This is a genomic window from Ketobacter sp. GenoA1 (genome assembly GCF_003671475.1).
Taxonomy (GTDB): domain Bacteria; phylum Pseudomonadota; class Gammaproteobacteria; order Pseudomonadales; family Ketobacteraceae; genus Ketobacter.
On sequence record NZ_RCHM01000023.1, the window covers coordinates 344,880 to 689,217 of the forward strand.

A 344,338-nucleotide genomic window follows, 5' to 3' on the forward strand; every position below is an offset into this window, starting at 1 on the left:
AACGGTAGTCGTTCCGCCCCCCGAGCCGGCGCAACCGGAAGAGACCTACGTCAATGAGGCCGATCCAATGGAGTTGGAGGAGGATGAGCTGATTGAAGTGGATGATGATTTTGATGATGACCTGGGGGCAGACGAAGGGCTTGATGAACTGGATATGATGTTAAGTGAGCAGGAAGCCTCCGAGCAAACGGAAGAGCAACTGAACCAGGCGATCGATGACATGCTGGAACAGCCCACGGTATTTCCGGATGCGGAAAGCGACAGTCAGGAAAAGGAAGCAGACGAAAAACAGAAAAAGAAAGATAAAACCGAAGGGTCGGACGATGACGACGATGAGCGTAGCGTCGAAGAAAAGTATCCCGGTTTTGATAACGATGAATTCATGCTGGATAATCCCACCAAAGAATAACCGTGGTAATTGAGGCCCACATGTCCGACTGTATTTTCTGTTCCATATTGAAAGGTGATGCGCCGGCCTGCATGGTGTATGAAGATGAAGACTGTGTGGTGTTTATGGATTTTTTTCCCATGCGCCCGGGCCATGTACTGGTTATCCCACGGCAGCATGCCACCTATCTGGGAGACCTGACGCCGGCCGTTCGCGCCCATCTGATTGAGGTGGCCCATTGGGTGATCAAGGCGCAAAAGGCAAGTGGCCTGCCCTGTGACGGCAATAACGTATTTCTTAATGATGGCCCGGCCGCCAATCAACACGTGCCCCATGTTCACTTTCATGTGTTGCCGCGGCGCCAAGGTGATTTGCATAAAACGGCGTTCTCATTTGCCAGCCGCTATCTAAACTACTTTGGCCTGGCGGCGCACCGCAAACGCCTGGCAGAGATGGCCGCTGCCATCAGTGCTCATATGCCGCAAAGGGTGCGGCCCTGATGCAGGATGCAGTTCCGCAGGATCAGGTCCGTATCGGTGCCCGCCTGGTGGTGGAGCTGCTGCGCATCAATGCCGAGGAACCCGTCACCGACAAGATCCGTCTCACACCCCAGCGCACGCGCCATGCGCAGGCGGTACTGAATGATTATCTGGCAAAAATTCAATCCAGTCTGCTGCATACGGATACCCGCTCTCGTGTCAGCGATGCGCTGGTGGATCAATGTTCTGAACTTCAAATCGCCTTGCCCATCGCTGCCCCGGACTGGGGTGGGATTTTATTGTTGGATGCTCTTTTTGATCAGCTGCAAACCCAGCGCGCCATGGATGCGGAGGCCGGCGCCTGGTTTGCCTGCCTGCGTTTATTAACGGTGCGTTATGCATTGGCAGATTATTCCTTTTTCTTTGCCCCACAGAACCTGCTACGGCGCTTTCTCAACCAGGCTTACCTTACGTTACTCAGCAGCACGGCCAAAAGTCGTACCCTTTATTGGGATAAGTTGAACCAATATGCCAAACGCATGCTGGATGGTTTTCAGGGCAATGTGGCCGTGGTAAACAGCATCTGCATAGAGGCACAAGCCTGGATGGCCGGCCAGTCAGAAAAGGTGGAGCAGATAGAAGAGCGGCTGCGCCTGCTGGAGGTCACAAAGCGTAAGGAAAAAGTGGCGGAACCCCGTGTGGTGCAAGAGTTCAACCGCATTGCCGCCGGTCGGCATCTGCCACCGGAAGTCATCGACTTCCTGCTGGGTGAATGGCGTCGCTCGATGCTGATGATGTCGATGCGGGAAGGGGATGATGGACCCGGCTGGAAAAGGCAGCTGCGTACCTTCGAATCGCTGGTTGAATTGTGTGAAGGTTGTCGGGATGATGCTAAACGGGATGGTTATCGGGGATTTTATCAGGTGCTCATGAAAAACATCAGGGCATCGCTGATCAGTGTCAGCAGCGCCAGTACGGCACTGGAACAGGCAATGGAACCGCTGGAACTGGTTCTGACAGCTCTGATCAGCGGGGCGGTTCCCCCGGTGGCGGAAGTGCCTGCAATGGAGGTTCCCGTGACCCGCGTGGTGGAAGCCGAGCTCGATCGGGTGAGCCCCAAAGCACTGGAAGCCATCGAACAAATTGAGGAAGAGGATTGGCTGCGATTGAAGACCTCTGCTGGTCAATATGAGCTGTGCAAGGTTGTGTTGAAAGCCAGTGGTGATGACCCGTGGGTTTTGGTGGGTCAAACGGGTAAAACCGTTGCCAAGAAAAGCGCCCGTCAACTGGCCCTGGCGCTGGAGGGTGGCGTAGTACAACCGGTGCAGAAAAAACTCTATTGGGATTTGCAGTTGGATACAAATTTGGGCAATCTTCGAGAATCCTGGATTGAGATGCGTGAACAGCTGAACCGGGCTGCGGAACTGGAAGAACAAAAAGCCGAAGAGCGATCCTCATCCCGCATAGAGGACCTGCTGCAGAATTCGTCCCTGTCCTTGGTTGAACATGACCAAGCCGAGCTCGAAGCCCCTGCCCAAGGGCCGCAGTCAGGGGCGGATGATGTCCAGAACGAGGCGGATTCACAGGATTCCAGCAGCGGGGAAGCGTTTGTGGTGCCGCACCCCATTAGTGAAGAGGAACTGTCTGCGGCACTTGCGGCAGTGGATACCCTGCAGGTGGGGGGGTGGATAGCGCAGGAAACCAGTGAGGGTGAACAGCGCTGTAAGCTGGCCGTCAAGATTCGGGCCTCCGAAAAGATGGTTTTTGTCAACCGCTTGGGGATCAAGGTGCTGGACATCCAGCGGCAGGAACTGGCGCGATTATTGGTGCATGGTGCCGTGACCATTCTGGATACCGGGGCGGCGTTTGACAGCACCCTGGAGCGGGTTGTACGCACTATTCAGAAAGAAAAGAAATAAAGGCCATTACGAGGCAACAGAATGGAAGATCAACGCAGTCAACAACGCCACACCCGCAAGGCAGATGCTTATCTGGAACTGACCCTGGATGGCGAGCAGGGGGATTACATACAAAAAGTGATTGCCTGTGAAACGGTGGATCTCTCGGCCAAAGGCCTCAAAATCTACATGAGTGAGCCGGTCGAGCAGGGGTTGATTACCGATGTGTTGGTGGAGATCAGTGGTGAAGATGGCCGCTTTGTTCTGACCGCGGAGGTAAAGTGGATTTCTCCCTGCGGTGATGACGGCTGGTATTTTGCCGGATTCGAAATTTTTGAAGCAGAAAATACGGATTTTGAAGAGTGGGAGAAAATGATTGAGAAACGGGGGCAGTCCGGGCTGCAAATTGAAAAAGGGTGCTAACAGCACCCTTTTTCAATTTGCATTGATCACTGCACGTTTTCCGCTTCGGTGAATTTTTCCTGGAACAGTATGGAGCTTAGATACCGTTCACCGGAATCGGGCAAGATCACCACCGTGGTTTTGCCGGCGTTTTCCGGCTTGTCGGCAACGCGTAATGCCGCACATAAGGCCGCTCCACAGGATATACCCGCTAATATACCTTCTTTTTCCATTAACAGGTGGGCGTATTCAATGGCGTCTTCATTGCTCACCTGTTCTACGCTGTCCACCAGGCTGATGTCCAGGTTTTTTGGGACAAAGCCTGCACCGATGCCCTGGATTTTATGGGGGGCAGGGGCGAGTGCTTCGTTGGCCATGGTTTGTGTAATGACCGGGGAATCCACTGGTTCCACCGCAATGCTTTGTATGGCTTTGCCCTGGGTGTTTTTAATGTAACGGCTGATGCCGGTAATCGTGCCTCCGGTGCCCACTCCGGCCACTACAATATCCACGTCACCATCGGTGTCATTCCAGATTTCCGGGCCGGTGGTCTGTTCATGAATGGCCGGATTGGCTGGATTCTCAAACTGCTGCAGCATAATGGCATTACCAGCGCTCTGCTCGACGATCTCGGCGGCCTTTTCGATGGCACCCTTCATGCCTTTGGGGCCCTCGGTAAGCACCAGGTTGGCACCAAGCGCTTTCAACACCTTGCGCCGTTCCAGACTCATGGTGGCAGGCATGGTCAGGGTCAGCTTATAGCCCCGCGCGGCACAGACGAAAGCCAGGGCGATGCCGGTGTTGCCGCTGGTGGGTTCCACCAGTTCCATGCCGGCTTTCAGCAGCCCGTCTTTTTCTGCCTGCCACACCATATTGGCGCCGATGCGGCACTTTACCGAGAATGCGGGATTGCGGCTTTCGATTTTTGCCAACACAGTATGAGAGGTAAGATTCTTGAGGCGAACCAACGGCGTGTTGCCGATGGTGAGGGAGTTGTCTTCGTATATTTTGGCCATGATCAAATCCTGATGGGTACACTGGTTGGCATTTGATTCTACACCCCTTATGTGCATTTTCAATCACAGAGCAGGTGTGTGGTTGATCACACTTTATTTTTCGATTCCCGAAAATGGAATCCAGTGCCGAAGGCAGTGTGCACTTGATCAAGCTTTGTCAGCGCAGGCCCGGTAATCGCTGCTAGCCTTCTGATAGTTGTATATGGAATGGTTGGATGCGCGTAATGAAATATTGGATGTTGAGCCTTTCTTGTTTCACTTTGCTGCCCTTTACTCACCTGATGGCAAGCTCCGCAACCGGTTCGGCTGCGGCGGCGGATGCGTTGTTCCGGGAGGGGATTGCCTATTGTAATCAGGCCTCGCGCTTGAGCCGCACCGACAGCAAACAGGCCCGCCAGCAATTCGAACGCTATCAAACGCACCTGGAACGGGCGCAGGCCATTGATGCAAGCCTGTTGGAAAACAATGCCTTTATCCAGCGTGAACACAAGCGCTGTGCCCTGATTGAAGATAATATAGCCCGGGCTGAAGCGATGCCGGTGGTGGAACAGAGCCTGGCTCAATGCGCCGCTGCACAGGCTGCTTTGGACGCAGGCCAGTTGGCAAAGGCCAGCACATCGCTTAAACGATTTCAGACCTTGAGGGATGAGGCGCTGGCGGTGACCCCCACCGTGTTGCGGGTAGGGTCAGTGGCGGTGCGGATGCGGGTGTGTGATCGCCTGGTGGAGAAAATTGCCCTGGCGGAATCGGCGCGCCAGATCGCTGCGCAAACCGTTGGCCGGGCGCGGGGGCACTTCAATAAGGCCATGGCCAGCTGCGAAGTGGGTCAGGGCATGCTCAACTCGCAGGGGCCGACCACCGACACATTGCGCGCGCTGGAAAGCGTGGTAAATCAGGTGGAGACCCATACCAGGCGGGGCCAGGCATTGCTTGATGCCATGTCCGCCAGAGAGGCCGCGGCCAAGCTCGATTCGGTGAGTGGCCGCCTGCACTCCTGTCAACAGGCCCTGTCACTTGCGGCCACCGCCATCCAGCAACATCTTGAACAGCAGGAGGAGCAGGCAGCCCACACCGCAGCAGCGGCGTCGGGGGCGGCCCAGCCGACCGCCAGCCCCGCATCAGTGCTGCAAGGGCAGGAAATTTCCCAAATCGTGGAAGCTGAGCTGTAATCTGATCGAATCTGCCACTTATGTGGCGTCAATGGCCATGTTCAAGCCTGAACACGGTGTTTAAAGTAGATGTTTTAACCACATCGGCTCCCTGATTCCGGGAGCCGTCTGGTTTATAATGTCGGAAATTAAACGCAGTTCAAGGCAACCAACTATGCAATTTCAAGGCACCGATAAATACGTTACCACCGAGGAGCTCCGGCTTGCGGTCAACGCTGCCATCAGCCTGCAGCGCCCATTGCTCATCAAAGGTGAGCCCGGCACCGGCAAAACCATGCTCGCCGAAGAGGTGGCGGAAGGGCTGGGTATGCGCCTGATCCAGTGGCACATCAAGTCCACCACCAAAGCTCATCAGGGCTTGTACGAGTATGATGCTGTATCCCGGCTGCGGGATTCCCAATTGGGGGATGACCGGGTTCACGATATCAAAAATTACATCAAGAAAGGCAAATTGTGGGAAGCGTTTGAATCCGACGAACAGTTGGTGTTGCTGATCGATGAGATCGACAAGGCCGATATCGAATTCCCAAACGATTTGCTGCAAGAACTGGATAAGATGGAATTCTATGTTTATGAAACACAGGAAACCATCAAAGCCGTAAAGCGTCCCATCGTGATCATCACCAGTAATAACGAGAAAGAACTGCCGGACGCCTTTTTGCGGCGTTGCTTCTTTCACTACATTGATTTTCCGGACAAGGAAACCATGCAGCGCATTGTGGAGGTGCATTTCCCCGGCATCAAGCAATCCCTGGTAAAAGAAGCCATGGAAGTGTTTTTTGATGTGCGCAAAGTACCGGGCCTTAAGAAAAAGCCTTCCACCTCTGAATTGATCGATTGGCTCAAATTGATGTTGGCCGACGACATTCCAGAGGATGTGCTGCGTAATCGCGATAACAAGAGCGCCATTCCGCCCCTCTACGGAGCACTGGTGAAGAACGAACAGGATGTGCATCTGTTGGAGCGTTTGGCATTCATGCATCGACGTGAGAGCTGATTATGCTGATCGATTTTTTCTTCGAACTGCACAATGGCAAAGTGCCGGTGAGCATACGGGAGTTTCTCGACTTGCTGGCGGCGCTGAAAAAGCGAACGGTGTACGCTGACATGGATCAGTTCTATTACCTGTCTCGCACCGTGCTGGTAAAGGATGAAAAGCACTTTGATAAGTTCGACCGGGCCTTTAAGAAATATTTTGACGGCCTGGAAGTCATGGATGACCTGTTTGAATCCATGATCCCGGATGAGTGGCTGCGCAAGGAAATAGAGAAGACCCTGAGTAAGGAAGAGTTTGAGAAACTCAAGCAAATGGGCGATCTCGACAAACTGATGGAAGAGTTCAAGAAGCGGCTGGAGGAACAGAAAAAGCGCCATCAGGGCGGCAATAAAATGATTGGCACCGGTGGCACCTCACCTTTTGGTGCCTACGGTCAGAATCCGGCGGGTTTTCGCATGGCCGGTCAGGGTAAGAACGGTAAGGCGGTTAAGGTCTGGGAAAAACGCCAATATCGTAACCTGGATGATTCCGTTGAATTGGGCGTTCGCAACATCAAGATGGCGTTGCGCCGGTTGCGTAAGTTCACCCGTCAGGGCATGCCGGATCAGCTGGATATCGACGACACCATCACATCCACCGCCCGTAATGCGGGTTACCTGGACATCAAAATGGTACCGGAGCGGCGTAACGGTGTTAAGGTTTTGCTGTTTTTTGATGTGGGGGGCTCAATGGACCCCTATGTGCGGACCTGTGAAGAACTGTTCTCCGCCTGTCGTGCTGAATTCAAGCACATGGATTTCTATTATTTCCATAATTTCATTTATGAAGGGGTGTGGCGGGACAATAACCGGCGTTGGACAGAGCGAACGGACACCTGGGATTTACTGCACAAATACAGCAGCGACTATCGAGTGATTTTTGTGGGTGACGCCACCATGTCGCCCTATGAGATCAGTTCAGTGGGTGGCAGCGTGGAGCATTGGAATGAAGAGTCCGGAGAAGCCTGGATGCGTCGCATTACTGATCATTTTGAAAAGGTGGTCTGGTTGAATCCGGAGCCGGAGAACACCTGGGAATATACCACCTCGGTTTCCTGGACCCAGAAACTGGTAGAAAACAAAATGTTTCCTTTAACGCTGAAGGGACTGGAAGAGAGCATGCGTTACCTGGCACGTTGAGGGCCTGTGGTTCGCATCAGTGGAACTCAGTTGTAGAGTTCCACCTTGGGCAGGGTGACTGGTTTTGCGATCACTTTCTCGGAAGGCGCCACCACGGTGGATACGCCAAGAAACACCGTCTCGCCGTGCTGGTTCTTGATCACATTATCGATCAGAACGATATTGCCACGGCGCTTTTTCTCCAGTAACTCCAGATGCGCAGTGAGCGTGTCACCCGGTCGTACCGGCTTCTTGAAACGCATCTCCTGGCCAGCATAAATACTGCCCGGGCCGGGAAACTGAGTGGCTACCGCCGCACTGATGATGATGGCGCAAATGGCGCCGTGGGCTATACAACCACCGAATGGGGTCGTTTTTGCGTATTCCTCGTCCAGGTGAATTGGGTTGGTGTCCCCGGACAGGATGGCAAACAATTTGATGTCCTCTTCTGAGACGGTCTTGGAAAAAGTGGCAGTCATACCCACTTCCAATTCATCAAACGGTGTGTTTTCCAGACTGGTCATATTCAGCTCTCCTTGAATCTGCAGTGATATTATCGATCTGCACCCAAGGTGGACAGCGAATAAATGTAACGGATTCTTAGAGATTGATCAGTAGTTGATCTGCCGTCAGGCCCGGGCGGACGCGGCTAACCTGGCTTTAGCCGGTTGCGGCAGGCGGGATTCCAGCCACCCCAGTAAATCGTCAATCACTTCGTCCCGGTTCAGCTCGTTGAAGATCTCATGCCGGCCGTCTGCATAGAGTTTCACGCTGACGTCCTGCTGACCTGACGAGCGCAGGTGGCTGGCCAGCTTGTTGATGCCGTGTCGAGTGGAATGGAAGGACAGAGGATCCCGTTCACCGGAAATGAGGTAGAAGGGCAGGTTGTTGGGAATACTGTTCAGATTTCTGATTTTGCTCAGCGTTTCCAGGCCGCTCAGGAAATCCTGCCACATCTGATTGGTGCACAGGAATCCACAGAGGGGGTCAGACAGGTACTTGTCCACTTCCGCTTCGTCACGGGTCAACCAGTCCGCTTCGGTGCGGGTGTCACCAAACTTTTTGTTGAAAGAGCCGAACGTCTGATAGTCGATCAGCGGGCTGCGACCTTTCGGGCCGCCACGCAGTTTTTCCAGTTTGATCAGCATACGGGGTGCCCGCAGTGCTCCCGGTGTGGAATATCCGGAGCCGGACAACACCACTGCATCCACGGTATCACCATGCTGTATGCAGTAACACTGGACAATGAACGATCCCATGCTGTGACCGAGCAGCACATGGGGCAGGCTGGGGTGTTGGGCGTGGAGGTACTCGTTGACCTTGCGCACGTCTGACAGCACCAGTTTCCACCCGTTTCTGTCAGCGTAGTGGCCCACCAGGCCTCCTTGGGGAATCGAGTGGCCGTGACCCCGGTGATCGTGGGCGTAAACGATGTAGCCAGCGGCCACCAGGCGCTCGGCGATGGGCTCATAGCGGCGACAATGTTCCGCCATGCCGTGGTTGATGTGGATCACGGCACGGGGCTTGGCTTGCTTGGGATTGCTCCACTTTCTGACAAAGATTTTGTGTCCATCGATGCTGGTAAGAAAGTGCTTTTCAGCAAGCATGGTGGTCTCCCGGGTGTTGCGTGTGATTGGTCAGTGTTACTGTATTTGACCTGATGATACTGGGTTGCACCACATTGTATACGCTTGGGTTGCGGATGGGGAGGGTAAATGATCGCTGATCCACTTTTGCAGTTGTTCCTGGTCGTTGGGCTCCGCATACAGGCCCAACCGGGTGCGCCGCCACAAAATGTCATCAGCGCATCTAACCCATTCATGCTGCACTAAAAATTCCGCCTCGCGCTGGTACAGCCCCGGTGTCAGTTGTGGCCCCAGATCGGCCAGACGCTTGCTGCCGGCCAGCAGCAAGCGGGCGCGGGCGCCGTAGGTGCGGCAGTAGTGATTCAGTAAGTGGCTGGGCAGCCAGGGAAATTGGCTGGCAATGCCCAGAATGAACTGGTCGAATGAAGTGGCATTCACATCGCCCCCCGGCAGGGGCGTTGCCGGTGGCGCGGCTGCCTGCAGCTGCACGTACTGTCCCAGCATTTCCGCCGCCTGCTGTGCCATGGCCCGATGGGTGGCAAAACTACCCCCGAACACCGATATCAGAGGGGATTGGCCATCGGCACAGTTCAGATCCAGAGCATAGTCCTCCACACCGTCCGCCGTTGCCTGGCACGCATCACTGTACAGGGGTTGTTGAATGATATAGCTGCGTAACACTGAATCAGCGGACAAAGGAGTTATAAGATGTTCGTTCAGTCGTCGCAGTAAATCGGAGATTTCGCTTTCCGTTGCGGCAGACGGGGCGGCCACTTTTTCCACGCCGGTCACTGTGGCCACCAGACAGAAATGATCGTGATAGGGGCTGACACTGATTTGGCCGCAGTCTGATTCAAACAGATATCCCTGATCACCCTGATAGAATTTGGGGATAACCAGAAACAACTTGCGTTTCAGTTCCACCCAACAACGGCTCTCAGCTCCTTCAATTTTTTCCTGGGCTTCGGCTATCTGCGCACCGGTAGCATTAATCAGGCAACGGCTTGTGAGTGTCGTGATCTGGCCGTCAGGCCCCTGTAGCTCACTGTGCCACAGGCCATTGGTGCGCCGGGCATGAACCAAGGTTTGCTGCGTTCTGATGGATGCCTGGTGGCTGGCAGCGCTCAACAGGTTTTCAATCACCAGGCGGGCATCATCGACCATACTCTCCACCAGCACCCAGGCTGGGTGGGCGCCCGCCGCCAGTGGCGCCAGTTGGTGTGGGCTGGCGTGGCGTTTTGTCAGGGTCGGGCGCTTGCCACCCTGCAGCCAATGTTGAAATAACCACAGCCAGATTCGGCTAATGGGGGAATGGGCAACCTGTTGCGATGGCACCACGACGAAGGGGCGTTCACAATACAAATGTGGTGCCCTCTGCTGCAGCAACGCTTTCTCTTTGATGACCTTATTAAAATAGGGTAAGTTGTGTCTACGCAGAAAGTGCAGGGCTCCCGGCAAAATCTGGTCGGACTGTGAGGAACTGGCTCCCCCCACATCGCCCCGGTCACACAGCAGCACCGCCAAACCCCGCTGCGCGCACTCCGCAGCGATGGCAGCGCCGCTGATTCCACCGCCGATGATCAGAACATCACACGATTTGCCCTGCGTGTTTGCCATGAAACCACCTGATTTAGGGTTATATGTTTATAACTATGGAACACACAGATGCACTGTCAACCCAAGGCCACGTTTAACTGCCTAGCTAAATTAATCATCGTAATGCTGTTTGCCATGTTGTATTTGCAGAACAGTCATGCGGCCCCTGCTGCAGAACTGTGGCCAAAGTGGAACCGCAGCAACCAATCCAGTGTTGCGGTCATTGATCATTCCCCCTGGACAACCTTGCTCAAACGGTATCTGCAAACCTTAGGTTCCCCTGTGGTAACCCGCTTCGACTATGCCGCCGTAACCGGGCAAGACAAATCCCGCCTTGATGGCTATGTAGAGCAATTGCAACAGATCCCTGTCCTGCAGTTCAACAAGGCCGAACAATTGGCCTATTGGATTAATCTTTACAATGCAGTCACGGTGAAGCTGATATTGGATCACTATCCGGTGGAGAGTATTCGCGATATCAAGTTCGGTTTTTTCTCTTTTGGCCCCTGGAATGAAAAGCTGGTGGAGGTGGCCGGTGAACCCCTGAGTCTGAACGATATCGAACACAGGATTTTACGTCCGATCTGGCAGGATAATCGAATTCATTATGCGGTGAACTGCGCCAGTGTCGGCTGTCCGAATCTGGCAGCGGAAGCTTATAGCGCCGGCAATACGGAGGCGCTCTTGCACCAAGGGGCAAAGGATTATGTTAATCATCCACGCGGGGTCAGCTTCGACGATGGTGACCTGGTGTTGTCTTCCATCTACGATTGGTACCAAACTGATTTTGGCAATAGTGAAGCGGGTGTTGTCAGGCATCTGCTGCAGTACGCTGATCCGGAATTGGCTGCTCGACTATCCGGTCATGCTGGTGATGTCCATTACCGGTACGACTGGGCCCTGAATTCACCGTAAATTGTGGCAAAGATCGGGTGATTTTCTGGCCCATTTTCGCCAAAACTGATAATCTTTCGCGCGCTTCGCATGGACATAACTATCCCAAAGTAAGTCACTAAACCTCAGTGAGAGTCGGGGAATAACAAAATGGTAGAGAAGATCTGGTCGGACAAATATCCTGAAGGCGTCACGTCGGACATCCAGTACGGTGACTATGAATCCGTATTGGATGTGTTTGAAAATGCGTGCAAGAAGTTTGCAGACCGCCCTGCATTTCATAACATGGGTGTATCCATCACCTACGGCGAGCTGGATAAACTGAGCGCAGATTTCGCTGCGTATCTGCAGCATCACACCACGCTGGAAAAAGGCGACCGCATAGCGGTGCAGATGCCGAATCTGATCCAATACCCTATTGTAATATTCGGAGCATTGCGCGCCGGTATGGTGGTGGTGAACACCAACCCCATGTACACCACCCGGGAGATGGAGCATCAGTTCAATGATGCCGGATGCAAGGCTCTGGTGGCATTGGCAAACTTTGGTGATTCGGTGGCTGACGTGTTGCCCAAGACCGGGATCAAACATGTCATCATTACCCAGGTGGCGGACATGCAGCCCCCCCTGAAACGAGTACTGATGAATTTTGTTATTAAGCATATCAAGAAGATGGTGCCCGACTTCACCATCAAAGGCGCGGTGCCGTTTACCAAAGCCATGGCGAAGGGTGCTGCTGCCACCTTTAGCCAGACTGCACAACCTGCTGGTGAAGACATCGCAGTGTTGCAATACACCGGCGGTACCACCGGTGTTGCCAAGGGTGCCATGCTGACCCATAAAAACCTGGTATCCAACATGCTGCAGATGGACTTTATTCTGAGAACGTTGCGGCCGGGCCAGGAAGTGGCTATTACGCCACTGCCGCTTTACCATATTTTTTCGTTTACTGTAAATTGCCTGGGCATGATGTCCCATGGTGCGATGAACGTTCTGATTACCAACCCGCGTGATATTCCCGCTTTTGTTAAAGAGCTGGGCAATCATCGATTCTCCTGTTTTACCGGCCTGAACACGTTGTTTGTGGCGTTGATGAATCATCCTGAATTCAAGACGCTGGATTTCAGCTCCCTGAAAATGACCATTGCCGGTGGTATGGCGTTGCAGAAATCCGTTGCCGATCAATGGGAGTCCGTTACCGGCAACCGTATTGCGGAAGGTTTTGGTATGACAGAAACCTCGCCTGTTGTGTGTGTGAATCCCCCTCACGCCATTCAGGTGGGCACTATCGGTATCCCGGTACCTGGAACTGATGTCAAAATTGTTGATGAAGACGAGAACGAACTGGCGATTGGCGAAAGCGGTGAGCTGTGCGTTCGGGGCCCCCAGGTGATGAAAGGCTACTGGCAGCGTGAGGAAGCCACCAGAGAAACCATGACCAAAGACGGTGAATGGCTGAAAACCGGTGATGTTGCGTTGATCCAGGAAGATGGGTTCCTGCGCATAGTGGATCGTAAAAAAGATATGATTCTGGTTTCCGGATTTAATGTTTATCCCAATGAAGTGGAAGATGTGGCCTGCACGCACCCGGGTATAGTGGAGTGTGCTGCTGTCGGTGTGCCGGATGATAAAAGCGGCGAGGCAGTTAAGTTGTTCGTGGTGAAATCCGATGACAGCCTGACCGCCGAACAAGTAATAGCGCACTGTAAAGAAAACCTGACTGGCTACAAGGTTCCCCGTTTGGTGGAATTCCGTGCTGACCTGCCCAAAACCAATGTGGGTAAGATTCTGCGTCGTGAATTGCGGGGGCAGTAAGCTGCTGGTTGCGTAAAGCCGCAGGCCGACTTCTCTGGCGGCCTGCATTTTCCAGTCTATCTCCGGTACAATGCAGCGCCATAACACATGAGGTTTTGGCGTGATTTCCGACACACTTCCCGTTCTACGTAAACAGATTGCCGGTTGCCTGAGCAAGGATCGATTTCGCTTCAGCCGTTCATTGCAGAGCATCGAGCAGCGCCTGGCCCATAATAAACCGGTTGATCGGGATCTGGCACGGCTTGTGTCAGCGTTAGAGCAGTCACAGGCTATGGTTCAAGCGCGCAGGCTCAGCCTTCCGCAATGGGAATACCCGGATACATTGCCGGTGGCATCCAGGGTCAATGACATTGTCGATGCAATCCGGCACAACCAGGTGGTGATTATCGCCGGCGAAACCGGCTCCGGAAAAACCACCCAGATCCCTAAGATGTGTTTGCAGGCAGGGCTGGGATTAACCGGCTATATCGGTCACACACAGCCGCGCCGGCTGGCGGCACGCACGGTTGCTCAGCGTATTGCCGAGGAACTGAATACTCAGGTTGGTGATAAAGTGGGTTACAAAATCCGCTTTCAGGATCAGGTGTCGGAGACCAGCCACATCAAGCTCATGACCGATGGTATGTTGCTGGCGGAAGTGGCCCAGGATCGCTTCCTTAATCATTATGATGCCATCATCATCGATGAAGCCCATGAGCGCACCTTGAATATAGATTTCCTGCTGGGCTTTCTCAAGCAGCTGTTACCAAGCCGCCCTGATCTCAAAGTAATTATCACCTCCGCCACCATCGATCATTGGCGATTTTCCCGCTATTTTCAGGATGCACCGGTCATTGAAGTATCCGGCCGCACCTACCCGGTGGAAGTTCGCTATCGTCCGCTGGGTGACGATAGCGGGGGCGATGAAACCGCCGTCTCCGACGAGGAGAGTGCAATAGAAAACGGTATATTGCATGTGCTGGAAGAGATCCACTCACTGGAGAGATCGCATGCCAATCCTTCCCGGCCGCAGGATGTACTGGTGTTTCTGGCTGGTGAGCGCGATATTCGACAGGTGGCAGAGCGCCTGCGCCGACAAGGGCCTGCCCACACTGAAATATTGCCGCTGTATTCCCGTTTGAGTAATGCTGAGCAAAACCGGGTTTTTCAGCCTCACCACGGCCGGCGAGTGGTGTTGTCCACCAACGTGGCAGAGACCTCGATTACCGTACCCAACATAGGTTATGTCATTGATACCGGCGTAGCCCGCATCAGTCGGTACAGTTATCGCACCAAAGTACAGCGGTTACCCATCGAACCGGTATCCCGGGCCAGTGCCAATCAACGGGCCGGGCGTTGTGGACGGGTTGCCGAGGGAATTTGCTTTCGGTTGTATTCAGAAGATGACCTCCTGAATAGACCGGAATACACAGAGCCTGAGATACTGCGTACCAACCTGGCTTCAGTGATACTGCAGATGCAGGGATTAAAGCTGGGCGAAGTATCCCGTTTCCCCTTTGTTGATCCGCCTGATCAGCGGTTGGTGAACGATGGTTACCGGTTGTTGGAAGAACTTGGCGCGGTCGATCGAAAACGGACGATTACCGCCCTGGGTTATGACCTGCTCAAGTTTCCGGTTGATCCCCGAATTGCCCGAATGCTGGTGGCCGCCAAGGAGCACAGTTGCCTGCAGGAAATGGTGATTATTGCCAGTGGTTTAAGTGTGCAGGAACCCTGGCAACGGCCCCATGACCGTCAAGGTGCGGCAGATGAAGCCCTGAAACGCTTTCAGCATCAAGAGTCCGATTTTCTTACTTTTGTGAACCTCTGGCACCAATGCGGGCAGCAAAAATCAGACCTGACCAATAATCGCTACCGACGCTGGTTGGTGGACAACTTTTTGAGTTACCTGCGCATACGGGAATGGCAGGATGTGTACCGGCAGTTGAAACAGGTGGTGCATCAATTGGGTTGGCGGGAGAATACCGAACCTGCACGTTATGAAGAAGTTCACTGTGCGATCTTAAGTGGTTTGTTGAGTCATGTGGCTGTCAGGGATGATAAAAAAGGGTACCTGGCAGCCCGCAACCGTAGCTTGTCTGTTTTCCCGGGTTCGGCGCTGAACCCGAAGAAACCAAAGTGGATAGTGGCAGCGGAGATCGTGGAAACTCATAAGGTCTTTGGCCGTACAGTGGCACGCATTGAGCCAGAATGGGTGGAACAGGTGGGCAAAGCGCAGCTTAAAAAAACCTACTTTGAACCGCATTGGAAGAAAAAGCCGGCGTGCACCATTGCCTACGAGCAAACCAGCCTGTTTGGTCTGATCATCAATCCGCGCAAACGAGTCAATTACAGCAATATTGACCCGGGTCGTTGTCGTGAATTATTTATTCAGCATGCATTGGTAATGCATGAATATGATACCCGAGCCCCTTTCTTTCAGCACAACCAGCAGTTAATCGCAGAGCTGGAATATCTGGAACAAAAATCCCGGCGCCGGGACATTCTCATCGATGACCTGACGTTGTATAGCTTGTTTGACGCGATTATTCCCCAACAGGTAGTGAATGGTCAAAGCTTTGAGAGCTGGCGTAAAAAAGCGGAGCGTGATGATCCTGAGATTCTGTTTTTACAACGACAGCAATTGATCAGCACCGATACCGACACTATCGATATGGCGGCGTATCCCGATCAGGTGAAAGTGGATGGTGGGCGGATTAACATTGATTATCAATTCGAACCGGGCAAGCATCAGGATGGCCTGAATATTGTTGTGCCTGTTACGTTGATTAATCAGGTAGATGAAGAAAAGCTGGAATGGTTGGTGCCGGGGCTGGAACGGGAGAAGTGTATCGCATTAATCAAAAGTCTGCCTAAGGCGCTGCGCAAGAACTTTGTACCTGCCCCGGATTTCGCGGATGCATTTTTGACTACAGGCCCTAACCGGCATCGCTCTTTGAAATTACAATTGGCGCAATATCTGCGTGATAAAAAGCGGGTGGATGTAACCGAGCAAAGTTTTGATGAAGCAGCATTGCCGTTGCACTTGCTGGCCAATCTGAAAGTGTTGGACCGCAACGGCAAGGTGTTAAAGGAAGGCCGGGATATTCGGCAGGTAAAATTAGCCCTGCAAGGGGAGTTTAAGCAATCCTTGCAACAATTGACCCAGGATAGCCTGAGTGAGGAGGTATTCGATAGCTGGGCCTTCGATGCTATTCCTGAGGTATATGAAAAGAAGCAAGCTGGGGCCGTGGTAAGAGCCTATCCAGCGCTCACCGACCAGGGCAATGGTGTGGCCCTGCAATTATTCGATACGCCGTTTGCAGCGCAGCAGGCAATGGAGCAGGGATTGTTACGGTTGTGCATTTTGGCTTTGCCGCAACAGGTTCGCTATCTCAAAAAGCAGCATGGTTTAGCGGAGGCCGCAGCCATCAAGTTCGCGCCGTTTGGTGACCGTAAAGCACTCTCCGACGGTGTGGTGGACATGGCATTTTATCGTGCCTTTGTTGCCGGGCAGCCTGCGGTCAGAACTGAGCAGGCGTTCCAGGCCAGACTGCAGTCCGGTCGCTCCCGGCTGACTCAGGCAGCAGCCGACGTTGAAGACCTGATTACCCGTATTCTGGAAGGTCACCACCGTGTGAAAAACCTGGTGGCGCAAGATAAATCGCCCGCTAAAAAGGCAACACGGGCGGATATCAACAAGCAACTGGAGCGGCTCTTCCCCACGGATTGGCTGCATATCATTCCGTATACGGCATTGCTGAATTACCCCCGGTATCTGGAGGCAATCGAGCTGCGCTGGCAACGGCTGCAGGGCAAGATCGACCGTGATCAACAGCTTATTGATGAACTCGATCTGCTGTGGGAGCAGTACCAGAATCGGGCGAACAAACACCGGAAAGAAGGGGTGCTGGATGAATCCCTTGAGCAGTGGCGCTGGGCACTGGAAGAATATCGGGTTTCCCTGTTTGCCCAGGGCGTGAAGACCCCTTATCCTGTATCCTATAAGCGATTACAAAAGCTGTGGCAGAGCGTGGCAGTATGATCGTACACGACCTGCAAGGACTGCGGTTATGGCGGTGAGAAAGATCGAATCCTCATTAATGGTGCCTTTGCCCGGCGGGCAGCAATTACATTTGCGCCGCCTGTCGGATAATCCTGATGCGCCCGCCGTGTTGCTTCTGCATGGCCTGTTGGAAGATGGGACCATTTTTTATTCCCGCCAGGGGCGGGGGTTGGCACATTATCTGGCAGAGCAGGGCTTTGACACGTTCATTCCTGACTTGCGGGGCAAGGGCCGTTCCTGGCCTCCGGTGAGTGCCTGGGTCAACTACCGCGTTGGCGATGCGGTCAATCAGGATATTCCCGCGATACTCGATACCATCCAGGCCTTGAAAGGCGCAGCCCCGGCATTCTGGATAACCCATGCCTGGGGGGGCGTTTTGGCCAGTAGCGTGCTGGCGCGCTTCCCGGGCTACCAGGCGAGCCTTAATGGGCTAATCCATTTTGGCAGCCACCGGGTTACCGTTCAGCGCAGCCTGTCCCGTCTGATCTGGCTGGATGGTATGTGGGGTTGGCTGGCTTCACTGGTGGCGCGCTGCAAGGGATACATGCCGGGGCGGGGGCTTAGAATCGGTGCAGAGAATGAGTTCCTCGGTATACAGCAGGACAGCAGCAACTGGTTGCAGGGGGGCGCCTGGATCGATCCCCAGGATCAATTCGATTATGGTGAGGCCCTCAGCAAAGGTCTGAATTTCCCGCCTACGCTGTATTTTGCCCCCAGTGCGGACCTGGCGCGCTGTAATGCCGCGGATGTGAAGGGGTTCATGCGGGAGATTGGCCACCATAATGGCCGCCTGGTGGTGCTTGGCATGAATTTGGGAAACAGACACAATTACTCACAGATCAGCATGCTGACCCATCCCGATGCAGTGCATGATCACTTCCCATTCATGGTAAACTGGATGCTGGAAATGAATCGGTTGAGGGAAGAGGCGAAGGATGGGAATGGTCCCGAACCCAGAAATCAGGGACATTCTGCTGAGAACGGCAACTGATTGCACTCAATGGCCCTTTTTGTTTACCCGGCCATGAGCATCCAATTCAACATGCAAGACAACGCAATTACAGCACGGTAAAAGCGATAAAGATAACAATGCCGGAGGTAGAAGTGTCGCAAACTACGCAGCCCCCCACAGTGGTCATCAGCGGTACGGGACTTTACACACCCCAGGAATCCATCAGTAATGCAGAGCTGGTGGCAACCTTTAATCAGTACGTGGATTTATACAACGAGGACAACAAAGCGGCAATCGAAGCAGGCGAGCTGGAACCGTTATCGTACTCAAGCGAAGAGTTTATCGTGAAGGCTTCCGGTATCGAAAGCCGTTATGTGATGAACAAGTCCGGTGTGCTTGATCCAAAACGCATGCATCCCTTTATTGCAGAGCGCAGTGATGAGGAGCAGTCTGTTCAATGTGAAATTGCTGTTGCGGCGGCTCGCGACGCCATGGAGCAAGCCAATAAAACCGCCGATGACATTGATGCGGTCATTGTCGCCTGCTCCAATATGCAACGTGCCTACCCTGCCATGGCCATCGAGGTCCAGGAAGCGCTGGGCATAAAGGGCTTCGGCTTCGATATGAACGTGGCCTGTTCTTCGGCAACCTTTGGCCTGCAAGCTGCGAAGGATGCTATTCTAGCCGGCTCCGCCCGCTCGGTTCTGGTGCTGAATCCTGAAATCTGTTCCGGGCACCTGGCCTGGGAGGATCGCGATTGCCACTTTATTTTTGGCGATGTCTGTACGGCAATGATCGTTGAACGACTGGAGACCAGTACCAGTGCGGACAATTGGGAAATTCTGGGTAGCCGACTGCAGACCCAGTTTTCCAATAACATCCGTAACAATTTCGGCTTTTTAAACCGCTGCGATGAAAGTGGTGTTGGGGCCCGGGACAAGCTGTTCCGCCAAAATGGGCGTAAGGTGTTCAAGGAGGTGGTACCCATGGTGGCGGAAATGATTGTCAGCCATCTATCCGACGAGGGCATCGAAACCGATGATTTGAAGCGTATGTGGTTGCATCAGGCCAATCTCGGCATGAATTTGCTGATCTCCAAAAAGGTGCTGGGCCGCGAAGCCACCGCTGAAGAGGCACCGGTTATCCTGAACGAGTATGCCAATACCAGCTCCGCGGGGTCGGTGATTGCATTCCATAAGTACCGCCAGGATATGGCGGCGGGCGAAATCGGCGTGATTTGTTCCTTCGGTGCCGGCTATTCGGCGGGCAGCATTATCGTGAAGCGACACTAGACACAAACCAACAGCTCCGCTCGATGAGCCCCTCACGAATCAGCAAAGCCACGGTCCCGGGACTGTGGCTTTTTTTATGGCGACCACTTTTATCACGTCAAATTGTGATTTTATGGTGATAATTGACTAATATCTAAGGGAAAACAAAAAAAACCTGAAACATGGATGAAACATCTCTCGTATTACCCAGTCTTAATTTGCAGTAACTGTGTGATTGACTGTTTTGTCATCGCAGGTGAACTTTGTGGGCATACGCCCGTTTCAAACCAGAGAGTAGTATACGAACCAAGGAGAAAACCATGGCTAAGTTCAATTCACTGAACCCTCTTGCTGCCGGTGTGGGTGCCGCACTGGTAGCGTCCGCAATGACAGCAACCCCTGTTAACGCTGCAGAAAATCCCTTTGCAACCAATGCACTCACTGCCGGCTATGAGCTCGCAGCCCATCATGAGGGCAAGGCCAAAGAGGGCAATTGCGGTGAGGGCATGAAGTCCAAAGAAGGTAAGTGCGGCGAGAATATGAAGTCCAAGGAGGGCAATTGTGGTGAGAATATGAAGTCCAAAGAAGGCAATTGCGGCGAGAATATGAAAGCCAAAGAAGGCAATTGTGGCGAAGGGATGAAAGCCAAGAAGGAAGGTAAATGTGGTGAAGGCAAGTGTGGTAAATAAGCCATGAGAAACAGCAGTCCAGAAACCATTCACGGTGCCGGACTGGGTTTGCGGCGGGCCATTATTGGCCCGCTTTGCGAACAAAAGCCCGGGCAAGTGGATTTCATGGAAGTAGCGCCGGAAAACTGGATTCATTTGGGTGGGCGCTACGGTAAGCAGTTACGTGCCATGACAGAGGCCTATCCCTTTGTGACCCACGGGCTTTCACTGTCATTGGGTGGTCCGGAACCCATCGATGTGAAGCTGGTAAAATCCATAAAAGCCTTTCTGGATGAACATCGGATCGATGTTTATACCGAACACCTGAGCTACTGCAGTGATGACGGACATTTATACGATCTGATGCCCATTCCCTTTACCGCTGAGGCGGTGAAGCATGTTGTTCAGCGAATCCATTTGGTGCAGGACATTCTCGAGCGCCCAATGGGTATTGAGAATGTTTCCTACTATGCTGCGCCGGGTCAGGAGATGACCGAGATCGAATTTTTACGTGCCGTCCTGAATGAGGCTGATTGTGGTCTCTTGCTGGACGTCAATAATATCTACGTGAACAGCGTCAACCATGGCTATGATGCCGAAACCTTTCTCCAGCAAATACCCGGTGAACGCATTCAGTATATTCATGTGGCCGGTCACTACAACGAGGCCGAGGATCTGATCGTGGACACTCATGGTTCTGATGTGATTGATCCGGTGTGGACGTTGCTGGAAAAGACTTACCGCATGTTCGGTGTTAAACCGACGCTGTTGGAGCGTGATTTCAATATCCCCGAGGTCGTTGAGTTGTTGGGTGAAGTCGATAAGATTCATCAGATTCAGGCCAGGTATCGGCCGGCAAACGAGAAAACGGCTTGAGGAATAGCGTCATGAGAGATGGCCTGTCATTTAAGACGCTGCAGTACGAGTTCGCTGCCCACCTTCGCAATCCTGCCGAAGTCCCGGGCCCGCAAGGTGTTGAAGACCGACGTATGCAGATCTATCGTGACCTTTTTTACAATAACGTAGAAGGTTTTATCAGTGGTGCCTTTCCCGTATTACGCAGCCTGACCCACGACGAAAAGTGGCACCGGATGGTGCGTGATTTTTTCAGCCGCTATCGTTGCCAATCGCCTTATTTTCTTGAAATCAGTCAGGAGTTTTTAGGCTATCTTCAGACTGCACGTGTGCCGGAGGCAGATGATTTTCCATTTATGGTGGAACTGGCGCATTACGAGTGGATGGAGTTGGCGGTGGAAACCGACACCGATGAAATCCCTGCGACCGGCTTCAACCAGGGCGGTGATCTCATGCAGGGGCGCCCACTGGTATCCCCGCTGGCCCATGTGGTGAGCTATCAATACCCAGTGCATCGGATCAGTGTGGACTTTGTTCCGCAACAGCCCGCGGACATTCCCACTTTTCTGATCGTTTATCGGGATAGTGGCGATGTGGTGCGTTTTATGGAAATCAATGGTGTCACGGCACGCTTACTTTTGGTGCTGGATGAAAATCCGGGCTTGAGCGGATACGATGCCGTGAAAACCGTGGCAGCGGAATTGGCGGGCCTTGATGAGCAGGTTGTGATGCAGGGCGGTGAACAGGCACTGAAACAATTACGTGACAACGGCATCATATTAGGAACCGAGTTAACAACCATAAAAGGATAACTCAATGCTTGGTGTTCTGAATAAGCTGCATGACCTTTTGGATTGCACCCGTAAGGCTGAATTTCTTGCGCCATTGGCGTTGCGTTTGTATTTGGCCCCGGTTTTTATCGCTGTTGGCCTGCATAAAGCTCATAACTTCGATGATATTGTTGCCTGGTTCCAATATTCTCTGGAGCTGCCGGCCCCTGAACTGATGGCCTTGCTGGCGACCAGCGCGGAACTGCTGGGCGGCTTTGCCTTGTTGTTTGGAGTTGCAGTGCGCTGGTTTGCCATACCACTGATGATTACCATGCTGGTGGCAGCCGTCACTGCCCATTGGGATAAAGGCTGGTTTGCCATTGCCCCCTCTGATCCGGCCACCAGTGTGGCCAGTGTGTTGGCTCCCGTTGGTTTCCCTGGCGCCGAAGCAAGTCTGCACAATAGTGTTGAGGTTGGTAAACGCCTTGATAGGGCGCGGTCTATTCTGCGTGAAAACGGCAACTATGAGTGGTTGACCGAAAAGGGCAATTTCGTGATTCTGAATAATGGGATTGAGTTTGCGACTACCTATTTCATCATGTTGCTAACGCTCTTTTTTATGGGTGCCGGGCGTTATCTGAGTGTTGACTATTGGATTGCACGGACATATCGGCGGCGCGCTGGGGAAGCAGCAGCACAGCACTAAACAGGGATTCTTTGTCATGGTTTGCCACTCGGGTTAGAATCGGGCGCTTGTGTGTGGAAAGGACCCTCTAGATGACGACCATGTTAAATACTATCCGGTTCCAGGGTTGCCTGGCTTTGCTGATGGGTTGCCTGTTGGCCGGTACCGCTTGGGCTCAGGCAGCATCACCTGCAGAAAGAGACCCGTGGGAAGGGTTCAATCGGGCCGTGTTTACGTTCAACGACACGTTGGATTTTTACGTTCTTAAACCGGTGGCCACGGGATACGATAAAGCCATGCCGGATCCATTGCAGGATGGGGTGACCAACTTCTTTAACAATGTGGGTGAGATCAGGACCATATTTAATGATCTGCTCCAGCTCAAACTTAAGCAGGCAGGCCTGGATACCACCCGGTTTATTGTGAATACGACGGTAGGTGTGTTCGGGTTTATTGATATTGGTTCCAGAATCGGGCTGGATCGGCACGACGAGGATTTCGGGCAAACACTGGGATACTGGGGGGTTGGTTCAGGCCCCTATCTGGTGCTGCCACTGTTGGGCCCGAACACGTTGCGGGACAGCGCCGGTTTGGTCCCTGACTATTATATCTCCCCATACAACACTGTAGATCACGATTTAACCCGATACAGTATTCGCGCGGTGGATATTGTGGATTTACGGGCCGGATTGCTGGATGCGGAAAAACTCATTGCCGGCGACCGTTATACCTTCTTCCGGGATGCGTACCTGCAGCGCCGGGACTTCTTGGTAAGTGATGGCCAGATGAATCATGACTTCCTGGAGGACGATGAACTGTTTGATGACTTTGATGACGAGTATCCGGAGGATGAAGCCCTGGAGTGAGGCCAATGGTCTCCACAGGGCGGCTATCAGGCATTAATGGCCCAATTGAACAGATGCACGGGGCATCATCATCTGGACTTACGTCGTGCTCTGACACATTATGGACATAGTTCCCAAGGGACATAACAAAAACGAGTTAGGGAATTGCTATGAAAATGAACGTTATTTCGGCCCTCTTGGCGGCCGCTTCTTTGTCCGGCTCCGCGTGGGCCGTTCCGCCTGAGGTACTGGATCGAGGGTGGGCTGCATCTGTTGAACTGGCGGGAGAAGGTGACCCTGATGTTGCCATCATTCGTATGCGGGAGATGGCCGACCTGAACCGCACTGTGTTGCGCAGGATGGAATTCCATCAGCAGACACAGAACTTCGTCGATCAGATGTGGGAGAATCTGGAATCCTTCAACCTGAGCGACTTTTATGAAATGCTGCCTGAGCAACAGGGCCAATGGCGGGCGCTGAGGGTGTACGGTGCACGTCAGGGTGACCGCTATCAGGTGGGCCCGGATCCCACTGCAATCGGGGTTCGACCGGATGGTTTACCCCGCACTCTAGGTGACGTTTCTGTTCAGGTACAGGCTAAAAAAATTGATGGCAGTTTCGGCGATCACTATCTGATGCGTGGCAACATGCAAATGGGGGTAGGGGAGATGCGCTGGCCGTCGGTGCAGGATGCTGCGGTGGAAACCTTTCGGGTTGTGGTGGACGGCGCGCCCGCTTTTCAAATAGAAAAATCCGGCGTCTCCACTCAGCAGTATCGCGATAAGGTAATCAAGATGAACCCTGATCTGGGTTCGGAAGATATCGATATTATTGCCCCCCTGTGGGCATCGTTCCCTGCCATGTGGGAACTGCTTTCCCATCTTGGCTCTATTGATGACCTGGTATACCACGATCTGAATAAACCATATCGGCAACTGAAGGCCTCTTTTACCATCAACCCTGAGCGTATGAAGGCATTTTATCCCCATATTGTCGGTCATCTGCAGAATATGGATCGTCTGTTCCGTGGGTCATTGCGTTTGGAAGATGAGCGAGGGGAGTTGTTCAGTGCGGAGCTGGATAGCCGAACCCTGCGGGGAACCTTTCAGGCATTTATTGCCGATGGCCGTATTGTTCCCATAAAGGGCGGCAAAGTGATGCTGGACGCACCGCCCATTGAAGATGACAAACCCTGGAATTTTACGGCACATATGGACAGTACTATGACCATTCTTGGGGTAGTGACCCATATTAATAATGCCAAAGCCAGAGTCCAGTTCCTGTCTACCAAAGAAGGTGCAAAATTGGTGGGTCAGATGTCGGATGTGCCGGATATTCGTGTACAGGGCAATGCTCTGGGTATCATGCCTACGTCCATGATTGACGTGGTGTTACCGAAAGATATCGATGAGATTATCGAAGAGTTTATTGCAGTGGCCTGTAAGGGAAACGAAGGCAAGGGTATTCTTGTCGGCGCTCAGTTTGATGAATCCCCCAGCGGCGATACTTCAACGATTACCTTTAAAACCGCGTTTGAAGGATTGGATAATTTCTTTGTCCGCATTGGCATGGGGATTGTGAACGATCGGGTGTTGCCGGATGAGAGGGTATCCAGTGAGCTGGAGCGCCTGATATTTGAAACTCAGGAGGCGTTTGCGTCGGACCTGAAAGGTTTTGAAGCGATCGCCAGCGCCAGAAAACACAAAAATCTCGCAGCCAATGACGTTAAGCAGTGAAGTCAACAGGCAATGACTACAAAAAAAGGCCCGCTTTAGCGGGCCTTTTCTTAATTGCAGATTTTCTTAATGACCACACCAAGCCTGAAGAAATGCAGGTTGGGGAGTGGGGTTACCCTTACCACTTCCACCACGGCATCCAGCGGCGAGAAGTCGGGCCCTTCTGAAGGAATGCTGACCCGCAAGCGATCACCAATTTCCAACTTTTTTTCAGTTTCCAGCAGCATGCCGGCACCACTTAGATTGCGACAGCGACCTTCGTATCGCTCTTTTGCATCCACTTTAGTGAAGGTGACCATGGTGTCTACCTTCATTCGGATAAAACCGCGCTTTTCTTCGTAGGATCTTTCTGACAAAGCCATGTGTCCTCTCTCGCTATGTTCAGCCTTATTATTGTGATTTTTGTAGGGCAACGTACCTCATGCAAGTCCAATTGAGTATATCAGAGCGTTCAGATATCGCTATCTTTTAGATCGCTAAATTATTTAGCAGGCCTTTGGCAACACTCTGTTTAGCCTTTGGTTGCATTGTGTGATTTTTGAGAGTAATTTTTGATCTTACAAATGGGATGTCAGACACTTATACCGTGTCTTTAATGTAGAGAGTAGATTGCTGCCAGTATGAAGTCCCCCCAAGCATCGGGAACCGACATAACCATTCTGTTGATCGATCAATTGTCAGATCTTCAGGCTCACATTTCAAGTTGTCTGCGTGATGAGGGTTATCACGTGCATGTTGAATGTGAATCTGAGCCCGGTTTACGTTTCTGGTCTGAGCATCACCCCCAGGTGGTTATTTGTGATGTCGCCTCACCAGACATTGATGGTCTTTCCATCCTTAGTGAAATAACCAACAGTGATTACAGCACTCAGGTCATTATGATATCGGATGCGGGGGAAATGGACGACGTGGTGAAGGCTCTGCGCCTGGGGGCAACGGACTTTTTACTGAAACCCATTTCTGACCATGAAGTGCTGTTACATGCGGTAAAAAGGGCTTTGGATGATCATGAAATGCAGGTGCAGAATCAGCATTACCGGGCACAACTGGAACAGAAAAACCGCGAGCTGAACGACAGTCTCAGACTGTTGAAAGAAGATCAGGAAGCCGCGCGGGTAGTTCAGTTGAAGATGTTGCCTGAGACGAAGAAGCGTTATGGCCGGCTGCAGGTGGAGTACCAGATCATCCCCTCTCTCTATCTCAGCGGTGATTTTGTTGATCATTTTAGCCTTGGCCCCAATCGTATCGGTTTTTATCTGGCCGATGTCTCAGGCCATGGTGCTTCATCGGCATTTGTCACCGTGCTGCTCAAAACCATGGCCATTCGGGTTAAACAGCATTACAACACCGATCAACCGGAGCCGTTGCGGCCAGCGGAAATATTGAAACAGGCCAACGAGGAACTCCTGCCATTGGGTTTGGGCAAACATCTGGCAGTATTTTGCGGATATATAGACTATACCGCGCGCAAACTGGTGTACTGCAGTGCCGCCCACTTTCCGCCCCCCATACTGGTGACCAATAACAGTGCGTTGGCGTTGGAGGGTAAGGGCCTTCCAGTGGGTTTGTTTGATGATGTTTCTTATGAAAATCAGGAAGTTAGTTTGGGTGATGAGTTCGATTTAGTGGTTTTTTCAGATGGCGTACTGGAAGTGATGCCGCAGCAATCGGTGGCAGAAAAAGAGCAATACCTTATGGAAATCGTATCCAAGGGGATTCATAATATAGGTCAGCTCTTAGATCACCTGGACTTACGCGACAAAGATGCGATTCCCGATGATATTGCGCTTATGACGGTTTCTTGCTCACCAAGGTAGGGGGCAAGGTAGACTTTTTTATACTCGTGGAAGCGGGTGAAGCAGGGCAGTTAAGTAGATCCATGGCTGAATCCAACACCGGAAAAGCACTGTATGCAATTCATCAGGGCACCTATGTGCTCAAGTTGATTGGCGAAATCAGGGTTCCAATCTGTGCGACACTGGATAACTTCATTGAAAATATGTTTCGGGATAAGCAGTTGAATTCCGTGCTTATTGATTTGAGTAAAACCCAGATCATCGACAGCACCGCACTGGGCCTGTTAGCGAAAATTGCCATACAAACCCGAAAACGCTTCAAGCGTAAACCGCTGATCATCAGTACAGAGCCTGATGTTACCCGAATTCTCGACACCATGGGGTTCGAGAAAGTGTTTAATATTGTTCATGAAGCCCCGGTCAAAAGCCCTTCCATGACTGAGATGCCCAACATTCCCTGTGACGAGCGCAACGCCTTCGAGAAAGTACTGGAGGCTCACCGAATCCTGATGGACATGAATGAGCGTAACCACGAAACCTTCAGGGATGTAGTGGCTGCGTTGGAACAGCCGGCAGACGACGGTATGTCTCCGGACTCAAAATATTGCTGCGGTGACAGCAAATATCACCGATTCAATTAAGAGCAGATCACACTTACTCTGCAATCGCCCGCATGAGTTGTTCCAGCTTCACCTGATCCCTGGCAAAGTTCCGGATTCCCTCCGCAAGTTTTTCTGTAGCCATTGCATCTTCGTTCATATGCCAGCGGAATGCCTTTTCAGACAATGAGATTTTTTCCTGTTGCGCACAGCTCATTTGCGGGCTGAGTTTTCTTTCCAGAGTATCCTTGTCGGCTTCCAGCTCTCCCATAAGCTCTGGGCTAATGGTGAGCCGATCGCAGCCGGCTAACTGTTCAATCTCACCGGTGTTGCGAAAGCTGGCCCCCATCACAATGGTGTGATAGTCGAACTGTTTATAGTATTGATAGATAGACGTAACCGACAGCACCCCTGGATCTTCCGCCGGGAGGTATTCTTTCTGTTCTGTATTGGCTTTGTACCAATCCAGAATTCGGCCCACAAAAGGGGATATCAGCGTGGCATCCGCCTCTGCACAGGCCACGGCCTGATAAAAGCTGAACAGCAGCGTCAGATTACATTCAATGCCTTCCTGTTCCAATTGTTTTGCGGCTTGAATGCCTTCCCAGGAGGAGGCAATTTTAATCAGGATACGCTCGCGATCGATGCCGGATTGTTCGTACAGGCTGATGATGCGGCGTGCGGTATTGATGGTGGCGGATGTATCAAAGGAAAGCCGGGCATCCACTTCGGTGGATATTTTTCCGGGAATAATATTCAGTATCTCGCGGCCGATGTTCACTGCCAGATGCTCGCAGGCCAGCGTAATATGGTGCCGGGTTTGTGCTGTTTGCGCATCGCGCAGGCTTTTCGCCAGCAAGGGTTGATAGTCTTCAATGGCGGCGGCTTTCAGCAACAACGAGGGGTTGGTGGTGGCGTCAATGGGCTGATAGCGTCGAATGGCTTCAATATCCCCGGTGTCAGCCACCACAGTGGTCATGTTTTTCAGTTGCTCCAGCTTGTTTTCCATATCATGGCCTTAGGTTGGAAACAGAAGATTCAAGTATGCTGTTATCATATGACAAATCCGGGATGAAGGCTGCTGCCCTTCGAATAACCTCCACCCCGGCACCAGGCTGGTAGGCGTTTTCACTGATGAAGCGTCGCCATTGCCGAGCCCCGGGCCGGCTCTGAAACAGGCCAACAATATGCCGGCTGATGAATTTAAGCTGGGCACCTTGTTCCATACGCTGTTCTATATAGGTGTAGAGTTGATCCATCAGTTCACCATCACTGATGACCGGGCGGCCTGCACCATAAATTCGTTGGTCCACCTGCTTCAGAATGTATGGGCTTTGATAGGCGGCCCGGCCCATCATGACGCCATCCACTTTGCTCAGGTGCCCGAGGCTTTCATCCAGGCTGTTGATGCCGCCGTTAATGATGATTTCCAGGTGGGGAAATTCCTGTTTCAGCAGATAGACGCGTTCGTAGTTGAGCGGCGGAATGTCTCGGTTTTCTTTCGGGCTCAGGCCATCCAGCCAGGCTTTGCGCGCATGTACAATGAAGGTGGAAACACCGCTGTCGGCAACCGTGGTGACAAAGCGTTGCAAATCGGCGTAGTCATCCTGCTGATCGATGCCTATGCGGCATTTCACGGTTACGGGTATGGTAACCGCGCGCCTCATGGCGGCGGTGCACTCCGCCACCAAACCGGGTTCCGCCATCAGACAGGCGCCAAAGCGGCCTGATTGTACCCGGTCACTGGGGCAGCCCACGTTCAGGTTTACTTCATCGTAGCCGTAATCCTGTGCCAGCTTGCTGCAGCGGGCCAGATCAGCGGGGTCGCTGCCACCCAATTGCAATGCAACCGGGTGTTCGGTTGGGCCAAAGCGCAGGTGACGTTCCACATCCCCATAGATGAGGGCGCCGGTGGTTACCATTTCCGTATAAAGCACAGCCTGCCGGGTCAACAGACGGTGAAAGCCACGGCAGTGGGTGTCTGTCCAATCCAGCATGGGGGCAATACAAAAGCGTCTGTCGATAGTTTTTTGAGTCATTTCAGCGAGATATGAATACTGCAAGGCCAGGGGCGCATTAAACGGCCTGATAGTATAGCACTTCATGCAGCTCTTTTTACCTTCAGGGGGAGTGGCTATAATGGCGCCCCTGAAACCCGAATACAGGATTAACCCGATGTCAGTAAGAACCCGTGTCGCACCTTCTCCCACCGGCGACCCTCATGTGGGTACCGCGTATATAGCCCTGTTTAACATGGTGTTCGCCCGCAAGCTGGGTGGGAAGTTTGTCCTGCGCATTGAGGATACCGACCAGGTTCGCAGTACGGATGAATCTGAGTCTATGATTCTGGAATCGTTGCGCTGGCTGGGGTTGAACTGGGATGAAGGCCCTGATGTGGGGGGGGAATACGGCCCATACCGGCAGAGCGAGCGCTCTGCCATTTACCAGGCACATGCACAAACATTACTGGACAGCGGACATGCCTTTATCTGTTACCGCACCCCGGAAGAACTGGAAGCGTTGCGGGCAGCGCGCAAAGCCGATGGCCGGCATACCGCTCTGAAACCTTCTGACCTGATGCTTCCCGCAGCCGAGGTTGAAAAACGTAAGGCCGCAGGTGCTCCCTACGTGATCCGAATGATGGTACCGGAAGAGGGTAAATGCGAAGTCAATGACATGCTGCGCGGTACCATCGAATTGGATTGGGGGCAGGTGGATGCGCAGATTTTGATGAAGAGCGATGGTATGCCCACCTATCACCTGGCGAATGTGGTGGATGATCACCTGATGGCCATCAGCCATGTCATTCGCGGCGAGGAATGGATTAATTCTGCCCCCAAGCACAAGTTGCTCTACCAGTACTTTGGTTGGGATATGCCCGTGCTCTGCCATATGCCGTTGTTGAGGAATCCCGACAAGAGCAAGTTGAGCAAGCGTAAAAACCCCACCAGTATCAACTACTACAAGCGCATGGGTTATTTGCCGGAAGCAGTGGTGAACTATCTGGGGCGCATGGGGTGGTCCATGCCGGATGAAGCGGAGAAATTCACCCTGCAGGCGATGATAGAGCATTTTGATATACAGCGCGTATCTTTGGGGGGCCCCGTATTCGATACCACTAAATTGAGCTGGTTGAATGGGCTCTGGATTCGCGAATCCTGCACCCCCGAGCAATTGGCGCAGAAACTGCGGGATTGGGCCTTCAACGAAGATTACCTGATGCCGGTATTACCCTTGATTCAGACCCGGCTGGAAGTTTTATCCGATATAGTGAAACTGGCCGACTTTTTTGTGGCAGGGCAGCTGGATATCCAGGCTGAACAGTTCGAATTCGGTAAGCTGGAAGCGCTTCAGGTCAGAAAAATCCTACAATATAGTTTGTGGCAGTTTGAGGCTGTCCGCAGCTGGGATCGGGATACCATCAGTCAAAGCCTGAGTGGCTTGTCCCAGGCATTGGGGCTCAAGATGAAAGACTTTATGATGCCGCTGTTCGTGGCCGTATCCGGGCGCTCGGCTGCGCCGTCTATTATGGATGCCATGGTGATTCTGGGCTCCGATATGACCCGGGCCCGATTACGCCATGCTCTGGATGTGTTGGGGGCCCCCAGTAAAAAAGAAGCCAAAGCCTGGGAAAAAGAATTCCGCGCCATGGAATTATAAAATCGCCGAAAAGGTATTGACAGGTCTGCGGATCGTCCTTAGAATTCGCAGCCTCTTCAGGTGATTCTCTGTGTTGAGGCAAAATAAGCTTCAAAATCAGATGGTTAACCGGTACGGGGCTATAGCTCAGCTGGGAGAGCGCTACAATGGCATTGTAGAGGTCGGCGGTTCGATCCCGCCTAGCTCCACCAATTTTTGACGCAGTTCACCACGTTGCGTCCCCTTCGTCTAGTGGCCTAGGACACCGCCCTTTCACGGCGGTAACAGGGGTTCGAGTCCCCTAGGGGACGCCATATCTTCTTAAAATCTTTCCACTTTACTGTCTATCTACCATGGACTTGTCATGGAGAGGCAGTTATGGAAGTTATCAAAACCCTTCGCCCTGGAGACAGTGGTACTAAAAAACTCACGGCACACTATGGTGACCGCTTGGTGTGTGTGCGTTATCGAAAAGATGTACAGCGCCAACGTCGATTTACTACCATCGAGTTGATCGTTGATGAGATACCATCGGTGCGCACCAAGCCGTTTCCCCTTTCCCCCGAAGAGTTGGCGTTATCCGTTGGGCTCTATATTTCCGCTGATGAAGTCGATGTGCGCAGGCAAGTGATGGATGCCGGTGGTGTCTACGATCAACGTGCTGACCTTTGGCGTTTACCCTTGGCCAAAGTGGTGAAACTTGGGTTGCTCGGACGTTTGCGGGAAGGTTAGATGGAGGCTCGGACTTCTATGCAAATCACGCAACCGCAAGCCGTGGCGGTGCTTGGTTTTCTCAGGCCGGTATTCTGCCCTTTTGGGATTCGGCTGCTGTTGTTTCTATTGTTGTTGTCACCGCTTGTATCTGTGGAGGCAAAGCCTGGTTCGCAGGCATCCTGCAAAAAGATTGAACAACAAATCAAGCAATACACCCGCCTGAGACGGGCTGGGGGCAGCGCCAGGCAAATGGATAACTGGCACCGAAAAAGGCATCAGCTCAAGGTGCGCTACTCGAAATTATCCTGCAGGCTTTGAATTGGTCAGGCTCAGTATGCCGTATACAGAGTGCTTCAATTGGTTTATTGGTAGCAGGCATGCATCCGCTAACAAACACCGGCAAAGCGTGCCGGCGGAATTGAATATAGTCCCTTTGGTTGATGTATACAGGATACACTGTGTTAATATGCGGGTTGACCGTTTCAGATAGGGATTAATATGTATGAGTAACATTAAAAACAATAAGTTAATTGCATTTTTTATCGCTTGTTCAATATTTGCAACTGCCCCCCTACACGCAGAAACACCGGAAGAAAAAGGTTACAAAATTTACAAGGAAGCCGAGGATCGTGATGAAGGCTTCGTTGATAATCAGGCAGAAATGCTGATGATCCTGAAAAACAAACAGGAAGCCACCAGTGAGAGGGAAATGTCGGTAAAAGCGCTGGAAGGCAAAGGGGACGAAGGCGACATGTCCCTGATGGTGTTTTTGTCACCCCGTGATCAAAAAGGAACTGCGTTGTTGACCCATCAACACAAGAATCGAGACGATGACCAGTGGCTGTATCTGCCGGCTCTGAAGCGGGTTAAGAAGATTGCGTCCAGCAAAAAGTCCGGGCCCTTCATGGGCAGCGAGTTTTCTTTTGAAGATATCGGTGGTCAGTCTATCGAGGATTACACCTATAAATATTTACGGGACGAAACCTATGAAGGGCAGGACTGCTTTGTCGTCGAGAGTTATCCAGTGGATAAGAACTCGGGCTACACCCGTATTGTTTCCTGGGTTGACAAGGAGCACTATCGAACACTGAAGTCAGAATTCTATGATCGTAAAAACAGTCATCTCAAGACGCTGACAACGGATGGATTCAAGCAGTACGAAGGTAAGTTCTGGCGGCCAAGTGAATTGCTCATGGTCAATCACCAGACTGGCCGCAGTACGGTGCTCAAGCAAACCAATATTGCCTTTAAGACAGGATTATCTGAATCCGATTTTAATAAAAACAGCCTCAAACGAGCTCGTTAAGAAAAAGCCGCGCTGGAACATCATAGCGCGGCATTTTTCTATTTGACGCCTGATTACTGTTTGTTCAGGTGAGTGGTATCCTGATGAAGAATGTTTTCCTGGGGGTGTTGCTGGCATCCTTCCTGATGGCCAGCAGCCATGCCAACGCAGTGTTGGAACCTTTTTTCGAGGGCGGCGAATGGACCGCGGAGACCGGCCTTGAGTATCGTTACTTTAAGGACCCCGGAGAATTTGGCCAATCTCAGCACGCTGTCGCATTGCGGCTGAGTGCTGAGTATTACACCTCATGGAACGACGGTTTGGATCTCTTTACTTTCCGTCCCTATCTCTTGCTGGACTATCAGGATTCCGATCGTACCCACTTTGATATCAGGGAAGCGCTGTGGATTCATGTTGGGGACGATTGGGAATTGCGCTCTGGAATCAGCCGGGTTTTCTGGGGTAAAACGGAATTCATTAATCTGGTGGATGTAATCAACCAGGATGACCTGGTGGATGGCGACGATGAAAAACTCGGTCAGCCGATGGTTAATCTGTCGCTGGTACATGACTGGGGCATCTTCGATTTCTATTTATTGCTGGGATTTCGCGAACGAACTTTTCCCGGGCCGGATGGCCGATTGCGCACACCGATTCCGGTGGATACCGATAACCCGGAGTATTCCAGGGAAGCAGGCCAACGGGATATTGACTGGGCCGTCCGTTGGCAACGCCCCCTGAACGATTATGTAGAGATGGGTTTATCACTGTTCTCCGGCGTGGACCGTGAACCCTGGTATTCTTTTAATTTTGATTTGAATAACCCAATGCTCATTCCCAATTATCATCATAAAGATCAATTGGGGCTGGAGCTTGAATATTTGTATGAAGGTTGGGCTGTGAAGTTTGAGGCCATCGGTGTTCGCAGTGAAAGAGAACATTACTGGGCAGCAGTAACCGGTGTTGAATACAGTTTTTACGGAATTATGGGCACCGATCTTGATTTCACTCTGATCAACGAGTTTATGAAAGATTCGCGGGATGATCTGGCTCCCGGTTATCTTGAACACGATTTCGGAGTGGGAGGGCGCTTCTCCTTTAATGATGAATTTGACACCACCATGCAGGGCGGATTTCTGTGGGATCCGGATACAGAAGAGAAGGTGCTGTCTTTTGAATTTGAGCGGCGCTTGTACTCGGATTTAAAGATTGAAATTCAGGCAGTCACAGTGCTTGAGCGAGGTACACCTCCTGTTGATGACACCAATGTTGAGATCATTTCTGATTTACTGCAGTCCCAATTGTTTGGTGACGACTCAGTAACGTACAACCAGGTTGTGGATTTTCTGCTGGGCTTGATTGAGGAAGATGGAATCGGGATCTTGTTTGACCCTGAGTACGGCTTGAATGTTCTGCAACAGTTTCAGAAACTGTCTGATACCAGTCGTAAGATCAGTGTGATTGAAAGCGACGACTACGTTCAGGTCAAACTGACCTATTATTACTGATCAAAATAGCGTTTGGTGATAAAAAAACGTTGGAAAACGCAGGCTTATAGTGAGATCTGGCTATACTGAATAAGAACATAGCCGGCAAAGAACTGTATCACATGGATCAAGACAGAAAGCTTTTGAAGGATCGTAAAATTCTGCGCAAGATTGATTACAATCTGGCGTTGCACAGCCGCTTTTTTATGGCGGCCAACTTACTGATTTTTTTCTTTATTGCCTCCATTGGGGAATACTATGTGCGCTATCCCGAGCTGACTTTGTCGTGGGGTACTGCGTTATTGCTGTTCTCCACGCCTGCGTTCTACTTGTGTATACGTTTTGACCCCAGTTACGGCGCTGGCCCTGCCCGATGGCGAAATATGTTCATTGGCTTACAAATAGTCATTGCGCTGAGCATGGGTTTATTCTGTGCCCTGGTTATTTTGCAGGACAAGCTGTCCGTTAACGGATTCTTGTTGTCGCTGTATATGGTGGGCTCATCTGCCATCAACAATGTGGAGTGGTCTCCCTATAATCAGCGCAACGCAGTGAAACTGTTCAGTAATCTGGCGCCTGCCATCGTGGCCTATTCGGTGCTGGCTGATATCAATGGTTTGACCATTGCTGTGGGCATGTTCGTTTTGCTTGTGATGTTGCTCAGGCAATCCCGCATCCTCTTCATCCGCCATTGGGATAATGTGCGAGTTCATCATGAGCTGCACATACAGGCCAGGGACCTGGCCCATGCTGCCAGTGAAGCGAACAGCGCCAGTCAGTTTAAAACTGAATTCCTGTCGAATATAACCCATGAAATCAGAACACCCATGAACAATGTTTTGGGCATGTTGGCATTATTGGATGATACCGAACTGAGTTCTCAGCAGCGGGAATTGCAAAATTTGGCGGTGCAATCCGGCGAAGGGTTATTGAGCCTGATTGATGATATCGTTGATTTTTCCAGGATAACGTCCGGCCAGGTGCAGTTAAACGAGAATATTTTTCATGTAAAGCGTTGCGTTGATCAGACACTGGAACTATTGGGGCCGCGGGCCCATGAAAAAGGCATGGAATTGAGTTGTACCTTTGAAGAGGATATTCCTGTTCGGGTGAAAGGTGATCAGGGTCGATTGTCACAATTGATAAACAACCTGGTTTCCAATGCCATCAAATACAGTGACGGCACGGACATTGTGATTCATGTTGCCATGTCCAAAGTGGAGGAACGTCTGGCGGAACTGAGAATCTCGGTAAGAGATAATGGGCGCGGCATCGATCCGGCCATTCAGGATAATCTGTTTGATGCTTTCTCCAAGAAGTTGACCACCCGGGATCTCACCCAGGGGGGAACTGGCCTGGGGCTGGCCATCAGTAAAGGTTTGGTGGAGTGCATGCAGGGGGACATCGGGTTTACCACGGATGAAAAGCGGGGAACGGAATTCTGGTTTACCGTACGCATGCCGTTGTCCACCCAGCAAGCGCAGAAGTTGGCGCTCAACAAAGAATTGCTGAACAAGCGTGTGTTGATCATCGGTGCCGAGGGTGGCGTACTGGAAGCATTGCTATATCAGCTATCCACCTGGGACATGATCGTTGAGTCTGTTGCATCCAGTGAAGCGGTAACGGGTATTATCAGCGAAGCCGAGGCCATGCACCGACCCTATGACCTGTTGTTTTTTAATATGCCGGTACTGCAACCCATGGACCTGACGCTGGTGGATGCCATTCAGCGATCCGATCACATCAAGATGCAGCCTCAAGTCATAGTGCTTTCTTCGTTGGCGCAACGTGCCGATGTAATGCGTATGGGGCTGGATTCAACCCTCAGTGTGGAATGGTTGAGCAAGCCCATCACACGGGAAAAACTGTGTCGCGCACTGATTGCTTGCTTTGATCTGGATCAACCTGCCGATTCCACGGAGCGGCCAGACAGTGGCATGGGGGAGATAATCGGGCGCCGGGTGCTGCTGGTGGAAGATAACGCCGTCAACCAAATGGTGGCCAAAGGATTGCTGAATAAGTTGGGGTATTTGGTAACCAGTGTTGTCAATGGTAAGGAAGCCTTGGGCATGCTGGAAGAAAAAGAGTTCGACCTGATATTGATGGATTGTCAGATGCCGGTGCTGGATGGTTATGAGACCACCAGGGCCTGGCGCGAGAAAGAAGGGGCTGAGGAGGGTATGGAAGGAGGGCGCCGACTGCCCATTATTGCCATGACCGCCAGCGTCATAGAGGGTGAACAACAGAAGTGTTTGGCCTGTGGAATGGACGACTATCTATCCAAGCCTGTCAAAATAGAAGAGCTGGATGCTAAAATGCGGCAATGGCTGGGTGGTAAGGGGCCCGATGCTGCTGAGCAGGCGTCGTCTCTGAAAACGGCCTAGAGACTATTGCTCGTTTAAGGGAAAGCCATGAAAGTTCTATTGTTGGGGGCGACGGGGTTGATTGGGCATCATTGCCTTTCCTACCTGTTGAATAATAAGAAAGTGACGGAGACGATTGCCCCAACCCGGCGGTCGTTGTGTATGCGAGATCAGTCTCTGCATAATGTCCTGGTGGACTTCGATCGGCTTGACGAATACCCGGAGCTGTTTGAAGTGGATGCCATTATCTGTTGTCTCGGTACAACCATTAAGCAGGCCGGCAGCCGGGCGCGGTTCCGGCAGGTGGATTATCAATACTGCCTGGACGCTGCCGAATTGGGCAGAGCCCATTCAGCCAAAACCTTTTCATTGGTGTCGGCCATCGGCGCCTATGAGCGATCACCTGTTTTCTATTCCCGGATCAAGGGGGAGCTGGAATCCCATCTGCGTGAATTGGAATACCCGGTGTTATCCATATTTCAACCTTCCTTGCTGTTAGGCGATCGGCAGGAACAAAGGCTGGGTGAATTGGCCGCGGCAAAACTCGCCCCCTTGTTCAACCCGTTATTGATGGGTGGTTTGTCAGACTATAAGGCCATAGACGCGGAGGTGGTGGCGCGTGCCATGGTCAATGACTGTTTGGACAGTCAGCATGATGTGGGTGACAAGCCGAAAGTCAGGGTGTATCGCCATGACAAGATTGTTAAACTGGCAACCACATAAAGTCGTGAGTGTGAGGTGTCGAAGTGAACATAGTTACCCCTGATCTGTGTGACGCTTATCCCGATATAGTGCGGATAGTTGAACCTTTGTTCACCAATTATGGTGGACGGGAAGCGTTTGGTGGCCAGATTGTTACTGTGAAATGCCACGAGGATAATTCCCTGGTGAAGGAGCATGTGGCAAATCCCGGTGCAGGAAAAGTGATGGTTGTTGACGGGGGCGGCTCTCTGCGCTGCGCCTTGCTTGGGGATATGCTGGCGGAGAAGGCTGCTCAGAACAATTGGGCCGGCTTGATTATTTACGGCTGTATTCGGGATGTTGATGAAATCCGAAAAACACAGTTGGGCGTTCAGGCGCTGCGGACCATTCCCATCAAGAGCAATCGTCAGGGGCGTGGGGATTTGAACATACCCATTACCTTTGGTGGGGTGACTTTTCATCCTGGTGAATACGTTTATGCGGATAACAACGGCATCATTGTTTCTGAGCAGGCGTTGAGTATGCCGGAATAACACTGGAAGATCCGCAGGCACAAAAAAACCGGCCTGAAGCCGGTTTTTTTGTGCCTGCGCTGAAATCGTCTGCTTAAGGCAGCAGATGAGCTACGGCGTCCCGTTCTTCGCTCAGTTCCGTTTCAGTGGCCTTCATCTTTTCGGAACTGAAATCACTGATTTCCAGTCCCTGTACGATTTCCCAGTCACCGTTTTTGCAAACACAGGGGAAAGAGTAGATCAGGCCTTCGGCAATGCCGTAGCTGCCGTCACTGTAAACACCCATGCTCACCCAATCGTTTTCAGCGCTGCCCAGCGCCCAGTCCCGCATGTGGAAGATGGCAGCGTTGGCGGCCGAGGCGGCACTGGATGCACCGCGAGCCTTGATGATGGCTGCCCCCCGTTGCTGTACAACGGGAATAAACTCATTGCGGTACCAGTCCTGTTCTACCTTGGGCTCTGCCGCTTCACCGCTGATCAGGGCTTTGGAAATGTCAGGGTATTGAGTGGAAGAGTGGTTGCCCCAGATGGTCATCTTGGTGATGTCGTTGATGGAAGAACCGGTTTTCTGGGCCAGTTGCGTCAAGGCCCGGTTGTGATCCAAACGGGTCATGGCCGTGAATTGACGGGGGTTGATGTCCGGTGCGTTACGTTGGGTAATCAGCGCATTGGTATTGGCCGGGTTGCCCACAACCAGAACCTTGATGTCCCGGCTGGCATGTTCGTTAATGGCCTTGCCCTGCACCGAGAATATGGCGGCGTTGGCTTCCAGCAGGTCTTTACGCTCCATGCCGGGGCCGCGGGGGCGGGCACCAACCAGCAATGCGTAGTCAGCATCTTTATACGCTACATTGGGATCGTCAGTGATAACCATGTCGTGCAGCAAAGGGAAAGCACAATCGTCCAGTTCCATGGCAACGCCCTTCAGGGCCTCCAGGGCTGGTGTGATTTCGAGCATCTGAAGAATTACGGGTTGGTCGAGGCCCAGCATCTCACCAGCGGCGATGCGGAAAAGCAGTGAGTAGCTGATTTGACCAGCTGCACCAGTAACGACGACACGTACAGGTTGTTTCATTGGTTCGATCTCCTGTCATCCTGTTTTTTAAGACGCACAATTCTATGCATCTGGGGGCCCAAATACCAATGATTTGTTGCAATAGTTGGTCATACATCTTCGTCGATGTAGACGCCGCCACGCTGAATGGTGGCCGGATTGTGGTCGCCGGAGTTCTCCAGTAAAGAACGGATTTCAGGTCTCAGTTTGTGATGGGCATTGCGACGATCCTGGCGTCGGCGGTCGGTTTTTACCGGTATATTCTGCCGCCGGCGTTCTTTTACAGCACGGCGATCAATAAATTGAGGGCGTTGATGCTGCTCAACGGCCTTGCTGCGTTCACTGGCATACACCTTAATGGAGCGATTGGATTTCAATCTCTCTATGGTGCGGCGGTGAATTCTTGGCATCAACAGCATTTCAGAGGCCTCTGTTACAGAACAACTGCGATTATCGGGTTCTTACTATTCATTATCGGCACGTAATCGATTTACTTTAGTTTTCAATAAGTTGATAGATAATTACTGTAATCGGTCAAAAAGTGTGCAACAGTTCCTCTTTATGGACTTTAAAGGCCCAATTTAATAGACAAATCATTAACCTAAGTCTATTTTGTATTCCAGAAGACATGAGTGCACGTTCCATGCTTTATATGTGCATATTAGATGCCAAGGAATCTGGCCAGCGTCAAGACACCGGGGATCCAAACGGGTCAAGTGTCACACTAAATGGTCAAGATTCTGTATGAAGGGTTTGATTGCGCACGTCGGTGGCAGGAGCGTCTGGTTTTGTCGATTCCGTTGCTGACATTAACTGATATCCGTTTTACAGCACTGTGCCAGGCACTCTGTCTGGTAGGCCTGTTGTTGTTCCAATCGTCCACTTTTGCATCAACCAGGCTGGTTTCCACCGAATCCAAGTTATCGGTGCTGGTGAACAGTTTTGGTGCTAAACAGCTGGATGTTTCCACCTACCTGGAAATCACCTCAGACCCTACCGGTGTCGCCAAATTGGAAGAAATATTGGCGCTACCGGACCACGCTTTTGAACCCCTGCAGTCCCAGACTTTCCTGAACTCCATGACCAACCAGGTTTTCTGGTTGCGGGCGCGCATTCGTGAAAGCTCAAGAGTCATGGGTATGCATTCCCGTTGGGTGCTGGTGTTGGAGAATCCCCACCTGCAGGGCTCCGCCATGTACCTGGCAAAGGCCGGTTCCAGACATGCCGGGGCCTTTGTGGCCATTGCTCCGGAGCAGGGTCGTTATCTGGTTTACCCCTTCGAATTGGCCGCCAATGATACCCATGAGCTGTATATCAGGTTGGATGTTCGTGGTGCCATGTCGTTCACCGCCAAGATCTGGCAAGAGAAAGCCTACCAGTTGCACAAACGCAAGACCTTGCCGGGTTGGGGGCTGTTGTTTGGTGGCCTCGCGGTACTCATCGTATACAACTTGTTCGTGATGGTGTCCCTGCGGGAGTCCATGTATCTGTATCTGTCTTTTTTTCTTGTGTGTGGCTTGCTGATCACCGCTCACACGGAAGGATTTCTGGCACAGTTCGGCGGGGATAACGCCTTGTTCAAATGGGTTGGGTTTGGTGCTCTGCTGCAGTGCTTTGCCCTTGCCGGCGCGGTGCTGTTTACCCGGGCGTTCTTGCAGACAACAGTCAATCATCCCATCGTGGAGCGTTGTCTGAAAATCTCACTGGGTCTGGCCATTCTGTTGGGCTTGGCGCTGGTGACCGGGCTCGTGCCCCTGACCCTGTTTTTTGCCGGCTTCGCAGTGGCAGGGTTATTGTTTTTCATTCCATCGGTGATCGCCTCCTTGGATGTGTCGGATCGGGCTACCCGATATTTTCTCGCCGGTTGGTCGGTCTTTGTTTTGGGCTATTCGGTTTATCAGTTCGGCCAACTGGGATTGATTCCGGTTAATGACGTCACCCGGCATATGAAAGAGTTCGCGCTGGGCATACTGGGTATTACGTTGTCCCTGGGAATCGCCTCCCAGATTCAGAAGGAACGTTTCCAAAAGCGCAAGGGGTTGACTCAACAGCAGGAGACCATGCTGGAGTTGAAGTATACCGAGGAACAGATCCAGAAAAAGGTGTTGCGCGATACCTTGCGCGAATTTCCCGGCGAAGAGGTATTGGAGGCGGTGTCCCGCAAAGTGGTGGACGCGGTTGCCGAAACGGGAGAGGCAGTGACGCTGGTGTTTGTGGAATTACACCACTTGGGCTTGGTGGAAAGCAAGCTGGGTCATGCGGCGCGAAATGAACTGTTGACCCGTGCCACCAAGCGCTTGAGTATTGTTTTGCGTAGCATTCAAGGGGTTGTGCCGTTAAAAGAATTCAATGGACAGTACGTGCCAATGGCGGTGCTGGAAGCCAATCGTTTTGCGTTTTTGCTGCGTTCCATGGACGACGTGGCGGTGAATTTTGCGGTGGATGAGGTGGAATCCTCAATGCAGCGGCCTTTTTTCTATCAGGGTATGGGGTTGCAGCCCGGCGTGTCATTTGGCGTCGCCCGATTAAGCGATTTTGACGCCAGCTACGATGCGTTGTATCAACATGCAAAGCGCGCATTGGAGGTGGATACTGCAAAGAACCTTAAAAAATCCTACGAGTTGGAATCGGTGGATCAGTACAACCCGCGCAATATCAGTATGATCAATCAACTGCGGGAAGCGATTCAGGAAAACCACATTACATTGTACTTTCAGCCCATTTACGATCTCAAAAGCAAGCTTACCTGTGGTGTGGAAGTGTTGACCCGTTGGGATACGGACCCGGGCGAAAAAATCAGTCCCAACGAAATTTTTTATCTGGCGGAAGTGGGTGGTTTTGTTGCCGAGTTGACGTTGAAAGTTATGGAACAGGCCATTTGCTCTTACCTTTCGGCGGTGGATCCGGAGGAAAACCCGATCAAGCTTTCCGTTAATCTGTCTCCGAAATGTTTGCGGGAAGACCGTTTTCTGGAAGAGGTTGGTATGTTGCTGACTCGCTATCACATGCCGTCAAAGATGTTGTCATTTGAAATCAAGGAAGCCGCCATCATTGAGGACCCCAGTATTACCCGGGAATCCCTTAATCGGATTCGTGCCATGGGGATTGGTTTGACCATTGATGAGTTCGGCGCCGCCTACAGCAACCCCAGCTACATGAGCAGCCTGCCGGTGACCGAGGTAAAGCTTGATCAGCGGATTGTAGCCCGCTTGGAAAACAAATTTCATTACGACTCGGTGGTAGCGCTGATTCGGTTATGTCGGGAGCAGGACATCAAACTGGTGATTCATGGCGTAGAGGATGAGGGTACCCTGGCGCAACTTGAGAAAATGGGGTGCAGTTTCGCTCAAGGCCACTTCTTTGCTGCACCGGTCAAAGCCAGTGAATATAAGTTAGGTAAAAGCAGCATGCGTCGTTCCCGCTATCAACGCGCTTAACGGATCAGGTATAATGGCGCAGAAATGTGGAGGAGCGACGTGATGCAAGAATCCAGACCGGTTCAGAGTGCCATTGAATCCAAATTGACGACAACCTTTCAACCCGTGCTGCTGGATGTGGTAAACGAAAGCCATATGCACAGTGTACCGCCTGGTTCCGAAACCCACTTTAAAGTGGTGGTGGTGTCCGATCAGTTCTCAGGCAAGCGTTCCGTGGCCCGGCATCAGATGATCTATAAGGCCTTGGCTGAGGAAGTGGCAGGCCCCGTGCATGCACTGGCAATACACACCTACACGGCGGATGAATGGAACCGTAGCGGAGCGGTGAGCCCGGCTTCGCCCCAATGTATGGGCGGCAGCAAAGCAGGTTAGCATTGATTGTCGAGGGCGCCGGCCTTGTTCGGGAGTTCCAGGGTCGGCATGCGAATAATGTGGATGGATACAGCCGCGGCAATGCCCAGCAGCAAAAACTTCAGCGGAATGGGATTAACAAAAAAGTACGCCGACGTTGAGATGGTGCACCAGAGAATGATAAGGATATAGACCTTGGCTTTTACCGGAATGCCCTTGCCGTCCAGATACAGGTGCAGATAAGGCCCCAACTGCGGTTGATTCAACAGCCAATCGTGAAACCGCTTGGAACTCTTGGCAAAACAGCTTGCGGCCAACAGCAGGAAAGGGGTGGTGGGGAGTAAGGGCAGGAAAATACCCACCACACCCAGTACCACCGATGCCCAGCCAATGAAAATCAGGCTGTATCGTAATACGATGTTTATTGGTTTGTGTTCATCCATGGCTCTAAAAGTGTAGAATCATGCCCGTCGCGATGCCAGATTCCTTCCAGCTTACCTCATTCAATTGGGTTGTACCACGTGACCCATCGGCGAAATAGACAGTGTCTTGACCTGGGTCGGTATTCCAGCTTCTCTGCTGCCAGTTTATCCACAGGGAAAGCGTCTGGTTGAATTTGAACGCGTAATCCAGGTTCAAACCAAATCCGTTCCCGGTGGCCGACTGTTCAAAACTTTTGGGGTGCGAAAAATCACTGCGTAGGTTCCAGTCAGCTACCGCAGCGTAATTCAACCATTCATAGCGGGCGCTTAATCCCAGCTGATGGTGCCGTGTCTCCAGATTCCAACCCAGGCCCAACCAGAGGCTGTCCCATTGTGTATCATAGGTGCTTTTCAAGGTGCCCCGGAATGGGCCGATGGCCGTTGGGTTGTCGGTGTTGATGGTCTGCACGCCCTCGGTCATGAGCATGTTCTGGGTTTTGTGGGTGTAACCCAGCATCGGCCTCAATGTTTGATGTGAATCCAGGCGAATGCGTCGTGCCAGGCCCAGGTTGATATCCTGCATTTTGGAATCCACGGCAGAAGACAGACTGCGGCTGTATTCCTGGGTACGGTTGTCACCATCGTAGTCGGAATCCTGTACGGTACCTTCATTGGCGGTTCCCGTACTGAAGCTTACCATCAGGTCATGGTTTGCCAGCCAGCCCCGCTTCATTTTCAGGGTGGAGGACATGGTAAACTGGCGGAAATTGACGTCCCGGTATGTGAGTTCCGAGAGGATGTTGGGGCCGTTTTCGCCGCCGGATATGTTCCAGGACAGAGTGCCCCGGGCATTGCCGACCCCGGTATTGAATTCCAGCTCGTAGGCTGAGAGCGGTTGTACATCGTAGTAGGCTTGCGCGCCGGTAGACGCCAACAACAAGCCGGATAAAATGATGATTGCATTCAGTAATTTGGGCAGCGGTTTGAGGATGGGCATGGGCCTGCTTCCTGGTGGATATTGAACTTCCCTGATTTCAGGTTAGAACAATTTTTACCGTTGGCATCGATGTAACTAATTGAAAAACAATAAGATATTTCTTATCAACAGGTTATGTTCGAATTAATTTTTGGCCAGCAAAATGACGTTTTTTTGGCATTCATAACGAGATTAGAATGAAATTTGATCAGAAGAGTGCGCAAGGTGACACTCCATCCCAATGGACCTACCGCGTGAAGTACGCACGGCGCAAAACCATAGGGATATACGTGAGTGCGGAGCAGGGTGTGGAAGTGCGGGTACCGCACTTTGTGTCCCGTAAGGAAGCCGATGACTTCGTGGCATTAAAACGCAACTGGATTGAAAAGCAGCTGCAGAGTATTGCCCGCCGCCCACAGCGATTTGAGCCAACCTATCGCTGGGGTGAACCCGTTTATTTCCTGGGTGAGCAGCAGATCATTCATCATCTGGACGGGGATGGTGTGGATATTGTGTTGCCGGGTCAGGCCGATGATTCCGTCGAGTTGATTGAACGCCGGGTTCAGGGCTGGTTCCGCCAGCAGGCTCTGGCGCTGTTCACCGAACGCCATGACCATTGGCAGGGGCATATGAGGCAGCTGAATTTACCTGTATCGACCCTGCACATTCGAGCCATGAAACGGCGTTGGGGCACCTGCCGCAGCAACGGCAAGATCATCATCAACACCCACCTGGCGCGTTATCCCCTCAATTGTGTGGACGTGGTGATTGTCCATGAGCTTTGCCACCTGTTGGAATTCAACCACAGTCGACATTTCTACCGGCTCATGGACCAGGCCATGCCGGACTGGAAAACCCATGATGCCATGCTCAATCGCTTAAGCCTGCTGTATTGAGATGGATAGCCAGTACGCGAATTGACCTGGGTTTGTCACTTTTGATCATTGTTGGATGATTTACCTCTGCCATAGGATTAAAACAAGCGTTTAATCAAACCAATTAAAAAGCGCGGGTATTCACCTATGACTCAGAGGGAACCAACATGTCCGATCAACCTCCTGCCTGCTTCGATTTGACCTTAACCGAAGAGCAGCGCATTACTCGCGAATCCTTGCGCCGGTTCGTGGCATCCCATATCAAGCCTGTTATGCGTCAGGCCGACGAAGCGGCCCAGGCGCCGGCGGGCTTCTATAAGCAGGCCAATGAACTGGGGCTTTGCCTGATGCCGATACCGGAGGCATTGGGTGGTGCCGGTATGCAGCGCTCTCCCATTGCCAACATGCTCAACGCGGAAGATCTGGGGGAAGGGGATATGGGGCTCGCCATTGGCGCGCTTACCCCGCTGAGTTTTGTCAATGCAGTGCTGGACTTTGGCACGCAGGCGCAGCAAGAGACGTATCTCACCCCCATGGCATCCGAACAGCCTGAGACGGCTACCATAGCCCTGATGGAGCCCCGTGCCACCTTTGAGGCCAGTGAGTTGCAGACCCTGGCCCAACCCGTTGCCGATGGGTATCGCATCAACGGTGTGAAGAATCTGGTGCCGCTGGCGGACCAGGCCCGTTTTATTCTGGTGCTGGCGTCTGTTGAAGGCGAGGGCAGCCATGCCGGTTTTGTGGTGGAGCGGGATGCCGAGGGTGTCAGCATCACCCGGGAATCGTTTATGGGGCTGCGGCCATTGAGTTTGAATCGGGTTGCGTTGGAGGATGTGGTGGTACCGCCATCGGCGCGCATCAATGTGGACCTCAACCGGTTACTGGATTTGTCCAGTATCGGGCTGGCGGCAGTGACGGTGGGGTGTTGTCAGGCGGTGCTGGATTACGTGGTGCCCTATGTGAATGAGCGCACGGCATTTGGCGAGCCCATATCCCATCGGCAATCGGTGGCCTTCATGGTGGCGGACATGGCCACGGAACTGGAAGCCATGCGTTTGATGGTGTATCGGGCTGCCTCCCGTGCCGAGCAGGGCCTGGATTTTCATGAGAACGCCTATTGGTGCCGCGCTTTTTGTGCGGAAAAAGCCATGGAGATCGGTACCAATGGGGTACAGCTGTTGGGAGGCCATGGGTTTATTCGCGAACATCCCGTGGAACTCTGGTATCGCAACCTGCGCGCGGCCGCTTTGCTGCAAGGCGCAGCGTGTATTTAAGGCAGTCCGTCCGGCATCAGAATTGAGAGAATAAATATGATTAATCTAGAACTACCCCAGAAGCTGCAAATGGCACAGCAGATGAGTCATCAACTGGCCAATAGCGTGTTCCGCCCCATTGCCCGCAAGTACGACAAGATTGAACACTGTGATACACCGGAGGAATTGATACCGGTGGGCCAGATGCTGAAAAGCATGGGCATGTCGTCTGCCGACGATGGGTCTAAAGCCGGTGGCGGTGATCACATCAAAAATGGGGCCAACATGATGCAGGTGTTGGCCACGGGCGAAATGAGCTGGGGCTGTATCGGCCTGATGCTGTCCATTCCCGGCCTGGGCCTGGGTAACGCCGCAATACAGGCGGTGGGCACGTCGCAGCAGAAGGAAAAATTCGGCAAGCTGCATTGCGCCATGGCCATCACCGAACCTGGCTGCGGCTCTGATTCGGCGGCGGTGCAAACCAGTGCGGTACTGGATGGAGATCAGTGGGTGCTGAACGGCGAGAAGATTTTTGCAACCTCAGCCAGCCGTGGTGATGCGGTGGTGGTGTGGGCCACATTGGATAAAACCAAAGGTAAGGCTGCCATAAAGTCTTTTGTGGTGGAACAGGGCACACCCGGCATGCAGGTGGTGCGCTGTGAAGACAAGATGGGGTTGCGGGTATCGGATACAGCGGCCATTGTGTTTACCGACTGCCGAATTCCCAAGGAAAATATATTGGGTTCCCCTGACATTGCTGATACCGCAGAAGCCCGTAAAAAGGCCTTTGGTGGTGTTATGCAGACCTTTGACAACACCCGGCCGCCGGTGGGCGCCATGGCTTATGGTGTGGCACGGGCGGCTCTGGAAGTGACCAAAGCGTTATTGGAGAAAGAGGGGATCAGGTTTGCCTACGATCGTGGCCTCAACAACAGCAGCGCATTGCAGGCGGAAATCTATCGCATGGAAGCGGAGCTGGAGGCTACTCGTTTGTTGATTCTGAAAGCAGCCTGGATGGCAGACAACAAACAGCCCAATTCCAAGCTGGCATCTATGTGCAAGGCGAAAGCCGGCCGGGTTGGCAACCGTATTACACTCAAGTGTGTGGAGCTCTGCGGGTCACTGGGATACGGCGAGGAACAATTGCTGGAGAAATTTGCCCGGGATTCCAAGATTCTGGATATCTTTGAAGGCACACAGCAGATTCAGCAGCTGATTATTGCCCGTAATGTGCTGGGTAAATCATCCAGTGAGTTGAAGTAGCGTTATACCGCTTTGCCCCGTAGTGTTTTCGGGGCAATTCAGCGGCCCTGTGGGTTTCAGTAGATCAGTGCTGCCTGGGTAATCAGCCAGGGGAAGGTGGTGTACTTGCGGTAATGCCGAATCAGCTTCACTGATTGTTCGCCGTCGTTCACATTCTTATCCACGATATACGCTTTCCAATCGCAGTGTTTGTGTTTGAACTCAATGGTGGAGTAACCGTTTTGGGTGGTGTTGAAATAGCGGATGTGTGGATTGGTCAGGCGCACTGCCGTATTGGTTACCGCCTGCGCCAGCAATTGCTGCTCGCCCTGTGGTGTACTGGCACCCACCATATCGAACAAACCGGCAGAGGTCACCGCCGGAGTCATAAATTCCACGCCAATAAAATTATCGAAGTTAAAGATGGAGCGGCTGTCGTAATCTTTTTTGATATGGGACGCGATATAGGTGTGTAAATCACCGGTCACCACCACGAAGTTTTCCACCTGATTCAGGGCGACCTCGTTATTGATGAGGTTGCGCTCGTAGTCAAACCCATCCCAGGCATCGACATTGATCGGCATTTTTCCGTTGGACAGTTGAACGCCCAGGCACCCCATGTAGGTTTGGTTGCCCAGCAGTTTCCAACGGGCAGAGGAACCGATGATACCATTCAAGAGCCAGTCCCGCTGATCGGCGCCCAGCAGGCTTTGCTGATCGCTTTTCCAGTTGCTGCAACCGTAGGGGACATAGCGCTGGAAAAAATCGTCTTCACCGCAGGGGTGAGGGGTGCGATAGCTGCGGCCGTCCAGCATGAACAGGTCCACCAGATCACCCAGCTGTACCCGGCGGTAGTATTTCAAAAAGCGATGGGGGTCGGTGGAACTCCAGTCAACTTGCACCCGTGCCGGAATGTATTCCAACCAGGCTTGCTGTGAATCCAGCATCAGTTGATTCAGGCGAGCGGGATCATTGTTGTATTCCGGTTCCAGTGTGAACGGGTGATCCGGGGCGCCCAGTGTATCCCGTTCATAATCCCAATAAGCGTCGTTGGCGGTCTCATGATCATCCCGTGTGACGATAAAGGTGTGTTGCTCCATGGCCTGCTGCAGGAACGGGTCGGAACGATAGGTTCTGTACAGGTGGCGATAGTCATCCAGATCCAGGGCAACCAGGCCATCGCTGGGCAGCACAATCAACCGATCTTCAAACGGCAGGCTCTGAAAGCGGGGATCACCGGCAGTCTCGTAGATGAAGTCACCCAGGTGAATGACAAAGTCGATGCTGTCATCGTTGGCGATCTGGGCCAGGGCGCCATAGTAGCCATTGGTGTAATCCTGGCAGGTGAGCAGGCCCAGCTTCAGGTGATCCAGTGCCGCACCATAGGGTGGGGCGGTGCGACAGCGTCCGGTGCGGCTCAGGGTGTTGTCGTAAATAAAGCGATAGTAGTAGCGTATGTTGGGTTGCAGATAACCATCCACATCAACGGACACACAGTAATCCCGTTCCGGGCGGATATTCTGGGATTCCACGATGCTTTCAAACTCCAATTGCAGAAAGTCGGCATCACGGGCCACCTGAACAATCAGCGCCTGTCCCGCGCGCCAGGCGCTGGGGTCGATTCGGGTCCACAACACTACACCTGTGGGGGTTGGGTCTCCGGACGACACGGAGAGGCTGAAAACCCGTTGTGAATCCAGCTCAAACGGTGCATCCGGCGCGACCAGTCCGGCTTTGGCATCGCCGCTGGTAAAGGTGACAACATACGGAGTGGCAACGCCGGCCGCCAGAAAAGAAAGAAACTTGCGACGATCAATAGTGCTCATGGGCTTCCCCAATCATCCTTGTTATGACAATGACTACCCGTTGCAGGATGGAGGCTGAGTCCAACCTTGAGTAGTGCGTTTTTTATCTTTTTATTGTGTAATTATTGTTTCAGTTGCGAAAATAATGAATGTTTCCGAAACTGATTGAGTCGAATAATAGCCAAGTTGGTACAATGGTACAACTAAGTGGATTAACTTATCAGGCAGTCCACCATCCTTGGTGAATCCATTCAGTTCGGTCAGTTTACATGCTGCCCGGAATCGGGTAAAAAGCCCGTCACATTGTCATATCGGGAATTCAAATGTCCGCCAGTGAAACCGCCCTCAGTCCGGAACAGGCCAAAAAGCAGAAAACCCAGTTCAATAAACTGCAAAAGAAACTACGGCGTGAAGTGGGTAAGGCCATTGCAGACTACAACATGATCGAAGCAGGGGATCGTGTCATGGTCTGCCTGTCCGGTGGTAAGGACTCCTTTACCATGCTGGACATTCTCATGAGCCTGCAAAAGAGTGCGCCGATTGACTTTGAGCTGGTGGCGGTCAACATGGACCAGAAGCAGCCCGGGTTCCCGGAGCATGTGTTGCCGGACTACCTGGATCAACTGGGTATCGAATACTACATTATCAACCGCGATACCTACTCGGTGGTCAAACAGAAAATACCGGAAGGGGCCACCACCTGTGGTCTGTGCTCGCGCTTGCGGCGGGGCACGCTGTATTCCTTCGCCGAGGACATCAAGGCCACCAAGATTGCCCTGGGCCATCATCGTGATGACATGGTGGAGACCCTGTTCCTGAATATGTTCTACGGTTCCAGGCTGTCCGCAATGCCGCCCAAGTTATTATCCGACGACCAACGCAACATTGTGATTCGACCGCTGGCATACTGCCGTGAAAAAGACATTGTAGCCTTTGCAAACGTTAAGGCGTTTCCCATCATTCCCTGTAATCTGTGCGGTTCACAAGAGAACCTGCAGCGTCAGAACATCAAGCTCATGTTGCAGGAGTGGGATCGGCAGCAACCCGGCCGTATCGAGCATATCTTCAACTCCATGCAGAATATCAAGCTGTCGCAAATGGCAGATACCTCTCTGTTTGATTTTCAGAATCTGCAAATTGATCGCAGCGCTGAGCGCCCGGTATACGAATTTGCAGATGAGCAGACGGTGGATGGCAAACCGGCCCGCGATGCGGTAAAAATGGTGAATCTCGTTAATCTATAAGGCCTGGTACCGTTGCTGAATTATCTTTGGGGTGGCTTCTTCCTGGTGGGCTTTGCCGTTGCAATGCTGCGCTTTTTGGGTGGGGACGACGCGGTATTTCAGGCGGTTGTTCAATCCACCTTCGATATGGCCAAATTGTCGGTGGAAATCGCCATCGGGCTAATCGGCTTGCTGGCCTTGTGGTCGGGGTTGTTTCGTATTGCCGAGCAGGCCGGGCTGATCAGTGTGCTGAGCCGGTTGCTGGCGCCCTTGTTCAGTCGCATCATGCCGGAGGTGCCCCACGGCCACGTGGCACAGGGGGCTGTCACCATGAATCTGGCGGCCAATATGCTGGGCCTGGATAATGCAGCCACGCCCTTGGGTTTGAAGGCCATGCAGGCGCTGCAGTCTCTGAATCCGGTTAAACACACGGCCAGTAATGCCCAGATACTGTTTCTGGTACTGAACACTTCATCGGTTACGTTGTTGCCGGTGACCATCTTTATGTATCGCGCCCAACTGGGCGCCGCAGACCCCACCGAGGTATTCATTCCCATTTTGTTGGCCACCAGCCTGTCGACGTTGACCGGGTTGTTGGCCGTGATGCTGATTCAAAAAATCCCTTTCGATGTTGTGGTGCTGGCTTATCTGGGTGCAGGGGCGGTGCTGATGGGGGGCTTTGTTTACTGGCTGGGTTTGCTGCCTGCGGGGGAGCTGGGCACGGCCTCTCAGCTGCTGGCCAACGGGTTGTTATTGGCGGTAATCGCCTTGTTCATCGGTTATGGCCTGTGGCGCCGGGTGCCTGTGTATGAGCAGTTCGTTGAGGGCGCTAAAGAGGGCTTTGAGACGGCAGTTAAGCTGATTCCTTATCTGGTGGCCATGCTGGTGGCCATCGGGGTGTTCCGTGCCTGTGGCGCACTGGAGTATCTGGTTGCCTTGCTGGCAGAGGGATTGGAGGGGCTGGGCATGGGTAGCGGATTTGCCGAGGCCTTGCCCGTGGCCCTCATGAAACCCTTCAGTGGCAGTGGCGCCCGTGCCCTGATGCTGGATGTTATGAACGCCCATGGCGTGGATTCCCTGGCCGGGCGCATTGCGGCGGTGATGCAGGGGTCCACCGAAACCACTTTCTATGTATTGACGGTGTATTTTGGGGTGGTGGGCATCACCCGTATTCGCTATGCCCTGTGGGCGGGGTTGCTGTGCGATGTTGTGGGCATGGTGGCCGCAATCGCATTGGGTCTATGGTTCTTCACCTGAATCTGCCCTATAATTCACCGGAATTATACTCTTTTGGAAGGCATTTAATTAATGAATGTTGGGCGGGTGGATCTTAATCTTCTGGTATACCTGGATGTGCTGCTGCGGGAACTGAATGTGACTCGGGCGGCGGAGCAGTTGGGTATCACTCAGCCTGCCATGAGCAACGGTTTAAAGCGCCTCAGAGATCTGTTCAATGATCCCTTATTGATCCGTTCCAGCGAGGGCATGAAGCCCACTGAGCGGGCCCTTGAGCTGCAGCCCCGGGTGCGCCAGATCCTGGCCGATACCCAATACCTGCTGGAACCGAAGCAGGAATTCAAACCGTTAACCAGTAAACGTGTTTTTCGGATCATGGTAAGCGATTATGCCGAAGCCACCCTGATTCCCGCCTTGATCAAGCATATCCGCAGTGAGGCCCCCAATATCATTCTGGATTTTCTTACCCCCAGCGACGTCAGCTATCAGGATATGGAGCAGGGGCGGGTGGATATGGCCATCAATCGCTTCAATGAAATCCCGCAGTCGTTTCATCAGAACACAGTATGGACCGACAGTTTTTCCTGCCTGGTGAATCGCAGGAATCCGGTGGCGGAAAACTTCAACCTGAAATCCTATCTGAGTGCGCAGCACATCTGGGTCAGTAAAACCGGTATGGGGGTTGGCTTTGGTGTGAATCCGGAAAAATCCGGTGGCCTGGGGTGGATCGATCAGGCACTGCAGCGCATTGGCAGCAAACGTAAGATCACGATATTTACCCGCCATTATCAAATGCCGGGGCTGTTGGCGCAGAACAATGACCTGGTGGCAACCCTGCCCACCAAAATTGCCAGGATGCAGGCCGAGAATCCGAAACTGGTGATTCTGGACCCTCCTTTCTATATTCCAGAGTTCGAGCTGAAGATGGCCTGGAGTCCGCTGCTGCATCCCAACGCCGGGCACCAATGGTTGCGTCGTTTGGTCATGTACACAGCAGAACGCATGGCGGATGACGAGCAACGCTTGCTGGCTGAGGAAAGCCTTAGTTCCTAAGGCTGTTCACCGCCCTCGCCGAAGCCAAGTTTGATCAGGGCCGAGCGGTGTGCCTGCAATTCAATACGCTGTTCTGCCAGGGCGCGATTAATCAGTGTGTCGCAGCCGGGGATGTCATCAAACAGGCCGGATTGCAATTCATCGGGGCTGGTTTTATGCAGCAGTTCATTGAGTTTGATGTAGGCTGCGGTATGATTTCCTGCGCTGAATTCCAGCCATATACCCATGACGGATAGCGTTAAAAAATGGACGGGAAACCCGTTTTGAACGGTCAGGTATAACAACTGTTGATTGAGTTCCTGCGCGCGGTCCAGGTCGTGCTTGTTGCGATGGTAATAAATGCCGCACGTAAGCCAGCTAAAACGACTGATCCAATCATAATGGCAGTCTTCCCGCAGGCACAGGTTTACCCGTTCCAGTAGGTTGCTGTGCGTGGCGAGTTCCTCGCTCATCCGGCCATCGTTGACCATGACCGCCAGACGAAAGTGCTCCAGATGAAGCTGAGCATTGAAACGTTCGGCGCCATTGCTGCAGGCAATACCGTGCAAGAAGGCAAGCAGGCTTTTGGCAAGCGCGGTATCACCCTGGCGAATGATTTCCCTTATGATCATCTGGTACACCATAAACTGGGTATCGGCAGGCATCCAGGTCAGGTTGATGTTGCACTGTGCCAGACCCAGTTCATAACCTGCTCCCCTGGTATCAGCCCGATACAGCAGATGGGCAAGTGTCACGCGCAGAAGCGATACACCGACGGCATTCGGATACCGCCAGTGCCTGGATAGTACCTGCTGAGCTTCTGCCAGTGCGTGGGCAGGATCGTTATTGAAAAAGTGCAGGCGGATGGCAATTTGCCGAGCCATACAAAAATTATATTCGTAGCCCAGCTCATCGGAGATAGCGCAGGCTCCTGCAATATAGGCCTCCGCCTCCTGGCTATGAAGACGCTGCAGCTCAATATCCGCCAACAGGCTGTTCAGCGTTGCTCTGAGTGAGGTGTACACCGCGTTGTGTTTAGTAAGTTGTTTAAGGTTTTCCACCAAATCATCATCCAGCCGGCATTGTTGTGAACGAATGGCGCCGTAGGCCACTGCGCAGTTTGCCTCTGCACCGTTCTGTGGTTGCTGTAAAACCTGAGCAATGGGTTTGTCCTGCAGAAGCTCTTGTAAAATAGCGTCTGATTGCAACAACCGCCCTGACATATTCATTAGCCAGCACCAGGCCAGTTTTGCCTGGGGCAATGTCTTCAGGCTGGGCTTACTATGGGATGTTTGGTTTTGGTATAACGCTGCCAGACTGCCTGAACGCAGCCAGTGCACCAGGTTTTTTCGATAATACTCATCCTGGATGGCCGGATGTGGGTGATGGGCAGCAGTGATCATGCCATCGTTGTTGAAGCCGTTTTCGGTGAGCCAGGTGCAGGCGCCTGACACCAGTCTTTCGCGCTCCGTATGCGGCAGCATCTGAAAGCGATGAAGTAATCGTTGTTTAATGAGCGGATTGTATTGGTAACACAGTGGATGCTCTGGAGTAACCTGTAACAGGAACAGGCTGCTCAGTACCGTATCCAGTGAACGTGGCAGTTCCGGTGCGCGAACATAGCTTTGGCAAAGCGCGGTATTAAATCGGTGCAGAAAAGCGGTTTGTGTAAGAAAACCCGTGGTAAGCTCGTCATAATAATCGATCAGGGTGTCCACCAGGTGATCGAACAACGCCCGGGTGGGCAGGTTCAGGTCGACGCCGGATGCAGTTGCTTTGGTGAGGCATAGTTGCGCCAATTTGACACCCGCGGGCCAGCCGTGGGTGACTTGGGAAATTATCTGGTTGAACGCTTGATGGGCGGCGTTTTTACTCAGGAACACCCGTTGTTCCTTGGCGTTGAAATACAACTGATCCTGGGTGATGAGGTAGCAGTCCGCGTCAACCTGGCAATCCTTGAATAGGGCACTGTAGGTACTGGCCGCAACCATCCAGTGTACGTTGTTGGCGTTCAACATCAACTCAATGAAACGCTGGTACCATGGCAAGCCGGAGATCAGCTGCAGATCGTCAACGATGATGGTAATGGGGTGGTCCAGCCTGGTCAGAGCCTGCAAAAACAAATCCAGGAATACATGGGGTTCCTGTTCCTCATCGCCAAATTCATGACACAAAACAGGCCCGTTAAAATCCGGTATTACCCGCTGAACCGCGCTCACCAAATGATGAAAAAATCCGTTTGCACTGGTGTCTTCTTCAGCTAAAGAGAGCCAGGCGCAGTTGCTCGGGTTACGGCTATAGTACTGTTGCAGCAGTGTGGTTTTGCCACTGCCGATTGGAGCCAGCAATGCTCTTATATTGGTATGGCGATGCTGATGCAACGCATCCAGCAAGTGATGGCGTGGTACCAGATCACGGTGCTCTGCCGGTACAAAACAGCTGGTATCCAAAACGGCGGACAGAAACGTGGGCATACCCTTCTCAAACTACTTGAATTATTGTTATGTAGCAGTGTTGTGATGGAGCCAAAAGAGAATACTGGTGGGTAGTTTGATCCTGTGTTGCGTAACCCGGGTCCGTAATCAACAGTAGACAGAAGGCTGACGTTTATATAAGGCCAGAAATGGTGCAATTATTCAAGGGGTAAAAGAACTAACCACGTTAGCAAATACCTTTTAACGATGCCTGTACCTATCATGCCTGCACGAATCAGGAGCCGCCTGCTACAAAAAAGTAAAAGCCCGGACAGAGCCGGGCTTTTACTTTTCTGGGCTTGTGTAGTTCCGGATGCTCAGGCGGAGCGATTAGCAGCCGTATTTGGCTTTTGCTTCCCGGCGGCGGCGATGCAGAACCGGCTCGGTGTAGCCACTGGGCTGCTTGCAGCCTTCCAGTACCAGCTCACAGGCTGCTTCAAATGCGACACCGTTGAAGTCTGGCGCCATATTACGATAGCTGGGGTCACCGGCATTCTGGCGATCCACAACGGCCGCCATCCTGCGCAGGGTTTCCAATACCTGTTCTTCGGTGCAAATACCGTGACGCAGCCAGTTGGCAACGTGCTGACTGGAAATCCGCAGGGTGGCACGATCTTCCATCAGGCCCACGTCGTTGATGTCCGGTACCTTGGAGCAACCTACACCCTGATCAATCCAGCGCACCATGTAACCCAGTATGCCCTGGGCGTTATTATCCAGTTCTTTTTGGATTGCCTCGGTGGTCAGAGAAGACGAGTCTGTCATCACCGGCACGGTCAGAATATCGTCCAGGTTGGCCCGCGCGCGGTTCTTCAGTTCTTCCTGCATGCCTGCCACACTGACTTTGTGATAGTGCATTACGTGCAGAGTGGCGGCGGTTGGGGAGGGTACCCAGGCACAACTTGCGCCGGCTTTGGGGTGGCCAATTTTGGCGTCCATCATGGCGGCCATCTCGTCGGGCATGGCCCACATACCTTTACCTATCTGGGCACGGCCTTTCAGCCCACACTCCAGGCCGATGTCAACGTTCCAGTCTTCATAAGCATTGATCCAGGGCTGGGCTTTCATGTCGGTTTTCTTGATCATGGGGCCGGCTTCCATGGAGGTATGGATTTCATCGCCGGTGCGGTCCAGGAAGCCGGTGTTGATGAAAATAACCCGGTCTTTGGCTTCACGAATGCAGGCTTTCAGGTTGACCGTGGTGCGGCGTTCTTCATCCATAATGCCGATCTTCAGTGTGTTGGCTGCCAGGCCCAGTGCCTGTTCCACCCGACCAAACAGCTCCACCGCAAAGGCCACTTCCTCGGGGCCGTGCATTTTAGGTTTCACAATATAGACGCTGCCTTCCCGTGAATTGCGGAATGGGCCATTGCCCTTCAGGTCGTGGATGGCAATTAGGGAGGTCACCATTGCATCCAGAATGCCTTCCGGGATTTCCTCGCCGTTGTAGAGGATGGCTTCGTTGGTCATCAGGTGGCCCACGTTGCGGACCAGCAACAGCGAGCGACCGGGCAACACCAGTTTGTCACCATTGCTGGCGGTAAACTCACGGTCTGGATTCATCACCCGGGTCAGTTGCTTGCCGCCCTTGTCGAAGGATTCGGACAAGTCACCTTTCATCAGGCCCAACCAGTTGCGGTAGACCACGCACTTGTCTTCCGCATCCACTGCAGCCACGGAGTCTTCACAATCCTGGATGGTGGTGATGGCGGATTCCAGGCACAGGTCGTTGACACCGGCGGCATCGTCTTTGCCGATGGCACCGTTTTTGTCAATCTGGATTTCAATATGCAGATTGTTGTTGCACAGCAGGATCGAGGAAGGCTCGATTTCGGCGCCTTTATAGCCGACAAATTTCTCCGCCTGGGCCAGGCCGGTCTCAGAGCCGTCCTTAAGTGCTACAACCAGTTGACCGCCCTTTACAAAGTAGGCGGTGGCATCTTCGTGCTGACCGCTGGCCAGGGGGGCCGCCTCGTTGAGGAACGCACGGGCGTAAGCGATAACCTTGTTGCCGCGCACCGGGTTATAGCCTTTACCCTTTTCCGCTCCACCTTCTTCGGAGATCACATTGGTACCGTACAGCGCATCATACAGGCTGCCCCAGCGCGCATTGGCCGCGTTCAGTGCGTATCGGGCGTTCATCACAGGCACCACCAGTTGGGGGCCGGCGATGGTGGCAATTTCGGGATCGACATTGGAGGTGGCAACCTCGAAGTCATCGCCTTCGGGCAGCAGATATTCCAGTTCGGTCAGAAAGGCTTTGTATTCTGCCATGTCGATGGCCTGGCCGGCGCGCGCCTGATGCCAGGCATCAATTCTGGCCTGGATATCATCACGCTTGGCCAGCAGAGCTTTGTTCTTGGGGGCCAGTTCCGCGACAATTTTTTCCAGTTCCGCCCAAAAATGTGCCGGTTCGACACCGGTGCCCGGTGCGATTTCATTGGCTACCAGATCGTGCAATTGGGTAGCGATTTCTAGACCACCGATTTTGGTGCGTGCTGTCATCGTAGTTGCCTCCAAGTGTCCACCTCTGCCAGTAAAAACAGGGGCTTGGTTATGTAAAGCGTATTTTGCAAAGGGCTGGGATAATGCAGTTTAGACGGAAGTGTGTCAAATAGTTTCCCCGATGACCAATAAGTCATGGTGATAGTGATTATTGACCTCCTAAATGGGTCGGTTTAATCGACTATATCTGCCCGAATTTGCAGGGATTTTTCCCCTGATCCGGTGCGACGGGTGGAGTAGGAAACAGCATTGGAGGCATCTTGGGTGGAACGGGTTGTACCTGCCAACGGGGTCCAGATTCCGGGCTCAACCACCACGATGGTCTGGGCGTCCATTTTCTGGATTTGATTGTCGCTGTTGCGCTTCATGCGTTGATTGCTGGTGTAGACTTCGATGCGGACCCGGTCTTTCACCAGCTTGGGCACCACGTACAATTGGTTGCTGACAGAGCGGTATTCTTTCACGGTGCCCGTCTGCAAGGGCCCCAGAAACACAAACTGGTCAACCGGTACATCCTTGCCCACCTCCAGCACGCCCTGTTCACCTTCCAAAACCCGGATCTGATGATCGGCACTGTCCACATGGGTGCTGAAGCGGTTTTTGTTCACTACCTGCACGTCGACTCCAGACTCCCGGCTGGACCCTTTGTAGACCACAATTTGCCCTTGTGCTGACTGATTCTGTGCCTCTAACTGGCTGTTATCCGCGTAGCGCAGTGAGACCTGAATATTTTTAAGCGGGCGGTCGATCTCCTGTAACACCGCAAGCAGTTCATCCTGCACGGCGGGGCTTGCCTTCACAAACAGCTTGTTGTGATAGGCGGTGACTTTATCGTCCGGACCCAGCAGCGGCTCCAGAATGGGTACCAGTTTATTGGCAGGCAGATAGGTTTCGTAGATCTCCGTGGTTTGCTGGGCCCGGGCGTAGTTGGCAGCAACAATGGTAAACAGCATCAGCAGCAGGGTGCCGACACGGTGATTCGTGCGCGAATTCACAGAGCCAGCCTCCTAAGCTCAGTACAGGGTTGGCTGCGCTCCCAGATCTCGTTGAACTGGCGCCCGTATTTGACTGCGTCCGGTACCGAGCGAAATTCACAGTGCCCTCGCATGTTGCCCAGGGCAAAGCGTTTCACCATGCCCATATCATCAACAATCAGGTATTCGTCGGTGATCTCTTCGTATTCGCGGGGCAGGCTGCGGATTTCGCAGCGGGTGGGCAGGCGTTTTTGCAACTCCACCAGGCGATGACCCAGTTTGGCTGCTTTGTCGGGGTCTTTCAGAATAATGTTGACGGTGAAACCGCGGTGCTCCTTGAACAGTGGTGACAGCAGATCCAGAAAAGCCTCCCGGTCATAGAAACCGTGTTCCAGCTCTTGGGTGAAGATCTTAACCTGGCGTTTGGCTTGAGGCACCATGGCGTCAAGGACAGTCTGAAATTCCTCCAGCGTCTCCAGCAGGTGGGTGCCGGCGCTTTCGCCCAATTCCATTTCTTTTGCTTTGAGTTCGATGGACATAGCGGTGTATTCGTTGGTGAATGGCTTTAAGTTAACTCAATACTAACAACAATCCCCGTGATGAAAGTATGAACTCTGTCCGGTTACAGCATTTGTTTAGCTGGCTGCGCTGTTATTGGCCTGCCTGACCTGCAGTATAGCTGCTTTCGGCGCGGATGTGGGGGGCTTGACCCTGTGGTGTTGGGGGCGTTGGGGGCGGGAAGGAGCAGGAGGAACAGGGTAGATGATGTTTCCTCCTGCTTCGACAAAAACGATTTAGTAGACCAGCTGCAACTGAAAGCGATTGTTCATCTGTTCTACATTATCCTCGTCACCGTCCACCACTTCCAGGCGCCAGCGCACCGTCAATCCCGGTTGCCATTGGTCCAGCTTGTAGGTGATATCCAGGTCGGTGGCGTTACGGTCAACGGCTTGTTCGTAGTCGAACACGGCATAGCTCGCCTTGAAGGCCAGGGCATTCCACTGATGGTTAAAGGTGAGCTTGCTGGCTTCGCCGGCGTCCACGTTTTCCAGGGTGGTTAGCATGTTGTTGGTGAAGATGGGGCTGGTGGAAAAGGAGTAGGGCGTGAGAAAGGCGCCGTTGTTAAAACTGTCTTCATCTTCTGATACTGAATTGTAAGCCAGGGTCAGTTTGGAGCTGCCGAACTTGATGCCGCCCTGAATGCCGTACAGATCCGAGCTTACTGTGCCCAGTAGCTCATCCCCAGTGTCGGATTGGGTTACGTACTGGGCGGCGATAAAGGGGGTAATCGATCCTGAACTGGCAAACGTATAGTCAGCGTGGCCATACAGGGTTGTGAACAAATCGCTGTAATTGTAGTACCACAGGGCAAGATTGAGTTCATTCTGGGCAAACTTGACTCCTGCTGCCGTGGTGCCGGCGGTGGATGCCGGCTCAACCCCGTAGCGGCCGGTAGACCAACGCCCTACATCCACAAAATCGGCGCTGTTACGATTTTTGATTGTGTTGATGTGCGTCAGTTCGAAGGTGAAGTTGTCCAGAGATTGGTTGGACAGGCTGGCGGCCTCAAAGGTAAAGGGGATAATAAACGCATCACCGGCGTTGGCAAAGGGTGTGTTGATTTTCTGGCGGCCAACGGTAAAGGTTGAATCCAGTATGGTGGTGGTGATGTAAGCTTCACCCAATACCTCCAGATCGCTGCCAAGACGCTTATTGACCTTGGCCGGGTCATCGTCGTTGGTACCCAGATCCTGTGCTGTATAGTATCCCAAACCAAATTTCAGGCCGTACCATTGGGCACTTTCGGCGCGCAATGCGCCACCCAATGCAAATGCAGATTCGTCCGTGGCACCCTCAGCTTCATAGTCCCGGGTATTGTAATAAGCTCTGATGTTGCCATTTACGGTGCCGTTCTGAAGTGCGGCTTGAAAATCGTCTGCCTGTGCGGTTGGACATAAAACGTAGGCGCAAAGAAGCCCCAATGACGAAACTTTTTCAGTTCTCATTTCATAACTCCTGAATGTAAAACGTACTCAAAATGGTGTCTGTGTGTTGGTGATGCGGTCTCTAAAGTTGTATTAACCTGTGATATCAAGCACCTAATACAATGCGAAATCAGTGCCACCGCTTTGGCTGTAGTAGGGCGCAAGCCCTTAACTCTCTGAATGCTAAAGATAAAAATGCGTAACGCTGGCCGCAGGGTGGGTTGTCTGAAAAATGAAGAACAGATGACTGTTTTGTTACTGCAAGTGGTAGCGTTAAAAAAAGGCAATCTTATTTTTATCGTGCACGCTATGGGGGCCGTGTTGATGCTTCAGTTTAGAACAACTAGTACAAGTGTGTACCGGGGCCGCGCTGAAAAACTACAGCAGGTGACCCCGGGTCAAAGGGCGCGTCATATCAAGACTGAGTGATGATCAGAAAAGACAGTGCTGCGATGAACAGGGTATTCAGCAGCACCAGCGTGAGTGGTTTCTTGTCGATGGTCAGCAGATCCAGCAGGTTGGTGCGGGTACCCAGCGCCGCCATGGCCATCAGCAGGCAAAACTGCGATAGCGACCCCATGCCGGAAGTGAGCGTGGGGGGCAGGGTAAAGAGATTGTTTGCCAACAGAATGACCACAAACGCAAGTAAAAACAGCGGGCAGCGTTGCAGCAGGGAGGTACCGCTTGCGCTGTCTTTGTTGATGACGAAACTCACCAGCATCAACACTGGAACCAGTAGTGATACCCGCAGCATTTTGGTGTAGATGGCAGCCTCCGCAACCGCCGGTGAAATCATCTCGCCGGCGCCGATGGCCTGGGCGACATCGTGAATGGTGGTGCCCAGGAATAAGCCCATGGCGTCTGCTGGCATGCCCAATTTGGTGATAAGGGCGGGGTACAGAATCATGGCCAGGGTGCTGATGCAGGTGACCCCCATTAAGGTGCAGGCAACCTGAGATGTGGCCAGTCGTCTGGCGGGTAGAATCGCAAGCAGTGCCATGGCCGCTGATACCCCACAAATCGCAACGGCAATGCCTGCCAGCAATGACATGGGCGTATCCACCTTCAGCAATTTACCCACACTCAGGCTGAACAACAATGTGCCTGCCACCGCCGCCATTACCAGCAGCAAAGGCAACGTACCCAAGCTGCCGATTTGCTCAAAGGTGATGCGTATACCCAGCAGGGCCACACCCACTCTGAGGATGGTGGTGGCGGTGTAGTCCAGGCCGGGTTTGAAGTCGGGGTGTTTGATGATGTTGTTGAAGGCCATGCCCAGCAGTACAGTGGTCAGTATCAAAGGGCTGCCATAGTGCTCGCTGATATGATGAGCCGCAAAGACGACAACCAGGCAGAACAGGATGCCGGGCAGAAGGGCTAATGTCAGACTGCGGGCATCGCCAAGTTGATGTTTTATCATCGCAGCACTTGATCAGGAATCCAGGTGTTGAAGGGCTGTGCCTGCTTCGATGGCACGCAGATAAGCCCAGGGAAACACGCCGCGATCATGACCGTCACCGAAGATGATTTGCAGGCCGGCAATGCCGGCCATTTGCACATCGGCGATAGCCGTGTTGTCAGTGATCAGGCGTGTACCAATAAGGTTGCGGGCCCGGCAGCCGGAGCAGGCACAGAATTGGCGCAGCATTGCTCCGGACAACCGTGTGGCACTGCCATCGGCCCAGCTGATGTCCAGCTCGGCGCTGGCTTTATGCAATGTTATGTCAATGGGGTGAAGGCTATTATCCGTCATAGATGCTCAATCAGTTGATCACGTTTGTTGGGTAGATCCGCCCACTCTTCTGCTTCCGGCAGCGGGGGGCTTTTGCTGTCGATGACAGGCCAGTCCTGTGCCAGTTTCGCGTTCAGTTCAATGTATTCTTCCATGTCCGGAGGCAGGTCGGATTCATCAAAGATGGCTTCCACCGGACATTCAGGCACACACAGTGCACAATCGATACACTCTTCGGGATCGATCACCAGGAAATTCGGGCCCTCATGAAAACAGTCAACGGGGCAGACTTCCACGCAGTCGGTGTACTTGCAGCGGATACATTGTTCAGTTACCACAAAGGTCATGGGGTTCTCCTATGGCACGTATTACTTTCAGCTTTTATTCAGGCAGTGCTCCGGCTCAGGCCCCGGTGCGTTCCAGCGCCCAGCGTGCCAGTTTGCGCACGTCAGGATCGTTGTCGTCCAGGGCTCGGCGAATAAAGGGCAGTCCGTCTTCATGGGCCAGCTCCCCCAGCGCCGCCACGGCGGTTTTGCGCAAATTGCTGATGGGGTTGTCGATGCAGCTTCCCAGCGCCGGAATACCTTCGATGGCCCCCACCATGCCAATGGCTTCTGCGGCCTTTTCCTGTACCTGCCAACGCTTATCCTCTATGGCAGCAATCAGGGCCGTTTTGGCCTCGCATACTTTCAGCCGGCCCAGGCTGCGAATCGCTTCACACCGCACCTGCCAGTGTTCATCGGAGACTGCGCTAATCAATGTATCGGCGACCTTTTCCGGAGAGGCGTAAACTAAGGCCCCCACGGCACTGCGGCGTACTTCCGCATCAGCGTCCGATTTGGCCACTGCCTTGAGTTGCGGCAGGTTTTCTTCTTCCTGCAGATAACCCAATACACCTACCGCCTCGCGCCGTACACCGGGATCTTCGTGACCCAGCAATTCAATGGCATAGGGGCGGGCGTCTTTGATGCACAGTTGTTTCAGTGAGCGCAGGATCGAGGCCAGCACAAAGGCGTCATCGGTTTTCAACGCCGCGATCAGTGCCGGGGCGGCCTCCGGATCTTTGAGGTCGGCCAGGGCTTTGGCGGCGGCGTTGCGCACATTGCGATCCGGCGCATTGAGTGCATCAACCAATGCGTCCATCATGTCCGCCGGATCAAATTCATCAATCACTCTGGCCGCCTCCAGGCGCACCATTTCATCTTCGTCGGAAAGCGCCTGTAGCAGCAGTTCCACACCTTCTTCATCCACGCTGTCCACCAGGTCCATAACAGCGACCCGGCGAATGCCGGCATCGCTGTCCTGCAAGCGTTGGGCAATGGATTCCAAAATGGGATCAGAATAAGCAGTCATAACTCACCTCATCGCAGCAGGTAGGGGATGTTGACGGTTACTGCGTCAGTGGGGCAATCCGCCTCACAGGGCATGCAGTACCAGCATTCATCATAGCGCATGTGAGCTTTGCCGGTTTTCTCGTCGATCCACAGGACATCCAGTGGACACACATCAATGCAGGTCCGGCAGCCTTTGTCGGCAATACATTTTTCGTTATCCACCACCACGGGGACCATGGATATCTGGGTAGCTGTTGGCATTGGAAAATCTCCTGTTGGATTAACTTACTTGCTGAATACGCATCTTCTGATAGGCAGTCTTTTCTTCTTCATCCAGTTCAACCACATAAGGATCAATCGGGCGTTTCTTGCAGGCCATTTGATTGTCTTCTGATTTGTATAATTGAACGTGACAAAACCAGTCGTCGTTATTGGTTTGCGGATAATCCACGTAGTGGTGATACAGACCCCAACGACTCTCTTGCCGGTACATGGAAGCGTGGGCTGCCATTAATGCGCAGTCATACACATGTTGTGCTTCGTTGGCGCGCAGAAGTTCATGGGGATCACGGGCATACAGGAACTCAATATCCTGCTCCATGTCCTTCAATCGCTGTAGACCAATGTCCATTTTCTTGGTGATTTTGGGCGGTTGCAGATAGTCGTTTACGAAGCGCCGCAGTTTGTATTCAAACTGATTAGGGGGGATACCATCGCTACGTTTCAGCGGGGCGAGAATACGTTGCTTCTCGCGCAGGATGAACGTTTCATCCAGCGTGGGCAGATCCCGGTGCTTGGCGAACTCCACCGCATTTGCCCCACAGATATCACCATATACAAAGGCACCCAACATGTAGCTGTGTGGGATGGAAGCCATATCCCCTGCGCCATACAAACCGGGCACTGTGGTTTCACCTTTTTCGTTGATCCAGACACCGGAAGCCGAGTGTCCGGCACAGAACCCGATTTCCGATATGTGCATTTCCACCATTTTGGTACGGTAATCGTTACCCCGGCCATCATGAAAACGGCCACGACTGGGGCGTTCATTGGTGTGCAGGACGTCTTCGATTTCCTGGATGGTTTCTTCGGCCAGGTGATCCAGCTTCAGGAAGACCGGCCCATTGCCACTTTGCAGTTCGTTATAGAACTCCATCATCATTTGACCGCTCCAGTAATCACACTCTATAAAGCGGTCACCATTGGCGTTGGCGGTATAGCCACCCAGTGGACCGGTGACATAAGCGCAGGCGGGGCCGTTGTAATCTTTCAGCAACGGGTTGATCTGATAGCATTCCAGACCGGAAAGCTCGGCGCCTACATGGTACGCCATGGAGTGTCCGTCACCACAGTTGGTGGGATTTTCATAGGTGCCATAAAGATAGCCAGAGGCGGGCAGACCGATTCTGCCAGCAGCACCGGTGCACAGTACAACGGCCTTGGCCCGGATCACGATCACCTCCGCATCGCGGGTGCCCAACGCAATACAACCACTCACCGCGCCGCTTTCATCTTTCATCAGGCGAATGGCCTGATAGCGATTTTCCACTTGCACCCGATTGCGGCGCAGGCGCCGGTACAGTATCTTTTTGATATTGTGTCCTTCAGGCATGGGCAGCACATAGGTGCCCAGGTGGTGTACCTTTTTGACATCGTATTCACCGGTTTCATCCTTTTGGAAATACACGCCCCAGTTGTCGAGTTTCTGGATCATGTCAAAGGAACGTTCAGCGTATTCCATTACGCCTTTCTGCAAAACGATGCCGTCATTGGCGATGGTGATCTCCTTGGTGTACTGCTCTGGTGTGGCATGTCCGGGTATGACTGCGTTGTTCAACCCATCCATACCCATGCTGATGGCGCCGGACCGTTTTACATTGGCTTTCTCCAACAGCATAACGGATGCGGAAGGATCCTTTTCTTTTGCCGTAATGGCGGCCATGGGGCCGGCGGTACCTCCGCCAATTACCAAAACGTCTACGTCTTTTACGGTGATATCATCCAGTTGAGTCATCATTGGCCCCCTTGCTTGCCTGATGTTCGAGTGCGTTCACGTTCTACATGGAAATGGTATTTGTACGAGTCGCCGCGGAATGCCAGGTACTCATAGTCCACGGGGTTGCTGTGAATGTCGTGGGTGAGCCGTTGTACCCACATAATGGGTTCACCGGTTTCCATCTGCAGCAGCTTGGCTATATTGGCATCTGCCGGCCGTGCTTCGAGGCTGATATCCGCTCGACCCAGCGGTATATTCAATTCGTTTTCCAACAGAGGGAAAATGTCGCGGCCAAGATCCCGCGAGAAGAGATGGCGGCCTACCTGCATGGGAAAGAACGAGGTGTCCACTGAAATGGGTTCCCGGTTCAGGTAACGGACCCGGATGACTTCCACTGCGCCATCCCGGGCGTGAATATTGAGCTTGTCCTGCACATCCTTGTTGGGCATGATCTCGCGTATACTTACTAACTGAGCAGAGGTTTCATAGCCCTTCGAGTTCATGGCCTCTTCAAAGCCTTCAAGGTGCTGAACTTCCTGCATGGCCTTGGGTTTGCTGGCGAAGGTGCCTTTGCCCTGCGTGGTGAATATCAGCCCTTCCCTGTGCAGATCCCGCAGTGCCTGGCGAACCGTGATTCGGCTGACACTGAAGCTGTTCATCAGCTCGCTTTCCGATGGCATCTTCTGGTACGGAGCGTATTTGCCTTCCAGAATTTGCTTCTTCAGCGTATCTTTAATCTGAAGGTACAGCGGTTGGTGTGGCATCGCGTTATCTTTCATGTTCTCATCCCGTTGGTAATAACATGTCATAACAAGTTAGAAAAAATCATGGGCTTTAATCTCCCTCTTCGTCAGTCCTGAAGGTTTTCCTGTGCTCTCAAGGCAGAGCGGGAAAGATAGTGGGTCACGGCTTTCTGCTCTTGCCTGGTAAGTGAATCGGCAATGTCCTGCATTACGTTTTGGGAACCGCTGTGGCGACTGCCTTCACGAAAATCATCAAGTTGCTTGTTCAAATAGTCTTCATGTTGCGCATCGAGCCATGGTGTATCCGGGCGTTCTGCATTGTGGCAAGTGGTGCAGGCCGGCAAACCCGCTCTGCCAGAGGTGTAGAGTGATTTGCCCAGTTGCAGCAGATCCGCGTCCTGTTGGTTTTCATGCATTAGCCTATCTACTGGTTCTGGCGCAGCCTGTTGGGCAAAATGCTGGGCTATGGCGGCAATGTCCTCAGGCTTAACCTCTTCGGTGATGGCCTGCATTTGTCCACCGTCGTTGGTCCTTGCTCCCTGCCGGAAGGCATTGAACTGGGCCTCTATATAGGTCGCTTTCTGTGCCGCCAGTTTCGGAAACCGGGGCATGTGACTGTTACCATCCAAACCGTGGCACAAACCACAGATTTCCCATGGCGCCATGCCTTCCTTATCAATCATGCCTGCTTCTGCTGTCTGCATGCTGACACCGATCACCAGCAGCAGTGCCGGGCTTGTCCTATTCATTGCGAGCATGCTGGCTGGCGTTGTCATGTCGGATCACCTGTACGAGAAATTCACTGGTGCGATGAGAATGAAAAGGCGGGTTCAGGGTTGCTATCCATTCACCTTCAGGGTTGATTAGCGCAACACCGGCGCTGTGCTTGACCGTATAATTGACTTCACCGGGATAACGTTTTTCGATGCGATACATACCATCGATGCTTTCCACCAGTTTCTTTAGCTCGCTGTGGTCACCGGTTAGGCCAATGTACTCCGGATGGAAGTGCGCCAGGTAATCTTTCAGTATGGTTTGATCGCGATCCGGATCGACGGCAACAAATACGATCTCAGGAATGCTGTCTGGCATCATCTTCAATCCCAACTGTGCCCGGATGGCTTCCAGCCGCATTAATGTCATGGGGCAGACATCGGGGCAGCTGGTAAAGCCCAATACCAGCATGGTCCATTGGCCTTTCAACTGTTCCAGACCAAAGGCCGCGCCTGACTGATCCGAGAGTTCAAAGTCTGCAATTGCTGTGGGTTCCCGCTGCGTGAATTCTTCGTTGGCGGCCCGTGTATGGGTTGCCGTCAGCAGCAAAGCCATTAACAGCAGCGGAACGGTTGGCAACTTCATCCAGGGCGATGCCATTATTCACACTCCCGCTGCTCAAAGGCCTTCATGCTCTCCGAGCGGATGTAGCGCAGGCATTCCCGTTTCAATGACACAAACGGTTCTGATGTCGCCATCTCCTGTGTCCGGGGCCGCTCCAGATTCACTTTTAGATCCGCTATGACTGTACCTGGACTGGCGCTCATGATCAGAATTCTGTCGGCCAGAAAGATGGCTTCATCCACATCATGGGTCACAAACAAAACGGTAGTGCCGAACTCCGACCATATGTCGAGCAGGCTTTCCTGCATCATTAACCGGGTTTGCGCATCCAGCGCACCAAACGGCTCGTCCATCAACAGAACACTGGGATAGTTGGCCAACGCTCGGGCAATGCCTACCCTTTGTTGCATACCCCCGGACAGTTCACCGGGAAATCGCCTTTCCATTTTACTGAGGCCGATCATGGCCAGAAATGTGCGGGCAATGGAATTGCATTCGGCCGCGCTGTGGCCGGCCAAACGGGGCCCGAAGGCGATGTTGTCGAGCACTGTTTTCCAGGGCAACAGTGAGTATTGCTGGAATACCATGCCGCGATCAGGACCAGGGTTCAGGATTTCCACATCGTCCACCAGAACCCGACCGGTGGAGGGGTTGATGTAGCCGGCAACGGCATTCAGCAGGGTGGATTTTCCACACCCCGATGGGCCCAGAATGCACACGAACTCACCGGGTTTTATATTGAGACTGGTTTCGCGTACGGCGATGTTTTTGCTCTCACCTTCACCAAAACTGATGCCCACTGAATCAATGACGACATGGCCGCGTTCTTTCGAACTCTGTTTGTGCATGAGGGTTTGCTGAATTGATACCACGCTGGTATTCACGAGAGTTCCTCCAGGCGCTGATGATCATAAGTCAGTGGTTTGGCAGAAACGTAGCAGACCACCAGTAAAATGATAAAACCGATCCCATTGAGCCAGCTGCCCAGTGGTTCCAGCCACAAGGCTGTGCTGGCGCCCAACCCCAGCATTGCCAGCCCCACAACCCAGGTTGGCGTTGAGCAGCACACCACCCAGGACAGTGTTACCGAAGCAATGGCCACCAGACCGGCACCGAGTCCGGTGGCGGTGTCGGAGGATCGGCTCGACAGTGATGAACGGGCGCAGGCAGGTGTCCTGTGAATCAAAAGATAGTTGGTGGCGATCAGTGCACCCAACAGCGTGACACCCAGTACCTTGACGGGAACAATGAACAGGCTCCATTCGGAAATACCCAATCCAAATTCATAGTTCATGTATCCAATCTCCAATAACCATTCGTCCTGAATAATCTTGATGCTGTCTTTGATTGAGGGTGTGGATTCAATAATTCGCAACACGTTCTGCCACCACTCATACAGGTTTATATAGTTGGGTAGATTGCCAAATCGAAGCACCAGGCTTGCCATCAGGATGGCGTAGTAGATCACAACCGTGCCCAAGGTAATGGCCAGCCATCGCCATTGGTTGTTGCGAATGGTGCGGGCGATATAGGTGATTCGATTCAACATGGCGCCAGCTCATCGTTGCATTTGCTTCCAGCGCAGGGCTGGACGGGTAGCGATTCGGATCAGATAGGTGGAAAGGGTACCGAGCCCACCAATGACCAGCATGCCAACCACAATATCGGGATAGTTAATCAGTGAGTAAGCATCCCAGGTGAAATAGCCGATGCCATATTGTCCGGAGATGATTTCACCTGCCAGTAACGAGAACCAGCTGACCCCCATACCGATCGCCAGTCCGGTGGCGATGCTGGGCATGGCCGCCGGCAACACTACATGCCAGAACACCTGTAATTTGTTGGCGCCCAATGACAGGGCAGCTCTGATCATGACTTCTGGTGTTTGCTCGACACCATGGATGGTGTTCAGAATGATGGGAAACAGAGCGCCCAGGAACGTGATGTAGATGATGGACGATTCTTCGGTGGGCCACATGAGGATGGCCAATGGAATCCAGGCAACCGCCGGAATAGGGCGGATGACTTCTATGTAGGGTAACACAGCGGCGCGGGCCAGGCGGGAACGTCCCACCAACAGACCGGTGACGACTCCCAGCAATACAGCCAGGCCATAGGCAATTAGTATGCGGCGGATGCTGACCAGTATATGGGTATAGAATACCGGCTCCGTTAAGTGCACGAAAAAGGCATTGGCCACTTTTACCGGAGACGGGATGTTTTCGAAATTAATAAAGAAATTGAAATTGTATAAGGTCGCCAAATGCCACAACAAAATACCAACACACAGGGATAGTACACCGACTGCGATACTCTGCGCCTGTCCGCTGTTAACAGCCCGGGACACCCGGGCTGCCAGCAGTTCGTTGTTGCTTACCGAAACCGGTTCTGCGGCGGATGGAGAGGTTGCTGGTACCGGGGTGTTTTCCGGTACCTTGCTGTCTGCTTTGCTTTTGGCCAGTGCGTAACTCATGTTAAGTTCACTCTCCCCGGTTTATTGCGCTGCAACCAGATTGCTGTCAGAGGTGCCCAGGCCAGCGACGGCATCGTCCAACCCCATTACGGAGCCCTTCATTTTACTGGCATAGGCGTCCGCATCGGGCTTACGCAGGAAGGTGGCATAACCGTCGGCGGTTTTTACAAAAAAGGCCGTTTTACCAAACAGTTTCAGACCGGTGGTTTTGTCGTAGACGTAGGTTGCATTCAGCTTGGCACCGGTCTGTTGCAGCTCACTGAGGGCACTGAGAAATTCCGGCAGTGTTTGGTAGGTGGATATGCCATCCCGGGCATGCCAGATCTCCATGGGCAGGTTAGCATTCGCCACTGCGGGATCGACGATGTCATTCTTTTCTTTGTCATAGTCCTTACCCAAATCCCGGTAGGCTGCCTTGATGTAGCTTTCAGTGATCCATTCGTCGAAATCCAATGGTGGAATGGCTTTTTCTTTTACCAGGACACCGTGGTCTGTTTTCAGGGCTTCGATCCACTTGGGTTTGATCGTCGGATCCAGAGTCAGGTGTCCGCCTTTCGAGAAGTAGATATACAGCACCTCCTTCTCCACGCCGGTCCACTTCTCCATCAGGTCCACGGCGGCAACGGGATCTTTGCGAATCCATTCTCCAGCCTCATAGACTGCTTTCAGAAAGGCGGTGACCACCTCAGGGTATTGCTCGGCAAAATCTTCACGTACCACCACACCATGCAGATAAGGCACGCCGGTTTCGCTGCCATCGTAGATTTTGCGCCCGGTGCCTCTGAATTCCATTAATTCGGACCAGGGGCAGAAATCGGAGTGGGCGTCAATTTTACCGGCGGCAATATTGGCGGCACCCACGGCAGGGCTCTGATTTTTCAAACCATACTCGGCGCTGGGTATGCCGTTATCCTGCATGGCTTTCAACAGCATTCCCCAGGCCGCACTGCCCACCGGGACGGAAACGTCCTTTCCTTTCAATTGTTCAATGCTGTATACGTCGGAATCAACCGGAACCACGATGGCGTTGCCGCTGCCTTTTAGATTGTAGCCGGTGCCGGCAATGTACTTTGTGCGCAGTGAATCAGTCTGTTGGAATTTGGCGCCGTTGACGATAAGGGGATAGTCACCCATTACCCCGATGTTCAGTTTGTTGGCCATCATCTGGTTGGTGATGGGGCCTCCTGAAGAATAATCACTCCAACTGATGTCGTATTCGGCATCTTTGTATTTGCCGTCTTTGGGTAAATACTTTTCCAACAGTTTGAGTTCCTTGACGACGATGCCAGCCGTATAGGTATCGGTACACATACTCTGATGACCAATGGCTATACGGATGTCTTCTGCGTGAACGGATGCGGTTGCAAGCATGGCGCAGGTTAATGTGGAGAAGAACTTGGTTTTCAGTTTCATGATGGCCCCCCGGCGATGGTGTAATCTGATTATTGAAACTTGTATTAACTAGTTATAACCACATGCCATAACTAACGCAGTTTCCGTGCCATAGACTGGTTTTTTCTGTTCTTGTGCTTGTTAAAGTGTTGAAATATAAAAGTAAAAACGCTGAGGTGCGGGGAGGTTCTAAGCCTGGTCAGGGTGCCGCGGAGTTTTGAATTGCGCACTGCTCACGTGCAGTGCAATGCCTTTCTTGGGTCGTGATGGATCAGGCACGGCGGCGACTTTAATACAAGATGAAGCCTTGTGTCAGGCTTCCTGGTAGGTTTCTTCTTCGAAATACAGTACACCCATATTTAATAATTGGGTGAGAAAACGCAGGTTGACCGGTGCTTCGCAGAACATCACCAGCTTAGCTGGATTGTAGTGACGGCTCTTGCACAGAAAAAGAATCATCTGTTGGGTGAAGGGGTGAAATTCCAGTTTCGATCCGTTAATAAACAGACCCTTGGGGTGATTCTGGTCTCCGGTATACACAAAGCGGCTGGATTCTTCCCGCCGCACAGACAGATTTTGGTGCAGCAGATCCAGCACTTCGGTGGTGTCGTAATCTTCTTCCGGGGGTTCAGGGTTTTGATCGTACTTGGTTTGTGAGAGGTACTCACCCATCCACAGGCCGATTTTCTCACGGTCAGAAACCAGCCTGTGTAATGTCTCGGCAACTTTTTCGATGGCGGCAGGCGCAAGCCATCCGGGATTTCCCTGCACAGTAAGGTCAGGGTCTGAATAACGCTGACCTTCATTAGGTGTTGCCAGTAAATAGTGCACGAATTCATTGATGATCTCATGCTCACTGGGGGCACGAAAACCCACCGAAAGAGTGATGCACTCATTTTCGGCTACACCATAGTGGGCAATGCCCGGCGGCAAGTACAGCATATCGCCGGGATTCAGCACCCATTCCTGTTCAGGTTGAAATTCCTGCAGTATGCGTACCGGCAGGTTGGGCACAATGGCGGTTTCCTCGGTGCAGGTTTGGCCCACCTGCCAACGTCTTTGGCCATGGGCCTGAATCAGAAACACGTCATAAAAATCATAGTGCGGGCCAACACTGCCACCTTTGGGAGCAAAGCTTGCCATCACGTCGTCGATGCGCCAGTTGGGTATGAAATTAAAGGCTTCCAGCAAATCGGAAATGGCGGGTACCTGGTGGTCCAATGCCTGTACTAATAAAGTCCAGTGTGTCTTGGGTAAGTTCTTAAACGTTTTTTGGTTGAATGGGCCGTGCCGTAGTTCCCAGTCAACGGGGCTGCGCTCCAGGATAATACGGGATTCCACCGTGTCATCCAGTGAAAACCCCGCCAGTTCCTCCGGCTCGATGATGTTCTCTATATCCACAAACGCGCCCCGTACCAGCATGGGCTGCCGTTGCCAGTACTCTGACAAAAACAACTCCGCTGATCGACCGCCCAGAATGGGCAGGGGTTTGGATGCCATAAACTACCTTAAATGCGCTTGGCTTGTTGGGCGGCATTACCGATATAGGAAGCCGGCGACAATGCTTTCAAGCGCACCTTTTCCTGTTCGGGAATGGCCAGCGTATCAATAAAATCGCTCATGGCTTGCCGGGTTATGGCTTTACCACGCGTCAGCTCTTTGAGTTTTTCGTAGGGTTTCTCGATGGCATAGCGACGCATCACTGTCTGGATGGGCTCCGCCAATACTTCCCAGGCGTTATCCAGATCTTCCGCCAGCCGTTGTTCATTGATCTCCAGTTTGCCGATGCCCTTCAGGCTGGCTTCGTAGGCAATCAGACCATGGGCAAGGCCCACACCCAGATTACGCAGCACGGTGGAGTCTGTCAGATCCCTCTGCCAACGGGAAAGGGGCAGCTTCTGCGCCAGATGCGCCATGATGGCGTTGGCGATCCCCAGATTGCCTTCGGAGTTTTCAAAGTCAATGGGGTTCACTTTATGGGGCATGGTGGAAGATCCGATCTCACCCGCAATGGTTTTCTGTTTAAAGTATCCCAACGAGATATAACCCCACACATCACGATCGAAATCGATCAGGATGGTATTGAAGCGGGCGATGGCGTCGTAGAGGTCGGCAATGTAGTCGTGGGGTTCGATCTGAGTGGTGTAGGGGTTCCATTCCAGCCCCAGGCCACTGACAAATTCCTGTGCGTTCTGTTCCCAATCCAGCTCAGGATAGGCGCTGAGGTGCGCGTTGTAGTTGCCCACTGCGCCATTGATCTTGCCCAGTATGGGTACGGTCTTTATCTGTTCCAGCTGACGTCGTAAGCGTGCCACCACGTTGGCCATTTCCTTGCCCATGGTGGAAGGGGAAGCGGTCTGACCGTGGGTGCGGGAAAGCATGGGCATGTCTGCATATTGATGAGCAAGGGCGGCAATGGAAGCAACCAGTTTTTCCAATATGGGCAGTAAAACCTCGTTACGTCCGGCTTGCAGCATCAAACCGTGGGACAGGTTGTTGATATCTTCCGAGGTGCAGGCGAAGTGGATGAATTCGCTGACGGCTTCCAGTTCGCTATTGCCGGCAATTTTTTCCTTGAGGAAATATTCCACGGCCTTTACATCGTGATTGGTCGTGCGCTCGATGTCTTTGATACGCTGGGCATCGGCCACAGAGAATTCATCAACGATGGAATTCAGTAAAGCCTCGCTGCCAGCGGAAAAGGCGGGAACCTCTGCAATGCCTTCATGGGCAGCCAGCTTCTGCAGCCATCGGACTTCCACCAGTACGCGGTAGCGGATCAGTCCGAACTCACTGAAGATGGCGCGCAGCGCCTGGGTTTTGCTGCCGTAGCGGCCGTCCACCGGTGAGATGGCGGTCAGGGCGTTCAGTTCCATGGTGTGTTCCTCAATCGATTTCGTTTTTGCTCAGGATATGGTGATTTCGTGCTGCAGGATTTGCAGGGCTTTAACCAGTCGGCCTTTACCAAATGCAAACTGGAGCCGAGTTCCACCCAGCTGGCGCCACAGCATGGCCGAGCGGATGCCGGCCAACAGGATGGCGCGGATTCTGGCGGCGTTTTCCGGACGCTGCAGGTGGCTGGGATCGCCATTGACCTGGATGCGGAATTTAAACTTGGCCAGAGTATCCAGGTAGATGTCGTTCATTTTGGTGACGATGCCCTGGCTGGTGACACCGTCAAAATGCTGCAGCTGATGGGTTACCTGCTCCAATCTGGAGCGCAGCACGCTGTTGATGTCTGATTCACGCCGCAGTAACTTTTCCACGTGCAGCATACCGATGGCGTAGCGTATGGCATCCGCGTAGCGGGCACTTTCTTTTTCCTTCAGTACCAACAGCAGTGTATCCACACCCAACTTAACGCCTTTCACACCACCATAAACATCCTCTGTGGTTTTCGGGTCCAGGACAAATATGCTTTCCATCAAAGGTGTGTAGGCATCCATATTGACTTCCCCGGTACGGGCAACCTGTTGTACCAGTGCGGCGGCCTGAAATAACCCTGCCAGGGCCAGCGCCTTTTCCTCTTCTTTATGCCTCACAAGAATCACTCCCCATTTTGATTCCAGGTGCGTTCGATGACCCCGCCTCCCAGGCAGATCTCGCCATCGTAAAATACCACTGACTGACCAGGTGTAACCGCCCGTTGTGGTTGATCAAATGTCACACTAATCTGACCTTGGGCGGTTTCGCTCACCAGACAATGTTGATCCGGTTGACGGTAACGGGTCTTGGCCTTGCATCGTAGTGGCAATGCGGGCTTGTCCAGCACCCAGAATACTTCCTCTGCACACAGTGTATCAGTGAACAGGGCAGGATGGTTGGTGCCCTGGCCAACCAATAACCGATTACTCTCCAGATCCTTGCTCAACACAAACCAGGGGGCTTCTGATTTATGGGCGAGGCCCCCGATGCCCAGCCCCTGCCTCTGGCCAATGGTATAGAACATCAGCCCACTGTGTTCACCGATGATCTCGCCGGCTTCTGTGACGATCTGGCCGGGTTTGGCCGGTATATACTGCTCCAGAAAATCCTTGAAACGGCGTTCACCGATAAAGCAAATGCCGGTGGAATCTTTCTTGTCGTGGTTTTCGAACCCCTGTTCGTGGGCAATTTCACGTACGGCCGGTTTTTCCAACTCACCCAATGGAAACAGTGTGCGGGCAATCTGGCGGCCGTTGACCGCATGCAGAAAGTAGCTTTGATCCTTGTTTTTATCCAACCCTTTCAGTAACGGGGCTGCGTCTGCGTCATCCTGGCGCCGGGTCGCTCCCCGTCGGGCATAGTGGCCGGTGGCGATGTAATCGGCGCCCAAGGTCAGGGCGTAGTCCAAAAAAGCGCGGAATTTCACTTCCTTGTTGCACAGGATGTCCGGGTTTGGGGTGCGCCCGGCGCTGTATTCTGAAATAAAGTGTTCGAATACCCGATCCCAGTACTCGGCGGCGAAATTGGCCGTGTACAGTTTGATGCCCAGGGTATCCGCCACCTGTTGGGCATCCGCCAGATCGGCCAGGGCGGTGCAGTATTCGGTGCCGTCATCTTCTTCCCAGTTCTTCATAAACAGGCCTTCCACATGGTACCCCTGCTGCATCAGGAGGTAGGCCGACACAGAGGAATCGACGCCGCCGGACATGCCAACGATGACTTTTTTGCCTGCATTATTCATAGTACGGAGAACTCATTCGGATGTGCGTAGATCAGCTCCAGTGGGTAGCGCTTGCCAGCGGCAAAATCTTCGATACAGCGCAGCACCAGGGGGCTGCGCCATTGTGACTGACGGGCTTTCAGTTCTTCCAGGGTTAGCCAGACCGGACCTATGATGCCCTCATCCAGCTGCGCGTTGGGCGCCTGTTGCTGTGCGGTAGCAGCGAAGCAGAAGCGGAAATAGGTGATCCCATTGAGCGCTGTATACTGATAGACACCCACTAAGGCTTCCAGGTTCACCTGCCAGCCGGTTTCTTCCCATGTTTCCCGTATGGCAGCGGCCAGCAGCGTTTCACCTGCCTCCACGTGCCCCGCCGGCTGATTGAGGACGGTGACGCCGTCCACCACTTCTTCCACCAACAGGTAGCGGCCGTTGTTCGCCACAATGGTGGCCACGGTGGTATGGGGAGTCCAGGTCATAGGCTATATTCGGGATCTGTGCTGCAAAGAACGCGCAATTCTACCCAAATTCGGCCCAATTCCCAACCCGGACAGCAGGATTTAGTCCGCGGGGCGGGCGCTAATGGGCGGCACGCAGGAAGTGCTTGTAGGTTTGAACTTCGGAGTGCAGCAGCGTTTCAAAGTACTCAGCCATGGGTAACAGAGTGGCGTAGTCCATGTCCTTGAATAACCGGTGTACCACCGCGTTCGACCCTTTTTGTACGGTGTGGATCCCAAGATCCGCGGCTTTACGGGTGATCCGCCCGATATCCGCCTGATCGACCGGTTTGGTATAGAACATGTCAATGCCGGCACTGATCAGATCCTCAACGGAATCAATTACATCGCGGCGATAGCTTTCAATATTTGGGTCTTCGTGCACCCGACGCATATTGGCCACCACCTTTTGGTATAAGTCCTCTTCCAGACGAAAACAGGCGTAGGCTTTGTCAGGGTTCTGGTTATCCACGCAGATCAGGTCGGAAAAATTGTTCGCCAGTCGCTCCAGATCTTTGATTTTTCTGTTTTTCAGCAGCTTGCGGATCACAAGGTGAATGCCTTTCTGGACAGCGTGAATGCCGGTATCGGTGGCTTTTTTCAGGCGTGGTGATATGCCCGCCAGTTTTGCCGGCTGCTCGTAATAGGCATCAAATCCGGCATCGGTGATGGCGATCAGAGTGTCCGCGGATTGCCGGCATAAGTGCTCGGTGTCACCGCCTTTCTGGATCTGCTCTATAGTGGCGATTACCTGCTGGTAGAGCGCTGCACTGATGGGGTAACCAAAATAACGAATTGCCCGCTGGTTTGCGTCCGTTGTTTTCATTTAATTTCCCGTTCGTTATATTGCATGGATAGGCCACGTCGTGGTGCCATAATACAGTGTGTATCCTGGCTTGTAATTAGCCGGATGTAATTCGCCGTAGGAACCGTATGGCTGGGTCGGCAGGTCAGCACAAATGCTGCCCATATCCTTAACCCTTACCGAAATAAAACTCTGAAAAAGACTCCCCAATGACTGATTTAACGCATCTTGACGGCCAGGGCAGGGCTAATATGGTGGATGTGACCGAAAAGCCGGTAACTTCACGCCAGGCCACGGCCGAAACCTGGGTTCGCATGCAGCCTGCAACATTAACACTGATCACGGAAGGCAAGCACAAAAAAGGTGACGTCTTTGCGGTAGCCCGCATTGCCGGCATACAGGCGGCAAAAAAGACCAGTGAACTGATCCCGTTATGCCATCCGTTGCTGCTCTCCAGTGTTAAAGTCGTTCTGGAGCCGGTTCCGGATCAGAATTCGGTGCGTATCCGTGCGGTGTGCAAGCTGTCAGGGCAGACCGGTGTCGAAATGGAAGCGTTGACCGCGGCCACGGTTGCGGCCTTGACGTTATACGATATGTGCAAGGCGGTTGACAAAGGCATGGTGATTGAGCATACGCGCTTGCTGGATAAGCAAGGTGGCAAGAGTGGCCACTGGATGGCACCCTAGAAAAGGTTTCTACATGATCAAAGTATTGTTTTTTGCCCGCATCAGAGATCAGGTTGGCTGTGCCGAGTTGACAGTTGAGCTGCCTGATAACGTGGCAAACATTGGCGATTTTACAGACCTGATCAAGGCCCGGGGGGCAGGGTTTGACGAGGCGCTCAGTGATCCCAATATACTGGTGGCGGTGAATCAGGAGATGGCCGGTGAACAAACTACGGTGGAAGATGGCGACGAAATTGCTTACTTCCCGCCCGTGACGGGAGGCTGACGTGCCAACCGAGCCTGAAGAAAGGTTGCCTGCAGCGGTTCAGATTCGCGTTGAGCCCCGTGATTTCGAGCTTGGCGCGGAATATGAGGCGCTGCGGAAGCGATCCGCCAGCAGTGGAGCCATTGTGACCTTCACCGGTTTAGTGCGCGATTTTAATGCGCAGGGCGCTCTGAATGGCATCATTTTAGAGCATTACCCCGCGATGACGGTCAAGAGCCTTCACGCTATTGCTGAAAAGGCCAGGGTGAAATGGGATCTGGAAGCGGTGACCATCGTTCATCGGGTGGGGGCACTGGAAAATCACGATCAGATTGTTCTGGTGGGGGCCAGTGCCCGGCATCGGGATGCCGCCTTTGATGGCGCTCGCTTCATTATGGACTATCTCAAAACCGAGGCCCCGTTCTGGAAGAAAGAGGTGACTTCCACGGGGGACACGGAATGGGTGGACGCCAAGGCGTCTGATCAGCGGGCCCGGGAGCGCTGGTAGTAACGGCCACGCCGGGGGGATGTGCGGGCAGTTTTGGAGCCGCTGCTCTGAAGCAGATCGTGGGGAACAGTGTCCTCTCTGTGTTCTCCGGGCTGCAGATTGCCGATAGACCAAGGTCCAATTGCACATCGAATCAGCCGCAGAGTAGGGTAGCCAACGGCAGCGGTCATGCGGCGGACTTGTCGATTGCGCCCCTCCGTGATGGTCAACTCAATCCAGGTGGTGGGTATGTTGGCCCGATAGCGGATTGGCGGATTGCGCTGCCAAAGCCGATGTGGCTCTGGTATGGCAACCGCCCTGGCTGGTTTGGTTTTCCCGTCCTTGAGCACGACTCCGGTTTGGAGTCGCTGCAGCGCCTGTTGTGAAACTTCACCTTCCACTTGCGCCCAATAGGTTTTGGGTAGTTTGTGTCTGGGGTCGGTGAGCCGATGTTGCAATTGGCCATCACCGGTCAGCAAAAGCAGGCCCTCTGAATCGAAATCCAGCCGTCCAGCCGGGTAGATACCCGGCTGTTCGATGAATTCTGCCAGAGTCGTTTTACCCTCATGTGGAGAGAATTGACTGAGTACCTGGAACGGCTTGTTGAGCAGGATAACCCGCTTTGAAGGCAGTGGTGATTTAGACATTATGTGATTGATTAACAGTCGGTTACCACGAAATTCATGAGGCGAAGGGGTACAAAATTCTGTATACTTCGCGTACCTAAACCGTAATTGTATGTAAATAGGGAGTAAAAAACGACATGGGGTACCAAAAGATTAAGGTCCCAGTAGATGGTGACAAAATCACCGTCAATGCTGACCTGTCCCTGAATGTCCCGAACCATCCCATCATTCCTTACATCGAAGGAGACGGGATCGGTGTGGATATCACGCCGGTGATGCTGAAGGTGACTGATGCCGCGGTAGAAAAAGCCTACGGCGAGAAGCGCTCCATCCACTGGATGGAAGTGTATTGTGGAGAGAAGTCCACCAAGATCTACGGCCCGGATGACTGGATGCCGGAAGAAACCTTTGAAGCATTGCGCGAATACATAGTGGGCATTAAAGGCCCCCTGACCACTCCGGTGGGCGGTGGTATTCGTTCTTTGAACGTCGCGTTGCGTCAAGAGCTGGATTTGTACGTTTGTCAGCGTCCTGTGCGTTGGTTCCGTGGTGTGCCCAGCCCGGTGCACTGCCCGGAGAAGACCAATATGGTTATTTTCCGTGAGAACTCCGAGGACATCTACGCCGGTATTGAATGGCAGGCTGACAGTGAAGATGCCAAGAAAGTCATCCGCTTCCTACAGGAAGAAATGGGTGTCACCAAAATCCGCTTCCCAGAAGGTTGTGGTATTGGTATCAAGCCGGTTTCCAAAGAAGGAACCCAGCGTCTGGTGCGCAAGGCTATTCAGTATGCGATCGATAACGACCAGCCTTCGGTTACCCTGGTGCACAAGGGTAATATCATGAAATTTACCGAAGGTGCATTCAAGGACTGGGGATACGAACTGGCGGTGGAGCGCTTTGGCGCGGAGCCTCTTGACGGTGGCCCCTGGCACGTCTTCAAGAATCCAAAAACCGGTAAGGATATCGTGGTTAAGGATGTGATCGCGGATGCGTTCCTCCAGCAAATTCTGATGCGCCCGGATGAGTACTCTGTTATTGCCACGTTGAACCTCAATGGTGATTACATTTCCGATGCCCTGGCGGCAGAAGTGGGGGGTATCGGTATTGCCCCTGGTGCCAATATCGGTGGCAGTGTGGCGGTATTTGAGGCAACTCATGGTACTGCGCCCAAATACGCCGGTCAGGACAAGGTAAACCCGGGCTCCCTGATTCTGTCTGCGGAAATGATGCTGCGGCATCTGGGATGGACTGAGGCGGCGGATTTGGTAATCAACGGGATGCAGGGCGCCATTGAGGCAAAAACCGTAACCTACGATTTTGAACGCCTGATGCCCGACGCGACCCTGTTGCGTTGTTCCGAGTTTGGGGATGCCATCATCTCCCATATGGAAGAATAAGGCGCCAAACGTTGTATCGAATTGAAAAAAGGCTGTTTTTTAACAGCCTTTTTTCTTATGGTATGGGGTAGATCGCAGTCGTTACTGCGCAGAAGGGCGCACAGGTTCCCATTGCCTTGCTTAATCGATGGTACGTTAAACCAGACAATCAAAATCCTTGCCCTGTGCCTTAGGCCCAGGGGCTAACCAAGAGGAACCCTGTCCCTTGAAAGCGGTCTACAAATAACAAGACACCCTCCGAAGAGGGTGTCTGTCATCTGGATTCTTTAAACGGCTTCCGCGTGGATTGTGTGATGCAACTCAGTTGCACCCACAGAATCGTCGGCGTGAGTTTCCTGTTCGGAGGTGCTCGTTTGATCTATACCGATAACATTGATGTTAACGGCGTGAAGACCTTTTGGCGCTTCCCTTTCGTCATAGGTAACTTGCTGTCCCGCTTTCAGGCTTCGGTATCCGTCCATGCAGATGTAGGAGTAGTGGACAAACAAGTCCTCTCCGCCAGTGTCTGGACGAATGAAGCCATAACCCTTGGCGTTATTGAACCATTTCACTTTCCCGGTTGCCATAACTCAAGTCCTTCTGTTGGGACTACCTCTGTCTTGGTAGCCTTAAGTCAATTGTTATTATTTTTTACTGCTGAGGCACAAAAAATAAGAAATGTACTTCGCAGTGGTGATTTGTGTTAACTTTTGTTAAACACAGATCCCAATCATCATGATTGTGAAGTATTAGTCAAGTGTTTTTGCTGTTGAACTGACCAACGTTGCCCCAATAATGGTTAGTTATGAGGACAAAATATGTTAACCCATGATTTTATGATTTCTGGTTATGAGTAAAGCCGAAGATTCTCTACTAACATTGAATAATATAAGAGGGATGGGAGGAGATTCATCCGGCCCGGATACGGACTTTGATGATGGTGTTGCGGTTGAGGAAGCCAAGCCGGATTTAGCGCCTCCGCCGATGTACCAGATACTGATGCTGGATGATGACTTTACGCCCATGGAGTTTGTGGTAGACGTGTTACAGATGTTCTTTGGCATGAATCGTGAAAAGGCCACTCAGATTATGTTAACGGTTCATACCCAGGGCAAAGCCAGTTGTGGCACGTTTACCAAGGATGTAGCTGAGACGAAAGTGGCACAGGTGATTCAATTCGCAAGGGAAAATCAACACCCCTTGATGTGTGAAGTGGAAAGATTTCAATAGAACGGATCGTCCACGGTGCGTTGTCTATATTCTGAGGATGAAGGTGTAAAGAGATGTTAAGCAAAGATCTGGAAGTCACTTTAAATTTGGCATTCAGAGACGCTCGTACCAAGCGTCATGAGTATATGACTGTGGAGCACCTCCTGCTGGCGTTGCTCGATAATGAGGCAGCCTCAACAGTACTGAAAGCCTGCGGGACCAACCTGGACGAACTGCGTTCAGACCTGGCCAACTTTGTGGATGAGACGACCCCGTTGATTCCCTCCAGCGATAACGATCGCGAAACCCAGCCCACACTTGGATTTCAGCGCGTGTTGCAGCGTGCGGTGTTCCACGTGCAGTCTTCCGGCAAGAAAGAAGTCACTGGAGCCAATGTTCTGGTGGCAATCTTCAGCGAGCAGGAAAGTCAGGCGGTTTACTTCCTGAAGAAGCAGAGCGTGGCGCGCATCGATGTGGTGAACTACATCGCCCATGGTATCTCCAAGGTGTCGGATGAATCCCACAACCTGGAAGACCACAGCCATGAAGTTCACGAAGAGGATCAGGTTTCAGAGGGGACGGGTAAATCCCCGCTTGAGTCGTACGCAACCAACCTGAATGATCAGGCGTTGGCTGGCCGTATCGATCCGCTGGTGGGGCGCGACGAGGAAGTAGAGCGCACCGTGCAGATTCTGTGTCGCCGACGCAAGAATAATCCCTTGTTAGTGGGTGAGCCCGGCGTGGGCAAGACCGCCATTGCGGAGGGTCTGGCCAAGCGCATTGTGGACAAAGAAGTGCCCGATGCCATCGATGACAGTGTGGTTTACTCGCTGGATCTGGGTGCCCTGTTGGCGGGTACCAAATACCGCGGCGATTTCGAAAAACGCTTTAAAGCATTGTTGGGCGAATTGCAGAAGAAAACCCACGCGATTCTCTTTATTGATGAGATTCATACCATCATTGGCGCCGGTGCAGCATCCGGTGGTGTTATGGATGCTTCCAATCTGTTAAAGCCAATGCTGGCGTCCGGTGAAATCAAGTGCATCGGTTCCACCACCTTCCAGGAGTACCGCGGGATTTTTGAAAAGGACCGGGCTCTGGCCCGCCGTTTCCAGAAGATCGATGTGGTTGAGCCCAGTGTGGAGGATACCTATGAGATCCTCAAAGGCCTGAAATCGCGCTTTGAGGAGCACCACGACATCAAGTACTCCAACAAGGCCTTGAAAGCCGCCTGTGAGCTGTCAGCCCGTTATATCAATGATCGTCATCTTCCCGATAAAGCAATCGATGTGATTGATGAGGTGGGTGCGTTCCAGCGGCTGCAACCGCCCAGCAAACGCAAGAAAGTGATCTCGGTGGGTGATGTGGAGGCCATTGTCTCCAAAATCGCCCGTATTCCACCGAAGACGGTTTCAGCGAATGACAAGGAACTGCTGGCCAACCTGGAGCGCGATCTCAAGATGGTAGTGTTTGGCCAGGATAAAGCGATCGATGCGCTGTCCAGCTCTATCAAGTTGGCGCGGGCGGGTCTCAGTCACCCGGATCGCCCCATTGGCTCATTCCTCTTTGCCGGGCCCACCGGTGTCGGCAAGACCGAAGTAACCAAGCAGCTGGCGAAAGTCATGGGCATGGAGTTGATCCGCTTTGATATGTCCGAATACATGGAGCGCCACACTGTGTCGCGCTTGATTGGTGCGCCTCCGGGTTACGTGGGCTTTGATCAGGGCGGGTTACTGACCGAAGCGGTGACCAAATCCCCCCATGCGGTATTATTGCTGGATGAAATTGAGAAAGCGCACCCGGAAGTGTTCAATCTGCTGTTGCAGGTGATGGATCATGGCACCCTGACCGACAACAATGGGCGGAAAGCGGATTTCCGCAATGTCATACTGGTAATGACCACCAATGCCGGTGCAGAAGCGGTTAGCCGTTCTTCCATTGGTTTCACGCAGCAGGATCACAGTACCGACGGGATGGAAGCCATCAAGCGTATGTTTACGCCGGAGTTCCGCAATCGTCTGGATGCGGTTATTCAGTTTGAAAATCTGGATATGAGCATTATCAAAGGCGTTGTTGACAAGTTCCTTACCGAGTTGCAGGCACAGCTGGATGACAAGCGCGTGATGCTGGATGTGGATGACAGCGCCCGGACCTGGCTGGCTGAGAAAGGCTATGACAAGGATATGGGGGCACGCCCAATGAACCGCCTCATTCAGGAAAAACTGAAGCGTCCGCTGGCGGAGAAGATTCTCTTTGGCGAGTTGTCTGAAAGCGGCGGTACCGTTCACATCTCGGAGGAAGACGGTGATCTGATTTTCGACACCGAGCCCGCCTGATTATCAACGTATACAGAGCAACAATAAAAACGAGCCCAATGGGCTCGTTTTTATATTGAATTCGGTATGGCGATTAACGCACGCGGTAGGTGATACGGCCTTTGGACAGATCGTAAGGTGTCATCTCTACTTTAACGCGGTCACCGGTCAGAATGCGGATATAGTTTTTGCGCATTTTGCCGGAGATGTGGGCGGTTACAACGTGGCCGTTGTCCAGCTCCACTCGAAACATGGTATTGGGAAGGGTTTCGGTTATGGTACCTTCCATTTCAATGGAATCTTCTTTCGACATCCAGTGATTTCCTCTCTGTGCATGGATAATGCAGATACTTTGGGCAGTGTCTCTGCCAACGAGGCGGGAATTTTGCCGTAAAAGCAGGGATTTATCAAAGCTAAAGTGGCTTTAATGTGGGGAAATTGTTCGGCGGCCAAATCAGAAGAGCATGAATTGCTTCAAGTTTGCTCTGTAAGATATTGATAAGTGGTACTTTTTTGTTTTCCCAATCAAAGGGAAACCGAGACCCAATGATTGTTCACATACATTTCCAGTGGGCGGTATTCGGTTTTATATTTCATTTTCTGGCAGTCTTTGATCCAATAACCCAGATACAACGCAGGTAACTCCAGCCGTTTGCATTCTTCGATTTGCCACAGCACCGCCATCACACCCAGGCTGCGTTTTGCGCTCTCCGTACAATAAAAGGTATAGACCGCGGATAGGCCGTTTTCCATGACATCGCTCACCGCCACTGCCAGCAGCCGGTTCTCTGGGTCGCGGAACTCATAAAAACAGGTTTTGCCCCAGTCGCTGAGTAGAAAGGATTCATATTGCTCCGGCGTGGGAGGGTACATATCGCCATCCCTGTGCTTGGCCTCGATGTATTTGGCATACAGTTCATAATGCTCATCGTTGAATTCCGCAGGTACCCGATTGATGGCGAGGTCACTGTTCTTATTCCAAATACGGCGGTGTTTACGGGACATTCGGTAACGGTCTACCGGAATGCGTACCGGGATGCAGGCGGAGCACTGCCGACAGTGGGGACGGTATAAATAATTTCCACTGCGTCGAAAGCCCACTTCAGAGAGTTCGCTGTAAAGATTGTGGTCGAGGTTGGCTTTCGGGTCGGCAAACAGGGTGATGGCATCGTTGCGCGGCAGGTAGCTGCACTGGTGCAGTGGTGTAACAAAGAATTTTACTGCAGCAAGATCTGTCATAACCTAATCGTAAAAGCCTTATTTATCTTATGGTTAAGGGAGGATGCCCGCCACCAGCGATGACTACAGTATTAAACGATTTTAGCGATGTTTCCAGTGTCACCTGCCACAATATTTCCATTGTAATGCCCATTTAGGGGAACGCAGCTGGAGCAGTGCTGGTAGGGGCGGAATCTGGGCCTGAAGAATGGTTTTGAATTCTGCGCGATCGATGGTGGTGGAGCCCAGGCTCACGAGATGTGGGTTCTCCACCTGGCAATCCAGCAGTTGATAGCCCCAGGCCTGCAACTGTTTCACCAGGTGTACGAACGCGACCTTGGAGGCATTGGTTCGCCGGCTGAACATGGATTCACCAAAGAACACCTTTCCCAATGCAACACCATAGACACCGCCCACCAGTTGCCCGTTCTGCCATGTTTCCACTGAGTGGGCGTATCCCAGCTCATGCAATAGCGTGTAGGCCCCCATCATGTCCTCGGTGATCCAGGTGCCGTCACTGTAGGTGCGGGGTTCGGAGCAGGACTTGATTACCTCGGCGAAGCATTGGTCCATGGTGACCTGGAAGCAGTTTTTGCGCAGGGTCTTGTGCAGGCTGCGGGATATGTGGAGCTGATGTGGAAACAGCACTGCCCTTGGGCTGGGTGACCACCATAGAATGGGCTGGTCTTGATCAAACCAGGGGAAAATGCCCCTGCTGTAGGCGTCCACCAAGCGCTCTGGTGAGAGATCGCCACCAGCGGCGAGTAGGCCGTTGGGGTCGTCGAGAGCGTGCTCAATGGGTGGGAAGTCCTGGGTGTGAAAACCCAGGATGGGGATTTTGATCATGCGGTGAGGTTACTGGTTTTCATCCAGGAATTTCTCGGCGTCGAGGGCGGCCATGCAACCGAAGCCGGCTGATGTAATGGCCTGACGGTAGACGTGGTCGGTGACATCCCCGGCGGCGAAAACCCCTTCCACATTGGTGGCGGTGGCATTGCCATTGATGCCGCTGTTAATCTTGAGATAGCCGTTTTCCATGTCCAGCTGACCTTCGAATATGCCGGTGTTGGGCGTGTGGCCGATGGCGATAAACACGCCCTGCAGATCAATTTCCTTGGTTTCACCGGTTGCGACCTGTTTGATGCGCATGCCGGTGACGCCCATATCGTCACCCAGCACTTCGTCCAGTATGTAGTTCAACTCCAGGGTGACGTTGCCGTTTGCAGCCCGATCCAGCAGCCGGTCGCGGAGAATTTTTTCAGAGCGGAAGGTTTCCCGGCGGTGAACCACCACCACTTCCTTGGCAATATTGGCCAGGTAGAGCGCTTCTTCCACTGCTGTATTGCCGCCACCGATCACAGCCACTTTTTGATTGCGATAGAAGAACCCGTCGCAGGTGGCGCAGGCGCTGACCCCTTTACCCTTGAACGCCTCTTCGGATTCCAGCCCCAGGTAACGGGCGCTGGCCCCGGTGGCAATGATCAGGGCGTCGCAAGTATAGGTGGCGCTGTCACCATAAAGGGTGAAAGGACGTTTGCTGAGGTCGGTTTTATTGATGTGGTCAAACAATATTTCGGTCTCGAAGCGCTCGGCATGCTGCTTCATGCGCTCCATCAGCTCGGGGCCCTGAACACCTTCATTATCACCCGGCCAGTTGTCCACGTCGGTGGTGGTGGTGAGCTGTCCACCGGGCTGGATGCCGGTCACCATAACCGGGTTCAGGTTTGCACGGGCGGCGTAGACGGCAGCGGTATAGCCAGCGGGGCCAGAGCCCAGAATCAAAAGACGGCAGTGTTTGGTTTCACTCATTAATTCAATGTCCTGGTTGGTGGCACGGGAGTTGCCAGTTGCTGTGGGTTGCACTTTTATACTTAATTTACCATGTGGCAGGCAAATTGTTCCTGTGTATCAGCGGAATAGGTCCAAACTATACAGGAACGCATGCGTATCCAGAACTCCGACAAGGCAGGTATTGCAGATGAGCACATTGTTGACTGTAGGTGTCCCCAAAGAGATCAAACCGATGGAAGCCCGCATAGCGCTGGTGCCCCATGCGGTGGCGGATCTGGTGGGGCAGGGTTGTGAGGTGTGGGTGCAGCAATCGGCGGGGGAGCTGAGTGGTTTCAGTGATGATGAGTACCGTAACGCCGGTGCACAACTGGCTGAGGATGCAGCGGAACTGTTTGCCAAAGCGGATTTGGTGGTGAAGGTGAAAGAGCCCATTCAGGGGGATCTGGATCTGTTGCAAGCCCGTCATCTGTTGTTTTGTTATTTACATTTGGCGCCAAATCCGACACTGACCCAGGCACTGTGTGATATTGGTTTGACTGCCGTTGCGTTCGAAACCGTGCAGGAAGGCGGCAAACTACCTCTGCTGGCCCCCATGAGTGAAATAGCGGGCCGGGTCTCGGTGCAGGCGGGGATTCATTATCTGCACCGACCCATGGGCGGTAAAGGCATCCTCCTGGGTGGGGTGCCGGGGGCCGAGCCCGGCAAAGTCGTGATCATCGGTGCCGGTGTGGCAGGTCAGCATGCAGCGATGTCCGCCGCGGCGACGGGGGCCCAGGTGGTGGCGTTTGATCGCTCGGCCGCGGCCTTGCGGGTCATTGAAAGCCTGGCGCCCAACATCACCGGGGTGTACTCCTACCAGGGCGCCATTGCCAAAGCCTTGCGGGATGCAGACCTGGTGGTGGGTTCGGTGCTCATCCCCGGCGCAAAAGCCCCGAAAGTGGTGACTCGGGATATGATTCAGGATATGCCGGATGGCGGAGTGGTGGTGGACATCTCCATTGATCAGGGCGGCTGTATCGAAACCATGCGCGCCACGGATTACCGGGATCCGGTGTTTTTGGAGGAGGGCGTGCTGCATATGGGTGTCACCAACATGCCCGGGGCGGTACCCAGAACCGCGTCAGAGGCCCTGTCAGGTGCCATACTGCCCTATGTTCAGAAACTCCTCAGGGGGCAACTGGCGGATTATGCTCCGTTAAGTGATGGAATCAACGTTTCCAACGGTAAGATTGTGTTGCCGGCTCTGATAGAATAGTGGCGCCGAAGGCGGATTTGCGGGTTTGCACTAATCTCTTAAGGTAAATTATGAGAAGTTTGTGCAACTGGCTGATTTACCGCTAAAATAAAGTCAATTCCACTACCTATACAGGGTTGCCCTTTGAAGAAAGAACAAGCCCAGAGACAGGTGCAGCCTGCACCCTGGATTGTATTGCTGGTGCGTGGTGTCCGTGAGGGTGCCATGATCGTGCTGTTTTTCCTGTCACTCTATCTGATTATTGCCCTGGCTTCTTTTGATGTTCATGACCCGGGCTGGAGCAGTCTTGGCAGTGGTCGCAGTATTCACAATCTGGGTGGCCGTGCCGGAGCCTGGAGCGCGGATGTGCTCATGTCGTTGTTCGGCTATCTGTCCTATTTGTTCCCCCTTCTGATTGCCTACCGGGCCTGGCTGGTGTTTCGCGATGTCGATAAACAGTGGAGCTGGCTGATGGCCGGTCTGCGCTTTTTGGGCTTTGCCATGACCATGGTCGCTGCCACCGGTCTGGCGTACATCCATTTTGATGTGGCGCCTGGTTCCTTACCCAATATCGATTCCGCCGGGCGCAATGGGGCTGGTGGTATCCTGGGAATAGAAGTGGGCAGTGCTGCTTTGCATGCCCTCAACACACTGGGTTCAACCCTGGTATTGCTGGCGCTGTTTTTGATTGGCCTCACCATGTTCGCCGATGTGTCCTGGATCAGGGTAATTGACGGCACCGGTAAACTCAGCATCGCGTTCTATGAATGGATTTGCTCATTGAAAGAACGCTGGCAGGAACGGCGGGCCGCCAGAGTGGAAGTCAATGTGAAAAAGGCGGAGGAGAAGGCCGCCAAGCAAGCCATCAAGCTGCGCCAGGAGGCCCTGAAAAAAGACAAGGCCAAGCAGGAAGCACGTAAACCACCGGTAATTGAACTGCCCAAACCGAAAAAAGAGCCCAGTGTGCGGCTGGAGAAGGAGCGCCAGAAAAGCCTGTTCAATAATCCTGTGACCGGTGAACTGCCGGCCTTCGCGCTGCTGGACGCCGCGGATAAGCACGGTAAAAAAGGCTTTTCCGCGGAAACGCTGGAGAGCATGTCCCGTTTGCTGGAAATAAAATTGCGTGATTTCAACGTGGAGGCCGAGGTAGAGAATGTAATGCCGGGCCCGGTGGTGACCCGTTTTGAAATCCAGCCTGCTCCCGGGGTAAAAGTAAGCCGCATCACCAATCTGGCGAAAGACCTGGCACGCTCACTGGCAGTGATCAGTGTTCGGGTTGTGGAAGTGATACCGGGTAAAACAGTGGTGGGTATTGAAATTCCCAATGAGGACCGCGAAATGATCCGCTTGAGCGAAGTGGTTTCTTCGCAGGAATACGAAAGGGTCAACTCGCCTTTGGCGCTGGCGTTGGGTAAGGATATCTCGGGGGAATCGGTGGTGGCGGATTTGCAAAAAATGCCTCACCTGCTGGTGGCGGGTACCACCGGGTCCGGTAAGTCAGTTGGACTGAATGCCATGTTGTTGAGCATGCTGTTCAAGGCAACGCCGGAAGAACTGCGTTTGATCATGATTGACCCCAAAATGCTTGAACTCTCGGTGTACGACAATATTCCCCATTTGTTGACCCCGGTGGTTACCGACATGAAAGAAGCCTCTAACGCGCTGCGCTGGTGTGTGGCAGAGATGGAGCGCCGTTATCGGCTGATGGCGGCAATGGGCGTGCGCAACCTGGCGGGATTCAATAAAAAAGTAAAAGACGCCATCAAGGCCGGTGAGCCGATCAAGGATCCATTGTTCAAACCGGAGCTGGACAGCCAGGAACCGGAAGACCTGGAAGCCTTGCCATTCATTGTTGTGGTGGTGGATGAATTTGCCGATATGATGATGATCGTGGGTAAAAAAGTGGAAGAACAGATTGCCCGTATCGCACAGAAAGCGAGGGCGGCGGGGATTCACCTGATTCTGGCCACCCAGCGTCCATCGGTGGATGTAATTACCGGTCTGATCAAGGCCAACGTACCTACACGCATGGCCTTTCAGGTATCGTCCAAAGTGGATTCCCGAACCATTCTGGATCAGGGTGGGGCCGAGCAGCTGTTAGGTCATGGCGACATGCTGTATTTGCCGCCGGGCACCGGCTTACCGGTGCGGGTACATGGCGCATTTGTGGCAGATGATGAGGTGCATCGGGTGTGTGACGATTGGCGTCGCCGTGGTGAACCGGATTATCTGGAAGAGATTCTGGAAGGCACCCATGAAGCCGGGCCTGCCCCCGGGGACGAGGGTAGCGGGGGCGATGGTGACTCCGAGTCCGATCCGCTTTATGATCAGGCGGTGGCTTTTGTAACGGAATCACGGCGGGCATCGATCTCCTCGGTGCAGCGTAAGCTGAAAATCGGTTACAACCGGGCTGCCCGTATGATCGAGGCCATGGAGGAAGCGGGGGTGGTCACCGAAATGGGCAGTAACGGACAGCGCGAAGTCATTGCACCACCACCACGCTAACTCCACCGTTAATGGTCTGTTCAGCTGCGGGTGTTACACTGGCGGCTGATCCACAAACTATGGGAATTTCTATGTTGAAATATACAATGGCATTGTGCATGGCCTGTTTCAGTGCGTTTGTCTCCGCCGCTGAAATTGAGGCGGCGGTGGCCCCTAAAAAACTCACGGAGTTTTTGAATGGCATTCAATCCATGGAAGCCACCTTTGAGCAGTGGGTGATGGATGCCAAACAGAACACCCTGCAGAACGTTACCGGTACCATGTGGATTCAGCGCCCGGGGCAGTTTCGCTGGAATACCGCGGACCCCTATCCTCAGCAGATTGTCTCCGATGGCAAAGAACTGTGGATCTATGATGAAGATCTGGAGCAGGCCACCCGGAAAACACTGGACAAGCAGGTAGGCAATACACCTGCGCTGTTGTTGAGCGGGGATCCCAGCCGGATTGCGGATGGCTTTCAGGTGTCGGCCTATCGGTTTGACGAAACCGGTGAGTGGCGTTTTGACCTCAGGCCCAAAGATAAAGACGCCCTGTTTGCCCTGTTGCGGGTACATTTTTATCGTGACCAGTTGCGGGATATGTATCTTGAAGACAGCCTGGGGCAGACCACACGTATTGAATTCAAGCCGGTGCAACTGAACCAGCCCATTCCGGAATCGCGCTTTAAGTTGGATCTGGATGACAGTGTTGATGTGATTGAGGAAAGCTGATTCCGTGGTTGGATTGTTTGATGAAGAGCGCGCCTGGCAGCCCCTGGCGGCCCGTATGCGGCCAACCACACTGGATGAGTACGTGGGGCAGCAACATCTGTTTGGGACGGATCAGCCGCTGCGTCGCTCCATTGAGGCGGGCCATGTCCATTCCATGATCCTGTGGGGGCCGCCCGGAGTGGGTAAAACCACCCTGGCGATGATACTGGCCAGTTATGTGGATGCTCAATTTCTTTCTGTTTCCGCGGTGTTGAGCGGAGTGAAAGAGATTCGCGCCGCCATCGATCAAGCCAAAGAACAATTGCGCTTTGGCCGTAAGACCATCTTATTTGTGGACGAGGTGCATCGTTTCAACAAATCCCAACAGGATGCGTTTCTCCCCTATATCGAGGATGGCACGGTCATTTTTATTGGTGCCACCACCGAAAACCCTTCTTTTGAATTGAACAATGCGTTGTTGTCCCGAGCCCGGGTGTACGTTCTGAAACCCATCGCCGAGAGCGATATTCAGTCCCTGTTGAGCTCTGCCCTGAAGGACGCAGACAGGGGGCTTGGAGAAGACGGAATCGCGGTGCCTGAACACATTCTTGGCCAAATGTCTGCGGTGGCCGATGGCGATGCCCGGCGCGCATTGAACCTGCTGGAAATCTGTGTGGAACTGGCCAAAGCAGAGGGGCTGGACGAAGTAGGTGATGGGGTCATCGGGCAGGCGCTGGGGGCTGAACTGCGCCGTTTCGACAAAGGCGGTGAATCCTTTTACGATCAGATTTCGGCGCTGCACAAAGCCGTGCGGGGATCATCCCCCGATGGTGCACTGTACTGGTTTGCCCGTATGTTGGATGGTGGTTGTGATCCGCTCTACATTGCGCGGCGGGTGGTGCGCATGGCCAGCGAGGACATCGGCAACGCCGATCCACGGGCGTTGCAGATTGCGCTGAATGCCTGGGACGTTCAGACACGATTGGGTAGCCCGGAGGGAGAGCTTGCTATTGCACAGGCCGTTGCCTATATGGCCGCTGCACCAAAAAGCAATGCGGTCTACAAAGCCTTTAATGCCATCCGCCGCCAGATTGCGGAGCAGCCCAGCCATGAAGTACCCCTGCATTTGCGCAATGCACCAACCAAATTGATGAAACAGCAGGGTTATGGCGAAGAATATCGATACGCCCACGATTATCCGGACGCCTATGCGGCGGGCGAGAATTATCTGCCTGAAGCCCTGCAGGACGCACATTGGTATGAACCGGTACCGAGGGGGCTTGAAATCAAGATCGCAGACAAGCTGAAGTACCTGAAGGGGCTGGATCAGGCCAGCCAGTGGCGTCGTTACCGGAGGAAGCCCTGATATGCACTGGAGTCAGTTTGCCTGGGTGGCGGTAGGTGGGGCCATGGGCGCCAGCGCCCGGTTTGGTCTGTCCGCCTGGTTGAACGGTATCAATCGCAGTGCATTTCCCCTGGGCACCTTTGCGGTGAATGCCCTTGGCTCCTTTCTGTTTGGCTTGCTTTTCGTCGTTATACTGTCCGGCACCAGTTTCAGGGAGCCCATGCGCTTGATGATTCTGGTGGGGTTTATGGGCGCCTTCACCACGTTCTCCACCTTTTCTTTCGAAACAGTCAGGCTCGTTGAAGAACAGCAGTTGCTGATGGCTTTTGGCAATGTGGTCGCCAACTGCCTGGTCTGTTTTGCCGGCGTCTGGATTGGTTCGTTGCTGGCCAGAGCCTGGTTTTAAAAAACCGGTAAAATCCGTTACGGGGGCGGCTTCCTGGATTCGATTCGGGTACAATGCCGCCTAATAATGAATTCGTCTGATCAAGAGTAAGAAACACGTCATGTTAGACCCCAAACTGTTGCGAAACGAGCTGGAATCCATTGCGGAAGCCCTGAAAACCCGTGGATTTGAACTGGATATTGCGGCGTTTCAGGCGCTTGAGGATCGGCGCAAGGCCCTGCAGGTGGAAACGGAGAACCTGCAGGCAGAGCGCAAACGCAAATCCAAGGAAATCGGCATTGCCAAGGGTAAAGGCGAGGATGCAACGGCGCTGCTGGCTGAGGTGGACAGCTTTGGCACCAGGCTGACCGAATGTGAACAGCAGCTCACGGCGCTGCAGGCGGAGCTACGTGAATTGCAGATGGGTATTCCCAATATTCCTCACCCATCGGTGCCTGCCGGTGACAGCGAAGATGATAACGTGGAGGTTCGCAAATGGGGCGCCCCCACGACGTTCGACTTTGAACCTCTGGATCATGTTGATCTGGGCGGCAAAGTGGCGGGGATGGATTTTGAAACCGCAGCCAAAATCTCCGGTTCACGGTTTTCAGTGATGGTGGGGCCGCTGGCGCGTATGCATCGGGCGTTGATTCAACTGATGCTGGATACCCATACCCGGGAGCACGGTTATGAGGAAGTATATGTGCCCTATCTGGTGAACCCTGAATCTCTCCAGGGCACCGGGCAATTACCGAAATTTGAGGAAGATCTTTACAAGCTCCGTGGTGACCGCGAACTGTATCTGATACCCACCGCCGAAGTACCGGTTACCAATATGGTTCGGGATGAGATTCTCAGTGAAGCGGATTTGCCCGTTCGCTATACCGCCCATACACCCTGTTTCCGCAGTGAGGCGGGTTCCGGGGGCCGTGATGTGCGAGGCATGATCCGCCAGCATCAGTTTGAAAAGGTGGAAATGGTGCAAATGGTCAAACCTGAGGCCTCCTACGAGGCTTTGGAGGCACTCACCGGACATGCCGAGGCAATCTTGCAAAAGCTGGGTCTGCCTTACCGGGTGGTGGTGCTGTGTTCCGGCGATATTGGCTTTTCCGCCGCCAAGACCTACGATATTGAGGTGTGGTTGCCGGGGCAGGGCAAGTACCGGGAAATTTCCTCCTGCAGTAATTTTGAGGATTTTCAGGCGCGCCGCATGCAAGCGCGATATCGTCCCGAAGGCAGCAAAAAAACGGAGCTTCTGCATACCTTGAATGGTTCAGGACTGGCTGTGGGTCGTTGTTTGGTAGCGGTTATGGAAAATTACCAACAGGCGGACGGCAGCATCGTGGTACCGGAAGCATTAAGACCTTATATGGGTGGTATCGACGTAATACCAGCAGCCTGAGTGAATCCCAATGGACTATTTACCTCTTTTCTATCAACTTACGGGTAAGCGTTGTCTGGTTGTTGGTGGTGGTGAGATTGCCACCCGCAAAGCGGCCATGCTGCAACGGGCCGGCGCCAATGTGCGGGTGGTGGCGCCGGTAATTTCCAGCGCCATGGATGAGCTGCTGGCCGCCAATCCAGCGTCGCAACGCGAGCAGCGGGCATACCAGGTGCAGGATATGGACAGTGTCCTGCTGGTGATTGCCGCAACAGACGATGATCAGTTGAATGCCCGGGTATCGGCGGACGCCAGCGCGCGTAATATTCCAGTGAACGTGGTCGATAACCCTCCGTTGTGCACCTTTATTCTGCCTTCCATTGTCGATCGTTCTCCTATCGTCATGGCGGTGTCCAGTGGTGGTCAGTCACCGGTATTGGCGCGCATGATACGGGCCAAACTTGAATCCACCATTCCCGCCAGTTATGGGCGTCTGGCCCATCTTGTGGGTGGCTTCAGAGACAAGGCAAAGGCCAAATTCAGCGACGTGAATCAACGTCGGGGATTCTGGGAGCAGGTGCTGAACGGCCCCATTGCCGAATTTGTATTTGCCGGCAAAGAGCGGGAAGCGGAAGCCATGTTGGAGCAACAACTGTCGACAGATGCTCCCATTGATTTGCCCAAGGGGGAAGTGTATCTGGTGGGGGCGGGGCCCGGTGACCCGGATTTGTTGACCTTCCGGGCATTGCGCTTGATGCAGCAGGCGGATGTGGTGTTGTATGACCGTCTGGTGAGCCCCGGAATTCTGGATCTGGTGCGCCGTGATGCCGAGCGCATTTACGTGGGTAAGGCGCGCAGTGATCACGCCGTTCCGCAAGACCAGATTAATGAATATCTGGTGAAACTGGCCAAACAGGGGCGTCGTGTCTGCCGCCTCAAAGGCGGAGATCCCTTTATATTCGGCCGTGGGGGGGAAGAGATTGATCGACTGGCCCAGGAAGGCATCCAGTTCCAAGTGGTACCGGGCATTACCGCCGCTTCCGGTTGTGCCAGCTATGCCGGTATCCCCCTTACCCATCGCGATCATGCGCAGTCAGTGCGCTTTGTGACGGGGCATCTTAAGGATGGTTCGCTGGATCTGGACTGGTCCACCCTTGCCAAAGAGCGCCAGACATTGGTGTTTTACATGGGATTGGTGGGGTTACCGACGATTTGCCAACAGCTGATTCAGCATGGTCTTGGCGGTGATACTCCGATAGCTTTGGTCCAGCAGGGTACTACCCGGCACCAGAAAGTGTGGACGTCAACCTTGGCGGATATGCCGAAAATCGTTAAAAATCAAGAGGTTAGGCCGCCTACGCTGATTATCGTGGGGTCGGTTGTTTCGCTGCACAAACGGTTGTCTTGGTTTGATCCGGCAACCAGCCGGTCGGGATAAGCCAGAAACTGCTGTAAAGTTAGTCGCGCCACTTTCCAAATAACACCCATCGTCTAATCTTAAATTAACGAGAAGAGTGCAAGCGCTGGGAGTTTTGAGGATGAATTGGCTTAACCGGATCTCCATCAAGTACAAATTGTTATTGATTCCGCTGGTGGGAGTATTGGGGTTCGGCGCCAATCTGGTGTTCAATGTCTCAGTGAACACTGAAACCAGCGAAAGCCTGGAATCGGTTCGTGACCGTTATTATCCCATCCTGGAAAAGGCCAATGGCATGATTGTGTTGTTGGACCGAACCAATGAAACATTGAATTCAGCGGTGAGCGCCGGTGAAATAGAAATGGTGGCCTCAGCCGATGAAAATGCAGAGCAAATGCGTTCGTTTTTGACTGAGATTTATGATCTTGAGCCTAATCGCAAGGGGGAAGTGGAAGATCTGAAAGTTAAATTCAATCGTTATTACTCCTCAGCCCGATCATTATCTGAAGGTATGATTTCCGGCAACATCGATTTCTCCCAGCTCAATGACAAAGTGGCGGAAATGGGGGAATTGCAGAAACAGCTCAAGAACGACCTGCAAAATTTCCGCGACCAAAGTCATGCACTGTTTGCCTCAAATATTTCTGATTCCATTGCAAAGGCGAAAGATGCGCTTACCGTAGGAGCCGTTATTGCGGCCGTCATCACCATTGTGCTGGTTGCTGTGGCGATGTACATTACGGCGTCGGTCACGGCAAACATTTCCCGCATCGTCAGCTCGCTGAAGGAAATTGCCAGTGGTGAGGGCGATCTTACCAAACGTATCCGCCAGACCTCGGAGGACGAGTTCGGTGAATTGGTCTTTTGGTTTAATTCATTCATCGAGAAACTGCAGAGCATTATCAAGGACGTAGTGGAAAGTATTGAGCCACTGACATCCACCAGCCGTGAGCTGGGTACATTGGCCCATGAGAGTGAAAACGTATCCAGTGAGCAGCTGGAATCCACGGTCAGTGTCAATCGCTCCATGAATGAAATGTTTCAGAGTCTGAATGAAAATGCGTCCAACACGTCCAACGCGGCCGAGGCAGCTTCCTATGCCAACGAACAGGCCAAGACCGGCCACGGCATTGTAAAAGACACCATTCAAACCATCAATGAACTGGCACAGGAAGTGGCGAAAGCCGGTGAAACCATCCATCAGTTGGAGTCGGATACGGCGAATGTGGGCGCAATATTGGACGTCATACAGGGCATAGCATCCCAGACCAACTTATTGGCCTTGAACGCTGCGATCGAAGCTGCCAGGGCGGGTGAACATGGGCGCGGCTTTGCTGTGGTGGCCGATGAGGTGCGAACACTGGCGTCCCGTACTCAGGAGTCAACCGAAGAAATCCATTCCGTCATCGATCAACTGCAGAAAACCGCACGGGTGATTTCTGAGGTGATGGCTGCAGGCCAGAGCAAGGCGGAGCAGAGCGTTTCACAAGCCGGTGATGCCGGTAACTCACTTGAGGCGATTACCACCCGTGTTGAGCAAATCAACGTGATGAACACCCAGATTGCCTCGGCGACGGAAGAGCAACAGCAGACTTCACACTTTATTCAGCAGGCAATCGACGAAATCAGTCAATCGGCCCAGCTGGCTGCGGAGGGGTCTGCGAAAGTGGCGTCATCCACGGAGCAGTTGCAAAGCGTAACCCAGCGACTGGAAACCGTAGCGCGTCAATTCAAGGTTTGATCACAGCAGGCTTTTGTTGCGTCCGGACCAAAGGTCCTGCGCCAGTTCTGTAGCGGAAACCTGGTTATTGGCTTCACCCAACAATTTAAGGGCAATGGCGGTGGTGCCCACCACCGCGGCCTCACCGTATTCATGCCGTTTGGCTCCCTGCCAGACTGCAACAAACTGCCCGAGATCCAGCTCGGTTTCTTTCACGTGCCGCTTGCTGAACATTGGTTGCCAGATTTCTTCTGACAGCTCTCCGTCGCGTACCGATTGCACCAGACATTCACTATCAGGATTGCGTTCGATCTCACCGGCTTCACCCTTGATCACATCCACTTTTTCGTAACCCAAAGCCTGGGCTGCCAGCTGGTGTACCGGGCGGTAGCCGGGGTGAAATATGCCCTGAATGACGGCAGGGGCGTTGCAGGGATTTAGTAGTCGTGACAGTGTGTGGACCGGTGAACGTAAGCCCATGATGTTGCGCAGTTCGATAATTCGATGCAGGGTCGGGCAGAGAGAAGCCAGGGGAAAATAGGTGAAATGGTGCTGCTCCAGCTGTGAGGCACAATCTGACCAGGAGTGAGCGACACCCATGCCCAATTCCCGCAGCACATCTTCTGTATAGACGCGATCAATGGTGTGCCCGCTGGCGCCGTGGATGAACACCCGGTGGCCCCGCTCGGCCAATAACAAGATGCTGAACAAATACCAGGGAAGGTGGCGGCGCTTACCCGCATAGGACGACCAATCCAGATCCACAGCCATGTTCTGTTGCGGTGTAATCGACTCACGTACTGCTCTCACAAAGCCCAGCAGTTCTTCCGGGCTTTCCTCCTTCACCCGCAGCAGCATCAGGAACGCTCCCAATTGCACATCTTCCACCTGTCCCGCCATGATCATGCTCATGGCATCATAGGCTTCTGCCTCCGTTAAGGATCGGGAGCCTTTTTTTCCCTTGCCCAGGACACGAACGTATTGGGCAAACGGGTGCTCATGAGAAGGCGGTATGCTGGTCTTCATGGTGGATGTGGTCATGGTATGGCTACTACAGGCAGTTGGTTGGGCGCGGCAAGCCGGCGATTTTTGCCGCGATCTTGGCTGGGCTTCCGGGAAACAGTTGCAGCAGATAGAGGCTGTTTCCCTTATCCCCACCCAGGGTTTGTTTCACATACTTTACCAGTATTCGCATGGCAGGAGAATGTTCAAATTCCTGGTGGAAGCGCTGCAGCAGTGTGACGATTTCCCAGTGTGCGGCCGACATTTCAATGCCTTCTGCTTCGGCAATGGCAGTGGCTATGGTTTCATTCCAGTCAGACAGGTTGATGAGATAGCCTTCCTTGTCCACGGCGATGGACAGATTATTGACGCGCAAGGTACCCACCTCACCAGCTCCTCTGCAGGCAATGGCTGCGAATTGTTAACTCACAACCAACTGAGCGTTTTTTCATGTTGGGTCACCAGTTCCACAAAGTCTGTGTAATTGACGGTCGTCGCCTTACTTGAGTCCGGGGTCAGGCCTCTGGCGGCGCAGTCCTCTTGCAGTGCGAAGAGCTTCTGCGCCGCGGGTAATGAGTGAGCTGAAGCCGGCAGGGCGAGGGCGTAAACGCCATCCTCGATCAGAATCAGGCTGTCGCTGGGCCCCATTGCACGCAAGCACAATTGCAGAGCGGTGTTGTCAGCAGGGCTTTTGTTAACGATATGCAAAATCATGGTATTAAAACGTCAGCAAGTGATCAAAGTCGGCGAGTACTGTGGGGATTTTGCTTCTGGGAATAATCGAAGCCTGGATCATCAGGTCACCAGATGATAGCCCACGTTCTACAAGATCCTCCTCACAGACATAAACATTGGAGATCTCATAAAGTTCCAGCGCTTGGAAAATCGGGCCCGTGCGCTTGTGGGATTGAGGCGCCGGGTTCTGGCCATCCTTGATCTGGAAGACTCCGTCGCCAATAAATAACAGGCCCACATCAACACCGAAGGCCGCACTGGCCAGGGCAGCATCGAGGGATTCTTTTGTGGCCTGGGAGGAGTAGGGTGGTTTGGTATTTATAAAAAGACTGGAGCGCATGGTTCGGGAACATCCTTCTCAGCGGTGTTTTGATTTGCCTGGCCTTGCCTGTCAGGCCCCGAAAGTAATTAGGCGTTCAGACTCCAGGCCTGCTTCCACCAGTTGCCCCAAACCCGACAGTACGAACCCCGGTGCCAGATTGGAGGCGGATTTTTCATAGCGTGCCGCCTCGGAGGCATTGATGATACCACGGCGCAGGCAGGCTGAGATGCAAACCACCAGCTCCACACTGTGGCTTTCATTCAACTCGTTCCACGCAGAATACAAGTTGATTTCATCTTGAGGCGGGCTGGCCAGCTCGGTACCGGTCAGCACACCGTCTCCCGAGAAAAATACTCGTTTGATCCGATGTTCCGCTGCGATGGCGGCCTGGCAGAAACGCAGGGCGGAAAGGTTGCCCTGGTGGCTGTAGGGCGCAGCGAGCACGTGCACGGTGAAGATCATGGCTGATACGAATCTCGGGGATACGGGTTCTGTGCCATAATAGGGGGCACAGCGCTGAAATCAAGAGTCTATAACATTCCAACGGTGGTGGAATTTGTAAAGTTGGGTGATGGAGCTGCCCGATTGGGGCTTAATGAAAGTTTTCCTTCACAGAATCATAGGTTTGCGCTATTATTTGCGCCTCTTCACTGGTGAGCTGGCTGAGTGGTTGAAAGCAGCGGTCTTGAAAACCGCCGTGGGTTAATAGCCCACCCGGGGTTCGAATCCCTGGCTCACCGCCATTTTTCCCATCTCATTGTCGCCACACCCATATTGTCTATACTTGATACAGGTTTCCCGCATTGTTGACGGGATGTTTGTTTGCTCGCTAAGTATCTGGCCAAACTGACATTTACAGAGTCTATTGTAAGTTGCCTGGCCACATGGGTGCATGGATCTCCAGATAGTATGACCCGCAACTCTTTTGCTGGCCGATTAAGGCTTGCCTGCGTCCTTTGTTTGCTTGGCTACTTTGGCGGTACAGCACAGGCTGCCGGCGTATTGAGTTTGGATCCGGCTGCCGCGCGTTATTCCCTTGATCCCTTTGTTGATTATGTCCTTGATGAGGGATGGCAGTTTTCGGAATTTCGCGACCTTGAACCCTCCCTTACTTTTTCCCGCAGCGAGAGTGGCGCGCTCACTTTCGGCTATGTCAACGCGTCTTACTGGTTGCGGCTTCAGGTGGTCAATCCTGATGCGGTCGGTCGGCGTTGGATTCTGGAGTTGTCCGGCCTGAGCCGGGCAGTGGACCGGATTGAAGCCTACATCCCTGATCGGGAGGGAACTTATCGGCGGCATCTCTCCGGTGACTCAGTGCCATTCAATCAGCGTACCATTCCCCATCACAGCGTTCTATTTGCAGTCGAGTTACCGGCCGCGCAGCCGCGCACGTTGTATCTGAAGGTGACAACCAATGGCACCCTTCAGTTGCCCATGACGTTGTGGGAGGCCGACGCCTATATCGCCTCTGAGCACCACGATACGCTGCTGGAGGGAATGTTCTATGGCATTCTGGCGATCATGCTGTTTTATAACGGCTTTATTTATTGGTCGGTGAAGGATCACAGTTACCTGTTTTATGTCTGCTATTTGGTCTGTGTGCTGGGGTTTGCCTTGTCCATCAAGGGGGTGGGTTATGAATATTTCTGGCCGGAGCAACCCGCCTGGAATAATAAGAGCAACCTGGTGTTTGCGATGGTGGGAATACTGTTTGTATTGCTGTTTGCCCGTAGCTTTCTCAAAACCGCCATATACACGCCCAGGGTTCACCAGGCCATAGGGCTGTTAATGGCGACCGCACTGCTGAGTGCTTTGGGTGTCCTGTTTTTAAGCCATTACCATGCGGCGTCAATATTGTCAGTCCAGTATTCGGTGTCTGTCTTGGTGGTGATCCTGGCCGCCTCACTGGCGTTGAAAAGGGGATTCACCGCGGCCCGCTACTACCTGTTGGCGTGGTTAAGTGTTTTATTGTCCATTCTGTTATGGGTGTTGAACAGTGCCAATATGATCACCTCTTATTGGGTGGGGGGCTATTTGTTCCAGATTGGCACGACATTGCAGGTGCTGCTGTTTTCATTTGCACTGGCGGATCGAATCAATCTGATGCGCAGTGAGCGGGAGGCAGCGCTCAAACTCCAGCTGGCCCACTCGCGACGCCTGGTGTCCATGTCTGAAATGTTTGAACGCTTTGTACCGAAGCAGTTTCTCACCAAAATTGCCCGCTCTGGTATTGAGAACATTGAGCTGGGTAGGGCGGATGTGGCTGAGGTCTCTATTTTGTTTGCCGATGTGCGTGGCTTTACCGCGATGTCTGAATCGCTGCAGCCGCAGGAGTTACTGAATTTTCTCAACGCCTACCTGCAGAGGATCGACAAGGTCATTCACGATCATGATGGCTTCATTGACAAATTCATCGGGGATGGCGTCATGGCGCTGTTTGAAAGTGAGCAAACTCAGCTCGGCGCACTGAATGCGGTGCAGGCCGCCATTCAAATGCAGAAGACTGTAGAGATTTACAACCAGCATCGCGCCAACAGCGGGTACCCGCCAATCAGGATAGGCGTGGGGGTCAATACCGGTGAAGTGGTATACGGAACCGTCGGTTCCCAGGATCGCATGGATTCCACGGTACTGGGGGATAACGTCAACGTGGCAGCCCGGTTGCAGGATCTGACCAAGGTGCTGCAGGCCAGGGTGGTGATCTCGGAGCACACGCTGGAAGTGGTGGGTAAGGGGCACGGCCTGATTGTGCGCGAAGTGGGCGATGTCCGGGTACGGGGGCGCCGGGAGCCGGTGCATATTTATGAAGTACTGAACGCGGATACAGAGCAGGACAAGGCGGCCAAACTGCATACTCTCAGCAACTATCGCCTGGCCTATGAAAATTATCGCAACGGCCGCTGGCGGGAGGCTGAGGCCTTATGGGTCAGCTGCCTTGAGCTGCACCCCAGTGACACCGTTGTCCAGTATTTGATTGCACAGTGTCGAACCAAACTAAGCTAGTTGCCCGGGCAGGCGCCCACTTGCGCCACTTGCAAAATATGGCCACTGGGGTTGTGACATTTTCACTAATCCGGGCTCCACATTCTGGATATCATCTGTATATACCAATCTACTTGTGCCGGCGATTTGCCAGAGCATGACCATTCGGCAGTGAATGAAATTTAGATTACAATTGAACAAGGAATACCGGTGAGGGATACCGGATCACGTTGGTGCGCGGGGTTAGTTTGTGATTAAGGTATTTATCGTTGACGATCATGACCTGGTAAGGACCGGGATTTCCAGGATGTTGGCCGATGTGGCGGGAATTAAAGTGGTGGGGGAAGCCGCCAGTGGGGAGGATGCCCTCAAACTGGTCAGGGATTTAGGCCCTGATGTGGTGCTGATGGATGCCAAAATGCCGGGGATCGGCGGCCTGGAAGCCACACGAAAACTCTTGCGCAACAACGCCGATGTGCGTGTTATTGCCGTTACCGCCTGTGGCGAGGAGCCGTTTCCTTCCCGCTTTCTGCAGGCAGGTGCGTCAGGCTATCTGACCAAGGGGGCTGCCATGGACGAGATGGTTAAGGCTATCCGCCTTGTTCATTCCGGGCAGCGCTACATCTCGCCGGATGTGGCCCAGGAGCTGGCCTTGAAACCGTTCCGTCAAGATTCGGCTTCACCCTTTGACCAGCTTTCCGAGCGCGAAATGCAGATTGCCATGATGATCGTTAATTGTCAGAAGGTGCAGGAAATTTCCGACAAGCTGTTTCTGAGCCCGAAAACGGTCAATAGTTACCGTTATCGTCTGTTTGAGAAGCTGGGCATCAATAGCGATGTGGAATTGACGCTGTTGGCTGTTCGCCATGGAATGCTCGATGTAGAATCTCTGCCCAACAATTAGTTGAGGCAGAATCATTAATATAGACGCTTTCCTAAAATCACTGACCACCCATCCCGGCGTGTACCGCATGATCGGGGCTGATGATCAGGTTTTGTATGTCGGTAAGGCAAAGAATCTGAAAAACCGTGTCAGCTCCTATTTTCGCGGTCGCCAACAGAGCCCCAAGACAGTGGCGTTGGTGGAGAAAATCGAGCGCATAGAGGTGACGGTTACCAATAGCGAAACCGAAGCTTTGCTGCTTGAACAGACTCTGATCAAGAGCCTGAAACCCCCTTTCAATATCCTGCTGCGGGATGATAAATCTTATCCTTATATCTACCTGTCGCAGCAGGATTTCCCCCGCTTGGCCTATTACCGGGGATCAAAGAAGCTTCCTGGCCGATTTTTTGGGCCCTATCCCAGTGCCGCGGCGGTTCGTGAGACCCTGAATCTCCTGCAGAAGATATTCAATGTGCGCCAGTGCGAGGACAGTTTCTATCGAAACCGCTCCCGGCCTTGTCTTCAGCATCAAATTGAACGCTGTAAGGCACCCTGTGTCGGCCTGGTGTCGGAAGAGGAATACGCTGAAGACGTACGTCATACGATTATGTTTCTGGAAGGCAAGAGCAGCGAGGTACGCAAGGAATTAACGGCATCAATGGAGGCAGCGGCAGCCGAGCTGCAATTTGAACGTGCCGCCCAGTTTCGCGATCAACTGGAAGCACTGACCCACGTTCAATCCCAGCAGTTCGTTGAGACCGAAGCGGGTAACGCCGACGTGTTCGCGGTAGCGGTCCGGTCTGCAATGGCCTGTGTGCAGGTGGTCTATGTCCGTGGCGGGCGTGTGATGGGCAATAAGACCTATTATCCTGTGCTGAAGGCGGATCAGAGCACTGCGGAGATACTGGATGAATTTGTTCCACAGTACTATCTGGGGGGGCAGGGCGGCCGAGATATGCCCCAGGTAATCATCGTGGCTGAACCCTTTGAATCACAAGATGCCCTGGTAGAAGCACTGCAACAGCAGTACCAGGTGAGCCTGTCCGTCAGCAGTAACGTGCGTACTGCACGGCGCGGCTGGCTGCGCCTGGCGCAAACCAATGCCGAGCAGTATCTGTCCAGTCACTTGGCAAATCGTGAGAACCTGTATAAGCGTTTTGAGGCATTGCGGGACGCACTGTCATTGGATGAGATTCCTCAGCGTCTGGAGTGTTTTGATATTTCCCACACCCAGGGTGAACAAACCGTCGCCAGTTGCGTTGTGTTTGAACACAATGGACCGGTTAGGAACCAGTATCGACGGTTCAACATCGAGGGTGTTACTGCCGGTGATGACTATGCTGCAATGGAACAAGCGTTGACCCGCCGTTACACCCGTCTCAAAAAAGGGGAAGCCAAGTTGCCTGATATTCTCATCGTGGATGGTGGTAAGGGGCAGTTGAAGCAGGCACGGCGCGTGTTATCCGATCTGCAGGTGCAGGGTGTGCTGTTGCTGGGTATTGCGAAAGGGGAAACCCGCAAACCCGGCCTGGAAACACTGTTTCTTGAGGACACGGGTGCCGGATTCGAATTGGAGCGTGATTCCCCGGCCTTACACCTGCTTCAGCACATTCGGGATGAATCCCATCGGTTTGCCATCATGGGGCATCGGCAGCAGCGGGACCGCAAGCGGACCCGGTCTGTTTTGGAGGATATTCCGGGAGTTGGTCCCAAGCGCAGAAAAGAGTTACTAACCCACTTTGGCGGGATGCAGGGGTTGGCCCGGGCAAGCCAGCAAGAGATCGAAAATGTGGCCGGCATAAACAAGAAAATTGCAGAAGACGTTTATGCGGCGCTTCACAATGTTTAGAATGCTGGGTTCATCGTGAGCAAAAGAGAGCAGTCCATGCAGCAGGTTGCTGGTAAATCCACATTCCTGACCGTTCCTAACGTATTGACTTTACTGAGAATTGCCCTGATTCCGGTATTTGTGGGAGTGTTTTATTTACCCTATCAGTGGAGTGCACTGGCATGTGCTGTAATCTTTGCGGTTGCCGGCATCACCGACTGGGTGGATGGCTATCTGGCCCGCAAAATGGAGCAAAGCACAAAGCTTGGCGCCTTCCTTGATCCGGTTGCTGACAAGCTTATGGTGGCCGCTGCATTGGTCCTGCTCGTAGAAGCTCACGCCACTGCCTTACTCGCTATTCCCGCCATCGTGATTATCAGTCGGGAGATTACCGTATCCGCCTTGCGTGAGTGGATGGCGGAACTGGGCAAACGAGCCAGTGTGGCGGTTTCATTCGTGGGTAAGGTGAAAACCACAGTTCAGATGATTGCCATTACGGGGCTGTTGGCGAATGAACCGGATATGCAGTTTTGGGTGGTGTGGCTGGCTTACCTGTTATTGTACCTGGCCACTGGCCTCACACTGTGGTCGATGATGATGTATCTCAAGGCTGCCTGGCCTGATTTGAAAGAATAAGCATTTAGTATCAAGTTGTTGAGAAATAATAGAAAATTTTATGTTGACTCGGTTCGCGCTGTAGGTAGAATAGGCAACCCACAAAGCAGCCAGCTTTGTCAGTAGTGCGGGAATAGCTCAGTTGGTAGAGCACAACCTTGCCAAGGTTGGGGTCGCGAGTTCGAGTCTCGTTTCCCGCTCCACTTCAAACCCCATTTCCTTGGGTCTTCAGGCGCGGTAGCAAAGCGGTTATGCACTGGATTGCAAATCCACGTAGGCCGGTTCGACTCCGGCCCGCGCCTCCAGTTTCTACCCCTTAATGACGTTTTTCTTTTCCTTGAATTCCTTGACGTGTTCCATCAGCGCATGTTCCATATCGCTGATTTCCTGGTTTTTGGCTTTCAACAATTTCTCGCCGTCCTTGGGGGACTGGCCTTTGTATATGTACAGGCTCTCCAGCATGATCTTGCGGATAGGGGAATGTTTATCAAGCCCGCGTTCCTTGCAGATGATGTCCACTGACATTTCGAACGCCTTGTCATAGCCATGCCGGTCTATGGAGATGGTGCGGAATTTCGGCTTGTTGAGGCCTTCGGTGTTGACCCGAATTTCAAACACATGAGCAGGTTTGCGGCCCTCGCGGTAGCGGACGCGTTCCTTGAGGCCAACAATCTTGCCGTCAGTATGAACCAGACGCTCCACTGACAAATCCTTTCTCATGAAATGGGCGCGCTGGCGTTGTGCCAACTCCAGGTCTTTCGCCTGGGCCTCTTCCAAGGTCGCGAGCAGCTCTTCCTCGCTAAGATAGCGACCATTCTTTTTAAGAGGATAATAGACTTGGTGCTCTTTACTGTTCCACGCCCGGTAGACGCGAATGTAGTCTTCGCTGACTGAGATCGCCATAGTGATAATAAATACTCTAACGAATTAAACTTAGATAATCCCTTCCTCTGACATAATTGCCAACAAAAGCGGATTTTTCAACTGCTGTAATAAATCATTGATTACTCAGGGGGTACTCCATATAATTTGCCCCTCATTTATTGAACTACCGCTTCATCCGCCCGGGTGGCGAAACTGGTAGACGCAAGGGACTTAAAATCCCTCGGTGGCAACACCGTGCCGGTTCGATTCCGGCCCCGGGCACCATTATAACCCCAGCCCTCGCTTAATATCCCGTTATAATCTCAGATCTTATCCCCTAGTTTAAGGGAATTTTTCCCGTTTTTAGCCGCTACTTTAGTCTAAAGGCCGGATCAAAGGCGGGCTTGGCGGTTATTGACCAGCGGCCGTGTCGGAACGTCAGGGTACGGTGATCACCAATCTCCTTCCCCCAACCGCCGTTTGAGTGTCTGCAGTTGCTCATGTGCCGCGTCAGGCAGGTGTTCACCACTGGAACCACCATAGTAGAAATACAGATGGTTCTCGAATTCGTTCATGCACTTTAACGAATACACCCGCACTTGCAGTCGGATGCACTCCTCCAGGTACAGGTTGGCCAGTGAGGCATCTGACTGATCCCCAAGCGTGCGCTCCAGAATCGAGATCAGATAGAGTGCGCGTGCTGTATCCTGTTTCTTAAGCGGCCTCTTGAGGAGCTGGTGGAGTTGCTTGCGCCAGAGCAATGCTTTGGGGCGATTCTCTTCATTAAATATAAATTCATGCTCGAGAGTGAACTGCTCGTTGAATGTTGAATAGATGGATTGCTCCAGTGAGTTAAGCTCAGGGGGTGTAAGTGACAATGTCTCCAATCCGGTTAGCCATGACAGGACAGCCTCTTGCGCATCGTTATTGAGGTTGGGCAGTGCCCGGGCCTGCTTCAGTTGTTCGGTCGCTTGGGTGGTGTTTGCAGAGGTCAGCAGGTTGATGTCAAGCAGCCGTTCAAGTGTTTTTCGGGATTGGATGCGGGAACGCTGGATCTCGGTTTGGTTGAGATGCGCCTCATAGGCAGCTTTTGCCTGATGGTAGTTGCGCAGGTAGTAATTAAACTCGGCATAACTGAAATCGTTAGCAAACAGGGAACGGTCCAGGTGCAGTTTCAGGTTGGATGGTTTCCCATCCTGGATGTGACAGCTACTGCATACCATGGGCACCCCGGACAGCAGATACTGGGCTGTTGAATAGGAGCCACTTCGATACAGGGATTTGGCTTGCTCCAGGGTATTCAACAGGCTCTGCTGCGAGATCAGCATGGTGACCGCGTGATCCGCCAGGAGTCCGGGGGTGTGGCGGGTGATTGAGATTAGCTTGTCTATATTCTGTTCGATTTCGCCTTTATTGGTTAGGGTTCGAAATGCCTGATCGTTATAGATATAGGGCATTAACGATGAGAGAGCGTGAGCGGCGTCCTGCATGGTGCCCTTAATTTCGGCCTCTTCCGCCAGCGAGCCGGTAGAGATCGACCAGGCTGCCAGCAACCCAAAAAGAAAACCTGAAAGCTTGTTACCCATGTGAGATCCAGTCAGTTTGTTAGTGTTTGATTTAGTGAGTGTTTATTTGCCCGTAAATGTAGGTATCATTATCAAATATCCCTAGGGAATCATAGCTGTCAGGGTCAATATTTCGTATAAAAGCGATAACTATCCTATATTTAGGGTAAGGACGCGTGAGGGTACGACCATGAAAGCAACTGGTTTGGAAAGAGTCCACATGCTGCAGAATGTTCCGACATTCGGCGGTATCAACGATGACGTACTTTCCTTTTTGCTGAAACACTCCAATACACGTGAATTCCAAGCCGGCGAAGTGATTTTTCGTGAGGGTGATTATACCGCATCAATGTTTGTGATTGAGGACGGGGAGGTCGCGATCTATAAGCAGAAGGCGGGGGAGGATTGCCTCATGGTGGTGCTCGGTGAAGGGGATTGTCTGGGTGAGATGGCGCTGTTTGATTATATGCCTCGCAGTGCGTCTGCCGTCGCTAAATCCGAATGCCGTTTGATCGAAATCACCTCACAGAATCTCTATGAAATCTACAAGAAGGACATGGAGCAATTTGCTCTGATTCAGATGAATCTGGGGCGAGAGATTGCCCGCCGCCTGCGCAAGGCCGATGAGCTTTGCGTAAAGTGTCCTTTGAGAGCGGATGCCGAAATTAAAACCTTTCGCCAGTGTCAATAACAAAAATAATCAGGGTAAGTACGATGGACGAAGTGAAAGAACAGAAGACAGAAAGCAAAGCGCTGTTTGCGCCCAGCAGAAGGTTGGAGTGGTCCGCCCCATTCAAGTGGTTAAAACTGGGTTGGAAAGACTATAAAGATGCCCGTGCGCTGAGCATGACCTATGGGCTGTTTTTTGCAGTGTGCGGATTACTGGTGTCGGCTTTGGTGGTGCGTTTTTCAAGCACGATTTTTCTGTTCAGTATCGGCGTATTTTTTATATTGCTTGGCCCTTTGATGGCCTTCGGATTATACGATGTGCCGCGGCAAATAGAGCATGGAGAAAAGCCCACCCTTGCTCACTCCTTGTGGCAGATCAGAAACAGCGCTCCCAATCAGTGGATCTTCGCAGTGGTTGTATTTGTGATTGCACTCATCTGGATGCGTGCGGCTACCATCATCCATGTATTCTACCCTGAAGGAGCTCACCCGGCCCTGGAGGAGTTGCTGACCTTTTTTGCCGTCGGCTGTTCCGTCGGGGCTTTTTTTCTGGGTCTGGTGTTTGGTATTAGCGCTTTTTCCTTACCCATGATGGTAGACAGGAAAGTGGATGCAATCTCAGCATCCCTATCAAGTCTCAGCGCGGTGATGAATAACATGGGTGTGTGCACTCTGTGGGCATTTCTCATTTTTGCGCTGGTGGTATTTGGGTTTGCGACAGCGTTTCTCGGTTTTATTATGGTATTGCCCATTATAGGTTACGCGACTTGGCACGGTTATGAGGATGTCATGCAGTAAAGCCCCCGGCCTATCATTTGTTGCCGGTCAGTGCGTTAAATGCAATGAGTTCCGTGAGTTTGGGCAGTAGTTGTTGCGGAAAATCATGCCCCATTCCTTTGATCAGCTCCAGTTTTGCACCCGGAATCGATTTGGCGCTGGCGATGCCACCCTTTTTGTGTACTAGCGGGTCGTCAGTACCGTGAATGATTTGAGTCGGACAGTTGATTCTTGATAGCAGGCGCTTGAAGCCGCCTGTAGCGATGATGGCATGACTTTGCCGTAAATAACTTGCGGGTCGGTACGAACGATCATAATCAGATGCGATGCGTTGCTGGAGTTCGTGTTCCGGGGTTGGGTATTTCGGGCTTGATATTTTTTTCCAGAATTGCAGAGAACGCTGTACGGCCGTGGCTTTATCGTGGCCTTTTTTAACACCATAGCCTGCCAGATTCATAAGAATATCCCAACGTGGCAGTGGTAACCCAGGTTCGTTGGTGGTCGACATGATGGAGGTGAGGCTTAGGGTTCGGTGTGAGTAAAGCGCCGAGAATAATTGCGCAATCATGCCCCCCATCGAGGCACCGACAATGTGGGCCTGCTCAATGCCAAGCGCATCGAGCAGGCCGGCGGTATCGCTCACCATATCGTACAACGTGTAATTACTGGTGATCGGTAGGCGTAAGCGTGAACGCAGCATGGCGTTGGGGAGATCAGCCTGTACCCCATTGTTGACGACTGACGACAAACCGATATCCCGGTTATCAAAGCGGATTACCCTGAACCCTTCGTTAACCAGGTTGTCCACCAATTGTTGCGGCCACAGGGTCAGTTGCGAGCCTAACCCCATAATAAGGATCATGGCAGGATCCCCCGAATAGCCTTCTTCCTGGTAATGAAGTGTAATACCGTGGACGTTGGCATCACCGCGTTTGATGGGGTGGTGCGTATTGAATTTCGATTGCGTAGACATTGGCTTTTCTCAGGCTTTTTCGTCAGGTTTTGTTGCAGCGAGCATATAGTTGATGGCCAGTGATTCGGTGGTGTGGTAAGACTTGTTGAACGGGTTTAACGATACCCCTTGCCGCCATATCGTGTCGAGGCCATTATCGCTCAATAGGCTGGACAGCGTAGCGGGCCTAACGAACTTTGACCATTGATGCGTGCCTTTTGGCAGCAGTTTCAGCACGTATTCTGCCCCGAGGATGGCAAACAGGTAACTTTTCAATGTACGGTTTATAGTGGACAGGAACATGAGGCCACCTGGTTTGACATGCTGACAGGATGCTTCTAAGAAAGTCTCAAGATTGGCCACGTGCTCAACCACCTCCATATTGAACACCAGGTCAAACTGCGCACTGAATGTGCCCGCTTCCTGGGAACGGTAGTCGATGTCGAGCCCTTGTTCAGCGGCATGCTGGCGGGCAATGGCAATATTGTTCTCTGCCAAGTCAATGGCGACGACCTGCGCACCCAATTTGGCCAGGCTTTCTGATAGGATGCCACCTCCGCAGCCGATGTCCAGAACCTGCTTGCCATGCAGTGGCAGCTTTGAATTGGAATCGATCCTGCTCTGCTGTGCGAGCTGTTGCAATAGGATCTTAATGCGAAACTGATTCAGTCGATGCAAGGGCCACATGGGGCCTTGGCTATCCCACCAGGTAGCCGCCAGCGCATTAAACCGGGCGATCTCGTTGTCATCAGCGGTTGTGGATGGTTCAGATGTCACGTGGCCACCCGGTAGCAAGGGGTGTAAGTTCCGTCTCCAATCTTCATACGGTTTTGATCCACAAAAGTTCTCAATAGCCTATCCAGAGCAGACATGATAGCGGGGTCACCGCTCAGTTCGAATGGGCCTTTTTCTTTGATTTGATTAATGCCCTGTTCCTTAACATTGCCGGCCACGATTCCCGAGAATGCGCGGCGCAGATTTGACGCCAGGTCATGGATGGGCTGGTCCTTGCTCAGATTGAGCTTGGTCATGCTTTCGTGAGTTGGATCAAACGGTATTTGCAGGTCCTTGGGAATATTGAGTTTCCAGTTAAAATAAAAAGCGTCCTTTGATTTGCGGCGATAGGTCATCACCTCATCTGCGCCTTTACGGACCGCTCTGGCGACTTCCGCGCAATCGCCACTGATCACGGTAAAGCGGGATTGAGCCTCCGGCCCCAGAGTGGCGCCAATAAACTGGTTGATGGTATCAAAGTAGGGGCGGTTATCATGGGAGGCGGCAAAAATTAACGGGAAGGGAATTCGTTTGTTGCTGGGGTGCAACAATACGCCCAGTATATAGAGGATTTCTTCAGCGGTACCGGCGCCGCCGGGAAAAACGATTACGCAATGGGCCAGGCGCACGAACGCTTCCAATCTTTTTTCTATGTCAGGCATGATGACCAGTTCGTTCACGATTGGGTTTGGTGATTCCGCTGCAATGATGCCGGGCTCGGTGATACCGATGTAACGCCGGTTTGGCACATGCTGCTTGGCGTGGCCAATGGTTGCACCCTTCATAGGGCCTTTCATCGCACCGGGTCCGCAACCGGTGATGATGTTCATGTCCCTGAGCCCCAGCTGGTAGCCCACTTCTTTGGTGAAGTCGTATTCGTCCCGGCTGATGGAGTGTCCACCCCAGCACACCACCAATGGATTGAAGTCACCTTTGCGTACGATATTTGCGTTCCGCAGAATATGAAAGACAGCGTCGGTGATTCCTGTTTGCGTACTGAGTTTAAAACGCTCCGAATTGCGAATTTCATTGGTGATGTAAACGACATCCCGCAGTACGGAAAAAAGCTGTTCTCGTATACCTCTGATCATTTTACCATCGACAAACGCCGAGGAGGGTGCATTGGACAGTTGCAGCTTGATACCCCGGGCCTGCCGGATAAAGCGAATATCAAAATCTTTAAACTGTTCCATGATTTCGTTGGTGTTGTCGTTGTTGTTGCCCGTATTCAACACCGCCAGAGCGCAACGACGGAAGATCTTGAACAGTTCTGCATCCGTTTGATTAACCAGTTGGCTGACTTCGGTTGGTGAGAGCAGTTCCAGAGCCGCTTCCGGTGATACGGTGGTGCTTGGCACTTTATCTGTCATAAATGGCCGGTTTCCTTACTCAGGTAGCAGTTCATTATAAAAGGTGAAATCAGTCGCTAATTATTCTACGATCTGCAGGGTATTCTATCTGTTAACTATAGCAGTTTGGGTAGCAATTTCTGTTACGTGCAGTGGGGGAATGAATCAATTATGGACATTAGACCTGTAGCAACTAAGCCTTTTGCCGGGCAAAAGCCGGGCACATCAGGATTGCGCAAGAAAGTTGATGTTTTTCAGCAGCCGCATTATCTGGCTAATTTTGTTCAGTCCATCGTAAATTCATTGCCCCGGGATCAGCGCGACTGCCTGGTTGTGGGCGGAGACGGGCGCTATTTTAATGCGGAAGCGACCCAGATCATACTCCAGGTTCTGGTTGGCAACGGCATTAAACAGGTGCTGGTGGGCGCTGGCGGACTGTTGTCCACACCTGCTGTTTCGCATTTGATCCGTAAATCAAACGCCAATGGGGGCATTGTTCTGTCAGCCAGCCATAACCCCGGTGGTCCGGGAAAGGATTTTGGCATCAAATTCAATAACGCCAGTGGCAGCCCGGCACCGGAAGCGGTTACCCAGGCGATCTATCAAAATACTCAATCTATATCGCAGTACCTGGCGGCTGACTTACCGCCTGTGGATTTGGCGGTGGGTGAGGAGTACCGGTTTGCAGAGACGACAATCAAAGTCGTGGACAGCGTGGATGATTATGCACAGCTTATGCAATCACTGTTTGATTTTGACAAGATATCAGAGGCGATCCAGTCCACCAGGCTGAGCCTGTGCTTTGATGGCATGCATGCTGTGACCGGGCCTTATGCCACGCGCATATTCAAAGACCTGCTGGGGCTGCCGGATAGGGCATTGAAAAACTGTGTTGCGCTGGCGGATTTTGGAGGTGGACATCCCGACCCCAATCGGGTGTACGCCCGTGAACTGTATGACTTCATGATGACCGATGAGGCACCGGAGCTGGGTGCCGCATCCGATGGCGACGGGGATCGCAATATGATCTTGGGGCGTAAGGCGTTTGTCAGCCCCAGCGACAGTCTGGCTCTGATTGCACAGCATCATCAGAGCATTCCCCAATTCAAGTCAGGGCTGGTGGGGGTTGCGCGGTCAATGCCAACCAGCACAGCACTGGACCGTGTCGCCCAGCATCTGAATGTTTCCTGTTATGAAACCCCAACCGGATGGAAATTCTTTGGTAATTTGCTGGATGAAGGGTTGGTGCGGTTGTGTGGTGAGGAGAGCTTTGGAACCAGCGGTGATCACGTGCGGGAAAAAGACGGCGTATGGACCGTGTTGTGCTGGTTGAGTATTTTGGCAGACCAGCAGCGTCCTGTAAGCGAGCTGCTCAGGCAGCACTGGACTGCATTTGGGCGCAGCTATTACTGTCGTCATGATTATGAAGGTCTGGAGGCAGATAAAGCCCAGACCATTATGGATCAACTCGTGCGTAACAGCGGAAGTATCCTGGGGCGCATGGTCAATGGAATGACGGTGTCTGACGTGAACGTATTCAGTTACGAAGATCCGGTGGACGGATCGGTTGCTCACAATCAGGGGGTACGGGTGCAGTTTGATGATCAATCAAGGGTGGTTTACCGGCTATCTGGGACGGGTACGGACGCCGCCACCTTGCGGGTTTACCTGGAGCAAATTGAGCGTGATGCGACCAATCAAGGCGCCGATGCCATCGAATACAATGATGTGCTGGGGGAGTTTGCCAACCACATCGCTCAAATCCGTGAGGTGAGCGGGTTATCCCAGCCTTCCGTGAAAACTTGAGCTAGGTCAACTTGACGGAGCAGGTTTGTTTCCACACAATCCGCTTTTCACAGACTGAGTTGATTAGTAATTTATGAAGACAAGTGAATTGACAGGCCGTGGTCTGGATTATGAGATGTACCGCCATGCCTGTAAGGTTTCCGGCAAAACACCCAGTGACGCTGAGTTCGAGCAGGGTTATCAGAAAGGACAGTTTCACTTTCACCAGGATAAGGCATTGTTGCTGGATCTGATGGAAACCTACAAGATAAACACGCAGTATTTGGCGCAGGAATGGTTGGCTTCCACGACCCGCAGCAGTGCATGGGGTGAGACGCCTTTGATAGCGGTATGCAGGTTGGTATTGATCCTTAGCCAATAGGGTTGGCTGGGTAATTTTGCAGCAACCATAGCAGGGATTGCTATACTGACTTATGCACAAGACCTTGATAAAAATCATAACGGCAACTGAGGCTTTGGGTGAGTCAATCTTTATTGAGAATTCAATTACTTAAGAAACTTTGGGTACACCTTACCCCAAAGGAGGTCTATGGCTTGTCCTCTCCGGACAAGATCCAGCGCTCCGGTCAGACCTTGGGTGAGGTACGGCGCAAGGAGCTGTCCCATATTCTCCATGTCGAGCGCCAACTGCACGAATTGCGTCGTGGCCACGCCAGCCTGGATCCTACCGGTAAAATTATCCGCTCTGCCGAAATCAGGGATATACGTGAGGTAAAGTTTGCCTCCATCATTGAGAACAGTGATCAAATTGAGGTGGAACAGGAGTCTTTACCGGATATCGCCAAGATGATGGAAAACGCCGCTGACGTCAGCCGTCATGATGCGCTGGAAAGGCTGCTGCGGTTGCAGAAGTTGTATCTGCTGACGGAGCGCATCATTTTGGGCCTGGCGTTAAACGATATCGATAAAGGGGCATTGGATCGGCGCTGGCTCAACCGCTGGAAGATCAATGCCAGTGAGTCTTCAAACGGGGCGCTGCAACAATTGTGGGCCCGAATTCTGGTACGGGAACTGATCAATCCCGGTACCACCAGTCTGCGCGCTTTGGAGCATCTTGCCTGCTTTAGTCTGGAGGATGCAGAGGGGCTAAATAAGTTAGGGTCCTGGGCCTGTGGTGATTTCGTTTATCGCAGCGCGTTGCAGGCCTTGCCCCGGGAATTTGACCTGGACCTGTTCGAAAACCTGGAAGAACAGGGAATCATTCGTGGAGTCCATGGCAAGGTGCTAAGCAAAACCCTATTCAGTCAGTCGCAAACGCATTTTGTCTGCCGGATATCCATGACCGATAAGCATTTGCTGATCCAATCCAGTCAGCCCCGGCCAGAACTGCATGTGCCCGCTTACATGATTACAAAGTTGGGCAGGGAATTGATCAGTCTGGTGAATGCCCCGGTGGATACTGCGTACCTGGAGGCCATGATGCAGGATCTGCATGCCCGTGGTATGAGCGTGAGCATCGATGACCGCGTGCAGGGTGATCGCCACTGCAACACGCTCTAAAATCATAAAAATACTACGTTTTTCCGAAAAGTTACTAAACTTAACCAAGTGACCGATTGTTCAGTTGGGGTGTTGTTGTGGAAAAACGCGATTTTCCTCGGGAAGGCGTTGATATTGACGCAGTCTTCAACTTTGGGGAAGGCGAAGGCAATCTCTGCAAGATTGAAGATTACAGTGGCGAAGGGATCTATGTGACCATTCCTGATCAGCGCTACCTGAAATCCGTTAAGGACAGTCTTACGGACATTGATTCCATTGTCACGGTAACGTTCAAGGCGGGCTCCCGCTATATCGCAATCGACTGCGTGGTGGTGCATCAGCAGGACAACGGTTTTGGGCTCAAGTTCGTACATCAGAATCCAAAGAATGTGGATGCCATCAAACTGGCTGCTGAAGCAACCGCAAAGCGCAAAAGTAACGATGCGCTACTGTCGAAAGAGCAGGGCCATAAAAATCTGGCGGCCGCCAGGAAATCCAACCTGATTAAAGTTGCCAACAGCAGAGCCAAATCGTTTCTTGAAGAACGCGTACCGGAATTCTTGCGAGCACTGAATGAATCGTTGATGACAGAAGCGGAGATTCAATCCAGCGATGCAGCGCAGCATCAATACTTTGATGCCATGGCAGGTTTCAAAAAACTTGCAAACAGACTACTGGAACAGCTGGATGGAACCATATCGGCGGATGCATCGGATGTAGCCAATGGACGCTGGAAGGAGAAGCGCGGGGAAACGTCAGCTGATGAGGCTGAAGGTTCACTCTCCCTGGTTGAAAAGGAGGAGTTTGAGGACTGGTTGATCGTGCGCGTGGCCACTTCCCGTACTGAGCTGCAATTCAGGGATATTCTGATCGAGCTCCAGTTGCGACTGGATGTAGCCTTTGGTCAGGAAGACTCCGGCCGTATTTATAATCCTTATGGGCCTGCCGCGTATTGCCATGCCTTTTACGACTGTATCCGCCCGCTGCGCCTCAGTCATAGAGTCGAGCGCCTGGTTTTCAAAATATACCAGGAACGCATCCTGTCGGAATTGGGCAGCCTGTATAAAGGATTGAATAAAATTCTGATCGACGCCGATGTGTTGCCGGATATTAATGTTGCTAAGTATTTGGCGAGCAAGGCACTGAAAGATCGAGCAAATGTCAAACGCGAAGCCACCGTTCAGCCAGCAGGAACACCGAATCCGGAGCATGACAAAACACCGCAAATGGAGCAGGCCATGGCAGGGCTCCCGGGGGCAGCGGTTGCAGGTGCACAGCTAGGATCATTTGAGCAGTTACAGGCCGGGCTTGCCCGTGCACGTAGCGCATATTCAACTGCCAGCAAGCTGTGGCAAATTCACAGTAATCAGGGCTCGGGAGGGCAGGTGCGTACTGCTGCTCAAGGTGGTGCTCCAGGTGAATTGAGCCCTGCACTTGCCAACGAGTATGCCCAAGCGATTCAGTCAGTGCGACACCAGGTACTGGATGGGTCAGTGAATCTGGATTCTCCGGGGGCACTGAAGCACTATATAGCGCAGGCCACCGGGCCTGAGTCCCCACTGGGGGAGCAGCACCTTGATTCCGCTGACATGATTGAAAACCTGTTTTCGAATATCGTTGAAAGCAGCAGAATTGAGCAGTCTTTACGTTCCGATCTGCGTAAGTTGGAAATACCCCTGTTGGAAGTTTTGTTAGCGGATCCCACTTTGTTTACTGCCGATTTTCATCCGGCTCGTCAAGCAGTGAATTACATAGCGCTGTTGTCTGATCGTGGCAGTGTCAACTTGAACCAGAATAAGCCGGTAATTCGGCAAAGCATAAACGAGTTGGTGCAAAAAGGAAGTTCTGATCCCGATACATTGAACAACGTGGTTGGTAAGCTGGATACACTGGTCGAAAAAGAGAAGAAACTCATTGAGCGAAACCTTTGTCGAGTAACAGAGGCCTGCGTAGGGCAGGAAAAGGTGAAGAGCGCCAACATCATGGTGGAGCGGGAGCTCACAAAACGACTGGGAGATCAGGATGTACCAGAAGCGGTTCTAAAACTGATCGACGGAGGCTGGCGTGATCTGATGCGGTTATGTTATTTCCGTGAAGGGTTGGGGAGCCGGGCCTGGGAGATGACATTGATCGTTATCGATCAGCTACTCTTACGCCTTGTTCCTGGGGCTTATGACGAAACCAAGATTCTGTTTAAGTCCGACGAGCTGACGAAATTGATCCAGAAGGGGATTTCCAAAGTCGAGAAAAATGCATCGAGTTCAGCGAACATCGTTTCAGAAATCGATACTTTACTACAAGATGGGGTAACTGACTCAACTTCTGTGGCGGTTTATAAAGCGCCACAGGGCATTGTGGAGAGCCCAGCCGAGCGACTGGTGAAACTTGGGCTTGATGATGACGATAAATCCATTCAACGTTGGATGAAACGGGCCAAGAGCTTGAAGGAAGGGCAATGGCTTGAATTCGACGCCAACTCGGATAATTCAGTTTTGAATCAGTTGGCCTGGGTTTCGGAACAGTTTGACCGCTATGTGTTTGTCAATCATCACGGCATGAAAGTGAAAGACATTTCCCTTGAAGAATTGGCACTAAAGCTAAAGAGCGGAGACATCATTGTGCTCAGTGATTCCAGTATGCCGGCGGTTGAGAAGGGGTTGGATGCGCTGATACAGAAGATCTATGATCAATTGGCTTTTGAGTCAGCTCATGATCAGTTGACGGGATTGATAACCCGCAAAGAGTTTGAGCGCTGCATTGCACAGTCTGTTGCCCGCTCCAAGAAAAATGATACCTACTATGTTCTGATATTCATCGACATACTGCAGTTCAAGGTGATCAATAATACCTGTGGTTACGAAGTGGGAGACAGTTTTCTGAGAGACGTGGGAAACAGGATTAAAAGTGTAGCCTTCAACGACGCTATGATTGGTCGTATTGGTGGAAACGAATTTGGTGTTTTAGTACCGATTGAGAACGAGAAAAAAGGCTATCTTTTGGCGGCGGAAATAAAATCTGCTATTGAAGAGAAGCGCTTTGTGTCAGGTGATCAAAGTTTTGTAATTACCGCAGTCGTCTCCATGATTGGATTCGGTAGTGAAAATAACCAGGTGCTTGAGCTGTTGCGTTCTGTTGAAGCGGCTGCCGAAATCTGTAAAAAATCCGGTCAAAAAGAAATTCAGCTGGTGCGGCCAGGTGATGAAAGGATGGAAGAGCGCGATGAAGTGATGTCGTGGGTCGCCCGCATTAATCGAGCACTGGATGAGGAGAATCTTAAAGTTCGTTGTCAGATGATTTATCCGATTATGGGGGGTAATTCCGGTCTGCCACATTTCGAGGTGCTGTTGACGGTAGTGGATGAGAACGGTGAGCATCTGCCTCCGGCTGATTTTATCAAGGCGGCGGAAGAATACAGCCGCATGGGTTCCGTAGATCGCTGGGTAATTGAGAGCGTGCTGGTCTGGATGAAGGAAAACCCTGATGTTCTTAGTCGTATGGGAGGCTTTTCCATTAATCTGTCGGGGCACTCTCTCAATGATGAAACTTTTCTGGATTTTATCTTCGAGGCGCTGGTGCGTTATCAGGTCCCAAGGCAGAAACTGATTTTTGAGATAACCGAAACCACGGCCGTCGCCAATCTTGAGGATGCTGCAGATTTTATCAATGAGATGAAAGGAATAGGATGCCGATTCTCGCTTGATGATTTCGGGGCCGGTCAGTCTTCCTATGCGTATCTAAAACGGCTGCCGGTGGACTTTATTAAGATCGACGGTGCTTTTGTACGAAATATATCTGAGGATGATGTGGACTATGCTCTGGTGAAATCCATCACTGAAATGGGGCATTTCCTCAATAAGAAGATTGTTGCAGAGTTTGTTTCATCAGAAGAAATTCTTGAAGTGGTCAAGGATATTGGCGTGGATTACGTGCAAGGGTACTATCTGGGGCGGCCGGTTATGATCGAGGATCTGGAGGGCTCATTACAGCCCAATCATGAAATGGCATAAGCCTGGATCCGTGTCTGGTCAATTCAACGATCAATCGGTACAGTAGGGATCATTGATTCTATGTGGCGATTGTATGATGAAAGTAAATGTCGAAAACCTGAAACGAAGCCATCAGATTACTCTGTTTCTGGTGGACGCGATAATGTTGTTTCTGATATCCGTCAACCTGATCTGGATTATATTTGATTCCCTGTTTGTCAGTGACCTTTTCAGATCCCTTCTTAACGGGATTTCACCCACCTTCACCAGTTTCTATGCAAGTCAGATCCATCCGGATTTCGTCACCTATGATCTGATGTTTGTGGCCGTATTCATTACTGAATTCGTGCTGCGTTGGGGAGTGGCGATCTATCAGAAAACCTATCATCGCTGGTTCTTTTATCCCTTTGTTCATTGGTACGATTTGGTGGGGTGTATTCCCGTAGGTTCATTCCGTTGGTTGAGGTTGCTGCGGATCTTTTCCATATTGTATCGTTTGGAGAAGTACGGAATCATTGATATCGGGAATTCCGCTTTTGGGAGGTTCGTAGCTAAATACTACAATGTGGTGGTGGAAGAAATATCAGATCGTGTGGTTGAAAACGTTCTTGATGGTGTGCAGTCTGAGGTTAAGCAAGGAAGCCCGGTATTGGAAAAAATTCTGCTGGAAGTTCTGATACCGCAAAAGACATTGATTGCCAATTGGTTAACGGTGAAGATAAATGAAATATCCGATGAAGTCTATGTACCCAATCAACAGGCATTACGTGGTTACATTGAGCGATCCTTAGCGGATTCCATTTCGCGGGACGTGAAGGTGGCTGCCATTGAATCCATTCCCGTGATGGGGCCAAAGGTGGTGGAGCTAATCGAGCAGACGGTGAGTGATGTTGTGTTCGATGTGGTAGACGGCCTGATGCTGGATATCGGGAAGCAGGAAACGGATCATATCGTCATGGAATTATTGGATCGGGTGATTCATAAAGTTCTGGAACCCACCGATGCGTTTAATGAGGCAAGCAAGGCGGTACTGGTGGATGCGATAGATATCATCAAGGCCCAGGTAAGGGTGCAGCGCTGGAGATTGGAGACTACATAATGATCAGCTTTGAAGATTACCGCAACATGGATGGCACCGAGCTGGCAGCGCAGATTAAGCAGGGAGCGCTTTCCCGGGAAGAAGTACTTGAGTGTGCTATTTCCCGTGCAAAACAGGTCAATCCAGCGATCAATGCGATCATACATCCCTATTACGATGAGGCCCGTAGTTACCTGCAAAAAAATCAGAGTGATGGTGTGTTGGCGGGTGTCCCCATGCTATTGAAAGATTTGGTGGGAGAAGTGAAAGGGTGGGTGACCCAAAATGGAACGGCGGCCTACAACAGGACGCCGGCGCAATCTACCAGTAGTCTTTTCAAGCGATATTCAGACATGGGGTTGGTGTTTATCGGCAAAACCAATACACCGGAATTCGGGCTGATGGCAACTACGGAGCCTGTGGCCAGTGGACCAAGTTTCAATCCGTGGAATCTTTTGAAATCAACCGGTGGTTCCAGTGGCGGTTCTGCGGCTGCTGTGGCTGCAGGAATCGTTCCCATTGCCAGCGCGGGTGACGGTGGGGGTTCCATCAGAATCCCCGCCTCTTGTTGCGGCTTGTTTGGATTAAAGCCGACACGCGGTATCAATCCTTCCGGGCCCTTCGCTGAGCTATGGGATGGCGCCGTATCCGAGCATGTACTAACACGCAGTGTGCGTGATTCTCTGACGGTTCTTAAAGGCAGTATGGGTAGTGACCAATACTCCCACGTGCCCTCCATGGTGCCCCCTGATTTTGTTCGGCAGCCCGCATCACGGCGACGTACGCTACGAATTGGTTATTGCGTACGGTCGTTCTATGGTGGCACAGTGCATGAGGATACCATTAATGCCGTTCATCAAGCGGTTGATGTGCTTAAGGGGCTTGGACATGAGGTGGAAGAGGTTGAGCTGGAGTTGGACGGAGACAAGCTTGCTTCCTGTTACGGTGATATTTACGCGGCGCACGTCAATGCGGACGTATCCGAACTAATAACCCGCTACGGAAAGCGGTTTGTGCGGGACAACATCGAGCCACTTAGCTATCTAATATATGCCATAGGAAACCACTTTCGCGCCGGTGATTTTGTTCTGTCTAAAAGACGCTGGGCTGAGTTCAGTCATATGATGTCAACCTGGCATAAGCAGTACGACGTTTTGGCAACTCCGACCATTGCGGTACCGCCCTATGATATTGGTGAAATGGCGGGTAGTCATCTTGAGAACATGTTGTTGAAGATCGCAAATCGGTTGTCGTTGTCTGCCTTTGCCCCCAGGCAATTGCTGTACGAAGTGAGTAAGCCGCACTTGCAGAAAGTTCCGTTCACGCAACTGGCGAACATTACCGGGCAACCGGCCATGTCGGTGCCTTTATTCTGGAATAATCAGGGGCTGCCTATCGGCACGCAATTTGTTGCTGACCGTATGCAGGATCAATTGCTGTTCGATCTTGCATTCCAGTTGGAGGAGGCGTGCCCCTGGTTTCATAAGGCACCGGCACTTTAGTTGATAGCGTATTCCTGTATGGCCGTCTCCTGCAGCTTCGCCTGCGGCAGGTTTGTCTTGATATGATTTTTCAGGGCGCTTTCTGATTCCGGCCCTTCATCCAGAAAACTGTTTAATATCTTTATGGTGCGTTTTAACTGCCACTCAATTTCATCCAGCATCAGGATGACATCTGCCGTCTCTCGATAGGCAAAAGACAGTTTCTCCTGTTTGACCTGTTGCAACCAGCGCAAATAGCCTTCGTCAAGTATCCCGGAGCCTCTGACGGTCCGTAATACCTGTGTCAGAATGGCTCTCGAACTTTGCAGTGATTTGTGCTGGGTATCCTGATTAATCTCACTTACGACCTGTTCCAGACCGGAGAGAAGGTAACTTAAAGTACCGTTCTTGTTTTCCAGGCGGCGAACTTCCAATTCAATATTCTGATCATGGATATGGCATTTCTCATCCAGCGACGCTTTTTTCAGAATTCTGACCAACGCGGTATAGGTGTTGTAGAAATGGCTTTCACTATTGACCTGAATAAAGGGTAACAAGTCTCTTAAGCCTTGCTTTTGATCGGCGATCAACTTGGCAAAGACGGTAAAAACACTGTCGCTCAAGGCAATAATCTGGCTTTCTTGAGTCAGATGTTGATCGAATTTTCCCAGCGGATAACCCGTGCCGTCACAGCGTTCATGATGCTCCAGAACAATCCGGGGGACGCGGTTACTGAGATTGGGAATGGCTTCCAATACTTTCTGCGCAATGACAACATGGGCCTGGATCTGCCGCCACTCTGCAGGGTCCAGGCTGGATTTCTTGTTTAACACATTAGGGTCGATATGCATCATTCCCAGGTCATGGGCCAACGCTGCCAGAAAGCAGTCATCGATATGCTGTTCGCTCAATTTCATCTGTTGGGCGATTGCCAGGCTTAGCCAGGTTACGCAGAGTGTTTGCCGATAAAGCGCCGGCATCTGTTCCCGCATCACGGTCAGCTTCTGTCGTAGTACCGGATACTTGGCAATTTCCAGACTATGCTGCTTGAAGGGTTTTTCCAACTGCAGGGCCGCGTGTATCTGTGAAGTTTCCGGCAATTTCTTAAGTTGCTTGCTGAGATCACGATATAATTCCTGAGGCGACACCGCATTATCTATGTTTACACAGGCCTCAATGGGCTTGATCAGTTTGAATTGAACAATGCGGTCAGACATTTTTCTGTTGATTCGAGAGCCTTTTTTCAGAATCAGGGCTCCCTGTTCGTTGTAAATATCCTCGCTTGCAATTACATCCCTTTTTTCACCCAAGTGTGCCAGTCGCTTGGCATAGGTGTTTTCATTGCATGGTGTGTTAGTGGTCATGGCTAGAAAACGATCAAGTCTGTGGTAACGTAAAGTTAGCCAATAGTTGGAAGTCAGGCAATAGGGATGCCAATGGGTGGGATTCTGACTGCGCCCAAGGCTACACCCAGAGAGACTTGATTTCTTCAAGAAATCAGATAGATATTTTCAAATTTACAACACTGCCATGGAAATTACGAATAATTGACTATGTAGAATTATGTAATTTTGATAGACGGGTTCAACGGTCATTAATAATACGTGCCAGGCTTAGCAGGTCGGAGCTGATCAACAGACCGTTTTCAATGGCCTTGGTCAGATTGATCTCGAACTGCTGCTGGTCACTGGTTCTCAGAATGTTCACCACACCACCCATGCGGGCAAAGTCCTCTACATTACCAATACTTAACACGAAGAGGTGATTCAGGTCTTTAAAGAACGCATCCAGCTTGTCATGATGATCAATTCCCACGAACAAAATATGGCAACCACTCTGGATACGGGCATAGTCTGTGGTTCGTATCACTTCCAGCGTTCGGTCCCGAACCATTACCCCATTAACGATATCCAGAAATTCACCAAAGGGTACCGCACCGTAGAGGCACATTTTCAAGGCGCTTGATTGATCCGCGAAAGCATCGGCGGGCCATTCTACAAAGTTGGCAAAGTTATATAGGAATAGCGCTTTAACCTGATATTCCTTGGCGAGATCCAAATCGCTGCGGGTGGCTGAGTGGGCCGGATGAGCCAGGGTGAGTGCAAGGCACAGAAAGCCTGCGTACTGCCACATTCTGAAGATTTTGCGGCCATTTCTGAAATTAGAAAACATAATTGATGTACCCGTAAACAATTATTCCCGGTGGATCTTCTGCCAGGTCCTGGCTGAGATTTTCGGCGAGGGGGAAACCAAGCGTCACTCTCGAGCTGATGTGTGATTTATATAGCACATCAATGCCTAAACCGGCACCGGAGAAGGAGGCATCGTCCTCGTTGCCTGTGTTCTGAATCCCGTAAGCGTAGTCCGCAAAGGCAAAGGGCAATACTTTGCAACCATTGCACGGAGTCAAATAGTCCAGCGTATGCTGCACGCTGAAACTATAGACCGAATCAGCGCTGAAAAGTGCCGGTTCATAACCACGTACACCGTAGGGCCCGGTCATCACGGAGCGTTCGGCAGAGGGCAGGCTATCGGGTGCGTAGCTTATTTTCAGATCGGCACTGGTAACTTGCTCGGCTGGATTGCCCGCCTGCCAACGGAGCTGATACTGATATCGAACTCTGGCAATCAAAATAGTATCTTCCAGCGCCTCATCATCGGTATCGGTCACGCTGCCCAGGGTCAGGCCCAGCTCCAGGGCTTGTTTGCTGGTGCCGGTACTGGGGATGACGGCAGCATTAAACTGGGTATTCAATGTGATGTATTGTGTGCTTTCCGCAAACACATCCTTGAACTCTTTACTGGTGATAACAGAATTTTTAAAGGCAAGGTTGCTGTACAGGGATGCTGCAGCATTATCCTCTTTCAATAGACCCAGTTGATAGAAGCCTGAGACAGCTTCAAGATGGCCCGTTAACCCCAGCTCCTGAAAATCCCCAACGATTTCAAACTGATTGCTGTAGGCGCTGAATCCCGCAAAGCTATTGTCGATAGGGGTAGGACGTTTGTACCCTGCAACACCATACAGATTGCCGATTTCATTTGTCGATATCAGGGTGGCCGACAGAGTATCGCCATTACCGGTGAGGTTGTTCTGTGAGTATTGTCCAACGACTCTATAAACCCCGGTGTTGTTAACCCCGAAATTATCCACACGAACCGATGCCTGGTGTTTCTGTTCGCTGACAACATGAAGGTTCAATCGTACCTGCCCTGGGTGCTTACCCATTGAGAAAAAGCCAAAAATTTTCAAACCGTCGATCATGTTGGCTTTTTTCATCGCATCCTGAATGTGGGGCTCATAAACCACTGTGCCCAGCAAGTGAGTAAACGGCTTTTTAATGTGCTCGGCGCTATATAACTTATTGTTCTTAAGATGTATCTCTGTAATGCGACCGGGAAGCACGTTGACTGTGAGCGTATTGCCTTCGATTTCATTCGGTACGATGAATACCTGATTAAAGGTTAATCCTTTTTCGTGATAGGCGATGGTCATGGCATCCGCCAGGCTGTGCATATCCGAAATGGTCATCCAGGGGTCCATACCGGCGTAGGCTTCGTTAAGCTTTTTGCTTATATATTCTTGCGTAACACCGTATTGTGGGAATAAGGCATTACCTTTCAGTTCAATTCTCTTGATCAGGGCCTTGCCATCCACGAGGTGATCAGTGCGTTTGCGGCCGGGCGTTTTGGGTATGGCCACAGAAACCGGATTGCGGCTGGAGGGTGATTCATTGATTTGCAGGGTTGAATCTGCCTGCCCGTTCGCACCAAAGCTTGATAGATGTGTCAGTGCCAGGCAAAAGCAAAATAGCCACTTGCAGCAAATTACCAAATTTGCGTAGGTTTTTTGGGATGTGAAGGGGGATACCCGAAAAACAACCGGACTGATAATTAAAATACCGCAAAAAGTGAATTAATTGTTTATACTCAGCAAGTATATATTCTTTCTGAAAAAAAGTAGTAAAAGACGATTGGCAAATGTTTATTTGTGTATCACGTCATCGGGGAAGGAGGCTGGCAACAGCTGAACATCGGGTGCGCTGTAGATTGCGATGATGGAATTCAGAAAACTAAAAATTAAAACAAAGCTCATCGTAGTTGTTCTTCTGACCAGCACAATCGGGCTACTGTTCACTGGCGCAGGTGTGCTGACTCTCGACCGTGTCAAACAGAAAGAGATTCTGGCCGAGGAAATGTCGATTCTTGCCAGGGTTATTGCCTCCCGCAGCGCTGCTGCCCTCAGTTTTCGTGACCAGGCCCGAGCCAAAGACAACCTGACATCGCTGCTGGTTCGCGAATCCGTTGAGTTTGCCTGCATGTATGACATGAACAGGATTGTGTTCGCCAGCGTACAACGCAATTCCGAGGTGACGGCAGCCTGCCCTGATCAACCCAGAGAACCCGGCGAGTATTTTTATGAAGGCTATCTTGAAGCTTACCAGTCCATTGATCTGAATGGGCTGGCCATTGGAAGCGTAATGGTGAGGACCAGCCTGATCGATCTGGACCGTAGGCTGCAGAGCCAACTGTTGGTGAGTGTCGGGATTCTGGGGCTGTCTCTCATAACAGCATTTCTCATGACGCAAAGTCTCCAGAGGGCAATCTATAAGCCCATTGTGGATTTAGGTGATGTGGCCAATAAAATCACTGAGCATAATAACTTTTCCATACGTGCCTCCACCACCAACAAGGATGAAGTGGGGGATGCCATTAATGCATTTAACTCCATGCTGAACAAGATTGAAGCCGATAAAGAAGAGCTGACCCGTTTAGCCTATTACGACCCGCTGACCAAGCTGGCTAATCGTCGCATGTTCAGTGAGCGACTGGTATTTGCTTTGGAGAATGCGCGTCGCTCCGGTGAAAGGATGGGGCTAATTTTTCTGGACCTGGATAAGTTCAAAGTGGTTAATGATGAGTTGGGGCATGATATCGGTGATTTGTTGCTTAAATCGGCAGCCAAGCGGCTCGAGGCCGCGTTACCGGCGAACGCCACTGCTTTTCGCTTGGGTGGTGATGAATTTACCGTGCTGCAGGTGGGTGTTGTAGAGAAAGACCTTGAAGACACCGCGCAGGCTATTTTAAAGGAGTTTGCCGAGCCCCTGATACTTGCTGGTAAGCAATTGTCCATCTCTTCCAGTATTGGCATTGCGCTTTCAGACGGTAATGACAATGTTTCGTCCATTATGAAAAGCGCGGATATTGCCTTGTACCAGGCCAAAGATGCCGGGCGCAGTAATTACAAGATTTTCGGTGAAAGCTGATCAGTCCGGCAGGCTGCCGCCAATCAAGAGCTTACCTAAATAACGTTTAATCGCGTTTTGTCGAATACAGTCTTTGTCAGAGCGGTCTTTGGGAACACAGCTTTCCACGATGTTGTCCAGAGATCCTTTTCCGGATGGAGGGGCATCGCCCAACAATGTGCTTTCAGTTTCCTCCGGTTCTTCCACCAGGCCTTCCGTAATGGTGGAATCCACTTCATCTATGACGTCATCGCTCAGGGAGGGAGGGGATCTAACAGCCCGTGAAATTGTGGTGATGGCTTGGCCGCCATCACCGATGCTGGATATGGATTGGACATCGAAAGCGATACCCGGGCGATCCAGGCCGGGGGAGCCGGGATCGATGGGCAGGCCTGCCTCATAGACCACTTCTATTTTTATATTGCCGTTTACTGCAAGAACACTTGCTCCGCTTGCGGAATCAGGTATCTCAAACAGCAAGTCGTGATCGGGTAGAAGGTTGGCAACAGGGCCGGATATTTCCACTCCGTACAGGCCGTTTGGGTCGGTTACCATAACGGTGCTGCCACCAGCCAGAAAGTTGATGTTGCCTCCCGGGTCGTTGGCCGCACCTATGCTGGTGATATCGCCTTCTATATAAATATATTGGCCGGACATGGTGATGCCGTTTTGCCCGGTGGTTTGTATTGATCCCAAGACTTCTATACCACCTGCCTGCAGATCCCGGTCACTAAAGGGCAATGACCAGTTCTGCTGGCTGGCAATGCTGTCGAAATTCTCTGCGTCGGCATTGCTGGTGTCCAGGTCGCTGAGTAGCAGGCCGCCTACGTTGATGCTGGCACCTGCGCCGATCAGTACACCGGCGGTGTTGATAATGAATACATTGCCATTGGCGTCAAGGCTGCCAAAGATCTGGCTGGGAGAGCCGGAAAAGTCCCTGTTCAGTGCAATCGCATCCACGTTGGGCTGATTGAACAGGACGGACTCATTGTTGGCAATATTGAAACTTGACCAATTGATCGCGGTATTCTGGCTGCTCTGGTCGATTACGGTTCTGTTGGGGTCTCCGGGGTCGACGCCGATGGTTGCTGTGCCTGATACAACATTGCCGCCGGTGGGTGCCGACAACACAGGGACGGAAACCAAAGGCAGGGCCAGAAGGATTCCAGCAACTTTTATTGTATGGTTTGACATGGCTATAACAACATCATCGGGTAAACTTACACAGAAATAAGTGTAAGATCTGGATCCGAAAGCGTCCATTGAACATCGAATTGTTTGGTAATGAAGTGTAAGTGATATTGTCGAGTTCTGATTCTACAGATACAAAAGTTGCTGCTTTTAATCGCATGCTACACGGGAGATTGCCTGGCGCCGAATTGGGTTTTCAGGCTGTGCCAGAGTGTAATGGGTTGAATTTGTTGCTCATTCAGCCTGGATTTGATCCCCGTTTATTGTCCGGGGATCAGCTAGAGAAATTGAGCGATGATCCCCCTTACTGGATTTTTTGTTGGGCCAGTGGGAGGGCAATGGCCAGGCGAATCCTGGCAGGCAGGTTGGATGTACGTGACAAGGTTGTTGCTGACTTTGGTGCCGGGTCGGGTGTGGTTGCGATTGCTGCGAAAATGGCGGGGGCGAAACGGGTGTTTGCCTGTGATATCGATGCCACCTGCCGTGAGCTGACGCAACTCAACGCGGCCTTCAATCAGGTGGATGTGGAGGTGGTGTCTTCCCTGGATGAAGTCCAGTGTGCACTGGATCTGGTGGTGGCATCCGATGTTCTGTATGAGGCCGCTAACCTGAGATTTTTAGACATGATGTTGGGAGTCTGTGCCGATGTTCTGGTGGCGGACTCGAGACTTAAGTCAATGCCGGATAAGCGATTTCGTTATATCGACAGAGTTTATACCACCTCGTTTCCAGATTATCAGGAGGCTTTGGAGAACAACGAGGTCAGGTTCTACCGCTCGCAGTGGCCACCATCAGGTTCTGTGGCTGAAGCAAAGGAGACCTGATGAAGTGCGTCTCCTTTGCTTGCCGGTAACCAGTGGAGGCCTGGCGGTTGCGTCATTCTGGAATTAGAACCAGATCATGACCCCAAGGTGGCCTCCTTCGTCCAGCTTGGATTTGCCAGGGGATTCGGTTTTTGCTTCCGCATAGCGGTATCCCAGGTAAACCCAGGCTTGCTCGATGAGCCGGTATTGTACACGGGCGGTGAAATCCATATAGCCTTCCAGCTCATCGAATGCCAGCACATCCGGGGCGTAATAAAGGTCAGACCGCAGGCTAAGATTGGTCACCGTGGGAATGTCCCAATTCACGAACCCGCCAAGGCCAACCGCCGTGCCGTTATCATCGGATCGATCGGCGTCAACGTAGTACGCGCGCCCACCGATACCGGCAAGTAAACCACTTTGCTTGTTTACGTTGTCAGCCACAAAAAAGCTGCCGTAATAGACGTCACCATTATCCTGGTGGTGCAGCAGGCCGGCTCCGATGTTAACCTCGGACTTCTGGATCTGGGTAGTGTAATCCACCGCCACCGTGTCGTTATTGAGGTTCAGGTCCAGGGTATGGGCGCGCGCCACGGCAGAAGCCGCAAGGCCCAATACGACGATTCCAGTAAATATAGACTTGTTCATTATTTGTGCTCCAAAAGGGTCACGTGGTCTCAACAGCCCGCAATTATTCACAGGTTGCCGGATACATTCAATGTGCAGGCTTCAAATTTGTGATTTTTCAATGGATTGGACAACCATACCGGGCATTGATCCGCCTCAGTGATGGTATTTTGGCGCAAAAAAATTCCAGATTACGACAACTTTTTAACAGGTCTATCAATTTGTTGTTGTAAGGTTCTAATTTTGTGGGAATAATTGCGGTACAGCTTTCTAATTAAGCTATTATTTAATAGAGAGTAGGGCGGCCGCACGGACCGCCGATCTGTTGGCCTGGTATGTTAACTCCCATGATTCACGATTTTGCGACAGCACCTAGAACCCCCAGGGAGCCCGCTAGAGCGGTTGCTTCGACGTTGTCTGATCATAAATCGAACAGGCGTCTTCCTGTGGTGGTGATGCTCGGGGTGATCACCGCCATCGGAGTTTGGTTGATCCGATCACCCGGGGCAGCCGGTACTCTTGAGGAAACCCAATATCCCATTGCGGCAGCGAAAACCGAGTACTTGCAGGCCGCCAGCACGGAGCAGAACCTCTTGGCCGGGCCTGAGCCCGTATCCTCTGTAACCACGGAACCGGTTGCATTGGATCAAAGTGTGCCTGAAAGGGAATCCTTAGGTGCCCAAGGCGTTGATCAGCACCTGGAAGAGTCCTACGAATTCTATGATTCATTGCAGGCCAGCTCCTGGAGTGTTCCGGTTCAGCGTGGCATTTATTTGACTGAAGAGGATCGCAAACGGGCAGAGTATCGCTATATTCTGCAGGCTGCCTCCCTGCGGGACCGTTCAGAGGCGGCGGCACTGGCCGCAAAGCTGCGTAAAATGGGTTTGGAAGCATCCTATTCGGTGAGCAATGGCGACCCCAACAACAGTGCGTGGTACCGGGTTAATGTGGGGCCCTTCAGTAATGTTTCTGTTATGAATAAAGCCGAAGATATGCTGGTTTCAATGCAAATGATGCCACTCAAGCGCCGAGTCCGTTAATAGGCCAAATAGGTTTGGTTGGATGACGATACACGCATAATGCCCTAGTATTGGTGGTAATTATGCACAGAACCTGCGTGTTCGTGTGTTACCATTTGCCAACATTCAGCGGCGCCGCATGCCTGTTAGTGAAAGAAAAATTGCACTATACTCCCATCAATTGATAACTGCTTGTTTATAAAAGGGTTTAGCGTGTTCCATATACGCATCTTTAACCACTATATTCCATTTCAATACGTTGTTCTTACTCTGGTTGAATATTGGGTGTTGGTGCTCGCTGTCTACTGCGCGCACTTGCTCAGATTTCCCAATGAGGCTGTTTCTGTTCTTAGCTTTGATGATCCAACCGCCCTGAAGACGTCGTTGTACGCCGTGGTCATGCTCTGCTGCACCCTGGCGTTGGGCGTTTATGAGGCCAAGATAAGGGAAGGTTTCTCCGGGGTTGCAGTGCGCTCTATCGTGGCCTTTTTCCTGCTTGGATGTGGCAGCCTGACCATTCTCTATTACATCTTTCCCAGCCTGCAGCTCGGCCGCGGTCTGCTTACCCTCGCAGTCATCATCTCACTTGCCCTTTGCCTGCTGGTAAGGGCTGTGTTTTTCCTGTTGGTGGACTCCAGTCAACTGCGCAGAAGAATCCTGATCTGGGGTAATGGGGCCAAGGCGCTGGAGGTAATTAAGGACATCAAACAAAGTGGCAAGAGCCACAACCTGGAAGTGGTCGGGGTGGTTGGCGCGCAGGAATCCATGCATCCTGAACTTGATCCAGAGCTGTTATTAAATATCCCGGTGAGCCTGGTGGAATTCTGTAAGCACAAGAAGATTGACGAGATCGTTGTGTCTTTGGATGAGAGGCGCCGGGACCGGGGTGGCAACCTGCCGTTGGACGAACTCATTGATTGCAAGCTGTCGGGTGTGGATGTGATGAATGCGCTGGAATTCTGTGAGCGGGAAATCGGGCGCATTGAACTGAGTAATCTGGATCCAAGCTGGATGTTGTTTTCGGATGGCTTCAAATACTCTGGTGCCAGGGATGTCTCCAAGCGTGTGTTCGACATTTTGATAAGCCTGGTGCTGATTCTGTTGGCGTGGCCCTTTATGTTGTTGACCGCGTTGGCGGTGTATCTGGAAGACGGTGCTCCGGTGTTGTACAAGCAAACCAGGGTAGGGCACAAGGATAAACTGTTTGATCTGTATAAATTCAGAAGCATGCGTACGGATGCCGAAAAGAACGGTGCCGTGTGGGCAAAGCAAAATGACGACCGGGTTACCCGGGTGGGTGCTTTTATTCGTAATACCCGCCTCGATGAGCTGCCCCAGATCTATAATGTACTTAAAGGTGACATGAGCTTTGTGGGGCCTCGGCCGGAACGTCCTGAATTTGTTAAGGATTTAAAGGAACAGGTGCCTTTCTACGGTGAGCGTCATCGAGTCAAGCCGGGGCTTATGGGATGGGCTCAGCTAAAGTATCCGTATGGAGCGTCCGTTGAGGATGCGGCACAGAAGCTAAGATATGATCTTTACTACACAAAAAATCACAGTTTGTTGCTGGATATTCTGATACTTATCCAGACTGTTGAGGTGGTATTGTTGGGTAAAGGGGTTCGATAAAATGGTAATAAGGGGAAATATATGAGGCTGTTCTGGGTTGTCTTGTTAAGCGCGCTGGTGATTGGTTGTGGAACCACAGGCAATCAGAAAATAGTTCAACCGGAGGACGCCGTCGTCCTTACTGGCAACGTGTATAAGATAGGAGAGGGAGACGCATTGAATGTGTCTGTCTGGCGGAACCCGGATTTGTCGGTAACGGTTCCCGTGCGCCCCGATGGAAAGATCTCAGTGCCTCTGATTGGTGATATTAAGGCAGCCGGGTTGGCGCCGGAAGAATTGGCAGCATCGATCAGTACCGCGCTGGCAAACTATGTTAAGAACCCACAGGTGACGGTAGTCGTTACCAATGCATCGAGTTCGGAGTTCTTGCAGCGGGTACGGGTTACCGGAGCGGTCAATGCTCCCACTTCAATTGCTTACAGCAAAGGCATGACAGTGATGGACTTGGTGTTGGTAACGGGCGGTGTGACGGAATTTGCAGACGCCAATAATACCCAGCTCTACCGAAATACCAAATCCGGCGTCAAATCCTATCGAATAAAGTTGCGTGATATTTTGGAGAAAGGCGATATTACAACGAATTACGCTATTCAGCCTGGAGACATCATTACGGTTCCGGAAAGTTTATTTTAGTGTGAGAATTGAATATGAGTGAAGCCAACCTTGACGCATCCTTTATTATCAACTTTGTAAAAGTTGTAATACGAGAAGCCATCAATCATAAGACTATTGTTGCCGTATCGTTCGCAATAGTTTCTTTGGCGGTGTTGCTGGTTGGCACTCAATTTCCCAAGCAGTTCAGTGCCAGAACTCAAATCTATGCAGATAGCCAGAATATTATTCGCCCTTTGTTGCAGGGGCAGGCCGCCACAACGTCAATATCAGATCAGATAAAAAATGTTCGTGAAGCCATCACTTCGCCGCGTTTGTTGCGTCAGGCCGTCGAGGATCTGAACCTGGTTGCCAATCCTGAAAATGCCCTTGAAGTGGAAAACACCACTCGATCAATTGGAAATCGTTTGTCTATACGAGCCATCGGACCCGGACTGATTGAAATTTCGTTCAGTGGCAATGACGCATCTGTTGTATACAACATTGTGTCCAAGGTTACCGATTTGTTCATCAGGGATTCAGCGGAATCCAAACGCAGAGAAAGTAGGGAAGCCTACCTGTTTATTGATAAACAAGCCAAAAACTACAAGGATCAACTGGTTGCCGCGGAGCAGAGCCTGAAAGAATTCAACTCTGATAACTATGACGGTACAGAGGGAGAAGCGCGGACCCGAATCATTGCCATCGAAAATGAAATTGAAACGATTGAAATTGAAATTGAAGAATCTCTGACCCGAATTAATTCTCTTGAGCGTGAGCTGGTAAGTGAGACGCAATTTGTAGAAAACCGATTCCGCAATGAAGAGTTGCGCAGCCGGTTGTCTGATGCACAAAGCAGGTTAGACACCCTGTTGCTTACCTATACAGAAGACTATCCCGATGTGGTTGCCCTGAAGCAACAGATCGTCGACCTTAAGGCGGCCATACAAAACTCTGAAGGGTCTGCGCTGGTGACCGTCAGTGGTTCCAATTCCAGTTCAGAAAATAACGTAAACCCCTTGTATGAAGAGTTAAGACGTTTAATTGCTACCGAAAAGGTGGATTTGAATGCGCGGCGGCGGCGCCTGGAAAGGCAAAACGCTGAGTTGCAGGAAGAGCGTGACCGTTTGGAACGCATAGCGGAAAGGCAGGCGGACCTGGCCGAGTTGACCAGGGATTACAATGTCACACGGTCAATCTATGAAGACATGCTGGAGCGTAAGGAGCGTGCTCGACTTTCAATGACGCTCGACATTGAAGGCCAGGGGGTTTCCTTCCGAATTCAGGAGCCCGCCAGTTTCCCGATTCAACCTGATGGTTTCAGGTTTTTGCATTTTGTGTTAGCCGGCCCTCTGCTTGGCGCATTGATTCCTTTGGGCTTGTTGGTCGTATATGTCTATGTGGATCCGCGCATACGATTTGCTGATTCTCTGGAACGCATTACGGGGGTAAGAGTGCTGGGGGTTGTGCCTCATATGACCACACCCCTGGGTAAACGGATATTGAGAAGTGATGTCATACTACTAAGTATATTTATCGTACTGGTCATGGTCGTTTACTTGTCAATTGCATTTGCGCATCGAGCTGGAGTGTTTTGATGGATAATGATTCAAAATCCGGTAACAAGCAGGTCAAATCCCAGGTCATCGATCTGAAAAGGCCCGCGAACAGCTCCCGTATCAGTAATATGGCTGAATTGGGCCATATGACACCGGATGAGCTGACGGCGCGAAAGATCATCAATGCCAGTATGCCCAATAAAGAGGTTCTGAATACCTTTCGTGAAATCAGAACCCAATTGGTGAAGATGTCAAAGGGTGGCAATTTCGTGGTCATGGTTACGTCGCTGACGGCCAAGGCAGGGAACAGTTTTATTGCCACCAATCTGGGGGCAGTGCTTGCTTTGGATAAAACCAAAACTGCGTTGCTGATAGATTGTAATCTGTATGACTCCAGCCTCAGTTCGTTGTTGGATGTTGAGCCTGATTATGGGCTTACGGATTATTTGGCTGAAGAGCACCTGGATATTAACGACATCATTTATGCCACCGGTATCCCCAGGCTTAGGGTAATTCCGGCGGGGACTCATGTGGAAGTGGGTGCAGAATACTTTTCATCGGAGCGCATGAAGCAGTTTGTTGGGGATCTGAAAGAGCGTTATCCAGATCGTTTTATTATTCTTGATGTGCCACCCATTGGCCTCTGGGCTGAGGCCCGTATATTGACTGCTTTTAGTGATTTCTGTGTATTGGTCGTACCGTATGGCAAAGTTTCAGAGGGGCAGCTGGTGTCAGCGGTGGAGGCAATTGGGAAAGAAAAATTAGCAGGCCTTATTTTTAATAATTGATTTTCTAAAGGTTGGCGGAATGTCACTCAAAACTAAACTGGGGAATGTGGCTGCGCTGTGTCTGCTATCGGTAGGCGCGGATGGTTACAGTGCGATGGATAGCCAGGTATCGGTAGGCGTGTCAGGGGAATGGATCGATAACGTTTTTTACAGCAGCATTGACCGGCGGCATGATCTGGTTTCAGAACTATCGCTGGATTTAAGTCTTCAAAGCATTCAGGAAGTAAATGATATTGCCCTGGAATACAGCTTCTCCCACGAGAACTATCTAAGAGACAGTTTTGACAATGCCAATTACATGGAAGGTACAGGCACGTTTGTGATTCCGCTTTTGCCCAGAAGGTTGTCGTGGAATTCTGAGATAGCGTCCTCCATTACTCTGCGTGATAGCCTCACCCCGGATAATCCTGATAACCGTGACCAGCGTAATTCGGCTCAAACCGGGCTCGATTATTTCGTTGTGAATACAGGGCGGAATCAGGTTTCCGTAAATGGCAATGTATCCATTGTCCGATTTCGGGAATCTGAGATTAATAATAGTAATCGGGGGTCGGTGGATCTTTCCTGGAGCCATGCCTTTAGCCGTAGAACCAATGGAGGGATGACCTGTTCTGGTGAGAAAGTTGATTTCACCGAAGACGATGCAGATTATGAAACGGTAGTGTGTCAGGTTAACTACGCCCGGCAGCTTGCAAATGGTGCTGTCAGCCTGGATGTGGGTAAACGGTCCGTAAATCCGCCCACCGGTCGGTCAACCAAAGGCACATCGTACACGTTCGACTTTTCCTGGGCGTTTGTGAACAGTGATTTGAGCGTAAACGTTCTAAGAGACATAACGGATACCACCGTTGGTTTGTCCGGTGGGGATTTTACCGGTGGGCAAGGCCCTATTGATATTAATACCGATGTCAGGTCGTTGACGGTAAGGAAGCGCGCAGAGGCACGTTACAACTATATTTTATCCGGCCGTGATCAATTTGGTGTTGTGGTTTACCGGGATTCTGACGACCTATATGATTCCGTTTTGGATACGGATCGTGATGGTGTGGATTTGAACTACACCAGAGCCATAAGCCAGTCCCTTAGCTCGAATATTACCTACTCGTTTGTTCGGACTGACTATGCCGATGGTAGCGAGTTTTCAGAAGTAGACTATGAAAACGTCTACAATTTTTCATTGTCGAAAGCCTACTCCAGGCGCTTTCAGGTGACGGGGATGTTGGAAGCGCAAACCCGTCGAGCACCCACTGAAATTGAGGAATATGAAGTATATTCTGTGCGGGCGGAAGCCAATTATACCTTCTAGAAAATTCTTCCACCGGTGCGGCCCTTTGAATGTGGCCGCACCGCTCTAAAATTACCGACCAAGTATATCGTCGTAGTGTTTCTGGATATCTGCGTTATCCGGAGCCAATTGATGTGCCTTGGATATGGCAGCTTTGGCCTCATCCAGCTTACCGCTCTTATGAGCAACCAGGGCGTACGTATCCAAAATGGCCGGGTTCTCCGGGGTAAGTGATTTTGCTTTTTCCGCATAAAACATAGCTTCATTCATCTTGCTGTTTTCGTATAAAAGCCAAGCCAGATTGTTAAGCGCTATGGGTTGGTTGGGATTCAGTTCAAGAGATTTCTTATATTGGGCCAGCGCCCGATCGTTCTGGTTTGTTTGTTGATAGCGGATTGCCCGCAATGTAGATGCTTCATAGCTGCCGGGGATTTGCTTCTCCCACTCGTCCAAGAATTCCATGCGTTTGACACTGGTCTCATCAGACAGGTTTGACCAAATCAACTTCGCAAGCTGATCACTTGGTCTCATTCTCCAGGCATCCAGATAATGCAGTATGGCTTCTTCAATCAAGTTTTCATGTTTCTTGATGTCGCCACTGATCAGATGGCTTACGTATGGATCCTGCGATTCGCTATCGGCTTGTGCAGCAATCTTCTTCGCTTGCGTTAAATTATCCTCTGTTAACTCCACGCCCACCAACAAATGAAATACAGAGGCATCGGCAGGGGAAACTTGCAAGGCGTCCATTAACAGCTTCTTGGCGTCCCCGGGCTTGCCCGAGCGCAGTCTGTCAGTAGCTGCAGATTTATAGAGTTCAACCATATAGCGGCTGATAGTTTGGTTGAAGGTAGAGCGGGTTAAGGCCGCCTCCCCATGAACAATTGCTTTATCGAAATTGAAATTTCGAGCGTAATGACGACTCATGAGATAATCAGGTGCCCAGCTGTTTACGGATTCTTCAGCCTTTTCGGTTAAGTAACTGAGTGCTCCCGAATCACCGCCTGTCTTTGCTTTCACCGAAGCGGCGCTGCTCAGGGCAAAAATATGGTTTGGTTCTTGCTCAAGCAATTCGTTCGAATAACGGATAATGTCTGCTGGTGAATTACGCTTGATAGACTCGATCAACTTTGCATTTATCGTGTAGTTGTTGGTGGGGAGTGCACTATAAGCATCATCAATGATTTGCCTGGCTCTGTCAGGTTCGGAATTGAGCAGGGTTAAACCAGCCAGCGCGCGGCTTTGAGGATTCTTGCTGGTCGACAGTTTGTCAACAAGGCTATTGATCTTGGCGGTTTCTTTCAAGACTTCGTAGTGGCTAAGGAGTCTGGCCTGGATGGTGATATCGTCAGGCGCATATTGAAAAGCTTGCTCCAGTTCCTTCAGCGCCTCTTGCTTGTCACCGGTACGGTTGAGGGCGTCTGCCAGTGCCAGGCGTGTTTTACTCATGTCAGGCGCAAGGTCCAGCGCCGCTTTCATCACTTCGATGGCTTTCTGGGTGTCGCCGTTAAAGAGTAATGCCAGTCCATACAATGACAGCAGTTTAGGGCTATCGGCCTTCTCGCGAATATTGGATTCGATGGCCTGGATTGCCTGTTCGGGGTTGCGCATCTGAAGTTCAGTTGCGGCGTAGGCAAGTAGGGCCTGATCGGAAGCTGTTTCAGGATCGATAGAATTTCCAAACAGTTCGGAGGCGGCCCGAAAGTCGCCCTTTGAATATTTGATCATTCCCAACATGGCACCCATGGTTTGATTGGGGTTGCTGCTGTACAGGTTTTCCAAAATGGTGCTTGCTGTGGTGATGTCACCGGCTTTTATTGCGTCCACTGCCTCCTGGAATTCGGCCTCAAGTTCCTGCGCCCGTGGATTGGCTTCCGCTATCAGCTTAGAGTAGATCATGGCTTCAGATGACCTGCCTTGTTTAGATAGGGTGGCTACCATGGCTCTTAATACCTGCAGCCTTTGCAGTGTCATACTGTCGGTTGAGGGTAGGGTAAAAAGGGCTTGAGAGAGATAATCTTCGGCGGCTTCCAGGTCGTCATTGTTGAACTTGTATCGTGCAAGCATTAACAGCGCTTCAATATTGTTCTCATTAAGCTTTAATGCTTTCTCCAGCTCAGTCAGCTGTTGTGTCCGTTTGTTGCTTTTGGCATAGATCATTGCCTGTGCGAGGGCTGCGTCGGATTGCTGTTCCGAGGTCTGGGCAAGGGAATGCAGGGTTTTCATTCTTTTTTGCGATGCGCTGATCTCGTTCAATATAACCAACGCTTTGATTTCAATGAACTTCGCTTCGAAATTATCATTCAGCTGGCCTTTATCAAAGGCGGCCTGTAGGGTTTCCAGTGTTGATTTGGCCTTACCCAGGATTATATAGTTTTTGGCAAGCAGCAAAGTGGATTCACTGTTTTTTTCGGGAAGGGTATTTAACAGGGCAATCGACTGACGGTGTTTGCCTTGCTCAAAATAAGTGCTAGCCAGCAAGTTATAGGCTTCGATATTGTTGTTATCGGCCTGCAGGGAATTTTTTATTTCAATAATGGCAACTTTGTATTGGCCCTGGTTGAAGTAGCTCTCAGCCCGGGCCAGATACTCCGCCGATTTATTCGTCTGCTGCTGCTCTTCGTTATCGGAACAGGCAGAAATAGTTAGCATCAGTAAACAGAAAAAAGCTGCTTTGTTCATAATGTTCATTACAGTATCCCGAACTCAGATTTCTTGGATATGAATCCCGTATTTTTTAATTAGGTCATATAGCGTGGGCCGGGTGACGCCCAGCAGTTTTGCGGCGGCAGAAATGTTTCCATCTGACATGTTAATGGCACGGATGATAGCGGCTTTTTCAGCCTCCTGCCTCACGGTGCGAAGATTGAGGGACAAGTCGTCATGCTGTGGCAAGCCAAGGTCCAGCAATCCAACATTTTTTTGATCACACATTATGACGGCGCGTTTTAATTTGTTCTCCATTTCCCGAATATTACCCGGCCATTCATAACCCTCGATAGCGGTAATCGCTTCGGGAGTAAAGCCCTTGATATTCTTGTTCAGCTGATCGCAGAATTTTGCAAGCAAGTGACGGGCAAGTAGAGCTTTGTCTCCGCCACGGTCCCGCAACGGTGGCAAATCAATTACCATTTCACTGATGCGGTAGAATAGATCTTCACGAAATGTTCCTTCTGCTACCATTTGCTCCAGGTTTTTATTGGTGGCGCAGACCACTCGAACATCCACCGGGATCTCTTCCCGACCTCCGAGCCGTTCCACTACACGCTCCTGTAGAAAGCGCAGTAGCTTTGCTTGTAAAGCCAGGGGCATATCGCCGATCTCGTCCAGAAACAGTGTGCCTCCGCTGGCCACCTCCACTTTGCCCAGGGTCCTTTTGGTTGCTCCGGTAAAGGCGCCTTTTTCATAGCCGAACAATTCGCTTTCCATGAGGTTCTCAGGGACCGCGGCACAGTTGATGGCAACGAAACGTTTATCATTGCGTGAACTCAAGGTGTGGACGGCACGGGCAATTACTTCTTTACCCGTACCAGATTCACCCAGAATCAGACAGGTGACATCGGTAGGGGCGATTTTTTCAATAATCCTGCAGATCGATGCCATGCGATCGTCGCTGGCGATAACCCCGGGAAGCGCATTTTGGCTGTTATCCTGCAGTCTTCTGTTTTCCTGTTCCAGCTCCCACATCTGGTAGGCACGCTGGACAATTAAATCCAGGGTATCGGTATTCACCGGCTTTTGATAGAAATCGTATGCCCCCATCGCCACCGCGCGCAGAGCATTTGAGTAGTCGTGGTAACCGGTGACCACAATAATTTTGGTGTTTGGTGCTATGCGCAGGGTTTCCTGAATGGTTGCGAACCCTTCTTCCACACCCTCTTCATCGGGAGGTAGCCCCAGGTCCTGGAGCACTACGGCGGGTTCATGCATGCGGATCGCAGCTATGGCACTGTTTCGGTCAGGTGCAACCACCACTTCGTACTTGTCAAAATGCCACCTGAGTTGGCTTTGTAGTCCCAAATCATCTTCAACGATGAGCAGTACCGGTTTGTTCTCGGTCATACTTGTTCAACTTGTGCTGTAGAATTATGGTCCCCGGTATCCATGGGGATGCGAATGGTGAAAGTGGTACCGACGCCGGGTTCACTTTTTACCAGAACATCGCCTCCCAAATTACGAATAAATTCCCGGGTTTGATACACGCCAATGCCCATACCCTTGCCGGATTTGGTGGTATCAAATGGTCTGAAAAGGCGGTTCTTGAGGAAGTCGCTGTCCATGCCGCAACCGTTGTCTTCCACTTCAATTATCGCCTGGTTGCCGTCCTCTGATCGTAGCGTCACATCAACATAGCCATCGGATGCTGTTGCTTCCTGGGCATTCTTGATAATGTGGGTAACGATCATTTCCAAATTATCTTCATCGGCAACAACTTTAAGGGAATCTTCTATGATTCTCAATGTTGGTGGCGGCATTCTATCCTGACATTTTTTAACTGAGTTAACGATGATGTTTTTCAGTTCCAGCGGCCGGCCTGAGGACGGTTGGGTTTGCTGAAGCTTCTTCAGGAGGTTGCTCATTCTTTGTACAGAGTTGTCGATTGTTCGGATCATGTCATCGATAAAATCCGGGTTTTCCTTGTGCTTGGCAGCATTTTCCACAACCAGAGCCTGTTGTGCGATCAGATTTTTAAGATCATGCATTACAAATGCGGACAGTTTGTTATAGGCGTCAAATTGTTTGGATTGGGCCAGCAGCTCAGCCGCTTCGTTGCGGGATACGTAGTTGGCTACTTCCCGGCCCACGGTTTTGAACAGGTCGAGATCTTCCCAGGTCAAGGCAAACTCAGTAGGCGGGCTGCTCAATAAGACGAAGCCAATCAGCTCGCTGTCCACCAGCATGGGGATGATCAGCCATAGATCGCCAATTTCCTTGCTCCATTCAGGCAGGTATTCATTGAAATTACTGAGCTCATGGTCAGAGGCGGCAGAAGGTGAAAACACCCATTCCTGCTCACGCAGGATAGTGCAGAATTCGCTGCCAGATGGCTCTTCGCATTCCTGGCGGGGAAAGTTCATATTCAGTGTTGCAATGGGAATGAAGCGGCCAAACTGGTTGTCCATCCACAGCATACCGCCGCTGCATTTAACCACGTCCATGATCGCCTTCAGCGCTTTTTGATGGGGATCTTCGTTGTCTTCAGGGGATGAGGTCAGATGGTGGATCAGGCTTAGCCACTGGGATCGATAATCGTATTTGTGTACGAAAAAATGCTTGTCAATGTATACGCTGAGATTGGCCCGGGCGGATTCCGAAAGGAACATGACGGCAATGCTGATCAAAGCACTGAATATGAGGGTAACCTGGATCACTGTTCCCCAGTCGCCGCCGTACAGTTTGATGTAATAGCCTCCAGCGGCCATCAGTGCCAGAAAAAAGCCTGCCGTGGTTAATCCGGTGGTATAGAACGCCATTGGCCTGGAGATGGTGACTCGGTTTTGCTGGGGGTAGTTCTGGGAGCTTACCGCCAACAACGCGAAGGAGAGGAATATGGCGGAGGCGCCATTGACGGCGCCGCGAGCTCGCCAGATTTCCGCATCCAGCTGGCCAAACAGCAATGCATAGGAGAATAGATAGAGGTCGTAAAGCAGGATTCCCGCTAATCCAAGGCTGTAGACTTTGTTGATACGGTTGTGGGGTGAGTTGCGAAACAGTTGTTCCACCGCGACAATACAAAGAATAGTGAGCAAGAGGCTTGACCAGACATAAAGCTTGTAGGCCTGATTCTTGTTGTCGATGAGTGTCGGCAGGATGATGACAAAAACAATGCCCGCCAATATCCAGAGGATGTGCAACAGCAGGAAGGGGCCCCTTTGCACTTTCCGGTTTTGGTTGCTGTATTTGAGTTGTTGCAGGATTCCGAATATCCAGCTGCCAAAACGCAAGGTTTCGCAGAGGATCAGTTGCTGTACGGTCAGGCTGGGAGAATAGGAATCCCAGGCCAATATGGAGCACCAGGTCACTGATATTAAAGAGGCAAACATCAGTGAAAAGGTAATGTGACGCTTCAGCCACAGAAAAATGGAAATTAGGGTAAGGGCTCCAAGCAAAAGCGAGCCACCCAAATAGCTGGTGAAGGTAACGTTCTCGAGTAGCATCAAGGAGAGCTTATGATGGTTTTAGCCTGCCAGTTTTTTTAGCTTGTCGGAAATATTACCCATGGCCCTTTCAAACAACACCCCGTTCTCCAGAATCTTGACATAGCCACGTTGCATATCCCCGGCAAATTCGTTGAGTTTCTTATCGAATACACGCAAGCCGAACCGGTTCACAAATACATAAGTCTCGCCGGGGTCGGTTACCATTGCCAACTTGCAGCGAAAAGTCTTGGCGCTGTTGGGAGGGGAGTAATCAACCCAGGTACCGGGGCGGATTCTGGTGGCTTTGGTTACGAATTCTTTGGCCGCTGCCTGGATTTTCAATTGCTGGCGTTGCACCGCGGTCATGTTGTCCCAGTTTTCGCTTTGCATCTCACCGGCCTGACCCAGCGCGGCCAAGTGTGCAGGTTTCAGTGATGACAACGTTTCAGCGTCGAGCTGTTGAGTGATGACCTGTTCGAATGTCTGTTCAATGACGCTGAGCGTATTGAGGATACTTTCCCGGGAGTGGTTGATGGCCTCGAGGCCATGGGATATTTTACGCAGCAGCTCGTCCTTGATCTTATCAAGTCGGCGTAGCGAACGTTCATCAGAGTGCGGGCGTAAGGCCCACACCAACTGATCCACCACTTGCTTTGCTTCAAGCCACTCAGTGCTTTCCACCCCTTGCTTCAGGTGTACATAAAGCAAGACTTTCTGCCAATCTTTGACGATGAAGTCGATAACGTAGCCGGGCAGTTGACAGTCTTTCAGGCGACTGTATATGGTCGTGTTGGCTTGTTCCCGGGCATGTTCAGCTTTGGCTTTGCCCTGGGCTGCTTCCTGGGTTCGTTTCTCCAGGACATTGGCCTTATTCTGGTCAAGCTTGGTGGCAGTTTGAAAAGAGGCCAGGGCCTTCTCGAAAATGCCGACGTCTCCGGTAAAGTTCTCAATAATGTCGTGAACCAAGCGGTTCACTTCTTTATAGAGCTTGTCCTGCTGGGATTCGCTGCTTTCATCCCAACCGACGGCGGACGTGGCGATCTCATTAATGAAGCGGCGGGCAGGGTGATCGCTGTGGGTAAAGAAGTGTTTGTCTTTCAGCGCAACTTTCAAAATCGGGATCTGCAGCCGGCTGATCAAAGCCTGGAAGGGCACAGGCAGGTTGCGGTCATCCAGAACGAAGTCGAAGAACATCGCAACCAGGTTGATGATGTCCTCGTCCGATTCATCCAGTGCATCCTCTTTCCCCGTTTTCTTGTTTTCGTCCAATATCTGGGCGACCACATTGCGAACGTCAAAACTCTGTGGGGACTGCAGATATTCACTGGACAGCTGCATGGCGGTGAGCGATTCCAGCAGGCTCTGTTGGGAAATCGGGGTTGAGTTACCGCTCACCGGGCGGGATATCCCCCCCGGTACCGAAATGCCACTGGAGCGCAGTTGGTTGAAGATACCCAGGACCTGGCCAAGCGTTACACCGGAGCTGCCCATGGGCATTCCAGCCCCCATTGCGGTGCCTGCCACACCTGCAACACCGGGTGATTGTGCAGCAGTTTCGGCCCCATAGGCTGCTTCCGGCTGCCCCTGTTCATAACCCTGCGCAGCAGCAGCGGCTGCTGCCGTGCCCGTCGCGTTTTTATTTTTGCGTACATCAAATCGAATTTGCGGCAGTACGCCGGCACTCACCATCAGATCATTGACCAGGGAGTAGATATTGCGAAGCTCCACAATAACGGTGCGGTCCAGGTGCTTGAGTAAGATGACTTTGCACTTGATATCCAGATCCAGTGCTTTCAGGGATTCGGTCACCGCTGCGCAGATCTGGGCCGGGTCGAGGGGGTTGTTGGTTTCATTGACCCGCACGTCCGGCATCAGATAATCGAAACGGCAATTCAGCTGATACAGTAGTTCCTGATTCTCAATGCGTGCCCGGTTGACGATGCCGGTAACCGCCACATCCTGCTCCATGTCATCCTTGCCCACAAGCTGGATCGATTCCAGGCTGAAGCTATCGTCTGTGCTGCGTTGGGAAGATTCGGTGCGGCCACTAATACGGCCTTTGGTGAGTGCGCGAAAGTTTTCTTCGTAACGGGCCTTGAATATGTTCCACACTTCGGGCTTTTTGATGCGCACTTCGCGCATGGAATCAAAGTAAAGGTTTTGCTCGTTATTGGTACCGGCTTTGGAGGCCAGGTCGAAGAACAGGTCGTCGCAGCTGCTGAAGAACTGGCTGAAGTTGTTGGATAAAATGGAGAACGCGTTTTCCTTTACCTGCTTGATGAGCGTAGGCATCGTGGCAGAGACATTTGAAGTCGGTCTGTTCCGTTGATCTTTGTCGCTCATCATTGAATTGCCCATCCAAAACCATTGCCCCAATTAGTTCATATTTTGAACTACTTTCTGGGTTGGAAACAATGTAAAAATTTCACGGTTTTTGTGATTTATGTGATTGATAAGTAATCTGATTGTATCCCATTAAGGCGGTAAATTGCGACAGGCAATATTTGGCCTTAATGGTTTAGAGAGATTCTACAATCCTGTGAGCGGCAATGTAAGGTGTGGTTTCACCGTCGGTGACTTTTTGCTGCATGTCTTCGCACAGCACCCGCGCGCTGGGGCTTTGCTTGAGTCGGCGATCGATTAATTCATGAACAAGGCGCCACATCCATTCCTTATTCTGGATGGCCCTGTTTTTGGAAAAATGGCCAATTTCCTGCGATTTTTCCTTAAAGTTCATTATCATCTGCCAAATGCTGTCAATATTGCCGTTTTCGAGGGCGGAGCACAGCACCACTTCCGGGTGCCAGAAGTGGTTGTGCTGGAGTATGCCCAGGGCATTCTGATAATGACGTTGGGTTTGTTGTGCCAGCTGACGGTTGCTGCCGTCGGCCTTGTTAACGGCAATACCGTCGGCCAGTTCCAGGATGCCTTTCTTGATACCCTGCAGCTCATCCCCGGCATTGGGCAGCATCAGCACCAGAAAGAAGTCCACCATGCCGGCAACTTCGTATTCAGATTGTCCAACGCCTACGGTTTCCACCAGAATGACATCGTAACCGGCTGCTTCGCACAACAGCATGGCTTCCCGGGTTTTCTGGGCCACCCCACCTAGAGCGCCCCCGCTGGGGGAAGGGCGTATAAAGGCGTTCGCCTGTTGCGACAAGACCTCCATGCGGGTTTTGTCACCCAGAATGCTGCCACCGGTGATGGGCGAGCTTGGGTCCACGGCAAGCACCGCTACTTTGTGCCCCTGCCGGATCAGGTGCAGCCCAAAAGCCTCGATGAAAGTGGACTTGCCCACACCGGGAATGCCGGTGATTCCAATCCGGATGCTCTTGCCGGTGTGGGGAAGAATCTGCTCCAGGAGCGCCTGCGCTTCATCGCGATGACGCTCCAGTTTGCTTTCGGTCAGCGTGATGGCTTTTGCCAGGGAACGCCGGTTCCCCTGCAAAAGCGTGGTGATATCAATAGACATTTTGAATTCAGGCAACCTGGTTGATCTCGTCCAGTACCTTACGGGCAGAAACCGGAATTTTGGTGCCTGGACCAAAGATGCCTTTCACACCGGCCTGATACAGGAAATCATAATCCTGGCGGGGAATCACGCCGCCCACCACCACGATGATGTCACTGGCATCTTCGTTTTTCAGCGCCGCAATCAAATCGGGTACCAGGGTTTTGTGGCCGGCGGCCTGTGAGGATACGCCGATGACATGCACGTCATTTTCCACCGCTTGCTTGGCAACTTCTTCCGGGGTTGAAAACAGCGGGGAGAGATCGATGTCAAAGCCAACGTCGGCAAAGGCGGTGGCGATCACTTTAGCACCGCGGTCATGGCCGTCCTGGCCCATTTTTGCCACCAGCATGCGCGGCCGCCGGCCGTGGGATTGCTCGAAGGATTCAATTTCCTGGCGCATTTGCTGCCAGTCACTGTCGGTTTCGTAAGAGCTGCCATAGACTCCGGACACGGTTTTGGCGCTGGCGTTGTAGCGTCCCCAGACTTTTTCAATGGCGTCACTGATCTCACCCACGGTTGCGCGCTGGCGGGCGGCTTTCACTGCCAGATCCAGGCCGTTACCGGCACCGGATTCAGCCCATTGGGTCAATTCAGCAAGTGCTGCGTCACACGCGGCCTGGTCGCGGCTGCCGCGAATGGATTGCAGGCGGGCCACCTGCTGCTCCCGTACCCTGCTGTTGTCGATGTCCAGCACGTCCACGGGATCTTCGTTTTCCAGGATATACTTGTTAACGCCCACGATAACGTCTTCGCCACGGTCAATTCGTGCCTGCTTGCGTGCCGCGGCCTCTTCAATGCGCAGCTTGGGTTCACCTTGTTCAATGGCTTTCGCCATGCCGCCCTTGGTTTGAATGTCCTGGATGATGGCCCAGGCTTTGTCGGCTATTTCCTGAGTCAGGGACTCCATCATGTAGGAGCCGCCCCAGGGGTCTACCACTTTGGTGATGCCGGTTTCTTCCTGCACGATGATCTGGGTATTGCGGGCAATCCGGGCGGAAAACTCCGTGGGCAGGGCGATGGCCTCATCAAATGCATTGGTATGCAGAGATTGGGTGCCGCCGAAAACGGCCGCCATGGCTTCAATGGTCGTGCGCACCACGTTGTTGTAGGGATCCTGCTCGGTCAGAGACCAGCCGGAGGTCTGGCAGTGGGTGCGCAGCATGCGGGAGGTGGGCTTCTGCGGATTGTATTCGCTTACAATTCGGTCCCACAGCAGGCGTGCTGCGCGCAGCTTGGCAATTTCCATATAGAAGTTCATGCCGATGCCGAAAAAGAAAGACAGACGTGGTGCAAACTGATCGATGTCCAACCCGGTTTTGAGGGCGGTTTCGATGTATTCCTTGCCATCTGCCAGTGTGTAGGCCAGCTCCAGGGCCGCGTCTGCACCGGCTTCCTGGATGTGGTAGCCGGAAATGGAGATGGAATTGTACTTGGGCATATTGGCGGAGGTGTAGCCAATGATGTCGCCGATGATGCGCATGGAGCCTTCCGGTGGATAAATATAGGTGTTGCGCACCATGAACTCTTTCAAAATGTCATTCTGAATGGTGCCTGACAGCTTATCCTGACTGACACCCTGTTCTTCTGCCGCCACTATGTACATGGCCAGTACCGGCAATACCGCGCCATTCATGGTCATGGAAACTGAAACCTGGTCCAGCGGGATGCCGTCAAACAGAATTTTCATGTCTTCCACCGAGTCGATGGCGACACCGGCCTTGCCCACGTCACCGGTAACCCGAGGGTGGTCGGAGTCATAACCGCGATGGGTGGCCAGGTCGAATGCAACGGAGGCACCTTGTTGGCCGGCTGCCAGATTCTTGCGATAGAAGGCATTGGATTCTTCGGCGGTAGAGAAGCCTGCGTACTGGCGAATGGTCCAGGGGCGGCCGGCATACATGGTAGCTTTGGGTCCGCGGACGAAGGGGGCAAAGCCGGGCAGGGTATTGGCGTTTTCCAGGTTGGCAGTATCTGCGGCGGTGTAGAGAGGTTTGACGTCGATGCCTTCCGGGGTTTCCCAGATCAACTCATCAGGGGAGCGGCCCTTGCGCTCTTTTGTGGCCAGTTCCTGCCATTGCTCTAATGAAGGCTTGTTGTTCTCTGTCGTCATAACTACCTCGCGTGTTTTTATGCGGTTGACCCTGTGGTCATTTTTTCCGCCCGTAGCCCCAAAAACTAACTCTGTCGATTTTAAAAGGTTATTGGATAAAACGGAAAAGGTACTGAGTCAAAAATGGGAGTTGCCCCTAAAGTGCGGGGTAGACTACCCAAATATTGAAAAGAATTCATCCAAAAAAGCGTTACAGAGATTAAAATCACGTAAAAATCAATGGGTTGAACTGAGTTTGTCCTGATACAAGGCGCACTTTGCCGGTTTCTGCTGGTTTTGAGGATCAGCGCAGTGGCCATTGGGGTGGCGGATTGTCATGTTTGTTGATGAGTTTGCCGGTCGCCACCATTTTAATGCGGTACTGTCTAGCAACGCTGCGCGATTTCATGGATTTTGTCCCAGTGGCCTTTTTCCATCAGGCTTTTGGGGGTTAACCAGGTGCCCCCTGCGCACACCACATTGGGGAGCGACAAGTATTGATTGACGTTGTCTTCCGATACGCCACCGGTCGGAAAGAACTTTATGGTGGGGAAGATTGCGCTCATGGCGGAAATAAAGTCGGTGCCACCGGCCAGTGCCGCAGGAAACAGTTTTACGGTGTCCAAACCATGATTTTCCGCAATCATGATCTCGCTGGGGGTCATGACGCCGGGCACCAGGGCAACGCCCTGGTTATTGGCTTGTTCAATCATAACAGCGTCGGTGCCCGGGCTGACCACAAACTGGGCGCCTGCAGCGATAGCCTGAGTTAATTGCCCGCTGTTTTTGACGGTGCCCGCGCCGATCACCAAATCCGGCCTGGTGTCGGATAAGAGTTTGATCGCTTCCAGCGCGCAATCGGTACGCAGGGTGATCTCCAATACGTGAAAGCCGCAGCTGCTCAATGTATCAGCCAATGGTTGTGCACAGTCCAAAGAAGGCAGCGCAATGACGGGAACAATGGATTTGCCGGCGCTGGCCAGTTCCTGAAAGCTGATAGTCACAATGTGCTCCTAAAAATGTGCTCCTAGAGAATAAAGCTGGCCCCTTGATTGGCCGGGCTTGAATTTTTTCGTGCGTTTTTAAACAGTGCTCTGCCCAGGGATGGTGTTTCATGCTGGGCACAGTATTGCGGCCGCTTATCCAGCGTAGCAGAATCCACCTCAAGAACGAGTTGGTCATTGGACCAATCCAGCCTGATTATGTCTCCGGTTTGGATCTTGCCGATGGGCCCGCCTTTGACGGCTTCGGGCGTGAGGTGGATCGCAGCGGGAAACTTTCCCGAGGCGCCCGACATTCTGCCATCGGTCACCAGTGCAACACGGAAGCCCTGGTTTTGTAAAGAGGTCAGAGGCGGCGTCAGTTTGTGGAGTTCAGGCATACCGTTGGCGGCGGGCCCCTGGCCTGGCAGGACGGCGATGAAATCCTTATTCAATTGACCCTTTTTGAATTGCTCCATAATGTCAATTTGTGATTCAAAAACGATGGCGGGTGCCGTGACATTTTGCGCTTTGCTTTCATCCAGGGAGGATACTTTGATGATGGCTTCACCCAGGTTGCCGCGTAACAATTTAACGCCACCGGTGGGCTTAAAAGGGTGGTGGGCCGGTTTCATGACGGCGTCATCTTTTTCGATGTCCGAGCTTTGCTGCCAGCCAAGGGTGTTATCCGGTTCCAGCAGCGGAAATAATCGGGCATGGTCAAATGATTCGCCATAGGCTGTTTCAATGTCAGTGAACAATAGCTCCTCCCGCCACAGTGCGTCTATCACCGCCGGCGTGCCGCCATTGGCATGAAAAGCGTTTACGTCAGCGGATCCATTTGGGTACAGCCGCGTCAGCAACGGAATGACCTCTGAGAGCGCGGCGATATCATCCCAGGTAAGTTGCCAGCCGCAGGCGCGCCCTATGGCAACCAGGTGCAGGGTGTGATTGGTGGAACCACCGGTGGCCAGAAGGCCAATGACACCGTTCAGAAGATTGGCGGCATCCAATATATAACCTAAGCCGGTTCTCTGTTGCAGGGTGGATTTGATGGTTGCCTTCACGGCGGCTTCGGTCAGGGTATGGCGCAGGTCGGTGTTGGGCGGCACAAAGGCACTGCCCGGTAATTGCAGCCCCATGATTTCCAGCAGCATCTGGTTGGAGTTCGCTGTGCCATAAAAGGTACAGGTTCCCTCGGAGTGATAGGATTTTTCTTCTGATCGCAGCAGAGCTTCTTCGTTCACCTTACCTTCTGCGTAAGCAACCCTGACCTTGCCTTTTTCATCGTTGCTGATTCCGCTGTGCATGGGGCCCGATGGAATGAACAATCCGGGCAGGTGACCGAAGGACAGTGCGCCGATCAGTAATCCGGGTACGATCTTGTCGCATATTCCCAAATAAAGCCCTGCGTCAAAAGTGTTGTGGGATAGGGCGACGGCTGTGGACAGGGCAATGACATCCCGACTGAACAGCGAAAGCTCCATACCGGGCTGCCCCTGAGTTACACCATCGCACATGGCCGGGGTGCCGCCGGCTACCTGTGCTGTAGCACCCTGTTTGAGGGCGTAGTGTTTGATTGCTTCCGGGTAACGGTAGTAGGGCTGATGAGCCGACAACATATCATTGTAGGCGGTTACGATCGCCAGGTTGGGGGTAGCCTGGGTCTGGCGCAGCAACTGTTTTTCGTCGTTACTGGCGGCGGCGTAACTGTGGGCCAGGTTGGTACAACTGATTTGTGAGCGTTGCGGAGCATTGGTTTGCATGTCATCGCACATAGCCAAATAGGCCTGGCGAGTGGACTGACTGCGTTGTGTTAACTGATCCAGTACGCTTTGTAGAACCCGGTGTGTCATGCTATCAATCCTCGCTACTGAATACGGTCAAATTGTTGGCTTGAGACGTCAGGGACGTTATTGGGCTCAACGCATCAGGGTTTGCCACCAGATGACGATAGCAATCAAGCTTGTCTCTTCCGGGAATATAAAGCACCAGGTTTTTAACGGTCAGCAGCCAGTGATAGCTCATGGAAATTCGCGGATGCGGAGCGGCGCCTGGAACAACTTTGACATAATGGTCACTGGAGGTCATGGCCATTTGATAGTCGGTGGAGTCAGGAAAGAGTGACGCGGTATGGCCATCCAGCCCCATCCCCAGTACAGCGATATCCAGAGCACCCGGTATTTGCGCCACGGTGTTGTTGGCTGCTGCGATCGCGGCGTCGAATGAGGTGTCGCTCAGTAAAGCGATCAATGCCGGCTTGCCTCCCGGAATGGAGTTGACGAAATCCCGCAGCATGGTTTCATTCTGTTGGGATTTGTCCGTGGTAAAGCGCTCATCCACCATCAGAAGCGTGACCTGTTCCCAGGGTAAAGGCTGTTTGGCCAATTCAGCCAGCATGGATTTTGGTGAGCTGCCACCAGAAAGGGCACAGTAACAATGTCCTTTTTGTTCAATGCTGCTAGCGATAACATTTGCCACGTAATCCGCAACAATGCCAGGTAAAGCCTCATTTTTTTCCAGGCGAATCTGTGCCATGTTCAATTCCCTTGCCCGTTCGCGCCCTCGAACCACAGCCTGCCGTCTTTTGCCAGTAAAAGGGTTGATCCTGCCGGGCCCCAGCTACCGGATGCGTAGTGCTCCGGCGGGCTGGTCGTTCTCTCCCAGGTTTCCAGAATTGGGTCCACCCAATGCCAGGCCTGTTCCAGTTCGTCCTGACGCAAGAAGAGAGTTTGGTCGCCCTTAATAACGTCCAGTAAAAGGCGTTCATAGGCGTCAGCGGAACGTTTGTTGCCTCGCGATTTCGGATTAAGGTTCAGGTCAATCGTTCGTACATCGATGCCGGGGCCAAGGCGCTTGCCACACAGGCGAAGGGTTATGGACTCATCCGGCTGTAAAGTAATAACCAGTTGATTGCTCATCAGCTGGCCCCGTGGTGTGTCAAAAATCCAGTGAGGCACCTCCTTGAACTGCACTACAATTTCACAGCTGCGATTGGGCAGGCGCTTGCCGGTGCGCAGATAGAAGGGCACGCCGGACCAACGCATATTATCGATCATTACTTTCATTGCCACGAAGGTTTCAATGGTGCTGTTTTCCGCTACACCTTCTTCTTCGGTGTAGCCTGTACAGGGTTTGCCGGCGATGGTGCCGGGGGCGTACTGCCCCCGCACCACATAGCGGCTAATGTCATCGCCAAGCAAGGGTTGCAGTGCATACAGAACTTTCAGTTTTTCGTCCCGGATGCGATCCGGTTCAATGTTGGCGGGAGGCTCCATTGCCAACATACATAACAACTGTAATAGGTGATTCTGTACAATGTCCCTGAGTGCACCTGTTTCTTCATAAAATTCACCGCGGCCTTCCACGCCAATGGCTTCAGATATGGTGATTTGAATGTGGTCGATGTAGTGATGATTCCAGAGGGATTCAAATAATGGGTTGGCAAACCGAAGAACCAGTAGGTTCTGAACCGTTTCTTTTCCCAGGTAGTGATCAATGCGATAGATCTGGGATTCGGTGAAATAGTTGGACATCTGGCCGCTGATGGTTTTGGCGGTACCCAAATCACGTCCAATGGGTTTTTCCAGTACCACCCGGGCATTGGCGTTGATCAAACCCAGTGCTCCCAGGCTGGAGGCAATGGCCGTATACAGGGAGGAGTGGGTGGAGAAATAGAATGTTCTGGGTCGATCATCGTCATCCAATAACGGAATCAACTCGCGATAGGACTCGGTTTTATCAGCCTCTATAGCAATGCAATTCAAGTGTTTTGAAAACTGCTGCCAGGAAACCCGATCCCAGCTGTCTGCCGGAAGATGTTGCTCCAGCTTGTCCTGCACCCGGTGTAAAAATGCTTCTTTACTGGTAGCAGTTCGACCCACCGCAATGATTCGTGTCTGGGAGTGGAAGGGCGTGGTCCGGTAAAGCTGGTATAGTGCGGGCAGTAACTTGCGCATTGCCAGATCACCCGTACCACCGAATAGCACCAAATCGAAAAGGAGATTGCTCGAATCTTTCACCTGTTGCTCCTGCTCCGTTGCCCGCAATGGCTGTCACTGTGGCTGGATGGATTGGTCCTATGGAGTTCATCGCAGCACTTTTTATACCAATACGCTCAAATATCGTTACTTGCAAGTTTTTGAAATGTGAAAGCGGGCTGGATATTTTCATGGACATATGGGTAAAATCTGGGCTCCGTTTAAGACGCTTTTAGCCGACTTAGCGCCTTAAATGGCAAGGAAATTCATATTTTTTGCACAAGGTTGGGTCATGATAAGTAAATGTATTTTTCCGGTGGCCGGTTATGGAACACGATTCTTACCCGCCACAAAATCGCAGCCAAAAGAGATGTTACCTATTGTTAATAAACCCCTGGTTCAATATGGGGTTGAAGAGGCGATGAATGCCGGATTGACGGACATTGGCTTCGTCACGGGCCGAGGTAAGCGGGCCATTGCTGACCACTTTGATATCAGTTATGAGCTTGAGCACCAGATTAAGGGCACCGGCAAAGAGGCTTACCTGAAAAGCATTCGTGAAGTCATCGATACCTGTACGTTTACCTATACCCGGCAAAACGAGATGAAGGGTCTGGGGCATGCGATTCTGACCGCCCGCAAGATGGTGGGGGAAGAGGCCTTCGGCGTTATCCTGGCTGATGATTTGTGCATTGAGCAGGAAGAAGGGGTGATGGCGCAGATGGTGAAACTGTATAAACAGTTTCGGTGCAGCATCATTGCTATCGAAGAAGTGCCTAAAGATGAAATCTTCCGCTACGGTGTGATTGCCGGGGAGAATATCAAGGAAGGCCTGTATCGTGTCACCGATATGGTTGAAAAACCTGACCCCAGTGAGGCTCCCTCCAACCTGGCCATCATTGGTCGCTATATTTTAACTCCCGATATTTTTGAGATCATTGAGCGAACACCGCCGGGTGCAAATGGCGAGGTTCAAATCACGGATGCACTGCTGACCCAGGCCAAGGAAGGGGCGGTTATGGCCTATAAATATCGTGGTAAGCGCTTTGATTGCGGCAGCGTGGACGGTTTTGTAGAAGCCACTAACTACATGTATGAAAATTTCTATAAGAAAGACGGTAACTGCTGATTACCGGTATTTCTGGAAATAGTCTATCAGGCCCTTGGTGGAGCCGTCTTCCGTGGCGGCTTTCCCCGGCTCCTTCAAACTGGCGGTAATTTTTTTGCTCAGTTGCTTGCCAAGTTCCACACCCCACTGATCAAATGCGTTGATATCCCAGACCACTGATTGGGTGAAAATTTTGTGCTCGTAAAGGGCAATCAACTGACCCAGTACATAGGGCGTGAGTAGTGGGTAGACAAGCGTGTTGCTTGGCCTGTTGCCGGGTACAAAGCGGTGTTTGGCCAGGAACCTGGCCTCTGCAGCGGTTTTTCCCTGTGCCAGCATTTCGGCCTCAAGATCCGCCAGGGTTCGTCCCATCATCAATGCCTGGCTTTGCGCCAGGCAGTTCGAGTACAGCGATGTCTGTTGATCAGCTACAGGGTCGGTGGATTGTACGCCGACAATAAAATCAATCGGAATGAAATGCGTGCCCTGGTGCAGTAGCTGGTGGAATGAATGCTGAGTGTTGGTACCAACGCCACCCCACAGTATGGCCCCGGTTGGATAGTCAACAGTGTCACCATCGCGGGTCACGGACTTGCCATTGCTTTCCATATCCAGTTGCTGCAGGTAGGCGGGAAACAGGGCCAGATTCTGGTCGTAACAAATCAATGCCTGTGATTGGGCAGCAAAATAATCGGTATGCCAGATGCCCAACAGCGCCAGAATAACCGGCATATTCTGGCGCAATGGCATGCTGTTGAAGTGCTCGTCCATGGCTCTGGCACCCGCCAGAAAAGATTCGAAGTGATCGCGACCAATGGCCAGCGCAATACTGAGACCGATAGCGGACCAAAGGGAATAGCGCCCACCAACCCAATCCCACATGGGGAAAATATTTTCCTGTGGTATGCCAAATTCAGCCGCCGCTTCAAGATTGGTTGAAACAGCCAGAAAATGGTGTTTGATGGCGTCGTGGCGCCCGGTTTTTTCCAGGAACCAATGGCGTGCTGCGTTGGCATTGGCCAGGGTTTCCAGTGTGGTGAAGGTTTTGGAACAGACCACAAAAAGAGTGGTTTCAGGATTGCAGTGTTCCAGTGTGCGTGAGATGTGCACGGGATCAATGTTGGATACAAACAGGAATCGTGTGTGACCGGCATAGTATTTTTTCAATGCATCCACTGCCATGGCCGGCCCCAGATCAGACCCGCCCACGCCGATATTCACTACGGTATCGATAGGCTTGCCGGTACATCCAAGCAGCTCTGTGGCCTGTAGCTTGTCTGCCAGCAGCAACATGCGCTCACGGGTCTGATTAATATTATCGGCGGTATCCGCATCCAAATGATAACCGCCGTTGCGCAAAGCGGTGTGCAGCACTGCCCGCTGCTCGGTATTGTTAATGGGTTGGCCGCTGAACATGGCATTGATCTTGTCGGTCAGCCGGCATTGTTCAGCCAATCCGATCAGCTCCGCCAGGGCAGCCTCATCAATGTGGTTCTTGGAATAGTCCAGTAAAAGCTCGCCACAGCGGGTACTGAATTCCGCAAACCGATTGGGGTTTGCCTCAAAAAGCGCTGTGATGGGTTGTTGGGTGATGCGTTGTTGATGGGATAGGATCCCTTCTGAAAGAAAAGGACTGTTCGGCACGTTGGCTTCCTTAGCTTGCTATGCTTGAGTTTACGGCTTCCAGCGCTATGAAAGTAGCCACGAAATCGTTTCCAATGGTGAACCTCCCCATCAGCCTGTTAATGGGGACTACGGGTTCGGGTTCCGGGTTGAGTATTTGCGCAATGAACGAACCGTTGCCTGCATTCAATTCCACTCTGGCATCAAGAAAATCAAGAGTGTGATAGTTCAGCGGGAAGTACACTTTATGAATGGACTCTTTGGCGCTGAATATGACTTTGCTCAGAGGAAAAGAAGCAAGATCCCGGCCAGTTGTGTAGGCCAGGCGCGTCATCTGATCCTGTTCAGCGGCTGAGCATATCAAGTCCAGAATGTCCTCACCCAGTGGTGAGGCCTGCTCCACATCCAAGCCAATGCTGCTGTAAACCGTGTCCGGGGCAATGGCAACAACGCATAGCCCGTTGCTGTGACTGATGCTGCCCACCCAGCCCTCGGGCCAGGCAGGCTCCCTTTGCCTGCCCTTTAATAGTGCAGCACATTGAACACCTGCCTCACTCAGCAGGGCGTGGGCACAGTGCCGGCCCGCCCTGAACTCCCGTTTGCGCTTATCCACCGCTTTTTGGATCAGCGCTTCCTCGGCAGCGCACAGCGGGGTTTCCCACATCCAGTCTTCAGCCACTTTCCACAGGACGTTGTCCGATACAATACCCTGCAGCATCTTAGCTGTTACGCTCCAGAAGTTTCCGTTCCCAGTTCAGTGCAGAACTCACAATGGTCTCCAGATTATCGTGCCGGGGTTGCCAGCCGAGTACATCGCGAATTTTAGTGGCCTTGGCGATGAGGGCAGGTGGATCGCCTGCCCGTCGGTCTGTTTCAATGGTTTTCAATGGTTTACCGTTGACTTTTCCAACCATTTCGAGAACTTCCCGCACACTGTAACCGTGGCCGTAGCCGGCATTCAAGGTGATAGACGTACCGCCGTTGCGCAGGTAATCCAGGGCTTTTATATGGGCTGACGCCAGATCCTCCACGTGGATGTAGTCACGAACGCCGGTACCATCGGGTGTGTTGAAGTCCGTTCCGAAAATGTACACCTGGTCCCGTTTGCCAACGGCGCATTCCACCGCCACCTTGGTCAACAAGGTGGCTTTCCGGGTGCTTTGGCCGATGCGCCCTTCCGGGTCACAGCCCGCGACATTGAAATAACGCAATATGACATGGGTCATGGGTGAGGCAAACGCCAAGTCCCGCAGCATGGTCTCGCTCATCAGTTTGGACATGCCGTAGGGGTTGATGGGCTGGGTAGGGGATTCTTCGGTGATGTTGGGGTCTTCAGGTTCGCCGTATACCGCCGCAGTGGAAGAGAAAACAAAATGCTTGATACCGTGATTCTGGCAACATTCCAGCAGGTTGCGGGTATTGGCGGTGTTGTTTCGATAATATTTGAGCGGGTTTTCAACGGATTCGGGGACAATGGTGTGGGCCGCAAAGTGCATGACGGTATCAATGTTGTGTTCTTTCAGAATCCGGCTGACCAGTTCCATATCCCCGGTATCACCTTCAATCAGCTCACCGTACAGGACGGCTTCCGGGAAGCCAGTGGATAAATTGTCCAGAACGACCACATTTTCACCGCGCTCGCCCAGTTGCCGTACAACGTGGCTGCCTATGTAGCCCGCTCCGCCGGTTACCAGGATGCTGCCATTTGCGTTTGTTTCACCCATATTGCTGACTCCCGATTCCTAAAATTTGTGAAAAATCAAAGTCTAACCAGTATATCACGATCTTTGTTACGGCTTTAGAAAAAGCAGTGGCGGCCGATACTGGCTATAGTAAACAGTGGATTAAGATGATGTCTAACACAGCAATATATAGGTGCTGCAAGATGATGGCCAGGATTGGAGTTTGGATGTTGTGCTGCTTGGGACTTGTGCCCGCCCACGACAGTTTGGCGCACCCGGTGGAACCCTGTCTTGCCCGATTAAGCCAGTTGTCGGTCACCCTCAAGGACTGCGAACTGCACCAGGTGGAAGAAGGGCAGTGTGGTTCGTCCCGGGCGCGCCTGGATGCCCAGATTGCCCTGTGCAAACAGCAGCAGTTCACGGATCAGGCGATCAACAGGGGTATCGATTATGGTTATGCCTCTTTGGAGGGGGATGTTGGCCAGAGCCCCTATCGGCGGCAGGTGCGCAAGCAGCAGTGGGAAAATAGCTTGATGAAGCCGAATCTGATCCGTTTTGGCCGCCTGTTTCCGGACGCGCTTCACGTTCATGAGAGCCTGATGGAACGTTTTAACACCCAAGCCTGTCCCAAACAGTACGCGGGTAAGAGTGACCGTTATGTCTACTTTGACGTCACAACGTTAACCCAGTACCCAGCCTCCTACGATGAGCTGGCACCTGAGAAGTATGTTTACTATTTCTTTGCCCCGGAAAAAAAGGGTGTTTGTTATGCCCCGGACGCAGGGGCTGCAGCGGTGGATGCTTCTGCTGCCGGGCCTAGAGTTGTGAATATTCCCGGATATTTCCTGGCTGAACTGGAAGCCGCCGACCGGGTAAAAGTGGTACGCTGTGCGTCCGGTGATTGTGCCGCTGAAAAAACCGCATTGGCGGATCTGTACGATCAATACAGTCAGCAGTACCGGCATCATCGTCAATTGTTGATTTGCTCGGATATCGAGCAGAGAAACGATAGCCGACGAGCCATAAAGGGTGTTAAGCAATCAAAGGTCAAGCTGCCGGACTACTGCCCGGCGCAGGAAATCCAGGTGCAGGCCCTGAACGCCAGGGGGTTGCTGCAACAGTTGGAACAGCGCCTGTTTCAGGACGTAACGTTCCGTATAGAAACTGCAAATTCGGAATAATATTAGATGCTTACCGCCGATTGATAAAAGTGTTGCGGAAGGGCATCATAGATCTTTATTTCCAATTAATCAGAATGACACCCCAGGGAATGGGTAAAAGTAAGGTTTCGGAGAAAGCTAGCCATGACAGACGCATTACCTGTGGCCGATAACGATAATTATGAAGCGCCCAGCCGCAAGCGGTTGCCCTTTTCATTCGCAAAGCGACATGGTGTTGTCATCGAGGAAATCGGCGACGTGGATGCCATGGTGGCCTATAAAGCGGGCGTGACGCCGGCCACCATTGTCGAGATCAGACGTTTTCTGGGTATGCCGATACAGTTTAACGAAGTGAACGAGGGTGAGTTCGAACGCAGACTCTCGAAGGCCTATGAGAACAACTCCAGTGAAGCCATGCAAATGGTTGAGGGGCTGGGGGATGAGCTGGATCTTGCCAGCCTGGCGGATTCCGTTACCGAAACCGAAGACTTGATGGAGCAGGAGGACGACGCTCCCATCATCCGGCTGATCAACGCATTGCTGACGGAAGCGGTCAAGGTCAATGCGTCGGATATTCATATTGAGACCTTTGAGAAACGATTGGTGGTGCGCTTTCGCGTGGATGGTGTTCTGCGTGAGGTGGTGCAACCCAAGCGCCAGTTGGCGCCCCTGTTGGTGTCCCGTATCAAAGTCATGGCGAAACTGGACATTGCCGAAAAGCGGGTGCCCCAGGACGGACGTATCTCCATACGCGTGGGTGGCCGGGAGATCGACGTGCGGGTATCCACCATGCCCAGTAACGCCGGCGAGCGGGTGGTATTGCGACTGTTGGACAAACAGGCGGGGCGCCTGGATTTGACCCATTTGGGCATGGCCGCCGATGACCTGAAACGCATGACCGGCATCATTACCAAACCACACGGCATCATTCTGGTGACCGGCCCCACCGGGTCCGGTAAAACCACCACATTGTATGCCGCGCTTACGCAGCTCAATGACGCCACCCGCAACATCCTGACGGTGGAAGATCCCATAGAATACCAGTTGGAAGGCATCGGCCAGACCCAGGTGAATACCAAGGTGGAAATGACCTTTGCCCGCGGCCTGCGCGCCATGTTACGTCAGGATCCGGACGTGGTGATGGTGGGTGAGATTCGAGACCTGGAGACGGCAGAAATCGCGGTGCAGGCCAGTTTGACCGGTCACCTGGTGTTATCCACCTTGCACACTAATACGGCCATCGGTGCCGTGACCCGATTGCAGGATATGGGAATTGAACCCTTTTTGATCTCGTCTGCGTTGCTGGGTTTACTGGCCCAGCGGCTGGTGCGGGTATTGTGCCCCCACTGCAAAGAGAGCTATGCGCCGGATGCTGGTGAGTGTGAGCTGATGGGCTTCGATCCCGCCAGCGCCCCCCACATACATCGGGCGGTGGGATGCGATGAATGCAATCATCTGGGTTACGCCGGACGTACCGGTATCTACGAGTTGGTGGTGGTGGATGACGAGCTGCGTACCTTGATACACAACAATGCCAGCGAACAGGAAATGACCAAACATGCCCGCCGTTATGGCTCCGGCATTCGGGAAGATGGGCGGCGTAAGATCATGGAAGGGGTCACCACCATCGAAGAAGTCCTGCGGGTGACCAGAGAGGGCTAATTCGTGCCGGCATTTGAGTACGTTGTTCTAGACGAGCGTGGCAAGCAGAAAAAGGGAGTACTGGAAGGTGATAGCGCCCGCCAGGTACGCCAGCAGCTGAAAGAGAAGGGCATGGTGCCCCTGTCGGTGGAAACCACCAGCCAAAAATCCGATAAACAGGACAGCAACAAGTTTCAGTTTGCCAAGGGTTCCATCAGTGCAGGTGATCTGGCCATCATCACCCGGCAGATGGCAACATTGCTGCAGGCCGGGTTGCCGCTGGAAGAAGCCCTGAAGGCGGTTTCCCGGCAACAGGAGAAGGCCAGTAACAAGAGCATGATGCTGGCCATTCGCGCCAAGGTGGTGGAAGGGCATACTTTGGCGGGCAGTTTGAATGAGTTTCCCCGCTCCTTTCCCGAGTTGTATCGGGCGACGGTGGCGGCAGGTGAGCATTCAGGGCATCTGGATCTGGTGCTGGAACAGTTGGCGGACTACACCGAAGCACGCTATCGCACCAAGAAGAAGGTGCAGGGTGCCATGATCTATCCTCTGGTACTCACCAGTTTTGCCTTCCTTATAGTGGCGGGCATGCTCACCTTCGTGGTGCCGAAAATCGTCTCGGTGTTTGAAGACTCCGGGCAGGAACTTCCCGTGCTTACCAGAATCCTAATAGGAGCCAGCGAGCTGCTGCAAAGCTGGTGGTGGCTATTGATCGTGCTGATGGTCGCTGCTGTGTTCGGGTTTAAGCGTGCCCTTAAGAACGAGGCTTTTCGGTTCCGGTTTCATGCCTGGTTGTTAAAGGCGCCTCTGCTTGGCAAAATCACCCGAGGGCTGGATGCCTCCCGCGTGGCCAGTACGCTGAGTATTCTGTCCAAAAGTGGTGTGCCGTTGGTGGATGCCATGAAAATTTCAGGTCAGGTGGCCGGTAACGTCTGTATTCGGGAATCCGTCACCCTGGGGGCGGATAAGCTGAAAGAAGGCAGCTCGCTGTTTGCTGCTCTGGATGGCTCTGGTTATTTTCCGCCCATGATGATGCAGATGATCGCCAGCGGTGAGCGCAGCGGCGAGCTGGATTCCATGCTGGCGCGGGCGGCCACAAACCAGGAACGGGAGCTGGAAGATCTGATCGATACCATCGTCGCGCTGTTTGAACCGCTGATGCTGGTGGTGATGGGTGGCGTGGTCATGATCATTGTACTCTCGATTATGATGCCAATACTGAGTATGAACTCATTGGTTGGCTAACCATTGGATTAAATAACAAAGGTAGTTCTTTTAATATGAAGCCTATTAACTATACATCGATCACCTCCGTACAACGGGGTTTTACCCTGATCGAAGTCATGATTGTGGTGGCCATACTGGGTGTGCTGGCAACGCTGGTGGTGGTCAACATCGGTGGTGCTCAGGATACTGCCAATATCAATGCCACCAAAAGCAACCTGCAGGCAGTTTCCCAGGCTCTGGATCTGTACAAGCTGGATAACTATCGCTATCCCACAACCGATCAGGGTTTACAGGCGTTGGTTGAAAAACCGGATAATGCCCGTAACTGGCCTTCCGGCGGTTATTTGAAAAAAATGCCGGCTGACGGTTGGGACAATGAATTCGTTTACCTGAGCCCCGGCACCGATGGGCCCTATGATCTGTTTTCGCTTGGCCAGGATGGTGCTGAGGGTGGCGAAGGTCCGGCTGCGGACATTTCCGTCAACGATCTCTAAGGCACATGAAATCCACTGCTAACCACCACCAGGGTTTCACGCTCATCGAAATCATGGTGGTGGTAACCATCATCGGCATCATGACCGGCGTTATCGCCATCAACGTGGTCAACCAGGATCCCCAGAAGGAACTGAATAAGGAAGCACAGCGCTTCCTTGCCCTGATTGAAATGGCCCAGGAAGAAGCGCTCTTCAGTCAGGAGGAAATCGGCATCATCGTCACCGAGCAGGGCTACAAATTTGCCCGCTGGTCGGTTCCAGATAACACACAGTCTGCGCTCACCGAAACCGAAATGGATATTATAGAAGGGGACTCAGCGGATGCCTCCAAATCGGCCGCCATGTCTGCCGCCCTGGGCAACAGTGAAAGCACACCCGACCCCAGCTGGAATCTGATCGCCAACGAGCAGGCATTTCGGGAGTACGAACTGCCGGAAGAATATGAGTTGGTGTTAACCGTGGATCATGAGCAGATTGACCTTGACGGGGGAGTGGATCAAAAGGAGAAAGAGAAAGCCAAGCAAGCCTCTAAAATTCTCGAAGAAGAGGAAGAAGAACTGAAGCCGTCCATATTCGTGCTGTCCAGTGGTGAATTGTCGCCATTCGTTTTGGAGATGATATTGCGGGATGACAGCGATGTGATGGCCAAGGTTTCCGGCAATGAGGTGGGTAAAGTATGGATGGGTGAAGAAGATGATCAGCAAGACTGAATCCACGGGCTTTACCCTGATTGAGGTGATGATTGCCCTGGCGATTTTTGCGGTGGCAGTTGCGTCATTGAGTACGGCCATGCATGGCAACGTCCGAAACGCCAATTACCTGAAGGAAAAAACCATCGCCAACTGGATAGCCAACAATAAGCTGGTTGAGATTCACGCCGCCAATACCTATCCGCCGTTGCAGGATCGCAGCGACAAGATCGAATACGCTGGCACCGAATGGGTGGTGAATACCAAGGTGCAGAAAGCGCAGACCAAAATGCCTATTCGTATCGTGGAAGTCAGTGTGGGCATTGAAAATGCCGATGATGAAGTTGATTACTTTTCTACCTTAACGGCCATCGTCTCGGATACCCAATGAAGATTACCTCTACGCAACAGGGCTTGACCCTCATTGAACTGCTGATTGCCATGGCGATCTTTGCGGTGATGACCGCCAGCATGTTCGTTGCGTTTGACAGTTTTCAGAAGGGTAAACAGGTCACCGAAGCCAGTGCCGAGCGGCTTAAGCATTATCAATTGGCGTTTAACATTCTGGCCCGGGATTTTCAGCAAATGATTCCACGTACCGTGCGGGATGAATTCGGTTCGGAAACCCCGCTCTATGCCGTGCGTTCCGAGGTGGGCAGCGATATAGAGTTTACCCGGGCCGGCTGGAATCGCTCGCCGTTTTCCAAGGTAAAACGGGCGGAACTGCAGCGGGTGGCCTACTACCTGGAAGAAAATAAGCTGATGCGGGGTAGCTGGCGCGTACTGGATCGGGCCGAAGACACAACACCGGATCGAACCGAGCTGCTGGATGGGGTGGAAAACCTGTCTTTCGTGTTTTATTACCTGGATAAACAGAAGGCCATGCAGTCGGTGGAAGTGTGGCCGCCCGATAGCTTTAAAACCGGTGGCAGTGGCAATGCTACATCCATTCCTGAGCGTGAATTCCTTCTGTTGCCCAAAATCGTGGAAATGAAGCTGACCACCGAGGATATGGGGGTTATTACCCGCAAATTTCTGATTGCCAATTGTTTTGTGGATGTGTATCACCCCAATGACGATACTGCTCCGAAGGGAGGTGGTTGTGAATCCTAAACAGGGTGGCACGGTGCTGATCACGGTGGTGATGATGGTGGCCATCGCCGCCATCATCGTGACGGACATGACCTATCGTCAGAAGCTCGATATTAAGCGCACTTCGGCCTTGCTGTCGCGGGATCAGGCGTTTCAATACCTGCTGGGTGCCGAGGAGCTGGCGAACCTGAGCCTGGTGCAGGATCTGAAAGAAGATAACGACAGGAACGAGCCGGCCTTCGTGGATACCCTGGGGGAGGATTGGGCCAAACCACCACAACCCTTTCCCGTGGCCGGAGGTTTTATTCAGGGGCGGATTATCGATCTGCAGTCGCGTTTCAACGTCAATTCCATTATGGCCTCCGACCCGACCATTGCAAAAAAGCAGCGTGAGCGGCTGCGCCGGCTGATGGATCTTGCAGGGTTGCCCAAGGACACGGAAAGCAATGTCACAACCCAGATGTTGTCCGAGCGCATCCTGGACTGGATGGATCAGGACCAGGAGCCAACCGGCTTCGACGGGCAGGAGGATCTGGACTATCTGGGGCTGGAGCGCCCTTATCGAGCCGCCAATAGCATCATGTGGGATATCAGCGAGCTGATGCTGATCGAGGGCTTTACCCCCAATGATATTGCCGCATTGGCGGATAGGATATGTTTCCTGCCACCGGATGTGGCTTTAAATGTGAATACCGCAGAACCGACTGTGCTGGATGCTTACGACCTGGGGTTGCCGGGGGCACAGATTAAGGAAGAACGTGAAAAGGATGGGCCGGCACGCCATGCCAAAGGCTTTCTGGACCTGCAGGCATTCGATGATCTGATTGCGACCGCTGCCACTGTATCGGTGGGAAATGGCCAGAATAACGATGACGAAACCAAGATCGTGGACCCCAATGATCCCGAAAAAAAGAAACAACCCAACAACAAATCGATAGGTAACTTTTCAGTCAATAGCGAGTACTATTTACTGGAGGCCGAAGCCGTGATTAACCAGAAGCCGGTTTTAATGCGATCCATCCTGTACCGCCCAAGCTTGAAAGACGGCGCGGCAAACGGTGATGTCAAGATCAAAACCTTGTCCAGAAAACTGGAAGATCCGTTAAAACGAGTATAATGATAAGAAAAGCACCTTAGGAAGGGGCCTGTGACTAGTAAAGTTTTTGTTCGTTTTATTAATGAAAAACAATGGGTTAGCCTTTGCTCGCAGTTTGGCGATGAAGATCCTGTCGATGTGCCGGAAGATCTCTACGTAGAATGGTCCAGCGCTGAGCTGGACGGCAGGGTCTCCGATTCCCAGATTGTACCGTTCAGTGAGTTTGTGGATCAGCTCAACAACCGCTGGCATCACAGCTACCAGTACGGCATTACACTGCTGGTATCCGGCGTCAACACCTTTACCGCCGAGGTGACCATTCCCTCCAAGCAGACCCGCCACATTGCCCAGGCCCTGCCGTATATGATTGAGGATCAGGTGGCTCAGGATGTGGCTCTGTTTCACCTGATCACCGGTGATCGCGCCCCTGATGGCGAGCTACCGGTGGTGGGCATTCCCCGGCAATTGGTGGAAGGTTCCCAGGCGCTGTTCAATCAATTCGATCTGCCGTTGGATTCCATTCTGCCCGATATGTTGTGCCTGCCACGGAAAGAGGGTGAATGGAGCCTGCTGTTTGATGGCCGCCACCTGCTGATAAAGCGCTCTGAAGTAGACGGGTTGGCGATTGAAATGGATGCCGCCCCGGTGGTACTGGCCTCTGTCATGGAGCACTGGCAGGATCAGCCGCAGGTATTAAGGGTGCTGTTTTGCCAGGAACATTTGAATGAAAATCTGCAGAACTGGATCAAAACCCAGATCTCCGGACAGGTGGCGGACGCTGGCTTTGAGGTGGAATACGATGAGATCAACTCCAACGATTTTCAACTGATATGCGATCACGTACACAGCCATTTCGGCGCCAAAAAACCCCGCTTCGATTTCCTGCAGGGGCGCTATGCCAGTAGCGGTCGCCGCAAGCCGTCCGCCTTTAACTGGAAACCGTTGGCGGCCATGGTTGCTCTGTTTGTTGTCAGCTATACCGCATTTCTGTATACCCAGGCCTGGAAAATGAATCAGGAAGCGGCGTTGCTGGATCAGGAAACCAAAACGTTCTACAAACAGTTGTTTCCCCGTGACAAGCGCATTGTCGATGTTAAGCGCCAGATGCAGCAGCATATTGCGGAATTCGAAAGCGGAGCAGAAGGCCAAAGTTTTATGTCCCTGCTGGCGCTGGCCGGAGAGCAGATCTACGATGCTAATCGCACCGACAATGATGCCATTTCCCCACGCCGGGTATCCTACGATGAAGGGCAGGGCGATTTGCGTCTGGATCTGCTGGTGAAGGATTTTGGCAAACTGGAAGATTTCAAAACCAAATTGCAGCAGGCAGAGTTGGCTGTGGAAACAGCCTCCGCTGCGCGCGATAAAGATCGTGTCAAAGCCCGCCTGAAAATTCGGAGTGAACGATCATGAGTGATGCATTGCAGAATCTGCGAAACAGTCTTGATCCGGTACGCCGGCGCTACGACAGCCTGTCTGATTCAGAGCGCATGATCGTCAACGGGATTGGTGTGCTCATCTTGTTTGTGTTGGTTTTTTTGTTGTTGATTCTGCCCGCACAGCGCTCCGTGGATCAGGCAGCGATCACGCTGCAAGGCAAACAAAACCTGATGGCGTGGATGAAAGACAACGAAGAGGTTGCACGCATGTCCGCGGTCGGCGGTTCCACTGCCAACCGTTCGGATCAACCCATACAGACCATCGTCACTTCTACCGCACCGGCCATGGGCATCACGGTAAAACGTTTTGAACCGGAATCGGAAGATAAACTGCGTGTGTGGCTGGAGAAAGTGTCCTTTGACAAAACCATGCGTTGGTTGCACCAGATTGAAAGCCGGCACGGCATTCGAATTGTCAATGTATCCATTGATGCCGAGCGTGAAACCGGCCTGGTAACCGCAAAGCTGGTACTGCAAAAATAAATGTACGAAGCCTTCTTTCATCTGCAGGAAACGCCGTTTTCCATTGCACCTAATCCACACTACCTCTATATGAGCCAGCAGCATAACGAAGCCCTGGCTCATCTGGTGTATGGAGTGGGGCGTGATGGTGGTTTTGTGTTACTGACAGGTGAGGTCGGCACCGGAAAAACCACCGTGTGTCGTTGTTTTCTGGAGCAGATTCCGGACGATACCGACGTTGCTTTCGTGTTGAACCCGAAATTGCAGGTGGAAGAGTTGTTGGCCACCATCTGCGACGAATTATCGATTCCATACATCGGTGACAGCATTTCCGTTAAGGATTACATTGACTGTATCAACGGCTTCCTGTTACGCCAGCATGCCCAGGGCAGGCATACAGTACTGATCATTGATGAGGCTCAGAATCTGAATTCCGATGTGCTGGAACAGATTCGCCTGCTCACCAATCTGGAAACGCACGAAAAGAAACTGTTGCAGATTATTCTGCTGGGGCAGCCGGAGCTGCAGGAGATGTTCAGGCAACCGGAACTGCGTCAACTGTCGCAACGGGTAACCGCCCGTTTTCATCTTAATGCGTTGGGGGAGGATGAAGTTGGCCCCTACGTTTATCATCGTTTAACCGTGGCGGGCGCAGTGGACCCCAAGGCCATGTTTCCTGTGGCGACCATCCGCAAACTGTACCAAATATCCAAGGGGATTCCCCGCATCATCAATCTGGTGTGTGATCGGGCGATGCTGGGTGCCTATGCCAAGGAAACCCGGGTTATTGATGGCCATATCCTCGGTAATGCCGCCAAAGAAGTGCTGGGTTACAAGGTATATGCCCCGGCGAAATCAACCCGGCAAAAGTGGTTGCCTGCGCTAATCGGTGGTGCGGCGGGTTTCGCCATCATGGTGCTGGTTGGCTTGTCCTATTGGATGGGTGTGAGCCAGCATGAAGCGCCTCATGCGGTTGCTGAAGAAGCAGATTCAAATGCAGCCGAGCCGGTGGCCGACATTGCTGCGGCTGCAGCTAAAGAACCACCACCACCGCCCGCCATTCTTAAACAGGCCAATATTAAGTCGGCAACCGAAGTTGTGCCCGAGGCTGCCGCTCAGCAAAGCAGTCTGTTGTCGCTGGACCAGGTGTTCGAGCTGGCGGATCATCAGCAGGATGCGGACGCCTATCGGGATCTCTTTTCAGCCTGGGGTATTCCCTATGATCCCGCCGAAAACGGCATGGCCTGTCCGTACGCGGAAAGCCTCGGTCTGGCGTGTCTCAGCAAGCTGGGCAGTCTCGGCTCCATCAAGCATTACGGCATGCCGGTCATCGTGCGTTTATTTGGGCCGGCAGGTGATGAGAAATTCATCGTGATTCGACGTTTGGATGACGGGGTCGCTGAAGTGTATCTGGGTGGTGAAATAAAGCGGGTGGATATCCGTGACCTGGATGCCTATTGGCGTGGCCATTACTCCCTGCTTTGGAAAAAACCGCCGTCCTATCATGGCCCGATGCATCCCGGCACCATTGCACCACTTTCCAAATGGCTTTCCTATCAGCTGGATGTTTGGGAAAACAAACCCCAACCTTCCGCCGGGCGATCCACCTACGATACGGATCTGGTGGAGCGGGTGAAACAGTTCCAGCGCACGGTAGGCGAGATTGATGATGGTGTGGTGGGATCAGGTACCCTGATTCAGCTGTCGCGGCGGGTGGATGAGACCATCCCGCGCCTGGACCCTATTGAAGGGGGTTCCTGATGTCCTACATCCTGGATGCGTTGCGCAAGTCAGAGCAGGAACGCCAGCGCGGCAAGGTTCCGGATATTCACGGGGCCGGCACCGAAACGGTCGTAAGCGGCGGGAAAGCCAACCCCTGGCCCATCATAACGGTGACGGTGGTGGTGATTAATCTGGCCTTGCTGGTGTATTTCTGGTTTCAGTTTACCGGCAATGAACAACCCGCAGCCGTGAGCCCAGCGCCGCAGAAGATGGTTTCAGAACCGGCATTACCGGAATTCGCGCCGGCGCCTCCGGCAACACCAACCTTGACGCCGCCCCAGCCCGGGGCCGGGCCGGTGGTGAGTGCTGATAAGGCACCACCGCCGCCTGCGCAGACCCAGCGCAGCGATCCGCAGCCGGCGCAGATGAATAGCCTCGAGACAGGTCAATCAGACCAGGATGACCGGGTGCCCAGTGTGGGGTACCTACCGCAGCTGGAAGAATTACCGGCTTATGAGCGGGACGGGATTCCGGATATGACCTTTTCCTCTCACATGTATTCCAGCATTCCCCGCTTTCGCTCCATTATTATCAATGGCAAGCGTCTTAAGGAAGGGCAGTATCTGAACCAGGAGCTGCAGGTCAGGGAAATCACCGAAAGCGGGGTTGTTCTAAGCCGGGGCGGGACTTTGTTTGAAGTGGACGTTTTGGGACGCTGGGCACAATAAATCATTCAAAATAAGGAAGAAATCCGTTTCGTCGTCTAACCTTAACAGAGGTCCAGCCCGGTCAGAGGTGTGATTATGGAGGCGAAACAAAACGCTGTTGAAGACAACAAACGCAGTGTACCGCGACGGCATCTTATCTATTACCTGAGGGTGTTTGATGTCGAAACTAATTCGCTTTTGGGGAATTTGGTGGACATCAGCACCAAAGGCATGATGATCGTCTCAGATCAACAGGTTGAACCGGGCAAAAAGTACAAGCTGAAAATGGTGCTGCCCGATACGGTGGATGGCCGTAAAGAAGTGGAGTTCGACGCGGAAAGCCGCTGGTGTCAAAAAGATACCAATCAGGATTTTTTTGATTCAGGCTTTGAGCTGATGGATCCCCAGGCTGAATTTCTCGATGCCGTGGATCGCCTGGTGGAGGATTATTTATTCAAAGAGTAGAGGCGCCTTCCCCTAAGGTATTGTTTTTCCTCCCTGTGCGGTGTTGTCAGGAGGTCTGATGGATATGAGCGCTCTGGAAATCATCAAGTCCAACCTCAATGTGGCGAGAACGCTGATCATCGACGGTCGCGACCGCTACATCGGTGTTACCCGCACGGCCCTGCAAATCGAGCAGATTTACCGTCAGTATCGCTCCCGGGCCAAGGTTTTAGCCCCCCCATTAGCCGAACAGTTACTGAGCCAGGCCCACCGCGAAAGTGCCGATTCTATCTGCAAGTTGTGTCGCGAAAACGGCGCGATCTGGGTTAAGTTTGCTCAATTTCTCAGTTGTCGGCCGGATCTGTTGCCAAGGGAATATATTGTTGCGTTACAACGTCTGCAAAATGATGCCGAACCTGCCCGCTTTGAGGACATTCACCCCATTATTTTAATGAGCTGGGGGCAGAATTGGGATAACCAGTTCACCCGCTTTGATGTGTTACCCATCGCAACCGCCTCTGTCGCGCAGGTACATCGCGCAACCCTGAAGAACGGCCAGGAGGTGGCGGTTAAATTTCAGTTGCCAACGGCCAGGTCGTTATTTGAACAGGATTCTCTGGTGTTCACCACCCTGTCGAAAGCCCTTGGTCCTTTGGTTCGTGAGCTGGATCTGAGGCAGGTTGTACGCCAGTTGATCAATATGACGCTGGAAGAGCTGGATTTTCGACGCGAAGCCCGTAACCTGAAGGCCTTCAGCACGCAACCGCACCTGCCGGGAATCATCATGCCGGAGCTCTATGAGAGTCTGAGTTCAGAGCGGGTCATGGTTACATCCTGGGTAGACGGGGTGCGTTTGGCGGACTACCTGGAAAGGCATCCGGAGCGCGCCAAACCGGTGTTGCAGCGCTTGTTGGCCAGCTACATTCACCAGATCACCCAACTTGGCATCTACCATGCGGATCCTCATCCGGGTAATTTTCTGATCACCCGGGATGAACAGATTGCGATTCTTGATTATGGCGCCATCGCGCGACTTTCCGCTGAGCAGCGCAATCAATACACCAATCTACTTATGGGGCTGATGGGCTTTTCCACAGTCAAGTTAGGTGATTTGTTCCGCCAGGCCGGGTTTCATTGTGAACGGGCTGAAACCCTGGAAGAGATCTCGGAATACGTGGTAGGGGATAATCCGGAGGCACTTTCCATCGCTGATCGTTTGAGTGATTCACTGGATAAGATGCGGAAAAACAAAATAATAATGCCAGACTCATTCGTGGCCATGGCACGGGTTATCATTACCATCGGTGGGTTTATGACGCATTATGATGTGGATTTCGATTTTGACCCTGCTTCCATTGCTGCCTGATACCGCAGCGGCAAGACATAACTGATAAACATTTCTTACACTGGTACAACAAAATGGAATTGTACCGGCTCTTTGCACACAGTAATATAGCCTTCATATTAATAACTAAATAAGAATACGCTTTAGAATTATGTAATTCCCTAGGGGGGTTCTGGTGCATTTTTGCAGTTTTCGCAGTTTTTTTAGTATCGCATTTCTTTCCTGCCTGGTTGTCAATCAATCCTACGCAGCGGTATCGCAAGCCGTTACCGAAATCGTTTTCAAGGAAACCATCGATGAGCTTATGCTGGCGGGGGACACCTGGAAGTTTGCCAATGGTGATACCTACACCGGAATGTGGTTGCATAACAAACCCCATGGCAAGGGCGTTTACCAGCGCTTGAATGGCGATGTCTACAACGGGGATTTCCGTGAAGGATATATGCACGGCGTAGGTGTGTATAAATTCGGTAACGGTGACGTCTACAAAGGTGAATGGGAGAAAGGCCAGACACAGGGCTATGGTGTCTTGCAGTATCAGAATGGCAACCGTTACGAAGGCGCTTGGCAGCAGGGTATGCGCCATGGCAAGGGTAAACTGCTCTATCGCAGTGGCTCGGTTTACGAAGGTCTATGGCAGTACGACGATAAAGAAGGCAAAGGCCTCATGACCTATCGCAACGGTGAACGCTACATTGGCGATTACAAAAATAACAAACCCCACGGACACGGCATCAAAACCGAAGCCAACGGCAGGAGCTACCGTGGCACGTTCTCCAAAGGTTTCCGCCATGGTGTTGGAGAATGCAGCCTTGAGGGCGGGGTAATCCATGTGTGCCTGTTTGATAAAGGCCGGGAAATTCGCGATCCTGCCAAGCTTGAGCTGGCAAAAGCCTATTATGAAAAGCACAAACCCACTTACGAATTTGAAGGTGGTATCGCTTATCATCTGCAGGATGAATTTACCAAGGCCAGGCAGTATGTCACCACCAAGAATGTGTGGTGGGAAAAGACCATTGCATTATTAGAGACCCAATTACGCATTCGCAGTGAGGAGGACGATCAGTTTTTGTATCTGGTTGTTAATCGATATACGGGGCCGGGTGTGTATCACCTGCGCAAGGGCGAGATCCTGGCATCATCCGCAGATGGAAAAGCCATCGAGTTACCCGACCAAATCGTGGCTCGATTGGAAATCAAGGCCGATGAACAGGGAGAGATTCACGGAGTATTTAGCATTCCGGAACTGGCCCATGAAGAGTCCAACAAACGCTACAAAATTTTCGGTGGGCAATTTGAAGCGAAATCCAAGCCCCCGGAACAGGAAAAACCGAATGATCATCTGGATTTTCTGGTCAAGAACAGGGATAAAGGCTAGGCCGACCCGGTTACAGCCCCTGATGTATCCACTGCATTATCAACGGCAGTAATACGGCGGTAAGTACACCGGTGAGGCTCATGGCCAGTGCCGAAAATGCGCCGCATTCTTTGCTTTCTTCCAGGGCGCGGGCTGTTCCCAATGCATGGGCTGTCAGGCCCATGGTAAACCCTTTAACACCGTCATCTTGAATACCCATTCTGTTCATCATTGGGATGCCGATCATCGCGCCAATGGCTCCGGTCAGCAGCACAAACATGGCACTCAGTGCAGGGATGCCACCGATCTGTTCAGTGACGATCATGGCGATAGGGGTGGTAATGGATTTGGTGGGCATGGAAAGCAACGTGGCTGTGTCGGCACCGAGCAACCATAAAATGCCCACCGCCAACAAAACAGTAAAGGTGCCACCCACCAGCACGGTCAGCAGAATCGGCAGCAGCAGCGAGCGAATGCGCCTGGCATTCTGAAATAGCGGGATAGCCAGCGCCACCGTGGCGGGGCCGAGCATAGCATGCAGCAGGTAAGAGGACTGGTAGTAAGTTTCATACGGTACCTGCAGTACAATGACCGTTCCCACCACTACAACCATTCCAATCACCACCGGCTGCAGCACCGGGTGGCGATTACTTTTCAGATATAGTTTTTGCCCTGCATAGAATGCCGCAATAGTAATGAGCACACCGAACAGGGGAAATCCGGTAACAGGCGTTAGCAACTCCATCATGATTGCTTACGCAAAAGTCGGGTGAAAAAAATGAACAAATAGGGTGTTATCAAAATGGATGCGGTCAGACTTACGAGCAGCGCAACGGCGATGGCAAGGCCATCTTTTTCTAGCAGTGGCCCGTGTTCGATGATGCCTGCGCTGGCCGGAATCAGGAACAAAGGCAGCAGTGGCAGCAACACCGACGACACCGTTAACAGGGATTCAGGGATATGTCCTTTGATCAGCAGAAAGATAAACAAAAAAACCAACCCCAAGACCGGAGACGGGATAGGGAGGCCGAAGGCAACCACCATCATGTGGCCAAACAGTTGAAACAGAATTAAGTAAAGCAGCCCAACAAGCATTTCTGATATTCCGAACCAATACATTTCGGCTTAGAATATCATATCTTCAGCGGGGGAAATTATTGGATTGCCATTGCAGGGCTTCGCTAATTCCCTGGCGGGGTTCCACTGCCGGCCTCCAGTCAAGCAGACGGGCAGCCCGTTCAGTGGAAAAGCGGAACTCGTTCCCAAAGGCTTTTACATCAGTGGTGGACAGCAGTGGCGCAGGTAATAACCGGTAGCGGGCAAGGGTTTGGGTGGCTTTTGCCAGCGTCATCATCAGGTTGTAGGGTAAGTGAACTTGCTTGATGGTTTTAGCGTAATAATGGGCGATTTCATTGTATAGATCCACTGTGGTCATGCCCGTCTGGCTGTCCAGAATCAAAAAATCCTGACAGGGCTGATGGCGGTGATCCATGATTTTCTGAACGCCGGCGATCAGGTCATCAATGTGAATCAGATAGATTTCCAGCGCGGCTGAGCGATGCCAGGTAAACACCACGCCACTTTTGACCATATCGATTACAGCGGGAAAAAATTGCCGGTCGCCCGGGCCATAAACCCAGCCTGGATAGACAATGGATGCACTGAGCTTGCCTTCGGAGCGCAGCATCCTGACATGGCGTGCCGCCTCGATTTTGGTGTCGGCGTAGGGCTCGTCCCAGGTTCTGAATGGCGAGTCTTCCGTGATGACCTCACCGGGCCGCGGTATACCAAACACATCCGAAGTACTCACCAGGGTCAAATGAGGCGCGGACTGCACGGACAGACAGGCCTGACACACTGTTTGGGTGCCCAGTACATTCACCCTGTGGAATTGTTGGTACGGAGCGATGGAGTTGAGTAAGGCCGCCACGTGGATGACGTCATCGCAGCCCCTTACGGCGTCAGTTACCCGCCCGGCATCGCAGATATCGGTTTCAATCAGGTCAGGGTCGCCAAATTCCCTTAGCCAGGCCAGTTGCACTTGCTTGTGAGGGTGGTTGGGCAGGTCAAGCAGACGCACCTGGCATCCCGCCCGGAGAAAATGCGCTGCAAGACGGCTGCCCACAAACCCGAACGAACCGGTTATAAGAATCTGTCTCATTTGTTGACGAAATTACCTTTATAAGTGGCACAATAGTACCATTAAATGAGTTCGTTAAGGGCTTTTTCAAAAATTATGTGATATGAATCACACTTAATATAGAAATAGGTTATTAGTCATATTGCTAATTAATATAAGAAAAGACCGAGATAACATACAAGTTGTTTAAGGCCTGTCTATACTTGTAGTTGATTATGTTTGATTGTGTTGTGAATCAGCACAGTGGAAATTAACCAGGACCATTTTCAGGAGTGGCAGTTATGGATCCGAAATCAAAAGAGATCTATCACAAGATTGAGCATTTCCTCGAGGAGCGCAAGGGACGGGATCGCCGCAAGGATGAGACGGTAGAGGAAGCAAAGGCTAATGCGGAGCGTCGCACAGGCGATGATCGGCGCGCCAGTTCATAATTTGTTGGTAGATCGGTAGCGAAAGGCGAAGGATTTCACACTTCGCCTTTTTTGTTTCCTTTCGTTCAGTGGTTATTCAGTTAAAATGCCTCATCATTTCGCCATTGATTTGAATTGAGCAGGCAGGAGAAAGTAATGAAAAGAACCATTTTAGCGGCATCGGTATTTGCGTCCATAGCGCTTAGCGGGTGTACCATTGATCCTTACACCGGTGAACAAAAGGTGAGTAATACAGCTATTGGTGCCGCAGCGGGCGCGGTAGTGGGTGCAGCCGTATCCAGCAAGAAAGACCGTGCCAAAGGCGCGGCCATTGGTGCGGCCATTGGCGGTGGCGCCGGCTATTACTTCGACTACCAGGAAAAACTGCTCCGCCAGAAACTGGAAGGCACCGGCGTCAGCGTAACCCGCTTGGAAAACGGCGGCATTAAATTGAACATGCCTGGTAACGTCAGTTTTCCAAGCGATGAATACCAGTTACTGCCGAGTTTTTACGACACCCTGGACAGCGTTGCCATCGTGCTCAAAGAATATAGTAAAACGGCTATACGAGTTACAGGACACACCGACAGCACAGGGAGTTTTGAATACAATCAAACCTTGTCCGAGCGTCGCGCTGCCAGTGTTAAGGATTATCTGGTGAGTAAAGGCGTTGCCTCCAGCCGTTTGCATTCCAATGGCTATGGCCCGCGCTATCCCATAGCATCGAATTCCACCGTGGAAGGTCGGGCAGCCAATCGCCGGGTCGAGATCGAGATCCTCAATCAGATCTAGGCAGACCGGCCTGTTCAATATCGGCTGGTTGTAAATTGTTGTTCGCTAGAAAGGGAGCCCGATGGCTCCCTTTTTTGTTTGATTACCTAACCCAATGGAAGCACCGGGGTGAAACAACTTTGCGGATACCGAGTCTTTACCATACTATCGAAAGCAAAGTGTTGAAGGAGTGCCACAGTGTCAACCTATGATTATGACTTGTTTGTGATTGGTGCCGGGTCCGGCGGTGTTCGTTGTGCCCGAATGTCGGCAGGCATGGGGGCGAGGGTAGCGGTAGCAGAAGAGCGATACATGGGGGGCACCTGCGTCAACGTAGGGTGTGTTCCCAAAAAGCTGTATGTCTATGGATCCCACATGCGCGAGGATATCGAGCTGGCACCATCCTTTGGTTGGTCGGTCAATGACGCGCAGTTTGACTGGCAGGTGCTGCGTGAAAACAAGGTCAAGGAAATAAACCGTCTCAATGGTATTTATCGCAATCTGTTGAGCAATGCCGGATGCGATGTTATGGAATCCCGTGCCACTGTCTCTGGGCCGAATAGTGTGGTGGTTGCAGGCAAAACCATTACCGCGAAACACATTCTGATCGCAACGGGTGGCTGGCCCTTCAAGCCTGATATTCCCGGCATTGAACATTCTATTACCTCCAACGAATTTTTTGATCTGCCCAGTTTGCCCGATCGGGCGCTGGTGGTGGGTGGCGGTTACATCGCCATAGAGTTGGCCTGTATTCTTCATAACCTGGGTGTGGAGACCACGCTCAGTTACCGCCGTGATCTCTTCCTGCGCGGATTTGATCAGGACATACGTCAGCACCTGCGGGATGAGCTGGTCAAGAAGGGTTTGAATATTTTATTCAACCATGATGTTACCTCGATCAACAAGCGCGGTGAGCAGACCTTCGAGGTGACAGATTCCAGTGCCCATACCACCACCTATAACCTGATTCTTTATGCCACGGGCAGAAAGCCAAAAGTGGATGGTTTGGGCCTTGAAAATACTAAGGTTGTGGTGAATGGCGATGGTGCGATACAGGTTAATGAACATTATCAGACCAACCAGGATTCGATTTATGCAGTGGGCGATGTTACTGATCGTGTACAGTTAACACCGGTCGCGCTGGCGGAAGGCATGTATCTGGCCAATTATCTGTTTGGCAGCGGCAGTCCACCCGTCCATTATGACGCTATTCCCACTGCGGTTTTTACCCAACCGCCCATCGGCACGGTGGGGTTAAGTGAGCAGGATGCCCGCGCGCAAGGGTATGATGTGAAAATATTCAGATCAGCGTTTGCACCGATGAAATACAGCTTCAAAACAGAAAAAGAGCGGAGTTTGATGAAGCTGGTGGTGGATGCAAAATCAGATCGTGTGCTGGGGGCACACATGGTAGGGCCGGATGCCGGTGAGATTATTCAGGGCATTGGCATTGCGGTTGGTATGGGGGCAACCAAAGCCCAGTTTGACCAGACCATTGGCATTCATCCGACCAGCGCAGAGGAGTTCGTCACCATGAGAACCCCTGTAGAGACGATTTCAGATTAGGTTGCACCGTTTACAATTTTGTGCAGAACGTGGCGCCAGTCTGCCTGTACCGGCAGCAGAAACGACTCCCTCAGCACCGTGACCAGTTCGTCTGTGTTCAGGGTTTGTCGCTCGGGCTCCTGACCGCTGTGGCGCACGGTAAAATGGTTGTTGAGCAGGGTGTACCGGGTTTCTTTGGTGGCCCTGGCCGCCAATAGGTTTTGTCTGAATTTTGAGTTGGGATGGGTGGAGGTGTACCAGTTGGCCACTTCTATGTCGATGGGTTGCTGTACTTCGGCGCCCAGGTGGTAGACCGGCTGCCATTGTCCCGCCAGCAACACTTCCAGAATATAGCCGTCGTTGAATTCTTTGAGCCGGAACGTTTCGTGATGGGTGGTCTGCACCAGATCCGGCACAAACTGCAGAGGCGTCGTTAACACCAGGCCGCCGAAGCCCACATCCACCAACCACGGTGTGCCTTCGATCAGGGTGCGCAATACCATGTGAGTTCTGGGGTTCGCAGGCGCGCCGCTGGGCGTTTGCCAAAGTACTCGTGCCATCAGTGGCTCCACCTCAAATCCAATACGTCGCAGTACTGCCATAAAAAGATTATTCTGCTCGAAGCAGTAACCTCCACGGCCTCCGTAGATCAGCTTGTTACAGATCTGAGACATGTCCAGATTGATTCCGGAATCCAACAATACGTCTATGTTTTCAAAGGCAACGCTGGCCGGATGGAGGGAATGCAGTGATTTCAGGGTGGCCAGATCAACCTCTGGGCTTTGCTCATAACCAATGCGCTGGAAATAGTCCGTCAGTGGAATCATGCAGTTAATCCTTGTTAATCAGAACGATGCCGACAATGAGGGCGATTACCCCTGTCGACCGGCTCAAGGTAATGGGTTTGATGGGAAGCTCGAACCAGCCATAGTGGCTGGATATAATGGCAATGATCAGCTGCCCGGTCAGTGCGTAACTCATCATTGGGCCCAGGCCCATCCGTGGTATCAGATAATAAAACAAGCCTACCCCGGTTGCCGCCAGCAAGCCGCCGGAAAACCAGAGATAGATAGGGATGTTGATCGCTCCGCTCCAGTCGGGGGTTTGCAGTGAGCTGGCAAGGGCCATCATCAACATCGCCACAAAGCTTACCCCAAACACGATTGCGGTGGCCCACATGGAGCTGTCCAACAGTACGCCAAGCCGGGCGTTCATGCTGGCCTGAGTGGCAATGGCGGCGCCGGCCAGTAAAGCAAGCAGTGCGGGTAGATTCATCCTGCAATCCTCATCAATAAGGTATTCATCGTCAATGACATGATCGTGTCTCCGTTGGCAATAAAGAGCACAGTCAGATTAGTGTTTTTTGCCGAGGCTGACATTTACATAGGTTGATTGAGTAGATTTTTTTTAATTCGGCTCAACTGGGTGGGTGTAATGCCCAGATGGGATGCAATCAAGTACTGCGGCAGCCGCCGGGCCAGGGCAGGATAGTCTTCGATGAATTTCTCATAGCGAAGGCGCGCGCTTTGCTGCACCAGGGCTACCTCCCGGGGTTCCTTGGCCAGCAACCAGTTTTTCTCAAGATAGTGTACTTGAAACAAGGCTAAATCATGATGTTCATGTAACAGCTTACGAAAGGGTTTAAACTCGATTTCCAGCACCAGACTGGGTTCCAGCGCCTCGACGGTAAACAATGAAGGGGTTTCCCGCAGTAAGGCGGCCATTGAACCGGGAAACGTGCCTTCATCAAAAAACATCTTGTTGTATTCGTGGCCTTTCTCATCTGTTGTGTAATTGCGGAGCAAGCCCTGATAAACGAAAGCAAAACCAGTGGGTGCGGCCCCGACGGGATAGAGAATCTGCCCCTGATCCAAAGAGCGCAGATGGCAGATTGCCTGCAGGCCCTGCCAGGTTTCAGGCTGTAGTGGGTAGTAGTCTGACATTGCTGCTTTCAGTGCTGCTAACGCCAGCGTTTGCAAATTGGTCTTCATGGGCCTTGTTCTCGATTCAGACGCATATTTCTAACATAGTTCAAAGTCAAAGTAATTCGCAATAACCCATCTGGCGCTACCTTAGCCCCAGCTAACAGGAGGCGGTAGTCAAGCGGAGGCGGTCATCATTGTATTGGATCACAATCAGCAGAATGATCAACGGATAAAACCAGTATAATGGATCGTTGTTCACATTGATCAGGATATACCGAGCCATGGACTACCCACAACAGATGAACGTTCCTGCTACTTTGATGCGGGGAGGCACCAGTAAAGGTGTTTTTTTTCTATTACAGGATCTTCCTGTACCGGCTCAGGTGCCGGGTGAGTATCGTGACAGAATGTTGCTGAGAGTGCTGGGTAGCCCGGATCCCTACGGACAGCAGATTGATGGTATGGGAGGCGGCAGCTCCAGTACCAGTAAAGCGGTTATTATCAGTAAGAGCGAACAGCCGGATCATGATGTGGATTATGAGTTTGGTCAGGTGGCCATAGATAAGCCCATGGTGGATTGGTCAGGGAACTGCGGTAATCTGACGGCGGCTGTGGGGCCTTTTGCCATCAGTAACGGATTGATGAAGTCGGATCGGGTTCCACAGGATGGGGTGGCTACGGTTCGTATCTGGCAGAAAAACATCCGCAAGACCATTGTTGCCAGAGTGCCCGTCAGTGGTGGAGTGGTGCAGGAAAACGGAACGTTTGAACTGGACGGTGTCACCTTTCCCTCAGCGCCAATTCAGATTGAGTTTTTGAACCCTGTAGATTCGTCTGACCGCCTGTTGCCGACCGGCAACCTCATGGATGATTTGGAGGTTCCCGGGGTGGGGCAGATAAAATCCACGTTGATCAATGCGGGGATTCCCATGGTGTTTGTAGCGGCCGCAGCACTTGGCTTGACCGGAACGGAATCACAGAGTGACATTAATGGTGATAGCCGCACACTGGCGTTGCTGGAAACGCTACGCCGGGTGGCGGCACTAAAAATGGGGTTAATCGAAACGTTGGATCAAGCGTCTTTAAGGCAGCATACACCCAAAATTGGCTTTATTGCCCCGCCACAATCCTACAGAGCTGCGGGTGGAAAGGAAGTGAACAAGGATTCTATTGACCTGTTGCTGCGCGCGGTTTCCATGGGTAAGTTGCACCACGCCATGATGGGCACCGCAGCGGTAGCGGCTGCATCCGCTGCTGTCATTCCCGGCACACTGGTCAATCAGGCAGCCGGTGGTAACGTCGGTGATTCCATCACAATAGGCCACCCCTCAGGAACGCTGCGGGTTGGCGCAGAGGCCAGTAATATAGGAGGGCAGTGGTGTATCAGCAGAGTACTAATGATTCGTAGTGCGCGGGTATTGATGGAAGGCTGGGTGAGGCTAAGCTGAATCCAGATGATTGCCACGGTGTGCGCGGTTTGCACGGGCACTAGGATTGATGGCTAAAAATGTTGCTGAAATCCGAACTCGAAAATCAGGACTTCCACCTTTGTTTTTATATCCTGACCGGCATAGGATGGATAAACCACATTAGCAGGATCGCAACCATTACCCAATTGCGCCGAACAAGGCGGAAAATGTGTCTCTGATATCAAGTGACCTATTGCAAAATCGATGTGGCGGTCTTCTGGAAGATCCCAACCAAACCCGATGGACATCAATGTAGCGTCGTTCAGGGGTATCAATGCATTGGGTGCGTCTTCAGCGACAGCTGAAGGCCGATCTTCGTAGCCGGCGCGCAATACAAGTTGATCGCTCCACTGATATTCGATTCCAGTACCCCAGTACGTTACATCTCTTAAGCTGATCTGATAATCCACTGAGTTAGGCGAAATACCATTTTTCCCTCCAGTACCCACTAAATCAGCGATGTTTCCCCACATTAATAAGGGCACGTCCACACCAAAATCCAGATAGATCTGGCTGAAAGCGGACCACTCGGTCCATCTGACATCAAGGTTCCATTTCCACTTAGGAGTGACTTGAAGGTTAATACCAGCGTTCCAACGTTGCGGTATTTCGTATGAAACAGTAAGTGGGCCCCTTGCATCATTCGCGATATCTTCTCCTGTGGGAAGTTGAAGACCAAAGTTTCCAATCAGTGTTCCCACGGCCTCTAATACATCACTACTGTGAAAGTTATACAGGAACTGTTTGAATGGATCATAGATGGGAAACTCAAACTCACCATCCATTTCAACGTTAACGGCGGAGTTGTAGGATAAACCAAGTGATAGCCAGGGTTGAGGTTTCCAAAGCATACCAAGGTTCAAGCCCCAGATTGTTGTCACCGACCTGTTTGGGCGTGCCATTGGGGTTACAGAATGTTGTCTGGATAAAGGGAGAACCCAGGAAAAATATCGCTTCGTGGGGTTCATGTATTGGCAGTTCCAGGCCCATTCCCGAATAATTAAAATTAATGGAAAGACCTAAGGACAGTTCTTCTGATACTTGGTAAGCGACGGTAGGCGAGAAGTAGGTGATCAGAGTGAAAGCGGCTCGTTCCTGTGCGAACCTACCCGGATCATCAGGTGCCACGTGCATGCCGTTCATCATGGGGGCATACACGTTGTTCCAAATGTAAATTTGCTTCCCGACGGGTTATAGGATGCACCGCCGGCTATGCCTGCACCAATAGGCATATCGACCATGCCTCCTGGCAACATTAATGTAGGGCCGCCTTCGGATTCACTGTGGGTATTCAGCGTCTCATTATAGACATACTCATCCCAGGGGCTCCTGCCGTAGCTAAGGTTGCCGTCTTCGTCCTCGTAGGCAGCATATTGACGTTTATACTCCTTAATCAGATCATTCATATAATCACCGTAACCACCCAGTTCCATTTCGGTGGTGAACAAGCCGACGATTCCTTTTATAAACATTTGCCGGCCCTTTAGCTGTGTCAGGCCGGCTGGATTAAAATGAATAGAATCGATATCTGGCGGATCAGCCGTCACCGCGTGTCCAAGTGACAGTGCTTTCGGGCTACCGATCGTTATACTATCGGTAAATGATGCCATTGTGGATTGAGAAAAACACAGAAACATCACGCCTAAAGGTGTAAGCACAATGCGTGATGAACCCCCCCGGTCCTTGCGTTGGGTATAAAGTTTATTCATGTTTTTTTCTTCTATCGTTACGTAGATTATCGTTTATAACGGTCGGCATGAACGTCACGCCAACCATTTTTTGATCTACCCTACTATTTCAGGCTTTAACTGCTGTAAATGGAAATGCCCCCATGATCGCAGCGTTTACTTTACCGCTAATGTTTCCACCTTCTACAACACCACAGAATTTCAAAGTAATAGGTAGCGGCTTTTTTATTTTATTAACCCAGGCCAATTCGCCGCTTTCGGCGTCAAACGTCAAATCCGTTGCCACTTCAACCTGACCCATGGCCGATTGTGTTCCGGATAGTATTCCGTTATCAGACACAAGTTCTAACGTGGTTTCTTGGGGGCCGGTTGGACCATGTATGATGACGCTCCATTTGCCTACGATTTCTTCTTGGGTAACCATTTTTTTCTCCGGTGTTGGTATGGGTTAGTAAAGTTCAAACATCCCACACGAGATGTATGCTGGTTGGTCCGGCAATGATGCTGCCATGAAAGGCAGGTGGGTTATCCGGATCCAACCGGAATTCCGGTAGCTTATTCAGAATGGTTTCGTACATGATTTTGAGTTCCATGCGCGCTAGATGGGCTCCCAGGCAATGATGGGGGCCTGCACCGAATGCCAGGTGGTTGGTTTTTCCACGGTGCAGGTTAAAATCCTGAGCATTAGTGCAGACATTTTCATCGATACTGGCACCAGGGATAAACATCATGATCCGTTCTCCCTGTGCCAGCTTGATACCCCGAAATTCGGTGTCGGACTTCACCATACGGATAGGGGCTACAAATGAATATCGACGCAGTAGTTCTTCGACAGCATTGGGGATTAATTCGGGGCATTCCCTTAGTTCCTGTTGTAACTGACTGTCGCTGGCCAGATGCCGAACGCCAAACCCGAGTGCGTTGACAACCGTGTCCAGACCGGCAATGAATAGAATTACGCAATAACTCAACATCATCTCGAGATTCATGTCGTCATCTTCGAGTTTCAGTGACCAGAGCATGCTGATGATGTCATCCTGTGGGTTATCTTTTCGATCGATAATTGTTTCCCGAAGCACATCAGCAATGGCCTTCATCATCAGCATATTTTCAGACAAATCAGGTGAAATTACAGAAAGGTGCTTTTTAGCTAGTTCCCGATATTCGCGCTCTTTCTCGACCGGCAAACCAAACATGGAAAGGAATATTTCAACTGGGTAAACATCCGATACATCATGCTGAAATTCACATCGCCCTTTATTGGCTATGTTGTCCACGAGGCGCCCAGCCAGTGCCCGAATTTTAGGTTCCATAGCGGCAACCGATTTTGGCGAGAAGGTGGCAAATAAAGGAGCCCGCAGCTTCGAGTGCAGGGGAGGGTCTATGCAGATAGGTACAGGTGCGGGGATTCTTTCTTCTTCAGGCAACTCAGACATCATTGCCTCAAACGCCTCCGGTGAGAAATGCTCACTGGAGAATTTTTTATAATCCGTCATCGCTTCTGTAACTGCATCATGGGACATAAACATCCAGTGTCCGCCATTGTATGGCGTCCAGAATATCGCCGGTGCTTCTATCAGCAATTCTGCAGCTCTAACGTGTGGGTCATTGCAGTAGCCTGGATCGTTGTTGTAATCGAATTCAAAAACCAAATTCTCCGGTACGTGATCCGGTCGCTTCATTTTTCCAATATACGGGTTATCCATGGGGTATCCTCAAGTTACTTATGGTTGGGATCTGTTTATGAACCAGCGGTCCGATAAATCAACTCAGCCTGTGCTTTGGCTTCAGCTTCTCGCAGCAGCCGGTCATCCCGAAATTTAACCAGATCCCGAAAGCCGATTCGCTTGTATTCAGGGCGGGGTTGAATACCCCATTGGTCTTGGGCGGTTGCGTTTGGCCCGGTGGTGCGCCCTTCACCTTCATTCGCTCCATAGAGGGGATGGGGCACAAGGCATTCCGCGTTGTCATCAGACCAGCGTACTTTCATTAGCTCATCGCACACCTCGGTCATGCTCAGGGTTGGCCAGCCGAACCAAACCAATAACCCGGGTAAACTGAAAGATGCTTCAAGAACCAATGCAACCAGGCATACAAACAAGGCCCTTTGCAACCACTTATGCATATTGGCAAAGTGACCTGTAGTGCCCAGCGGTAAATCCTTTTCTTCATTTTTGTTCATGTGTTTCACCTATGGAATGGGCCTGAATCAGTCAGTGAATATTTCGCGATTCACCGTATGCAGGTACGGAAGGGACAGAAATGGCGTAATGTAGAAGATGTCATAGATCCACCAGCCCCAAACCGGGAATGTAATATTGGCGTAACGGACATCCGCATAGAACGTCATATTCAGGTTGTAACCAATCCACACGATGACCCCCATCCAGCAAGTGACGATGAGCCATTGTTGCCCCCAACGCTTCATTTGTAATAACCCAATAGCCGCCGCCAGGCGAGGGCAGAAGCAACCCAAAATCAAAGAAATCTCCCAGCCTTTCTCCCCCGGTGCTCCGGCCCCACCCACTGCGTACGGCCCCACCGTCAGTTCGTTGTAATGCCAGAAATAACCGCCATCGAACACGGCTCCCCAGCCTGCCGTTAACACACGATTGATAAGGGAATGGTTGGCAAACAAATCCATGGCCCATCCCAGGCTGTTGAGTGAGGAATCGATGATGACCAGGTAGCCAATCAACGTGACAATCAAAGGGCGTACTGAAAGACCGGCCTTACCCGCCTGAATCTGTAAATGCAAACCGTAAAAGAAAAGGGGCAGTCCAAAAATACCGAGCACCCCGGTACCCATCAAAAGCGTACCGGCGATCATCCATTTGTCAGCCCGCCATTGCGCCTGCTTACTGTTGTCCTGATGTGCGTCATAAACGCCAAATGTTGTTGATGCCATGGCGCTTACCAGTCACTGAGTGAATAAAGGTGTAGTTGAAACAGGAAGAGTCCCAACAAATAGGAATACAACAATACCTGGAAAACGATTAAGGCTTTCTTCCTGCGGCGATCCTGTTCGGATATTTCATTTTTACTCATTTTTGTCACCTACTAGGTTTCTGTTTTCTTGTTGTGTTTTTTTTATTGGTTTGCTTCTTATAGCAAGCAGGGTACAGCTGCGTTCAATAGGGTTTGCCTGAGCTTCCCGCTGCATCTAGAAAGTACCCAGGGAGTCCATCAGCCAATACCAAAACCAGATCACCAGACCGATGGCGCCGAACGCCAAACCCAGGCGGACCATTTCAGTCCAGATCAAATCCCACATTGCGTCATTCTCCTCAGTATGGCTTGGTTGAGTTGCTTAACCTTCTGATTTTATTGGTGATAATAATGCTGGCGGAGGCGTATTTGGCACTCCGTCCTTGATTTTCAATTTTACTCTACGAGGTTTTATACTTACTCGCAAGTAATAAAACTACTTGCGAGTAAGTAAAATGTGTGTGAATATCCCTTATCACCAAACTGAGACAAAGACTTCATTGACGGAATCAGAAGTTAGCAATGGATAAATCGACAGCAGCAAAGAAAGCAACTCCGAAGAAAGCACAAAAGACGAAGGCGGCAATTCTTAATTCCGCTGAAAACCATTTTGCCAGGCTGGGTTTTGCAGCTACCCGATTGGAGGATATTGCCGATGAGTTGGGAATGACTCGGGCTGCGTTGTTTTATTATTTCAAGGATAAACAGATGCTCTACGACGAGATGATCGCAGACTCTTTCAGTTCATTGGCCGAAACGTTGGTTAAACTGATTGATTCCTCAGATCGCAGTATATCCGAGCGTCTTGAGCTTGCAGTGGGGGCATGGGTTGATTCGGTTGTGGCGCGGCCTAATCTTGCTCGCCTTATTATGCGGTTTGTTGCCGATGGTATCGATCAGCCGGCTATGCGTATCTTCATCGGTAACGAACTGATTCCAACAAAATTCTTTCAATTGTTTCGTGCGGGCCGTGAATCCGGTGAGCTAACCCCATTGCATAATGATCCGTTCCATGCTGCCAGTGCCATTCTGGGCAACACCGTATTTTATGTGGCGGCCATGTCTTCCCTATTACCCAATCAGTTTGAGCCCCTGGATCCGGATCAGGTTGCTTGCCACCGCGATGAAGCATTGTCTTCTGCACGCCGGTTGCTGGGGATAAAAAACAAATAACAACCCCAATAACAAAAAGGAGAGGCCCATGGACAGTGACAGCAGTGCCATACAGGTAACGCGTTACAAAAACTCAATAGCTTGGTTTTGGGGATTGGTCGGGCTGGCTTCGCTGGTGTGGTGCGCCAGTTTTCTCCGCACCGGATTAACCTCGGAGAGAGTGGCTAATCCAGCGGTGTCCGGTGCGCCCCGTCCTGTTGACTTTCTATTTGGCTACCCTCATTGGGCAGACTGGGCAAACTATTTCACAGTGATTGCGATGCTGGTTGTCATTGTGTTGTGTGTTATGTCGTGGCGTAAAAATCCGGGCAACCCGAGTGTGCTTATGGCCATCGCCTCTACTGCTATTGTATGGCAGGATCCGATCATGAACTGGGCGCCCTACGCGGTCTACAATCCCGAACTGTGGCATCTGCCTGAATGGTGGCCCTATGTCAGTATCTCACCCACGGTTGAGCCCTTTATTGTTATTGGCTACTGCATGTTTTATTTTGGGCCGTATTTTCCTGCGATCTGGATACTGCGCCGGATACAAGCGAAAAAGCCAATGGATGCTTTTGTATGGCGCCATCCATTATGGAGTCTGGCTGGTCTGATTCTGGTGATTGGCTTCGTGATGGATATGTTGCTTGAAGTCACGCTGGTGCGAACCGGGCTATATATCTATTCGCAGGTTATTCCTTGGGGCTCCTTGTTCCCCGGCACAACCTTTCAGTTTCCTCTGATCTGGGAATCCACCTTTGTCACCTTCGTCATGATTCCGGCTGGTGTGCTTTGCTACCGGGATGATACCGGGCGGGCAGTCGCAGAGAAGTTGGCACAGAAACTCCGTTTGCTTTCTTCACGGCCCAGGCTGGCCACGTTTCTGCTTATGTTCGGCATACTCAATATAGCGTATTTCATGTATGGCGGTGCCTTTGGAATTATCAGAGCATCGGGCATTGCCACTGCTGTTGCCTGCCCGTATCCGTTTCCCGAAGCAAAAGTGTATGACCCACAAGGTTTCTATGAGCGGGAAGGAGAGCCTGGCCCATACTTTGAAGGTTTGTGGAATACCTGGATGACAGGACAGCCAGAAGGGCGTCCTGCTAACAACCCAATAAACCCGAATGCAGCATGTGTGGGGGAAAGTTGATCATGCGTACTATCGTTATAACCGGTGCCTCCAGGGGACTGGGCTTGGCATCGTCAGCACATCTGTACAAGCAGGGATGGCGGATCGTTGCCGCAATGCGTTCGGTTGACGCTGGCCTGGAGCGTTTACGGGCAGCAACCGGCGCCTCGGTCGATGATCCACGCCTTGTTGGTATTAAGCTGGATTTGGGGGATTCGTCCTCAATCGCCCAAGCGGCCACCGACATAGTAGAGCATGTAGGGGCGCCGGACGTCATCGTTCACAATGCTGGGCTGGCTGCTGCAGGCAGTGCGGAAGAAACACCGATGGAGGCTTGGCATCAGTTGTTCGCCACCAATCTTTTTGGCCCGGTTGAACTGACCAAAGCACTATTGCCGGCGATGCGGAAAAAGGGAAGTGGGCGCATCGTAGTGATATCCAGTCAGGGAGGTATTCGCGGTATGCCGGGCATCAGTACCTATTCCGCTTCCAAGGGGGCCCTGGAGCGGTGGGCTGAATCCATGTCACAGGAAATAGCACCCTTTGGCCTGGGCGTTACCATATTGGTGACGGGAACGTTCAAAACAGAGATTCTGACTGAACAAACCCCGGATTATGGCGATCACAACGGCCCTTATGCAAAGGTCTATGAAGGCATCCACACTACCGGCCGCGAGTTTGTAGATAAGAATGCAGCTCCACCGGAGAAGTTTGCCCTGGCGTTGTCCGCTGCCATTGATGACGATGCGCCCATTAGACGACGGACAGTTGGGCCGGATGCCGCGGGCCTGTATATCATGGCACGCTTACTACCGGGAAATTTGGTTCACAAAATCATAAGGAAAGCGATGAAACTCCCGGCGCAAAATGCATTGAAAAATGCCTAGTGCGAAAACCTAAACATAGGCAGCCAATACATAATAATAAGGCATGAAAATATTACCCAAGAAATATTGCCCAAGAAAGATTTCCTATGAAACATTACTTATGAAACAGCGTAAAGTTGCTGACCATTCCAATTCAATTGCCAGCTTGTCCATGATGGCATCTGCTTTGGCCGGCAGAGCGTTGGAGGTGAAGTATGACGAAGCTCGAGTGGGTGCAGCATGGACCGATGGCAAGATCGTCTATGTGACCAGCGATGGCGATCTCAAATGTCAGTTAAGGCAAGTCTGCTCACAGTGTGCTTTGTTAGCATCAGGGAGTCTTGACAGGGATATCATCAAGCACTTTATACGAAAACCCAAACTGCTTGATCGTTACCTTGCGTTAGAAAGCAAGCGGGCGTTAAAAGAATTGTCTCATCTACTTCCGCCTTCTTACCCTGTAGAAGAATACAGTCGTTCCATTCCGGATTCAGAGTCCTCCTATAATTCTCTGGAGATTGCCTTGAGTAAGGCTGACATCGGTTTGGCACCCGCATCATTTGGTACTATTTGTCCACGTGAGATACTCGCGGCAGTTGCACAGGAGGGTGGTTCTGCCTCGGCCGGTAAGCATACTCCAAGGTCACAACAGAGCGAACCGATGAAGGAGTTATCGGATGAAGCTAACGATCACGAAGATGACAATGCACACGAATTCTCCAGCCCGGTAGGGGGCGGTGGGGGAATTGGTAAGTTACTGCAAAAGATGTTCAAAATGGTCCGAGACGTCAAAGGGGGAGGTTCCCCGGGTGCGGATGCGCCCACCCACTGGTCCAGAACCGGCAGCAGAGCAGGGGCCAAGGCCGTTCGATCTTCGGCACAGCCGGAGACGATAGAGGATGCCTTCGGCAAGCACGCAGGCATTCATTATCCCGAATGGGATACCCACAGACAATGTTACCGCCTCGATTGGTGTACCGTACAGGAAATCGATACACCGATTGAGTCCCATGCGGATGTGGAGTGGTTGAGCGGCATTGGTTTGCGCAAACCGATAACCCGTTTGGGAATGGGACTGGACCGGTTTCATCGTCAGATTCAGGGTGACGATATCGATCTGGATGCAGCCATTGAATCTTGGGTGGAACAAGCTGCGGGATCGGCTCCCGATGAGTACTGTTATGTAGAAAGTCAACGTAATCGTCGTGATTTATCCGTTCTGGTTCTATTGGATATATCGGGATCTGTATCCCAAGCCAGCACCAGTGGCCGCTCTGTCCATGAACAGCAGCGCAGTGTCGGTGCAGAATTGATAACCGTGCTCTATGAAGTGGGTGATCGGGTTGCGCTCTACGCCTTCCATTCTCAGGGCAGAGGAGCCGTGCATTTAGCGCCGGTTAAACGCTTTGAGGATAATCTGGATAGTCAGGTCATGAACCGCTTGTACAGTCTGAAACCGGGAGCCTATTCCAGACTGGGAGCAGCCATTCGCCACGGGACGACCGAACTGATTGATCATGGTGGTACAACGCGAAAATTACTGTTGGTGCTTTCAGATGGCTTGGCCTATGACCATGGGTATGAGCCCGCCTATGCAGCGGCAGATGTCAGGAAAGCGCTAGGGGAGGCTCGCCGCGATGGTGTTGGTTGCCTGTGCGTTAGTGTGGGCGCTGATACAGAAACGGAAACGTTGCGTCGTGTATTTGGCAGTGCCGCCCATGCCACCATTCCTCACCCGAATCAGTTGGGACGAGAAATCGGACGATTGTTTCGATCAGCACTGCAGTCAGCAGAATCACAACGCCGCATTGCATAATGGCTGCTTTTGGCAGCGAGATCAGGATAACGAAAGGCCAAACCGTATGAATATGACAAATGCTAACATAAAGAAAGAGTTTTCAGTTCCCTATTACGTTCCGGTAGGAAATGAGAAGGTAATTTTCACCGCGGCTTACAATCAGGGCCTGTCTATTCTGTTAAAGGGGCCTACCGGGTGTGGTAAAACCCGATTTGTTGAAGCCATGGCATACGAATTGGATCGTCCACTTATAACGGTGTCGTGCCATGATGATCTGACAACCGCGGATCTTGTGGGGCGCTATTTGCTCAAGGATGGCGTTACGGAATGGGTAGATGGCCCGCTCACCAGGGCGGTGCGAGAGGGTGCCATATGCTACTTGGATGAAGTGGTGGAGGCTCGCAAGGATACCACCGTGGTGTTGCATCCCTTATCGGACTATCGCAGGCAGTTACCCCTTGAACGTCTTGGTGTTACGTTGGATGCAGCCCCGGGTTTTTGCCTGGTGGTTTCCTATAATCCCGGTTACCAAAGCGTATTGAAGGACCTGAAAGATTCAACCCGTCAACGCATGGTCGCCATTGAATTTGATTACCCAACCCCGGAAGTGGAACAGGGGATCGTTGCCAAAGAGTCAAAGATCAGCAGTCTACAAGCGGCGAAACTGGTGAAACTGGGGCAGGCGATACGACGCCTGGAAACCGGTGGGCTGAGGGAAGTGGCATCCACCCGTGTACTCATTGCGGCCGGGCAACTGATGGCAGAAGGTTTGTCATTGCGGGACGCCGCACTTGCAGCCATTGCGGGCCCACTGACGGACGATATGCAGGTGGGTAACGGACTCAGAAAAATGGTGGAAGTGTACCTACAGGATTAAAGAAAATATGTGCTTTCAAGTCTGGATTGGGTGGGGAGCAAGGGTGCATTTATATTGCTCGTGAACCTGGCTATGCTCACCCCTCCAATAATCTTCTGCCAATGGGGCTACTTGAGTTTATTGTTGTCGGCATTCTAACTATACGTGTAAGTACTCAGTTGGGGCAGATTACAATGCCTCCACCACAACGCGGTTACGCTGCACTCCCAGGTCGATTTTACCATCCGCCGAGCGGATGCTGGCTTCAACCAGGTCACCGTTGCGAAGATATTGCTTGCGCTGTGATTGCACCTTTAAAAATAAATCCCACTTTGTCTTTTCCGGCAACAATGCGCCGATCTTCTGCTTGAACTGAGAGGGTATTGACAACGCACAACCTGCGGGCGTGCCGGTGGCGAGCAGGTCACCGGCCTCAAAATCCTGGACAGTGGAGAGCTCAGTAAGCGTCTCCGCAGGCCCGAACACCAGGTTTGCGGAACTGTCCTGTTGCCGCACTTCACCATTCACAGTGAGCTTTAACTGCAGGTTTTTAAGAGCCGTTATGCTGGAGGCATCCAGCAGCGTGAGCCAGGGCCCGACCGGTCCAAAGGTGCGGAAGGATTTGCCTTTATAGAATTGCATCTGCGGAATCTGGACATCACGTGCGGAGTAGTCGTTCACGATCACCGCACCGGCTACGTACTCGTGCAGGTTCTTATCGGTAATCGTTACTGCACCCTTGATCGCTTTGCGCAACACCAGGCCAAGCTCTATCTCGTAATCGAGGAATTGCACGATGCGCGGTTTAATGACGTCACTGTCAGCCGCCACAATGCAGCTGGATGCCTTGGTGAAGATCATGTTGTAGGTCTTCTCGTCAGGATCCATTCCCGATTCAATCATGTGTTGGCGATAATTCGCACCCTGACAGACGAACTGCTGATTTTGCGTCACCGGCGACAGTAGCTTTACTGCTGATTGTTCAAGTGTATTGCCTTCCAGGGCGGCAAGCTCGGCCAACGAAGTGCCGCGTATGAAGTCACCGGTGGTGGCAAACTCGCCGGGAACAGGTGTGATCTGGCTACCACGCATGACCCCCCACCGGACACGGCCTTGATATTCGAAGCGTGCGATATTGAGCGACATAAGCGGGATTTCCTTATTGAGAGTTGAAGCAGACAGTGTTGAAGCTTTGGGCTTTTCGACGGGTGCAGGCGACGGCTCACAAGCTGTGAGCGCGAGTCCACTGCCGGCAACCATCACCATCGACACGCCTGCCTGGAGAAGACGGCGGCGCTGAATATCGGTTTCAGAGGCGTTCATTGTCGGGCTGGCTCCTGTCAATAGCGCTTGTGGTAGAAATGCTGACAAAGTACGCATAACTGATGATATTGTCAATTATGATCAAATAATCCATAATCGGCCCATTCAGCATCAACCCTACCCGATGAAATCAGTTAGGAGCCTCCACCCCATGACCAAACACAAACGCCCCAAACAGGCTCCGAATGACGCTGAATCACCTCAGGCGGAATCAGCACCGGTATCGACAGAACCAACCCAGCGCGAACCCCGTGGTGAAAGGCGCAAGCGTTTGACACGTGAGAAGCTGCTGGATGCTGCTTTCCGACTGATGGCTGAGCGAGGCATGGATGCTGTTGCCATCAACGACATCACCGAGGCGGCGGATGTCGGCTTTGGCACGTTTTACAACCATTTTGCCTCCAAAGAGGCGATTTACCTGGCGGTGATGGATGCGTTGTTCGAAGATTTCGGCGACGCCCTCGAGCGCATTGTCGGTGATGTGGAAGATCCTGCCGAGGTTATCTCGATCTGTTTCCGCCATGGAATATTGCGTGCGCGCCGCGAGCCGCTGTGGGGAAAGTTCCTGGTAAGAGAGGGATTTTCAGCGCGGGCCCTGACACGGGGTTTGGGTGTTAGGCTGTTGCGTGACATTCAGATTGGCATCGCCAAGGGGCGCTTTACGGTACCCGATCCTTTTATGACATTCATCACCGCGGGTTCAGCGTTTCTCGGTGCCATCTCGGCTGATCTTGAGGATGCCCGTGATCAGACCGGTTTTCTGGAGCAGCTCGGCTTTTCCACCCGGGACTTTCCCGAGCGGGCCGCCACCTCGTTGCTCTACAATCTCGGGCTGCCCTGGGATCAGGCGCAACACATTGCGCGGCTTCCACTGCCGGTTGCAGGCCCCTCATGAAGCACGCTGTTATGAAAGGCGTCGTTATCCACCGTTATGGATCAGCTGCCGATGTTCTCAACATTGAGGCTGTTACAATTCCGGAGCCGCGCGCAAATGAAGTGCTTATTCGCCAGCATGCAACCTCGGTCAACCCCATCGATTGCCGTATGCGCAGCGGTTACGGACACGTGCTACTTGCGAAAATGCGAGGTTTTGAATTACCTCTGATCCTGGGCCGTGATGTGGCAGGGGAGGTGGTAAAGGTCGGGCCCAAGGTTACTGAGCTTCAGGCTGGTGACGCCGTGTTTGGTGTCCCGAGCCCCAAGGCCCAGGGCACTTATGCTGAGTATGTCATTTCGACCCCGGCGCATGTTATCCCTATGCCGAAGTTGCCTGAGTCTGAAAAGCCGTTTTCTTTTGAGCAGGCCGCCTCGCTCCCCTATGTGACCTGCACAGTGTGGGACGCGCTGGTGACAAAGGCAGGGCTGGGCCCAGGCAGCAGTAGCGGTAAAAAAGTATTTGTTCAGGGGGGATCCGGCGGCATCGGCGCACTGGCGATTCAGCTGCTCAAGTACTGGGGTGCTTACGTTGCCACCACCTGCAGCACCGCTCATATGGAGTCCGTGGCCGCGCTGGGTGCAGATCTGGTGATTGATTACACCAGCGAAGACTACAGCCGTCGGCTTTCAGGTTTCGATGTGGCTCTGGAAACCGTTGGTGGTCCCCTGGAAGAAAAAACTCTGGGTATTCTCCGAAGCGATGGCAAGGCGGTATTCGTCACCCTCATTCATCCTATCTTGCAAACGTTTGACGAATCTGGCTTGGTTTGGGGTGCCATTCGTAATCTCTCACAATTTCGAAAGCAAAAATGCCGTGCCGGAGCGCATGGAATACAGCGCTATTACTGGTCGACCTTCAAGCCGTCTGTCGATGCGTTGACTACCGTGCGCTACCTTATCGAAGAAGGGCGGTTGCAACCTCATATAGATCGCACGTTTTCTTTGACTGACATCATCACCGCCCATGAATACTGCGAGCAAGGCAAGGCGAACGGAAAAGTGGTGATCAACGTTGAGTAAACAATTTATTGACCAAATATCCCCTCCCGGGGGTTGGAAATCCCCCGGCGCCATGCGGCTGGGGCCGCTGTCGGATTCAGAATCGAATATTTGTCATCGGACGTTCAGTGCACTGGTGGTTCGGATTGGCCAGGTGAATGCAGCCAACCTGTTTCTAATGATGATGCGTAATTTCCGCCTGTTTGTTGCCTGGCTTGGTTTTGCCAGAAAGCTGATGCCCTACGGCGAGATTCCGCGGCGGGATACGGAATTGGTCATACTGCGCGTAGCCTGGAATTGCCGTTGTCGCTATGAATGGGGCCAGCATGTGGACATCGGCCTTCGTGCCGGCGTTTCTGTGGAAGATATTGTGCGAGTTCACAAAGGAGCAGACGCACCCGGTTGGGAGCCGCGCCTCCGGGCATTGATGCGCGCCTGTGACGAATTCCATCATCAGCGCATGGTCACCGACCAGACCTGGGCAGAGCTTGAAGACCACTACGATACGCCGCGCCTGCTTGAGGTGTTGATGCTGATCGGTCAGTACGAAGGCCTCGCTGGCGTGCTCAATAGCACCGGCCTACCGCTGGACATGGATCTTGAAAAGATCTTGGCGTCTGCTCCGATACACGATTGAAAGCGGCTTCCATCAATGCCAAACCCAGAGCGGTGCTAACAATCATTCTTTTCTTGAAGTAACCAGCAATAAGGGATGCGACGGGGTTCGGGTATCGATTGCAATACCGTGTGCGAAATTGAGATTCCAGGGTGCGTGGCCTTTCCCACCAACTCCATCGATTTACCATAAATACGCTGCTAGGAGTTCATATTACACCGGGCCGGCGGGGCGTTAAAATGACAGGAAGCTTCTGGTAACGCCGTACCTGCAGGCTACTGACCCACTGCGGTGAGTCAGCCGGGTCCAGAGCAATGCGGGACGTGCTCGCGAGCAGTAACTGCAACACGGTTAGCGCCTCCAGTCGGGCTAGGGGGGCACCTATACAGGTATGGATTCCCCGACCAAAAGTTATATGCTTTCTGGGGCGGGTCAGGTCGATGTTGTCTGGATTGATGAATGTCTCCGGATCCCGGTTACCTGCGCCCCAGAACAACAATACAGTAGAACCAGAAGGAATAGGGACATTACCCAACACTGTGTCTTTCGGCGTCGAGCGTAGATGAAATCGAAAGGGGGATTCCAGTCTGAGCACTTCTTCGATAAAGGCCGGAATTAAATCCGGTTGTTCACGCAGTGTGGTTTGTAAAGCCTGATCATCCGCCAGTATCCTGACGGCACTCCCCAACAAGCTGGTAGTGGATTCACCGCCTGCTGCCAGGAACAAGAGCAGGAATGCCCGGCCTTCCATTTCACTCAAAACACCAGCATCGATGCTGCGCTTGATGGAACCCAAAATATCCTGCTGATCAGTGGATGCAGAACGCAACTGAGTGCCAACCCAACGATAGGAGAGGTAGGAACGCAGCATACACCAGCCCAACTGGAAAATGGAGGAAGACCCACTGACCACTGCTGTTGAATCAAATGCCGCTTGCAGTAACTTATCTATGTTGCTCTTCCTGAAGCCGACCAGGTCACTGACGATCTTCATGGGTAGAGGATTACCGATTTCTGCCATAAAGTCGGCTTTCCCTTCCGACAGCGCCTTGTTGATACAGTCTTTGCCAACTGCTTCGATTTCCGGTTTCAGAGCCGCAATCGATTTCGCAGAAAAGTGGGAGAAAACAGCGGTCTTGTGCTGGGTGTGTAAGGGTGGGTCAGCGGTTGCCAGTACCGGTAAGGCTCCCGCTTTGTGTGTTATCCGTCCTGGCACGCCATTAAACCTGCGGTAAAGCACGCTGGTTAGACTGGATGAAAAGTCGTCTACGCGCCGAGTTGCCTCCACAAGGAGGGCATGGCGGGTCACCAGGTAGATAGAGGTTCCTGGAACCTGCCATACCGGCGCATTCTTTTGGAGCCGTTGATAAAAGGGATAGGGATTATCGAGAATTGCACGGTCCAAAAGCATTTTTGCAGGGATCGCCTGTGACATGCCGGGTGACTCCGTAGAGGCAAAGTGAAATACTGTGTCTATATTGTACTAAAATCCCAATATGACAGTATGCTGTCAATAAAATGTGGAGCTGTCAAGTGATCAAAATAACTGACAAAAATATAAACCCGGAAACAAACGACCTGATCGTGGAAGTATTCCGGCTGAATGGGTTGCTGCTGGCTACGGCAGACAAGCTGGTTTCCAAGTTTGGGTTGACCGGGGCCCGTTGGCAGGTATTGGGTGCGATTGCTAAGGTGGGAGTACCTGAAACCACCGCACGCCTCGCCAGAAACATGGGTTTGACACGACAGAGTGTGCAACGGGTGGTGAATGAAATGGTGGCTGAAGGCATGCTAACGCTGGAAGAAAATCCACACCACAAGCGTTCAAAACTGGTCGTTATGACAGCAAAAGGCGAAAAAGCGTTCCAGCAGGCGATAGACCTGCAGGGGCCTTGGGTAAAGGCATTATCCGAAGGGATTAGTAAGAAGCGACTCAAAGAAGCTAAAGAAGTCCTGACAATTATTGGCTCTAGGTTGAGCAATGATGGTTCGTGATATTTCTGTATTCCAGATTCCAGCGTGTCGCTTTCCAACACAGGGGAACTACAGCTGTTTCGTGGCCTCATTTTCTGGTGATACCAATGTGGTTGATTGTACTGGTGTTTATGTTTACTTTATTGCGTGAAACCTTTCAGCTCATTGGGCACGATCATCTGGTCCGTTTGCTAACTCAAGTGAAACAAAAATGAATGTAAAATATGTGTGTTCTGCGGGGTTGCTGTCATTGGCACCGTTGGCCCATGCCGATGGTGGGGACCGGGCCATGATGGAAAGGGTCTATGTATCACTGGGTGGATACAGTGTGTTTCGCGCGGATTCAACCATGTCTCTGGTGGAGAAAAACCTTGGTGTTGGAGCCGCATTGAGCCCAACCGATACCCTCGGTTTAGATATTGAAAGCACGGTCTTGAAGCTGGATGCTCACTATAGAATATCCCCCACCAGTCAAATCGCGGCGTCCTGGTATCGTTTTGACACGGATTCCAGCAAGACACTCAGAACCTCCGTAGATTGGGTCGATCCTGATGGTAACCAGATCACCATCGACGCGGGGAGCGAAGTTTCCAGCTCTATGCTCTACGATATCGTCAAAGTTGGCTATTACTGGTCGTTTCATCATACCGATAAAGTAGAGTTGAGCTTTGGTGGCGGTTTGCATATATCGAAGTTTGAAGTTGATCTGGACGTAAAAACAGATTCAACCGGTAATCCTACGACTCAGGAAAGCCGACGAGTGGCGCACACCGTCCCGTTGCCCACATTGGGTATAGCGCTTAACTACCGCATTAACCCTTCTCTGTACTGGTTTCTCAAGGCAGAGGGATTTTATATGAAATACGATGATTGGGATGGATCTTATTCCGAAACCCAGCTCGGAATAGAGTATGCCATTATGGACAATGTCGGCATTGGAGCCGCTTTGGCCAGTGATAGCCTAAGCGCGTCAGAAACAACGTCCGCTTACAAATTCGAGTATGATAATAAACTCAATGGCATCAACCTGTTTGTTTCCTGGTTTATGTAGATGTGAGGGTCTGCTGAGAATTCAGACCCTCGCAAACAGGCCCTCGCAAACAGGCTATGGCGTATACCAGATGGCGGAAGTATAGGCCCGTTCCTGAATCGTTAAACGCGTACCCTCCGGTGCAGTTATCCCAAATCGTTTCTGATCGTATGCAGTCCAGCGAGGCGTTGGTATCTCAATTACTCGTGCGTAATAGAACGCCCGCTCCTTTGGATTGAAATCGGGGTCTTTCCAAACTTTGATGAGTTCAGTCGCGCCAATGGTGTTGGTCCAGGTTGCGTTTTCGATATCAACGGTACTTCCAACGGCAGGAATTTTTCCTTCACTGTTTGGCTTGCGATTATCGCTCCAGGCCACGTCATAGACCTTTTCCTTCAGGTTGCCTTTTTGATCTAGCCATCCCTTAATGATTTGTATTCGGTCAAGGTTAGCGCCAATGGGATCCCGCAATGCGGCCACCAGGAAAGTGGGGGTCTTTCCGTTAGGGGCCGAGTGTATATCCCCACCCATAGGGACGCCCTTCAGGTAGCCGGTGTCTGCCGGGTTCCGGGTATTGGCATCCGCATCCTCAAATTCCCAACCGCCAAAGAAGCGCACGATCATTCTGGTGCCGGTGGTGGCGTAAGTTTCTTTTCGCTCCATAGCATCCCAGATGGATTCCCTGGTGTTTTCTTCAGCCCATACCGCCGCGTATCCAGACGAGCCCACTTCCCAATCATGAATAGTAATGCCTGTTTTCTTGTTATTCATGAACACCGCGCTGATACGCTCAGGGCTGGGTTCCTGTGGCGTGGTTTTTCCAAAGAAGTTTTCCTCCTCCAGTGCGGCGAGGCCAGTATGGGCATCACTACTACCCACCAACCCAAATTTATAAGGGTTGGTGCCCAGTTTCTCTTCCAGTTTCAACCCGGACTTGTAAGCACTTCGCGCGTATTCACCTGCTAACATGTCCTTTGTTTTAGCAACAGAGCCATCCAGGTTGCCTTTATCCCAGGTTTCAAAATCCGCAAATTCGTCATTGGGTGAAAGAGCAGGGTGGGCCTCGCCATCCCCTTTGGTCTGCGTTGCTTCGTATAGCCTTTCCCACTTTTCACGCTGCTGCACATAGCTTTTGTCCAAGCGCTTCCCGAAGCTCTTTTCAACCGGGAACATGGTGCCATTGCTGAGATTTCCATTGTGGGCAATGGCCAGCACCTGGCCACCGGTTTTGTCTTCGTAGTTTTGCATCCACTTCCACAGGTCCACCGGGTTCGCACTGCCGGCTGGAGGATACACGGTAAAAGGTTCTACCTGACTGGCTTTGTCGCCATTGTCTCGGAAGATGACGTTGCGGTGCAGGTTGTTGCCCTTAACCAGAGAAGTCCATTCGTAACCGATAAATGCGGTAAAGCGACCGGGGTCGTTGTATTCTTCCGCCGCGTCGATGGTATCCTGCCAGGCGTTTTTATAGGCCGCTGTGCCAGGTGCATACATTAGGGCTTTAGGAAAGGTGCCCTGGGAAAACTGGGTTATAATATCCAGTGCTGCTTGGGCGCCTTTGCCTTCCTGGATCATCTGGTACCATTTCTTACCCATCGGATCGGCGAGAATATTGGGATTTCCCGCGAACAAATCCGGAAACATTCCCATATTGTCGGAATGATCCGCAACCACTAAAAAGTCCAAAGGCCGAGCCAGTTTCGCCGGTTGTCCGGAGGAGGCCATGACCTGATCCCCCCGTGCAAAGCGGTAGGCGTCACGGGGCGTCAACTTAGCGCCGAAGGCCCCAGCATCCATGGAAAACCCAGTATGCAAATGGGTGTCACCGAACAAGGGGCGGGTGGGGAAGTTACGGTTTACATAAGGGGAATAGGCTTTGCTCTTGTGAACCTTCTCTGCCGTTTTCGCATCAAGGCTTCCAATATCATGCGCATGAGCGCTACCTGGAAACAGAGTGGCGGCCCCCAATAGCGCGACCAGGCATCGGACTTTCTTCATGTTGGAACTCCTTGTCAGTAGATTGCTTTCTCGCTTAAAAACGGGCTTCGGTTCCATACTAATTCCAGAAAGCGACAGTACGTTCTATGGTCCAGAACGCGGCAAGGGAACCAGCAGCATAAGCCGGTACACCCCGCGTTATAATGGTCGAAACGCTTAAGTAGCGCTTAATCAATCCGACCAACAGTAAAAGAACGGCTACAAACCCCAATTGACCTATCTCAACGCCCACATTGAAAAACAGCAGCGCAGCGGGGATATCCGTCTGCGGTAAGCCAACTCGCTCCAAAGCGGCGGCAAAGCCGAGGCCGTGCAGCAAGCCGAAAGTAAACGCCACCAGCCAGGGGTGTTGTTCGGCTATGCCGGGGTTGCCTCGCTGTGACCGAATAATTTCGCTGGAGACAAACACGATACTGAGCGCGATACAGGCCTCTACCGGTGGGACAGGAACCCGTATTACGGATAATGCCGCAAGGCTTAATGTAATGCTATGGGCAATAGTAAAGGCCGTAATGGTCCACACTAATTTACGCAGGTTCGGCACCAGAATCATCAGGACCAGCACAAACAACAGGTGATCGAAACCGATCAAAATATGCTCAACACCGAGCGTGAAATAAGTCCGTATCGTTTCAGTCATTCCGGGTGGAGCCGTCACCCTATGAGTTGGAGCATCCGGAGTTACGCGGTTGATTGAGACCCTTCCATCCAGGTACTGGATTCGCAACAACACTTCAGAGGCTATTTTTTCCAATCCGTCTATGTGAATTGGCAGGCCTGTCAGCCCTCCGCTGCGCTCTATGGCCCAGCGTTGCAAATGAGCACCTCCAATATAACCGTCCACGGGAACACTCAGCGTACGGGTTTGAGTATCAAATTTTACATCCAATGCCAGGCGCTGAGCTGCTCCCTTTGCAGGCACTTTCCACAATACCTGGAATCGATCAGGAGCAATTTCAGACAACTGAAGATAGGCGGGGCGGATATCGTCGGCCGAGACGCGTTGAATAAACGTGTTCAACAGTATTGCCACTACAATGACCAGTGTCTGAAACTTCATCGCTAACTCCCTCCTTGCTGGGGAGATAGACGTTCTGATTCGATCACTATGGTGTAATTGGCTCGAAGCTGTTCCAGCAGCTGGGCCTTCATCTGTTGATTTCTAGTGTTTCTCCACTCTCGTAGCACTTCCTTTTGCACCGACACTAGAGGGGGTATTTGAGGTGGTTGATAGGCGCTGATCCGTACCAAGTGGGTTCCCAATCCTGATGTCAAAGGTTCACTCCACTGATCAAGGGGTAGCTTTTCCAGACTTTTAGCAAATCCGTTTCCGAATATTCGATCAACCTCAAAGTCGGTTACTTGCTCAAATCTTTCCGGGATCAGGCTGCGCGCTCCGGCTACCTGCTCGCCTTTTCGTAACCGCTCCTGAATAATCTCGACCTGCGCTTTGATGCCGCCCTTTGACTGGTCGATCTTGATATATATCTGCTCAAAACTGAAGCGTGCTGCTGTTTGGAATTGTTCGGGGTTTTGTTCCAGGTACTGTTGTAATTCGGTGTCGGAGGGTTCCTCTAAGCTGGTGGCCTCCATGGTGAGAAATTCCAGTTTCTGGCGCAGCCTTCGACGTATGACACTGTCATTGTTGTCTAGTCCCATTGTCAGTGCCTGTCGATAGAGGATCTCCTCTACGATAAAATTGTCGATGATGCCTTTTAATTCTTCGTCAGACGGCGCGCGATTCCAGGTACGTTCAAAACGGGCAATCAGTTGTTCAATACGACCAGCATCCACCACGATTTCCCTATGGTCGGCCATGCTGGCTGGATTAACCCATAGATAGGTGACAAAAAGAAGCGCACCGATTACAACAAAATGAAGAAAAGGATCTTTTAACAGTTTCACAGCGATTTCCCACTGCCAGACGTGGCTTCGGGCCTCCATGACACAATTCGCATGCGAGCATGAGAGGGGTGATTGAGAGGGCCAATGGAGCGGGGCAATTCAGTCCCCTTGCTATCGACCGATATTACTATATAACCAGCTCAATATGGTATAGCCGGATCAATCAGGAAGTGGCCATCGGGCTGATTGAGGTTTGAACTTTCGCATGTTCACGCGCTGTTTCTCGATGGCGTTTTTGAATGGCCTATATTAGGAATAGTTAGAATGAACCGAAGAATAGCAGTATGCTTACCTTAACATGCATGCTACTTCGATAAGAAGCCGATTTTTCAGAGTAAAAGACCAATATCATGGTGAGAAAAACATTAACTTTAAATGCTAAACGAAATAAAGATTCCAAGTCCGTTGATAAGATGACCGAGGATGTCTCTCAAAGTGACCCGCAGAAGTGCTTTTTAAAGGGTGTAGCCATCAATCCTTTTGAGTGCATTGGTCTTGAATCAGGTTCTCAGCAGCTTACTGTGCGCGCCATGGATTTGATCACGCCAATCGGGATGGGGCAGCGAGGTTTGATTGTCGCTCCACCGGGTTCCGGAAAAACGACGATTTTGAAGCATATTTGCCAGGCGGTGGGCAAAGCGTATCCCGATATAAGGCTATATGCGTTGCTTATTGATGAGCGTCCGGAAGAGGTCACTGATTTTAAGCGTAGCGTGCCGGCCCAGGTACATGCTTCTTCCTCCGATGAAAGTTATGATCAGCACGTGCGCATAGCCAACGACCTGCTTGACACGGCACGCCGGGAGGCTGGCGAAGGTCGTAATGTCATGATTGTGATTGATTCACTCACACGGCTTTCACGAGTACATAATGCAGAGCAGAAGGGCGGCGGCCGTACAATGTCGGGCGGAATTGACACCAGGGCAATGGAGATACCACGAAAATTGTTCGGTGCCGCCAGAAAGATTGAAGGTGGCGGGTCGCTTACCATTCTTGCGACCGTTCTCGTTGATACCGGCAGCCGGATGGACCAGGTTATATTTGAAGAATTCAAGGGTACGGGCAATATGGAACTGGTCCTGTCGCGCGAGGTAGCAAATCAGCGAATTTTTCCCGCGCTGGATATTGCAAAGAGTAGCACGCGCCGCGAGGAGATTCTTCTGGATTCGAAGGATATTGAAAAAGTAAGACGGTTACGCAGGGCGCTTGTCAACCTTAAGCCTGTTGAGGGTGCGAGGAGACTGGTCGAGTTACTTGAAAGATACCCAACGAACGCTGAGCTATTGAATCAATTCTAAAATGTCATGCTACGTCCGCTTGTGGCCGAGGGGTGAGATACGCCTCACCCGCAGTGACGATGTAGTTGATCTGGCTCTCCAGCATATAGACGATGGAATTGTGGCCCAGATTGGTGTTCGGGCCGCAAAGCATGAACAGGTTCGGGAAGCCGCTCACGGTGATGCCGGTGTCAGGCGGCGTCTCCGCGGTTAGATCGGCATCACTTCATTCAGGAATCCCAACTGAGGCTTTAGCGCATCGGGGAAGCAAGGCTCAAAGTAGGGATCGAAATGATCCGCATCGATCTGGACCACGCTGAGATGGGAGTTGGCCACCTTGCACACTTTGTCTTCGACGAATGGCGCTACCGTGTCTCGGGTTGCACCCACGATCAGCATCGGAACCTGCACGTCCTTGAGGCGGGTCCAAGGGCGGTAGAACCCGATTGTCAGCACGGAGCGCGCGGTCACACGGTTCACATATTTTGCGTCGGGGTGTGCTTCGAGCCCCATTTGCAGCGCCTCCCAGGCATTGTCCCGGTCCATGGTGCCGAACTCGCCTTTGCGCGCCACCGTCGGGACTTGAATTGCGGTGCCGGGCTTCAGCCATCCAGCGACACCAAGCCCCAAGAGCTGGACCATCCGCGGTAGGGGCGTGGCACGTAGCGTCACCAGGCCGTCCAGCATGGGTACCTGTATGATGGCGCCGTGCAGATCGGGATGCTGTGTTGCAAGATCGACCACGTGGCCGCCGCCAAATGACGTGCCCCACAACACAATACGGTGCGCGGCTACCTGAGGCTGGCTTTTGAGATGTGCCAACGCGGCGCTTGCCGCCTTCACGCGCCGCCAGGGGTTAATATCCTGACGCGGCCAGCCGCCACTCAAACCCCAGCCGGGAAAATCGAATTCCATGACGGCATAGCCTGCGGCCACAAAACGGTTCACGAAAGAAATCGTCAGCGCCTGCTGTACACTGCCCCAGCCGCCGACCATCAGGATTCCCGGCAGTTGCGTGTCGCCTGTTCCTTCTGGGACGTGAAGCATGGCGGAGCAGGTGTCACCCCCCGTGACAAAAGTGGACTTTATAACTCTCGTTGTGATGTCAGACGTATCTGGATTGCTCCGGTTGATCATATTTGCCTCTGCGATTGTTTTTTAGTTATCCGGAAGGTCAGGCGCTTCAAGTGCGGCAAACAACTGAAGCCGTTCACCCGTGGAAAGCTCATCCGAGGTTCCCGCGGATATGACCTCGCTCATAGTCATATCCTGCATTGTGTTGAATGGCGTTCAACAGATAGTAACCAATTGTTGAACGATATTCAACAGGAGATATAATACCCCTCGTAAACTTTGGTTGGGATACCGTACCTGACCGGCTAGCAGGAGAGAGACCATGGCGCGAATCAAGCGAGAGCAGGGCCGAGAGGAAAAGCGGGACGAAATTGTTGCCGCGGCCAGGGCCTTGTTTTTGGAGGAAGGCTACGAGGCCGCCTCCATAAACCGTCTGGCAACCGCCGCAGGGGTCGCGCCGAATACAATCTACTGGTATTTCAAGGACAAGGATGATGTGCTGGTGGCCGTGCTCGATGCCGAGTTCTCGGCGCGCATGGGCGAATATCAGGCTCTACCGACCATGAGCTCACCTGAGCTCCTGCTCTGGGTTGTCAACCACCTCAAGCAGGTCAGCCGCCTGGTAGGTACTGTACATTCCCGACTGGAACAGTCACCCGCTATAAATACTTGGCATGATCGTTTTCATGCCTTTAGTGAACAATTGCTGCGCCTGGAATTACAGAAAAGTGGCATAGCACCGCAGAAAATCGAGGCGCTAGTGAAAATCAGTGTATTCACCATCGAGGGGTTGCTCGCTCATTCTCTTTCCGAGGAGCAGAATCGCGCGATCTGCGCTGCGCTGGTTACCCCCTGATGTAGATACTTAATTCACCGGTCTTTGTGGTATATGATGTGGAACATCATCATGCATAACAGTAAGGAATATGGATTCCGTGGGTGGAACTCGCTGGAAAAAAGGCTGTACAAGTGGCTGTAAAAGCAGGCACCTGACCGTAGCCATGCTAACCATCAGCTTGCTGTTTGTGGTGTGCGGGCGCGGGTATTGGGTCATTGTGCAATGCCTGCATGCCAGTCAGCACACCATGATACATGTCGATCCAGCCCATCAGGGTTATTTAGCCCACCATCATCATACTGGCAGCGATCTACTGGATGAAGCGGATGGCGCGACGCACCAGATCATCCATATTATGGACAGCATTGAATATTCGGTTCCTGTGCTGCTTGAGGCGGAAGCGTTTCGCAGCCCACGCTATCCCCCGGTTGACGGGTCACCGCAATTCCCTCCTGATGTGGTATCGGCCACACTCTATCGCCCCCCGAAAGAAACCTGTTCAACCCTCACATCCTGAACGGTTTCCACTTGCGTGGATGCGGTTCTCAATTCAATCATTCTATGGAGTTTACAATGACGAGTTTATTCTCGCCGGGTTGGGATGGGGCTCGAACCCGGGGCGCCAAAATACTGCTGTTATGCGGTGTTATGATGGCCGGGTTTATCATGAGCAGCCCAACCTTTGCACATGGGGTGGCAGAAGATGATGCGGCGTTCCTGGAGCAAAGTGCCGGCGCACAGCTGATACCCTTTATCTATCTTGGCGCAAAGCACATGGTGACCGGTTACGATCACCTGCTGTTTCTGTTTGGTGTGATCTTCTTTCTGTACCGAATGAAAGAGGTTGGCCTTTACGTGACCTTGTTCGCGGTAGGGCACAGCGTAACGCTGCTTTATGGTGTGCTGAGCGGCACCCATGTGAATCCCTATATTATCGATGCCATTATCGGATTTTCCGTGGTGTACAAGGCACTCGATAACCTGGGAGCGTTTCGCCGTTGGTTTGGTGTGCAACCCAATACCAAGGCAGCGGTGCTTATCTTCGGTTTCTTTCATGGCTTCGGCCTGGCTACCAAATTGCAGGATTTCAAACTGTCGGAAGATGGCCTGGTGGCGAACATACTGGCGTTCAATGTGGGCGTGGAGATCGGTCAGCTGTTGGCCTTAGGCGCTATCCTCATATTGATGAACTACTGGCGCCAGTCTGCTTCATTTGTCCGTCATGCTTTCACCAGTAATGTAGTGTTGATGTCGGCGGGTTTCATTCTGGTGGGTTATCAGGCCACCGGTTACTTTTTTCATTCTTAAGGAGTCGTCATGCACGATATAAGTGACTTCAATAAAGATGGCTTGCCAACTTCAGCAAGCCTCATCAAAGCCACCATCATCGCGCTTTTGGTCGGCGCGCTGGTTCTTGTTACCGCCATACTACCGGCAGAGTACGGGATTGATCCAACTGGCCTGGGTTCCCGTATGGGGCTCAATGGGTTAAGTGCAGCCGATGTTGCTGAATCGATGGAAGTGCCCAGTGGCAATCTGTTGATGTCGTCCAGCGCAACCCTGGCTCCGGTCTGGAAGAGTGAAACCAGCTTCAGGTCGGATACTCTGTCTCTCACGCTTCAGCCTGATGAAGGCACGGAAGTAAAAGCCATGATGCAGGAAGGGGAGCGCTTTGTATTTAGTTGGCAAGCCAATGATGGAGGCTTGAACTTCGACATGCATGGAGAACCCATCGGCAATATGGATACCTTTACCAGCTATTGGAAAGGCCGCAATCAACCCAGCGCACACGGGGAGTTTGTTGCCCCGTTTTCCGGTACCCACGGTTGGTATTGGCATAATCAAGGCAAAGAGCCTGTCACGATTACGTTAACAACCAGCGGCTATTACGAAAAACTTTATCAACTTTAAGAATAATCTAATGGAGATATCGAATGAAACGTTTAATCCAAATTGCCTTTATGACTCTGATGACCCTGATGCCGGTGCAACTGATGGCTCATTCAAATCATGCCTCCTTTGATCCGGTTACCGTTGAACAGGCAGAAGCCGTTGCAGATATGACCGTACAAAACCTGGTAAACAGTAAACAACTGGCCGAATCCTGGAAGACGTCAAGTAAAAAACCAGCGACCCAGCGCGAAAGCCGCTATGGAAAAGTGTGGGTTGTTGTATTTAAGAACGACAATGTGAAAGAGGAAGATAAGCGCAGCCTGCATGTTTTTATCGATGAGTTTGGCAATCCGATCTCCGCTAACCACGAAGGGAAAATCTAGTTCATTCCTGCGCAAGGGGCCTGATACAGGCCCCTTTTTTTGCGCTTCTCCTGAATCCTATCAATGATGGAGTAAGGAGGAGGGTGCCCTGTATTCCGCCGGGGGCATCAATCTCATTCTTTGGCTATACACTATGTATACAGCGCCCAAAAGTATGAACCAGTCCAAAAAGTAACGCTCGGATAACATAAGACACAAAGAACAGGTTGCGGCTGCGCCGGAGTAGCCGTTAGACTTTTTATATTCTGACAATCAGCATTGTCACATCTGGGGCCATGTCGCCGTACTGTTACTTTCGAAAAACAAAATCAAGGCATCAATATCATGAACAAGTTCAATCGCCGTAAGTTTATCGGAGGCGCTGCTGCCGTCGCCGCTTCCACCACCGTTCCCAATAAGTCCGAAGCTGCCCTTTGGCGGCGGACCACACGTTCAGAAGAACGTGCGGTGGTTATTGGCTCCGGGTTTGGGGGCGGTATTAGCGCCCTGAGGCTGGCCCAGGCCGGGGTTAAGGTCCTGGTGTTGGAAAAAGGGCGTTGGTGGCCCACCGGCCCAAATTCCACTACGTTTCCCAGTGCTACTGTGGTAAGCCAGAAGCACTTCTTCTATACAGCCTGGCCGGAATACAATGGTTTCCGTATCGGCCTGTGGCCCTACGCGGGCATTCTGGAGACCATGGCTTCCCCCACCCATACCATCGTATCGGCTTGCGGTGTCGGTGGTGGGTCCCTGGTGTATCAGGGCATGAGCCTGCAGCCCGATGAAAAGAATTTTACCGATTGGTTTCCCGCAGAAATTGACTACCGGGAAATGGACGAAGTCTACTACCCCCGGGTGGCCGAGATGTTAAAGCTGCAAACCGCGCCGGACGAGTTGGTCAATAGCACCACCTATAAGGCAGCGCGGATCTTTGCCGACCGGGTAAAAAAGGCGGGTTATAACGTTGACAAGGTTCCCATGCCCATCGACTGGCAGTATGCGCTGGATGAACTCGACGGCTTGATGAGGCCCTCTTATACCAATGGGGACTGTGCATTTGGTGTAAGAAACGGTGGCAAGCAATCGGTTGACGTTACCTACATTGATCAGGCCCTTGCCACCGGTAATGTGACTGTCGAAGCGCTGCACCATGTGCGCGAAATCGAACGGGATGCGGACGGTTCCTGGTTGGTGTATGTGGATCGCACCAGCCTGCGTGGCACCGTGCTCGAACATAAGATCATTAAAACCCCCACCCTGATTATGGCGGCAGGCACCGCCAATACCAATAAATTGTTGCTCAGTGCCGCTGCTGAAGGCCGAATCCCCGATCTGCCCGACGAACTTGGCCAGGGCTACGGTACCAACGGTGACCAGATCTATATCTGGAACAAAATGCCCGAGAACCCCGGCCCCCGCCAGGGTGGCCCCGTGGTTTACTACAGCCAGGAGTGGAACGACCCCAATCAACTGGCCAACACCGTTATTCAGGCATCCTTACCGCCCCTGGTTCCGGGCCGTGAGTTCTCTTCCGCCCTACCCAGTTCATTGTTGCCGGGCGTGTCCGGCATTGCCGCAGAGTCCAACGATCCGACGTTGCCGGGTACCCCCGCTACTATGTTGGTGGGCTATGGTGTCAGTCGTGGTAGGGGTTATTTCAGTTACAATTCTACTCGTCGTCGGGTTGAACTCAATTGGCCTAAAGGGGGCGATGACGAGTTGGCTGCCCGTATTCGTGAGCGGATTTCTGCAGTGGCCGGCCCCGAGAGCCAACTGATCAATACCAACGACACCATCAACAGCACTTGGCACCCGCTGGGCGGTGCTTGTATCGATCGGGTGTGTGATCTCGAAGGGCGGGTAAAAGGTCAGAAGGGACTGTATGTGTTGGATGGCTCTTTGATGCCGGGAACCACGGCTGCCTGTAATCCTTCCTGGACCATTGCCGCCATCGTGGAACGCGCCATGGACCGCATTGTGCAGAACGACGTGGGTACCATTATCTAACAAGTAAGTGATGATTGAGTGTTTGGCACCTGCGACCGTGGCAACGGCTACACGAAGCCAATGCAGGAGCAGGTGCCAGCCCTGATCAAGTAGTTGCCACTCACCTGTTGATACACATCGAACGCCACCGCTTTGTGCTCGTTCTCTTCCAGCGCGTGCCACAGCCAGAGCTTCAGGGCATCCGGATCGCCGTGTAATGCTCCAGACAAACCGTGGTTGCCAGATGAAAAATCTTCGGTGTAAAGCGTTGCAGGCCGCCCAGTACGCCGCCCAGAATTTCTTCCAGGGCTCTGGTGGGGTAGCCTTTCTGGCGTGCCATGGCATTCCAGGCCATGTGCTCCTTTTTATGCATTGCCTCCTGGCCAACAAAGCCGGCGATCTGGGATCTCAGCACCGGGTCATCGATCTGGTCCCGGTAGTGGCGCACCGACTCAATGAAGAAATCTTCCCCCGCCGGAAATACCGTGGACATGGCCAGCCAGAACGCGCTGAGAAACGGATCGTTGGCATAAAAATACTTTTTCGCGGTGGATGCATCGAAGTCGAAATCCAGATGTCCTTGCTGTAGGTCTCACCGTCTGCCATTGTTGAATAAACCGGCAGCCTCCCGGATTTACCTGATTTCGCCGTTATTACGGCCAGTAAACATGCCAATCGATAAAAGTTGGCTGACCGTGCATCCAAACGATCTTATACCTGAATGGAACAGTGCGTGAGGTAGGGGCACTCCTTCTGGTGTCCTGGGAAATAATCGGCATTACTTTTACTTTGCGCTTTACTGGACCGGCAGTCTGTGCGTCAGCGTACTCTAAAGCTGGGTTAAGTTTTGGCTAATATTGTTCGATCAGCAGTAAAGCGAATAAACGACGGAATTAAAAAAATTGCTTTGTGCTGCAATCAAATGGCCAATCTACACGTCTATAGATGAGCAATGGTGGCAATAGAGCCATTTGCTACATACTGTTTTCGTTAACGCTTGGAGAAACCATAATGAACAATTCAAAGGCCATGCCCCTGGCATTCGCAAGTATTCTATCCCTGGGAACCCTGATGACGAGTTCAGCACAGGCCGTGCCAGACCAACCTTCTCAGTGGGAAAAGTGTGCCGGCATCGCCAAGGCCGGCAAAAATGACTGTGGCGCCCTGGATGGTAGCCACAGCTGTGCTGGGCAGGCGAAAGCCGATAACAGCCCCAATGAATGGGTCTATGTTCCCGCAGGCACCTGTAATAAGATCACCGGTGGCAAAGTGGCGGCACTAAAACCGGCCAAGGGATGAAACGAGGTGAACAGTGGCCGGTACCCAGCACTATAGCCGGTGTGGGTATCGGGTTGCGCACGCCGCATATTCCGGAGGTTCTCGACACCACACCCGCCATTCCGTGGTTTGAATTGCTGGCGGACAACTGGCTGGCGGCCGGTGGGTTAAGCCTGGACTATCTGCATGCCGTCAGTGAGCGCTATCCGCTAACGCTACACGGCGTAGGCTTGTCGCTGGGCGGCACAGATCCTCTGGATTTGGATTATCTCGCCAATATCAAGCGGCTCAAGGAGCGGTGTGGCGCTGTTTGGTATTCCGAGCATCTGTGCTTCAGCCAATTTCGTCGGCACCATTACCACGATCTCTGTCCTCTGCCGTTCACCAATGAAGCCGTGCGGCATGTGATCGAACGCATCCGCAAGGTGCAGGACTTTCTCGGCGAACAGATCCTCATTGAAAACGTATCGTCCTACCTGCGCTACCGAGTATCGCAATTCGGCGAGGGTGAGTTTTTAGCGCGGGTCGCGGAAGGGGCCGATTGTCTGTTACTGGTTGATCTCAACAATTTGTATGTCAACCAAATCAATCACGGCCAGGATGCCCGGAGGGTCATCGATTGCCTGCCCGCACAACGGGTCAGGGAAATCCATCTGGCGGGTTACCAGGAAAAGGCCGGCTTTCTGCTGGACGCTCACAACCATCCGGTGGCCGAACCGGTTTGGTGGCTTTATAACTACGCGCTGCGGCGGTGGGGACAGGTGGCGACCTTGATCGAGTGGGATCACGATTTGCCACCCTGGTCAGTGCTGATGGGGGAGCAACGTCAAGCAACGGACTACCATGCTTCAACGTTGTGCAAACATAGTTCGGGCGCACTGGGGGCAGAATTGAGGGCAGAACAGTCATGACACTGAGGGCGCTGCAACACGACTACTACCAGGCCATGCAGGGTAATGATAGTGCATTAAAAGCGCGAGTGCAGGGCGCCGGTGACTTGTCCACTGAACAGGCATTGGCGGTTTATCGCAACAATACCGAACAAACACTGCTCTCGGTTCTCCAACAAAGCTTTTCCGTTTGCCGGATGCTGGTGGGCGAACGTTGCTTTAATCAACTGGCGCTCCGGTATTGCCGTACCCACCCGTCATCGAGCCTGGATTTGAACGCTTACGGCGAGTTGTTCCCCAACTTTATCGATCAGCGGCTGGCCCCTGGAGAACCTTTACAGGTGGTACCCTATCTTGGAGATATGGCGCGGCTGGAGTGGCTGCTTCAGCGCGCATACCATGCGGCCAATCGCACGGGCTTTGATTTCTCGCGCTTTGCCAGGCTGACCCCGGAACAACAACCCGATGTACGGTTTACCCTGGCACCGGATGTCGCAGTCGTTGCCGTTCAGTGGCCGGTCGCCGACATTTGGACCATGCATCAGTCTGATGCGGACACACTTTCCCCTTTGCTTGTGGAACAGGCCCTTCAGCATGTGTTAGTTGAGCGAGCAGCCTACCGGCCACAGCCGAGCATCATCGACAGGCAGATGTATGACCTGGTGCGGGCGATAGATAGCGGCCGATCATTCGCCGACATCGTCTCACTGGATCCTGATTCAGCTCAAAAGCTGACAGATGCCATTCAACGTAACTGGGTCACAGGATTTTATGACTAAAGACCATTTATCGGATAGGAATAAGCCGGAAAAGCCGGCGCTGTTCAGTGCCGATGAATTGAATCGACTCTACCGTTATGGCCTATCACTCACGGGAGAACGGGATCGCGCCTATGATCTGTTGCAAACCGCCTTGGAAAAGTATCTGTGTCAATCACAAGCCCCAGCCAACGCTATGCGCTACGTGCGAAAAATTATGCATAATCAATTTATTGATGATTATCGGCAGCAGCGCCACATTACAACGGTGGAGTTGGACGAACAGGCTTTGTTGGATTTTGATGTGCGCACACTGGAGCAGATGGTCATAGACGAGCAAACGTTGGACCAGGTCTGGCGCCTGCTTGATCCTCTAGAAAGAGAACTGATGTATCTATGGGCAGTTGAGGGTTTTACTGCACAGCAAATTGCCACTGAGCTGGAGCAGCCAAGGGGTAGTGTTTTATCCCGCATCCACCGCATCCGTAAAAAACTTACTACTGCCATGCCAATGCACGATGTCAGATCCGAAAGGGGTGAAAAACATGAATCATAAGCCCTTGCGAGAGTGTGTCACGCAACGATTCGAAAAGGAATCGTTAACGCCTGAGCAACTGGACTGCTTGCAAGAGCGCCTTTTGCAAGCCGATCTTATCGATACGAATTCCACTACTGGCCCAGACATGAGCACCTGCGCTCAGTCATCCACACCGGCTACTTGGTTTGTGTCGAAACGTTATGCAATGCTATTGGTCGCCGTGGCCTTGTTTGCTGTACTGGCCTTGCCCCGAATTTGGATCCAAAATATTAGCCTGCCCGAACGCATTGCCCAGGAAGTGGCCAGGAATCACTTGAAGATGAAACCCCTCGAGCTGGAATCCAGCTCTATGGCCGAAATAGCCCATTACTTTGCCCAACTGGATTTTAACCCCATTCATTCCCAGGTGTTCCCATTGGGTGAGGACCGTTTGCTTGGTGGACGGTACTGTTCCATTCAGGGGATTACCGCAGCGCAACTGCGTTACCTTGATGAGCAGGCCCAACGCGTGACGTTGTACGAAACGGCCTATGATCCACGAGTGTTTTCGGCGCTGCCGGATATTGATAAAGGTGAAAAGCCCCTGGTTCTTTATGCCAAAGGGCTAAAGATGACAATTTGGGTTGAGAAAGACTTGCTGTTTGTTTCGGCACAAACGGAACATGGGGGCTAAGCCGGTAAGGATGGTCGAGACGAATAAAACTCAGTCGTGGATGTGCATTTCTATCGAGAAGAAGCGCCTCCTTAGGTTGGAAGTTGAGAGCGTCCAACAATTTGCTCAGGCGACCATCCTAGCCGGAGAAGCTTGCGGATCAGGAGGTAGTTCGATTCAGTATAGTGCCGGTTTCGCCTGGATCGACTGCGTCTGACGCGGGTGTGCCCGTGCCCTTACGCACGCCCGTGGCGAGAGACCTGTCCACAGCTTAAAGGCCCTACTGAACACTGCTACTTCTGAAAATCCTAAATTCAATGCCAGCGTTGTCACGTCCACATCGGAAAGGCTGAGATTTTTGCACGTAAGTCGTTTACGAGTCTCTTGCATGAGATTGCTGAATGAAGAATTCCGAGCCATAAGCAGCCGTCGCAGTTTGCGCGGGGACACTCCGAGTGTGGCTATGACCACGGTTGGCTTGAAAGATTTTGCCTGATCGTTGTTAGGCGGAGTTGTAGTTGTAAATCTGATTGGTGAGGAGCGGGGGAATCAAGGAGAGGAGTGTACTATACCGAACGATGTAATTTTGTACCAAATATTAAATCTACTTTAATCCCTGCGTTGCTGCAAAGTATTAGGGGAGTAGGGGCCTCGTTTTTGTGTTATGGAAAGAGGGGAGGAGGGCTTCAGCTTTCCGCACTATAATATCTCGGCTCGGAATTATGGGTCACCAACAATATAGGGAGGTTTTTGCCACACTTTGGCCTCTAACCTAATGAAATATTTAAGAATAATATCTCCGTTTTTTTGCCGGTTTTACGGGTTTCGAGGCTTAAAACTTCCAAGAACGGATCTTTTTATAGTCAAACTGGGCTTCATTAGCCGCTTTTCTGGTGAAATTATACTCACCTCGTAGATTCACATGTTTCCAGGTAATAACCGATCCATGACTAATACAGTCAATGATCTGCTGTCTTTGCTCCTTATCCTCCGTTTCCATGATCAACTTGGACAGGAACAGATAATTCCACAGTATTATGCTGTTCTGAATGATGACCTGGCAGGCAGCTGATAACTGTTGATCTTCTGGCTCACCATCCTGGAACTCCTGGTCGTTATCGAAGAATACGGCATGGGAAAACTTGTTCGACAGCTCTATCCGGTTCAGTTGCTTTTGGATCTGTTGGCGCAAGGTTACATCATCGAAGTAGGTCAGTATAAATTGGGTCTTAATGATTCGACCAAATTCCTGTAGTGCTTCATAGAGTGGATGCTGGTTTGAATAAGAACTCAATCTTTTGAATAACTGAGATGCGGTAGCGTGATGGGTCTTGATGGTCGCCATAAAGCGAAGAATATCTTCCCAGTTTTTCAGTATCAGGTTCTTGTTGATGGTTCTGGTGGGAATGAGGGGATAGCCTTTCTTCTGAAAGGTTTTCCTGGCTGAAAAGGCGTATATGCGCTGTTTTGAAAGATCCTTTAACCTGGGTGCAAAATCGACTCCCAGCATATGGCTCGCCCCGAAGATCTTCTCCGTATAACCATGGGTGTCAGTGGAATGAATCTGGTTCGGCTGCACGCTGTTATGCATTAAGCCATCCAGCACATAAGCCGCTTCGCGGTCGGAAGCACTGAATACCGTAGAGTGGAAGATTGCCTGACGCTCATCAATAAAGGTATACAGAGTTACCCCCTGGTCCTTACCAAAGTACTTGAAGGAATAGTTGGCGTGAAGAGCATCCACACTCACATTCACTTTTCGGCCATCACTGCTGGAATGGAGTACAGCTGGCTTGGTTAAGAAGTTGTTGGCCAAAGCCAGCTTTCCAATGGCCTCCACCAACGTGTTGTTCGCGTCATGGAGGTTTTTTAAGCTAAAACACCAGTTCACCGTATTATGCAGTAAATGTTCTTTAATACCGGTGGAAATCTTGGAGAGTTTGCCAATACCTATATTGCAACCCTTGCCGATGATGCCTGCTAGAAACACGTCTTCTTCAGGCTTCATCTTCACATTTTTATTGCTGTGATGTTTGAGAGACTCGGTAAAACCCGTAGCTGCATTGATTTCTCTAAGCACGTCCAGTATGGGGACGTAGCCTGACGATGACAAAGTATCCGATATGTACTCTCGGTCTTGGGATTCCACGCTGGGTGTCCTGATACTCGGTTGCCCATGGCGATTGATAGTGAAGTAGGGGTTCTCCTGATTCAGAATGCGCTCATTCACAGACTCATATTTGCCGTGTATGGCTGCTTTCAGTAGTTCTAAATAGGATCGTCCGTCTTTGAATCGGTCTAATCCGGTTTCTTTCAGTATGCGATCTCGATTCTCTTCCCAGTAACGTAGATCCAGTAAATAGTTCTGAATAGCCCGATATTCATAAGAATGTTTCAGGTTCAGCCGACCTCCTTTAATGGCCTTGGCCATATGAAAGAACAGCAGTGATTTGTAGAGCGCCGGAACGATCTGGTCATCACGGCGGACGACGTTCTGCTCATTCGACTTCAAAAACTCCGTAGGAGCATCTTCCAGAATGGTGTTGGGATCCTTCAGTACATAGTCGATGGCTTTGATCAGATCAGGATCACTGGTTGCGGTATCAAATTCCAGGAACCGAACAATATTCAGTGCTCGGCGCTCCAGTTTTTTAGCTTCTTTTTCCATTAAATCATAGAACGACTGATTTCGGCTTTCTTTGCTCAGGTACTCATCCAGGTTTCCGAGGCGGTCTTGATCTTCAATGGAAACACCGCCAAATTCATGAACCAGTTCCTCAATGCGATAGTATTTCTCATTAGGCCCAGTCTGTTTGCTCTCCACAATACTAATCACCGCTTTGGCGAACGCCATGTAAGATTTATGCGATTGATTGAGCGTTTGTAAGGCCTCCATGCGCTCTTTCTTGTTGGCTTCGTCCTGATCACGAACCTTTGACTGGATGCTATGTAAGGCGGCTGTGACCACCTTAAGGAACGCTTTAACCAAAGCGTCCTGGCGACGGAAGTACTGATCTTTGATAAAGGCCAGTAAGTGTAGATATACCTTATCCCGATTGGGAAACTGCATGATCTGCTGATAATCGGCCTTACTGAACCAATCTGCGTAAAAGCGGGTGGCTTGATCTGATAACGTAATACGTTCATACACCGGTTCATGGGTAATGTACGCTGATTGAAAAATCTGGGCTGCTTTTATCGCTTCAACCAACTTGCCGGGTCTAATGCTCTGTTCTACTTTCTTCAGCGATGTTATCGGGGGCTGGTGGCGGGAACCGACTTTTTTGCCCCGATCCAATAACTTGTCCAAGTTGTCTCGCTGAGTGTCATTCAATGCGCAGGAGAGAGCTTGGATAACGGATTCCTCTGCTGAGTTATATGCATCCGTCACGATTGTGGTCAAGGCATCATAACCAGGCACTGTAATCTGGCGATCCCAACATAGATCCACCAGCGCTATAAACAGTTTGCGGGGATCGAGTTGATTTGAGGCTTGTTTTTCTGCGTAACTCGATAGTAGGGGCCTGTGGGATTCGTTAAACGATTCCCAGCCTTTTGCATTCAGAATGCGCTGGCGGTGCCGACTGTTGGTGGTGCTGTTGTAATCATCAATATCCACCGCTTCACAGCCCAAGAGATGGCAAACATATTTAATGTCACGTTTTCTGAATTTGGCGGGGCTATAAAAACGGGCATTGGTTTTGAAGTACCCATACTGAAGTACAAAGCACACTTTACTTATATCTTCCGCCATATGGGAAACGGAGCGCTTTAAATCTGGAGGCAATTTGAAGTTAACTAGTCGCTCCTGGGCAGTAAAAAGAGGAGGGAGCTCAAATCGTTTCGCGTCTTTAACATTAAGAATGTTAAGTAAAGGCATGCGTTGTAATTACTCTACTGTTTTGCCCAGCTGTCAAAATTGACTGAAGTTTGGGCGAGAGCCAATCTGTGATTTACACACATCTCAACAAGCCCCCCATACATTAGCGATTAAGATGCTGCGATTATTTGCTTTTCTGGATATAGACACTTCACTCAGAGAGTCTATACGAATATCCTCCCCTATATTCAGTCTGAATCTTGGCTCAGCGTTACAGAGGGAGACTCCCCAAATAACGCTCTGTACTGAACAGAAAATCGACCCAGCTCTGTAAACCCACTAGTTAGAGCTATTTGTCTTACTCTTCCTCGATGGTTAGAAGTATTGATAAGGAGTGAGCGTGCCCTCATAAATCGGCGTTTTTGAAAATAGTCCAGTGGGGGTAAACCACACACCTGATTAAATGCTTTATACAGTGTAGTCTTTCCCACCCCGGCAGCAACACAGAGATCAGCCAGACTGATTGGTGCGCCCTCAGCCGCCATAAATCGCTCTTCCGCCAGTCGTACAATGCGTCCGGGTTGATAGATTCGATTCGATACAATCAGTGATTTGGGCAGAGCAACCAGATAGGCATCGGCGAGTAGACTTACCACATCTTCACTGATCATTTTCTGTGAACGCTGTTTGCGTTCATCGCAAGTCTCTTTGATGATCGCACTTAGTCGGGATCGTACTCGCCATCCCGCCGATTCACTAAGCCGCAGTTCACGAACACTTAAACTTATATCGTCTCCGTCAACTCCCCGCAATGCTGCAACTGTATTGACAAAAGCTGACCGAGGCATCGTTACACCAATAGTGTCACGACTCCTGGAACGGAAGTGGAAGCTATTGAGGCTACCGGGCATGTAGATTGAAGATCGATTGGCAAGTTCTCCATTTACAAAATAGTCGCCGCTCCATGACAAAGGCAAGGAGAAACTGACGTAATCAGGATTAAAAACGTTTATACCAACGGCCTCGACATTTATACCAAGTCGAAGCAATCCAATTTTACCAACGGTTGCCATATGAGTATCAACTATATGATGGCCTCGCCCTGTCTGAACGAAAAATGACTCTTTCACCGGTAGATTAACTTTTTTTGGCGCGTAATCCGGGCAGTTCATTTCGTGAATTGCGTTGATACCATTGACATTCTCTGGCTTTTTTCTGACCACTTTTCCATCTCCGATACCTGCAGTGCTTGTTGTTGATCATCCTGGCGGAAGATCTGCATATATACTTAAGGCGTAGTTATTGTAGTATTTGTTTCCGTAAGTCAATAGTCATTCGACGCCACTAATTCTTAATAATACTGCCAACTTAGTTGGGTAATAATCACGCAAGTTACAACGGGTATAGGAACCGAAGTGAATAAACTGTCCCGCCTCTCAAATTGTCAAACCAGTGTGCTCTTGGTCAGTATATTTTTTATCATGACAGCTGAAGCTGCAGATTCAGCCTACTTGGATGAGTTTGAACGTAGAATAAATGAAGAGCGTCACCGACTTGACGCAATGGAAGAGCAGCTTGATCGTCTTAGATCTGCAGGAGAAGTTGAAAAGGAAGCGCCCTCAGTTGAACCAATAAACTCCAGACAGCTTATGGCAGCAGAGGGACGAAGTGATCCTTATCTAGATGAAAACTTTAGTAAATCTATTCCTCTCGTGGGGTCCCCTTGGCGATTCTCCTTTGGTGGGTACGCAAAAACGGATCTGATCCACGATTTCTCCGGCAGTGGTAATAGGCGGCAGTTTGTGTTGGGCCAGATCCCGGTGGACGACGACCCATCAGAGGGTAGTTTCAGTCACATGCAAGTCAGCGAAACCCGATTTCACTTTGAAACACGTAATATGGAATCTCCCCATGAAAACAGCTTCTTTTTAGAACTTGACTTTTTTGATGAAAACAATCCGTCAAGCCCCAGATTACGTCATGCTTATGTTCGTTATGGAAAACTGTTGGCCGGTCAAACCTGGACCCTATTATCTGAGCTGCGTCAGCTGCCGCTGATGCTTGATTTCGCGGCAGGAGATTCCATTTTAGGTGGTCGCACAGAGCAACTTAGGTGGACTGAACATTCGCAAGATAAAACATTTGGCTGGGCATTTGCGCTTGAGAATTTTAATGACAGTGCCATCTATAATCCAACTAACCTAAACGGGTCGGCGCGTTCGGATTTTCCTAGATTGACCGCGGGCTTTACCAAACTATGGGATCAAGTGGAATGGAGCAACGGCGCAGCGATAACGCAACTTCGCTTCGACGGGGCAGAGGCGGTAAGTGATTCTACCGAAATAACATTTACTGCTACTACTGCTGGGCGCGTTTATCTTGATAAAAGCGCCGGTCATTGGTTCGGCTTTGGCTTTGGCTATCAGTCTGGATCAATCACCGATGTGATCACCTTTGCCAATGCTGGAATTCCTAACGCAGCCATTAATGCCGAAGGCAATCTGGACGTGGCGAAGGGTTGGAATACTCAGCTTGGATTGCACTGGAACTGGACATCAAAATACTCATCGAACTTCAGTTACGCCTACGCAAAAATGACGGATGTGCCAGAGGCTTTCGAGCAGGATTGGATTAAGATTGGTTCTGCTTTTCATGCCAACCTCCTCTACAAGTATGATAATCAACTTACTGTTGGGGTAGAGGTCATGACCGGAGAACGTGAAAATATCAGCGGTCGTGATGGCGATGCTCAACGAATTCAATTTAGTACGTTTTATTATTTCTAAATCTACGTATTAGTAAACGGCTTTACCCCTACAGGAGAAAACCTTATGAAGAAGAATAGAAAGCTTGGTGGATTGCTTATAGGCTCCGCTGCTGCTCTATCAATCAGCTTGCTTGCCTGTGCAGCGGACACAAATGAATTCACATCCATGCAGATGACGGGTGTGGAGCTGGCGCCGGTTAAAGTCGACATCGACGGCGCGGCCAAGCGGCTGGCCAAGGCGGTAACTTTCCGCACCATATCGAATCAGGACCGTGACGATTTCGATACTAAGGCATTCACCGACTATCACGCTTACCTGGCGCAATCCTACCCCAATGTGACCAAAACACTGAAGCGGGAGGTCCTGGGGGACCCCCGGCCATACAGCCTCCTGTACACCTGGCAAGGGGCCGATCCGAAAGCGGAACCTGTGCTGTTCTATGCGCATATCGATGCAGTCCCGGTGCCAGAAGATTCCCGTGATCAGTGGGTTCAGGATCCTTTCGCTGGAGTGATTGCCGATGGCTATATTTGGGGCCGCGGCGTAGTGGACGATAAGAACCAGATTCACGGCATCCTCGAAGCCGCTGAAATGAAGATCAAGGAAGGCTGGAAGCCCAGGCGGACGATGTATTTCGTGTTTGGCCAGGACGAGGAAGTAGGTGGGCCGGAAGGCGCCCGCTTCATTGCCGAAACGCTGGAGAAACGGGGCATCAAGCGTTTCGCCTTCGTGATGGATGAATCAGCTCCGCTGATACCAGGGATTTTTCCGGGTATTCCCAACAATACCGCGCTGATCGGTATCGCGCAGAAGGGCTATCTCAGTCTTGAACTAGCCATTAACGCCGTTGGCGGCCACTCCTCACAGCCGCCCGAGGAATCGAATATCGGCATCCTCGCGGAAGCCATTACCAAGCTGGAGGCTGCGCAATTCCCCTATAGGATTCATCCGGCCGTTCGTTCGCAATATCGCTATATGGGTCCCGAACTACCGGAAGAACAACAGCCGATGTACAAGGCAGTCGCCTTCGGCAAAGACAGTGAAATGACCGACCTCGAGAAGCAGTTCATCAAAGTGATGTCCGGCAACCAGGTCACACGGGCCATGCTACATACCACCATCGCCGTCACTATGTTCAACGCTGGCACCAAGGACAACGTGCTGCCGCCTTCCGCGACGGCCGTGGTCAATTTCCGGCCCATGCCGGGTGACACACCCGAAGTGATCATCAAGCACGTGAAGGATGCCATTGCTGATGATCGCATCACAGTGAAGGACATTTCTGCTTCCACCCCTGCGACAGCCATCGCAGATCCCGATACCGATGCTTACCGGGCGCTCGAAAAGACGATCCGCCAGACCTGGGGCAATGATCTCATTGTTGCGCCCTTCTTCGTGATCGGTGGCTCGGATTCCAAACATTTTCAGGCCCGGCCCTTTGCTCCGGACACTTTCACCTTTACTGCGCTCCAGCTCGAAAACATCAAGGAATTCGAAGGTTTCCACGGGGTGAACGAACGCCTCCTGGTGGATGAGTATGCAAAAACCATCGGCTTCTTCTACCGGATCTTTGAGAACCTCAATGCGAAGTGAGATACGGGCCCGGCAGCGGTTCAGGAAGCCGAAGGGCCGACTCTGACAATAATATCGTCATGATCATGAAGGGCGGGACGATCTGCAAGAACACGGTCAATTAGGGCTGTGACAGGGATAACTTTACTATGAAAATTATGAAATCTAACTATTTAATCGTTACGGCACTAGCCTGTTCAGTCAGTTTTTCAGGCTTAGCAGATGCACAAGAAGCAAGCCCAAAAACTGCTGAAGAAATTGCCGCTGAATTGGCAAACCCCAATACTGTTTTGGGAACTATGAATTTCAATCTTGACTATATTTCCTTTGATGGAGACCTTCCAAATGCGAATAAACAAAGTAGCTTGCGCCTGACATTTCAACCCAGCTTGCCTTATCCTTTGGACAATGGAATGAACTTCTTTGCACGGCCTGCAATACCCATAATTATTAATCAGGATGTTCCCACTGCTAATGGATATGATGATCCCGGATTCAATCTGGGTGATATCGGGTTCGACGTCGGTGTAGGTAAGACCTTCTCAAACGGTATTGTCGCCATTGGCGGTCTTGTCGGTACCTTGCCCACCGCAACGGATGATGCCTATGGTAAGGATCAGTGGGCTTTAGGTCCCGAGGGGCTCTTGGCAATTGTTAAACCCTGGGGCGCCCTTGGCTTGCTGGTTACACACCAATGGGACGTAGCAGGTGACGATGATGTGGATACTAATGTAACGGCCGGTCAGTATTTTTGGGTTATTAATTTGAAAAAGGGCTGGCAACTCCGATCGGGGCCAACGTTTGCATATGATCACGAAGCGGAGAGTGGGCAGCGCTGGACGCTTCCCATTGGTGTGGGTATAAACAAGACGATGATCATTGGTGAAACTCCGTGGAAGTTTGGTCTTGAATATTGGGATTATATCGAGTCACCAGATGCGTTTGGTCCCGATACGCAGATTCGTCTCGTCATCGCTCCCGTTGTGCCTTTGCCTTGGTAGGCGAAAAAATATGGAGTTCCGGCTGAACTCCAATTTAGAGTGGAACGAGAACAACACGATAAGCGATCAATATATCCGATATTTGTGAATATCGGATATATTGATATAGGGCCAAATCTCTCTATAATTCAGGTATTCGACACACTGAAACCTGGATTATGAACGCTAAGCGCAAGCAACCCATTCCTATCATCGACAACCTTGAGTTCATCGGGAATCCGTTCAAACAGAGCGGATTCACATCATCCTGTTACTTGGACGCTCAGATACCCGGTGCAGATTTGGATCTTGAGTATGCGCTGAAATTTCTCTACAGCTACAACGGTAGTTCCGCGACCTACAACAGCTACCGGCGCGAGATAGAACGCTTATTACAGTGGAGCTGGCGGATCAATGAAAGCTCTGTTCTGATGTTGAAGCGGGAACATATCGAAGAGTTCATCCGGTTTTGCTTTAACCCACCAAAAGCTTGGATTGGTACCAAAAACGTTTCTCGCTTCAAAGCTAAAGACGGCTTGCGTATTAGTAATCCCGACTGGCGGCCCTTTGTGGTTGCCGTTTCAAAATCCGACGTTAAGACAGGGAAACTACCAGACACGCATGATTTCTGCCCCTCACAATCATCGATAAAAGCCACTTTCACGGCGGTTTCATCCTTTTATGAATACTTAATGCAAGAAGGCCTGGTAGAGGCCAACCCGGTCGCGCTCATTAAGCAAAAGTCCAAATTCATAGGAAAGGATCAAACCAAACCGGTGGTTCGGCGAATCAGTAATCTACAGTGGGACTACGTGTTAGAAATTTCAGAATCTTTGGCAGACGACGATCCTGATCAACATGAGCGTACACTGTTTGTTATGAACTGTCTGTTTGCTATGTATCTGAGGATATCCGAGCTGGTTGCAGATGAACGCTCAAGCCCGGTAATGGGTGATTTCAGAAAAGATCATGACGGCAACTGGTGGCTTCACGTAACGGGTAAGGGGAATAAGGCCCGGACGATCACGGTATGCGATGCCATGTTGAGCGCACTTAAACGCTACCGAAAATACCTTGGACTTTCTACCTATCCAACGGTTAATGAACAAACTCCATTGGTTGCGAAGCTGAAAGGTAAAGGCCCGGTCACCAGTACACGGCAAATTCGCCGGCTAGTGCAAGATTGTTTCGATGCCGCCTATGAGAAAATGAAAGCGGATGGCCTGGAAGAAGACGCAGCAGATCTACGTTCAGCAACTGTCCATTGGCTTCGCCATACCGGTATTTCTGAAGACGTGAAATTCCGGCCTCGTGAGCACGTCAGGGACGATGCTGGGCACGCCAGTATGGCAACCACAGATCGCTATATTGATTCAGATTTGCGCGAAAGACATGCTTCCGGGCGAGAAAAACGACTGAAAGATATATAATAATATCATGGAGTTAGAGGTCAAAATGTGGCAAAAACCTCCCTATATTGTTGGTGACCCTGTATAGAGTGCCTGAGCAAAAGACTGATCAGCTGTTTTTTTTCAAGGGCCGCGATACCTGGATCAGTTTCAATATGGGCAATGGCAAGGACATCGTTTACCAGTTCATATCCAAAGACAATGAATCTTTCGTTGAATTAAGCGTGTGGGACGTTCGCGCCCTGGGCTATTCGGTGACAATGATCAACAACTGTATGGTGCTATTTGTTCACCAGGAAACGGGCCGTAAAATGCCTGTCACGTGTCGGGAGGAAAAAGAGCGTAAATCTAAGTTGCTGGGAGTGGATTTCGCTGAGATGGGTACTTAGTAAGCGAGCAGCGCGACCGTCTAAGTACCCATCTCAGCATTATCGGATTCGGCATAATATATATTATGTTAAATTGCGTATATCAGAGATTGTCCGTAATTCACAAGACCCAGATTAATCCATTGAAATAATGTAGTGCCCAGAGCATTCGTACTTAAACGACGATACACTACCCTGCAGACTAAGCCCGCCCAAAATAATAATGAATGGAGCAAAAACATGTTGAAACATGGATCGTTTGACTGCGGTTTTGAAATATCAGACGTAGCCACTTGTGATTTTTCTTCGCTGGAAAAGCTTGATAATGAAACGTTGTTCGCCCGTTTGGGAAAAGGTAATCAAGGCAAGCTGGTGCGTTTTATTGAGCGTACTATGGGGGCTCGTCGGCGATACCATTGTGATCCTGATAGCAATGCGCTGGATCTGGCCCGTAGCGCATTGAGCCGATTATTGGAGCGCAACCCGGAATTGGTCGAAGATGCCGAGTTTTTCATTATGGTGGGTATTTCCAACCCCATGCCGATAACCACCACCAGCGCCTTGCTGGCGGGTGAATTTGGTTTCAAGAAGGTCAGTTGCTGGGATATCAAGTCGGGCTGTTCTGCAGGTGTGCTTGCCTTGATTCAGGCGCTACAGTGGATTCAGTCCGGCGCTAAATCAGGGGTGATTGTCTCTTCGGAAACCCTGAGCAAGTTCTCCAATCCCGAGGTGCTGCAGATGAGTGCTGCGATTGGGGATGGTGCCGCCGCGTTAAAGATCTCGGCATCCGATCGTTGGCGAGTGCGGGGTATGGTACATGGAACGGACCCCAGCCTGGTGCGTACCATGATGGTGAAAGGCACCTTCCCTATCAAGCTGGAAACCTATAACCCTTCAGATTACCTGTTTTCATTTGAGCAAAAAGTTGAAGTGATTGAAGCAATCGGGAAATACTGGATTCAATCGTTGCAAGAACTGCTGGAGGTTGCCGACGTAAACCCGGCCAGTGTGACCCACTATATTGCCCATCAGGTGGATGCATCAAAGAACGCCGCTGTTGCAAACCACTGTGACATCAACCCGGATAACGTGGCCAGAAGTTTTGCGGAATACGGGAATATGGGGGCACCCACCGTGTTTGTTAATTATCACGATTGGGTAAACCGCCCCGGGCATCACTACCAAAAAGGCGACAATCTGGTTTTCCATGCTGTGGGTGGCGGTGTTTCCTGGGCGGGGTTGTGCCTGGAGTATTTGGGTTAGATCACCATTTCCTGACCATTTTCTGACGCATTCTCGATATTGAGCAGACCAAATATAGCTTCGGCCACCTGCATTTCACTAACCGCGGTGGCCTCCAGTTCCGGGTGCTTTCTACGAAGTTTCTTGGTGCGGGCGTTAATAACTACACCGGGGTGTAGCAAATGACAGAACACGCCATTGGCTTGGTATTCGCTGACGATCGAATTTTTAAGGCCTACCAGACTGCTTTTGCTTAGATTGTAGAGTGCCTGCCCCGCCAACCCATGCAGCCAACCTTGCGAACCAATCAATATCAGCTTGCCCGCTTGCCTGTTTCTCATCGGTTTAAGCAATTGGGTGAGCATATAAACAGTGTGTGTGATGTTGACGGTAATGGATTGTTCGATTTGCTCGAAGGTCAGATTGTGCAGTTTCTTTGCACCGTATTCGTGAAAATAGTTGATGCCGACATTCATTACTACGCTCGCCGGCCAGGATTCATGGAGCGTCAGCTCTGCAAACAACCGCTCAATATCCTCTTTGCTGGACTGATCGCATTGATAAACATCCACCCGGCTGTTATCCGCCTTGCTCTGCAAAGCCTGCTTTGCCACAGCCAGTTTTTCGGGGCATCTACCCGTAATGATTATATGTTCAGCCCCCTGATTGACGAGCAGTTCCGCACATGCGAATCCAATCCCTGAGCTGGCACCGGTTATCAAAACCGGTTGCGTCAGAACTGTTCCCGGATTCATGCAAACACCTCCCGGCCGCTCCAGCGTAAGAGGTGTGCTCCGCCGGTGAATCCACCACCCACCGCACAAAGTAATACCAGATCACCGGTTTTCAGCAGGCCCTGCTCCCCTGCTTCGCTTAATGCAATCGGTACAGACGCGGCCACGGTATTGCCCTTGCTGGGAAAGTTCACCAGCGTCTTATGGGGGGCAATGTTCAGTTCTGATAACACGGATTCAAGTAAAAACAGATTGGGTTGATGAAACAGAAAGAAATCGATGTCTTCCAGTGTGTAATCGGTTTTGGCGAGCAGATCCTGGCACAGGCTCGGGATTCCAACGCCGGCGTTTTCTGATATGCGTCGACCATTAGGCATGGTCAGGGTTGCTGTTGTCTGGCCGGAAGATACTGCACTACCTACTGAAGGTACAAATACTGCATCATGGCCACTGCCATCGGCGTACAGATGGCTGGCAATAAAACCTGGCTGGTGTTGATTGAGTTGATTGAGTTGATTGAGCTGATCGGACTGGTTCTGATGCTGTTGACTGATCACCACGGCGCCGGCTCCATCACCGTATAAAAACGCCGTGCGCTTGTTGCTTTTATCCAATGTTCTTGAGCGCACATCCACGCCAATAACCAGTACGTGCTTATCACCGGTGGCGACACTGCGTATGGCCTGGTCAACCGCATAGATAAACCCGCTACAGGCGGCCCCCACATCGTATGCCGGAAACCCTTTACCACCCAGTTTATGTTGCACCACACAGGCAGTGGATGGCGAAAGATAGTCACCGGTTGAGGTGGCGAGAATCAGTCGGTCGATATCGTTGACGCTGAGATTGGCGCAGCGTAAGGCATGTTCAGCCGCCCTGGTAGCCAGATCTGAAGTGCAGGCATCGTCCGATAGAAAATACCGGGTCTTGCTGCCTACATTCTTGTCCAAAAATGTAGACTTGATGCGTATGGAAAAATCTTCCATTACATCTTCGTTGGTCAACAGTTGAGAACCGGTTTCGTAGCCGTATCCTCGGATTACAATGTTATACGGGGCATTATACATGGTGCCTGTGTTCCCTTAATGCAGCAATCGATTGTACTCAGGTGTTGCCGATAGTTTGTTTAAACGCAAGCGACGGAATCGGGCGCCTGGCTATTCTGTTGAGGTGCTTTCCCGTCATCCAGGTGGCTGTAATCACCTTCCAGAAAGTGCTGAATAGCCGCAGGTAACTCATCTATGGATAGTGCCTTGTTAGCAACACCGGTATCGACAATATCCTGGAAATCAGCTTGTTCCCGTTCTTTGGATGCCTGCCACAACTTGAGCATGCGTTTGGACTTTTCCAGCAGATGGGCAATGATGGATTCGTGCATTACACCCAGGGTGGTGCGTTCAAGAATAACGTAGTTGGCCATTGAGCCATAAATTCGGGGTATTGCCAGTGTGTTTGCTCCACCAAAACCACGCCCGATCCACACGCCCATTTTAGGATATGGGTATTCGATGATGGCTCGGTTGGCCTCGATCATCTGTTGAATCACGTCCTGATTGCTGTTATCCACTCTCGGATCCACGCCGGGAGTGTCCAGGAATGAAACAATGGGAATGCGCAAGGCTTCAAATAAACGCAGGGCATCCTGATATAATTTAAGTGTGCGCACCGTGATCATGTTATTGGAATTCTCTGGCGGATTCATCAGTAATCCAAACAGTTTGCCCTTGGTTTCGATCAGATAAACGCGCATTCTTGAATCAAACCCACTGAACACCTCAAGATACCGGTCAGCGATGGGATACAGGAGTTGAATGCAGGCCCGCTCTACCTTTTGTTGTTGGCGCGGCATGAAATCCAGGTATTTTGATACCCCGGGCTCGGATACCATGGGTAAGAGGCCGGTGGAACTTGAGACAGTGCCCAACAGGGTACAGGCCCGGTTTAACGCAGTTTTCAGATCTTCTGTCCTCTCGTGTATGAGGGTTGTTTTAAGGTACTGCTGGTCTACTGATGCGAATGAAAGAAAATCCACTTTGCTGCCAAAGAACAGCCGAAACACATCCGGCCCGGTCAGGTTGAGGGTGGAATCCTGACGCACCCCGATGCGATAGTGTGCCAAGCCAAACAGGACTGCGGAAAGGCCCAGGCACTGACCGTGACAAACCGAGATGACAAGATTGTTACGGGTATAGTTGTCCAGTGCGGGGATCAGATTGAAAACGTCATTGAAGACTGTACGGCCCTCGATAAAACGGTAACCAAGGGAATTCATCACCGTTATGAGTGGCAGGCCTTCTTCATTGCAGGCTTCAAGAAATGAGGCAATTCTGCGGGCAATATCCCGCCCAAAACTGCCACCATTAACACGAAAATCACTCCAGATGACAGCGAAATCCTGATCAAGCCCCTGGGTTCGAAATAGCCATGTGCCGTCTGAACTGGCACGGCGGATATTGTCGTGATCCGCCACAGGCAACCATGCCTGTACTTTATTAATGCCAAGATCTGAAAGTGGCCGGAAAAAGGAAAATTTGGTTAATTCAAATTCAACCCAGTCAACGTTCATCGGTTAAATCCCTGCTTGTTGTTTTAATGTGGGTTAGTGTTATGTTAAACAAGTTCACCTTCTTCAAGGTCTTGCATTGAATCTTCCTGATCGGCGCTATTTATCAGAAACTGAATCAACTGACCAAGTTTCTCAATACTGGCAAGTTCAAACACCGTTCTCAGCGGAAGTTCGATTTCAAATGTTTTCTTGATCGCGTTGTGAATCTGTACCGCCAGTAGGGAATCGCCGCCCTGCTCCATAAAGGAACGTGTTCTGCAGGGCTGGTCAATTTTCAGTAAGTTGCTCCAGATCAAGGCCAGTTTCGCTTCCACGGGCCCTATGGGTGGCTGGGTGCGAATGAGCTCATCACCGGCGAATGGTGCCGGGAGTGCCGCCGTGTCCACTTTGCCGTTTGCGGTTAACGGTAAGGCTTCAAGCAGGATGTAATCTGCAGGCAGCATGTAGGTTGGTAAGTGGTCTGCCAACCAGGCGTGGATCTCACCCTTTTTAAAATCAACCCCGGGTTTTGACACAATGTAGGCGATGAGAAACTTGCTTGTTTCCACATCCCAGACATGCAGTTTGGCATCGGCAATGGCGGCATGCAGTCGCATTTGAGCTTCGATTTCGCCCAGCTCAATGCGATAGCCCCTGATTTTAACTTGTGTGTCGTTTCGGCCGTGATAATACAGTAGTCCGTTGTGATCCCAGCGCCCCAGATCCCCGCTTTTGTACAGGCGTTTCATTGGCGTTTGATCGCTGTTTTCAAGGGCCAGGTCAATAAAACGGGTTTGGTTTAACTGCGGCCGTTTCCAGTAGCCCCGGGTTACCTGCCCTCCCCCAACGTAGATTTCACCCACCACGCCTGGTGGTAACAGCCTGTGCTGTTCATCGAGTATGTAGACCTCGGAATTGGGCAGCGGCCGGCCGATAGAAGGTGCGTTCTCTGTTTGATGCGTGACATCATGATAGGTGCCCACTACGGTGATTTCAGTGATGCCGTACATGTTGATTAATTGTGTATTGCTGGTGGGGTTGACCCTGTGCCAGTTGGCAAGGGCCGATGAATCCAGTGCCTCACCGCTGAGTATAATCTGGCGCAAACAGTGGTGTTTTGCGGCCTCAGGTGCTGAGCTTTGCGCTTCAACCAGTGCCTTGAACGCGCCCGGTGTCTGATTGAGTATGTTGACACCTTCATTCTGAATCAGTTGCAGGAATTCTTCACTGTTTCTGGTGGTTTGCTCGGGTACAACAATGAGTTTGGCACCACTGGTGAGTGCTCCCCATATCTCCCATACGGCAAAATCAAAGGAGACCGAGTGGAACAGTGTCCAGGTATCCTCTGCATCATAGTTGAATTGAGCCTGCATGCTGTCGAGTAGGTTGCTCAGTTGCTGGTGCTCTACCGCCACACCCTTTGGTGTGCCCGTTGACCCCGAGGTATAGATCATATAAGCGAGTTGGGAGCCTTGCGGATTACGGTTATGCTCTGGATTTTCATCACCATTACTGAACATGGTATCGGCCACAAGGATTCGGGTAACAGCCGGGTCAATCAAAGTGCGCGCTCTTGCTTCATCATTTGCGGAAGTGATCAGGTGCGTTGGCGTGGCATCCTCAACGATGAATCGCAATCGTGCATCGGGCAGGTGCACGTCCAAGGGCAGGTAGCCCGCCCCGGCCTTAAGGGTGCCAATCAACCCGGCAATCAGATCGATGCCACGGTCAAAGTACACAGCAACACGATCATTCGCCTGAACACCCGCCTTGATCAAGCGGTTCGCTATCTGGTTGGCTCGTGTATTGAGTTGTGCATAGGTTAGGGTGTCGGCGCCTGATTTGATGGCGATTTTATCGGGTAAACAATTCGCGGTGTGTTCGAAACGAATGTGAGCCGGCAGGTGCTTGAGGCGGCTGGTCTGATTACGTGCCATGTGTCTTACAATGTTGTCCCGGAATGCGTCGGGCAAAACACTGATTTGGCCTAACGTGCAGGGGGAATTGTGCTGTAGTTGGCTGGCAATTCGGTCCAGTGCAGTTTGGTAAAAGTCCAGTATTAAAGCAGAATTAACTGAGCTTGCGGTTTGTAATGCCAATGCCAGGCTGGTGTCGGATTCGTTGATACTGAGGGCGATGGGATAGTGAGAACTCTGTTCCAGAGCAAGCGGAGTCACGCCCCTTTTTCCCAGTTGTTGTAAGGTCTCTTCCGCGCCTGTCGATTGCTTGTGGCGATAATTCAGCAGGGTATTGAATAAAGGTAATTCCGCTGCCACGTCACTGCAGCGTTTTATCAGGGCAAGCGGTGCATGTTCATGCAGGGTCAGTTCACTTAGTTGATGATGAAGCCCTGTGAGGGCAGCCGGCAGCAGCGGGTTGTGGCCTGCGCTATTATTGATTCGTACCGGTACGGTGTTGATGAATAAACCAACGACATTGTCCGGTGCCGGCCGCCCCATTGCCCTGCCGGACAATACCGTGCCGAATACCACATCACAGCGCCCGCTGCAGGCACTGAGAACCAGTCCCCATGCCAAATGCGCGATACTGGAGAGTGAAACTTTGGCATTTCTCGCCGCTGCCGCCAACTGGTTAAAGCGCATTGCATCAAGGGTTGCTTCCGTTATCTGAAAGTCCTGCCTGGGCAGATTGTCTCTGTGTTCATCAAACACAAAGGCTGGCGTGTCATAACCCGACAGTAGCCCTCTGAAGTAGTCTTCATGCTCCGCTCGCGATTCTTTCCTCTGCTGAAGTACGTAGTGGCTGTAAGGAACGGGCGCGCTGAGCTGGTCTTGCTCACCACTAAGGATCAGCTTTATCTCGTAGAATATCTGCTCCAGTGCCTGGTGATCCGCAATAATGTGATGGGCTTGGATTCCCAGCAGGTAACCATCTTTGATTTCAGATACGGCAAGTTCTATTAACGGCGGCTTGGCGATGTCGAATTGCTCAATCGCTTTGTTAAAGAAACCTTGAATCTGTTGTTGTGCCTCTGCTTCGGTGCGCCTGTTTCCGGTGCTTGTGTCCAGATAATGGGGTTTTAGATTTACAGCACGCTGCACCACTTGCAGAGGTTGTTCCAGATTGCGCCAGTGAATGCCGGTTCGAAGGGCATCATGCCGCTCGACGATTTTTTCCAGGGCAAGCACAAACGAGTCTAACGCGGCCTGGTGATCGAGCTTGAACATGGAGCGTAGCAGATAGGGATCATCCTGCTGGGCAATCAAGTGGTGGAACAGGATGCCTTCCTGCAAGGGAGACAGGGGGTAAATCGCTTGAATGTTGTCTACCTCTCCACCCTGTAGCGCCACCAGTTCATCCAGCTCAGCCTGGCTGATGGTAAGGTATGGAAGCTCGGATGGGGTAATCTGGCCCCGCCCGGCTTTCAGGTTTACGCACTCAACAGGGTATGGCGTCAGATCCCGCGGCGGTGTTATTGCATCGGCCTGGGCAGTGTTATTACCCACACGTTTGGCAAGATCCGCCAGATCCTTCGCCTGGAATACCGTTCGTATATCGGTGCTTAAGCCCTTTTTCTGTAACGCAGAAACCAGTTTGACCGCCAACAGGGAGTGTCCGCCCAGGCCGAAAAAGTTATCGTGGCGGTTGATGTTTCCGGTACCCAGTAATGCAGACCACAGCGCTGCAATTTGGGATTCGGTTTTGTTCCGGGGGGGATCAGTCAGGGCTCTGGATAACTCTGCCTGGGTTGCATCAGGCAGTGAGGCGGTGTCCAGTTTTCCATGGGGGGTAAGCGGCAGTGCCGCAAGTTGGATCCAGTACGAGGGCTGCATGTAATCCGGTAATTCTGCTTGCAGCCTGAGCCTGGTTTGCTCTATCAACGCCTGCTCTGACATTGTTGCATCCGGTGAGGCAACAATGTAGGCAACCAATTGGCTTTGGCCGCTGCCGTTGTTGATCGCTCTGACTACGGCTGCTTTAATGCACGGCTGACTGGCAATGGCCGTTTCTATTTCGCCCAGTTCAATGCGGTAGCCCCGTACTTTAATCTGCGAATCGTTTCTGCCGATGAATTCCACTTCACCGGAATTTGTCCAGCGGGCAAGATCGCCGGTGCGATACAAGCGAGCCGAGGCGCCGTCGGTGGCAAGCCCATAGGGGTTTTCCAGAAATCGCTCGGCATTAATGTCCGGTCGATTCCAATACCCCCTGGCCACCTGGGCACCACCAACATACATCTCACCCACCACGCCGGTCGGCACCGGCTGTTTGTGGGCATCCAGTATATAGATCTGGGTGTTGTCGACGGGTGTGCCGATGGGAATCGATGTTTTGCCGCGATCAGCTTCCACCATCCTGTGACAGGTGGCGAACACAGTGGTTTCAGTGGGGCCGTAGTCGTTGATAAAAACCTGTGGCGGACTGTTGCTTAGTGTTTCCAGCATGGCAACGGGGTCCACAGCTTCTCCCCCCACCAGGCAATAGCGTAACCGACTCAGTACCGGGGCAAGCGAAAGTCGGTATTGGTTAAACAGGGACACCGTAATCATCATGCTGGTGACCTGTTGTCGCAGCAGCTCCTGGGTAAAAAGTTCCGGATTGAGAACCGTATCCGGTGCAATAATGGCGACACTGGCACCGCGACACAATGCACCCCATACTTCCCAGGTGGCGGCGTCAAAGGCGGGGTTGCCACAATGGGCCATGCAATCTTCTGGTGCCAATGGCGCCTGTTGATTGTGGTAAACCAGGTTGGTTATCTGGCGATGCTCTATGATCACCCCTTTGGGTGTGCCGGTTGAGCCTGATGTATACATCATATAGGCCAGGTTATGGGGGGCAACCTGGCCGTTGCTGTTGATCTTATGCTTATTGGGTGAGGTACCTGGATTGATCGTTTCAATGTCGAGCCATGGCAGCTCCAGGGTAACAATATGATCCAGCAGGCTTTGGTGCTGCTCTGATCTGGCCGGATGGGTCAGGATCAATACCGGATCTGCATCCTGTAAGATAAAATCGGCGCGGTTGCGTGGGTAAGCCGGATCGATTGGTACGTACCCTGCCCCGGCCTTGAGTATTGCCAGCATGGCAATAACAGACCATTCACTGCGTTCCATGAGGATGGCAACACGATCCTCAGGTTGCAGGCCGTGTTCAGCCAAGGCCGCCGTTACGCACTCAGCATGATGGTTCAATTCCCCATAGGTCAACTGCTGAGAGCCAATCTTCAGTGCAACGGCGTCTGGTGATTGCAGCACCTGTTGTTCAAACAGATGATGCACGCAAAGATCTGGTATGGTGCGCTGGGTGCTGTTCAGTTGATAGAGTAAATGCGCTTTCTCCTGCTCGCCCAGTAGGTCAATTCGATCCCACGAACAGTCGGAATCTTCACTAAGTGCAGTCAGGATTCTGTCAAAATAACCGGACCAACGTTGGACGGTGTCCAGATCCAGGATCTCATTATTGAATTCCCATTTAATCTCAAGTCCATCCGCGCTGGACGTGCAATCCAAAGCCAGGTCGAATTTGGCTTCCTGGTTATAGGTGTGTGTGGGATGAACCTGTGCCGCCGCCAGTTCCAGGTTCCATGTATCTTTGCTTTGCAGGTTGATCATCACCTGAAACAGGGGATTGTAGTGCCGGTTACGGGGTGGGTTCAGTTTTTCCACCAGTAATTCAAAGGGTACGTCTGCGTGCTCATAGGCCGTCAGGACGGTGTTTCGGCAAGCATCCATAAGGTGGGCGATGCTGGCATCAGGGGTCAGGGTATGCCGTATTACCAGCGAATTCACCATAAAGCCGACGATTGCGGCGCATTCAGTATGATCCCGGTTGGCATAAGCGGCGCCGATGGCAATATCGCAGCCGTTGGATTCGGAGCCATCGAGGTTGCCGGTCAGCCGCCCCATCAGCATTGCCATTGCCAGCTGCAGCTGCATGTACAGAGTAGCGCCATGACGCTGGCCGGAGTTCATTAATTGTTGCAGACGGGCCGACGAAAGCTGTTGTGTCAGGGTCGCTGCAGTAAAGTGTCCTGAATAGGGCCGATCCAGGGGCAAACTGTGGCGTTCGGGCAAATCCTGTAATTGATGCAGCCAGTAGTCCAGATGGTGCGTTTGCTGATGGCCGTTTGCCAGCTCATGTTTTAACGTCCAATCCGTGTATTGCCACTGCACGGGTTGGAGCGGGGATTCACAACCCGTACGGTAAGCTGAGTAAAGCGCCGACAGCTCCTTGGCCAGTATTTCCACCGACCAACCATCGGCGGCGATGTGGTGCAGGGTCAGGGTGAGGACATAATGGTCCTCTTCCACCTGATACAGAGTGGCGCGCAGCATCAGGTCGGAAGTCAGATCAAAAGGTGTGGACTGTTCAGCCTCAATCATGGATTCCAATGTTGTATGCTGATCTGGCTTTGCTATCAAATTGTGACATTCCAGCCTCAGGCCAGGCGCGGGCAAACAATATTGCCGGGGCTCGCCCTCCTCCGTTTTTGTGTATACCGTGCGCAGTATATGATGACGTTCTATCAACGCAGTGAGAGCCTGTTTGAGTGTATCCACGCAAAGGCCTGCAGTGATCTGATAGCGAACACTCATATGATAGGTGGAGGATGTGGGATCCAGTTCCTGCAGCAGCCACATTCGTTTTTGGGCCGAGGTCAATGGTAGGCGGCCCTGCTCATCGAAGGGCAGTGGCTGCTGTAGCCAGTCCGCATCATCAGAACACTGTGTGCCGGTACTGTCCATGTGAGTGGCCAGTTGCCTGATGGTGGAATGCTTGAACAGATCCCTCACCGTGAGTTCTTTGCGAAACTCATCTCGAAGCCTGGAAATCAGGCGGGTGGCGATGATGGATTGCCCTCCCAGGCCGACAAAGTCGGCGTGAATGGAGAGGTTGCTGCGGTTGAGCATTTCCTGCCAGATCGAAATCAATCTGAGTTCGGTGTCGGTGGGTTTCTCGTGGGCGGGGTTTTGTTTCGCCTCGATCGCGGACATATGCGGGTTAGCGGCAGTCCAATCCAGCAGCAGGTTCGGCTCCAGTGAGCCGTTATCCACCCGTTCGCAACAGTTGATGCGCTGCAATTTTCCGTTGTGGGTTCGTGGCAAGCTGCCTACGTTCAGCAGCACTATCCGTTCCACGTTTACCTGGAACCGTTCATAAACCGTGTCGCAAATGATGCTGATGATGTCTTCATAGGCGGCAGGGTCAATCTCCGGTTTAAGCTCCTGAAAAATTGCCAGAGCTTCGCCCTGAGCACTCTCCCAGGCACCGGCAATGGTTGCATAGGGAACAAAATGGGTGCTGGCCCCGTTCACCACCTGCTCGATATCGAGGGGATGCAGCTTTTTACTGCCGACGATGATCAGTTCCTTGCGTCGACCCACTACGTAGAGATTGCCGTCGGCAATCGTGCCTATGTCGCCGCTGCGGACATAAGGGCCGCTTCCATCACTGGCATACTGGCCAAATGTCTGTGCGGTGATCTCAGGCTTGTTCCAATAACCCTGTGCCACGGTGGGGCCGCAAATCCAGATCTCCCCCAGCTCCCGGTCTGCACAGGGCTTACCGGTATCCGGATTCACGATGGCCACATTGGGCCTGGCGGTGCCGACGCTGACCAGCGTTTTGACCTGACCTGAAGTGGATGCTGCGATGAGGCCGGCTTCAAAGCTGGCTTTATCAACATCGATGCGGGGTACCTCACGATCGTTGTCGGCTCCTGAACAAAACACCGTCGCTTCTGAAAAGCCGTAGGTGGTGAGGAAGGTTTGCGCTGTAAAGCCGGTACGGGAAAAACGCTCGCTAAACTGATCGATCAGGTTGCTCTTCAGTGGTTCAGATCCAATGGCGGCGACGTCCCAATTGGACAAATCGAGCTGATCAAGCAGGCCATCCGGTAAAAAATTGAGACAGGTTTCGTAACCGATGTTGGGAGCACCGCTGTGCGTTGCCCGATAGTGAGACATGGCAATGAACCAGCGCGCGGGATTGACCATGAATTTATCGGTGGGAATTAATACCAGATGGGCACCTACTGACAGGGGCAGCAGGCCAAAACTCAAAAAGCCCATGTTGTGGAACAGTGGCAACCAGGAAACAACGGTTGAATTCTTGTCGATTGCGGCCACTTCCAGCATGAGGTCGATACAGGCGTCCAGATTACTGTGGCTGGCGATGACCCCTTTGGGTGTGCCCGTTGAGCCCGATGTATATTGCAGTAACGCCATGTGCTGGCTCTCGGGCTCGTGAATCTTGCAAACACGTGCTGGATTCAAGGCCGCTTCCAGCGTAAGCCAACGGCCGTTATCCGGATCGATCTCGATGACACCCTGCAGTGCCGGCAGCAGTGCCTCCTGAGTCAACAACAGGGCCGGGCTGCAGTCGGCACTGATTTTGTTAACAAAATCCACCAGCGCAGGTTGCTGGGGAATTTGCACAGGTACCACTACCACACCGGACAGCAGGCAGCCCCATACCGCAGCAAAGTAGTCGGGCCCGGGTGGCAACAGCAACAGCACTCGATCCCCGGCTGATGTGTTCAGGCGAATACTGCTCGCGATTTTGTAGGCGTGTTGTTTTAACTGGCCGTAGGTTCGATTGATCGAATCAACAGGATCACCTTCAGGCAAATAGGTGATAGCAACTTGATCGGGATATTGGTTGCTGATGAGCTCAAGGCGTCGAAGAAGCGATAAACCGCTGGTAGCGAAAGGTGTTGTCACGGCACTGCCTTCCCTGCAATGTTGTTATTATTATGGGCAAACTATATCGGTAATTCTGCGCAGTTCCAACGCTGGTTGCTGCAAAATGTGACGGAAGGTGTTATGAGTCATAATTGTTTTTTGACTCAAACCCTTGGCTTATCCAACGATCAGGTCAGGTGGCGCATCGGTCATTGGGCAAAATGATACGATCGGGTTTGAAATATAGTAAACTCCCGCAAAATATTCTGGTACAGAGGAAAGTATGGCAAGAACTAAATCCACCAGGTCCACCAGAAGCGCCGGGCGACCCACGTCAGAAGACGTGCTTGAAATCGAAAATATGCTGATCGAGGCGGCATTGGAGGAGTTTCTGGAGCACGGTTATGGTAGTGCGTCATTGGACAGAGTTGTAAAACGGGCACGGGTTTCCAAGACAACCCTGTATTCCCGCTATGCTTCAAAAGAAGAATTATTTCGAGCCATTGTGTATCAACAGATTAACCGAATTAATCCTGCCTCGTTGTTACAAGTGGATTCACATTCTTTCAGCCTTGAAGAAGGGTTGAAATCTTATGCCAACACCATGCTGGAATTGAACCTTAAAGGCGAGATGCTGGGGGTCAATCGGTTAATCAATAGTGAATCCGGACGTTTTCCCGAGTTGGGTACCGCGGCTGCCGAGCGTACTCAACTTGGCATTGATCGAATATCACGGTTTATTGCCGATTGCGCGAAAAGTGACGGCATCCCCTGTCGAGCCCCGGATAGTGTCGCCAGAGCCTTTATTCTCATGATCCGTGGCTGGTATACCCATATCCTGCTTACAAATCAGAAAGTTACCAAGACGCAACGGCAACGCTGGGTTGAGGAAGCCGTGCACGTGTTGGTTTCTTCCCGCCGGGACTGGTAGAGCTCATCCCTGCCTGCCTGCAGAAAAGCTGACCTTCGGGTCTAATCCCCCTTGACGCTTAATAGTACGGAGGAGTACTATCGATTTAATAGTACAGTATCGTATCAATAAGCGCAGACAACGGAAATTACGAGAGGTGTAGAACATGCCGTTCGAGGTGTATCCACTTAAGGAGCGTATAGGATCAAGGGTAGAGATTGATTCTAAGTACCTGGGCCACCCAGAGGAGGTAGCTGAAATAAGAGGGTTGCTGTTGGAAAGAGGCGTTTTGGTATTTAAGGAGCAGCATCTTTCAGATGAGCAGCAGTTAGGGTTGGCGCGGTTGCTGGGCACTTTAAGAGAAGAGTTGGGTAAGGGGATCTACAAAATTACGCTGGATAAAAAATCCAACGCGCATGCCGAGTATTTGAAAGGCTCTTTCCTGTGGCACATTGATGGTACTCACGACGATATCCCTCCTTTCGCAACATTACTTACCGGATTGACCCTGTCTGAAACCGGTGGCCAAACAGAATTTGCAAACTCTTACGCGGCTTATGAAGAGCTGCCACAGGAAACCAAGGACCGAATCGACAATCTGCAAGTGGTGCACAGTGTGGAAGTTTCCATGAGCCGCGCCGGGATTGAGCCCACGGCTGAGAATCTTGAATACTGGAAGAGTTTTAAGCCCAAAACACACAATTTGGTGTGGACGCATAAATCCGGTCGAAAGTCGTTGGTGATCGGTTGCCACGCTTCCCATATCGTGGGCATGGATAGATCCAAGAGCGATGCCCTGATCAAGGATTTGTTGGATTGGGCCACACAACCCAAGTTTGTGTATCGTCATGAATGGACTCCTGGCGACCTGATTATCTGGGACAACACCGGCGTCATTCATCGGGTGGAGCCCTACCCTCTGGACTGTGGTCGAATCATGCATCGAAGCACCTTAATGGGCGAAGAGCCTTTTGCCTGAATTCACTGAATAACAGAAACAATGAAGAGGATGGAGCGGATAATGATTCGGAATGTACCGGAAAAGTGGGATCTCGAAGCGGACCTTGTTTCTGTGGGGTCCGGCGGCGGTGGATTGAGTGCAGCCATCACCGCTGTGGATCATGGGATCAGCGCCCTCATACTGGAACGCAGTGATCAGGTGGGCGGTGTCACAGCCTATTCCATGGGAGAGGTGTGGATTCCAGGAAATCATCTGGCGCAGCAGCTTGGGATTGAGGATTCGGAAGAGAGTGGTTATCGATACGTACAGCAATTATCCATGGGCTATGGTGAGGATGTCTCTATTCTGAATCAGGCCATACACGGCCCGGTGGCGTTGAAGTATTTTGAAGATAGTATCGATCTAAAGATGACGGTGATCAGGAACCTGCCGGATTACTACTATCCCTATAACGATGATGGGCTGGCCGAGGGTCGTTATCTGGAAGCAGAGCCGTTTCCCGCCGCCACCCTTGGTGAATGGCAAAGTAAAACCCGCGTGTCACCCCACGTTCCCTACAGCCTAACCCATGAGGATATATTCAGCGGCGGTGGTATGGCCAATATGGCCGGTTGGGATTACAACGTGATGGCCGAGCGGCTGACCAAAGACCTGCGTTGTGCCGGGCCGGGGTTGGCCGCCTATTTCGTTAAAGGTGTGCTGGATCGGGAGATTCCCATTCACATTAACATGAATGTGGAAGAACTGATTGGCGATGGCCAGCGTATCGTGGGGGTAAGAGCCACCCAGGATGGTAAAGATGTATATGTAAAAGCAAATCGTGCCGTGGTCATCGCGGTTAGCAGCTATGAGCGCAATGCCAGTTACGCGAAAACACTGGGCCACCAGTTAAACGTGGAATCCATGGTAATGCCGGCTGTAGACGGTGCGCACTTGCGTTTGGCCGGTCAGGTTGGCGCACGTATCGCCCGGGTGCCTGATGTAACGCTGCTGGGGTTTCATGTGCCGGGAGAAGAACAGGAGAACGGTGTACCGTTGTGGCGGGGTGCACTGCCCTTTCTGGGTTTACCCCATACCATCGTAGTGAACAAGGCGGGTAAGCGTTTTGCCAATGAAGGTTTCTATCGCTCGATCTATTACGCCACCGATGCCATTGATGGTAATACACAGACCCATGCAAATTTTCCCTGTTGGGCTGTATTTGACCACCAGGCCAGAACAAAGTATCCCTTTGGCTCGCTGATGCCGACACAGGACATGCCGCAAGGCCTGGGGGTTACTGCCGGCAGCCTGTCCGAGCTGGCAGATAAGATCGGCGTGGATGCAGCACAACTGGAGCAAACGGTTTCCACTTTCAATGGCTATTGCGAAACTGGGGTTGATCCGGATTTTCATCGAGGTACTCATCCATGGGGCGCACTGATGTGCGGTGATCAGTCACAAAAGCCCAATGGTAACCTGGGTCCGTTGACCCAAGCGCCCTACTATGCGGTTGAGTTACATCGACTCGCCGGTGGTGGTATTTGTGCCGCGGGTGTGATGGCGGATCATCATTGCCGCGCCATTGGCTGGAACGATAAGCCCATAGCAGGCTTATATGTGGCGGGAAACTCCATGGCAAGACTGGATAATGGCGCGTTTATGCAAAGTGGTATTACCAATGCCCGCGGCCTGACCCACGGCTATCTGGCCGGCAGACACGCTGCGGGCAAGCCCAGTGATTTGCTGGAAAAAGAACTGAAACGCAAGGCGCAATGAGGGCAATATGATTGCAAATGAACACACCTTTACTATCGATACATCTATCGACCGGGTTTGGGATTACGTTGAGGATATTCGGGGCTGGGCCAGTATCTTTCCCGGCTATCAGGACTGTTCATTAATTAATGACAACGATTCTGAGTGGACCATCAAAGTCAGTGCTGCCGGGGTCACCCGAACCGATAACGTTAAGGTTCATGTTGAGCAATGGAATGGGCCGGAACGGGTTGATTTTGTGTTTGACGTTGATGATCTGCCGGTGGAGGGCAATGGCACTTATACTGCGTCGGCCTGCGGCACCAATCAGACTGAAATTACCCTCAAGGTATGCATCATAGGCAGTGGGCCGATGGCGCCCATGTGGGAAGCGGTGGGCACTCCGTTGCTTCCCGAGTTCGTCAAGGGCTTTGCGGCCAAGCTCAAGGCAGAAATAGAATACGTAACAGGCGTGGGAACAGTGAGTGCCGCAGACACCGCATTTGCACTGCCGGTGATTAAGGGCGTGATCAGATCAACCATGGCCGCATTGACACTTTGGGTCAAAGGGTTGTTGGGCTTCGCTCCTAAAAACATAGAAAAAGAAAAGGAAGGCACATCATGAGTAACCGTATTGAGTCCAATAAAGCAGTGGTCAGAAAATTCATTGAAGCAATGGGAACCAGTGACGGTGAGAAGGCGGCCACTTGCTTGAGCAAGGATGCGTATACCCTGGCAAAGGGGTTTGGGAAATTTGCCGGTGTCCGTCACTACGATACCATCGTCGGTACCATCGATGCATTCAAGAAGCTGCTGCCCACCGGATTGCGACCCGACTTTAAAAGTTTTATGGCGGAAGACAATCGAGTTGCCGTTGAGTTTGAGGGAAACGCAACCACCTGTGATGGAACGCCATACACTAACCAGTATTGTATGATCTTTACCTTGCGTGATGGAAAAATTGTTCAGGTAAACGAATATTTCTGTACTAAGACAGCGGATGATGTGCTGTGGCCTTTGGTTGAAGCAATCTCTGGCGAGATAGCCTGATGGAAAATTTGTTAGCGGGCAAAGTCGCTGTGGTCACGGGCAGTGCCAGCGGCATCGGCCGTGCATCGGTTGAGCTCTTTGCAGAACACGGCGCCAGGGTCGTGGTGGCAGATGTCAATGAGGAACAAGGTTTGGCCGTTGCGGAAGCCTTGGGTAACGAGGTTGCGGCGTTCAGGAAAGTCGATGTAAGTGACCCGGAACAGGTCCAGGCATTGATGGATTTTACCATCGATCGTTTTGGTGCTTTGGATATCATGTATAACAATGCCGGCATCAGCGGTGCAATCCATAGCAGTTTTCTGGATGACGACCTGGCTGATTTCCAAAAAGTGATTTCGGTAAACCTGTACGGCACTATGGTAGGTTGCCAGATTGCAGCCCGGCATATGGTGAAACACGGTGGCGGTTCAATCATTAATACATCCTCCCTTGCTGCGCTAACACCAGGATTGCCTTTATTGACCTATCGCGCCGCCAAAGCCGGTGTTATGCAGTTGACACAATGCATAGCCAGGGAGCTGGGTGTACATGGCGTAAGGGTCAACTGTATTGCGCCCGGCCACATACCGGCCGGGATGACATTTTACGACATTTCAGCGCGCATCAAAAAGATGCAACCATTACAGCGCCAGGGTTCAGCACTCGATGTCGCCAACACGGCATTGTATCTGGCCAGCGATCTTTCTGCGCAGGTGACGGGTGTCATTGTACCAGTGGATGGTGGCACCAATTTGGGTGCCCCCATTTATGTTAAGGAGCGTGCGTAGAGATGAGGTTTCCTCCGATCGGGCACGAGCAATGGACGGATGAGGTGCGGGAAATTCTGGCTTCGTTCTCTGTACCGTTCAGTCAATACGGGCTTGGTGGAGATGAATCAGAGAAAGATAAGCTCTCCCCTATTCTATCCACTGTGCTACAGAATCCCGGCTTAGCCAGGGCGTATTTTCCGCTGGCGGATTACATTCTGAGAAAAAGCAGTCTGCAATCCAGGCACACTCGTATCATCATTCTGCGCGTCGCCTGGTTATGGCGGTTTGAGGTTGAATGGGCAATTCACTCTTCCATTGCGGTACGTGATGGAATCTTGAGTGATGAGGATGTGCGTCGGGTAGTGCAAGGTTCAGCTGACTCGGCCTGGAGTCCGCTGGAGAAATTGATTATCACATCAGTAGATCAGATGCGCGAATCGTCCAATATCGACGATACTCTGTGGTGCGCTCTGGCAGACGAATTCAGTAACCAGCAATTGGCTGATCTCACGTTCACCATCGGCAGCTATGTTCTGGCGGGAATGTACATGAATTGTTTCGGCTTACCCATACCGGCTGGATTAAAAGGCTTTGAGTCATACCAATCAGAGTAAAACATGCCAACTTTAACAAAAACAATTAACAGAAGGAGCTGCAAGATATGAATATAGATAAATCTCCGTCGCTGTTCCATGACGTAAAAGTGGATGAACTGGGCCTGAAAGCCAAAGCCACTTTTAACCCAATTCATCTTTGGGCTTCGCTCGGTGGTTTGATACTTGCGGCGCAAGTGATCATATGGGCATTGTGGATTACCGGCCCTTACTTCGAACGGGTACCTGCTGGCCCCAGCGATCCTCCTGCCTTGATGAAAGGCGTGCTGGTGACCTGGACCACCGTTATCATGCTCGGATTACCGGTAGGCATTTATTACTTTATAGTACGACCCTGGCGCCGCGAACGCCGTATTACCACTGATGGCATGTTATTGGTATCGTTTGGGTTACTTTTCTTTCAGGATCCCCTGCTCAATTACTTTAACACCTGGAGCACCTACAACACCTGGTTGTGGAACATGGGAAGCTGGGTGCAGCACGTACCCGGATGGATGTCCTGGGGTGAGCCGGGGGCGATGATGGCAGAACCCATCCTCATGAATGCACCTGGATACTCTTATGGTGTGCTTCTGTGTACTATTTTGGGTTGTGCCGTGATGCGCAAAGCCAAAGCACGCTGGCCCAATATCAATAATATACAGCTAATTGGTGTGTTGATCGTATTTACGTTCTTTTTTGACCTGGTTATGGAAGGTATGTTTTTGATGCCGATGGGGCTGTTTACCTATCCCGGTGCAATTCAATCATTTTCGATTAACGCCGGTACCTATTATCAGTGGCCACTGTATGAAGGGTTAATGTGGGGTGGTGTTCAGGCTGGTTTTTGTAGCTTGCGCTTCTTTACCGATGATCGGGGACGGACGTTCGTCGAACGGGGTTTGGAGCGGGTGCAAGGTGGTTATGTTAAGCAGCAGTTCGTACGCTTCCTTTCGATCTTTGCTGCATGCAGCATGTTTTTCTTTGTATTCTATAACCTCCCTGCCCAGTGGTTTGCCATGCATGCCGATCCCTGGCCGGAGGATATTAAAAAGCGATCCTACTTCACCATGGGAATATGCGGAGAAGGCACCGGCCGGTTTTGCCCCGACCCTGCCCTGCCCATAATGACCAACAAATCCGCTTACATAGGTTCAGATGGCAACGTGGTACTGCCGGTTGGGGTTGAGCTGCCAGAAGTTGTACCTTACGAGCGAGGAGAATAATAAGATGTCGATGGTATTGGAAGAGCCGGTTCGAGCGAAAACTGGGTATGTGAAAACGGATGCCCCCTTCTATTTGCCCGTTGGTGACGAAGTTCAGGTATTCAGAGCAGCTGCCCGTCGAGGTTTGCCGGTATTACTGAAAGGGCCCACTGGTTGTGGTAAAACCCGTTTTGTGGAAGCCATGGCCCATGAGTTGGGCCGGGAATTGATTACCGTGGCCGGGCATGAGGATCTGACCTCTGCTGATCTGGTGGGCCGCTTTCTGCTTAAGGGTGGTGAAACGGTTTGGGTCGATGGGCCACTGACCCGTGCCGTTCGAGAAGGAGCCATCTGCTATCTTGATGAAATTGTTGAAGCTCGACAGGACACCACGGTGGTGATTCACCCACTGGCGGATCATCGCCGCGTACTGCCGGTGGATCGCCTGGGGATTACATTGGAGGCGGCACCAGGTTTTCAGTTGGTAATCTCCTATAACCCTGGTTACCAGAGCGTACTGAAAAGCATCAAGGAATCCACCCGCCAGCGTTTTGTCGCCATGGAACTGGATTTTCAGCCACCGGAAGTTGAAACCGAAGTGGTTGCTCATGAGGCTGGTATTGACCTCAGTACCGCACAGGCCCTGGTTAAAGTGGGTAGTGCCATTCGCAACCTGAATGGCTCACAACTAAGAGAAGTCTCTTCCACGCGCATGCTCATACTGGCTGGTGCCCTGGTGGCGGAAGGCTTAAGCCTGCGCAGTGCCATTCAATCCGCAGTGGTTCAGGCGTTGACGGATGACCCGGATATAGTGCGTGCCCTGGGTGAGCTGGTGGATGCAGTGGTGCCCATTAGATGAGCACAGAAACCCCGTTGCACCCGGATCGATTCCGGTTTTTGGCCACTTTTCTGGCGGCTCGCTCCCTGGATGTGTTGCCGGCAGATGACGGTGAAACAGCGTATACCGATGGGCGTTCTGTATTTGTTCGTGCCAGTGCCTGTGCGCAGGTTCAACGCAGGGAAGTAGTGGTGCAAAGTGCGTTATTGGCAGCAGGAAGCCTGGAACAGGAATTTGTGAAAGCACTACGGGGGCGCCCCAAACTCGCCCGTCGTTATTTGGCGTTGGAAGGCTGTCGCGTGTGCGCGCAGTTAGCTCGGCAGCTGCCGCTGGCGGCGACGCTCTGCCCCGCCCCAGAGCCACTTACCTCCAGTGCTGACGAATCGCTATCGGTGGCCAAAAGTTGGAAAATGGTGACTGAGCCGCCTGAATGGTTTGGTACGATCAGGCCTTCCAGGCTGTTGGCAGCGGCAAAACAGAATGCCTCTGAACCGGATAAGGCGGATTTTAAACTGGAATTTGATCTGACCGATGCTCCGGAGTCAGAGGACAGCGGTGAAGGTGATCATGGGGAACGCAGTAAAATTCTGTCGCTGCTGGATAATCCGTTATTAAACTCCAATACATTGTCGGATTTCTTTTACAAAATGTTTGGCATGTCACGCGCACCTGGTGAAGGTGAGGCGGGCGGCGATATGCAGGTTCGCGCTATCAGAAAGGTTGCCAGCGTCGGCCCCAACGCAAAGCCATTGCCAGTGCCATTGCGTATATCCGGTGGTGATACCCCCGGCGCAGCGGCGGGCGTTGGGGGAAGCCTGTTCCCGGAATGGGACGTGCATAAAAACCAATACCGGCCACAGTGGTGCCGGGTCATCGACTATCCACTGACTACCGCAGCGGATATCTCGGCTTCCGGTGTGCAAAAGGATGAAGTGTTGCGACAGCGGTTAACCAAGCTTGGCCTGGGCCCTAAGGTAATACGGGGGCAACCGGATGGTGAGGATCTTGATGTTGAAGCCATGATAGATTTGTATATAGATCTGAAAACCGGATTCTCACCACCGGAAAATATCTACCTGGAACGCCGTAAACTGGCCCGCAATCTGGGCGTCCTGATTCTGGTGGATGCATCTGGTTCAGCAACGGATACGGATCCGGACGGACTCTCGGTACATGAACATCAACGACGTGCTGCCGCAACAATCGCGGTGACACTGGAAGAGCTTGGGGATAGGGTCGCAGTTTACGGCTTTCGTTCTCATGGCCGTTCCAATGTGCATCTTATGGGTTTAAAACCGTTTGCACAACGATTTGGTGCCGGTGGACGTGCCCGATTAAATCAACTGGAACCCGCTGGCTATACGCGTCTTGGTGCTGGTATCCGCGGCGCCGGTGAGATATTGAAAGCAGAGGCAGGTACACCCAATCGGTTGTTGCTGGTGTTGTCGGATGGATTTCCCTATGACGATGGCTATGAGGCCCGCTACGCTGAGGCCGATGCCCACAAGGCGTTGGACGAGCTGCGTGACGATGGTGTGGCATGCCTGTGTTTATCCATAGGTACGACGACACCCAGTGAGGCGTTGGACCGGGTATTTGGCTCGGCCAGCTATGCCAGTGCGGATCAACTGTCTGAGTTAAGTCCGCGAATGGATCAGCTGTTTCTATCTGCCTTGCAGGAATTATCTGTATCAAATCCGCGCGGGCCACGATGAATTCAAGCGGTGGCAGGGTAACCTGTGCTTTCCGGAACTCTGTTATCGAATCAAGAAGGTCTCAGATACTGGGAGTTCTTGTAAAAACTCCGCCATCTTGTCCATTGCTCCAGAGGCGCGCATGGCTTCTGCGTAGTCCTCGTGTTGCTCTTTTGTCGCCCAATGTTCGGACAGCACTATCTTATTGGGCTGATCTTCACTCACTAGAACCTGTACTCCATTACAGCCTGCTGCACCCGCGATTGCCGACTTTGCACCCTGCATGATCTCAACAAAATCAGCCAATTTCTCAGGCTTGACGTTGAATTCCACCAACAATTGGTAACTCATGTTATTGCTCCTTCAGATTGTAATGTTATGGTTGATTTGGCAATCAGGCGGCTATGTACACCCACCTCGATGAGGTCGACGTTCACAATACAATGATCCGATGTGGCGCGGATGTTGACACAATGGGTGCGCACCGGGCCGGTCTTGACTTGCGATATAAAATGGATTTGTATATCAGTTGCTGTCATATGAGGGTGCATTAGTTCTGCCGCCGCTTCCATTGCCACAGCCTGTACTCCTCCATTTATGGTCCCGATGCTGTTGGCGACATAGGTACTATTATCCAGTTCCACGGTGCCTGTTTCTGGCGCGATGACTCGTAATCCTATACGGTCATTCAGATATCTATGATCCTGGGTCGCGCCGGATCTGTATCGAACTTGGCCCACCCATTTACCTGGATTGTAATCGATTGCATCAATGTCAGTGGTGCGCGGGATCCGGATAAAGGTGGCGAGCCCTTTAGCCACCAGTCTGATATCGTTGCAGCCGGTGCCCTGGTGCTCAATCATCTCCTGTAGTGACGAGAAATCATCAACACCGCAGCCGTCGTAAATATCGGCACCGACGGTGATGATTTTCCTGCCGCGGCGCAGCATATGAGTGTCCACCACCATCGGGCCTTTATTCAGTATTTCAATACCAAACAGGGAAAGATCCAGTGTTGCGGTCCAGTCGGGGTGCCAGGCCGTTAATACCGGATCTGACGCAGCTATATCCAGCATGGTAATCAGAACCCCCACACGGGCTCCCCTATTCCTGCTTCGGACTTCAGCGGTTAACGGCGCCTGCATCAGGCAGCGTTCTGCATTGATCAGTTTTGACCCCAGGCGCAGGTCCATGCAGTAGTGCTTGTGCTTGCCATCAGAGTCACCCATGCTTTTCACTTCACCTTTGACGCAATGACACCACCGTCACACAGAATATCGGTTCCGGTGAGATATCCCGCGTTGCTTCCGGCACAGAATGCCAACAGCTCGGCTATCTCCTCAACACGGCCAAGGCGCTTCAGGGCACCTCGTTTTACCATCTCTGCTGAGCCGCTCTTTTCTTCGATTCGACCCATCTCTGTATCAAACGAACCTGGCGATACGGAGACAATTCTACCTCCCCTCTGTCCAAACAACGCCGCGTTTTTTTTGCTATACCAGATAACGAAGTGCTTACTAATGGAATAGGCAAGCCCGTTACGATAGGGGCCTTTGGGGATGAATTTGCATGGCAACATAGCCTGCTTAAGAAACCGTTCAGTATCACTAAAGGCGTATCGGTAAGAACGCCGCGGTACAATAACCGGTGGAATCATGTACGCTGCCATTGACGCCACGTTGATTAAAGCGAAGGATTGGTGAGCATGAGCCAGTGCCGCTTCGGTAATATTGATAGTCCCTAATGCGTTGATCCGCATAATGCGCGCAGGCTCGCTCATTTGTGGGCTGATCCCGGCACAGTGTACAACGGACTGTATAGGGCCAATGTCACTGGCGGCTTTAAACAGGGAATCTACAGATTCTTTCTGGGTGATATTACATACATGGCCATCACATTGGATACCTTGTTCCAGTAACCCATTACAAGCAGTATTTAGTTTGTGTGGATCGATATCGCCCAATACGACATGGTGTTCTTTTCCCAGTAACGTTGCGACGGCCAGTCCCATGCCACCGGCGCCACCAGTAATAATGCTTGTGGTCTTCACTGTTGTCTGATTCCGTTTTAGTGTTGGTTTAGGCCCGCCATGGGCGATGCGTTGCTGTCCGACCATGATTCATCGGTTCTGTTCACAATCGGGGATGGCAATTTTCATGATTCGGCTGAGTAAACGAACGGTGGTCTTTGGTAGCATACGATACAAGAATCCCAGTAGTTTGGCGTCCAGACCTATATGAAGACTAAACCGGTTTTGCTCAATGGCTTCAACGATTTTGAGAGCTGCCGTCTCTGGAGAGGTGCTGAGACGCTCTCGGTTGAATCGATCCAGTTTCTCATCATGGGAGTCCGAATTTCGGGTAATATCCGTATTGATGGCTCCCGGGAATACAACGGTAACGCCAACATTGGTACCCTTTAGCTCTGCATAAAGCCCTTCACTGATCAACTTCACTGCGGCTTTACTGGCTCCATAGAATGTTTGTTTTGGGAAAGCGAATAGCCCCCCCATGCTGGAAATATTGGTAATATGGGCGGCAGGACGGTTTAGCAGCAGTGGCAGGAACTCCTTAGTCAGGTTAATCACACCGTGCAGGTTGACGTTAAAGACCTTGTCAATCGCCGCATATTGCAATTCGTTTACCGGCTTGAACGGATGAATGACCCCAGCATTATTAATAATGGCATCCACCTGACTGTGTTGCTGTATAACATTCTGCACCAATTGGGCTACCGCCGAGCGGTCTGAAATATCTACCTGATGCACGGATAACTTATCCGCATTAGGCGCCACCATTTCCTGCGTCACCCGCAAGGCATCAGGATTGATATCAACTGCGGCGACAATGGCGCCTCGCTGTAGGAGTCGCAGTACCAGTTGCCGGCCGATACCGCCGCCACCACCGGTAACGACGAACACTTTACCTGCCAATTCCATACATGGACATCCTTATACCTGATTGAGCTCTGCGATTGAGGCGCCGGATGCAATCAGCTTTTTAGCCTGAATAAACTCCTTGGGGCTGTTTATACAGTCAGCTGCGAGCAATCGATCACCTTGTATATACCAGGCAACGAATTGGTCCTGATCCGGATTACCCATTATCTCAACCCGATCATATCCTTTATTAAAACCGGCAATCTGTAATTTGATGTTGTACTGATCCGACCAGAACCAGGGTAGCGAATGATAGGGCTTTTGCTTGCCACATAGCGAAGCCGCAGCAGTCTTTGCCTGTTCCATTGCGTTGGGTACGGATTCCAGGCGCAAATGGTAGCCCAGCACATTATTCGGGTGAAAGGTGCAATCACCTGCAGCAACGATATCGGGATCCGATGTGCAAGCAAATTCATCGACGATGATTCCGTTATCTACCTCCAGGCCGGAGGATTCCGCCAAAGCCGTATTGGGGATAACACCGATACCAATAATGACCATATCAGCAGGCAATGAAAGTCCTTCATTACATTCCACGCTGGCTACCGTGCCATTACCGTGCAGAGATTGAGCCTGGGTATTGGTGAGAATTTTCACACCATGGCGACTGTGTAGCTTGGTGTAATACTCAGAGAGGGCCGGCGCGGTTACCCGTTCCAGTACTCTGTCCATCATTTCCAGCACGGTTACTTTCATACCGAGCTTACTCAGTGACGCCGCCGTCTCCAGGCCAATGTAACCACCGCCCACAATGACGGCGCGAGCCCCCTCCTTCACTTCTGCCTGGATCGCTGTGGCATCGCGTAAATCTCTTAGATAATGAACCCCGCCAAGATCAGCCCCGGGGATAGACAGGCAGCGAACTCTGGCGCCGGTGCAAAGTGCCAGCTTATCGTACTGCAGTGCCTCACCGTTGTTGAGCAGTAGTCTTTTACCGGATCGGTCTATTGCCGTCACCACCGTACCCAGCATGAACTCAATATCAGCTTTCTCGTATACGGATGATTTGAATATCTCCAGCTGATCAGCCGTTTTTTCACCATTCAGTAACGCCTTGGAAAGCGGCGGGCGATGATAGGGAAGCACGTTTTCCTCCCCTATCAACACTATACGCCCAGCCCAGCCTTCGCGACGCAGGCTGGTCGCCAACTGGGCACCAGCATGACTGGCACCGATGATTATGCAGGTCTGGTTTGCATTCATAACTATTGATTCCACTACTTAAGTTGATGATTATCGCCCTAGGTGGTAGCAGCATTATGCAGCTCATATTCCTGATCGCGATTTCTATCCCATATTAATAGCACTGCCGGTAGCAACACCACATCCAGAATGAAGGCGGCCAATAGTATTACGGTAGTCACCTGTCCCAATGCGCTGTTGATAACAATCTGTGACAAGCCCAGCACTGAAAAACCGCTGGCCAGTACCAACGTAGTCATGAACAATGCAGGCCCGACCTGATGAAGGGTCATCCGAATGGCGTCTTCTACCCTGCCATGTTTGAGTTGTAATGCCTTTTGATATTTGGCGAGTAGATGCACCGTGTCGTCAACCACAATACCGATGGTGATGATGACAACGCAGGTTAGCCCCAAGCCAACATTACCGGAATACAGATACCAGGCGCCAAATCCGAATACCGCTGGCAATATGTTGGGAATCAAACTGATAATCCCGTAGCGAACGGAACGCAGCATCAGTAACAGGATGACGGAGATCAGCACCAATGCTATAGCAGAGCCCTCCAATGAGTTGGTTAGGCTGTGGATTGTCAGATGGGACCAAATGGTTGAGATCGCGACGTTTCGCTCCTGCATATGAGCAGGCAGATTTTCCTGCTGCCACGCCCAGATCCGTTCATCAAGGCCGATATCGGTTTTGGTGTCTAATGACGGCATATTGGCAACCAGCAGTGAGTAGCGGCGATCGGATGTCAACTGCTCACCCAGGTCTAAACCAAATGGCAAAGACAGTTCGTACAGTAACAGGTATTGGGCTATAAGCTCCCTGTCATCCGGTATACGGTAATAGGCCGGGTCATCACCATGCATGCTTTTATTGAGTCTTTTTATGGTATCTGAAAACGTGCGTACGCTGGTGACTTCGGGTTGTTGACGTAAAAAGGCCGCGAACTCATCGAGTTTTCTCAAATATGCGGGATCGACAATATCATTGGCGCCACCTGAGTCCATATTAAAACTGTAAATATAAACAGCACCAAAATTCCGGTCTATCTTGTCGGTATCATCACGGAAGATATGGGGGCGATGCAGGGATTCGGTCAAATTATCATTAAATTCATTGCGAAGGCTCAGGACAACCATGATGATGGTGAGGGCGATCATGGCCGCTAAAGCCAGATTGGTGCGGGCAATCAGCAGGTCCGTAAGTTTGCCGATACATCGGTCAATCAAGGGCTCGCTGGTTTGGTGGGGTTTGAATGGGAGAATCATCACCAGTGCCGGCAAGATGGTAAATGAAAAAAGCCAGGCCAGCGCAGTCCCGATGGCGGCGGCATTTCCCAGGGCAACAGCTGGTGGTAAATCATTGGTGTTGAGGCTAAGAAAACCGATAACCGTTGTTAAACTGGTAACACTGACAGCAAATACATTACTGCGTAAACTTGCTTCGAGCGCCGGTGCGGTGGGCTGAGTCTGAAGCTCCCTAAAGAACTGCGTGAAGATGTGGATGCAGTGGGCCATGGCAACGATGATGCTGATGATGATGGCATTGATTGACAGAACCGAAAATGTTATCCCAAACCAGGACGCGAAACCGACAGCCCCCATCGCGGAAAATATGGCGATAGTAAACGCAACCAGGATGGTTGAAATACTGCGCAGCAACACTCCCAGAAGTAGAAACATCAACCCAAACATGACAGGGATCATGAGTTTCATATCTGATTGTGCCACCTGCATATTGTGATACGTACTTAGCAGACCACCGGTGGCTGCGGTTTCGATGTTGGGGTATTGATCTTTAATGCTTTCAGCCAACGCATATGCCTGTTCCACCAGTTCCGCAGCTTCCGGTGTTTGGGATTGCTCCTGGGTTAGATTGAGCGACATCACCAGCGACACATGTTTGCCGTCAGGAGAAACCAGTCGATTAACAATGTCGGGGTCGGTTATTGCCTTGTTCTGCCGACTTTTTAACGCTTTCGGATCAACCAGAACCTGCTCACCAAACATGTCTTCGACGAACAGTTCATCCTCTGTGCTGTGTGTAAACTGGAAATTGCTCAGTGAATCAACCCGCCTGACAAAGGGCAATGTCCATGCTTGCTCGGTCATTTCGGACAGAGCCTGCAAGTTCTCTGGGTCCAGCATTGAACCTTCCCGAGCTGAAAGCATGAAGAAGATCCTATAGTCACTGCCATAGGTGTCTTCCAAGGCCTGAAAACGTTCATATGATGGGTCATCATCGGCAAAGAATTCCCGCGGTGACCCATCAAATGAAAAGTGCTGAAGGCCAAGTAGTGCGAACCCAAGCAGGCACAGTGAAAAAAGTGCCAAGGGCCAGCGCCAGCGAATCAGGTTTGCTATCAGTGTGGTCATGGTTTGGCGACCTTCCTAGCAGCAAAGAAGGTGAATACATTGGTTGTTGTCATATCATTTCTTATTGTTGGTAGTAATGTTTCTTTGCATGACCGGCGCCCTGTTTTGTGTTGGGTCCGTCACTGTAATTTCTATCCAAATCATGCGTTTGTGTTCGTTCAGTTAATGTTGGGTAATGCTTTCGTTCAACCAATTCAATAGGTTGAACGACTAAATATTTGTGCTTATTGAAATGTACCACAGTCAAATGTATTCTTATAGTACTGTGCAGTACTAATAATAATCCAGGACCGTTAAACAGCTTCCGGCCCATACATAATTGAGCGATCAGATGTCTGATGAATCCGCACCTCGAATTAAGCCCCTACTACCGCCGGACTGGGATTCTGCAGTCCACGATGCAACCCTTGCTTTTCCGGCGAGCCGGGAATTTGTGTTGAATCATTGGCAAAGTGGCGACGCTCGGGGTGTGCACGGGTTAGGTGTCATATTGAATCATCCCCTTCTGGCGAAATCGTTTCTAACATTCAACAATCATATAGCAACAGAAAACAGCCTTTCCAAACGGGAGGCCGAGTTGCTGATTTTGCGTGTGAGTTGGTTGCGTCGGTCTGAGTACGAATTTCAACAACATGTGGTATTGGGGCTACGGGCCGGACTGTCTGAAGAGGAAATAGAGAGCATACAAGACGGTCCGGGAGCGGTGAACTGGAACGCAACTGATGCAGCACTATTGCAGGCGGTCGATGACCTTGTAAATGATGCCTGTGTTCAACCGGAAACTTGGTCTGCACTTTGTAAACACTACGATCAGAAACAGCGAATGGACCTGGTATTCACAGTGGGTTGTTATGAAGTGCTGGCAATGGCTTTCAAGACCTTTGCAGTACCTTTCGAGTCCTGTCTGGAGCCTATGGGGCCGGAAACAAAAGAACGTATGTACGGCTGATATTCCGTTCATAGGTCACATTAAATATGAGTAAAATAAGGATTACGACTATGTCAGCGGTTATTCAAGAAAAGCTTAAATCTACAGACATTAACCCCTTCATCGGAAGTCACGTGCATCTAAGCAAGGACGATTTGCTGGGTGGCGAGCATGCCAGTGATCTAAGGCAGTTGCTCGAGGAGCGGGGGGTACTGGTGTTTCCCGAGATTCATTTCAGTGATGAAGAGCAAGTTCTGTTTACCAAGACCCTCGGTGAACTGGCGCCTGAGCGCGCGGGAGAGCTACTTTACAAAGTAACCCTCGATACCAAGGCGAATGCTCAAGCGGATTACCTGAAAGGTTCCATGTACTGGCACCTTGACGGCACCATGAATGAAGTGCCCATTCTTGCTTCGATTCTATCGGCAAAAGTGTTGTCACCAACAGGGGGTAATACAGAGTTTTGCAACACCTATGCAGCGTGGGAGCAGTTACCGGATGAAGACAAACAAATGCTTGAGGAGCTGCGGGTTGAACACTCAGCCTGGAATTCACTATTTTACTATGATCCGGAGCCCAGCCTGGCAAAAGCCCGGGAAATGATGGCAATTGGTGAACGGGTTTTACCTCTGGTATGGAAGCATCGATCCGGTCGAAAATCTTTGGTTATAGGCTGTACTGCTCACCATGTAGAGGGAATGGGATCCCGTGAGAGTGCGGAACTATTGATTCGGTTGCGAGAATGGGCTACCCAGCCCCAATTCTCCTATAGTCACAAATGGTCGGTTGGCGATACTGTTATCTGGGATAACACCGGTACAATGCACCGAGCCACACCTTATGATCCTGCCTCAGGACGTATGATGTTGAGAACCAAGTTACAAGGCGAAGAACCGTTTGCTTGATGACTGAATCACCTGCTTTCAGGAGCACCAGTAGAAATCTTCTGCTGGGTGCACCTGAAAGCAGGGCAGTAATTACAGGTTACCTGCCAAGTCCGATATTTCTTTCGTATCAAAATAGAATGCAGTAATTCTCACCACCTTCTCATTATTGATTTCCCAGACTGCCACGTAAGGCTGGGAAACCGATTTTCCATTACTGGCAATCTTGCCGCTGAGGTGTGAAAGGTAAATAACTTTGTCATCAGTGGGAATCATTTCTCCTGGAGCGAACGCTAAATCAGTCCAGAAACCCAATGCCGCCAAACCTTCCCGATAGCCATCCCAGCCATAGTATGTCTTACCGTAAGGTAGGCCTTCAGGCATGATCATTTCCAGATTGTCAGACACGTAAGGTCGAACGACATCCCAGTTACCTTTGATACCGTTGGCTGCCATGGTTTGCAGTATTTGCAGATTGCGCTGTTGTTTTTCCGATAGGCTCATGGTGTTTCCTTCTGCACGGAGTTCAGTGTGTGTGAGGAACGCACAACCCATGAAGGCTGTACATACCAGAAATGCATGGGTTCTGCTGATTACGCTTGGCATAGTTCAGTCACCGGCATTAATTGCGTCGGGGGAGAGATACTTGGTCGTTGACCAACCTCCATCCACGACAATTGTTTGACCGTTAATATAAGAACCGCCTGGTGAACAAAGAAAAGCGATGGTACTTGCCACATCGGTGGTTTCACCAAGCCTTGGGAATGGCGTCATGTCTACCTGCATACGCCGGAATGCTTTGTCATTGAAGCGTTCACGAACCATATCGGTCATGGTGACTCCGGGAGCGACACAATTGGAGCGAATTCCCTGCGGACCGTATTCGCATGCCATGTGTAGTGTCAGTGAGGTTAAACCACCTTTCGCGGCGGAATAGGCCCCTCCTCTTCGGCCCCCTATCACAGCAAAGGTTGACGTTACGTTAATGATCGCGGAGCCCGGCTTCATATGAGGAATTACATCACGGGCCAACCGGAACGGTGCGCGCAGCATAATATTGAGGAACTGATCCAGTGTTTCATCATCGGTTTCGTGTAACGGCTTGGGGCTGCCTATTCCGGCATTATTGATCAAGTAGTTTATCCCACCAAAACGCTCAAGTGTGGTGTTGACGATGGTGCCCGGGGCTTCGTCACTTGTCAGGTCGATCGCCAGCGTTGCAACACGTTCCGGATCGTTTATTTCTGCTTCCAGATTGGCTAGCTTGACCGGATCGCGCCCTATACCAACAATACACATTCCCATATCGTACAATTGCTTAGCGGTTGTGAAGCCAATGCCACTGCCGGCGCCACTGATTATAGCCACTTCCATTGCGGTTTCTCCCATTGTTTTTCTGTGAACTACAAGCTGTAGTAATAGAGCCCGAGAATAATTGTGGTTAACATACATAACCAAACATCAAAACTCCAGCGCAGCCAGATTGGGCCTTCCTTCACCTCCATAAAGTGCCATATTATCAAGCGCACCTTTATTGCTGCGATCAGCATAATTCCCGCTGACAGAGCGTAGTCCGGTATGGGGTTACTGAAGTTGTAGCTGAATTCACCTCTGCTGTTGCCCAGCCACCAAGTCATTATGGTTACGGCGATAAGAAACGCCCATATGTATGTAATTGTTTTACTTGCTGTGTTCATTCCATCTATGCCAAAAGGTAAAGTAGTGCAAAAATCAAGATCCAGAGCAAATCCACCATATGCCAATAAGTAGCTCCGGATTCAAACAGCGTTATATCGGGGTTGGTGCTGGTATTAACGTTGTGATACACCAGCGACAGAATGATGAGGCCTAATGTGACGTGGAGAAAGTGTAAGCCTGTAAACATAAAGTAATAGAGAAAAAACTCCCCGGTACCAATGGGTAAGCCTGAACTGATTTTAATGTACCACTCGACTGCTTTTATCAATAGAAAGCCAATGCCGCAAGCGCCGCCCAGAATCAGAAGCCGATTTGCCTTTGGCGTTGATCCCGTCCTGGCAGCGTGAACACTCAAGGCTACAAAAAGTGAGCTGGTCAGTAATAGTATGGTGTTTATTACGCCAATACCCTGACTTAGTGTTTGTTGGGCCGCCAGATAGGTTTCGATGTTTTGACCACGATCGTATATGTAGCAGGCAAAATAGCAACTGAAAATCCAGAGGTCACCGATAACAAAGAACAGCATCGCTGATTGCCCCTGTAGGCGAGGTTTATCATTCGTTATCGCATCATTAAACGTCAATTGGTCAGTATTCATCAGTTTCGGCTATCCAGTCGGGATTCGGCGGCAGGCAGATCCAGCTCAGCCAACGGCTGTGACTTGATGGCTTTGTACAAATAGACGGTGACACAGGTTTGCCAGCCAACCCAAATGATTGTGCCCTGGTAAAAGGCCAGTAAGCCATCCCAGGCAAATGGCCCGCTTTGAGTAATAAACACCGGCGCGGCTACGATTTCAGTGACCAACGTCCAGATGCTGAAATATCCGAGCCATTTTGGGAAGATTCCTTTTCTGTCGAGAAAAACAGCGATAGAAAAAACAACATACTGAATGATAAAGCAACCTAGAGAACCCACGAAACAGAGAAAACCCAGATCATACAGCATCACCAGTATGTGGGGTTCATACTCTGGTCTGAATGCCCCTAAGGCAAACATGTAACCGGGAAACAGGCAACCCGGTACGCCACCCACCCCCAATACAGCGATGTAGGCATAGCGTAGAACCGGGCTGACACCCTCCATTCGTTTCATCTGATAGAGCATTAGCCCTGAATTCAGTGCATACAGCCCTAACGTGAGTGCCAGCAGTGTTACCGCAAACGGCAAACCGGGTGCTGTCATGAATGCCACGATATCTGTGGTGCTCATGGTGGGTGTTGGCGGCGGCATGATTCTACCAAACAGAACAAATACAATACCGAACAGTAGATAGAATACTGGGATCGACCAGAAGCAGATCCATTGATCAACTTTGGGGTTATCTCTATATCGGAACTGACTGGATTGGCTGTCGGATGCCGGCATTGCGGCTGCACTGGTCATGCCGCCTGCCCTCCCCAGCCACTGGTGCTATGGTTGGCTTCTTGCTGGTATTGCTCCAGTACGGAAGCGCGTACAACAAAAAACATTACCAGGATGTAGATTCCGTAGGTTGAAAAGTGCAGCCAGAAGCTGATGGCACCATCCCATGCCAGCGGCCCAGTTTTAAACATGATGGCAAACGCGCTGGGCGCCATTAACAACGCAGTTAGAATGTTAAAATGCCCGACCCATCTGGGGAATATGGGCTTATCACCCCTATCCAAGTACACCGCCATGGCGAGGCAGAAATTCTACACTATGATAAATCCAACCGGTGTTACAAATGCAAGCCAGGCCAGATCGTTCAAGAGCATCGTCAGTTGCGGATCCCGCTCAGGCCTGAATGCTGCGTTTAACCAGGCAAGATCTGCCAGGGCAAAAAGGGTCCCGCCATTAACTACTGCGACCAGGTAAGAGTATGCGAACACCCGGCTTGCATTCTTCATCCTCATCATCTGAACAACGATTAAAATAAAGAAAGGGATCAGCGACATGCCAAGCAGGTTGCATAGAATCATGCTGGTCCGGATTTCGCTCAGATTATTCCGATAGAAATCGGCAACTGCTTCAGCGGACATGGTGGGTGATAAAGGAGGAAAGAATCCCTGAAAGTTCCAGAATGCAAAAGCAAACAATGTGCAGCCAAACGGAACAAGCCATAGGCAAATTTTCTGATCTATTTTATTCATGGCTTGGCAGCCTCATGTAAATCGGCTGAACCCTGATGCTAATTATTATTTCAGGATACGCCAGATTGCATTTCAACAGTCGTCAATCGGATTGTTCTAACTTTACTCGGGCCTTAACCTTGTTGATCTTAACCTTGCTGAGTAAGGCAGGTAGTCGGCGCTTTGTTGTTGGTAGTGAACGTCCCGAGCCTTGATTGATAACGTAACCGGTCCATAACGATAAACGATTGATGATGGGCTTACAATAATCCTAAGGGACCATTTGAAGTTAATGGTTCGGGTCCGGGGCGCAAAGATTGTCGAGCTGAAGACAGCTATGCATGCATTCAAGATATAGAAAAGCTCATGCATTCATTCAACATACTGAAGGTTTTTAGGGGCGTTTCAACATATCGAATGTTGTGGGAAAAACATCGAAAATTATTGCCTCTGAAGCCAATAATTACAGCATTAATATGTTGCACGCCCCCCTACCTTCGGATAGATTGAATGTATAGTCACGACGAAAACGGTGTTCCCAAACTTAACCGCTTAGTTGTATAAATAAAAACAATTACAAAGTATCAAAACATGAATTTATCTCGATCCCAAGTGCGCGATCCGGGGAAATCAAAGCCAGTAATATTTCGTTTTCTTTGGTTGCCGTTATTGTTCTCCCCAGCAATTTCTGAAGCATCATTTACCGACAGTATTACTATTGGTAATGCCAAAGCTTTATCACTGGGTCATGCCGTAACAGCAGATCCCCCTGATATCGATTCCATCCATTTTAATCCCGCTGGCCTGACGCGGTTGAAAGGACGTCAATTCTTTCTGAAAGGTATTGTCGGGGTGTTTTCAACAGAGATGGAGTTAGGGGAATACGGAGATTATACGCAGGACGTTATCGATTATTATGGGGCACGCTACGAAGATTATCGGGATGCTGATGGCAACCTTACTCACAACAAAAGACCTTACGAGGAATATGTCTACGATGAGGCTTTGAATTCCAAAAGTAAGTCAGAAGGTGGGCCAACGATCATGTTACCTGGTGGTATGGTGGATTTGCCCATCGGGGCCGGTGTATCCGGTGGCGCTTCATATAGCCCACCGGGAAGCCGTTTTACCTTTGGCACCAATGTCTATGCGCCGCTGATGAATGGATTTCATCGCTCCGACGATGATCCAGGACGATTTGCCCAGCAACGGGTAGCGTTTACGGTGATAACCTACTTCTCTCCTACAGTTGCCTACGAATTTTCTGATGAACTTTCTGTTGGTGCTTCGGTTAATTTTAACTACGCCGGTATGGGCATGCAGTTACCTATTAGAGAGCCTCATGAAGCAATATTTTTTCTGGGTGACCCCTGGATCCAAAAAAACTTCTGTGATGAAAACGGTGAGGTGCTGGAAGCGGACGACCCTAATAACGGGTTCGGCCTTAAGGTAGATCTGTGTACCGAGGTGCCACCTTATACCCAATATGCCGAACTCAATTTTGAAGTGGATCAAAATATAGTGTTGGGTTATAACCTGGGACTGTTGTGGCGCCCACAGCCCTGGCTTTCACTGGGTTTATCCTATAACTCTGCCCTTGACGTGGAAATGGACGGTGAGTTTTATTGGCCGGTACTCGATCCATTCAAGACGTTTCTGATAAATTTTCAGAGCAGCCCTGGCTGGGATGAAATTGTGGGAACCTTGGGTTATCTGGGTGTCCAGCTGCCCACGGCCGATGATTTCAGGGAAGATGCCGAAGGGCCGATGACGGTATCCTATGAAGTGCCGCAACGGTGGAATGCCGGACTCAGTATTCAGATTACACCCAAGTGGAAATATAACGTGGACGTAAGGTGGACGGAGTGGTCTGCATTCAGCACGATCAATCTGGATTTTGGTGTTGATGTGCCTTTGCTCATGTGGGGAGGGTTGGCTGATGAGGTGGGTACCGGCGGGAAAAATGGCATCACTCCAAACTCAGTTAAGTATCAACTGAGCTTACAGGATGTTACCTATTGGGGAATGGGAACGGAGTACCAGTACACTGATCGGCTGGCGTTGCGTGCCGGCTATGAAAAGCGACCTTCCGCGGTACCGGATGATGCGCCTAATGCCTTTATTCCGATGAACGATGGTGACTTGATCTCTGTGGGACTTGGTTACGATTTTTCAGAAGAACGCCATATTGACCTGGCCATCGGGTATTTTAAATCGGAAACACATTTTCCGGCGTGTTCGGCCAATCTGGGTAACTCCTGTGATCCCGCGAACGTAGTGTATCCTGTCTACATGGGGCAGGACATCACTACCAAGGTGGAATTCATTCTATTCGAGCTGAGTTACCAACAACACTTCTGATGTAAAGGGTCTGTCTGGCTGCGGCTCATGAAAATATCCCAAAATTATCAATCTGTTAAGGGTGCGCCGCAGTGGTTTAAGGAGAATATTTGCCAGACTCCTGAAACGATCTGTACCCAGGTTGCAGGTGCAAAGGTGCATTTTCTGGCTTGGAATTGGCAAGCTCTTGATTTACCGACCATTATGTTTGTGCATGGCTTTGGTGCTCATGCCTACTGGTGGGCTTACCTTGCGCCTTTCTTCAGCAAGACGTTTCGGGTAGTGGCGATTGATCTTCCCGGCATGGGCCGCAGCGAACCACCTTCTGAATATCGGGAAGACAGCTCGTCCAGGGCTATTACCGGTATCATCCAGCACTACCGGCTTGCTCCGGTTACCATCATTGGCCATAGCTATGGTGGGGCACAGAGCCTGAGAGCTGTGGCGACCAATCCGGAATTGTTTCATCGTATCCTGGTGGTGGATACCAATATCAGGTTGACGCCGGAGCCGTTGATTAGAAGGCTAAAACCCAAGGGGCAGCACAGAATGAACGCCAGCCTGAAAGAATGTATGGAGCGTTTTCGCCTGGTGCCGCCACAAATCAATAGTATCAAAGCCTTGGAACATTTTATTGCCTACCACTCCTGCGCTTTCAGCAATGGGGGATGGCACTGGCGCACCGATCCAAACTGCGTTAATAGTGGTGAAATCGAAACTGAAGCACTCCTGAAGTCTGTCAGCATTCCCGTCGATATGATTTTTGGCGAGAAAAGCTTTCTTAATGTTGATGATAAACCAACGCGAGTCTTTCAGCATTTTCCACAGGCGGGTGAACTGCGCTTTATAGCAAACGCAGGCCATCATGTGATGCTCGATTGCCCTCTGCAACTGGTTGCAGAAATTCGCTCTTTGTTGGAACCTGACCCGGCACTAAATCAGTAAGTCATCTTTCTTCCGCCGGGCAATCCTTATCAAACCAATATCAACCCGCATGATTTTTACTGGAACTTAATTTCATAGAAAGGCTATTGACTTTCTACTTCATCCAATTAATATGAACCATAGCGTTTCATAAATATTTGCTTGATTCAGGCCACCACGAAGCCGCTTGCGAGCCCTAACTATCTAATACAATTAAATGAGAGGGACCCATGACACACTTTGACACTGTGGATTTTTACACGGACAAAGAACTGGTAGAGAACCCCTACCCTTATTTTGAATATCTACGCAGCCAAGGCCCAATTGCCCGCCTTCCACAGCGCAATGTTCTTGCCGTTACCGGTTATGCCGAAGCGCTGGAGATCGTTAATGATCCCAAGACTTTTTCTTCGGCAAACTCCGCCACCGGCCCGATTCCTGAGTTACCATTTGAGCCTGAAGGAGACGATATCCAAGAGCAACTGGATGCCCATCGTGACGAAATGCTTGCCACTGGTTTGGTGGTTGCGAAAGATGGAAAAGAACACGCAGATCATCGGTCGTTGATGATGAACCTGTTTACTCCAACACGATTGAAGGCAAATGAAGAGTACATGTGGAATCTCACAGATACTTTGATCGGTAATTTCGTGGATCAGGGCCACTGTGATCTGATTACGGACTACGCGACGCCTTTTGCAACACTGGTAATTGCTGATCTATTGGGTATTCCCGAGAACGATCGCATAACGTTTTGCGAGAAGCTGGGGCCACCACCCGGAGCGGTGGGAGAGGATGTCAGCTATGAGGATTCACAGGTTCTCGGAATGAGCTTCTTGTTTGAATACTTTGGGGAATACCTTGCTGAGCGTAGAGAAAATTCCAAGGGTGATATACTGAGCCAGTTTGCTCAGGCCAAATTCCCTGATGGTTCAACACCCGAAGTAGGTGATTTGGTGTGGATATCCGCTTTTCTGTTCGGTGCGGGCCAGGATACGACCGCTCGCCTGCTGGGTGCGTGTCTGCGTACATTATGTGAAATCCCTGAACTACAGGAACAGGTTCGAAATGATCGATCATTGATCCCAGCGTTTATTGATGAGGTTGTGCGCTATGATGGGCCGGTAAAGTGTGCTCATCGTTTAGCAGTGAAGACCACCACCATTGGTGGTGTCGAGATTAAGGCAGGTACTCATATAGCGTTGTTGTACGGTGCCTGTAATCGTGATCCACGGGAGTTCGAAGCACCGGATCAGGTGATTCTAAATCGGCCCAATGCGCGCAAGCACCTGGGTTTTGGTCGGGGCGTGCATACCTGTGCCGGCATGCCTTTGGCAAAAGCGGAAGTGACTGCCAGCCTGAATCGTATCCTGGACCGGATGAAGGATATAAAACTCTCTGAAGAGCACCATGGGCAACCCGGAAAACAGCGTTTCACTTACGAGCCGATCTATACACTGCGCGCACTGAAAAACCTACACATTGAATTCACACCCGTTAGTTAAGAGTTAATAACGATGCCTCAGATAACTGTAACTTCCCGCGATGGCGAGAAATATGTAATAGACGCGGAATTGAATCAGACGTTGATGGAAGTGATCCGAGACAATGCAATAGATGGCATGGATGCCATATGCGGCGGCTGCTGTTCCTGTGCAACGTGTCATATTTACGTTGCCCCTGAGTTCATTGGCCTGCTACCTCCTGTCAGCGAGGATGAGGATATGTTGCTTGATGGTTCGCTGCATAGAAGGCCGGAGGTGTCCCGCTTGTCGTGCCAGATCAGGGTCTCAGAACCCTTGAATGGTCTGGCATTGGAGATAGCGCCGGAAGATTGATGGATGATTAGGGTGACACCTGCCATAATGCGCATGGGGAAACCCATGTGCATATCCATATGGGATCAATAAACTTGTATATAGTGTATAAATAAAGGGTGTCTGCTTCACATGACGCAAGGTAAAATCTATCGCGCCGATTACTCAACAGCAAAGGACGCTCGTGTTCATCAAACCAGAGCAGCGATTCGAAAAGCCTTTCTGAAATTACTGGATAAAAAGCCACTGGAACAAATCACCGTTCGGGAAATTGCATCCGCCGCTTCCGTTGGCTATACCACTTTTTTCCGTCATCATACCAGCAAGGAAGCGTTGCTTAATGAAATTGCTGCCACCGAAATAAAACACCTTATTGAATTGGCTTTGCCTGTTTTGGGTACAATCGATACCAGAAATGCGGCTCTGGCGATGTGCGGCTATGTTGCTGAACACCGCGCATTGTGGTCAACGCTGCTCACCGGTGGCGCGTCTAATGTGTTGCGGGAGGAATTTATTCGTCTTTCTTTGCAGGTGGCTGCTTCATGGAACGGAAACAATAAGCGGTTGCCACCGGAGTTGGGTGTAATACTGGTGACCAGCGGTACCATTGAACTTCTGGCGTGGTGGTTAAAGCAAAAGAATCCTATCGCAGTTGAGGAACTGGCAATTATATTCGATAAAACGGTCGTTTCACCCGTCGTTAGCGATTGGTAAACCCTTGTATTGTTTCCTGGTCTCCCCCTCACCCCTCCTCCCTCACCCCTCCTCCCTCACCCAATCAAGTGTCAACTGGTGATTGTAAAATTGGGTCATCCCGATTGCTTATGTTCTTGCAGACAATTTTGATAGCGTGCTGGTGCATTTTATCCAATGGGATTATGAGATAGATTAGATGAATAATCTCGGCCAAGATAACGGTTTATCACAAAAATAATTTAGCCAGAATAACAACGATAAAGTCATCAAAATATGAGTTACAAACCAATCGTCAGCGTAAGGGTGATTAGCGCGCTCTTGCGAAAAGGCATATTGTGCGTTTGCTGTTACGGATTACTTTCGCTGTGTGGACCTCAAACTGTATTGGCCTCCTTTACCGATAGTTTGACTATTGGCAGTGCCAAGGCCCTTTCTCTTGGTCATGCTGTAACGGCAGATCCCCCAAATATAGATTCCATACATTTTAATCCCGCCGGCTTAACTCGTTTAAAGGGCAGGCAAATGCACCTCAAAGCCGTGGTCGGCATTTTCTCAACCACCTATGAGCTAGGGGATTATGGCACTTATCAAATGGGCCTGATTGAAGAATATAGTGGGCCGTGGCAAGACGAGAACGGGAATCTTACCGCCGAAGGCAAAGCCTATTTTTACGATGAGGCGCTTAACTCCAAAAGTGAAGTGGAAGGGCCCACCGTAATGCTGCCTGGGGGAATGGTGGACTTACCCTTCGCCGGCGGGGTCATGGGTGGGGCATCCTATTCACCACCCGGCAGCCCATTTACCTTTGCGACCAGTGTATATGCGCCGATGATGAATGGTGTGCACCGTGACGACGATGATCCGGGCCGATTCTTTCAGCAGAGGGGTGCCTTTACCCTGCTCACCTATTTTTCACCTTCCATTGCATACGAGGTATCGGATTCACTGCAGATTGGTTTATCGGTAAATTTCAATTACTCGGGAATGGGGATTGATTTGCCCGCTCGCGAGCCTCATTTAGGCATATTTTTCTACGGATCTCCCTTTATTCGAGATACGTTTTGTAATGAAGATGGAACAGCCAAATCGCCCGATTTGGAATTGTGCGGTATTGTCAAACCCTATGAAGTGTATACGGATCTCAGATTTGAGGTGGATCAACCACTGACATTGGGTTTTAACATGGGGCTGCTCTGGAGTCCTCAGCCCTGGGTAACACTGGGGCTATCCTATAACTCCAGTATCAAGGCGGATATGGAAGGTGACTATGATTTTCCAATTCGCCCGGATTTTAAAAAAGTTCTGTTGGATTTTATGAATGGCAGTGTCTGGCCTGGGGTTGTTGCGGCTGCCGGTGCCTACGGCTATGATCTTCCCACCGCGGAAGAAACCGCTAATCAGGGCAGTGGTAAAATGGAGGTTTCTTACGAAATTCCTCAGCACTGGAACGCCGGAATCAGTTTGCAAATTACACCCAAGTGGAAATACAACCTTGATGTGCGATGGACAGAGTGGTCTACTTTCAGCAGTCTTGAATTTCAATTCGATAAGGACATTCCCTTGCTTGAGTTGGGTGCTATCGGTGATGATATAGGTACCGGAGGGCGAAACGGAATAGGCTCTGATTCTGTACAGTATCAACTGGGTCTGCAGGATGTAACCTACTGGGGAATGGGCACTGAATATCAGTTCAGTGATCGTTTGGCGTTGCGCGCAGGTTATGAGAACAGACCATCGGCGGTGCCGAAAGATAAACCCAATGCATTCATCCCAATCAATGATGGCGACCTTTTTTCAGTGGGCTTTGGCTATGGATTGGAGGATGAAAACAACATCGACGTTGCAATAGGTTATATGATTTCCGAAACTCACTATCCACCTTGCTCCGCCCTCTTGGGTAACGGCTGCGATCCTGCCGAAATAGTGTTTGGCCCGTATCAGGGACAGGACATAAAATCCAAGGTCGAATTCTGGCTGTTTGAGTTGACATACAGCCGTCATTTTTAAAATGGGAGCCTGAATGAACGAGCTGCATAGACCTTTATATGCACCCGATTTATTGGTGAACGCACTTAATCAGGATGCGAGGCGACCTCTGTTGGAGGTTCCTGGCGGCGAGCGCCTTACCGTCGGTGACATGCGGGATTCCACCAGTCAGTATGTACAGGCACTTGCCGCTTTAGGCCTTGGCAAAGGTTCCCGCATTGGCTTGCTCTCCTCCAATCGTCCGGAAGTGCTGGTGGTTGCAAATGCAATACAAGTCACGGCAGCGGCGTACGTGCCCCTGCACCCATTGCTGGGGTCAGTGATCATCTTTATGTGGTGAGTGATGCAAACATTGATGTGCTGATTTTTGATGCGAAATATTATGGTGAGCGGGCGCAGGCGTTGCTGGATCAGATTCCAGGCTTGCAGCTATTGGCATTCGGCTCCAGCCCGATTGCACAGGATCTAATAAAGGTGGCGAGTCGTTTTGTCCCTGCTGAACTGGTTGCGCCCAGGGTTAGCGAAAATGATATTCTCCGCCTGGGCTACTCAGGTGGAACGACGGGAAAGCCAAAGGCGTTGGCCAGTGTGCAGCGGACTGGGATGGCAACCGTCACCATCATGATGGCGGAATGGGAATGGCCTAGCTCCCTGCGGTTTTTATCCTGCACGCCGTTAAGTCATGCCGGTGCTGCCATGTTCCTACCCACGCTGTTGCGCGGTGGTACCATGCTGGTGTTGCCGGCATTTAATCCACTGGAAGTTATGCAGACCATTCAGGATTATAGAATCAATTGCGTGCTGATGGTGCCGACAATGATCTATTCGCTACTGGATCATCCGCGCTTCGATGAATTTGATTTGTCCAGTTTGGAGACGGTATTCTACGGCGCATCTGCTATATCACCTTCCCGCTTGAGAGAAGCTATTGAACGCATCGGTCCGGTGTTCATGCAATTTTATGGTCAGGCGGAAGCTCCCATGGCGGTGACGGTGTTGCGAAAACATGAGCACGATATAGATAATACACAGCGTCTTGCCAGTTGTGGCCGACCGGTGCCCTGGTTGCATGTGGCATTACTGGATGCAGATTGCCAACCTGTCCCCCTTGGTGAGCCGGGTGAAATTTGTGTGCGTGGTCCACTGGTAATGAATGGATATCGGGATAATCCAGAATTGACCGCGGAAGCAACGGCCGGAGACTGGTTGCACAGTGGAGATGTGGCGGTACAGGATAGTGACGGATACTTACGTATTATTGATCGAATCAAGGACATGATCGTCACCGGTGGCTTTAACGTTTATCCAAGGGAAGTAGAGAATATTTTGGCGGAGCATCCTGCGGTATCACAAGTGGCAGTCATCGGGGTTCCAGATGAAAAATGGGGCGAGGCTGTCAAAGCGCTGGTGGTGTTAAAGCAAGGTCATGCGGTTGAGGGCAGTGATCTGATTGAACGGGTGTCATCACTCAAGGGTTCATTTCAGGCACCCAAGAGTGTGGAATTCGTTGATGTGATTCCCCTCACAGCGGTAGGTAAACCCGATAAAAAGGCGTTGCGCAGTCTGTACCAGTAATGTCAATGGGGGCAGGCACTGAAGTCGCCCTGCCCCGATGGTTGGTTGGATGAATTACTTGTTGACGTCCACTACCACTCGACCACGGATTTTACCTTCCAGTAATTCCGCTGCCGCTGGAATGGCGTCCGCCAGCCCAATCTCTTTCGCAATGACACTTTCCAGTACCGCTTGATCCAGATCGCGGGCCAAGCGTTGCCAAGCGGCATCACGGCGCGATTTCGGTGCCATGACGCTGTCTATACCCAACAACGCTACGCCGCGTAATATGAAAGGCATCACAGTGCATGGAAAATCGGGGCCTTGGGCCAGGCCACAGGCCGCAACAGCGCCGCAATAACGGGTTTGGGCGCAGGCGTTCACCAAAGTGTGGCTGCCTACCGCGTCAACCACACCCGCCCATCTTTCCTTTTGTAGAGGCTTGCCTTTTTCTGATAACGAAGCGCGGTCGATGATGTCTGACGCACCCAAGCCTTTCAGATAGTCTTCCTCGGCTGCTTTGCCAGTGGCAGCCACGACGGTATATCCGGCTTTGGACAAAAGCATAACCGCAACGCTACCCACGCCACCGGTTGCACCCGTCACCAGAATTTCACCCTGGTCAGGGGTAATCCCATAATTCACCAAGGCGTCTACGCACAGTGCTGCAGTATAACCGGCGGTACCAATCGCCATTGCCTGGCGGCTAGTGAATGCCTTGGGTAATGCGATCAGCCAATCACCATTAAGGCGGGCTTTTTGTGCCAGCCCTCCCCAATGGGTTTCACCGACTCCCCAGCCGTTTAACACAACACGGTCACCTTCTTTCCAATCTGCATGGTTGCTTGCGCTCACTACCCCTGCCAGATCGATACCGGGAACCATGGGGAATTTTCGCACCACAGGGGAGCTGCCGGTGATGGCCAGTCCATCCTTATAGTTCAGTGTGGAACACTCTACTTCAACGGTAACATTACCTTCGGGCAATTGGGCCTCATCAATCTGAACAACATCAACTGTTTGGCCTGCATCGGTTTTGTTTATCTGGATTCCGGAAAACATATTATCTCTCGCTACTATAAAACGTGGGTTTTGAGGTAATTGGGTTTAGTCTGCTTGCTTGTTTTTACTAGTCAACAATTTTACCGCCTGAGCTTAAACGCCATAACAGAATCGCCCATGGTAGAGTTATACATGCTGTGCCCGCCCGCCGGGATTACCACATATTGTTCATTATCAATTTCATAGCTCACCGGAACGGATGTCCCGGCAGCGGGTAACTCACCCTCCCACAGCAATTCACCATTGTTAAGATCAAAAGCCTTCAGGGTGTCATCCAGTGAATAACCGATGAACACAAGCCCCCCGGCGGTAATCAAGGCACCGCCGGCACCGGGCATGCCCAGATCCCAGGGTACCGGCAGCGGAGACATTTTGTCGACACTGCCAAGGGGCACTTCCCAGGCGATCTCACGGGTCGCCATGTTAACGGCCGTCAGAACTGCCCAAGGGGGTTTGGAACAGGGCGCACCAAAGATGGAAAGCAAACCCTGTACCTTGGGTACGTAAGCTGAACCGGCCACCGGAAAAATCATCTCAGAGGTTGCTTCTATGGCCTGGCCCTCTTTGAACACCGCTTTTTCCCGCGGCACCAGTGTTACAATAGTGGGTACCCGATTGGATGGAACCACCATCAGCTTGGATTCCGGATCATAACTTCCACCACCCCAGTTGGGGCCGCCACCCACGGAAGGAAAAAAGATAGTTCCCTGTTCACTGGCAGGAGTAAATATCCCGCCATAGTTCAATCTTTCCACTTTCCTGCGACAAAGCCACTCATCCAACGGCGAGAAGCCCCAGACGTCATCAGGTGAAAAGCTCAAAGGACTCAATGCCGGAATACCCACCGGAAACGGTTGGGTTGGTGACAGCGATTCACCCTTTACTTTCCCGGTCTGTGAAACCGGTCGCTCTTCAACGGGAATCAAGGGTTCACCGGTCTCACGGTTAAAAGCAAATATCAATCCGGTTTTATTGTTCTGCACCAATGCAGGAATCATTCTGCCTTCGTGAGGAAAGTCGATCAGAAGTGGTTGTGACGGCGTGTCATAGTCAAACACGTTATGGTGAACAAACTGGAAGTGCCATGCCACCTCGCCGGTTTTTCCTTTCAGTGCCACGATGGATGAAGAATAGTGATTGTCACCGGCGCGCCCTGCTCCGTAAAAATCTCCGGTTGGGCTGGAGGTGGGCAGGTATACCATATCCAGCTCCTGGTCCACTGACATGCTGGCCCAAACGTTGCCGGCACCAAACCCTACAGCGCTGCCTTTTTCCCAGCTTTTTGCTGCCGGATCAGCGGGATCCCGGGGTAATGGATCAAACTCCCACAGCTGTTTGCCGGTGCGGGAATCAAAGGCCAATACGCGGCCACTGGGTGATTCGATACGTTGATTATCGGCAACGGAGGAGCCCACCACCACCACATCATTAACGATAGCGGGCCGGGAGTTCGCCACCACCTCGCCAACAAAGATTTCCTCTTTGCTGATGGGCATCCTGACCTGCCCCTTTGTGCCGAATTGTGGGCAGGGCTTACCACTTTTGGCATCGATCGCGATCAAACGATAGTCTGCCGTACCGAAAATAATCCTGGATCGGCACAATGAACCATCTTCGGCTTGGTGATCAATCCAATTGGCGACACCGCGACATTTTTTCATTCCGGTCTCCGGATCCTGTGGGTCATAAACCCAACGTTCTTCACCGGTTTTGGGGTTTAAAGCGATAATTCGACGGTTGGTTGTGCACACCACCAAATTACCCTCAATCATACTGGGTTGATCCTGAAACGAGGTTAAGGAATTTGGCTTTGGATTCGCACCATCCCCTGTGTGATATTCCCAGGCCACGTCCAGGTCAGTGATATTGCCGCGGGTGATTTGTGTAAGAGGCGAGTATTTGGTACCCGACTGGTGTTGATCAACAACAGACCCACTGGCGAAGGCGTGCTGAGATAAAACCAATCCCAGCAGCATACAGGATCGATAAAGCATATTCATAATTCAGGTATCCGGATTGATGTAAGGCTATTTTTCAGTGTTGCAGACATTCGGTGTCGCAGTTATTCAAGAAGGTGCAGCTTCCGGTGCGTACCCTAAAATTCCCTTTATCTCGAGAAAGTCGTGGAATCCGAATTCACCCCATTCCCTTCCATTACCGCTTTTTTTGTAGCCTCCGAAAGGACAATTGAAATCAAAGCCATCATTGATGGAAACCCATCCCGCTCGAATCTTTCGTGCGATTTTCCTGGCTTGCTCCAGGTCCGTACCTGCCACGTAACCGGCCAGGCCGTACTCCGTATCATTGGCAATGGCAACCGCTTCATCCAGGTCCCGGTAAGCAATGATGCACGCCACAGGGCCAAAGATCTCCTCTTTGGCGATGGTCATGCTGTTGGTGACATGGGCGAACACCGTGGGTTTTACGTAGTAACCGGTTGGCAGACCTTCAGGGCGCTCCAAGCCCCCACAAACCAGAGTGGCGCCTTCTTCGATACCTGCCCGGATTAATCCCTGGATCTTATTGAACTGTACTCTTGATGAAACCGGCCCCATGGCCACATCGGTGTTGGGATCACCAACGGTGACTTGCTCTGCGGTTTGGCGGGCGATTTGCGCTGCCTCGTCCATTCTACTGGCAGGCACCAGGATGCGTGAACCCGCGCTGCACGTTTGACCGGAATTACCCATCATACTCGCAACCGCCCCCGCTACATTCTTGTGGTAGGCATCATCGTCCAGGATGATATAGGGGCTTTTGCCTCCCAGTTCCTGTGTCACACGTTTGACGGTGGGAGCTGCGCAGCGTGCTATTTCAATACCCGCCCTGGTGGAGCCGGTAAAAGTGATCATATCGATGTCAGGATGGCTGGAGAGTGCGGTTCCCACTCCGGCACCATCTCCCTGGATCATGTTGAATACACCGGCAGGCACGCCCGCTGCGTGCATGATTTCAGTGAAAATATGGCCACTGAATGGCGCAATTTCTGAAGGCTTCAGGATCATGGTGCAACCGGTGGCCAGCGCAGGAAATACTTTGACGGCGATTTGATTCAGTGGCCAGTTCCAGGGTGTGATAAGCGCACAGACTCCGATCGGTTCTTTCACAATCATGGTTGTACCACGTTGTTCCTCAAACCGAAAGGATTGCAGGACTTCAATGGCAGTAGACAGGTGGCCTGCACCCAAACCAACTTGGAATCCGTTGGCAAGGGCACTCGGTGCGCCCATTTCTTCAGTTAATGCGGAGGCAAGGTCAGTGGTACGGGTTTGATATTCAGCGAGAATGTTTTGCAGGATTTCGATGCGATCAGAGGCATTGGTGTCCGACCAGGTGGTGAACGCTCGCCGCGCTGCTTGCACTGCAATATCGACATCTGCCGCACTACCTAATGCAATTTTTCCGCATACTTGCTCAGTAGCTGGATTTTCCACATCAAGTTGCTTCATCACAGCAGGGCTAACCCATTGGCCATCAATATAGAACTTTAAACTCTCGCGCATAATAAGGATCCTTTATTTTTATAGTGCGGCACACCCGGTGAAAAAATTGCCGGAATCATTTAGACTTGCCGATCAGCTGTGGTGATCCCCGCCCCATATAGCGCGCCAGATTGCGATGGAAGTTAGTGATTTTTTGCTCCTGATGGGGATTGGGCAGCGTGCCACGGAAGCCCCTGTTTCGCATTCCTTTTTGTACCGCTGCCATATTGGAAAAATCCTGAGCCAGAACCTTTTTCCAGTTTTCCTCCGTAGGCTCGGCATATACCCATTCCGTCTCAGGTTCCTGACCTTCGGGGAAGCGCTCCAATGCGAATGACTCATAGATACATTTATTGGGATCATTGCCGTAAGGGCGCGTGCGATAACCTAACGCAAAGGTAAGCCCGGGGATAAATGACATGTTCGGGAATATGTGCCAGGCCAGACCTGCTTTGGCCAGCTGCTCAGGATCGGGTGACGGCCAGATGACACCCCGCTCAGCGTCATCCCGTTTTGCAGACTCATACCAGTGTTCATGCACTTCATGGGCTGGTGTTCCCTCAGGCAGCTCATCAACCAAGCGCTTGGCTGCGTTCACCAGGGTTGGGGTAGTGCTTGCGCCTATTGTGTCCCAAAACTCTTCCTGCATTTGCGCAATCATCTTGCGGGCATCGGGCCCCTTCCCTGCGCGTGTGACAGTGGTGGTGGCTGCAGAGGTATCGTTGGGATCTTTGGAATCGAAACCATCATTACCGTGTAAACCCTGAGCCTTACTCCAGGCGTAGAAATCACCGTATTCACACAATTGTGGATGGGTGCCTTCAACGTGATACGGCTCCATGAATGCTTCCAGAGCGGTTTTCCAGTTGCAGTCGAATACCACCCACTGGCGCCAGCGAAAGCGCATTTTATCAAATTCAAACTGGTCCAGCAGCCCTGCTGCCGGCTCCAGGTAATCACGCAGGGGCTCACATTCGGGATCCATATTGATCCATATCCACCCGCCCCAGGTATCCACCTTGATTTCATTGAGCCGCGTGCATGAGTCATTCAGCACACCCTTCCAATCGCTCTCATCAAGGATTCGGGTACAGGTACCTTCCAGGTTGTATGTCCAGCCGTGATAACCACAGACGAAGTTCTGCTTTCTGCCGCAGGCGCTGTGAGCACCTTGGGGTGTGTCGACTAACTGCCTGCCACGGTGGGAGCACACGTTATAAAACGCTTTTATGGTGTCTAGTGCGGATCTTACGATGATAATGGAATCATCCATTATGTCGTAGGTTATATAGTTGCCTACCTCGGGAATCTCCTCGACACGACCGGCATGCTGCCACACCTTTGCCCACAGCTTGTCGCTCTCTTCCTCGGCGTACCGGGGTGAGGTAAATGCCTCCACTGAATAGGTCAGAGGTTCAGACAGATCTTCTACTGTTATCAGGTTGTCGGGATTGAAATCGGCTTTTTTATTCATGTTTGTCTCCGGCCGTAAGCGTTGAGTGTGTGAGCTGCATACTACGCTGTATCTAGTCGTTGGTTACGACCAGGCCCTCCAATTCACCTTTGTCACGCCAATCGTGCATGAGTTTCTGAAAAGCATCCCAGCCAGGGCCATAGGATTCGCCAAGATACCAGCGAAACTTTTTCTCCCCTTTGCTATCCACCTGGGCTTCGCCTTCGTTATTAAAGTAACTTGGTGTACATTCTTGTTGGAACTCTGATATGTCGATGGCGGTGTCACGTACGTGTTCGACCCAGGCATTTTGTGCTGCCTCGTCTGGTTCGATGGAGGTTGCGCCACGGTCCAGTGCGGTTTTTATTATGTAAGCTATATGCTCACCCTGGCGGCTGAACGTTTCCGTTGTGGTGGCGTTAAACCCACCTTGATAAAAGCCTACAAAAAACTGATTGGGGAAACCCCGGCTCATCATTCCGTGTAACGTTTTATAACCATCTGCCCAATGATCATAGATCGAAACCCCATCCCGGCCTTGAATGGTTGCAATACCCCAGCGCCGGTCCAGGTCGCTGGTTACCTCAAATCCGCTGGCAAAGATCATGCAATCGATTTCATATTCCTGCCCGTGAGCAACGAAACCGTGTTCAGTCATTCGTTCAACGCCCTGGGTCTTCGAAACATCAATCAGTTGTACATTGGGTAGGTTGAATGTGGAATAGTAATCGTCGTTTGAGCAGGGTCGTTTACACAGAAAACGGTACCAGGGCTTTAACCCCTCCGCTGTCTTTTTGTCTTTCACAATGCTATCTACGCGCTGACGCAAGCGTTCCATCACGCGGTAATCCATGACCTCCCTTTGTGCCATGAATGTTTCAGGGCTGGTTGGCCAGCCGCTGGCATCAAATTCAGCAACCAGATTGCGATTTACTTCTGTCCAGATGTCGCAAATCAAATCCGGGTCGCCGGGTGTAAACGTATCAATGGCAGCCTTCTGGAAGTTGGCTTTCCGAGCCTGCTGCCACCCGGGTTTCAGTGACTTAACCCAGGCGGGATCAGTGGGAAGATTCTTGCGTTCATCAACGGTTGATGGTGTTCGTTGCAGAACATAAAGCTGTTTGGCGTAACGTCCCAGGTAAGGCACAGCCTGAATCGCAGTGGCACCTGTGCCGATGATGGCTACGCGTTTGTCTGCCAACTTATCGAGTTGCGGATTTCGATAGCTGCCACCGGTGAATTCATAGTCCCAGCGCGCAGTGTGAAACATCCTGCCTTTGAATTCATGGATACCTGCTATGCCCGGCAGTTTGGGAATGTTAAGCAGGCCGTTTGCCATCACCACAAAGCGAGCGAGTATTTCGTCTCCACGATTTGTGGTGACCCGCCAGCGTTTAATGGACTGATCCCATTTCATACCGGTGACCATGGTATGAAACAGCGCCTTCTCATACAGACCAAACCGGTCTGCAATACTGCGCATATAATCATAGATGTCATAGCCATCGGTGTACTTTTTGGATGGCATATAATCCATCTCTTCCAACATGGGAAGATAACAATAGGCATCGTTGTCGCACTGTACGCCCGGATAGCGATTCCAATACCACACGCCACCAAAGTCCCCGGCATGATCGATATTTCGAAAATCGGTGACACCGGCTTTTTTCAAATTAACGCCCGCCAACAACCCTGACCAACCACCACCAAGCACCAACGCGTCGATTTCCTCGTGGATAGAAGCTCGCGACTGCAATGGAGTATGAGGATCTACTTCATAGGATTCTGAAAAGTCATCCACCGGCCTTACATACTGTTTTTGACCCTCGGGACGTACGCGCAATTCACGTTCCTGCCGGTATTTTTCCTTTAGTGCCGGGATATCGACTTGATTTGCCGAAGGCACATTGGTCGCTTTGCACTTCATATTCCGTTCTCTTTGTTATTGGCTATTAATCCATTGGTCGCTGACGTTTAAAACATTGCCATGGATAAGTGATGTTGTAAATGTAGAAAGCTATTTTATATATTGAATGTTCAAAGGGCCGCCGGTTGTGTAGAGTAACTTCAGGGCATGACTCTGCCACCGTTCACACCCAGGGTTTGGCCGGTGATATAACCCGCTTGCTCAGACGCAAGAAATGCACAGGCTGTGGCAATGTCTTCCGGGCGTCCGGCACGTTTCATCGGTGAGGCCTCAATCTGTCGATCCATGTCCACTGGAGAATTGCGCAACATGGGTGTGTCTACAAACCCCGGGGGTATGTTGTTTACTGTGATGCCTTTTGCTGCCAGCTCTATACCCAAGGACTTGGTGAAGGCGATGACACCACCTTTCGAGGCAGAGTAATGGCACATCATCGGGGCGCCGGTCTGGGCCGATGAGGATGAAATGTTAATGATTCTGCCCCAACCGGATTCCAACATATCCGGTATCACCTCTTGGCAGCACAACATGGGACCCTTTATGTTGATCGACATGATCCGGTCGATCATCTGCTCTGAGATATCCATGAACGGTGTGAAGGAAGATATACCGGCATTATTGACCAATATTGAGATGGTTCCGAACTCTTCACGGGTGAGCTGTGCACTGCGCTTGATGTCACTTTTCGATGAGGCGTCACCAACACAGGCTATGGCACGGCCACCGGCAGCGACAATCAATTGTACTGTTTGCTCCGCACTGTCACCGTTAAGATCCCATACCGAGACGGCGGCTCCGTCGCGCGCCAGTTGCAAGCTTATGGCTCGCCCTATTCCGCTGCCGCCACCGGTTACGATGGCGACCTTACCAGTTAATGACATGGGTTATCTCCAAGCTTGCTGAATGGTTTTATATAACAACACTGTTGATTAATAATACCGAGCGGTATTATTAAAAGTCAAGCCGGAGTAGGGTCAGGCTGAAGAAAATCGAGGTTGGGTCAATCCTAGTCCACTAAGGTCTAATTGCTGGTTGTAGGCACTTTGAATGCTGGGTGTTTCTATTGGTAACAATGGCTACCAATCCAGCTAGCAATTCAGCTACCAATCCGCGCGGGAGAGCATCAATGTTCTAACCACTCTATCTACCCATTGCTGACGCTGGGCTTCCGTCACCTCGCGCTTGGAGAGCATGATATTAATGTACCAGCCGCGGATCATGTGAATGAACACTTCCGCAATGGCGTCGGCATCACTGCAGGGAATGTTTTCCGCAATGGCGCAATTGCGGATAAAAGCGGCGATGCGTTTGATTCCAATATCCGTTCTTTCAGCGGCGGCAACACCCAGCTCGGGGAAGCGATGGATTTCACTGTAGATGAGGTGATTTACCGCCAGCTCCTCGCTTTCGAGACTGAGCTGAAGGGTGCGGCTGGCGTAAGCTCTTAACCCCTGCTCAAGTTTGAAGTCGCTGTTTTCCACATCAAGGGATGCCCAAGGTGAATAGCGCTCAATCTGGCGTTTCAATATGGCCCGAAACAAGTGCTCTTTAGATGGGTAACGTGAATAAAGCGTGGTTTTGGACATACCCGCAGTTTTGACAATCTTGGTAACAGAGGCCGCACCATAACCCTGTTCCTGAAACTCCCGTAATGCAACCGCCAGCAGCTTATCTTCAATATCAGCAACATCTTCCGGTTTGGGGCGGCCGGGAGGCCGGCGTTTTTTTGCTTTTGTTGTACCTGTGATTCTGCTAACTGTCATTTTTTTAAGGATACTGTTATTGCTCGTGCATGTTGGTAAATACCATAGCAGATCAGCAGTAGCGGTGTCAGACTTTCTCCGATTCCAGTTGTTTTGCTGCCAGAGACTGTAACTCTGAACTCTTTACTTTAGCGCTTCCTGTCCATTGCAGTTCATCCTCAGCGAAGAACAGCACGCGACGAGGTACTTTAAAACTGGCCAGTTGTTCTTTGGCAAAAGCTTGGATCTCATTTTCTGTCAGGTTGTTGCCATCCTGGGGCACAACACAGGTTATTACCCGTTCACCCAACAAATCATCCGGCACACCGATGGTTTTGGTAATCTTCACACCTGGATATTGCGCAATAACGGCATCGATTTCCACAGGTGAAACATTGGCGCCTCCGGTTTTAATGATATCGTTGAGGCGGCCTTCCCAGTGCAGTCGGCCCTGGTCATCAAAAAAGCCACCGTCTCCGGTGCGAAAGAAACCCTCCTCATCGAGGCTTTCCGCCAATGGAATGCCAATATAGCCCAACATCAATGTAGGGCCTTTAACCGCGATCTCCCCCCGTTCACCGATGGGTACCACCTCATCGGTCAAGGGATCTACTATTTTTATCGTGTTGCCCGCGACCGGTTGGCCATGACTGTCAGCGCTGATGTCCTTCGGGGTATTGGCTGGGAAAGCAGAGCTTAGAGTAAAGGTTTCCGTGTTGCCATAGGCATGGGTGGCATCAATCCAGTTGGAATCAACCGTAGGATGAGCCGCCAGCGGAGAGCTGGCATCGATGTACTTGAGGCTGGACAGATCCACATCAAGCCAGTTTTTTGCATCCACCAACTGCGCCCATTGATGGGGCCAGGCGAATAGGTAGGAAACCTTTTCAGCCTCCATAATGGCCAGTGCTTCTTCCGGCTGAAACGTTTGTTGCAGAATGAGGGTGCCACCTGCCGACAGTGTGCCACCGATGCCGATGGCAAAGTTTCCTGACCAGAAAAAACCATTGGTGGTTAGGGAGCGTACGTCCCTATCCAGGCCGAGCCATTTGCGCCAACGCCACAATTGCAGGCAGACACCCCGGTGAGCACTTAGAATACCTTTCGGTTTTCCGGTGGAGCCTGATGAAAAAAACAAGACAGCCGGATCTGCCGGCGAAACGGAAGCCGCCGTTGCTGCCACCAGATCCGGGGTAATGGTGGCACCCCGTTTCAGAAACTGGGTCCAACCTTCAATGGCGCCGTCTGTTTGCTCGCTGTCCACCATGGCGATATGACGTAAGTAGGGAAATTTTAATGAGGTCAGTAGATTTGGCGTGGCGGTTTTGATGTCAGTATCAAGCTCAAACAATATAGTTGCGAAATCCTTTTTTAGTACTTTTCGCTCCAACAGCAGGATCGAGCAACCCGCGTTTTGCAGTAATACCTCGAGTTCCGCTGCAGTGGAAAAGGTATTGAGTGTAGTAGCAACCCCCCCGGCCAATGCCGTACCAAAAACGCTGGCCAGGAATTCCAGTCGATTGGTCATTAGGATCCCCACACGGGTTCCTTTGCCGGCACCGCAAGCTAATAAAGCGCGTGCCACCTCGACCGAACGCAGCCATAAATCATCATATGTCCAACGCTCCACAGCGGATTGACTACAGAGCACCGCCGCTTCCCGTGGACCATGTTGTGCGGTGACCTCTTTAAGGTATCCCGCGAGAGTCAGTGCGCCAATTCCCTCTTCCTCACAAAGCGGTATCCCCTTTATCAGGGACAGCTTCTGGTTGGAGTTTGCGTTCGTGCTCATGGGTTGCCCTTGTTATTATTCGTGTTGACACCAGAACAGGGTACCCACACGATGGTGAGTGCCCTGTATGAATCTATTGCAAGAAACAGCTTAGGACCGGCTTGGCAATTCCACAATAGCCACACCGGAAGCAGACAATTCGCCGCGGTGTGTTTCAGCTTTTTGTTGGATTTCCACCAGATGCTTGCCATCTTCCACGAATTTACGTACCACCGTGGCGTTAATGAAAATGGCATCCCCATCCGGATTATGCCGGCGGATCTGGCTCTTGGCCTTGCGCAGAAAACCGTCGTCCCCCATCCAGTTGGTTAATTGATGAGTCAACCAGGAACAACGCTCAGGGCCATAGTCATAGGCTCCGGGTGCGCCCACTTCCAACGCAAAATCCTCATCCCAGTGAACCCGTTCAGGGCAGTCTGGTACGTTAAACCGGTTTTTGATACCCAGTCCAGGATGCGCCTGTTGCATCTTCCAGGCAAGCTTGTTGGCCCGGATGTAAAGCCCGCCCCAGCCTTGCGCATAACAGATAAAGCCAGTGACGGTCATCGGGCCTTTCATCATGGTGGGAAGCTCTTCACCTTCTTTGACGTCTTCCCAGTACCTTGGTGTGGCACCGCGGATCTCTTCTTTTTCATACAGAGCGCTGAACTCCGCCAGCTGCTCTTCAGTATACGGCTCCACTTTGCCCTTCACTTCAGTGTATTTGGTACCGCGCTCCCGGGCTTCATCGCGATCGGTGCGGAATACCCAGGAATCCGCCTCGGCAACTTTATCACCATGCTGGTTAAAGAAATCAACGTGATAGATCTGTTGGAAGGCGCGACCGGCAAACTTGGTCTGATGCTCAACCAAATCTTTCAGGTAGGCCTCAGTGGTTATAATATCATTGCGCAGGACCGGTTTATGCCAAGTCCAATCGGCACCCGCCCACATGGCGTGAACCCCGGAGAGGCCACCGCAATAGCCGGAAATCAGGCGGCTGGTGGTGAACAGGAAGCTCGGCAGTGCAACGATTGAACCATACTTGGTTTGGGCTGCGTACTCTGGGTCACACCAAAGCGGATTGTCATCGCCGATACCATGAGCATAATGGCGAATGGCATCGCGGGTAGCCTCGTAGTTCCACGGTTCTACGGTATTGGTAATTTTTACTCCAATACGTTTGCGCAGCTCGGCCAGACCCGCTTCAGTGATTTTTGGAAACTTGGCGCTCATTTTTGTTTTCTCCTAGGTTTACAATTGCCGGCCGCAGCCGTCAGACATCAAATGGAGGCAGCTGGAACGTTACTAGCCTCGCGATCACGAAGTACTTTGCGATGAACTTTACCCGCCTGTGTTTTAGGCAGTTCACTGACAAAATCGATATGACGTGGAAACTCATGCTGGCTCAGTTTTTCGCGGGTAAAATTCTGCAGTTCTTTGATGAATTCGGCGCTGGGTTCGCGATTGCTTACAACAAATGCCTTGGCGACCTGGCCGCGGGTGCCGTCGGGTACACCAATAACGCCCACCTCTATAACATTGTCATGCTTCAACATGGTGTGTTCGATCTCGACTGCACTCATGGTCCAGCCAGCGGATATGATCACATCGTCTGCCCGGCCGCAGTGATACAGATACCCCTCTTCATCAAGCTTTGCCCGATCCTTGGTGGTCTCCCAGTGATCTTTTTTCCACAGCTTAAGTTCACCCACCTCACCGGCTTCGGTGGGTGAACCGTCCGCCCGTTGTACCTCAAGCTTCAGGCCAGGTATGGGTTTGCCCAGGGAGCCAGGCTTAACCACAAAGTCCTCCGCTCCCGGATAGTTCACCAGCACGACCCCGATCTCGGTGGTGCCGTACATACTGCAGGCGGGCACCTTGAAATACCGATCAATGAAATCCAGTGTGGCCGGATCGATAGGCTCGCCGGTGAAGGTCAGTTTCTTGAAATGGAAGGTGAACTTATCGGCTTGACCAGTGTTTTTCATCATGCGGTAGTGGGTCGCCGCGGCGGACATATTGGTTATTTTGAAGTCCTGAAGTGCTTTCATTAAACGCACCGCATCAAAACGACCAGCGAAAGTACCTGTGGTGACGCCTAATGCCAACGGGGCCAGAGTACCGTGCCAAAGGCCGTGTCCCCAAGCCGGAGATGACGGGCAGAAATATTCATCACCGGGCCGAATGCCTGTGCCGTAGAGCGCCGCGTACATCAGCGTCACGATCGCTTTATGGGTGTGCTTAACAGCCGCCGGAAGCTCCCTGGTGGTGCCTGATGTGTACTGGAAAACCGCCAGATCATTGGCTCTGGTCTTTGGCTGGTACTGGGCAGGGTATTGCGTGATTTCGTCCAACAGGCTGGCATCTGCCACCACCACGCGCAAGCCCGCAATTTCATTGGCGAGTGCTGCTTTCTCTTGATTGGTGATCAGGATGGTTGGCTTGCAGTCATCAATTCGCAGTCGCAGCGCATCCGGCCCGAACAATGTAAACAGCGGTACGCTGATGGCACCGGTTTGCATCGCACCAAACAAACACACATAAAACGGCAGAGAAGGTTCCAGCATAAATGCAATGCGATCCCCCTGTTGAACGTTGTTGGCGTCCAGCCAGTGGGCAAAGCGAGCTGCACCGGCAGCGATGGTGTCAAAGCTTAGAATCTCATCGCTGCCGTCAGCGTGCGCTATACGCACTGCCGGCCTTCCCGAGCCATCCGCGTGCCGGGTTATGGCTTCGTGGGCAATGTTGATGTGTTCGCGATCGCCATCGAACAGTTCCCATAGGGCGCCGGAATTGGCGTGGGCCTGGGCATCTGCATAACTCGTGTAGTCCGTAAGTCGTGCCATTCATTCACCTGGATTTCTGTTTTACTTCGGGCCAAAAAGAGTAGAACCGCAGCCTTTGATTGGGGGGCGTGTTCAGATATTTCAGTGTCAGAAAACAATGCCACGAAAAATAAATGTTGTAAATATAGAAAGAAATTTTATATATTGAACGGATTGCTTTGGCATGGATCGCATTTTTGCAGTCAGGCGATCTGTTATTGATTAATGGACAACACTTGCAGAGGTATTCAATGGCCCGACAATCCAATCAACCGATTCCCACGGACAAGAAACTCGCCAATACCTTGAAGGAGAGTAAAGCCCCCGCCATATCCAGAGCCGCCGCCATATTGCGATTGCTCGGTAAAAGTGAGACACCCCTCGGGCTGCAATCCATAGCCAGGGCGTTGAACCTGGTGCCCAGTACCTGCCTCTACGTACTCAGGGCATTAGTGGACGAAGAGTTCGTCGCCTTTGATCCGGACACCAAGCGTTATTCCCTTGAAGCCGGAGTCTTAACCCTTGCCCGACATTGGCTGCGCAGAAACCAATTCACCGATCTCTCGCAACCAGTGTTAAATCGTATCAGCCAGGACTTTGATGTCACGGTGCTGGGTGTCAACGTCGTTGGTCTGGAACACATCATTGTTGTAGCCATATCCCAGGCCGGAAATAATTTTCAGATCAGTGCGCAGGTCGGCAGTCGTTTCCCGGCGTTGATCAGCGCAACCGGTCGCTGCATCGTCGCCTTTGGCGACTACGCGGAAGACGAATTGAAAGAAAAATTCGACGCCCTGCGCTGGGATGAACCTCCTACGTTCGACGACTGGAAAGCACAGATAGAAAAAACCCGCAGCGACGGCTTCGCAGTGGATGAAGGCAATTACATCTCCGGTGTTACCGTTGTTGCAGCCCCAGTGTGGAAAACCCGTGACAAACTAAGTCATGCCCTGGTGGCAATCGGCATCAGCAGCAGCCTGAATCGTAATGGATTGCCCCTGTTGCAGGAGGCGCTTCTAAAAAATGCCCAAATTCTTTCCAATCAACTCAGCGGTGAGCTCTGAGGCGGACCTGTTTGTACAGTCAGGGAATGGCACTGCACCCCGCCATTCCCTGATGTTCTATCACCGACTATCGTAGGGATCGAACCCCACTATTTTTTTGGTAACTCAATTTCTGCCTTCGCTGTGGCCATGGTCGCACCCAGTTGATTCTTCATTTTACAATCCACCTTCACGATGTGACGACCTTCGCTATCTGTGCACTTGTCAGTGATGGACGCTGTCATGAATGTGGCGTCCCCGGTAAAGGCCGGGCCTCGATAGGATGAGTTGCAATGTATAACCTGTCCCCACTCCCCTGCCCAACCGTTCAGGTAATCAAGAATCCATGCCCCCATGGAGGCACCGTAGCCATAACCTCTGGGCATGCCGATCTTACGTGCAAAATGGGGGAACAGATGGCCGCGGGACGGGCCAAAATAGGCGCCATCGGTAAGCTCTGGGTTATCGCGCTCCATAACCGGATCATTTTCATGACCGGCCATCTCTTTGGTGAAACCGAACGATTCCATGTCCATACCCGGTCGGTGAGTGCCGCCCCAGATAGTGAACAGATAGGCTCGCCATTCCGTGGTGAAGCTGGCGATGCTGTGCGGCCCGATCACCCGTAATGGCAGTTCTGTACCTACATTGATGTCATCCCAGTAGCGCTTGCCATGACCCAGCTCGTGCATCATTCTGATGTAATCGTATTTTTGCACTTCCAGGTCATCAAGTTGTTCAGGGGTCCATTCCGGTTCTTCGCTGTTTTCACTCATTGCGCCCATTTCAAGAGCCAGGGCGGCACTGTAACGAATAGTGGTAGAACGCTGTTTGGCGATGAAGTCGCCGTTCTGGTTGTAGTAATTATTGTCACCCCGTTGAAAACAGGTGGGGCCTGCGAATTTGGTTTCCTTCACGGCATAATCAAAAGGTACTTTTTCATTGGTGATCATGTCACCGGCAAAAATTCTGGGGCCGTAAAACCACCACTCATCACCACCAAAGATCAGATGGGATTCAGGTATCTTGCCAACACAGGCAGGTACCGCCCCGTGGCCATCATCAGTGGCTACGGCAAACGATTGCGGTGCAACCAGGCGGCCGTAACGACCTTCGGCAGCGAAATCACGATCATAGTGCAGAAGGTTTGGGTAATGCATAGCTTGCACCCAGCGCCTGAAATCGTTGTTGTGCAACGGTTCCTTCATACGTGCCGGCGCCATCGCCTTGCCCATGTGTTGGTCCAGATCAGAACAGTCCAGAGTGGTGTTGGTCATTGATAACTCCAATTGAAAACGTATTATTCTCGTTAGTGTTGGTTGGGTGTGATCTCAAGCACACTTCCCTCTGCGTCTGCAGACACATAGAGCACACCATTTTTTCCACCGGTGATGTCGGCAAAGGGGCCCATGGGGCCGGACAGGACACCGATCGCATCAAGGAATTTGGGAACCACGCCGGGCGGCGCACCCACCGGCAAATCCGTTGCGATGACCTGCCGGCTGTTGCTGACCATATCGAATTGGATCAGCTCTTTGGCGCCGGTATCCACCACATACAGCATGTTATCGCGCACCAGAATACCTTGGGGTTTTTGCAGGTCATCCAACACGGTATCAACCCCACCCTGAGTTAGCCGAACCACCCTGCCGGCGTCTTCTTCTGATACCAGGCAATGGTCCTCGGAAAAGCAGACGCCACATGGGCCTTGCAGGTCGCGGGCAAGTGTTTCTGTCAGACCGGTATGAACGGAATGAATGCACCCGGTACCTTTCTCTGCAAATACCGCCACACCAGTGCTGGATACTGCGATGCCGTACAGTTGATCGTAGCCTTCGGCCAATACTTGGTGTTCCTGCTTGGCAGGAGACCAGTGCGCCACTTGTCCGTTTGCAGTAGTAACAATGTAGTCACCTGATCCAATACTGGTAACGCCACGGGTGTAACCAGGGAACCCCGGTGTGAACAACATACCGGCAGGTTGCAGTTCTCCCCCGGGTTGTAACCAGTAGGTAAACCCTCCATCGGCGACAAACAATAAACCATTGCTGTCCGTTGCGAGGCCAAGTGGCCAATTGAGACCATCCGGCACCAATGATTTTATTGTCCCATCACTCAATACTTCGTTGATTTGCCCGGAGATGCTGGAGACAAACAAGCGATCATTCACAAAAGTCAGGTTATCCAGGCCGGGAGCAATGGTGGCAAGTATGGTGCGCTCACCCGTTCGTGGATCTATGCGCAGCACCTGGCCACTGGCTACCTGCGTGGAAACAATAAACCCATCGGCATCAAACTTAACGGCATCAGGTACACCCAAATCCCGGGCCACCACTTCAGGAGAGCCCCCGTTGAGATCGACGCGCCAGATCTCATTAGTGCCCATGATGGGGATATAGAGCTTGCCATCCGGTCCCACTTCCATTGCATTGGGCAGGGGGACGTTTTCCAGAATGATTCGAGGTGTCCCGCCGTGCAGATCAAGCTCCATGATGCGGCCATCGGGGCGGCATTCACCGGCAAACAGGCGCCCCTGGTACAGCGTAATGGGATTGGCGCAAGGCAGGTTGCCGCATACCACCTGGCTCTGTCCGTTTGCTGTCAGCATGCTGACTCGCCCGGCCGTTATCTCGGTGGCAAAGATGTTGCCCTGCGCATCGAAAACAAGGTCATCGGGGGCGATGATAGCGCCCCCTTTGGGGCTGATGGTTTCAATGCCCCCACCGTTTAAATCAATGGCGCTGATTTGGCTGCCGGAGACCTGGGCCACATAGATGCGCCCATCCGGACCGGTGCGAATACCATTGGCACCAAACAGACGGCTGGGTTGTGTGACGCGTTTGAGCGTCCAGCCGGCCGCCACCTGGGCCGCTCCCGAGTAGGCGTAACGTCCCGCGTATGAAGCCATCTGCTGCGAAGTCATCTGGTGTTTTTCCTCTGGTTCTTATTGGTATGGCGGACCGCTCAAATTTTCAAACTGGAATACGTAATAGTCTTCAATTGTACGCTAATAATCAACACTTGTGTTCATTAAAGGTGTGATGATATCGTATCTATGCTGAGTTTAATAACGAAAAAAGTTATCTTCGTAATTTGATCGAAAGTCTCCTTGGTTATTTTAAAATCTTTATAATCAGTGTGTTATGGGGTCATTTGGTGCCCATTCTTTACACCAAGAGGTCAATTTAATTATGCATTCCCAGGAACAGTCAGGGCGTCGATATATAGCGGGTAGATCAATTCGTTGGGATAAGAAGCATGCGGCACTCGCCTACGCCAAAGGTTACTGGGGGCATGAAACGCTGGCACACAGGTTAAAGCACCATGCCGAGAATGACCCGGAACGTATTCTGCTTATTGACGGGGACGTGCATCTGGATGCCGCTACCCTGTACTCCAAATCCTGCGCATTGGCGCAGGTGATGTGGGCACGTTTTCCTGAGGGCAGTGTGATTTCCTTCATGTTGCCTAACTGGCATGAAGCAGCGGTGATCTACATGGCCGCCACCATGGCCGGTATGGTGGCACACCCTATTCTGCCATCCTTGCGGGCGCATGATCTGCGCTTCATGCTGGGTGACGTTGAATCCCGCATGATATTTATTCCAGATCAGTTTCGTAACCATGATTACGCAGGGATGCTGGAACAGGTCATTGCAGCATTAGATCAACAGCAATCTCTGGTGCCTGAAGTTGTTGTGGTGCGGGGTAGTCATCATAGCTTCACCGGTTTTGAAGATTTGTATCAAGGCTCTGCAGGACAAAATCATAGCAATGGGGCGCTCCCCGATACTGATGCCAATGCGGTGCGAATGATTATGTACACATCGGGTACCACCGGTGACCCGAAAGGGGTGATGCACACCCATAATTCCATACGCGCTCTTATCACCCAAATTGGGGAACACTGGATGGTAGAGCCCGGGGACAAATTCCTGGTGGCATCCCCTATCAGTCACATCGGCGGTTCTATATATGCCTTTGAGTGCCCATTACTATTGGGTACCACCGCCGTTTTGATGGAACACTGGAATGCGGATCAGGGCGTGTCGTTATTGGTCTCTGAGCAGTGTACCCATTTTGCCGGCGCTACCCCCTTTCTGGTGCAGACTCTGGATGCTGCCAGGCGCATCCAGAGTCATTTACCTGACCTGAAGCTGTTTATCTGTGGTGGCGCTTCCGTGCCTGCCTCGTTAATCAGAGAGGCGGATGCCTATTTTGAACGGGCTGTGGTCACCCGGGTATACGGATCGACAGAGGTGCCGGTGATAACAGTAGGCGTGATTGGAGACGTAGATCACGCTGCTGAAACCGATGGGCAACCTGGTATCGCCGATGTGAAGCTGTCGGCAGATAGCGATCCAAACACAAACGCCGGAGAAGTGTTGGCAAAAGGCCCGCAGATGTTAGTGGGTTATGTTCATGCAAAGGATGAGGCAGGCGTTTTCGACGCAGAGGGATACTTTCGTACCGGTGATCTGGGCCGTTGGGTGGATGAGGCGTTTCTGGTGATTGTGGGGCGCGCAAAAGATATTATTATCCGTCACGGTGAAAATATTGCGCCCAAGGAAATTGAAGATTTACTGGTCACCCATCCTGACATTGCAGAGATCGCGATAGTGGGTTTACCCGATTCAAAAACCGGTGAACGCGCCTGTGCTGTTGTTGTTCCCAAGGGTACAGCGCGGCCCCAGTTGACGGACTTATCACGTCTGCTCACAGAACAAGGGGTTGCTAAGTTCAAGTTTCCCGAGCAGGTTGTTGTGTGGGATGCCTTGCCTAAAAATGACGCCGGTAAAGTACTAAAACACAAAATTCGCAACCTTCTTATTGCTGAACTGGCTGAAATCTAGCATGGCTATCAGTGAAAAAATGACAAAAAAAAGCCAGCTGGTGGCTGGCGTAAGGTGGGATAACCAAATCGGCAATGAAAGTGGTTGTACATTGTTCCCGGCGAATCATTAGATACCCCGGGAACAAAAATGTTTTACTGCAGCGAGCCTGATCGTTCCAATAGGTTTAATAGATTGCCACCCATCACTTTTTGTTGCTCTTCTTCGCTATAGGCGTCCAGGCGCTCTATGAACTGAAGTGGGCTTGCCACACCTTCAGGATGGGGGTAGTCACTACCAAACAGCACCTGATCTGCGCCCACAACGTCTTTCAGGCCATCCAGGGAATCTTCATAGAATGGTGCTACGAAGACGTTTTCCCTGAAACGTTGCACAGGATCGTATTTGAAATCCTGGGGAAATACCTTGTAGGCCTTCGCCATGGTTTTCAGTAGATCACTTACCCAGGCCGCGCCGTTCTCGATGGTGGCAACTTTGACATCCGGGAAGCGATCGAATACACCATGGCAGATCAACGCAGTGCAAGTATCCGCAATAACGCGGGCAGCGGGCTTCAGAATATGGCTGAAAGCTGAAGGCGCAAAAGGCCGGAACTCGTTGCCACCAATCCACATGCGAACAAAGCGATCATAACCACTATCGGATGCGTGCAGCGACACAAATATTTTAGATTCGTTCACGCGCGCCCAGAAGGGGTCGAACTCTTCGAAACCGGGTGAGCGTGATCCAGCGATACCGGGTACCGGTGCCGGACGCACCAAAACCGTTTTTGCGCCGTTCTCGATCGCCCACTCGAGTTCTTTTACGGCCCAATCGATATCCGCCAAGCTGATGACAGGGGCGGTGAATATACGATTGTCCAAATTGAATTTCCACTCCTCCAGCATCCACTGGTTAAGAGAATGCATGATGGCGCACATGGCTTTGATGTCATATTGCCCCATTCGCTCCTCAACCGCGGATACTAAAGTGGGAAACATCAGGGTTCCCGTTAGCCCTTGCTCATCAAGCTCCTTCAGGCGTTCCTCTCCCGTGCGCCATGAATTGGGGGGCGCAATGGGTTTGCCCATGCATTCACGCATGGTCATACCATCCGGGTTGTTGCCTGAAAACCAATCAACAAGTTTGCCCGGGGCCGCTACATGACCAAATGTGGGGTCGGGGATGTAATCTGAAATCTGACCACCGATGGCCAATTTGGTACGACCGTTTACCTGGACATAGGAAACGGCATTTCTGAACTTTTTGGGAAGGTGGCGCATCAGAGCTTCGGGCGGCTCATAGAAATGGTTGTCTGCATCGTATGTCGGATAGGGTAAGCCGGTCATAATTCTTCACCTTTAATTCATCTTTTTAGTGCTAGAAAGGTTACAGAAGGATATCTCTTTAGTCAACAACACTGTTGTATTATATAGAGATGCTTTGGATGTGTTCAGCGGCGTGTTTTGCCTGCGTCAGCCTGGATATCGGAACCGTATGATTGGTTGAGCAGGCCCATGAACCAGGCTGCACCGTATATTGATAAACATCAATGTTGATTAAATGCATCGGTTGTATAAGGTAGCGTTAGCGATGATCAGGACTGCTGGGTGGGCTATCTCGTTGATTCGTCTGACTTGCTGGTCTTTATTAAACATCACTGTTGACCAATTGGCGAGTGTCGGTTTAAGCTTGGGGATATGCTGAATCCGAATCTCTAATCAACAGGTCGTTAGCGTAAATCGACAGCTTGTAACGGGCTGCCTAATCAGAATCGGAACTTGAACGGACTTTTTTATCGATCACCAAGAATCGACATAATAGAGGTGTTGTGCACTATGAACGCTCAGTTGGAACCACTTTATTACGACCCATACGATATGGAGATTGACGCAAACCCTTATCCAGTCTGGAAAAGGATGCGTGACGAGGCACCACTGTATTACAACGAAGAACACGATTTCTACGCGCTGAGCCGCTACGAAGATGTCGCAAAGTGCTTGCGGGATCACGAAACATATAGCTCGGCCAAAGGCACAATAATGGAGTTGATTAAAGCCGATTTTGAAGCGCCTCCAGGTATGCTCATCTTCGAAGACCCGCCTATGCACGATATCCACCGGGATTTATTGCGCAAGGTCTTTACACCCCGTGCTATTGCCGAAGTTGAACCCAAGGTACGGGAGTTTACAACACAGGTTCTGGATCCGCTGGTCGGTACTGGGGGATTTGATTTCATCAAGGATCTTGGCCAGGAAATGCCGATGCGCACCATAGGGATGTTGCTGGGTATTCCGGAAGCGGACCAGACCAAGTTCCGAGATTATTCACTGGAAGGGCTGGACCTTGACGAAGGCGGCCTGGCCAGGAACCTGCAGTTTCGCTTTAACAATCAGGATGGATCTCCCGTTGAAGTGAATGAGCTGTTTGGCCAGTATCTGGATTGGCGTGAACAAAACCCGTCAGATGATTTAATGACAAAGTTGCTCACCATCGAGTTTGAGGATGAGCAGGGGGAAAATCGTCGCCTGAGCCGTGAAGAGATTCTCGGCTACGTGCGGTTACTGGCTGGTGCCGGAAACGAAACCACCACACGCTTGATTGGATGGACGGGTAAAGTCCTCGCTGATCATCCGGAGCAGTTGGCGGAACTGGCTAAAGACCCAAGTCTCATCAATAATGCAATTGATGAAATCCTGCGATTTGAACCACCCTCCCCTGTTCAGGCCCGTTATGTTACCCGTGATGTGGAACATTATGGACAGGTTGTGCCTAAAGGTAGTGTAATGCTATTGCTCAACGCTTCCGCTAATCGGGATGAACGCAAGTACGACGATCCGGATAAGTTCGATATTCGCCGCAAGATTGATCAAACGCTCACGTTTGGCCATGGCATTCATTTTTGTCTGGGTAGCCATCTGGCCAAACTTGAAGGCCGTGTTGCGTTGCAAGAAGTATTGAAAAGATTCCCACGCTGGCGGGTGGATTGGGATAGAGCAAAGCAAGCTCGTACATCCACTGTGCGAGGCTGGGATACCCTGCCGGTATTAACCGATTAACCGGTATTAATCGAATCAAAGTAATTGGGCATACAGTCAACTTGGTATCAAGGAAAAAAGTGGTCGTCGGTAATATGACCACTTTTTTTTGCTTTATCTGTGGTGGTGAATGATCTGTGGTGGTGAATGCATGCGCGACCAGCAGGCGTGGCTAATGAGTTGATGAGATAAAAATTAATTTACTTTCGATACAGTGATGAATGCCGTTGAAACTAAAAACACAATTTTTTGTTTCAACGGCACATGTCCGATTATTTGGCGACGGGTGTGCCTGTGAATGGAATCTTGGTCATAACTGCATTGACCTGGCCAGTCATATTATTGTTTTCGTCCAGGGTGGCGCTGTAGGTAACAGTAAGTTTAACTGGAGAGGTGACTTTGCTTTTCCAGGTGAGAGTTTCACCATCATACTTGCCGGCTTCAATTTCCTGTGTGCCAAACTTTTCGTTGGCAATGGTGCCAGTCAGCTTGTCACCTTCGGATTTCAACGTTACAACGCTTTCCTGAACGCCGTTAGGTGCTTTTAAAATTAAATTCCACGCGCAATCGATAGAAGCTGCTGTAGTAGACATGATTTCCTCCACAATATTTTTTGTTTTTCACCTGATTCTAAATTGCTTTTGCAAGTTTGTCTTGCGTGACTAAGCATAACAATATGCTTTGATAACTATACACTTGAGCGCGGTGTTAAACCATATAAAACGCTATAAAACGCGGTAATTCCAGCGTATATTCATTGTTATAATGCAGTTTGTTCTCTATGTTGAATGATGAGAATGAAACGCGGTATGACATCTGTTTTGCCCACGATCATGCCCAGTTATTACGGTGTGCTATCGGCCCTTGAAATGCCCCGTGCGTCGCTCGCTTACCGCCTTGACTCCCTCTGCAAAGTCTTCGGTATGCTGAAGTTTTAATTGTTCTTGATGTTCGCGCTGAATTGCTGATTCAACCTGTTGGAGAAGATCGCTTTTTAGTGTCGCTCGGGTAGCCAGCAGCGACAGGGGTGCATTGATCGCGATATCCCGGGCGAATGCCAAGGCATCCTCCTGGAGTTGCTCAGCACTTGTGATTGTATCGATCAGGCCCCAGGCGAGTGCCGTATCGGCTTTGTAGCGCTTGGCAGTCATCATGACCTGGCTTGCTCGCTGTTTGCCGATCAGTGCCGGTAACGTATGGGTAAGTCCAAACCCTGGATGAAAACCCAGTGCCACGAAATTGGCGCAAAACCTGGCACTGTTGCTGGCGATTCTGAAATCGGCTGCCACGGCCAGACCCAGGCCGGCACCAATGGCCGCGCCTTGGACCACCGCGATGATGGGTTTCCGGGTTGCGTAAATCCGTAGCACCTGGTCATAAAATTCCCGCAAAGGGTCATCACTACTGGCACCGAAACCGTTGTCTGACACCAGGTCAGCACCGGCACAGAATACCTTTCCTTCAGCCTTGAGTAATACCACGCGAGTGTCGTGATCTTGATCCAGCTGTTCCAGTGCATCGGCGATGTCGCGGATCAGTTGCACGGTTGCAAAGTTAAAAGGTGGATTGCTGAACTGGATAGTGGCGAGATTCAGTTCAGGTCGTTTTTCTATTTCAACGCTCATTACACACTCCGGGGTGGTGTTAGTTTCAGGCATTATGCCTGTTGTATAGCTAACTTATCCACCGTCGGGTTGTAGCTGAGCGTAAGCAGAGCGAAGGCGCTTGCCCCCATCATCAGCGCAGTTGCAACCAAAAATGGGACGTAGCTGCCGTACTGGTCATAGATAAATCCGGCTCCAAGTGGGCCGAATGCGGTACCCAATGATAGCGCCATGACCAACGCGCCATATAATGCGCCGAAATTCTTGAGGCCAAAGTATTTCGCTGCAAGGTAGGCAATGACATCCACTTCGGAGCCGAGGGTAAGGCCAAATATCGCTGCCGCTACGGCTTGGCTGACCGGGTTTGAGCCATCATAGATTAATAACAGGCAGGCGAAGATCGGGATGATGAAGGCGAATGCACCCACGAGGTGGCTGGGCAGTCGATCAAGCAGGAAACCGGTGCCGAGCCTTCCCACAATTGAAAATATGCCAATGAGCGATGCCACCCCGGCGGCCGACAACGGATCTGCCCCACTGTCCTTTAATATGGGAACAAAGTGCACCACAATACCGATGGCGGTAAAAGCAAAAAAACCTCCAGCCATAAGCAACTTGTAGAGTGCAGGAGAACGGACACCTTGCGCTATGGTCAAGCCTTCAAGTTCGTCTTTGTTGACTTCCGCAATGCTGGATTTGCTACTTTGGTCTTGGGCTCCCCGGAAGCAGAAATACATGAAGGGTAAGGTGATGACTGCCCAGATGCCGGACATTGCCATATAGGAGGTGCGCCAATCATATAGCTCAATGAGCCAGGTGGCGAGTATGGGAAATATGGTGGCGGCTACGGAAGCCCCTGACAAAGTAATGGCCAGCGCCAGGCCGCGGGACGCAGAGAACCGGCTGTTGACGGCGCTGGTCCACACTGTGGCCTGCACAAACAGGGTGGAGAATGCAAGCAGACACCAAAGAAAGATCCAGTTGCTTTGGCTGCCGGTGGCGGTGCCCAATAGAGCCACACAGCCACACATGAGTATTACCCCGGTTATGCCCACTGGCCTTGGCCCCACGCGATCAACCAGCATGCCGATTGGAATGCAAAAAAGCGCACTTAGAAATGCAGCAATGGTAATGCCGGAAGAGATCTGTGCACGCGACCAGCCGAATTCCTGCTGTATGGGCTCGATGTATGGCCCCATAGAATAAACGTACATGACCGCGGTCGCGTAGCCAAAAGACGCAGCCAAGGGTAAGTACCAAAATCGCCGCCACTCATCCATTGCTCCAACCGATCCCGCCATAGATTACCTCTGCTTATTATTCTGCTTGTTTGGGTTTGACCTTGTGATACCCGGAAAGACAACTTATCTATTGGTACAAGATATTATGAGTTCTATAAGCGCCCTGTCTGCGCTATTCTGATACATATAATGTACATCAGTGTTGAGCAATAATAAACTTGCCAGATGGTAACATTCCAGCTGAGCATTGTTAAATCCGTGTAGTGGTGCAGTGATAAACAAACGGAGGGTTGGCGTATTGAAGCAAGGCAAATAGAGTTAGGGAGATAACAGATGACCGAGAAGCTCTTTTCGTTTCATGATGGGAATTATCTGGAGTGCCAGAACGCCTTTCGTGGCAAGAACAACCAGGAATACTACCTGGCTGATTACAAAATCGATGGTGAATCAGATATCGATGTGCAAGCAGATAAGAAGGCGGTGGGCGCCTGTTCAATTATCCGTTTGCGGTCAAAATCTCGGCTCTTCTTCCGCCGTTCATGGTCGCACATACAGCAAGACGCAACGGACGTAACGGTGTTCTGGTTTGTGAAACGCGGTAGCGTATGCGTCACCCATTCCACCGGGGTCAATGTGGCTAACGAAGGTGAATTCGGCATCACCCGTTCCATGTTACCTTTTAGCTTGGAGTGCTGTAGAGATGGAAGTGGTATGCACGAGCTACTTCATGTGGTGGTTCCTTCTCATGTATTTCGCCGATTTATTCCAGCTGATATCTGTAGCGGCTTCAGCACGCCAATGAGGCGTCGCGAATTCAGAATTGCGGAGAGCATGTTTACGGAGCTGCTTGATGATACTGAAGCGCTCACTGAGCGGGTGGAGAAGCTGATGATTGACGGCGCAATGTCCATCATGAGCGAAGGCATCAGACAGTGTGATAACGCCCTGCTTGAGCGTGTTTCCTTATCTCAGAAGCGACGTCAGGAAGTGCTTCGTTATATCGAAATACATTTTTCAGATCCCAACATCAATGCCGAAATGGTTGCACAAGGTTGTGGTATATCACGGCGATACTTGTCTCACCTGTTGCAAACCGAGGGTACGTCATTACCCAATTTGATCTGGGAGTGGCGCCTTAAAACTGCTCACCGCTGGCTGTCTTCGGATGTGGGCAACGATATCTCCATCGCTGAAATTGCTTTTCGGATTGGTTTTAAGAGCCCGGCACATTTCAGCAGGCTTTTCAAAAAAGTATACAAAGTCACGCCCCGGGAATTCAGGGCTCATCGAGGTTGAGATACTGGTGGCCGCTACTGATTAATGAGCGGGCTGTGACTGCAGGGAGCCCAGCCGCAGTAAATTGATTGCACCAAGCAATACCAGTGTGCCACCCAACAACAGGAATCCGGTAAAGCTGTCGGTTAACGAGAGCATGTAGCTGAGCAGGCCTGAGCCAAGACCAATTGAGAGCCCCACTGCGGTGGTCAGCAACCCCATCACCGAGCTGTAAATATGCATGGGAAAATAGCACGCGGTCACATAGGCAAGAATATCGGCCTCTGCGCCGAACGAAAGTCCGATGAGTATAATAGCCATGCCGAGTATAGCAATCTGGGTGGCGTCCGTTGCCAGAATGTAGCTGCCAATACAGGGTAAGCCCATACCAATGGCAGATACGATATGTGTCGGCCATTGGTCTAATGCAATTCCTGCGATAATTCTACCCAATATAACCCCTATAGCGAATACCGAGACCATATATCCGGCTTGAGCCCCGCTGACACCATGATCCGCCAGCATGATTTTCACTTGTGAGGTGGCCAGCGCATGAGTCAGGCTGCAGAGAAACGCACTTAGGGCGATTATCCGAAAAGCAGGATTGACAAAGATGGCCCGGTAATCCTTGCGTGCGCTGTAGGCGGGTGCTCCGGCTCGGGGATTTTTCCTTGTGGGTAAAAACAGCAAAGCAAGTATTCCAAACAGCGCCGTGAAAGCAGCCATGGTATGCAATCCGGATCGCCAGCCATATGCATCAATGTGGGTTGTTAACAATGGGCTGGCGACAGCACCGGTAATGGCTGGTCCGGCGGCGCAGATTGCCAATGCCAGACCCCGACGCCGGGAAAACCTTTCTGCCACCACCCGGCAATAAACGGTTGCCGTGGTCGATGCGCAAAAGATCACTTGCAGAAAATGAATGGCGTAAAGCACGCGGACATCGCCTGTCATCCAGCTCATTAGTACAAAGCTGATTGGATAAAACAGAATACCCAGAAGTGCAACATTGCGAACACCAAACAGGTCGGCCATGCGGCCGATAACAGGAATCCACAATACCGTTATGATTGAGATGGCACCATTGAGGGCGAAATCTGCTTTACTCCAACCAAATGCATCCAGCAGATATGGGCCGAAGATATTATTAATATAGGCGTTCAACCCCAGCCCCGAGCTCATTCCCGCGGTTGCTGCCAGTAGCGCAGTCCAGCTGGATTTGAACTCGTTTGAATTTGTCATCATGCCCTATTCCTGTTGCTGACCGCAGCGCTGTCCGAGCTGGTGAGGTGTACAGTAAACCAGCTTTTATTAAACATCAATGTTGTGTAATAATAAACAGGTAAATAGCAACCAGGCGGTTTCACTCACAGCCGCTATGGCATTCTATTGATTTGCCACCCGGAACCAGACACACCAGTGAATAGAACCCAAGTGGGCGCGTTTGCACCACTTAGATACCGCAACTTCCGTAACATCTGGACCGCCAGTGTTGTCTCTCATTTCGGGCATCTTATCCTGGGTGTGGGTGTTGCCTGGGAAATGACAAGGTTAACCGATTCACCCACCATGGTTGCGTTGACTCAAACAGCGTTAATGCTACCTTACATGCTGGTTGCACTGTTGGCAGGTGCCATGGCCGATATGTTTGACCGGCGCAGAATCGCTTTGATATCTCTCGGCTTTTCGATTATTACATCACTCACCTTAAGCGCCCTTGCCTTCTCTGATATTGCCACACCCTGGATGTTGCTGGCGTTTACCGTGATGATTGGTTGTGGCGTTGCGTTTTATTCCCCATCCTGGCAGGCATCAATACCGGAGCAGGTGCCGATCCAGGCTTTGCCAGCTGCTATAGGATTAGGCACGGTGGCCTACAACGTCGCGCGCAGTGTCGGCCCGGCTCTCGGTGGCATTATTGTGATGGCATTTGGAGCCAACTATGCGTTCGCTGTGAATTCTATCCTCTACATTCCTTTATTTATTGCATTCTTTTTTTGGCGCCGTGCCGTCATTCCTTCACGTTTACCACCTGAAAGAATCGGGCGGGCTTTGGTGTCAGGTTTGCGGTATGCCAAGCACTCCTCCCCTATTAAACGCGCACTGGCGCGTACCGGTGTCATGTGTATTTGCATAGCCTCCGCCAATGCCCTGGCGCCTTTGATCGCTAAGGATGTACTTGGCGCTGGCCCCGATGTCTATGGCTTGCTGCTCGGTGTGAGTGGCGTTGGTGCGGTGCTGGCAGGGTTGGCAGTTAGCGCTGTGCGTCGACATAGTGCTACGGAAAATTCACTGAGATGGCTTGCATGCATCGGTGCCGGCGCTTTGTTTTGCGTTGGTTTGAGCCAGAGCTTGATCCTGACCTGTATCGCATTGTTCGTTGCCAGTGGCGCGAGTATCCTTGTGGTGTCTATTCTGAATATTACTATACAGCTATCAACACCGCGCTGGGTGGTGGCTCGTGCCTTATCCATGTTCCAGACCTGTACCGCCGGAGGCATCGCCATGGGGGCCTGGTGGTGGGGTGAATTTGCTGCTCACTATTCTGTGCAGTTCGCTATGCTGGGGTCTGCAGGGGCATTGTTGGTTACTGTTCTGTTGGGTATGTTGATACCTATCCCAAAGGATATCAGCGAAGCGATTGAGCCAATTAAGATACCGAATGAACCCAAACCTACGTTGAAGCTGTCCTTGCGCTCAGGCCCGATTGCGTTGGAGTTGGATTACGATGTTAATCCTGAACAGGCAAGGCTTTTTTACAATGCAATGCTGGATATGCAACAGGTGCGGTTACGCAATGGTGGCTACGATTGGTCATTGGCCCGGGATATAGAAAACCCTGCACTATGGACCGAGCGGTTTCATTGCCCGACCTGGGGTGACTATTTACGCATGCGATCCAGATACACCACAACTGATCTGGATGTACATGCAAAGGTGAAAGCGTTTGACCGGCAGAGTGGCCACTACAAGATACGCAGAAAACTGGAGCGACCAATTGGATCAGTGCGATGGCAGGCGGAAACCCTGGATGCAAAGCAGGAGCCCTTGGATTACGCAGGCCCCTGAGATATAGGGGCCGAAGTTACGCTTTCAGGCTCAGTTGACCGATTCCGGTGTTTCATCCTGGCTGGCCGCTTGATCCGCCGCGGATTCTGTCATGGTCCGGTTCGAGGCGGATTCCTGATGATGCCAGGTTTTGTTGGCCAATACCATGAGCGCTGGCGCCACCAGATAAGAAGCCAGTAAGGCCAACATAATACAGACTGCGGTGATGATTCCAAAGCTGGCCATAATAGTCATTTGTGCTGTGATGTAGACAAGAAAACCCAGGCTCAATACAACCGACGTTATCAGCATCGCCCGCCCGGTTGATTGCAAAGTGCGTTCTATGGCATATGCAGGATCCCCTGTTTTTAGATACAGTCTGCGGAAACCATGCATAAAATGTATGTTGTCATCAACGGTTAAACCGATTGCGATGGAGCCGATCAACATTGTCAGCATATCCAAACGTACACCCAGAAGTTGCATGGCAGCCAGTACCGTCAATATAGGCAGTAGTGAGGGAATCATGCTGAGTAATCCGAGTTTCAGGTTGCCGATCAGCAAAATCATCATAAAGGTAATGGAGATGGCAGCAAGTCCATAACTTTCGGCCGTGGAAACCAACATTTTGGCAAAGGTTACACCCATAATGGGGGTCACCCCAGTGAATGAAAAACTGACGTTGTACGGGTCAAGTGCCTCTTTCAATCGGTTTTCCAGCTTGGTTAGTAGCGCTTGCATGTGCACGCCGTCGAACCAGGTGGAGGTGACAGTGAGACGCGCTATCCGGAAGTCTTTATCAACCACATTATACAGGTCGTCCGGCTCATCCATTTCCACTAAGAACAATTCTTGGCTTATCAGGTTGGGATCATTCGGAATGGAGTAATGCGCTTCATCATTATCATGTAACGCTCGATTGGTTTCTTTTATGATGTTGGTAACGCTGATTGCTTTGGCAATGTTGTAATCAGCGGTATCCCAGTCCACCACCTCCTGTTGAAATTGATCGACGGCCCGCAGAAATCCGGGATTGAGGATGCCCCGGTCAGTTCCCGTATCCAACACGATTTCAATGCTGGTGGTTGACCCCATTTTTTCCTCGTACTTCTTGATGGCAATGGTGTATGGGTTGTCTGGGGGCAACCAGGACAAGGGATAGTGGCTGAACTTGAGTTGGCTGGCAATCACTATGCTTCCCACCAATAGAAAAACACCGGTTATAACTATCGGTTTGGCGAAACGCACTGAGGTGCGGGCACACCACCCCAAAAAACGGTGCATGATTTTGTTTTCATCCTGGTGCAGGCGCCTGCGTTTTATGGGGGCCAGGGCAATCAGGCAGGGTAAGATGGTTACCGATAGCAAAAATGCCACCAACGATCCGAGAGCCCCATAAATACCCAGCGCGGACACCATGGTGAGATCGGAGGTTGCAAATGACATCAAACCTGCCGCTGTGGTGATGCTGGTGAACAACATAGCTAATCCGGTGTGCCCGAGGGCTTTGGCCAGTGCGTGGATTTTCTCGTCACCCTCATCATATTGTCGATAAAATATGGTCAACAAGTGAATGCTGTCACCGACACACACTGCCAGCAGAAAGGCCGGTAGAATCGACGTGCTGACCTGGATGGGTGTGCCGAAAATGGCCATCAGGCTCATGGTAACGGTGACACCGAACAGCATGATTACCAGTGGTAGCGCAACGCCTGATATCCGCTTGAAAATCAATAGCAAAACGATACCGATAATCAGGTTCGCCAATCCGGCCAATACTATAAAATCCAGGCGGGTCAGTTCCGAAAGTTCAAGAGAGATCGGCATGCCTCCGGTGAGGTCTATCGGGGTCGCCATGGATTGGCTGTATTGCTCCGCTATGCTTGATAATTTTTCATAAGCAAGCAGCATGTCAGCCTCTTCCAGGTAGCGTCGTTGCAACTCACCATTATTGTCTTTTTCATAGTTAAATGAATTAAGCCGCACAATCAGTGCGACCATCTTTCCGTCTTCTGAGATTAGAAAGTTCTTATAGTTTTCGCTGTTGAGGGCATATTCTTTCAGTTTTGCGATCTCATCAGGATCTGTGGGCAGTACTTCAGGCAATAGCTCATCCACGTAGAGCGTGTCGTCTTTGCCATGGGTATGGCGTGCATTGGCGAGGGAATCAACCGTGGCGATGTAAGGCACTTCATCCATCAATTGCTGATGTAGCGCGTGTAACTGAGTGGCAAATTCCTGGGTGTATGGGTCTTTGGTCTCTACAGTTATGACGAAGGTTTCATCCCGGCCAAAGATCTCCTTGAAATCCACGTAAGATTGAATCACCTTTGAATCTTTAGGCAAAAACCCTTCGATGCTACTGTCTTGCTTGAGGTGACCCAGTTGGGAAGCCAGCATGCCAATAATCAGCAGGCATCCCAGCAACCAGCGCCACGGGTGATTGCCCACAATCAACCCCATCTGCTCGAATCCGTCTTCGACCTTAGATTTCCAGTTGGCTTTTTTTGAATTCATTTTATTATGGCCTGTATGTTACTGTGCGGTTTGCTTTTATCTTGTGCTGGTTTTGAGGCATTCAATTTACTTGCTTTCAGTGTCCCTATGGTACTGCGTACCAGAAGCCACCTCTTTACTCAAACAGTTTTCGTAAAGACGGCTGGTGCACTTTATAAGATGCCGTTCTTGGAAGCTCGGAAACAAAGCGCCATTTCACCGGTATGTGGGTGGCGTTCAGGTGGCCTCTGAGGTGTTCTTCCAGTGCATGGATGCTGGGTTCTGCGGCTTTGGATTTAAGCTCCAAGGCGGCGGCCGGCACCTGACCAAGCCGATGGTCGGGAATGCCGATTACCCCAGCGGCTGCTATGGAGGGATGTAATAGTAACGCCTTTTCAATGGTTTCCGGCAACACCTTGAAACCCCCGCGCATAATGGCACCATCATTGCGTCCACACAGAAACAGGAACCCATCTTCATCGATGTAACCAAGGTCGGCGGTTCGAATCCAATGAGCCCCCATGCGGGGCGAAACCACTTCCAGTACCCCCACCCCACCTGCATCCAGCAACGCGCCGGTATCTGGATCGACGATTCTGATCTTCGCCCCCGTCATGGGTAGCCCGACGCTACCGGGTTTTTTCTGTCCCCAACGGGCGTATATTTCAGGAGTCATGCTGACCACAGGGCCACCAAACTCCGTTGCACCATAGGCAATGAGGATGGGCACCCCGTAGCGCTCCTCAAAAGCTTTCTGGACACCTGGATCCAATGGCGCAGACCCTGAGCCAATCATCTTCAAACAGGCAAAGTCTTCCTTCGGTAAATCTGCTTCCAGCACCATTTGTACCGCTGCCGGTGGCAATCCAGCCGCCTGGGGGCGATAGCGTTTCAGGTGATCATGCCAGCCGGACACGCAGAATCGATCGAGCAAAACACCTTTTTGTCCACGCAGCAACGGTGCGATGATGGAATGCAACCCGGTGATGTTTCCCACCGGGAAATACATCAGGATCGGAGGCAGCTGCTCTGGGTCTAACCCCTCTGAGGACGGCGTGCGCCTGCCTCCCACAATATGTTCAGCGACTGTATTGTAATCCAGTGCAAACGGTTTTGGTGCCCCGGTGGTGCCGCTGGTAAGAATCTCGATGGCCGGTGCACTTACCCGGCTGGCTTCGATTGCAGCGTGCTCAAGCCCGGGTACCATACGGGCGTTCAGGGGCGCGCGTTTATCGCCATCGAAGAGCGCAATGCCGGCGATGCCCTTTATCTGCATCCTATGCTGGAGTTCGGTGTTGAAGGTTTCCTCAGCCGCAATAACCACCGAGGGTCTGACCCGTTCCAGTTCCCGTATCAGGGAGGCGGCAGACTGAAAGGGGTAGACCATCCGAAAGGCATAGCCTTGGGCGATTAATCCCAGGTAAGCCGCCAAGGCAGACGGCCTGTTCTTGGCGATCAGAACAAGCTTTGAATCGGCCTCAGCGCCGCTTTCCCGAATCAGGTCGTTGACCTGGTTGGCAACCTGGTTGAATTCACCCCAACTAAACCAGCGTCGTTCGTACTCAATGGCTGGTTGATGGTGTGGACGACTAAGCACTTTGGTACTGAGCTGTTGTAGGCCGTTGGTACCCATATCTTATCGCTTCCGGTAAAACAGCCTTGAAGGCCGCCTCAACTCAAACCTACAACGGGGATTCCCGCGCCATGCACTGCAGCGCTCAGGTCTGAGGCCAGGAAGCCCACCACATTGGCCAAATCTTCCGGTTTCACCCATTTACTATGATCAGCATCGGGCATCCCGTTTCGATTATTCGGCGTATCGATAACAGAAGGCATGATGCAATTGACATTAATATTCTTATCCCGCAACTCATCTGCCATGGTTTCGGTCAACCGCAGTACCGCGCTTTTCGATGCAATGTAGGCTCCCAGTTGGGCAACACCTTTTTGTGATGAGGCGGCCGAGACATTAATGATCTTGCCACCACCCTGCTTCAGCATGGCCGGCACTGTGGCCGCAGCAGTATTCACAATGGAGCGGGCGTTGAGATCGAGCAAAAAGTTCCAAGTGGCATCGGTGGTTTCGTGCACCGCCTCGCCCATGATGAAGCCCCCTGCTATATTGGCCAACACATCGATGCGGCCGAATCGCCCTATTATCTGAGCAAACGCGTTGCTTGTTGATTCACGATTGGTTAGATCGCAGGACAACAGGATCTCCTTTTCCTCGTTGCTGTTCGGAAACGCTTTACTGAGCAGTTCATCGCTGTAGTCAATCAGGGCCAGCTTGGCATCCGCCTGGCGAAAGTAGTCTGCGATACTTTGACCGAGCCCCCCTGCTGCACCGGTAATGACCACGATTTTATCGGTATAGTTACTCATAATGACTGACTCCATAGGTAGGGCGTGTTTCAGGATTTAGGCTCTTTACCTGCCTGTTTTAATTTCTCCAGATCCACGAGAACCGGAAAGCCACATTGCGCTACCGCATTGCCATGGCCCAGGGAATGAATATCGAATACATTCTGGATGGCCGTATACTGCCCCATTACATCCAGGGTCTGGTTAACGGCGCGTTTTGCCATTGCCAGTCCAAACGCCGGCATTTTTGCGATCTGAAGCGCAAGCTCCATGGCGCTGGAATCCAGCTCAGCCAAGGGTACAACCCGATTCACCATACCCAGCTCCCGAGCTTCTTCTGCCGTGATTGTGGAAGCAGTGAACAGCATCTCTTTCGCTTTGCGGGGCCCGAACTCCCAGGTGTGGCCGTGGTATTCCACCCCTCCAATCCCCATCATCACAACCGGATCCCTAAACTTGGCATTGTCGGCCGCCAGGATCAGATCACAGGGCCAACATAACATCATTCCTGCTGCAATGCAGGATCCCTGAACCACCGCAATGGATGGCTTTGGTATGTCGCGCCACTTGCGGCTGAATCCAAGAAAATGCTTACGTTCATGCATGTATAATTTCATCATGCCTGCTTCAGCCTTGTCCTGCTCGAACTGAGCCTGAGCATTGCTGTTGGACATGTCGTGCCCGGCGGAAAAATGTTTACCGTTGGCACGCAAGATGATGACCTTAACCTGATCGTCTTCTGCGGCTTGGTCCCAGGCCTTATCCAGTTCAATCAATAATTCCCGGTTCTGTGCGTTGGCCTGTTCAGGTCGATTCAGGCTGATGACGGCGACCGGTCCCTCTACGGCGTAATCGATAGGGTTGCTTTCTTGGCTCATGATACTTGTCCTTGCAATGCATTGGGTTGCGGCGAATGTCGTTGTTGGTGTGGTTATTATCTTGGCTGCATGCGAATTGCACCGTCCAGGCGGACAGTCTCGGCGTTTAAGTAACGGTTGCGAATCATTTCCAGTGCCATGCTGGCGTACTCGTCAGGATGCCCCAGGCGGCGCGGATAAGGCACCATGGCGCCCAGCGCATCTTTCATTTCCTGAGGCGCCCTTGCCATGGCCGGAGTGTCGAAGATGCCGGGTTGAATCGTATTAACACGTATCGCTTCCCGTGCAAGATCACGGGCGATGGTCAGGGTCATACCCACTATACCCGCCTTTGCCGCAGAATACGCGGCCTGCCCCATCTGACCTTCCGAAGCCGCTGCCGAAGCGGTGTTTACAATAACGCCCCGCTCCCCGTCTGCCAGATCCAATGTCATCATTCCTGCAGCAGAGCGGGTGATACAGCGAAAGGTACCCACGGTATTCAAGCGCAAAACCCACTCGAACTGGTCCGTGGGAAACATTTTAATCTCGCCGGTTTTTTTGTCTCGACGCACCGTTGGAATGGCGTTGCCTCCACCGGCACAACAGACCAGCACTCTTTCCTGGCCATTGGCTTCGCGGGCGTGGGTAAATGCCTGATCGACGCTCTCATCAGACAGCACATCACATTCACAGAATACGGCACCGGTTTGCTCAGCCATTTGCATGCCAAGATCCTTGTTCATATCGAATATGGCAACCTTTACACCTTGTGCTCGCAGCGCCTGGACAGTGGCCAGGCCAAGCCCTGAAGCGCCACCCGTTACCACCGCCGCGAGCGTAGAATCGATCTTCATTGTATTGGTCCTTCGCTAAAAGCCTGCAGTCTAATGTTACAAAATACATAGTTAATTCAGAGCTTTATGTGCATGCCCTGTAATCATGGCGGCCATGGTGGCTGCGCCAAGTGATTATATACAACAGTGTTGTTGTTTAGTATTATACCTTGAAAATCTCGTATAAATCCAACGTCTTTATCGCTGGACACGCACTGCAGAGGAGCCGAAGAAATCCATGACTCAAGTAATGAAAGGCGTGAAAGTCCTTGAGGTTGCACAATTTACCTTTGTACCGGCAGCTGGCGCTATTCTGGCTGACTGGGGGGCTGATGTGATCAAAATCGAGCACCCGCTACGCGGCGATACCCAGCGTGGTTTTGTTAATATGGGGGGAATGAAAATCGACCCTCAGCGCAACACCATGATGGAGCACGCCAACCGCGGCAAGCGTAGTGTTGGCATCGATATTTCCAACCCTGAGGGGGTTGAGTTGCTGTATGAGATCGCCAAAACCGCGGATGTCTTTATTACCAATTATCTGCCCTTTCAACGCCAAAAGCTCAAGATCGATGTGGAGCACATTCGGGCAGTGAATCCAGATATTATCTATGCCCGTGGCAGCGCATACGGTGATAAAGGCCCGGAGCGGGACACCGGTGGTTTTGATGGTACCGCCTTTTGGTCCCGCAGCGGGGTTGGACATTCCATGTCGCCCGCCGAACTGGGTCAACCTCTGGCGCAGGGCATTGCGGCATTTGGCGATTCCATTGGCGGCATGAACATCGCCGGAGGGGTGGCCGCGGCACTGTTTCATCGCCTGCAAACCGGTGAAACCAGTGAGTTGGATGTATCGCTGCTCAGCACCGCCTGGTGGGCTGCCGGCTCTGCGGTGGATTTGTTTATTGAGAAAGGCGACATCGTGCGCAATCGCATGCCCCGTTCAGGTGGCAATCCGGGCAATCCATTTACCGGAAATTACTCCACCGCAGACGGCGGTACCATCAACCTCTGCATTATTACCCCGGGAGCCTACATCCGGGACACCTTTGCCCATCTGGGTATTCCGGAAGCCGCTGATGACGAGCGTTTTTCCACACCCGAGGCCTTGATGAAAAACTGGAGTGATGCCAGTGACCTCATCGCTGCTGCATTTGCCAGCCAGCCGTTCAATTATTGGCGCCAGCACCTTAAAACCATGAAAGGTCAATGGGCACCCATTCAGAGTTTGTTGGACCTTGCCAGTGATGAACAGGCGCTCGCCAATGATATGCTGTTTGAAGTTGAGTCGGTGGATGGAGGCGCTCCCATTAAGCTGGTGCGCGGCCCTGTGCAGTTTAATCATCAATCTGTAACCAACACTCGGGCACCTCAGGCCTCTGAGCACACGGAAACCTACCTGATGGAACTGGGCCTGGAGTGGGATCGTATCGAGCAACTGAAGTCCAAGGGTGCCATTGCCTGATGCCCGGTGGTGCAGGATCAACATAACTATAACGAGAGTACTATGAAGCCAGGAACGAAACTTAAAAGCGCAGTTTGCGATACCGAAGTCATGGTCATTAAGGGAAGCGATGCTGTGGTTCATTGTGGCGGTCAACCTATGTCGGAATCCCCGGAGCGCGCACCAGATACCCTGGACGCAGCCTTTTCTGAAGGTACCAAAGTGGGTAAGCGTTACGTGGATGATGGTGGTGCAGTTGAACTGCTTTGCGTAAAAGCAGGAAAAGGTTCTCTGTCGATAGCAGGCAACCCGCTTCGCATTAAAGACAGCAAGCCTTTACCATCGTCTGACTGAAGGTTTTCTAATGAATATATCGCTGATTCTGCAGATGGCCGCGGAGGCCGAACCCGATCGAACGGCATTGGTTTGCAACGGGCGCCGATGGACCTATGGCACCTTATGGCAGGCAGCCAACGGCGCAGCCGTTAGTATCAGTCGTAGCGGCTGCTCATACGTGGCACTGCTTGATGAAAGCAGCGAAGCCACTGCTATTGCACTGTTTGGGGCCGCCCTGGCAGGAGTTCCCTATGTGCCGCTTAACTACAGGTTAGCTGATGCCGATCTGGCCGCCCTGCTGCACCGGATCAAGCCTGCGTATGCCGTGGGGGATGTTGAGCGTATCGTCCGCCTCAACCCGGAAGGAAGTCATCGTTGCCTGCAACGTAGGGATTTTGTCGCTGCTGCGGATTCCATTACCGAGCCGTTCGAAGAAAAGCAACTTGATGATGGCGCAGTGGCCGCGCAGATATTTACCAGTGGCACAACCTCTGCGCCCAAGGCCGCGTTGTTGAAACATGAAAATTTGCTCTCCTATATACTGGGTACAGTGGAATTCGGCTCCGCAGATCCAGAGGAAGGCAGCTTGGTGTGCGTGCCACCCTATCATATTGCGGGTATAGCGGCTTTATTAAGTTCGATTTACTCATTACGAAAAATAGTGCTGCTGCCGGCTTTTGATCCGGATGCCTGGTTGACACTGGTCAGCGAGGAAAAAGTAAGTAATGCCTTTGTTGTGCCCACCATGTTGTCACGCATTATTGGTCGTATTGATGAAAACGATTTCAAGCTCGATCTTTCAAGTCTGCAGGCCATTGCCTATGGTGGCGGGCCCATGCCATTGTCGGTCATCCAACGGGCCATGGAATTGTTTCCAGAATGTGGATTTACCAATGCCTACGGTCTGACTGAAACCAGTTCAACCATCGCCCTGCTAAGCCCCGACGATCACCGAGCGGCATTCGCCTCCACTGACCCTGCTGTGCGCATGCGTTTGGGATCAGTGGGTCGCCCTTTACCGACAATAGAACTGGAAATTCGGGACGAGGCAGGCCGTGTACTGCCTGCCGGTGAGCGTGGCGAAATTTATGTGCGCGGTGAGCAGGTTTCAGGTGAGTATCGTGAACGTACCGCCCTTGATGCCGAAGGCTGGTTTGCTACCCGGGATGCCGGCTGGCTTGATCACGATGGGTATTTGTTTCTCGGCGGGCGCGCCGATGATGTCATCGTTAGAGGCGGTGAGAATATTTCGCCGGCGGAAATTGAGGAAGTACTGATGACCCACCCGGCCATTGCTGATGCCGCGGCGGTAGCCGTACCTTCTGCGGAATGGGGGGAGGCAGTGGGCATTGCGGTAACCTGCAAGCCGGATAGCGCCATCCCTGATGATGCCGAACTCAAGATGCTGATAAAAAATCGGCTGCGTTCGTCCAGGGTTCCGGAGCGCGTTGCTGTTCTTGAGGCATTGCCCTATAACGAAATGGGGAAACTGTTACGTAGAGAAATCAGAAAGCTGTTTAGTGAATAACGTTAAGACTCTACAGCCACCTTATTCAGGTTGTCAGAATCAGGTGGCTGTGTAATCTTAGCTATGTTTGATTAAACACGTTCAATGATCATGGCGGGTGCCATTCCTCCTGCCGCACACATGGTTATCAGGCCTCGCTTCAGGTCCCTTCTTTCCAGCTCATCAAGCACTGTGCCAATCAAAACCGCGCCGGTTGCACCAATAGGATGACCCAGAGCAATGGCGCCGCCATTGACATTGATTTTGTCCCGATCGATGTTAAGGTCGCGTATAAATTTTTCAACCACTACGGCGAAGGCCTCGTTGACCTCCCAAAGATCGATGTCGGCTACGGTTAAGCCCGCTTTGGCCAATACTTTCTGTGCCGCTGGTACGGGTGCGTTTAACATCAGCGTGGGGTCGCCCCCCATATTGGCGGCGGCTACCACACGGGCCCTTGGTTTCCACCCCTGTCGATTGGCATAAGATTTTGATGCCATCAGTAACGCTGCCGCACCGTCAACAACGCCGGAAGAGTTACCCGGATGATGAAAATGGCCGATTTGCAGATCAGGATAGCGACGGTTTATCAGTTGCCGAAAGGTTGTACCTTCGGTATTGGCAGGCAAATCAGCAACCTTGGCAAAGCTGGGTTTCAATGCCGCCAGATCCGCCATGGTGGTTTGTGGCCTGGGGTGTTCATCACGGTCCAGCACAAGCTTGCCCTGGTCATCAAACACCGGGACAATGGACTTGTCAAAACGCCCTTCTTCTATGGCCATCGCTGCGCGGCGCTGGCTTTCCAACGCGTACTCATCCAATGCCGAGCGATCAATACCTTCCAGGGATGCAATGGCATCGGCACACAAGCCCTGATGGGATTGTGGGTGACGGGCCTGTAGCCGTGCATTGCCGGAACCAATTCCTAAGGATTTGAAACCGGCTTCCATTTCTTTCATGCCAAGTGCCGTTATCAGGGACATCATTTCCGTGCCACCGGCAATAATCAGATCTTCAAACCCGGAGATCAGCTGGCCCGCGGCCAGGTTGGCAGCACTGAGGCCACTACCGCAAAAGCGATCCAACGTTATACCGCTGGCGCAGACATCAAACCCGGCATCCAATGCCGCCATGCGCCCCAGGTCACCACCCTGCTGCCCCTTTTGGGCACTGGTTCCCCAAATGACGTCATCAACTTCTTTGGTGTTTATGTTGTTGCGTTCCTGGAGGGCCTTGAGTACAACAGCAGCCAAATGTTGAGGATGCATGTTCACCAGAGCGCCCTTGCCTACTTTTCCAGTTCCGCGAGGCGTTCGAACCGCATCGATGATAAACGCTTCGGACATGGTTTTGCTCTCTCTTCAGTTTAAAGGTCGTAATATCCCATGGTACAGCAAGGCGGGAGTACGGGCTCCCGCCTCCGTTTGCATCAGGCGGATTGCAGTTTCTTGCCTTCTTCGGCATGGTGTTGGAACATTTTCACCAGATCACCGGAGGTAATCCGCCTGGGTTGTTCCCCCTTTGCCAGCGGGCTGGCGCCACCACAGGAACGGGGCGTGGTGTCGACTTTGTCTTTGGCGGCCTGGGCGCGCAGCGCGCCTACCGTGAGGTCTTCTTTTTTAATGTGTTTAAACGGATCGAAGTTGAACCACTTCATCGCATTCAGATGGGTGATCTTATCAATTTGTGTATCGGTCAGGTGGCTCATCTGCTTCCACAGATGATCGGGACATTCTGGCCAGAGAGTGTCGGAATGAGGATAGTCACATTCATAGGCGATCAGATCTTCATTCAACTCCCCCAGATTCTTGAGGCCGTAGGCATCGTCAATGAAGCAGAGCATAAAATGCTTTTTGAACATTTCACTGGGTAACATGCCGCTGAAATGATTGTGGGTCCAGAATTTGTGACGGGAATGAGCAAAGTCCGCCCGTTCCAGAAAGTAGGGAACCCAGCCAATACTGGCTTCAGACAAGGCAATTTTCAGATTATATTCGTGCAGGGCACTGAGATGCAGCCAATCGGCAGCACCCACCGCGCTGGACATCGGCATGGTGGTGATCCAAGCTTCAATAGGGGTTTCCATAGAAGCGTGCGGCACTGGGTTACCAGCACCAATATGGAGACACATGGTGATATCGTGTTCGGCGATGGCTTTCCACATGGGTGTCCAGTATTCGTTATGAACACTGGGCAATTCCTGCTTGGTAGGGTTCTCGTTCAGGGAAACAGCGGTACACCCTTTTGCCGCGATTCGCTTGATTTCAGCAACGGTTGCGTCCATATCCCAGGTCGGCAAAATTGCGCAGGGGATGAATCGGCCGGGGTAGGCACCGCACCACTCATCTATGTGCCAATCGTTATAAGCACGCAGGTGCTTCAAAGAGAGTGCTTTATCCGGTGCCCGATGGAAGCGGCCTCCGTCAAAACCCACACAGGTCCCAAAGTTGAGTGACGCCGCAACCCCATTCACGTTCATATCGTTAATGCGTGCATCTACGTTGTACACGCCTTCACGCATTTCTTCCAGTGAATTGGGCTCCATACCATATTCTTCCAGGGGGCGCCCTACGACAGCGTTCAACCCCACTGACGGCATATACATACCCTGATAGGTCCAGTAACTCTTGCCATCCTCGTCGGTATTGAATTTAGGAGCCGTTTGCAGGTCTTCAGCAGACAAGTGCTTGTCGAACATATCGGGGGGTTCAGTAATGTGATCATCAACGCTGATAATCACCATATCGTTCATTTCCATGATTCCTGTCCTCAAGGTTACTCATTTTGGAGTTATTATTTTCAAACTCTGTCTATGCGTTGGTTTAACGTATCCTTACTTCTTTCACTGCGCTGTATTGAGTAAGCGGCGGCGAAGTCTCTTTGCTAAAATCCTGGATGCCTCCTACCCTTCGCGCCAGTTTTGCGCGTTCCGGTTGAAAGGTGTGGCAACTGGGAGGCATTCTGGTGGCATCGGATTGTTCTGCCAGTGGAATGACTCGTCCATTGGCGAGTATGTTGCCCCACTGCAGGAGCCGGGCCGGTTCCTGTAATTCCGGTGCCAGAGTGTCGATCCACGATCGCAGTTGGTCCAAACGAATTCCGGCTGCAGCTGCCGGCTCGGTAAGATGAAAGTTTTTTTCGATCCAATGTAACAGTAAACGGCGGTTGCTATAGATGGCTGCCTGCCGGGTATGATCTATAGGGTCGGAAACCCTTATATCGTAGATCGTAGGGTTCTCATCCAATGCATGAGCCGCACCCAACACAGCCAGATCGTAAAGATGGGTACAATTGATTTTTTTTTGCCCCTGTCGGGGGAATTCACTGAGCTTGGCTCCGCTGAAGGTTTGTAATAGCTGAGTGGTGGCACCCGGACAAGTGGACCAGGGTGCCCGGTGCATATCCGCTTCAATATTCAGAACCCTACCCTGGTTGTGGTGAAGCACTACACTCATACAGTGAAAATCATCCTCCAACTCTGCTATAACAGCATTCTCTGCAACACTATTCTGTACAACAGAGCGGGATGCTGGTGTGATGCGGATGCGACGCCAAAAGCCGTGATCGATCATCATTGGCATTAATCCCGGGCCAGAAGCAGTGCCGTTGCCAGCGGACCACCGCCTGAGGTGGCCACTGCCAGTTTGGGATCACCCTGTACTTGCCGCTCACCACCCAGGCCACGCAGTTGAACTACGGCTTCGTGAGCGAAGCCAAATCCATGGAGGCGGCCGGCCGCTATCTGTCCGCCAAAGGTATTCAGCGGCAGCTCACCGTCCAGTGCAATGCGGTGACCACCTTCGATAAACTTTCCACCTTCTCCCACTTCGCAGAAACCTAGTGCTTCAAGCCAGCTAACGGCAAGGTAACTGAAGCCGTCATAGAGCTGGGCGATGTCCACATCTGCGGGTTGATAATCAGTCCGGGCCCACAGATCCCTGCCGGTGGCATAGGATGCCATCCACTGAGCTTGATCCCAGCTGTGCCGATCCACGCTACCCGCCATGGCGGCGATCCTGACAGGTGCACAGGTCACCTCATGGAGTGAACTGCCCGCGGATACGATCAATACGGTTGAAGCATCGGTAAAACGATCGCAATCGTACAGGCACAGTGGGTCAGACAGCATGCGTGAAGACAGGTACTGGTCCATGGTCAGGGGTTCACGTACCAGGGCACGGGGGTTTAGCATGGCATTGGCGCGGTCGGTCAAAGCAATCTGTGCCAGTTGTTCCCGGGTTAAACCATACTGTTTAACGTGGCGCATGGCGTACTGAGCAACCCAATTTACCGCGGACAGCGCATTAAAAGGCGCCGTCCATTGACTATGGCCATCCACCCGATCACGTCTGGATACGGGGTACTCCTCAGGGCGGTCCATGGCCGCTGCTTCATACACTGTTCGATAACAGATAACGTGGCGCGCCTGTCCACTGCGAATGGCACCGACAGCGGCGACAATGGCGCCCAGCTGGGAACTGATTTCGCCGCCTCCGGCATACCAACGGGCCTGGATGCCGAGGGCATCAATGAGTTCGTCTGCGCCGATGGGCGAGAACCCGGGCATTTGAGGTACGCGGCCCGGGTACGTAGAAACACCATCAATTTGATCGATACCGAGGCCTGCTTCATCCAGTGCTTCCTTGACTGCGTCCACCGTCAACAACAGAGGATGGCGCGTCAGCTTGCGACCGATCTGTGATTGTCCGATTCCGGTTATGTAAGCTTCCGCATAGTTCATGGTTTACTTGGCCACTTTTTCAAATATTGGTAGAAAAACATCATCCTGCTGCAGAAAAGTCACCTGAACCTGGTCACCGATATCCACCTCGCTGACATCACATCCCACGATATTAGTCGTCAGGTAAACACCTGGTGCGTCATCCAGCGCAACCCGAGCAATAACGAAGGGAACATCCATTTTTGGGTGCCATTGCTGGTGGTTAATCGTGAATGTATCAATGACACCGTTGCCCGATACGGCTTTTGATTTGAGATTTTCAGAAAGGCAGTGGCGGCATACCGGGCGTGGCGGGTGTATGAATTGATCGCAGTCTGCACAATGTAAAATGCGTAATTCACCCAGCTCACCACCTGTCCAAAAGTCGCGATTGACTGAATCTAATCGAGGCAAAGCACGCATTTTCTCGTTAACTCCCAATGTGTCGACCTGTATTCAGCACTCAGATCTTTTTTATTATTAGACATCACTGATGATTACTATAAAGCATGGCTGCGGGTTAGTCCACCGGCATCGACAGCGTTGCGCCTGCAGCTAAGAGCGCTAGCATTAACCCACTGATTCCCCAGTGGGTTGCTGATCATCAGGGCCTGCAGGGCTGTGCCAGACTGCGTCCAATTGCAGTTGCATAAGCATTATTTTCGCCACTCAAATGATTGTTCAAAAGTGCACGTTTAAGAAACAGATGGCAGGGGTGTTCATCTGCCATGCCGATTCCTCCATGCAATTGCAGGCAATCTTCCGCCAGGGATGAGAACATGGACGTAGCACAACATTTTGCCGCCATGGCATGGGTTCTTGCGGTATTGGAATCCAATGCCGTCGCATCTGCCAGTGCCGCACTCAGCATGGCCTCCGCTGCAAGGACGGATGTTTTCATGTTCGCACAGCGGTGCTTCAATGCCTGGAACATGGCTAACGGGCGCTTGAACTGCACTCGTGATTGCAAATGCTCCACTGTTAATTCCAACAGGGCGTTGGCCCCTCCGATTGCGTCAGCGGACAAGGCAAAATCCCGTAATGAATACATCCTTCGGGTAAGTTCTACGGCTGACAGGCCTTCTGCCAGCACTATTTGTTTGCTTAACTCAATATCAGTTAGTTGCACTTCAAACAGGTTGCGGGTCTGATCCCAGGTGGGCGTTGGTATTATTTCAACCCCGGTTTGGGCCGGCTCAATCAATACGATACATTCTCCGGCGGAGGTGGCCACCAGAATTTGTCGGGCCTGATCTGCAGCCTGCACCGCTATGGCGGTACCGGTTATGCGGTTGTCGCTGAGTGTAATGTCGCTGTCGGCAAGGGGTGTTGTGATAAGTTCACCCGAGATTAATGATTCCAGCAATTGATCCCGCGCATCGGCTTGCGACTGGCTGATGATGTCTGCCGCCAGCATGGCCGGCAGGTAAGGGGCGGTTGATAAACCCCGCCCTAATTCAGAATGCATGATGGCAGCGCCCTTGATGCCGGCTTCCAATCCGCCCATATTTTCGGGCAGCGAAACCAGAAGCCAGCCCAATTCGATTATCTGCGACCAAACCACATCTTCCGTAGCAGCCAGCCCAAGATCATGCATTACCCGACGGGCAGATTGCTGCAGTTCTTCCAGTTCCACCATCATGCCCTGCCCTCCACCCGTTGCCAGCTTTTCGGCTCCCTTGGCATGCCAAGCATCCGCTCTGCGATGATGTTGCGTTGTACTTCATTGCTGCCACCGGCAATCGACCAGTTGTAGGAATTCATAAAATCAAGTGTCCAGTTTCCGGTTTCCTGTGTGGCACCGCGCATAAAACCGGTATGGTACTGGCCCTGTATACCACTCACTTGTACACCCAGCTTGGTAAAGTCACGCAACACCTGGGCGTAATATAATTTAACAACGGAGGCATCACCCACTTGCTCGGTCCCTGAAATACGCTTCATCAGGTATTGGTCGGCCAAAGCGCAGCCTGCGTCCACTGCGATGCTCAGTTTCCCCAGCGCCTGCAGGGTGGTGGTATCGTTTTGCAAACCCTGCGTTTCAATGGTGCGTACCAACATAGGCAGCGCATATCGCAGGCGCTGAGTCAACTCCACCAGAGTCAAGCCCCGCTCTGATGCCAGTGTTGCCTGTGCTACCGCCCAGCCTTCACCCTCGTTACCAACTCGATCTGCCACGGGAACCCTGACATCATCAAAAAAGATCTCAGCAAATTCGTCATCACCTGTAATTTGGGAGATTGGTCGAACGCTCACGCCAGGGGTTTTCATGTCCAGCAGCAGGTAGGTCAGGCCTGCCTGAGGTGGCCCGGAATGATCCGTTCTGGCAAGCAGCAGGCAAAAATCAGCATACTGAGCCATGGTCGACCAGGTTTTTTGACCATTAATAATATAATGATCACCGTGCAGTTCCGCTTTGGTGCGCAGCGATGCCAGATCGGACCCGGCATTGGGTTCTGAAAAGCCCTGGCACCATATCTTGCCATCCAGAATACCCTGTAGATATTTGTCCTGTTGTTGTTCTGTTCCGTATTCGAACAGGGTACAGGCCGCATGGTACAATGCGACGAAAAACAGAATCAGACGGGGTGCATCCGCCCGCGCAACTTCTTCAAATATAATTTTCTGCTCGGCCAGCGAGCGGCCGCCGCCATGCCAACCTTGCGGCCAGTGCGGTGTGGCATACCCTGCCTGTGACAATTTGCCAAACCATTCACGCTGTAGGGAGACGAATTTTTCCTGCTCCACGTTGGTCATTGTGTCGCGCCAGCCCGGAGGAGTATTCGCCTGCAACCAGGCCCGCACTTGCTGACGTAATTCCGACGTACTTTCATTTGAGGTCATACTGCTGCCTTCACATTGTGGCCGTTGGCGGGATTAAGCTCACACTCAGAGAGATAACGCACACCGGTAAGCGCCTCTGAAAGTTCCCACAGCCGCTTGCCGAATACCGGATCCTGGGCCAGAGGATTGAGTTTTGCCTTGCCGATGGGGCCTTTAATTTCAAACAGGCCAGTGGGGCCGTAGTAATCACCGCCCTTGGCGGTGTCCGATGTTGCGGCATAAACTATTTTTTCTGCAGCGTCCGGTGCTGTACCAACAACCCATTCCTGCATCTTGTCCTGATACCACTGGTGGAACGCATTCTTAGGTGCGGCTGCCCCATTCTTCTTGCCCACATCGGTCGCCGCAAAACCCGGATGAGCACCCAAAGCCATAATCTTCCTGCGGCTCTGTTTCAAACGCCGATCAAGCTCAATGGTGAAGCCAGCAGTAGCGATTTTGCTCTGTGCGTAGGCCCGCCACAGGTTATACTCGGTGCTTTCCCAGTTGGGGTCATCAAAGTTAAGCTTGCCAAAACGGTGAGCCAGGCTACCTACATTGACGATGCGAGTCTCCGAATCCGGATTGAAACAGGGCAATAGCAGCCCTGTGAGAGCAAAGGCGCCCAGATAGTTGGTGGCCATATGCATCTCATGCCCAACACTGTTACGGCTTAACTCCCGTGTGACTATTCCGGCGTTATTAATCAGCACATCCAAACTACCGATTTTCTTTTTAAAGGATTCCACGCAGTGCAGGATGGAATCCGGTTCCGATACATCAACAGTCAGGATCGTGACACGGGCATCGGGTACGTTTTGCAGAAGCTCCTCCCGCGCCTGTTCGGCTTTATCGAGGCTTCTGCAAGCCATAATGATATTGGCGCCTTTGGCTGCCAATTGCTGGGCCTGGAAATAACCTATACCGGAGTTAGCCCCAGTGATAAGTACGTTTTTGTTTGAAACATTCATTGTGATTCTGCCTTCGCGCTTGTGCGGACGCACCTTTATTCAATTGTTATATCAATTGTTGCCGCATAGAGTCTGCATTATCGATCAGCCGCATTATTCTGATTTTATTAGGGTTATTTAGGATAAATTCAGTTTGTTATAAGGTTTTTCCCACAACAATGCAGCGCCTGCATGTTCAGTTCAAATTACCCCTTAATCTTTGTGCCACAAAATACTTTAATAAACAACCCTGTTGACCAGTAAATGTGGTCGGTGCTAGCATGGATTGTTATAAAAATCAGCTGCCGGCAAACGGTGAATCCCAGGCTGCGGGTTCAAGGCCGCGTTACTGGATTTGACCAAAAACAATGATCAATATTGCGTTGGATTGCTTTCCTGCAACCCGGCTGGCTCCGTTGTCAGCCAAAACCCCTAAGCGACTTAGAGCTATATAATTCGCTCTGCTGGAACATCAGGTTGACCGGGGGCGGGAGAGTGTTGGCTGGAAGCGTCCAGCAAGGGCATGCAGTGACAGCGTAAAAAAGAATAAGGGGAAATGCTCTCCCCCATCCGTGGACACTATGGAGTCGCCATTCAAATGAATCTACATCTCTCAGACGATCAACGCATGATGCGTGAAAACTTCGCTCGCTTTCTAACAGAAGAAAGCAGCATGGAGCGCGTGCGTGCGGCACAGCCTGCAGGATTTGATTTGCGCCTGTGGCAAGGGTTGGCGGAAATGGGAGCGTTTTCCATGCGCGTGCCTGAAACGGCAGGAGGATTGGGCCTTGGGTTGTTTGATGCCCTGGTACTGATGGAGGAAGTGGGCAGAACGTTGGCCTGCGGTCCCATAGCGGAAACCCTGATTGCTACCCGACTGTTAGCATTGGTGGCCGCTGACGCGCAGGCTGAACTGCTGGACAAATGTATCCGTGGGGAAGCAATCGTCACTTTCGCATTTCACGATGTTGCCGGGCAACCAAAGCAATGGGTGGCCGGTGGTGCGGTGGCCGACTATGTGATCGCGCACAAAGGCCGCCAACTCCTGTTGGTGAGTCTGGGTGATCACAAGACTACCGAGCGTGAGGCCAATCTCGCATCCACTCCTTTGGCAGAAATTGATATCGGCAAATCAGCGACCAGTATCTTGTCGGAGAGTAACGAAGGAATGGCCGTGTTTAATCAATGCATGGAAGAGTGGAAATTACTGGTGGCCGCCGCACTGTCCGGATTATCGAGGGAAGCTGTCCATCTTGCCGCAGCATACGCCTGTGAACGCGAAGCGTTTGGCCAGCCTATTGGCTGCTATCAAGCCATTTCACATCCACTGGCAGACCGGATTACCGATATTGACGGCGGTAAGTACCTGGTTTGGAAAGCAGCCCATGATATTGCGAAGGCGATTCCAGAAGCCGCTGCAGAAGTATCCTTGTGTGCCTGGTGGAATGCGAAAACCGCAGGGTCAACCGTGGCTCATGCCCTGCACACCTTTGGCGGTTACGGTTTGACAACGGAGTACGATATTCACCTATACAACTTGCGAGCGAAGGATTGGTCGTTGGTGCTGGGTGATCCGGAGCGACTGCTGGAGGAAGCCGGGCGCCGGCTTTATGCCGGTGAAACCACAGCTCTGCCCGATGTGGGCGATGTGTTCATTGATTTTGATCTGGGCGATCAGGCCCGCGAAATGGCGGCGGAGCTGGATGCAGTCTTCACTGAGATTCTCACACCGGAATTAAAGGCGAAAGCCCACTACTCCTTTGATGGCTTTGATGCCGGGGTTCATAAAAAACTGGCAGAAGCCGGTTTGCTGTTCCCTGAATGGCCCAAGGAGGATGGAGGTCGTGCCGCGCCGCCCTATGCCATGACTGCCCTTTCCCATGTATGGGAGCAACATCATTGGAGCCATCACGCAGTGGGTACGACTTCTATGGTAGGTACGATGATCCGGCGCTTTGGCAGTGATGAGGTAAAGCGCGACGTATTATCTAAAATAGTATCAGGAGATGTGATTTGCAGTTTGGGTTACTCCGAACCCCATGCAGGCTCCGACGTGTTTGCCGCCAAAACCCGGGCCACCCGTGATGGCGATGGCTGGCGTATAGACGGCTCTAAAATGTTCACCAGCGGTGCCAACATTGCCCAGTACGTATTGATGTTAACCCGCACCAATACCGACGCTCCAAAACACAAAGGACTTACCATGTTCCTGGTACCGCTGGATACTCCCGGTGTTGAGGTTCAACCGGTGTATACCTTTCAGGAGGAACGCACCAACATCACGTATTATGAAAACGTAAAAGTTCCAGACAGCTATCGTCTGGGGGAAGTGGACGCTGGTTTAAAGGTGATGGCGGCGGGCCTGGAGCTTGAGCATGGCGGCGGCAGCTTCGCCAGTCACCAAAAGGCGATGGTGGATGCTGCAGCTGAATTGTGTCGCCAAATCCGCTATCAAGGCAAGCCGCTGATTGAAGATCCGGCGGCGCAAAAACGCCTGGCGAAATCCATGGCGCACTTCTATCTCACTGAAATGATTGCACGCAGATCGTTGTGGGCCGTGGTTGAAAAGCTACCCAATCTTGCATACGGCCCCATGGCGAAGTTGTTTTCCTCAGAGAAGTTCAAGGAGGATGCTGCAGACCTTCTGGATCTGACTGCTCCCTACTCGCTTTCCAAGCGTGCAGGTGCGGCGGCTGAACTGAATATGTGCTATCGCCATGCACAGGGTACAACCATCTACGGGGGCACCAGCGAGATCCATCGCAGCATGATTGCAGAGCGCGCATTGGGATTACCCAGAAGCCGTGCCAAGTAAATTTTCCACCCATTAATATTACCAGGGCTCATGCACGATGGAATTTCAATGGAATAAAGAACAACAAGCATTTCGCGCTACCGTACGCGAATTTCTTGACCGGCATTTGCCAGACAACTGGGAGCGCATTGCCCATGGCCCGGGATCCACTGCGCAAAGTCACTTTTCCAGGCAGTTCTGTGCCAATCTGGCGGCGGCTGGTTTGTTGGTACCCCATTGGCCGCAACGCTGGGGCGGGCAGGACGCGGATGCCTGGTCGGCCTTTATTCTGGCAGAAGAAATGTGGGCAGCCGGTGAGCCCCGGGGTGGCCAATATATGAATGTGAATTGGATTGGTCCCACTTTGATGCGGTTTGGCTCTGAAGCTCAGCAGCGTCGCTATATTCCACCAATGGCACAGGGAGAGACGCTCTGGTGTCAGGGGTTTTCTGAGCCGGAAGCAGGTTCTGATCTGGCGTCACTGCGGACTAAAGCTGAGCGCAATCAGGATCAGTACTGCATTAATGGTCAGAAGATCTGGACATCGTACGCGGCTGAAGCGGAAACCTGCTTTCTTCTGGCGCGAACCGGTAGCGGCAAGAAAGGTATTTCAATTTTTCTGGTACCGATGGACACACCGGGTATCACAGTGGTGGAGATCCCAAGCCTTATCGGGGAAGGCGACATCCATGAAGTATTTTTCGAGAATGTAATGGTGCCTGCCAGTGCCATGCTGGGTGAGGAAGGACAGGCCTGGGACATAGTGCGTACGGCATTATCGCTGGAGCGCGTGGGTATTCCCCGCTTTGCCCTGGCGTCAAGAATGCTGCGACGTGCAATCGCCATGTTAAAGCAGCGTAATGACTTTCATCATGGAGCCGTGACCCAGGCGGCCCGTGCCCATGCCGCTTGTGAGGCTGCCCGCCTCTTCAGTTATGAAATTATCGATCAACGACAAAAAGGCAATACTGTTGGCGCTGAAGCCAGTGTTGCCCGAGTTGCAACCGTTAATGCCGAGCGCATGGTCGCCGAATACGTTGTTGAGCACCTGCCCGAAGCCCTGGCCGGTGGTGATCCCCTGCTGCTGGCCCATCATCAGCGCGGTATAGTGGCGGGTATTGCATCCGGTGCCGCTGAGATTCAACTTAACCTGATTGCCACACAACTGCTGCAGTTACCACGGGAGCCGCGTTAATGGACTTTTCTCCAAATCCTGACCAGATCGCACTTAACAGTGCACTGGATAAACTGGCAGAAAATTTCAAGACACCGCCCACTGACTTTCGTCGATTTGCGTTGCTTGACAACTCACTGGACCAGGCATTGGAAAACGGTGGATTCTTCGAGGCAGCGAACATCCCTGAACTGGGGCCGGTGTCAGCAGCGATGATGGTGGAGACACTGGCGCGACTCCCCTACACGGCTGAAGTGGCGTTATCCATGCTGGTTCGGCCGCAGCTTGAGGGCGACTGGCCACGGCCGCTGGCGCTGGTTGAGAATGGGCGCCCGGGTCGGTTCGTCGCTGAGGCCGCTACCCTGATCATTCTGGATGGTGATCAGGTCGGCCTACTCAGCGCGCCAGCCGGTGCCACAGTGAAGGTAGAATCGCTTTTCGCTTATCCCATGGGAAAAACCAAAGAACAGCTTGCTTTCACACCGCTGGACAACACGCAAGCGAGTCGCATACGAACCTGGCTGCGTGTGGCGTTGTCGGCTGAGGTGGCGGGGTTGTTGCAGTCAGCGCTGGATGCTGCCACCGAACACTTGCGCCTGCGCAAACAGTTTGGCCGACCCCTGGGAAGCTTCCAGGCAGTACAGCACCGTATGGCTGAGTGTGCCGTGCTGACCCGCGGAGTGCGCCTGTTGGCATTGCAAGCGGCTTGGTCGGGCGATGCGGGAGACGCAGCGGTCGCAGCCTTGCATGCCCAGGAAAGTGCGTCACGCGTTGTTTACGATCTGCATCAGTTTATGGGGGCCATGGGCATGACATTGGAGTTCCCTTTGCATTTGTGGACATACCGATTAAAAGCCCTGCTCTCTGAGTTGAACGGCCGAAGCGCGCAAGCACATGCGGTGTCGGAGTATTGCTTTTTAGATAACAGTGAGAAGTCGGATGACTGATTCTACCCTGCCCCATTATCAAACGTTGAGAATTGAACGCACGGACCGCCTACTCACTGTAGAGATGAACCGACCGGAGCTATTGAATGCGGTCAATCTGCTGATGTTGACAGAGCTATCCGAAGTATTTATCTATGCGGCATCCGATCCGCACTCTGATGTTGTCCTGTTGACCGGTGCAGGCAGGGCATTTTCGGCAGGTGGTGATCTGGAACACATTGCCGGCAACGCCGAGCACCCTGAGCGTTTCGAGCACGAAGCGCGTCTGGCAAAAAAGATTATCTTTTCCATGTTGGATCTTGAGAAGCCATTGATATGCCGTCTTAACGGGCATGCTGTGGGGTTAGGGGCCACCCTGGCATTAATGTGTGACGTGATATTTGCAGTGGATTCTGCCAAAATCGGCGATCCCCACGTTGCCCTCGGGCTGGTGGCCGGGGATGGCGGTGCTGCAATCTGGCCGCAGCGCATCGGCTTTGGCCGCGCCAAGGAATACCTGATGACGGGAGAGCTACTGAGCGCCCCCAAAGCTGAGCAAATCGGCTTGATTAACCACAGTGTTGCCGCCGCAGAGCTGGATGATCGGGTTGATGCCTTCTGTCGTCGTTTGCTGGAAGGTGCGACCAAAGCGATACGCTGGACCAAAGTGCTGGTCAATCAGGAATTGAAGCGGGTTGTGCATTCGGTATTAGACACCGGCTTGGCCTACGAGGGGCTCAGCGCGCATTCGGCCGATCACAAAGAGGGTGTGCGGGCCTTACTGGAAAAACGCAAACCGGTCTATGGCCAGTCGCCGGAGCCCGAGCCAAAACAATAAATTAAACACTGATCCGGGAATTATCATAAAATCCATGCGAATTATTGCTGTACTGTTGTTACTCGCCCCGTTTTATTCCTTGGCTGAACCGGTAACAGCCGGCGAGTCCAATCCACTGGACACCATCACAGTGACCGCAACGCGGGTAGAAGCTCCCCTATCCACCCAAAGCAGTAGCCTAAGTGTGGTCACCAAACAGGACATCGAACAGGTTTCAGCAGTACATATAAGCGAACTTATGGTTCGGGTTCCCGGTGTCTGGATTACCCGTGGCAACGGCCAGGAACACCTTACGGCGATCCGTTCCCCAGTGCTTACCGGAGCGGGGAGTTGTGGGGCTTTCTACATGGCGGAGGACGGTGTTCCCGTCCGCCCTACTGGATTCTGTAACGTTAATCAGCTGTTTGATACTAATTCTGAGCAGGCACAGCGCATTGAAGTGTTGCGGGGGCCCGGTACGGTGCTGCACAGTTCAGATGCAGTGCATGGGGTGATCAATCTCATAAGCGAAGCACCTGTACCATGGGGCAGCGAGCCTGAGACTTCGTTTCAGGTTGAAGCGGGCCCCGATGACTATGGGCGTGTAAAGTTAGGTACCAGTGACAGAATAGGCCAGGTTGGTTATCGGGTTAGCGTGAACGGTGCCAGTGATCATGGTTATCAGGATGACTCAGGCTTTGATCAACAGAAACTCACAGCCAGGCTGGATTACGAGGGGGCACAGTGGTCCAGCTTCAGCCTGCTTAATGTAAGCAACCTCAACCAGGAAACGGCCGGGTATGTTGTCGGTGAAGACGCTTACAAAGATGATCAACTGCGCAAGCAAAACCCCAATCCGGAAGCCTATCGAGACAGTCAGGCTGTCCGTTGGCAGACGCATTTTGAACGTGTTTTGGAAGACGACAGCGTTCTGATAGTAACGCCTTTTGCCCGCCATTCGGAAATGGAGTTCCTGATGCATTTTCTTCCGGGACAGCCGATCGAAGAGAATGGACAGAACAGTGCCGGTGTGCAAACCACCTATATCAAGTCGATCACAGATAGGCTGCAAATTACCACCGGCATTGATATGGAAATCACCGAAGCCTTTCTCAAGCAGTATCAACCAACTGAATCCCTTTGGTTCCTGCCTGCGGGCCAACACTATGACTATGAGGTGAATGCGCAGTTAGGCGCAGCTTTCTTAAGCACAGAATACCAGTGGACGGAAAAACTGGGTGTTATCATGGGTGGGCGCTATGAACAACTGAGGTATGACTATAACAATGGCATGATAAGCGGTAATACAGATGAGGAAGGAAACCAATGCGTCAGCCCGAGCTCTGGAGCAACCGGTTGTCGATATACCCGCCCTGAGGACCGCAAAGACGATTTTGAAAACACCTCCCTCAACCTGGGCTTGGTTTACCGTTTCAGTGATGCCCTTATTGCCAGTAGCCGCTTCAGTCATGGTTTCCGCGCACCACAGGCAACCGAGTTGTATCGGTTACAGTCTGGCCAGGAGATCGCCAATCTGGATTCTGAAGAAATCGGCAGCATTGAAGTGTCCATTAAGGGCACATTAAACGATTTCAGTTATGACCTGGTTGGTTTTTACATGACTAAAGACAACGTTATATTTCAGTCAGCGGCCAGGCAAAATATCGATAATGGTGAAACGCGCCACTATGGTTTGGAGTACCAGCTTTTCTGGCCGTTTTCGGATCATTGGTACATCAATGCAGGTGGGTCCTTTGCCCGCCATCAATACACCAGCGATGTTTCTGCTCCCGGTTCCGATTCAACACTCAGCACTGACGGCAACGATATGGTTTCGGCGCCCAGCCATATGGGCTCGGTTCAGGTCGCCTGGCAACCGAGCTCGAAAACCAGCCTGGAATTGGAATGGGTTTCCATGGGTAAGTACTATACCGACCTGGAAAATGACCACCACTATGATGGGCATCAGCTGCTTAACCTTCGATTGCGCCAACAGCTCACCAATCGTGTGAGTGCAGGGCTGCGATTGTTGAATCTCACTGATCGCTATTATGCCGAACGAGCGGATTACAGTGGCTTTGCCGGTGACCGCTATTTTATTGGCAAGCCCCGTTCGCTGTACGCTGATATCCGGGCCACATTTTGACGGTATACTCGGTTTACATGGCGTTGTGTGCGCTATTGGACGGTGAACTGAAATCGCGAATCATGGTGTGCACGGAGTAAGTTGCAAGTAAGCGACCATCGATGGCAAAGATCTTGCCAATGCCCTGGGCCTGCCCTCTTCCCGCATACACTGCGTCATTGACGTAAAGCATCCACTGGCTGACATCGACGTCATCGTGGAAGTTTATATCCGTTTTCAAGGGGCCGGTGGACAAGGATACATGCGCCAGCGCCTGACTGAGCCCTGCATGGGGACGCAGTGCCGCCGCGATGGTCCAATGGGTGGTGGCCTGGGTCATTAACGCACAATGAAGATACGGCTTATCCGGTGCGTCACGGAAGCGAATCCAGGCGTACAGCTCCGGTGGGCCAATATGATCCAGATCGTTGGTGTAGGCCCCGTCGACAATGCGAATCTCGCGCCCGGTTACTTTCATATCGATGGGTACTGCGTTGTCCGGTCCAGCCACATCCGGCATCGTCATGGTGTGACGAATGCGGTCGGCCGGTGTATTATCCATCAACACAATCCCGGCGGAGCGAAGTTGATTATTCTGAACGGTTTTTACGTCCAGGGTTGAAAAACTACGCCCCGCCCGTACTACGTCAACGTGAACCTCCATGGGCAAATCGAAGCTGGCCGCTTTGCTGAATATCATGGACGCCGAGGTGACCCGTTGTTCCGGGATTGTTTTCGAGGCCGCCACAATCGCCTGAGCTAACTGGTGGCCGCCCTCCACCACGCTGCGCCGTTGCTTATCCTTTTGCAACTCGATGAAGGTGCCGCGCGGGGGATTGGGGTAAGGATCGCTACCATAGCGGTTCTCCGTCGCGGGCTTCACGTCAAGCAAATGCACCAGGTCCTGCTGGTCACCCCAGATCGGCAATCTGGTAGCAACGGAATGCTCCTGATCGCCGCTCCAGCTTTGCAGTAATTCCACTGCAAGCTGTTCTGTATCAAAGGAAACGTAGCCTTTGAGTCCATCAACCTCGGGAAAGGGATCTTGATATGCCCAAGCTATGTTGTCGAGGTCGGGAGACGCCTGCTTTTTCTTTACAGACCAGTAACCTGCTTCACCTTTAAAAGGGCAAAATGTGATTTGCTGCGAAGGCTCCAGTAACGCCCAGTTCACATCACTCTCTGGAAAATACAGCCTGTCATCATGCTCGGATTCTTGCACCAGAAGGCAGGCTTTACTATAAGCAAGCAGTTGGCCATCAGCAGTAACTCTGCCGGTGGACCGACAAGGCTTCAATGCCACCCGGTAATCTGGATACCGGCCCCATGCAGAATGCCGCACACTCATAAAGTGACTCCCTGAGAGCGCGGACAGGGATTGTCCGGGCCCCGTTATTTTTTTGGTTTTTTATTGCTGCCCACTGCAGTTAGCTCAGGCGCTTTCACCGCAACAAATCCGTGCAAGGTCAGGCGTAATACCTCATTGCCGAAACGCTGCGCCATCTGTTTACGCATTTTTTTGGATTTGGCGTGTGAGTCGACCCACACTGGCCAAAGGAAGAATCCCGATAACATCAATACCGCCAGGGCTTCAATGTCGATGTCTGGCTCACTGACATCACTGTTGGCCAACCTTTCGATCGCCTGCAGAAAACGCTTATAGAATACGTCTTCCTTTGGATCTTTCTTGGAGAGCAGATCGAACAGCCAAATGCGGCTGCTCTCCGGATTCTCCACAGTGTACAGTGCCATGCGCATGGTGAATCCTGCCATGCGTTTTATAACATCAGGCAGATGTTGAAGATCAGGTTCCAGATCATCATCAACGGGTTTGTCGCCTGCTTCAGATTCCTCGAACACCGCTTCCAGCAGTTGATGGCTCACCCGTTCCATTGTTGCCTGGATCAGATCTTCCTTGGCCAGGAAGTGCTGATAGGCAGTGCCGCGATTGACACCCGCCAGATTCGCAACACGGGAAACACTCAACGCTTCTGCCCCATCCTGTGCCAATATCGATTGAGCCGCATCCAGAATTGCCGTTCGAGTGCCTTCCGGATCTCTTCTGCGCCGCTCGCGAGGTTTTGTTTCTGCCATTTGGGAATCCCATTTTATGAGTCATTCAAAAAGTCAAATAATCATCGAAGTGTAACATGCTATGAACCACTTTTCATCGAATTAACCCAGGCATGGATGCAGCCGAAAGACCCATGGACGGCACCGCGATTCATGGGCATAATAGTCAACATTGTTGTATTGTACAATAGTGGAGGCGTTTTCTGTTTCATAACGTGATAGCGCCTGCCGCTCATTAAATTAACCCAAGTTAATCAGAGACAGAAAACGCCATGCAATTGTCAGAGACGCAACAGGCCATCACCGATGCCGTGCGGAGCTTCGCTCGCGATCGACTTCGCCCCTGTACATTCCAGTATGAAGCCGATGGTGGATATCCGCCTGAACTGTTTGAGGAACTTGCCGGTCTTGGGCTGATGGGGATGACCGCACCTCTGCAGGTGGGTGGAGCCGGAGCGGACTACGTTTCCTATGCCCTGGCATTAATGGAGGTTGCGGCCGCAGATGGCGCCTTGTCGACTATTTTGTCGATCCAGAACAGCCTGATCGTATCGGCGCTGCTGAACGACGGTGATCAGGCACAACGTGAACGTTTCCTGCCGGATCTTATTAGTGGCCGCATGATCGGTGCCTTTGCCCTGACCGAAGCGGATGCCGGTTCAGACGCTGCTGCTCTGCGAACCAAAGCGACCAAAGCGGAAGGTGGATACGTTCTAAATGGCTCGAAACAGTTCATCACATCCGGCAACATTGCCAAACTGGCCATTGTTTTCGCCGTCACTGACCCAACCGCGGGGAAAAAAGGAATCAGCAGCTTTCTGGTACCCACTGATCGCGCAGGCTACCAGGTCGATAAAGTCGAGCATAAGCTGGGTCAATACGCTTCAGACACCTGCGCCCTGCGCTTTGAGAATGTGTTGTTGGAGCCGGAGCTGCGCCTGGGTGAAGAAGGCGAGGGTTATCGTATCGCACTGTCCAATCTTGAATTTGGACGTATTGGAATTGCGGCGCAATCCATTGGCATGGCTCAGGCGGCGCTGGATATCGCCGTTAATTATGCCAAAGATCGTCAGTCCATGGGTAAACCCATTATACATCATCAGGCCGTAGGGTTTCGTCTTGCTGATCAGGCGGCGCGTCTTGAGGCTGCCCGTCAACTGGTGCTTCATGCCGCCAGCGTGAAAGATGCCGGGGCCCCCTGTTTAAAGGAGGCTTCCATGGCCAAGTTGGTTGCGTCTGAAACCGCTGAGGCTGTGTGCTCGGCGGCCATTCAAACCCTGGGTGGCTATGGTTACCTGGAGGAATTTGGTCTGGCCAAAATCTATCGGGATGTGCGGGTCTGCCAGATTTACGAAGGTACCTCAGATATACAGCGCATGGTGATTGCTCGCGCTTTATAAAACGGCGCAATGCTTATGGAGGGTCGGCAACGATTCCTTAAATAAACAGCCACAAGATTAATTAATGATCAACCCGGTGTCTTTGTCTGGTATTGGGATTGGTATGTTAAACTCGATGTTGGGGACTTCCCGGTCCATATTCATTGAGTACGTTCCAAAACGATTGATATTGCCCCTGCGAAAAGGTGATGTCCCGGCAAGCACTTCGGGGTCAATCGGATAGCCCTCTTCTGCCAACTCCCCAAGCGCCTTTGTCATTGTCACCACGTTGTAAAGAATAATCATGTTGGCGACAAGATGATTATATTTGATGATTTTTTGCTGTTCGTGCCGAACGTTCTCCGCGATCAAGCCATCATTGCCAAACATCACCCACTGCAAGAAATCGTTAAATTCCTCACTTTTGCACGTCGCGGCCTGGATCATTTCCCTGATTTCAGCCTCCGCAATGTATTGCAGCAGGAAAACGGTCCGAACGACTCGACCGAGCTCTCGCAAAGCCAGGTAAAGCTTGTTTTTTCTGGAATAGGTTCCCAATCGTCGCAGAATGGTCGATGCGTTGATTCTTCCGGCTTTCACTGATAACGCAATGCGTAGCATATCGGGCAGACACGATTCGATCAGCTCCCACTTTATGGTGTCCTTGAACAAGGTATCGATATGCTTAAAGTGATCCTCTTTGCTGATCCGGTAGAGCTTCAGATGTTTAATGCCTCTAATCCTGGGCATCAGCTTGATGCCCAGCAGGTAAGCGAGCCCGAACACCGCTTCACTCTGGGATTGGGTATCTCCATGTATGGTATCGGGCTGAATGTCTGACTGATTTTTCAATAATCCATCGAGGATATACACGGCCTCATAAACACCACAGGGAATGAAGTGGCTGAATAACGCAATATAGGTATCAGACAAATGATAGTAGCCGAGGCCACCGGTACCCAAATACCGCAAATGGTGTTCACTCAAAAGATTTTGCTCGTAAAGATCCCATTTGGTGCCGTCGGCTGACGCCGTCTTGCCGGTACCCCAAATCTTCGGTAGGGAGAATCGATTGTAGGCATTGATGACCTTGGTAATGGCCTCATCGATCTTCTCCTCTGTCGAATGACGCAGGTTCAACCACGCAATCTGGCGACGGTTAATGCCCTCAATGGAACGGGAGGTTTGTGTGGGCCCCAGGTTGCAGCCGAAACAAAATAAGGTAACGATAAAGCGACGCTGATGATCGGTGAGTTTGGTTTCATGCCCCGATAATGGCTTGAAACCCTTGCTTAATCCCAGCCATTTTTCCATATCAATTAATACGTCGAGGATGCTGGTTTCCGACAGCCGGTCATCCAATGCACGATTGATTCTTTCCAGTGCGGCGGGAATGGGTTTGCGTTTAACGCGCTGAATGACCAACTCACCTTTTTCAATTCTGACCTGATCATTGCCCGGAAATTTTTTATCGGTTTCATTCGATGACTTTCTCAACCAACGTTTAAGTTCGGCAATAAGCGCTTTGGGGTCGGTAATGATGCCGGCCAGTTCACCGTACTCGGCGATCTGTTCGTGATACTCCTCCCAGCTCACCAACTGGTCTCTAAAATCGCCATATTTATCACTGCCCATGATCACCACGTCGCCAGACTTCAACTCCTGGGCCAGCGTTGTTAACAAGCAGAGTTCGAAATATTTTCGATGCACTTCCGTGTTGTTTCTGTTGCGGGTCGTTTTTCCAGTGACCAGTTTTAACCATTTATCGGGTATCCACGACAGATCAAGCGGCTCGCCCTTGGCATTCACGGCATCCAGAGTCGGCTTACGACTACGACGATGCCCCATGATTAAGGCCAGAGCATCGAGCGTCGATTGATCCTGAGTCGTCGATTGTAAATCCATGTGGGCAACGCAATCGAACAACAGAGCCCGCTTGCTCCGGTAGAGTGACAGCATAAAGGGCAGATAATTATTGTTGGCATAGGCCAACTGCTCGTCACAGCGCTTTTTAAGTTCGTCGGGTTCTCCCTGAAATGCCTGGGCAATCGCGTCGAGGCGCTCTATCTCGGTACCGGGAATCTGATACGCCTGGATAACATCCCGTAATGCCGCGATTAGAGCGTCAACCTGCTGAGTTTGTGAGAGCTGATGCTGTTTAAGGGCTTCATTGGCGTGATTGATCAGATTCTGGACGATACGGATAAAAATGTCGGCAATGTCATCAGAGGCTTTTCCTGTCTGGGCGCGAATGAAAAGTGCCGCCAAGGCATAGCGCTTATGCTCGGCCAACTCATTCATGTTGGCGACGTTGAGGGCTCTAGCTTCAATGACAAAGCGCTTGAGCTTGGGCGCGGGTAGCATCAGGTCTTTCGGCAGACAATCGTCAAAGGTTCTCAACCAGCGGAGGTGGTCTACAAACTCTTTCACGTTGCTGACCGTCGGCTTTCGTGGCTCCTGCTTGATGAGGTCCCAAAGGCTCTTGGATTGGCTCGTTTTCGTAGTGGGCGTCAGAACCTCTTGAATACGGGTTTTGGCGCTTTCAGACAGGTCATGGTATACAGCCTCGAACAACTCACGATTGACCTGTGCTCTCGCTGCTTTTGCCTCACGCACGAAGGTACCAAATGCTGGCAGTTCGTACCGGGCCTTTGCCATCGACTCCAGGCCCACGTTGATGATATCCGGGATCTCGTCTTTGGTGGTGGCCGCCTCACGCAAAGCAGACTTGAGAAACTCAAGAGTGGTGTCGCTAACCGAGGTAATACCCAGGAAGTCTCGGATCGACTTGAGATGCCGCTGACGAGTGCCGGAAGTATCGTAATTTTCCAGAGGAGCGGCCTGACTTTTGAGTTCCAGGCACGTCATCAGATGGTTCAGTATTGCCTCCGGCACTTCAGCAATGGGAACAAAATAGCCCAGACGCTGAAAGGTCTTTAGTAACACCATGAATCCCAAGCGAGCGGTAGGCTGGCGAGTCTGGGATCGAACCAGCTCAAGCTCTTCCTGGTTCGGCGTATAGACGGTAACCAGATCCTCAGGTGTCGGCTGAGACTTTAACCGCGGATAAGCGGTTTCATGTAAGGCGGTCATGATTATTCTAGATTTTTATAACGTCGGTTGCATTCCACAGAATTCGATACTATACACCACTATCACGCATATACGCCATATGGTATCATTAGCCATATGAAAGCAGAATTACTCTTCAGGGACAAGTACGTCTACCGGGACGGCGCCATCCGCGAAATGGTGATCTGGCGACTACCGGCTCCCGACGCGGAGCGACCACATGGGTTGAAATACCGGCTCTATTACGGCCAGTCCGGCCACTGCCTGGTCCGCTATGACAATGAGCGCGGCAAAGGGGATCACCGGCATTACGGAGACGCTGGAGGACAAGAGCACGAAGAGAATTACACCTGGATCTCCGTACAACAACTTATCGCCGACTTTAAAGCCGACATCGAACGACTGCGAGGTGAACAACATGACTAAACAGCATATCCATATTGGCACTGAAAATCCTGACAAAGGGTTTGATCGCTTTGTGGATGCCTGGCAACGGGCAGAACGCGGCGAGAAAATCGATACAGAGGTTCACTTGAATTTCGAAGACCTCTCCATGCTTCTGGCGGTGATCACCCCTCGACGTCTGGAGGTGCTGAGGACGCTCCGCCAACAGGGCCCGATGAGTGTACGGGCGCTGGCAACCACATTGGCGCGTGACTACAAGAATGTTCATGCCGATACCCGCGCCCTGGAGGAAGCGGGTTTGTTGAAGCGGACGGAAACCGGCGCCTTGCAGGCCCCTTGGGATGTCATCGATGCCCACTTGAACCTGGTGGCATGATGGTTTGCGTTGTATACAATTGGATACTGTCTAATGCGGCAACCGTTAATGTCGAGACCCTCTGCTTCAGCTCCCACCTAAATGCAGGAGAAGCTGCTGTGGTGATTAATGCACGCTGTAGAACGGTCTACTCGGAAAAGACTGAAGAAACTTTTCTATAATATGATAGTCTTTAGCAGCTAGTGTTTTGAACCTGACAGCATAAGGGCTCCACATTCCACATGAACATCCGCCATTACTTAACTTGTCTACTGGCCTTACTGATTGCCCTGCAATCTGTGGCTGCCATGGCGGACGTTCACCAGCTTCATCAATCCGGGACGGAGCACCTGGAATTCGACCATTCGCATCAATCCACTGCCACTGATACCCACAACGACAATCTGCTCGCCAAGCAGACACCCGATCAGCCCGGACAGTCTGTATATGACTGCCACCATTGCTGCCATTGTCATGGCCACGGCTCTGTCGTTCTGATCGGAGCCACTTCACACTTAGCCGATTTATTCTCAGAAAACGGACAAGCCGACTATCAGGCCAACCTCACCTCTGGTATTCCCCCCTCTCTGTTTCGCCCTCCAATCGCCTGATCGCGCCTCAACAGCACGTCATCAGCCTCTGTAGCCTTGGGTTACAGCGAACAATTGGTATTTATTTTAGGGTGAAACATCATGAAACAGATCGCTATTGGGCTCGCGCTGAGCCTCGCGCTTGTCAATTCCGCTCAGGCCGAAAACAGCTTGCCTGAAATTGAAGTCGTCAATACCGACAACCAACGCTGGCATTTCCGCCAGGTGACCGTGAACCATACCGCCGCGGAGCTGACCGTCTTCGGACGGATGGATGCTCACCTGCGCTACGGCCTTCCCCGAGGCCATGTAGACATCGCAGCCTGGTCTGCTGATAACGAATTGATTGCGGAAACAACCACTGATTACTCACCGCGCCTTCTCACCAGACGCGCATCACGCAAGGGCGGCGTGCGTTTTTCTGCAAAGCTCCCCGCCTTGCCTGGTGATACCGTAATAAAGGTCGCCTTTCACCGGGATGAACCCCAACAACGGCAAAATCCGGTGCACGACCAAACCGTCGCACGCTGAATTTCAGGAGCATCAATATGAGACGATTTGACTGGCCCAGACGGGCCTTGCTGGGCGCGTGCGTGCTTTTTCTGCCCATGTTTGCTTACGCAGAGACATCGAGTTGGAGCGCCTGGCTCGCCTCCCAGATACAACAACACCCCGAGGTGCTTGCCGCCCGCGAGCAATTGCTGGGCTCCAACGCCAGCGCCGATGCGCTGGAGCAGCCGCTTTACAACCCGGAGCTGTCCACCGATTTGGAGCGTAATGGAGAGGAAGACAACTACCGGGTCGGCGTTCAGCAGACCATCGACTGGTGGGACAGACGGGGTGCAAGACGGCAGCAGGCGGGCTTTATGCGAAGCGCCGCCGAAGCGCTGTACCAGCAACAAGTGTTGGACAAAACCGCCGAGGCGCTTGCCGCACTGGTGGAGTGGCATGCCGCCAACCGCGCCGCCGCCATTGCCCAAGCGCAACAGCAGCAACTTAACGCCTTGCTCGAACAGGTGGATAAGCGCCAGCAGGCAGGTGATCTGGGCAGCATCGATGCCGAACTCACCTTTCTGTCCCTGTCACAGCAGCTGGCTCAGGTTGCCGAGGCCGAAGCCGCGATACAGAAAGCCGAAATCCGGGTTCGCGAGCTGCTGCCCGCATGGGCGCCCACGCGAGGCGGCATTCCTGATGATTTCTGGCCCTCCCAGCCAGACTTGACCTCGGATCAGGAGTTACTGCAACACCCGGCCGTAGCCAGCGCCCACGCCCGCTGGCAGTCGCTGAAGGAGGAAGCTGAAGTGACACGGCGTACCGCCAAGGCGGAGCCCACCTTTGGCGTCAATTCCGGTCGTGATGGTGGAGAGAGCGTTGTCGGGCTGACCTTCTCCATCCCGTTGAATGTCCGCAACAACTTCAGTGCAGAAACTCGCGCCACCGAACGCATAGCGCTGGAGGCCGAGGCTCGTTTTCAGGCTATCTACCGCAAGCAGCGCTTTGACTGGCAGGCTGCACAGGCCACCTGGCAGCGCTTTGAACAGCAATATCGCCGCTGGCAAGAGGTTGTTCAGGGTCGGGTCGAGAACAGCGCCGAACTGCTGAAACGGCAATGGCGCACGGGTGATCTGTCCACCACTAATTATCTGCTGGCCTTGAATCAACGCACCGAAAGCCTGCTGGCAGGCATTGAGCTGGAAAAGCAGACACGGCTTGCGCTCACCGAAGCACTTCAGCAATCGGGCCACCTGATCAACGCAATAAAGTCATCGACCGCGTCAACGAATTAAACAGGAATGATAAACATGAATAAAACACTGGTAGCCATCTTGGTGGCGGGTCTTGCGACCGCAACCGCCAGCCACGCCAAAGAATCTGAGTCTGAGCATGCACGTGAGCATGGGCAGGAAAAAGCGATAACGGCGGCACCCCATAGCGAACAGGATAATCATGACGATCATCGTGAGGAAAACCATGAAGAGCATGATGACCATAAGCCTGACACCGAGCACGGCCACGCGGAACACGGCGAGGACGTCAATAGTGATCACAAGGATGCGCACGATGATCATGGCGACGAAAATCATGATGAACACAGCGCCCACGACGAGCACAACTCCGGCTCAGAACACGGACATGAAGAGCATAGCGAGGGCGGTGACCACGGTGATCATGGTGGGCATGGAGGTCACCAAGAAGCTGCTTCTGCGTCACTGAACCCGGCGCAAATGACCCTGGCCGATATTCAGATCAACCCACTGACTCCCAGAAAGGTCGATTATCAGCTTTACGCACCGGGGGAGATCCTTTCCAACGGTTACACCAGTTACCGAGTATCGCCCCGGGTGCCTTCCGTGGTGCTGCGCCGCCATGTCGCCCTCGGCGATCACGTCGAACAGGGTCAGCCGCTGGTTACTCTGTTCAGTGAAGCCGTGGCGCAGGCACAAGCCAATTACCGCACGGCCTGGCCTGAATGGCAAAGAGTAGAGGAACTTGGGCGCAAAACCGTGGGTGAACAGCGTTACATCACGGCCAAAACCAGCCTGGAGGCAGCCCGGGCGACGCTGCTGGCCTACGGCCTTTCGGCCTCGGACTTGCAAGCGTTGGTCGCTCCTCAGCAATCTGTTGCATTAGGGGAGTATACCCTGCATGCCGAGATTGACGGCGCGGTGCTCAGCGATGATTTCGAGCAGGGGCAGCGCATCGAGGCGGGCGCGCCCTTGATTGCGTTGGCCGATGAAAAGCAACTCTGGGTGGAGGCCCACCTGCCCGCCGATCTCTCCCTGACGCTGGGCGCGGGAACAAGAGCGGAAGTGGTGGCTGGGGATGTCCGTGTAAACGCCAAGGTCACTCAGGAGGCGCACACCATTGACCCCATCACCCGTACCCGTACCGTGCGCCTGTTGGTCAATAACCCGGAACACCGCCTGCACCCCGGCCAGTTCGCCGAGGTGTATTTCCGATTCCAGACTAAAAGACCCGTGCTGGCGGTACCCGAAACCGCACTGATGCGCGGCGCAGACGGAGATTGGACGGTATTCGTGGAAGACCATCCTGGCGAATTCCAGCCAGTGGAGGTGAAGCTGGGTCGAGCGCTCGGGCCGCTACGTGAAATTAGCGGTGTCGGTCCGGGGGCTCGCATCGTCACTCAGGGCGCTTTCTTTGTTGCCTCTCAGATCGCCAAGGGCGGCTTTGACCCCCATAACCACTAAGCAGTAGGAGACCCCATGTTTAACCGAATTATCGATTGGGCGGTCATCAACCGATTGCTGGTGGTGATAGCCCTGATCACACTAACGGTCAGTGCCGTTTTTATTATTCCAAAACTGAATCTGGATGCTTTTCCGGATGTGACCAACGTGCAGGTATCTGTCAATACCGAAGCACCGGGGCTGGCTGCCGAAGAGGTGGAACAGCTTATTACCTATCCCATCGAAGCCGTGATGTACGCCTTACCGGATGTGGAAGAGGTGCGCTCCATTTCCAAAACCGGCCTGTCCGGCGTCACCGTAGTCTTTAAAGAAGGCACCGATATCTATTTTGCCCGGCAACTGGTATTTGAGCGGCTTCAGGCTGCCAAGGAGCTGATCCCCGATGGCGTCGGCACGCCGGAAATGGGCCCGAATACTTCCGGTCTGGGTCAGGTCTATCAGTATCTTCTCGTGGCCGAACCCGATGCCGGTTTCGATGCCATGGCATTGCGCAGTTTGAACGACTGGGTGGTGAAGCTGCTATTGATTCCGGCCGAGGGTGTGACCGATGTGCTATCGTTCGGCGGTGAGGTGCGTCAGTACCAGGTAAACCTGAACCCGTCCCGACTGTTGGCCTACGAGCTGACCCAGGACGAAGTCATGATGGCACTGGAGCGCAACAACACCAACGTCGGCGGCTGGTATATGAACCGGGGCCAGGAGCAACTGGTGATCCGGGGTACGGGTTGGCTGGATCATGGTGAGAAGGGTTTGGAACAGATCCGTCAGGTGCCACTGAAAACCGTGGACGGTACTACGATCACCGTGTCCGATGTGGCGCAAGTGGCGCTGGGCAGTGAGATCCGTCAGGGCGCGGTGACCATGACGCGCAAGAACGCCGACGACAAGGTGGAGAATCTCGGCGAGGTGGTGTCCGGCATCGTGCTCAAGCGAATGGGGGCCAACACCAAGGCCACCATTGATGGAGTCAGTGCGCGCATTGAGCGTATTAACCAGGCATTACCGGAAGGTGTTCGCTTCGAGGCATTTTACGATCAGGCGGATTTGATCACGCAGGCGGTGCAGACTGTGGTCAATGCCCTGCTGCTGGCGTTTATTTTCATCGTCGTGATCCTTGCGCTATTCCTGATGAACCTGCGCGCCACCTTTCTGGTGTTGATGTCCATCCCGATCTCCATTGGAATCGCTTTAATGGTGATGGCGTGGTTCGGATTGTCGGCCAATCTGATGTCGCTGGGGGGGATTGCGGTCGCCATTGGCATGTTGGTGGATGGCTCCGTAGTGATGGTGGAGAACATGTTTAAACATCTGACGCACCCGGATGCTGAACATGATACCAAGAGACAATCGCGGGTGGATTCCGATGACGTGGACCCTTTTGATGTGGCCCACGACCGTCATGGTATTGCCTTGCGCCTGCAGGAAGCCGGTAAGGAAGTCGCTCGCCCCATCTTTTTTGCCACGGCCATTATTCTGGTTGTCTTCATGCCGCTGTTTAGCTTTGAAGGTGTCGAAGCCAAACTGTTTCAGCCCATGGCCATCAGTATCATGCTGGCTATGCTCTCGGCAGTGTTAGTGGCCTTGATCATCGTACCTGCACTGGCCACCTACCTCTTTCGCAAGGGTGTGCGTCAACGCGATAGCTTTGTGTTGAAGCCGCTCGACAGGCTCTATCGTAAAGGATTAGCCTGGGCGATGGGGCACAGCAAAATGGTGGTGGGTGTTGCAGCCGTTATGGTGATAGCGGCTGCGCTGGTGCTGCCCCGCCTGGGTACGGAGTTCGTGCCCGAACTGGAGGAAGGTACCATCAATCTGCGTGTCACCCTGGCACCTTCTTCCAGTCTGGACACGGCCCTGGAAGTGGCCCCCAAACTGGAGGCCAAGTTGATGGAATTCCCGGAGGTAACCTATGCGCTGTCGCGCATTGGCCGGGCTGAAATCGGCGGCGATCCTGAGCCGGTGAATAACATCGAGATCTATATTGGCCTTAAACCGGTGCCGGAATGGACCAGTGCAGACAACCGATATGAACTCCAGTCATTGATGGAACAGAAACTGGAGCAACACCCGGGCTTACTGTTCAACTTCTCGCAACCCATCGCAACCCGTGTGGACGAGTTGCTCTCAGGTGTCAAAGCGCAGCTGGCCATCAAACTGTTTGGTCCCGATCTTGCCGTGCTGGCCAATAAGGGCCAGGCCATTGAGGCCGCAGTAAAAGAAATCGAAGGTGCCCGCGATGTGGCCATGGAGCAGATCGCCGGTGAATCTCAACTGGTCGTGAAACCGGATCGCAGAGCCTTGTCCCGTTACGGTCTGGCCGTGGGCGACGTGATGGAGCTGGTACGCGAAGGGCTGGGAGGTGCCAGTGCCGGCCAGATCATCAATGGCAACGAGCGTTACGACATCTACGTGCGGCTCGCTGAGCGGTTTCGCGAAGACCGTGAAACCATTGCCGACCTGCGTTTACAGGCCCCGTCAGGTGCCTGGGTTCGCCTAGGGGATGTGGCGGAAGTCAGTATCGCATCTGGTCCACCGCAGGTGCGTCGTGATGACGTGCAGCGTCGAGTGGTGATTCAGGCCAATGTTCATGGACGGGACATGGGTAGCGTGGTTGCTGATATTCGTCAGGTGATTGCCGAGCAAGTGGACCTGCCCACCGGTTATTCCGTCGATATCGGTGGCCAGTTTGAAAATCAGCAACGAGCGCAAAAGCGTTTATCCCTGGTGGTGCCGGTTTCGCTGGGATTAATTGCTTTGTTGCTTTATTTTGCCTTTGCCTCGGTTGGCCAGGCCATGCTGATTCTGGTGAATGTCCCGCTTGCGGTGATTGGTGGTGTGTTTTCACTCTGGATTTCCGGTCAGTATTTGTCGGTGCCCAGCTCAGTGGGCTTCATCACCTTGTTTGGGGTCGCTGTCCTGAATGGCGTTGTCATGGTGGAAAGCATCAATCAACGGATTGCGGATGGCTTGAAAGTATCGGATGCGGTGTTTGATGGAGCGGTTTCAAGGCTAAGGCCCGTGCTGATGACTGCTATTACCTCGGCACTGGGTCTGATCCCCATGCTGCTGTCGAATGGTGTCGGCGCAGAAATCCAAAAGCCTCTGGCGAGTGTGATCGTGGGCGGATTGGTAACCGCTACGTTCTTGACGCTGTTTGTATTGCCGGTGCTGTTTGCCTGGTTTTCAAAAGGCAAGTTAAGCGACATGGCATAAACGTTTTGCCTGCCCTTATCGTTACGGTCAGGGCAGGTACATTTATTGTGTAAGGGTTGCTTATGCATCAACACGATCATTCACACCACAAAGATGAAAGCGCAAGCCGCATAGCAATGGCGTTCTTTCTTAATGTGGGCTTTACCATCATCGAATTCATCGGCGGCTGGCTCACCAACAGCACGGCTATCATGGCCGATGCGGTGCACGATCTGGGTGACAGTCTGTCCATTGGCAGCGCCTGGCTCCTGAACCGGCTGGGACGTAAATCCGCCGACACCGAATTCACCTATGGCTACCGGCGGTTGTCCCTGTTCGGCGCCCTGATCAACGGCCTGGTATTGATTGCCGGATCGCTGTGGGTATTAAGCGAAGCAATTCCCCGACTGGCCAATCCAGTGATGCCCGTCACCGAGGGCATGTTAGCGCTGGCGATTCTGGGCGTCACCGTCAACGGTATTGCTGCTTATCGTCTTAGCAAGGGAAATACGCTGAACGAAAAGGTATTGAACTGGCATTTATTGGAAGATGTGCTGGGGTGGGTGGCAGTGCTGATTATCTCAATCGTTTTGCAGTTTGCCGACTGGCCTATTCTCGACCCATTGCTATCGGTGGGCTTTACTCTCTTTATTCTGTTTAATGTGTGTCGGAATCTTTGGGGAACCGGCAAGCTTTTCTTTCAGGCTGTTCCAGATAAGGCGCTTCACGAGGAGATCCGGCGAACACTAATTGGCATTGATGGCATCAGCGGAATTCATCACCAGCACCTCTGGTCCCTGGATGGTGAACAGCATGTACTGACGGCCCATATCGTAGTGGATCACGAGGGAGTTTTTGGTCCTGACGAATACTGCGCCATCAAACAATCCATTGCTATGGCGCTCGAACAATACCCGCTGGCTCACACCACAATTGAAATCGAGCTGACCGAAGAAGCTTGCCGGGATCAACCCGTGCCCAGCCAAACGGATCAGCACTAACAAGAGAACTTCGTATGTCCATACTTTCCACGCTCGGTTTGTTCATCATCACCGCTATTGCGGAAATAGTTGGCTGTTATCTTCCATACCTCTGGCTGAAGAAGTCGGCATCCGCATGGGTTTTGCTGCCGGCAGCGTTCAGCCTAGCGCTGTTTGCCTGGCTACTGTCTCTTCATCCAACCGCAGCGGGCCGGGTTTATGCGGCCTATGGCGGCGTCTATGTTTCGGTGGCCATACTGTGGTTGTGGGGTGTGGATGGGATTCGCCCGCATCTGTGGGATTTTGTAGGCGTGGCCATCACCTTGTTAGGGATGGGCATTATCATGTTTGCGCCGAGATGATTTCGATCCTGCGGATTTACTTTCCCTTTTTTAGGGATTCAGCGTTCAGCAACAAGCTCATTTTTTCCATCAGAATGATTGATGCGTTATTATTGAACTGCTGTCCTTCCTCAATGTACTCCCAAACGGTAGCATCACTTTTCCAGCCTCCTTGCTTTTTAATCAGTTCAAAGTCCACGCGCTCCCGTGCCGCCGAGGTAGAGAGGCCGCGACGAAAACTATGACTGCTTAAGTCGGGTGCAAAATCGAACTGGCAGGCCTTGCCCAAGGTTTTGAGAAGATCGTTTACCGCCCCTGGATTCAGCGCTCTTTCCTGAACATGGTCCCAGCGGTTGATGGGCCTGAAGAGGGGGCCCTCATTGATACCAGCTACTCTAATCCATGCTTCGATCGCTGTAGCCGGACAACAACTTTCAGCCCCAAAAGGTAAAGCACGAACCAACCCCGTTGATTGCTGATCGGTTTTGGAGCGAGGCAACCGAATGATCAGACCTTCCGGCTCCCAATTCACATCACTGGTTTGAATCGCAACCAGTTCGCTGCGGCGGAAAGCCCCAAAAAAGCCGGTTAATACCAGCGCAATGTCCCGGTGCTTTTTTTTGCTGTCTGGGAGTTGCCGCATGTGATTCACCATTTCGGCGATGTGCTCCAGACGCAGTGTCTTGGCTTTGCGCTTGGGCTGACCATGAGTGCGACGGATGCCTTCCATGGTTTTGCGGACCAACGGATCACTTATCGGATCAATGAGTCCTTGGTAATGGTGCCATTGGCTAATGGCGGTCAGGTGCAGATCCAGGGTCCGGGTGTTGAGCGATTCGGCTCTGCCCAGCAGGTACCGGACGACAGTATCCCGGTCTGTGGGCAGGCGACCACCCCATTTTTCAAATTGCCGAATGGCCGAACGGTAGGCTTTACGCGTGTTGTCGGACGTCGCTGCCTGGAGGTATTGCCGCAATGACTCGGATTCCTGGCGTTCAACCAGGGTCGAATCCTCATTACGTAATGACAAGTCGTTAGCCTGTTTTGGTGGTTTGTTGTTCATGAATAGGATTTCCTTCGATGTCACCCAAAAGGCGGCTATGTACCGGTGTTACAAGTCGAAAATTTATGGCTCAATCCATTAACCTACGATAATGGTCATTATCGTAGGTTAATATTATAAATTCAAATCGTCTTTAAAAGCTATATAATTATGTTATATTACGTGTTACGTAATACGGTATTAAATAATCTGAAAGGAAATTCCTATGGCCCGCGCCGGAGTC

At 51.8% G+C, this 344,338-nt stretch carries 302 protein-coding genes, 6 tRNA genes and 3 pseudogenes (1 of these 311 running past the window's edge); 165 read left to right on the top strand and 146 right to left on the bottom strand.

What is annotated here, in order from left to right:
• The 4 genes in view from D9N13_RS10110 to D9N13_RS10125 are tightly spaced (at most 21 nt apart) and all read left to right on the top strand, a layout consistent with a single transcriptional unit that may run on beyond the window.
• Positions 1-409 carry the 3' portion of a vWA domain-containing protein gene (locus tag D9N13_RS10110; RefSeq protein WP_290588966.1) on the top strand. It extends 2,087 nt beyond the left edge of the window, so the window shows 409 of its 2,496 coding nt (coding positions 2,088-2,496); its start codon lies beyond the left edge, outside the window; it ends in the stop codon at positions 407-409.
• Between the two features lie 20 nt (positions 410-429).
• A complete protein-coding gene (locus D9N13_RS10115; protein ID WP_290588969.1) occupies positions 430-888 on the top strand; it encodes an HIT family protein in 459 nt (152 codons plus the stop codon).
• Positions 888-2,786 carry a DUF1631 family protein gene (locus tag D9N13_RS10120; protein ID WP_290588972.1) on the top strand — a complete coding sequence of 633 codons (1,899 nt, stop codon included), beginning with the start codon at positions 888-890 and terminating at the stop codon, positions 2,784-2,786. The genes D9N13_RS10115 and D9N13_RS10120 overlap by 1 nt, the downstream gene beginning before the upstream one ends.
• 21 nt (positions 2,787-2,807) lie before the next feature.
• Positions 2,808-3,188, top strand: a complete 381-nt coding sequence (locus D9N13_RS10125) for a PilZ domain-containing protein (RefSeq protein WP_290588975.1) — start codon at positions 2,808-2,810, stop codon at positions 3,186-3,188.
• A gap of 26 nt (positions 3,189-3,214) precedes the next feature.
• Here D9N13_RS10125 and cysK read toward each other — a convergent pair whose 3' ends face one another.
• Entirely contained in the window at positions 3,215-4,183 is a 969-nt protein-coding gene (cysK, locus tag D9N13_RS10130) for a cysteine synthase A (RefSeq protein WP_290588978.1), read from the bottom strand.
• A 224-nt stretch (positions 4,184-4,407) separates the two neighbouring features.
• On the opposite strand from cysK, the gene D9N13_RS10135 reads away from it, so the two are divergent.
• From D9N13_RS10135 to D9N13_RS10145, 3 genes are all read left to right on the top strand, one after another.
• Entirely contained in the window at positions 4,408-5,352 is a 945-nt protein-coding gene (locus tag D9N13_RS10135; RefSeq protein WP_290588981.1) for a hypothetical protein, read from the top strand.
• 154 nt (positions 5,353-5,506) lie between these two features.
• Positions 5,507-6,349 carry an AAA family ATPase gene (locus tag D9N13_RS10140; protein ID WP_290588984.1) on the top strand — a complete coding sequence of 281 codons (843 nt, stop codon included), beginning with the start codon at positions 5,507-5,509 and terminating at the stop codon, positions 6,347-6,349.
• Between the two features lie 2 nt (positions 6,350-6,351).
• Positions 6,352-7,527, top strand: a complete 1,176-nt coding sequence (locus tag D9N13_RS10145; protein ID WP_290588987.1) for a vWA domain-containing protein — start codon at positions 6,352-6,354, stop codon at positions 7,525-7,527.
• A 26-nt stretch (positions 7,528-7,553) separates the two neighbouring features.
• On the opposite strand, the gene D9N13_RS10150 is transcribed toward D9N13_RS10145, so the two are convergent.
• From D9N13_RS10150 to D9N13_RS10160, 3 genes are all read right to left on the bottom strand, one after another.
• Positions 7,554-8,030, bottom strand: coding sequence for a MaoC/PaaZ C-terminal domain-containing protein (locus tag D9N13_RS10150; RefSeq protein ID WP_290588990.1), 477 nt, complete (start codon positions 8,028-8,030; stop codon positions 7,554-7,556).
• A 105-nt stretch (positions 8,031-8,135) separates the two neighbouring features.
• Positions 8,136-9,113, bottom strand: a complete 978-nt coding sequence (locus D9N13_RS10155) for an alpha/beta hydrolase (RefSeq protein ID WP_290588993.1) — start codon at positions 9,111-9,113, stop codon at positions 8,136-8,138.
• A gap of 36 nt (positions 9,114-9,149) precedes the next feature.
• Entirely contained in the window at positions 9,150-10,709 is a 1,560-nt protein-coding gene (locus tag D9N13_RS10160; RefSeq protein WP_290588996.1) for a glycerol-3-phosphate dehydrogenase, read from the bottom strand.
• 48 nt (positions 10,710-10,757) lie between these two features.
• Here D9N13_RS10160 and D9N13_RS10165 point away from each other — a divergent pair, with 48 nt between their 5' ends.
• From D9N13_RS10165 to D9N13_RS10215, 11 genes are all read left to right on the top strand, one after another.
• Entirely contained in the window at positions 10,758-11,603 is an 846-nt protein-coding gene (locus D9N13_RS10165; protein ID WP_290588998.1) for a DUF547 domain-containing protein, read from the top strand.
• 129 nt (positions 11,604-11,732) lie between these two features.
• Entirely contained in the window at positions 11,733-13,397 is a 1,665-nt protein-coding gene (locus D9N13_RS10170; RefSeq protein ID WP_290589000.1) for an AMP-binding protein, read from the top strand.
• 100 nt (positions 13,398-13,497) lie between these two features.
• Positions 13,498-17,421: an ATP-dependent RNA helicase HrpA gene (gene hrpA / locus D9N13_RS10175; RefSeq protein ID WP_290589003.1), complete on the top strand. Its 3,924-nt coding sequence runs from the start codon at positions 13,498-13,500 to the stop codon at positions 17,419-17,421.
• A 28-nt stretch (positions 17,422-17,449) separates the two neighbouring features.
• Entirely contained in the window at positions 17,450-18,433 is a 984-nt protein-coding gene (locus D9N13_RS10180; RefSeq protein WP_290589005.1) for an alpha/beta fold hydrolase, read from the top strand.
• Between the two features lie 140 nt (positions 18,434-18,573).
• Positions 18,574-19,686, top strand: a complete 1,113-nt coding sequence (locus D9N13_RS10185; protein WP_317622492.1) for a beta-ketoacyl-ACP synthase III — start codon at positions 18,574-18,576, stop codon at positions 19,684-19,686.
• A 299-nt stretch (positions 19,687-19,985) separates the two neighbouring features.
• Entirely contained in the window at positions 19,986-20,354 is a 369-nt protein-coding gene (locus tag D9N13_RS10190) for a hypothetical protein (protein ID WP_290589012.1), read from the top strand.
• Positions 20,355-20,357: 3 nt separating this feature from the next.
• Positions 20,358-21,209, top strand: a complete 852-nt coding sequence (locus tag D9N13_RS10195) for a DUF692 domain-containing protein (protein WP_290589015.1) — start codon at positions 20,358-20,360, stop codon at positions 21,207-21,209.
• Between the two features lie 11 nt (positions 21,210-21,220).
• Positions 21,221-22,000, top strand: a complete 780-nt coding sequence (locus D9N13_RS10200; RefSeq protein WP_290589018.1) for a DUF2063 domain-containing protein — start codon at positions 21,221-21,223, stop codon at positions 21,998-22,000.
• A 4-nt stretch (positions 22,001-22,004) separates the two neighbouring features.
• Complete coding sequence (locus D9N13_RS10205) at positions 22,005-22,664, top strand: DoxX family protein (protein WP_290589021.1); 660 nt, start codon at positions 22,005-22,007, stop codon at positions 22,662-22,664.
• A gap of 80 nt (positions 22,665-22,744) precedes the next feature.
• Positions 22,745-23,509 carry a VacJ family lipoprotein gene (locus tag D9N13_RS10210; RefSeq protein WP_411268152.1) on the top strand — a complete coding sequence of 255 codons (765 nt, stop codon included), beginning with the start codon at positions 22,745-22,747 and terminating at the stop codon, positions 23,507-23,509.
• 149 nt (positions 23,510-23,658) lie between these two features.
• Positions 23,659-25,224 carry a hypothetical protein gene (locus D9N13_RS10215; RefSeq protein ID WP_290589026.1) on the top strand — a complete coding sequence of 522 codons (1,566 nt, stop codon included), beginning with the start codon at positions 23,659-23,661 and terminating at the stop codon, positions 25,222-25,224.
• Positions 25,225-25,274: 50 nt separating this feature from the next.
• Here D9N13_RS10215 and D9N13_RS10220 read toward each other — a convergent pair whose 3' ends face one another.
• A complete protein-coding gene (locus tag D9N13_RS10220) occupies positions 25,275-25,586 on the bottom strand; it encodes a PilZ domain-containing protein (protein ID WP_290589029.1) in 312 nt (103 codons plus the stop codon).
• A gap of 258 nt (positions 25,587-25,844) precedes the next feature.
• On the opposite strand from D9N13_RS10220, the gene D9N13_RS10225 reads away from it, so the two are divergent.
• Both D9N13_RS10225 and D9N13_RS10230 read left to right on the top strand, forming a co-directional pair.
• Complete coding sequence (locus D9N13_RS10225; protein WP_290589031.1) at positions 25,845-27,041, top strand: SpoIIE family protein phosphatase; 1,197 nt, start codon at positions 25,845-25,847, stop codon at positions 27,039-27,041.
• A gap of 62 nt (positions 27,042-27,103) precedes the next feature.
• Positions 27,104-27,661, top strand: a complete 558-nt coding sequence (locus D9N13_RS10230) for an STAS domain-containing protein (protein ID WP_290589034.1) — start codon at positions 27,104-27,106, stop codon at positions 27,659-27,661.
• A 13-nt stretch (positions 27,662-27,674) separates the two neighbouring features.
• On the opposite strand, the gene tal is transcribed toward D9N13_RS10230, so the two are convergent.
• Both tal and dusA read right to left on the bottom strand, forming a co-directional pair.
• Positions 27,675-28,628, bottom strand: coding sequence for a transaldolase (gene tal / locus D9N13_RS10235; RefSeq protein WP_290589037.1), 954 nt, complete (start codon positions 28,626-28,628; stop codon positions 27,675-27,677).
• Position 28,629: 1 nt separating this feature from the next.
• Positions 28,630-29,658 carry a tRNA dihydrouridine(20/20a) synthase DusA gene (gene dusA, locus D9N13_RS10240; protein ID WP_290589040.1) on the bottom strand — a complete coding sequence of 343 codons (1,029 nt, stop codon included), beginning with the start codon at positions 29,656-29,658 and terminating at the stop codon, positions 28,630-28,632.
• A 136-nt stretch (positions 29,659-29,794) separates the two neighbouring features.
• On the opposite strand from dusA, the gene gltX reads away from it, so the two are divergent.
• The 9 genes from gltX (at position 29,795) to rraA (ending at position 38,342) form a co-directional block, all read left to right on the top strand.
• A complete protein-coding gene (gene gltX, locus D9N13_RS10245; protein WP_290589043.1) occupies positions 29,795-31,279 on the top strand; it encodes a glutamate--tRNA ligase in 1,485 nt (494 codons plus the stop codon).
• 115 nt (positions 31,280-31,394) lie between these two features.
• Positions 31,395-31,470: transfer RNA gene (locus tag D9N13_RS10250), tRNA-Ala, on the top strand.
• A gap of 26 nt (positions 31,471-31,496) precedes the next feature.
• Positions 31,497-31,572, top strand: a tRNA-Glu gene (locus tag D9N13_RS10255).
• Between the two features lie 64 nt (positions 31,573-31,636).
• Positions 31,637-31,990 carry a hypothetical protein gene (locus D9N13_RS10260; RefSeq protein WP_290589046.1) on the top strand — a complete coding sequence of 118 codons (354 nt, stop codon included), beginning with the start codon at positions 31,637-31,639 and terminating at the stop codon, positions 31,988-31,990.
• A 484-nt stretch (positions 31,991-32,474) separates the two neighbouring features.
• The gene (locus D9N13_RS10265) at positions 32,475-33,278 is read left to right on the top strand and encodes an outer membrane lipoprotein-sorting protein (protein WP_290589049.1); all 804 of its coding nucleotides are present in this window, start codon (positions 32,475-32,477) and stop codon (positions 33,276-33,278) included.
• An 83-nt stretch (positions 33,279-33,361) separates the two neighbouring features.
• Positions 33,362-34,765 (top strand): hypothetical protein, encoded by a 1,404-nt coding sequence (locus tag D9N13_RS10270; protein ID WP_290589052.1) that lies wholly within the window; start codon positions 33,362-33,364, stop codon positions 34,763-34,765.
• 101 nt (positions 34,766-34,866) lie between these two features.
• Positions 34,867-37,128 carry a response regulator gene (locus D9N13_RS10275; protein WP_290589056.1) on the top strand — a complete coding sequence of 754 codons (2,262 nt, stop codon included), beginning with the start codon at positions 34,867-34,869 and terminating at the stop codon, positions 37,126-37,128.
• Between the two features lie 27 nt (positions 37,129-37,155).
• The gene (locus tag D9N13_RS10280; protein ID WP_290589059.1) at positions 37,156-37,830 is read left to right on the top strand and encodes an NAD-dependent epimerase/dehydratase family protein; all 675 of its coding nucleotides are present in this window, start codon (positions 37,156-37,158) and stop codon (positions 37,828-37,830) included.
• Between the two features lie 23 nt (positions 37,831-37,853).
• Positions 37,854-38,342 carry a ribonuclease E activity regulator RraA gene (gene rraA, locus D9N13_RS10285; protein ID WP_290589062.1) on the top strand — a complete coding sequence of 163 codons (489 nt, stop codon included), beginning with the start codon at positions 37,854-37,856 and terminating at the stop codon, positions 38,340-38,342.
• A 73-nt stretch (positions 38,343-38,415) separates the two neighbouring features.
• Here the strand turns inward: rraA and D9N13_RS10290 are convergent, their stop codons facing one another.
• Positions 38,416-39,396 carry a malate dehydrogenase gene (locus tag D9N13_RS10290; protein WP_290589065.1) on the bottom strand — a complete coding sequence of 327 codons (981 nt, stop codon included), beginning with the start codon at positions 39,394-39,396 and terminating at the stop codon, positions 38,416-38,418.
• Between the two features lie 89 nt (positions 39,397-39,485).
• Positions 39,486-39,785 carry a hypothetical protein gene (locus D9N13_RS10295; protein ID WP_290589068.1) on the bottom strand — a complete coding sequence of 100 codons (300 nt, stop codon included), beginning with the start codon at positions 39,783-39,785 and terminating at the stop codon, positions 39,486-39,488.
• A 318-nt stretch (positions 39,786-40,103) separates the two neighbouring features.
• Between D9N13_RS10295 and D9N13_RS10300 the strand changes: the two genes are divergently transcribed.
• Both D9N13_RS10300 and D9N13_RS10305 read left to right on the top strand, forming a co-directional pair.
• Positions 40,104-42,812, top strand: a complete 2,709-nt coding sequence (locus tag D9N13_RS10300) for an EAL domain-containing protein (protein WP_290589071.1) — start codon at positions 40,104-40,106, stop codon at positions 42,810-42,812.
• Between the two features lie 42 nt (positions 42,813-42,854).
• On the top strand, positions 42,855-43,184 hold the full coding sequence (locus D9N13_RS10305) for a BolA family protein (protein WP_290589074.1): 330 nt from the start codon (positions 42,855-42,857) through the stop codon (positions 43,182-43,184).
• Here the strand turns inward: D9N13_RS10305 and D9N13_RS10310 are convergent.
• Both D9N13_RS10310 and D9N13_RS10315 read right to left on the bottom strand, forming a co-directional pair.
• Positions 43,181-43,606 (bottom strand): YbaN family protein, encoded by a 426-nt coding sequence (locus tag D9N13_RS10310; protein ID WP_290589077.1) that lies wholly within the window; start codon positions 43,604-43,606, stop codon positions 43,181-43,183. The genes D9N13_RS10305 and D9N13_RS10310 overlap by 4 nt on opposite strands.
• 4 nt (positions 43,607-43,610) lie before the next feature.
• Complete coding sequence (locus D9N13_RS10315; RefSeq protein WP_290589080.1) at positions 43,611-44,582, bottom strand: hypothetical protein; 972 nt, start codon at positions 44,580-44,582, stop codon at positions 43,611-43,613.
• Between the two features lie 176 nt (positions 44,583-44,758).
• Between D9N13_RS10315 and D9N13_RS10320 the strand changes: the two genes are divergently transcribed.
• The 3 genes from D9N13_RS10320 (at position 44,759) to D9N13_RS10330 (ending at position 47,952) form a co-directional block, all read left to right on the top strand.
• Positions 44,759-45,457 carry a M48 family metallopeptidase gene (locus D9N13_RS10320; RefSeq protein WP_290589083.1) on the top strand — a complete coding sequence of 233 codons (699 nt, stop codon included), beginning with the start codon at positions 44,759-44,761 and terminating at the stop codon, positions 45,455-45,457.
• Between the two features lie 146 nt (positions 45,458-45,603).
• Positions 45,604-46,710, top strand: a complete 1,107-nt coding sequence (locus D9N13_RS10325) for an acyl-CoA dehydrogenase family protein (RefSeq protein WP_290589087.1) — start codon at positions 45,604-45,606, stop codon at positions 46,708-46,710.
• Positions 46,711-46,749: 39 nt separating this feature from the next.
• Entirely contained in the window at positions 46,750-47,952 is a 1,203-nt protein-coding gene (locus D9N13_RS10330) for an acyl-CoA dehydrogenase family protein (RefSeq protein WP_411268153.1), read from the top strand.
• A 56-nt stretch (positions 47,953-48,008) separates the two neighbouring features.
• Here D9N13_RS10330 and D9N13_RS10335 read toward each other — a convergent pair whose 3' ends face one another.
• Positions 48,009-49,757 (bottom strand): alkaline phosphatase D family protein, encoded by a 1,749-nt coding sequence (locus tag D9N13_RS10335; protein WP_290589093.1) that lies wholly within the window; start codon positions 49,755-49,757, stop codon positions 48,009-48,011.
• Between the two features lie 302 nt (positions 49,758-50,059).
• Between D9N13_RS10335 and ttcA the strand changes: the two genes are divergently transcribed.
• Genes ttcA through D9N13_RS10350 form a run of 3 tightly spaced genes read left to right on the top strand, consistent with a single transcriptional unit; the run spans position 50,060 to position 53,248 of the window.
• On the top strand, positions 50,060-50,980 hold the full coding sequence (gene ttcA / locus D9N13_RS10340; RefSeq protein WP_290589096.1) for a tRNA 2-thiocytidine(32) synthetase TtcA: 921 nt from the start codon (positions 50,060-50,062) through the stop codon (positions 50,978-50,980).
• Positions 50,981-50,992: 12 nt separating this feature from the next.
• Positions 50,993-52,216: a nucleoside recognition domain-containing protein gene (locus D9N13_RS10345; protein ID WP_290589099.1), complete on the top strand. Its 1,224-nt coding sequence runs from the start codon at positions 50,993-50,995 to the stop codon at positions 52,214-52,216.
• Between the two features lie 51 nt (positions 52,217-52,267).
• Complete coding sequence (locus D9N13_RS10350; RefSeq protein ID WP_290589101.1) at positions 52,268-53,248, top strand: LysR family transcriptional regulator; 981 nt, start codon at positions 52,268-52,270, stop codon at positions 53,246-53,248.
• Here the strand turns inward: D9N13_RS10350 and D9N13_RS10355 are convergent.
• From D9N13_RS10355 to D9N13_RS10470, 24 genes are all read right to left on the bottom strand, one after another.
• Positions 53,245-55,701, bottom strand: a complete 2,457-nt coding sequence (locus D9N13_RS10355) for an AAA family ATPase (RefSeq protein WP_290589104.1) — start codon at positions 55,699-55,701, stop codon at positions 53,245-53,247. The two genes, D9N13_RS10350 and D9N13_RS10355, sit on opposite strands and share 4 nt — an antisense overlap.
• A gap of 330 nt (positions 55,702-56,031) precedes the next feature.
• Positions 56,032-58,206: a malate synthase G gene (locus tag D9N13_RS10360; protein ID WP_290589107.1), complete on the bottom strand. Its 2,175-nt coding sequence runs from the start codon at positions 58,204-58,206 to the stop codon at positions 56,032-56,034.
• Positions 58,207-58,379: 173 nt separating this feature from the next.
• Positions 58,380-59,201, bottom strand: a complete 822-nt coding sequence (locus D9N13_RS10365) for a hypothetical protein (protein WP_290589110.1) — start codon at positions 59,199-59,201, stop codon at positions 58,380-58,382.
• Positions 59,198-59,719 (bottom strand): hypothetical protein, encoded by a 522-nt coding sequence (locus tag D9N13_RS10370; protein WP_290589113.1) that lies wholly within the window; start codon positions 59,717-59,719, stop codon positions 59,198-59,200. Before D9N13_RS10370 ends, D9N13_RS10365 begins: the two co-directional genes overlap by 4 nt.
• Before the next feature lie 255 nt (positions 59,720-59,974).
• Positions 59,975-61,186 carry an OprD family outer membrane porin gene (locus tag D9N13_RS10375; protein WP_290589116.1) on the bottom strand — a complete coding sequence of 404 codons (1,212 nt, stop codon included), beginning with the start codon at positions 61,184-61,186 and terminating at the stop codon, positions 59,975-59,977.
• A gap of 394 nt (positions 61,187-61,580) precedes the next feature.
• Positions 61,581-62,585: a YeiH family protein gene (locus D9N13_RS10380; RefSeq protein WP_290589118.1), complete on the bottom strand. Its 1,005-nt coding sequence runs from the start codon at positions 62,583-62,585 to the stop codon at positions 61,581-61,583.
• Positions 62,586-62,597: 12 nt separating this feature from the next.
• Positions 62,598-62,918 (bottom strand): gamma-butyrobetaine hydroxylase-like domain-containing protein, encoded by a 321-nt coding sequence (locus D9N13_RS10385; RefSeq protein WP_290589121.1) that lies wholly within the window; start codon positions 62,916-62,918, stop codon positions 62,598-62,600.
• A complete protein-coding gene (gene fdxA, locus D9N13_RS10390) occupies positions 62,915-63,244 on the bottom strand; it encodes a ferredoxin FdxA (protein ID WP_290589124.1) in 330 nt (109 codons plus the stop codon). The genes D9N13_RS10385 and fdxA overlap by 4 nt, the downstream gene beginning before the upstream one ends.
• A 55-nt stretch (positions 63,245-63,299) precedes the next feature.
• Complete coding sequence (locus tag D9N13_RS10395; protein WP_290589127.1) at positions 63,300-64,250, bottom strand: HEAT repeat domain-containing protein; 951 nt, start codon at positions 64,248-64,250, stop codon at positions 63,300-63,302.
• 8 nt (positions 64,251-64,258) lie between these two features.
• Positions 64,259-64,492 carry a ferredoxin family protein gene (locus tag D9N13_RS10400; protein WP_290589130.1) on the bottom strand — a complete coding sequence of 78 codons (234 nt, stop codon included), beginning with the start codon at positions 64,490-64,492 and terminating at the stop codon, positions 64,259-64,261.
• A gap of 19 nt (positions 64,493-64,511) precedes the next feature.
• Positions 64,512-66,245, bottom strand: coding sequence for a fumarate reductase/succinate dehydrogenase flavoprotein subunit (locus tag D9N13_RS10405; protein WP_317622493.1), 1,734 nt, complete (start codon positions 66,243-66,245; stop codon positions 64,512-64,514).
• Entirely contained in the window at positions 66,245-67,006 is a 762-nt protein-coding gene (locus D9N13_RS10410; RefSeq protein WP_290589136.1) for a GntR family transcriptional regulator, read from the bottom strand. The genes D9N13_RS10405 and D9N13_RS10410 overlap by 1 nt, the downstream gene beginning before the upstream one ends.
• A 71-nt stretch (positions 67,007-67,077) precedes the next feature.
• Positions 67,078-67,719 (bottom strand): c-type cytochrome, encoded by a 642-nt coding sequence (locus D9N13_RS10415; protein ID WP_290589140.1) that lies wholly within the window; start codon positions 67,717-67,719, stop codon positions 67,078-67,080.
• Positions 67,712-68,329 (bottom strand): SCO family protein, encoded by a 618-nt coding sequence (locus D9N13_RS10420; protein ID WP_290589143.1) that lies wholly within the window; start codon positions 68,327-68,329, stop codon positions 67,712-67,714. Before D9N13_RS10420 ends, D9N13_RS10415 begins: the two co-directional genes overlap by 8 nt.
• Positions 68,330-68,343: 14 nt before the next feature.
• Positions 68,344-69,192: an ABC transporter ATP-binding protein gene (locus D9N13_RS10425; RefSeq protein ID WP_290589146.1), complete on the bottom strand. Its 849-nt coding sequence runs from the start codon at positions 69,190-69,192 to the stop codon at positions 68,344-68,346.
• Positions 69,189-69,857, bottom strand: coding sequence for a hypothetical protein (locus D9N13_RS10430; protein WP_290589149.1), 669 nt, complete (start codon positions 69,855-69,857; stop codon positions 69,189-69,191). The genes D9N13_RS10425 and D9N13_RS10430 overlap by 4 nt, the downstream gene beginning before the upstream one ends.
• Before the next feature lie 9 nt (positions 69,858-69,866).
• Entirely contained in the window at positions 69,867-70,781 is a 915-nt protein-coding gene (locus tag D9N13_RS10435; RefSeq protein WP_290589152.1) for an ABC transporter permease, read from the bottom strand.
• Between the two features lie 21 nt (positions 70,782-70,802).
• A complete protein-coding gene (locus D9N13_RS10440) occupies positions 70,803-72,194 on the bottom strand; it encodes an ABC transporter substrate-binding protein (RefSeq protein ID WP_290589155.1) in 1,392 nt (463 codons plus the stop codon).
• 291 nt (positions 72,195-72,485) lie between these two features.
• Positions 72,486-73,673 (bottom strand): cupin domain-containing protein, encoded by a 1,188-nt coding sequence (locus tag D9N13_RS10445; RefSeq protein WP_290589158.1) that lies wholly within the window; start codon positions 73,671-73,673, stop codon positions 72,486-72,488.
• An 8-nt stretch (positions 73,674-73,681) separates the two neighbouring features.
• The gene (gene purB, locus D9N13_RS10450; RefSeq protein ID WP_290589161.1) at positions 73,682-75,049 is read right to left on the bottom strand and encodes an adenylosuccinate lyase; all 1,368 of its coding nucleotides are present in this window, start codon (positions 75,047-75,049) and stop codon (positions 73,682-73,684) included.
• 30 nt (positions 75,050-75,079) lie between these two features.
• Positions 75,080-75,715, bottom strand: a complete 636-nt coding sequence (gene hflD / locus D9N13_RS10455) for a high frequency lysogenization protein HflD (RefSeq protein ID WP_290589163.1) — start codon at positions 75,713-75,715, stop codon at positions 75,080-75,082.
• A 5-nt stretch (positions 75,716-75,720) separates the two neighbouring features.
• Positions 75,721-76,839, bottom strand: coding sequence for a tRNA 2-thiouridine(34) synthase MnmA (mnmA, locus tag D9N13_RS10460; protein WP_290589165.1), 1,119 nt, complete (start codon positions 76,837-76,839; stop codon positions 75,721-75,723).
• The gene (locus D9N13_RS10465; protein ID WP_290589169.1) at positions 76,836-77,297 is read right to left on the bottom strand and encodes an NUDIX hydrolase; all 462 of its coding nucleotides are present in this window, start codon (positions 77,295-77,297) and stop codon (positions 76,836-76,838) included. The genes mnmA and D9N13_RS10465 overlap by 4 nt, the downstream gene beginning before the upstream one ends.
• Before the next feature lie 100 nt (positions 77,298-77,397).
• Positions 77,398-78,141: a hypothetical protein gene (locus D9N13_RS10470; RefSeq protein WP_290589171.1), complete on the bottom strand. Its 744-nt coding sequence runs from the start codon at positions 78,139-78,141 to the stop codon at positions 77,398-77,400.
• A 188-nt stretch (positions 78,142-78,329) separates the two neighbouring features.
• On the opposite strand from D9N13_RS10470, the gene moaC reads away from it, so the two are divergent.
• The 3 genes from moaC to moaE are packed head-to-tail and all read left to right on the top strand — an operon-like array spanning position 78,330 to position 79,558.
• Positions 78,330-78,806: a cyclic pyranopterin monophosphate synthase MoaC gene (gene moaC, locus D9N13_RS10475; RefSeq protein ID WP_290589174.1), complete on the top strand. Its 477-nt coding sequence runs from the start codon at positions 78,330-78,332 to the stop codon at positions 78,804-78,806.
• A gap of 13 nt (positions 78,807-78,819) precedes the next feature.
• The gene (gene moaD / locus D9N13_RS10480; protein WP_290589177.1) at positions 78,820-79,071 is read left to right on the top strand and encodes a molybdopterin converting factor subunit 1; all 252 of its coding nucleotides are present in this window, start codon (positions 78,820-78,822) and stop codon (positions 79,069-79,071) included.
• 1 nt (position 79,072) lies between these two features.
• Positions 79,073-79,558: a molybdopterin synthase catalytic subunit MoaE gene (gene moaE / locus D9N13_RS10485; protein ID WP_290589180.1), complete on the top strand. Its 486-nt coding sequence runs from the start codon at positions 79,073-79,075 to the stop codon at positions 79,556-79,558.
• On the opposite strand, the gene D9N13_RS10490 is transcribed toward moaE, so the two are convergent.
• Positions 79,534-80,184: a pseudouridine synthase gene (locus tag D9N13_RS10490; RefSeq protein ID WP_290589183.1), complete on the bottom strand. Its 651-nt coding sequence runs from the start codon at positions 80,182-80,184 to the stop codon at positions 79,534-79,536. The genes moaE and D9N13_RS10490 overlap by 25 nt on opposite strands.
• A 116-nt stretch (positions 80,185-80,300) precedes the next feature.
• On the opposite strand from D9N13_RS10490, the gene icd reads away from it, so the two are divergent.
• Positions 80,301-81,563, top strand: a complete 1,263-nt coding sequence (gene icd, locus D9N13_RS10495) for an NADP-dependent isocitrate dehydrogenase (protein WP_290589185.1) — start codon at positions 80,301-80,303, stop codon at positions 81,561-81,563.
• Between the two features lie 266 nt (positions 81,564-81,829).
• Here the strand turns inward: icd and D9N13_RS10500 are convergent, their stop codons facing one another.
• The gene (locus D9N13_RS10500) at positions 81,830-82,129 is read right to left on the bottom strand and encodes a cold-shock protein (protein ID WP_290589187.1); all 300 of its coding nucleotides are present in this window, start codon (positions 82,127-82,129) and stop codon (positions 81,830-81,832) included.
• Positions 82,130-82,439: 310 nt separating this feature from the next.
• On the opposite strand from D9N13_RS10500, the gene clpS reads away from it, so the two are divergent.
• Both clpS and clpA read left to right on the top strand, forming a co-directional pair.
• Positions 82,440-82,772, top strand: coding sequence for an ATP-dependent Clp protease adapter ClpS (gene clpS / locus D9N13_RS10505; protein WP_290589837.1), 333 nt, complete (start codon positions 82,440-82,442; stop codon positions 82,770-82,772).
• Positions 82,773-82,825: 53 nt separating this feature from the next.
• The gene (gene clpA, locus D9N13_RS10510) at positions 82,826-85,087 is read left to right on the top strand and encodes an ATP-dependent Clp protease ATP-binding subunit ClpA (RefSeq protein ID WP_290589189.1); all 2,262 of its coding nucleotides are present in this window, start codon (positions 82,826-82,828) and stop codon (positions 85,085-85,087) included.
• Between the two features lie 73 nt (positions 85,088-85,160).
• Here the strand turns inward: clpA and infA are convergent, their stop codons facing one another.
• From infA to trxB, 4 genes are all read right to left on the bottom strand, one after another.
• Entirely contained in the window at positions 85,161-85,379 is a 219-nt protein-coding gene (gene infA / locus D9N13_RS10515; protein ID WP_156868714.1) for a translation initiation factor IF-1, read from the bottom strand.
• A 212-nt stretch (positions 85,380-85,591) separates the two neighbouring features.
• Positions 85,592-86,305, bottom strand: coding sequence for an arginyltransferase (locus tag D9N13_RS10520; RefSeq protein WP_290589191.1), 714 nt, complete (start codon positions 86,303-86,305; stop codon positions 85,592-85,594).
• Between the two features lie 99 nt (positions 86,306-86,404).
• A complete protein-coding gene (gene aat / locus D9N13_RS10525; RefSeq protein ID WP_290589194.1) occupies positions 86,405-87,130 on the bottom strand; it encodes a leucyl/phenylalanyl-tRNA--protein transferase in 726 nt (241 codons plus the stop codon).
• 9 nt (positions 87,131-87,139) lie between these two features.
• On the bottom strand, positions 87,140-88,093 hold the full coding sequence (trxB, locus tag D9N13_RS10530) for a thioredoxin-disulfide reductase (RefSeq protein WP_290589196.1): 954 nt from the start codon (positions 88,091-88,093) through the stop codon (positions 87,140-87,142).
• 169 nt (positions 88,094-88,262) lie between these two features.
• Here trxB and D9N13_RS10535 point away from each other — a divergent pair, with 169 nt between their 5' ends.
• From D9N13_RS10535 to D9N13_RS10570, 8 genes are all read left to right on the top strand, one after another.
• Entirely contained in the window at positions 88,263-89,330 is a 1,068-nt protein-coding gene (locus D9N13_RS10535; protein ID WP_290589199.1) for an alanine dehydrogenase, read from the top strand.
• Between the two features lie 123 nt (positions 89,331-89,453).
• A complete protein-coding gene (locus tag D9N13_RS10540) occupies positions 89,454-91,814 on the top strand; it encodes a DNA translocase FtsK (protein WP_290589202.1) in 2,361 nt (786 codons plus the stop codon).
• A gap of 71 nt (positions 91,815-91,885) precedes the next feature.
• Positions 91,886-92,524 (top strand): outer membrane lipoprotein chaperone LolA, encoded by a 639-nt coding sequence (lolA, locus tag D9N13_RS10545; RefSeq protein ID WP_290589205.1) that lies wholly within the window; start codon positions 91,886-91,888, stop codon positions 92,522-92,524.
• A gap of 55 nt (positions 92,525-92,579) precedes the next feature.
• Entirely contained in the window at positions 92,580-93,869 is a 1,290-nt protein-coding gene (locus D9N13_RS10550; RefSeq protein ID WP_317622495.1) for a replication-associated recombination protein A, read from the top strand.
• Between the two features lies 1 nt (position 93,870).
• On the top strand, positions 93,871-94,254 hold the full coding sequence (crcB, locus tag D9N13_RS10555) for a fluoride efflux transporter CrcB (RefSeq protein WP_290589212.1): 384 nt from the start codon (positions 93,871-93,873) through the stop codon (positions 94,252-94,254).
• 100 nt (positions 94,255-94,354) lie between these two features.
• Positions 94,355-95,635 (top strand): serine--tRNA ligase, encoded by a 1,281-nt coding sequence (gene serS / locus D9N13_RS10560; RefSeq protein WP_290589215.1) that lies wholly within the window; start codon positions 94,355-94,357, stop codon positions 95,633-95,635.
• Between the two features lie 10 nt (positions 95,636-95,645).
• Entirely contained in the window at positions 95,646-97,052 is a 1,407-nt protein-coding gene (gene cysG, locus D9N13_RS10565; RefSeq protein ID WP_290589218.1) for a siroheme synthase CysG, read from the top strand.
• Between the two features lie 100 nt (positions 97,053-97,152).
• Positions 97,153-98,772, top strand: a complete 1,620-nt coding sequence (locus D9N13_RS10570) for a methyl-accepting chemotaxis protein (protein ID WP_290589222.1) — start codon at positions 97,153-97,155, stop codon at positions 98,770-98,772.
• On the opposite strand, the gene D9N13_RS10575 is transcribed toward D9N13_RS10570, so the two are convergent.
• Genes D9N13_RS10575 through tusD form a run of 5 tightly spaced genes read right to left on the bottom strand, consistent with a single transcriptional unit; the run spans position 98,773 to position 101,272 of the window.
• Positions 98,773-99,792 (bottom strand): glycosyl transferase family protein, encoded by a 1,020-nt coding sequence (locus D9N13_RS10575; RefSeq protein ID WP_290589225.1) that lies wholly within the window; start codon positions 99,790-99,792, stop codon positions 98,773-98,775.
• Positions 99,793-99,802: 10 nt separating this feature from the next.
• Positions 99,803-100,138 (bottom strand): TusE/DsrC/DsvC family sulfur relay protein, encoded by a 336-nt coding sequence (locus D9N13_RS10580; RefSeq protein WP_290589227.1) that lies wholly within the window; start codon positions 100,136-100,138, stop codon positions 99,803-99,805.
• A 41-nt stretch (positions 100,139-100,179) separates the two neighbouring features.
• A complete protein-coding gene (gene tusB / locus D9N13_RS10585; RefSeq protein WP_290589229.1) occupies positions 100,180-100,467 on the bottom strand; it encodes a sulfurtransferase complex subunit TusB in 288 nt (95 codons plus the stop codon).
• Between the two features lie 4 nt (positions 100,468-100,471).
• Positions 100,472-100,828 carry a sulfurtransferase complex subunit TusC gene (gene tusC / locus D9N13_RS10590; protein WP_290589231.1) on the bottom strand — a complete coding sequence of 119 codons (357 nt, stop codon included), beginning with the start codon at positions 100,826-100,828 and terminating at the stop codon, positions 100,472-100,474.
• Positions 100,829-100,879: 51 nt separating this feature from the next.
• On the bottom strand, positions 100,880-101,272 hold the full coding sequence (gene tusD, locus D9N13_RS10595; RefSeq protein ID WP_290589234.1) for a sulfurtransferase complex subunit TusD: 393 nt from the start codon (positions 101,270-101,272) through the stop codon (positions 100,880-100,882).
• A 190-nt stretch (positions 101,273-101,462) separates the two neighbouring features.
• On the opposite strand from tusD, the gene D9N13_RS10600 reads away from it, so the two are divergent.
• The 7 genes from D9N13_RS10600 to D9N13_RS10630 all read left to right on the top strand — a co-directional run bounded on the left by D9N13_RS10600 (position 101,463) and on the right by D9N13_RS10630 (position 107,423).
• Positions 101,463-101,553: transfer RNA gene (locus D9N13_RS10600), tRNA-Ser, on the top strand.
• Positions 101,554-101,719: 166 nt separating this feature from the next.
• A complete protein-coding gene (locus tag D9N13_RS10605) occupies positions 101,720-103,813 on the top strand; it encodes a 7TM diverse intracellular signaling domain-containing protein (RefSeq protein ID WP_290589237.1) in 2,094 nt (697 codons plus the stop codon).
• A 229-nt stretch (positions 103,814-104,042) separates the two neighbouring features.
• Positions 104,043-104,696 carry a UvrY/SirA/GacA family response regulator transcription factor gene (gene uvrY / locus D9N13_RS10610; RefSeq protein ID WP_290589240.1) on the top strand — a complete coding sequence of 218 codons (654 nt, stop codon included), beginning with the start codon at positions 104,043-104,045 and terminating at the stop codon, positions 104,694-104,696.
• A gap of 10 nt (positions 104,697-104,706) precedes the next feature.
• Positions 104,707-106,524: an excinuclease ABC subunit UvrC gene (gene uvrC / locus D9N13_RS10615; RefSeq protein ID WP_317622496.1), complete on the top strand. Its 1,818-nt coding sequence runs from the start codon at positions 104,707-104,709 to the stop codon at positions 106,522-106,524.
• Positions 106,525-106,590: 66 nt separating this feature from the next.
• On the top strand, positions 106,591-107,139 hold the full coding sequence (gene pgsA / locus D9N13_RS10620; protein WP_317622497.1) for a CDP-diacylglycerol--glycerol-3-phosphate 3-phosphatidyltransferase: 549 nt from the start codon (positions 106,591-106,593) through the stop codon (positions 107,137-107,139).
• 106 nt (positions 107,140-107,245) lie between these two features.
• Positions 107,246-107,321 (top strand) — tRNA-Gly (locus D9N13_RS10625).
• A gap of 28 nt (positions 107,322-107,349) precedes the next feature.
• Positions 107,350-107,423, top strand: a tRNA-Cys gene (locus tag D9N13_RS10630).
• A gap of 4 nt (positions 107,424-107,427) precedes the next feature.
• On the opposite strand, the gene D9N13_RS10635 is transcribed toward D9N13_RS10630, so the two are convergent.
• On the bottom strand, positions 107,428-108,021 hold the full coding sequence (locus tag D9N13_RS10635; RefSeq protein ID WP_290589241.1) for a hypothetical protein: 594 nt from the start codon (positions 108,019-108,021) through the stop codon (positions 107,428-107,430).
• A gap of 159 nt (positions 108,022-108,180) precedes the next feature.
• Here D9N13_RS10635 and D9N13_RS10640 point away from each other — a divergent pair.
• Positions 108,181-108,267: transfer RNA gene (locus tag D9N13_RS10640), tRNA-Leu, on the top strand.
• Between the two features lie 167 nt (positions 108,268-108,434).
• On the opposite strand, the gene D9N13_RS10645 is transcribed toward D9N13_RS10640, so the two are convergent.
• Complete coding sequence (locus tag D9N13_RS10645; protein WP_290589246.1) at positions 108,435-109,568, bottom strand: hypothetical protein; 1,134 nt, start codon at positions 109,566-109,568, stop codon at positions 108,435-108,437.
• Positions 109,569-109,737: 169 nt separating this feature from the next.
• Between D9N13_RS10645 and D9N13_RS10650 the strand changes: the two genes are divergently transcribed.
• Complete coding sequence (locus D9N13_RS10650) at positions 109,738-110,238, top strand: Crp/Fnr family transcriptional regulator (RefSeq protein ID WP_290589249.1); 501 nt, start codon at positions 109,738-109,740, stop codon at positions 110,236-110,238.
• Between the two features lie 23 nt (positions 110,239-110,261).
• The gene (locus tag D9N13_RS10655; protein WP_290589252.1) at positions 110,262-111,014 is read left to right on the top strand and encodes a DUF2189 domain-containing protein; all 753 of its coding nucleotides are present in this window, start codon (positions 110,262-110,264) and stop codon (positions 111,012-111,014) included.
• Between the two features lie 13 nt (positions 111,015-111,027).
• Here D9N13_RS10655 and D9N13_RS10660 read toward each other — a convergent pair whose 3' ends face one another.
• The 3 genes from D9N13_RS10660 to ppnN are packed head-to-tail and all read right to left on the bottom strand — an operon-like array spanning position 111,028 to position 114,089.
• Entirely contained in the window at positions 111,028-111,966 is a 939-nt protein-coding gene (locus D9N13_RS10660) for an alpha/beta fold hydrolase (protein ID WP_290589255.1), read from the bottom strand.
• A 9-nt stretch (positions 111,967-111,975) separates the two neighbouring features.
• Positions 111,976-112,722 carry a bifunctional 2-polyprenyl-6-hydroxyphenol methylase/3-demethylubiquinol 3-O-methyltransferase UbiG gene (ubiG, locus tag D9N13_RS10665; RefSeq protein ID WP_290589259.1) on the bottom strand — a complete coding sequence of 249 codons (747 nt, stop codon included), beginning with the start codon at positions 112,720-112,722 and terminating at the stop codon, positions 111,976-111,978.
• Positions 112,719-114,089 (bottom strand): nucleotide 5'-monophosphate nucleosidase PpnN, encoded by a 1,371-nt coding sequence (ppnN, locus tag D9N13_RS10670; RefSeq protein ID WP_290589262.1) that lies wholly within the window; start codon positions 114,087-114,089, stop codon positions 112,719-112,721. The genes ubiG and ppnN overlap by 4 nt, the downstream gene beginning before the upstream one ends.
• A 150-nt stretch (positions 114,090-114,239) precedes the next feature.
• Here ppnN and D9N13_RS10675 point away from each other — a divergent pair, with 150 nt between their 5' ends.
• From D9N13_RS10675 to D9N13_RS10700, 6 genes are all read left to right on the top strand, one after another.
• The gene (locus tag D9N13_RS10675) at positions 114,240-115,874 is read left to right on the top strand and encodes an alpha-D-glucose phosphate-specific phosphoglucomutase (protein WP_290589265.1); all 1,635 of its coding nucleotides are present in this window, start codon (positions 114,240-114,242) and stop codon (positions 115,872-115,874) included.
• 73 nt (positions 115,875-115,947) lie between these two features.
• Positions 115,948-116,235 carry a hypothetical protein gene (locus tag D9N13_RS10680; RefSeq protein ID WP_290589268.1) on the top strand — a complete coding sequence of 96 codons (288 nt, stop codon included), beginning with the start codon at positions 115,948-115,950 and terminating at the stop codon, positions 116,233-116,235.
• 173 nt (positions 116,236-116,408) lie between these two features.
• Complete coding sequence (locus tag D9N13_RS10685; protein ID WP_290589271.1) at positions 116,409-117,374, top strand: DUF2806 domain-containing protein; 966 nt, start codon at positions 116,409-116,411, stop codon at positions 117,372-117,374.
• A gap of 77 nt (positions 117,375-117,451) precedes the next feature.
• Positions 117,452-121,360 carry a DUF1631 family protein gene (locus D9N13_RS10690; RefSeq protein ID WP_290589274.1) on the top strand — a complete coding sequence of 1,303 codons (3,909 nt, stop codon included), beginning with the start codon at positions 117,452-117,454 and terminating at the stop codon, positions 121,358-121,360.
• Positions 121,361-121,433: 73 nt separating this feature from the next.
• The gene (locus tag D9N13_RS10695; protein ID WP_290589277.1) at positions 121,434-122,438 is read left to right on the top strand and encodes an ion transporter; all 1,005 of its coding nucleotides are present in this window, start codon (positions 121,434-121,436) and stop codon (positions 122,436-122,438) included.
• Positions 122,438-123,919, top strand: coding sequence for an amidase (locus tag D9N13_RS10700; protein ID WP_290589280.1), 1,482 nt, complete (start codon positions 122,438-122,440; stop codon positions 123,917-123,919). The genes D9N13_RS10695 and D9N13_RS10700 overlap by 1 nt, the downstream gene beginning before the upstream one ends.
• Here D9N13_RS10700 and D9N13_RS10705 read toward each other — a convergent pair.
• The 3 genes from D9N13_RS10705 to D9N13_RS10715 all read right to left on the bottom strand — a co-directional run bounded on the left by D9N13_RS10705 (position 123,916) and on the right by D9N13_RS10715 (position 127,601).
• Positions 123,916-125,262, bottom strand: coding sequence for an HD-GYP domain-containing protein (locus D9N13_RS10705; protein WP_290589283.1), 1,347 nt, complete (start codon positions 125,260-125,262; stop codon positions 123,916-123,918). The two genes, D9N13_RS10700 and D9N13_RS10705, sit on opposite strands and share 4 nt — an antisense overlap.
• Positions 125,263-125,482: 220 nt before the next feature.
• A complete protein-coding gene (locus D9N13_RS10710; protein ID WP_290589287.1) occupies positions 125,483-126,031 on the bottom strand; it encodes a YfiR family protein in 549 nt (182 codons plus the stop codon).
• Between the two features lie 28 nt (positions 126,032-126,059).
• Positions 126,060-127,601, bottom strand: coding sequence for a ShlB/FhaC/HecB family hemolysin secretion/activation protein (locus D9N13_RS10715; protein WP_290589290.1), 1,542 nt, complete (start codon positions 127,599-127,601; stop codon positions 126,060-126,062).
• Between the two features lie 445 nt (positions 127,602-128,046).
• On the opposite strand from D9N13_RS10715, the gene D9N13_RS10720 reads away from it, so the two are divergent.
• Entirely contained in the window at positions 128,047-129,165 is a 1,119-nt protein-coding gene (locus D9N13_RS10720; RefSeq protein ID WP_290589292.1) for a sensor domain-containing diguanylate cyclase, read from the top strand.
• Here the strand turns inward: D9N13_RS10720 and D9N13_RS10725 are convergent, their stop codons facing one another.
• The gene (locus D9N13_RS10725; protein WP_290589295.1) at positions 129,166-130,338 is read right to left on the bottom strand and encodes a filamentous hemagglutinin N-terminal domain-containing protein; all 1,173 of its coding nucleotides are present in this window, start codon (positions 130,336-130,338) and stop codon (positions 129,166-129,168) included. It lies immediately after the preceding gene.
• 335 nt (positions 130,339-130,673) lie between these two features.
• Here D9N13_RS10725 and D9N13_RS10730 point away from each other — a divergent pair, with 335 nt between their 5' ends.
• Positions 130,674-131,159 (top strand): class I SAM-dependent methyltransferase, encoded by a 486-nt coding sequence (locus D9N13_RS10730; RefSeq protein WP_290589298.1) that lies wholly within the window; start codon positions 130,674-130,676, stop codon positions 131,157-131,159.
• A 63-nt stretch (positions 131,160-131,222) separates the two neighbouring features.
• On the opposite strand, the gene D9N13_RS10735 is transcribed toward D9N13_RS10730, so the two are convergent.
• Positions 131,223-131,786 carry a YfaZ family outer membrane protein gene (locus D9N13_RS10735; protein WP_290589300.1) on the bottom strand — a complete coding sequence of 188 codons (564 nt, stop codon included), beginning with the start codon at positions 131,784-131,786 and terminating at the stop codon, positions 131,223-131,225.
• A gap of 434 nt (positions 131,787-132,220) precedes the next feature.
• Between D9N13_RS10735 and D9N13_RS10740 the strand changes: the two genes are divergently transcribed.
• From D9N13_RS10740 to D9N13_RS10765, 6 genes are all read left to right on the top strand, one after another.
• The gene (locus tag D9N13_RS10740) at positions 132,221-132,805 is read left to right on the top strand and encodes an SPOR domain-containing protein (protein ID WP_290589846.1); all 585 of its coding nucleotides are present in this window, start codon (positions 132,221-132,223) and stop codon (positions 132,803-132,805) included.
• A 192-nt stretch (positions 132,806-132,997) separates the two neighbouring features.
• Complete coding sequence (locus D9N13_RS10745) at positions 132,998-134,413, top strand: TIGR03013 family XrtA/PEP-CTERM system glycosyltransferase (protein ID WP_290589303.1); 1,416 nt, start codon at positions 132,998-133,000, stop codon at positions 134,411-134,413.
• 21 nt (positions 134,414-134,434) lie between these two features.
• A complete protein-coding gene (locus D9N13_RS10750; protein ID WP_290589307.1) occupies positions 134,435-135,046 on the top strand; it encodes an XrtA/PEP-CTERM system exopolysaccharide export protein in 612 nt (203 codons plus the stop codon).
• A gap of 14 nt (positions 135,047-135,060) precedes the next feature.
• The gene (locus D9N13_RS10755; RefSeq protein WP_290589309.1) at positions 135,061-136,602 is read left to right on the top strand and encodes an XrtA system polysaccharide chain length determinant; all 1,542 of its coding nucleotides are present in this window, start codon (positions 135,061-135,063) and stop codon (positions 136,600-136,602) included.
• Entirely contained in the window at positions 136,602-137,351 is a 750-nt protein-coding gene (locus D9N13_RS10760; RefSeq protein WP_290589312.1) for a polysaccharide biosynthesis protein, read from the top strand. The genes D9N13_RS10755 and D9N13_RS10760 overlap by 1 nt, the downstream gene beginning before the upstream one ends.
• A 19-nt stretch (positions 137,352-137,370) precedes the next feature.
• Positions 137,371-138,657, top strand: coding sequence for a hypothetical protein (locus tag D9N13_RS10765; protein ID WP_290589315.1), 1,287 nt, complete (start codon positions 137,371-137,373; stop codon positions 138,655-138,657).
• A gap of 51 nt (positions 138,658-138,708) precedes the next feature.
• Here the strand turns inward: D9N13_RS10765 and D9N13_RS10770 are convergent, their stop codons facing one another.
• The 10 genes from D9N13_RS10770 to zwf form a co-directional block, all read right to left on the bottom strand.
• A complete protein-coding gene (locus D9N13_RS10770; protein WP_290589316.1) occupies positions 138,709-141,327 on the bottom strand; it encodes a tetratricopeptide repeat protein in 2,619 nt (872 codons plus the stop codon).
• A gap of 15 nt (positions 141,328-141,342) precedes the next feature.
• Positions 141,343-142,698 (bottom strand): PEP-CTERM-box response regulator transcription factor, encoded by a 1,356-nt coding sequence (gene prsR, locus D9N13_RS10775; RefSeq protein ID WP_290589319.1) that lies wholly within the window; start codon positions 142,696-142,698, stop codon positions 141,343-141,345.
• Positions 142,695-144,794: an XrtA/PEP-CTERM system histidine kinase PrsK gene (gene prsK, locus D9N13_RS10780; RefSeq protein WP_290589321.1), complete on the bottom strand. Its 2,100-nt coding sequence runs from the start codon at positions 144,792-144,794 to the stop codon at positions 142,695-142,697. The genes prsR and prsK overlap by 4 nt, the downstream gene beginning before the upstream one ends.
• 21 nt (positions 144,795-144,815) lie before the next feature.
• The gene (locus D9N13_RS10785; RefSeq protein ID WP_290589323.1) at positions 144,816-147,068 is read right to left on the bottom strand and encodes a DUF1631 domain-containing protein; all 2,253 of its coding nucleotides are present in this window, start codon (positions 147,066-147,068) and stop codon (positions 144,816-144,818) included.
• 226 nt (positions 147,069-147,294) lie between these two features.
• Positions 147,295-148,251: a methylmalonyl Co-A mutase-associated GTPase MeaB gene (gene meaB, locus D9N13_RS10790; RefSeq protein WP_290589326.1), complete on the bottom strand. Its 957-nt coding sequence runs from the start codon at positions 148,249-148,251 to the stop codon at positions 147,295-147,297.
• A gap of 7 nt (positions 148,252-148,258) precedes the next feature.
• Positions 148,259-150,403, bottom strand: a complete 2,145-nt coding sequence (scpA, locus tag D9N13_RS10795; RefSeq protein WP_290589329.1) for a methylmalonyl-CoA mutase — start codon at positions 150,401-150,403, stop codon at positions 148,259-148,261.
• A 365-nt stretch (positions 150,404-150,768) separates the two neighbouring features.
• Complete coding sequence (gene eda, locus D9N13_RS10800) at positions 150,769-151,386, bottom strand: bifunctional 4-hydroxy-2-oxoglutarate aldolase/2-dehydro-3-deoxy-phosphogluconate aldolase (RefSeq protein ID WP_290589332.1); 618 nt, start codon at positions 151,384-151,386, stop codon at positions 150,769-150,771.
• 23 nt (positions 151,387-151,409) lie between these two features.
• The gene (gene edd, locus D9N13_RS10805) at positions 151,410-153,218 is read right to left on the bottom strand and encodes a phosphogluconate dehydratase (protein WP_290589335.1); all 1,809 of its coding nucleotides are present in this window, start codon (positions 153,216-153,218) and stop codon (positions 151,410-151,412) included.
• Between the two features lie 4 nt (positions 153,219-153,222).
• Positions 153,223-153,900 (bottom strand): 6-phosphogluconolactonase, encoded by a 678-nt coding sequence (gene pgl / locus D9N13_RS10810; RefSeq protein WP_290589338.1) that lies wholly within the window; start codon positions 153,898-153,900, stop codon positions 153,223-153,225.
• Positions 153,901-153,902: 2 nt separating this feature from the next.
• Complete coding sequence (gene zwf / locus D9N13_RS10815) at positions 153,903-155,384, bottom strand: glucose-6-phosphate dehydrogenase (protein ID WP_290589340.1); 1,482 nt, start codon at positions 155,382-155,384, stop codon at positions 153,903-153,905.
• 250 nt (positions 155,385-155,634) lie between these two features.
• Here zwf and galU point away from each other — a divergent pair, with 250 nt between their 5' ends.
• Positions 155,635-156,471, top strand: a complete 837-nt coding sequence (gene galU, locus D9N13_RS10820; RefSeq protein WP_290589849.1) for a UTP--glucose-1-phosphate uridylyltransferase GalU — start codon at positions 155,635-155,637, stop codon at positions 156,469-156,471.
• Here galU and pgi read toward each other — a convergent pair whose 3' ends face one another.
• From pgi to galE, 3 genes are read right to left on the bottom strand one after another with little or no spacing between them, the layout of a single operon-like run.
• Positions 156,472-158,094, bottom strand: coding sequence for a glucose-6-phosphate isomerase (gene pgi / locus D9N13_RS10825; RefSeq protein ID WP_290589343.1), 1,623 nt, complete (start codon positions 158,092-158,094; stop codon positions 156,472-156,474).
• Positions 158,095-158,104: 10 nt separating this feature from the next.
• On the bottom strand, positions 158,105-158,791 hold the full coding sequence (locus D9N13_RS10830; protein ID WP_290589346.1) for a 4'-phosphopantetheinyl transferase: 687 nt from the start codon (positions 158,789-158,791) through the stop codon (positions 158,105-158,107).
• Between the two features lies 1 nt (position 158,792).
• A complete protein-coding gene (gene galE / locus D9N13_RS10835) occupies positions 158,793-159,797 on the bottom strand; it encodes a UDP-glucose 4-epimerase GalE (RefSeq protein WP_290589349.1) in 1,005 nt (334 codons plus the stop codon).
• A 185-nt stretch (positions 159,798-159,982) separates the two neighbouring features.
• On the opposite strand from galE, the gene D9N13_RS10840 reads away from it, so the two are divergent.
• From D9N13_RS10840 to D9N13_RS10910, 15 genes are all read left to right on the top strand, one after another.
• Positions 159,983-160,936, top strand: coding sequence for a hypothetical protein (locus tag D9N13_RS10840; RefSeq protein WP_290589352.1), 954 nt, complete (start codon positions 159,983-159,985; stop codon positions 160,934-160,936).
• A 123-nt stretch (positions 160,937-161,059) separates the two neighbouring features.
• Positions 161,060-162,577 (top strand): type II secretion system ATPase GspE, encoded by a 1,518-nt coding sequence (gene gspE, locus D9N13_RS10845; RefSeq protein WP_290589355.1) that lies wholly within the window; start codon positions 161,060-161,062, stop codon positions 162,575-162,577.
• A gap of 3 nt (positions 162,578-162,580) precedes the next feature.
• Positions 162,581-163,801: a type II secretion system inner membrane protein GspF gene (gene gspF / locus D9N13_RS10850; protein ID WP_290589358.1), complete on the top strand. Its 1,221-nt coding sequence runs from the start codon at positions 162,581-162,583 to the stop codon at positions 163,799-163,801.
• Between the two features lie 35 nt (positions 163,802-163,836).
• Positions 163,837-164,277, top strand: a complete 441-nt coding sequence (gene gspG, locus D9N13_RS10855) for a type II secretion system major pseudopilin GspG (protein ID WP_290589361.1) — start codon at positions 163,837-163,839, stop codon at positions 164,275-164,277.
• Positions 164,278-164,282: 5 nt separating this feature from the next.
• Positions 164,283-164,987 (top strand): type II secretion system minor pseudopilin GspH, encoded by a 705-nt coding sequence (gene gspH / locus D9N13_RS10860; RefSeq protein WP_290589364.1) that lies wholly within the window; start codon positions 164,283-164,285, stop codon positions 164,985-164,987.
• Entirely contained in the window at positions 164,971-165,357 is a 387-nt protein-coding gene (gene gspI / locus D9N13_RS10865; RefSeq protein ID WP_290589367.1) for a type II secretion system minor pseudopilin GspI, read from the top strand. The genes gspH and gspI overlap by 17 nt, the downstream gene beginning before the upstream one ends.
• A complete protein-coding gene (gene gspJ, locus D9N13_RS10870; RefSeq protein WP_290589369.1) occupies positions 165,354-166,079 on the top strand; it encodes a type II secretion system minor pseudopilin GspJ in 726 nt (241 codons plus the stop codon). The genes gspI and gspJ overlap by 4 nt, the downstream gene beginning before the upstream one ends.
• On the top strand, positions 166,069-167,175 hold the full coding sequence (gspK, locus tag D9N13_RS10875; RefSeq protein WP_290589371.1) for a type II secretion system minor pseudopilin GspK: 1,107 nt from the start codon (positions 166,069-166,071) through the stop codon (positions 167,173-167,175). Before gspJ ends, gspK begins: the two co-directional genes overlap by 11 nt.
• 30 nt (positions 167,176-167,205) lie before the next feature.
• Positions 167,206-168,567 (top strand): type II secretion system protein GspL, encoded by a 1,362-nt coding sequence (gene gspL, locus D9N13_RS10880; RefSeq protein WP_290589372.1) that lies wholly within the window; start codon positions 167,206-167,208, stop codon positions 168,565-168,567.
• Positions 168,564-169,076 carry a type II secretion system protein M gene (locus tag D9N13_RS10885; RefSeq protein WP_290589374.1) on the top strand — a complete coding sequence of 171 codons (513 nt, stop codon included), beginning with the start codon at positions 168,564-168,566 and terminating at the stop codon, positions 169,074-169,076. The genes gspL and D9N13_RS10885 overlap by 4 nt, the downstream gene beginning before the upstream one ends.
• A complete protein-coding gene (locus tag D9N13_RS10890) occupies positions 169,077-170,816 on the top strand; it encodes an ExeA family protein (protein WP_290589376.1) in 1,740 nt (579 codons plus the stop codon).
• On the top strand, positions 170,816-171,505 hold the full coding sequence (locus D9N13_RS10895) for a general secretion pathway protein GspB (protein ID WP_290589378.1): 690 nt from the start codon (positions 170,816-170,818) through the stop codon (positions 171,503-171,505). Before D9N13_RS10890 ends, D9N13_RS10895 begins: the two co-directional genes overlap by 1 nt.
• A 75-nt stretch (positions 171,506-171,580) precedes the next feature.
• Positions 171,581-171,949 carry a PilZ domain-containing protein gene (locus tag D9N13_RS10900; RefSeq protein ID WP_290589381.1) on the top strand — a complete coding sequence of 123 codons (369 nt, stop codon included), beginning with the start codon at positions 171,581-171,583 and terminating at the stop codon, positions 171,947-171,949.
• Between the two features lie 58 nt (positions 171,950-172,007).
• Positions 172,008-173,294 carry an ABC1 kinase family protein gene (locus D9N13_RS10905; RefSeq protein WP_290589384.1) on the top strand — a complete coding sequence of 429 codons (1,287 nt, stop codon included), beginning with the start codon at positions 172,008-172,010 and terminating at the stop codon, positions 173,292-173,294.
• A 154-nt stretch (positions 173,295-173,448) separates the two neighbouring features.
• On the top strand, positions 173,449-174,651 hold the full coding sequence (locus D9N13_RS10910; protein WP_290589387.1) for an MORN repeat-containing protein: 1,203 nt from the start codon (positions 173,449-173,451) through the stop codon (positions 174,649-174,651).
• Positions 174,652-174,661: 10 nt separating this feature from the next.
• Here the strand turns inward: D9N13_RS10910 and D9N13_RS10915 are convergent, their stop codons facing one another.
• Genes D9N13_RS10915 through D9N13_RS10925 form a run of 3 tightly spaced genes read right to left on the bottom strand, consistent with a single transcriptional unit; the run spans position 174,662 to position 176,791 of the window.
• Positions 174,662-175,378: an LrgB family protein gene (locus D9N13_RS10915; RefSeq protein WP_290589390.1), complete on the bottom strand. Its 717-nt coding sequence runs from the start codon at positions 175,376-175,378 to the stop codon at positions 174,662-174,664.
• A complete protein-coding gene (locus D9N13_RS10920) occupies positions 175,375-175,749 on the bottom strand; it encodes a CidA/LrgA family protein (protein ID WP_317622486.1) in 375 nt (124 codons plus the stop codon). The genes D9N13_RS10915 and D9N13_RS10920 overlap by 4 nt, the downstream gene beginning before the upstream one ends.
• A gap of 22 nt (positions 175,750-175,771) precedes the next feature.
• Entirely contained in the window at positions 175,772-176,791 is a 1,020-nt protein-coding gene (locus D9N13_RS10925) for an NAD-dependent epimerase/dehydratase family protein (RefSeq protein ID WP_290589393.1), read from the bottom strand.
• Positions 176,792-177,051: 260 nt separating this feature from the next.
• Here D9N13_RS10925 and D9N13_RS10930 point away from each other — a divergent pair, with 260 nt between their 5' ends.
• The 3 genes from D9N13_RS10930 (at position 177,052) to gorA (ending at position 179,517) form a co-directional block, all read left to right on the top strand.
• Positions 177,052-177,201, top strand: a complete 150-nt coding sequence (locus D9N13_RS10930; RefSeq protein WP_290589396.1) for a hypothetical protein — start codon at positions 177,052-177,054, stop codon at positions 177,199-177,201.
• Between the two features lie 135 nt (positions 177,202-177,336).
• The gene (locus tag D9N13_RS10935; protein WP_290589399.1) at positions 177,337-177,972 is read left to right on the top strand and encodes an OmpA family protein; all 636 of its coding nucleotides are present in this window, start codon (positions 177,337-177,339) and stop codon (positions 177,970-177,972) included.
• A gap of 177 nt (positions 177,973-178,149) precedes the next feature.
• Positions 178,150-179,517 (top strand): glutathione-disulfide reductase, encoded by a 1,368-nt coding sequence (gene gorA, locus D9N13_RS10940; RefSeq protein ID WP_290589402.1) that lies wholly within the window; start codon positions 178,150-178,152, stop codon positions 179,515-179,517.
• Here the strand turns inward: gorA and D9N13_RS10945 are convergent.
• The 3 genes from D9N13_RS10945 to D9N13_RS10955 form a co-directional block, all read right to left on the bottom strand.
• The gene (locus tag D9N13_RS10945) at positions 179,514-180,323 is read right to left on the bottom strand and encodes an arylamine N-acetyltransferase family protein (RefSeq protein WP_290589405.1); all 810 of its coding nucleotides are present in this window, start codon (positions 180,321-180,323) and stop codon (positions 179,514-179,516) included. The two genes, gorA and D9N13_RS10945, sit on opposite strands and share 4 nt — an antisense overlap.
• 4 nt (positions 180,324-180,327) lie before the next feature.
• Positions 180,328-180,771, bottom strand: coding sequence for a DMT family transporter (locus D9N13_RS10950; RefSeq protein WP_290589408.1), 444 nt, complete (start codon positions 180,769-180,771; stop codon positions 180,328-180,330).
• Positions 180,772-180,875: 104 nt separating this feature from the next.
• Complete coding sequence (locus tag D9N13_RS10955; protein ID WP_290589411.1) at positions 180,876-181,487, bottom strand: Crp/Fnr family transcriptional regulator; 612 nt, start codon at positions 181,485-181,487, stop codon at positions 180,876-180,878.
• A gap of 215 nt (positions 181,488-181,702) precedes the next feature.
• Between D9N13_RS10955 and prpF the strand changes: the two genes are divergently transcribed.
• A complete protein-coding gene (gene prpF, locus D9N13_RS10960; RefSeq protein WP_290589413.1) occupies positions 181,703-182,869 on the top strand; it encodes a 2-methylaconitate cis-trans isomerase PrpF in 1,167 nt (388 codons plus the stop codon).
• Between the two features lie 53 nt (positions 182,870-182,922).
• Here prpF and D9N13_RS10965 read toward each other — a convergent pair whose 3' ends face one another.
• From D9N13_RS10965 to D9N13_RS10995, 7 genes and pseudogenes are all read right to left on the bottom strand, one after another.
• Positions 182,923-183,741, bottom strand: coding sequence for an OmpP1/FadL family transporter (locus D9N13_RS10965; RefSeq protein WP_290589416.1), 819 nt, complete (start codon positions 183,739-183,741; stop codon positions 182,923-182,925).
• The gene (locus D9N13_RS10970) at positions 183,683-184,036 is read right to left on the bottom strand and encodes a hypothetical protein (RefSeq protein WP_290589419.1); all 354 of its coding nucleotides are present in this window, start codon (positions 184,034-184,036) and stop codon (positions 183,683-183,685) included. The genes D9N13_RS10965 and D9N13_RS10970 overlap by 59 nt, the downstream gene beginning before the upstream one ends.
• A gap of 319 nt (positions 184,037-184,355) precedes the next feature.
• Positions 184,356-184,479 (bottom strand): annotated as a pseudogene (locus tag D9N13_RS24305) (hypothetical protein); the annotation flags it as partial.
• A gap of 208 nt (positions 184,480-184,687) precedes the next feature.
• Positions 184,688-185,002 carry a hypothetical protein gene (locus D9N13_RS10980; protein ID WP_290589424.1) on the bottom strand — a complete coding sequence of 105 codons (315 nt, stop codon included), beginning with the start codon at positions 185,000-185,002 and terminating at the stop codon, positions 184,688-184,690.
• Between the two features lie 34 nt (positions 185,003-185,036).
• Positions 185,037-186,284: a cytochrome P450 gene (locus D9N13_RS10985; RefSeq protein WP_290589428.1), complete on the bottom strand. Its 1,248-nt coding sequence runs from the start codon at positions 186,282-186,284 to the stop codon at positions 185,037-185,039.
• 35 nt (positions 186,285-186,319) lie between these two features.
• Entirely contained in the window at positions 186,320-186,760 is a 441-nt protein-coding gene (locus D9N13_RS10990) for a hypothetical protein (RefSeq protein ID WP_290589431.1), read from the bottom strand.
• Positions 186,761-186,787: 27 nt separating this feature from the next.
• Positions 186,788-187,486, bottom strand: a complete 699-nt coding sequence (locus D9N13_RS10995; protein ID WP_290589433.1) for a hypothetical protein — start codon at positions 187,484-187,486, stop codon at positions 186,788-186,790.
• Positions 187,487-188,088: 602 nt separating this feature from the next.
• Between D9N13_RS10995 and D9N13_RS11000 the strand changes: the two genes are divergently transcribed.
• From D9N13_RS11000 to D9N13_RS11020, 5 genes are read left to right on the top strand one after another with little or no spacing between them, the layout of a single operon-like run.
• Complete coding sequence (locus D9N13_RS11000; RefSeq protein ID WP_290589436.1) at positions 188,089-188,739, top strand: TetR/AcrR family transcriptional regulator; 651 nt, start codon at positions 188,089-188,091, stop codon at positions 188,737-188,739.
• Positions 188,740-188,767: 28 nt separating this feature from the next.
• Positions 188,768-189,874, top strand: coding sequence for a spirocyclase AveC family protein (locus D9N13_RS11005; RefSeq protein ID WP_290589439.1), 1,107 nt, complete (start codon positions 188,768-188,770; stop codon positions 189,872-189,874).
• A 2-nt stretch (positions 189,875-189,876) separates the two neighbouring features.
• Positions 189,877-190,740 carry an SDR family oxidoreductase gene (locus D9N13_RS11010; RefSeq protein WP_290589442.1) on the top strand — a complete coding sequence of 288 codons (864 nt, stop codon included), beginning with the start codon at positions 189,877-189,879 and terminating at the stop codon, positions 190,738-190,740.
• A 43-nt stretch (positions 190,741-190,783) separates the two neighbouring features.
• Entirely contained in the window at positions 190,784-192,535 is a 1,752-nt protein-coding gene (locus D9N13_RS11015; RefSeq protein ID WP_290589445.1) for a nitric oxide reductase activation protein NorD, read from the top strand.
• A gap of 46 nt (positions 192,536-192,581) precedes the next feature.
• Positions 192,582-193,394, top strand: a complete 813-nt coding sequence (locus D9N13_RS11020; RefSeq protein ID WP_290589448.1) for a CbbQ/NirQ/NorQ/GpvN family protein — start codon at positions 192,582-192,584, stop codon at positions 193,392-193,394.
• 168 nt (positions 193,395-193,562) lie between these two features.
• On the opposite strand, the gene D9N13_RS11025 is transcribed toward D9N13_RS11020, so the two are convergent.
• The gene (locus D9N13_RS11025) at positions 193,563-194,519 is read right to left on the bottom strand and encodes a fumarylacetoacetate hydrolase family protein (protein WP_317622498.1); all 957 of its coding nucleotides are present in this window, start codon (positions 194,517-194,519) and stop codon (positions 193,563-193,565) included.
• A gap of 328 nt (positions 194,520-194,847) precedes the next feature.
• Here D9N13_RS11025 and D9N13_RS11030 point away from each other — a divergent pair, with 328 nt between their 5' ends.
• Genes D9N13_RS11030 through D9N13_RS11040 form a run of 3 tightly spaced genes read left to right on the top strand, consistent with a single transcriptional unit; the run spans position 194,848 to position 197,268 of the window.
• Complete coding sequence (locus D9N13_RS11030; protein ID WP_290589453.1) at positions 194,848-195,591, top strand: TetR/AcrR family transcriptional regulator; 744 nt, start codon at positions 194,848-194,850, stop codon at positions 195,589-195,591.
• Positions 195,588-196,652, top strand: a complete 1,065-nt coding sequence (locus D9N13_RS11035) for a zinc-binding dehydrogenase (RefSeq protein ID WP_290589456.1) — start codon at positions 195,588-195,590, stop codon at positions 196,650-196,652. Before D9N13_RS11030 ends, D9N13_RS11035 begins: the two co-directional genes overlap by 4 nt.
• A complete protein-coding gene (locus tag D9N13_RS11040; protein WP_290589459.1) occupies positions 196,645-197,268 on the top strand; it encodes a carboxymuconolactone decarboxylase family protein in 624 nt (207 codons plus the stop codon). The genes D9N13_RS11035 and D9N13_RS11040 overlap by 8 nt, the downstream gene beginning before the upstream one ends.
• A 187-nt stretch (positions 197,269-197,455) precedes the next feature.
• On the opposite strand, the gene D9N13_RS11045 is transcribed toward D9N13_RS11040, so the two are convergent.
• On the bottom strand, positions 197,456-198,463 hold the full coding sequence (locus tag D9N13_RS11045) for a cytochrome P450 (protein WP_290589462.1): 1,008 nt from the start codon (positions 198,461-198,463) through the stop codon (positions 197,456-197,458).
• Between the two features lie 317 nt (positions 198,464-198,780).
• Here D9N13_RS11045 and D9N13_RS11050 point away from each other — a divergent pair, with 317 nt between their 5' ends.
• Together D9N13_RS11050 and D9N13_RS11055 are read left to right on the top strand one after the other, a co-directional pair.
• Positions 198,781-199,242, top strand: coding sequence for a MarR family winged helix-turn-helix transcriptional regulator (locus tag D9N13_RS11050; protein WP_290589465.1), 462 nt, complete (start codon positions 198,781-198,783; stop codon positions 199,240-199,242).
• Positions 199,243-199,432: 190 nt separating this feature from the next.
• On the top strand, positions 199,433-200,272 hold the full coding sequence (locus tag D9N13_RS11055) for a hypothetical protein (protein WP_290589468.1): 840 nt from the start codon (positions 199,433-199,435) through the stop codon (positions 200,270-200,272).
• A gap of 54 nt (positions 200,273-200,326) precedes the next feature.
• Here the strand turns inward: D9N13_RS11055 and D9N13_RS11060 are convergent, their stop codons facing one another.
• From D9N13_RS11060 to D9N13_RS11070, 3 genes are read right to left on the bottom strand one after another with little or no spacing between them, the layout of a single operon-like run.
• Positions 200,327-202,249: a DUF3604 domain-containing protein gene (locus D9N13_RS11060; protein WP_290589471.1), complete on the bottom strand. Its 1,923-nt coding sequence runs from the start codon at positions 202,247-202,249 to the stop codon at positions 200,327-200,329.
• 58 nt (positions 202,250-202,307) lie between these two features.
• A complete protein-coding gene (locus tag D9N13_RS11065; RefSeq protein WP_290589474.1) occupies positions 202,308-203,309 on the bottom strand; it encodes a HupE/UreJ family protein in 1,002 nt (333 codons plus the stop codon).
• A gap of 2 nt (positions 203,310-203,311) precedes the next feature.
• Positions 203,312-204,154 carry a peptidylprolyl isomerase gene (locus tag D9N13_RS11070; protein WP_290589476.1) on the bottom strand — a complete coding sequence of 281 codons (843 nt, stop codon included), beginning with the start codon at positions 204,152-204,154 and terminating at the stop codon, positions 203,312-203,314.
• A 350-nt stretch (positions 204,155-204,504) separates the two neighbouring features.
• Here D9N13_RS11070 and rho point away from each other — a divergent pair, with 350 nt between their 5' ends.
• Positions 204,505-205,452 (top strand): transcription termination factor Rho, encoded by a 948-nt coding sequence (gene rho / locus D9N13_RS11075; protein WP_290589479.1) that lies wholly within the window; start codon positions 204,505-204,507, stop codon positions 205,450-205,452.
• 19 nt (positions 205,453-205,471) lie between these two features.
• Here the strand turns inward: rho and D9N13_RS24250 are convergent.
• Positions 205,472-205,618: pseudogene (locus D9N13_RS24250) on the bottom strand (4-hydroxyacetophenone monooxygenase); the annotation flags it as partial.
• Positions 205,619-205,641: 23 nt separating this feature from the next.
• Positions 205,642-206,568 carry an alpha/beta hydrolase gene (locus tag D9N13_RS11080; protein ID WP_290589482.1) on the bottom strand — a complete coding sequence of 309 codons (927 nt, stop codon included), beginning with the start codon at positions 206,566-206,568 and terminating at the stop codon, positions 205,642-205,644.
• A gap of 259 nt (positions 206,569-206,827) precedes the next feature.
• Here D9N13_RS11080 and D9N13_RS11085 point away from each other — a divergent pair, with 259 nt between their 5' ends.
• From D9N13_RS11085 to D9N13_RS11110, 6 genes are all read left to right on the top strand, one after another.
• Entirely contained in the window at positions 206,828-207,361 is a 534-nt protein-coding gene (locus tag D9N13_RS11085; protein ID WP_290589485.1) for a TetR/AcrR family transcriptional regulator, read from the top strand.
• A gap of 145 nt (positions 207,362-207,506) precedes the next feature.
• Positions 207,507-207,860 carry a hypothetical protein gene (locus tag D9N13_RS11090; RefSeq protein ID WP_290589487.1) on the top strand — a complete coding sequence of 118 codons (354 nt, stop codon included), beginning with the start codon at positions 207,507-207,509 and terminating at the stop codon, positions 207,858-207,860.
• 131 nt (positions 207,861-207,991) lie between these two features.
• Entirely contained in the window at positions 207,992-208,651 is a 660-nt protein-coding gene (locus tag D9N13_RS11095) for a HupE/UreJ family protein (protein WP_290589855.1), read from the top strand.
• A gap of 9 nt (positions 208,652-208,660) precedes the next feature.
• Complete coding sequence (locus tag D9N13_RS11100; protein ID WP_290589489.1) at positions 208,661-209,254, top strand: hypothetical protein; 594 nt, start codon at positions 208,661-208,663, stop codon at positions 209,252-209,254.
• 23 nt (positions 209,255-209,277) lie between these two features.
• Entirely contained in the window at positions 209,278-209,619 is a 342-nt protein-coding gene (locus D9N13_RS11105) for a DUF6488 family protein (RefSeq protein WP_290589491.1), read from the top strand.
• A 324-nt stretch (positions 209,620-209,943) separates the two neighbouring features.
• On the top strand, positions 209,944-211,605 hold the full coding sequence (locus D9N13_RS11110) for a GMC family oxidoreductase N-terminal domain-containing protein (protein ID WP_290589493.1): 1,662 nt from the start codon (positions 209,944-209,946) through the stop codon (positions 211,603-211,605).
• Between the two features lie 47 nt (positions 211,606-211,652).
• On the opposite strand, the pseudogene D9N13_RS24310 reads toward D9N13_RS11110, so the two are convergent.
• Positions 211,653-212,158, bottom strand: a pseudogene (locus tag D9N13_RS24310) (metal-dependent hydrolase).
• A gap of 437 nt (positions 212,159-212,595) precedes the next feature.
• On the opposite strand from D9N13_RS24310, the gene D9N13_RS11120 reads away from it, so the two are divergent.
• Genes D9N13_RS11120 through D9N13_RS11140 form a run of 5 tightly spaced genes read left to right on the top strand, consistent with a single transcriptional unit; the run spans position 212,596 to position 215,721 of the window.
• Positions 212,596-212,883, top strand: a complete 288-nt coding sequence (locus D9N13_RS11120; RefSeq protein WP_290589496.1) for a DUF2282 domain-containing protein — start codon at positions 212,596-212,598, stop codon at positions 212,881-212,883.
• Positions 212,880-213,773, top strand: a complete 894-nt coding sequence (locus D9N13_RS11125; protein ID WP_290589499.1) for a DUF692 domain-containing protein — start codon at positions 212,880-212,882, stop codon at positions 213,771-213,773. The genes D9N13_RS11120 and D9N13_RS11125 overlap by 4 nt, the downstream gene beginning before the upstream one ends.
• Positions 213,770-214,531: a DNA-binding domain-containing protein gene (locus D9N13_RS11130; protein WP_290589502.1), complete on the top strand. Its 762-nt coding sequence runs from the start codon at positions 213,770-213,772 to the stop codon at positions 214,529-214,531. Before D9N13_RS11125 ends, D9N13_RS11130 begins: the two co-directional genes overlap by 4 nt.
• On the top strand, positions 214,491-215,066 hold the full coding sequence (locus D9N13_RS11135; protein WP_290589505.1) for an RNA polymerase sigma factor: 576 nt from the start codon (positions 214,491-214,493) through the stop codon (positions 215,064-215,066). The genes D9N13_RS11130 and D9N13_RS11135 overlap by 41 nt, the downstream gene beginning before the upstream one ends.
• On the top strand, positions 215,056-215,721 hold the full coding sequence (locus D9N13_RS11140) for a hypothetical protein (RefSeq protein ID WP_290589508.1): 666 nt from the start codon (positions 215,056-215,058) through the stop codon (positions 215,719-215,721). The genes D9N13_RS11135 and D9N13_RS11140 overlap by 11 nt, the downstream gene beginning before the upstream one ends.
• A 156-nt stretch (positions 215,722-215,877) precedes the next feature.
• Here the strand turns inward: D9N13_RS11140 and D9N13_RS24315 are convergent, their stop codons facing one another.
• The 3 genes from D9N13_RS24315 to D9N13_RS11155 form a co-directional block, all read right to left on the bottom strand.
• Positions 215,878-216,171, bottom strand: a complete 294-nt coding sequence (locus D9N13_RS24315; protein ID WP_411268148.1) for a helix-turn-helix domain-containing protein — start codon at positions 216,169-216,171, stop codon at positions 215,878-215,880.
• A gap of 361 nt (positions 216,172-216,532) precedes the next feature.
• Positions 216,533-219,580, bottom strand: coding sequence for a Tn3 family transposase (locus D9N13_RS11150; RefSeq protein WP_290589510.1), 3,048 nt, complete (start codon positions 219,578-219,580; stop codon positions 216,533-216,535).
• A 188-nt stretch (positions 219,581-219,768) separates the two neighbouring features.
• The gene (locus tag D9N13_RS11155) at positions 219,769-220,743 is read right to left on the bottom strand and encodes a helix-turn-helix transcriptional regulator (RefSeq protein WP_290589512.1); all 975 of its coding nucleotides are present in this window, start codon (positions 220,741-220,743) and stop codon (positions 219,769-219,771) included.
• Between the two features lie 192 nt (positions 220,744-220,935).
• On the opposite strand from D9N13_RS11155, the gene D9N13_RS11160 reads away from it, so the two are divergent.
• The 6 genes from D9N13_RS11160 (at position 220,936) to D9N13_RS11185 (ending at position 227,880) form a co-directional block, all read left to right on the top strand.
• Positions 220,936-222,306, top strand: coding sequence for a DcaP family trimeric outer membrane transporter (locus tag D9N13_RS11160; RefSeq protein ID WP_290589515.1), 1,371 nt, complete (start codon positions 220,936-220,938; stop codon positions 222,304-222,306).
• A gap of 45 nt (positions 222,307-222,351) precedes the next feature.
• Positions 222,352-223,881 carry a M20 family peptidase gene (locus D9N13_RS11165; RefSeq protein WP_290589519.1) on the top strand — a complete coding sequence of 510 codons (1,530 nt, stop codon included), beginning with the start codon at positions 222,352-222,354 and terminating at the stop codon, positions 223,879-223,881.
• 128 nt (positions 223,882-224,009) lie between these two features.
• The gene (locus tag D9N13_RS11170) at positions 224,010-224,861 is read left to right on the top strand and encodes a hypothetical protein (RefSeq protein WP_290589522.1); all 852 of its coding nucleotides are present in this window, start codon (positions 224,010-224,012) and stop codon (positions 224,859-224,861) included.
• A 158-nt stretch (positions 224,862-225,019) separates the two neighbouring features.
• Positions 225,020-226,270 carry a tyrosine-type recombinase/integrase gene (locus tag D9N13_RS11175; protein WP_290589524.1) on the top strand — a complete coding sequence of 417 codons (1,251 nt, stop codon included), beginning with the start codon at positions 225,020-225,022 and terminating at the stop codon, positions 226,268-226,270.
• Between the two features lie 68 nt (positions 226,271-226,338).
• A complete protein-coding gene (locus tag D9N13_RS11180) occupies positions 226,339-226,638 on the top strand; it encodes a hypothetical protein (RefSeq protein ID WP_290589526.1) in 300 nt (99 codons plus the stop codon).
• Positions 226,639-226,857: 219 nt separating this feature from the next.
• The gene (locus D9N13_RS11185; protein ID WP_290589529.1) at positions 226,858-227,880 is read left to right on the top strand and encodes a 3-oxoacyl-ACP synthase III family protein; all 1,023 of its coding nucleotides are present in this window, start codon (positions 226,858-226,860) and stop codon (positions 227,878-227,880) included.
• Here D9N13_RS11185 and D9N13_RS11190 read toward each other — a convergent pair.
• From D9N13_RS11190 to D9N13_RS11205, 4 genes are read right to left on the bottom strand one after another with little or no spacing between them, the layout of a single operon-like run.
• Complete coding sequence (locus tag D9N13_RS11190; protein ID WP_290589532.1) at positions 227,877-228,614, bottom strand: SDR family oxidoreductase; 738 nt, start codon at positions 228,612-228,614, stop codon at positions 227,877-227,879. The genes D9N13_RS11185 and D9N13_RS11190 overlap by 4 nt on opposite strands.
• Positions 228,611-229,660 (bottom strand): 3-oxoacyl-ACP synthase III family protein, encoded by a 1,050-nt coding sequence (locus tag D9N13_RS11195; protein WP_290589535.1) that lies wholly within the window; start codon positions 229,658-229,660, stop codon positions 228,611-228,613. The genes D9N13_RS11190 and D9N13_RS11195 overlap by 4 nt, the downstream gene beginning before the upstream one ends.
• Positions 229,661-229,719: 59 nt before the next feature.
• Complete coding sequence (locus D9N13_RS11200; RefSeq protein ID WP_290589538.1) at positions 229,720-231,159, bottom strand: carboxyl transferase domain-containing protein; 1,440 nt, start codon at positions 231,157-231,159, stop codon at positions 229,720-229,722.
• Positions 231,160-231,203: 44 nt separating this feature from the next.
• On the bottom strand, positions 231,204-239,825 hold the full coding sequence (locus D9N13_RS11205) for a non-ribosomal peptide synthetase (RefSeq protein WP_290589541.1): 8,622 nt from the start codon (positions 239,823-239,825) through the stop codon (positions 231,204-231,206).
• 244 nt (positions 239,826-240,069) lie between these two features.
• On the opposite strand from D9N13_RS11205, the gene D9N13_RS11210 reads away from it, so the two are divergent.
• The 10 genes from D9N13_RS11210 to D9N13_RS11255 all read left to right on the top strand — a co-directional run bounded on the left by D9N13_RS11210 (position 240,070) and on the right by D9N13_RS11255 (position 249,544).
• Positions 240,070-240,717: a TetR/AcrR family transcriptional regulator gene (locus tag D9N13_RS11210; protein ID WP_290589544.1), complete on the top strand. Its 648-nt coding sequence runs from the start codon at positions 240,070-240,072 to the stop codon at positions 240,715-240,717.
• 145 nt (positions 240,718-240,862) lie between these two features.
• The gene (locus D9N13_RS11215; protein ID WP_290589547.1) at positions 240,863-241,675 is read left to right on the top strand and encodes a TauD/TfdA dioxygenase family protein; all 813 of its coding nucleotides are present in this window, start codon (positions 240,863-240,865) and stop codon (positions 241,673-241,675) included.
• Between the two features lie 42 nt (positions 241,676-241,717).
• Positions 241,718-243,415: an FAD-binding protein gene (locus D9N13_RS11220; RefSeq protein WP_290589550.1), complete on the top strand. Its 1,698-nt coding sequence runs from the start codon at positions 241,718-241,720 to the stop codon at positions 243,413-243,415.
• 7 nt (positions 243,416-243,422) lie between these two features.
• Entirely contained in the window at positions 243,423-244,019 is a 597-nt protein-coding gene (locus tag D9N13_RS11225) for a CoxG family protein (protein ID WP_290589554.1), read from the top strand.
• The gene (locus tag D9N13_RS11230; protein WP_290589557.1) at positions 244,016-244,444 is read left to right on the top strand and encodes a nuclear transport factor 2 family protein; all 429 of its coding nucleotides are present in this window, start codon (positions 244,016-244,018) and stop codon (positions 244,442-244,444) included. The genes D9N13_RS11225 and D9N13_RS11230 overlap by 4 nt, the downstream gene beginning before the upstream one ends.
• Positions 244,444-245,211: an SDR family NAD(P)-dependent oxidoreductase gene (locus tag D9N13_RS11235; RefSeq protein ID WP_290589560.1), complete on the top strand. Its 768-nt coding sequence runs from the start codon at positions 244,444-244,446 to the stop codon at positions 245,209-245,211. Before D9N13_RS11230 ends, D9N13_RS11235 begins: the two co-directional genes overlap by 1 nt.
• A 2-nt stretch (positions 245,212-245,213) precedes the next feature.
• Entirely contained in the window at positions 245,214-245,807 is a 594-nt protein-coding gene (locus D9N13_RS11240; protein WP_290589563.1) for a carboxymuconolactone decarboxylase family protein, read from the top strand.
• A 47-nt stretch (positions 245,808-245,854) separates the two neighbouring features.
• Entirely contained in the window at positions 245,855-247,012 is a 1,158-nt protein-coding gene (locus D9N13_RS11245) for a spirocyclase AveC family protein (protein ID WP_290589565.1), read from the top strand.
• 4 nt (positions 247,013-247,016) lie between these two features.
• Positions 247,017-247,850, top strand: coding sequence for a CbbQ/NirQ/NorQ/GpvN family protein (locus tag D9N13_RS11250; RefSeq protein WP_290589569.1), 834 nt, complete (start codon positions 247,017-247,019; stop codon positions 247,848-247,850).
• Entirely contained in the window at positions 247,847-249,544 is a 1,698-nt protein-coding gene (locus D9N13_RS11255; RefSeq protein ID WP_290589572.1) for a nitric oxide reductase activation protein NorD, read from the top strand. The genes D9N13_RS11250 and D9N13_RS11255 overlap by 4 nt, the downstream gene beginning before the upstream one ends.
• 42 nt (positions 249,545-249,586) lie before the next feature.
• Here the strand turns inward: D9N13_RS11255 and D9N13_RS11260 are convergent, their stop codons facing one another.
• From D9N13_RS11260 to D9N13_RS11285, 6 genes are read right to left on the bottom strand one after another with little or no spacing between them, the layout of a single operon-like run.
• A complete protein-coding gene (locus D9N13_RS11260) occupies positions 249,587-249,874 on the bottom strand; it encodes a putative quinol monooxygenase (protein WP_290589575.1) in 288 nt (95 codons plus the stop codon).
• Positions 249,871-250,716 (bottom strand): acyl-CoA thioesterase domain-containing protein, encoded by an 846-nt coding sequence (locus tag D9N13_RS11265; protein WP_290589578.1) that lies wholly within the window; start codon positions 250,714-250,716, stop codon positions 249,871-249,873. Before D9N13_RS11265 ends, D9N13_RS11260 begins: the two co-directional genes overlap by 4 nt.
• Positions 250,717-250,757: 41 nt before the next feature.
• Positions 250,758-251,639 carry an SDR family NAD(P)-dependent oxidoreductase gene (locus D9N13_RS11270; RefSeq protein ID WP_290589581.1) on the bottom strand — a complete coding sequence of 294 codons (882 nt, stop codon included), beginning with the start codon at positions 251,637-251,639 and terminating at the stop codon, positions 250,758-250,760.
• A gap of 3 nt (positions 251,640-251,642) precedes the next feature.
• Entirely contained in the window at positions 251,643-252,461 is an 819-nt protein-coding gene (locus D9N13_RS11275; protein ID WP_290589584.1) for an SDR family NAD(P)-dependent oxidoreductase, read from the bottom strand.
• A gap of 12 nt (positions 252,462-252,473) precedes the next feature.
• Positions 252,474-253,664 (bottom strand): NAD(P)/FAD-dependent oxidoreductase, encoded by a 1,191-nt coding sequence (locus D9N13_RS11280; RefSeq protein ID WP_290589587.1) that lies wholly within the window; start codon positions 253,662-253,664, stop codon positions 252,474-252,476.
• A 38-nt stretch (positions 253,665-253,702) separates the two neighbouring features.
• On the bottom strand, positions 253,703-256,024 hold the full coding sequence (locus tag D9N13_RS11285; protein ID WP_290589590.1) for an efflux RND transporter permease subunit: 2,322 nt from the start codon (positions 256,022-256,024) through the stop codon (positions 253,703-253,705).
• 331 nt (positions 256,025-256,355) lie between these two features.
• Between D9N13_RS11285 and D9N13_RS11290 the strand changes: the two genes are divergently transcribed.
• Positions 256,356-256,973 carry a carboxymuconolactone decarboxylase family protein gene (locus tag D9N13_RS11290; RefSeq protein WP_290589593.1) on the top strand — a complete coding sequence of 206 codons (618 nt, stop codon included), beginning with the start codon at positions 256,356-256,358 and terminating at the stop codon, positions 256,971-256,973.
• A 50-nt stretch (positions 256,974-257,023) separates the two neighbouring features.
• Positions 257,024-257,857 (top strand): TauD/TfdA dioxygenase family protein, encoded by an 834-nt coding sequence (locus D9N13_RS11295; protein WP_290589596.1) that lies wholly within the window; start codon positions 257,024-257,026, stop codon positions 257,855-257,857.
• A 72-nt stretch (positions 257,858-257,929) separates the two neighbouring features.
• Here the strand turns inward: D9N13_RS11295 and D9N13_RS11300 are convergent, their stop codons facing one another.
• The 7 genes from D9N13_RS11300 to D9N13_RS11330 form a co-directional block, all read right to left on the bottom strand.
• Positions 257,930-258,340, bottom strand: a complete 411-nt coding sequence (locus D9N13_RS11300) for a nuclear transport factor 2 family protein (protein ID WP_290589599.1) — start codon at positions 258,338-258,340, stop codon at positions 257,930-257,932.
• Positions 258,341-258,445: 105 nt separating this feature from the next.
• On the bottom strand, positions 258,446-259,210 hold the full coding sequence (locus D9N13_RS11305; RefSeq protein ID WP_290589602.1) for an SDR family NAD(P)-dependent oxidoreductase: 765 nt from the start codon (positions 259,208-259,210) through the stop codon (positions 258,446-258,448).
• 29 nt (positions 259,211-259,239) lie between these two features.
• On the bottom strand, positions 259,240-259,533 hold the full coding sequence (locus tag D9N13_RS11310; RefSeq protein WP_290589605.1) for a cytochrome C oxidase subunit IV family protein: 294 nt from the start codon (positions 259,531-259,533) through the stop codon (positions 259,240-259,242).
• A 5-nt stretch (positions 259,534-259,538) separates the two neighbouring features.
• Positions 259,539-260,132: a cytochrome c oxidase subunit 3 gene (locus D9N13_RS11315; RefSeq protein ID WP_290589608.1), complete on the bottom strand. Its 594-nt coding sequence runs from the start codon at positions 260,130-260,132 to the stop codon at positions 259,539-259,541.
• A complete protein-coding gene (locus D9N13_RS11320; protein ID WP_290589610.1) occupies positions 260,132-260,920 on the bottom strand; it encodes a hypothetical protein in 789 nt (262 codons plus the stop codon). The genes D9N13_RS11315 and D9N13_RS11320 overlap by 1 nt, the downstream gene beginning before the upstream one ends.
• Entirely contained in the window at positions 260,917-261,090 is a 174-nt protein-coding gene (locus tag D9N13_RS11325) for a hypothetical protein (protein WP_290589613.1), read from the bottom strand. Before D9N13_RS11325 ends, D9N13_RS11320 begins: the two co-directional genes overlap by 4 nt.
• A 120-nt stretch (positions 261,091-261,210) precedes the next feature.
• Entirely contained in the window at positions 261,211-261,648 is a 438-nt protein-coding gene (locus D9N13_RS11330) for a hypothetical protein (protein WP_290589616.1), read from the bottom strand.
• Between the two features lie 570 nt (positions 261,649-262,218).
• Here D9N13_RS11330 and D9N13_RS11335 point away from each other — a divergent pair.
• From D9N13_RS11335 to D9N13_RS11370, 8 genes are all read left to right on the top strand, one after another.
• Positions 262,219-263,988: an OmpP1/FadL family transporter gene (locus tag D9N13_RS11335; RefSeq protein ID WP_290589619.1), complete on the top strand. Its 1,770-nt coding sequence runs from the start codon at positions 262,219-262,221 to the stop codon at positions 263,986-263,988.
• Positions 263,989-264,015: 27 nt separating this feature from the next.
• A complete protein-coding gene (locus tag D9N13_RS11340; RefSeq protein ID WP_290589622.1) occupies positions 264,016-264,912 on the top strand; it encodes an alpha/beta fold hydrolase in 897 nt (298 codons plus the stop codon).
• Positions 264,913-265,121: 209 nt separating this feature from the next.
• On the top strand, positions 265,122-266,396 hold the full coding sequence (locus D9N13_RS11345; RefSeq protein ID WP_290589625.1) for a cytochrome P450: 1,275 nt from the start codon (positions 265,122-265,124) through the stop codon (positions 266,394-266,396).
• A 12-nt stretch (positions 266,397-266,408) separates the two neighbouring features.
• Positions 266,409-266,729: a 2Fe-2S iron-sulfur cluster-binding protein gene (locus D9N13_RS11350; protein WP_290589628.1), complete on the top strand. Its 321-nt coding sequence runs from the start codon at positions 266,409-266,411 to the stop codon at positions 266,727-266,729.
• Positions 266,730-266,840: 111 nt separating this feature from the next.
• Complete coding sequence (locus D9N13_RS11355) at positions 266,841-267,422, top strand: TetR/AcrR family transcriptional regulator (protein ID WP_290589631.1); 582 nt, start codon at positions 266,841-266,843, stop codon at positions 267,420-267,422.
• Between the two features lie 255 nt (positions 267,423-267,677).
• On the top strand, positions 267,678-269,411 hold the full coding sequence (locus D9N13_RS11360; protein ID WP_290589634.1) for an OmpP1/FadL family transporter: 1,734 nt from the start codon (positions 267,678-267,680) through the stop codon (positions 269,409-269,411).
• A 13-nt stretch (positions 269,412-269,424) separates the two neighbouring features.
• Entirely contained in the window at positions 269,425-269,730 is a 306-nt protein-coding gene (locus D9N13_RS11365; RefSeq protein WP_290589637.1) for an AMP-binding protein, read from the top strand.
• Positions 269,727-270,965: an AMP-binding protein gene (locus D9N13_RS11370; RefSeq protein ID WP_290589640.1), complete on the top strand. Its 1,239-nt coding sequence runs from the start codon at positions 269,727-269,729 to the stop codon at positions 270,963-270,965. The genes D9N13_RS11365 and D9N13_RS11370 overlap by 4 nt, the downstream gene beginning before the upstream one ends.
• A 54-nt stretch (positions 270,966-271,019) precedes the next feature.
• Here D9N13_RS11370 and D9N13_RS11375 read toward each other — a convergent pair whose 3' ends face one another.
• The 10 genes from D9N13_RS11375 to D9N13_RS11420 form a co-directional block, all read right to left on the bottom strand.
• Positions 271,020-272,006 carry an MDR family oxidoreductase gene (locus D9N13_RS11375; RefSeq protein ID WP_290589644.1) on the bottom strand — a complete coding sequence of 329 codons (987 nt, stop codon included), beginning with the start codon at positions 272,004-272,006 and terminating at the stop codon, positions 271,020-271,022.
• 80 nt (positions 272,007-272,086) lie between these two features.
• Positions 272,087-274,006, bottom strand: coding sequence for a pyrroloquinoline quinone-dependent dehydrogenase (locus D9N13_RS11380; RefSeq protein WP_290589647.1), 1,920 nt, complete (start codon positions 274,004-274,006; stop codon positions 272,087-272,089).
• Between the two features lie 66 nt (positions 274,007-274,072).
• Positions 274,073-275,509, bottom strand: coding sequence for an aldehyde dehydrogenase family protein (locus tag D9N13_RS11385; protein ID WP_290589651.1), 1,437 nt, complete (start codon positions 275,507-275,509; stop codon positions 274,073-274,075).
• Between the two features lie 55 nt (positions 275,510-275,564).
• A complete protein-coding gene (locus D9N13_RS11390) occupies positions 275,565-276,962 on the bottom strand; it encodes an aromatic ring-hydroxylating oxygenase subunit alpha (protein WP_290589654.1) in 1,398 nt (465 codons plus the stop codon).
• A gap of 52 nt (positions 276,963-277,014) precedes the next feature.
• Positions 277,015-278,868: a flavin-containing monooxygenase gene (locus D9N13_RS11395; protein ID WP_290589657.1), complete on the bottom strand. Its 1,854-nt coding sequence runs from the start codon at positions 278,866-278,868 to the stop codon at positions 277,015-277,017.
• Positions 278,869-279,008: 140 nt separating this feature from the next.
• Positions 279,009-279,749 carry an SDR family NAD(P)-dependent oxidoreductase gene (locus D9N13_RS11400; RefSeq protein WP_290589659.1) on the bottom strand — a complete coding sequence of 247 codons (741 nt, stop codon included), beginning with the start codon at positions 279,747-279,749 and terminating at the stop codon, positions 279,009-279,011.
• A gap of 219 nt (positions 279,750-279,968) precedes the next feature.
• Positions 279,969-280,631, bottom strand: a complete 663-nt coding sequence (locus tag D9N13_RS11405) for a TetR/AcrR family transcriptional regulator (RefSeq protein WP_290589661.1) — start codon at positions 280,629-280,631, stop codon at positions 279,969-279,971.
• 67 nt (positions 280,632-280,698) lie between these two features.
• Complete coding sequence (locus tag D9N13_RS11410) at positions 280,699-282,402, bottom strand: class I adenylate-forming enzyme family protein (RefSeq protein WP_290589663.1); 1,704 nt, start codon at positions 282,400-282,402, stop codon at positions 280,699-280,701.
• A 90-nt stretch (positions 282,403-282,492) separates the two neighbouring features.
• Positions 282,493-283,617 carry a MaoC family dehydratase N-terminal domain-containing protein gene (locus tag D9N13_RS11415; RefSeq protein ID WP_290589666.1) on the bottom strand — a complete coding sequence of 375 codons (1,125 nt, stop codon included), beginning with the start codon at positions 283,615-283,617 and terminating at the stop codon, positions 282,493-282,495.
• A 47-nt stretch (positions 283,618-283,664) separates the two neighbouring features.
• Positions 283,665-285,230, bottom strand: a complete 1,566-nt coding sequence (locus D9N13_RS11420; protein ID WP_290589669.1) for an acyl-CoA synthetase — start codon at positions 285,228-285,230, stop codon at positions 283,665-283,667.
• A 230-nt stretch (positions 285,231-285,460) separates the two neighbouring features.
• Here D9N13_RS11420 and D9N13_RS11425 point away from each other — a divergent pair, with 230 nt between their 5' ends.
• Positions 285,461-286,273 (top strand): IclR family transcriptional regulator, encoded by an 813-nt coding sequence (locus D9N13_RS11425; RefSeq protein ID WP_290589671.1) that lies wholly within the window; start codon positions 285,461-285,463, stop codon positions 286,271-286,273.
• 89 nt (positions 286,274-286,362) lie between these two features.
• Here the strand turns inward: D9N13_RS11425 and D9N13_RS11430 are convergent, their stop codons facing one another.
• Both D9N13_RS11430 and D9N13_RS11435 read right to left on the bottom strand, forming a co-directional pair.
• Positions 286,363-287,529, bottom strand: coding sequence for a MaoC family dehydratase N-terminal domain-containing protein (locus D9N13_RS11430; RefSeq protein ID WP_290589673.1), 1,167 nt, complete (start codon positions 287,527-287,529; stop codon positions 286,363-286,365).
• 32 nt (positions 287,530-287,561) lie between these two features.
• Complete coding sequence (locus D9N13_RS11435) at positions 287,562-289,175, bottom strand: SMP-30/gluconolactonase/LRE family protein (protein WP_290589675.1); 1,614 nt, start codon at positions 289,173-289,175, stop codon at positions 287,562-287,564.
• Positions 289,176-289,443: 268 nt separating this feature from the next.
• On the opposite strand from D9N13_RS11435, the gene D9N13_RS11440 reads away from it, so the two are divergent.
• Entirely contained in the window at positions 289,444-291,105 is a 1,662-nt protein-coding gene (locus tag D9N13_RS11440; RefSeq protein WP_290589678.1) for an AMP-binding protein, read from the top strand.
• 134 nt (positions 291,106-291,239) lie between these two features.
• On the opposite strand, the gene D9N13_RS11445 is transcribed toward D9N13_RS11440, so the two are convergent.
• Entirely contained in the window at positions 291,240-292,433 is a 1,194-nt protein-coding gene (locus D9N13_RS11445) for an amidohydrolase family protein (protein ID WP_290589681.1), read from the bottom strand.
• Between the two features lie 432 nt (positions 292,434-292,865).
• Between D9N13_RS11445 and D9N13_RS11450 the strand changes: the two genes are divergently transcribed.
• A complete protein-coding gene (locus D9N13_RS11450) occupies positions 292,866-294,143 on the top strand; it encodes a cytochrome P450 (RefSeq protein WP_290589683.1) in 1,278 nt (425 codons plus the stop codon).
• Between the two features lie 251 nt (positions 294,144-294,394).
• Here the strand turns inward: D9N13_RS11450 and D9N13_RS11455 are convergent, their stop codons facing one another.
• The 3 genes from D9N13_RS11455 to D9N13_RS11465 all read right to left on the bottom strand — a co-directional run bounded on the left by D9N13_RS11455 (position 294,395) and on the right by D9N13_RS11465 (position 297,027).
• The gene (locus D9N13_RS11455; RefSeq protein WP_290589686.1) at positions 294,395-294,715 is read right to left on the bottom strand and encodes a hypothetical protein; all 321 of its coding nucleotides are present in this window, start codon (positions 294,713-294,715) and stop codon (positions 294,395-294,397) included.
• Positions 294,716-294,976: 261 nt separating this feature from the next.
• Positions 294,977-295,747 carry an enoyl-CoA hydratase/isomerase family protein gene (locus tag D9N13_RS11460; RefSeq protein ID WP_290589689.1) on the bottom strand — a complete coding sequence of 257 codons (771 nt, stop codon included), beginning with the start codon at positions 295,745-295,747 and terminating at the stop codon, positions 294,977-294,979.
• A gap of 32 nt (positions 295,748-295,779) precedes the next feature.
• Complete coding sequence (locus D9N13_RS11465) at positions 295,780-297,027, bottom strand: MFS transporter (protein ID WP_290589692.1); 1,248 nt, start codon at positions 297,025-297,027, stop codon at positions 295,780-295,782.
• 273 nt (positions 297,028-297,300) lie between these two features.
• Between D9N13_RS11465 and D9N13_RS11470 the strand changes: the two genes are divergently transcribed.
• On the top strand, positions 297,301-298,263 hold the full coding sequence (locus tag D9N13_RS11470; protein WP_290589695.1) for a helix-turn-helix transcriptional regulator: 963 nt from the start codon (positions 297,301-297,303) through the stop codon (positions 298,261-298,263).
• Positions 298,264-298,284: 21 nt separating this feature from the next.
• Here the strand turns inward: D9N13_RS11470 and D9N13_RS11475 are convergent, their stop codons facing one another.
• Complete coding sequence (locus tag D9N13_RS11475; protein ID WP_290589698.1) at positions 298,285-299,487, bottom strand: MFS transporter; 1,203 nt, start codon at positions 299,485-299,487, stop codon at positions 298,285-298,287.
• A gap of 174 nt (positions 299,488-299,661) precedes the next feature.
• Between D9N13_RS11475 and D9N13_RS11480 the strand changes: the two genes are divergently transcribed.
• The gene (locus tag D9N13_RS11480) at positions 299,662-301,311 is read left to right on the top strand and encodes an MFS transporter (RefSeq protein ID WP_290589701.1); all 1,650 of its coding nucleotides are present in this window, start codon (positions 299,662-299,664) and stop codon (positions 301,309-301,311) included.
• 30 nt (positions 301,312-301,341) lie between these two features.
• Here D9N13_RS11480 and D9N13_RS11485 read toward each other — a convergent pair whose 3' ends face one another.
• From D9N13_RS11485 to D9N13_RS11505, 5 genes are all read right to left on the bottom strand, one after another.
• On the bottom strand, positions 301,342-303,807 hold the full coding sequence (locus D9N13_RS11485) for an efflux RND transporter permease subunit (RefSeq protein WP_290589704.1): 2,466 nt from the start codon (positions 303,805-303,807) through the stop codon (positions 301,342-301,344).
• Positions 303,808-303,922: 115 nt separating this feature from the next.
• Positions 303,923-305,419 (bottom strand): class I adenylate-forming enzyme family protein, encoded by a 1,497-nt coding sequence (locus D9N13_RS11490; protein ID WP_290589706.1) that lies wholly within the window; start codon positions 305,417-305,419, stop codon positions 303,923-303,925.
• 38 nt (positions 305,420-305,457) lie between these two features.
• On the bottom strand, positions 305,458-306,168 hold the full coding sequence (locus D9N13_RS11495; RefSeq protein WP_290589708.1) for an SDR family NAD(P)-dependent oxidoreductase: 711 nt from the start codon (positions 306,166-306,168) through the stop codon (positions 305,458-305,460).
• A 29-nt stretch (positions 306,169-306,197) separates the two neighbouring features.
• A complete protein-coding gene (locus tag D9N13_RS11500; RefSeq protein WP_290589711.1) occupies positions 306,198-307,025 on the bottom strand; it encodes an enoyl-CoA hydratase in 828 nt (275 codons plus the stop codon).
• 56 nt (positions 307,026-307,081) lie between these two features.
• Positions 307,082-307,861: an SDR family NAD(P)-dependent oxidoreductase gene (locus D9N13_RS11505; protein WP_290589714.1), complete on the bottom strand. Its 780-nt coding sequence runs from the start codon at positions 307,859-307,861 to the stop codon at positions 307,082-307,084.
• A 217-nt stretch (positions 307,862-308,078) separates the two neighbouring features.
• Here D9N13_RS11505 and D9N13_RS11510 point away from each other — a divergent pair, with 217 nt between their 5' ends.
• Genes D9N13_RS11510 through D9N13_RS11520 form a run of 3 tightly spaced genes read left to right on the top strand, consistent with a single transcriptional unit; the run spans position 308,079 to position 311,148 of the window.
• Positions 308,079-309,305, top strand: a complete 1,227-nt coding sequence (locus D9N13_RS11510; protein WP_290589716.1) for a CaiB/BaiF CoA transferase family protein — start codon at positions 308,079-308,081, stop codon at positions 309,303-309,305.
• 42 nt (positions 309,306-309,347) lie between these two features.
• Positions 309,348-309,638, top strand: coding sequence for a hypothetical protein (locus tag D9N13_RS11515; RefSeq protein WP_290589719.1), 291 nt, complete (start codon positions 309,348-309,350; stop codon positions 309,636-309,638).
• A gap of 10 nt (positions 309,639-309,648) precedes the next feature.
• Positions 309,649-311,148, top strand: coding sequence for a class I adenylate-forming enzyme family protein (locus D9N13_RS11520; protein ID WP_290589722.1), 1,500 nt, complete (start codon positions 309,649-309,651; stop codon positions 311,146-311,148).
• A gap of 71 nt (positions 311,149-311,219) precedes the next feature.
• On the opposite strand, the gene D9N13_RS11525 is transcribed toward D9N13_RS11520, so the two are convergent.
• The 8 genes from D9N13_RS11525 to D9N13_RS11560 form a co-directional block, all read right to left on the bottom strand.
• Positions 311,220-312,473 carry an acetyl-CoA C-acetyltransferase gene (locus tag D9N13_RS11525; RefSeq protein ID WP_290589725.1) on the bottom strand — a complete coding sequence of 418 codons (1,254 nt, stop codon included), beginning with the start codon at positions 312,471-312,473 and terminating at the stop codon, positions 311,220-311,222.
• Positions 312,474-312,556: 83 nt separating this feature from the next.
• A complete protein-coding gene (locus D9N13_RS11530; protein ID WP_290589727.1) occupies positions 312,557-313,885 on the bottom strand; it encodes an amidohydrolase family protein in 1,329 nt (442 codons plus the stop codon).
• Positions 313,886-313,949: 64 nt separating this feature from the next.
• On the bottom strand, positions 313,950-314,702 hold the full coding sequence (locus D9N13_RS11535; RefSeq protein ID WP_290589730.1) for a DUF2889 domain-containing protein: 753 nt from the start codon (positions 314,700-314,702) through the stop codon (positions 313,950-313,952).
• 5 nt (positions 314,703-314,707) lie between these two features.
• A complete protein-coding gene (locus D9N13_RS11540; protein ID WP_290589733.1) occupies positions 314,708-315,868 on the bottom strand; it encodes a thiolase family protein in 1,161 nt (386 codons plus the stop codon).
• Positions 315,869-315,871: 3 nt separating this feature from the next.
• Positions 315,872-316,288: a Zn-ribbon domain-containing OB-fold protein gene (locus tag D9N13_RS11545; RefSeq protein ID WP_290589736.1), complete on the bottom strand. Its 417-nt coding sequence runs from the start codon at positions 316,286-316,288 to the stop codon at positions 315,872-315,874.
• A 163-nt stretch (positions 316,289-316,451) separates the two neighbouring features.
• Positions 316,452-317,489: an acyl-CoA dehydrogenase family protein gene (locus D9N13_RS11550; RefSeq protein WP_290589739.1), complete on the bottom strand. Its 1,038-nt coding sequence runs from the start codon at positions 317,487-317,489 to the stop codon at positions 316,452-316,454.
• A complete protein-coding gene (locus tag D9N13_RS11555) occupies positions 317,486-318,691 on the bottom strand; it encodes an acyl-CoA dehydrogenase family protein (RefSeq protein ID WP_290589742.1) in 1,206 nt (401 codons plus the stop codon). Before D9N13_RS11555 ends, D9N13_RS11550 begins: the two co-directional genes overlap by 4 nt.
• Complete coding sequence (locus D9N13_RS11560; protein ID WP_290589745.1) at positions 318,688-319,641, bottom strand: SDR family NAD(P)-dependent oxidoreductase; 954 nt, start codon at positions 319,639-319,641, stop codon at positions 318,688-318,690. The genes D9N13_RS11555 and D9N13_RS11560 overlap by 4 nt, the downstream gene beginning before the upstream one ends.
• A gap of 577 nt (positions 319,642-320,218) precedes the next feature.
• Between D9N13_RS11560 and D9N13_RS11565 the strand changes: the two genes are divergently transcribed.
• Genes D9N13_RS11565 through D9N13_RS11585 form a run of 5 tightly spaced genes read left to right on the top strand, consistent with a single transcriptional unit; the run spans position 320,219 to position 327,477 of the window.
• Positions 320,219-322,435, top strand: coding sequence for an acyl-CoA dehydrogenase family protein (locus tag D9N13_RS11565; RefSeq protein WP_290589747.1), 2,217 nt, complete (start codon positions 320,219-320,221; stop codon positions 322,433-322,435).
• Between the two features lie 37 nt (positions 322,436-322,472).
• Entirely contained in the window at positions 322,473-323,609 is a 1,137-nt protein-coding gene (locus tag D9N13_RS11570) for an acyl-CoA dehydrogenase family protein (protein ID WP_290589750.1), read from the top strand.
• On the top strand, positions 323,609-324,535 hold the full coding sequence (locus D9N13_RS11575) for an acyl-CoA dehydrogenase family protein (RefSeq protein WP_290589753.1): 927 nt from the start codon (positions 323,609-323,611) through the stop codon (positions 324,533-324,535). Before D9N13_RS11570 ends, D9N13_RS11575 begins: the two co-directional genes overlap by 1 nt.
• Complete coding sequence (locus D9N13_RS11580; protein ID WP_290589756.1) at positions 324,528-325,352, top strand: enoyl-CoA hydratase/isomerase family protein; 825 nt, start codon at positions 324,528-324,530, stop codon at positions 325,350-325,352. Before D9N13_RS11575 ends, D9N13_RS11580 begins: the two co-directional genes overlap by 8 nt.
• A gap of 34 nt (positions 325,353-325,386) precedes the next feature.
• The gene (locus tag D9N13_RS11585) at positions 325,387-327,477 is read left to right on the top strand and encodes a TonB-dependent receptor (protein WP_290589759.1); all 2,091 of its coding nucleotides are present in this window, start codon (positions 325,387-325,389) and stop codon (positions 327,475-327,477) included.
• Positions 327,478-327,490: 13 nt separating this feature from the next.
• Here the strand turns inward: D9N13_RS11585 and D9N13_RS11590 are convergent, their stop codons facing one another.
• Together D9N13_RS11590 and D9N13_RS11595 are read right to left on the bottom strand one after the other, a co-directional pair.
• On the bottom strand, positions 327,491-328,804 hold the full coding sequence (locus tag D9N13_RS11590; protein ID WP_290589762.1) for a DUF427 domain-containing protein: 1,314 nt from the start codon (positions 328,802-328,804) through the stop codon (positions 327,491-327,493).
• Between the two features lie 44 nt (positions 328,805-328,848).
• Positions 328,849-329,550, bottom strand: a complete 702-nt coding sequence (locus tag D9N13_RS11595) for a TetR/AcrR family transcriptional regulator (RefSeq protein ID WP_290589765.1) — start codon at positions 329,548-329,550, stop codon at positions 328,849-328,851.
• 251 nt (positions 329,551-329,801) lie between these two features.
• Between D9N13_RS11595 and D9N13_RS11600 the strand changes: the two genes are divergently transcribed.
• Positions 329,802-330,929: an acyl-CoA dehydrogenase family protein gene (locus tag D9N13_RS11600; RefSeq protein ID WP_290589767.1), complete on the top strand. Its 1,128-nt coding sequence runs from the start codon at positions 329,802-329,804 to the stop codon at positions 330,927-330,929.
• A gap of 57 nt (positions 330,930-330,986) precedes the next feature.
• Here D9N13_RS11600 and D9N13_RS11605 read toward each other — a convergent pair whose 3' ends face one another.
• Positions 330,987-334,001: a Tn3 family transposase gene (locus D9N13_RS11605; protein WP_290589770.1), complete on the bottom strand. Its 3,015-nt coding sequence runs from the start codon at positions 333,999-334,001 to the stop codon at positions 330,987-330,989.
• Between the two features lie 96 nt (positions 334,002-334,097).
• Between D9N13_RS11605 and D9N13_RS11610 the strand changes: the two genes are divergently transcribed.
• A complete protein-coding gene (locus D9N13_RS11610; RefSeq protein ID WP_050751203.1) occupies positions 334,098-334,406 on the top strand; it encodes a DUF6516 family protein in 309 nt (102 codons plus the stop codon).
• Positions 334,399-334,761: a MarR family transcriptional regulator gene (locus D9N13_RS11615; RefSeq protein ID WP_035458177.1), complete on the top strand. Its 363-nt coding sequence runs from the start codon at positions 334,399-334,401 to the stop codon at positions 334,759-334,761. The genes D9N13_RS11610 and D9N13_RS11615 overlap by 8 nt, the downstream gene beginning before the upstream one ends.
• A gap of 257 nt (positions 334,762-335,018) precedes the next feature.
• Here D9N13_RS11615 and D9N13_RS11620 read toward each other — a convergent pair whose 3' ends face one another.
• Positions 335,019-335,216, bottom strand: a complete 198-nt coding sequence (locus tag D9N13_RS11620; protein WP_035458175.1) for a hypothetical protein — start codon at positions 335,214-335,216, stop codon at positions 335,019-335,021.
• A gap of 216 nt (positions 335,217-335,432) precedes the next feature.
• Here D9N13_RS11620 and D9N13_RS11625 point away from each other — a divergent pair, with 216 nt between their 5' ends.
• The 6 genes from D9N13_RS11625 (at position 335,433) to D9N13_RS11650 (ending at position 343,073) form a co-directional block, all read left to right on the top strand.
• Positions 335,433-335,861 (top strand): hypothetical protein, encoded by a 429-nt coding sequence (locus D9N13_RS11625; RefSeq protein ID WP_273088037.1) that lies wholly within the window; start codon positions 335,433-335,435, stop codon positions 335,859-335,861.
• A 17-nt stretch (positions 335,862-335,878) separates the two neighbouring features.
• Positions 335,879-337,117, top strand: a complete 1,239-nt coding sequence (locus D9N13_RS11630) for a TolC family protein (protein WP_035458172.1) — start codon at positions 335,879-335,881, stop codon at positions 337,115-337,117.
• A 42-nt stretch (positions 337,118-337,159) separates the two neighbouring features.
• Entirely contained in the window at positions 337,160-338,539 is a 1,380-nt protein-coding gene (locus D9N13_RS11635) for an efflux RND transporter periplasmic adaptor subunit (protein WP_290589788.1), read from the top strand.
• A 15-nt stretch (positions 338,540-338,554) separates the two neighbouring features.
• Positions 338,555-341,752 carry an efflux RND transporter permease subunit gene (locus tag D9N13_RS11640; protein ID WP_206835119.1) on the top strand — a complete coding sequence of 1,066 codons (3,198 nt, stop codon included), beginning with the start codon at positions 338,555-338,557 and terminating at the stop codon, positions 341,750-341,752.
• 62 nt (positions 341,753-341,814) lie between these two features.
• Positions 341,815-342,732, top strand: a complete 918-nt coding sequence (locus D9N13_RS11645; RefSeq protein WP_068435067.1) for a cation diffusion facilitator family transporter — start codon at positions 341,815-341,817, stop codon at positions 342,730-342,732.
• A 14-nt stretch (positions 342,733-342,746) separates the two neighbouring features.
• Positions 342,747-343,073, top strand: a complete 327-nt coding sequence (locus D9N13_RS11650) for a YnfA family protein (protein WP_020743634.1) — start codon at positions 342,747-342,749, stop codon at positions 343,071-343,073.
• Between the two features lie 16 nt (positions 343,074-343,089).
• Here the strand turns inward: D9N13_RS11650 and D9N13_RS11655 are convergent, their stop codons facing one another.
• Positions 343,090-344,115, bottom strand: coding sequence for a tyrosine-type recombinase/integrase (locus D9N13_RS11655; RefSeq protein ID WP_020743633.1), 1,026 nt, complete (start codon positions 344,113-344,115; stop codon positions 343,090-343,092).
• Between the last annotated feature and the right edge of the window lie 223 nt (positions 344,116-344,338).

Bases quoted from the DNA above. Each gene is read 5' to 3' on its own strand.
- D9N13_RS10535 (WP_290589199.1), top strand. From the start codon at position 88,263: ATGAGCACATTGTTGACTGTAGGTGTCCCCAAAGAGATCAAACCGATG.
- gspE (WP_290589355.1), top strand. From the start codon at position 161,060: ATGACAGACGCATTACCTGTGGCCGATAACGATAATTATGAAGCGCCC.
- D9N13_RS11425 (WP_290589671.1), top strand. From the start codon at position 285,461: ATGGCCCGACAATCCAATCAACCGATTCCCACGGACAAGAAACTCGCC.
- D9N13_RS10230 (WP_290589034.1), top strand. From the start codon at position 27,104: ATGGCTGAATCCAACACCGGAAAAGCACTGTATGCAATTCATCAGGGC.
- D9N13_RS11580 (WP_290589756.1), top strand. From the start codon at position 324,528: ATGACTGATTCTACCCTGCCCCATTATCAAACGTTGAGAATTGAACGC.
- D9N13_RS10660 (WP_290589255.1), bottom strand. From the start codon at position 111,966: ATGTCTACGCAATCGAAATTCAATACGCACCACCCCATCAAACGCGGT.
- D9N13_RS10570 (WP_290589222.1), top strand. From the start codon at position 97,153: ATGAATTGGCTTAACCGGATCTCCATCAAGTACAAATTGTTATTGATT.
- D9N13_RS10885 (WP_290589374.1), top strand. From the start codon at position 168,564: ATGAGTGATGCATTGCAGAATCTGCGAAACAGTCTTGATCCGGTACGC.
- D9N13_RS10335 (WP_290589093.1), bottom strand. From the start codon at position 49,757: ATGAGCACTATTGATCGTCGCAAGTTTCTTTCTTTTCTGGCGGCCGGC.
- serS (WP_290589215.1), top strand. From the start codon at position 94,355: ATGTTAGACCCCAAACTGTTGCGAAACGAGCTGGAATCCATTGCGGAA.
- D9N13_RS11005 (WP_290589439.1), top strand. From the start codon at position 188,768: ATGGACAGTGACAGCAGTGCCATACAGGTAACGCGTTACAAAAACTCA.
- ppnN (WP_290589262.1), bottom strand. From the start codon at position 114,089: ATGACAGATAAAGTGCCAAGCACCACCGTATCACCGGAAGCGGCTCTG.
- D9N13_RS10490 (WP_290589183.1), bottom strand. From the start codon at position 80,184: ATGTCTAAATCACCACTGCCTTCAAAGCGGGTTATCCTGCTCAACAAG.
- D9N13_RS11470 (WP_290589695.1), top strand. From the start codon at position 297,301: ATGACCGAGAAGCTCTTTTCGTTTCATGATGGGAATTATCTGGAGTGC.
- D9N13_RS11520 (WP_290589722.1), top strand. From the start codon at position 309,649: ATGAATATATCGCTGATTCTGCAGATGGCCGCGGAGGCCGAACCCGAT.
- D9N13_RS10725 (WP_290589295.1), bottom strand. From the start codon at position 130,338: ATGTCAAACCATACAATAAAAGTTGCTGGAATCCTTCTGGCCCTGCCT.
- D9N13_RS10840 (WP_290589352.1), top strand. From the start codon at position 159,983: ATGTTGTGCTGCTTGGGACTTGTGCCCGCCCACGACAGTTTGGCGCAC.
- pgl (WP_290589338.1), bottom strand. From the start codon at position 153,900: ATGGCACAGATTCGCCTGGAAAAAAATGAGGCTTTACCTGGCATTGTT.
- D9N13_RS10970 (WP_290589419.1), bottom strand. From the start codon at position 184,036: ATGATGAACGGCATGCACGTGGCACCTGATGATCCGGGTAGGTTCGCA.
- D9N13_RS11220 (WP_290589550.1), top strand. From the start codon at position 241,718: ATGATTCGGAATGTACCGGAAAAGTGGGATCTCGAAGCGGACCTTGTT.
- D9N13_RS11105 (WP_290589491.1), top strand. From the start codon at position 209,278: ATGAAACGTTTAATCCAAATTGCCTTTATGACTCTGATGACCCTGATG.
- D9N13_RS11240 (WP_290589563.1), top strand. From the start codon at position 245,214: ATGAGGTTTCCTCCGATCGGGCACGAGCAATGGACGGATGAGGTGCGG.
- D9N13_RS10355 (WP_290589104.1), bottom strand. From the start codon at position 55,701: ATGCCCACGTTTCTGTCCGCCGTTTTGGATACCAGCTGTTTTGTACCG.
- prpF (WP_290589413.1), top strand. From the start codon at position 181,703: ATGGACTACCCACAACAGATGAACGTTCCTGCTACTTTGATGCGGGGA.
- tusB (WP_290589229.1), bottom strand. From the start codon at position 100,467: ATGATTTTGCATATCGTTAACAAAAGCCCTGCTGACAACACCGCTCTG.
- D9N13_RS11360 (WP_290589634.1), top strand. From the start codon at position 267,678: ATGAGTTACAAACCAATCGTCAGCGTAAGGGTGATTAGCGCGCTCTTG.
- D9N13_RS11325 (WP_290589613.1), bottom strand. From the start codon at position 261,090: ATGTTTAAAACTGGGCCGCTGGCATGGGATGGTGCCATCAGCTTCTGG.
- D9N13_RS10760 (WP_290589312.1), top strand. From the start codon at position 136,602: ATGGATAATGATTCAAAATCCGGTAACAAGCAGGTCAAATCCCAGGTC.
- D9N13_RS10415 (WP_290589140.1), bottom strand. From the start codon at position 67,719: ATGAATAGGACAAGCCCGGCACTGCTGCTGGTGATCGGTGTCAGCATG.
- D9N13_RS11015 (WP_290589445.1), top strand. From the start codon at position 190,784: ATGAAAATATTACCCAAGAAATATTGCCCAAGAAAGATTTCCTATGAA.
- D9N13_RS11410 (WP_290589663.1), bottom strand. From the start codon at position 282,402: ATGAGCACGAACGCAAACTCCAACCAGAAGCTGTCCCTGATAAAGGGG.
- D9N13_RS10900 (WP_290589381.1), top strand. From the start codon at position 171,581: ATGGAGGCGAAACAAAACGCTGTTGAAGACAACAAACGCAGTGTACCG.
- aat (WP_290589194.1), bottom strand. From the start codon at position 87,130: ATGATCAAAATCCCCATCCTGGGTTTTCACACCCAGGACTTCCCACCC.
- D9N13_RS11275 (WP_290589584.1), bottom strand. From the start codon at position 252,461: ATGGAATTGGCAGGTAAAGTGTTCGTCGTTACCGGTGGTGGCGGCGGT.
- D9N13_RS10380 (WP_290589118.1), bottom strand. From the start codon at position 62,585: ATGATAAAACATCAACTTGGCGATGCCCGCAGTCTGACATTAGCCCTT.
- D9N13_RS11310 (WP_290589605.1), bottom strand. From the start codon at position 259,533: ATGAACACAGCAAGTAAAACAATTACATACATATGGGCGTTTCTTATC.
- D9N13_RS11655 (WP_020743633.1), bottom strand. From the start codon at position 344,115: ATGAACAACAAACCACCAAAACAGGCTAACGACTTGTCATTACGTAAT.
- ttcA (WP_290589096.1), top strand. From the start codon at position 50,060: ATGTCCGCCAGTGAAACCGCCCTCAGTCCGGAACAGGCCAAAAAGCAG.
- D9N13_RS10605 (WP_290589237.1), top strand. From the start codon at position 101,720: ATGACCCGCAACTCTTTTGCTGGCCGATTAAGGCTTGCCTGCGTCCTT.
- D9N13_RS10265 (WP_290589049.1), top strand. From the start codon at position 32,475: ATGAGTAACATTAAAAACAATAAGTTAATTGCATTTTTTATCGCTTGT.
- D9N13_RS11445 (WP_290589681.1), bottom strand. From the start codon at position 292,433: ATGACCGGCTTACCCTATCCGACATACGATGCAGACAACCATTTCTAT.
- D9N13_RS11495 (WP_290589708.1), bottom strand. From the start codon at position 306,168: ATGAGTAACTATACCGATAAAATCGTGGTCATTACCGGTGCAGCAGGG.
- scpA (WP_290589329.1), bottom strand. From the start codon at position 150,403: ATGACGACAGAGAACAACAAGCCTTCATTAGAGCAATGGCAGGAACTG.
- D9N13_RS10965 (WP_290589416.1), bottom strand. From the start codon at position 183,741: ATGCTTTGGAAACCTCAACCCTGGCTATCACTTGGTTTATCCTACAAC.
- D9N13_RS11505 (WP_290589714.1), bottom strand. From the start codon at position 307,861: ATGAAGATCGATTCTACGCTCGCGGCGGTGGTAACGGGTGGCGCTTCA.
- D9N13_RS11585 (WP_290589759.1), top strand. From the start codon at position 325,387: ATGCGAATTATTGCTGTACTGTTGTTACTCGCCCCGTTTTATTCCTTG.
- D9N13_RS11265 (WP_290589578.1), bottom strand. From the start codon at position 250,716: ATGGACCTGCGCCTGGGGTCAAAACTGATCAATGCAGAACGCTGCCTG.
- D9N13_RS11250 (WP_290589569.1), top strand. From the start codon at position 247,017: ATGTCGATGGTATTGGAAGAGCCGGTTCGAGCGAAAACTGGGTATGTG.
- D9N13_RS11610 (WP_050751203.1), top strand. From the start codon at position 334,098: ATGAAAGCAGAATTACTCTTCAGGGACAAGTACGTCTACCGGGACGGC.
- gspH (WP_290589364.1), top strand. From the start codon at position 164,283: ATGAAATCCACTGCTAACCACCACCAGGGTTTCACGCTCATCGAAATC.
- moaC (WP_290589174.1), top strand. From the start codon at position 78,330: ATGACTGATTTAACGCATCTTGACGGCCAGGGCAGGGCTAATATGGTG.
- mnmA (WP_290589165.1), bottom strand. From the start codon at position 76,839: ATGAATAATGCAGGCAAAAAAGTCATCGTTGGCATGTCCGGCGGCGTC.
- D9N13_RS11060 (WP_290589471.1), bottom strand. From the start codon at position 202,249: ATGAAGAAAGTCCGATGCCTGGTCGCGCTATTGGGGGCCGCCACTCTG.
- clpS (WP_290589837.1), top strand. From the start codon at position 82,440: ATGGGAGGAGATTCATCCGGCCCGGATACGGACTTTGATGATGGTGTT.
- D9N13_RS10165 (WP_290588998.1), top strand. From the start codon at position 10,758: ATGCACTGTCAACCCAAGGCCACGTTTAACTGCCTAGCTAAATTAATC.
- D9N13_RS11455 (WP_290589686.1), bottom strand. From the start codon at position 294,715: ATGTCTACTACAGCAGCTTCTATCGATTGCGCGTGGAATTTAATTTTA.
- D9N13_RS10955 (WP_290589411.1), bottom strand. From the start codon at position 181,487: ATGAAGACCAATTTGCAAACGCTGGCGTTAGCAGCACTGAAAGCAGCA.
- D9N13_RS11540 (WP_290589733.1), bottom strand. From the start codon at position 315,868: ATGAACTATGCGGAAGCTTACATAACCGGAATCGGACAATCACAGATC.
- D9N13_RS11035 (WP_290589456.1), top strand. From the start codon at position 195,588: ATGAAGCACGCTGTTATGAAAGGCGTCGTTATCCACCGTTATGGATCA.
- D9N13_RS10405 (WP_317622493.1), bottom strand. From the start codon at position 66,245: ATGACTCAACTGGATGATATCACCGTAAAAGACGTAGACGTTTTGGTA.
- D9N13_RS10995 (WP_290589433.1), bottom strand. From the start codon at position 187,486: ATGGCATCAACAACATTTGGCGTTTATGACGCACATCAGGACAACAGT.
- D9N13_RS10575 (WP_290589225.1), bottom strand. From the start codon at position 99,792: ATGACCACATCCACCATGAAGACCAGCATACCGCCTTCTCATGAGCAC.
- D9N13_RS11335 (WP_290589619.1), top strand. From the start codon at position 262,219: ATGAATTTATCTCGATCCCAAGTGCGCGATCCGGGGAAATCAAAGCCA.
- D9N13_RS10315 (WP_290589080.1), bottom strand. From the start codon at position 44,582: ATGCCCATCCTCAAACCGCTGCCCAAATTACTGAATGCAATCATCATT.
- D9N13_RS10420 (WP_290589143.1), bottom strand. From the start codon at position 68,329: ATGAAGTTGCCAACCGTTCCGCTGCTGTTAATGGCTTTGCTGCTGACG.
- trxB (WP_290589196.1), bottom strand. From the start codon at position 88,093: ATGAGTGAAACCAAACACTGCCGTCTTTTGATTCTGGGCTCTGGCCCC.
- D9N13_RS11440 (WP_290589678.1), top strand. From the start codon at position 289,444: ATGCATTCCCAGGAACAGTCAGGGCGTCGATATATAGCGGGTAGATCA.
- D9N13_RS10750 (WP_290589307.1), top strand. From the start codon at position 134,435: ATGAGGCTGTTCTGGGTTGTCTTGTTAAGCGCGCTGGTGATTGGTTGT.
- D9N13_RS11365 (WP_290589637.1), top strand. From the start codon at position 269,425: ATGAACGAGCTGCATAGACCTTTATATGCACCCGATTTATTGGTGAAC.
- D9N13_RS11465 (WP_290589692.1), bottom strand. From the start codon at position 297,027: ATGGCGGGATCGGTTGGAGCAATGGATGAGTGGCGGCGATTTTGGTAC.
- D9N13_RS11405 (WP_290589661.1), bottom strand. From the start codon at position 280,631: ATGACAGTTAGCAGAATCACAGGTACAACAAAAGCAAAAAAACGCCGG.
- D9N13_RS11260 (WP_290589575.1), bottom strand. From the start codon at position 249,874: ATGAGTTACCAATTGTTGGTGGAATTCAACGTCAAGCCTGAGAAATTG.
- D9N13_RS10280 (WP_290589059.1), top strand. From the start codon at position 37,156: ATGAAAGTTCTATTGTTGGGGGCGACGGGGTTGATTGGGCATCATTGC.
- D9N13_RS10680 (WP_290589268.1), top strand. From the start codon at position 115,948: ATGAAGACAAGTGAATTGACAGGCCGTGGTCTGGATTATGAGATGTAC.
- D9N13_RS11595 (WP_290589765.1), bottom strand. From the start codon at position 329,550: ATGGCAGAAACAAAACCTCGCGAGCGGCGCAGAAGAGATCCGGAAGGC.
- gspJ (WP_290589369.1), top strand. From the start codon at position 165,354: ATGAAGATTACCTCTACGCAACAGGGCTTGACCCTCATTGAACTGCTG.
- D9N13_RS10990 (WP_290589431.1), bottom strand. From the start codon at position 186,760: ATGAACAAAAATGAAGAAAAGGATTTACCGCTGGGCACTACAGGTCAC.
- D9N13_RS11385 (WP_290589651.1), bottom strand. From the start codon at position 275,509: ATGCGCGAGAGTTTAAAGTTCTATATTGATGGCCAATGGGTTAGCCCT.
- D9N13_RS10890 (WP_290589376.1), top strand. From the start codon at position 169,077: ATGTACGAAGCCTTCTTTCATCTGCAGGAAACGCCGTTTTCCATTGCA.
- D9N13_RS10980 (WP_290589424.1), bottom strand. From the start codon at position 185,002: ATGGTTACCCAAGAAGAAATCGTAGGCAAATGGAGCGTCATCATACAT.
- cysK (WP_290588978.1), bottom strand. From the start codon at position 4,183: ATGGCCAAAATATACGAAGACAACTCCCTCACCATCGGCAACACGCCG.
- D9N13_RS10310 (WP_290589077.1), bottom strand. From the start codon at position 43,606: ATGGATGAACACAAACCAATAAACATCGTATTACGATACAGCCTGATT.
- D9N13_RS11270 (WP_290589581.1), bottom strand. From the start codon at position 251,639: ATGGTCGGACAGCAACGCATCGCCCATGGCGGGCCTAAACCAACACTA.
- D9N13_RS10675 (WP_290589265.1), top strand. From the start codon at position 114,240: ATGGACATTAGACCTGTAGCAACTAAGCCTTTTGCCGGGCAAAAGCCG.
- D9N13_RS10435 (WP_290589152.1), bottom strand. From the start codon at position 70,781: ATGAGTTACGCACTGGCCAAAAGCAAAGCAGACAGCAAGGTACCGGAA.
- D9N13_RS10730 (WP_290589298.1), top strand. From the start codon at position 130,674: ATGGCCAGGCGAATCCTGGCAGGCAGGTTGGATGTACGTGACAAGGTT.
- D9N13_RS11025 (WP_317622498.1), bottom strand. From the start codon at position 194,519: ATGTCGCTCAATATCGCACGCTTCGAATATCAAGGCCGTGTCCGGTGG.
- D9N13_RS11285 (WP_290589590.1), bottom strand. From the start codon at position 256,024: ATGACCACACTGATAGCAAACCTGATTCGCTGGCGCTGGCCCTTGGCA.
- prsR (WP_290589319.1), bottom strand. From the start codon at position 142,698: ATGACCGAGAACAAACCGGTACTGCTCATCGTTGAAGATGATTTGGGA.
- D9N13_RS11280 (WP_290589587.1), bottom strand. From the start codon at position 253,664: ATGAATGCAAACCAGACCTGCATAATCATCGGTGCCAGTCATGCTGGT.
- D9N13_RS10650 (WP_290589249.1), top strand. From the start codon at position 109,738: ATGAAAGCAACTGGTTTGGAAAGAGTCCACATGCTGCAGAATGTTCCG.
- D9N13_RS11560 (WP_290589745.1), bottom strand. From the start codon at position 319,641: ATGAATGTTTCAAACAAAAACGTACTTATCACTGGGGCTAACTCCGGT.
- D9N13_RS11510 (WP_290589716.1), top strand. From the start codon at position 308,079: ATGACTCAAGTAATGAAAGGCGTGAAAGTCCTTGAGGTTGCACAATTT.
- D9N13_RS11320 (WP_290589610.1), bottom strand. From the start codon at position 260,920: ATGACCAGTGCAGCCGCAATGCCGGCATCCGACAGCCAATCCAGTCAG.
- rho (WP_290589479.1), top strand. From the start codon at position 204,505: ATGGTGAGAAAAACATTAACTTTAAATGCTAAACGAAATAAAGATTCC.
- D9N13_RS10735 (WP_290589300.1), bottom strand. From the start codon at position 131,786: ATGAACAAGTCTATATTTACTGGAATCGTCGTATTGGGCCTTGCGGCT.
- D9N13_RS10700 (WP_290589280.1), top strand. From the start codon at position 122,438: ATGATCAGCTTTGAAGATTACCGCAACATGGATGGCACCGAGCTGGCA.
- D9N13_RS11430 (WP_290589673.1), bottom strand. From the start codon at position 287,529: ATGACCAACACCACTCTGGACTGTTCTGATCTGGACCAACACATGGGC.
- D9N13_RS10305 (WP_290589074.1), top strand. From the start codon at position 42,855: ATGCAAGAATCCAGACCGGTTCAGAGTGCCATTGAATCCAAATTGACG.
- D9N13_RS11255 (WP_290589572.1), top strand. From the start codon at position 247,847: ATGAGCACAGAAACCCCGTTGCACCCGGATCGATTCCGGTTTTTGGCC.
- D9N13_RS10260 (WP_290589046.1), top strand. From the start codon at position 31,637: ATGGAAGTTATCAAAACCCTTCGCCCTGGAGACAGTGGTACTAAAAAA.
- D9N13_RS10445 (WP_290589158.1), bottom strand. From the start codon at position 73,673: ATGGCATCCAAACCCCTGCCCATTCTGGGCGGTCGATCAGCGGAGTTG.
- D9N13_RS10215 (WP_290589026.1), top strand. From the start codon at position 23,659: ATGAAAATGAACGTTATTTCGGCCCTCTTGGCGGCCGCTTCTTTGTCC.
- D9N13_RS11395 (WP_290589657.1), bottom strand. From the start codon at position 278,868: ATGAAGTGCAAAGCGACCAATGTGCCTTCGGCAAATCAAGTCGATATC.
- D9N13_RS10465 (WP_290589169.1), bottom strand. From the start codon at position 77,297: ATGACCTGGACTCCCCATACCACCGTGGCCACCATTGTGGCGAACAAC.
- D9N13_RS11615 (WP_035458177.1), top strand. From the start codon at position 334,399: ATGACTAAACAGCATATCCATATTGGCACTGAAAATCCTGACAAAGGG.
- D9N13_RS11055 (WP_290589468.1), top strand. From the start codon at position 199,433: ATGAATGTAAAATATGTGTGTTCTGCGGGGTTGCTGTCATTGGCACCG.
- D9N13_RS10320 (WP_290589083.1), top strand. From the start codon at position 44,759: ATGAAATTTGATCAGAAGAGTGCGCAAGGTGACACTCCATCCCAATGG.
- D9N13_RS11420 (WP_290589669.1), bottom strand. From the start codon at position 285,230: ATGGCACGACTTACGGACTACACGAGTTATGCAGATGCCCAGGCCCAC.
- D9N13_RS11380 (WP_290589647.1), bottom strand. From the start codon at position 274,006: ATGAATATGCTTTATCGATCCTGTATGCTGCTGGGATTGGTTTTATCT.
- D9N13_RS10270 (WP_290589052.1), top strand. From the start codon at position 33,362: ATGAAGAATGTTTTCCTGGGGGTGTTGCTGGCATCCTTCCTGATGGCC.
- D9N13_RS10225 (WP_290589031.1), top strand. From the start codon at position 25,845: ATGAAGTCCCCCCAAGCATCGGGAACCGACATAACCATTCTGTTGATC.
- D9N13_RS10360 (WP_290589107.1), bottom strand. From the start codon at position 58,206: ATGACAGCACGCACCAAAATCGGTGGTCTAGAAATCGCTACCCAATTG.
- D9N13_RS11140 (WP_290589508.1), top strand. From the start codon at position 215,056: ATGAATCATAAGCCCTTGCGAGAGTGTGTCACGCAACGATTCGAAAAG.
- D9N13_RS11080 (WP_290589482.1), bottom strand. From the start codon at position 206,568: ATGATCAACCGGAGCAATCCAGATACGTCTGACATCACAACGAGAGTT.
- galE (WP_290589349.1), bottom strand. From the start codon at position 159,797: ATGGGTGAAACAAACGCAAATGGCAGCATCCTGGTAACCGGCGGAGCG.
- D9N13_RS11650 (WP_020743634.1), top strand. From the start codon at position 342,747: ATGTCCATACTTTCCACGCTCGGTTTGTTCATCATCACCGCTATTGCG.
- D9N13_RS10920 (WP_317622486.1), bottom strand. From the start codon at position 175,749: ATGTATTGGTTCGGAATATCAGAAATGCTTGTTGGGCTGCTTTACTTA.
- D9N13_RS10145 (WP_290588987.1), top strand. From the start codon at position 6,352: ATGCTGATCGATTTTTTCTTCGAACTGCACAATGGCAAAGTGCCGGTG.
- gspG (WP_290589361.1), top strand. From the start codon at position 163,837: ATGAAGCCTATTAACTATACATCGATCACCTCCGTACAACGGGGTTTT.
- D9N13_RS11195 (WP_290589535.1), bottom strand. From the start codon at position 229,660: ATGTATAATGCCCCGTATAACATTGTAATCCGAGGATACGGCTACGAA.
- D9N13_RS10395 (WP_290589127.1), bottom strand. From the start codon at position 64,250: ATGACTGCTTATTCTGATCCCATTTTGGAATCCATTGCCCAACGCTTG.
- D9N13_RS10140 (WP_290588984.1), top strand. From the start codon at position 5,507: ATGCAATTTCAAGGCACCGATAAATACGTTACCACCGAGGAGCTCCGG.
- D9N13_RS11095 (WP_290589855.1), top strand. From the start codon at position 207,992: ATGATGGCCGGGTTTATCATGAGCAGCCCAACCTTTGCACATGGGGTG.
- D9N13_RS11485 (WP_290589704.1), bottom strand. From the start codon at position 303,807: ATGAATTCAAAAAAAGCCAACTGGAAATCTAAGGTCGAAGACGGATTC.
- D9N13_RS10830 (WP_290589346.1), bottom strand. From the start codon at position 158,791: ATGCTGCAGGGTATTGTATCGGACAACGTCCTGTGGAAAGTGGCTGAA.
- D9N13_RS11085 (WP_290589485.1), top strand. From the start codon at position 206,828: ATGGCGCGAATCAAGCGAGAGCAGGGCCGAGAGGAAAAGCGGGACGAA.
- D9N13_RS11555 (WP_290589742.1), bottom strand. From the start codon at position 318,691: ATGACCTCAAATGAAAGTACGTCGGAATTACGTCAGCAAGTGCGGGCC.
- D9N13_RS11305 (WP_290589602.1), bottom strand. From the start codon at position 259,210: ATGGAAGTGGCTATAATCAGTGGCGCCGGCAGTGGCATTGGCTTCACA.
- D9N13_RS11295 (WP_290589596.1), top strand. From the start codon at position 257,024: ATGTCAGCGGTTATTCAAGAAAAGCTTAAATCTACAGACATTAACCCC.
- D9N13_RS11350 (WP_290589628.1), top strand. From the start codon at position 266,409: ATGCCTCAGATAACTGTAACTTCCCGCGATGGCGAGAAATATGTAATA.
- D9N13_RS11345 (WP_290589625.1), top strand. From the start codon at position 265,122: ATGACACACTTTGACACTGTGGATTTTTACACGGACAAAGAACTGGTA.
- D9N13_RS10740 (WP_290589846.1), top strand. From the start codon at position 132,221: ATGCTCGGGGTGATCACCGCCATCGGAGTTTGGTTGATCCGATCACCC.
- D9N13_RS10925 (WP_290589393.1), bottom strand. From the start codon at position 176,791: ATGAGACAGATTCTTATAACCGGTTCGTTCGGGTTTGTGGGCAGCCGT.
- D9N13_RS11230 (WP_290589557.1), top strand. From the start codon at position 244,016: ATGAGTAACCGTATTGAGTCCAATAAAGCAGTGGTCAGAAAATTCATT.
- D9N13_RS10635 (WP_290589241.1), bottom strand. From the start codon at position 108,021: ATGGCGATCTCAGTCAGCGAAGACTACATTCGCGTCTACCGGGCGTGG.
- D9N13_RS11030 (WP_290589453.1), top strand. From the start codon at position 194,848: ATGACCAAACACAAACGCCCCAAACAGGCTCCGAATGACGCTGAATCA.
- D9N13_RS11235 (WP_290589560.1), top strand. From the start codon at position 244,444: ATGGAAAATTTGTTAGCGGGCAAAGTCGCTGTGGTCACGGGCAGTGCC.
- D9N13_RS10905 (WP_290589384.1), top strand. From the start codon at position 172,008: ATGGATATGAGCGCTCTGGAAATCATCAAGTCCAACCTCAATGTGGCG.
- D9N13_RS11355 (WP_290589631.1), top strand. From the start codon at position 266,841: ATGACGCAAGGTAAAATCTATCGCGCCGATTACTCAACAGCAAAGGAC.
- D9N13_RS10520 (WP_290589191.1), bottom strand. From the start codon at position 86,305: ATGACAGATCTTGCTGCAGTAAAATTCTTTGTTACACCACTGCACCAG.
- D9N13_RS11600 (WP_290589767.1), top strand. From the start codon at position 329,802: ATGCAATTGTCAGAGACGCAACAGGCCATCACCGATGCCGTGCGGAGC.
- D9N13_RS10695 (WP_290589277.1), top strand. From the start codon at position 121,434: ATGATGAAAGTAAATGTCGAAAACCTGAAACGAAGCCATCAGATTACT.
- D9N13_RS11300 (WP_290589599.1), bottom strand. From the start codon at position 258,340: ATGAGCCTATCGGAAAAACAACAGCGCAATCTGCAAATACTGCAAACC.
- D9N13_RS10895 (WP_290589378.1), top strand. From the start codon at position 170,816: ATGTCCTACATCCTGGATGCGTTGCGCAAGTCAGAGCAGGAACGCCAG.
- D9N13_RS11290 (WP_290589593.1), top strand. From the start codon at position 256,356: ATGTCTGATGAATCCGCACCTCGAATTAAGCCCCTACTACCGCCGGAC.
- D9N13_RS10765 (WP_290589315.1), top strand. From the start codon at position 137,371: ATGTCACTCAAAACTAAACTGGGGAATGTGGCTGCGCTGTGTCTGCTA.
- tusD (WP_290589234.1), bottom strand. From the start codon at position 101,272: ATGATCTTCACCGTGCACGTGCTCGCTGCGCCCTACAGCCACCAGGGC.
- meaB (WP_290589326.1), bottom strand. From the start codon at position 148,251: ATGTCTATTGATATCACCACGCTTTTGCAGGGGAACCGGCGTTCCCTG.
- D9N13_RS10295 (WP_290589068.1), bottom strand. From the start codon at position 39,785: ATGCCAAGAATTCACCGCCGCACCATAGAGAGATTGAAATCCAATCGC.
- D9N13_RS11550 (WP_290589739.1), bottom strand. From the start codon at position 317,489: ATGATGGTGGAACTGGAAGAACTGCAGCAATCTGCCCGTCGGGTAATG.
- D9N13_RS11125 (WP_290589499.1), top strand. From the start codon at position 212,880: ATGAAACGAGGTGAACAGTGGCCGGTACCCAGCACTATAGCCGGTGTG.
- D9N13_RS11525 (WP_290589725.1), bottom strand. From the start codon at position 312,473: ATGTCCGAAGCGTTTATCATCGATGCGGTTCGAACGCCTCGCGGAACT.
- D9N13_RS10550 (WP_317622495.1), top strand. From the start codon at position 92,580: ATGCGGCCAACCACACTGGATGAGTACGTGGGGCAGCAACATCTGTTT.
- D9N13_RS11100 (WP_290589489.1), top strand. From the start codon at position 208,661: ATGCACGATATAAGTGACTTCAATAAAGATGGCTTGCCAACTTCAGCA.
- D9N13_RS11130 (WP_290589502.1), top strand. From the start codon at position 213,770: ATGACACTGAGGGCGCTGCAACACGACTACTACCAGGCCATGCAGGGT.
- gspI (WP_290589367.1), top strand. From the start codon at position 164,971: ATGATCAGCAAGACTGAATCCACGGGCTTTACCCTGATTGAGGTGATG.
- D9N13_RS10160 (WP_290588996.1), bottom strand. From the start codon at position 10,709: ATGGCAAACACGCAGGGCAAATCGTGTGATGTTCTGATCATCGGCGGT.
- D9N13_RS10935 (WP_290589399.1), top strand. From the start codon at position 177,337: ATGAAAAGAACCATTTTAGCGGCATCGGTATTTGCGTCCATAGCGCTT.
- D9N13_RS10205 (WP_290589021.1), top strand. From the start codon at position 22,005: ATGCTTGGTGTTCTGAATAAGCTGCATGACCTTTTGGATTGCACCCGT.
- D9N13_RS10155 (WP_290588993.1), bottom strand. From the start codon at position 9,113: ATGCTTGCTGAAAAGCACTTTCTTACCAGCATCGATGGACACAAAATC.
- D9N13_RS11210 (WP_290589544.1), top strand. From the start codon at position 240,070: ATGGCAAGAACTAAATCCACCAGGTCCACCAGAAGCGCCGGGCGACCC.
- prsK (WP_290589321.1), bottom strand. From the start codon at position 144,794: ATGCTACTCGAGAACGTTACCTTCACCAGCTATTTGGGTGGCTCGCTT.
- D9N13_RS10170 (WP_290589000.1), top strand. From the start codon at position 11,733: ATGGTAGAGAAGATCTGGTCGGACAAATATCCTGAAGGCGTCACGTCG.
- lolA (WP_290589205.1), top strand. From the start codon at position 91,886: ATGTTGAAATATACAATGGCATTGTGCATGGCCTGTTTCAGTGCGTTT.
- D9N13_RS10710 (WP_290589287.1), bottom strand. From the start codon at position 126,031: ATGTGGCAGTACGCAGGCTTTCTGTGCCTTGCACTCACCCTGGCTCAT.
- D9N13_RS11190 (WP_290589532.1), bottom strand. From the start codon at position 228,614: ATGAATCCGGGAACAGTTCTGACGCAACCGGTTTTGATAACCGGTGCC.
- D9N13_RS10400 (WP_290589130.1), bottom strand. From the start codon at position 64,492: ATGCCAACAGCTACCCAGATATCCATGGTCCCCGTGGTGGTGGATAAC.
- D9N13_RS10410 (WP_290589136.1), bottom strand. From the start codon at position 67,006: ATGAAAGATAACGCGATGCCACACCAACCGCTGTACCTTCAGATTAAA.
- D9N13_RS11090 (WP_290589487.1), top strand. From the start codon at position 207,507: ATGCTAACCATCAGCTTGCTGTTTGTGGTGTGCGGGCGCGGGTATTGG.
- moaD (WP_290589177.1), top strand. From the start codon at position 78,820: ATGATCAAAGTATTGTTTTTTGCCCGCATCAGAGATCAGGTTGGCTGT.
- D9N13_RS11570 (WP_290589750.1), top strand. From the start codon at position 322,473: ATGGAATTTCAATGGAATAAAGAACAACAAGCATTTCGCGCTACCGTA.
- D9N13_RS11170 (WP_290589522.1), top strand. From the start codon at position 224,010: ATGAAAATTATGAAATCTAACTATTTAATCGTTACGGCACTAGCCTGT.
- crcB (WP_290589212.1), top strand. From the start codon at position 93,871: ATGCACTGGAGTCAGTTTGCCTGGGTGGCGGTAGGTGGGGCCATGGGC.
- D9N13_RS11200 (WP_290589538.1), bottom strand. From the start codon at position 231,159: ATGAACGTTGACTGGGTTGAATTTGAATTAACCAAATTTTCCTTTTTC.
- D9N13_RS10930 (WP_290589396.1), top strand. From the start codon at position 177,052: ATGGATCCGAAATCAAAAGAGATCTATCACAAGATTGAGCATTTCCTC.
- D9N13_RS11110 (WP_290589493.1), top strand. From the start codon at position 209,944: ATGAACAAGTTCAATCGCCGTAAGTTTATCGGAGGCGCTGCTGCCGTC.
- D9N13_RS11490 (WP_290589706.1), bottom strand. From the start codon at position 305,419: ATGGGTACCAACGGCCTACAACAGCTCAGTACCAAAGTGCTTAGTCGT.
- D9N13_RS11515 (WP_290589719.1), top strand. From the start codon at position 309,348: ATGAAGCCAGGAACGAAACTTAAAAGCGCAGTTTGCGATACCGAAGTC.
- D9N13_RS10120 (WP_290588972.1), top strand. From the start codon at position 888: ATGCAGGATGCAGTTCCGCAGGATCAGGTCCGTATCGGTGCCCGCCTG.
- D9N13_RS11020 (WP_290589448.1), top strand. From the start codon at position 192,582: ATGAATATGACAAATGCTAACATAAAGAAAGAGTTTTCAGTTCCCTAT.
- D9N13_RS11175 (WP_290589524.1), top strand. From the start codon at position 225,020: ATGAACGCTAAGCGCAAGCAACCCATTCCTATCATCGACAACCTTGAG.
- D9N13_RS11065 (WP_290589474.1), bottom strand. From the start codon at position 203,309: ATGAAGTTTCAGACACTGGTCATTGTAGTGGCAATACTGTTGAACACG.
- D9N13_RS11400 (WP_290589659.1), bottom strand. From the start codon at position 279,749: ATGTCATTAACTGGTAAGGTCGCCATCGTAACCGGTGGCGGCAGCGGA.
- D9N13_RS11215 (WP_290589547.1), top strand. From the start codon at position 240,863: ATGCCGTTCGAGGTGTATCCACTTAAGGAGCGTATAGGATCAAGGGTA.
- D9N13_RS10115 (WP_290588969.1), top strand. From the start codon at position 430: ATGTCCGACTGTATTTTCTGTTCCATATTGAAAGGTGATGCGCCGGCC.
- purB (WP_290589161.1), bottom strand. From the start codon at position 75,049: ATGGAACTGAACGCCCTGACCGCCATCTCACCGGTGGACGGCCGCTAC.
- tusC (WP_290589231.1), bottom strand. From the start codon at position 100,828: ATGCGCTCCAGTCTTTTTATAAATACCAAACCACCCTACTCCTCCCAG.
- D9N13_RS11150 (WP_290589510.1), bottom strand. From the start codon at position 219,580: ATGCCTTTACTTAACATTCTTAATGTTAAAGACGCGAAACGATTTGAG.
- cysG (WP_290589218.1), top strand. From the start codon at position 95,646: ATGGACTATTTACCTCTTTTCTATCAACTTACGGGTAAGCGTTGTCTG.
- D9N13_RS11000 (WP_290589436.1), top strand. From the start codon at position 188,089: ATGGATAAATCGACAGCAGCAAAGAAAGCAACTCCGAAGAAAGCACAA.
- D9N13_RS11605 (WP_290589770.1), bottom strand. From the start codon at position 334,001: ATGACCGCCTTACATGAAACCGCTTATCCGCGGTTAAAGTCTCAGCCG.
- D9N13_RS11135 (WP_290589505.1), top strand. From the start codon at position 214,491: ATGCCATTCAACGTAACTGGGTCACAGGATTTTATGACTAAAGACCAT.
- D9N13_RS10200 (WP_290589018.1), top strand. From the start codon at position 21,221: ATGAGAGATGGCCTGTCATTTAAGACGCTGCAGTACGAGTTCGCTGCC.
- D9N13_RS10190 (WP_290589012.1), top strand. From the start codon at position 19,986: ATGGCTAAGTTCAATTCACTGAACCCTCTTGCTGCCGGTGTGGGTGCC.
- edd (WP_290589335.1), bottom strand. From the start codon at position 153,218: ATGACACACCGGGTTCTACAAAGCGTACTGGATCAGTTAACACAACGC.
- D9N13_RS10430 (WP_290589149.1), bottom strand. From the start codon at position 69,857: ATGTTGAATCGAATCACCTATATCGCCCGCACCATTCGCAACAACCAA.
- D9N13_RS11435 (WP_290589675.1), bottom strand. From the start codon at position 289,175: ATGACTTCGCAGCAGATGGCTTCATACGCGGGACGTTACGCCTACTCG.
- gltX (WP_290589043.1), top strand. From the start codon at position 29,795: ATGTCAGTAAGAACCCGTGTCGCACCTTCTCCCACCGGCGACCCTCAT.
- D9N13_RS11565 (WP_290589747.1), top strand. From the start codon at position 320,219: ATGAATCTACATCTCTCAGACGATCAACGCATGATGCGTGAAAACTTC.
- D9N13_RS10195 (WP_290589015.1), top strand. From the start codon at position 20,358: ATGAGAAACAGCAGTCCAGAAACCATTCACGGTGCCGGACTGGGTTTG.
- D9N13_RS10135 (WP_290588981.1), top strand. From the start codon at position 4,408: ATGAAATATTGGATGTTGAGCCTTTCTTGTTTCACTTTGCTGCCCTTT.
- D9N13_RS10370 (WP_290589113.1), bottom strand. From the start codon at position 59,719: ATGTCCATCGAACTCAAAGCAAAAGAAATGGAATTGGGCGAAAGCGCC.
- D9N13_RS10915 (WP_290589390.1), bottom strand. From the start codon at position 175,378: ATGATGGAGTTGCTAACGCCTGTTACCGGATTTCCCCTGTTCGGTGTG.
- D9N13_RS10705 (WP_290589283.1), bottom strand. From the start codon at position 125,262: ATGACCACTAACACACCATGCAATGAAAACACCTATGCCAAGCGACTG.
- D9N13_RS10300 (WP_290589071.1), top strand. From the start codon at position 40,104: ATGGTCAAGATTCTGTATGAAGGGTTTGATTGCGCACGTCGGTGGCAG.
- D9N13_RS11245 (WP_290589565.1), top strand. From the start codon at position 245,855: ATGAATATAGATAAATCTCCGTCGCTGTTCCATGACGTAAAAGTGGAT.
- galU (WP_290589849.1), top strand. From the start codon at position 155,635: ATGATAAGTAAATGTATTTTTCCGGTGGCCGGTTATGGAACACGATTC.
- D9N13_RS11120 (WP_290589496.1), top strand. From the start codon at position 212,596: ATGAACAATTCAAAGGCCATGCCCCTGGCATTCGCAAGTATTCTATCC.
- icd (WP_290589185.1), top strand. From the start codon at position 80,301: ATGGGGTACCAAAAGATTAAGGTCCCAGTAGATGGTGACAAAATCACC.
- D9N13_RS10385 (WP_290589121.1), bottom strand. From the start codon at position 62,918: ATGACGGATAATAGCCTTCACCCCATTGACATAACATTGCATAAAGCC.
- D9N13_RS10985 (WP_290589428.1), bottom strand. From the start codon at position 186,284: ATGGATAACCCGTATATTGGAAAAATGAAGCGACCGGATCACGTACCG.
- D9N13_RS11315 (WP_290589608.1), bottom strand. From the start codon at position 260,132: ATGAATACTGACCAATTGACGTTTAATGATGCGATAACGAATGATAAA.
- fdxA (WP_290589124.1), bottom strand. From the start codon at position 63,244: ATGACCTTTGTGGTAACTGAACAATGTATCCGCTGCAAGTACACCGAC.
- D9N13_RS11165 (WP_290589519.1), top strand. From the start codon at position 222,352: ATGAAGAAGAATAGAAAGCTTGGTGGATTGCTTATAGGCTCCGCTGCT.
- D9N13_RS10275 (WP_290589056.1), top strand. From the start codon at position 34,867: ATGGATCAAGACAGAAAGCTTTTGAAGGATCGTAAAATTCTGCGCAAG.
- tal (WP_290589037.1), bottom strand. From the start codon at position 28,628: ATGGAAAACAAGCTGGAGCAACTGAAAAACATGACCACTGTGGTGGCT.
- D9N13_RS10755 (WP_290589309.1), top strand. From the start codon at position 135,061: ATGAGTGAAGCCAACCTTGACGCATCCTTTATTATCAACTTTGTAAAA.
- D9N13_RS11225 (WP_290589554.1), top strand. From the start codon at position 243,423: ATGATTGCAAATGAACACACCTTTACTATCGATACATCTATCGACCGG.
- D9N13_RS10785 (WP_290589323.1), bottom strand. From the start codon at position 147,068: ATGCCTACGCTCATCAAGCAGGTAAAGGAAAACGCGTTCTCCATTTTA.
- D9N13_RS10500 (WP_290589187.1), bottom strand. From the start codon at position 82,129: ATGGCAACCGGGAAAGTGAAATGGTTCAATAACGCCAAGGGTTATGGC.
- D9N13_RS11415 (WP_290589666.1), bottom strand. From the start codon at position 283,617: ATGAGCGCCAAGTTTCCAAAAATCACTGAAGCGGGTCTGGCCGAGCTG.
- D9N13_RS10950 (WP_290589408.1), bottom strand. From the start codon at position 180,771: ATGAATCTACCCGCACTGCTTGCTTTACTGGCCGGCGCCGCCATTGCC.
- D9N13_RS11625 (WP_273088037.1), top strand. From the start codon at position 335,433: ATGAAACAGATCGCTATTGGGCTCGCGCTGAGCCTCGCGCTTGTCAAT.
- D9N13_RS11375 (WP_290589644.1), bottom strand. From the start codon at position 272,006: ATGTTTTCCGGAATCCAGATAAACAAAACCGATGCAGGCCAAACAGTT.
- D9N13_RS11575 (WP_290589753.1), top strand. From the start codon at position 323,609: ATGGACTTTTCTCCAAATCCTGACCAGATCGCACTTAACAGTGCACTG.
- D9N13_RS10150 (WP_290588990.1), bottom strand. From the start codon at position 8,030: ATGACCAGTCTGGAAAACACACCGTTTGATGAATTGGAAGTGGGTATG.
- D9N13_RS10945 (WP_290589405.1), bottom strand. From the start codon at position 180,323: ATGATTCCACTGACGGACTATTTCCAGCGCATTGGTTATGAGCAAAGC.
- D9N13_RS10290 (WP_290589065.1), bottom strand. From the start codon at position 39,396: ATGAAACAACCTGTACGTGTCGTCGTTACTGGTGCAGCTGGTCAAATC.
- D9N13_RS10375 (WP_290589116.1), bottom strand. From the start codon at position 61,186: ATGAGAACTGAAAAAGTTTCGTCATTGGGGCTTCTTTGCGCCTACGTT.
- D9N13_RS11620 (WP_035458175.1), bottom strand. From the start codon at position 335,216: ATGACAATGGCAGCAATGGTGGCAGTCATATACAGACTGTCCGGGCTG.
- D9N13_RS11530 (WP_290589727.1), bottom strand. From the start codon at position 313,885: ATGGAAATGAACGATATGGTGATTATCAGCGTTGATGATCACATTACT.
- D9N13_RS10210 (WP_411268152.1), top strand. From the start codon at position 22,745: ATGTTAAATACTATCCGGTTCCAGGGTTGCCTGGCTTTGCTGATGGGT.
- D9N13_RS10470 (WP_290589171.1), bottom strand. From the start codon at position 78,141: ATGAAAACAACGGACGCAAACCAGCGGGCAATTCGTTATTTTGGTTAC.
- D9N13_RS10770 (WP_290589316.1), bottom strand. From the start codon at position 141,327: ATGAACATTATGAACAAAGCAGCTTTTTTCTGTTTACTGATGCTAACT.
- D9N13_RS11645 (WP_068435067.1), top strand. From the start codon at position 341,815: ATGCATCAACACGATCATTCACACCACAAAGATGAAAGCGCAAGCCGC.
- clpA (WP_290589189.1), top strand. From the start codon at position 82,826: ATGTTAAGCAAAGATCTGGAAGTCACTTTAAATTTGGCATTCAGAGAC.
- D9N13_RS10125 (WP_290588975.1), top strand. From the start codon at position 2,808: ATGGAAGATCAACGCAGTCAACAACGCCACACCCGCAAGGCAGATGCT.
- D9N13_RS10180 (WP_290589005.1), top strand. From the start codon at position 17,450: ATGGCGGTGAGAAAGATCGAATCCTCATTAATGGTGCCTTTGCCCGGC.
- D9N13_RS11640 (WP_206835119.1), top strand. From the start codon at position 338,555: ATGTTTAACCGAATTATCGATTGGGCGGTCATCAACCGATTGCTGGTG.
- dusA (WP_290589040.1), bottom strand. From the start codon at position 29,658: ATGACTCAAAAAACTATCGACAGACGCTTTTGTATTGCCCCCATGCTG.
- D9N13_RS11185 (WP_290589529.1), top strand. From the start codon at position 226,858: ATGTTGAAACATGGATCGTTTGACTGCGGTTTTGAAATATCAGACGTA.
- D9N13_RS11535 (WP_290589730.1), bottom strand. From the start codon at position 314,702: ATGATGATCGATCACGGCTTTTGGCGTCGCATCCGCATCACACCAGCA.
- D9N13_RS10645 (WP_290589246.1), bottom strand. From the start codon at position 109,568: ATGGGTAACAAGCTTTCAGGTTTTCTTTTTGGGTTGCTGGCAGCCTGG.
- D9N13_RS11500 (WP_290589711.1), bottom strand. From the start codon at position 307,025: ATGAGCCAAGAAAGCAACCCTATCGATTACGCCGTAGAGGGACCGGTC.
- D9N13_RS11630 (WP_035458172.1), top strand. From the start codon at position 335,879: ATGAGACGATTTGACTGGCCCAGACGGGCCTTGCTGGGCGCGTGCGTG.
- D9N13_RS11340 (WP_290589622.1), top strand. From the start codon at position 264,016: ATGAAAATATCCCAAAATTATCAATCTGTTAAGGGTGCGCCGCAGTGG.
- D9N13_RS11475 (WP_290589698.1), bottom strand. From the start codon at position 299,487: ATGATGACAAATTCAAACGAGTTCAAATCCAGCTGGACTGCGCTACTG.
- D9N13_RS10440 (WP_290589155.1), bottom strand. From the start codon at position 72,194: ATGAAACTGAAAACCAAGTTCTTCTCCACATTAACCTGCGCCATGCTT.
- D9N13_RS10220 (WP_290589029.1), bottom strand. From the start codon at position 25,586: ATGGCTTTGTCAGAAAGATCCTACGAAGAAAAGCGCGGTTTTATCCGA.
- infA (WP_156868714.1), bottom strand. From the start codon at position 85,379: ATGTCGAAAGAAGATTCCATTGAAATGGAAGGTACCATAACCGAAACC.
- D9N13_RS10325 (WP_290589087.1), top strand. From the start codon at position 45,604: ATGTCCGATCAACCTCCTGCCTGCTTCGATTTGACCTTAACCGAAGAG.
- D9N13_RS11390 (WP_290589654.1), bottom strand. From the start codon at position 276,962: ATGAATAAAAAAGCCGATTTCAATCCCGACAACCTGATAACAGTAGAA.
- D9N13_RS11330 (WP_290589616.1), bottom strand. From the start codon at position 261,648: ATGAATAAAATAGATCAGAAAATTTGCCTATGGCTTGTTCCGTTTGGC.
- D9N13_RS11590 (WP_290589762.1), bottom strand. From the start codon at position 328,804: ATGAGTGTGCGGCATTCTGCATGGGGCCGGTATCCAGATTACCGGGTG.
- D9N13_RS11010 (WP_290589442.1), top strand. From the start codon at position 189,877: ATGCGTACTATCGTTATAACCGGTGCCTCCAGGGGACTGGGCTTGGCA.
- D9N13_RS10655 (WP_290589252.1), top strand. From the start codon at position 110,262: ATGGACGAAGTGAAAGAACAGAAGACAGAAAGCAAAGCGCTGTTTGCG.
- D9N13_RS10350 (WP_290589101.1), top strand. From the start codon at position 52,268: ATGAATGTTGGGCGGGTGGATCTTAATCTTCTGGTATACCTGGATGTG.
- D9N13_RS11460 (WP_290589689.1), bottom strand. From the start codon at position 295,747: ATGAGCGTTGAAATAGAAAAACGACCTGAACTGAATCTCGCCACTATC.